The organism is Pseudomonas sp. FBCC-B545, assembly GCF_059134095.1.
This window is the reverse complement of sequence record NZ_CP101441.1, coordinates 5011732-5471200: the sequence shown is the minus strand read 5'-3', so window position 1 is coordinate 5471200 and position 459469 is coordinate 5011732. Positions and strand designations below refer to the sequence as shown.

At 60.2% G+C, this 459469-nt stretch carries 406 protein-coding genes, 7 tRNA genes, 1 other RNA gene, 4 pseudogenes and 1 riboswitch (2 of these 419 running past the window's edge); of the genes and pseudogenes, 228 read left to right on the top strand and 190 right to left on the bottom strand.

Annotation, left to right across the window (positions count from 1 at the left end; genetic code table 11):
• A protein-coding gene (locus NMB39_RS25315; RefSeq protein WP_494339918.1) for an acid phosphatase crosses the window boundary here: on the bottom strand, window positions 1-418 show its 5' portion. 1283 nt of this gene lie to the left of the window's left edge; only the first 418 of its 1701 coding nucleotides appear in the window; the start codon lies at window positions 416-418; its stop codon lies off the left edge, out of view.
• 156 nt (window positions 419-574) lie between these two features.
• Here NMB39_RS25315 and NMB39_RS25310 point away from each other — a divergent pair, with 156 nt between their 5' ends.
• A complete protein-coding gene (locus NMB39_RS25310; RefSeq protein WP_057024822.1) occupies window positions 575-865 on the top strand; it encodes a nucleotidyltransferase family protein in 291 nt (96 codons plus the stop codon).
• The gene (locus NMB39_RS25305; protein WP_057024823.1) at window positions 862-1191 is read left to right on the top strand and encodes a HepT-like ribonuclease domain-containing protein; all 330 of its coding nucleotides are present in this window, start codon (window positions 862-864) and stop codon (window positions 1189-1191) included. Before NMB39_RS25310 ends, NMB39_RS25305 begins: the two co-directional genes overlap by 4 nt.
• A gap of 38 nt (window positions 1192-1229) precedes the next feature.
• Here the strand turns inward: NMB39_RS25305 and NMB39_RS25300 are convergent, their stop codons facing one another.
• Window positions 1230-2648, bottom strand: a complete 1419-nt coding sequence (locus NMB39_RS25300; RefSeq protein WP_057024824.1) for a short-chain fatty acid transporter — start codon at window positions 2646-2648, stop codon at window positions 1230-1232.
• Between the two features lie 186 nt (window positions 2649-2834).
• Here NMB39_RS25300 and NMB39_RS25295 point away from each other — a divergent pair, with 186 nt between their 5' ends.
• Window positions 2835-4124 (top strand): MFS transporter, encoded by a 1290-nt coding sequence (locus NMB39_RS25295; RefSeq protein ID WP_057024825.1) that lies wholly within the window; start codon window positions 2835-2837, stop codon window positions 4122-4124.
• A 3-nt stretch (window positions 4125-4127) separates the two neighbouring features.
• On the opposite strand, the gene NMB39_RS25290 is transcribed toward NMB39_RS25295, so the two are convergent.
• Window positions 4128-5498, bottom strand: a complete 1371-nt coding sequence (locus NMB39_RS25290) for a GntT/GntP/DsdX family permease (protein WP_494339919.1) — start codon at window positions 5496-5498, stop codon at window positions 4128-4130.
• A gap of 170 nt (window positions 5499-5668) precedes the next feature.
• Between NMB39_RS25290 and NMB39_RS25285 the strand changes: the two are divergent.
• From NMB39_RS25285 to NMB39_RS25270, 4 genes and pseudogenes are all read left to right on the top strand, one after another.
• Window positions 5669-5764: pseudogene (locus NMB39_RS25285) on the top strand (cation transporter); the annotation flags it as partial.
• A gap of 109 nt (window positions 5765-5873) precedes the next feature.
• Complete coding sequence (locus tag NMB39_RS25280) at window positions 5874-7094, top strand: TolC family protein (protein WP_494339920.1); 1221 nt, start codon at window positions 5874-5876, stop codon at window positions 7092-7094.
• Between the two features lie 20 nt (window positions 7095-7114).
• Window positions 7115-8218: an efflux RND transporter periplasmic adaptor subunit gene (locus NMB39_RS25275; RefSeq protein WP_494339921.1), complete on the top strand. Its 1104-nt coding sequence runs from the start codon at window positions 7115-7117 to the stop codon at window positions 8216-8218.
• A 17-nt stretch (window positions 8219-8235) separates the two neighbouring features.
• Window positions 8236-11379: a CusA/CzcA family heavy metal efflux RND transporter gene (locus tag NMB39_RS25270; RefSeq protein ID WP_494339922.1), complete on the top strand. Its 3144-nt coding sequence runs from the start codon at window positions 8236-8238 to the stop codon at window positions 11377-11379.
• A 59-nt stretch (window positions 11380-11438) separates the two neighbouring features.
• On the opposite strand, the gene NMB39_RS25265 is transcribed toward NMB39_RS25270, so the two are convergent.
• Both NMB39_RS25265 and NMB39_RS25260 read right to left on the bottom strand, forming a co-directional pair.
• Window positions 11439-12899 carry a heavy metal sensor histidine kinase gene (locus tag NMB39_RS25265; protein WP_494339923.1) on the bottom strand — a complete coding sequence of 487 codons (1461 nt, stop codon included), beginning with the start codon at window positions 12897-12899 and terminating at the stop codon, window positions 11439-11441.
• Complete coding sequence (locus tag NMB39_RS25260) at window positions 12896-13570, bottom strand: heavy metal response regulator transcription factor (RefSeq protein WP_494339924.1); 675 nt, start codon at window positions 13568-13570, stop codon at window positions 12896-12898. Before NMB39_RS25260 ends, NMB39_RS25265 begins: the two co-directional genes overlap by 4 nt.
• Before the next feature lie 522 nt (window positions 13571-14092).
• Here NMB39_RS25260 and NMB39_RS25255 point away from each other — a divergent pair.
• From NMB39_RS25255 to NMB39_RS25245, 3 genes and pseudogenes are all read left to right on the top strand, one after another.
• Entirely contained in the window at window positions 14093-14425 is a 333-nt protein-coding gene (locus NMB39_RS25255; protein WP_057024832.1) for a DUF2790 domain-containing protein, read from the top strand.
• 105 nt (window positions 14426-14530) lie between these two features.
• Window positions 14531-15259 (top strand): annotated as a pseudogene (locus NMB39_RS25250) (PAS domain-containing protein); the annotation flags it as partial.
• A 156-nt stretch (window positions 15260-15415) separates the two neighbouring features.
• Complete coding sequence (locus NMB39_RS25245) at window positions 15416-15847, top strand: methyl-accepting chemotaxis protein (protein WP_370881249.1); 432 nt, start codon at window positions 15416-15418, stop codon at window positions 15845-15847.
• 165 nt (window positions 15848-16012) lie between these two features.
• Here the strand turns inward: NMB39_RS25245 and NMB39_RS25240 are convergent, their stop codons facing one another.
• The 3 genes from NMB39_RS25240 to NMB39_RS25230 form a co-directional block, all read right to left on the bottom strand.
• Window positions 16013-16249 (bottom strand): hypothetical protein, encoded by a 237-nt coding sequence (locus NMB39_RS25240; protein WP_065888068.1) that lies wholly within the window; start codon window positions 16247-16249, stop codon window positions 16013-16015.
• Window positions 16250-16574: 325 nt separating this feature from the next.
• Window positions 16575-16811 (bottom strand): hypothetical protein, encoded by a 237-nt coding sequence (locus tag NMB39_RS25235; protein WP_057024835.1) that lies wholly within the window; start codon window positions 16809-16811, stop codon window positions 16575-16577.
• Window positions 16812-17161: 350 nt separating this feature from the next.
• The gene (locus tag NMB39_RS25230) at window positions 17162-17971 is read right to left on the bottom strand and encodes an AraC family transcriptional regulator (RefSeq protein ID WP_057024836.1); all 810 of its coding nucleotides are present in this window, start codon (window positions 17969-17971) and stop codon (window positions 17162-17164) included.
• Window positions 17972-18108: 137 nt separating this feature from the next.
• On the opposite strand from NMB39_RS25230, the gene NMB39_RS25225 reads away from it, so the two are divergent.
• Together NMB39_RS25225 and ddlA are read left to right on the top strand one after the other, a co-directional pair.
• The gene (locus NMB39_RS25225; protein ID WP_057024837.1) at window positions 18109-18741 is read left to right on the top strand and encodes a LysE family translocator; all 633 of its coding nucleotides are present in this window, start codon (window positions 18109-18111) and stop codon (window positions 18739-18741) included.
• Between the two features lie 44 nt (window positions 18742-18785).
• Window positions 18786-19880, top strand: a complete 1095-nt coding sequence (ddlA, locus tag NMB39_RS25220; RefSeq protein WP_494339925.1) for a D-alanine--D-alanine ligase — start codon at window positions 18786-18788, stop codon at window positions 19878-19880.
• Between the two features lie 38 nt (window positions 19881-19918).
• Here the strand turns inward: ddlA and NMB39_RS25215 are convergent, their stop codons facing one another.
• From NMB39_RS25215 to NMB39_RS25205, 3 genes are read right to left on the bottom strand one after another with little or no spacing between them, the layout of a single operon-like run.
• Window positions 19919-20635 carry a purine nucleoside phosphorylase YfiH/LACC1 family protein gene (locus tag NMB39_RS25215; protein WP_494339926.1) on the bottom strand — a complete coding sequence of 239 codons (717 nt, stop codon included), beginning with the start codon at window positions 20633-20635 and terminating at the stop codon, window positions 19919-19921.
• A gap of 27 nt (window positions 20636-20662) precedes the next feature.
• Window positions 20663-22492, bottom strand: coding sequence for a gamma-glutamyltransferase (gene ggt / locus NMB39_RS25210; RefSeq protein WP_494339927.1), 1830 nt, complete (start codon window positions 22490-22492; stop codon window positions 20663-20665).
• 36 nt (window positions 22493-22528) lie between these two features.
• Window positions 22529-23308, bottom strand: coding sequence for a PhzF family phenazine biosynthesis protein (locus NMB39_RS25205; RefSeq protein WP_057024841.1), 780 nt, complete (start codon window positions 23306-23308; stop codon window positions 22529-22531).
• A 205-nt stretch (window positions 23309-23513) separates the two neighbouring features.
• Between NMB39_RS25205 and NMB39_RS25200 the strand changes: the two genes are divergently transcribed.
• The 5 genes from NMB39_RS25200 (at window position 23514) to NMB39_RS25180 (ending at window position 30159) form a co-directional block, all read left to right on the top strand.
• Window positions 23514-23948, top strand: a complete 435-nt coding sequence (locus tag NMB39_RS25200; protein WP_231989007.1) for a hypothetical protein — start codon at window positions 23514-23516, stop codon at window positions 23946-23948.
• Window positions 23945-25423 (top strand): ATPase domain-containing protein, encoded by a 1479-nt coding sequence (locus NMB39_RS25195; RefSeq protein WP_494339928.1) that lies wholly within the window; start codon window positions 23945-23947, stop codon window positions 25421-25423. Before NMB39_RS25200 ends, NMB39_RS25195 begins: the two co-directional genes overlap by 4 nt.
• Before the next feature lie 9 nt (window positions 25424-25432).
• The gene (locus tag NMB39_RS25190; RefSeq protein ID WP_057024843.1) at window positions 25433-26467 is read left to right on the top strand and encodes a sensor histidine kinase; all 1035 of its coding nucleotides are present in this window, start codon (window positions 25433-25435) and stop codon (window positions 26465-26467) included.
• A gap of 564 nt (window positions 26468-27031) precedes the next feature.
• Window positions 27032-28537: an ATPase domain-containing protein gene (locus tag NMB39_RS25185; RefSeq protein ID WP_494339929.1), complete on the top strand. Its 1506-nt coding sequence runs from the start codon at window positions 27032-27034 to the stop codon at window positions 28535-28537.
• Window positions 28534-30159 carry a diguanylate cyclase domain-containing protein gene (locus NMB39_RS25180; protein ID WP_198719273.1) on the top strand — a complete coding sequence of 542 codons (1626 nt, stop codon included), beginning with the start codon at window positions 28534-28536 and terminating at the stop codon, window positions 30157-30159. Before NMB39_RS25185 ends, NMB39_RS25180 begins: the two co-directional genes overlap by 4 nt.
• 124 nt (window positions 30160-30283) lie before the next feature.
• Here the strand turns inward: NMB39_RS25180 and NMB39_RS25175 are convergent.
• Window positions 30284-30360, bottom strand: a tRNA-Met gene (locus NMB39_RS25175).
• A 305-nt stretch (window positions 30361-30665) separates the two neighbouring features.
• Complete coding sequence (locus tag NMB39_RS25170; RefSeq protein WP_057013785.1) at window positions 30666-31217, bottom strand: RNA polymerase sigma factor; 552 nt, start codon at window positions 31215-31217, stop codon at window positions 30666-30668.
• A 265-nt stretch (window positions 31218-31482) separates the two neighbouring features.
• On the opposite strand from NMB39_RS25170, the gene sctW reads away from it, so the two are divergent.
• Genes sctW through sctU form a run of 11 tightly spaced genes read left to right on the top strand, consistent with a single transcriptional unit; the run spans window position 31483 to window position 41614 of the window.
• Window positions 31483-32538, top strand: coding sequence for a type III secretion system gatekeeper subunit SctW (gene sctW / locus NMB39_RS25165; RefSeq protein WP_494339930.1), 1056 nt, complete (start codon window positions 31483-31485; stop codon window positions 32536-32538).
• A complete protein-coding gene (gene sctV / locus NMB39_RS25160) occupies window positions 32535-34628 on the top strand; it encodes a type III secretion system export apparatus subunit SctV (protein WP_057024847.1) in 2094 nt (697 codons plus the stop codon). Before sctW ends, sctV begins: the two co-directional genes overlap by 4 nt.
• Before the next feature lie 34 nt (window positions 34629-34662).
• Window positions 34663-35568 (top strand): FHA domain-containing protein, encoded by a 906-nt coding sequence (locus NMB39_RS25155; protein WP_057024848.1) that lies wholly within the window; start codon window positions 34663-34665, stop codon window positions 35566-35568.
• Window positions 35565-36923 (top strand): FliI/YscN family ATPase, encoded by a 1359-nt coding sequence (locus tag NMB39_RS25150; protein WP_057024849.1) that lies wholly within the window; start codon window positions 35565-35567, stop codon window positions 36921-36923. Before NMB39_RS25155 ends, NMB39_RS25150 begins: the two co-directional genes overlap by 4 nt.
• Window positions 36910-37338 carry a type III secretion system stalk subunit SctO gene (sctO, locus tag NMB39_RS25145; RefSeq protein ID WP_046070786.1) on the top strand — a complete coding sequence of 143 codons (429 nt, stop codon included), beginning with the start codon at window positions 36910-36912 and terminating at the stop codon, window positions 37336-37338. The genes NMB39_RS25150 and sctO overlap by 14 nt, the downstream gene beginning before the upstream one ends.
• On the top strand, window positions 37335-37787 hold the full coding sequence (locus tag NMB39_RS25140) for a type III secretion system HrpP C-terminal domain-containing protein (RefSeq protein ID WP_057024850.1): 453 nt from the start codon (window positions 37335-37337) through the stop codon (window positions 37785-37787). Before sctO ends, NMB39_RS25140 begins: the two co-directional genes overlap by 4 nt.
• Complete coding sequence (locus NMB39_RS25135; RefSeq protein ID WP_306957024.1) at window positions 37784-38797, top strand: FliM/FliN family flagellar motor switch protein; 1014 nt, start codon at window positions 37784-37786, stop codon at window positions 38795-38797. Before NMB39_RS25140 ends, NMB39_RS25135 begins: the two co-directional genes overlap by 4 nt.
• Complete coding sequence (sctR, locus tag NMB39_RS25130; RefSeq protein WP_057024852.1) at window positions 38794-39450, top strand: type III secretion system export apparatus subunit SctR; 657 nt, start codon at window positions 38794-38796, stop codon at window positions 39448-39450. Before NMB39_RS25135 ends, sctR begins: the two co-directional genes overlap by 4 nt.
• A 7-nt stretch (window positions 39451-39457) precedes the next feature.
• Window positions 39458-39721, top strand: a complete 264-nt coding sequence (sctS, locus tag NMB39_RS25125) for a type III secretion system export apparatus subunit SctS (RefSeq protein WP_057013794.1) — start codon at window positions 39458-39460, stop codon at window positions 39719-39721.
• Window positions 39722-39731: 10 nt separating this feature from the next.
• A complete protein-coding gene (sctT, locus tag NMB39_RS25120; protein ID WP_057024853.1) occupies window positions 39732-40520 on the top strand; it encodes a type III secretion system export apparatus subunit SctT in 789 nt (262 codons plus the stop codon).
• Window positions 40517-41614, top strand: coding sequence for a type III secretion system export apparatus subunit SctU (gene sctU, locus NMB39_RS25115; RefSeq protein ID WP_057013796.1), 1098 nt, complete (start codon window positions 40517-40519; stop codon window positions 41612-41614). Before sctT ends, sctU begins: the two co-directional genes overlap by 4 nt.
• On the opposite strand, the gene NMB39_RS25110 is transcribed toward sctU, so the two are convergent.
• From NMB39_RS25110 to NMB39_RS25020, 19 genes are all read right to left on the bottom strand, one after another.
• Entirely contained in the window at window positions 41615-41980 is a 366-nt protein-coding gene (locus tag NMB39_RS25110) for a transcriptional regulator (RefSeq protein WP_082636719.1), read from the bottom strand.
• Window positions 41977-42180 (bottom strand): HrpT family type III secretion system protein, encoded by a 204-nt coding sequence (hrpT, locus tag NMB39_RS25105; protein WP_057024855.1) that lies wholly within the window; start codon window positions 42178-42180, stop codon window positions 41977-41979. Before hrpT ends, NMB39_RS25110 begins: the two co-directional genes overlap by 4 nt.
• Complete coding sequence (gene sctC, locus NMB39_RS25100; RefSeq protein ID WP_494339931.1) at window positions 42177-44315, bottom strand: type III secretion system outer membrane ring subunit SctC; 2139 nt, start codon at window positions 44313-44315, stop codon at window positions 42177-42179. The genes hrpT and sctC overlap by 4 nt, the downstream gene beginning before the upstream one ends.
• Window positions 44234-44719, bottom strand: coding sequence for a type III secretion system chaperone (locus NMB39_RS25095; RefSeq protein WP_494339932.1), 486 nt, complete (start codon window positions 44717-44719; stop codon window positions 44234-44236). The genes sctC and NMB39_RS25095 overlap by 82 nt, the downstream gene beginning before the upstream one ends.
• Window position 44720: 1 nt before the next feature.
• Window positions 44721-44939, bottom strand: a complete 219-nt coding sequence (locus tag NMB39_RS25090; protein WP_057024857.1) for a hypothetical protein — start codon at window positions 44937-44939, stop codon at window positions 44721-44723.
• A 114-nt stretch (window positions 44940-45053) separates the two neighbouring features.
• On the bottom strand, window positions 45054-45626 hold the full coding sequence (sctL, locus tag NMB39_RS25085) for a type III secretion system stator protein SctL (RefSeq protein ID WP_057024858.1): 573 nt from the start codon (window positions 45624-45626) through the stop codon (window positions 45054-45056).
• Window positions 45627-45650: 24 nt separating this feature from the next.
• Window positions 45651-46016, bottom strand: coding sequence for a type III secretion protein (locus NMB39_RS25080; protein ID WP_306958611.1), 366 nt, complete (start codon window positions 46014-46016; stop codon window positions 45651-45653).
• A gap of 169 nt (window positions 46017-46185) precedes the next feature.
• Complete coding sequence (sctJ, locus tag NMB39_RS25075) at window positions 46186-46971, bottom strand: type III secretion system inner membrane ring lipoprotein SctJ (protein ID WP_198719261.1); 786 nt, start codon at window positions 46969-46971, stop codon at window positions 46186-46188.
• A gap of 6 nt (window positions 46972-46977) precedes the next feature.
• A complete protein-coding gene (locus tag NMB39_RS25070) occupies window positions 46978-47337 on the bottom strand; it encodes a hypothetical protein (RefSeq protein WP_232923450.1) in 360 nt (119 codons plus the stop codon).
• A gap of 51 nt (window positions 47338-47388) precedes the next feature.
• Window positions 47389-47568 (bottom strand): hypothetical protein, encoded by a 180-nt coding sequence (locus NMB39_RS25065; protein WP_057024862.1) that lies wholly within the window; start codon window positions 47566-47568, stop codon window positions 47389-47391.
• 185 nt (window positions 47569-47753) lie between these two features.
• On the bottom strand, window positions 47754-48671 hold the full coding sequence (locus tag NMB39_RS25060) for a sigma 54-interacting transcriptional regulator (RefSeq protein ID WP_057024863.1): 918 nt from the start codon (window positions 48669-48671) through the stop codon (window positions 47754-47756).
• 371 nt (window positions 48672-49042) lie between these two features.
• Entirely contained in the window at window positions 49043-50143 is a 1101-nt protein-coding gene (gene ychF / locus NMB39_RS25055; RefSeq protein WP_057024864.1) for a redox-regulated ATPase YchF, read from the bottom strand.
• Between the two features lie 22 nt (window positions 50144-50165).
• Window positions 50166-50750, bottom strand: a complete 585-nt coding sequence (pth, locus tag NMB39_RS25050; protein ID WP_003208389.1) for an aminoacyl-tRNA hydrolase — start codon at window positions 50748-50750, stop codon at window positions 50166-50168.
• A 168-nt stretch (window positions 50751-50918) separates the two neighbouring features.
• The gene (locus NMB39_RS25045) at window positions 50919-51524 is read right to left on the bottom strand and encodes a 50S ribosomal protein L25/general stress protein Ctc (protein ID WP_494339933.1); all 606 of its coding nucleotides are present in this window, start codon (window positions 51522-51524) and stop codon (window positions 50919-50921) included.
• Window positions 51525-51662: 138 nt separating this feature from the next.
• Window positions 51663-52604, bottom strand: coding sequence for a ribose-phosphate pyrophosphokinase (locus tag NMB39_RS25040; RefSeq protein ID WP_003208392.1), 942 nt, complete (start codon window positions 52602-52604; stop codon window positions 51663-51665).
• 46 nt (window positions 52605-52650) lie between these two features.
• Window positions 52651-52725 (bottom strand) — tRNA-Gln (locus tag NMB39_RS25035).
• 37 nt (window positions 52726-52762) lie between these two features.
• Window positions 52763-53611: a 4-(cytidine 5'-diphospho)-2-C-methyl-D-erythritol kinase gene (ispE, locus tag NMB39_RS25030; protein WP_082363291.1), complete on the bottom strand. Its 849-nt coding sequence runs from the start codon at window positions 53609-53611 to the stop codon at window positions 52763-52765.
• Window position 53612: 1 nt separating this feature from the next.
• Window positions 53613-54230 (bottom strand): lipoprotein insertase outer membrane protein LolB, encoded by a 618-nt coding sequence (gene lolB / locus NMB39_RS25025; RefSeq protein WP_464006450.1) that lies wholly within the window; start codon window positions 54228-54230, stop codon window positions 53613-53615.
• A gap of 4 nt (window positions 54231-54234) precedes the next feature.
• Window positions 54235-55959 carry a tetratricopeptide repeat protein gene (locus NMB39_RS25020; protein WP_494339934.1) on the bottom strand — a complete coding sequence of 575 codons (1725 nt, stop codon included), beginning with the start codon at window positions 55957-55959 and terminating at the stop codon, window positions 54235-54237.
• 182 nt (window positions 55960-56141) lie between these two features.
• Between NMB39_RS25020 and hemA the strand changes: the two genes are divergently transcribed.
• From hemA to NMB39_RS24990, 6 genes are all read left to right on the top strand, one after another.
• Entirely contained in the window at window positions 56142-57431 is a 1290-nt protein-coding gene (gene hemA, locus NMB39_RS25015; protein WP_057013808.1) for a glutamyl-tRNA reductase, read from the top strand.
• Window positions 57428-58510, top strand: coding sequence for a peptide chain release factor 1 (gene prfA / locus NMB39_RS25010; protein WP_057013809.1), 1083 nt, complete (start codon window positions 57428-57430; stop codon window positions 58508-58510). Before hemA ends, prfA begins: the two co-directional genes overlap by 4 nt.
• On the top strand, window positions 58511-59341 hold the full coding sequence (gene prmC / locus NMB39_RS25005) for a peptide chain release factor N(5)-glutamine methyltransferase (RefSeq protein ID WP_057024868.1): 831 nt from the start codon (window positions 58511-58513) through the stop codon (window positions 59339-59341).
• Window positions 59335-60090 carry a molybdopterin-synthase adenylyltransferase MoeB gene (locus NMB39_RS25000; protein ID WP_057024869.1) on the top strand — a complete coding sequence of 252 codons (756 nt, stop codon included), beginning with the start codon at window positions 59335-59337 and terminating at the stop codon, window positions 60088-60090. Before prmC ends, NMB39_RS25000 begins: the two co-directional genes overlap by 7 nt.
• Window positions 60083-60877 carry a glutamate racemase gene (gene murI / locus NMB39_RS24995; protein WP_494339935.1) on the top strand — a complete coding sequence of 265 codons (795 nt, stop codon included), beginning with the start codon at window positions 60083-60085 and terminating at the stop codon, window positions 60875-60877. The genes NMB39_RS25000 and murI overlap by 8 nt, the downstream gene beginning before the upstream one ends.
• 110 nt (window positions 60878-60987) lie before the next feature.
• A complete protein-coding gene (locus NMB39_RS24990; RefSeq protein WP_043049248.1) occupies window positions 60988-61506 on the top strand; it encodes an acyloxyacyl hydrolase in 519 nt (172 codons plus the stop codon).
• Window positions 61507-61622: 116 nt separating this feature from the next.
• Here the strand turns inward: NMB39_RS24990 and NMB39_RS24985 are convergent, their stop codons facing one another.
• The 11 genes from NMB39_RS24985 to NMB39_RS24935 all read right to left on the bottom strand — a co-directional run bounded on the left by NMB39_RS24985 (window position 61623) and on the right by NMB39_RS24935 (window position 71280).
• Complete coding sequence (locus tag NMB39_RS24985; protein WP_046070825.1) at window positions 61623-61928, bottom strand: YkgJ family cysteine cluster protein; 306 nt, start codon at window positions 61926-61928, stop codon at window positions 61623-61625.
• A 54-nt stretch (window positions 61929-61982) separates the two neighbouring features.
• A complete protein-coding gene (locus tag NMB39_RS24980; RefSeq protein WP_046070826.1) occupies window positions 61983-62474 on the bottom strand; it encodes a DUF2878 domain-containing protein in 492 nt (163 codons plus the stop codon).
• A complete protein-coding gene (locus tag NMB39_RS24975; RefSeq protein ID WP_494339936.1) occupies window positions 62467-63738 on the bottom strand; it encodes a class I SAM-dependent methyltransferase in 1272 nt (423 codons plus the stop codon). Before NMB39_RS24975 ends, NMB39_RS24980 begins: the two co-directional genes overlap by 8 nt.
• Window positions 63725-64534 carry a DUF1365 domain-containing protein gene (locus NMB39_RS24970; protein WP_306957042.1) on the bottom strand — a complete coding sequence of 270 codons (810 nt, stop codon included), beginning with the start codon at window positions 64532-64534 and terminating at the stop codon, window positions 63725-63727. The genes NMB39_RS24975 and NMB39_RS24970 overlap by 14 nt, the downstream gene beginning before the upstream one ends.
• Entirely contained in the window at window positions 64531-65778 is a 1248-nt protein-coding gene (locus tag NMB39_RS24965) for an NAD(P)/FAD-dependent oxidoreductase (RefSeq protein WP_306957044.1), read from the bottom strand. The genes NMB39_RS24970 and NMB39_RS24965 overlap by 4 nt, the downstream gene beginning before the upstream one ends.
• Window positions 65775-66554, bottom strand: coding sequence for an SDR family NAD(P)-dependent oxidoreductase (locus NMB39_RS24960; protein WP_306957046.1), 780 nt, complete (start codon window positions 66552-66554; stop codon window positions 65775-65777). Before NMB39_RS24960 ends, NMB39_RS24965 begins: the two co-directional genes overlap by 4 nt.
• 81 nt (window positions 66555-66635) lie before the next feature.
• Entirely contained in the window at window positions 66636-68078 is a 1443-nt protein-coding gene (gene phrB, locus NMB39_RS24955; protein WP_057024876.1) for a deoxyribodipyrimidine photo-lyase, read from the bottom strand.
• The gene (locus NMB39_RS24950; protein ID WP_494339937.1) at window positions 68079-69008 is read right to left on the bottom strand and encodes a MerR family transcriptional regulator; all 930 of its coding nucleotides are present in this window, start codon (window positions 69006-69008) and stop codon (window positions 68079-68081) included.
• A 3-nt stretch (window positions 69009-69011) separates the two neighbouring features.
• Window positions 69012-69971 (bottom strand): YbgA family protein, encoded by a 960-nt coding sequence (locus NMB39_RS24945; protein WP_057024878.1) that lies wholly within the window; start codon window positions 69969-69971, stop codon window positions 69012-69014.
• A 110-nt stretch (window positions 69972-70081) separates the two neighbouring features.
• The gene (locus tag NMB39_RS24940; RefSeq protein ID WP_057024879.1) at window positions 70082-70297 is read right to left on the bottom strand and encodes a TIGR02450 family Trp-rich protein; all 216 of its coding nucleotides are present in this window, start codon (window positions 70295-70297) and stop codon (window positions 70082-70084) included.
• Window positions 70294-71280 (bottom strand): NAD(P)/FAD-dependent oxidoreductase, encoded by a 987-nt coding sequence (locus NMB39_RS24935; RefSeq protein WP_057024880.1) that lies wholly within the window; start codon window positions 71278-71280, stop codon window positions 70294-70296. Before NMB39_RS24935 ends, NMB39_RS24940 begins: the two co-directional genes overlap by 4 nt.
• Window positions 71281-71492: 212 nt before the next feature.
• Between NMB39_RS24935 and NMB39_RS24930 the strand changes: the two genes are divergently transcribed.
• Window positions 71493-72392, top strand: a complete 900-nt coding sequence (locus tag NMB39_RS24930; RefSeq protein ID WP_494339938.1) for a TIGR01777 family oxidoreductase — start codon at window positions 71493-71495, stop codon at window positions 72390-72392.
• A gap of 14 nt (window positions 72393-72406) precedes the next feature.
• Window positions 72407-73432, top strand: coding sequence for a ferrochelatase (gene hemH, locus NMB39_RS24925; protein ID WP_306957052.1), 1026 nt, complete (start codon window positions 72407-72409; stop codon window positions 73430-73432).
• A 127-nt stretch (window positions 73433-73559) separates the two neighbouring features.
• Here the strand turns inward: hemH and NMB39_RS24920 are convergent, their stop codons facing one another.
• Window positions 73560-75653 carry a TonB-dependent siderophore receptor gene (locus NMB39_RS24920; RefSeq protein ID WP_494339939.1) on the bottom strand — a complete coding sequence of 698 codons (2094 nt, stop codon included), beginning with the start codon at window positions 75651-75653 and terminating at the stop codon, window positions 73560-73562.
• A gap of 110 nt (window positions 75654-75763) precedes the next feature.
• Entirely contained in the window at window positions 75764-76924 is a 1161-nt protein-coding gene (gene algW / locus NMB39_RS24915; RefSeq protein WP_043049273.1) for a Do family serine endopeptidase AlgW, read from the bottom strand.
• Between the two features lie 101 nt (window positions 76925-77025).
• On the opposite strand from algW, the gene NMB39_RS24910 reads away from it, so the two are divergent.
• The 3 genes from NMB39_RS24910 to cysN all read left to right on the top strand — a co-directional run bounded on the left by NMB39_RS24910 (window position 77026) and on the right by cysN (window position 80791).
• Complete coding sequence (locus NMB39_RS24910; protein ID WP_124399299.1) at window positions 77026-77784, top strand: Nif3-like dinuclear metal center hexameric protein; 759 nt, start codon at window positions 77026-77028, stop codon at window positions 77782-77784.
• 181 nt (window positions 77785-77965) lie between these two features.
• Window positions 77966-78883, top strand: a complete 918-nt coding sequence (cysD, locus tag NMB39_RS24905) for a sulfate adenylyltransferase subunit CysD (protein WP_043049276.1) — start codon at window positions 77966-77968, stop codon at window positions 78881-78883.
• A gap of 9 nt (window positions 78884-78892) precedes the next feature.
• A complete protein-coding gene (gene cysN / locus NMB39_RS24900; protein WP_057024886.1) occupies window positions 78893-80791 on the top strand; it encodes a sulfate adenylyltransferase subunit CysN in 1899 nt (632 codons plus the stop codon).
• A gap of 175 nt (window positions 80792-80966) precedes the next feature.
• Here the strand turns inward: cysN and yihG are convergent, their stop codons facing one another.
• The 3 genes from yihG to NMB39_RS24885 form a co-directional block, all read right to left on the bottom strand.
• Complete coding sequence (yihG, locus tag NMB39_RS24895; RefSeq protein ID WP_057024887.1) at window positions 80967-81866, bottom strand: 1-acylglycerol-3-phosphate O-acyltransferase, YihG family; 900 nt, start codon at window positions 81864-81866, stop codon at window positions 80967-80969.
• Complete coding sequence (pta, locus tag NMB39_RS24890) at window positions 81867-83966, bottom strand: phosphate acetyltransferase (protein ID WP_057024888.1); 2100 nt, start codon at window positions 83964-83966, stop codon at window positions 81867-81869.
• 79 nt (window positions 83967-84045) lie between these two features.
• The gene (locus tag NMB39_RS24885; protein ID WP_057024889.1) at window positions 84046-84336 is read right to left on the bottom strand and encodes a DUF3565 domain-containing protein; all 291 of its coding nucleotides are present in this window, start codon (window positions 84334-84336) and stop codon (window positions 84046-84048) included.
• On the opposite strand from NMB39_RS24885, the gene NMB39_RS24880 reads away from it, so the two are divergent.
• Entirely contained in the window at window positions 84335-84820 is a 486-nt protein-coding gene (locus NMB39_RS24880; protein WP_027606858.1) for an FKBP-type peptidyl-prolyl cis-trans isomerase, read from the top strand. The genes NMB39_RS24885 and NMB39_RS24880 overlap by 2 nt on opposite strands.
• 211 nt (window positions 84821-85031) lie before the next feature.
• On the opposite strand, the gene rpsT is transcribed toward NMB39_RS24880, so the two are convergent.
• Window positions 85032-85310, bottom strand: coding sequence for a 30S ribosomal protein S20 (gene rpsT / locus NMB39_RS24875; RefSeq protein WP_003188401.1), 279 nt, complete (start codon window positions 85308-85310; stop codon window positions 85032-85034).
• A gap of 253 nt (window positions 85311-85563) precedes the next feature.
• Here rpsT and murJ point away from each other — a divergent pair, with 253 nt between their 5' ends.
• The 6 genes from murJ (at window position 85564) to ispH (ending at window position 93082) form a co-directional block, all read left to right on the top strand.
• Window positions 85564-87102 carry a murein biosynthesis integral membrane protein MurJ gene (murJ, locus tag NMB39_RS24870; protein ID WP_198719239.1) on the top strand — a complete coding sequence of 513 codons (1539 nt, stop codon included), beginning with the start codon at window positions 85564-85566 and terminating at the stop codon, window positions 87100-87102.
• A 119-nt stretch (window positions 87103-87221) separates the two neighbouring features.
• Window positions 87222-88160: a bifunctional riboflavin kinase/FAD synthetase gene (gene ribF, locus NMB39_RS24865; protein WP_043049285.1), complete on the top strand. Its 939-nt coding sequence runs from the start codon at window positions 87222-87224 to the stop codon at window positions 88158-88160.
• Window positions 88161-88174: 14 nt separating this feature from the next.
• Window positions 88175-91006 carry an isoleucine--tRNA ligase gene (ileS, locus tag NMB39_RS24860; RefSeq protein WP_198719238.1) on the top strand — a complete coding sequence of 944 codons (2832 nt, stop codon included), beginning with the start codon at window positions 88175-88177 and terminating at the stop codon, window positions 91004-91006.
• Window positions 90999-91511, top strand: a complete 513-nt coding sequence (gene lspA / locus NMB39_RS24855; RefSeq protein ID WP_046070847.1) for a signal peptidase II — start codon at window positions 90999-91001, stop codon at window positions 91509-91511. Before ileS ends, lspA begins: the two co-directional genes overlap by 8 nt.
• Before the next feature lie 7 nt (window positions 91512-91518).
• Window positions 91519-91956, top strand: a complete 438-nt coding sequence (locus tag NMB39_RS24850) for an FKBP-type peptidyl-prolyl cis-trans isomerase (RefSeq protein WP_172833437.1) — start codon at window positions 91519-91521, stop codon at window positions 91954-91956.
• Window positions 91957-92134: 178 nt separating this feature from the next.
• Window positions 92135-93082, top strand: coding sequence for a 4-hydroxy-3-methylbut-2-enyl diphosphate reductase (gene ispH, locus NMB39_RS24845; protein WP_034118029.1), 948 nt, complete (start codon window positions 92135-92137; stop codon window positions 93080-93082).
• Here ispH and NMB39_RS24840 read toward each other — a convergent pair.
• Window positions 93036-93617 carry a GspH/FimT family pseudopilin gene (locus NMB39_RS24840; RefSeq protein ID WP_057024893.1) on the bottom strand — a complete coding sequence of 194 codons (582 nt, stop codon included), beginning with the start codon at window positions 93615-93617 and terminating at the stop codon, window positions 93036-93038. The two genes, ispH and NMB39_RS24840, sit on opposite strands and share 47 nt — an antisense overlap.
• A gap of 206 nt (window positions 93618-93823) precedes the next feature.
• Here NMB39_RS24840 and pilV point away from each other — a divergent pair, with 206 nt between their 5' ends.
• From pilV to thiO, 5 genes are all read left to right on the top strand, one after another.
• A complete protein-coding gene (gene pilV, locus NMB39_RS24835; RefSeq protein WP_057013836.1) occupies window positions 93824-94309 on the top strand; it encodes a type IV pilus modification protein PilV in 486 nt (161 codons plus the stop codon).
• Window positions 94306-95013, top strand: coding sequence for a prepilin-type N-terminal cleavage/methylation domain-containing protein (locus NMB39_RS24830; RefSeq protein ID WP_057024894.1), 708 nt, complete (start codon window positions 94306-94308; stop codon window positions 95011-95013). The genes pilV and NMB39_RS24830 overlap by 4 nt, the downstream gene beginning before the upstream one ends.
• A 5-nt stretch (window positions 95014-95018) precedes the next feature.
• Complete coding sequence (locus tag NMB39_RS24825; protein WP_057024895.1) at window positions 95019-95549, top strand: PilX N-terminal domain-containing pilus assembly protein; 531 nt, start codon at window positions 95019-95021, stop codon at window positions 95547-95549.
• A gap of 11 nt (window positions 95550-95560) precedes the next feature.
• Window positions 95561-95962, top strand: a complete 402-nt coding sequence (locus tag NMB39_RS24820) for a type IV pilin protein (protein WP_057024896.1) — start codon at window positions 95561-95563, stop codon at window positions 95960-95962.
• A 62-nt stretch (window positions 95963-96024) separates the two neighbouring features.
• Window positions 96025-97134, top strand: a complete 1110-nt coding sequence (gene thiO, locus NMB39_RS24815) for a glycine oxidase ThiO (protein WP_057024897.1) — start codon at window positions 96025-96027, stop codon at window positions 97132-97134.
• On the opposite strand, the gene NMB39_RS24810 is transcribed toward thiO, so the two are convergent.
• On the bottom strand, window positions 97121-97354 hold the full coding sequence (locus NMB39_RS24810) for a PP0621 family protein (RefSeq protein WP_043049303.1): 234 nt from the start codon (window positions 97352-97354) through the stop codon (window positions 97121-97123). The two genes, thiO and NMB39_RS24810, sit on opposite strands and share 14 nt — an antisense overlap.
• A gap of 126 nt (window positions 97355-97480) precedes the next feature.
• Window positions 97481-98506, bottom strand: coding sequence for an outer membrane protein assembly factor BamD (locus NMB39_RS24805; RefSeq protein ID WP_046070855.1), 1026 nt, complete (start codon window positions 98504-98506; stop codon window positions 97481-97483).
• A gap of 149 nt (window positions 98507-98655) precedes the next feature.
• On the opposite strand from NMB39_RS24805, the gene rluD reads away from it, so the two are divergent.
• From rluD to NMB39_RS24770, 7 genes are all read left to right on the top strand, one after another.
• Window positions 98656-99618, top strand: a complete 963-nt coding sequence (gene rluD, locus NMB39_RS24800) for a 23S rRNA pseudouridine(1911/1915/1917) synthase RluD (protein WP_005784662.1) — start codon at window positions 98656-98658, stop codon at window positions 99616-99618.
• Window positions 99615-100340: a peptidoglycan editing factor PgeF gene (pgeF, locus tag NMB39_RS24795; protein WP_057024898.1), complete on the top strand. Its 726-nt coding sequence runs from the start codon at window positions 99615-99617 to the stop codon at window positions 100338-100340. Before rluD ends, pgeF begins: the two co-directional genes overlap by 4 nt.
• A 135-nt stretch (window positions 100341-100475) precedes the next feature.
• On the top strand, window positions 100476-103040 hold the full coding sequence (gene clpB / locus NMB39_RS24790; protein ID WP_043049306.1) for an ATP-dependent chaperone ClpB: 2565 nt from the start codon (window positions 100476-100478) through the stop codon (window positions 103038-103040).
• A 295-nt stretch (window positions 103041-103335) separates the two neighbouring features.
• Window positions 103336-103411, top strand: a tRNA-Asn gene (locus tag NMB39_RS24785).
• A 9-nt stretch (window positions 103412-103420) separates the two neighbouring features.
• Window positions 103421-103497: transfer RNA gene (locus NMB39_RS24780), tRNA-Pro, on the top strand.
• 5 nt (window positions 103498-103502) lie between these two features.
• Window positions 103503-103578: transfer RNA gene (locus NMB39_RS24775), tRNA-Lys, on the top strand.
• A gap of 94 nt (window positions 103579-103672) precedes the next feature.
• Window positions 103673-103749, top strand: a tRNA-Pro gene (locus NMB39_RS24770).
• Window positions 103750-103930: 181 nt separating this feature from the next.
• Here the strand turns inward: NMB39_RS24770 and NMB39_RS24765 are convergent.
• The 3 genes from NMB39_RS24765 to NMB39_RS24755 form a co-directional block, all read right to left on the bottom strand.
• A complete protein-coding gene (locus NMB39_RS24765) occupies window positions 103931-105229 on the bottom strand; it encodes an NAD(P)/FAD-dependent oxidoreductase (protein ID WP_057021612.1) in 1299 nt (432 codons plus the stop codon).
• Between the two features lie 60 nt (window positions 105230-105289).
• Window positions 105290-105463, bottom strand: a complete 174-nt coding sequence (locus NMB39_RS24760) for a DUF3094 family protein (protein WP_046070858.1) — start codon at window positions 105461-105463, stop codon at window positions 105290-105292.
• Between the two features lie 88 nt (window positions 105464-105551).
• Complete coding sequence (locus NMB39_RS24755; protein WP_057021611.1) at window positions 105552-106181, bottom strand: DUF1780 domain-containing protein; 630 nt, start codon at window positions 106179-106181, stop codon at window positions 105552-105554.
• A 171-nt stretch (window positions 106182-106352) separates the two neighbouring features.
• On the opposite strand from NMB39_RS24755, the gene NMB39_RS24750 reads away from it, so the two are divergent.
• Both NMB39_RS24750 and NMB39_RS24745 read left to right on the top strand, forming a co-directional pair.
• Window positions 106353-107042, top strand: coding sequence for an energy-coupling factor ABC transporter permease (locus NMB39_RS24750; protein ID WP_057021610.1), 690 nt, complete (start codon window positions 106353-106355; stop codon window positions 107040-107042).
• 64 nt (window positions 107043-107106) lie between these two features.
• A complete protein-coding gene (locus NMB39_RS24745) occupies window positions 107107-107322 on the top strand; it encodes a hypothetical protein (RefSeq protein WP_003171680.1) in 216 nt (71 codons plus the stop codon).
• Here NMB39_RS24745 and yacG read toward each other — a convergent pair.
• The 4 genes from yacG to NMB39_RS24725 are packed head-to-tail and all read right to left on the bottom strand — an operon-like array spanning window position 107319 to window position 110207.
• Window positions 107319-107519, bottom strand: coding sequence for a DNA gyrase inhibitor YacG (yacG, locus tag NMB39_RS24740; protein ID WP_057021609.1), 201 nt, complete (start codon window positions 107517-107519; stop codon window positions 107319-107321). The genes NMB39_RS24745 and yacG overlap by 4 nt on opposite strands.
• The gene (gene coaE / locus NMB39_RS24735) at window positions 107516-108139 is read right to left on the bottom strand and encodes a dephospho-CoA kinase (RefSeq protein ID WP_494339940.1); all 624 of its coding nucleotides are present in this window, start codon (window positions 108137-108139) and stop codon (window positions 107516-107518) included. Before coaE ends, yacG begins: the two co-directional genes overlap by 4 nt.
• Window positions 108136-109002, bottom strand: coding sequence for a prepilin peptidase (locus NMB39_RS24730; protein WP_494339941.1), 867 nt, complete (start codon window positions 109000-109002; stop codon window positions 108136-108138). Before NMB39_RS24730 ends, coaE begins: the two co-directional genes overlap by 4 nt.
• Complete coding sequence (locus NMB39_RS24725) at window positions 108999-110207, bottom strand: type II secretion system F family protein (RefSeq protein ID WP_494339942.1); 1209 nt, start codon at window positions 110205-110207, stop codon at window positions 108999-109001. Before NMB39_RS24725 ends, NMB39_RS24730 begins: the two co-directional genes overlap by 4 nt.
• 201 nt (window positions 110208-110408) lie before the next feature.
• Here NMB39_RS24725 and NMB39_RS24720 point away from each other — a divergent pair, with 201 nt between their 5' ends.
• The 3 genes from NMB39_RS24720 to NMB39_RS24710 all read left to right on the top strand — a co-directional run bounded on the left by NMB39_RS24720 (window position 110409) and on the right by NMB39_RS24710 (window position 111415).
• Window positions 110409-110822, top strand: coding sequence for a pilin (locus NMB39_RS24720; RefSeq protein ID WP_057013848.1), 414 nt, complete (start codon window positions 110409-110411; stop codon window positions 110820-110822).
• A 64-nt stretch (window positions 110823-110886) separates the two neighbouring features.
• Window positions 110887-110962 (top strand) — tRNA-Thr (locus NMB39_RS24715).
• Window positions 110963-111109: 147 nt separating this feature from the next.
• Entirely contained in the window at window positions 111110-111415 is a 306-nt protein-coding gene (locus NMB39_RS24710; protein ID WP_057021605.1) for a DUF6388 family protein, read from the top strand.
• A gap of 46 nt (window positions 111416-111461) precedes the next feature.
• Here the strand turns inward: NMB39_RS24710 and nadC are convergent, their stop codons facing one another.
• Complete coding sequence (nadC, locus tag NMB39_RS24705; protein ID WP_057021604.1) at window positions 111462-112310, bottom strand: carboxylating nicotinate-nucleotide diphosphorylase; 849 nt, start codon at window positions 112308-112310, stop codon at window positions 111462-111464.
• A gap of 245 nt (window positions 112311-112555) precedes the next feature.
• Between nadC and NMB39_RS24700 the strand changes: the two genes are divergently transcribed.
• From NMB39_RS24700 to NMB39_RS24675, 6 genes and pseudogenes are all read left to right on the top strand, one after another.
• Window positions 112556-114709: a DUF1631 domain-containing protein gene (locus NMB39_RS24700; RefSeq protein ID WP_057021603.1), complete on the top strand. Its 2154-nt coding sequence runs from the start codon at window positions 112556-112558 to the stop codon at window positions 114707-114709.
• Window positions 114710-114770: 61 nt separating this feature from the next.
• Window positions 114771-115331: a 1,6-anhydro-N-acetylmuramyl-L-alanine amidase AmpD gene (gene ampD / locus NMB39_RS24695; protein WP_057021602.1), complete on the top strand. Its 561-nt coding sequence runs from the start codon at window positions 114771-114773 to the stop codon at window positions 115329-115331.
• Complete coding sequence (ampE, locus tag NMB39_RS24690) at window positions 115331-116167, top strand: regulatory signaling modulator protein AmpE (protein WP_057021601.1); 837 nt, start codon at window positions 115331-115333, stop codon at window positions 116165-116167. Before ampD ends, ampE begins: the two co-directional genes overlap by 1 nt.
• Window positions 116168-116818: 651 nt before the next feature.
• A pseudogene (locus NMB39_RS24685) lies at window positions 116819-117910 on the top strand (methyl-accepting chemotaxis protein); the annotation flags it as partial.
• Entirely contained in the window at window positions 117887-118816 is a 930-nt protein-coding gene (locus NMB39_RS24680) for a methyl-accepting chemotaxis protein (RefSeq protein ID WP_494343372.1), read from the top strand. The pseudogene NMB39_RS24685 and the gene NMB39_RS24680, both read left to right, overlap by 24 nt.
• Window positions 118817-118941: 125 nt before the next feature.
• Window positions 118942-119370, top strand: a complete 429-nt coding sequence (locus tag NMB39_RS24675; protein WP_057021599.1) for a hypothetical protein — start codon at window positions 118942-118944, stop codon at window positions 119368-119370.
• Here NMB39_RS24675 and NMB39_RS24670 read toward each other — a convergent pair.
• Both NMB39_RS24670 and cra read right to left on the bottom strand, forming a co-directional pair.
• Complete coding sequence (locus NMB39_RS24670) at window positions 119317-120093, bottom strand: TatD family hydrolase (protein WP_057021598.1); 777 nt, start codon at window positions 120091-120093, stop codon at window positions 119317-119319. The two genes, NMB39_RS24675 and NMB39_RS24670, sit on opposite strands and share 54 nt — an antisense overlap.
• Before the next feature lie 2 nt (window positions 120094-120095).
• The gene (gene cra / locus NMB39_RS24665) at window positions 120096-121091 is read right to left on the bottom strand and encodes a catabolite repressor/activator (protein WP_057021597.1); all 996 of its coding nucleotides are present in this window, start codon (window positions 121089-121091) and stop codon (window positions 120096-120098) included.
• Window positions 121092-121384: 293 nt separating this feature from the next.
• Here cra and ptsP point away from each other — a divergent pair, with 293 nt between their 5' ends.
• The 4 genes from ptsP to NMB39_RS24645 all read left to right on the top strand — a co-directional run bounded on the left by ptsP (window position 121385) and on the right by NMB39_RS24645 (window position 128566).
• Entirely contained in the window at window positions 121385-124243 is a 2859-nt protein-coding gene (ptsP, locus tag NMB39_RS24660; protein ID WP_464005690.1) for a phosphoenolpyruvate--protein phosphotransferase, read from the top strand.
• The gene (gene pfkB, locus NMB39_RS24655; protein WP_057021595.1) at window positions 124244-125164 is read left to right on the top strand and encodes a 1-phosphofructokinase; all 921 of its coding nucleotides are present in this window, start codon (window positions 124244-124246) and stop codon (window positions 125162-125164) included. It begins immediately after the preceding gene.
• Window positions 125165-125175: 11 nt separating this feature from the next.
• Complete coding sequence (locus NMB39_RS24650; RefSeq protein WP_494339943.1) at window positions 125176-126894, top strand: PTS fructose-like transporter subunit IIB; 1719 nt, start codon at window positions 125176-125178, stop codon at window positions 126892-126894.
• A gap of 130 nt (window positions 126895-127024) precedes the next feature.
• Entirely contained in the window at window positions 127025-128566 is a 1542-nt protein-coding gene (locus NMB39_RS24645) for an alkaline phosphatase D family protein (RefSeq protein WP_198719227.1), read from the top strand.
• Between the two features lie 134 nt (window positions 128567-128700).
• On the opposite strand, the gene NMB39_RS24640 is transcribed toward NMB39_RS24645, so the two are convergent.
• A complete protein-coding gene (locus NMB39_RS24640) occupies window positions 128701-131226 on the bottom strand; it encodes a PepSY domain-containing protein (RefSeq protein ID WP_494339944.1) in 2526 nt (841 codons plus the stop codon).
• Window positions 131227-131363: 137 nt separating this feature from the next.
• The gene (locus tag NMB39_RS24635; RefSeq protein WP_494339945.1) at window positions 131364-133649 is read right to left on the bottom strand and encodes a TonB-dependent receptor; all 2286 of its coding nucleotides are present in this window, start codon (window positions 133647-133649) and stop codon (window positions 131364-131366) included.
• A 205-nt stretch (window positions 133650-133854) separates the two neighbouring features.
• Here NMB39_RS24635 and NMB39_RS24630 point away from each other — a divergent pair, with 205 nt between their 5' ends.
• The 4 genes from NMB39_RS24630 to NMB39_RS24615 all read left to right on the top strand — a co-directional run bounded on the left by NMB39_RS24630 (window position 133855) and on the right by NMB39_RS24615 (window position 135980).
• The gene (locus NMB39_RS24630; RefSeq protein WP_494339946.1) at window positions 133855-134535 is read left to right on the top strand and encodes a Fe2+-dependent dioxygenase; all 681 of its coding nucleotides are present in this window, start codon (window positions 133855-133857) and stop codon (window positions 134533-134535) included.
• Between the two features lies 1 nt (window position 134536).
• Entirely contained in the window at window positions 134537-135295 is a 759-nt protein-coding gene (locus tag NMB39_RS24625; RefSeq protein ID WP_494339947.1) for a tetratricopeptide repeat protein, read from the top strand.
• 143 nt (window positions 135296-135438) lie between these two features.
• Entirely contained in the window at window positions 135439-135705 is a 267-nt protein-coding gene (locus NMB39_RS24620) for a CopG family ribbon-helix-helix protein (RefSeq protein ID WP_032893597.1), read from the top strand.
• Window positions 135705-135980, top strand: coding sequence for a type II toxin-antitoxin system RelE/ParE family toxin (locus tag NMB39_RS24615; RefSeq protein ID WP_082636603.1), 276 nt, complete (start codon window positions 135705-135707; stop codon window positions 135978-135980). Before NMB39_RS24620 ends, NMB39_RS24615 begins: the two co-directional genes overlap by 1 nt.
• 63 nt (window positions 135981-136043) lie before the next feature.
• Here the strand turns inward: NMB39_RS24615 and NMB39_RS24610 are convergent, their stop codons facing one another.
• The 5 genes from NMB39_RS24610 to NMB39_RS24590 all read right to left on the bottom strand — a co-directional run bounded on the left by NMB39_RS24610 (window position 136044) and on the right by NMB39_RS24590 (window position 141132).
• Window positions 136044-137207: a type III PLP-dependent enzyme gene (locus NMB39_RS24610; RefSeq protein WP_003188470.1), complete on the bottom strand. Its 1164-nt coding sequence runs from the start codon at window positions 137205-137207 to the stop codon at window positions 136044-136046.
• Between the two features lie 474 nt (window positions 137208-137681).
• Window positions 137682-138839: an osmoprotectant ABC transporter ATP-binding protein OsmV gene (locus NMB39_RS24605; RefSeq protein ID WP_043048518.1), complete on the bottom strand. Its 1158-nt coding sequence runs from the start codon at window positions 138837-138839 to the stop codon at window positions 137682-137684.
• Complete coding sequence (locus tag NMB39_RS24600) at window positions 138836-139489, bottom strand: ABC transporter permease (RefSeq protein WP_034118069.1); 654 nt, start codon at window positions 139487-139489, stop codon at window positions 138836-138838. Before NMB39_RS24600 ends, NMB39_RS24605 begins: the two co-directional genes overlap by 4 nt.
• A gap of 12 nt (window positions 139490-139501) precedes the next feature.
• Window positions 139502-140395 carry a glycine betaine ABC transporter substrate-binding protein gene (locus NMB39_RS24595; protein WP_057021588.1) on the bottom strand — a complete coding sequence of 298 codons (894 nt, stop codon included), beginning with the start codon at window positions 140393-140395 and terminating at the stop codon, window positions 139502-139504.
• Between the two features lie 20 nt (window positions 140396-140415).
• Window positions 140416-141132 carry an ABC transporter permease gene (locus NMB39_RS24590; RefSeq protein WP_004372306.1) on the bottom strand — a complete coding sequence of 239 codons (717 nt, stop codon included), beginning with the start codon at window positions 141130-141132 and terminating at the stop codon, window positions 140416-140418.
• A gap of 332 nt (window positions 141133-141464) precedes the next feature.
• On the opposite strand from NMB39_RS24590, the gene NMB39_RS24585 reads away from it, so the two are divergent.
• Window positions 141465-143048, top strand: a complete 1584-nt coding sequence (locus NMB39_RS24585) for a peptide chain release factor 3 (RefSeq protein ID WP_056845524.1) — start codon at window positions 141465-141467, stop codon at window positions 143046-143048.
• 226 nt (window positions 143049-143274) lie between these two features.
• Window positions 143275-143529, top strand: coding sequence for a hypothetical protein (locus tag NMB39_RS24580; protein ID WP_494339948.1), 255 nt, complete (start codon window positions 143275-143277; stop codon window positions 143527-143529).
• A 73-nt stretch (window positions 143530-143602) separates the two neighbouring features.
• On the opposite strand, the gene NMB39_RS24575 is transcribed toward NMB39_RS24580, so the two are convergent.
• The 14 genes and pseudogenes from NMB39_RS24575 to NMB39_RS24510 form a co-directional block, all read right to left on the bottom strand.
• A complete protein-coding gene (locus NMB39_RS24575) occupies window positions 143603-145861 on the bottom strand; it encodes a TonB-dependent siderophore receptor (protein ID WP_494339949.1) in 2259 nt (752 codons plus the stop codon).
• A gap of 401 nt (window positions 145862-146262) precedes the next feature.
• Window positions 146263-147234 carry a peptide ABC transporter ATP-binding protein gene (locus NMB39_RS24570; protein ID WP_005784734.1) on the bottom strand — a complete coding sequence of 324 codons (972 nt, stop codon included), beginning with the start codon at window positions 147232-147234 and terminating at the stop codon, window positions 146263-146265.
• Window positions 147234-148202 (bottom strand): ABC transporter ATP-binding protein, encoded by a 969-nt coding sequence (locus NMB39_RS24565; RefSeq protein ID WP_057021585.1) that lies wholly within the window; start codon window positions 148200-148202, stop codon window positions 147234-147236. The genes NMB39_RS24570 and NMB39_RS24565 overlap by 1 nt, the downstream gene beginning before the upstream one ends.
• A 10-nt stretch (window positions 148203-148212) precedes the next feature.
• Entirely contained in the window at window positions 148213-149124 is a 912-nt protein-coding gene (locus NMB39_RS24560) for an ABC transporter permease subunit (RefSeq protein ID WP_005784738.1), read from the bottom strand.
• A 10-nt stretch (window positions 149125-149134) separates the two neighbouring features.
• Window positions 149135-150145: an ABC transporter permease subunit gene (locus tag NMB39_RS24555; protein WP_003171721.1), complete on the bottom strand. Its 1011-nt coding sequence runs from the start codon at window positions 150143-150145 to the stop codon at window positions 149135-149137.
• A gap of 76 nt (window positions 150146-150221) precedes the next feature.
• Complete coding sequence (locus NMB39_RS24550) at window positions 150222-151817, bottom strand: ABC transporter substrate-binding protein (RefSeq protein ID WP_057021584.1); 1596 nt, start codon at window positions 151815-151817, stop codon at window positions 150222-150224.
• 80 nt (window positions 151818-151897) lie between these two features.
• The gene (locus NMB39_RS24545) at window positions 151898-153292 is read right to left on the bottom strand and encodes an OprD family outer membrane porin (protein WP_046070888.1); all 1395 of its coding nucleotides are present in this window, start codon (window positions 153290-153292) and stop codon (window positions 151898-151900) included.
• 170 nt (window positions 153293-153462) lie between these two features.
• Entirely contained in the window at window positions 153463-155067 is a 1605-nt protein-coding gene (locus tag NMB39_RS24540; protein ID WP_124356008.1) for an ABC transporter substrate-binding protein, read from the bottom strand.
• A 305-nt stretch (window positions 155068-155372) separates the two neighbouring features.
• Window positions 155373-157001, bottom strand: coding sequence for an ABC transporter substrate-binding protein (locus NMB39_RS24535; protein WP_056845521.1), 1629 nt, complete (start codon window positions 156999-157001; stop codon window positions 155373-155375).
• 258 nt (window positions 157002-157259) lie between these two features.
• The gene (locus NMB39_RS24530; RefSeq protein WP_494339950.1) at window positions 157260-158849 is read right to left on the bottom strand and encodes an ABC transporter substrate-binding protein; all 1590 of its coding nucleotides are present in this window, start codon (window positions 158847-158849) and stop codon (window positions 157260-157262) included.
• Between the two features lie 80 nt (window positions 158850-158929).
• Window positions 158930-162277 carry a dermonecrotic toxin domain-containing protein gene (locus tag NMB39_RS24525; RefSeq protein ID WP_494339951.1) on the bottom strand — a complete coding sequence of 1116 codons (3348 nt, stop codon included), beginning with the start codon at window positions 162275-162277 and terminating at the stop codon, window positions 158930-158932.
• Window positions 162278-162500: 223 nt separating this feature from the next.
• Window positions 162501-162719, bottom strand: a pseudogene (locus NMB39_RS24520) (SIMPL domain-containing protein); the annotation flags it as partial.
• Between the two features lie 39 nt (window positions 162720-162758).
• Window positions 162759-165224, bottom strand: a complete 2466-nt coding sequence (locus NMB39_RS24515) for a hypothetical protein (protein ID WP_494339952.1) — start codon at window positions 165222-165224, stop codon at window positions 162759-162761.
• A gap of 236 nt (window positions 165225-165460) precedes the next feature.
• Window positions 165461-166171: an SIMPL domain-containing protein gene (locus NMB39_RS24510; RefSeq protein ID WP_198719217.1), complete on the bottom strand. Its 711-nt coding sequence runs from the start codon at window positions 166169-166171 to the stop codon at window positions 165461-165463.
• Window positions 166172-166376: 205 nt separating this feature from the next.
• Here NMB39_RS24510 and NMB39_RS24505 point away from each other — a divergent pair, with 205 nt between their 5' ends.
• From NMB39_RS24505 to NMB39_RS24495, 3 genes are all read left to right on the top strand, one after another.
• Window positions 166377-167639, top strand: a complete 1263-nt coding sequence (locus NMB39_RS24505; RefSeq protein ID WP_057021580.1) for an ATP-binding protein — start codon at window positions 166377-166379, stop codon at window positions 167637-167639.
• Window positions 167632-168192, top strand: a complete 561-nt coding sequence (locus tag NMB39_RS24500) for a response regulator transcription factor (RefSeq protein ID WP_043048539.1) — start codon at window positions 167632-167634, stop codon at window positions 168190-168192. Before NMB39_RS24505 ends, NMB39_RS24500 begins: the two co-directional genes overlap by 8 nt.
• Before the next feature lie 100 nt (window positions 168193-168292).
• Window positions 168293-170017, top strand: coding sequence for an ABC transporter ATP-binding protein/permease (locus tag NMB39_RS24495; protein ID WP_494339953.1), 1725 nt, complete (start codon window positions 168293-168295; stop codon window positions 170015-170017).
• 195 nt (window positions 170018-170212) lie between these two features.
• Here NMB39_RS24495 and NMB39_RS24490 read toward each other — a convergent pair whose 3' ends face one another.
• Entirely contained in the window at window positions 170213-170650 is a 438-nt protein-coding gene (locus NMB39_RS24490; protein ID WP_003171734.1) for a Z-ring associated ZapG family protein, read from the bottom strand.
• Window positions 170651-170796: 146 nt separating this feature from the next.
• Between NMB39_RS24490 and NMB39_RS24485 the strand changes: the two genes are divergently transcribed.
• The 3 genes from NMB39_RS24485 to zapE all read left to right on the top strand — a co-directional run bounded on the left by NMB39_RS24485 (window position 170797) and on the right by zapE (window position 173972).
• Window positions 170797-171426, top strand: coding sequence for an alpha/beta hydrolase (locus NMB39_RS24485; protein ID WP_057013882.1), 630 nt, complete (start codon window positions 170797-170799; stop codon window positions 171424-171426).
• 16 nt (window positions 171427-171442) lie between these two features.
• Window positions 171443-172798 (top strand): tryptophan--tRNA ligase, encoded by a 1356-nt coding sequence (locus tag NMB39_RS24480; RefSeq protein WP_494339954.1) that lies wholly within the window; start codon window positions 171443-171445, stop codon window positions 172796-172798.
• 79 nt (window positions 172799-172877) lie between these two features.
• Window positions 172878-173972, top strand: coding sequence for a cell division protein ZapE (gene zapE / locus NMB39_RS24475; protein ID WP_057021576.1), 1095 nt, complete (start codon window positions 172878-172880; stop codon window positions 173970-173972).
• A gap of 138 nt (window positions 173973-174110) precedes the next feature.
• Here zapE and NMB39_RS24470 read toward each other — a convergent pair whose 3' ends face one another.
• Window positions 174111-175031 carry a GlxA family transcriptional regulator gene (locus NMB39_RS24470; protein WP_172833447.1) on the bottom strand — a complete coding sequence of 307 codons (921 nt, stop codon included), beginning with the start codon at window positions 175029-175031 and terminating at the stop codon, window positions 174111-174113.
• A gap of 220 nt (window positions 175032-175251) precedes the next feature.
• On the opposite strand from NMB39_RS24470, the gene NMB39_RS24465 reads away from it, so the two are divergent.
• Window positions 175252-176388, top strand: a complete 1137-nt coding sequence (locus NMB39_RS24465; protein ID WP_494339955.1) for an acyl-CoA dehydrogenase family protein — start codon at window positions 175252-175254, stop codon at window positions 176386-176388.
• Window positions 176389-176531: 143 nt separating this feature from the next.
• Here the strand turns inward: NMB39_RS24465 and NMB39_RS24460 are convergent, their stop codons facing one another.
• The gene (locus NMB39_RS24460; protein WP_494339956.1) at window positions 176532-177572 is read right to left on the bottom strand and encodes an NADP(H)-dependent aldo-keto reductase; all 1041 of its coding nucleotides are present in this window, start codon (window positions 177570-177572) and stop codon (window positions 176532-176534) included.
• A 248-nt stretch (window positions 177573-177820) separates the two neighbouring features.
• Here NMB39_RS24460 and rplM point away from each other — a divergent pair, with 248 nt between their 5' ends.
• From rplM to NMB39_RS24420, 8 genes are all read left to right on the top strand, one after another.
• On the top strand, window positions 177821-178249 hold the full coding sequence (rplM, locus tag NMB39_RS24455; protein ID WP_003171742.1) for a 50S ribosomal protein L13: 429 nt from the start codon (window positions 177821-177823) through the stop codon (window positions 178247-178249).
• A gap of 14 nt (window positions 178250-178263) precedes the next feature.
• Window positions 178264-178656, top strand: coding sequence for a 30S ribosomal protein S9 (gene rpsI, locus NMB39_RS24450; RefSeq protein ID WP_002555064.1), 393 nt, complete (start codon window positions 178264-178266; stop codon window positions 178654-178656).
• 267 nt (window positions 178657-178923) lie between these two features.
• On the top strand, window positions 178924-179517 hold the full coding sequence (gene petA / locus NMB39_RS24445; RefSeq protein WP_043048551.1) for a ubiquinol-cytochrome c reductase iron-sulfur subunit: 594 nt from the start codon (window positions 178924-178926) through the stop codon (window positions 179515-179517).
• A complete protein-coding gene (locus tag NMB39_RS24440) occupies window positions 179517-180728 on the top strand; it encodes a cytochrome b (RefSeq protein WP_003188526.1) in 1212 nt (403 codons plus the stop codon). The genes petA and NMB39_RS24440 overlap by 1 nt, the downstream gene beginning before the upstream one ends.
• Window positions 180728-181507, top strand: coding sequence for a cytochrome c1 (locus NMB39_RS24435; protein ID WP_057021573.1), 780 nt, complete (start codon window positions 180728-180730; stop codon window positions 181505-181507). Before NMB39_RS24440 ends, NMB39_RS24435 begins: the two co-directional genes overlap by 1 nt.
• Window positions 181508-181655: 148 nt before the next feature.
• On the top strand, window positions 181656-182273 hold the full coding sequence (locus tag NMB39_RS24430) for a glutathione S-transferase N-terminal domain-containing protein (protein WP_005784778.1): 618 nt from the start codon (window positions 181656-181658) through the stop codon (window positions 182271-182273).
• Between the two features lie 17 nt (window positions 182274-182290).
• Window positions 182291-182710, top strand: a complete 420-nt coding sequence (locus NMB39_RS24425; RefSeq protein ID WP_057013888.1) for a ClpXP protease specificity-enhancing factor — start codon at window positions 182291-182293, stop codon at window positions 182708-182710.
• A 159-nt stretch (window positions 182711-182869) separates the two neighbouring features.
• A complete protein-coding gene (locus NMB39_RS24420) occupies window positions 182870-183619 on the top strand; it encodes a FadR/GntR family transcriptional regulator (RefSeq protein ID WP_032877801.1) in 750 nt (249 codons plus the stop codon).
• Window positions 183620-183780: 161 nt separating this feature from the next.
• Here the strand turns inward: NMB39_RS24420 and NMB39_RS24415 are convergent, their stop codons facing one another.
• Window positions 183781-184938: a phospholipase gene (locus NMB39_RS24415; RefSeq protein WP_198721417.1), complete on the bottom strand. Its 1158-nt coding sequence runs from the start codon at window positions 184936-184938 to the stop codon at window positions 183781-183783.
• Between the two features lie 237 nt (window positions 184939-185175).
• On the opposite strand from NMB39_RS24415, the gene kdgD reads away from it, so the two are divergent.
• From kdgD to NMB39_RS24390, 5 genes are all read left to right on the top strand, one after another.
• The gene (kdgD, locus tag NMB39_RS24410; protein WP_043048557.1) at window positions 185176-186087 is read left to right on the top strand and encodes a 5-dehydro-4-deoxyglucarate dehydratase; all 912 of its coding nucleotides are present in this window, start codon (window positions 185176-185178) and stop codon (window positions 186085-186087) included.
• Between the two features lie 54 nt (window positions 186088-186141).
• Window positions 186142-187587 carry an aldehyde dehydrogenase family protein gene (locus NMB39_RS24405; RefSeq protein WP_494339957.1) on the top strand — a complete coding sequence of 482 codons (1446 nt, stop codon included), beginning with the start codon at window positions 186142-186144 and terminating at the stop codon, window positions 187585-187587.
• 172 nt (window positions 187588-187759) lie between these two features.
• Window positions 187760-189124, top strand: a complete 1365-nt coding sequence (locus tag NMB39_RS24400; protein ID WP_057021570.1) for an MFS transporter — start codon at window positions 187760-187762, stop codon at window positions 189122-189124.
• Between the two features lie 10 nt (window positions 189125-189134).
• Window positions 189135-190688 carry a galactarate dehydratase gene (garD, locus tag NMB39_RS24395; protein WP_046070907.1) on the top strand — a complete coding sequence of 518 codons (1554 nt, stop codon included), beginning with the start codon at window positions 189135-189137 and terminating at the stop codon, window positions 190686-190688.
• A gap of 163 nt (window positions 190689-190851) precedes the next feature.
• Window positions 190852-191793 carry an AEC family transporter gene (locus NMB39_RS24390; RefSeq protein WP_057021569.1) on the top strand — a complete coding sequence of 314 codons (942 nt, stop codon included), beginning with the start codon at window positions 190852-190854 and terminating at the stop codon, window positions 191791-191793.
• Here NMB39_RS24390 and NMB39_RS24385 read toward each other — a convergent pair.
• From NMB39_RS24385 to gatC, 6 genes are all read right to left on the bottom strand, one after another.
• Window positions 191790-192170: a carboxymuconolactone decarboxylase family protein gene (locus NMB39_RS24385; protein WP_046070908.1), complete on the bottom strand. Its 381-nt coding sequence runs from the start codon at window positions 192168-192170 to the stop codon at window positions 191790-191792. The two genes, NMB39_RS24390 and NMB39_RS24385, sit on opposite strands and share 4 nt — an antisense overlap.
• The gene (locus NMB39_RS24380) at window positions 192167-193246 is read right to left on the bottom strand and encodes a calcium/sodium antiporter (RefSeq protein ID WP_057021789.1); all 1080 of its coding nucleotides are present in this window, start codon (window positions 193244-193246) and stop codon (window positions 192167-192169) included. The genes NMB39_RS24385 and NMB39_RS24380 overlap by 4 nt, the downstream gene beginning before the upstream one ends.
• A 25-nt stretch (window positions 193247-193271) precedes the next feature.
• A complete protein-coding gene (locus NMB39_RS24375; RefSeq protein WP_046070909.1) occupies window positions 193272-193643 on the bottom strand; it encodes a septal ring lytic transglycosylase RlpA family protein in 372 nt (123 codons plus the stop codon).
• Window positions 193644-193821: 178 nt separating this feature from the next.
• A complete protein-coding gene (gene gatB / locus NMB39_RS24370) occupies window positions 193822-195267 on the bottom strand; it encodes an Asp-tRNA(Asn)/Glu-tRNA(Gln) amidotransferase subunit GatB (protein WP_046070910.1) in 1446 nt (481 codons plus the stop codon).
• 10 nt (window positions 195268-195277) lie between these two features.
• Window positions 195278-196729, bottom strand: a complete 1452-nt coding sequence (gatA, locus tag NMB39_RS24365; protein ID WP_494339958.1) for an Asp-tRNA(Asn)/Glu-tRNA(Gln) amidotransferase subunit GatA — start codon at window positions 196727-196729, stop codon at window positions 195278-195280.
• 16 nt (window positions 196730-196745) lie between these two features.
• Entirely contained in the window at window positions 196746-197033 is a 288-nt protein-coding gene (gene gatC, locus NMB39_RS24360) for an Asp-tRNA(Asn)/Glu-tRNA(Gln) amidotransferase subunit GatC (protein WP_046070912.1), read from the bottom strand.
• A 210-nt stretch (window positions 197034-197243) separates the two neighbouring features.
• Between gatC and mreB the strand changes: the two genes are divergently transcribed.
• From mreB to tldD, 8 genes are all read left to right on the top strand, one after another.
• Complete coding sequence (gene mreB / locus NMB39_RS24355; RefSeq protein ID WP_002555108.1) at window positions 197244-198281, top strand: rod shape-determining protein MreB; 1038 nt, start codon at window positions 197244-197246, stop codon at window positions 198279-198281.
• Window positions 198282-198449: 168 nt separating this feature from the next.
• Entirely contained in the window at window positions 198450-199511 is a 1062-nt protein-coding gene (mreC, locus tag NMB39_RS24350; protein ID WP_046070913.1) for a rod shape-determining protein MreC, read from the top strand.
• Window positions 199511-199999: a rod shape-determining protein MreD gene (gene mreD, locus NMB39_RS24345; protein ID WP_043048570.1), complete on the top strand. Its 489-nt coding sequence runs from the start codon at window positions 199511-199513 to the stop codon at window positions 199997-199999. The genes mreC and mreD overlap by 1 nt, the downstream gene beginning before the upstream one ends.
• A gap of 50 nt (window positions 200000-200049) precedes the next feature.
• The gene (locus NMB39_RS24340) at window positions 200050-200646 is read left to right on the top strand and encodes a Maf family protein (RefSeq protein WP_046070914.1); all 597 of its coding nucleotides are present in this window, start codon (window positions 200050-200052) and stop codon (window positions 200644-200646) included.
• A gap of 70 nt (window positions 200647-200716) precedes the next feature.
• The gene (gene rng, locus NMB39_RS24335; protein ID WP_046070915.1) at window positions 200717-202174 is read left to right on the top strand and encodes a ribonuclease G; all 1458 of its coding nucleotides are present in this window, start codon (window positions 200717-200719) and stop codon (window positions 202172-202174) included.
• A gap of 78 nt (window positions 202175-202252) precedes the next feature.
• Window positions 202253-206068: a YhdP family protein gene (locus tag NMB39_RS24330; RefSeq protein ID WP_494339959.1), complete on the top strand. Its 3816-nt coding sequence runs from the start codon at window positions 202253-202255 to the stop codon at window positions 206066-206068.
• Window positions 206069-206116: 48 nt separating this feature from the next.
• The gene (locus NMB39_RS24325; RefSeq protein WP_494339960.1) at window positions 206117-206965 is read left to right on the top strand and encodes a carbon-nitrogen hydrolase family protein; all 849 of its coding nucleotides are present in this window, start codon (window positions 206117-206119) and stop codon (window positions 206963-206965) included.
• A gap of 16 nt (window positions 206966-206981) precedes the next feature.
• Entirely contained in the window at window positions 206982-208424 is a 1443-nt protein-coding gene (tldD, locus tag NMB39_RS24320; protein ID WP_046070918.1) for a metalloprotease TldD, read from the top strand.
• 45 nt (window positions 208425-208469) lie between these two features.
• Here the strand turns inward: tldD and yjgA are convergent, their stop codons facing one another.
• Window positions 208470-208991 (bottom strand): ribosome biogenesis factor YjgA, encoded by a 522-nt coding sequence (gene yjgA / locus NMB39_RS24315; RefSeq protein ID WP_046070919.1) that lies wholly within the window; start codon window positions 208989-208991, stop codon window positions 208470-208472.
• Window positions 208992-209099: 108 nt separating this feature from the next.
• Here yjgA and pmbA point away from each other — a divergent pair, with 108 nt between their 5' ends.
• From pmbA to NMB39_RS24285, 6 genes are all read left to right on the top strand, one after another.
• Window positions 209100-210446 carry a metalloprotease PmbA gene (gene pmbA, locus NMB39_RS24310; protein WP_046070920.1) on the top strand — a complete coding sequence of 449 codons (1347 nt, stop codon included), beginning with the start codon at window positions 209100-209102 and terminating at the stop codon, window positions 210444-210446.
• Between the two features lie 148 nt (window positions 210447-210594).
• Window positions 210595-210990: a FagA protein gene (locus NMB39_RS24305; RefSeq protein WP_494339961.1), complete on the top strand. Its 396-nt coding sequence runs from the start codon at window positions 210595-210597 to the stop codon at window positions 210988-210990.
• The gene (locus NMB39_RS24300) at window positions 210983-212359 is read left to right on the top strand and encodes a class II fumarate hydratase (RefSeq protein ID WP_494339962.1); all 1377 of its coding nucleotides are present in this window, start codon (window positions 210983-210985) and stop codon (window positions 212357-212359) included. Before NMB39_RS24305 ends, NMB39_RS24300 begins: the two co-directional genes overlap by 8 nt.
• Window positions 212360-212386: 27 nt before the next feature.
• Complete coding sequence (locus NMB39_RS24295) at window positions 212387-212815, top strand: DUF2753 family protein (protein ID WP_057012928.1); 429 nt, start codon at window positions 212387-212389, stop codon at window positions 212813-212815.
• Between the two features lies 1 nt (window position 212816).
• Window positions 212817-213428, top strand: a complete 612-nt coding sequence (locus NMB39_RS24290; protein WP_057021564.1) for a superoxide dismutase — start codon at window positions 212817-212819, stop codon at window positions 213426-213428.
• 31 nt (window positions 213429-213459) lie between these two features.
• Window positions 213460-214353, top strand: coding sequence for a ZIP family metal transporter (locus NMB39_RS24285; RefSeq protein ID WP_057021563.1), 894 nt, complete (start codon window positions 213460-213462; stop codon window positions 214351-214353).
• 21 nt (window positions 214354-214374) lie between these two features.
• Here the strand turns inward: NMB39_RS24285 and NMB39_RS24280 are convergent, their stop codons facing one another.
• From NMB39_RS24280 to NMB39_RS24235, 10 genes are all read right to left on the bottom strand, one after another.
• Window positions 214375-214647, bottom strand: coding sequence for an HPr family phosphocarrier protein (locus NMB39_RS24280; RefSeq protein WP_057021562.1), 273 nt, complete (start codon window positions 214645-214647; stop codon window positions 214375-214377).
• 16 nt (window positions 214648-214663) lie between these two features.
• On the bottom strand, window positions 214664-215521 hold the full coding sequence (rapZ, locus tag NMB39_RS24275) for an RNase adapter RapZ (protein WP_057021561.1): 858 nt from the start codon (window positions 215519-215521) through the stop codon (window positions 214664-214666).
• A gap of 2 nt (window positions 215522-215523) precedes the next feature.
• On the bottom strand, window positions 215524-215988 hold the full coding sequence (gene ptsN / locus NMB39_RS24270; RefSeq protein WP_046070928.1) for a PTS IIA-like nitrogen regulatory protein PtsN: 465 nt from the start codon (window positions 215986-215988) through the stop codon (window positions 215524-215526).
• 10 nt (window positions 215989-215998) lie between these two features.
• A complete protein-coding gene (gene hpf, locus NMB39_RS24265) occupies window positions 215999-216304 on the bottom strand; it encodes a ribosome hibernation-promoting factor, HPF/YfiA family (protein ID WP_027604812.1) in 306 nt (101 codons plus the stop codon).
• Between the two features lie 74 nt (window positions 216305-216378).
• Window positions 216379-217872, bottom strand: a complete 1494-nt coding sequence (locus NMB39_RS24260) for an RNA polymerase factor sigma-54 (RefSeq protein ID WP_043050758.1) — start codon at window positions 217870-217872, stop codon at window positions 216379-216381.
• A gap of 184 nt (window positions 217873-218056) precedes the next feature.
• Window positions 218057-218782 (bottom strand): LPS export ABC transporter ATP-binding protein, encoded by a 726-nt coding sequence (gene lptB, locus NMB39_RS24255; RefSeq protein WP_005784841.1) that lies wholly within the window; start codon window positions 218780-218782, stop codon window positions 218057-218059.
• Window positions 218782-219315, bottom strand: a complete 534-nt coding sequence (gene lptA, locus NMB39_RS24250; protein ID WP_043050759.1) for a lipopolysaccharide transport periplasmic protein LptA — start codon at window positions 219313-219315, stop codon at window positions 218782-218784. Before lptA ends, lptB begins: the two co-directional genes overlap by 1 nt.
• Window positions 219302-219874, bottom strand: a complete 573-nt coding sequence (gene lptC, locus NMB39_RS24245; protein WP_057021558.1) for an LPS export ABC transporter periplasmic protein LptC — start codon at window positions 219872-219874, stop codon at window positions 219302-219304. Before lptC ends, lptA begins: the two co-directional genes overlap by 14 nt.
• A gap of 8 nt (window positions 219875-219882) precedes the next feature.
• Window positions 219883-220407, bottom strand: a complete 525-nt coding sequence (locus NMB39_RS24240; RefSeq protein ID WP_057021557.1) for a KdsC family phosphatase — start codon at window positions 220405-220407, stop codon at window positions 219883-219885.
• Window positions 220408-221382 carry a KpsF/GutQ family sugar-phosphate isomerase gene (locus NMB39_RS24235; protein ID WP_198719679.1) on the bottom strand — a complete coding sequence of 325 codons (975 nt, stop codon included), beginning with the start codon at window positions 221380-221382 and terminating at the stop codon, window positions 220408-220410. It abuts the gene before it with no gap.
• 309 nt (window positions 221383-221691) lie between these two features.
• Between NMB39_RS24235 and NMB39_RS24230 the strand changes: the two genes are divergently transcribed.
• The 10 genes from NMB39_RS24230 (at window position 221692) to hisC (ending at window position 229716) form a co-directional block, all read left to right on the top strand.
• Window positions 221692-222501: an ATP-binding cassette domain-containing protein gene (locus NMB39_RS24230; RefSeq protein WP_003216128.1), complete on the top strand. Its 810-nt coding sequence runs from the start codon at window positions 221692-221694 to the stop codon at window positions 222499-222501.
• Window positions 222501-223298 carry a lipid asymmetry maintenance ABC transporter permease subunit MlaE gene (mlaE, locus tag NMB39_RS24225; protein ID WP_057021555.1) on the top strand — a complete coding sequence of 266 codons (798 nt, stop codon included), beginning with the start codon at window positions 222501-222503 and terminating at the stop codon, window positions 223296-223298. The genes NMB39_RS24230 and mlaE overlap by 1 nt, the downstream gene beginning before the upstream one ends.
• Window positions 223298-223765, top strand: coding sequence for an outer membrane lipid asymmetry maintenance protein MlaD (mlaD, locus tag NMB39_RS24220; RefSeq protein WP_003171814.1), 468 nt, complete (start codon window positions 223298-223300; stop codon window positions 223763-223765). Before mlaE ends, mlaD begins: the two co-directional genes overlap by 1 nt.
• 11 nt (window positions 223766-223776) lie before the next feature.
• Window positions 223777-224424, top strand: coding sequence for an MlaC/ttg2D family ABC transporter substrate-binding protein (locus NMB39_RS24215; RefSeq protein WP_057021554.1), 648 nt, complete (start codon window positions 223777-223779; stop codon window positions 224422-224424).
• A complete protein-coding gene (locus NMB39_RS24210; protein WP_494339963.1) occupies window positions 224421-224726 on the top strand; it encodes an STAS domain-containing protein in 306 nt (101 codons plus the stop codon). The genes NMB39_RS24215 and NMB39_RS24210 overlap by 4 nt, the downstream gene beginning before the upstream one ends.
• A gap of 113 nt (window positions 224727-224839) precedes the next feature.
• On the top strand, window positions 224840-225079 hold the full coding sequence (locus NMB39_RS24205) for a BolA family protein (protein ID WP_057021552.1): 240 nt from the start codon (window positions 224840-224842) through the stop codon (window positions 225077-225079).
• A gap of 23 nt (window positions 225080-225102) precedes the next feature.
• Entirely contained in the window at window positions 225103-226368 is a 1266-nt protein-coding gene (gene murA, locus NMB39_RS24200; RefSeq protein WP_057021551.1) for a UDP-N-acetylglucosamine 1-carboxyvinyltransferase, read from the top strand.
• 212 nt (window positions 226369-226580) lie between these two features.
• A complete protein-coding gene (gene hisG, locus NMB39_RS24195; RefSeq protein WP_003188599.1) occupies window positions 226581-227216 on the top strand; it encodes an ATP phosphoribosyltransferase in 636 nt (211 codons plus the stop codon).
• Between the two features lie 127 nt (window positions 227217-227343).
• Window positions 227344-228660, top strand: coding sequence for a histidinol dehydrogenase (gene hisD / locus NMB39_RS24190; protein WP_057021550.1), 1317 nt, complete (start codon window positions 227344-227346; stop codon window positions 228658-228660).
• Window positions 228661-228663: 3 nt separating this feature from the next.
• The gene (gene hisC / locus NMB39_RS24185; RefSeq protein WP_494339964.1) at window positions 228664-229716 is read left to right on the top strand and encodes a histidinol-phosphate transaminase; all 1053 of its coding nucleotides are present in this window, start codon (window positions 228664-228666) and stop codon (window positions 229714-229716) included.
• 125 nt (window positions 229717-229841) lie between these two features.
• Here the strand turns inward: hisC and NMB39_RS24180 are convergent, their stop codons facing one another.
• Together NMB39_RS24180 and upp are read right to left on the bottom strand one after the other, a co-directional pair.
• Window positions 229842-231116 (bottom strand): uracil-xanthine permease family protein, encoded by a 1275-nt coding sequence (locus tag NMB39_RS24180; protein WP_005784866.1) that lies wholly within the window; start codon window positions 231114-231116, stop codon window positions 229842-229844.
• A 2-nt stretch (window positions 231117-231118) separates the two neighbouring features.
• Window positions 231119-231757 carry a uracil phosphoribosyltransferase gene (gene upp / locus NMB39_RS24175; protein WP_017138223.1) on the bottom strand — a complete coding sequence of 213 codons (639 nt, stop codon included), beginning with the start codon at window positions 231755-231757 and terminating at the stop codon, window positions 231119-231121.
• Window positions 231758-231921: 164 nt separating this feature from the next.
• Between upp and NMB39_RS24170 the strand changes: the two genes are divergently transcribed.
• From NMB39_RS24170 to NMB39_RS24160, 3 genes are all read left to right on the top strand, one after another.
• The gene (locus tag NMB39_RS24170) at window positions 231922-232479 is read left to right on the top strand and encodes a hypoxanthine-guanine phosphoribosyltransferase (RefSeq protein WP_046070938.1); all 558 of its coding nucleotides are present in this window, start codon (window positions 231922-231924) and stop codon (window positions 232477-232479) included.
• Between the two features lie 3 nt (window positions 232480-232482).
• Window positions 232483-232950, top strand: a complete 468-nt coding sequence (locus tag NMB39_RS24165; protein WP_046072646.1) for a WbuC family cupin fold metalloprotein — start codon at window positions 232483-232485, stop codon at window positions 232948-232950.
• A gap of 111 nt (window positions 232951-233061) precedes the next feature.
• On the top strand, window positions 233062-233349 hold the full coding sequence (locus tag NMB39_RS24160) for a PA4642 family protein (RefSeq protein ID WP_057021548.1): 288 nt from the start codon (window positions 233062-233064) through the stop codon (window positions 233347-233349).
• A 100-nt stretch (window positions 233350-233449) separates the two neighbouring features.
• Here the strand turns inward: NMB39_RS24160 and mqo are convergent, their stop codons facing one another.
• The gene (mqo, locus tag NMB39_RS24155; protein WP_057021547.1) at window positions 233450-234958 is read right to left on the bottom strand and encodes a malate dehydrogenase (quinone); all 1509 of its coding nucleotides are present in this window, start codon (window positions 234956-234958) and stop codon (window positions 233450-233452) included.
• Window positions 234959-235683: 725 nt separating this feature from the next.
• Window positions 235684-235917 (bottom strand): hypothetical protein, encoded by a 234-nt coding sequence (locus tag NMB39_RS24150; protein ID WP_057021546.1) that lies wholly within the window; start codon window positions 235915-235917, stop codon window positions 235684-235686.
• Window positions 235918-236100: 183 nt separating this feature from the next.
• Here NMB39_RS24150 and NMB39_RS24145 point away from each other — a divergent pair, with 183 nt between their 5' ends.
• On the top strand, window positions 236101-236685 hold the full coding sequence (locus NMB39_RS24145; protein ID WP_043050774.1) for a YajG family lipoprotein: 585 nt from the start codon (window positions 236101-236103) through the stop codon (window positions 236683-236685).
• 59 nt (window positions 236686-236744) lie between these two features.
• Here the strand turns inward: NMB39_RS24145 and NMB39_RS24140 are convergent, their stop codons facing one another.
• On the bottom strand, window positions 236745-236954 hold the full coding sequence (locus NMB39_RS24140) for a hypothetical protein (protein WP_043050775.1): 210 nt from the start codon (window positions 236952-236954) through the stop codon (window positions 236745-236747).
• A 182-nt stretch (window positions 236955-237136) separates the two neighbouring features.
• Between NMB39_RS24140 and NMB39_RS24135 the strand changes: the two genes are divergently transcribed.
• Window positions 237137-237394, top strand: coding sequence for a hypothetical protein (locus NMB39_RS24135; RefSeq protein ID WP_046070944.1), 258 nt, complete (start codon window positions 237137-237139; stop codon window positions 237392-237394).
• Between the two features lie 133 nt (window positions 237395-237527).
• On the opposite strand, the gene NMB39_RS24130 is transcribed toward NMB39_RS24135, so the two are convergent.
• The gene (locus NMB39_RS24130; protein ID WP_172833428.1) at window positions 237528-238691 is read right to left on the bottom strand and encodes a 1-acyl-sn-glycerol-3-phosphate acyltransferase; all 1164 of its coding nucleotides are present in this window, start codon (window positions 238689-238691) and stop codon (window positions 237528-237530) included.
• A 132-nt stretch (window positions 238692-238823) separates the two neighbouring features.
• On the opposite strand from NMB39_RS24130, the gene NMB39_RS24125 reads away from it, so the two are divergent.
• The 4 genes from NMB39_RS24125 to NMB39_RS24110 all read left to right on the top strand — a co-directional run bounded on the left by NMB39_RS24125 (window position 238824) and on the right by NMB39_RS24110 (window position 240884).
• On the top strand, window positions 238824-239006 hold the full coding sequence (locus NMB39_RS24125) for a CPXCG motif-containing cysteine-rich protein (RefSeq protein WP_057021544.1): 183 nt from the start codon (window positions 238824-238826) through the stop codon (window positions 239004-239006).
• Between the two features lie 13 nt (window positions 239007-239019).
• Window positions 239020-239280 (top strand): putative signal transducing protein, encoded by a 261-nt coding sequence (locus tag NMB39_RS24120; RefSeq protein ID WP_003188624.1) that lies wholly within the window; start codon window positions 239020-239022, stop codon window positions 239278-239280.
• Window positions 239281-239317: 37 nt separating this feature from the next.
• Complete coding sequence (locus NMB39_RS24115) at window positions 239318-239938, top strand: SOS response-associated peptidase (RefSeq protein ID WP_057021543.1); 621 nt, start codon at window positions 239318-239320, stop codon at window positions 239936-239938.
• A 127-nt stretch (window positions 239939-240065) separates the two neighbouring features.
• Window positions 240066-240884, top strand: a complete 819-nt coding sequence (locus NMB39_RS24110) for a M48 family metallopeptidase (RefSeq protein WP_043050781.1) — start codon at window positions 240066-240068, stop codon at window positions 240882-240884.
• Window positions 240885-241011: 127 nt separating this feature from the next.
• On the opposite strand, the gene NMB39_RS24105 is transcribed toward NMB39_RS24110, so the two are convergent.
• The 3 genes from NMB39_RS24105 to NMB39_RS24095 form a co-directional block, all read right to left on the bottom strand.
• A complete protein-coding gene (locus NMB39_RS24105; RefSeq protein ID WP_005784895.1) occupies window positions 241012-241596 on the bottom strand; it encodes a TMEM165/GDT1 family protein in 585 nt (194 codons plus the stop codon).
• Between the two features lie 87 nt (window positions 241597-241683).
• A riboswitch (yybP-ykoY riboswitch) is annotated at window positions 241684-241805 on the bottom strand.
• 50 nt (window positions 241806-241855) lie between these two features.
• Window positions 241856-242854, bottom strand: a complete 999-nt coding sequence (locus tag NMB39_RS24100; RefSeq protein ID WP_494339965.1) for a methyltransferase — start codon at window positions 242852-242854, stop codon at window positions 241856-241858.
• Window positions 242855-242885: 31 nt separating this feature from the next.
• Complete coding sequence (locus tag NMB39_RS24095; protein ID WP_306957106.1) at window positions 242886-243848, bottom strand: 2-hydroxyacid dehydrogenase; 963 nt, start codon at window positions 243846-243848, stop codon at window positions 242886-242888.
• A gap of 87 nt (window positions 243849-243935) precedes the next feature.
• Here NMB39_RS24095 and NMB39_RS24090 point away from each other — a divergent pair, with 87 nt between their 5' ends.
• The 5 genes from NMB39_RS24090 (at window position 243936) to NMB39_RS24070 (ending at window position 253100) form a co-directional block, all read left to right on the top strand.
• A complete protein-coding gene (locus NMB39_RS24090) occupies window positions 243936-244568 on the top strand; it encodes a LysE family translocator (protein WP_043050783.1) in 633 nt (210 codons plus the stop codon).
• Window positions 244569-244833: 265 nt separating this feature from the next.
• Entirely contained in the window at window positions 244834-246516 is a 1683-nt protein-coding gene (locus NMB39_RS24085; RefSeq protein WP_198719671.1) for a fatty acid--CoA ligase, read from the top strand.
• Between the two features lie 334 nt (window positions 246517-246850).
• Window positions 246851-248710: a DUF1302 domain-containing protein gene (locus NMB39_RS24080; protein WP_043050530.1), complete on the top strand. Its 1860-nt coding sequence runs from the start codon at window positions 246851-246853 to the stop codon at window positions 248708-248710.
• A 44-nt stretch (window positions 248711-248754) separates the two neighbouring features.
• Window positions 248755-250119 (top strand): DUF1329 domain-containing protein, encoded by a 1365-nt coding sequence (locus NMB39_RS24075; RefSeq protein WP_043050531.1) that lies wholly within the window; start codon window positions 248755-248757, stop codon window positions 250117-250119.
• Between the two features lie 251 nt (window positions 250120-250370).
• The gene (locus NMB39_RS24070) at window positions 250371-253100 is read left to right on the top strand and encodes a winged helix-turn-helix domain-containing protein (protein WP_494339966.1); all 2730 of its coding nucleotides are present in this window, start codon (window positions 250371-250373) and stop codon (window positions 253098-253100) included.
• Window positions 253101-253112: 12 nt separating this feature from the next.
• On the opposite strand, the gene NMB39_RS24065 is transcribed toward NMB39_RS24070, so the two are convergent.
• Genes NMB39_RS24065 through NMB39_RS24050 form a run of 4 tightly spaced genes read right to left on the bottom strand, consistent with a single transcriptional unit; the run spans window position 253113 to window position 256549 of the window.
• Window positions 253113-253688, bottom strand: a complete 576-nt coding sequence (locus NMB39_RS24065) for a PqiC family protein (protein WP_494339967.1) — start codon at window positions 253686-253688, stop codon at window positions 253113-253115.
• A complete protein-coding gene (locus NMB39_RS24060; RefSeq protein ID WP_464005706.1) occupies window positions 253685-255334 on the bottom strand; it encodes a PqiB family protein in 1650 nt (549 codons plus the stop codon). Before NMB39_RS24060 ends, NMB39_RS24065 begins: the two co-directional genes overlap by 4 nt.
• On the bottom strand, window positions 255315-255959 hold the full coding sequence (locus NMB39_RS24055; RefSeq protein ID WP_057021537.1) for a paraquat-inducible protein A: 645 nt from the start codon (window positions 255957-255959) through the stop codon (window positions 255315-255317). Before NMB39_RS24055 ends, NMB39_RS24060 begins: the two co-directional genes overlap by 20 nt.
• Window positions 255956-256549, bottom strand: coding sequence for a paraquat-inducible protein A (locus NMB39_RS24050; RefSeq protein ID WP_494339968.1), 594 nt, complete (start codon window positions 256547-256549; stop codon window positions 255956-255958). Before NMB39_RS24050 ends, NMB39_RS24055 begins: the two co-directional genes overlap by 4 nt.
• Before the next feature lie 164 nt (window positions 256550-256713).
• Here NMB39_RS24050 and NMB39_RS24045 point away from each other — a divergent pair, with 164 nt between their 5' ends.
• The gene (locus tag NMB39_RS24045) at window positions 256714-257358 is read left to right on the top strand and encodes an MBL fold metallo-hydrolase (protein WP_306957108.1); all 645 of its coding nucleotides are present in this window, start codon (window positions 256714-256716) and stop codon (window positions 257356-257358) included.
• A 213-nt stretch (window positions 257359-257571) separates the two neighbouring features.
• The gene (locus NMB39_RS24040; protein ID WP_043050537.1) at window positions 257572-258345 is read left to right on the top strand and encodes a YiaD family glycine zipper/OmpA-like lipoprotein; all 774 of its coding nucleotides are present in this window, start codon (window positions 257572-257574) and stop codon (window positions 258343-258345) included.
• Between the two features lie 65 nt (window positions 258346-258410).
• Here the strand turns inward: NMB39_RS24040 and NMB39_RS24035 are convergent, their stop codons facing one another.
• The 4 genes from NMB39_RS24035 to NMB39_RS24020 form a co-directional block, all read right to left on the bottom strand.
• Window positions 258411-258992: a BON domain-containing protein gene (locus NMB39_RS24035; RefSeq protein ID WP_043050538.1), complete on the bottom strand. Its 582-nt coding sequence runs from the start codon at window positions 258990-258992 to the stop codon at window positions 258411-258413.
• On the bottom strand, window positions 258989-259582 hold the full coding sequence (locus tag NMB39_RS24030; protein ID WP_007904374.1) for a phosphoheptose isomerase: 594 nt from the start codon (window positions 259580-259582) through the stop codon (window positions 258989-258991). Before NMB39_RS24030 ends, NMB39_RS24035 begins: the two co-directional genes overlap by 4 nt.
• Window positions 259583-259676: 94 nt before the next feature.
• Window positions 259677-260048, bottom strand: a complete 372-nt coding sequence (locus NMB39_RS24025) for a YraN family protein (protein WP_046070957.1) — start codon at window positions 260046-260048, stop codon at window positions 259677-259679.
• Window positions 260048-261859: a penicillin-binding protein activator gene (locus tag NMB39_RS24020; protein WP_124356011.1), complete on the bottom strand. Its 1812-nt coding sequence runs from the start codon at window positions 261857-261859 to the stop codon at window positions 260048-260050. The genes NMB39_RS24025 and NMB39_RS24020 overlap by 1 nt, the downstream gene beginning before the upstream one ends.
• A 176-nt stretch (window positions 261860-262035) precedes the next feature.
• On the opposite strand from NMB39_RS24020, the gene rsmI reads away from it, so the two are divergent.
• The 18 genes from rsmI to lpxC all read left to right on the top strand — a co-directional run bounded on the left by rsmI (window position 262036) and on the right by lpxC (window position 281570).
• Entirely contained in the window at window positions 262036-262941 is a 906-nt protein-coding gene (gene rsmI, locus NMB39_RS24015) for a 16S rRNA (cytidine(1402)-2'-O)-methyltransferase (RefSeq protein WP_494339969.1), read from the top strand.
• A gap of 96 nt (window positions 262942-263037) precedes the next feature.
• An RNA gene (gene rnpB / locus NMB39_RS24010) (RNase P RNA component class A) lies at window positions 263038-263391 on the top strand.
• Between the two features lie 355 nt (window positions 263392-263746).
• Complete coding sequence (mraZ, locus tag NMB39_RS24005; RefSeq protein WP_003171868.1) at window positions 263747-264202, top strand: division/cell wall cluster transcriptional repressor MraZ; 456 nt, start codon at window positions 263747-263749, stop codon at window positions 264200-264202.
• Entirely contained in the window at window positions 264199-265146 is a 948-nt protein-coding gene (gene rsmH, locus NMB39_RS24000; protein WP_164487155.1) for a 16S rRNA (cytosine(1402)-N(4))-methyltransferase RsmH, read from the top strand. The genes mraZ and rsmH overlap by 4 nt, the downstream gene beginning before the upstream one ends.
• The gene (ftsL, locus tag NMB39_RS23995) at window positions 265143-265436 is read left to right on the top strand and encodes a cell division protein FtsL (RefSeq protein WP_003171871.1); all 294 of its coding nucleotides are present in this window, start codon (window positions 265143-265145) and stop codon (window positions 265434-265436) included. The genes rsmH and ftsL overlap by 4 nt, the downstream gene beginning before the upstream one ends.
• Window positions 265436-267178, top strand: a complete 1743-nt coding sequence (locus NMB39_RS23990) for a peptidoglycan D,D-transpeptidase FtsI family protein (protein ID WP_164484468.1) — start codon at window positions 265436-265438, stop codon at window positions 267176-267178. The genes ftsL and NMB39_RS23990 overlap by 1 nt, the downstream gene beginning before the upstream one ends.
• Window positions 267178-268641: a UDP-N-acetylmuramoyl-L-alanyl-D-glutamate--2,6-diaminopimelate ligase gene (locus tag NMB39_RS23985; RefSeq protein WP_494339970.1), complete on the top strand. Its 1464-nt coding sequence runs from the start codon at window positions 267178-267180 to the stop codon at window positions 268639-268641. The genes NMB39_RS23990 and NMB39_RS23985 overlap by 1 nt, the downstream gene beginning before the upstream one ends.
• Window positions 268634-270004 (top strand): UDP-N-acetylmuramoyl-tripeptide--D-alanyl-D-alanine ligase, encoded by a 1371-nt coding sequence (locus tag NMB39_RS23980; RefSeq protein ID WP_494339971.1) that lies wholly within the window; start codon window positions 268634-268636, stop codon window positions 270002-270004. Before NMB39_RS23985 ends, NMB39_RS23980 begins: the two co-directional genes overlap by 8 nt.
• Complete coding sequence (mraY, locus tag NMB39_RS23975) at window positions 270004-271086, top strand: phospho-N-acetylmuramoyl-pentapeptide-transferase (protein WP_004371987.1); 1083 nt, start codon at window positions 270004-270006, stop codon at window positions 271084-271086. Before NMB39_RS23980 ends, mraY begins: the two co-directional genes overlap by 1 nt.
• A gap of 6 nt (window positions 271087-271092) precedes the next feature.
• Entirely contained in the window at window positions 271093-272439 is a 1347-nt protein-coding gene (gene murD, locus NMB39_RS23970; RefSeq protein ID WP_057021532.1) for a UDP-N-acetylmuramoyl-L-alanine--D-glutamate ligase, read from the top strand.
• On the top strand, window positions 272436-273659 hold the full coding sequence (gene ftsW / locus NMB39_RS23965; RefSeq protein WP_046070964.1) for a putative lipid II flippase FtsW: 1224 nt from the start codon (window positions 272436-272438) through the stop codon (window positions 273657-273659). The genes murD and ftsW overlap by 4 nt, the downstream gene beginning before the upstream one ends.
• The gene (gene murG, locus NMB39_RS23960; RefSeq protein ID WP_046070965.1) at window positions 273649-274719 is read left to right on the top strand and encodes an undecaprenyldiphospho-muramoylpentapeptide beta-N-acetylglucosaminyltransferase; all 1071 of its coding nucleotides are present in this window, start codon (window positions 273649-273651) and stop codon (window positions 274717-274719) included. Before ftsW ends, murG begins: the two co-directional genes overlap by 11 nt.
• Complete coding sequence (gene murC, locus NMB39_RS23955; RefSeq protein ID WP_046070966.1) at window positions 274712-276160, top strand: UDP-N-acetylmuramate--L-alanine ligase; 1449 nt, start codon at window positions 274712-274714, stop codon at window positions 276158-276160. The genes murG and murC overlap by 8 nt, the downstream gene beginning before the upstream one ends.
• Entirely contained in the window at window positions 276157-277113 is a 957-nt protein-coding gene (locus NMB39_RS23950) for a D-alanine--D-alanine ligase (RefSeq protein WP_306957111.1), read from the top strand. The genes murC and NMB39_RS23950 overlap by 4 nt, the downstream gene beginning before the upstream one ends.
• A gap of 4 nt (window positions 277114-277117) precedes the next feature.
• The gene (locus tag NMB39_RS23945) at window positions 277118-277987 is read left to right on the top strand and encodes a cell division protein FtsQ/DivIB (protein WP_057021530.1); all 870 of its coding nucleotides are present in this window, start codon (window positions 277118-277120) and stop codon (window positions 277985-277987) included.
• Window positions 277988-278002: 15 nt separating this feature from the next.
• Window positions 278003-279265, top strand: coding sequence for a cell division protein FtsA (gene ftsA, locus NMB39_RS23940; RefSeq protein ID WP_043050551.1), 1263 nt, complete (start codon window positions 278003-278005; stop codon window positions 279263-279265).
• 75 nt (window positions 279266-279340) lie between these two features.
• Complete coding sequence (gene ftsZ, locus NMB39_RS23935) at window positions 279341-280546, top strand: cell division protein FtsZ (protein WP_046070969.1); 1206 nt, start codon at window positions 279341-279343, stop codon at window positions 280544-280546.
• 112 nt (window positions 280547-280658) lie between these two features.
• Window positions 280659-281570 carry a UDP-3-O-acyl-N-acetylglucosamine deacetylase gene (gene lpxC / locus NMB39_RS23930; RefSeq protein WP_003171886.1) on the top strand — a complete coding sequence of 304 codons (912 nt, stop codon included), beginning with the start codon at window positions 280659-280661 and terminating at the stop codon, window positions 281568-281570.
• A 62-nt stretch (window positions 281571-281632) separates the two neighbouring features.
• On the opposite strand, the gene NMB39_RS23925 is transcribed toward lpxC, so the two are convergent.
• The 6 genes from NMB39_RS23925 to NMB39_RS23900 all read right to left on the bottom strand — a co-directional run bounded on the left by NMB39_RS23925 (window position 281633) and on the right by NMB39_RS23900 (window position 291183).
• The gene (locus tag NMB39_RS23925) at window positions 281633-283123 is read right to left on the bottom strand and encodes a diguanylate cyclase (protein ID WP_198719662.1); all 1491 of its coding nucleotides are present in this window, start codon (window positions 283121-283123) and stop codon (window positions 281633-281635) included.
• Between the two features lie 101 nt (window positions 283124-283224).
• Entirely contained in the window at window positions 283225-284547 is a 1323-nt protein-coding gene (locus NMB39_RS23920) for an OprD family porin (RefSeq protein ID WP_057021529.1), read from the bottom strand.
• A gap of 338 nt (window positions 284548-284885) precedes the next feature.
• Window positions 284886-286250 carry a heavy metal sensor histidine kinase gene (locus NMB39_RS23915; protein WP_494339972.1) on the bottom strand — a complete coding sequence of 455 codons (1365 nt, stop codon included), beginning with the start codon at window positions 286248-286250 and terminating at the stop codon, window positions 284886-284888.
• Window positions 286240-286917, bottom strand: a complete 678-nt coding sequence (locus tag NMB39_RS23910) for a heavy metal response regulator transcription factor (protein ID WP_046070973.1) — start codon at window positions 286915-286917, stop codon at window positions 286240-286242. Before NMB39_RS23910 ends, NMB39_RS23915 begins: the two co-directional genes overlap by 11 nt.
• 7 nt (window positions 286918-286924) lie before the next feature.
• Complete coding sequence (locus tag NMB39_RS23905; protein WP_494339973.1) at window positions 286925-290020, bottom strand: multidrug efflux RND transporter permease subunit; 3096 nt, start codon at window positions 290018-290020, stop codon at window positions 286925-286927.
• Entirely contained in the window at window positions 290017-291183 is a 1167-nt protein-coding gene (locus NMB39_RS23900; protein ID WP_057021526.1) for an efflux RND transporter periplasmic adaptor subunit, read from the bottom strand. Before NMB39_RS23900 ends, NMB39_RS23905 begins: the two co-directional genes overlap by 4 nt.
• A 216-nt stretch (window positions 291184-291399) precedes the next feature.
• Here NMB39_RS23900 and NMB39_RS23895 point away from each other — a divergent pair, with 216 nt between their 5' ends.
• Both NMB39_RS23895 and NMB39_RS23890 read left to right on the top strand, forming a co-directional pair.
• Window positions 291400-291633 carry a hypothetical protein gene (locus tag NMB39_RS23895; RefSeq protein ID WP_057012972.1) on the top strand — a complete coding sequence of 78 codons (234 nt, stop codon included), beginning with the start codon at window positions 291400-291402 and terminating at the stop codon, window positions 291631-291633.
• A 164-nt stretch (window positions 291634-291797) separates the two neighbouring features.
• Window positions 291798-292580: a transporter substrate-binding domain-containing protein gene (locus NMB39_RS23890; protein WP_057021525.1), complete on the top strand. Its 783-nt coding sequence runs from the start codon at window positions 291798-291800 to the stop codon at window positions 292578-292580.
• A 57-nt stretch (window positions 292581-292637) separates the two neighbouring features.
• Here the strand turns inward: NMB39_RS23890 and NMB39_RS23885 are convergent, their stop codons facing one another.
• The 5 genes from NMB39_RS23885 to NMB39_RS23865 form a co-directional block, all read right to left on the bottom strand.
• Window positions 292638-293381 carry a YkgJ family cysteine cluster protein gene (locus NMB39_RS23885; RefSeq protein WP_306957117.1) on the bottom strand — a complete coding sequence of 248 codons (744 nt, stop codon included), beginning with the start codon at window positions 293379-293381 and terminating at the stop codon, window positions 292638-292640.
• A 108-nt stretch (window positions 293382-293489) separates the two neighbouring features.
• Window positions 293490-293972 carry a GNAT family N-acetyltransferase gene (locus tag NMB39_RS23880; RefSeq protein WP_057021523.1) on the bottom strand — a complete coding sequence of 161 codons (483 nt, stop codon included), beginning with the start codon at window positions 293970-293972 and terminating at the stop codon, window positions 293490-293492.
• Between the two features lie 3 nt (window positions 293973-293975).
• Window positions 293976-294878, bottom strand: coding sequence for a chemotaxis protein CheV (locus NMB39_RS23875; RefSeq protein ID WP_057021522.1), 903 nt, complete (start codon window positions 294876-294878; stop codon window positions 293976-293978).
• 195 nt (window positions 294879-295073) lie between these two features.
• Complete coding sequence (locus NMB39_RS23870; RefSeq protein WP_494339974.1) at window positions 295074-296048, bottom strand: 2-hydroxyacid dehydrogenase; 975 nt, start codon at window positions 296046-296048, stop codon at window positions 295074-295076.
• Window positions 296049-296265: 217 nt separating this feature from the next.
• Complete coding sequence (locus tag NMB39_RS23865) at window positions 296266-297234, bottom strand: LysR family transcriptional regulator (RefSeq protein ID WP_057021520.1); 969 nt, start codon at window positions 297232-297234, stop codon at window positions 296266-296268.
• Window positions 297235-297416: 182 nt separating this feature from the next.
• Between NMB39_RS23865 and NMB39_RS23860 the strand changes: the two genes are divergently transcribed.
• The 4 genes from NMB39_RS23860 to NMB39_RS23845 are packed head-to-tail and all read left to right on the top strand — an operon-like array spanning window position 297417 to window position 302177.
• Window positions 297417-298928: an efflux transporter outer membrane subunit gene (locus NMB39_RS23860; protein WP_494339975.1), complete on the top strand. Its 1512-nt coding sequence runs from the start codon at window positions 297417-297419 to the stop codon at window positions 298926-298928.
• A 10-nt stretch (window positions 298929-298938) separates the two neighbouring features.
• On the top strand, window positions 298939-301116 hold the full coding sequence (locus tag NMB39_RS23855; protein WP_198719653.1) for an FUSC family protein: 2178 nt from the start codon (window positions 298939-298941) through the stop codon (window positions 301114-301116).
• On the top strand, window positions 301106-301306 hold the full coding sequence (locus tag NMB39_RS23850) for a DUF1656 domain-containing protein (protein WP_046070983.1): 201 nt from the start codon (window positions 301106-301108) through the stop codon (window positions 301304-301306). Before NMB39_RS23855 ends, NMB39_RS23850 begins: the two co-directional genes overlap by 11 nt.
• A gap of 10 nt (window positions 301307-301316) precedes the next feature.
• Complete coding sequence (locus NMB39_RS23845) at window positions 301317-302177, top strand: efflux RND transporter periplasmic adaptor subunit (protein ID WP_057701531.1); 861 nt, start codon at window positions 301317-301319, stop codon at window positions 302175-302177.
• A gap of 120 nt (window positions 302178-302297) precedes the next feature.
• Here NMB39_RS23845 and NMB39_RS23840 read toward each other — a convergent pair whose 3' ends face one another.
• Both NMB39_RS23840 and NMB39_RS23835 read right to left on the bottom strand, forming a co-directional pair.
• A complete protein-coding gene (locus NMB39_RS23840; protein ID WP_057021516.1) occupies window positions 302298-302699 on the bottom strand; it encodes a hypothetical protein in 402 nt (133 codons plus the stop codon).
• Entirely contained in the window at window positions 302692-303879 is a 1188-nt protein-coding gene (locus NMB39_RS23835) for an MFS transporter (RefSeq protein WP_057021515.1), read from the bottom strand. The genes NMB39_RS23840 and NMB39_RS23835 overlap by 8 nt, the downstream gene beginning before the upstream one ends.
• A gap of 111 nt (window positions 303880-303990) precedes the next feature.
• Between NMB39_RS23835 and NMB39_RS23830 the strand changes: the two genes are divergently transcribed.
• Entirely contained in the window at window positions 303991-304848 is an 858-nt protein-coding gene (locus NMB39_RS23830) for a LysR family transcriptional regulator (protein WP_057021514.1), read from the top strand.
• On the opposite strand, the gene NMB39_RS23825 is transcribed toward NMB39_RS23830, so the two are convergent.
• Together NMB39_RS23825 and NMB39_RS23820 are read right to left on the bottom strand one after the other, a co-directional pair.
• A complete protein-coding gene (locus tag NMB39_RS23825; protein ID WP_494339976.1) occupies window positions 304845-305657 on the bottom strand; it encodes an SDR family oxidoreductase in 813 nt (270 codons plus the stop codon). The two genes, NMB39_RS23830 and NMB39_RS23825, sit on opposite strands and share 4 nt — an antisense overlap.
• A gap of 14 nt (window positions 305658-305671) precedes the next feature.
• Window positions 305672-306136: a multidrug transporter gene (locus tag NMB39_RS23820; protein ID WP_494339977.1), complete on the bottom strand. Its 465-nt coding sequence runs from the start codon at window positions 306134-306136 to the stop codon at window positions 305672-305674.
• Window positions 306137-306317: 181 nt separating this feature from the next.
• On the opposite strand from NMB39_RS23820, the gene NMB39_RS23815 reads away from it, so the two are divergent.
• Entirely contained in the window at window positions 306318-309806 is a 3489-nt protein-coding gene (locus NMB39_RS23815) for a hypothetical protein (protein WP_494339978.1), read from the top strand.
• A 103-nt stretch (window positions 309807-309909) separates the two neighbouring features.
• Here NMB39_RS23815 and NMB39_RS23810 read toward each other — a convergent pair whose 3' ends face one another.
• From NMB39_RS23810 to yaaA, 13 genes are all read right to left on the bottom strand, one after another.
• Complete coding sequence (locus NMB39_RS23810; RefSeq protein ID WP_057021511.1) at window positions 309910-311361, bottom strand: mannose-1-phosphate guanylyltransferase/mannose-6-phosphate isomerase; 1452 nt, start codon at window positions 311359-311361, stop codon at window positions 309910-309912.
• Between the two features lie 187 nt (window positions 311362-311548).
• Complete coding sequence (locus NMB39_RS23805) at window positions 311549-312205, bottom strand: alginate O-acetyltransferase AlgF (RefSeq protein WP_043049782.1); 657 nt, start codon at window positions 312203-312205, stop codon at window positions 311549-311551.
• A gap of 16 nt (window positions 312206-312221) precedes the next feature.
• The gene (locus NMB39_RS23800; protein ID WP_057021510.1) at window positions 312222-313409 is read right to left on the bottom strand and encodes an alginate O-acetyltransferase; all 1188 of its coding nucleotides are present in this window, start codon (window positions 313407-313409) and stop codon (window positions 312222-312224) included.
• A gap of 11 nt (window positions 313410-313420) precedes the next feature.
• A complete protein-coding gene (locus NMB39_RS23795; RefSeq protein ID WP_057021509.1) occupies window positions 313421-314953 on the bottom strand; it encodes an MBOAT family O-acyltransferase in 1533 nt (510 codons plus the stop codon).
• A gap of 216 nt (window positions 314954-315169) precedes the next feature.
• Entirely contained in the window at window positions 315170-316279 is a 1110-nt protein-coding gene (locus NMB39_RS23790; RefSeq protein ID WP_464005712.1) for a mannuronate-specific alginate lyase, read from the bottom strand.
• 8 nt (window positions 316280-316287) lie between these two features.
• Window positions 316288-317736 carry an alginate O-acetyltransferase gene (locus NMB39_RS23785; protein WP_057021784.1) on the bottom strand — a complete coding sequence of 483 codons (1449 nt, stop codon included), beginning with the start codon at window positions 317734-317736 and terminating at the stop codon, window positions 316288-316290.
• An 11-nt stretch (window positions 317737-317747) separates the two neighbouring features.
• Window positions 317748-319316, bottom strand: a complete 1569-nt coding sequence (gene algG, locus NMB39_RS23780; protein WP_494339979.1) for a mannuronan 5-epimerase AlgG — start codon at window positions 319314-319316, stop codon at window positions 317748-317750.
• On the bottom strand, window positions 319316-320803 hold the full coding sequence (locus NMB39_RS23775; protein WP_046070997.1) for an alginate export family protein: 1488 nt from the start codon (window positions 320801-320803) through the stop codon (window positions 319316-319318). Before NMB39_RS23775 ends, algG begins: the two co-directional genes overlap by 1 nt.
• Window positions 320800-322248 (bottom strand): alginate biosynthesis TPR repeat lipoprotein AlgK, encoded by a 1449-nt coding sequence (gene algK, locus NMB39_RS23770; RefSeq protein ID WP_494343371.1) that lies wholly within the window; start codon window positions 322246-322248, stop codon window positions 320800-320802. Before algK ends, NMB39_RS23775 begins: the two co-directional genes overlap by 4 nt.
• Window positions 322249-322331: 83 nt before the next feature.
• Window positions 322332-323498: an alginate biosynthesis protein Alg44 gene (locus NMB39_RS23765; protein ID WP_005785015.1), complete on the bottom strand. Its 1167-nt coding sequence runs from the start codon at window positions 323496-323498 to the stop codon at window positions 322332-322334.
• Between the two features lie 37 nt (window positions 323499-323535).
• On the bottom strand, window positions 323536-325017 hold the full coding sequence (gene alg8 / locus NMB39_RS23760) for a mannuronan synthase (protein WP_162252742.1): 1482 nt from the start codon (window positions 325015-325017) through the stop codon (window positions 323536-323538).
• Window positions 325018-325100: 83 nt separating this feature from the next.
• A complete protein-coding gene (locus tag NMB39_RS23755) occupies window positions 325101-326417 on the bottom strand; it encodes a nucleotide sugar dehydrogenase (protein WP_043049799.1) in 1317 nt (438 codons plus the stop codon).
• A 901-nt stretch (window positions 326418-327318) separates the two neighbouring features.
• Window positions 327319-328098, bottom strand: a complete 780-nt coding sequence (gene yaaA / locus NMB39_RS23750) for a peroxide stress protein YaaA (RefSeq protein ID WP_494339980.1) — start codon at window positions 328096-328098, stop codon at window positions 327319-327321.
• Window positions 328099-328218: 120 nt separating this feature from the next.
• On the opposite strand from yaaA, the gene NMB39_RS23745 reads away from it, so the two are divergent.
• The 8 genes from NMB39_RS23745 to NMB39_RS23710 all read left to right on the top strand — a co-directional run bounded on the left by NMB39_RS23745 (window position 328219) and on the right by NMB39_RS23710 (window position 343373).
• Entirely contained in the window at window positions 328219-329343 is a 1125-nt protein-coding gene (locus NMB39_RS23745) for a polysaccharide deacetylase family protein (RefSeq protein ID WP_494339981.1), read from the top strand.
• 339 nt (window positions 329344-329682) lie between these two features.
• A complete protein-coding gene (locus NMB39_RS23740; RefSeq protein WP_057021503.1) occupies window positions 329683-331077 on the top strand; it encodes a PhoH family protein in 1395 nt (464 codons plus the stop codon).
• A gap of 299 nt (window positions 331078-331376) precedes the next feature.
• On the top strand, window positions 331377-335105 hold the full coding sequence (locus tag NMB39_RS23735) for an autotransporter domain-containing protein (RefSeq protein WP_494339982.1): 3729 nt from the start codon (window positions 331377-331379) through the stop codon (window positions 335103-335105).
• A 115-nt stretch (window positions 335106-335220) separates the two neighbouring features.
• A complete protein-coding gene (gene moaC, locus NMB39_RS23730; RefSeq protein ID WP_494339983.1) occupies window positions 335221-335694 on the top strand; it encodes a cyclic pyranopterin monophosphate synthase MoaC in 474 nt (157 codons plus the stop codon).
• Entirely contained in the window at window positions 335691-335933 is a 243-nt protein-coding gene (moaD, locus tag NMB39_RS23725) for a molybdopterin converting factor subunit 1 (RefSeq protein ID WP_068966244.1), read from the top strand. The genes moaC and moaD overlap by 4 nt, the downstream gene beginning before the upstream one ends.
• A 2-nt stretch (window positions 335934-335935) precedes the next feature.
• Window positions 335936-336388: a molybdopterin synthase catalytic subunit MoaE gene (gene moaE, locus NMB39_RS23720; protein WP_057021499.1), complete on the top strand. Its 453-nt coding sequence runs from the start codon at window positions 335936-335938 to the stop codon at window positions 336386-336388.
• A 245-nt stretch (window positions 336389-336633) separates the two neighbouring features.
• Window positions 336634-338580, top strand: a complete 1947-nt coding sequence (locus tag NMB39_RS23715; RefSeq protein WP_494339984.1) for a hypothetical protein — start codon at window positions 336634-336636, stop codon at window positions 338578-338580.
• 44 nt (window positions 338581-338624) lie between these two features.
• A complete protein-coding gene (locus NMB39_RS23710; protein WP_494339985.1) occupies window positions 338625-343373 on the top strand; it encodes an RHS repeat-associated core domain-containing protein in 4749 nt (1582 codons plus the stop codon).
• A gap of 132 nt (window positions 343374-343505) precedes the next feature.
• On the opposite strand, the gene rhlB is transcribed toward NMB39_RS23710, so the two are convergent.
• Entirely contained in the window at window positions 343506-344972 is a 1467-nt protein-coding gene (gene rhlB / locus NMB39_RS23705) for an ATP-dependent RNA helicase RhlB (protein WP_464005715.1), read from the bottom strand.
• Window positions 344973-345067: 95 nt separating this feature from the next.
• Window positions 345068-345724, bottom strand: coding sequence for an alpha/beta hydrolase (locus tag NMB39_RS23700; protein WP_198720088.1), 657 nt, complete (start codon window positions 345722-345724; stop codon window positions 345068-345070).
• Between the two features lie 345 nt (window positions 345725-346069).
• On the opposite strand from NMB39_RS23700, the gene NMB39_RS23695 reads away from it, so the two are divergent.
• The 4 genes from NMB39_RS23695 to NMB39_RS23680 all read left to right on the top strand — a co-directional run bounded on the left by NMB39_RS23695 (window position 346070) and on the right by NMB39_RS23680 (window position 350239).
• On the top strand, window positions 346070-347101 hold the full coding sequence (locus NMB39_RS23695) for an amino acid ABC transporter substrate-binding protein (protein ID WP_494339986.1): 1032 nt from the start codon (window positions 346070-346072) through the stop codon (window positions 347099-347101).
• Between the two features lie 72 nt (window positions 347102-347173).
• The gene (locus NMB39_RS23690) at window positions 347174-348355 is read left to right on the top strand and encodes an amino acid ABC transporter permease (RefSeq protein WP_046071008.1); all 1182 of its coding nucleotides are present in this window, start codon (window positions 347174-347176) and stop codon (window positions 348353-348355) included.
• Window positions 348356-348365: 10 nt separating this feature from the next.
• Entirely contained in the window at window positions 348366-349463 is a 1098-nt protein-coding gene (locus NMB39_RS23685) for an amino acid ABC transporter permease (protein ID WP_494339987.1), read from the top strand.
• Between the two features lie 11 nt (window positions 349464-349474).
• Complete coding sequence (locus NMB39_RS23680) at window positions 349475-350239, top strand: amino acid ABC transporter ATP-binding protein (RefSeq protein WP_137219962.1); 765 nt, start codon at window positions 349475-349477, stop codon at window positions 350237-350239.
• 48 nt (window positions 350240-350287) lie between these two features.
• Here the strand turns inward: NMB39_RS23680 and NMB39_RS23675 are convergent, their stop codons facing one another.
• Together NMB39_RS23675 and NMB39_RS23670 are read right to left on the bottom strand one after the other, a co-directional pair.
• Window positions 350288-350782: a type II toxin-antitoxin system MqsA family antitoxin gene (locus NMB39_RS23675; protein WP_494339988.1), complete on the bottom strand. Its 495-nt coding sequence runs from the start codon at window positions 350780-350782 to the stop codon at window positions 350288-350290.
• Window positions 350779-351090, bottom strand: a complete 312-nt coding sequence (locus tag NMB39_RS23670) for a type II toxin-antitoxin system MqsR family toxin (protein WP_494339989.1) — start codon at window positions 351088-351090, stop codon at window positions 350779-350781. Before NMB39_RS23670 ends, NMB39_RS23675 begins: the two co-directional genes overlap by 4 nt.
• 159 nt (window positions 351091-351249) lie before the next feature.
• On the opposite strand from NMB39_RS23670, the gene NMB39_RS23665 reads away from it, so the two are divergent.
• Complete coding sequence (locus NMB39_RS23665) at window positions 351250-351909, top strand: FadR/GntR family transcriptional regulator (protein WP_198720084.1); 660 nt, start codon at window positions 351250-351252, stop codon at window positions 351907-351909.
• Entirely contained in the window at window positions 351899-353164 is a 1266-nt protein-coding gene (locus NMB39_RS23660; protein WP_494339990.1) for a CynX/NimT family MFS transporter, read from the top strand. Before NMB39_RS23665 ends, NMB39_RS23660 begins: the two co-directional genes overlap by 11 nt.
• Here the strand turns inward: NMB39_RS23660 and NMB39_RS23655 are convergent.
• The 7 genes from NMB39_RS23655 to NMB39_RS23625 all read right to left on the bottom strand — a co-directional run bounded on the left by NMB39_RS23655 (window position 353161) and on the right by NMB39_RS23625 (window position 360247).
• Window positions 353161-353811: a DUF1120 domain-containing protein gene (locus tag NMB39_RS23655; RefSeq protein ID WP_057021490.1), complete on the bottom strand. Its 651-nt coding sequence runs from the start codon at window positions 353809-353811 to the stop codon at window positions 353161-353163. The genes NMB39_RS23660 and NMB39_RS23655 overlap by 4 nt on opposite strands.
• 11 nt (window positions 353812-353822) lie before the next feature.
• Window positions 353823-354962 (bottom strand): DUF1120 domain-containing protein, encoded by a 1140-nt coding sequence (locus NMB39_RS23650; RefSeq protein WP_306957137.1) that lies wholly within the window; start codon window positions 354960-354962, stop codon window positions 353823-353825.
• Between the two features lie 11 nt (window positions 354963-354973).
• Window positions 354974-357412: a fimbria/pilus outer membrane usher protein gene (locus NMB39_RS23645; protein ID WP_172833427.1), complete on the bottom strand. Its 2439-nt coding sequence runs from the start codon at window positions 357410-357412 to the stop codon at window positions 354974-354976.
• 117 nt (window positions 357413-357529) lie between these two features.
• Window positions 357530-358222, bottom strand: a complete 693-nt coding sequence (locus NMB39_RS23640; protein WP_057021488.1) for a fimbria/pilus chaperone family protein — start codon at window positions 358220-358222, stop codon at window positions 357530-357532.
• 30 nt (window positions 358223-358252) lie between these two features.
• Window positions 358253-358879, bottom strand: coding sequence for a DUF1120 domain-containing protein (locus NMB39_RS23635; protein WP_057021487.1), 627 nt, complete (start codon window positions 358877-358879; stop codon window positions 358253-358255).
• Window positions 358880-358969: 90 nt separating this feature from the next.
• Window positions 358970-359590 (bottom strand): DUF1120 domain-containing protein, encoded by a 621-nt coding sequence (locus tag NMB39_RS23630; RefSeq protein WP_494339991.1) that lies wholly within the window; start codon window positions 359588-359590, stop codon window positions 358970-358972.
• Between the two features lie 36 nt (window positions 359591-359626).
• Window positions 359627-360247 carry a DUF1120 domain-containing protein gene (locus NMB39_RS23625; RefSeq protein WP_057021485.1) on the bottom strand — a complete coding sequence of 207 codons (621 nt, stop codon included), beginning with the start codon at window positions 360245-360247 and terminating at the stop codon, window positions 359627-359629.
• Window positions 360248-360710: 463 nt separating this feature from the next.
• Between NMB39_RS23625 and NMB39_RS23620 the strand changes: the two genes are divergently transcribed.
• The 7 genes from NMB39_RS23620 (at window position 360711) to dacB (ending at window position 368295) form a co-directional block, all read left to right on the top strand.
• Window positions 360711-361484, top strand: a complete 774-nt coding sequence (locus NMB39_RS23620; protein WP_082636601.1) for a response regulator — start codon at window positions 360711-360713, stop codon at window positions 361482-361484.
• Window positions 361485-361674: 190 nt separating this feature from the next.
• Window positions 361675-362310 (top strand): response regulator, encoded by a 636-nt coding sequence (locus tag NMB39_RS23615; protein WP_057021483.1) that lies wholly within the window; start codon window positions 361675-361677, stop codon window positions 362308-362310.
• Window positions 362311-362536: 226 nt separating this feature from the next.
• Entirely contained in the window at window positions 362537-363178 is a 642-nt protein-coding gene (locus NMB39_RS23610; protein WP_057021482.1) for a DUF1120 domain-containing protein, read from the top strand.
• Between the two features lie 101 nt (window positions 363179-363279).
• Entirely contained in the window at window positions 363280-363750 is a 471-nt protein-coding gene (locus NMB39_RS23605) for a nuclear transport factor 2 family protein (RefSeq protein ID WP_057021481.1), read from the top strand.
• A 36-nt stretch (window positions 363751-363786) separates the two neighbouring features.
• A complete protein-coding gene (locus tag NMB39_RS23600) occupies window positions 363787-364074 on the top strand; it encodes a GIY-YIG nuclease family protein (protein ID WP_057021480.1) in 288 nt (95 codons plus the stop codon).
• A 118-nt stretch (window positions 364075-364192) separates the two neighbouring features.
• Complete coding sequence (locus NMB39_RS23595; RefSeq protein WP_494339992.1) at window positions 364193-366607, top strand: TonB-dependent siderophore receptor; 2415 nt, start codon at window positions 364193-364195, stop codon at window positions 366605-366607.
• Window positions 366608-366837: 230 nt separating this feature from the next.
• The gene (gene dacB, locus NMB39_RS23590; RefSeq protein ID WP_494339993.1) at window positions 366838-368295 is read left to right on the top strand and encodes a D-alanyl-D-alanine carboxypeptidase/D-alanyl-D-alanine endopeptidase; all 1458 of its coding nucleotides are present in this window, start codon (window positions 366838-366840) and stop codon (window positions 368293-368295) included.
• A gap of 1 nt (window position 368296) precedes the next feature.
• Here dacB and NMB39_RS23585 read toward each other — a convergent pair whose 3' ends face one another.
• A complete protein-coding gene (locus tag NMB39_RS23585) occupies window positions 368297-369076 on the bottom strand; it encodes an IclR family transcriptional regulator (RefSeq protein ID WP_057021477.1) in 780 nt (259 codons plus the stop codon).
• A gap of 120 nt (window positions 369077-369196) precedes the next feature.
• Here NMB39_RS23585 and hmgA point away from each other — a divergent pair, with 120 nt between their 5' ends.
• The 4 genes from hmgA to NMB39_RS23565 all read left to right on the top strand — a co-directional run bounded on the left by hmgA (window position 369197) and on the right by NMB39_RS23565 (window position 373933).
• Window positions 369197-370480 carry a homogentisate 1,2-dioxygenase gene (hmgA, locus tag NMB39_RS23580; RefSeq protein ID WP_306957143.1) on the top strand — a complete coding sequence of 428 codons (1284 nt, stop codon included), beginning with the start codon at window positions 369197-369199 and terminating at the stop codon, window positions 370478-370480.
• Window positions 370481-370483: 3 nt separating this feature from the next.
• Window positions 370484-371770, top strand: a complete 1287-nt coding sequence (gene fahA / locus NMB39_RS23575) for a fumarylacetoacetase (RefSeq protein ID WP_494339994.1) — start codon at window positions 370484-370486, stop codon at window positions 371768-371770.
• A gap of 12 nt (window positions 371771-371782) precedes the next feature.
• Entirely contained in the window at window positions 371783-372418 is a 636-nt protein-coding gene (gene maiA / locus NMB39_RS23570) for a maleylacetoacetate isomerase (RefSeq protein WP_057013023.1), read from the top strand.
• A gap of 153 nt (window positions 372419-372571) precedes the next feature.
• Window positions 372572-373933 (top strand): MFS transporter, encoded by a 1362-nt coding sequence (locus NMB39_RS23565; protein WP_057021474.1) that lies wholly within the window; start codon window positions 372572-372574, stop codon window positions 373931-373933.
• On the opposite strand, the gene NMB39_RS23560 is transcribed toward NMB39_RS23565, so the two are convergent.
• Window positions 373930-374733, bottom strand: a complete 804-nt coding sequence (locus NMB39_RS23560) for a SirB1 family protein (protein ID WP_057021473.1) — start codon at window positions 374731-374733, stop codon at window positions 373930-373932. The genes NMB39_RS23565 and NMB39_RS23560 overlap by 4 nt on opposite strands.
• A gap of 187 nt (window positions 374734-374920) precedes the next feature.
• On the opposite strand from NMB39_RS23560, the gene NMB39_RS23555 reads away from it, so the two are divergent.
• Entirely contained in the window at window positions 374921-375940 is a 1020-nt protein-coding gene (locus NMB39_RS23555) for a Glu/Leu/Phe/Val dehydrogenase family protein (RefSeq protein ID WP_494339995.1), read from the top strand.
• 55 nt (window positions 375941-375995) lie between these two features.
• Here the strand turns inward: NMB39_RS23555 and NMB39_RS23550 are convergent, their stop codons facing one another.
• The gene (locus NMB39_RS23550) at window positions 375996-376256 is read right to left on the bottom strand and encodes a YebG family protein (RefSeq protein WP_003188807.1); all 261 of its coding nucleotides are present in this window, start codon (window positions 376254-376256) and stop codon (window positions 375996-375998) included.
• Window positions 376257-376678: 422 nt separating this feature from the next.
• Between NMB39_RS23550 and NMB39_RS23545 the strand changes: the two genes are divergently transcribed.
• Together NMB39_RS23545 and NMB39_RS23540 are read left to right on the top strand one after the other, a co-directional pair.
• Window positions 376679-376924: a DUF6124 family protein gene (locus tag NMB39_RS23545; protein WP_046071067.1), complete on the top strand. Its 246-nt coding sequence runs from the start codon at window positions 376679-376681 to the stop codon at window positions 376922-376924.
• A 172-nt stretch (window positions 376925-377096) separates the two neighbouring features.
• A complete protein-coding gene (locus tag NMB39_RS23540; protein ID WP_016978246.1) occupies window positions 377097-377585 on the top strand; it encodes a phosphate-starvation-inducible protein PsiE in 489 nt (162 codons plus the stop codon).
• On the opposite strand, the gene NMB39_RS23535 is transcribed toward NMB39_RS23540, so the two are convergent.
• Window positions 377582-377899 (bottom strand): DUF3509 domain-containing protein, encoded by a 318-nt coding sequence (locus NMB39_RS23535; protein ID WP_494339996.1) that lies wholly within the window; start codon window positions 377897-377899, stop codon window positions 377582-377584. The two genes, NMB39_RS23540 and NMB39_RS23535, sit on opposite strands and share 4 nt — an antisense overlap.
• Before the next feature lie 333 nt (window positions 377900-378232).
• On the bottom strand, window positions 378233-379609 hold the full coding sequence (locus NMB39_RS23530; RefSeq protein WP_057021472.1) for an L-serine ammonia-lyase: 1377 nt from the start codon (window positions 379607-379609) through the stop codon (window positions 378233-378235).
• A gap of 137 nt (window positions 379610-379746) precedes the next feature.
• Here NMB39_RS23530 and NMB39_RS23525 point away from each other — a divergent pair, with 137 nt between their 5' ends.
• Together NMB39_RS23525 and NMB39_RS23520 are read left to right on the top strand one after the other, a co-directional pair.
• Window positions 379747-380694, top strand: a complete 948-nt coding sequence (locus NMB39_RS23525) for a LysR substrate-binding domain-containing protein (protein WP_057021471.1) — start codon at window positions 379747-379749, stop codon at window positions 380692-380694.
• 213 nt (window positions 380695-380907) lie between these two features.
• Window positions 380908-381318 (top strand): HPF/RaiA family ribosome-associated protein, encoded by a 411-nt coding sequence (locus tag NMB39_RS23520; protein WP_032877636.1) that lies wholly within the window; start codon window positions 380908-380910, stop codon window positions 381316-381318.
• A gap of 54 nt (window positions 381319-381372) precedes the next feature.
• Here NMB39_RS23520 and NMB39_RS23515 read toward each other — a convergent pair whose 3' ends face one another.
• Window positions 381373-382884: an MFS transporter gene (locus NMB39_RS23515; protein ID WP_494339997.1), complete on the bottom strand. Its 1512-nt coding sequence runs from the start codon at window positions 382882-382884 to the stop codon at window positions 381373-381375.
• A gap of 105 nt (window positions 382885-382989) precedes the next feature.
• On the opposite strand from NMB39_RS23515, the gene NMB39_RS23510 reads away from it, so the two are divergent.
• Window positions 382990-383862: a LysR family transcriptional regulator gene (locus NMB39_RS23510; protein ID WP_057021469.1), complete on the top strand. Its 873-nt coding sequence runs from the start codon at window positions 382990-382992 to the stop codon at window positions 383860-383862.
• Window positions 383863-383967: 105 nt separating this feature from the next.
• Here the strand turns inward: NMB39_RS23510 and fecA are convergent, their stop codons facing one another.
• The 3 genes from fecA to NMB39_RS23495 form a co-directional block, all read right to left on the bottom strand.
• Window positions 383968-386304: a TonB-dependent Fe(3+) dicitrate receptor FecA gene (fecA, locus tag NMB39_RS23505; protein WP_057021468.1), complete on the bottom strand. Its 2337-nt coding sequence runs from the start codon at window positions 386302-386304 to the stop codon at window positions 383968-383970.
• Between the two features lie 90 nt (window positions 386305-386394).
• Window positions 386395-387336, bottom strand: a complete 942-nt coding sequence (locus NMB39_RS23500) for a FecR domain-containing protein (protein WP_494339998.1) — start codon at window positions 387334-387336, stop codon at window positions 386395-386397.
• Window positions 387333-387821 carry a sigma-70 family RNA polymerase sigma factor gene (locus NMB39_RS23495; RefSeq protein ID WP_306957154.1) on the bottom strand — a complete coding sequence of 163 codons (489 nt, stop codon included), beginning with the start codon at window positions 387819-387821 and terminating at the stop codon, window positions 387333-387335. Before NMB39_RS23495 ends, NMB39_RS23500 begins: the two co-directional genes overlap by 4 nt.
• A gap of 169 nt (window positions 387822-387990) precedes the next feature.
• Between NMB39_RS23495 and NMB39_RS23490 the strand changes: the two genes are divergently transcribed.
• From NMB39_RS23490 to NMB39_RS23465, 6 genes are all read left to right on the top strand, one after another.
• Window positions 387991-388293: a DUF3649 domain-containing protein gene (locus tag NMB39_RS23490; RefSeq protein ID WP_043048646.1), complete on the top strand. Its 303-nt coding sequence runs from the start codon at window positions 387991-387993 to the stop codon at window positions 388291-388293.
• Entirely contained in the window at window positions 388290-389864 is a 1575-nt protein-coding gene (locus NMB39_RS23485; protein WP_494339999.1) for a PepSY domain-containing protein, read from the top strand. Before NMB39_RS23490 ends, NMB39_RS23485 begins: the two co-directional genes overlap by 4 nt.
• Window positions 389864-390190 carry a DUF3325 domain-containing protein gene (locus NMB39_RS23480; RefSeq protein WP_057021465.1) on the top strand — a complete coding sequence of 109 codons (327 nt, stop codon included), beginning with the start codon at window positions 389864-389866 and terminating at the stop codon, window positions 390188-390190. Before NMB39_RS23485 ends, NMB39_RS23480 begins: the two co-directional genes overlap by 1 nt.
• 7 nt (window positions 390191-390197) lie before the next feature.
• Entirely contained in the window at window positions 390198-390776 is a 579-nt protein-coding gene (locus tag NMB39_RS23475; RefSeq protein WP_464005729.1) for an RNA polymerase sigma factor, read from the top strand.
• Complete coding sequence (locus NMB39_RS23470) at window positions 390773-391750, top strand: FecR family protein (RefSeq protein WP_494340000.1); 978 nt, start codon at window positions 390773-390775, stop codon at window positions 391748-391750. The genes NMB39_RS23475 and NMB39_RS23470 overlap by 4 nt, the downstream gene beginning before the upstream one ends.
• A gap of 153 nt (window positions 391751-391903) precedes the next feature.
• Complete coding sequence (locus NMB39_RS23465) at window positions 391904-394144, top strand: TonB-dependent receptor domain-containing protein (RefSeq protein WP_494340001.1); 2241 nt, start codon at window positions 391904-391906, stop codon at window positions 394142-394144.
• A 151-nt stretch (window positions 394145-394295) separates the two neighbouring features.
• On the opposite strand, the gene NMB39_RS23460 is transcribed toward NMB39_RS23465, so the two are convergent.
• The gene (locus tag NMB39_RS23460) at window positions 394296-394646 is read right to left on the bottom strand and encodes a glutaredoxin family protein (protein ID WP_494340002.1); all 351 of its coding nucleotides are present in this window, start codon (window positions 394644-394646) and stop codon (window positions 394296-394298) included.
• Window positions 394646-395650 carry a nucleoid-associated protein YejK gene (gene yejK, locus NMB39_RS23455; RefSeq protein WP_003171997.1) on the bottom strand — a complete coding sequence of 335 codons (1005 nt, stop codon included), beginning with the start codon at window positions 395648-395650 and terminating at the stop codon, window positions 394646-394648. Before yejK ends, NMB39_RS23460 begins: the two co-directional genes overlap by 1 nt.
• Window positions 395651-396046: 396 nt before the next feature.
• Here yejK and NMB39_RS23450 point away from each other — a divergent pair, with 396 nt between their 5' ends.
• Window positions 396047-396328 (top strand): HU family DNA-binding protein, encoded by a 282-nt coding sequence (locus NMB39_RS23450; RefSeq protein ID WP_005785131.1) that lies wholly within the window; start codon window positions 396047-396049, stop codon window positions 396326-396328.
• Between the two features lie 180 nt (window positions 396329-396508).
• Here the strand turns inward: NMB39_RS23450 and rlmF are convergent, their stop codons facing one another.
• The 5 genes from rlmF to NMB39_RS23425 form a co-directional block, all read right to left on the bottom strand.
• Entirely contained in the window at window positions 396509-397525 is a 1017-nt protein-coding gene (rlmF, locus tag NMB39_RS23445) for a 23S rRNA (adenine(1618)-N(6))-methyltransferase RlmF (protein WP_057021461.1), read from the bottom strand.
• Window positions 397526-397728: 203 nt separating this feature from the next.
• Window positions 397729-400575 carry a valine--tRNA ligase gene (locus NMB39_RS23440; RefSeq protein WP_124399473.1) on the bottom strand — a complete coding sequence of 949 codons (2847 nt, stop codon included), beginning with the start codon at window positions 400573-400575 and terminating at the stop codon, window positions 397729-397731.
• Window positions 400576-400788: 213 nt separating this feature from the next.
• The gene (locus tag NMB39_RS23435; RefSeq protein WP_124399474.1) at window positions 400789-401160 is read right to left on the bottom strand and encodes a DNA polymerase III subunit chi; all 372 of its coding nucleotides are present in this window, start codon (window positions 401158-401160) and stop codon (window positions 400789-400791) included.
• A 7-nt stretch (window positions 401161-401167) separates the two neighbouring features.
• Window positions 401168-401596, bottom strand: coding sequence for a DNA polymerase III subunit chi (locus NMB39_RS23430; RefSeq protein ID WP_057021458.1), 429 nt, complete (start codon window positions 401594-401596; stop codon window positions 401168-401170).
• Window positions 401597-401669: 73 nt separating this feature from the next.
• Window positions 401670-403160, bottom strand: a complete 1491-nt coding sequence (locus NMB39_RS23425; protein ID WP_057013047.1) for a leucyl aminopeptidase — start codon at window positions 403158-403160, stop codon at window positions 401670-401672.
• A 283-nt stretch (window positions 403161-403443) separates the two neighbouring features.
• Between NMB39_RS23425 and lptF the strand changes: the two genes are divergently transcribed.
• The 10 genes from lptF to tadA all read left to right on the top strand — a co-directional run bounded on the left by lptF (window position 403444) and on the right by tadA (window position 413904).
• Window positions 403444-404562: an LPS export ABC transporter permease LptF gene (gene lptF, locus NMB39_RS23420; protein WP_057021456.1), complete on the top strand. Its 1119-nt coding sequence runs from the start codon at window positions 403444-403446 to the stop codon at window positions 404560-404562.
• The gene (gene lptG / locus NMB39_RS23415) at window positions 404555-405634 is read left to right on the top strand and encodes an LPS export ABC transporter permease LptG (protein ID WP_057021455.1); all 1080 of its coding nucleotides are present in this window, start codon (window positions 404555-404557) and stop codon (window positions 405632-405634) included. Before lptF ends, lptG begins: the two co-directional genes overlap by 8 nt.
• 151 nt (window positions 405635-405785) lie before the next feature.
• A complete protein-coding gene (gene lepA, locus NMB39_RS23410) occupies window positions 405786-407585 on the top strand; it encodes a translation elongation factor 4 (protein ID WP_043048666.1) in 1800 nt (599 codons plus the stop codon).
• Between the two features lie 5 nt (window positions 407586-407590).
• The gene (gene lepB, locus NMB39_RS23405; protein ID WP_494340003.1) at window positions 407591-408445 is read left to right on the top strand and encodes a signal peptidase I; all 855 of its coding nucleotides are present in this window, start codon (window positions 407591-407593) and stop codon (window positions 408443-408445) included.
• Window positions 408446-408597: 152 nt separating this feature from the next.
• On the top strand, window positions 408598-409287 hold the full coding sequence (gene rnc / locus NMB39_RS23400) for a ribonuclease III (RefSeq protein WP_003188856.1): 690 nt from the start codon (window positions 408598-408600) through the stop codon (window positions 409285-409287).
• Entirely contained in the window at window positions 409280-410182 is a 903-nt protein-coding gene (gene era, locus NMB39_RS23395) for a GTPase Era (RefSeq protein WP_029297473.1), read from the top strand. Before rnc ends, era begins: the two co-directional genes overlap by 8 nt.
• Before the next feature lie 164 nt (window positions 410183-410346).
• On the top strand, window positions 410347-411036 hold the full coding sequence (gene recO / locus NMB39_RS23390) for a DNA repair protein RecO (protein WP_057021453.1): 690 nt from the start codon (window positions 410347-410349) through the stop codon (window positions 411034-411036).
• Window positions 411037-411087: 51 nt separating this feature from the next.
• Complete coding sequence (gene pdxJ / locus NMB39_RS23385) at window positions 411088-411831, top strand: pyridoxine 5'-phosphate synthase (protein ID WP_057021452.1); 744 nt, start codon at window positions 411088-411090, stop codon at window positions 411829-411831.
• Between the two features lie 193 nt (window positions 411832-412024).
• On the top strand, window positions 412025-413407 hold the full coding sequence (locus tag NMB39_RS23380; RefSeq protein ID WP_043048671.1) for a multicopper oxidase family protein: 1383 nt from the start codon (window positions 412025-412027) through the stop codon (window positions 413405-413407).
• Window positions 413407-413904, top strand: a complete 498-nt coding sequence (tadA, locus tag NMB39_RS23375; protein WP_198720066.1) for a tRNA adenosine(34) deaminase TadA — start codon at window positions 413407-413409, stop codon at window positions 413902-413904. Before NMB39_RS23380 ends, tadA begins: the two co-directional genes overlap by 1 nt.
• Before the next feature lie 133 nt (window positions 413905-414037).
• Here tadA and cmoB read toward each other — a convergent pair whose 3' ends face one another.
• The 6 genes from cmoB to NMB39_RS23345 all read right to left on the bottom strand — a co-directional run bounded on the left by cmoB (window position 414038) and on the right by NMB39_RS23345 (window position 420577).
• Window positions 414038-414994: a tRNA 5-methoxyuridine(34)/uridine 5-oxyacetic acid(34) synthase CmoB gene (gene cmoB, locus NMB39_RS23370; protein WP_057021449.1), complete on the bottom strand. Its 957-nt coding sequence runs from the start codon at window positions 414992-414994 to the stop codon at window positions 414038-414040.
• Window positions 414991-415734, bottom strand: coding sequence for a carboxy-S-adenosyl-L-methionine synthase CmoA (gene cmoA / locus NMB39_RS23365; RefSeq protein ID WP_494340004.1), 744 nt, complete (start codon window positions 415732-415734; stop codon window positions 414991-414993). Before cmoA ends, cmoB begins: the two co-directional genes overlap by 4 nt.
• 35 nt (window positions 415735-415769) lie before the next feature.
• Window positions 415770-416426, bottom strand: a complete 657-nt coding sequence (locus NMB39_RS23360; protein WP_494340005.1) for a lysoplasmalogenase — start codon at window positions 416424-416426, stop codon at window positions 415770-415772.
• Window position 416427: 1 nt separating this feature from the next.
• Entirely contained in the window at window positions 416428-416817 is a 390-nt protein-coding gene (locus NMB39_RS23355) for a protease inhibitor I42 family protein (RefSeq protein ID WP_306957177.1), read from the bottom strand.
• Between the two features lie 191 nt (window positions 416818-417008).
• On the bottom strand, window positions 417009-419429 hold the full coding sequence (gene lon / locus NMB39_RS23350) for an endopeptidase La (RefSeq protein WP_046071096.1): 2421 nt from the start codon (window positions 419427-419429) through the stop codon (window positions 417009-417011).
• Window positions 419430-419587: 158 nt separating this feature from the next.
• Window positions 419588-420577 carry a GntR family transcriptional regulator gene (locus tag NMB39_RS23345; RefSeq protein WP_494340006.1) on the bottom strand — a complete coding sequence of 330 codons (990 nt, stop codon included), beginning with the start codon at window positions 420575-420577 and terminating at the stop codon, window positions 419588-419590.
• 331 nt (window positions 420578-420908) lie between these two features.
• Here NMB39_RS23345 and NMB39_RS23340 point away from each other — a divergent pair, with 331 nt between their 5' ends.
• The 9 genes from NMB39_RS23340 to NMB39_RS23300 all read left to right on the top strand — a co-directional run bounded on the left by NMB39_RS23340 (window position 420909) and on the right by NMB39_RS23300 (window position 431097).
• Window positions 420909-422249: an amidase gene (locus NMB39_RS23340; RefSeq protein ID WP_494340007.1), complete on the top strand. Its 1341-nt coding sequence runs from the start codon at window positions 420909-420911 to the stop codon at window positions 422247-422249.
• Between the two features lie 11 nt (window positions 422250-422260).
• The gene (locus NMB39_RS23335) at window positions 422261-423139 is read left to right on the top strand and encodes a polysaccharide deacetylase family protein (RefSeq protein WP_010212857.1); all 879 of its coding nucleotides are present in this window, start codon (window positions 422261-422263) and stop codon (window positions 423137-423139) included.
• 29 nt (window positions 423140-423168) lie between these two features.
• Entirely contained in the window at window positions 423169-424509 is a 1341-nt protein-coding gene (locus NMB39_RS23330; protein ID WP_057021445.1) for an MFS transporter, read from the top strand.
• A gap of 10 nt (window positions 424510-424519) precedes the next feature.
• Complete coding sequence (locus NMB39_RS23325) at window positions 424520-425281, top strand: SDR family NAD(P)-dependent oxidoreductase (RefSeq protein ID WP_124411607.1); 762 nt, start codon at window positions 424520-424522, stop codon at window positions 425279-425281.
• Window positions 425282-425357: 76 nt separating this feature from the next.
• On the top strand, window positions 425358-426107 hold the full coding sequence (locus NMB39_RS23320) for an SDR family NAD(P)-dependent oxidoreductase (RefSeq protein WP_046071102.1): 750 nt from the start codon (window positions 425358-425360) through the stop codon (window positions 426105-426107).
• 13 nt (window positions 426108-426120) lie between these two features.
• Window positions 426121-426420, top strand: a complete 300-nt coding sequence (locus NMB39_RS23315) for a hypothetical protein (protein ID WP_057021442.1) — start codon at window positions 426121-426123, stop codon at window positions 426418-426420.
• Window positions 426417-427391, top strand: a complete 975-nt coding sequence (locus NMB39_RS23310; RefSeq protein ID WP_198720529.1) for a CobW family GTP-binding protein — start codon at window positions 426417-426419, stop codon at window positions 427389-427391. The genes NMB39_RS23315 and NMB39_RS23310 overlap by 4 nt, the downstream gene beginning before the upstream one ends.
• Complete coding sequence (locus NMB39_RS23305) at window positions 427388-428563, top strand: ABC transporter substrate-binding protein (protein ID WP_057021440.1); 1176 nt, start codon at window positions 427388-427390, stop codon at window positions 428561-428563. The genes NMB39_RS23310 and NMB39_RS23305 overlap by 4 nt, the downstream gene beginning before the upstream one ends.
• A gap of 197 nt (window positions 428564-428760) precedes the next feature.
• Window positions 428761-431097 carry a putative bifunctional diguanylate cyclase/phosphodiesterase gene (locus NMB39_RS23300; RefSeq protein ID WP_057021439.1) on the top strand — a complete coding sequence of 779 codons (2337 nt, stop codon included), beginning with the start codon at window positions 428761-428763 and terminating at the stop codon, window positions 431095-431097.
• On the opposite strand, the gene NMB39_RS23295 is transcribed toward NMB39_RS23300, so the two are convergent.
• From NMB39_RS23295 to NMB39_RS23280, 4 genes are all read right to left on the bottom strand, one after another.
• Window positions 431090-432514: a pyridoxal phosphate-dependent decarboxylase family protein gene (locus NMB39_RS23295; RefSeq protein ID WP_057021438.1), complete on the bottom strand. Its 1425-nt coding sequence runs from the start codon at window positions 432512-432514 to the stop codon at window positions 431090-431092. The two genes, NMB39_RS23300 and NMB39_RS23295, sit on opposite strands and share 8 nt — an antisense overlap.
• Window positions 432515-432548: 34 nt before the next feature.
• Window positions 432549-433394 carry a 2OG-Fe(II) oxygenase gene (locus tag NMB39_RS23290; RefSeq protein WP_057021437.1) on the bottom strand — a complete coding sequence of 282 codons (846 nt, stop codon included), beginning with the start codon at window positions 433392-433394 and terminating at the stop codon, window positions 432549-432551.
• 222 nt (window positions 433395-433616) lie between these two features.
• Window positions 433617-436034, bottom strand: a complete 2418-nt coding sequence (locus NMB39_RS23285) for a glucose/quinate/shikimate family membrane-bound PQQ-dependent dehydrogenase (RefSeq protein ID WP_043048685.1) — start codon at window positions 436032-436034, stop codon at window positions 433617-433619.
• Window positions 436035-436442: 408 nt separating this feature from the next.
• A complete protein-coding gene (locus NMB39_RS23280; RefSeq protein WP_494340008.1) occupies window positions 436443-438461 on the bottom strand; it encodes a TonB-dependent receptor in 2019 nt (672 codons plus the stop codon).
• Window positions 438462-438631: 170 nt separating this feature from the next.
• Between NMB39_RS23280 and NMB39_RS23275 the strand changes: the two genes are divergently transcribed.
• Window positions 438632-438865, top strand: coding sequence for a VF530 family protein (locus NMB39_RS23275; RefSeq protein ID WP_043048686.1), 234 nt, complete (start codon window positions 438632-438634; stop codon window positions 438863-438865).
• A gap of 4 nt (window positions 438866-438869) precedes the next feature.
• A complete protein-coding gene (locus NMB39_RS23270; RefSeq protein WP_198720526.1) occupies window positions 438870-439499 on the top strand; it encodes a Pr6Pr family membrane protein in 630 nt (209 codons plus the stop codon).
• A 121-nt stretch (window positions 439500-439620) separates the two neighbouring features.
• Here the strand turns inward: NMB39_RS23270 and NMB39_RS23265 are convergent, their stop codons facing one another.
• From NMB39_RS23265 to NMB39_RS23250, 4 genes are all read right to left on the bottom strand, one after another.
• On the bottom strand, window positions 439621-440388 hold the full coding sequence (locus NMB39_RS23265) for a siderophore-interacting protein (protein WP_494340009.1): 768 nt from the start codon (window positions 440386-440388) through the stop codon (window positions 439621-439623).
• Window positions 440385-440906, bottom strand: a complete 522-nt coding sequence (locus NMB39_RS23260) for a PadR family transcriptional regulator (RefSeq protein WP_046071113.1) — start codon at window positions 440904-440906, stop codon at window positions 440385-440387. Before NMB39_RS23260 ends, NMB39_RS23265 begins: the two co-directional genes overlap by 4 nt.
• A 174-nt stretch (window positions 440907-441080) precedes the next feature.
• Complete coding sequence (locus NMB39_RS23255) at window positions 441081-444176, bottom strand: biosynthetic peptidoglycan transglycosylase (protein WP_494340010.1); 3096 nt, start codon at window positions 444174-444176, stop codon at window positions 441081-441083.
• Between the two features lie 64 nt (window positions 444177-444240).
• Window positions 444241-449067 carry a dermonecrotic toxin domain-containing protein gene (locus NMB39_RS23250; RefSeq protein WP_494340011.1) on the bottom strand — a complete coding sequence of 1609 codons (4827 nt, stop codon included), beginning with the start codon at window positions 449065-449067 and terminating at the stop codon, window positions 444241-444243.
• 221 nt (window positions 449068-449288) lie between these two features.
• On the opposite strand from NMB39_RS23250, the gene NMB39_RS23245 reads away from it, so the two are divergent.
• The 4 genes from NMB39_RS23245 to NMB39_RS23230 form a co-directional block, all read left to right on the top strand.
• Window positions 449289-453914: a hypothetical protein gene (locus NMB39_RS23245; RefSeq protein WP_494340012.1), complete on the top strand. Its 4626-nt coding sequence runs from the start codon at window positions 449289-449291 to the stop codon at window positions 453912-453914.
• Between the two features lie 353 nt (window positions 453915-454267).
• Window positions 454268-455689 carry an amino acid permease gene (locus tag NMB39_RS23240; protein WP_057021430.1) on the top strand — a complete coding sequence of 474 codons (1422 nt, stop codon included), beginning with the start codon at window positions 454268-454270 and terminating at the stop codon, window positions 455687-455689.
• A 145-nt stretch (window positions 455690-455834) separates the two neighbouring features.
• The gene (locus NMB39_RS23235; RefSeq protein ID WP_494340013.1) at window positions 455835-457853 is read left to right on the top strand and encodes a M3 family metallopeptidase; all 2019 of its coding nucleotides are present in this window, start codon (window positions 455835-455837) and stop codon (window positions 457851-457853) included.
• 110 nt (window positions 457854-457963) lie between these two features.
• Window positions 457964-459469, top strand: partial view of a dermonecrotic toxin domain-containing protein gene (locus NMB39_RS23230; RefSeq protein WP_494340014.1) — the beginning only. 3654 nt of this gene lie beyond the right edge of the window; only the first 1506 of its 5160 coding nucleotides appear in the window; it begins with the start codon at window positions 457964-457966; its stop codon lies beyond the right edge, outside the window.

Here is a 459469-nt window from a genome sequence, read left to right as displayed (position 1 = left end):
TGGGATAGGTCACCCCATCCACGGTTTGCGGGCCGACTTGCAACACACCGCCCCACGTGGGGGGCAGGGTGGTCAGTACACTGCCATCGCGGTCGCGCTGCTGGAAGTCCGTGGCGGATAACGCTGAAAGCGGTTTCTCCAATCCTGGGAAATCGGCAAACAGGTTGTTGAAGCTACGATTCTCGGCATAGATCACCACCACGGTCTTCACCTGGTCGTGCAACGCCTTGTCCAGCTCTTGAGGCGTAAGCGGTCGCGGTACCGGCGTACTGGGTGCGTCGCTGGTATTGCCGCAGGCACTCAAGGTCGCACCGACCCCCAACACCGCCGCACCGCCGAGGAAGCGTCGGCGGCTGGTGTCTACCGGTGCTTGGGTGGTGGAGTCGGGGGAGGGGCGGTCTTCGTGCTCGTCACTCATTGCGGGGGAGTCCTTGGCGAGATGTTGCAAGATATTTCGCAGGACGGTAGCAATGGAATGTGACGGAACGACGACACACAAGTGATGGCTGGGGCATGTCTACACAGAGTAAGCGCTGCTAGACTGAGCTTCTAATGCACATCACCGAGGTGAGTCGTGAAACCTTCAACTGCACTTGATCTAAAACGAGCAGCTGTCAGAGAGGTGATTGGACGGTTCCAAATATCAAACCCAAGAATATTTGGATCTGTATTAGCGGGTACCGACCAAGAAGGCAGTGATCTTGATTTGCTCGTTGATGCGCCGCCGGGAACAACTCTTTTTGATCTTGGCGGGTTTCAGGTCGAGCTTGAGGACTTGTTAGGCGTCAATGTCGACCTGTTGACGCCTGGCGACTTGCCTTTGAAGTTTCGCGCTAAGGTGTTGGCTGAGGCCCGTCCTGTATGACAGAAAATCGCTTAGGGGATTATCTCGAGCACATAAGGCAAGCGGCCACTGACGCTATGACGTTTGTCGAGGGGTTGAGTAAGGACGATTTTTTGGAGGACAGGCGAACACAACAAGCCGTGATCATAATTGGTGAGGCGTCGACTAAAATCATGGACCAGTATCCGGACTTCGCTGCGGGCCATTCACACATTCCTTGGCGCAATATGCGGGCGATGCGCAACCGTATAGCTCACGGTTACTTCGATATCAACCTTGATGTTGTCTGGGACACGATACAGAGCGCATTGCCTGATCTATTAGCGCGTCTTCCTACAAAACCATGACCACACCTACTGTAACAGCGGGCGCGGTCCCCCGTGATTTATGGCATAACCGGCGGCAAATATTTCAACGTCGTCCCTAGCGCCCACAGTAAAAACAGCACCAACGGTGTGTGCACCAGCAACTGCACAAACGAAAACCCGATCAAATCCCGTGCCTTCAACCCCAACACCCCCAAGAGCGGCAGCATATAGAACGGGTTGATCAAGTTCGGCAGCGCCTCGGCCGCGTTGTAGATCTGCACCGCCCAGCCCAGGTGGTATTGCAGGTCATTGGCCACTTGCATCACGTAGGGCGCTTCGATGATCCACTTACCGCCGCCCGATGGAATAAAGAAGCCCAGCACCGCCGAATACACGCCCATCAGCAGCGCGTAGGTGTCATGGGAGGCGATGGAGGTGAAGAACGTCGAGATATGGTGTGCCAAGGTCTGGCCGTCGCCGCCCTTGACCACGGTCATCAACGCGGCAATCGAGCCGTACAGCGGGAACTGGATCAACACGCCGGTGGTGGTCGGCACCGCACGGGCCACGGCATCCAGGAAGCTGCGCGGGCGCCAGTGCAGCAGGGCGCCGACCATGATGAACAGGAAGTTATAAGTGTTGAGCCCCGAAATGGCGCTGATCGCCGGCTTGGTGGAAAACTCATGGAATAGCCAGCCGGCCGCCAGCAAAGCCAGCAGAATCGTCAACAGCGGGCTGTGTTCCAACCATTCGCCTGGGCGCGTCGGTGCCTGTGGCTTGGGTAGGTTAAAGGCCGGGTCGACACCGCAGGCCTTGGCATCGCGGGCGCTGTTGGGGCCAGGAGCGGTGGCGTAGGCGATGATCAGCGACACTACGATCAGCGCCAGCAACAGCACGCCGGACTGCCACAGGAAGATGGTTTCAGTGAATGGGATCATCCCGGTGATCGACAGGATCGACGGCGGCAAGCTCGCCGGGTTGGCCTGCAACTGCGCGGCCGACGACGACAGCCCCAGTGCCCACACCGCACCCAGGCCCAGGTACGCCGCAGCGCCGGCGGCGCGGTAGTCCATGCGCAAATCCGTACGCCGGGCCAACGCCCGCACCAGCAAACCGCCGAACACCAGGGATAGCCCCCAGTTGAGCAGGGAGGCCACCATGGAAATCAACGCCACCCAGGCCACCGCCGAGCGGCCATTCCTGGGGATGCGCGCCAGGCGATCGATCAACTTCACCGCCGGGGGTGAACTGGCGACCACATAACCGCCGATCACCACAAAGGCCATCTGCATGGTGAACGGGATCAGGCTCCAGAACCCGTCGCCGAAGGCCTTGGCCGCTTCGGCCGGTGCGGCGCCCATGCCCAGGGTCGCCACGGCGACGATGATCACGGCGAGGGCGGCAAACACCCAGGAGTCAGGAAACCAACGCTCTGCAAAGTTGGAGCAGCGCAGGGCAAATCGGGCATAGCGGCTGTCTTCGATAGCATCGGCCACGAGTCTTTCCTCTTGTAGTTATTATGGGGTTTGGCAGTTTTACGGCATGTTCCTCTACACCCATTGATTTGGGAATGTAGTTATCTTCAACGATCGATGAGTAAAACAAATATATCCATCGTGATTGCCATCAATGGGCTCAGCTCATAACCTGCACGCCATTTTGTTTGCCTGCCGAGCCTGCACATGACTGCCACCTTTTCACCACGGGCGCAGCGTTTTTCCCGCTCCGACTATAAAACCCTGGGCCTGGCTGCCCTCGGTGGAGCCCTGGAAATCTATGACTTCATTATCTTCGTGTTCTTCGCGCTGACCCTCAGTCAACTGTTCTTCCCCCCGGAAATGCCCGAGTGGCTGCGGCTGTTGCAGAGCTTCGGCATCTTCGTCACCGGCTACCTCGCCCGCCCGCTGGGCGGCATCCTGATGGCGCACTTTGCCGACCACTTGGGGCGCAAGCGCGTATTCAGCCTGAGCATCCTGATGATGGCCTTGCCCTGCCTGCTGATTGGCATCATGCCGACCTACGCGCAAATCGGCTATTTCGCCCCGCTGATCCTGCTGGCGTTGCGCGTGCTGCAAGGCGCAGCGGTGGGTGGTGAAGTGCCCAGCGCCTGGACTTTCGTTGCCGAGCACGCCCCGCGTCACCATCGCGGCTACGCCTTGGGCTTTTTGCAAGCCGGCCTGACCTTCGGCTACCTGCTGGGCGCATTGACCGCCACCTTGCTGGCACAAGTCTTCACCCCCGCCGAAATCCTCGACTACGCTTGGCGTTTGCCTTTCCTGCTCGGCGGCGTATTCGGCGTGATCGGCGTATGGCTGCGCCGCTGGCTCAGCGAAACCCCGGTATTCCTGGAAATGCAGGCACGCCGCCAAGCGGCCGCCGAAATGCCACTGCGTAGCGTGCTGCGCGATCACCGTGCCGTATTGCTGCCGGCGATGATCCTCACCTGCGTGCTCACCTCGGCCGTGGTGGTGCTCGTCGTTATCACCCCGACCATGATGCAGAAAACCTTCGGCATGAGCCCCAGCCATACCTTCGCCTTGAGCGCGCTGGGCATCGTCTTCCTGAACATCGGCTGCGTCCTTGCCGGCCTGCTGGTCGACCGCATCGGCGCCTGGCGTGCGGTGCTGGTCTACAGCCTGTTGCTGCCGGTGGGGATCTTTATCCTGTATGCCAGCCTGATCAGCGGTGGCGTATGGCTGGGCGCGGCGTACGCCGTGGCAGGCTTGAGCTGTGGCGTCGTGGGCGCGGTGCCGTCGGTGATGGTCGGGCTGTTCCCGGCGCAGGTGCGGGTGTCGGGAATTTCCTTTACTTACAACATCGCCTATGCGCTGTGGGCGAGTACCACACCGTTGCTGTTGATCGCACTGATGCCGACCAGCCCCTGGATCTGCGTGGGGTACTGCGTGGTGATGGGGGCGGTGGGGGTGGCGAGTGTGGCGTTGTTTGGCAAGCGCCACACTTTGGCTGCGTGACGATCAAGTCAGGAAGTGCCAGAGCAGCAACGTACCCACTAACCCAACCACCGAAACAATCGTCTGCAACACCGACCACACCCAGATCGTCTGTTTCAACTGCAAGCCAAAGTACTCACGCACCATCCAGAACCCGGCATCGTTGACGTGGCAGAAGAACACCGAGCCGGCGCCAATCGCCAGGGCGACCAGTGAGCTTTGCGTTGCCGCCAACCCGGCCATCATTGGCGCGAGGATGCCCGCTGTCGTGGTGGTGGCGACAGTGGCCGAGCCGGTGGCTTGGCGCAGGGCCACGGCGATCAACCAGGCAAGCAACAGGTAGGGCATGTGTGCGCCTTCGGCGACCTTGCTGATGGTCTGGCTGACACCTGCGTCCAGCAGGGTTTGCTTGAGGCCGCCACCGGCGCCGATGGTCAGCAGCAACACGGCGATGGGGGCGAGGGCTTTGCGCAGGGTATTGCCGACGTCGGCGCGTGGCATGCCTGCGGCCCAGCCCAGGCATATCACGGCGGCGATGACCGCCAAGCCGAGGGCGATCAGCGGTTCACCGAGGAACTTCAAGGTCAGGCCAAGGGTGCTTTCTGGCGCCAGCGCGACTTTAGCCAAGGTGCTGCCGAGCATCAGGATCACCGGCAAAAGAATGATCAGTAGCGACGCGCCAAAGCTGGGCTGGCGTGGGGCCTTGGGCGGTGCGCTGAACAGCGCGCCAATCTCGGCGGGTTCATCCACATGCAGGCGCTTGGACAGCCAGTTGCCGTAGAGCGGCCCAGCCAGGATCACTGCCGGCACCGCCAGGCAAAAGCCCAGCAACATGGTCAGGCCCAGGTCGGCGTGCAACGCGCCCACGGCAATCAGCGGCCCCGGATGTGGCGGCATCAGTGCGTGCAGGGTGGTCATGCCCGCCAGCGCCGGGATGGCGATTTTCAGCAGCGGCTGGTTCGACCGCTTGGCCATCACAAAGATGATCGGCACCATCATCACCAGGCCCACTTCAAAAAACAGCGGCAGACCAATCACCATGGCGACCAGTGCCATCACCCACGGCAATGACTTGCCCTTGCCCAGCCCGAGCAAAGTGGTGGCGATTCGGTCGGCCGCGCCAGATTCGGCCATCAGCGCGCCGAGCATCGCGCCCAGGGCAATGATGATCCCGGCTTCACCGAGAATTGCTCCAGCACCTTTACTGAATGCCTTCGCCACTTCTTCCGGTGGCAGGCCGGCGCCCACGCCGGCGATAAAGGTGCCAATCAGAATCGACAGGAAGGGCGGCAATTTGCTCGCGCTGATCAGCACGATGATGCTAGCGATGGCCAGCAGGACGCAAAGCATGAGACGGGTGTCGTGAACCATCCACGCGGCAGTCGATAAACCCAAGACAGGACTCCTTATCGAGCAGGTTGGCTAATATGTTTCTTTTTGTTTCAGCGCGAAAAGCATACCTGATAGAGCCGGCCCAGGGCGCCCATGGGCGATTTTGGTGCGCCCAAAGCTAACGACGCGCTGGCGGATAGATGACAATTTTGCAAACCATGCCAGTGGATCTGCAATTGCTGCACGAGCAGTTCGATATTGCCCACGCCACCATCCAGGTCGAAGGCGAGGGTTTCCAGCATGACGAACACGACGAAGTGCATGCCTGAGCCTGGCTAACGGATTTGTAATCTTCCACCCACGGCCCTGATAAGTACCGAAAGCTACATTGCCCCTCGCTGGGAACCTCAGCGACTTCATGGGCGTGGAACTCTCGTTATGGCAATTTCCGTTAGAACACTGTTAGGGGCGGCGGCGTTGTGGCTAGCCGCAAATGCCGTCCAGGCACAGCCCCTCACCCTTGATGCAGCCTTGCAAACCGCCTTCGCCAACAACCCGGACCTGGCGGCTGCACAATGGGAAATCGATATCGCCCAAGGCGGCCGCCAGCAGGCCGGCTTGATTCCCAACCCGGTCGCCTCCTGGGACGCCGAAGACACCCGCCGCAACAGCCGCACCACCAGCATCAAGCTCAGCCAGACCCTGGAACTGGGCGGCAAGCGCGGTGCGCGCATCGAGCTGGCCACCCGCGCCCAGGACGCCGCCGCATTGACCTTGGAGCAGCGCCGCAACGTGCTGCGCGCCGAGGTGATCGACAGTTATTACGGCGCCCTGCGCGCCCAGGAACGCCTCGACCTGGCGCAACGCTCGATGGCCCTGGCCGAACGTGGCCTGGTGGTCGCCAACGGGCGTGTCAGCGCTGGCAAGTCATCACCGGTGGAAGCCATCCGCGCCCAAGTGCAGGTGTCGGAAATCCGCCTGGAGTTGAATCGCGCCCAGATTGGCCTGAGTGACGCCTACCGGCAGCTGGCCGCCCGCACCGGCAGTGCCGCCACCGACTTCGAGGCGCTCGCCACACAAAACACCTTCGCACCGGCGTTACCTGCCGCCGCACAATTGCTGGCGCGCCTTGAGCAGACCGCCGAGCTGCGCCTGGCCGAACTGAATATTGTGCAGAACGAAGCCAGTGTGGGCCTGGAAAAATCCCAGCGCATTCCGGACCTGGATGTGTCCATCGGCAGCCAATACGACGCCAGCGTGCGCGAGCGGGTCAACCTGGTGGGCGTGTCGATGCCGATCCCGTTGTTCAACCGCAACCAGGGCAACATCCTCGCTGCCAGCCGCCGCACCGACCAGGCCCGCGACCTGCGCAACGCCACCGAGCTGCGCCTGCGCACCGAGACCCGCCAGGCCCTGGACCTTTGGCAAACGGCGAATACCGAGGTGCGCGCATTCAACCAGCAGGTCCTGCCCGCCGCACAAAGCGCGGTCGACAGCGCCACCCGTGGTTTCGAGATGGGCAAGTTCAACTTCCTCGACGTGCTCGACGCCCAGCGCACCTTGATCGCGGCCCGCACCCAATACCTCACCGCGACTGCCCAGGCCACCGACGCCTGGGTACGCATCGAACGCATTTACGGCGACCTCGCCCGGTTTTGATTTTTTCCTGGAGTCTCCTGATGAACAAAAAACATGGCATGGCGCTCGCCGTCGCCCTGGGCCTGCTGCTATCGGGCTTCGCACAGGCCGAGGAAGAAGGAGTGCTCGAACTCACCGAGCAGCAGATCCAGGCCGCCGGCATTCAACTGGCCCAGGCTCAACCGCGCTCTATCAGTACCGTGCTGACGCTACCGGGCGAGGTGCGCTTCGACGAAGACCGCACCTCCCATATCGTGCCCCGTGCGGCGGGTGTGGTGGAGGCGGTGAAGGTCAATCTTGGCCAGTCAGTGAAAAAGGGCGAGCTGCTGGCGGTGATCGCCAGCCAGCAGATTTCCGATCAACGCAGCGAGTTGGCGGCCAGCCAGCGCCGAGTCGAACTGGCGCGCACCACTTTCCAGCGTGAGCGCCAATTGTGGCAGGACAAAATCTCCGCCGAGCAGGATTACCTGTTGGCGCGGCAAACCCTGCAAGAAGCTCAAATTGCCCTGAACAACGCTCGGCAGAAGATGACCGCCCTCAGCGGCAGCGCGGTCTTGGCCGGTGGCAATCGCTATGAGCTGCGTGCGCCGTTTGCCGGGGTGGTGGTGGAAAAACACCTGGGCGTGGGCGAGGTGGTCAGTGAGACCAGCAACGCGTTCACGCTCTCGGATTTGTCCCAGGTGTGGGTCACCTTCGGGGCATTTCCCAAAAACTTGAACAAAGTGCGCGTGGGCAAGCCGGTGAAAGTCAGCTCCACGGAAATGGGCACCGAAGTGCTCGGCACCGTGGCCTATGTCGGCAATTTGCTCGGTGAGCAGACACGTACCGCGACCGTCCGCGTGACCGTGCCCAACCCCGACGACGCCTGGCGCCCAGGCTTGTTTGTGGCCGTGGAGCTCGCCACCGATACCTACCAGGCCAAGGTCACGGTGCCGCAAGCCGCGATCCAGACAGTCGAGGACAAACCCTCGGTATTCGTACGCACCGCAGAGGGTTTTATCACCCGCCATCTTGAATTGGGCGTCAGTCAAAACGGCTACGTCGAAGTGCGCCAGGGCCTGGAGGCCGGCGCGCAGGTGGCGACGGTTGGGAGCTTCATCCTCAAGTCCGAACTGGGCAAAGGCTCGGCCGAACACGCCCATTGATCTGCGAGTGATTCCCCATGTTTGAGCGCCTTATTCAATTTGCCATCGAGCAGCGCATCATCGTGCTGCTGGCGGTGCTGCTGATGGCCGGTGTCGGCATCGCCAGCTATCAGAAACTGCCCATCGACGCGGTGCCTGATATCACCAACGTGCAAGTGCAGATCAACTCGGCAGCGGCGGGGTTTTCACCGCTGGAAACCGAACAGCGCATCACCTTCCCTATCGAAACCGCCATGGCCGGCCTGCCCGGTCTGCAGCAGACGCGTTCGCTGTCGCGTTCCGGATTGTCCCAGGTAACGGTGATTTTCAAGGACGGCACCGACCTGTTCTTTGCCCGCCAACTGGTCAACGAGCGCCTGCAAGTGGCACGTGGGCAATTGCCCGATGGCATTGATACCGCGATGGGGCCGATTTCCACCGGGCTCGGGGAAATTTTCCTGTGGACCGTGGAGGCCGAGGACGGTGCGCGCAAGGACGACGGTACGCCGTATACCCCGACTGATCTACGGGTGATCCAGGACTGGATCATCAAGCCGCAACTGCGCAACGTACCGGGCGTGGCCGAGATCAATACGATCGGCGGTTTCGCCAAGGAGTACCAGATTGCGCCAGACCCCAAGCGCCTGGCCGCCTATAACCTGACGCTCAATGACCTGGTCACGGCGCTGGAGCGCAACAACGCCAACGTCGGTGCCGGTTATATCGAGCGCAGTGGCGAGCAGTTGCTGATTCGCGCACCGGGGCAAGTGGCGTCCATCGACGACATCGCCAACATCGTCATCACCACCTCGGACGGTACGCCGATCCGCGTGCGTCATGTGGCTCAGGTGGATATTGGCCGCGAACTGCGCACCGGCGCCGCCACTGAAAACGGCCGCGAGGTGGTGCTGGGCACGGTGTTCATGTTGATCGGCGAGAACAGCCGCAGCGTGTCCCAGGCGGTGGCGAAAAAACTCGAGGAGATCAACCGCTCGCTGCCCGAAGGGGTGGTGGCGGTCACCGTGTATGACCGCACCAACCTGGTAGAGAAAGCCATCGCCACGGTGAAGAAAAACCTTTTCGAAGGTGCGTTGCTGGTGGTCGCGGTGTTGTTCCTGTTCCTCGGCAATATCCGTGCGGCGCTGATCACCGCCATGGTGATTCCGCTGGCGATGCTGTTCACCTTTACCGGCATGTTTACCAACAAAGTCAGCGCCAATCTGATGAGCCTCGGCGCATTGGACTTCGGCATTATCGTCGACGGCGCGGTGGTGATCGTCGAGAACGCCATTCGCCGTCTGGCTCACGCGCAGCAGCGCCATGGCCGTTTGCTGACCCGCAGTGAGCGTCTGCACGAAGTGTTTGCCGCCGCCAAGCAAGCGCGACGGGCGCTGATCTTCGGGCAACTGATTATCATGGTGGTGTACCTGCCGATCTTTGCCCTCACCGGCGTGGCCGGCAAGATGTTCCACCCCATGGCCTTCACCGTGGTGATTGCCTTGCTCGGCGCGATGATTCTGTCGGTGACCTTCGTACCGGCGGCGATTGCGTTGTTCGTCACCGGCAAGGTCAAAGAGGAAGAAAACTGGGTCATGCGCAGTGCACGTCGGGTGTACGACCCGGTGCTTAATTGGGTGATGACGCGTCGCCCCTTGGTATTTGGCCTGGCGCTGCTGACCATCGTGGTGTCGGGCCTGGTTGCCAGCCGTATGGGCAGCGAATTTATCCCCAGCCTGAGTGAAGGCGATTTTGCCCAGCAGGCACTGCGCGTACCCGGCACCAGCCTGACGCAATCGGTGCAGATGCAGCAGCAACTGGAAAAAACGTTACTGGGCGAGGTGCCGGAAATCGAGCGGGTGTTTGCGCGTACCGGTACGGCGGAAATCGCTTCCGACCCGATGCCGCCGAATATTTCCGACAGCTACGTGATGCTCAAACCCAAGGCCCAATGGCCCGATCCGAACAAGTCCCGCGAGGCGATCATTGCTGACATCCAAAGGGCCAGTGCGATTGTGCCGGGCAGCGTGTACGAGTTGTCGCAACCGATCCAGCTGCGCTTCAATGAATTGATCTCCGGTGTGCGCAGCGATGTGGCGGTAAAGGTGTTCGGCGATGACATGGCGGTGCTCAACACCACCGCCGGGGAAATCGCCGAGACCTTGCAGGCACTCAACGGCGCCTCGGAAGTAAAGGTGGAACAAACCTCCGGCCTGCCGGTGCTGACCATCAATATCGACCGCGACAAGGCCGCGCGCTTTGGCCTGAATGTGGGTGATGTGCAGGACACCATCGCCGTCGCCGTCGGTGGGCGCCAGGCCGGTACGTTGTACGAAGGGGATCGGCGCTTCGACATGGTGGTGCGTTTGTCCGACGCGTTGCGCACGGATATCGAAGGCTTGTCACGACTGTTGATTCCAGTGCCGGCGTTGGCCGGTAATACGTCGGGGCAACTGGGTTTTATCGCCTTGTCCCAAGTCGCCAGCCTCGACCTGGTGCTCGGCCCCAACCAGATCAGCCGCGAGAACGGCAAGCGCCTGGTGATCGTCAGCGCCAACGTGCGCGGGCGTGATATCGGTTCGTTTGTCGAGGAAGCCGAAGCCGCCCTCATGGCCCAGGTGAAAGTGCCCGTCGGTTACTGGACCACCTGGGGCGGGCAATTCGAGCAGTTAAAAGAAGCCTCCGAGCGCCTGCGCATCGTGGTGCCGGTGGCGTTGCTGCTGGTGTTCGGCTTGCTGTTCATGATGTTCAACAACCTCAAGGATGGCTTGCTGGTGTTCACCGGGATTCCGTTCGCGCTGACCGGTGGGATCATGGCGCTGTGGCTGCGGGATATTCCGCTGTCGATTTCGGCGGGGGTGGGCTTTATTGCGTTGTCGGGTGTGGCGGTGCTGAACGGCCTGGTGATGATCGCCTTTATCCGCAACCTGCGCGAAGAAGGGCGCTCGTTGGCGTTGGCGATCCACGAAGGCGCGCTGACCCGCCTGCGCCCGGTATTGATGACTGCATTGGTGGCGTCCCTCGGGTTCGTCCCCATGGCACTCGCCACCGGCACCGGCGCCGAAGTGCAACGCCCGTTGGCGACGGTGGTGATTGGCGGGATTATTTCTTCGACCTTGCTGACGCTGCTGGTGTTGCCGGCGCTTTACCAGTGGGCCCATCGCCGCGAAGAAGAGGCTGCCTAAAACCTTGGGCGCACCACAAAGACCAATGTGGGAGGGGGCTTGCTCCCGATAGCGGAGTGTCAGCCAGCACATGCATTAGCTGATCCGCCGCCATCGGGAGCAAGCCCCCTCCCACACTGGACCTGTGCTGTTTTCAGATTCAGGGGAAACACCAGGCTGAACCGCGTAAAGCGCCCCGGCTGGCTGGTGACATGGGCACGCCCCCCATGAAGATGCATGATCGACTTGACGATCGCCAACCCCAGCCCGTTGCCGCCTTCGGCGCGGGTACGGCTGCTGTCGGCGCGGTAGAAACGTTCGAACAGGTGCTGCAGGTGGTGCGCGTCGATGCCTCGACCCGGGTTGCCCACCGACAGCGACACGCTCTGTTCATAGGCTTCCACCAACAACAAGATGCTCGAACCTTCAGGTGTATGGCGAATGGCATTGGAGAGCAAATTGGATATGGCCCGCTGGATCATCAGCCGATCACCAGTCACCCAGGCATCGCCGCGCAGGCTCAGGGTGAGCTCTTTGTCTTCGGCACTCAGGGCAAACAGCTCCATCACCCGCTGGGCTTCTTGGGCCAGGGACACTTCGGTGAATGACGCCCGCGCCGCAGGATGGCTGACCTGGGCCAGGAACAGCATATCGCTGACGATACGCGCCAGGCGTTCAAGCTCTTCGGTGTTGGATTCCAGCACCGCCTTGTATTCCTCGGGCGGCCGCTGGCGGGACAGGGTCAGTTGGGCCTTGCCCATCAGGTTGGTCAAGGGCGCCCGCAGTTCGTGGGCCAGGTCATCGGAGAATTGCGAGAGTTGCTGTACGCCCGCATCCAGGCGGTCGAGCATCACATTGATGCCTTGGGCCAGTTCTCCCAGTTCGTAGGGCAAGTTGTCCACGGACAAACGATGGGTCAGGTCTTGGGTGGTGACTTTCGCCGCTACTTGGCTGAACTGCTTCAACGGTGCCAGGCCGCGTTGCACCAGCCACCAGGCGCCCATGCCGATCAGGATCAACAGCAGCGGCAGCGCAATCAGTGTGGCGCGCAGGTAGGCGCTGAGCAACGCCTGGTCGTCCATGCGGTCCAGGGACAGCAGCACCCGCACGCGTTCGCCGCTGGCCAGGCGCATCAGGCTGGAGGCGCTGAGCACCTGGCTGCCATAGTTGTCGGTCCAGTTCAGGTAGCCGAGGGTTTCCCGGGGTTTGAAGTCCGTGAGCAAGGGCTCCTGGGGCTTGGCACCGATGTTGAGTAACACGCTGTTATTGGGGGCGGTGCCGACGATAGTCAGGTAGAAATTGTCATGGCCGATGACCAGGTCCAACAGCGAGTGGGGGCGGGCGCGGATGGCCTGGGCGTCGAGCCCCAGGGCCAGGCTGTGCTGGATCTGTTCCATCTTGCTTTCCAGGTTCTTGCGCGCCAGTTTTTCCAACTCATGGGTGAGGGCCAGGTAGGCCAGGGTGGCCAGCAGCAACACCAGGCCGGCGCCCATCAGGCTGACGGTCAGGCCCAGGCGCATCGACAGGCTGCCGGTCTTCATGGACGCGCTTCCAGCATATAGCCCACGCCACGGATGGTGTGGATCAGCTTGACCTCGCTCTGGTCATCCACCTTGGCCCGCAAGCGGCTGATGGAAACTTCCACCACGTTGGTGTCGCAATCGAAATTCATGTCCCACACCAGGGAAATAATCTGCGTGCGGGTCAGCACTTCACCGCTCTGGCGCATCAGTACGTGGAGCAGGGTGAACTCCTTGGTGGTCAGGTCGATACGCCGAGTGCCGCGATAAGCACGATGGCGGCGCGGGTCCAGTTCCAGGTCCGACACGCGGAACACTTCCGGCTGCGGAATGTGTTCGCTGCGTCGCAACAAGGTGCGTACACGGGCCAGCAGCTCGGGAAACTCGAAGGGCTTGACCAGGTAGTCGTCGGCGCCCATGTCCAGGCCCTTGATCTTGTCAGCCAGCCGGCCCCGGGCGGTCAGCATCATTACCCGCTGGGCGCTATTGCGCCGCAGTTCTTGCAGAACTTGCCAGCCGTCCTTGCCGGGCAGGTTGACGTCGAGAATCACCAGCTCATACGCGTGCTGCCCGGCCAGGTGCAGGCCATCGATGCCATTGGCGGCGCAGTCGACCACGTAGCCGCTTTCGTTCAAGCCTTGCTGCAGGTAGTCAGCAGTCTTTTGCTCGTCCTCAACCACAAGGATACGCATGGGGGTTACCTCTAATGTCTGGAAAGAGAAAGCGCCCATTTCCGTTTGGCGGCTGTTTTCAAGGGGGTAGGAAAAGTCTGAACGGTGAAGTAACTTCAGGGTCAACTGCGACCATCAGTCGCATAACCCTGCGGGCAAAAAAAACGCCCCAAGCGGGGCGTTAAAAACTCATCTCTTTCCAAAGGAGCTACACAAAAGCTTCAGAGATGAATGTGCTCGGTGATAAGTTGAAGCCAGTATAGAAATTTCAACTTAACGAGAAGCTGGAGCCAATATTACAATTTTGATAGACGGCTATTTGTGAACAGATGTTAGTTAATCGCGAGCGAATGTAAGCTTACAGCGCGAGCACTGGGCATATCGGGGAGTCATTTGCTGCAGCTGCTGTGCGGCGGCACGCTGATGAAGGTTACGATTCTGCAAACTGGCGGCCTTCTAACAAATAAGTAATGTTCTGGTGAACATGCCGTCAGGGTTCACTGGTTAATCTCGACACTGAACTTTTCAGTCGAGGAACCCGTGATGAACTTTTATAAAGTGGCCTCAGGTGTTTTAACCGCCGTCTTATCCTTCGGTGCACTGGCCGAAGGCGGAGGGGATCGAACCTTCGCCCTGATGATGGAGCGCAACGAGAAAGCCATGGCCGCCTACGCGATCAAAAACGGCAAGCCAGTGCCTGAGGTGCAGGCCTATCGTTATGGCATGGAGTTGGACATTGCCAAGGTGGTCAACATGACGCCGCCGGTCCGCTCGTGCAACGCCGTGCCGTCGCGCATGACCTATGAGGATTCCAGCGGCAAGCTCAAAACCCTGGAGTATCAGGTGTTGGGTGTGTGCCGAAACACGGGCGGTTGAAGGATCAAAAAATATAGTGGGGCGGTGGGCTAAAGCGCTATTCAGAAAATGCCGGCAGCGCCGATGCAGCATTAATCGTCCCGCCCATTTGCCCATCGGTGCCCTATGTTCAATACCCGCCTGAAACAGGAGCTGGCCGCTCTTCGCGAAGACTTGTCGAGCTTGCTGCAGGTCAAGGAGAGCCTGGAGAACGAAATGCTGTGCCTGACGCTCAATGCCGAGGGGCGGGTAGAGTGGGCGAATGCCAACTTCCTGCAGGAGCTGGTTTATCCGCTGAGTGAGATTGTAGGGCGGGCGATTGAAGACTTGGTGCCGGCTCATGTGCGCCAGGACGAGTTCCAATTGCGCTTCAAGCACGCGTTGGCTCGCGGCGAACATTTTGCCGGCACCGTACGCCTGATGCGGGGCAATGGCAAGGAGGCGTGGCTGCGCTCGATTGTGCAGCCGGTGCGCAATTCGCAGGGGCGTCTCAAGCATTTTTCAATGTTCTCCAGCGACCTCACCCGCACCATCGAGAATTCGCGTGAACATGACAACCTGATCACCGCGCTGATGCGCTCCACGGCATTGATCGAGTTCGACCTGGACGGGCACGTGCTCACCGCCAATGACCGCTTCCTCAGCAGCATGGGTTACAGCCTGGCGCAGATCCAGGGTAAACATCACCGTATGTTCTGTGAGCCGCAGGAATACAACAGCCCCGAGTACCAGCAGTTCTGGAAACGCCTGAATGCCGGCGAGTTCGTCGCGGCACGCTTCAAGCGCGTGGACAGCCATGGCCGCCTGGCGTGGTTGGAAGCCACCTACAACCCGGTGCGGGACGCCAACGAGCGACTGTACAAAGTGGTCAAGTTCGCCACGGTGATCACCGATCAGGTCAACCGCGAGCAGGCGGTGGCCGACGCCGCCAGCATTGCCTACAGCACCTCCCTGCAAACCGACGACAGCGCCCAGCGCGGCACCACGGTGGTGACCCAGGCCGTGGAAGTGATGCGTGACCTGGCCCAGCACATGCAACAGGCCGGCGAAGGCATCGAGGCGCTGAACGCCCAGTCCCAAGTGATCGGCACTATCGTCAAGACCATCAGCGGCATCGCCGAACAGACCAACTTGCTGGCGCTGAACGCAGCCATCGAAGCGGCGCGTGCCGGTGAACAAGGGCGTGGCTTTGCGGTGGTGGCTGATGAGGTGCGGCAACTGGCTTCGCGCACCAGCAAAGCCACTGAAGAAATTGTCGGCGTGGTGCGACAGAACCAGGACATGGCCCGCGATGCGGTGGCGCTGATGGCCGACGGTCGCCTGCAAGCCGAACAAGGCCTGGCCCTGGCGGCCGAGGCTGGCACGGTGATTGTGGAAATCCAGGACGGTGCGCAAAAAGTGGTGAGTGCGGTTGGGCAGTTTGCCAATCAGCTGTCGAGTTAACTGGTTAGCTCAAGAGCATGTTCCAACGCTGAACTCGGTTTTGAATACAACAAAACTCAATGTGGGAGGGGGCTTGCTCCCGATGGCGGTGGGTCAGTCATAGATGTATTACTGACACACCCTCATCGGGAGCAAGCCCCCTCCCACATTGGTTTTGTAGTGTTTTCAGGTACGCGGCATGCACTCGATAGTGCGGTTTACCACGGTCTTGGCCATTTCCAGCAAGTGCCACGCGGCATGGATTCTGGCGCGGTCGTGGGGTTGCAGGTGATCGCAACAATCCCACACTGTGGCCGATGCGCTATGGATCAGATGGGAAATATAGAGTTGGGCGTCTTCGAAGCTGAGTTCTTCGTTGACGACGAGGCAGTCCATGGGTGGATCGGGCAGTGCTTTGGTCATGGTGTAACTCCTATTAACTCAAAGGAGCCGACCCCGTCGCGACTAAACGTTGGGTGGCGGCTGTACGCAGGTTAGTCGACCGGCAAATAGGCAAAGTCCGGCGCACCCGAGGGCGCCCTGCGCACAGCCCTGTCTCGAAAACGTCCTGCAATTTAAAGAGACACAGCTTGCTGGCCCTTTACAAACCATGACCAAATGCCAGCAACACCATCCGTCCAAATGTGGGAGGGGGCTTGCTCCCGATGAGGGTATGTCAGTCATACATCTGTGACTGACCCACCGCCATCGGGGGCAAGCCCCCTCCCACATTGGTTTTGTAGTGTTTTCAGGTACGTGGCATGCAGTCGATAGTGCGGTTTACCACGGTCTTGGCCATTTCCAGCAAGTGCCACGCGGCATGGATTCGGGCACGGTCGTGGGGTTGCAGGTGATCGCAACAGTCCCACACGGTGGCTGAGGCGCTGTGGATCAAGTGGGAGATATAGAGTTGGGCGTCTTCGAAGCTGAGATTTTCGTTAACGACGAGGCAGTCCATGGGTGGATCGGGAAGGGCTTTGGTCATGGTGTAACTCCTGATTAAGGCAGAAGCCGGCCCAGTCGCGACTAAACGAAGGGTGGCGGCTGTACGCAGGTTAGTCGACCGGCTAATCAGGAAAATCCGGCGCACCCGAGGGTGCCCTGCGCACAGCCACCATAAAACCTCATGGAGGACCATGCGCCTGATTAGAGTCCGGGCGACTAAACCCGATCACTGAAAAGGCAGTGACGGACCGAAGACTAGCCATCGATTCCAACAGGCACAAGGCGGCGGGGATTGTCTCGGAAACGTCCTGCAATTTAAAGAGACACAGCTTGCTGGCCCTTTACAAACCATGACCAAATGCCAGCAACACCACCCCTCCCACATTTGGATCAGCGGCCGAGCATCTTTACCCAGCGCGATGGCGGCATGCCGTAGGTGCTGCGAAATTGACGGGTCATGTGGCTTTGGTCGGTGAAGCCGGCGGTCATCGCCGCATCCACCAACGATTGGCCCTGGGCCAACAGCTGACGCACCAGGTCCAGCCGGCGCATGGTCAGGTAGCGGTAGGGGCTGGTGCCGAACAATAAACGAAAATCCCGCGATAACGCCCAGCGGTCGCGGCCGGCGTGGTCGGCCATTTCATCCAGGGTAATGCTGCGGCCCAGGGCGCTATGGATAAATTCACGGGCGCGCTCGGCGGCGATGTAGTCGAAGGATTTGCGGCTGACGATGGCGCCGGACGCCATGCTCAGCGCCTGTGCCAGGTCGTACATGGCGTCCTGTTCCTGCATCGGGTCAATCGAGCACTCCAGGTTCTGCAGCAACACTTCGCTGGCGCGGTGCAGCCGTGGGTCGGTGGACAAGCCGCCGGGAATAAACGGCAAGGGCTTGCCGCCAAGGATCTGCTGGATCAGCGCCGGCTCCACATAAATCATCCGGTACTTGAAGCCTTCATCGCTGCCTGCGCGGCCGTCATGGAGTTCATCCGGGTGAATCACCATGGTGGTACCAGGCAGGCTGTGGGTCATGCCGCCGCGGTAATGAAAACTCTGCACGCCGAACAAGGTGCGCCCGATGGCGTAGGTGTCATGGCGATGGGGGTCGAACGCGAAGCCGGCAAAGTACGCCTCGATACGGTCCAGGCCACTGGCGTGCGGGGCGCGGTGCAGCCAATCGAGGGTGTGGGTGGGGTTGCCCATGGTGACTTGTCACAAAAGGAGGTGGAAACACGTTAACCGAGTCTGCCGCGCTTGTCTGCCTGGGGTCTTGTACGATTGTGCAGGCGTCGGCTGGGGCCTATGATCGCGGTTCGTCTACTGCACTGGTGGAGCCTTCCATGGATTTTTTCAACCCTGCCTATGTGGCGCCCTTGGTGGCGCTCGCGCTGCTGTGGACGGTGGCCGTGGTGACGCCCGGCCCCAACTTCTTCAATACGGCGCAGTTGGCCGCCAGCTGTTCGCGACGTCACGGCGTGGTGGCATCGGCGGGCGTGGCGACCGGCACGATTATCTGGGGTCTGGCGGGTGGCCTGGGCATCAAGTCGCTGTTTACTGCCGCGCCCATGCTGTACCTGGCGTTCAAGATCATCGGCGGCTGCTACCTGATCTACCTTGGGCTGAAACTGTTCAAGCGCTCGGCGCCGGCATCGGTGCAGTTGCCCGACGAGCCGCGACGCTCATTGTTTTCCGCCTGGCGCTTCGGCTTGCTGGGGAATTTGTCCAACCCCAAGGCCGCGCTATTCGTCGCCACGGCCTTCGCCTCGACCATGCCGCCGTCCCCATCGCCTGCGCTGCTGACCCTGGCGGTCATCACCATGGCGACCTTGTCGTTCAGTTGGTACACCAGCGTCGCCCTGGTGTTTTCCAGCGAGCGAATGGCCAACCTCTACAGCCGTTCGCGCAAGTGGCTCGACCGCTTTGCCGGCAGTTGCTACCTGTTGTTCGGTGCACATCTGGTAGCGAATCGCTGACCGGCCGTGGTAAGAAGCCTTACTTTCAACAGTGAGGCCGGGTCATGAGCAAGGTGCGGGTAGGGATTATTTTTGGTGGTCGTTCGGCCGAGCATGAGGTGTCGCTGCAATCGGCGCGCAACATCGTCGATGCCCTCGACCGTTCGCGCTTCGAGCCCATCCTGATCGGGATCGACAAGGCCGGTCACTGGCACCTCAACGACACGTCGAACTTCCTGATCAACCAGGAAAACCCGGCGCTGATCGCCCTCAACCAATCCAACCGTGAATTGGCGGTGGTGCCGGGCAAGGCCAGCCAGCAAGTGGTGGAAACCTCCGGCCAGGGGCTGCTGGAACACATCGATGTAATCTTCCCCATCGTCCATGGCACCCTTGGCGAAGACGGTTGCCTGCAAGGCTTGCTGCGCATGGCTGACTTGCCCTTCGTCGGCTCCGACGTGCTTGGCTCGGCCGTGTGCATGGACAAAGACATCAGCAAACGCCTGCTGCGTGACGCCGGTATCGCGGTTACGCCGTTCATTACCCTTACGCGTCGAAACGCGGCACGCACCTCTTTTGAGGCAGCTGCGAACACGCTCGGCCTACCGATGTTCGTCAAACCCGCCAACCAGGGCTCCTCAGTGGGCGTGAGCAAAGTCGGCAATGAAGCCGAGTACCTCGCCGCGATTGAGCTGGCGCTGGGTTTTGATGAAAAAGTGCTGGTGGAGTCCGCCGTCCGGGGCCGTGAAATCGAATGCGCCGTGCTGGGCAATGACCAGCCCATTGCCAGCGGCTGCGGCGAGATCGTGGTGAGCAACGGCTTCTATTCCTACGACAGCAAATACATCGACGACCAGGCCGCCCAGGTGGTGGTGCCTGCGGCTATCAGCCATGAAGCCAGCGAGCGCATTCGCAGCCTGGCCATTGAAGCGTTTGAAGTGCTGGGTTGCGCAGGGCTGGCGCGGGTGGATGTGTTCCTGACCGATAATGGCGAAGTCCTGATCAACGAGATCAACTCACTGCCCGGTTTTACCCGCATCAGCATGTACCCCAAGCTGTGGCAGGCGGCGGGCATGAGTTACAGCGAGCTGGTAAGCCGCTTGCTTGAACTGGCGCTGGAGCGGCATGCGGGGCGCAAGGGGTTGAAGATCAGTCGCTGATTGCTGGTGGCCCTCGCCGCAAAAGTACGGCCTGTTCGTCAGGTCGTACGAGCAATCCACGAATAGATCAACGTCCTGTTCTCCGCCGGGTGATGAGTCCTCCTGCGATAGCTGGCAAACGCCGGCGAGGTGCAGTAGGTGCATACGTCACTCACCTCGATATGTTCGCGCTTGACCCCGGCCGCGTGCAGCAACAGCAGCCCATACCCGCTCAAATCAAACCAGGCACTTCCTGTTTGCCTGGCATGGGGCGGTGTAATGTGCGGGGCTTGTAGCGGTGTCGGTTGCTCATCGCTCCAGGGCGCCTGGCCGTGCTGCCATACGTGGCCTTGATCGGCCTGGAACTCGGCAATAAACGCCGCGCTCACCTCATAGCAGCACGGTTTGATCGACGGCCCAATCGCTACTCGCAGTTGGTCTGCGGTAATGCCTTTATCTATGAAGCGCTGCACGGCATTGTCGATGATTCCGCGCTGCAAGCCCTTCCAGCCGCCATGGATGGCCGCTACCCACTCACCGCCTGCGATCAGAATGGGCAAGCAATCGGCCGTGATGACCGCAATCGGCTGGCGGCTGTGTGTGAGCACCCCGTCGGCCTCAATCGTGTTGGCCAGCTGACCCGGTTGCCACTCGATCACCGACGCGCTGTGCACTTGTTTGCAAATGAACACGTCATCGGGTCGCAGGGGATCATCAATCGAGCAAAAACCGTGATCGACGCCGGGGAGAGCATTGAGGTTGGGGACTTTGTGCACCGTGCATTCTCCGTTGATCAAAACACCTTAGTCGCCCAGCGCCTCGCCTTCGCGCCGAGGGTCGGCGCCGCCGCTCAGCGACACCTTGCCCTGGGCATCCCGTGTGCGCACGATGGCCTGGATGCCGCTGGTCATCTCGATTTCGCTGAGGGCATGACCTTTGTCCTTGAGCGCCTGTTTCAGCGCGGGGTTGAACAGACCTGTTTCCAATTCAGTGGCCCCGTTGCGGCTGCCGAAATTCGGCAGGCTGATGGCTGCTTGGGGATCAAGTTTCCAGTCGAGCATGGCTACCAGGGATTTACTCACGTACTCGATGATCTGCGAACCGCCGGGGGAGCCGACGGTGGCGAGCAGCTCACCCGTCTGGCGGTCGAACACCAAGGTCGGCGCCATGGCCGAGCGCGGGCGCTTGCCGGGTTGCACGCGGTTCGCCACAGGCTGGCCGTTTTCTTCGGGAATGAACGAGAAGTCGGTCATCTGATTGTTGAGTAAAAAGCCCTGCACCATCACATGGGAGCCGAACGCCGCTTCCACCGTGGTGGTCATCGACACCGCTCCGCCCTGGTCGTCTACCGCCACCACTTGCGAGGTGGAGATGCGCAGCGGCGAGCGGTCCGGTGCATAGGCCACCTGCACGCCAGCGGGTTGGCCGGGCTTGGCGATGCCCATGCTGCGTTCGCCGATCAGCGCGGCACGCTGGGCCAGGTAATTGGGCGCGACGAGGCCGGCAACCGGTACGGGGGTGAAGTCTGCATCAGCCACATACAGTGCACGGTCGGCAAAGGCCAGGCGCCCGGCTTCGGCGATCAGGTGCACCGCCTCGGGTGTCGGCTCAAGCCCGGCCGGCGAGGCACTCTTGACCGGTGTCATCCGCGCGATAGCCAAGCGAGGGTCGCGGGTTTCCAGTGCCTGCAAAGTCCCAAGGATCTGCGCCACAGCAATCCCGCCCGAGGAAGGCGGCGGCATGCCGCAGACCTTCCACTGTTTGTAGTCGGTACACAAAGGTGCGCGTTCCTTGGCGCTGTAGCTCTTGAGGTCGGCCACGGACAGGCTGCCGGCATTGTGATTACCCTGCACCTTGCGTGCGATCTCATCGGCAATCGGCCCGTGGTACAGCGCGTCCGGCCCTTCCTTGGCGATGCGCTTGAACACCGCGGCCAGCGCTGGATTTTTCAGCAGCGTGCCGGTGGCTTTTGGCGAGCCATCGGCATTCAGGAAGTACGCCGCCATCTCCGGCAATTGTGCGATAAAGCGGTCAGCCGCAATCAAGCTGTGCAAGCGCGGGGAAATAGCGAAGCCTTGTTCCGACAAGCGGATCGCGGGCTCAAACAGCTTGGCCCATTGCAGATGGCCGCTCTTCTTGTGCGCCATCTCCAAGGCGCGCAATACCCCTGGCGTACCCACCGAACGTCCACCAATCTGGGCATCCGTAAACGCCATTTGCGTACCATCGGCCTTCAGGAACAAACGCTCGGTCGCACCCGCCGGCGCGGTTTCGCGGCCGTCGTAGGCATGCACCTTTTGCCCATCCCACAGCATGATGAATGCACCGCCGCCGATACCGGAAGACTGCGGCTCCACCAAGGTCAGCACCGCCTGCATGGCAATCGCCGCATCGATGGCCGAACCGCCCTGGCGCAACATCTCACGCCCGGCTTCGGCGGCCAGCGGGTTGGCGGCGGCGGCCATGTGGCGTTCGGCGTGGCGGGTGCTGAGGTCCGTGCGATAGCCAGAACCCAGCTCCGGAGCCGGTGGTTGTTCGGTCACGGCAGTGTGGCAGGCCGCGAGGGCCAGGGCTGTTGCGATGACCGTCAGGTGGCGGCGGGAAATCAAAAACACGCGCTGAACTCCGTTCATTTTGAGAAGGATCTGTTGTCCTTGGGGAACTGCTTTTTACAGATAAATGGTGCCTTGCATATACAGCACGGCCTTACCGGAAATAATCACCCGGTCGCCCTTAAGTTCACAACGCAACTGGCCCTTGCGCTGGCCGCCTTGCTCGGCAGTCAATTGCGATTTGCCCAGGCGCTCGGCCCAGAACGGTGCCAGCGAGGTGTGCGCCGAGCCGGTGACCGGGTCTTCATTGACCCCCACATTCGGCCCGAACCAGCGTGAGACAAAGTCAAATCGAGTGCTTTTGGCGGTGACCGCAATCCCGCGTTTAGGCAGGCCCCTGAGTCGTGCGAAATCCGGCGTGAGCGCCGCTACCTGAGCTTCATCTTCTACCAGCACGATGTAGTCATCGGTGCCGAACACTTCGGCGTTTTCGATCCCCAATGCACTCAGCAGACCGCTCGGCGGTTCGCAGCGTTGAGGTTGCTTGGCCGGGAAATCCATCGCCAACTCATCGCCATTGCGCGTCACCCGCAGTTCGCCGCTGCGTGTGGCAAAACGCAGCACTTCGGGGGCATCCGCCAACATATGCATCAGCACCCACGCTGCCGCCAACGTGGCATGGCCGCACAGGTCCACTTCGACTTCCGGCGTCAGCCAGCGCAACTCATATATATCGCCGCGAGGCACGAAGAACGCGGTTTCCGAAAGGTTGTTTTCAGCGGCGATGCTTTGCAGTTGTTCGTCGTGCAGCCACTCGGTAAGTGGGCACACCGCCGCCGGGTTGCCGCCGAAGGGGTGTTGGCTGAAGGCATCGACTTGGTAGATATCCAGTTTCATCGTGGCGCTCCGTGTTTCAGGGAGGCTGGACACTAACAGTGGGGTCTGGAAGCGTCAAAATACAGTTGGGCAGTTTTTTTGCGCGCATAAAAAACCGCCTACCTTTCGGTAAGCCGTTTTTAGTACTTGGGATGTGGACATTAGGGCTTCTGTAATTTGCCCTAGGGTGTACCATCGAATACTGCTCATCAGATATTAGTCCGTTATGTCCACACCAAGCGAAGAGAGCCGCCAGATCGTAGCTTCTCTGGCGCTCTGTGTTGGTCCACGCGCTGACACTGCAAGCATCGCCCAGGCGATTGTTTCGATTTTGCAGAATATAGGCGCAGTACTTACGCCCATTATTGGCCAGCAGGGCGTTGCCGCGCTGTACCGGCGCACCTTCCATCTGTGCGTCTCTACTCATCCAAGGCTGGCCGGCATCTATGACAGTGTGCCGGCCGCGATGGACCTGATTGCCCTCAAATCCGTACTCGTCGAGCAGAACGAAACCGATGCGCTGTTTTTCGGTGAGGTGTTGTTGACTACCCTCTACGAGCTACTGACCACGCTGATCGGGCCCTCACTCACTACACGTTTGCTGGTTGACGTGTGGCAGCCTTCTTCGAGCGACACCTCTTCGCAGGAAATTTCGCCATGAGCACCAAAGTGACTATCAATCGTCTGGCCACGGGTGTGCCAGGACTGGACGAGGCCCTGGGCGGAGGCCTGCCAGAGTTTTCGTTCAACTTGATCGCCGGCCCTCCCGGGTGTGGCAAAACTACCCTTGCGCACCAGATGATGTTTGCCCTGGCCACGCCTGAACGTCCGGCGTTGTTTTTTACCGTCCTTGGCGAGCCGCCGTTGAAAATGCTGCGCTATCAGCAGCAATTCGATTTTTTCGACAACGAAGCGATCAACCAGTCGATTCGCTATATCAACCTGGCCGACGACACACTGGCCGGTGACTTGGACGAGGTACTGCGACGGATCGTCAGCGAAGTCGAGGCGCATTCACCGTCGCTGGTATTTGTCGATTCGTTTCGCTCCGTGGTGCTGGCCAGCCAGACCCAAGACAACCCGAATAACAACTTGCCGCAGTTCATCCAGCAACTGGGTATGTTGATGACCACGTGGCAGGCGACGACCTTTCTGATTGGCGAATACTTCACCGAAACCGACACCAATCCGATTTTCACCGTGGCAGACGGCCTGATATGGCTGCGCCAGAGCATCGAGCGCAACTCGATGGTGCGCAAGATGGAAATCATGAAGATGCGCGGCCAGCCGACCTTGCCGGGCCTGCACACCTTTCGTATTGCGACCTCGGGGATCAAGGTGTTCCCACCGGCGGCTATCAATCGCTCGGTTGAAGCGCCGTCGACGTTCCCGATCACACGCCTGAAAATGGGGGTGCCGGTACTCGATGAGATGCTCGGCGGCGGCCTGCCTCGTGGGTATTCGCTGTTGGTGGCCGGACCATCGGGCTCGGGCAAAAGCATTTTGGCGGCGACCTTCCTGGCCGAAGGCGCACGCAACGGTGAAACCGGTGTGATTGCCGTGTTCGAGCAGCGGCCCAACCATTCGCAAAACCCGAAGTTGGCTGAGTTGATCAAGAGCGGGCAGGTTAGCCTGGTAGACAGCCGCGCGCCGGACCTGTCCATCGACGAAATCGTCCACTTGCTGCTCGGCGAGATCGGCCGTTTGAAAGCCACCCGCGTGGTAATTGATTCGCTGTCGGGCTTTGAGCTGGCATTGGCGCCAACCTTTCGCGCCGACTTTCGCGAGTCGCTCTCACGCATGGTCACCGCGCTGACGGCTGCCGGGGTCAGCGTCTTGATGACCTCTGAGTTGGAAGACCGCTACACCGACTTGCGCTTTAGTCCTTACGGCACAGCTTTTCTCACCGACGCGATCATTGTCCAGCGCTACATTGAAGTGCAGAGCCGCCTGCTGCGGATCATGGCAGTGGTAAAGGTGCGCGCCAGCGCCCATTCCGATGAGTTACGCCAGTATTACATCGACGACAACGGCCTGCAGATTGGCGAAATGCTCGCTGATCAGGAGGGACTGCTGGGGGGGCGTCCGACAAAGCAAGGCGCAGAGGCGAAACACATGGGAGATAAAAATGATTGAGCCCGACTCGTGAGCAAGATCAGCGGCGAGAACGAACGTGAGAAGGCCAATGCCGCTCACGAACTGTTCTTGCTCGGTCAAAAAACGGTTGAAGCACGCGCCGTATTGGCCGCCCTACAGCAACAGTTGAACGACGCCAGCAGCCTCTTGGTGGATACCCAGCAGGTCGAGAAGGTGATGCAGGCCAATCAACAATTGGTGTTGGCAATACTTCTAGCCCAGTCAGACGCCGTGACTCCGCCTCGCTTGGGTGAGTTGCATTTGTACCAGGAGTTGCGCGAGGCTAATGCGCAACTGGTCATCGCTGCGCTGAGTGCCCAGGACCTTCAGGCAACAGCCGAACGCGCGCTGAGTCAGCACAAAGGCATCCTTGCCATGGTCGCCCATGAACTGCGAAATCCGCTGACGCCTATCAGCATGATTGCAGAGCGTATGGTGCGTCTGCCTAGCGATCAACTCCCTCGAATGCGGGAATTAATCGAGAGCCAGGTACAGCATATTTCACAATTGGTCGATGATCTGCTGGATGTCTCTCGCGTCAGCACTGGCAAACTGCGAATCAATCTCCGCGATGTCGATATGATGCAGGTAATTCTCGCGGCCGTTGACGCCTGCCGCCCAGTCATGAGTGCGCGACAGCAATATTTCGATATCCATCTTCCCCATGGGATTTTGATGGTGAATGGCGACCCGGTACGTCTCTCGCAGATTCTTCACAACCTTCTGGCCAATGCGGCCAAGTACACACCTGCCGCCGGCAAAATCAAGCTGATTGTGACGGTAGAGCACGAAGTTCTGAAGATACGAATTTCCGACAATGGAATTGGAGTTACGGCGAAAGCACTGCCCTTTATTTTTGATCCTTATGTTCAAGATTCACACGCTATAGGCTTCAACGGAGCTGGCTTGGGTATTGGATTAACTGTCGTTCGCGAGCTTGTCGAAGCACACGGCGGTACTGTGACTGGTATGAGTGAGGGTAGCGGCAAGGGGAGCGAGTTTGTGGTTTCTCTGCCGCTGGTGGCAACGTTCGCAGCCTGTTAGGAAGATGCAGACGTTAACTTTTACTTATACGGGATCTCTACAACGCCCGGTCGTCGCACGAAGGATCCCCTGCTGAAAATAGACCCGATGACCGAGAGAGCAGGGTGTACTATCGAGAAATAGCATCATGAAGTGATACTTACCCATGGAAAGGGATGATAGCCGCAGGATATCGGCATCGACGGCTAGACGCGCCGGGGACACTCCGACCGCCGAACAAATCGCTAATGCGGTCGTGGCAACATTCAGGGATATTTATACTACTCTCGCGCCGATTATTGGGCAGGAAGGCGTGTTTGCGCTGTATAGGCGAAGCGTCTTTATCTGTGCCTCTCGTCACACTTGTCTCTCCAGCCTCAACGACAGCCTCGAGAAAGACTTTTCTGGATTGAGACGCCTGCTCGCGCAACAAACCAGCGACACAGCCACAGCATACGGTGACGACTTGCTGAAGACTTTGAATGAGCTACTGATCTCGTTCATAGGATCTTCTCTATCCGTACGTCTGTTGCAGCCCGTTTGGGACAACTCTTTTAGCGACACCCCTGCGCAGGATACCTCGTCATGAATACCAAAGTGACAATCAATCGCTTGCGCACAGGTGTGCCAGGATTGGATGAGGTGCTAGGCGGAGGTTTGCCGGAGTTCTCGTTCAATTTGATTGCTGGTACACCGGGCTGCGGAAAGACAACGCTGGCGCATCAAATGATGTTCGCCCTCGCTGCACCGGAGCGACCAGCTCTGTATTTCACCGTACTGGGTGAGCCGCCATTAAAGATGTTGCGGTATCAGCAGCAGTTTGAGTTCTTCGACAACGAAGCAGTGACGCGTTCGATCCGGTACATCAACCTCGCTGGCGATACGCTTACTGGCGATCTGGATGAAGTTTTGCGACGGATTGTGGCCGAGGTTGAAGCTCATGGCCCGTCGCTAGTATTCGTCGATTCTTTCCGTTCAGTGGTGCTGGCGAGCAGTACGCAGAGCAACCCGAACAATAACCTTGCGCAGTTCGTCCAGCAGTTGGGCATGATGATGACGACGTGGCAGGCCACCACATTTTTGATTGGCGAATATTTTAACGAAACGCAAAGCAACCCTGTTTTCACCGTAGCCGATGGGCTCATTTGGTTGCACCAAAGCGTTAAGCGCAACTCTATAGTACGCAAAATGGAAATCATGAAGATGCGGGGGCAGCCGACGTTACCGGGCCTGCACTCTTTTCGCATCAGCAATGCCGGCATCAAGGTATTCGCACCAGCTGTTACCCCTGTTAAGTCAAGCAGGCCTGCCGAAAACTCAGAAGCACTTGATTTTCGTCTGCTGATGGGGAATGCGCACCTGGACGAAATGCTAGGCGGCGGTTTACCTCGAGGGTATTCACTGCTGGTTGCGGGCCCTTCGGGCTCTGGCAAAAGTATTCTTGCAACGACCTTCCTCGCAGAGGGGGCGAGAGGCGGAGAAACCGGCGTGATTGCCGTGTTCGAGCAGCGTCCGAACTATGCTCAAAATGCAACACTTGCAAACCTGATCAGCACCGGCCAAGTCGGTTTGGTGGATAGTCGTTCTCCTGATTTATCAATCGAGGAGGTCATCCATATGCTGCTTGCTGAGATCAAGCGTCTTGGAGCCAGTCGCGTGGTCATAGACTCTTTGTCAGGTTTCGAATTGGCCTTGGCACCGACCTTCCGGGAAGATTTTCGCGAGTCGTTGTCGTGCCTGGTCAGCTCATTGGCGAGCGTTGGTGTAACAGTGCTGATGACCTCGGAGCTCGAGGATCGCTACACGGACCTGCGCTTCAGCCCTTACGGCACGGCGTTTTTGACCGACGCAATTATTGTTCAGCGCTATATCGAAATTGAAAGTCGGTTGTTGCGAGTCATGGCAGTGGTGAAGGTTCGCGCAAGCCAGCACTCCCATGAGTTACGTCTGTACAAAATCGACGATCAAGGCATTCATATTGGCAAAATGCTTGTTGAGCGAGAAGGTCTCTTAGGGGGCCGCCCGACTCAGAAGAACAATCAGACGTCGATGCCGCGGTTTGAGGCGGATGAACTTGGGACGCTTTCGTGAACCGCAAAACGTACGACGATAAAAAAGCGCTCGCTGCTGCGAGTATCGAGCTGACTCAGGTTGTGCAGAAAACCCAGGAGGCTCGCCTAAAGCTTGATGCTCTTGAGCAGAAAGTCGTGAACACTCAGTCCCAAGTGCTGGAAAAGCAGCAGTCCGGGCAGTTAATCGAGGCCAATGAACAACTGGTACTAGCGCTTCTCCAAGCCCAAATTGGCGTTGAACAGGCAGCCACTGCGCTACGTGAGGTTTCTCACGCCGCGCAGCTCGATGTATTGACGGGGCTTCCCAATCGCAGATTGCTACTCGGACGGTTAGCCCAGGCGATCGAAGATACGACGCCGGAGGGAGAGGGGCTGGCTGTACTCTTTTTGGATCTGAATCACTTCAAATTGATCAACGACACGTTGGGGCACAGTGTCGGCGATGAAGTGCTCAAGGAAACTGCACTGCGACTGAGTGGCGCGGTACGCAAGAATGATACGGTTGGACGATACGGCGGGGACGAGTTCATTATCTTGCTGGTAGGCACTATCAGCCATGCCGATGTATTGGGTATCTGCGAGAAGATCATCAAGGCGCTTGGAGTGCCACATCCTATCGGGAATCAGATTCTGCAACTGGCAGCGAGTATCGGGGTGAGTTATTACCCGAAAGATGGCGATGACCCACACACATTGATCGATTGCGCTGACGCGGCGATGTATCGGGCAAAACGGCATGGTATAGGGGTAGCTTTTCACAGCACCGACTTGCCTCCAGTACTGTTGCCTACCCACCTCCCAATTATCCCGGCACAAAAAAAACCGGGCGCTCACCACCCCATAGCCTCAGGAGAACACGAAAGACGCCGTGCTCAATTGCGAGAGGCGAACGAGCAGTTAGTATTAACCGCACTCAACGCGCAACAGCTCCAGGCCGTTGCGGAGGGCGCCCTGGATAAGCAGAAAAAAATTCTGGCGATGGTTGCCCACGAGTTGCGCGATCCTCTGACACCGCTAACCCTGGTGGCGGGGATGCTGATGCAGTCCTCCCATGAACGGTTGGCGACCATACAGGCGATTATTGAGCGTCAGACAAGCCATATTGCGCGTCTGGTAGACGACCTGATGGACGTATCCATGGCCCAGACAGGCAAGCTCAGACTGAACTTCCAGCCTGTAGACATAGCAACGATCATCGATGAGGCCGTCGTCGTTTGTCGTCCTGCGATCGACTTACGCTTTCAGCAACTTGTAGTGCGCAAGCCAAGGCGCCCGCTGATGATCAATGGTGATCAGCTCAGATTGACGCAAATTTTATGCAACCTGCTTGGCAATGCCTCCAAGTACACACCCAATCATGGTTCGATCAAGCTGGTTATTGATGCTGGTGCCGAGGACATTACCTTGACCTTTTCCGATACCGGTATAGGTATTAGTGCTGAGGTTCTGGCTTTTATTTTTGATCCCTTCGTTCAGGATGCCCACGCCATTGGGTTCAACGGCACAGGCCTGGGGGTTGGTCTGTCAGTCGTTCGCGAATTGGTCGAGGGGCATCGAGGCTCGGTGAACGTGTTCAGCGGCGGCCTAGGGCTCGGCAGCACGTTTGTCGTCACGCTACCGTTGCCCCCGCAGTCCAAATAACTGTTTTGTGAGGGGGGCAGCTATAGGGATACAAGGAGAGGTATCTAGAAAACAAGAAAGCCCGCACTAGGCGGGCTTCTTGAGGTGATTCATAGACTGCTGTAGACATCTATGGATCGGTACTTGGTGGCTACACAGGGACTTGAACCCCGGACCCCAGCATTATGAATGCTATGCTCTAACCAACTGAGCTATGTAGCCAAGTGGCGCGCATTATTCGCCTGGAACGGCAATGCGTCAAGCCTTTTTATCGAAAATTTTTCTACGCTTTCAACTGTTTAACGGAAAGTGCTGCTTTGGGCGACGGGCGGCAGGGGGGGCGAGCCTCTCATTCGTCAATCCAATTCTCTACAGGCACGGCTCTGATTCTCCGTGGAGTCGGCATGGATCGTGTTGGCCGCAGCCGAGGCCGTGCCGGATACGCTTTGGCTCGTTCGGTAATGCACCAGGCCTGACGGTGTTGGGCAGATATCCCTGTCGCCCAACGCTTGACCGGTTAAGCCAGGTTACTGCTGCATTGTGTTGTGAGTGACCCGCTTGAGTTGCTCACGTGCCCGGGACAGGCGCGAGCGAACGGTGCCGATAGGTATGTCCAATACGTCGGCGGTATCCTGGTAGCTGCCATCGGTCTCCAGTGAGGCATATAACGTTTTGCGCATCTCGGTCGGCAAGTGATCAATAGCGCTCAGGGTATTTTCCAGGCGCCGGTTGATCTCAAACTCCCAGTCCAGGCTGTTGTTTTCTTCCTGGCCGTGCCACAGCGACTCATCGAACTCGCAATGCGCGGGCTTGGCATACAAGCGTCGAAAGTGATTGCGGATCAAGTTCTGCGCGATGCCGCACATCCAGGTGCTGAGCGTTGCAGTGCCACTGAAACGCTCGCGATTACGCCAGGCTTCCAAGTAGGTCAATTGTAGAAGGTCATCCGCATCTTCCGGGTTGAGCACGCGTTTGTGAATGAAGCGACGGAGTTTTTTCTGTTGGTCGTCTGTCAGGTGAAGCATGAATTGAGGCGAGCTGCCAACAAGGTGAGCTATAGCTCCAATAGGGATATTCATGATGTTTTCCTTAAGGTAGACGCTGTCGAAATGATTTCGACGGCTACCTCTTTTGCACCGCCTGTGCCAACGGAGAATCTGCTTCTAACCATCTGTTTTATATGAATAAATACTTTATGGTGGTGATGCTTTTGTGCAGCAGTTTGCAAAAGGCATCAGAGGCTCGTGCAGGTTTTTTCACGCTGTCCGGTGGGCCGGATTTCGATGGAACCATCTGCGCGGGCTCTGCCACACAGGGATAATCTCTTCCTGTACTGGCCTGCCCATGAAAGTCGAATCCACCAACGAAGTGCCAACGCCCCCTCGATTGGAACTGAACACCGTCAGCCCGGTCGCCAAGCCTGAGCCGGGCAAAGGTATCGATGATCTTTTTCTGCAATTCAGCCAGGAGGTAGAGCCCAACAGCCGCACGTTGGACAAACGCAAAATCGGGGTGCGTGTACCCCCGGTCCAGGCGTTCTCGCAGCTGTATGAGCAGCTGGGTCATCCGGCCCAGGAAAGTTTTTCGGCGATTGCACGACGGGTCAGGCTGCAATTGCTGATGCAGCCCAGCGTAGATAAATTGCTGGAATCCACTGGCGGTGACCCGGCCCGTACCTTTGTGGTACTCAAGTCGGTGTTGGAGCAGGCCGATGCTGAAGCGCGCAAATCCGAAGCCGCCCTGGCGCGGGATGCCATTGCCAAGTTGGAGATCCGCTTCAAAGGCCAGATCCAGGCAGGCTTGAATATTGCCGTGGCCTTGCAGAAGGCCGGTGGCGATCCCGAGGAGCGCCAGGCGCTACGCGCGCTCTATTACGCCAGTGTGGTGACGCGGCAATCCCTGGCGAGCATGATGCAGGCGCTGTTGGGCGTTTACGGCGACGACCGCTTTGCCCACGGGCTGAATGTGATGTCCAGTGCCTTGACCGCCGACATCGCTGCCCATGTCTCGTCTCTGCCTACGGCAATGTTGCGCACCCTGCTGGTGGGGCTGCGTAGTTGCGGTGCATTGAGCGGGGTGTTGTGCAGCTGCCGTGACTTGACCCATAACCTGGCGATTGAGCTGCATGCGGTAAACCTGCTGCAGCGCCTGCTGGGCTACGCCAGCACCGGCATTGCCTCAAATGAAGTGATGCGCCTGGCCGACGACATGGGGGGCAACACGTCCACGCTTGTGTCTCTGAATATGCTTTACCCACTGTTTCAAAGCTTGCCGCTGGCGCTATGGCCGGATAGCCGGTCTCGCCAAGAGGCGCTGCATAATTTCCTGTTGGTGATGGATGAGCTTGCCCGTCAAGAAGGCAAGAACCCTCGCTTTCCCGACTCGAGCATTCTGGCGTGAGCGTGCTGTCCACCATCAACGGCGTATTGCTCAAGCTGGCGCAGCGTGCCGAGGTCTTGGGCGCCGTGGTGATCATGGCGATTGTGTTCATTTTCATCGTGCCGCTGCCCACCTGGCTGGTAGATATCCTGATTGCACTGAATATCTGCATTTCCTGTCTGCTAATCATGCTGGCGCTGTACTTGCCCGGGCCTTTGGCATTTTCTTCCTTCCCGTCGATTCTGCTGCTGACCACCATGTTTCGCCTGGCGCTGTCGATCGCCACGACACGATTGATCCTGCTTGAACAGGACGCCGGCGATATCGTCGAGGCCTTCGGCAACTTCGTGGTCGGCGGCAACCTGGCGGTGGGTATGGTCATCTTCCTGATCCTGACCCTGGTCAACTTCCTGGTCATCACCAAGGGCTCCGAGCGGGTTGCCGAAGTGGCGGCACGCTTCAGCCTGGACGCAATGCCTGGCAAGCAGATGTCCATCGACAGTGACTTGCGTGCCGGCTTGATCGACGGCGAGCAAGCGCGCGACAAGCGTGAACAGTTGTCTCGCGAGAGCCAGTTGTTCGGTGCGATGGATGGCGCCATGAAATTCGTCAAGGGCGACGCCATCGCTGGGTTGATCATTGTGGTGGTCAACCTGCTGGGCGGGTTTTCCACGGGGATGTTCCAGCACGGATTGAGCGCTGCCGATTCAATGGCGCTGTATTCGGTACTGACCATCGGTGACGGCTTGATTGCGCAGATTCCCGCGCTGCTGATCTCCCTGACCGCCGGCATGATCATTACCCGTGTGGCACCGGACAGGCACAAGGGCGTCACGAACATGGGGGCTGAAATCGCCCGGCAGATGACCAGCGAGCCCAGGAGCTGGATGATCGCATCGGTGGCGATGCTGGTGTTTGCGATCGTGCCTGGCATGCCGACCCTGGTGTTTATCCTGATCTCGATAATGACAGGCGCCCTGGGTTATTACCTTGACCGTCGGCGTCGTAGGCAAGCGCAGCCAGAAGCCGAAGCCGTCGAGGCCCCGCGGCCGGAAGAAAACGGCAAGGAGGACTTGCGCGGGTTCGATCCGTCCCGGCCCTACCTGTTGCAGTTTCCCTCGGCCTTGCGAGGAACGCCTGAGGTGACGGATCTCATTCATGGAATCCGTCAGGTGCGAAACTCCCTGGTTGCCAATATCGGCCTGACATTGCCGCCGTTTGAGGTCGAGATCGATGACTCACTGGCCGCCGATGAAATGCGCTTCTGCGTGCATGAAGTGCCTATGGTCAAGGCGTCGGTGGTCCAACGAGTGGCCGTGGCTCGCGCTGCGCTTACGGTTGAGCCTGAGCATGGCATACCGGGATTGGCCGAGCGCAATGAACAGGATTGGCTCTGGCTGCCACCTGATGACCCATTGCTTGATGACTCGCAGCTGGAGCGCTTCAGTGCGACAAGCTTGATCGTCGAGCGCATGAAGCAGGCGATGATGCTCAGCGGGCCGCAGTTCCTGGGGATCCAGGAGAGCAAGGCAATCCTCAGTTGGCTTGAACACAATCAACCTGAGTTGGTGCAGGAACTGCAACGCATCATGCCGATATCGCGCTTTTCGGCGGTGTTGCAACGCCTGGCCAGCGAAGGGGTTCCACTGCGCGCCGTGAGGCTGATTGTCGAGTCGCTGATCGAGTATGGCCAGCATGAACGCGAGCCGGAAGCGCTGGCCGACTATGCACGAATTGCCCTCAAGTCGCAGATCTTCCATCAGTATAGCGAGGCCGATGGCCTGCATGCCTGGTTGTTATCGCCGCAAACCGAAAACATCCTGCGCGAGGCTCTGCGCCAGACCCAGACGGGCGTGTTCTTTGCACTCGACAGCGACAATAGCGCGGCGCTGGTCAACCTGCTTAACCAGGCCTTCAGTGCCCGGGCCAAAATTAAAAGCGTGATGTTGGTGGCGCAAGACTTGCGTAGCCCTTTACGGACCTTGTTGCTCGAGGAGTTCAACCATGTGCCGGTGCTGTCCTTCGCCGAGCTGGGGAGCAATTCCAAGGTGAAGGTGCTGGGGCGTTTTGATCTTAGCCAGGATGAGTTGATGCACGGGACGTTGGCATGAACACATCGCTACTTGAGTATGGGGGGACGCACTGATGTTCGAACTCCGGGTGTTGGACGGTTTGCATCAAGGGGCCGCGCTGCCTTTGTTTGGCGAGCAATGGAGCCTTGGCGCCCACGGGGATGCCGATCTTTTGCTGGATGATCCAGGTATCGCCGAGCATCACGCGCGCCTGCTGTTGGCCGATGGTCGGTGGTCGGTGCAGGCTGAGGCTGGGCTGTTGAAAAACAGCGATGGGCAAATGTTGGCGCAAATCAGCGATCTGGCGCTCAACACTGCGTTTGTCATTGGCAGTGTCAGCTTGTGTGTCAGCCCGGCTGATCAGCCTTGGCTACAAGCGTCGGCGCCCAAGCAAGACAGGCAGGTCGTGCAACCTGAGCCCCAGACGTCGTTGCCATTGACCCTGTCGTCCATTTCGTCGACGCAGCAAAAAGGCTTGGTAAGCCTGCTTCTGTTATGCGCTGTAATCATCATGGCGGTTGGTATTATCTTCAGTGGCGAGCGCGAGGCCCAGGCATCGTTGATGCCGGCAGTGATTCAGAAGCCCGGGCTGGATTCGCCCTCCGAGGTGCGCCAGCAACTGATTAAGATGCTCACCGAGCGCGAGCTGCTCCAGCGTGTCAGCTTGCAGATCGTCAACGACCAGATAGCCCTCAATGGTGTCGTTTCCCAGGAAGAAGTGGAACTGATCGCGCGTATGCTCGACCGTTTTGCCGAGCAGTTCGATACCGGCGTGCCGGTGATCAGCCGCGTACGGGTTCGCGACGGCAGGTTGCCGTTCAGGATCTTGCAGATTGTCGGTGGCCCGAACGGCCATGTGGTACTCGAGGAGGGAACCCGGCTGTTCGTGGGCGATGAAGTGGATGGCCTGCGCCTGGTATTGATCGACAACAGCAAAGTGGTGTTCGACGGCGAGCAACGTTATGAGGTGGGCTGGTGAGGGGGTCATTGCAGGAGCGCCTGGAGGCTTGGCAACTGAACCAGTCCCAGGCGCTGGGCAGCTTCGCCCCGGTCACGATGCGCGGACGCATTCAGCGCGTGAACGGCATGCTGCTGCAATGCCGATTGCCCCAGGCCCGTATCGGTGACCTGTGCCAGGTCGAGAAAACACCAGGTGACTACATGCTGGCGGAGATCATCGGGTTTGACCAGCGCGATGCAGTGCTGAGCGCCCTGGGCAATCTGGAAGGCGTGCGCGTGGGTGCCAGCGTTGAGCGGCTGGGGGTGCCACACCAGGTACGGGTCGGTGATGAGTTGCTGGGGCAGGTGCTGGATGGTTTTGGTCGCCCGATTGCGGGTGACGGTGCCGGCGCATTCGTCGAAGCGGACGCACCTGATGCGACCCCGGTGTTGTGCGAGGCGCCCCTGCCTACGGAACGGCCGCGGATCAACCGCGCACTGGCGACGGGCGTGCGCTCGATTGATGGGCTGATGACGCTGGGGGAGGGCCAGCGTGTCGGGCTGTTTGCCGGCGCCGGTTGCGGCAAGACCACCTTGTTGGCCGAGATCGCCCGTAACGTGGAATGCGATGTGATCGTGTTCGGTCTGATTGGTGAGCGGGGCCGGGAATTGCGCGAGTTTCTCGATCACGAACTGGATGAACAGTTGCGGGCCAAGGCGGTGTTGGTGTGCGCCACCTCTGACCGTTCAAGCATGGAGCGCGCGCGCGCCGCGTTCACGGCAACCGCGCTGGCCGAGGGTTTCCGGCACAAGGGCCAGCGGGTTTTGTTGTTGATCGACTCCCTGACCCGCTTCGCCAGGGCGCAACGCGAAATCGGCCTGGCTGCCGGTGAACCCTTGGGGCGTGGTGGTTTGCCGCCGTCGGTCTATAGCTTGTTGCCGCGGTTGGTGGAGCGCGCCGGGTTGACCCGCGAAGGTGTGATCACGGCTATTTACACGGTGCTGATCGAGCAGGACTCCATGAACGATCCCGTGGCGGATGAAGTGCGCTCTCTGCTCGATGGTCATATCGTCCTGTCACGCAAGCTGGCCGAGCGCGGTCACTACCCGGCGGTCGACGTCCTGGCCAGTCTTTCGCGGATTTTAAGCAATGTCGCTGAGCCCGCGCATATCCGTGCCGGTACGGCGTTGCGGCGCCTGCTGTCGGCTTACCAGCAGATCGAGCTGATGCTCAAGTTGGGAGAGTATCAACCCGGCAACGATGCCCTCACCGACCTGGCAGTCGACAGTCGGCAGGCGGTAGACGGGTTTCTGCGCCAGGACTTGCGGGAACCTTCGCCGCTAGCCGTCACCATGAACCAACTGACTGAGCTGACTGCCCATGTCCCATTCTGAAATGTTATCGGGTGAAATCGATACCTTGCGACGCCTGCGCCGACATCGTGCCGATCGTGCGGAGCGTGCGTTGCGTGAGGCAAAACGGGCTCAGCAAGCGCTGGTCGCGCACATCCGCGAAATGCAGGAGGTGCTCGAGCGGACTCGCCAGGAAGAGGCCCGGCAATGTGCGCAACTATTGAGCGAGCACCAGGGGCAGGTGGTGACGTTCAAGGCGCTGAAGAACTGGAGTGCCAAGGAGCAGGAATTGTCGGCGGGTACGCAGCGCGAAGAACACCAATTGCTGCGGCTGCAAGGGCGGCAGCAAGAGCAGGTGGTGCAGGTCAACCAGGCGCAAAAGCAGGTCACTTTATGCTTGCGCCAAGTAGAAAAAATTCAAGAGTTGTCTGATTTACTGCGGCAGGAGCCGATATGAAACAGGTTGCAGTTACGACACCTGAACGTCAGCGCCCGCGCGATGAGCGTGCACCCGAGTTCAGTGCCTTGGTGCCTTGGGAGCAACGGCGACTGTTTAGCCAGTTGTTTGACGATGATGGTCAGGGCGAGGGCGGATACGGAGCTTCTCTGAACGGAATCAAAGCGTCGGGCGATGTCGCCATGATCGAGGCGCTGACCGAGCAGTTGGCGCCGCGAATGCTCGTCGGTCCGCAGTGGCCGTTGATGGCGGTCTTTCACCTCGGACGCCTTGGGCGGATCAATGCCGATATTCGTCGAGAGCAGGGCAGTTGGAGCGTTGAGCTGGACGCGGAGCAAGACGCTTCGGCGCGCTGGCTCAGTGGGGTGCGCCAACAATGTGAGCAACGTCTGGCTGCGAGCATGGGTCAGCCCGTGAATTTGTACTTGGCCAGATCGGCGCAGGCATGATGCTGCCACCTCTTATATTTCCTACGTTCAAGGCTGATATCGCGGTTGCCCGACAGCGGTTGGGGCACGGGATGCGTATGCCGTTTGAAGTCGCCGGCTCAAGTGGCGAGTTGAAAATGGAGCCTGGTGCTGCCCCTGTGGGTATCCAGCCGCTCTGTTTCGAAACCGCCTGCGGGGTATTGGCCTTCAGCGAGCCGGGACCGCAATTGAGCTTGATGGGTGAATGCCCGGTGACACTGGCGCAGGCCGGCAACGATCCGGATGCCTGGTTCTGGGCCTTGTTCCAGCATCATCTGAGCCCCCAGGTGCAGGCGCTGTTTGGTCATCTGCGTTTACTGCCAGGCACCCGGCCCTTGAACTTTGGCTGCCGATTCTGCGTGACGCTCGGCGCGTCCCGTGTTGCAGGCCACCTGTGGCTATCCGTCGATAGCTTTCTGGCGTTATGCCAGGCAGGGCCCTGGCGCCCCATGGCCAAGCCAATGCCGACGCAGTTTCAACTGGCGATTGACGTGACGCTGGGGCGCCTGCAGTTGCCAGTGCACCAATTGCACAGCTTGCGGGCCGGTGACGTGCTGATGCTTGAACAGGCCTTTTTCAGCGCGTCGGGAACCGGTCATGTACAGGTTGGCAAACGGCGCCTGGTGGGCTGGATTGACGCCGAGTCCGGGCCGATGCGCCTGACCCTTACTTCTATCGAGGACATGCTTGTGGACGAGGATTTTGCAGCACAGCCCTACTCAGGGCATGAGGATGAGACGGCAGTGACGGATGTGTTCGGGCATGAGCCGTTCGATGAATTGAGCATGGCGCTCAATGTGCGTTGCGGTACGCTGAATCTGACGCTCGGCGAATTACGCAACCTTGCACCTGGCGCGGTGTTGGGAGTCTCCGGGTACGCCCCCGGCACAGCCGGCCTCTATTACGGTGACCGCCCTCTCGGCCTGGGCCAGTTGGTTGAAGTGGATGGGCGACTGGGGCTGCAGATGTCTCGCGTGATTTTTTCTCGATGAGTAGTTTCCAGGGAATAGATCCGGTCGTCCTGGCAATATTTCTCGGGGCGCTGTCGTTGATGCCCATGCTGTTGGTCGTCTGCACCGCGTTTCTGAAGATCGTGATTGTGTTAATGATCACCCGCAATGCCATCGGTGTGCAGCAGGTGCCTCCAGGGATGGCGATCAACGGCATTGCGCTGGCGGCGACCCTGTTCATCATGGCGCCTGTCGGTTACGAGATGGCCGAGATCGTCAAGGTGTCCCCCCTGGACCTGACCAGCGTGGGCGCACTCCAGCAGACGGGAATGGAAGCGATCAAACCATTGCGCACCTTCATGCTGCGCAACAGTGCCCCGGATATTCTGACCCACCTGCTGGAGAACTCCGAGCGCATGTGGCCGGCGCAGATGGCGCAGGAAGTGCAGCGTGAGGACCTGATCCTGCTGGTTCCAGCCTTTGTACTATCGCAGTTGCAGGCGGGGTTCGAAATTGGCTTCCTGATCTATATCCCTTTTATCGTGATTGACCTGATCGTCTCCAATCTCCTGCTTGCGCTGGGTATGCAAATGGTTTCGCCCATGACTATTTCCCTGCCGCTCAAATTGCTCTTGTTCGTGATGGTATCCGGGTGGTCGCGATTGCTCGACAGCCTGTTCCTTTCCTATCTCTGAGTGGCTTATGGAACCGATCGTACTGTTCAAGCAGGGCATGCTGCTGGTGGTTATGTTGACGGCGCCGCCGCTGATTGTGGCGGTGGTGGTGGGGGTCCTTACGTCCCTTGTGCAAGCGCTGATGCAAGTGCAGGACCAGACACTGCCTTTCGGTATCAAGCTGGTGGCGGTGGGTATCACCTTGATCATGACCGGTCGCTGGATCGGTGTGGAGCTGGTCCAGCTCATGAACGTGACCTTCGACATGATCGGTCGTTCGGCCCTGCACTGAGGTCTCGCCTGTGCTGCTATATCTTGAGTATTTGCCCAGCTTGCTGGTCGCCATGGCGCGTATCTACCCCTGTGCCTTTCTCGTGGCGGCATTCTGTTTCCAACACATACGTGGCATGCCCCGGCACACTATCGTGATGGTCCTCGCACTGCTGCCGGCGCCGGCTGTTCATGCGGCGTTGGAGGGCCAGGAGCTCTCTGCGTTAATGATCGGTGGGTTGGTTCTGAAAGAGCTGGCCCTGGGAATTTTGATGGGCGTATTGCTGTCGATGCCGTTCTGGATGTTCGAGTCGGTTGGTGCGCTATTGGATAACCAGCGTGGCGCCTTGGCGGGCGGCCAGCTCAACCCCTCGCTGGGGCCGGATGCAACGCCGGTCGGGCACTTGTTCAAGCAACTGGCGATTTTTCTGTTGATGGCCAGCCTGGGGCTGGGAGCGTTGACCCAAGTGATCTGGGACAGCTACCTGGTGTGGCCACCGACGGTGTGGTTTCCGCTGCCCGCTGCCGATGGGTTCAGTACATTTGTCGACCTGCTCGGGGACACGTTCACGCACATGGTGCTTTATGCCGCCCCCTTCATTGCGGTACTGCTGTTGTTGGAGTTCGGCATTGCGCTGCTGGGGGTCTACAGTCAGCAATTACAAGTGAGTACCTTGGCGCCGCCCCTCAAGTGCCTGGCGGGTATTGGTGTCCTGCTGCTGTACTTTGCGTTGTTGCAGGACCTGATTGTTGGGCGCATGGGCTTGCTCACAGACCTCAGGCACTCCCTGGGGGGATTGTTCAAGGTTTCGGTGCCATGAGTGATTCAGGAGAAAAAAAGCACCCCGCGTCAGCCAAGAAACTGCGTGATCAGCGTAAGAAAGGGCAGGTCGCCCAAAGCCAGGATGTAGGTAAGTTGCTGGTGCTGACGGCCATCACTGAAATCGCCTTGTTTACCGCCGAGACCAGCCTGCAACGTTTCCAGCAACTGATGTTATTGCCGATTTCACGCTCGACCCTGCCTTTCCCGCAGGCGTTGGAAGAAGTAATGGTCGAAAGCGTGATGATGTTCTTCTCATTCGCCCTGCTGATGGCTGCGGTGGCGATTATTACTAAGCTGGTCAGCAGTTGGATGCAGTTTGGGATCCTGTTCGCCCCGGACACCCTCAAGCTCGATTTCAACCGTCTCAATCCGCTCAATCAACTCAAGCAAATGTTCTCGGTACAGTCGTTGATGAACCTGTTGATGAGTGTGGTCAAGGCGGCGCTCCTGGGCCTGATCCTGTACGTGGTGATCTGGCCTTCCCTGGGCGTATTGATCAACCTGGCCACCAGCGACCTGCAGAGCTACATCCTGGCATTGATCGCTTTGTTCCGCCATTTGCTGCATGCCTGCCTGGGGTTATTGTTGGTGCTGGCGCTTATTGACCTCACCATGCAGAAGTACTTCTTCGCCAAGCGCATGCGCATGACTCAAGTGGAAGTCGTCAAAGAGTACAAGGATATGGAAGGCGACCCGCATGTGAAGGGGCAGCGCCGCGCCTTGGCACAGCAATTGGCCCAGGAGGAGCCGAAGGTCAAGCTGCCCAAGCTGGAGGAGTCCGACATGCTGGTGGTCAACCCGACGCACTTTGCCGTGGCCTTGTATTACCGCGCCGGCGAAACGCCGCTACCGCTGTTAGTGGAGAAAGGTACCGATGATGATGCCCGTGCGTTGATCGCCCGGGCCAAGAGGGCGGATGTGCCCGTGATCCAGTGTGTCTGGTTGGCACGTACGCTGTATACGAAGAAGCTGGGGGCGAATATTCCTCGTGAAACCTTGCAAGCCGTGGCGTTGATCTACCGTACCTTGCGCGAGCTTGATGATGAAGCCAAGCGTGAGACCCTGGAGTTGCCAGAGCTTGATCTACGTTGACTAACGTTGGGGAGGCGCATCCAGGGTTGCAAGATTGGCCAGCGACAACATTCGGCTGAGGGTCCTGTCGAACAGGGTGCGCTGCGGGGGCAGCGCATGCCAGATCACCAGGGCGTCCTGCGCGTCGATGTAGATGAAGCAACCATCGAATGCCACGGCTTGCTCGAAACGGCGCTCCAGCACCTGCTGTAATTGTAACGGTCGCAATGTTTCGCGTGTCACGTGCAGGGCCAGTCCTTGGCAGGCTCCGGCCTGCATGCCACTGACTGTCACGCCTGGGGCAAGTGCCAGGTGAGCGGCAGAGCCGCCCACCAGGCTGTCGAGGAAGACCTGGCGCTGATCGTCCGGCATTCCTTGAGCGCTCATCGCTCCAGCGACACCGTCTGATAGTCCGCCCGTTCCCCCGCGGGGCCGGGTTCGACGCGCATTTGCGGCGGCCACCAGATCACCAGCTTATCCTTGGTCGATTGGGGGCGTGAGCAGGAGTCGCCCTTGCAGGTGGGCGTACAGCCGACGACGAGCAGTGCCGCGCCGATCAGTGAGGCGTATAGCAAGCGGTGTTTCATGGCTTGGCCTTCTGGGTTGGAGTGATCAGAGAGGGGCGCGGCACGCTGAGGTGTTCATCCTTCACCACCGGACGCATGGCGATGAACACTTCTGCTTCTTCACCTGGCTTGAGCCAGGCCCGTGGCCAGACACTGACGGCCAGGGTTTGTGCATTACTGCATTCCTTTTCGTCGATACGCACATTGCGGTTGAACTGGTTGCGCAGCACCACCACTGCCACGTTGTACTGCGGGCCGGCATACCACTGGCTGCGTTCGGTGTTCAGCGCCAGCAAGTTGCGAGTGCTGCACAATGTGTTCAGCCCCAGTGGCATCGGCGCTGCCTTGAAGGCCTTGGGCACTTCCCCGCTGACCAGGTGCGCCAGGGTGCTGATAATGTCACTGCGCTTGATCACCGGCTGGTGAGGGTCATAGCGCCTGACCAGTGGCGCGAGAGCGGCCTGCAATTCGACCTGGTCGGCCTGCGGCAAGTAGCGTGACGGGTCGGCCTGGTCGCCAATGACGCGGGGCGTGAGGATGAACAAGCGTTCACGCCGATTGTTCTGTCGTTCAGTCGAGGAAAACAGTGCCTTGCCTAATAGCGGGATATCACCCAGCAGCGGTACCTTGCTGAGTCTGTCCGTGCTTTCGGTGACATGGAAACCGCCGACTACCAGTGAACGTTTTTCCGCCATGATGGCCTGGGTGCTGACCTTGCCTCGGCGCACATCGAAGCTGTCGGGGGTGGGGTTGGCTTCTTCGAAGTTACCGTCCTCGATATCTACCAGCAGCTGGATTTGGTGGCCTCCACGGCTAGTAATCACGCGTGGCACTACCTGGAAGCTGGTCCCTACGGTAATCGGTAGAATCGTTGCGTTTTCCCTACCGCGAGACAGGTATTGGGTTCGGTTGAAATCGATCACTGCTGGCTGGTTTTCCAGCGTCAGCACTGACGGATTGGACACCATGGTTGCCAGGCCCTTGGCCTCCAGCGCGCGTATGTCAGCCTCGAAGCGGTCACGGTTTCTAATGGTCAACTGAGTGTTGCCGGGAGCCACATCGGCCCCACCACTGAAGCGACTGTTCTGAAAGCCCCACTTCACACCGAATTCGCGTAGTTGCGTGCGCTCGATATCGAGGATGATCGCATCGATTTCCACCAGTTTACGCGCCACATCGAGTTGGGTAATCAGCTCTCGGTACATCGCCTGCCGTTCCGGCACGTCATAAATCAGGATGGCGTTATTGCGCAAGTCGGCTTCGACGCGGATACGGGCTGGGCTGACGGGGGCCCGCGGGGTGATTGAGATGCCTGCATCGGGCGAGCCGTTCACCCCGTTTGTCGCGGGCGACCCGAGCATTTGCCCCAACAACGGGTTGCTCAGGCGTGGAGCCAGCGGGGTAACGAAAGGGGGCTGGGTGGTGGAACGTTGTGCCTGCGCCGAAGATGTCGAGGGTGAGCGCGGCTCCAGCAGCCCTCGGAGCATGGTGGCCACACCAGGGATGATGATTTTTTCGTTACGGTATTCCATCTGGCGATCCGCCGCGCTGGCGAATTTGAGCGGATAGCTCAACACGCTCTGTTTTTCATCCGCGGAACGGCGCTGGCTGCTGAATCGCTTGATCTGTTCGATATAAACCTTGGGGCCGGAGACCAGCACGACTCCGTCCTCCGGCAACTCGCCCCAGCCGAACCGACTGTCGAGCAGGCCTATGTCGGTGAGCGCCTGCTTGAGATCGGAAATGGTCTCGGAAGAGACCTCCAGGCGCGCGGAGTCTTGCTGGTCGAGGGTGCTGACATAGAGTGAGTTGTTGTACATGTACCATTGGAAACGGTGCTCGACCCCGAGCCGGTCGAGCAATGATTGCGGCGTGTTGGCGCGTATCTTGCCATTGACGTTACCTTCGAGCAGGCCCTCGACTTGAAGTTGCGTACCAAACGTCTGGGCAAAATCCTCCAGCACTTCGCGTACGGGTTTGTGCTGTGCTTCATAAGCGTAGGCAGTGTTTTTCCATTCGGGCGGAATGGCGGCCAGCGTGCTGTCCAGTGGCAACAGCCATCCGGGTAGCAGGATCAGCCAGCCCCAGGCGGCGCGACGGGTGGCAGTAGATAGGTGAGGGCGCAAGCGTTTGTGCTTGTCGATTTTATCAGGCATGGGAAGGTCTCTGGTTGATGCGGTATCGAGCGCAGTGACGTGGGGACGAATGCACGTGCAGGCCGGGCCTGGCGTGCCACGATGGCGCGCCAGGTGTCGCGTTGGTTAAGAAGGGATTCGAGGCACTTGGCGGGCTGTTCGCGGTGGTCCATCTCCACACATTGAACAAGCCAAAGCGTGCCGGTAGTGGGTGACTGCGCCAGTGCGCCCTGGAAATAGCTCAGGCTGGGGCCTCCCAGGCGCATCCAGGTGCGCAGCGAGGCGTTGTCCTCGCCCGCTTTGGTCAACTGGACCTGTATCAGCAGTTTGTTCGAGACGCGCAGAAAGTTGATTTCGTCGTCATTCTCGAACAATGTGAGCTGCTCTTCGTGGCCGTTTAACCAGCCGCCAATGAGTGCGTGCAACTTACTGCACACCATCCAGGGCTGTCTTAAGCAGCGTATGCCTGGAGCGGACTTGTTCGTTGAAAGCGATGATGGAGAGTTTCTGTTGTTTCACTAGATCGCTGAAATACTCGATGTCGCCATCGAATGATTCCGTGTCTTTATAGGCGGTATTCACACGCTTGGTGTCAGATTGAACCTGCTTCAACAGGTGAGTGTTCAGGTTTCCGTAGAAGTCCATGAGTTTTACTCCAGATGTGTCTGAACTGTGTGGCGGGTTGTTTGTCACCAGTTCCATCGGCGGACATGTTTTTTAAAAATATCGCTGCCTTCATCGCTTTTTCGTTGATGTTTCCTACGCGCTCGCAAACAAAATTTCGCGCATTGATGCCCAGTCGATGCGGAAGTCGCCTTCGTCTGTTTCCAACAGCAACGTTTGAGGTTTGACCTGGTCATCAGGACGAAGCCTCCAAAGCGTAGAGTCCAGTTTGGCCAAGGCTTGGGCGATGTGATCGTGCTCAAGGGGGTGGCAAACCAGCGTTGCCTTGATCGGGGGGATTTGCGTCGCTACCAGCTGTTTAATCAATGCCGAAAGGCGTTGGGGCTGAGGCACTTCCTCCAACAGGCAGTGGAAGGCTTGGTTGGCGATGGAAGTGGCGTAGTGCTCAAGGTTGTCGCACATCGCCTGGCGTTGGCGCTCCCAGGCGCTGAGCTGCGCGTTGGCCCGTGACCAGAAGTCGAGACTGGCCTGTTCAAGCAATTCTTCGCGGTGTTCAGCCGCCTGGTGCAAGAGTTCGTCGGCTTGGGCCTGGGCGCTACCCAGTAGCTGCCCGGCCCGCGAGCAGTCGGCAAGCATTTCCCGGGTAATCAAAACCTTTGGCTGCCCGGGGGCACCGTTGTGCAACTCAATTCTGCGTAGGGTCAGCATGGACAAGGCTCCGATTTTTTGCAGTTAACGATGGGTGAGTTCGCTATGCGTTGCGGCGATACGCCAGACAATGGCTTGCCAGAGCGTATTGAGCCGGCCATGGGCGTCGTCAAGTGACAGGTATGTGCTTTCAATTGCCTGCACCCGATGGGGGACCAGGCGCAACCGCAGACGCTGCCAGACAGCAGGTTCGACCCAGGCCCGCAGCAATTGCAGTGGATCGTCGTCCGGTTGCAGCAAGGCCCCGGGATGCAGAGCCTTGGCAAGGCGTTCGCACCACTTGCGGTGTTCGTCGCACAAAGGGCTGTCGAGGTTGGGATGGCACGTGAGATCCAGTAGCGCTATTGCCAGATCAATCTGCTCCGGTGATGCCAGTGCCAAGCCAAGCACCGTTGCACACGGGGCAGGAGGCAGGCACGGCTCTATGCCCAAGGCGGCACATGCCAGCCCGGGCCGGCTGCGACACAAGGGCAGCACTGCGTCATAGGCGTGGGTGCTGGTTGCCTCCGGGTGCGAAGATAGCCAGGGGCTGGCCCACCATTGTGCCCAAGCCAGGTGATCACTCATTCGTCAATTGAGCCGGGGCGACAGCTGGCTTTGACCGTTGTCCCCTTATGCGCCAGAACAGCGCAGCGACCAGCATCAGTATCGCGCCGGTAATCAACAGGCCAATACTGGTGCGCCAAAAACTAACGTCGTCCTCAGGGACCAGGAAAGGGCCGAAATACATCAACCGTTGTTGTTCCTGATAGACCGCCGCCGGCACAAAAACAACCGTGAGCTTTTGGGCGTTATCCAGTGCGGTGCTCATGCCGGGAATACTGCTGGCTACCATCCTGCGTACACGGGCCCTGATACTGTCGGGCTCCAATCGCGGATCATGCTTGATGAACACCGAGGCGGAAGCGGGTTGGACGGGCTCACCGGGAGCCACGCGTTCGGGCAGCACTACGTGCACACGAGCGACGATGACGCCATCGATGTTCGACAGGGTCGCCTCCAGCTCCTGGGACAGGGCATAGATGTATCTGGCACGCTCTTCCAGCGGTGTGGAGATGACGCCTTCCTTGCGGAAGGTATCCCCCATTGTGGCGCGTGCGACCTTGGGCAGCCCTACGGCCTCCAGCGTGCGAACGGCGCGACTGATGTCGGCTACGTTGACCCGAATCACCACGCCGTCCTTGGCAGGCACTTTTTGTGCGCGTATGTGTTTGTCAGCCAGTTCCGCGATGACCTCGTTGGCGTCCTGTTCGGACAGTTGGCGATGCAGTTCGACACTTTCGCCGCAGCCGCCCAGTATCAACGTCAGCGAGAAAATTAATCCGATAGACAGAAAACGAATCATTTTTTCCTACTGTAGGTTGCTGACTTTTTCGAGGCATTGCGCACCCTTGCCGACGCACTTCACCAGGGTTTGGGTCAGCAGTACTGAGTCTGAAAGATGGGAGGCATAGTTGAGTCGATTTTTTTCCTTGAACTCATTGTTGAAGTCCTTGAGGCCTTTGCTCATGCCGCTTTTCGCCTTGTCCAGATGCTGCAAAGCATCGGTCAGGGCATTCGATGATGGTGCGGCGGTAACCCGTTGCATCGAAGGTTCCAATTGCGAGCTGAAAAAGCTCACATCTTCGCTGTGGTGCGTAGATGGGGTAGGGGGCTTGCGGGCTGTCAGGCCGTTTTGATATTCGCGTAATACGTCGACTTCTATTTTCATTAGACCTCCTGGGGAGAACCGCCCTTTAGTGATAAAGGGCGGTCAAGCTACTTAACGTATTGCGTCGATGTTCTTTTTCTTCTCAGTGATCTTGAAGGACTCAATACTTTCCTTCAAAGATTCACGAGCTGCTGCTTTCCTTTCCTGCTTGAGGTCTTCGTTTTCGCCGCCGCTGGAGCTCTGGATAGGGGGTTGGTAGGTGTTTGCGCTGGCGCCAGTAACATTGCCCATAGTTAAACTCCGCTATTTAAGAAATGATATTTGAGCCCGATGTTCTAGTTTCAGTATTGATGCTTCCAATAGGTACTAAATATATCAGGCTCGTACTTGTGTGGCTCAGGCTAGAATATGGTTCCAATTTTTACTTGGAGGATGTATCTGGAGGTTTCTTCGATGCATATCGGCTGGGCAATGCGCTACTGTATTTCTAACTGTTTCATCCGATAGTAGAGCGTTCGCTTCGCCATGCCCAACTCTGCCGCCACCTCGTCCACGCAGTAGGAATGGCGTCGCAAAGCCTCTTCAATCAGGGCTTTCTCGATTTGTTGCAGGCGCTCTTTCAGGTTCGTTGGCGCGTGTGTAGCGTTCGAGGGGGAGTCTGAAAGCGGCGCCAGTCCCAGCACGAATCGCTTGGCAGTGGAGCGCAGTTCACGCACATTCCCCAGCCAAGGATGGCACAGCAACTGTTGGACCAGCTCGCTGCAAGGGGCTGGGGCCAGGCACTTATAGTGCTCGGCTTCCTCTTGAATCATATTCAGGAACAACGGGACGATTCGGTCACGGCGGTTACGCAGCGGAGGAAGATTGATGTTCACTACGCTCAGGCGAAAATACAAGTCGCGCCTGAACTTCCCTTGCTCGACCATCTCATGCAGCGATTGCTGTGCAGAGGCGATGACTCGCATATCTACCGGGATGAACCGGGTGGAGCCCAGGCGTTCGACGCCCCGTGACTCCAGCACACGTAGCAGTTTGGCTTGCATGGAAAGTGGCATGCTGTCGATTTCATCCAGATACAAGGTGCCCAAATGTGCGGTTTCGATAAATCCCGCGCGTGACTGCACTGCTCCGGTGTAGGCGCCGCTGTTGACGCCGAATAGTTGGCTCTCTGCAAGGCTTTCCGGGATGGCGGCGCAGTTGACTGCGACAAAATGACCGCGTCGACCCGACAAACGATGGACTCGTTGGGCCAGGGTATCCTTGCCAGTGCCGGTTTCTCCCAGTAACAAAATATCGATATCGAGCGCTGCAGTACTCTTAAGCGTACGCTCGATGTCCAAGGCTTCAACGGAGGGGAGGTATGTCTCATTTGTTATTGTGTAAGAAGCTGACATAGTCCAGGTGCTCCACTATCGCTATCACTTCACTGTTGATAGAACGCTGTTGGCGTGCAGCCAGTAGAGCCTAAATAATCCAAAAAGTCATCGTGTCTGTTAACGTGAAAAGGCTGAAAAATAACGTGAGAAATATTAACTAATTCAGTGCGCTGTTTTGTTCAAGTGGTTTTTCGGTGGTTATAGTGTGTTTAGCGTAGGAGAAAACTTAAAGGCGGGGGATTGCGTGGATAAGTTGGTTTAGTGCCCTGGGTAAGTAGTTTTTTCATACGTTGAATTTGCACTTGTTTCGAATATTGAAACAAACAGCCACAAAAAAACCGATGCAATGCATCGGCTTTTTTTGTTCGGTACAGGGGTTACAGGTCTACTTATACGTTGAAGCGGAAGTGCATGACATCCCCATCCTTGACAATATAGTCCTTGCCTTCAAGGCGCCATTTACCGGCTTCCTTGGTTCCAGCCTCACCCTTGTACTGGATGAAGTCGTTATAGGCGATGACTTCGGCGCGGATGAAGCCTTTTTCGAAGTCGGTGTGGATCACGCCGGCAGCCTGTGGCGCAGTCGCACCGACCTTGACGGTCCAGGCGCGGACTTCTTCGACACCGGCGGTGAAGTAGGTCTGCAGGTTGAGCATCTCATAGCCAGCACGGATCACACGGTTCAGGCCAGGCTCTTCCAGGCCCAGAGCCTCGAGGAACATGTCTTTTTCTTCGCCGTCATCGAGCTCGGCGATTTCCGCTTCGATCTTATTGCACACCGGAACGACGATGGCGCCTTCTTCCTCGGCGATGGTCTTGACCACGTCGAGAAGCGGGTTGTTCTCGAAGCCGTCTTCGGCAACGTTGGCGATGTACATCACCGGCTTGGTGGTCAGCAGGTGGAAGCCCTTGATCACAGCCTTCTCGTCAGTGCCCATGGTCTTCATCAGGCTGCGTGCCGGCTTGCCTTCGGTGAAGTGAGCGATCAACTGCTCCAGCAAGCCCTTCTGGACCACCGCATCCTTGTCACCACCCTTGGCGTTGCGTGCGACTTTCTGCAGCTGCTTCTCGCAGCTGTCAAGGTCGGCGAAGATCAATTCCAGGTCGATGATCTCGATGTCGCGTTTCGGGTCGACGCTGTTGGAGACGTGGATCACGTTCTCGTCTTCAAAGCAGCGGACCACGTGGGCGATGGCGTCGGTTTCACGGATGTTGGCCAGGAACTTGTTGCCCAGACCTTCGCCTTTCGAGGCGCCGGCGACAAGGCCAGCGATGTCGACGAATTCCATGGTGGTCGGCAGGATGCGCTTGGGGTTGACGATCGCCGCCAGTGCCTCCAGGCGTGGGTCCGGCATCGGCACGATACCGCTGTTGGGCTCGATGGTGCAGAAGGGGAAGTTCTCTGCCGCAATACCGGACTTGGTCAGGGCGTTGAACAGGGTGGATTTGCCGACGTTGGGCAGGCCGACGATGCCGCAATTGAATCCCATGGTGTTTCCCCTCGGGTAAAAGTCAGGCCTTCTGGCTGTGCAGGTTTTTCATCGCGCGGTTCCATTCACCAGCGAAGATATCCGGCAGCACGCCGAGGGCAAAATCGATGCTGGCATCGAGTTTTTCCTGTTCGGCGCGTGGCGCACGACCCAGGACGAAATTTGAAACCATACTGGCAACGCCTGGGTGGCCAATGCCGAGCCGCAGACGGTAAAAAGTGTTCTGATTGCCCAACTGCGCGATGATGTCACGCAGGCCGTTGTGCCCGCCATGCCCGCCGCCTTGCTTGAGCTTGGCAACCCCGGGTGGCAGGTCCAGTTCGTCATGGGCCACCAGGATTTCTTCGGGTTTGATCCGGAAGAAGCCCGCAAGCGCCGCGACAGCCTGGCCGCTGCGGTTCATGTAGGTGGTGGGAATCAGCAGACGAACATCCTGACCCTGGTGCGAGAAGCGCCCGGTCAGGCCGAAATATTTGCGATCGGCCACAAGATTGACGCCTTGGGCGTGGGCGATGCGCTCAACAAAAAGGGCCCCTGCGTTATGCCGGGTCTGTTCGTATTCGGCGCCTGGATTTCCCAGACCAACGATCAGTTTAATGGCAGTCACGACAGGGGCCCTTCCTTTGGAGTTGTGGATAACATCGCCTGACCTGAGTGCGGCGAAAGTGGACGACAGGAGCTCACTTATCCAGAGATAAACTTCGCGTTATCGCCCGCTTTCTCGCTACGTTTCGGTCCGCGATGTTTCCTCAAGCTCCTTTCGTTGCAGAGAGCATTACTCTGCAGCGGTTTCGCCTGCTTCATCTTCTGCTACAACACGTGGCGCGTGGACGCTGGCAACAGCCTTGTCGTCGTTGTGAGCCAGTGCAACGAACTCAACGCCTTTAGGGGCTTTGAGGTCGGACAGGTGGATGATGGTGCCGATTTCAGCAGCCGACAGGTCGACTTCGATGAATTCAGGCAGGTCTTTCGGCAGGCAGCTTACTTCCACCTCGGTAGCAGTGTGGGAAACAACGCCACCTTTCTTGACCGGAGCTTCTTCACCAACAAAGTGCACAGGCACGATAGCGGTCAGTTTCTGACCGGCTACAACGCGTACGAAGTCAGCGTGCAGTACGTGGCCCTTGGAAGGGTGGCGCTGCAGGGCCTTGATGATAACGTTCTGCTTCTTGCCGCCAACGTTCAGTTCGATAACGTGGCTGTAGGCAGCATCGTTTTCGAGCAGCTTGGCTACTTCTTTAGCCAGCATGCTGATGGACTCAGGGGCTTTTTCGCCACCGTAGACTACAGCTGGAACCAGGCTTGCGAGACGACGCAGGCGGCGGCTCGCACCTTTCCCCAGGTCGGAACGCACTTCAGCATTCAGGGTAAAATCGTTCATGTTGTATCTCCAAAATAACCACATTCGCCCCAGCGTTTGCGACCAGCGCTAAAGGCGATATGGGCAAAAAAGCCCCGCCCCAACAGAATGCTGGGGCGGGGCGCTTTTCGTCAGTGAGGTGCTCCGAAGGTTTGACCCTTAACGGAACATCGCGCTGATCGATTCTTCGTTGCTGATGCGGCGAACCGCCTCGGCAACTACCGGTGCGATATCCAGTTGACGGATACGCGAACAGGCTTGAGCAGCAGCGGACAACGGGATGGTGTTAGTCACCACCAGTTCGTCCAGCATAGAGTTCTCGATGTTCTCGATCGCTCGGCCCGACAGCACAGGGTGTGTGCAGTAGGCGAAGACTTTTGCCGCACCGTGCTCTTTCAAGGCTTTGGCCGCGTGGCACAGGGTGCCGGCGGTGTCGACCATGTCATCAACCAGAATACAGGTACGCCCTTCGACATCACCGATGATATGCATCACTTCAGAGTGATTGGCTTTTTCACGGCGTTTGTCGATGATCCCGAGATCCACGCCCAGGGATTTGGCGACAGCCCGTGCACGCACGACGCCGCCAATGTCCGGGGACACGATCATCAGGTTTTCAAAGCGCTGGTCTTCGATGTCATCCACCAGGACGGGGGAGCCGTAGATGTTATCTACCGGAATATCGAAGAACCCCTGGATTTGGTCAGCGTGCAGGTCAACCGTGAGAACACGGTCGATACCCACCACGGTCAGCATGTCAGCAACGACTTTCGCGCTGATAGCCACACGTGCGGAACGCGGACGGCGATCCTGACGGGCATAACCAAAGTAAGGGATTACAGCTGTGATTCGAGTCGCTGAGGAGCGGCGGAAGGCATCAGCCATCACGACGAGTTCCATCAGGTTATCGTTGGTCGGAGCGCAGGTCGGCTGAATAATGAAGACGTCTTTACCGCGGACATTTTCATTGATCTCGGCTGTAATTTCGCCGTCGGAGAATTTACCGACAGAGATGTCACCGAGAGGGATATGCAGCTGACGTACGACACGCCGAGCCAGATCGGGGTTGGCATTCCCCGTAAAGACCATCATCTTGGACACGCGCAGTACCTAGAGGCTGAGGGTAACCTGGATGAGTATTAGAAAATGGCAGGGGCGGCTGGATTCGAACCAACGCATGGCAGGATCAAAACCTGCTGCCTTACCGCTTGGCGACGCCCCTGTATCTGTTGCAACGAGTGCCCAGCACTCGATTCCTTTTAGAGCAGACTTTGCAGCTTGCGATGCAACATCGAAACGTTGCTTCCCTTTGCTACAAACCCTGTAAGGGTCTCTGTAAGAAGGGCCGAGACTTTATCAGCTTCAGCTTTGCTTGGGAAGCCCCCAAACACACAACTTCCAGTTCCGGTTAATTTTGCTTCGGTAAATTTACCTAACAAATTCAAAGCGTTACGTACTTCTGGATAACGCCTTGCTACAACCGGTAAGCAGTCATTTCGACTGTTTCCCTTGGGAACGGGGCGCACTTTAATGGGAGAAGAGTTACGTGTCAACAACGGATCTGAAAAAATTTCTGCTGTACTTACAGATACTTGCGGCACAAGCACGACATACCAAGGTTCTTCGGGCTCTACAGGGGTGAGTTTCTCTCCCACGCCTTCGGCAAACGCGGCGTGCCCACGCACGAAAACCGGGACGTCGGCGCCCAGTGTGAGGCCCAGTGCAGCCAGGCGGTCGTGGTCCCAGCCCAGTTGCCACAGGTGATTGAGGCCCAGCAATGTGGTTGCGGCATTTGAGCTGCCGCCACCGATACCTCCGCCCATGGGCAGAATCTTGTCGATCCAGATATCGATGCCGAGCGAGGTGCCAGATTGTTGCTGAAGTTTTTTCGCAGCCTTCACGATCAGATTGCTGTCGTGGGGCACGCCTTCGAATTCGGTATGCAGCTGGATCACGCCATCGTCGCGTACGGCGAAGGTCAGCTCATCGCCGTAGTCGAGGAATTGAAAAAGCGTCTGCAACTCGTGGTAACCGTCTTCACGGCGCCCGAGGATGTGCAGCATCAGATTGAGTTTGGCTGGCGAGGGCAGGGTCAGGCGTTCAGTCACGTTATTGCCCCAGCTTGCGAGGTTGCCAGTCCTTGATCACCAGCGTGACGTCAAGGTCGGTGCCGTGCAGCTTGATGCGTTCGGGCAGCCAATAACCGCTTTGTTCAACGTAGCTCAAGTACTCCACCTGCCAACCATCCTGCTCCAGCGTGGCCAGGCGGCTGTCGCCGTTGAGGCTCAGGCGGCTCTTGCTGTCGGGCGCCGGCAAGCCGCGTACCCACCAGACCAGATGCGAGACAGGCAGCTTCCAGCCGATCTGCTGCTCCAGCAGTTCTTCCGGAGAGCTTGCTTCGTAGCGGCCCTGGTTGGCCACTTCCAGGCTCACTTGCCCCGGTCGGCCGGTCAGGCGCGCCGCGCCCCGGCCCAGCGGGCCGGAGAGACGAATATCGTAGTAGTCCTGGCGTTGCAGCCAGAACAGGGTACCGCTGCCGGAGTCTTTCGGCGCACGAACGCCGACTTTTCCCTCGATCTGCCAGCCATCGATACTGCTCAGCTGGTCCTTGTGTTGTTTCCATTGGGCCGGGTTGCCCTGGCCTTCAACGGATTCGCGGCTGTCTATGCCCGCGCAACCGGCGAGCAAGGCGATGAAGCTGAAAACAATAATGTGGCGCAAGAACATAAGCTTAAAGGGTCTCGGATCCGGTCAGGCGCTTGATGGTGCCGCGCAGGATGGGGCTTTCGGGTTGTTCCTTGAGGAATCTTTCCCAGATTTGTCGCGCTTCGCGTTGCTTGCCTTTAGCCCAGAGCACTTCGCCCAGGTGTGCGGCGACTTCTTGATCGGGAAAACGCTCCAGTGCCTGGCGCAGCAAACGCTCGGCTTCGTCGAGGTTGCCCAGGCGATAGTTCACCCAGCCCAGGCTATCGAGCACGGCCGGGTCTTCCGGGTTGAGCTGGTGGGCTTGTTCGATCAACACTTTGGCTTCGGCATAGCGCGTGGTGCGGTCGGACAAGGTGTAACCCAGGGCATTGAGTGCCATGGCGTTGTCCGGGTCGCGCTTGATGATCAGCCGCAGGTCTTTTTCCAGCTGGGCCAGGTCATTGCGTTTTTCCGCCTGCATGGCGCGGGTGTACAGCAGGTTCAAATCGTCAGGGTATTGCAGCAATGCTTGTTGCAGCAGCTTCCAGGCGCGTTCGCCCTGCTTGTTGGCCGACAAGGTCTCGGCCTGGATCAGGTACAGCTGGATAGCGTAGTCCGGCTCGGCATCGCGGGCCGCGGCCAGGCGTTTTTCTGCCTCGTCGGTACGGCCGTTGCTCATCAGGATGTCAGCCTGGCGCAGTTGGGCCGGCAGGTAGTCGTTGCCGGGGCCGACCTGGGCGTATTCCAGCAGGGCGGCCTGCGGGTCGTTGCGCTCTTCGGCAATGCGGCCGAGGTTCAGGTGCGCCGAGTCCACGTGGCTATCGCGTTCGATCAGTTCTTCCAGATAGCCCTTGGCCTCGTCCCAGGCCTTGGCTTCCAGGCAGACCAGTGCCAGGGAATAACGCAGTTCGTCGTCGTCCGGGTATTGCTGGACCAGGTTGGCGAACTGCACTTTGGCGTCTTCCATGCGGTCCTGCTCCACCAGCATGCGTGCGTAAGTCAGGCGCAGGCGCTTATCGTCCGGGTATTTCTTGATACTTTTTTCCAGCAGCGGAATCGCTTCCTTGCCGCGGTTGAGGTTTTGCAGCAGGCGCGCGCGCAGCAGGATCGGCGCGATCTCGCCGTCTTCCGGTGGGTTTTGCTCCAGCAACTTGAGTGCGGCGTCGGCCTCGTCATCCTGTTGCAACAACAGAGCCTTGCCGAACACCAGTTGGCTGTTCTTCGGGTGTTTTTGCAGCAGGCGGTCGAAACTTTTCATCAGGCCATTGCGCGTGTCCTGGTCGGTGTCGGCGGCCGACAGCGCAAGGAAGTCGAAATGTGTGTCGCCCTTGCCCTGCAGGACTTTCTCCATATAGACCATGGAGTCGTCATAGCGTCCTGCACGGGCCAGTTGCACGGCAGCCGCACGTTGGGCTTCCAGGTCATCCGGGGCGTTTTTCGCCCAGATCAGCGAAGTGTCCAGCGCAGCCTGGTCGGCGCCCAGGTATTCGGCGATGCGAAACGCTCGCTCGGAGATGCCCGGGTCCTGGGTGTTGATGGCCTGGGTCACATAATTATCCAGCGCAATATCAAAACGATTGCGCTGGCCGGCCAATTCAGCGGTCAGCAGGCTGTAGATCGTTTCTTCACTGAACGAGGAATAAACCTTAGGCTTTTCAGGGGCGGGGGTGCTGTCTTCCACCGGCGGCGCAGCGTCCGGCGACACGGGTGCCATGGCCTGGCAGCCGCTGAGGAAGACAAAAGCAAGGAGCAACGCGGAAGATCTATTCATATAGGAAGAGGACGACTAACCTGCGGTCGGATCATCATGACACAAGCCTTCGGCCAAACATAACCGAGTCTCAATGCAAGCCTTTATAGGCATAACGAATTAGGACAATAGACGACGGTGGTTGTTCTGGATCTTTCGAAGTAGGACAATTGTCGGCTTCCCGACATCATCAGCGATATTGAATGGCCTTCCTCGCACTCGGTATTAACCACAAGACTGCCTCCGTAGACGTGCGCGAGCGCGTGGCGTTTACGCCAGAGCAGTTGGTTGAGGCCCTGCAGCAGCTCTGCCGGCTCACCGACAGCCGCGAAGCTGCGATCCTTTCGACCTGCAATCGCAGTGAGCTCTATATAGAGCAGGAACATCTTTGCGCGGATGTCGTACTGCGCTGGCTGGCTGATTATCACCATTTGAGCCTCGATGACCTGCGAGCCAGTGCCTATGTGCATGAAGAGGATGCGGCAGTTCGTCACATGATGCGCGTGGCGGCCGGCCTCGATTCGCTGGTGCTGGGCGAGCCGCAGATTCTTGGCCAGATGAAATCCGCCTATGCCGTGGCGCGTGAGGCCGGCACTGTCGGTCCATTGCTGGGCCGGCTGTTCCAGGCCACGTTCAATTCCGCCAAACAGGTGCGCACCGACACGGCTATCGGCGAAAACCCGGTGTCGGTGGCCTTTGCCGCCGTGAGCCTTGCCAAACAGATTTTCAGCGATTTGCAGCGCAGCCAGGCATTGCTGATTGGCGCCGGGGAAACCATCACCCTGGTGGCCCGTCACCTGCATGACCTGGGCGTGAAACGCATTGTGGTTGCCAACCGTACCCTTGAACGAGCGAGTATCCTTGCCGAGCAGTTCGGTGCCCACGCCGTGCTGCTGTCGGATATCCCGGCTGAATTGGTACGCAGTGATATCGTCATCAGCTCCACCGCCAGCCAGTTGCCGATCCTTGGCAAGGGCGCGGTCGAAAGCGCGTTGAAGCTGCGCAAGCACAAGCCGATCTTCATGGTGGACATCGCCGTTCCCCGGGATATCGAACCCGAAGTCGGCGAGTTGGACGACGTTTACCTCTACAGCGTCGACGATTTGCATGAGGTGGTTGCCGAGAACCTCAAGAGCCGCCAGGGTGCCGCCCAGGCCGCCGAGGAAATGGTCAGCACCGGCGCCGAAGATTTCATGGTGCGCCTGCGTGAACTGGCGGCGGTGGATGTGCTCAAGGCGTATCGTCAGCAGGGCGAACGCCTACGTGATGAAGAGTTGCTCAAGGCCCAGCGGATGCTGGCCAACGGCAGCGGCGCCGAAGAGGTACTGATGCAATTGGCCCGTGGCCTGACCAACAAACTGCTCCACGCTCCCAGCGTCCAGTTGAAAAAGCTTACTGCCGAAGGCCGCCTCGATGCGCTGGCCATGGCCCAGGAACTCTTTGCCCTCGGTGAGGGCGCGTCAGACAGCTCTTCGGATAAAAAATCGCAATGAAAGCGTCACTGCTCAATAAACTGGACGTGCTCCAGGACCGTTTCGAAGAACTGACCGCCTTGCTCGGCGATGGCGAGGTCATTTCCGATCAGGCCAAGTTCCGTGCTTATTCAAAGGAATACGCAGAAGTTGAGCCCATTGTAGCTACCTATAAAAGCCTCACGAAAGTGCAGGCCGACCTCGAAGGCGCCCAGGCGCTGCTCAAGGACAGCGACCCGGACATGCGTGAAATGGCCGTGGAAGAAGTCCGAGAAGCCAAGGAAAAGCTCGCCGAGCTGGAAAGCGACCTGCAACGCATGCTGCTGCCCAAGGATCCCAATGACGGGCGCAACGTGTACCTCGAAATCCGCGCCGGCACCGGTGGCGACGAGGCAGCGATTTTCTCCGGCGATCTGTTTCGCATGTACTCGCGCTATGCCGAACGACGCGGCTGGCGGGTCGAGATCCTGTCCGAGAACGAAGGTGAACACGGCGGCTATAAAGAAGTCATTGCCCGGGTCGAAGGTGACAACGTCTATGGCAAGCTGAAATTCGAGTCCGGCGCCCACCGCGTACAACGTGTCCCGGCGACAGAGTCCCAGGGCCGTATCCACACCTCGGCGTGCACCGTGGCGGTGCTGCCCGAGCCGGATGAACAGGAAGCCATCGAGATCAACCCGGCGGACTTGCGCGTGGATACCTACCGCTCATCCGGTGCGGGTGGCCAGCACGTCAACAAGACCGATTCGGCAATCCGTATCACCCACTTGCCGTCGGGCATCGTGGTGGAGTGCCAGGAAGAACGCTCCCAACACAAGAACCGTGCGCGGGCCATGTCCTGGCTGTCGGCCAAGCTGAACGACCAGCAGACCAGCGCCGCCGCCAATGCGATTGCCAGCGAGCGCAAGCTGCTGGTGGGCTCGGGCGACCGCTCCGAGCGTATCCGTACCTACAATTTTGCCCAGGGCCGGGTCACCGACCATCGTGTCAACCTGACCCTTTACTCCCTGGACGAGATTCTCGCCGGTGGCGTGGATGCGGTGATCGAGCCGTTGCTTGCCGAATACCAGGCTGATCAATTGGCGGCGATAGGTGAATAAATGACCATTATTGCCAGCCTGCTGCGCGCTGCCGACCTGCCCGATTCGCCGACTGCACGCCTGGATGTGGAGCTGCTGCTGGCTGCTGCCCTGGGCAAATCGCGCAGCTACTTGCACACCTGGCCGGAAAAGATCGTCAGCAGCGAAGATGCCCTGACCTTTGCCGGCTACCTGCAGCGCCGCCGCAGCGGCGAGCCAGTGGCGTATATCCTCGGCCAGCAGGGCTTCTGGAAGCTCGACCTGGAGGTCGCGCCGCACACGCTGATCCCGCGTCCGGAAACCGAACTGCTGGTGGAGGCCGCCCTGGAGTTGCTGCCCGCCACGCGCGCCAACGTCCTCGACCTGGGCACCGGCAGTGGCGCCATCGCCTTGGCCTTGGCCAGCGAACGCCCGGCCTGGCACGTCACGGCCGTCGACCGCGTGCTGGAAGCCGTGGCCCTGGCCGAGCGCAATCGCCAGCGCCTGCACCTCAACAACGCCACGGTGCTGAACAGCCATTGGTTCAGCGCTTTGCAAGGCCACAGTTTTGACCTGATCATCAGTAACCCACCCTACATCGCCGACAATGACCCCCACCTGGTGGCTGGCGACGTCCGTTTCGAGCCGGCCAGCGCGCTGGTGGCGGGCCACGATGGCCTGGACGATTTGCGCCTGATCATCAAGCAAGCCCCGGCCCATCTGAATGCCGGTGGCTGGTTGCTGCTCGAGCATGGCTACGACCAGGCTGCGGCCGTGCGGGACTTGATGCTGGACCAGGGGTTCGAAAACCTACACAGCCGCATCGACCTCGGCGGTCACGAACGCATCAGCCTGGGACGCCGCCCGTGCTGACCGATCAGGAGCTGTTGCGCTATAGCCGGCAGATTTTGTTGCAGCATGTCGACGTTGAAGGCCAGTTGCGCCTGAAACAGAGTCGCGCGCTGATCGTCGGCCTGGGTGGCCTGGGCGCACCGGTTGCGCTGTATCTCGCCGCTGCCGGTGTGGGTGAGTTGCACCTGGCCGACTTTGACACGGTTGACCTGACCAACCTGCAACGCCAGATCATCCATGATACCGACAGCGTAGGGCAGACCAAGGTCGATTCGGCCCAGCGTCGGCTGAGCGCGATCAACCCTGAAATCACCTTGGTCGCCCATCGCACGGCGCTGGATGCCGACTCGCTGGCCGCCGCCGTAGTCGCAGTGGACGTGGTGCTTGATTGCAGCGACAACTTCTCCACCCGCGAAGCGGTCAACGCTGCCTGTGTCGCCGCCGACAAGCCGTTGATCAGTGGCGCGGCGATTCGCCTGGAGGGGCAATTGTCGGTGTTCGATCCACGGCGCGCCGACAGCCCGTGCTACCACTGTTTATATGGGCACGGCAGCGACACCGAGCTGACCTGCAGTGAAGCCGGGGTAGTCGGGCCGTTAGTAGGCCTGGTCGGCAGCTTGCAAGCGCTGGAAGCCTTGAAACTGCTGGCGGGTTTTGGCGAGCCATTGGTGGGCCGGCTGTTGCTGATCGATGCCCTGACCACGCGCTTTCGCGAGCTGCGCGTCAAGCGCGACCCTGGCTGCAGCGTCTGCGGACCCCAGCATGGTTAAGGGCGCGCCCATCGGTGTGTTCGACTCCGGCATTGGTGGCCTGACGGTGCTGGAGGAGATTCAGCGATTATTGCCCCATGAGTCACTGTTGTACGTGGCCGACTGTGGGCATATTCCCTATGGCGAAAAAACTCCGGCATTCATTCTTGAGCGTTCCCGCTCCGTCGCCCGGTTTTTCCGCGAGCAGGGCGCCAAGGCATTTGTGATTGCCTGTAATACGGCCACCGTCGCCGCCGTCGCCGATTTGCGCCAGGACTACCCCGATTGGCCGTTGGTCGGCATGGAGCCTGCGGTCAAACCCGCCGCTGCTGCCACGCGCAGTGGCGTTGTCGGTGTGCTCGCCACCACCGGCACCCTGCAAAGCGCCAAGTTCGCCGCCTTGCTCGACCGCTTCGCCACCGATGTGCGGGTGATTACCCAGCCGTGTCCGGGCCTGGTGGAGTTGATCGAAACCGGCGACCTGGACAGTGCTGTCTTGCACAAGCTGTTGCAGGGCTATGTCGAACCGCTGATCAGCGCCGGTTGCGACACCATCATCCTGGGTTGCACCCACTATCCCTTCCTCAAGCCACTGCTGGCGCAGATGCTGCCCCCCAACATCATCCTCATTGATACCGGCGCCGCCGTGGCGCGCCAGCTCAAACGCTTATTGGGTGAGCGCGACCTGCTGGCCGTTGGCGATCCTGAGCCTGCACAGTTCTGGACCAGTGGTGACCTGTATCACCTAAGAAATATCCTACCGACACTTTGGAAACGTCCCGGAGTTGTGCGAAGCTTTGCTTCGTGAAAATTTCGTGAAATGCGCTGATAAAAGCTGAACTTCCGTCTATGCCTCAGCTTCTATAGCCAGTTAGCCTGTTTAAAACCATATAACTTCGTTCGGAAAGGATGTTTCTTATGAAGCGCTTGTTCTGTTTGGCTGCGATTGCGGCCGCTGTGTTGGGACACTCTGTTTCAGCCCAGGCCGCTGGCCTGGAGTTCGGGTTGGGGAGCACCAGTGATTCGACGTTGACCTATCGACTGGGCCTGACCTCGGATTGGGATAAGAGCTGGATGCAAAGCAACGTTGGCCGTCTGACCGGCTACTGGAGCGGCGCTTATACCTATTGGGAAGGTGATGACCGTGCAGGGGCAAGCAGCCTGTCGTTCTCGCCGGTGTTTGTGTATGAATTTGCCGGCGAGTCGGTCAAACCCTACATCGAAGCCGGTATCGGGGTGGCACTGTTCTCCCGCACCCGTCTGGAAGACAACAACATCGGCCAATCTTTTCAGTTCGAAGACCGCCTGGGTTTCGGCCTGCGCTTCAACGGCGGGCATGAAGTCGGCATTCGGGCCACGCACTATTCCAATGCCGGTATCAGCAGCAATAACGATGGGGTAGAGAGCTACTCACTGCACTACACCATGCCGCTGTAGGCAATGTAATGCACTGTAGGAGCGAGCTTGCTTGCGAAGGACGTCAACGATAACGCAGTGAATCTGGGTTGACGTGGCGCGTTCAGATTTTTCGCGAGCAAGCTCGTTCCTACAGGTCAGCGATAGACCGTGGCGATGCCTTCGCGCTCTTCCAGGCATTCCGGCGCACCCATCTCAAATTCCCGGCAGATCAATGGCCGAAGCGCGTAAATCGTGCACATCATCGTGTCCCGGTCCAGCGCGGCGCACCAGCCGTCGTCCAGGCGCAGCATCACTTCACCGCCCCAATCGTCGGTATCGATAAAGCGCTGCGGTACACCGGTGTCGGTGATCAGCATGACCTCCAACTGGCAGCAGCAGGCCGCACACGTCGAGCAGGTGACGGCAGGTTCGGTGATTTGGATATGGGGGATGTTGGTCATAGGCGCGCAGTGTAAGGCAAGTCGGTCAGGCGCGTATTAAAGCTCGGACGGGCGTCAATTCTCCAATCCCCGTGCGACCCTATGCAGCAAGGGAAACAGCATGGCCCATAACAACGCCAGGCCGATCAATGTGGCTGGGGTTGCGTAGCCAAAACTCACCCCCGCCAACTGGCTGCCTGCGTAATAAGACAGAGGCCCGCCCACCGCGCCCAGCAGGCTGGCAAGCCACCAGGGCCGTGCGCTCCAGGCCAGGCAATGGCGCAAGGTCGTGGCCAGCAATGCCCATAACAACATCAACCAGAATGGAATCATCGGCCCGGGCTCGCTGAAGTGGAAAACTCCCAGGGTGCGTAATAGCGTGTCCAGCAGCGTGCCTGCGAGTGTCACTGTCACGATAAGCACGCCGTCATCCGCCGGCGAACTTATCCACAGCCAATGGATTCCCAGTACCGCCACGCCCACCAGCAGCCACAGACTATCGCCGCCAAGCACGCAGGCAAACCAGCCGCACTGGAACAGCACAGCGTTGGCCAAGGGTTTAAGCACTGAAGCGCCCGAGCAACGGTGGGTTGATCGCCGCCGGTTTGGCCAGCAGCAATTGCGCCGTACCAATGGTGCGTTCCATGAAGCCGCCCTCGCAGTAGCACAGGTAAAACTCCCACAAACGCAGGAAGTACTCGTCGTAGCCCAATTCGGTGAGGCGGCCATGGGCGCGACGAAAGTTCTCATGCCACAGGCGCAGGGTGCGTGCGTAGTGCAGGCCGAAGTCTTCCATGTGCAACAGGTTCATGTCGGTGTCGCGGCTGACGATCTGCAGCATGTTCTGTACACAGGGCAGGGCGCCGCCGGGGAAGATGTAGCGCTGGATAAAATCGACGCTGCGCTTGGCCTGCTCGAAGCGTTGTTCGCGGATGGTGATGGCTTGCAGCAGCATCAGGCCGTCGGGCTTGAGCAAATGGGCACATTGCTTGAAATAGGTGGGCAGGAAGCGATGGCCCACTGCTTCGATCATTTCGATCGATACCAGCTTGTCGTACGTGCCGGTGAGGTCACGGTAGTCGCTTAGCAGCAAGGTCACCTGATCTTGCAGGCCCAGTGCCTGGATGCGTTGCGCGGTGTAGGCGAACTGCTCCTTGGACAAGGTCGTGGTGGTGACCTTGCAACCGTAGTGCTGCGCCGCATACAGCGCCATGCTGCCCCAGCCGGTGCCGATTTCCAGCAGATGGTCACTGGGCTTGAGCGCCAGCTTCTGGCAGATACGCGCCAACTTGTTCAGTTGCGCCTGTTCCAGGGTGTCATCGGGCGTCAGGAACTGCGCCGCCGAGTACATCATGGTGGGGTCTAGGAACTCTTCGAACAGGTCGTTGCCCAGGTCGTAATGGGCGGCAATGTTTTTCTGCGCGCCCTTGCGCGTGTTGCGGTTGAGCCAGTGCAGGCCCTGGGTGATTGGCCGGGCCAAGCGTGCCAGGCCACCCTCCATGGCGTCGAGTACATCCAGGTTGCTGACCATCACCCGGACCACGGCGGTAAGGTCCGGGCTGGTCCAGTAACCGTGGATAAACGCTTCGCCGGCACCGATTGAACCATTGGCCGCCACCAGGCCCCAGGCCGCCGAGTCGAGAATCTGGATCTCCCCCAGCAGGCGTGCTTCCCGGGCGCCGAAGACTTGTCGCTCGCCATCTTCGATGATCACCAACTGACCATGGCGCAATTGGCTGAACTGGCGCAGCACGCCCTTGCGCAACAAGGCGGCGGTCACACCGTTGACGTTCAGGCGGTTGGCCTTGACCGATAAGCTAGGGGATTTCATGGTGGCGATCCTTGGTGTACCCAACTGCGGTGCGAGAGACGCCATCGGCGGCCCGGTGGGGGAAAATCGGTGTGCGCTTGAGCAGTAGGCGTAAGGCTTGCCAGTAGATCGCCAGGCAAGTCTTGGCAGTCATCCAGTGAAAACGCCATAAATAACCATGCAGGCTCGCGCGGCTCAGAGGTTGGCGTTCCAGGCTCAGGGTGGCGTCGAAGAGTTTTTGCGTGCCCTGCCAGTCGGCCATGTGCACGCCGAGCCTGGCGGCGGGCGGGCTGAAACTCATGCGGTATTCAAGGTCGCGAGGCAAAAAGGGCGACACATGAAAAGCCTTGGCCACGGCGAAATGCTGGTGCTCATCGGCGGCGAGCGCCTGGGCCGGCAGCACGTAGTGATAGCGCTCGCGCCAGGGGGTGTTGGTCACTTCACACAGGATCGCGGCCAATCGTCCGTCGGCCTCGAAGCAGTAGAAGAAACTCACAGGATTAAAAGCCAGGCCCCAACTGCGGGCCTGGGTCAGTAGGCAGATAACGCCCTGGGGTGTACGCCCCAGTGCCTTGCCGACTTCGTGGCGCACGGCATCGCTCAAGCTCATGCCGTGGCGGGTGAATTCACGCAGGTAGTCCTGCTGGCGGAAACCGAAGGGCGCCAAGCGACTTCGGCCGGCCAGGGGCGACAGCCCAAGCACTTCATTCTCTTCACTGAGGTCCAGGTACAGCAGGCCGATGCGGTAGCGAAAGGCGTGGGCCTTGGGCGCAAACCGGCGATGGGCGATCCAGCCGCTGTACAGGGCGCTGTTCACAGGGTTTCCCCAAAGGCTTGGGCTACGCGCAGGGCACTGACCACACCGTCTTCGTGGAAACCGTTGGCCCAGTAGGCACCGCAGTAGAAGGTGTTGCGCGCACCGTGCAGTTCTTCCCAGCGGGCTTGAGCGGCCACGGCGGCCAGGCTGTACTGCGGATGGGCATAGGTGTAGCGCGCAAGGATCTTCAACGGGTTGATCATCTGCGTCTGGTTGAGGCTGACGCAAAAGGTGGTGGCGCTGTCGATACCTTGCAGAATGTTCATGTCGTAGGTCACAGCCGCCTGGGGCTGCTGGTTGCCGGTCAGCCGGTAATTCCAGCTGGCCCAGGCCAATTTGCGCTCGGGCAGCAGGCGCGTATCGGTGTGCAGCACCACGTCGTTGTTGGCGTAGGGCAGGGCGCCGAGGATCTCCCGTTCAGCCTGGCTGGGATCGGCGAGCAAGGCCAGGGCCTGATCGCTGTGGCAGGCGAACACCACACGGTCGAAGGTTTCGCTGCCGGCGGGACTGTGGATAACCACGCCATCGTCCGTGCGTTGCACCTTATGCACAGGGCAATTGAGTCGTATCTGTTCGATAAAGCTGCGGGTCAGCGGTTCGATATAGCAGCTGGAGCCGCCTTCGATCACGCACCATTGCGGGCGGTTGCTCACCGAGAGCAAGCCGTGGTTCTTGAAGAAGCGCACAAAGAACTGCAGCGGAAAGTTGAGCATGTCGGCCAGGGACATCGACCAGATCGCCGCGCCCATCGGCACGATGTAGTGCCGGATAAACCTGGGGCCATAACCGCCGGCTGCAAGGTAGTCGCCGAGGGTCATCTCGGCGCTGATGCGCTGCGCTTGCAGGTCCAGGGGGGCCTGGCGGTTGAAGCGCAGGATATCGCGCAACATGCCCCAGAAGCCCGGCGACAGAAGATTGCGGCGCTGGGCAAACAGGCTGTTAAGGTTGTTGCCGTTGTACTCGAAACCGGTGCTTTGGTCGCACACCGAAAAACTCATCTCGGTGGGTTTGAATTGGACGCCAATCTGGACCAGCAGGCGGATGAAATTAGGGTAGGTCCAGTCATTGAACACGATGAAGCCTGTATCCACCGCATAGCTTTTTCCCTCGACCGTCACGTTGGCCGTATGGGTATGCCCGCCGATGCAATCACCCGCTTCGAACAACGTAATGTCGTGGCGGCGGCTGAGCAGATAGGCGCTGGTCAGCCCGGCGATACCGCTGCCGATGATGGCGATCTTCACAGATCGTCCTTGTGCGGCGGTGGGCTGCGCAGCATGCGCTTGCCGATAATCAGTTGCGCCCGGTTGGGCAGCTTGGACAACGGCCACAGGGTGGCGATGAACATCGCCGGGAAAGCGATCTCCAGCGGGCGCTTTTCCAGTTTTGCAAAGATATGCCGCGCTGCCTTGTTGGCGGACCAACTCAGGGGCATCGGGAAATCATTGCGCTCGGTCAGCGGCGTGTCCACAAAGCCAGGGCTGATCACCGTGACGTCGATGTTTTCCGGCGACAGGCTGATGCGCAGGGATTCGAACAGGTAGCGCAGCCCTGCCTTGGACGCGCCATAGGCTTCGGCGCGGGGCATTGGCAGATAAGTCACGGCGCTGGCCACGCCCACCAGGTGCGGGGTAAGCCCGGCGCGCAACAGCGGCAGCGCGGCCTCGATGCAATAACTGCTGGCCAGCAGGTTGGTGCGCACTACGTGCTCGATGATCGAGGAGTCAAATTGCCGGGCGTCGACATATTCACAGGTGCCGGCATTAAGGATCACCGTGTCCAGGGCACCCCAGACCTCGCCGATACGTTCACCAATCTCGCGCACGGTCTGGCTGTTGGTCAGGTCGCCGGCCACCACCAGCACTTGCCCCGGATAGCGATGGGCGAGCGCTTCCAGCGGACCTTTGGTGCGGGAGCTGAGTGCCACGTGGGCGCCGCTGTTGAGCAACTCCACGGCCAGCGCGGCACCGATGCCACTGCTGGCGCCGGTCAACCAATAACGTCGGGGAGCAAGGTTCATCCCATTCTCCTTTTCAGCCAACTGACGGTACGTCCAAGTGCCGGTACGTGTTCATATAGCAGGACCAAACCAGCGAAATTGTCACTCATGTTCGGCCATCTCCTGACGTGAAGGCAGGCTGCGAAAGGCGGCCAAGGCACGCTCCCGGGACTGCTTCAGGTCAACGATGGCCCGCGGGTAATCCGCCACGCCGAACAGGCCGCCGGCCGCTGCCGGGTTATGCACCTCTTTTTTGTTCAGCGCGGCGAGTTCCGGCAGCCAGCGCTTGATGAAGATGCCATCGCCGTCGAATTTTTCCGATTGGCTCAGCGGGCTGAAAATTCGGAAGTAGGGGGCCGAGTCGGTGCCGGTCGATGAACTCCACTGCCAGCCGCCGTTGTTGGCCGCCAGGTCGCCGTCGATCAGGTGCCGCATAAAAAAGCGCTCGCCTTCGCGCCAGTCGATCAGCAGGTTCTTGGTCAGGAACATCGCCACCACCATGCGCAGGCGATTGTGCATCCACCCGGTTTCCAGCAGTTGGCGCATGGCCGCGTCGATGATTGGCAGTCCGGTACGTGCCTGTTGCCAGGCGGCCAGGTCCGCAGGCGCGTCGCGCCAGGCCAGTGCTTCGGTTTCCGGGCGAAAGGCGCGGTGCCTGGACACCCGTGGGTATCCGACCAGGATATGTTTGTAGAACTCGCGCCACAGTAACTCATTGATCCAGGTGATGGCGCCGATGTCGCCGCTTTCGAACTCGCCCTGGTTGGTTTGCAGCGCGGCGTGCAAGCACTGGCGCGGCGACACTACCCCGGCGGCGAGGTAGGCGGACAGTTGGCTGGTGCCGGGTTTGGCCGGGAAGTCGCGCTCGTCCTTGTAATAGCTGATCTGCTGGTTGGCGAAGGCGTCGAGACGGCGGCGAGCTTCGTCTTCACCGGCGGGCCAGAGGGCGCGCAAGCTGTCGCTGGAGGGCTCGAAACCTTCTACCGTTGTCGGCACAGGATCGCTTTTCAACTCAAGCCTGGCCTGCGCCTTGGGCGTTGCGACCAGGCGGGGCAGGGAAGTGTGCAGGCGGTTGTAGCAGACCTTGCGGAACTGGCTGAACACCTGGAAGTAGGTGCCGGTCTTGGTCAGCACGCTGCCCGGCTGGAACAACAACTGGTCCAGGTAGCTGTGAAAGGTCACCCCGCGCGCTTCCAGGGCCTTGGCCACCGCAGCATCGCGCTGGCTTTCGTGGATGCCGTATTCCTCGTTGACGTGCACCGATTCCACCGAAAGTTCCTGGCACACTTCGCTCAACACAGTCGGCGCCTGGTTCCAGGTCGCCGCGTGGCGGATCAACAGCGGGATGTTCAATTCGCCCAGCGCCACGCTCAACTGGCGCAGGTTGCGCAGCCAGAAGTCAACTTTACACGGCGCGTCATCATGGGCCAGCCACTGCTCGGGCGTGACCAGGTAAATGGCCACGACCGGGCCGCGCTGGCTCGCGGCAGCCAGGGCGGTGTTGTCGTGCAGGCGCAGGTCGGTGCGCAGCCAGATCAAATGCATTTAGACAATTCCACGCTGGATCAATAACTGGTGGGCCGCCAATGGGTCTTCGGCCACAAACAATTCAGGCATGTCACGGGTTAAGTCGGCCAGCTCGACGTGATGGATACACACCGTCGGGCCGGCAATCAATATTGGGCAACTGACGCCGGCCAATAGTTTTGTGAGTGCCGACAAATGGAGGGCCTTGCTTGAGTACAGCAGCACGGCACGCGGTTGCAGATGCTCGACCGCCAGTGCCAATTCGCCGGCCGGCAGCGGCCAGTCAAACACTTCCACCGGGCAATCGGCGCTGCTGGCCAGCCAGGCGCTGAGCCACAAGTGCGGTTCCAGTAACAAGTCGGAATGGTTGATCAGCAGCAGCGGCGCGCCGTGCAGTTGGCGATTGTTGTGATAAATCCGCGCGCCGAACTTGCTGCGCAGCCAGGACAGGAAAAACACCCGCTCCATCTGCGCGCCGAACTGGCCCTGCCAACGCTGCTCCAGCTCCCGGAGCAGCGGCAGCATCAATTGTTCGCACAAGGTACGCGGCGGGTAGAGCGCCATGGCTTGGTTGAAAGCATCGTCGACCCGGCGTTCCGCCAGTTCGCTGATGGCACTGAGCAAATGCTGGCGCAGGCTGTGCCACTCGTTTTCCATCGGCTCGGCACTGGGTTGGGCCGAATCGATCAAATCCTTGACCTGGCTGACTGGCACGCCGCGATTGAGCCATGTGAGGATGGCATGGATGCGTTGCACGTGTTCGGTACTGAACAGCCGATGCCCCTTGGGCGTGCGCTGGGGCACGATCAGGCCGTAGCGGCGTTCCCAGGCGCGCAGGGTCACAGCGTTGACGCCGGTCTGGCGTGCCACTTCACGGATCGGCAACCAGCCGTTTTCCAAAGCCAGGGCAATGTCTTCGCCGGGTTCGTCGAGCAGGGCAGGTTTCATGGATTAAATCGCATTACGCAGGCTGAGGTTTTCCGGGTGCGGTTGCAGGTAGGCCTGCTGCGCGATGTAGCGGTCCGGATGCTGGCGAAAGTGATGCTTGAGCAGGGTCAGCGGCACCACTAGCGGCACAATGCCGTGGCGGTATTGGCCGATGACGGTTTGCATTTCCTGTTTGTCATCGTCGCTGATGACCTGCTTGAGGTAGCCGCTGATGTGTTGCAATACATTGGTGTGAGTGCCGCGTGTGGCGCACTTTTTCAGGCCTGCCATCAGCTCGCTGAAGTAGCCGTGGGCCAGTGCCTGGAGATCGACGCCCTTGCCCATGCTGCCGAGCAAATGGCCCAGGCTTTTGTAATGCGCCGGACTGTGGGCCATCAGCAGGTATTTGTAGCGCGAGTGGAACGTCAGCAGGCCGTGACGGGTGAGTCCCTCGGCCAGCAATCGCTGCCAACTGGCGTAAACGAATACGCGAGTCAGGAAGTTCTCGCGCAGCACCGGGTCATTCAGGCGGCCGTCTTCTTCCACCGGCAGGTTGGGGTGGCGTGCGCAGAATGCCCGGGCGTAGATACCGCGCCCGCCACCGTCGACGGGCGTGCCGTTGTCGCGGTATACCTTGACCCGTTCAAGGCCGCAGGACGGCGACTTCTGCATGAAGATGTAGCCGCACAGGTCGGTGTGTTCCCGGGCCATTCGCTGCCCGTAGTCATCCAGAGGCTGCGTAACGTTGAGCTCACGGTTTACCGTGCCAACGGCTTGCGGCGCGGCAGGGTCGCCCACCAGGCGGATCGGCTCCCGAGGGATGCCCAGGCCGATGGCGACTTCCGGGCACAGCGGCACAAAATCGAAATAGTCGCTGAGGGTCTGGGTGCACAGCAGGGATTGTTTATGCCCACCGTTGAAGCGCACGTTTTCACCCAGGAGGCAGGCACTGATGGCGATCTTCGGTTTTGCATTGCTGGACATAAGCAAACCTCTGCAAGAATCCTGTACAAGATTGAAAACTTGTACAACTAACTCTCATCATAGGTCCGATGTTGTACAAGTCAAATAATTTGTACAGGTCTTTGCAGGGTTTACTTCCAACCCATTTGCCAGGCTTCGACGTTCTGGAGGGTCTGCCAGGAAAAGCGTTCAGTACGCCGAGTGAGGATGGCTTGCAGTTCAATCTCCAGCACAGTGCCTTCTTCGTCACAAAACACTTCAGTGACCAGGAAATGCTTTTCCTTGTGGCGGGGCTGTGCTGCCGTCCATTTCGACAGCAGCAGTTTGGCGGGATTGATGCGATTCATTGAAGATGCTCGATCAAGCGCCGCGCCGCTTCCTGGCCGCTGAGCCAGGCGCCCTCCACACGGCCGGATAAGCACCAGTCACCGCAGACGAACAATCCCAGGTCGGCATCGGCCAGCACTCCGAACTCATGGCTGCTGGACGGCCGGGCATAGAGCCAGCGGTGCGCCAGGCTGAACGAAGGCGCCGGCATGGCGCTGTGCAGCAGCTCGGCGAAGGCGCCGTGCAGGTGTTCGATTACTGCTTCCTTGGGCAGGTCCAGGTGCGCCTTGCTCCAGGCGCTGGTGGCGTGCAGCACCCAGGTGTCGAGGGTGGTGTCACGCCCGGGTTTGCTGCGATTGCGTGCCAGCCAATCCAAGGGGCTGTCTTGTACGAAGCAGCCCTCCATTGGCGTATCCAGGGGCTTGTCGAATGCCAGGGCGATGGCCCAGGTCGGGTCCATCTTTACGCCGGCCGCGGCACTCGCCAGTTTGGGCGCGGCGGCCAGCAACGTGGTGGCCTGGGGCGCCGGCGTGGCAACGATCACATGACTGAAGGGGCCATGGTTGCCGCCGTCCGCGTCGAGCAGGTTCCAGTGCTGCGTACCTTGGAATACCTCGGTGATGCGGCAACCGAACTGCACCGGCAAGTCATCGAGCAGCGCGCGCGTAATGGCGCTCATGCGCGGCGTGCCGACCCAGCGGATCTGTTCATCGGGCGAGGGCGTCAGCTGGCCGGACTTGAAGTTGTACAGCTGGGGCTTCCATTGCTCTGCCCAGCCGTTACTTTGCCAGCGCTGCACTTCGTTGACGAAGCGCCGGTCACGGGCGGTGAAATATTGTGCGCCCATGTCCAGGGCTCCGGCATCGCTGCGTTTGCTGGACATGCGTCCGCCGCTGCCGCGGCTTTTATCGAAGAGTTGTACAACATGCCCCGCGTCTCGTAACGCTCGGGCGGCGGAGAGACCGGCGATGCCGGTACCAATGATCGCGATAGGAACAGTCATGGGAGGCCTCGTTTTACCGTTGGGTACAGACTACGCCGACACCAATAGCTGTACAATATTGTTTTTTGGTATAAGTTTTGGCGTGCCTGATTGTGTGGCGTGACCTATGGTTAAGCTAAGGCTTAAACGCTCGTCACGTTCAATTATCAAAATGATCCCTGCTTATAAAATAGACCAGTGAGCGGCGGCGAACGTTACATGAGGAGAGTCCCATGCATATTTTGCTGACCGGCGGTACCGGCCTGATTGGCCGTCAACTCTGCAAGCACTGGCTCGCCCAGGGCCATCGCCTGACGGTGTGGAGCCGGCAACCGGAAGCGGTTGCCCGGGTGTGCGGTGCGCAGGTGCTTGGAGTTGCTCATCTGCAGGAGGTGATTGGCACGGTGGACGCAGTGGTCAACCTGGCGGGCGCGCCCATCGCCGATCGACCCTGGACCCACAAGCGCAAGGCGTTGCTGTGGAGCAGTCGCATCAGTCTCACCGAAACCCTGCTGGCGTGGATGGAAAGCCTGGAGCAAAAACCGGCGGTACTGATCTCCGGTTCCGCCGTGGGTTGGTATGGCGACGGCGGCGAGCGCGAATTGACTGAGGCCAGCGGCCCGGTACTGGATGATTTCCCCAGCCAGCTGTGCATTGCCTGGGAAGAAACCGCCCAGCGTGCCGAAGCCCTGGGCATACGTGTGGTGCTGGTGCGTACCGGCCTGGTGCTGGCGGCCGAGGGCGGCTTTTTGTCGCGCCTGTTGCTACCGTTCAAACTGGCGCTGGGCGGGCCGATCGGCAAAGGTCGGCAGTGGATGCCCTGGGTACATATCAAGGATCAAATCGCCCTGATTGATTTTCTTCTGCACAAGGAAGACGCCAGCGGTCCTTATAATGCCTGCGCGCCCCACCCAGTGCGTAACCGCGAGTTTGCCAAGACCCTGGGCCAGGTGTTGCATCGCCCGGCGTTCATGCCGATGCCGGCCTTCGTGTTGAAGGTTGGTCTGGGAGAGTTGTCCGGCCTGTTGCTGGGCGGGCAAAAGGCACTGCCCGAGCGGCTGTTGGCGGCGGGTTTCACTTTCCAGTTCACTCAATTGCGTGCGGCTCTGGACGACTTGTCCAGCCGCCTCTAGAGATAGGATGTTGCATGACGGATCACGCGTTGTTACTGGTCAACCTGGGCTCGCCAAAGTCCACTTCGGTGGCCGATGTGCGCAGCTACCTCAATCAGTTCCTGATGGATCCCTACGTGATCGACTTGCCTTGGCCGGTAAGGCGCTTGCTGGTGTCGCTGATCCTGATCAAGCGTCCCGAGCAGTCGGCCCATGCCTACGCATCGATCTGGTGGGACGAGGGTTCGCCGCTGGTGGTGCTGAGCCGTCGCCTGCAACAGCAGATGACCGCGCAGTGGACCCATGGCCCGGTGGAGCTGGCGATGCGGTATGGCGAGCCGTCCCTGGAAACCACCCTGACGCGCTTGGCCGCCCAAGGCATCCAGAACGTCACGCTGGCGCCGTTGTATCCGCAGTTTGCCGACAGCACCGTGACCACGGTGGTGGAGGAGGCCAAGCGTGTGGTGCGCGACAAGAAGCTGAATATCCAGTTTTCGATCCTGCAACCTTTCTATGATCAGCCCGAATATCTGGATGCCCTGGTGACCAGCACCCAGGCTCACCTGACGCAGGATTACGATCATTTGTTGCTGAGTTTCCATGGCTTGCCCGAACGGCATCTGAAAAAGCTCGACCCTACCGGCGGGCATTGCTTCAAGGATGCCGACTGCTGCAGGAATGCATCACCTGAAGTGCTCGCCACGTGCTATCGCGCGCAATGCTTCAGCGTTGCCCGAGATTTTGCCGAGCGTGCCGGCTTGCCCGATGGCAAATGGTCGGTCGCGTTTCAATCGCGTCTGGGTCGGGCGAAGTGGATCGAGCCCTACACCGAGGCACGCCTGGAAGCGCTGGCCCAGCAAGGCGTGAAAAAGTTGCTGGTGATGTGCCCGGCGTTTGTCGCCGACTGCATCGAGACGCTGGAAGAAATTGGCGATCGCGGTCGCGAGCAGTTTCGCGCGGCGGGGGGCGAGGAGTTGGTGCTGGTGCCGTGCCTGAATGATGACCCGCAGTGGGCGGCGGCGCTTAATACCCTGTGCGAACGAGCTCCCGTTGCCTTGTAGCCAAGCCTTGCGGTGACTTAAATGTGGGAGGGGGCTTGCTCCCGATAGCAGTGTGTCAGTCAGTACTTCTGTCACTGATCCACCGCTATCGGGGGCAAGCCCCCTCCCACATTTAGTCCCATGCTCGTCAGAGATTGAGGGTCAGGCTGACGGTGAGGTTGCGCGGTTCACCGGGGTTCGCCCAATAGCGGCTGTAGGACCGCTCGTAGTACTTCTCATCGAACAGATTGTTAAGGTTCAACCCCACGGTGACATTCTTCGTAGCCTTGTAGTGGGCCAGCAAATCCACGGTGTGATAGGCCGGCAGCTCGAAACCTGTACCCGCTTCACCGGAGCGATCACCGACATAAGTGAACGCTGCACCCAGATCCGAGCCACGCAACGCGCCATCCTGGAATTCATACACCCCCAACAGACTGCCACTGCGCTTGGCTACGCCGAGAATGCGGCTGCCGGTGGGGATTTCTTTGTCGCCCTTGGTCACTTCGGCGTCGATATACGCGAAGGCGCCGATCACACGTATGGCGTCGGTCACTTGCCCGGTCACTTGCAGGTCAAGGCCCTGGCTGCGAGCCTTGCCCATGGCGCGGTTGGTGTCGGTCGCCGGGTCCAGGGCCAAAACGTTTTCCTTTTCGATATGGAAGGCGGCCAGGGTGGCGCTGAGTCGCTCGTCAAACAGTTCGCTCTTGATCCCCACCTCATAGCCCACGCCTTCTTCTGGCTTGAAGGATTTGCCACCGGCATCCAGGCCGCTGTTTGGCTTGAACGAGGTGGACGCGTTGGCAAATACCCCCACTTGTGGCGTGAGTTGGTAGAGCAGGCCGGCGCGCTGGGTAAAGGCGTCGTGGGTCTGGCGACTTTTGACGTGGTTGCGGGCAAAGTCGTCGGTGCTTTGTTCGAAATGTTCGAAGCGCGCGCCGATCATGCCGCGCAGGCGGTCGGTGAAGATGATCTGGTCTTGTAGATTCAGCGCGTGGCTTTTGGTCTGTTCGAAGAAGTCGGTACCAGAGCGTTTGCCATTGGGTTTGGGCTGGCCATAGACCGGTTTATAGATATCGATAGGGTAGTCGCCATCGATCGCTGTCACGCGCTCTTTCTTGCGGTAGTCCTCGTATTCGGTGCCGATCAGCAGTTCATGCTGCCAACTGCCAATATCGAACAGGCCGCGTAGTTCCAACTGGGTGATGCTGTCGTGCCAGCCCGTGGAGCGTTCACGGTAGCGGCGGTTGACGGTGCGGCCATCCGCGTAAAGCGCACGGCTTTCCGACGCGTCGCCCCACAGACTGCCTTGCTTGTAGTGGCTGGCCAGGCGCAGCTTCCAGGCATCGTTGAGGTGGTGTTCCAACGCGGCCTGGATGCGATTGTTGTGGTTATCAATGTTGCCGTCGTTGGGCTCGCCGAGGAAGGTTGAGTGGGACATGCCGGTATTGGCGACGATGCCGCGGTCGAAGGTGGAGCTGTGGCGCACGAATTCGCTTTCTACGAGCAGATGGGTGTCGGGGTCGAGTTGCCAACTGAATGAAGGCGCGACGAACACCCGTTTGCTGTCGACGTGATCGCGAAAGCTGTGGTTGTCTTCCACCGCCAGGTTGACCCGGGACAATACGCGCCCTTCGCCGTCCAGCGGTGTATTCACGTCCAAAGCGGTGCGGTAGCGGTCCCAACTGGCAGCGCTGGTCTGCAGGGTGGTGAAGGCGTCGGGCTGGGGTTTCTTGGTGACGATATTCACCGTGCCGCCAGGGTCGCCACGCCCATACAGGCTGGCGGCGGGGCCCTTAAGCACTTCAATGCGTTCGATATTGGCAGTATCGGGTGTGCTCGGGTAACCGCGGTTGGCGCTGAAACCATCCTGGTAGAACTCGGACGTGGTGAAGCCGCGCACACTGTATTCGTAGAGGGTCAGGCCGCCGAAGTTGTTCTGCTTGGACACGCCGCCGGCAAATTCCAGGGCGCGTTCCACACTGGTGCTGCCCAGGTCCTTGAGCACTGTGGCCGGAATCACGCTGATCGACTGTGGGATATCGCGCACGGCGGTGTCGGTCTTGGTGGCACTGGCCGAGCGTGTGGCACGGTAGCCCGTGACTGGTCCGGTGGCGGATTCATAGGCCTCGGAGGTCACGCTGATGGTGTCCAGTTCCAGGGTGTTTTCTTCGGCGTAGGCAGGGTCGAGCAGCAAACCCAGGGCCAGGCCGGCCGAGGGCACAAACTTGCGAGGCGGCATGATAGAGCGTTCCAATGGCGATATTGAAACAATATAACATGCCTAATGAGAATGAATACTGTGAAACGTACCCTGCAAGCGCCCGCGAATGGGCGCCTGGTATGCGTGGGCTATTGTTCTTCTTTCACCGGCGCCGTTGCCGGCGGTGGGCGCAGGCCGATTTCCGCCGACAGCTTGATTTCCTTGCCGTTGCGCATGACCTGGATCGCCACCTTGTCGGTCGGCTTGATCCGCGCCACCTGGTTCATCGACTTGCGGCCATCACCGGCCGGGGCTCCGTCGATACTGAGGATCACGTCGCCCAGTTGCAGGCCGGCTTTCTGCGCCGGGCCGTCGCGGAAGATCCCGGCAACCACGATGCCCGGGCGCCCGGTCAAGCCGAACGACTCGGCCAGTTCCTTGGTCAGTGGCTGCACTTCAATGCCCAGCCAGCCACGAATCACCTGGCCGTGTTCGATGATCGACTTCATCACTTCCATCGCCAGCTTCACCGGGATCGCGAAACCGATGCCCTGTGAGCCGCCGGACTTGGAAAAAATCGCGGTATTGATGCCCGTCAGGTTGCCATTGGCATCCACCAGCGCGCCGCCGGAATTGCCTGGGTTGATGGCCGCGTCGGTCTGGATGAAGTCTTCGTAGCTGTTAAGGCCCAACTGGTTACGCCCAGTGGCGCTGATGATGCCCATGGTGACCGTCTGGCCTACGCCGAACGGGTTGCCAATGGCCAGCGCCACATCACCCACGCGCAAACCGTCGGAACGGCCGAGGGTGATGGACGGCAAGTTCTTCAAATCGATCTTCAGTACCGCAAGGTCGGTTTCCGGGTCGCTGCCTACCACGCGGGCCAAGGTCTCGCGACCGTCACGCAGGGCCACCACGATCTGGTCGGCGCCGCTGGTCACATGGTTATTGGTGAGGATGTAGCCTTCGGGGCTCATGATCACCCCGGAACCCAGGCTGGACTCCATGCGGCGTTGCTTGGGACCGTTGTCACCGAAGTAGCGGCGGAACTGCGGGTCTTCGAACAATGGATGAGCGGGTTTGTTGATGACCTTGGTGGTGTACAGGTTGACCACCGCAGGTGCTGCAATGGTGACCGCATCGGCATAGGTCACCGGGCCTTGGACCACCGTGCTGGTCTGCGGCGCCTGTTGCAGGTTCACATCCAGGGTAGGCAGGCCCACCCACTGGGGATAACGCTGAATAATCAGCATCGCGATCAGCACGCCAGCCAACAATGGCCATCCAAAAAAACGCAGTGCCTTGAGCATCAAGTAAGTCCTGACAGGTTGCAGGGGGCGGGAGAGCGCCCATAATGTCGCGCATTATACGAGGCTGCGAGGCCTGCGAACCGGATATTTAGGAGTCTTTTATGGCCGTCCCCCTTACTACCCTCGTCGAGGAAGCGGACCGCTACCTCGGCAGTGCAAAAATTGCTGATTATTGCCCCAATGGCCTGCAGGTCGAGGGGCGCCCGCAGGTGATGCGCATCGTCAGCGGTGTGACCGCCAGCCAGGCGCTGCTGGACGCCGCTGTCGAAGCCAAGGCCGATCTGGTGCTGGTGCACCATGGCTATTTCTGGAAGGGCGAGAACCCGTGCATCACCGGCATGAAGCAGCGCCGCCTGAAGACCCTGCTCAAGCATGACATCAGCCTGTTGGCCTACCACTTGCCTTTGGACCTGCACGCCGATGTCGGCAACAACGTGCAACTGGCGCGTCACTTGGACATCACTGTCGAAGGCCCGCTGGACCCGAGTAACCCCAAGATCGTCGGCCTGGTTGGCTCCCTGGCTGAGCCTCTATCGGCCCGGGACTTCGCTCGCCGCGTGCAGGACGTGATGGGCCGCGAGCCACTGCTGATCGAAGGCAGCCAGATGATCCGTCGCGTCGGTTGGTGCACCGGGGGTGGTCAGGGCTATATCGACCAGGCAATTGCCGCGGGTGTCGACCTGTACCTGAGCGGTGAGGCGTCCGAACAGACCTTCCACAGCGCACGGGAAAACGACATCAGCTTCATCGCCGCCGGCCATCACGCCACCGAGCGCTACGGCGTCCAGGCGTTGGGCGACTACCTGGCGCGACGCTTTGCCCTGGAGCACTTGTTCATCGATTGCCCGAACCCGATCTGAATGTGGGAGGGGGCTTGTTCCCTCCCATACTAGCCCCCCATTTCAGGCCAAACTCGGCGGCATATTCATATACCGTTTCGATCTAGTTGGCGCCCTGAATAGAAGCAGGTGCTGTGCTAGCATGCCTCGCTCGAACACGGCCCGCTGGCCGTCCATAAGATCGTTTTTTCCGTGAGTAACCATGGTCGACAAACTGACGCATCTGAAACAGCTGGAGGCGGAAAGCATCCACATCATCCGCGAGGTCGCCGCCGAGTTCGACAACCCGGTGATGCTCTACTCGATCGGTAAAGACTCCGCCGTGATGCTGCACCTGGCACGCAAGGCCTTCTTTCCAGGCAAGCTGCCGTTCCCGGTGATGCACGTCGACACCCGCTGGAAATTCCAGGAGATGTACAAGTTCCGCGACCGCATGGTTGAAGAGCTGGGCCTGGACCTGATCACCCACGTCAACCCCGATGGCGTGGCGCAGGGCATCAACCCATTCACCCACGGCAGCGCCAAGCACACCGATATCATGAAGACCGAGGGCCTCAAGCAGGCCCTGGACAAGCATGGTTTCGACGCAGCGTTCGGCGGTGCCCGTCGCGATGAAGAGAAATCCCGTGCCAAGGAGCGCGTGTACTCGTTCCGCGACAGCAAGCACCGCTGGGACCCGAAGAACCAGCGCCCGGAGCTGTGGAACGTCTACAACGGCAACGTCAACAAAGGCGAGTCGATCCGCGTGTTCCCGCTGTCCAACTGGACCGAGCTGGACATCTGGCAGTACATCTACCTGGAAGGCATCCCGATTGTGCCGCTGTACTTCGCCGCCGAGCGCGACGTGATCGAAAAGAACGGCACGTTGATCATGATCGACGACGACCGCATCCTCGAGCACCTGTCCGACGAAGACAAAGCCCGCATCGTCAAAAAGAAAGTACGTTTCCGCACCCTTGGCTGCTACCCGTTGACGGGTGCGGTGGAGTCCGAAGCCGAGACGCTGACGGACATCATTCAGGAAATGCTCCTGACGCGAACTTCCGAGCGCCAGGGCCGGGTCATCGATCACGATGGTGCCGGCTCCATGGAAGACAAAAAACGTCAGGGTTATTTCTAAGGGGTTGTCATGTCGCACGTATCTGATTTGATCAGCGAGGACATCCTCGCCTACCTGGCCCAGCACGAGCGCAAGGAAATGTTGCGCTTCCTGACCTGCGGTAACGTCGATGACGGCAAGAGCACCCTGATCGGGCGCCTGCTGCACGACTCCAAGATGATCTACGAAGATCACCTGGAAGCCATCACCCGCGATTCGAAGAAATCCGGCACCACGGGCGACGATATCGACCTGGCCTTGCTGGTCGACGGCCTGCAGGCCGAGCGTGAGCAGGGCATCACCATCGATGTCGCCTACCGCTATTTCTCCACCGCCAAGCGCAAATTCATCATCGCCGACACCCCCGGCCATGAGCAGTACACTCGCAACATGGCCACTGGCGCGTCTACCTGCGACCTGGCGATCATCCTGATCGACGCCCGTTACGGCGTGCAGACCCAGACCCGTCGCCACAGCTTCATCGCCTCGTTGCTGGGGATCAAACACATCGTGGTGGCCGTCAACAAGATGGACATCAATGGCTTTGATCAAAGCGTCTTCGAGTCGATCAAGGCCGATTACCTGAAGTTCGCCGAAGGTATTGCGTTCAAGCCGAGCACCTTGGCCTTTGTACCGATGTCGGCGCTCAAGGGCGACAACGTGGTGAACAAGAGCGAGCGTTCGCCCTGGTACACCGGCCAGTCGCTGATGGAGATCCTCGAGACCGTCGAGATCGCCAATGACCGCAACTACACCGACCTGCGTTTCCCGGTGCAGTACGTCAACCGCCCGAACCTGAATTTCCGTGGTTTCGCCGGCACCCTGGCCAGCGGCATCGTGCACAAGGGCGACGAAGTGGTGGTGCTGCCGTCGGGCAAGAGCAGCCGGGTCAAATCCATCGTTACCTTCGAAGGTGAGCTGGAAAACGCCGGCCCAGGCCAGGCCGTGACCTTGACCATGGAAGACGAGATCGACATCTCCCGTGGCGATCTGCTGGTGCATGCCGATAACGTGCCGCAAGTGACCGACGCTTTCGACGCCATGCTGGTGTGGATGGCCGAAGAGCCGATGCTGCCGGGCAAGAAATACGATATCAAGCGCGCCACCAGCTACGTGCCGGGCTCCATCACCAGCATCGTGCACCGCGTGGATGTGAACACCCTGGCCGAAGGCCCGGCGAGTTCGCTGCAGCTCAACGAAATCGGCCGGGTCAAGGTCAGCCTCGACGCCGCCATCGCGTTGGATGGCTATGACAGCAATCGCACCACCGGCGCCTTTATCGTCATCGACCGTTTGACCAACGGCACCGTGGCTGCGGGTATGATCATCGCGCCGCCGGTCAATCATGGCGGTTCTGCGCAGCACGGCAGTCTCGCGCATGTCGCCACCGAAGAGCGCGCCCTGCGTTTCGGCCAGCAGCCGGCCACGGTGTTGTTCAGCGGGCTGTCCGGCGCTGGCAAAAGCACCTTGGCCTACGCGGTTGAGCGCAAGCTGTTCGATATGGGGCGTGCGGTGTTTGTACTGGACGGCCAGAACCTGCGTCACGACCTGAACAAGGGCTTGCCTCAGGACCGTGCCGGGCGTACCGAGAACTGGCGCCGTGCAGCTCACGTAGCACGCCAGTTCAACGAGGCTGGCTTGCTGACCCTGGCCGCATTCGTCGCGCCGGATGCCGAAGGCCGTGAGCAGGCGAAGGCGCTGATCGGCGCTGACCGTCTGCTGACGGTCTATGTGCAGGCCTCGCCGCTGGTGTGCGCCGAGCGTGATCCGCAAGGTTTGTACGCGGCGGGTGGGGATAACATCCCGGGTGAGTCTTTCCCGTACGACGTGCCGTTGAACGCCGACCTGGTGCTCGATACCCAGGCCTTGTCGCTGGAAGACAGTGTCAAGCAAGTGCTGGAGTTGTTGCGCCAGCGCGGCGCGATCTAAGGTTTGACGCTACAAAAAAGCCCGCCACCGATGACTCGGTGGCGGGCTTTTTTACATCTTCAAGATCGAGCGCGGTCAAATGTGGGAGGGGGCTTGCCCCCGATAGCGGTGGGTCAGCTACGGCTGCATCAACTGATACTCCCTCATCGGGGGCAAGCCCCCTCCCACAGGTTGATCATCGCTTGCTTGGGAATTCGGTGTGAAGCTGATCCAGCAACGCATCCTTGGCTTCCCACAGTTGGTTAATCCACCCCTGGAACGCCAACCGATACTCCCCGTCCTGCTCATAATTCTTGCCGATAAACTCGGCCGGAATCTGCACCTCTTCAAACCGCACCACCACGTCCTTCACATTCCCGCACAGCAAATCCCAATATCCCGGGCGCCCGGCTGGATAGTGAATGGTCACATTCACCAGTGACTTCAACTGCTCCCCCATGGCATCCAGCACAAACGCAATGCCGCCGGCCTTGGGCTTGAGCAAATAGCGAAATGGGGAGTTTTGTTGCGCATGCTTGCCCGGCGTAAACCGCGTGCCCTCGGCGAAGTTGAAAATGCCCACCGGGTTGTCGCGAAATTTAGCGCAGGTCTTGCGGGTGGTCGCCAGGTCCTTGCCTTTCTTTTCCGGGTGCTTCTCCAGGTAAGCCTTGCTGTAGCGCTTCATAAAGGGAAAGCCCAGTGCCCACCACGCCAGGCCAATCACCGGCACCCAGATCAATTCCTGCTTGAGGAAGAACTTCAACGGGCGAATACGCCGATTGAGCACGTATTGCAGCACCATGATGTCGACCCAGCTCTGGTGGTTGCTGGTCACCAGGTAGGAGTGCTGGTAGTCCAAGCCCTCGAGGCCAGCCAGGTGCCAGCGCGTGCGCCGTACCAGGTTCATCCAGCCCTTGTTGTTGGTCACCCAGGCTTCATGGGTATGGTTCATCAGCCACTCGCTGAAGCGCTTGGCGAAGGGCAGCGCCTTGAACAGTGCGACGATAAACAGGAACGAGCACAGCAGGATCGTGTTCAGCGCCAGCAGCAGCGAAGCGATTACCCCGCGTACGGCGGCAGGTAGAAAATCCAGCATTTAGATATCCATAGGTCGGTTGGCGGCTTGGATCGCCGTCAGGGCGATGGTGTACACGATGTCGTCTACCTGGGCGCCACGCGGCAGGTCGTTGACCGGTTTGCGCAGGCCCTGGAGCATCGGCCCCAGGCTTACGCAATCGGCGCTGCGTTGTACGGCTTTGTAGGTGGTGTTGCCGGTGTTCAGGTCTGGGAACACGAACACCGTGGCCTTGCCCGCAACCTGGCTGTTGGGGGCCAGTTGCCGGGCGACGTTTTCGTTGGCGGCGGCGTCGTATTGCAACGGGCCATCGATCAGCAGCGAACTTTGCTGCTCGTGGGCGAGCAGGGTGGCTTCACGAACTTTTTCCACTTCTTCGCCACTGGCCGAATCACCACTGGAATAGCTGATCATTGCCACCCGTGGCGTGATGCCGAACGCGGCGGCGGAATCGGCGCTTTGCAGGGCGATTTCCGCCAGTTCCGCGGCGCTTGGGTGTGGGTTCATCACACAGTCGCCGTACACCAGCACCTGCTCGGGGAACAGCATGAAGAACACCGACGATACCAGGGTGCATCCTGGCGCGGTCTTGATCAGCTGCAGGGCAGGGCGAATGGTATTGGCGGTGGAGTGAACAACCCCGGAGACCAGGCCGTCCACTTCGTCCAGGGCGAGCATCATGGTGGCGATCACCACGGTATCTTCCAGCTGTTGCTCGGCCATGGGCGCGTTGAGGCTCTTGGTCTTGCGCAACGCGACCATTGGCTCGACGTAGCGTTGGCGTATCAGGTCCGGGTCGAGAATCTCCAGGCCCTCGGGCAGTTCGATGCCCTGGGCGCGGGCGACCGCCTCCACATCCTCCGGCTTGGCCAGCAGCACGCAACGGGCAATGCCTCGGGCCTGACAGATGGCGGCGGCTTGCACGGTCAGCGGCTCGCTGCCTTCGGGCAACACGATGCGCTTGTTGGCGGCCTGGGCGCGTTGGATCAACTGGTAGCGGAACACGGCCGGCGACAGGCGCATCTCCCGTGGCGTACCGCAACGCTGGTGCAGCCAGCGCGCATCGAGATGGCTGGCGACGAAGTCAGTGATGATCTCCGCACGCTCGCGGTCATCAATGGGAATTTCCTTGTTGAGGCTATTGAGCTGGTTGGCGGTGTCATATGAGCCCGTGCTCACCGACAGCACCGGCAATCCGGCCTGGAAGGCGCCGCGGCACAGGTCCATGATGCGCGGGTCGGGCAGGGTGTCGCTGGTCAGCAGCAGGCCGGCCAGCGGCACGCCGTTGATCGCGGCCAGGCTGACGGCGAGGATGATGTCGTCGCGATCTCCTGGGGTTACCACCAGCACGCCGGGCTTGAGCAACTCCACGGTGTTGCGCATGGTGCGCGCGCAGATGATGATCTTGGTCATGCGCCGGCTTTCGTAGTCGCCGGCGTTGAGGATCTGCGCGCCCATCAGGTCGGCCACGTCACGGGTGCGCGGAGCGTTGAGCTCGGGCTGGTAGGGGATACAGCCGAGCAGGCGAAAGTCACCGCTGCGCAACAGTGGCGAATGCTCTTTCAGGCGCGCCGAGAAAGCCTCCATGCTTTCGTCGGTGCGCACCTTGTTGAGGATCACGCCCAGCACTTTCGGGTCTTTCGGACCGCCGAACAATTGCGCCTGCAATTCCACCCGGCCAGAAAGTTCGGTGAGCACCTCGTTTTCTGGTGCCGAGACCAGGATTACTTCGGCATCCAGGCTCTTGGCCAGGTGCAGGTTGACCCGTGCGGCGTAGCTGGCGCTGCGGGTCGGCACCATGCCTTCGACGATCAGCACGTCCTTGCCCACGGCGGCCTGCTGGTAGAGGGTGATGATTTCTTCGAGCAGCTCATCGAGTTGGCCGTCGCCGAGCATGCGCTCTACGTGGGCAAGGCCCAAAGGTTGGGGCGGTTTGAGCCCGTGGGTGCGTGCCACCAGTTCAGTGGAGCGTTCCGGGCCGGTATCGCCCGGGTGAGGCTGGGCAATCGGCTTGAAAAAGCCGACCTTAAGGCCGGCCCGTTCCAGGGTGCGCACCAGCCCAAGGCTGATGGACGTCAGGCCCACACCAAAATCGGTGGGCGCGATAAAAAAAGTCTGCATGCGGATTCTCTGGAGGTGCATGGCTTGGGTGGCGCTCTATGTTTGAATGCCTACCGCGGATCAGGCGCCAAGGTTAGCGTTATTCTTGCGCTTGCGCACACCAGCCGCACACAAAGGGTTGGCCTATTTTTTCAAGGCGTTGCGCAGGGTCCAATACCCAGGCGCGCGACTGCCAGGGCGGCTGGTGGCGCAGGTGCTGGGTGTGCCCGCAGGACAGTTCGACGACCCAATGCCGGTCGTCGTCCTGATGGAAGCCGGTGATGAAGGATGCCGTTGATCGGCCCCGTCCGTCCGGGTTCTGTTCGCTTTCGGGCAAATCCTTGTTTAGACTTGTCCGTTCTTCATTCTTATGCAAAAGGTCTCGCCCCATGACGATCGCCGCTAACAAGGCTGTCTCCATCGACTATACCCTGACCAACGACGCTGGTGAGGTCATCGACAGCTCAGCCGGCGGCGCGCCGCTGGTCTACCTGCAAGGCGCAGGTAACATCATCCCGGGCCTGGAAAAGGCCCTGGAAGGCAAGAGCGTCGGTGACGAGCTGACTGTCGCCGTAGAACCTGAAGATGCCTACGGCGAATACTCCGCCGAGCTGGTCAGCACCCTGAGCCGCAGCATGTTCGAAGGCGTTGACGAGCTGGAAGTGGGCATGCAGTTCCACGCTTCCGCGCCGGACGGCCAAATGCAGATCGTCACCATCCGTGACCTGGACGGCGACGACGTGACCGTCGACGGTAACCACCCACTGGCAGGCCAGCGCCTGAACTTCCAAGTGAAGATCGTTGCCATTCGCGACGCTTCCCAGGAAGAAGTAGCCCACGGCCACGTCCACGGTGAAGGCGGTCATCACCATTGATTGTGGTTTGATCAGTAGGTAGCAAAAACGCCCCGACTGGTTCGGGGCGTTTTTTTATCTGAAATTCACCGTAATCTCCTTGTGGGAGCAAGCCCCCTCCCACAAAGGGATTTGTGATGAATCTGTGGGCAAACAAAAATGCCCCGGACCTTTCGGTACGGGGCATTTCTTAACTGTTTCGCAACCAGGGCTGCGTGGCAGTTGTTACCACTTAGGCAGCAGCAGGAACGCTCAGAGCCTTGATGTGGCCATTCAGGCGGCTCTTATGACGAGCGGCCTTGTTCTTGTGGATGATGCCTTTATCGGCCATACGGTCGATAACTGGCACGGCCAGAACGTAAGCAGCTTGGGCTTTTTCAGCGTCTTTGGTGTCGATGGCTTTAACTACATTCTTGATGTAGGTACGAACCATGGAACGCAGGCTGGCGTTGTGGCTGCGACGCTTCTCAGCCTGTTTTGCACGTTTTTTGGCGGAAGGTGTGTTGGCCACCGTCGAGCTCCTCGAAAGACTTTTTAGGAAATAGCAAACAAAATAGGCCGCGAATCATGCCGATGACTTGATGGGTTGTCAAGGGCGGCTGATGCGAACTGCTGAGTGGTCGATCTGAAGAGGCGGGTGATTTATTTCCGGCGCTTGACCTGTAAACTCGCGAGCTTTGGCTCTGTGCTGTTGCAGGCGCGCAGTATCGCATAAGTGGGCGCTTTGTTCGCCTGCTCTTTATCTATAGGCGCAAACTCTTTCAATGAATCTGCTCAAATCGTTGGCTGCCGTCAGCTCTATCACGATGATCTCCCGGGTTTTGGGGTTTGTGCGTGACACCCTGCTGGCGCGCATCTTTGGCGCCAGCATGGCCACGGATGCCTTCTTTATTGCCTTTAAACTCCCCAACCTGTTGCGGCGGATCTTCGCCGAGGGCGCGTTTTCCCAGGCCTTCGTGCCGATCCTGGCCGAATACAAGACCCAGCAGGGCGAGGAGGCGACCCGTACCTTTATCGCCTACGTCTCGGGCCTGCTGACCCTGGTGCTGATGCTGGTGACCCTGATCGGCATGCTCGCCGCACCCTGGGTGATCTGGGCCACAGCCCCGGGATTTGCCAATACTCCGGAAAAATTCGCACTGACCACTGATCTGCTGCGAGTGACCTTTCCTTATATATTGCTGATTTCCCTGTCGTCCCTGGCCGGGGCGATCCTCAATACGTGGAACCGTTTCTCGGTGCCCGCCTTCGTGCCGACCCTGCTTAACGTCAGCATGATTATTTTTGCGCTGTTCCTCACGCCGTATTTCGATCCGCCGGTCATGGCCCTGGGCTGGGCGGTCCTGGCCGGAGGCCTGGCGCAGCTGCTGTACCAGCTGCCGCACTTGAAGAAAATCGGCATGCTCGTGCTGCCGCGCCTGAATCTCAAGGACACCGGTGTCTGGCGCGTGATGCGCAATATGCTGCCGGCGATCCTCGGGGTGTCGGTGAGCCAGATTTCGCTGATCATCAACACCGCGTTTGCCTCGCTGCTGGTCTCGGGCTCGGTGTCGTGGATGTACTACGCCGATCGCCTGATGGAGTTGCCGTCCGGCGTGCTTGGCGTGGCGTTGGGCACGATCCTGCTGCCGACCCTGGCGCGCACCTACGCCAGCAAGGACCGCCAGGAGTATTCGCGAATCCTCGATTGGGGCCTGCGCCTGTGCTTCCTGCTGGTATTGCCATGCGCCCTGGCCCTGGGGATCCTCGCCGAACCGCTCACGGTCTCGCTGTTTCAATACGGAGAATTCGATGCGCATGACGCCTTGATGACCCAGCACGCGCTGGTTGCCTACTCCGTCGGCCTGCTCGGCATAATTGTGATCAAGGTGTTGGCGCCTGGTTTTTACGCGCAGCAAAACATCCGCACCCCGGTGAAAATCGCAATTTTCACGCTGATCGTCACGCAACTGCTCAACCTGGTATTTATCGGGCCTTTGGCCCATGCCGGGCTGGCGTTGGCGATCAGTGCCGGCGCCTGTATCAATGCCGGCCTGCTGTTTTACCAACTGCGCAAACAGCAGATGTACCAGCCACAGCCGGGTTGGGGAATGTTCGCCCTCAAGTTACTCGTGGCAGTCGCCGCGATGTCCGCCGTGCTCGTTGGCCTGATGCACGTAATGCCGGCCTGGGGCCATGGCGATATGCTGGAGCGCTTCATGCGCCTGGGTGTATTGGTGGTCGCGGGCGCGGCGGTGTACTTCGGCATGTTGCTGTTGCAGGGTTTCCGCCTGCGGCATTTCAATCGCAAGTCGCTGGGATAGAGAGTTTGCCGCGATAAAACGGGTGTTTTATCGAATCGACCCATTTGGCCTGCGCTGTTGCCTGTCGTCCGGGGCTGGGTGTGGTTATAATCGACCACTTTATGAGCAAGAAGCGCGTTATGCAGCTGGTTCGAGGTCTTCACAACCTGCGCCCCGAGCATCGGGGCTGCGTCGCCACTATTGGCAACTTTGACGGTGTTCACCGTGGTCACCAGGCTATCCTGGCCCGGCTACGCGAGCGTGCGGTCGAGTTGGGCGTGCCCAGCTGCGTGGTGATTTTCGAGCCACAACCGCGGGAGTTCTTTACCCCGGAAACGGCGCCGGCCCGCCTGGCACGCCTGCGCGACAAGCTGCAACTGCTGGCCGAAGAGGGTGTGGACCGCGTCCTTTGCCTGGCTTTCAACCAGCGCTTGCGTAGCCTCAGCGCCACCGAGTTCGTTGACCGTATCCTGGTGGAGGGCCTGGGGGTGCAACACCTGGAAGTCGGCGACGACTTCCGTTTCGGATGTGACCGGGTCGGGGATTTCGATTTCCTGCAACATGCCGGCGCCAGCCAGGGGTTTACCGTCGAAGCCGCGCAAACCGTCGAACTGGACGGTCTGCGCGTGAGCAGCACCCAGGTGCGTAACGCCCTGGCTGCTGCCGACTTCGGCTTGGCCGAGCGGTTGCTCGGTCGCCCGTTCCGCATTGCCGGACGGGTATTGCACGGTCAGAAGCTGGCGCGCCAATTGGGCACGCCAACTGCCAACGTGCAACTCAAGCGCCGTCGTGTACCGTTGACCGGGGTTTACCTGGTGAGCGTCGATATCGACGGCCAATCGTGGCCGGGAGTCGCCAATATAGGCGTCAGGCCCACGGTTGCAGGTGATGGCAAGGCCCACCTGGAAGTTCACCTTTTGGATTTTGCCGGTGATTTATACGACCGGCGTTTGACGGTGGTTTTCCACCAGAAGCTGCGTGAAGAGCAGCGTTTCGCCTCCCTGGAGGCGTTGAAAACGGCGATCAATGCGGATGTCGCCGCCGCCCGTGCACTAGCCGCACCTAGCGCCCATCGCTAACCGAAGAGCCTTAAATGACCGACTATAAAGCCACGCTAAACCTTCCGGACACCGCCTTCCCAATGAAGGCCGGCCTGCCACAGCGCGAACCGCAGATCCTGCAGCGCTGGGACAGTATTGGCCTGTACGGAAAGTTGCGCGAAATTGGCAAGGATCGTCCGAAATTCGTCCTGCACGACGGCCCTCCTTACGCCAACGGCACGATTCACATCGGTCATGCGCTGAACAAGATTCTCAAGGACATGATCATCCGCTCGAAGACCCTTTCGGGCTTCGACGCGCCGTATGTCCCTGGTTGGGACTGCCACGGCCTGCCGATCGAACACAAAGTCGAAGTGACCTACGGCAAGAACCTGGGCGCGGATAAGACCCGCGAGCTGTGCCGTGCCTACGCCACCGAGCAGATCGAAGGGCAGAAGTCCGAATTCATCCGCCTGGGCGTGCTGGGCGAGTGGGACAACCCGTACAAGACCATGAATTTCAAGAACGAGGCCGGTGAAATCCGTGCCTTGGCCGAAATCGTCAAGGGTGGTTTCGTGTTCAAGGGCCTCAAGCCCGTGAACTGGTGCTTCGATTGCGGTTCGGCCCTGGCCGAAGCGGAAGTCGAGTACGAAGACAAGAAGTCCTCGACCATCGACGTGGCGTTCCCGATCGCCGACGACGCCAAGCTGGCCGAGGCCTTTGGCCTGGCGAGCCTGAGCAAACCGGCTGCCATCGTGATCTGGACCACCACCCCGTGGACCATCCCGGCCAACCAGGCGCTGAACGTGCACCCGGAATTCATCTACGCCCTGGTGGACGTCGGTGATCGTCTGCTGGTGCTGGCCGAGGAAATGGTCGAGGCCTGCCTGGCTCGCTACGAGCTGCAAGGCTCGGTGATCGCCACCACCACCGGTACCGCACTGGAGCTGATCAACTTCCGTCACCCGTTCTACGACCGTTTGTCGCCGGTGTACCTGGCTGACTATGTCGAGTTGGGTTCGGGTACCGGCGTGGTTCACTGCTCGCCCGCCTATGGCGTGGACGACTTCGTGATCTGCAAGAAGTACGGCATGGTCAACGATGACATCATCAACCCGGTGCAAAGCAACGGCGTTTATGTGCCTTCGCTGGAGTTCTTCGGCGGCCAGTTCATCTTCAAGGCCGACCAGCCGATCATCGACAAACTGCGTGAAGTCGGTGCGCTGATGCAAACCGACACCATCAAGCACAGCTACATGCATTGCTGGCGCCACAAGTCCCCGCTGATCTACCGCGCCACCGCGCAGTGGTTCATCGGCATGGACAAAGAGCCGGTCAGCGGCGACACCCTGCGTGTGCGCTCGCTCAAAGCCATCGAAGACACCCAGTTCGTCCCGGCCTGGGGCCAGGCGCGCCTGCACTCGATGATTGCCAACCGTCCGGACTGGTGCATCTCCCGCCAGCGCAACTGGGGCGTGCCAATCCCGTTCTTCCTCAACAAGGAAAGCGGCGAGCTGCACCCGCGCACTGTCGAGCTTATGGAAGAAGTGGCGCTGCGGGTTGAACAGGAAGGTATCGAAGCCTGGTTCAAGCTGGACGCTGCAGAGCTGCTGGGCGATGAAGCGCCGCAGTACGACAAGATCAGCGACACCCTCGATGTCTGGTTCGATTCTGGTACTACTCACTGGCACGTGCTGCGCGGCTCGCACCCGATGGGCCACGAAACCGGTCCGCGTGCCGACCTGTACCTGGAAGGCTCCGACCAACACCGTGGCTGGTTCCACTCGTCGTTGCTCACCGGGTGCGCCATCGACAACCATGCGCCGTACCGCGAACTGCTGACCCACGGTTTCACCGTCGACGAGACGGGCCGCAAGATGTCCAAGTCGCTGAAAAACGTGATCGAACCGAAAAAAATCAACGACACCTTGGGCGCCGACATCATGCGCCTGTGGGTGGCGTCGACCGATTACTCGGGTGAGATCGCCGTATCGGACCAGATCCTGGCCCGCAGTGCCGATGCCTACCGCCGCATCCGCAATACCGCACGCTTCCTGCTGTCGAACCTGACCGGTTTCAACCCGGCCACCGACATCCTGCCGGCTGAGGACATGCTCGCCCTGGACCGTTGGGCCGTGGACCGTACCCTGCTGCTGCAGCGCGAGTTGCAAGAACACTACGGCGAGTACCGCTTCTGGAACGTGTACTCGAAGATCCACAACTTCTGCGTGCAGGAACTGGGTGGTTTCTACCTCGACATCATCAAGGACCGCCAGTACACCACCGGCGCCAACAGCAAGGCGCGCCGTTCGGCGCAGACCGCGCTGTATCACATCTCTGAAGCCCTGGTGCGCTGGATCGCGCCGATCCTGGCCTTCACCGCCGACGAACTGTGGGAATACCTGCCGGGCGAGCGTAACGAATCGGTGATGCTCAATACCTGGTACGAAGGCCTGACCGAGTTGCCGGCCGACTTCGAAATGGGCCGCGCGTACTGGGAAGGCGTGATGGCGGTAAAAGTTGCCGTGAACAAGGAGCTGGAAGTTCAGCGTGCGGCCAAGGCCGTCGGTGGCAACTTGCAGGCCGAAGTCACCCTGTTTGCCGAGGAAGGCCTGACTGCCGACCTGGCCAAACTGAGCAACGAACTGCGCTTCGTGTTAATCACGTCGACTGCCAGCCTGGCACCGTTTGCTCAAGCCCCGGCTGACGCCTTGGCTACCGAAGTACCGGGCCTCAAGCTCAAAGTCGTCAAGTCGGCCTTCCCCAAGTGCGCTCGTTGCTGGCACTGCCGTGAAGACGTCGGCGTGAACCCTGAGCACCCGGAAATCTGCGGCCGTTGTGTAGACAACATCAGCGGTGCTGGCGAGGTTCGCCACTATGCCTAACTCAGCCAGTCGTTTTGGACGTCTGGGCTGGCTCGTATTGAGTTTGCTGGTCCTGGTCATTGACCAGGTCAGCAAGGCTCACTTCGAGGGCTCCCTGGAGATGTTCCAGCAGATCGTGGTGATTCCGGATTACTTCAGCTGGACCCTGGCCTACAACACCGGCGCCGCCTTCAGCTTCCTGGCTGACGGCGGTGGCTGGCAGCGCTGGTTGTTTGCCCTGATCGCCGTGGTGGTGAGTTCAGTGCTGGTGGTCTGGCTCAAGCGCCTGGGTCGCGACGACACCTGGCTGGCTATCGCCCTGGCCCTGGTGCTGGGCGGCGCGCTGGGCAACCTGTATGACCGCATCGCCCTGGGCCATGTGATCGACTTCATCCTGGTGCATTGGCAGAACCGTCATTACTTCCCGGCGTTCAACTTTGCCGATAGCGCTATTACTGTCGGTGCAATCATGCTGGCGCTGGATATGTTCAAGAGCAAGAAAACCGGAGAGACCGTCAATGACTGATCAGGTATTGGCTGAGCAACGCATCGGCCAGAACACGGAAGTCACTTTGCATTTCGCATTGCGCCTGGAGAATGGCGACACGGTCGATAGCACCTTCGACAAAGCTCCGGCGACTTTCAAGGTGGGCGACGGTAACCTGTTGCCGGGTTTTGAAGCAGCCCTGTTCGGCTTCAAGGCTGGCGACAAGCGTAACCTGCAGATCCTGCCGGAAAACGCCTTTGGCCAACCCAACCCGCAAAACATACAGATCATCCCGCGTTCGCAGTTCGAAGGTATGGACCTGTCGGAAGGCTTGCTGGTGATTTTCAATGATGCGGCGAATACCGAACTGCCTGGCGTGGTGAAAGCTTTCGATGACGCGCAAGTGACCATCGACTTCAACCACCCGTTGGCCGGCAAAACACTGACCTTTGACGTCGAGATCATCAACGTCAAAGCGCTGTAACTGACCGTACACGGTCTAAAATGTGGGAGGGGTTTGCTCCCGATAGCGGTGTATCAGCTAAGTATTTGCAGATTGATATACCGTTATCGGGAGCAAGCCCCTCCCACCTTTGATCCCCATTGTCGGTTGAGTCAGCGTTAAATTCGACTCAACGTGGCTGCAAGACACGAGGCACAGCATGCAAATCAAACTCGCCAACCCCCGTGGCTTCTGCGCCGGCGTGGACCGGGCGATCGAAATCGTCAACCGCGCCCTGGAAGTTTTCGGGCCGCCGATTTATGTGCGCCATGAAGTCGTCCATAACAAATTCGTGGTCGAAGACCTGCGCGCACGCGGCGCTATCTTTGTCGAAGAACTCGACCAGGTGCCCGACGACGTTATCGTCATCTTCAGTGCCCACGGCGTGTCCCAGGCCGTACGTACCGAAGCGGCAGGCCGTGGCCTTAAAGTATTCGATGCCACTTGCCCGCTGGTGACCAAGGTGCACATCGAAGTGGCGCGCTACAGCCGTGACGGCCGCGAATGCATCCTGATCGGCCATGCCGGTCACCCCGAAGTCGAAGGCACCATGGGTCAGTACGACGCCAGCAACGGCGGCGCCATCTACCTGGTTGAAGACGAAAAAGACGTCGCCAACTTGCAGGTACACAACCCGGATCGCCTGGCATTCGTGACCCAGACTACCTTGTCCATGGACGATACCAGCCGTGTAATCGATGCCCTGCGCACGCGATTCCCCTCCATTGGCGGCCCCCGCAAGGACGACATCTGCTACGCCACGCAAAACCGCCAGGATGCGGTCAAGCAACTGGCGGATGAGTGCGATGTGGTGCTGGTGGTCGGCAGCCCGAACAGCTCCAACTCCAATCGCCTGCGTGAGCTGGCTGAACGCATGGCCACACCGGCATACCTGATCGATGGCGCCGAAGACATGCAGCGCAGTTGGTTCGATGGTGTCGAGCGGATTGGCATCACCGCGGGCGCCTCGGCCCCGGAAGTCCTGGTGCGCGGCGTGATCCAGCAGTTGCAGGCCTGGGGAGCCACCGGTGCTGATGAGCTGGCTGGTCGTGAAGAGAACATCACGTTCTCCATGCCCAAGGAACTGCGGGTCCGCTCGCTGCTCTGACGCCCGACGGGCTGGTATAGCCTCGGCATAATGCCTGCTCGGTTTTCACACTGCGCAGGCTGATGCGCCCGCTGGGCGCCAGCACTACCTGGTACAGGCTCTGTGCCTGGCTTGTGTCGCACACATGCACGGTGCCGGCACGGAAGCCCCCGCCGGCAAAGACCGGCTCTCCCAAACCGCTGAAACGCACCTGGTTCGTGACCGGGCCATTGCCCGCGATAAGCACATGCCCGCTGTCCTGTCGTTCAAGCAATACCGGGTTATCTTCGTCCAGGTGACCACGCCCATTGATGTCCAGTATCACCCGCCACCCCAGGCTCCAGTCCTCGTCCCGCGCGTGAATGACCACCGCCTGATTGCGTGCGATGGCCTCGGCGCGTGCGTAGCGCAGGCCTGCAGCGAGTGATTGGGCCACGCTTTGTCGCTGCTGTGATTCAAGCAACCCTTTGAAGCCGGGCACGGCCAGTTGTGCAAGAAAGCTGGTCACGATCAGCCCAAGCAGCATTTCAATCAGGGTGAACCCTCGTTGTGTCATGTGCGTTCCCTCCGTGGACGCGAGTGGGTCTACAAGTTGCAGACCTAGGTATAGCCCTGGGCCTCTGGTGATGAATGATGGCCTTTATGTCCAAAGTATTTCCCTTTGTTCCTGGAGCGGCGCCGCTTGAAAGCCGACGCTAGTCTTGGGTCGTACAGCAGGTTTTGCCTGCTTTTTTCCGGCCTTCGACATGGATGACGACGGTAATGCCCGCCTGCCCGAATCGATTTTTCCTGCGCGCTTTCCAGCGACGCCAATCCGGCATGACCTTGATCGAGGTGCTGGTAGCGCTACTGATCCTGGCCATTGGTCTGATGGGCGCTGCAGTGCTCCAGCTCAATGCGCTCAAGTACACCGACAGCGCCAGGATGACCAGCCAAGCCAGTTTTATCGCCTACGACATGCTTGACCGCATTCGCGCCAACGCCGGTGCAGATTACTCGTGGGGCAGCGCCGAGCCCGCGCCGCGCAGCACTTCGACTGCCAGTGTGCGTGACTTGGACCTGCACGATTTCGAGGCCAATATCATTGGTTTTGCAGGCGAAGACGCTAAAGGGTCGGTGGCTTTGAGTGGGCATGAGGTCACCATCAGCATCAGCTGGCAGGACGCTCGAGCGGCAAACAGGCCTGGAGCCCGGGAAACCTTCACCCTGACCAGTCGTATCGCCAATGATCAGGGAGCGTTGCAATGAATCGTCTTGTTCGAGGTTTCAGCCTGGTGGAATTGTTGCTGGCACTCGCCGTAGGGCTAGTGCTGGTGCTGGGTGCGAGCCAGGTGGTGATCAGCTCGCGACTGACCCATGCCAGCCAGCAGGCCGCGATGGTGCTGCAGGATGATGCGCGGTTTGTCCTGAGCAAGATTACCCAGGACATACGCCAGGCAGGCATGCTGGGGTGCCTGGCCACGGCCGTCATCGACAACGCGCCTGCCGCCTTTGATCGGCCGATAAGCTGGGAGGCGTCGGCGAGTGCAAAGTCACTGACATTGGTTACGGCGAGCGTCGGTGAGGGCGTTGGCAAGCCGGATTGGACGGTACTGTCCGACTGCAAGGAGGTGGCCCAGGCTTATGCCGGGGCACCGCCTGCCGCCGCACCTGGCCAGATCCGCTTTGGCATACGCCAGCTTACCTACACCTACGAAACAGGCCAGTTGAAGATCAGTACGCCGGCAACGCCTGCGAAAGCCGTACTGATGGATAACGTGCGGGCATTCGACATCAGCTTTGGCATGGCGGCCCAGCCGGCATCAACGGTTGTGGTGCGTTACGACAGGCACCCGGTTGACCCGTCGCTGATACGCAGCGTGCGCATCCATATGACGCTGCAAGACCCGTCTGGACGGGTGAAGGATCAGAGCTACAGCGTCGTGGCCGCGCTGCGAAATCGGCTGGGTTAGGCGTGATGGTCATGCTTGGTAGGCTTCATGTGCGGCAGGCCGGGATGGTGTTGCTGATCAGCCTGGTATTGCTGCTGCTGTTATCGCAGGTGGGGTTGTCATCCATGCAGGGGGCGGTATCCCAGCAAAAAGTCGCGAGCAGCCTGTGGCATCGCAATCAATCATTTCAACATGCCGAAAGTGGCCTGAGGTTGGGCGAGTGGGCGGTACAGAGGGTAGGCGGGGCATTGCCCATATGCCACTCGGTCACCACTTGTGCGCCGCCCGTTGAAGCTTTTTCGCTGGTGGGCGGCGGGACCAATCCTGCCTCGGCGGTCTCTTGGGTAGCGCTGATGGGGGGATTCTATGGCGTTCAAGCACTGGGTATGGGGGCTGGTATGGTCCATCTACCGATCCATGCCTCGGCGGCACTGTATCGGGTGACTGCAGTCGGGCTCGCAGGCCAATCACGCACGGTGCTCGAGACGGTCTACGCACGCGTGGAGGAGGGCGGCAGCGTCAGGTTTCGACGGGTCTTATGGCGGCAACTTCAATAGGGAGCAATAAAATGGGCATGGATAGCCGGGGCTTTAGCCTGATCGAGTTACTGATCGTGGTGGCGATCATCGCGTTGCTGGCTGGGGTCACCTATCCCGGATATATCGGTCAGATTAAAAAGGTTTATCGAGCGCAAATCGTCACGTTGTTGAGCGAGCAAGCCCAGCACTTGGAGCGTTTTTATACGAGGAACGGCACTTTTATTGATGTAAGCGGCGTCAGTGCGGGCAATGATCATTATAGAATCAGTGTCGTTTTAAACCCCCAGGATTTTGACCTGCTCGCTACGCCTGTTGTGGATTCATTGATGGCGGGTGATGCGTGTGCAGCCTTCAGCTTGACCAGCACCGGTATGCGAAGTAACCCGGGAGCGGCGCCTGATATGTCGCGCAAGCTCTGCTGGGGGCAATGATGAGCGTGCTTGAAGAGTGGGCGCCGGGCGCGTCTTTCCCTGTTTATCGGCTGGATCAAATAATGGCAAAGCAACAGCAAGTGGTGATTGTCGGCGGCGGAGTAATCGGCCTGTTGACGGCTTACAACCTCGCCAGGGAGGGGCAGACGATCATACTGCTGGAGCGGGCGGGGCTTGGGCAGGAGTCTTCCTGGGCGGGTGGCGGGATTGTTTCGCCGTTGTATCCATGGCGCTATAGCCCGGCGGTCACCGCCTTGGCCCATTGGTCCCAGGATTTTTACCCACAACTGGCGCAGCGCTTGTTTGCCGCTACCGGCGTGGATCCCGAGGTGCATACCACGGGCCTGTACTGGCTTGACCTGGATGATGAAGGTCAAGCATTGGCCTGGGCTGCGCGTGAAGGACGGCCATTAAGCAAGGTGGATGTGTCGACGGCCCATGATGCAGTGCCGGTATTGGGAGGCGGCTATTGCCGGGCGATCTACATGGCCGACGTGGCCAATGTACGCAACCCACGCCTGGTCAAATCCCTGAGGGCTGCGCTGCTGGCATTGCCGGGTGTGACCATACAAGAGCATTGCGAAGTACAAGGATTTGTCCGCGAGGGTGACAGCGTGGTGGGCGTTAACACCGCTGCAGGGCAGGTTCCGGGTGATCAGGTGGTGCTCGCTGCCGGGGCCTGGAGTGGGCAATTGCTGGGCACGCTGGGCTTGGCGTTACCCGTAGAGCCGGTCAAAGGCCAGATGATTCTGTACAAGGGTGCGCCTGACTTTTTATCCAGCATGGTCCTGGCCAAGGGGCGGTATGCGATCCCGCGACGTGATGGGCACATCCTGATCGGAAGTACATTGGAGCATGAGGGGTTCAACAAGACGCCGACCGAAACCGCGTTGGAAAGCCTCAAGGCCTCTGCGGTAGAGTTGATTCCGGCCTTGGCGGCCGCCGAGGTGGTCGGGCATTGGGCAGGGTTGCGGCCTGGCTCGCCGGAGGGTATCCCGTATATCGGTGAGGTTCCTGGGTTCAAGGGGTTGTGGCTCAATTGTGGCCATTACCGCAATGGCCTGGTGCTAGCGCCGGCCTCCTGCCAGTTATTCGCCGACTTGCTGTTGGCGCGGGCCCCAATCATCGATCCCACGCCTTATTCGCCCGCCGGTCGCCTCAACGCTGGATAGATTTCGGCCCTTGTTCCAGATGTGCCTGGGTGCAATACCACGCCTGGCTTGAACTCAGTGCGCGATCCTGCGGCAGATGCACGCCGCAGTGGGCGCAACGCACCATCAGCGCTGCATTCGGCTCAGCAGGCCGTTGCTGGCGCGCTGTAGGGTTTTTGAATTTGCGCCAGAACCATACCGCGGCAGCAATGACGGCAATCCAGAACAGTAGACGAAGCATAATGGGCAGTTTCTCGGCAAGGAATGCGTCAGTTTAGCCAAGGCGGCCACGGGCGCACAGCGCAATAAATACTCGCTCATAAAAAAGGGAGCTCCTCAGAGCTCCCTTTTGCGTTGCGTCGAACAATCAGTCGAACACACCGAAGGTCATGTAGCTGAACCATGAACGGTCTTCGTTGTTGCCAAGGGCCTGCGGCTCCTCTTCTTCGATGACGTCGCCGTTCTCGTCGTGAGGCTTGAGGTCCGAAGGAATGGCATCCTTGGCATCCTGGTACTGCTTGATCACGTCCTGATTGGCGCGGGTTTCGCCCGGCGGCAACGGTGGACGGGATTCGATCAGGCCCAGGGTGTATTTGCTCAGCCAGGAACGGTTGTCCGCTTCGGCAACCTGAGGCACGAACTGGCCGTCTTTCAGGCTCGGGTGGTCAGGGTAGTTGAGTTTCAAGGTTTCCAGGCTGGTGGTCGCCAGTGTATCCAGGTGCAGACGCTGGTAAGCCTCGGTCATGACTGCCAGGCCGTCACCCACGGAGGGGGTTTCCTGGAAGTTCTCCACTACATAGCGGCCACGGTTGGCGGCTGCGACGTACGCCTGGCGGGTCAGGTAGTAGTGGGCTACGTGGATCTCGTAGGATGCCAGCAGGTTGCGCAGGTAGATCATGCGCTGCTTGGCGTCCGGCGCGTAGCGGCTGTTCGGGTAGCGGCTGGTCAGTTGGGCGAACTCGTTGTAGGAGTCGCGGGCAGCACCCGGGTCACGCTTGGTCATGTCCAGCGGCAGGAAGCGCGCCAGCAGGCCAACGTCCTGGTCGAACGAGGTCAGGCCCTTCATGTAGTAGGCGTAGTCCACGTTCGGGTGCTGCGGGTGCAGGCGGATAAAACGCTCGGCAGCGGACTTGGCAGCTTCCGGCTCGGCGTTCTTGTAGTTGGCGTAGATCAGCTCAAGCTGGGCCTGGTCGGCATAGCGCCCGAACGGGTAACGCGACTCCAAGGCCTTCAGCTTTGCTGTGGCGCTGGTGAAGCTATTATTGTCCAGGTCTGTCTGAGCTTGCTGGTACAGCTCGACTTCGCTCAGGTTTTCGTCGACGACGTCCTTTGTTGACGAGCAAGCAGCAGTCATGGCGAGGATGGCGATCAGCAGCAGGTGTTTCACTTGCATGGCGGCTTGCGTCCCTATGACGGCCGCTGTCTTGGGCGGGGCCGTCCTGTTATGATGAGCGCCCCGTTGAAAGCCTCGGGGCAAAAGACGCCGTATTTAACCACAAGCGCGCAGCCGAAACCAAAGGCTGTGCCACGCCTAGTCTGAGCATGTCCGATAAAATTGAACTTCGCGCAGAGGTGCCGTCCGAATTGGGCGGCCAACGCCTCGATCAAGTCGCCGCACAATTATTCGCTGAGCACTCGCGCTCGCGCCTTTCCGCCTGGATCAAAGACGGCCGCCTGACTGTGGATGGAGCGGTTATCCGCCCGCGAGACATAGTCCATGGCGGTGCGATTCTTGAGCTGACTGCCGAGCAGGAAGCCCAGGGAGAATGGGTCGCCCAGGACATCGAGCTGGATATCGTCTATGAAGACGACGATATCCTGGTCATCAACAAACCCGCAGGCCTGGTGGTTCACCCGGCCGCCGGGCACGCTGATGGCACCTTGCTCAATGCCCTGTTGCACCACGTGCCGGACATTATCAATGTCCCGCGCTGCGGCATCGTGCACCGCCTGGACAAGGACACCACCGGCTTGATGGTGGTGGCCAAGACCATCCAGGCGCAGACGCAGCTTGTTACTCAATTGCAGAGCCGCAGCGTCAGTCGTATTTACGAGTGCATCGTGATCGGCGTGGTGGTGGCCGGTGGCAAGATCAATGCACCGATTGGTCGCCACGGCCAGCAGCGCCAGCGTATGGCGGTGATGGAAGGCGGCAAGCAGGCCGTCAGCCACTATCGTGTGCTGGAGCGTTTCCGTTCCCATACCCATGTGCGGGTCAAGCTGGAAACCGGGCGTACCCACCAGATTCGTGTGCACATGGCGCACATCAACTTCCCGTTGGTCGGAGATCCTGCCTACGGCGGTCGCTTCCGAATTCCGCCGGCGGCGAGCCAAACCATGGTTGAATCGCTGAAATCCTTCCCGCGCCAGGCACTGCATGCCCGTTTCCTGGAGCTGGATCATCCGACGAGCGGTAAGCGAATGAGCTGGGAATCGCCGCTGCCAGACGATCTGGTCTGGTTGCTGTCGCTGCTCAAGCAGGATCGCGAGGCATTTATCGGATGAATGACTGGCTGATTCCTGACTGGCCTGCGCCGGCCGGGGTGAAAGCCTGCGTCACCACCCGAGCGGGCGGCGTCAGTCTGGCGCCGTTCGACAGCCTCAACCTGGGCGATCACGTCGAGGACAGCCTGGAGGCCGTCCTTGAAAATCGCCGCCGTCTGACCGACGCGTTCAATATTCAGCCTGCCTGGTTGCGCCAGGTCCACGGTACTAACGTGGTTGAGGCTGATCCGGGTCGTACTGTCGAGGCAGATGGCAGTTGGACCAGCACTCCTGGCATCGCCTGCACATCCATGACAGCCGATTGCCTGCCTGCGCTGTTCTGTAATCGGGCGGGCACCCGGGTTGCCGCTGCCCATGCCGGTTGGCGTGGCTTGGCGGCCGGCGTGCTGGAGGCCGCGTTCGAAAGCCTGGATACCGCTCCCGAAGACGTCTTGGTCTGGCTCGGACCTGCCATTGGCCCGCAAACCTTTGAGGTCGGCCTGGAAGTGCGTGAGGCGTTCATGCAGCAACTACCGGCCACCGCTGAAGCCTTTGTTCCCAGCCACAATCACGGCAAGTTCATGGCCGACATCTACCAGCTGGCGCGCCTGCGTCTGGCAATACGCGGTGTCACCGCTGTATATGGTGGCGGTTTATGCACCGTGACCGACCCGCGCTTCTTTTCTTATCGCCGCAGCCTGCGTACGGGCCGATTCGCCTCCCTTATCTGGCTTCAACGCTAGACTCTCCTGACCTGTATCAACTATCCGCCGCTTGAAACCCCCAGAATCCACCCCATCTATAAGGGTATCTGGCAGGTTTCTTCATTCAGGATGTGTTTGTTCATAGCTCCGGCCTGCTCAAAAGGAAGGTGACTAATGCGTATTGATCGTTTAACCAGCAAATTGCAGTTGGCCTTATCGGACTCCCAATCCCTGGCGGTCGGCCTCGACCATCCGGCGATTGAGCCTGCGCACCTGATGCAGGCGCTCCTGGAACAGCAAGGTGGTTCCATCAAGCCGTTGCTGATGCAGGTGGGCTTTGACGTCAACAGCCTGCGCAAAGAGTTGAGCAAAGAGCTCGACCAACTGCCGAAAATCCAGAACCCTACCGGTGACGTGAATATGTCCCAGGATCTGGCGCGCCTGCTCAACCAGGCCGACCGCCTGGCCCAGCAGAAAGGTGACCAGTTCATCTCCAGCGAACTGGTGCTGCTCGCCGCCATGGACGACAACAGTAAGCTCGGCAAATTGTTGCTGGGCCAGGGCGTGAGCAAGAAAGCCCTGGAAAACGCCATCAACAACCTGCGTGGGGGCGAGGCGGTGAACGACCCCAACCATGAGGAGTCGCGCCAGGCCCTGGACAAATACACCGTCGACCTGACCAAGCGCGCCGAAGAAGGCAAGCTCGACCCGGTGATCGGTCGTGACGACGAAATCCGTCGCACCATCCAGGTCCTGCAACGCCGCACCAAGAACAACCCGGTGCTGATCGGTGAGCCTGGCGTGGGTAAAACCGCGATTGCCGAGGGCCTGGCCCAGCGCATCATTAATGGTGAAGTGCCGGACGGCCTGAAAGGCAAGCGCCTGTTGTCCCTGGACATGGGCTCGCTGATCGCCGGCGCCAAATTCCGTGGTGAGTTCGAAGAGCGCCTGAAATCGTTGCTCAATGAATTGTCGAAGCAGGAAGGGCAGATCATTCTGTTTATCGACGAATTGCACACCATGGTCGGCGCCGGTAAAGGCGAAGGTTCCATGGACGCCGGCAACATGCTCAAGCCAGCCTTGGCGCGGGGCGAACTGCACTGCGTCGGTGCGACCACGCTCAACGAATACCGCCAGTACATCGAAAAGGACGCAGCGCTGGAGCGTCGCTTCCAGAAAGTGCTGGTGGAAGAGCCAAGCGAAGAAGACACCATTGCCATCCTGCGTGGCCTGAAAGAACGCTATGAGGTCCACCATAAGGTGGCGATCACCGACGGCGCGATCATTGCGGCGGCCAAGTTGAGCCATCGCTATATCACTGATCGTCAGTTGCCGGACAAGGCCATCGACCTGATCGACGAGGCGGCCAGCCGTATCCGCATGGAGATTGACTCCAAACCGGAAGTGCTCGACCGCCTGGATCGGCGCCTGATTCAACTGAAGGTCGAATCCCAGGCGTTGAAGAAAGAAGAGGACGAGGCGGCGAAGAAGCGCCTGGAAAAACTCCAGGAAGAAATCGTCCGCCTGGAACGTGAGTATTCGGACCTCGAAGAAATCTGGACCTCGGAAAAAGCCGAAGTACAGGGCTCGGCGCAGATCCAGCAAAAGATCGAGCAGTCCCGCCAGGAGCTGGAAGCGGCGCGCCGCAAAGGCGACCTGAACCGCATGGCCGAGTTGCAGTACGGGGTGATCCCGGACCTGGAGCGCAGCCTGCAAATGGTCGACCAGCATGGCAAGCCTGAGAACCAGTTGCTGCGCAGCAAAGTAACCGAAGAAGAAATTGCCGAAGTGGTCTCCAAGTGGACCGGTATTCCGGTGTCGAAAATGCTCGAAGGCGAGCGCGACAAGCTGCTGAAGATGGAAAGTCTGTTGCATCAGCGCGTCATCGGCCAGGAAGAGGCCGTTGTCGCGGTGTCCAACGCGGTACGACGTTCCCGGGCTGGTTTGTCCGACCCGAACCGCCCAAGCGGCTCGTTCATGTTCCTGGGCCCGACCGGCGTGGGTAAGACCGAGTTGTGCAAGGCCCTGGCCGAGTTCCTCTTTGATACTGAAGAGGCCATGGTACGGATCGATATGTCCGAATTCATGGAGAAGCACTCGGTGGCTCGCCTGATCGGCGCACCGCCAGGCTACGTGGGCTATGAGGAGGGCGGTTACCTGACCGAAGCCGTGCGGCGTAAGCCCTACTCGGTGATCCTGCTGGACGAGGTCGAGAAGGCCCACCCGGATGTGTTCAACATCTTGCTGCAGGTACTGGAAGATGGTCGCCTGACCGACAGTCACGGGCGCACCGTGGACTTCCGCAATACGGTGATCGTGATGACCTCCAACCTGGGCTCGACGCAGATCCAGGAACTGGTGGGCGACCGTGAAGCCCAGCGTGCTGCGGTCATGGATGCGCTGACCTCGCACTTCCGTCCGGAATTTATCAACCGGGTGGATGAGGTGGTGATCTTCGAGCCTTTGGCGCGGGATCAGATCGCGGGTATCACCGAGATCCAACTGGGTCGCCTGCGCAGCCGCCTGGCTGAACGCGAGCTGGACCTGGAGCTGAGCAGCGAGGCGTTGGACAAGCTGATCGCGGTCGGGTACGACCCGGTGTATGGCGCACGGCCTCTGAAACGTGCGATCCAGCGCTGGATCGAGAACCCGCTGGCGCAGTTGATCCTGTCGGGCAGCTTTATGCCGGGAACCCGCGTCACGGCCACGGTGAAAGACGACGAGATCGTCTTCCATTAAGGCCGGCATCTGGCGTAATAAGAAGAGGCCCCGCATTGCGGGGCCTTTTTTTTCGCTAGGGCGTTGAACTGTAAGGCAAAGGCTTGTAAAGTGCGCCCCGCAGCAACGTCAGCCCACGGGTTTCTTCTCCCCAAGAAGAAATCAGAAAGAAGCGCAAATCATTGTCTTAAAAGCAATTTAAAGGGTTGACAGGGGTTTTTAAGATTGTAGAATAGCGCGCCTCAGAGACGCTAACGTAGCGATACGGACAGGGTCGAAGAGAAGGTTACACAGCAGTAAATTTGAAATATGTAGTTCCGTGATAGCTCAGTCGGTAGAGCAAATGACTGTTAATCATTGGGTCCCAGGTTCGAGTCCTGGTCACGGAGCCAATTTCAAACCGGGGTATAGCGCAGTCCGGTAGCGCGCCTGCTTTGGGAGCAGGATGTCGGGAGTTCGAATCCCCCTACCCCGACCATATTTGGGTCGTTAGCTCAGTTGGTAGAGCAGTTGGCTTTTAACCAATTGGTCGTAGGTTCGAATCCCACACGACCCACCATTTTTGAGACCAGTCCAGGCTGGAATCGAATCTTAAGATCAGAGGCCAAAAGCGCTGATCGAAGAAGGCGACTGAAAGGTCGCCTTTTTTTTACCGGGGTATAGCGCAGTCCGGTAGCGCGCCTGCTTTGGGAGCAGGATGTCAGGAGTTCGAATCCCCTTACCCCGACCATATTAAAAATCCTCGTATCGAAAGATACGGGGATTTTTTTTTTTTCGCGCGCGAATCCTGAGCTCACCGCAAAGCAAATGTGGGAGGGGGCTTGCTCCCGATAGCGGTGGGTCAGCTAAGTATTCATTAACTGACACACTGCTATCGGGAGCAAGCCCCCTCCCACGGGAGTTATGCGTTGTTAGTGGAGTTTGAGGCGCGGTTCGGTGCCTCGGCCAATCTTGCTCCCCAACATCAGCATCGCCGTACGGAAGAACCCATACAGCGCCATCTGGTGCATGCGGTACAGCGACACATAGAACATCCGCGCCAGCCAACCTTCCAGCATCACACTGCCGGTCAGGTTGCCCATCAGGTTGCCCACCGCTGAGAAGCGCGACAGCGAAATCAACGAACCGTAGTCGGTGTACTTATAGGTTGGCAGTTCCTTGCCTTCAATGCGCAATTTCAGCGATTTAGCCAACAGCGAAGCTTGCTGATGTGCAGCCTGGGCCCGTGGCGGTACATTGCGGTCGGTGCCCGGTTGCGGGCAGGCAGCGCAATCACCAAAGGCGAAGATGTTTTCGTCGCGGGTGGTTTGCAGGGTTTGCAGCACCTGCAGCTGATTGATGCGGTTGGTTTCCAGGCCATCGATGTCCTTGAGGAAACCCGGTGCACGAATCCCGGCCGCCCATACCTTGAGGCTGGCGGGAATCACTTGCCCGCTGCTGGTGATCAGGGCGTCGGCAGTCACTTCACTGACCGCCGAGTTGGTCAGCACGGTCACCCCAAGTTTCTCCAGGGTTTTATGCACCGGCCCGCCGATGCGTTCCGGCAGCGCAGGCAATACCCGCGGGCCGGCTTCGATCAGGGTGATGTGCATGTTTTCTGGCTTGATACGGTCCAGGCCATAGGCGGCCAGCTCATGGGCGGCGTTATGCAGCTCGGCGGCCAGCTCGACGCCGGTGGCGCCAGCGCCAACGATGGCAACGCTGATTTGTTCAATGGCATCGGTCTGCCCGGCATGGGCGCGCAGGTAGTGGTTGAGCAGTTGCTGGTGAAAACGCTCGGCCTGCTTGCGGGTGTCGAGGAACAGGCAATGTTGCGCCGCACCCTCGGTGCCGAAGTCGTTGGTGGTGCTGCCCACAGCAATCACCAGGCTGTCATAGCCCAGTACGCGTGCAGGCACCAGTTCGCGACCTTCTTCGTCGAGAGTGGCAGCCAGCTGGATTTTCTTCTGTTCGCGGTCAAGCCCGCTCATGCGCCCCAGCTGGAACTCGAAGTGGTTCCATTTCGCTTGGGCAACATAGTTGAGTTCATCTTCAGAAGAGTTCAGCGAGCCGGCAGCTACTTCGTGCAGCAGGGGCTTCCAGATGTGGGTCAGGTTGGTGTCCACCAGCGTGATGCTGGCCTTGCCGCGCTTGCCCAGGGTCTTACCCAGGCGGGTAGCCAACTCCAGGCCGCCGGCGCCGCCGCCGACGATAATAATACGATGGGTCATGGGGATATCTCGCAAGGCTAAAAGAAATCGGAGCAGTTACCCTCGCGAGCGCCAGGCAGCTCATAGCGTCAGGTAACTCAATAGGCGGCTCAGCACACCGAGCCCGATCACCACTACCAGCACCACGCAGAGGAGCAGCCACGGCCGGAAAGGCTTGCGCTCGACTCTGTTTTGGGAGAGTTGCAGGTACTCTTCGACATGCTGTTGGTCATCGGGGTTCAGGCGGCTGGTCATAAAGGCCTCGTCAGGTAGACGTTGCAAAAGGGCGCCACGTTACAGCCAGGGGTCGGCGCTATCGCCATAAGCGTAGCCGGTGCCTGTGTCACAGGCTGATGCCAACGTCGAATACTATGCTGCGCCCCAGGTTGTTGCGCAAGAAATCCGGTGCATCCGGGTGGGCGAACAGCACCCGGGCGAAGGTTGGGCCCACCAACGACAGCGAGCGCCAGCCTTGGCGCAAATACTCGGTGGGGGGCGGGAAGTGGCTGTTGAGGTCCAGCACTTCGCGTTTGAGGCTGGCAAAGGCGACGAGATCCAACTCTCCCAGGTCCATGCCGCGCTCTTTGTAGTTGTGGGCTTTTTTACGCAGTGTCGGCGCCAGGCGCAGCAGGAACTCATGGGCCGGGATGCGCCGTGGCTTGGCTTCGCGCCGCACCAGCTGGCTCAAGGAGAACGCGCTGCGCCTGCGCAGCAATTCGTCGCGCCACTCGTCGTTCAGGCGGCGGCCTTCGTCCAGCACGAAAAACACCTCGAAGCTGGCGTCGCGAAACAACACATCCGGCGGCTCCTGGCCTGCGGCGTGAAACTCTTCGACGCGGTAGGGCACGTTCAAGCCTTGCAACAGTCGCTGGCAAACCCAACGCTCACGCTCCCATTTGCGGGCATTGGACAGGAACGCGTTGGCTTGTTCGGCTGCTACGGTGAGCAGGCGCAAATAATCTGAGTCATCCATATTCGCAGCTTAGCGTTCAAATGATGACCACAGGAAGTCTTGCTTGTGCCGCCCCTCCCAGATTTGAATCTCGCTTTGACCCAGACCAAAGTTAAAGCGCAGGTGTAGACTGCGCACTCGGCAGTAAGCCCTGAGGTTCGTGGTGAGGCTTTTTGTAGAGGTAGTGCATCCGTGATCAGTGCAGCTGTTCTGGCGCCATCGACCCTCGGCATCGGCTGGCTGTTGTATGCGCCCGTGGTGATATGGGCGGTGCTGCGCTCGCCGTGGGTCGAGTTGTTCGCCGACCGACGGCGCCAGCATTTGCTGTTCGGAACAGTGTTCGCGCTGTTCATGCTGTGGCTGGTGCGGCGGGATTTCGATACCGGAGTGTCCTATCACTTTATCGGCATGACCGCCGTCACCTTGCTGCTGGATTGGCCGCTGGCAATCGTCGGTGGGTTTGCCGCTCAGCTCGGCCTCATGCTGCTGGGGCGCCAGGACCTGGCAGCGCTCGGTATCAATGGCCTGCTCCTGATCGGGTTGCCGGTGCTGGTCACCGAAAGCTGTGCGCTGCTGGTCGAGCGGGCGCAACCGCGAAACCCCTTCGTGTATATCTTCTGTTCCGGTTTTTTTGCCGCAGCGCTGTCGGCCTTGCTGTGCCTGTTGGCCGGGCTGGGTTTATTGTGGTTTGACGGCCGCTTTGCGATGCCGCAATGGCTGGAGGACTTTGTGGGCTACCTGTGGTTGATCATCTTTCCCGAAGCCTTTATCAACGGCATGGTCATCAGCGCATTGGTGGTGTTCTGCCCGGAATGGCTGGAGACCTTCAACCGTACCCGCTACCTCTCGGCGCCTTGGAAGGACGACGATTCACGGCGTTGATCCAGGTCAAATGCCGGGCAACGGCGCAGGTCCATGCTCTGCAAAATTTTCAGGAGCAGGGATCATGAGTGTGTATGAGTGGGCACGGCAGGAGTTGCGCAGAAGCCAGGATGCGGCGCAGGAAATCGGTTTTGACCCAGGCTTGACCTTGCGCGCCATGCTCAGTGCGGTAGTGCAGCAAAGCAAGGGCGTACGCAGTTTCGAAGACCTGGCCGACGAGCTGCAATACCTCGCAGAAAACCTCGACGACCAGCAGGAATATGCCTTTATGCGGCCTTAGTGGCGTTGTGGCAGGTCTTCGGAAAACAGCTCGTCTTCGGCATCCGGGGCCACGGGGATCTTGTGTTCCTCGGCGGCCCAGGCGCCCAGGTCGATGAGTTTGCAACGGTCCGAGCAGAACGGCCGGTTGAGGTTTTCCGTTTTCCATTCCACGGGGGCACCGCAGGTTGGGCAGTCGACGGTCAAGGGTTGGCTCATGATCGGCCTCCACGCAAAGTAAGGTAAAAGTGGTGCAGTCGCTCGACCTCGCCATGCAGCCAGGCAAGGTCCTGGTCATTGACCAGTACATCATCGGCATGGTTCAGGCGGTCTTCGCGGCTGGACTGGGCCTTCAGAATCGCCTGCACCTGTTGTTCGCTGATGCCATCGCGCTGCAGGGTACGCTGAATCTGCAGCGATTGCGGCACGTCGATCACCAGGATGCGCTGGGTCATGCTGTATTGGCCTGACTCGATCAGCAGCGGTGACACCAGGATCGCGTAAGGCGAACGGGCGCGCGCCAAGTGACTGCGAATTTCCTCGGCGATCAACGGGTGCAGCAGGGCTTCCAGCCACAGGCGTTCTTCAGGGACTTCAAAGATCAGTTTACGCAGCGCGGCGCGGTTCAGCTGACCGTCGGGGTGCAGCACGCCGCTGCCGAAATGCTGGGCAATACACGCCAGTGCCGGCCGCCCAGGCTCGACGACCCAGCGGGCAGCATGATCGGCATCCACCAGGTCGACGCCCAGCTTGATAAAGTGCTCGGCAGCAGCGCTTTTGCCGCTGCCAATGCCGCCCGTGAGGCCAAGAATCCAGGGTGTTGCGACAGAAGTGGTCATCTGAAACCGACAGACTGCAAATAGAAGTCGGTTATTTGACCACCCCAGAGCAATGCAATCCAGCCGGCAATTGCCAGGCAGGGACCAAATGGCATCGGTGCTGACACCGGGGCCTTGCGCAAACGCAATAGAATCAGCCCGGCAATCAAGCCCAACAGTGAGGCCATCAGCAATGTCATCGGCAGTATCTGCCAGCCGCCCCAGGCTCCCAGCAATGCCAATAACTTGAAGTCGCCATGGCCCATGCCATCTTTACCGGTGACCAGCTTGAACAGCCAGAACACGCTCCACAGGCTCATGTAGCCAATGACCGCGCCCCACAGCGCATCGGGCAAGGTCGCCAGCAGGTCGGCGCTGTTGAGGATGAGTCCCAGCCATAGAAGCGGCAGCACCAGCGCATCCGGTAACAATTGATGGTCGAGATCAATCAGGCTCATGCCCAGCAAGCCCCAGCTCAGCAACAACACCGCGCCGGCTTGCCAGCCAAAACCGAAGTGCCAGGCAACAGTGGCCGTGATCAACGCGCAGGCCAGCTCGGTTAATGGATAACGAAGGCTGATGGGCTCACGGCAATGTGCACAACGCCCCCTGAGCAACAGGTAGCTGAGCAGTGGAATATTTTCCCAGGGCCGAATTGGCTGTTCGCAACGGGTGCAGCAGGAATTCGGGCGCATCAGGTTATAGGCCGGCCCGGCGGATGCTGCAGGCAAGCCGAGGATCTCATGGGCCTGGGCACGCCATTCGCGCTCGAGCATTTTTGGCAGTCGCCACGCCAGCACATTGAGGAAACTGCCGACGATCAGGCCCAGCACCAGTGCCATGGCAACAAAAAACCAGGGCCGTTCGGTCAGCAGCAGGATCAAAATGCCGTGCCCAATTGAAAGACCGGCAGGTACAGGGCGATCACCAACGCCCCGACAATGCCCCCCAGTACCACCATGATCAGCGGTTCCATCAGGCTGGTGAGGTTATCGACCAAGGTGTCCACGTCCGCCTCGTAGTGGTTCGCGACTTTTTCCAACATTCGGTCCAGCGTGCCGGATTCTTCACCGATGGCCGTCATCTGGATCGCCATGCCTGGAAATAGGCCATTGCTGGCCATGGCCTGGTTCAATTGCATGCCTGTGGATACATCGTGGCGCATACGTTCAATTGCCTGTTTGAATGGTCCATTGCCGACGGCGCCGGCCACCGAGCCCAATGCCTGCACGAGGGGCACGCCCGCTGCAAACGTGGTCGAAAGCGTGCGGGCGTAACGAGCGACGGCAGAGTTGTGCAGCAGTTTGCCTGCCAGGGGCATTTTCAACAAACCCGCTTGCACCCGATGGCGAAAACCTGGGTAAGCATGGTAAGCCTGGCGAAGCCCTGCCAGCGACGCACCCAAGCCCAGCGCCAGCATCCACCACGCCTGTTGCAGGAATTCGGACAGGGCAATGACCGCCAAGGTAAACCCGGGCAACTGGCCGCCGACGCCGGTGAACAATTTCTGGAATTGCGGCACGACGTGCGTCAGTAGCACCACGCTGACCAGTGTGGCGACCACCAATACCGTGACAGGGTAGGTCATGGCCTTTTTGATCCTGGCTTTGAGCCGTTGGCTTTTTTCCAGATGAATCGCCACGCGCTCCAGTAGGGTTTCCAGGGCACCTGCCTGTTCCCCGGCGGCGACCAGGTTGCAGTACAGATCGTCGAAATAACGCGGGTGTTGGCGCAGCGCATCGGCCAAGCTGTTGCCGCTGGCGATCTGCTGTTTCAAGGCTTTGACCAGGTCACACACCTGCCGGTTCTCGACGCCCTCGCTGATGATATCGAAAGCTTGTAGCAGCGGGATGCCGGCCTTGAGCAATGTGGCCAACTGGCGGGTGAGCAGGGCGATATTCGCAGGCAATATTCGTGGGGCAAAGATCGGCCGTGATGTAGGCTTCTTGCGCACACGCTCGGGGCAGATCCCTTTCCGGCGCAGTTGTGCCTTGATCAGCGCAAGGTCATGGCCAGCAATTTGCCCGGACACCCTGCGTCCCTTGCGGTTGATGCCTTCCCAGGCGTAGATCGTTGAAGTGTCATTCATGTCGGGTCCGCGTAGGCAGCTCGTGAAGAATTTATAGCTTAGCCAGGGGGCGTATCCGGGCAGGCTGGCGTTCAGGAATAAAATGTCAGAATGTGCGTCCTGTACGCGATTGGCGGCGTGGGCATGAGTACACTGGCGCCGTTGCACACTACGGGGCGCAGGACGCGCCTTGTCATGGTTCTATTCTGGAGAGTGAAAGAGATGCGTCAAAAAGGCTTTACCTTGATCGAGTTGTTGATCGTCGTGGCAATCATCGGCATTTTGGCCACCATCGGTTTGCCCATGTACACCAAGCACCAGGCCAAAGCCAAGTTCACGGCGGGGCTGGCTGAAATCAGTGCGTTGAAGGCTGGCTACGAAGACACGATCAACCAGGGCACTGTGCCCACTCTGGAGTTGATTGGTGGCACCAGCCCGACGGCCAACTGCACGATCACCGTGGCGGGTGATGTGGCTTCGGGCGCCGGCTCCATCAGTTGTGAAATTCTCGATGCGCCGGCCCCTGTGCTGGGCAAGACCATCACCTTGATCCGCAGCGCCACCAGTGGCTGGACTTGTGCCACTACGGCTGACGCGCAGTACGTTGCCAAGGGTTGCTCCGCCAACGGAGCGTGACGGCCGCCGGGCGGTAAGCGAGCCAGTTGCTGCATGCCCGATGCAGTGCTAGCTTTAGCCCACCGCCCGTGTAGCTCAGCCGGTAGAGCAGCGCACTCGTAACGCGAAGGTCGCAGGTTCGATTCCTGTCTCGGGCACCAAGGCACCACCGCTTCAAAGGCAATGTTTTCAGATGATCCCAGAATGGTTCTGAAGGCCAGACGAGCCGGCATTCGTGCCCGCTCTTTTGTATCTGCGCAACCTTGATGACCCAGATGCATCCCCATTCCTCGATCTAAGAGAACGACATGACCACGACTGAGATGACCCAGGAAGTTCGGCACCAAGCAGCTCTCGAAAAATATCTCGAGGAGTCGCCGCAGCTTAAAGAAGAGATCAAGGAACTGAGCGCTGACGATCAGCGTGACCAGATCCAGTGGGCATTTGAGGACGAGGCCGAGAGCCAGGGCTACCAGCCTTGGGAACTGACCCTCAAGTACACCTCGACGCCTGAGGCGTTTGAAGCCGCACGGCTGGCCTTGCACAAAGAGGCGGCCGAAGTGCTGGGTGTCGAGTGGGACGAGTATTGCGAGATGAATAATCTTGTAGTTTAAAGCAGCCTGTAGGAGCGAGCTTGCTCGCTCCTACAGTCAAGGCACTTTAGATACTCAGACGCATCGACAGATCCACAGCCTTCAGATCCTTGGTCATCGCGCCAATGGAGATGTAGTCCACACCGGTTTCAGCGATAGGCAGCAGCGTGGTTTCGTTGATCCCGCCGCTGGCTTCCAGCTTGGCCTTGCCGGCGGTCAGGCGCACGGCTTCGCGCATGTCGTCCAGGCTCAGTTCATCCAGCATGATGATATCGGCACCCGCCGCGAGGGCTTCGCGCAATTCTTCCAGGCTTTCCACTTCGATTTCCACCGGCTTGCCCGGGGCGATCTTGTGGGCGGCCGTGATGGCCTGGGTAATACCTCCACAGGCGGCAATGTGGTTTTCCTTGATCAGGAACGCGTCATACAGCCCGATGCGGTGATTATGGCAACTACCGCAGGTGACTGCGTACTTCTGCGCCAGGCGCAGGCCCGGCAATGTCTTGCGGGTGTCCAGCAGCTTGACCTGGGTACTGGCAACAAAGTCCGCCAGGAACTGCGCACGGGTGGCGACGCCTGACAGCATCTGCAGGAAATTCAGCGCACAGCGTTCACCGCTGAGCAGCGAGCGTGCCGGGCCTTCAAGGTGGAACAGCGCCTGGTTGGGGTTGACCCGTTCACCGTCGGCCACCTGCCAATGCACGGCTACCCGCGGGTCCAGTTGGCGAAACACCGCATCTACCCACGCCGTACCGGCGATAACGGCCGCCTCGCGGGTAATGATCGTCGCCTTGGCCAGCCGTTCGACCGGGATCAACTGCGCGGTGATGTCGCCACTGCCGATGTCTTCCAGGAGTGCGCGGCGCACGTTGGCTTCAATTTCGGCGGTGAGGTCGGCGAGACGGAGGTTCGGCATAACAGGCTCCACAAACAAAGTGCCTCGATTATAGGGGCTGCGCGCGTTTGAACCCAGGCTCGCCACTCAATTACCGCGCAAAGGCATAGTTTGCTGGCGCAACTACCCTCATTTGCAAGATAATCTCGCGCCTTGCGATTGGCGTCATAGCTTTGACGTCCTGGTGGTAGCCGGGTGTTTGCAGTGCCTCCCGGGCCTGCCCCCGTTCTTTCCCCCTCTCAACACCGCCGTTTCAGGAGGCCAGGATGCACAATGACGGAAAGGTGGTGCCTTTCAACAGGGCACAGGCCACGCCATCGCCGCTCGCGCGCCTGCCGGTGGTGGTGCTGCAGGTGCGTGACAAGGCTGCGCAACAGTTGCAACAGGGTTTGCAGGAGTTGTTCGATAACGCCGACGACACCCTGTTCGAAATGGCTGACAAAGCCCGTAGCACCGTCGACCATCATATTTTCTTCGAGGCCATGCGCGACCTGCGCCTCAAGCGCAAGAACTTCGAGCGCGTATTCATGGAGCAGCTGTTTGCCGCCTTTGCCGATCTGTGCCTGGCCGGGCGCGGCGACATGCACTTGGTGCCGGTGATGTCTTACGAAGGCGCGTCCGGTACAAGCGCGGATGAGGCGGAAAAAGCCGTGGCCCTGGAAGCGATGCTCAGTCGGGTACGACATCGCGATGGGTTGGCACTGGGGCAGTTGAGTGCGCGATTCAGTGAATTGCTTGGCCGGCGCCTGGATGACCATGAGAACCCACTGGGGCCGGCCCTGCTTTGCGAGTTCTTCCTGCAGGCCGGGCGCAGCCTGGGGGTGGAGATCCGGGTCAAGCTGATCATGCTCAAGCTGTTTGAAAAATATGTGCTCAGCGACGCTGACCTGCTGTACGCCGAGGCCAATCAGCTGCTGATCGCCACTGGGGTACTGCCCGAACTCAAGGCCGTTCCGTCCCGTCGTCCCGGCGCGCCTGCGGCCCGTGATCAGCATCACGCCAACCAGTCGATCGCCGAGCCGCCGTTCGAGCCAAGCGGACAAGAGGCCTTCAGTGCCTTGCAGAAATGGCTGGTGGCCGTGCGTGGCAGCGTAGCGCCGACCCTCGAGGCCAGTACCGAGCCGCAACCCATCGCCCCCCGTGACCTGCTGCGCCTGCTGTCGCATTTGCAGCAGTACGTCCCGGAGCCCGACGCCGAGGACGATTTTGACCTGCGCAATCAGCTTGAGCAGCTACTGACTCGGGTCAGCGTCAAGAGTGGCAGGTCGCGGGTGCTGGAAGAGGCTGACGAAGATGTAATCAATCTGGTCGCCTTGCTGTTTGAGTTCATTCTCGATGACCGCAGCGTGCCGGATGCTTTCAAGGGTTTGATTGCCCGCTTGCAGATTCCGATGCTGAAAGTCGCGGTGCTGGACAAAAGCCTGTTCAGCTGTGCGAACCATCCGGTGCGCCGCTTGCTCAATGAAATCGCGAGCGCCGTCATGGGATGGAACCCGCCTGGGGATAACCCGCGCGACTACCTCTACCTGCGTATCGAGCAGGTCGTACAGCGGCTACTGAATGAGTTTGTCGAAGACACGGCAATTTTTTCCCAGCTACTGGCGCAGTTCAGCGCGTTTACCGCCGATGAGCGCAGGCGTAGTGAGTTGCTGGAGCGGCACACCCATGAAGCCGAGCAAGAGCGCCTGCATACCGAGGCTGCTCGCCAGCGGGTGGCGCAGGTGATCAATCGACGGATTATGGGTAAAACCTTGCCGCAGTTTTTGCTGCGGTTCCTGCAGCAGGCCTGGAGCCAGGTACTGTTGTTGACCACGCTCAAGCACGGCGAACAATCCCTGCCATGGCAAACGGCGCTGCGCACCATGGATGAGCTGATCTGGAGCGTTGGCCTGCAGGAAGACACCGAAGCAGGTCGGCGTTTGCTCGAGCAATTACCTGGGTTGCTCAAGGCGCTGCGTGACGGTCTGGCCAGCGCGGCGTTCGATTCGTTCAGCACCCGTGAGTTTTTCCAGCAGTTGCAGGCCATGCATGTACAGTCGTCAGGGGGCGAGGGCGTCGATGTGCTGGTCGAAGTCCGCGAACCTTTCGTCTTCAGCTCGAGTTTGCCGCCACCCCAAGAGTCTCTGCCCGATGATGATTCCGATTTGCTCAAGGTCCAGCAGTTGCGTATAGGCACCTGGATCGAACTGCAGCAAAACGACGTCCCCATCCTGCGCTGCAAATTGACGGCAATCATGCCCCCTGCCAATACCTATGTTTTTGTCAGTCGTACGGGGCTCAGGGTCCTGGAGCAAACCGCCGGGCAATTAGCCCTGGCCTTCAAGCGTGGCGCGCTGCGCACGTTGGATAATGGCTTGCTGTTCGAACGTGCGCTGGCTGCGGTGATGGGTAACCTGCGTCAACTCAATCGCGGCAAGTGATCGCAACCGCGGGGCGGAACGCGGCATACTGGTAACACTTAGTCTCATTCAAGGAGCCTGTATGCAGTTGGACCCCGCCAGCGGCTGGTGCCAGGGCATCCGTCACTGCCCTTCGCCCAACTTCAACGAGCGCCCTGAAGGCGAAATCTCGCTGTTGGTGGTGCACAACATCAGCTTGCCCCCAGCGCAGTTCGCGACTGGCAAGGTGCAGGAGTTTTTCCAGAATCATCTGGACGTCTCGGAACATCCCTACTTTGAGGGTATCGCGCACCTACGTGTGTCTGCGCATTTTCTGATTGAGCGTGACGGCATTGTGACGCAATTTGTTTCCTGTCGGGACCGAGCCTGGCATGCAGGTATTTCCAGTTTCGAGGGCCGCGAAGTGTGCAACGATTTTGCCCTTGGGATCGAGCTGGAGGGTACGGACGAACTGCCGTATACCGATGACCAGTACAGGTCTCTGATCGACCTGACACGCCAGCTGCTGACGGCCTACCCGAAGATTACCCAACAACGTATTTGTGGTCACAGCGACATTGCCCCGGGGCGCAAGACCGACCCGGGCCCCGCTTTTGATTGGACGCGCTTTCGTAGCGCCCTGCAGGATGGAGGACACGAATAATGAGTTTCCTGGTGTTGGTGTTGGCGGTCTGGATTGAGAAGTTCTCGGCCTTGCGCCTGCGGCTGCAGCGCGACGGAGGATGGCTGCGTGAGCTGGCCAGGCTGGAGTCGAGTCCGCGCATGGGCAAGCGCCCCTGGCTGATCCTGCTGATCATGGTGCTGCTGCCCGTGGCGTTGCTGGCGCTGTTGCTGCTGGTGCTGGAGCCGGTGGCCTATGGCCTGCTGGCATTGCCGGTGCACTTGCTGGTGGTGATCTATAGCCTGGGCCGTGGTGATCTGTTGGCAGGGCTGGGACCGTTTCGTGACGCCTGGCGGCGCGGTGACCTGCAAGCTGCCGAACACGTGGCCGAGCGCGATCTGAATCTTGGCGCGGACAGTGGCGAGCAATTGCTGGAGCGCGTCCAGGGCTACTTGCTGTGGCAGGCGTATCAAAGCTTTTTCGCGGTGATCTTCTGGTATTTCCTGCTAGGTCCGGTAGCCGCCTTGGCCTATCGCCTGTTAGCCCTGGCCAGCGAACATAGCCAGAACCCCTTGGTGGCCGAGCGCGCCACGCAGCTGCGCCACGCGTTTGACTGGTTGCCGGTACGCCTGCTGGCGGCGAGTTTTGCCTTGGTGGGCAATTTCGTCGGGGTCAGCCGTGTGATGCTCCACGAAGTGCTGAGCTGGGACATCAGCGCTGCACAACTGATGGAAAAAGTCGGACTGGCCGCTGCCGAAATTCCGCCGCCGGTGGTGGGTGCCGATGGCATCAACAGCCTGGATCGGCTGTGGGAGCTGCTGCTGCGTGCAGCGGTGCTGTGGTATGCCGGCTTTGCCATCTGGACCGTGTTGCCCTAAACATTGCGGGAGGGGGGCTTGCTCCCGATCTAACTGATGCAGCGCGATCAAAATGTGGGAGGGGGCTTGCCCCCGATGGCGGCCTGACAGCCGACCAGGATGTTGGATCAGACCGTGTACATATCCATTGCTGCGGTAACGGCGGCTATTGGTTCCGCTTTTACAGCGGGTCACTTTTGAAAAGCGCAAAAGTAACCAAACGCTCTTGCCCCACCACTCGGCACCTCGCCCAGGCTCGGTGTGCCCGTAATCCGCCATGGATTTGGGGGGGCGCCGCCACGCGCCATCCATGGCGCGGGGCGGCTAAACCGGCATCCCTGCCGGTTTACCCCCCAAATCCCTGTCGAATTCCGGCCAGCGTGGTTTAACGGGGCGCCTAAGATCAAGATCAAGAGCGGCTCGCTTCGCATCGTGGTTACTGGCGGTCGCTACTTTAGAGTTGTGTCGATACCCATGGCTATCGGGGCAAGCCCCCTCCCACATTGGGTCTCCGCACACGCCGTTAACCTTACGTTACAAAACTCCCCTTCAAATTGAGCTATACAGACAGAGCGCCAAATAGTGGCTTTCTGCCGCCGCCCTGCGCCTCAATAAAAATAAAAGAAGGGGAGGTCACCTGTGAAGAGCTTGCTCTATCCCGCCGTAGCGCTGATGAACCGCCTGAGCTTCGGCATGAAGTTCAGCCTGATCAGTGTGCTATTCCTGCTGCCGATGCTGGCGACCAACTACTATCTGGTGCGTGATTCCTGGCGCGAATTCCAGGGCACTCGCATTGAACTTAAGAGCCTTGACCTGCTTGGCAGCAGCCTGGTGTTGCGTCGCGACCTGGAAACCCTCAACAACCAGGTGCAGATCAACGCCACGCTTGGCCAGTCCGGCAAGGCCGCTGACCTTGAGGCCAGGATCAGCGCCTTGGAGCAGAGTGTGCTGGACCGTTTGCAAGGCTTCAGCGCCGTAGCGACCGAGCCCGAGCACGTCACCGTTTTTGAAGGCAAGCGCGACGAGTTGATCGCCGCGTTCAAGGCGCAGCAACAGGAAAGTTCGTTGCTCAACAAAACGGCGCTGATCGGCAAATTACTTAACCAGGCCCAGATGCTCAGCCAGATTATTGCCAGTCAAGCCGGCTTGAGCCGTGACGCGCAAAGTGATCTACGCCAGCTCTCCGACCTGGTCACCACCGTCACCCCGCAAGTCACCCAGGCCCTGGGGGAGGGGCGTGCGATGGGCGCGTATTCCCTGGGCCAGGGCTTTATCAATTCTGCTTCCAGCACACGCTTTGACGAACTGCTGCAGCAGTTGGAAAAACTCCAGGGCGAATATGGCTTGAAACTGCAGGACGCGCTGGGCGCCAGCCGTGCCGCACACGCTACCCTCGACACCCTGGCGCAAGCCAGCCAGGCCAGCCTCAAGCAAGGCAGCGAATTGTTCGAAGAACAGGTGGTGATGGCCGAGACCCTCGACACATCGTGGCAGGGGTTTTACGACAGCGTCAGCCAACTGATGACCAAGACATATCAACTGGATGACGCCACCTTGGCGTTCATCGGGCAGCAACTGGAGCAACGCCTGGCACAAAACCGACTGCACATGGTGCTGCTGGTCGCGGCCCTGGCGGCGGTATTTGCGCTGATTTTCTACTTATATGCAGGCTTCTTCGTTTCCACTCGTACCACCTTGCGTCGCCTGGGGGCAATGATGGACAAAGTGGCGGCAGGTGACATGACGGTCACCTTCGTAGCCCAAAGCCGCGATGAGCTCGGGGACTTGGGCCAGGTGTTCAATGGCACGGTGGCCAAGATCCACGACTTGATCGAGCGCGTCGGGCATACGGTCAGCCAGGTCGAGCTGCAGGCCGGACAGGTTCAGGCGGTTTCGGCACAGAGTAACCAGGCGGTGTCTGGCCAGCGCAGCCAGATCGAACAAGTTGCGACGGCGATGAACCAAATGTCGGCCACTGCCCAGGAGGTGGCGCGTAGCGCGGCGGTGGCAGTCAACAGCGCACAGAGCGTCAATGATGAAACCGTCAGTGGGCGAGCGCTGGTGCAATCACAGCAAGGCGGTATCGCACGCCTGGCTACGGAGCTTGATGAGTCGGTGCGGGTAATCAACCAGTTGGCCGCCGACAGCCAGGACATCAGCAGGGTTCTGGAAGTGATCAAGAGCATTGCCGAGCAGACCAACTTGTTGGCGCTCAACGCGGCCATCGAAGCCGCCCGCGCCGGTGAACAGGGCCGAGGTTTTGCCGTGGTGGCCGACGAGGTGCGCACCCTGGCCCGACGCACCCAGCATTCCACCGAAGAAATCGAGCAAATGATCAGCCGCTTGCACAGTGGCGTCGGCGCGGCGGTGAAGGCCATGGGCAGCAGCCATGAAATGGCGAGTGGCACGGTGGGGCAGTCGGAAAAAGTCCAGCAAGCCCTGGAGAATATCCTCGGCGCCGTGGGGATGATCGTTGACCAGAACCAGCAGATTGCCGCTGCCGTAGAGCAGCAAACGGCGGTCGCCCAAGACATCGACCAGAATATTGTCGAAATCAATCGCGCTGGCGAGCATGCGGCGCAAGGCGCCCAACAGACCGAAGCGGCCAGCCGGCAATTGTCGGCACAGGTCATTGAGTTGAAGCAATTGATCGGTGCGTTTCGAGTGTAGGAATTTGCTGTGGGATTGAGCTTTGGATTGCGTGGCGCATATCCTGATTTGTCGGACTGTGTTTTATCGCAGCGTGGTTAGGTGAAAATTTATTTCATCCGTCACGGTCACGAGGAGACACGACGATGGCCGCTGCAATCGGTATCAAGGGGCATTGCGCCCAGTGCGACATGACGTTTGAACTCAAGCCTTGGCAATTGAACGCCATTGCCATTGATATACCTTTTGACTGTACGTATTGCCACTGCGGCTTGCAGCTGTGTTGCCTCAAGCAGTTGCGTCAGTTTCGCGCCCTCGACCAGTGGGCGTTGGTGCGCCCGAGCATGATCATGCTGACGTGCGCGACCTTGGTGGTGGCCCTGGTTGCAGAGTGGTTGGGCCTGCTCAGCATGATTGCGCAGTTCAACCTTTCACTGGCTACGGTGTTGATTCATTTCCTGGTCGTGCGCTACGCCCGTCATCGACAGAGGATGACCTTGGAGTTGCAGGTCATCAGCCCGCTACCAGTTGAACAACTCACACGCATTGCGTGTGCTCGTCTCAGCCAGCAATGAAGGGCTGATTGCCATGCGCTGCGCCAGGGCTACGCAGATGTCCGGCAGGTGCTGCGGGCTGTTGCGCTGGTTGGGATACATGGCCGGGGCCATATCCGGCGAATCGGTTTCCAGCACAACAGCGTCAAGGGGCAACTGGGCAAGTACCTTGTGCATGCGCAGGGCTTGGGGCCAGGTGGCGGCGCCGCCCAGGCCAAGTTTGAAACCGAGCTTGATGTACTCGCGGGCCTCCTCGAGGCTGCCGGCGAACGCATGGATGATCCCGCCCCGTGGCAGGCGGATGCGCTTGAGAGTGGCAATCACGGCGGCGTGGCTGCGGCGTACATGCAGCAAGGCCGGCAGTTGGAAATCCAGTGCCAGTTTCAGTTGCGTTTCGAACAGGCTCTGCTGGCGCTCGCGGTCCAGTTGCTCAAGCCAGTAATCCAGGCCGATTTCTCCCACGGCGCATAATTGCCGGTGGCCGCGCAGGCGCGTCAACCAGTCACCCAACTCCAGCAGGTCGGCAGGGCGATGATCATCGAGATACACAGGGTGCAAGCCGAAGGCCGCGAACAAGCCGTCGTCCTGCTGCACCAAATCCCAAAGCCGCTGCCAATTTTTCTGGTATACGCCCAACACCACCATGCGCTGTACGCCGAGTTGACGGCTATGGGCGAGGACTTGCGGGCGATCGTGGTCGAAGTCCGCGAAGTCCAGGTGGGTGTGGGTGTCGATCAGCTCCACGCTCAGGCCTCGTGAATACGCTGCTTGAAGGTCCGGCCAATGGCGTGCACGCCCGGTTGGTACTGTTCTTCCTCAATGGCGGCCAGGGCCAGGCGCAGGGCGGTCTCGGCGATCAACTGGTGTTGCTGGGCCATGGCGTTGACCGGCAGTGGCAGGAAATCCAGCAATTGGGTATCGCCGAAGGTGCCCAGGCGCAGGGGGCGCGACCTGAGGGGGAAGTCATGCAGCGCGTCGAACACGCCTTGCAGCAGTACGTAGGATGTCGTCACCAGCGCGTCGGGCAAATGCCCCAGGCGTTGCAGCAGTTGTTCCATCAACTGTCGGCCGCAGTCACGGCTGAAGGCTTCGCCCTGTTCGATGATCACTTCGCCGGTGAAGCCTTGCAGCGCTTCACGGAAACCTGCAGTACGCTCCTGGCTGATGCTCAACTCGGGGCGTGCGCCGATCAGTGCGATTTGCTTGGGCAGCGGTTGCAGCAGGCTGCTGGTGAGTTGCTGGCAGGCCTGGCGGTCATCACTGACCACCGAGCAGAATTGACTCGGCTCCATGACCCGGTCAATGGCGATCACCGGCAACCCCTTGGCTTGCAGCTCGCGATAGCTGTCATCCGAGGCTGGCAGGCAACTGGCGACGAACAACGCATCGCAACGCCGCGCACGGAACAGTTGCAGCAGTTGGCGTTCGCTGGCGGCTTCGTCATCGGAACTGGCAATCAGCAACTGGTAGCCCCGCGCCCGTGCACCTTGTTCCAGCAGCTTGGCGATGCGTGCGTAACTGGGGTTTTCCAGGTCGGGCAGGATGAACCCCAGAGTGCGCGTGTGCCGACTGCGCAGCCCGGCGGCTTGGGGATTGGGCGTAAAGCCATGGGCCTGGACTACGGCGCGAACACGCTCAACGGTTGCATTGCTGATGCGTTGCTGTTCGGCCTTGCCATTGATGACATAGCTGGCGGTGGTCACGGACACACCGGCCAGACGTGCGATATCACTGAGTTTCAAACCGGGATTTCCTTGTTTTTTAGAGCGTGCCCCGACATTTTGTCCAATCGTAACCGATTCCAGCCCACGACCAATGTCCCAGAGCAAGCGCCGAGTGGCCCTTCTAGCTTGCGCAATTAACGCGTAATCTGCCATAAATTCTAGATTAAACGTTTCAGCAGGCGTATTTTTACGATGTTCGCCACTGAGTGACCACTGCCAATTGACCACTCAGTCAGTTATTTTTGAACGTCTCGCGCTGATTTATTCAAAACAATACCTAGTGCGCACATCGCACTAACTAGGAGAACGGCATGCTTGAGCTCACCGTAGAGCAGATATCCATGGGCCAGGTGGCTGTGGATAAGTCTGCTGCCTTGCACCTGCTCGCTGACAAATTGGTGGCCGATGGCCTGGTTGCCGAGGGTTATCTCAGTGGCTTGCAAGCCCGTGAGGCCCAGGGTTCGACTTTTCTCGGCCAGGGCATCGCCATTCCCCACGGCACGCCAGAAACCCGCGACCAGGTATTTTCCACCGGTGTGCGCCTGTTGCAGTTCCCCGAAGGGGTGGACTGGGGCGACGGCCAGGTGGTCTACCTGGCGATTGGCATCGCGGCTAAATCCGATGAGCACCTGCGGCTGTTGCAACTGCTGACCCGCGCCCTCGGTGAAACCGACTTGGGCCAGGCACTGCGTCGGGCCGGCAGCGCCGAAGCCTTGTTGAAGCTGTTGCAAGGCGCTCCCCAGGAGCTGGCGCTGGATGCGCAGATGATCAGCCTGGGCGTATCTGCCGACGATTTTGAAGAGCTGGTATGGCGCGGCGCACGCCTGCTGCGTCAGGCCGACTGCGTGAGCAATGGTTTTGCTGCAGTGCTGCAACAAGTTGACGCGCTGCCCCTGGGCGATGGCTTGTGGTGGTTGCACAGCGAGCAGACGGTCAAGCGCCCGGGCCTGGCGTTTGTCACGCCGGACAAGCCCATGCGCTACCTCGGCCAGCCCCTGCACGGCCTGTTCTGCCTGGCGAGCCTCGGTGAAGCCCACCAAGCCCTGCTTGAACGCCTGTGTGCCTTGTTGATTGAAGGGCGCGGCCAGGAACTGGGGCGTGCCACCAGCAGTCGTGCGGTGCTGGAAGTGCTGGGCGGCGAATTGCCTGCGGACTGGCCCAGCGCCCGCATTACCCTGGCCAACGCTCATGGCCTGCATGCGCGCCCGGCCAAGATCCTCGCGCAATTGGCGAAGAGTTTCGACGGCGATATCCGTGTGCGTATCATCGATGGCCCGGTGGGCGCCGTGTCGGTCAAAAGCCTGAGCAAGTTGCTCAGCCTTGGTGCGCGTCGCGGCCAGGTACTGGAATTCGTTGCCGAGCCGACGATTGCCGGCGACGCATTGCCCGCGCTGTTGGCCGCGATCGAAGAGGGGCTTGGCGAAGACGTCGAGCCATTGCCGAGCGTGAGCGCCCAACCTGCCCAGGTCGATGTCGAGCCGGTACTCAGTGCGCCACTGAGTGGTAGCCAGCTCCAGGCCATCGCCGCCGCGCCGGGCATCGCCATCGGCCCGGCCCATATCCAGATTCCACAGCTGTTTGATTACCCCCTGCGCGGTGAGTCTGCTGCGATTGAGCGCCAGCGCCTGCACGCGGCCTTGAGCGAGGTGCGCCAGGATATCCAGGGCCTGATCGAACGCAGCCTGGCCAAGGCCATCCGCGAGATTTTCATCACCCACCAGGAAATGCTCGACGACCCGGAACTGACCGACGAAGTCGACACCCGCCTCAAGCAGGGCGAAAGCGCCGAAGCCGCCTGGATGAGTGTGATCGAAGCCGCCGCCAAGCAGCAGGAAGCGTTGCAGGACGCCTTGCTGGCCGAGCGCGCCGCCGACCTGCGCGATATAGGTCGTCGAGTACTGGCGCAACTGTGCGGTGTCGAAACCGTTCAGGAGCCCAGCGAGCCCTACATCCTGGTGATGGATGAAGTCGGCCCTTCGGACGTGGCGCGCCTGGACCCGGCCCGCGTCGCCGGTATCCTTACCGCTCGCGGCGGTGCCACCGCCCACAGCGCCATCGTCGCTCGCGCCCTGGGCATTCCTGCCTTGGTCGGCGCAGGCGCTGCAGTGTTGCTGCTGAACGCCGGCACACCGCTGTTGCTCGACGGTCAGCGCGGTCGCCTGCATGTCGACCCGGACGCCGCTACTTTGCAACGGGCTGTGGTCGAGCGCGATACCCGCGAACAACGCTTGCAGGCGGCGTCGGCCCAACGCCACGAACCGGCGCTGACCCGTGACGGTCACGCCGTGGAAGTGTTCGCCAATATCGGCGAAAGCGCCGGGGTGGCCAGTGCAGTGGAGCAGGGCGCCGAAGGCATTGGCCTGCTGCGCACCGAGCTGATTTTCATGGCCCATCCCCAAGCGCCGGACGAAGCCACCCAGGAGGCCGAATACCGTCGCGTGCTCGACGGCCTCGACGGGCGCCCGCTGGTAGTGCGCACCCTTGATGTGGGCGGCGATAAGCCTTTGCCGTATTGGCCTATCGCCGAAGAGGAAAATCCGTTTCTTGGCGTACGCGGTATTCGCCTGACCTTGCAGCGCCCCAAGATCATGGAAGCGCAACTGCGTGCGCTGCTGCGTTCGGCGGATAACCGACCGTTGCGCATCATGTTTCCCATGGTCGGCAGCGTGGATGAATGGCGTGCAGCCCGGGACATGACCGAGCGCCTGCGCCTGGAAATCCCGGTGGCTGATTTGCAGTTGGGCATCATGATCGAAGTACCGTCAGCCGCCTTGCTGGCGCCGGTACTGGCCAAGGAAGTGGACTTCTTCAGCGTCGGCACCAATGACCTGACCCAGTACACCCTGGCCATCGACCGTGGTCACCCGACCCTGTCGGCCCAGGCCGACGGCCTGCACCCGGCGGTGTTGCAACTGATCGACATCACCGTGCGCGCCGCCCATGCCCACGGCAAATGGGTCGGCGTCTGCGGCGAGTTGGCGGCAGATCCATTGGCCGTGCCGGTGCTGGTCGGCCTGGGTGTGGATGAGTTGAGTGTGTCGGCCCGCAGCATTCCTGAAGTGAAGGCGCGGGTACGTGAATTCAGTCTGAGCGAGGCCCGGGGCCTGGCGCAACAAGCACTGGCGGTGGGTTCGCCTGCCGAGGTGCGTGCCCTTGTGGAGGCCGTGTAGATGGCGAAGATTCTGACCCTGACGCTGAACCCGGCGTTGGACCTCACGGTGCGCCTGGCGCGCCTGGAACCGGGTGCAGTCAATCGCAGTGAAGCGATGCTCACCCATGCGGCGGGCAAGGGCGTGAACGTGGCGCAAGTGCTGGCGGACCTGGGCCATGACGTCAGCGTCGGCGGGTTTCTCGGTGAGGCGAACCCCCAGGCTTTCGATGCGCTGATCAGCCGACGTGGGTTTGGCGATGCGTTCGTTCGCGTGCCCGGCGAAACCCGCAGCAATATCAAAATTGCCGAACAGGACGGGCGTGTCACCGACATCAATGCGCCGGGGCCGCTGGTGAGTGAAGAGGCGCAGAACGCACTGCTCGATAGGGTCGCAATGATCGGCCCGCAATTCGACGCGGTGGTGGTGGCCGGCAGCTTGCCGCGTGGCGTCAGCCCGCAGTGGTTTCGGGGGCTGTTGCAGCAGTTGAAAGGCCTCGGTTTGAAAGTCGCCCTGGACACCAGTGGAGAAGCGTTGCGCACCGGCTTGCAGGCAGGCCCGTGGCTGGTCAAGCCCAATACCGAAGAGCTGGCCGACGCCTTGGATAATGCCACCGATGCCATCAGCCAACTGCATCGGCAGGGCGTCGAACATGTGGTGGTCTCCGACGGCGCTGCGGGTGTGACCTGGTACCGCCCAGGTGCAGCGCTGCACGCCACGCCGCCCAAGGTGACGGTGGCCAGCACCGTGGGCGCCGGCGACTCGCTGTTGGCCGGCATGCTTCACGGCTTGCTCAGCGACGAAGCAGCCGAACAGACCCTGCGCCGCGCCACGGCGATTGCCGCGATGGCCGTAACGCAGATCGGCTTTGGCATCAGCGATGACGCGCAGTTGGCGCACCTAGAAAGCGGCGTCGATGTACGCACGCTGACAGAACAATAAGAGGGTTTGTGATGAAGTTAGCCATTGTTACCGCCTGCCCCAACGGCATGGTCACCAGTGTGCTGTGCGCCCGCTTGTTGGACGCCGCCGCCCAGCGCATGGGCTTGCACACCAGTGTCGAAGTCGTCGACGTGCAGCGCCCGGAGCGCCAGTTGTCCCAGGCCACCCTCGATGACGCTGAATGGGTGTTGTTGGTCAGCAGCACACCGGTGGACATGCAGCGGTTTGTCGGCAAGCGCGTGTTCCAGACCACCCCGGCCCAGGCCCTGGCGGATGTCGAGGCCGTATTGCGTCGCGGCGCCGAAGAAGCCCAGGTATATGTCACCAGCGGCGCCCCGGTGGCGGCGAAAGATGCGCCGCGTATCGTCGCGATTACCGCCTGCCCGACGGGCGTGGCCCACACCTTCATGACCGCCGAAGCCTTGCAGCAGGCCGCCAAACGCCTGGGTTATGATTTGCAGGTCGAGACCCAGGGCTCGGTGGGCGCCCGCACGCCGTTGAGCCCGGAGGCCATCGCCAATGCCGACGTGGTGTTGCTGGCGGCCGATATCGAAGTCGCTACCGAGCGTTTTGCCGGCAAGAAGATCTACCGCTGTGGCACCGGTATTGCTCTCAAGCAATCCGAAGCCATCCTCAACAAGGCCCTGGCCGAAGGCGCAGTGGAAAGCGCAGCCAGCGGCGCGCCGGCCAAATCGGAGAAAACCGGCGTCTACAAACACTTGCTCACCGGCGTGTCGTACATGTTGCCGATGGTGGTGGCGGGGGGCTTGCTGATCGCCTTGTCATTCGTGTTCGGCATCCATGCCTTCGAACAGCCGGGCACTTTGGCGGCAGCGCTGAAAAGCGTCGGTGACCAGGCATTCCTGCTGATGGTGCCGTTGTTGGCGGGCTACATCGCCTATTCGATCGCCGACCGCCCTGGCCTGGCACCGGGCATGATCGGCGGCTTGCTGGCGGGTACGCTGGGGGCGGGCTTTATCGGCGGCATCCTGGCGGGTTTCGTCGCGGGATACTGCGTCAAGTTGATAAGCCGTGCGGTGCGACTGCCCCAGAGCCTGGAGGCGCTCAAGCCGATCCTGATCATCCCGTTGCTGGCGAGCTTGTTCACCGGTCTGGTGATGATCTACCTGGTCGGCCCGCCTGTCGCCCGGTTGCTGTCCGGCCTGACCGATTTTCTCAGCACCATGGGCACCACCAACGCGGTGCTGCTGGGTATTTTGCTCGGCGGCATGATGTGCGTGGACTTGGGTGGGCCGATCAACAAGGCGGCGTATGCGTTTTCCGTGGGCCTGTTGGCGGCGTCGAGTGGTGCGCCGATGGCCGCGACCATGGCTGCCGGCATGGTGCCGCCGATTGGCATGGGCATCGCGACCTTGCTCGCCCGACGCAAATTCGCCCAGACCGAGCGCGAAGCCGGCAAGGCGGCGATGGTCCTGGGCCTGTGCTTTATCTCCGAGGGCGCGATCCCGTTCGCGGCCAAAGACCCGCTGCGGGTGATCCCGGCCAGCATTGCCGGTGGCGCCTTGACCGGTGCGCTGTCGATGTACTTTGGCTGCAAACTCGCCGCGCCCCACGGCGGTTTGTTTGTGCTGGTGATCCCGAATGCGATGAACCATGCGTTGATGTATTTGCTGGCGATTGTGGCGGGCAGTGTGTTGACGGGGTTGGTGTATGCGCTGCTTAAGCGACCGGAAGCTGTGGAACTGACGGTCGCTGCTGCCAAGGGCTGATGGGATTCAAAATGTGGGAGGGGCTTGCCCCCTCCCACATTTGGATTTTCCTTGGCTGTAAGGGTGGTGTCATATCTGCTTCATCCCCGCATGCTTTAGTGACCCTTTTGATACTCAAGAGGGCACCTGCATGAGCGACTTCGATCTCGGCCGCCGCCGTGTGATGCAAGCCGTCGGCGCTGGTCTGTTGTTGCCGGGCCTGGCCCCGGCGGTGATCGCTTCGGTGAAGGACCGGCCGCAACTCACTGACGGGGTGCAGTCCGGCGACCTGCTCGGCGACCGTGCGATGATCTGGAGCCGCAGCGACCGCCCGGCGAAGATGGTGGTGGAGTGGGACACCCGCAGTGTGTTCAGCAACCCGCGCAAGTTCATCTCGCCCCTTGCCGACAGCCGTACCGACTTTACCGCCCGTGTGGAACTCACCGGTTTGCCGGTGGACCAGGCGATTTTCTATCGTGTGCATTTCGAAGATGCCCAGACCGGTGTCGCCAGCGAACCCTGGTTCGGCCACTTGCGCAGCGTGCCGCAACAGCGCCGCGACATCCGCTTTGTGTGGAGCGGCGACACCGTCGGCCAAGGCTTCGGTATCAACCCGGACATCGGTGGTATGCGCATCTACGAAGCCATGCGCCTGCGCCTGCCAGACTTCTTTATCCACAGCGGCGACACCATCTACGCCGACGGCCCGGTGCCTGCGCAACTGGTCACCGAAGGCGGGCGCATCTGGCGCAACATCACCACCCAAGCCAAGAGTAAAGTCGCCGAGACCCTGGATGAGTATCGCGGCAATTACCGCTACAACCTGCTGGATGAGAACGTGCGTCGTTTCAATGCCCAAGTGCCGCAGATCTGGCAATGGGACGATCACGAGGTGATCAATAACTGGTCGTCCAGCAAGCAGTTGGACGAGCGTTACCAGACCCGCGATATCAACACCCTCGTCGGTCGCGCACGCCAGGCCTGGCTGGAATATTCACCCATGCGGCGCCAGAGTGCCGACGGCGGCGGGCGTATTTATCGCAAGCTCAGCTATGGGCCGCTGCTGGATGTATTTGTGCTGGATATGCGCAGCTACCGTGGGCCGAATGACGACAACCTGGGCGGCGAGAAACCGTTCCTGGGTCGCGAACAGTTGGATTGGCTCAAGCGAGAACTCAAGGGGTCGCAAGCGCAGTGGAAGGTGATTGCCGCCGATATGCCCATCGGCCTGGGCGTGCCTGACGGTGAGGTAAGCCCCGGTGTGCCGCGTTGGGAAGCCATCGCTAACGGCGACTCCGGCCCGGCGCAGGGGCGTGAACTGGAAATCGCTGAGTTACTGGGCTTTTTAAGAGCGCAACAGGTGCGCAACCATGTGTGGCTGACGGCCGATGTGCACTATTGCGCGGCGCACCACTATCACCCGGACCGTGCGGCGTTCCAGGATTTTGAGCCGTTCTGGGAGTTTGTCGCGGGCCCGTTGAATGCCGGGAGTTTCGGACCTAATCCGCTGGATAAGACCTTTGGCCCGCAAGTGGTGTTCCAGAAGGCACCGCCGGCGCAAAACACTTCGCCGTTCGCCGGTTTCCAGTTTTTTGGCGAAGTGCAGATTGATGGGCAGACGGCAGAATTGACCGTGATTTTGCGCGACCTGGATGGGATCTCAGTGTTCGAACAAAAGCTGCAACCTGCCTGACCTGGAATGCAGTCAAAAAATGTGGGAGGGGGCTTGCTCCCGATAGCGGTGGATCAGCCAACTAAAGAAGTGACTGTTATACCGCTATCGGGAGCAAGCCCCCTCCCACATGGGTTCTGCAGTGTCTGAAAATCTCAGTAGACATCCCGGCGATAGCGGCCCTGTTCAATCAAGCGTTCCACCGCCGCAGTGCCCAGGATATCCACCAACGCCTGATCCACCCCCGTCGCCATCCCTTGCAGACTGCCGCACACATAAATCGCCGCGCCGTCCGCCAGCCATTTACGCAGCACATCGGCCGATTCGCGCAGGCGGTCCTGTACGTAGATCTTTTCTTCCTGATCCCGGGAAAACGCCAGGTCGAGCAAGGCCAGGTCGCCACTGGCGAGCCAGCCTTGCAGTTCGTCCTGGCACAGGTAGTCATGGGCGATCTGGCGCTCGCCAAACAGCAGCCAGTTGCGCTGCTGGCCATCGGCGATGCGTGCCTTGAGCAAGCTGCGCAGGCCCGCCAGGCCGGTGCCGTTGCCCAGCAGGATCAGCGGCACCGGCGTATCCGGCAGGTGGAAGCCGCTGTTGCGGCGCAGGCGCAGACTGATGCCCGAACCGATGGCCGCGTGTTCCGTCAGCCAGCCTGAGCCGAGGCCCAGGCTTCCATCGGCGTGGCGTTCCTGGCGCACGATCAGCTCCAGCACACCATCGCTGGCGATCGAGGCGATGGAGTATTCGCGCATGCCCAGGGGCACCAGTGCGTTCACCAGGGCTTGGGCATGCAGGCCGACCAAGTGCGTGCGGTTATCCGGCAATTGGCGGGTGGCCAAGGCTTGGTTGAGAGTGTGCGCCAGGCCTTCGATCAGTACGCCATCGCTGCCGGCCAGGCCCAGGCCATGGAGGAAGTGATCAATGGCCCAGGGGCAGTTGCGCGGCAGGATTTCCACCAGGTCACCGGCCTGCCAGCTTTGCGCCGAGGGCGGTGTGAGGCCCAGCAGATAGACGTCGGCGCCGACGCTGCCAGAGTTGAGCAGGGTGCGTTGGCTCAGTGTCCAGGTTTCATACTGGGCGGGTTGCCAAGCCGCCGCTGGCGCGTGACCGGTGAGTTGACCAAGTTGTTGTTGCCAGGTCAGCAAGGCCTCAGTGTCGCCGTTGTCAACTTCCACCGGGGCGAACAGTGCGTTGCCGCCCTGGTTGGTCAGCCAGAAATGCAGGCGCCGGGCAAAGCCGCAGAAGTGCTCATATTGGCGATCACCCAGGGCCAGTACCGAGTAGTTCAAGCCTTTGAGCGGTAAATCCTGACCGAGCACGCTGCGCTCAAAACCCCGCGCGTTGTCGGGGGCTTCGCCGTCGCCGAAAGTGCTGACCACGAATAACGCATGTTCCGATTGGCTCAGGTCGTCTTGGCTGAGGCTGCCCAAGGGCTGCACCTTCACCGGCAGGCCCGCGGCTTGCAACTGGCCAGCCGTTTGCCATGCAAGCTGTTCGGCAAAGCCGCTCTGGCTGGCAAAACCGATCAGCCAGGCCGGCGCATTGCTGTGATTGGTCGTCAGGCCATTGCGGGCTTTACGTACCTGGCGCTTCTTGCGGCGGCGGTCGAGGTACAGCAGCCAGCCGGTGATGAAAAACAGGGGCATGAGCAATGAGCTGGCGGTGAGCACGATTCGCCCGACCAGGCCGAAGTAGCTGCCGGTGTGCAGCGCATAGACGCTGGTGAGTAATTGCGATTTGAGGCTCTTGCTGGCGTAGCGCTCGTGGAATGTGACCTCGCCGGTGGCCGGGTCCAGGTTGATCTGGTTCAGCGCACGGTCATGGGGCGAGTCTTTGAGCAGGTAATACACGGTGGCCGATTGCCCGGCGATGGCTGGCATGCGGATGTTGTAGGCACTCAGGTCGGGGCCGGCACTGCTGTAGATGCTGCTCCAGATCGCGTCATAGTTGGCTACCGGAGCAGGGCCGGCAGGTGGCGGGCCGCGCTTGCGCATGCGCTCGTTTTGCGGCGCGTCGGAGAGCAGTTTGGTCATGCCCTGGTTGTACCAGTCGTAGGACCAATACAGTCCGGTCAGTGCCGCCAACAGATAAAACAACAGGCACCAGGTGCCGAATACCGAATGCAGGTCCCAATTGAAACTACGGCCCTTCTTGCGCCAGTCGAGGGTCAACCATGCGCGCCAGCTTTTTACCTGGCGCGGCCAGCGCAGATACAGGCCGGAAAGGCAGAAAAACACCAGGATCAGGGTGCAGGCGCCAGTGATATTGCGCCCGGTGTCGCCGATGGCGAGGAAGCGATGCAGTTGCAGGATAAAACCGAACACATCCTGGCCGACGGCGTCGCCCATGTAGTCGCCGGTATAGGGGTCGAAGTAACGCATCTGGCCACGACGCTCCCCCGGCGGCGGGGTGAAGGACACTCGGGCAGCGTTGCCGCTGTCGCTTTCCACCCACAGCATCGCGACGCTCTTGCCTTCGGTGGCCTCCAGCTTGCGTACCAGTTCGGCAGGCGGCAGCACACCGGCCTCGCGCTTCTGTACGCTCAATACGGTGGGGTTGAGTGCCCGCAGGATTTCATCCTGGAACGAGTACGCCGCCCCGGTGACCCCCATCAAGGCCAGCACCAGCCCGGCAGTGATGCCGAAAAACCAGTGCAACTGGAACAGGGTTTTCTTCAACACGTCGGGCCGCCTCGCTCATCTGGATATCTGTTTCACGGCGCGCATTATGCCGTGGGTTAACGAGAAAAATTCTGTTTTACACACAAAAGCCCCACGCATCCGATGCGTGGGGCCTTGGGTCGGAGCATTGACTGCTTTTAGAAGTGGAAGCTGGTGGTCAACAGCGCGGTGCGCCCCGCCGCCTGGTTGGCGAAGTGCGCCGAGTAGGCCTTGTCGTAGTAGGTCTTGTCGGTCAGGTTCTGCACGTTCAGTTGCAGGTCGACGTTCTTGGTCAGCTTGTAACTGGCCATGGCGTCATAGCGGGTGTAGGACGGCACGTACACGGTGTTGCCGGCGTCGCCGTAAACCTCATCGACGTAGAACGCGCCGCCGCCGACGGTCAGCTTGGGCGTGATGTCGTAGGTGGTCCACAGGCTGAAGGAGTTCTTCGGCGTGTTGGGCATCTGGTTGCCTTTGTTGGAGCCGGCACTCACTAGCCCGTTACGCCCGTTGAGGCCGGATTTGACCAGCTCGCTGTCCAGGTAGGTGTAGCCGGCGAACACTTGCCAATGATCGGTAAGATTGCCGCTGGCCGACAATTCCACACCGTCGACCTGGGACTCGCCGCCGTTCTCGTAGGTGAGGGTATCGACCAGGATGCGGGTGTTTTTCTTCTCGGTGCGGAACACGGCTGCGGTCAGGGATAGACGATCATGGAACAGGTCCCACTTGGTGCCCAGTTCATAGTTGACGGTTTCTTCAGGCTGCAAGTCGCTGGTGGCGGCACCGGCAGACAGTGGGTTGCCGTCGGCGCCTTCACCTACTAGGCCACCAGCTGGTGAGGCCGAGGTGGCATAGGAGGCGTAGATGCTGCCGTTCTCCAAAGGCTTCCACACCAGGCCGGCCTGCCAGTTGAAGAACTGGCTGTCATCCTTGATCTTGGTGCGTCCGGTAGTGGCGTTGGTGTTGGCTTCGGTATCGAACGTGTCGTAACGCAGGCCGACATTCAGCAGCCATTTCGGATCCAGCTCGATGGTGTCGAACACATAGGCGGCGCGGCTGGTGGCCTTGGTGTTGGTGCCGTTGTAGTTGCGCGCGACACTGCCGTTCCAGGCGTCGTCCGGGTTCGGGTTGCCGAGCGAGGTGCACTGGCCGCCCACGCCGCCCTTGGCCGGGTTGCACACCGGGTTGGCATTAGGGCTGACGGTATAGCCGCTGACGCGGGTTTCTTCGCCGGTGAATTCCAGGCCGGTGGAGTAACTGTGCTTGAAGCCCAGGGCCTGGAAGCTGCCGAACAGGTCGGTCTGGTTGGTGGTCGTGGTGGTCGTGGACACGCGGCTGTTAGCGCGACGCCATACGGTGCCGAACTTGTTGACGTTGAGTTTGCTGTCATCCGGTTGGGTCAGCACATAGTCCTGACCGGTGCTGCCGTGACGCAGGGTGTTTTTCAAGGTCATGTTGTCGTTCAGGTCGTGCTCGATGGAGAACGTACTGATATCAGCGCGAGTTTTACGAAAGTCGCGGCTTTTCAAACCGTAGAAATTGTTGCTGTCGCCGCCATCGGTGGGTTTGTCGTGCACGTGGGCAGTGGCAGTCGACGAACCATAGCCGTAGGGAATGCCCGAATCCGGCAAGTCATCGCTTTCCATGTGGTAGTAGCTGAGGTTGACGCGGGTCGGCGTACCCAGGCCAAACGTCAGCGACGGGGCTACACCCCAACGGTCGTAGTTCACCGCATCGCGGCCGGCAACGTTTTGTTCGTGGCTCATCAGATTCAGGCGGAAGGCGGCGCTGTCATCGAGGAACTGGCGGTTGACGTCGAGTACGTAGCGGCGGGTCTGGTCGGAACCGTAGGTGAAGCCGCCGTTGGTGAAGTCCCGCGCTTGTGGGGTCTTGCTTACCAGGTTGAGGCTGCCACCGGCCGAGCCACGGCCGCCGAACGAGGAGTTCGGGCCTTTGCTGACTTCGATCGACTCGATGTCGAAGATCTCGCGGCTCTGGCCGCCGGTGTCGCGCACGCCATCCAGGTAAGTGTCGCCCTGGGCATCAAAACCACGGATAAACGGACGGTCGCCCTGGGGGTTGCCACCTTCACCGGCACCAAAGGTAATGCCCGGTACGGTGCGCAAGGCATCCTGCAACGAGGTAGCGGCGGTGTCCTTGAGAACTTGTTGCGGCACCACGGTGACCGAACGCGGCGTGTCCACCAGCGGCGCGGTGTATTTTTGCGACGAGGCTTTTTCTACCTGGTAGGAGGTGTTGTCCTGATCCTGGCCGGTAATGTTGGTGGCGCCGAGGGAGATAGGGTTGCGCTCGCCTTTCTGCTCGGTGTTTTCCGCCGCCTGCGCCAGGTGGGCGGCAGAGCTGGCACTCAAGGCTACACCGATGGCCGAGGCCAGCATGCGTGGTGAACTGGCTGGTGTTTTTATAAGAATGCGCGACATGACGTGTCCCTTCCCCAAGGATGTGAGGCCGCGGAATATAGGGCCAACAAGACTTTGTATCAATTGCGAGATATTGCTATTCGCATCGAATTTACATTCTTTACACTTTTTTCTTACGGTTTTTGCAATCTCGTTCGTCCCCGGGTTTTACAGCGAAGATAAGAATCAATACCATTGGCGCCTCTCTGATCGCAGGTATTGCCTCATGTTGCTGCACATTCCCGGCCTGTTCTCTCGTGAGGAGGTGTTGCGCATTCGCCAGGCCCTGGAGGAGACCGAATGGGCCGACGGCAAAATCACTGCCGGGCATCAGTCCGCCAAGGCCAAGCACAACCTGCAATTGCCCGAAGGCCACCCCCTGGCCAAGGAAATCGGCACGGCCATGTTGGAACGGTTGTGGAGCAACCCATTGTTCATGTCGGCGGCGCTGCCGCACAAAGTCTTCCCGCCGCTGCTCAACTGCTACACCGCTGGCGGCAGTTTCGACTTTCATATCGACAACGCCGTACGCCAACCCAAAGGCAGCCCTGAACGTGTGCGTACCGATCTGTCGTCCACGCTGTTCTTCAGCGACCCGGACGAATATGACGGCGGCGAACTGGAAATCCAGGACACCTTCGGCCTGCAGCGGGTCAAGCTGCCCGCCGGCGACATGGTGCTGTACCCCGGCTCCAGCCTGCACAAGGTCAACGCCGTGACCCGTGGCGCCCGCTATGCCTCGTTCTTCTGGACCCAAAGCCTGGTGCGCGAGGACAGCCAGCGCACCCTGCTGTTCGAAATGGACGGCGCGATCCAGCAACTGACCCGCGACGTTCCTGACCACCCGGCACTGATCCAGCTCACCGGCACCTACCACAACCTGCTGCGCCGCTGGGTCGAGGTCTGAGATGGGCTTTTTATTGCGTCGCCAGGAAGTGCTCAACGTCGAGCAATTGCAGTCCATGCTCGATGATTCCCCGGTGCGCGCCGCCCAGGCGATCCTGATCGCGGCCAAGGCAGGCGTGGTCGATGCCCAGGCGTTGCTGGGGCAGATCCTGCTGGAAGGGCGCGGTATCGCACGCGATGAAGCGCTGGCGCTGCGCTGGTTCCAGATTGCGGCGCAGGGCGGGCACTTGATGGCGCGCAATATGGCCGGGCGCTGCCTGGAGCATGGTTGGGGCTGCGCCGTCGATGAAGCGGCGGCAGCGCGGGAATATCGGCTGGCAGCCGAAGGCGGGTTGGATTGGGGCCAGTACAACTACGCCAACCTGTTGGCTACCGGCCGCGGCGTTATGCAAGACCAGGCCCAAGCGCTGACGTTTTATCGCCAGGCCGCAGGGCAGGGCCACGCCAAGTCGATGAACCTGGTGGGGCGTTATCTGGAAGACGGCCAGTATTGCCCCAGGGATCTTGAGGCAGCCTTTGAATGGTACCGGCGCTCCGCCGAAGCCGGGGATTTTCGGGGGCAGTTCAGCTATGCGGCGGTGCTGGCGGACAGAGGCCAGATCGACGCTGCGCTGGAGTGGCTGCACAAGGCACTGGAAGGCGGGAATCTCAAATTCCTGCGAACGGCACACAAGGCGCTGGCGCTGGCCAATGACCCGCAGATTCGCGCCATGGCCGAGGCTTATCAAGGGCACGCGGACCAATTGGAGAAAACGCTGTAGGACCCCGTTTCTACACATTCACGTGTTCCGGTTTGTCGATGAACGGCAAGGACCAAAGGTTGAAGCTCTGGCTTAAGTCACTATGATTAAGCTTGAATCATTTTTAATCGCTTGCTTGTCATTTATCCGCAAAGAGAGTTTTCATGGGTGCCGAAACCAAAGTAATGACAGCTCATATTCCCACTGCCCTTGCTCAGAAAGTTGACCAGATGGCCGCGCGAATGGATCGCTCACGGGGATGGGTGGTGAAACAGGCCCTCGCTGATTGGGTCGATCAAGAAGAAGAGCGCAGCCGGCTGACGCTTGAGGCTATGGCAGATGTAGATGCGGGGCGCGTGATCGATCACCAGGCAGTGCAGGCCTGGGCAGATAGCCTGAGCACCGATTCGCCGCTACCGGTACCGCGCTGATGGAGCTGAGGTGGACAAGTAAAGCGTTATCCGACCTGGCTCGATTATATGACTTCCTCTCTGTTGTAAACCGCGAAGCTGCCGCCCGCATCGTGCAGTCACTGTCTCAAGCGCCTGACGCGCTGCTCGGTAATCCGCGCATCGGTGAGAGAATTGAAGAGTTTTCACCGCGCGACGTAAGAAGACTTTTAGTCGGCCATTACGAAATGCGCTACGAAATTCAACAGTCGACACTTTATATTCTACGGTTATGGCACGTTCGCGAAGATCGTTGAGGGCGCGTACCACAGACAGAAAAAAGCCCATGAAACGTCATGGGCTTTTTAGTTATAACCGTCTTACACGTAAAACGATTTCAACGGCGGAAACCCGTTGAACTCAACTGCGCTGTAGCTGGTGGTGTAGGCACCGGTCGACAACCAGTACAAACGATCACCAATCGCCAGGTTCAACGGCAAACCGTACTTGTAGTTCTCGTACATGATATCGGCGCTGTCGCAGGTGGGGCCGGCGATCACCACTTCTTCCATCTCGCCTTTCTTCTCGGTCCAGATCGGGAACTTGATGGCTTCGTCCATTGTTTCGATCAGGCCGGAGAACTTGCCCACATCGGTATACACCCAACGCTCGACGGCGGTGCGCGATTTACGTGCAACCAGCACCACTTCACTGACCAGGATGCCGGCGTTGGCGATCAACGAGCGGCCTGGCTCCAGGATGATTTCCGGCAGGTCGTCGCCGAAATCTTCCTTGAGGAAACGGATGATTTCTTCGGCGTAGGTTTCCAGGCTGTTGGTGCGGGTGATGTAGTTGGCCGGGAAGCCGCCGCCCATGTTGATCAGCTTCAGTTCAATGCCGTCTTCTTCCTTCAGACGCTCGAAGATCACTTTGACCTTGGCGATCGCTGCGTCCCACACGCTGATGTCGCGCTGTTGCGAGCCGACGTGGAACGAGATGCCGTATGGCACCAGGCCCAGGTCACGGGCGAGGATCAGCAGGTCCATGGCCATGTCGGTCTGGCAGCCGAATTTGCGCGACAAAGGCCAGTCGGCCGTGGTCGAGCCTTCGGTGAGGATGCGCACATACACTTTCGAACCCGGCGCGGCCTTGGCGATGTTGCGCAGGTCGGCTTCGGAGTCGGTGGAGAACAGGCGCACGCCCTTCTCATAGAAGTAGCGGATGTCCTTGGATTTCTTGATGGTGTTGCCGTAGCTGATACGGTCGGCGCTGACGCCGCGGTCCATGACCTTGTCCAGCTCGTAGATCGAGGCGATGTCGAAGCTCGAACCCTTGTCTTTCAACAGGTCGATGATCTCGACGGCCGGGTTGGCCTTGACGGCGTAATACACCTTGGCGAATTCGAAACCGGCGCGCAGGTCATCGTAGGCCTGGCTGATCATCGCGGTGTCGATCACCACGAACGGGGTTTCTTGCTTGTCGGCGAACGCCTTCATTTTGTCAAAGGTGGCGCGCGCGAAATAGTCTTCGACGTTGATCGACATGCTGGGGACTCCTAGGGGCAAACTGTATTAATCAATGGGTACAACTGAACGTCCTCCGTATCCCCACTTTGGTTCGCCTACTTCCCAAGGCATGTCGCCGAAAGCAAAAAGGCCATGGGATAAGCTTCCCTTGGCCTTGCTGTCTCGTCGTCAGTACTTGAGCCGGATGGATCGTTTCCAGCATGGACGTTCGGCGCGAACTTTAGGGCTTGATGGGCGTGGGATCAACTAAAAATGTCGCGTTTTTGCACGCGTTCGTCGTACGGCCGCGTGCAGCTACTTATGTAACCGACCGGTGTGACGGATTGATGTTCCCCGCTGAGTGGGAATTGAGGACATTTCCCTGACTCACCGAGGGGCAAATGTGGGAGGGGGCTTGCTCCCGATAGCGGTGTGTCAGTCACTTCTCAGTCACTGATTCACCGCTATCGGGAGCAAGCCCCCTCCCACATTTTTTATCCCTGTTGTGTCAGGTCAAGCCAATGCAGTCTCGGCAGGCGAGACAATACTGGTCTTGCCGCCACGGGACTTGCCAGAGCTCAGGTACTCGGCAATCGACTCCTGGGTCACTTCACCCAGGAACACCCGCTCCGCATCCATCACCGGCAACCACGAGCGGTTGAACTCATACATGCGCGACAGCAGGATGCGCAAATGCTCGTCGTACACGGCGGTGGCGTTGAACTCGCGCAGGTACTGGCCACATGTACCGGTCTGACGGTGCAAGTCGCGACGGCGTACATAACCCAGCGCCTTGTTCTCGGCACAGGTGACCACCACGTAGCGACGGTCATGCTCGTCCATCAGTTCCAGGGCATCGGCCACCGGGGTTTCCGGGCTGACCGACGGGGCGTTGTCCGCCGCGTCTTCGGCCTTCACCAACAGCAGGCGCTTGAGGGTGCTGTCCTGGCCCACGAAGTTGCTGACAAACTCGTCGGCCGGGTGCGCCAGCAGCGTGTCCGGATGGTCGATCTGCAACAGCTTGCCGGCGCGGAAGATGGCGATCTTGTCACCCAGCTTGATCGCTTCGTCGATGTCGTGGCTGACCATGATCACGGTCTTGTTCAGCGCGCGCTGCATCTCGAAGAACTCGTTCTGGATCATTTCGCGGTTGATCGGGTCGACCGCGCCGAACGGCTCATCCATCAGCAACAGCGGCGCATCGGCCGCCAGGGCACGGATCACACCGATGCGCTGCTGCTGGCCGCCGGACAGTTCACGCGGGTAGCGATGCAGGTACTGCTTGGGTTCCAGCTTGATCATGCTCATCAATTCGCGGGCGCGGTCGTGGCACTTCTGCTTGTCCCAGCCGAGCAGCTTGGGCACCACCACAATGTTCTCTTCGATGGTCATGTTGGGGAACAGGCCGATCTGCTGGATCACATAGCCGATGTTGCGGCGCAGGGTCACTTCGTCCAGGTCGGTGGTGTCTTCGCCATTGATCAGGATCTTGCCCGAGCTGGGCTTGATCAGGCGGTTGATCATCTTCAACGTGGTGCTCTTGCCGCAGCCCGAGGGCCCTAGGAATACGCAAATCTCGCCTTCGTTGACGGTCAGGCTTACATCGTTGACGGCGGTAATGGTCTTGCCGTTGCTTTGAAAAGTCTTGGACAGGTTTTGAAGTTCGATCATTTGAGCAATCCTTTTGGAGTCAGCGAGCGTTGCAGCCATTGCAGAAGCAGGTCGGCGAAGATGGCCAGGAGACTGACCAGCACGGCGCCGACAATCAGCATCGACATATCGCTGCGGCTGATGGAAGCCAGAATAAGTACACCCAGGCCACCGGCACCGATGGTGGCGGCGATGGTCATCACACCGATGTTCATCACGACGGCGGTACGCACACCAGCGAGGATCACCGGCACGGCAATCGGCAGTTCGACCATGCGCAGGCGCTGGCCGAAGGTCATGCCGATGCCGCGTGCGGCTTCGCGAATACCCGGTTCCACCCCGGTGAGGGCCAGGTAGGTATTACGCATGATCGGCAGCAGGGAGTAGAGGAATACGGCGGTGATCGCTGGCATCGGCCCGAGGCCCTGGCCGAACTTGGAGTAGAAGGGCAACAGCAGGCCGAACAGGGCGATGGACGGCACGGTCAGCAGCACCGTAGCGCTAGCCTGCAACGGACCGGCCAGGGTCGGGAAGCGGGTCATCAGCACGCCCAGGGGCACGCCGACGACGATAGCCAGGATCACTGCGATGCCGACCAGGGTGATGTGCTGCCAGGTCAGGTGCAGGACTTGGGCCCAATCAAGATGGGAAAAGGCGTTCAGGAATTCCATGTCTTCTCCTTCTTAGTTGATCGGATGTTGGCGCAGGAAATCGGCGGCGACAGCGGACGGGCTTTCGTGGTCGACGTCGACCCGCGCATTCAGCGCGCGCATGGTTGCGTCGTCGAACAGCTCGGCCAAGGGCTTGAGCTCTGCGGCCAACTGAGGATGCTGGTCGAGATATTGCTGACGGATCACCGGGGCTGCGGTGTAGTCCGGGAAGTAATGTTTGTCGTCGGCCAGCAGCTTCAATTTGAACGCGTTCAGGCGGCCGTCGGTGGTGTAGACCAGACCGGCAAACACCTGGCCATTACGCAGGGCGGTGTAGACCAGGCCAGCGTCCATCTGCCGAGTGTTTTTGCGCGTGAGGTTCATGTCATACAACTTGACCATGCCGCCCATGCCGTCGGAGCGGTTGGCGAACTCGGTGTCGAGGGCCACCAGGCGGTTCTCCTTGGTGTCCTCGGCCAGGGCCCTGGTCAGGTCGCTGATGCTGTTGATCTGCGGAAATTCCTTGGCCACGTTTTCCGGCAGTGCCAGCGCGTAGGTGTTGCTGAATTTCGACGGCGAGAGCCAGACCAAGCCTTTTTTCGCGTCGAGTTCTTTCACCCGGGCGTAGGACTGTTCGCTGTCGAGTTTCTCGTCCACGTGGTTGTAGGCCACCAGGGAGACGCCGGTGTATTCCCAGATCAGGTCCAGTTGCCCACTTTCCTGGGCACTGCGCGCCAGGTTGCTGCCCAGGCCGCCAGTGACGCGGGCGTCATAGCCCTTGGTGCGCAGGTACTGGGAGGTGATTTCGGCCAGCAGGGTCTGCTCGGTGAAGACCCGTGCGCCTATGCGGATTAGCGGTTTTTCTGCGGCTTGCGCAATACCTGCGAACAGCAGGACGCAGCCTAATATCAAGCTTAGTTTTTTCATGTGAATTCCTTTGCCAGGCCTTAAGACGGACGTAACCCGCGTTCCAGCCAGAGGCGGCTGGCCATGGTCACCAGGCCATCAAGCAGCAAGGCGAGCAGCGCGGTGCATGCAGCGCCGAGCAGCAGTTGCGGCTGGTTGTTCAGGGCAATGCCGGGGAAGATCAGGCTGCCCAGGCTGTTGGCGCCAATCAGGAACGCCAGTGGTGCGGTGCCGACGTTGATCGCCAGGGCCACACGTACACCGCCAATGATGATCGGCACGGCGTTGGGCAGTTCCACGCGAAACAGCACCTGGCGCGGGGTCATGCCGATGCCGGTGGCGGCTTCCTTCAGGGAACCCTGAACATTCTTCAGGCCTTCGTAGGTGTTGCGCACGATGGGCAGCAAGGAGGCGAGGAACAACGCGAAGATGGCCGGGCCGCTGCCGATGCCGAGGACGCCGAGGGCGATGGCCAGTACGGCCAGGGGAGGGACGGTGTTGCCGATGTTGAAGATTTGCATGAAACGTTCTGCACGCCCGACCATGTTCGGTCGGCTGAGCAGGATACCAGCGGGGATGCCCACAATCAGGGCTGCCAGCATGGAGACTAGGACGAGAATCAGATGAGCTTGCAGGTAAAACAACAAATCGTCGCGGTACAGTTCGATCGTGTTGATGCCGATCCAGTGGACCAGCAGGGCCAGGAGCGCGACGACAACCGCGCCTCCTATCAGCCCTTTGCCATAGCGAATAGCCACAGGCGGACTCCTTTTTTTCTTTTGTCGGCGAACACATTCTCCGGCGGCAATGCCATTCCTGGCTGTCGGCGAATAGGTTCGCGAAAAGCAGCTCGCCGATACTGGCAATGCAGTATGCGATCAAGCCATGAGCGCAGCCTCGTCAGGCTAACTTGCTGATTTTTCAGCCCCTGTTCCGAGTGCGGTAGCAGGGGAGTGGACGTCTCTACCTTTTAAAAGGTTCCACACTTGGGCGCATTTAGCCACCCCCAATAGGCTCAACGGTGGTCTGTACCCTCGGGTTTGCGCTATACTCGCCGCCCTTTTTTGACTCACCTGCCAGGCGATTTCCCATGACCCACCAGGCCGCCGAAGTCGCGAAACGCCGCACTTTCGCCATTATTTCCCACCCCGATGCCGGTAAAACCACCATCACCGAAAAGCTCCTGCTGATGGGCAAGGCAATCGCGGTGGCCGGCACGGTGAAATCCCGCAAATCCGACCGCCATGCGACCTCCGACTGGATGGAAATGGAAAAGCAACGGGGTATTTCCATTACCACGTCGGTCATGCAGTTCCCGTATCGCGACCACATGGTCAACCTGCTCGACACCCCGGGTCACGAAGACTTCTCCGAAGATACCTACCGCACCCTCACTGCAGTTGACTCGGCGCTGATGGTTCTCGACGGCGGTAAAGGTGTTGAGCCGCGCACCATCGCGCTGATGGACGTCTGCCGCCTGCGTGACACCCCGATCGTGAGCTTTATCAACAAACTCGACCGCGATATCCGCGACCCGATCGAGTTGCTCGATGAGATCGAAGCCGTCCTGAAGATCAAGGCCGCGCCGATCACTTGGCCGATCGGTTGCTACCGCGACTTCAAGGGCGTGTACCACCTGGCCGATGACTACATCATTGTCTACACCGCCGGCCACGGTCATGAGCGCACCGAAACCAAGATCATCGAAAAGCTCGATTCGGACGAAGCCCGCGCTCACCTGGGCGACGAGTACGACCGTTTCGTCGACCAGTTGGAGCTGGTGCAGGGCGCCTGCCATGAGTTCAACCAGCAGGAGTTCCTCGACGGCCAGCTGACCCCGGTGTTCTTCGGAACTGCCTTGGGCAACTTCGGCGTCGACCATGTGCTTGACGCTGTTGTGAACTGGGCGCCGAAACCTCTGGCCCGGGTCGCAAACGAGCGCACCGTGGAACCGGTCGAAGAGAAATTTACCGGCTTCGTGTTCAAGATCCAGGCGAACATGGACCCCAAGCACCGCGACCGTATCGCCTTCATGCGTATCTGCTCCGGCCGCTACGAAAAAGGCATGAAGATGCGCCACGTGCGCACCGGCAAGGACGTGCGCATCGGCGACGCCCTGACGTTCTTCTCCTCCGAGCGTGAACAGCTCGAAGAAGCCTACGCCGGCGACATCATCGGCCTGCACAACCACGGCACCATCCAGATCGGCGACACCTTCACCGAAGGCGAAGCCCTGGGCTTTACCGGCATCCCGCACTTCGCCCCGGAATTGTTCCGCCGCGTGCGCCTGCGCGACCCGCTCAAGTCCAAGCAACTGCGCCAAGGCTTGCAGCAGTTGGCCGAAGAAGGCGCCACCCAGGTGTTCTTCCCTGAGCGCAGCAACGACATCATCCTCGGCGCCGTCGGTGTCCTGCAGTTCGATGTGGTCGCCAGCCGCTTGAAAGAGGAATACAAGGTCGAATGCTCCTACGAGCCGATCACCGTGTATTCGGCGCGCTGGATTGATTGCAGCGATAAGAAGAAGTTGGAAGAGTTCTCCAACAAGGCCGTGGAAAACCTGGCGATCGACGGCGGTGGTCACCTGACCTACCTGGCACCGACGCGGGTGAACCTGGCGCTGATGGAAGAGCGTTGGCCGGATGTGAAATTCCGTGCGACCCGCGAGCACCACTAAGGTCTGGGCGGTTGAGAGAATGTGGGAGGGGGCTTGCCCCCGATAGCGGTGTGTCAGCCAGTGTATTGGGTTCTGACACTCCGCAATCGGGGGCAAGCCCCCTCCCACATTTTGATCTCCAAAAGGTTGGAGATTGGCGGTAATTCGGCATCGCGACTAGCGTAAACGCTGGTGGCAGTTAATGACTGCCGTGCGGGTCCCATTCACTGACTGGACGGAATCAACCATGAGTATTTTTCAACGCGTAGTGCTGTTGATGAAGGTGCTGGTGCTGTTGTCGTTGGGGATGTCGACGGCCTGGGCGCATAACCCGGTGCAGAGCGTAGGGGTCGTGAAGAGTGGCCAGGCATCGGACTTGCAGTTGGCCAAGTCCGAAGCCGAACCAGGCGATCAAGGCCAGGGCGGCAGCGAGGGTGATGATGACTCGACTACCGACGAGCCTGACAGCGACGACGCAGACGAAGGCGACAGCCAGACGTAGTCTTGCTGAAAAGAACGCGCCTTCCGTCAGGCTATAGCTGGCGGAAGGCGCTTTTCAGACATCCGGCGGTGACTTAGAACGAGGTGGTCACCGACGCGAAGTAACCCCGGCCCGGCTCGTTATAGGTCTGGGCACCGGCATCCTCGGCATTGCCTTTGCGCGACAGGCGCTTGTCCAGCAGGTTGTTGATACCGACACGCACGCTCAAGTTTTTGCTGAACTCATAACCACTGCTCAGGCCCATCAGCCCATACGGGTCGACATCCTGCTGGGCGCTGCGGTCATAGCTGTTGGCGCTGCGTGAGTTGAGTGTCGGCGCTTCCTGCTTGCCGTAGTAGGTGCCGCTGACCTGGAAGGACAGCTTGTCGGTGGCTTGCCAGTCCAGTGTGGTGTTGACGGTGTACTTGGGGATGATGCTCAACGGCTCGCCGGTGTCCTTGTCCTTGGAGTCGATCATGTAGGTCAGGTTGGTGTTCCAGTCCAGATCGCTGCGCAGGCTTACGAAAAGGTTGCCTTCAACCCCCTGGACCAGGGCGGGCCCGCTGTTTTCCCACTCCAGTACGCGGCGACCATTGCCCAGGCGGAAAGCCGCCTCGTTACTGGCATTGATCTTGTTCTTGTAGTCATTACGGAAGTACGTCGCGCTCGTGCGCCAGTTGCCCTTGTCGTAGGCCAGGCCGATTTCCTTGTTGACGCTGATTTCCGGCTTCAGGTCGCGATTACCCACCAGGTAGCAACCGCCCATGTTGGCTTCGCTGGCGTTGCAACCATTGCCTCGGCTGTACAGCAAGTAGTTCGGGTTGGACTGGTACAGGTTGGGAGTCTTGTACGCGCGGGCGATACCGCCCTTGAGGCTCAGTTTATCGGTCAACTGGTGCGAGGCGTTGAAGCTGGGGCTCCAGTTGCCGCCGAATTCTTCATGGTCGTCGTAGCGCAGACCAGGGGTGATGATGGTCTTGCTGCCCAGTTCGATGTTGTCCTCGGCAAACAAGGCATAGCTCGATGCGGTGGTCTTGGTGCTGTTGCGGCTGACGCCGGGGATGGCGGGGACGCCGCCGGTACCCGGGTCATAAGTTTGCGGGCGCAACGAGCCTGGATCGTTCATCGACTCGTAGAGGTATTCGCTGCCCAGGGTCAGGACCTGTTCGGCACCGAAGCTCAGGGGCAGATTGACCTCGGCGGTGGCCCGGGTATTACGCAGGCGTGATTCGAAACGCCCGGCGCTGGCCGAAGGCGCGCCCTCGCCGGATCCGGCCAGGCCTTCGTTGAGACGCTCATTGCGGGTCAGGTCGTGGGTCAGCGAGGCCAGGGTCGAGCCCCAGTCAAATTCACCACGGTGGGTTGCAGAGAAGCTGCTGCGTTGAATCACACTGGTTTCCTTGCCCACCAGGCTTTCAACGAATGCGCCACCGCCGTTGAGCATGGTGTCGCCGGCAAAAATATTACCCTGGCGGCTATAGCTGGCTTCCAGGTCGAGGGTTTGCTCTGGGGTGAATTGCCAGCTCAGCAAGCCATTGACGTCTTTATTGCGTACGCCTTCGCGGCCAGCGACCAAAGAATCAGGCGTCGCTTGGGCTGCGCGGTTGATGTCGGCGTCATCGGCGTCGGTCTTGTTCAGCCCGCCATAGACGCGGAACGCGAGACTGTCGGTCAGCGGGCCGCTGAGATTGAAGTTGGTACGTTTGCTCGCGCCTTCGGCATCGTTTTCGGGGAAGGCGGTGTAGGCGGTCAGCGAACCGTGCAATTGGTCGGTCGGGCGTTTGGTGATGATGTTGATCACCCCGCCCATGGCCCCGGAGCCATAACGAGCGGCGGCCGGGCCGCGCAGGATTTCAATGCGCTCGACTTCTTCGGCCGGCACCCAGTTGGTTTCGCCACGGGTATCACGGTCACCGCTCCAGCCATAACGCACGGCGTTGCGTGAGGTGGAGGGTTTGCCATCGATCAGGATCAGGGTGTTTTCCGGGCCCATGCCGCGCAGGTCGATCTGACGGTTATTACCGCGGCTGCCGCTGGAACTGTTGCCAGTCAGGTTGACGCCTGGCTCGCGGCGGATGATCTCCGACAGGTCGTTGGTGGGTGGGCGCTTCTTGATGTCCTCGGCGGTGATGATCGATACGCCAGGGGCTTGCTTGAGTTCTTCGGCAGCGGTGCCTAGTACTCGCGTTTCTTCCAGCACCAAGGCTTGAGGTTGGCCGTCTACAGGCAGGTCTGTCGCTTCGATCGGCACTTTATCGCGCTGTTTTTCCACACTCTCCGCCAACAGCGCGGGGGACGAAAGGGTAGCGATAAACGCCAGCGATAGATGGCTGAGCCTGAATTGAGACGACATGTCCACAAAGTCCTTTAAGGGGGGCGATTGAACGAGAGGCGTCTGAATTTTTTCGCGCATCCAGCGCTCTCCATGCGCCGCAATGATATTGATTCTCAAACAGAAGTAAATTGCATTTACAATCTATACACTTTTCGTCAGGCCCTGGCTCAATGTTTTCAAGGTGCTTGGCATTGGTTCAAACGGTATTTTTTGTTACAGGCGCGCAAAAAAAAGCCCCTCCGGCCAGACTGATGCGCAATCTGGCGGGAAGGGCGATGGAACTCATTGAAACCGCAGCCTCTGTAGGAGCGAGCTTGCTCGCGAAGAAACCATGGACACCGCGTTAAACCAGACTACCCGCGTTATCGTTGACGTCTTTCGCGAGCAAGCTCGCTCCTACAGAGAAGAATTGTGTTGCCTCAGGCCACAAACTGCTCCGCGTAATGGCACGCCACCTGCCGATTATCCAACGGCCGCAACAACGGCTCCTCGCTGCTGCAGCGTTCGGTCGCATACGGGCAGCGCTTGTGGAACGCGCAGCCAGGCGGCGGGTTCAGCGGGTTGGGCAGCTCGCCGACGATCTTGATCTTCGGCTTGTTCGGGTCCGGGTGGATGGTCGGGGTGGCCGACAGCAGCGCCTGGGTGTAGGGGTGCAGGGGGCGTGCGTAAATGTCTTCCTTGGGGCCCACTTCCACGGGGCGGCCGAGGTACATCACCATCACATCGTCAGCAACGTGCTGCACCACTGCCAGGTTATGGGAGATGAACACGTAGGCAGTGTTGAACTCCTGCTGCAGGTCCATGAACAGGTTGAGCACCTGGGCCTGGATCGACACGTCCAGCGCCGAGGTCGGCTCATCCGCCACCAGCACTTTGGGTTGCAGCATCATTGCCCGGGCCAGGGCGATACGCTGGCGCTGGCCGCCGGAGAACATGTGCGGGTAGCGCTGGTAATGCTCGGGGCGCAGGCCCACTTGCTTCATCATCGCCTGCACTTTTTCGCGGCGCTCGGCAGCGGACAGGTTGGTGTTGATCAGCAACGGTTCCGCCAGTTGATCGCCGACCTTCTGGCGTGGGTTCAAAGAGGCATAGGGGCTCTGGAACACCATTTGCACGTCTTTGCGCAACTGCTTGCGCTGGGCCTTGTCGGCGCCAGCCACTTCTTGCCCGGCGATTTTCAAGGAGCCCGACGAGGGCTCTTCAATCAGCGTCAGGGCCCGGGCCAGGGTGGATTTGCCGCAACCCGACTCGCCTACCACGGCCAGGGTCTTGCCGGCTTCCAGTTCGAAGGACACACCATTGAGAGCACGTACGGTGGCGTGGCCCTTGAACAGGCCACGGGACACTTCGTAGTGACGGGTCAGGTCGCGGGCGGTAAGAACGACGGCCATTACGCCACCTCCTGGTTCAAGGGGTAGAAGCAACGCGCGAGGCTGTTGGTTTTCGGATCGAGAGCCGGACGTTCGGTGCGGCAGTTATCGCGTACGTACGGGCAACGCGGCGACAGCAGGCAACCTTGCGGACGGTCATACCGACCGGGCACGATGCCTGGCAGCGTGGCCAGGCGCGTGGCGCCCAGGCTGTGTTCCGGAATCGCCTTGAGCAGCGCTTCGCTGTAGGGGTGCGCTGGAATGTCGAACAGTTGTGGCACCTGGCCGACTTCCACGGCCTGGCCGGCATACATCACACACACGCGCTGGGCGGTTTCGGCCACCACGGCGAGGTCGTGGGTGATCAGCACCAGGCCCATGTTCTGCTCTTTCTGCAGGGCCAGCAGCAGCTCCATGATCTGCGCCTGAATGGTCACGTCCAACGCAGTGGTCGGTTCATCGGCGATCAGTAGCTTGGGCTCGCCGGCAATCGCCATGGCGATTGCCACGCGCTGGCTCATACCACCGGACAGTTGGTGCGGGTAGGCATCCATCCGGCTGGCAGCGCCTGGGATTTCAACCTTTTCCAGCAGCTCGATCGCACGCTTGCGCGCTTGCTTGCCGGACATTTTCAAATGCAGGCGCAGCACTTCTTCGATCTGGAAACCCACGGTGTAGCTGGGGTTGAGCGCGGTCATCGGGTCTTGGAACACCATCGCCAGGTCTTTGCCGACGATCTGGCGGCGCTGGCGGTTGCTCAGCTTGAGCATGTCCTTGCCGTCGAAGTTCAGGGCGTCGGCGGTGACGATGCCTGGGTGCTCGATCAGGCCCATCAGCGCCATCATGGTCACGGATTTACCCGAACCCGACTCGCCAACGATCGCCAGTACTTCGCCTTTGTCGACGGTAATGTCGAGGCCATCGACCACCGGCACGGCGGTCTTGTCGCCGAAGCGTACGTTGAGATTCTTTATTTCTAACAGTGACATGGGAATCTCCTCAGGCGGCGTTCTTGAGTTTCGGGTCCAGCGCATCGCGCAGGCCGTCACCCATCAAGTTGATTGCCAGCACGCTGAGCAAAATGGTCAAACCAGGCAGGCTCACCACCCACCAGGCGCGTTCGATGTAGTCCCGAGCCGAGGCCAGCATGGTGCCCCACTCCGGGGTTGGCGGTTGTACGCCAAGGCCGAGGAAGCCCAGGGCGGCGGCATCGAGGATCGCCGACGAGAAGCTCAGGGTGGCCTGGACGATCAGCGGTGCCATGCAGTTAGGCAGCACGGTGATGAACATCAGGCGTGGCAGGCCGGCGCCGGCAAGACGGGCGGCCGTCACGTAGTCACGGTTCAGTTCGCCCATCACCGCGGCGCGGGTCAGACGCACGTAGGACGGCAGCGACACGATGGCGATGGCGATCACGGTGTTGATCAGGCCAGGGCCGAGGATGGCGACAATGGCAACGGCCAGCAGCAGCGATGGCAGGGCCAGCATGATGTCCATCAGGCGCATGATGGTCGGGCCAAGCAAGCGCGGGAAGAACCCGGCGAACAGGCCCAGCAGGATGCCCGGGATCAGCGACATCACCACTGACGACAAGCCGATCAGCAACGACAAGCGCGAACCCTGGATCAGGCGCGAGAGCAGGTCACGGCCCAATTCGTCGGTGCCGAGCAGGAACTGCATCTGCCCACCTTCCAGCCAGGCTGGCGGGGTCAGCAGGAAGTCGCGGTATTGCTCGCTGGGGTTATGCGGTGCCACCCACGGGGCGAAGATCGCGCAGAACACGATCAGCAACATGAACAGCAGGCCGGCAACCGCGCCTTTGTTCTTGGAGAAGGCTTGCCAGAATTCTTTGTATGGAGACGGGTACAGCAGGCTCTGATCGACTGCTGACACTGGAGTAGAGGTAGTCATGGTCATGATCTCAGCGCTGGTGACGGATGCGTGGGTTGGCGAAGCCGTAGAGGATGTCCACTACGAAGTTCACCAGGATCACCAGGCAGGCGATCAGCAGAATGCCGTTTTGCACCACCGGGTAGTCCCGTGCGCCAATGGCTTCGATCAGCCATTTGCCGATGCCGGGCCACGAGAAGATGGTCTCGGTCAGTACCGCACCGGCCAGCAGCGTGCCGACTTGCAGGCCGACCACGGTAAGTACCGGAATCAGCGCGTTGCGCAGGCCGTGCACGAATACCACGCGTGCCGGCGACAGGCCCTTGGCCTTGGCGGTACGAATGTAGTCTTCACGCAGTACTTCGAGCATCGACGAACGGGTCATCCGCGCGATCACCGCCAGCGGGATGGTGCCCAGCACGATGGCCGGCAGGATCAGGTGGTGCAGGGCGTCCCAGAACGCGTCCGGCTCGTCGGCCAGCAGGGTGTCGATCAGCATGAAACCGGTGCGCGGCTCGATGTCGTAGAGCAGGTCGATACGCCCGGAAACCGGGGTCCAGCCCAGGCTTACCGAGAAGAACATGATCAGGATCAGGCCCCACCAGAAGATCGGCATCGAATAGCCCGCCAGGGAGATGCCCATCACCCCATGGTCGAACAGGGATCCTCGTTTCAAAGCCGCGATCACCCCGGCTAACAGGCCCAGGATACCGGCGAACAACAGGGCGGCCATGGACAGTTCCAGGGTCGCGGGGAAGAGGGCGGTGAACTCGGTCCACACGCTGGTGCGGGTGCGCAGCGATTCGCCAAGGTCGCCCTGGGCGAGCTTGCCGACGTAATCCAGGTATTGCGCATACAGCGGCTTGTTAAGGCCAAGGCGCTCCATTGCCTGGGCGTGCATTTCGGGGTCAACCCGTCGCTCGCCCATCATGACTTCTACGGGGTCGCCTGGAATCATGCGAATCAACGCAAAGGTCAGCAACGTGATGCCGAAGAACGTGGGGATCAATAACCCCAGTCGGCGGGCAATAAAACTAAACATCTTGGTGTGTACCTCAATCAGCCGGTTAGGCAGGTTCGGCACCGTCAGTGTCGACGGTGCCGAGCGTTTTTCTTATTTACTTCACCTGGGTGGTGGCGAAGTTATTGTTCGTCAGCGGGCTTTGGGTATAACCCTCGACGTTCTTGCGCATGGCGGTAAACATTTTTGGATAAGCCATGGGTATCCACGGCTGGTCCTTCTCGAAAACATCCAGGGCTTGTTCATAGAGTGCGGCCCGTTGCTGGGGTTCAGCGATGGCGCGCGCCTTGTCGATCAAGTCCTGAAACTCCTTGTTACACCAACGGGCGTAGTTTTCGCCGTTTTTCGCTGCATCGCAACTCAGGTTAGGCGTGAGGAAGTTATCCGGGTCGCCGTTATCCCCCGCCCAGCCGGCGGAAACCATGTCGTGCTCGCCTGCCTTGGCGCGCTTGAGCATCTCGCCCCATTCCATGACCTTGATGTTGACCTTCAGGCCGATCTGGGCCAGGTCTGCCTGCATGCGCTGGGCGCCGAGCATTGGGTTGGGGTTGGTCGGGCCGCCGCCGTTACGGGTGAACAGGGTGAACTCGGTGCCCTCCGGTACGCCGGCTTCCTTGAGCAGGGCACGGGCCTTGTCCAAGTCGCGAGGTGGGTTCTTGAGCTTGTCATTGAAGCCCAGCAAGGTCGGTGGATACGGGCCGGTGCCCACCACCGCGTTGCCTTTGCCGTACAGGGCGTCGGTGTAGCCGGCCTTGTCGAACGCAATGTTGATCGCGTGACGCACCCGTGGGTCGCTCATGTACTTGTGAGTAGTGTTCAGGGCGGTGTAGCTGGTGGTCATGGCCGCCAGCTCATCGACTTTCAGGTTCGGATCTTTCTTGATGCTCGGCAGATCATCCGGCTTGGGATAAAGCGCGATTTGACATTCATTGGCCTTGAGCTTTTGCAAGCGCACGTTGTTATCGACCGCAATGGCCAGGATCAACGGGTCGGCGGGCGGCTTGCCACGGAAGTATTCCGGGTTGGCCTTGAAGCGCACCTGAGCATCTTTCTGATAGCGGATGAAGATGAATGGGCCGGTGCCGATCGGCTTGCTGTTGAGTTCGTCGGTCTTGCCGGCGGCGAGCAGCTTGTCGGCGTATTCGGCGGAATGGATAGCGGTGAACGGCATTGCAACATCGGCCAGGAACGGTGCTTCAGGGCGCGTCAGGGTGAAGACCACGGTGTGATCGTCAACCTTCTCGACACTCTTGAGCAGTTCCTTGAAACCCATGCTTTCAAAATAAGGGAAACCGGTGGTGGACTTGTTATGCCACGGGTGTTTCGGGTCCAACTGGCGCTGGAAGCTCCACAGCACATCGTCGGCATTCAAGTTGCGCGAAGGCTTGAAGTAATCGGTAGTGTGGAACTTGACGTCATCGCGCAGGTGGAACGTGTAGGTCAGGCCGTCATCACTGATTTCCCATGACTTGGCCAGCGCGGGAACCACCTCGGTCGTACCTGGCTTGAAATCCACTAGACGGTTGAACATGGTTTCAGCGGCTGCATCAGCGGTCACGGCGGTGGTGTACAGCACCGGGTCGAAACCTTCCGGGCTGGCTTCGGTGCACACCACCAGCGGTTTGGCCGAAACGCCGATCGCCACGCTCAACAGCGCGGCAGCCATGGCGGCTTGTAGCGGGAGCATTTTCATTCAGAGCCCTCTGCAATCGATGGAGCCAGAAAAGCGTAGACGGCGGGCTCGTCCTGAGGCCGCCGTCTGCCTGGCGCTAATTAAAGGATGTTGAATGGGATGGTGGTGACCAGACGGAATTCCTTGATGCTGCCATCGGACTGGAATTCGCTGCCACGGTGTTCAACGTAGGTGGCGCGAATCGCGGTAGCCTTGAGCGGGCCACTCTGCACCGCGTAGGAAGCGCCTACACCGTATTCCTGGTGCTTCTCGCCGTCCTGGGACTGGATGCCGTCGTAGGCGAACTTGGCGCGGCCATTGTTGCCGGTGTAGTGGGTACCGTCGATGCCCCAGCCGCGGGCCGAGTAGGCATTGAACTTCAAGCCTGGTACGCCGTATTCAGCCATGTTGATGGCATAGGCGATCTGGAAGGATTTCTCGTTCGGGCCGTTGAAGTCCGAAGTCAGGGAGTTGGCCAGGTAGATGCCGTTGGTTTCGTGCAGGTAGTCGAAGTACTCGTTACCGTTCACTTGCTGGTAACCGAAGGTCAGGCTGTGTGCCTGGTGAGTCAGTCCCAGGGACAGGGAGAAGGTATCGTTGTCGATTTCCCCCATCTCTTTTTTGCCTTCGTCGACAGTCTTGTAGTAGTTGAAGCCGGTGGTCAGGCCCAGTTGCTGAGCGTCGCCCAATTCATGGGTAGCGCCGAAGTAGTACTGGTTCCAGAAGTCCTTCACGTTGGCGGCGAAGAAGCTGGTCTTCAGGCTTTTCAGCGGCTGGTAGTTCACGCCCAGGGTGGACACTTTGTCGGTTTCTGCGCCATTGCCGTATTCGGTACGGAATTTCGACAGGCTCTGCTCGCTACGTGGCGAGACGCGGTCAAACACGCCGCCCTGGAACGACAGGTTGCTGAACTCTTCACTGTTGAAGCTCACACCCTGGAAGCTTGAAGGCAGGGCACGGTTGCCGATGGTGTCGACGATGCCGCTGCTGAAGTTCTGGCGACCGGCGGTCAAGGTGGTGTTGGACACGCGGAACTGCACGTTGGCCAGGCCCAGCTTGCTCCACTGGTCGACGGCGTCGCCGTTGGAGTCCGCCAGGGTACGGTTGGAGCCACCCTTGATGTCACGCTTGCTGCGGTCCAGTACCAGGGCGTTGTAGACCGCTACTTCGGTCTTGACCCCAACGGTGCCCTGGGTGAAACCCGAGCTGGCGTTGAGGATGGTGCCCTGCACCCAGTTGGTACGGTTGCGATCAGTAAGGGTCTGGCCGTGCTTCTGGTAGGCGAAGGTGCCCCCACGGTATTTGCTTTCATGGGAGTACCAGTTACGCGTGGTGCCGCCGAGGCTGAAATCTTCAATGAAGCCCTTGGCCTCGCCTTGGGCGCTGGTGCCGGCCAATGTGGTAGGAACGAAGTCCTGGCTGGCGGGTTCAGCATAGGCGGTCGCCGTGATGCTGCTGATGGCCAGGGCCAGAAGCGCTTTGCTGCTCAGTTTCATGGGTGAAGCTCCTTTGGTTCTCTTTTTTATGCCGGTCTTTTTAGGTGAACCGGCTATTGGGTGTGGAACTCGTTCAAGCCTTTGCAAACGTTTGGCGTAGGGATTTTCCCGACAAAAGCCTGCACGTTTGCCGGGGAGCCGACTTCGCTCCCCGCAATCCGGTTATTTTCTTATGGGGTAATGCTGACGCCCGAGAACACGTTGCGGCCGAAGGGGCTCACTTTGAAACCTTCGACTTTGGCGCTTAACGGTTGGTTGACCGTCGAGTGGGCGATGGGCGTGATCGGCACCTGCTGCTTGAGCAGTTGCTGCGCCTGTTTGTACAGAACAGTCCTTTGTTCGCGGTCGGTCACGACCTTGGCTTGCTTGATCAGCTTGTCGTACGCCGGGTCACACCACATGGAGTAGTTGTTCCCGCCGATGGCGTCGCAGCTGTAGAGGGTGCCGAGCCAGTTGTCCGGGTCACCGTTGTCGCCGGTCCAGCCGATCAGGCTGACATCGTGCTCACCATTCTTGGTGCGCTTGATGTATTCGCCCCACTCATAGCTGACGATCTTGACCTTGAGGCCGATCTTGGCCCAGTCGTTCTGCAGCATCTCGGCCATCAGCTTGGCGTTGGGGTTGTAGGGGCGCTGCACGGGCATGGCCCACAGGGTGATCTCGGTGCCGTCCTTGACGCCGGCGGCCTTGAGCAGTTCCTTGGCTTTTTCCGGGTTGTAGGCGGCGTCCTTGATGCTGTCGTCGTAGGACCATTGCGTCGGCGGCATGGCGTTGACCGCCAGTTGCCCGGCGCCCTGGTACACGGCATTCAGGATGCTCTGCTTGTTCACTGCCATGTCCAATGCCTGACGGACCTCGAGCTGGTCGAAGGGTTTATGGCGCACGTTGTAAGAGATATAGCCGAGGTTGAAGCCAGGTTTGGTCAGCAGTTGCAGGTTCGGGTCAGTCTTGAGGGCTTCGACATCGGCGGGGCGTGGATGCAGGGTGACCTGGCATTCGCCGGCCTTGAGCTTCTGCACCCGCACGGAGGCATCGGTGTTGATGGCGAAGATCAGTTGGTCCAGTTTGACCCGGCTCGGGTCCCAGTACTGTTTGTTGCCCACATAACGGATCTGCGAGTCTTTCTGGTAGCGCTGGAACACGAAGGGGCCAGTGCCGATCGGCTTCTGGTTGATGTCGCTGGGCCGGGCTTGCTTGAGCAACTGCTCGGCGTATTCGGCCGAGAGGATTGCGGCAAAGCTCATGGCGATGTTCTGCACGAACGCGGCGTCGACCGTGTTCAAGGTCATCACCACGGTGTAGGGGCCGGTTTTTTCGACCTTGGCGATATTCTTGTTCAGGCTCATCCCGTTGAAGTACGGAAACTCGGTAGGGTAGGCCTTGCGGAACGGGTGGTCGGGGTCAAGCATGCGGTTGAAGGTGAACAGCACGTCGTCGGCGTTGAAGTCCCGCGTCGGCTTGAATTCCTTGTTGCTGTGGAACTTCACCCCTTCACGCAGGTGAAACGTATAGGTCAGCCCGTCTTCGGAGATATCCCACTTGGTTGCCAGCCCAGGCACCACGTCGGTGGCGCCTTTTTCGAATTCGACCAGGCGGTTGTACAACGGCTCTGCGGCATCGTTGTCGGTGGCGGTGGTGTATTGCGCAGTATCAAAACCTGCCGGGCTGCCTTCGGAGCAGAACACCAGGCTCTTCTTCTCGGCGGCTTGGCCCATCGTGGCCACGGCCAGCAGGCTGGTGGCAAACATCGCGGATAGAACGGTGGTATGGCGCATGACAATCCCGATCCTTGTTTGTAGTTATCAACAGCGAACCACCTCTCTGGCGCACGGCCAGGGAGACATCACTGATCCCACACACAGCAAGTGCCTTTTCCCAGAATGATGCCTCTGCTGTCCTACGACGTTATGGGGCGCGGACATTGCAGTAAATGCGTCAATTCTGACTGGCCTTGTAGGTAACGGAGACACGGGTCGCAGTTCGTTGCTGTAGGACGCAACGCTTTCAATCGTGGTCTGTTTCCTATGGCCTGGGCAGATGGAATAACGGCGACGTTATGAAACGTCGCCGTTATTGATCCTTACTTGCCGCTGACGCTAACGCCGTAGAAGGAGTTCAAGCCAAACGGGCTGATCTTGAAGTCCTGTACGGTATTACGCATGGGTTGATACACCGTCGAGTGCGCGATAGGTGTCATCGGGACTGCATCTTTGAGGATATGTTGCGCCTGCTTGTACAGCTCGGTGCGTTTGGCGACATCCGATGTGGCCTTGGCTTCTTTTACGATGCCGTCGAATTTTTTGTCGCACCACTTGGAGAAGTTGTTACCCGACAGCGAGTCGCAGCCGAACAGTACGTTCAGCCAGTTGTCCGGGTCACCATTGTCGCCGCTCCAGCCAATGATCATGGCCTGGTTCTCGCCGCCTTTGGAGCGCTTGATGTACTCGCCCCACTCGTAGCTGGTGATCTTGACCTTCAGGCCGATCTTGGACCAGTCGTTCTGCAGCATCTCGGCCATCAGCTTGGCGTTCGGGTTGTACGGACGCTGAACCGGCATGGCCCACAGGACGATTTCGGTACCTTCCTTGACGCCGGCTTCCTTGAGCAGCGCCTTGGCTTTTTCAGGGTCGTACTTGGCGTCTTTGATGCTGGTGTCGTAGGACCATTGGGTCGGCGGCATGGCGTTGACGGCCAGTTGACCGGCGCCCTGGTACACGGAGTCAATGATCTGCTGCTTGTTCACCGCCATGTCCAGCGCCTGGCGTACGCGCAGGTCAGCCAGCGGGTTTGGCTGATCGCTGCCCTTGACCTTGTCCATGACGTTGTAGGCAACGTAGCCCAGGTTGAAGCCGGCCTGGTGCGGCAGTTTCAGGTCCTTGTCTTCGCCCAGGGCCTTGAGGTCGGCCGGACGTGGGAACAGGGTGATCTGGCATTCGTTTTTCTTGAGCTTCTGGATACGCACCGACGGGTCAGTTGTGATTGCGAAGATCAGGTTGTCGATCTTCACATCTTCAGGTTTCCAGTAGTCCTTGTTGCCGGTGTAGCGAATGTTCGAATCTTTCTGGTAGCTCTTGAACACGAACGGGCCAGTGCCAACCGGCTTCTGGTTGATGTCGGCGGGCTTGCCTTCCTTGAGCAACTGCGCGGCATATTCAGCGGACTGGATCGACGCGAAGCTCATGGCCAGGTTCTGGATGAAAGCCGCATCCACGGTGCCAAGGGTGAACTTGACGGTGTGGTCATCGACTTTCTCGATGTTCTTGATGTTGGTGTCCATCCCCATGTCCGTGAAGTACGGGAACTCGGTGGGGTAGGCCTTACGGAATGGATCGTCTTTATTGATCATCCGGTTGAAGGTGAACAGCACGTCGTCTGCCGAAAATTCACGAGTCGGCTTGAAGTACGGGGTGGTATGGAACTTGACGCCTTCGCGAAGGTGGAAGGTATACGTCAGGCCATCCGGGGACACGTCCCAGCTGGTGGCCAGGCCAGGAACCACGGCGGTGCCGCCACGTTCGAACTGGCTCAGACGGTTGAACATGGTTTCGGCCGAGGCATCGAAGTCTGTTCCGGTGGTGTACTGGCCTGGATCGAAACCGGCCGGGCTCCCTTCGGAGCAGAACACCAGGTTAGTTGCCGCAAGGGCTGCAGGGGCGGCGGCCATAAGGCCCGCGCTCACTAATAACGGAAGGACTGCGTGTTTAAGCATGTTGGCCTCATGATTTGTTGTCATTTTTGGTGGTGAGGGCGACCTCGTGAGTCGGCCTGCGGATACTTATGCAGGCGCCATACCCAATGCAAGATGCAGAGCGGCCAGGAGCGGCAAACAGTGGTACGAACGTACAGGAATGTCGCAATTATGAAAGTTTCGACACAAATATGCCTGTTTGGAGGGTTTTTTCGGTGCAATAGGTGCACCAAAAAAGCCCAGCCGAGGCGTCTAGCGCACTCGGTTGGGGCGCTGTTGTTACTTATCTAGACCCACGCCATAGAACGGCGTGAGCCCAAAGGGGCTGATCTTGAAGTCACGCACTTCCTTGCGCAAAGGCTGGAAAACCGTCGAGTTCGCAATAGGCGTTATAGGTACTTGTTCCTTAAGGATTTTTTGTGCCTGTTGATACCACTTGATGCGCTGCTCGCGGTCGTTGCTGACCTTAGCTTGCTGCACCAGTGTGTCGTAGGCCGGGTTACACCATTTGGCGTAGTTGCTGCCCTTGACTGCGGCACAACTGTAGAGCACGCCGAGCCAGTTATCCGGGTCGCCGTTATCACCGGTCCAGCCGTAAATCATTGCATCGTGCTCGCCATTCTTGGCGCGCTTGATGTACTCGCCCCACTCATAGCTGACGATGTTGGCCGTAATGCCGACCTTGGCCCAATCCTGTTGGATCATTTGCGCGGACATTCGCGCATTGGGGTTGGAGGCGCGCTGCACGGTCATTGCCCATAGATTGATGGTGGTACCTGGTGCAACCCCTGCTTCTTTTAGTAGCAACCGCGCCTTGGACGGGTCGTAGGGCGCGTCTTGGATTTTCGGGTCATAAGACCACTGCGCCGGAGGCAATGCGTTCTGCGCCAATTGTCCGGCGCCCTGGTATACGGCCTTGATGATCGCAGGCTTGTCGATGGCCATATCCAGGGCCTGACGCACCTTGAGCTGGTCCAGCGGCGGGTGGGTTACGTTGTAGGCCAGGAAGCCCAGGTTGAATCCGGCTTGCTGTAGCACGCGCAGGTTGGGGTCTTGCTTCATCACCTCGATATCGGCGGGGCGCGGGTAACCGCTGACCTGGCATTCGCCGGCTTTGAGCTTCTGCAGGCGCGCGGCGGCGTCCGGGGTGATGGCGAACACCAGGTTGTCGAGCTTCACGTCCTCGGGTTTCCAATACTGTTTATTGGCCGCATAGCGAATCTGCGCGTCTTTCTGGTAACGCTTGAACACAAATGGCCCGGTGCCGACCGGTTTTTGATTGATCTGCTCGGGCTTGCCTTCTTTCAGGAGCTGCGCGGCATATTCAGCCGATTGCACCGAGGCAAAACTCATGGCCAGGTTCTGTACAAACGCAGCATCGACATTATTCAGGTTGAAACGCACGGTGTGTTCGTCGAGCTTGTCGATGCTTTTGATCGTGGTGTTCAAGCCCATGTCGGTGAAGTAGGGCGATTCGGATGGGTAGGCCTTGCGAAACGGGCTATCGGCGTCCAGCAGCCGATTGAAGGTGAACAGCACATCATCGGCGTTGAAGTCGCGGGTCGGGGTGAAGAAATCGGTGGTGTGGAACTTGACGCCCTCGCGCAGGTGGAACGTGTAGGTGAGGCCGTCGCTGGAGACCTCCCAGCGGGTTGCCAGGCCGGGCTCGACTTCGGTGCCGCCGCGCTTGAACTGGGTCAGGCGGTTGAACACGGTTTCGGCGGATGCATCGAAATCGGTGCCGCTGGTGTACTGGCTGGGATCGAAGCCGGCGGGGCTGGCCTCGGAGCAGTAGACCAGGGTCGTGGCGGCCTGGGCCATTGGTATAAAGGCCAGGAGGCTGGCGGCGAGGAGCAGTGGCTTTTTCATGGAGACCCCTGAAATGGCAGGCATACAAAAGCTGCCCAAACGAAAACGGCGGTCACCGAGGTTACCGCCGTTCAAGCGGGTTAGGTAGGGGAGACTTCTATGCGGGTAGGCGCAGATTTGTCGATTGTAACGGGCAATCCATCCACCGCATTACTCTCACGAAGGGTGAACGTCCGGCTGGCTGTGATGCTCAAGTCTGAAGCGGGAATGGGCTCATCTCCGCCTGCATAAACGAGTTTCCATTGCGAGGTCACCGTGACTTTGGTCTCATTTTCCAAAGGCGAATAGTCGATGAAAAAGTGTCGGTCGCCAGCGCTGCTCAGGTAGTCGTCTTTTACCCGGGGGGGCTGCAATTCAAGCCACGCCGGAGCGGCAGAGCCTTGATGCGCTACCTCTGAAATCGCCGCCCGCATGTCGGGGTCGGGGATCGCACTTTCAAAGGTTTCGATTCCGTCATGGATAAGACCATCGACGACTGACTGCTCTGCATTATTGCCCGGAACATTAAGTCCTTTTATCTGCTGGGGTATGTCGATTTCAACGTCCTGCAAGCCCGGTCGCCTTATTGTGTAAGGGTTTCTGTTGATGTCTTTGATGAATTGGCCAGAGTAGACGCTGGTGCCGAACTTTGAAGGGGATGCCGCTTCCGAAGCGGAGACCGTGAAGTTTCTATCGTCTACTTCCCATGAAAGGACAGGGCGACTTTTAACCGTACCGTTTTCCTCATCAACGCTGACGCCAAATCTATACTGCGTCTGCTCCTCAAAGTTGAGGTATTTGTCGAGTGTGTCGGCGCCTTCCATTTTTGATCCGTCTAACTCAATAAAGTTGTCCGAAAAGCGGGAGGATGACTTTAAGTCGTTACTCGGGGTCGGCGAAATCGGACGTTGCCACGGCCACTTAATCCCGCCATCGCCCGGTGCGCGGGCCCACTCTTTCTCGCGCCCGGGTGTGATAACCATCAGTCCGTCACCGTCGGAATTGATGATTCTGGCAAAGGTGTCGCCTGTCCTGTAGCGACCTGATATTTCAAATATCCTGCTTGTTTCAGTTTCGTCGGTAAGGCGTACGAATTGACGCAGCGCTCCCTTGCTGTCGGTTATTCGATAGACACCCAGTGCGTCACGAGGCGCGTTCTTTATCAATTGCTCACCGTCAGGGACGGCATGGGGTGCCATTGGCAGCAGGGGTTGGGATCTTGGCAGGGGCGCTCCGGGCTCGTTGACAACACGTGTACCGCTGGATGGCCCGGGTGTGGGTTCGATGACACTGATTTCGGGCGGATCGAGTGACTCTAGATTCGGCAATTCTTTTTCGGTCGGTAATGCAAAAGGATCCTCGGGGACTGCGCTTGCCCCGGCTGAAAATAGCGTGTTCAGCAAACCATCGAATGCCTTGGACACTCCATCGCTGCGCTCGGCCTCGGTGTCGCCGGATGCTGCTTTTTCCGCGCCCAACCCCAGCTCGGTCAACCCTGCAAGCGCCGCCGCACCCGCAACCGGTGCTGCGATGGGCGCAAGCTTGGCCAGCAGACCCGCAGCCACGGTTATGTCGTTCAGCCAGGTGTCGCGGGTCACTTCGCTGTTGGATTTGATGACTACGTCTGTATCGCTGGTCATGCGTTGTTTGGCGGCGGTGGCCAATGTGGAAAATACGTCTGCCTCGATTTTTGCGTGGCTGTCATTGAGCACCGGGGTTTTCAGATCACCGGCAGCCATTTTTTTGAACAGGGCGTCCAGGCCATCTCGCGTGTCGCCTATTCCCGTGAAGCTCAAGCCAGGTATAAAGTCGATTCCCAGTTGCGGCAGGATGCCGGGCTTATGGTCCTGGCGATCAATCAATGAAAAATGTGCCAGCAGCGCCTGGCTTTTTTTCGGATACTGACTTTGCTCAATCACCCACTGATTGAGTTTTTTCAGGGAGTCGAAGCGCAGGAATGCCGGCTTTGCTCCCGGTATATAAAGTACCTGGCGACCTCCATCGTCAGCGCCGAACCGCACAATGTCGCTGGACTTAAAACCGTGGATGCTAAGGGCATGCACTTGAGTGTCGCCGTTTACCGGCGCTTGTGCCTTGAGCTGCTCCATGCTCAACGCAGCATTCTCGTCGAGCGGGAGATTGCCGGCGGCCGCCATCACCAAGCGGTAGTCACCTCGATTGAATCGATGCTCGGGTGCTTGTAAGGCTCGCTCGGCGGGTGATCGGGCTTCGGCCGTCTTCAATTGTTCGCGGGCCTGGAAGACGAACTCACCTTTGATCGCGGTCTGGTAGCCATCGGCATGCGTGTGCCAGAAGCTGTCGATTTTCTGGGTCATCTGGGCCTGGAAGTCGGTCTTCCAGCTTTCGTGCATCACTTGCGATGGCTTAAGGTCGATCTGATTGTGCTTGCCGTAGCCGTCTTTTTCGCTCTGTCCCGTAGATTGGGTATACAGACCCGCCTCGAGATCCAGGTTTCCGGGTACCCAATCGTGCTCGGAGAAATTCTTCAGCAAGGCGTCGGGCAAGCGCAGCGAAGACCAGGGCTCCTGGAACTTGTGCTCCCAGCCGGTCACTGTATCCGCGCTTTCGCCGCCCTTGAAGCGATTCAAGTAGACGGTATCTGAGTCGATTGGCTGGCCTGTGAGTTTGAGCAGCAGCGCGTCCGCCCATTTTTTGGCCTCTGCCCGCGTATTGGGGAGGTTTTTGGCAACGTCGACTGCCAAGCGCTTGTAGGCCAACGCCTGTGGTGCGCTGCTGTAATAGCGGGTCGCATTCTGTCTGTGTACCTGCAGCGCCTCTGCCGAGCGGCTGCTGGCAGGACGCAGGTGATCATCGGCGGGAATCGGATCGAAAGTGGTTTTATGCTCCAAATGCCTGATTTGTTCCCGAGCCTGAGACAGTGTTTGTGGAAGTTCCACGCCTTCAAAGTTTGCCACGACCTTTGCGCTGACTTGAATGGAGTCTTCGCGCAGCCTCACACGCAAATCACCATGATTGCCTGGAGCGATGATCCTGGCGGCTGCCAGCAGAGGCCCCGAAATCTGTCCCCAACCTGATGTGTCCGTGAGGTGGAAGGTTTTCGTTTCGCCTCTTACCTCGGCGGACAAGGTGCCTGTAGACGGGTTGATTGAGAGGAGGGTGTTCGGCTCGATCTGCTGTTCGCGCAGCCAACCCTGCACAACAGGGTGTTCCAAATGCTCGCGATATACTCCAAGCCATTGGCCCAGGTTGCTCTGGGGCGGGACTGCTATAAGCCCGGCATTGTTATGCAGGACCTTGCGTTGGGCGGCTTCAAGGTAAGCCTTAAGCAATGCTGTCTCGGCAGGCCGGGCGATGTTTGCGGTGAGCGGTTGAGGCGCTTGTGGGGATTGCGTATCAGTTGTTGGCCGCAGATCGCCGGGTACCTGCGGCAGCGATGAGGATGGTGTTGCATTGACTGATAGGGACATAAGTTTGGCTCTCACTGTGTGAATAAATGCCAGCACAGCCCTCCCTGGTAGCTATGGCAGTCATTGAGTCGTGAAGACCTTGAACGTAATTCCAGCGAGATATGCTGCCGGATATGACGTGGCGGCAGCGAACGCAAAAAAAGCGCAAGCCCTTGGGTTTGCGCCTTTGTCTTGTCTAAAAAAGTTACTGTAAAACTTCGATCACGCCATCGGCACTCATATTGACCTGGCGGGCCTGGCTCAGGGCCTGGTTCATGGTGGTGGGGGGGCGGCAGCGAGCTTGGCCGGGTCGGCATTTTGCGACTCGGTGTAGAGGGTCATGATCGTCTTGTCGCGAGCCACTTCCTGGCTGCCGTCAGCGCGCAGGGATACCTGATTGTAATATCAGTGCATCGGCGACCATGGCCGGGAGGCTGGCAATTGCACTGGCGCTGAGGGCGATTTGACGACTACTCTTTCGATGGCGAGCATATTCTCGGTGTTACGGTTTTGGGAAGGTCTCGGGTTTATAAGTAAAAGCCCACCATTTCAACGGATTCCAATAAGGATTTTTCTTTGCCGGTCTGAAGTTTGTTTTTTTCGCCAGTTCTTTGGCAGCGTATTTTTCAGCTTCGGATCTAGCCAATGCCCTATCGGCGGCAGTCAGGGGGGTGGCTTGATTTTTTTCCAGGGCTTCCAGATAGGACTTTTCTACTTTTACAACCGCTGCATTTACATCTTCTGGTGTGAGGTTAGCGCTGAGGGTGCCACTATAGCCTTTGACCGGGCGCCCTATGAGCTTCTGAAATTCAGCTGCGAAGGAGGCATCTCCACCACTTGCAGAGTCACATGACAGCAGTCTTATATTGTCAAACGTCTCGGGGTGAATACCTTCGTTGTGAAGTGTCTGAAGTAACTCGTGTGGCGTATTGAGTTTTCCATTATATGAAACTTTCGAGATGCCAGTATCAGGGTCGACACTGCCGTGTACCAGTATGTTGAGTCGTTCTTGAGTACCTTTTTTGTTGAAATCAGTAAATGTGTAGAGTTTTTCGTTAAGGGTGTTTAGCTCATTGAGCTCTCCACTCAGAATTACGTTTTTTTCAGCACTGGAAAAAAGATCTTCGCCGGTGGGTAAGTTCTCGATGGAGTTTAGAAAAGCACGTTTACTATTTGGTGGTTCGATTGTCGGATGGGCACCTTCCGTTTCACTGGCGTGTGGCGTGCTCGGTTCGTTTGACGCTTTGTTGGCGACGGGGGTTATATCGCCCTCGTTGGAGGCGCTTACTTTTTTCACGAAATCAAAACGGTTGGCCTGCTCATTGTATTTCCAGCCGTACTGTTGGCTTTCGGCGGCGTTGAAATTCAAGGCCGGTTCACCCAGTCCTGCCTCTACCCCAGCCGGTATAACTTCATGCGCCAGCAGCAGGCCTGATATCACTACTCCGGCCCTGCCTCCAACGCGATCGCTGGCCGTCATGCCGTGGGCGGCGTCATGCTTGCCAAAAACAATATTGCCCGCGTTACCAAGGACGGGTACGTAGCCAAAGGTATCGCCCCATACTTCTTTTGCGGCCTTCCAGCCTTGCTCCATGGCGCCAAAAACCTTGGTTTGATCGTCCCATAGCGCGTTCTTGGCGTTCATCTCGTGATAATGCGAGGCAATACCTTTGTTCAGATTGCCAAATTTCAGTTCATAGTCACCGCCTCGCGATTGGGTATAATTAAACAATTCCCGAACGGGTACGGACTTGTCGGTTACCAAAGTGTCCCGCCCTGGGTAGTGGGATCTATTATCTCGGATCAGACTGTCGAGTACCGTCGCGGCCGGTGGCCAATGCGCGTCTTTTCCTCCTTGCAGGTCACTGGCATTGAAACGACTTATCAGTTGGTTACGATTGTCTTTGGCCCACGCCGCAAACTCCTGATCGCCCTTTATCTCGCTGACAGCGCCACTCCTCAAATCAAGCATGACACCTTGATTGGGCCGGTTGTTGTAATCGCCATTATAGGGCGTATAGGGAATGAATGCGTACCCACTCAGGGGGTAACCGTAGATATTGGGAATAATCACTTGCCCATTCTTATTCAGCGTGCGGCTAATCGCTTCTTGACCGGAAGAGCTTAACTTTTCAAAGGCCTCCTTATCGCTATGAAGACTCTGCAAAGCGCCCCGCGCTACATAGGCGTCTGCTTTGCCCGAGCGTTCAGGTATTACTGTTGATATTTTGGGTCGAGGTAGGAATGGGAGGTGGGGTATGAGAGGAAAGTCATCCGTAATCTCAATAAGGGTGTCGACCCTGGCGCTGCCACGCATTGGCGTGGCTATATCCTGCTCCCAGTGGTTTTGAAGTTGTTTGCCTAACGATTGCAGATCGTTAATCTTGCTCCGGTCTTTTGGGTCAATGACCATTCCATGGAAATTGACAATCCCGCCCCGTGCTGGTGTGTCGTGTTCAAGCACACCCGCTGCGATTTCCCATGCAGAGTAGGTACGGGTTTCGGTATCGGACAGATTTTCTTCGGTCCCCATACCGACGTAAGTGTCGAACCTTACGCTGATTTTTTCATGCGGATCGAACCCTGCAGCTAATAGACCCCCACTGAAGTAACCGGAGGGTTCCATAAATAGGCGCACGTTCTGGAACTTATTGTTTCTGTCGCCTTCACTGCCACTTTCGATATTTTTTATCTGCGTATTTACACGCGTGGCGTAAGCGTCAATGCGATCTTCGCGCTGCTTTAACGTATATCTGTCTCCGGGCGCTTGGACAGGGTCTGATCCATAAATGATTGCCTTGTAGTCATCGGAGTGGCGCTGGACCGTAGAGACAGTGTGGTCGGTTGTATAGGCTTCGTTATTGTTAAGCGATTTATCCGGTTTCTGTGCCTGCGCTTGTGTGTGTTCAGTAGGCCCAGGCGTGGGTGCCGGATAACGGATAATAGTAAACTGATTTAAGTTTTCCACTTTTGAGTACCTGGTTGGGATGATGGAGTGATTGAGTGTGAAGTGTGTGGCTGCTTGCACAGGAAAGTTCCACATCCTAATCAGAAAGTGTGGGTCTGGTACTTTGGTTATATTAGTTTCAGGTGTACGACGCCTGTTAAGGCTTTGCCAGACGACTTAAGTTGCGATGACGCTGAAACAGTGTGCAAAAAAATGGCGCAGGCTGTTAAGGCTGCGCCATTGTCTTTTTTCTATGTTTATTGCTGTACTTCAATCACCCCATCGGCACTCATGTTGACCTGGCTGGTACCGGCTTCCACTTCAGGTGTTGGCGCCGAATCGGCCATGGCCGCTTTCATCATCATCCCGCCACGGGCATAAGGCATTGGATAGCCGTTGGTGTTGAAGTTCAGATTGACGATCTTGTAACCCTTGCCACCCAATGCGTCAGTCGCCAGCTGGGCACGGGCCTTGAACGCTGCAACTGCATCCTTGAGCAGCGCATCTTCGCTGGCCTTGCGCGTAGCGTCGGCGATGGCGAAGTCCATGTTTTCCATTTTCAGCGTGTTCAGCAGTTCGCCGGTGAGCTTGGACAACGCCGGGAAGTCCGCGCTTTCCAGGCGCAGTTCGGCGCGTTCACGCCAGCCGGTGATCTTCTGGTTCTTGTTGTCGTAGATCGGGTAGCTGTTGCGGCTGCCCTGGCGCAGGGTCACACCTTTGACCTCGCGGGCCTGGCCCAGGGCCTGGTTCATGGTGGTGGTGATTTCGGCAGCGAGCTTGGCCGGGTCGGCATTTTGCGACTCTGTGTAGAGAGTGACGATCATCTTGTCGCGAGCCACTTCCTGGCTGACTTCGGCACGCAGGGAAATCTGGTTGTAATGCAGTTCATCGGCAGCCATGGCTTGGAGGCTGGCCAGGGCGCTGGCGCTGAGGGCAAGGACAGCGGCACTGCGAGTGAAACGAGACATGGAAGCTCCTTGAGATAGTCGTGTTCGGTATGACTGTAGACGCTGGCGCCGGGTTCTTCGGGTTTACACAATAGCTACAAGTTATGGTGGGTCCGACGAACGGTCGTTTTCCCGCCCTGCGTCAAAGAGCCACATACGCCGTGCCAGCCGGCCTGCTTCGTTTATACTCGTGCCGATCCGCCTGCAGCGCTCACCGGGAGAGCTCATGCTCGCCGCCGTAAAACTGACTTCCGCCACCCGCCAGAACCTCTGGCGCCTGACGTTCATTCGCACTCTGGTATTGGCCGCACAGGCCGGTTCCGTCGGGCTTGCCTATTGGTTCGACCTGCTGCCGCTGCCGTGGCTGCAATTGGCTGTGACTCTCGGCTTTTCCTCCGTGCTCTGTGCGTTCACCGCTATCCGGTTGCGCACCACGTGGCCGGTGACCGAGCTGGAGTACGCGCTTCAGTTGGCGTGCGACCTGTTTATCCACAGTGTGTTGCTGTATTTCTCCGGTGGCTCCACCAATCCGTTTGTTTCTTATTACCTGGTGCCGTTGACCATTGCCGCCGTGACCTTGCCATGGCGCTACTCGGTGGTGCTGTCGGGCATTGCCCTGACGCTCTATACCCTGCTGCTGGCGCAGTTCTATCCGCTGCAAACCTTTCCGATTGCTCGGGAGAACCTGCAGATCTACGGAATGTGGCTGAGTTTTGCCCTCTCGGCTGCGGTCATTACCTTCTTCGCCGCACGCATGGCCGAAGAGCTGCGCCGCCAGGAAGAACTGCGCGCCATTCGCCGTGAAGAGGGCCTGCGTGATCAGCAACTGCTGGCCGTCGCCACCCAGGCAGCCGGCGCCGCCCATGAACTGGGCACGCCGCTGGCGACCATGAGCGTATTGCTCAAGGAAATGACCCAGGACCACCACGACCCGGCCTTGCAGGAGGACCTCAGCGTGCTGCAGGAACAGGTCAAGCAGTGCAAGCTGACGCTGCAGCAACTGGTGCGCGCTGCCGAAGCCAATCGCCGCCTGGCGGTCGAAATGCAGGATGTCACCCACTGGCTCGACGAAGCGTTGAACCGTTGGCACCTGATGCGTCCCGAGGCCAGTTACCGTTTCAATCTGCTGGGCCAAGGCAGCGTGCCGCGCATGGCGCCACCGCCGGACCTGACCCAGGCGCTGCTCAATCTTTTGAACAACGCCGCCGACGCTTGCCCCGAAGGATTGGGCGTGCAGTTGGACTGGGACGCAGAAAACATCACCATCAGCATTCGTGACCACGGCGCGGGCGTGCCGCTGGCCATTGCCGAGCAGATCGGCAAACCATTCTTTACCACCAAGGGCAAAGGCTTCGGCCTGGGCCTGTTTTTGAGCAAGGCCAGCGTGACCCGCGCGGGCGGCTCAGTGAAGCTCTATAGTCATGAGGAAGGCGGCACGCTCACCGAGCTGCGCCTGCCCCGTGTCGCACGAGGAGATATCGATGAGTGACGAGATCCAAGTCGAAGGCGAAGAACTGCCACACCTGTTGCTGGTAGATGACGACGCGACCTTTACCCGCGTGATGGCACGCGCCATGAGCCGGCGCGGTTTTCGCGTCAGCACCGCAGGCTCCGCCGAAGAGGGCTTGACCATCGCCCAGGCCGACCTGCCGGACTATGCTGCCCTCGACCTGAAAATGGACGGCGACTCCGGCCTGGTGCTGCTGCCGAGGCTGCTGGAACTCGACCCGGAAATGCGCGTGGTGATCCTCACCGGTTACTCCAGCATCGCCACCGCCGTCGAGGCGATCAAGCGCGGCGCCTGCAACTACCTGTGCAAGCCGGCGGACGCCGACGACGTGCTGGCCGCCTTGCTGTCCGAGCATGCCGACCTCGACACCCTGGTGCCGGAAAACCCGATGTCGGTGGACCGCCTGCAGTGGGAACACATCCAGCGCGTGCTCACCGAACACGAAGGCAATATCTCCGCTACGGCCCGTGCCCTGGGCATGCACCGCCGCACGCTGCAACGCAAGCTGCAGAAGCGCCCGGTACGACGCTGAACGAAAACTGAACAACCTGCTTCAGGCTGCACGGATGCGCGAACCGATCACCTATGATCGGTTCAAACGCCTGTGATGTTTTTCCTACCGAGCCTGAACAATGAACCAGAACGCTGAGTACTCCGCGGTCAACGACGCGGTGCGGGGGCAATTCTTTCGCCGAACCTGGGCCATGATCACCCCGTATTGGCGTAGTGAAGAGAAGGGCAGGGCCTGGCTGTTGCTGGCTGCCGTGATTGGCCTGTCGCTGTTCAGCGTGGCGATCTCCGTATGGATCAACCACTGGTACAAGGACTTCTACAACGCTCTGGAGAAGAAGGACACCGCGGCCTTCTGGCAACTGATCGGTTATTTCGGCGGTATTGCGGCGGTGGCGATTCTCGGCGCGGTCTACCGTCTCTACCTGACCCAGATGCTGACGATCCGTTGGCGTGCCTGGCTCACCGAAAAACACTTCACCCGTTGGCTCGCGCACAAGAACTACTACCAACTGGAACAGGGCGGCTATACCGATAACCCGGACCAGCGGATTTCCGAAGACCTCAATAACTTCACCTCCGCCACCTTGAGCCTTGGCCTGGGATTGCTGCGTAATGTGGTCAGCCTGGTGTCGTTCTCGATCATCCTGTGGGGCGTGTCGGGCAGCATCGAATTGTTCGGCATTACCATCCCGGGGTACATGTTCTGGTGTGCGCTGCTGTACGCCGCCGTGGGCAGTTGGTTGACCCACCTGATCGGCCGTCGCTTGATCGGCCTGAGCAACCAGCAGCAACGCTTTGAAGCGGACTTGCGTTTCTCCATGGTGCGGGTGCGTGAGAACGCCGAGAGTATTGCCCTGTACAACGGCGAACCGAATGAAAGGCAACGCCTGAGCACACGTTTCGGCAAGGTCTGGCACAACTTCTGGGACATCATGAAAGTGTCCAAGCGCCTGACTTTTTTCACCGCCGGCTACAGCCAGATCGCGATCATCTTTCCGTTTATCGTGGCTGCGCCACGCTACTTCGCTGGCAAGATCGAGTTGGGCGAGTTGATGCAAATCAACTCGGCGTTCGGCAATGTGCAGGACAACTTCAGCTGGTTTATCAACGCTTATTCGGAACTGGCGACATGGCGTGCCACCAGTGACCGTCTGCTGAGCTTCCAGCAGGCCATGAGCGACAATGAGCAACGCGCCCCGGCCATCGATGTGCGCTCTGAAGGCGAGCGCCTGGTGATAAAGGATCTTGGAATGGACTTGGCCGACGGTCGTCATTTGCTCAGCGACGCCAACATGACTGTGGAGCCTGGCCAGCGCGTAATGCTCAGCGGGCGTTCCGGCAGTGGCAAGAGCACCTTGTTGCGAGCGATGGGCCATCTGTGGCCGGCCGGTCATGGCAGCATTCGCCTGCCGGCGACGCGCTACCTGTTCCTGCCGCAGAAGCCTTACCTGCCGATTGGCACGCTTAAGGCCGTGTTGAGTTATCCACAGGACGACGGAGTCTATCCGCCAGAACGTTATGCACAGGTCCTGGAAACCTGTCGTCTGCCCCATCTGGTCGCACGGCTGGATGAAGCCAACCACTGGCAGCGCATGCTCTCACCGGGTGAGCAGCAGCGCCTGGCCTTTGCCCGTGCATTGTTGTTCGCGCCGCAATGGCTGTACATGGATGAAGCAACCTCGGCGATGGATGAAGAGGATGAGGCGACCTTGTACCAGGCGCTGATCGATGAGCTGCCGGGGTTGAGCGTTGTCAGCGTCGGCCACCGCAGCAGCCTCAAGCGCTTTCACGGGCGGCATGTGCGGATCGAGGGTGGGCGGTTGCAGGAGCAACAACCGGCCTAAGGCCGTGCAGGGTCAATTGTGGGAGGGGGCTTGCCCCCGATAGCTGAGTGTCAGTCAATGATGTTGTGATTGACCCACCGCCATCGGGGGCAAGCCCCCTCCCACATTGGATCTCCATTGTCGGGAAAATTCAGACCCAACAAAAAGCCCGGCTGATCATCGATCAGCCGGGCTTTTTTATTGCTTGAGGACGACTTACTTCTTCAAGCCGTAATGCTCATCCAGCATGCCTGGGGCGTTCGGCGTCTTTGGCGCGTAGTCCCGTGGTGGCTCCTGGTTTTCCCGCGGCGGGGTCAGGCGTTCCCGTGGGGTTTGCGGCGCATCGGAATGCAGCGCAGCCAGCAGGCGCTGGCGGGTGATGTCGTCGAGGGCCAGGCGATTAGCGCCATCGGCGAGATGATCCTGTACTTCCTGGTAGCTCTGGGTGAGCTTCTTGACCAGGGTCGCGGTGCTGTTGAAGTGGGTAACAACCTCGTTCTGATAACTGTCAAAACGTTCCTGGATGTCATCGAGCTGACGCTGCGTGCGGTTAGGCGCGGCATTCGGCAGCAAGCGAGCAACCAGGAATCCAATGGCGACACCGGCAACCAGGGCAAGAGTCGGCAACAACCAAACTAAGAGCGAGTGTTCCACGAGTCCTTCCTCTATAAACGGCTTTGCTTTACGTTAACGGCTCGGACCTGCGCTGTATACCGCGATTAAGCTCGCAATGATGCCATGCACAGACTTTTAGCTAGACGAGTCGACCCCTTGAGAGGTCACGGAGTTCATCCTTGCTCATGCGTGAAACCCCCGTTTTGATCGACGGCCCGGTGGGCCAATTGGAAGCCTTGTATCTGGATCACCCCGAACCACGTGGCCTGGCGCTGGTTTGCCACCCTAACCCGGTGCAGGGTGGGACCATGCTCAATAAAGTCGTTTCGACCCTGCAACGCACCGCCCGCGATGCCGGCTTGATTACGTTGCGTTTCAATTATCGTGGCGTCGGCGCCAGCGCCGGTACTCACGATATGGCCGCCGGTGAAGTGGACGATGCCGAAGCGGCCGCCACCTGGCTGCGGGAAAAGCACCCGGACCTGCCGATCACCTTGCTGGGGTTTTCCTTCGGCGGCTACGTCGCGGCCAGTCTTGGTGGCCGCCTGGAAGCCAAGGGCGAGAAGCTTGCGCACCTGTTCATGGTTGCCGCCGCCGTGATGCGCCTGGGCGATGCGGATGTGCTGCCTCAAGGCTGCCCATTGACCCTGATCCAGCCGGAAACCGACGAAGTGGTTGATCCGCAGTTGGTCTACGACTGGTCCGCCGCCCTGAAACGCCCCCATGAGCTGCTGAAAGTGGCAGAATGCGGACACTTTTTTCATGGCAAGCTGACCGATCTCAAGGATCTGGTGCTGCCACGTCTTTCGAATTGATGACAAGCGATCCCCCATGACGACCCGTACCCGTATCCTCACCGGCATCACCACCACCGGCACGCCGCACTTGGGCAACTATGCAGGTGCGATTCGCCCGGCGATCCTTGCCAGCGAAGATGCCAATGCCGATTCCTTTTACTTCCTGGCCGACTACCATGCCCTGATCAAGTGCGATGACCCGCAGCGCATCCAGCGCTCGCGCATGGAAATCGCCGCGACCTGGCTGGCCGGTGGCCTGGATGTGAACCGGGTGACCTTCTATCGCCAGTCCGACATCCCGGAAATTCCCGAGCTGACCTGGCTGCTGACCTGCGTCGCCGCCAAGGGCCTGCTCAACCGCGCCCACGCCTACAAGGCGTCGGTGGACAAGAACGTGGAAAACGGCGAAGACCCGGATGCGGGCATCAGTATGGGCCTGTACAGCTACCCGGTGCTGATGGCGGCAGACATCTTGATGTTCAACGCGCACAAGGTGCCGGTCGGTCGCGACCAGATCCAACACGTGGAGATGGCCCGCGACATCGGCCAGCGCTTCAACCACCTGTTTGGCAATGGTAAGGAATTCTTCACCATGCCCGAGGCCCTGATCGAAGAAAGCGTCGCCACCTTGCCGGGTCTGGATGGCCGCAAGATGTCCAAGAGCTACGACAACACCATTCCGTTGTTCACCAGCGCCAAGGACATGAAGGACGCGATCTCGCGGATCGTCACCGACTCCCGCGCGCCGGGCGAAGCCAAGGACCCGGACAATTCGCATCTGTTTACCTTGTATCAGGCGTTTGCGACCAAGGCCCAGGAGCAGGAATTCCGTGGCGAGCTGCTGCAAGGCCTGGGTTGGGGCGAGGCGAAGAACCGCCTGTTCCAGTTGCTGGACGGCCAACTCGGTGAAGCCCGCGAGCGCTATCACCAACTGATGTCGCGTCCGTCGGACATGGAAGACCTGCTGCTGATCGGCGCCAAGAAAGCCCGCGCCGTGGCGGCACCGTTCCTGGCCGAGCTGCGCGAAGCGGTGGGCCTGCGTTCGTTCGTCAACCAGGCGGCAGCGCCGATCAGCACTAAAAAGAAAGCCGCGAAAGTCGCACGCTTTGTAAGCTTTCGCGAAGAGGACGGCAGTTTCCGCTTCCGCCTGTTGGCGGCTGACGGCGAGCAGCTGCTGCTGTCGCGCAACTTTGCCGACGGCAAGGCGGCGGGGGCGGTGACCAAGCAATTGCAAAGCGGCGACGCGCTGGATGTACGCACTGAGGCCCAGGGCTTCAGCGTTTGGCTGGACGGTGCAGCAGTGGCCGATAGCGCACCGTTCGCCGATGCAGCCTCCCGCGATGCCGCCATCGTCGCCTTGCGCGTGGCCTTGACCCCAACCGAGGATTAACCCGACCAAGGGTTGATTGCCATTATCCAGGGCCGTCGTTACAGTGACGGCCCGTTTTTGTTGCCTTGCTAACGAAATTATGACGCCCCTAGAACGATATCAAGCTGATCTGAAACGCCCTGAATTCTTCCATGACGCGGCCCAGGAAAATGCCGTGCGTCATTTGCAGCGCCTTTACGACGACCTCGTCGCGGCCTCGCAGAGCAAGCCAGGGATGTTCAGCAAGCTGTTTGGCAAGAAAGACCACACGCCGGTCAAGGGCCTGTACTTCTGGGGCGGCGTCGGCCGGGGCAAGACTTACCTGGTGGACACCTTCTTCGAAGCGCTGCCGTTCAAGGAAAAGGTCCGGACACACTTCCACCGCTTCATGAAGCGCGTGCACGAAGAGATGAAGACCCTGCCGGGCGAGAAAAACCCGCTGACCATCATCGCCAAGCGTTTCTCCCAGGAAGCGCGGGTGATCTGCTTCGATGAGTTCTTCGTCTCCGACATCACCGACGCCATGATCCTTGGCACCCTGATGGAAGAGCTGTTCAAGAACGGCGTGACCCTGGTCGCCACCTCGAACATCGTGCCCGACGGTTTGTACAAGGATGGCCTGCAGCGTGCACGCTTCCTGCCGGCCATCGCGCTGATCAAGCAGAACACCGATATCGTCAATGTCGACAGCGGCGTCGACTATCGTCTGCGTCATCTGGAGCAAGCCGAGCTATTCCACTTCCCGCTGAACGAAGCGGCCCACGAAAGCCTGAAAAAGAGCTTTCGCGCCCTGACCCCTGAATGCACCCAGGCGGTGGAAAACGACAAGCTGATGATCGAGAACCGCGAAATCATCGCGCTGCGTACCTGCGATGACGTGGCCTGGTTTGAGTTCCGCCAATTGTGCGACGGCCCGCGTAGCCAGAACGATTACATCGAGCTGGGCAAGATTTTCCACGCGGTGATCTTGAGCGGCGTCGAGCAGATGGGCGTTGCCACGGACGATATCGCCCGCCGTTTTATCAACATGGTCGACGAGTTCTACGACCGTAACGTCAAGTTGATCATCTCGGCGGAAGTCGAGCTCAAGGACCTGTATACCGGTGGTCGCTTGAACTTCGAGTTCCAGCGCACCTTGAGCCGCTTGCTTGAAATGCAGTCCCACGAATTCCTCTCGCGCGGACACAAACCGTAAGCAGTTTCCAGAGCTGTGGAGTTTTAATGGGGGAGGGGGCTTGCCCCCGATAGCAGTCTGTCAGCAAAAGCTGCACTGACTGACACTCCGCTATCGGGAGCAAGCCCCCTCCCACATTTGCCCTGTGTCTGGCTGGAGTTATGCGGCTTGCTGGAACTGCTGCCGATACTGATTCGGCGACAGCTCCGTGTGCTGCCTGAACAAGCGCGCAAAGAAACTCGCATCGTCGTAACCCACCTCATAACTGATGGTCTTGATGCTCTTGCGGCTGCCCGAAAGCAGGCCTTTTGCCGTCTCGATACGCAGCCTTTGCAGGTAATGCAGCGGCTTGTCGCCGGTAGCGGTCTGGAAGCGCCGCATGAAGTTGCGGATGCTCATGCCGTGTTCCCGGGCGACGTCTTCGAAGCGGAACTTGTCGGCAAAGTGTTCCTCGAGCCAGTGCTGGATCTGCAGGATGATCACGTCCTGGTGCAGCTTCTGCCCCCCAAAGCCGATACGTCCCGGTGAATAGCTGCGCTGCACCTCATAGAGGATGTCCCGGGCCACGGCCTGGGCAATGCTGGCGCCGCAAAAGCGTTCGATCAGATAGATGTAGAGGTCGCAGGCCGAAGTGGTGCCGCCGGCGCAATACAGGTTGTCGGCATCGGTGAGGTGCTTGTCCTGGTTGAGCTGGACCTTGGGGAAGCGCTCGCTGAAGGCAGTGAAGAATCGCCAGTAGGTGGTCGCCTCCTTGCCATCGAGCAGCCCGGCTTCTGCCAGCCAGAACACCCCGGTGGCTTCGCCGCAGAGCACAGCGCCGCGGGCGTGTTGTTCGCGCAGCCACGGCAACACTTGCGGGTAGCGGGCGCACAGGCCGTCGAAGTCGTCCCAGAAGGCCGGCAACACGATGATGTCGGCGTCTTCCAGGCCGCCGTCCACCGGCATGATCACATCGCTGAAGCTGCGCACCGACTGCCCGTCGGGGCTGACAAGGCGTGTATCGAACCCTGGGGTCAGGCCCAGGCCCTGCTGTTTGCCGTAACGCAGGCTGGCGAGGTGGAAGAAATCCTTGGCTTGCATCAGGGTTGAAGCGAATACCCGATCAATGGCCAAAATGCTGACGCGCCGCAAGGGCGTGGAGATTTGGTTAGACATAATTTCATTTATTCTTATAGGGGAAAGTGGTCACCAGACGGCTGGATCGTCTTATTTTTTGTCGCATGTGTCCAGTGTCCCGTGACGCCATCGCGGCATAGGCTCTGTGGGCTCATCCTTGTCCGACAATCCATGCAGGTGACCCATGATCCCCAGAACCTTGTTCAGCTCGGAGCACGAACTCTTCCGCGAGAGCGTGCGCACCTTTCTCGACAAACACGCCGCGCCCTTCCATGGCCAATGGGAAAAGCAGGGCCATATCGACCGTAGCCTGTGGAGCAAGGCGGGGGAGGCGGGCATGCTGTGCTCCCACCTGCCGGAGGAATATGGTGGCCTGGGCGCGGACTTTCTCTACAGCGCGGTGGTGATCGAAGAAATCAGCCGCCTGGGTTTGACCGGCATCGGCTTTTCCCTGCATTCGGACATCGTCGCGCCCTACATCCTGCATTACGGCAGCGAAGCGCTGAAACAGAAGTACCTGCCCAAGCTGATTTCTGGGGAGATGGTCACGGCCATTGCCATGACCGAGCCGGGCGCCGGTTCCGACCTGCAAGGGGTCAAGACCACGGCGGTGCTGGACGGTGATGAGTATGTGATCAATGGCTCCAAGACCTTTATCACCAACGGCTATCTGGCCGACCTGGTGGTCGTGGTGGCCAAGACCGACCCGAAGGCCGGCGCCAAGGGCACCAGCCTGTTCCTGGTGGAAGCCGGCACGCCCGGCTTCGACAAGGGCAAGCGCCTGGAGAAAGTCGGCATGAAGGCCCAGGACACCTCGGAGCTGTTCTTCCAGGACGTGCGGGTATCCAAGAAAAACTTGCTGGGCCAGGCCGGTATGGGCTTTGCGTACCTGATGCAGGAGTTGCCCCAGGAGCGTTTGACGGTGGCGATTGGCGCCTTGTCATCCGCGGAAGCGGCGTTGCAGTGGACCCTGGACTACACCCGCGAGCGCAAAGCGTTCGGCAAGGCGATTGCCGATTTCCAGAACACCCGCTTCAAGCTGGCGGAGATGGCCACCGAGATTCAGATCGGCCGCGTGTTTGTCGACAAATGCATGGCGTTGCACCTGGACGGCAAGCTGGATGTGCCTACTGCGGCGATGGCCAAGTATTGGGCCACGGACCTGCAATGCAAGGTACTCGATGAGTGCGTGCAGCTGCACGGCGGCTACGGCTTCATGTGGGAATACCCGATTGCCCGGGCCTGGGCGGACGCGCGGGTGCAGCGCATTTATGCGGGAACCAATGAGATCATGAAGGAGATTATTGCGCGGGCGCTTTGATCTTGCGGTGTTGCTGATGACCTCATCGGGGGCAAGTCGAGTCGTCGCACCGCCCCTCCCACATTTTGATCTGTGAACACGGCCAAGTGTGGGAGGGGCGGTGCGACGACTCGACTTGCCCCCGATGGCGGTCTAAAGGTCAATCAAGGCGCCGGATTCGGATGATCCTTCTGAATCGCCTCAATCCCCTCCAACACGTCTTTCGACAGTCTCAGATCTGCACTGGCAATGTTGCTATCCAACTGCTCCAGCGTCGTGGCCCCAATAATATTGCTGGTCACAAACGGCTGCTGCGTCACAAACGCCAGCGCCATCTGCGCCGGGTCCAGGCCATGTTCCCGAGCTAATGCCACATAGCGGCTGCACGCCGCCTCCGACTGCGGGTTGAAGTAACGGCTGAACCGGCTGTACTCAGTCAGGCGTGCCTTGGCCGGTCGTGCGCCATTTTCGTATTTGCCGCTGAGCATGCCGAACGCCAGTGGGGAATACGCCAGCAAGCCGCACTGTTCGCGAATGGCGATTTCCGCCAGGCCCACCTCGAAGCTGCGGTTGAGCAGGTTATAGGGGTTCTGGATCGACACCGCACGGGGCCAGCCGCGGGCTTCGGCCAGGGCGAGGAACTTCATGGTGCCCCACGGGGTTTCGTTGGACAGGCCGATGTGGCGGATCTTGCCGGCCTTGACCTGCTCATCCAGGGCTTCGAGGGTTTCCTCCAGAGGAGTGAGGTCGTCTTCGTCCTTGTGCTTGTAGCTCAACTGGCCGAAGAAGTTGGTGCTGCGCTCCGGCCAATGCAGTTGGTAGAGGTCGATCCAGTCGGTCTGCAGGCGCTTGAGGCTGGCGTCCAGGGCCTGGGCAATATGCTTGCGGTTGTGGCGCAGGTAGCCATCGCGAATGTAGTCGATGGTGTTGCCGGGGCCTGCGATCTTGCTGGCGAGAACCCAGTCGGCGCGGTCGCCCCGGCTTTTGAAATAGTTGCCGATGTAGCGCTCGGTGGTGGCATAGGTGTCGGCCTTGGGCGGTACCGGGTACATTTCCGCAGTATCGAGGAAGTTGATCCCCGCCGCCTTGGCCCGTTCGATCTGCGCGAAGGCCTCTGCCTCGCTGTTCTGCTCGCCCCAGGTCATGGTGCCCAAGGCGATCGTGCTGACGTTCAGATCGGTGCGGCCCAGCTGTCGGTAATCCATCGGGTACTCCTTCGGGGAAAACAATCATAAAAGCAGGTTGAATTTTTTTTCGCAATCTGCATAATTGCCCACCTCTTTCTGCAGTGGAAGTGATGCGCCGCCTGCCGAAGAATCTTGCCGTTGAACGGACGCGCCGACCCGAGCCCCCGATAGCGTCTGTATCCGGCTGCCTTTGACTTGTCAAAGTAAGCACTATTCAGTAAGATCCGCCGTCTAATTTACAGGGCGGCCCCTGAGGCTATTAAAGAATGACAACTTTTACTGCAAAACCGGAAACAGTTCAGCGCGACTGGTTTGTCGTCGACGCCGCTGGTCAGACCCTGGGTCGTCTGGCCACTGAAGTCGCCAGCCGTCTGCGTGGCAAGCACAAGCCTGAGTACACCCCTCACGTTGACACCGGTGACTACATCGTGATCATCAACGCTGAGCAGGTACGTGTTACCGGCAACAAAGCGCAAGACAAAATGTACTACCGTCACTCCGGTTTCCCAGGCGGTATCAAGTCTTCCAACTTTGAAGGCCTGATCTCCAAGAAGCCTGAAGCCCCGATCGAAATCGCGGTCAAAGGCATGCTGCCGAAGGGCCCACTGGGTCGCGATATGTTTCGCAAGCTGAAAGTCTATGCGGGCGCTGTACACCCTCATGCTGCTCAGCAGCCCCAAGAACTGAAGTTTTAACGGAATAGTTCATTATGTCGGCGACTCAAAATTACGGCACTGGCCGTCGCAAAACCGCAACCGCACGCGTTTTCCTGCGTCCGGGCACTGGTAACATCTCGATCAACAACCGCTCCCTGGACAACTTCTTCGGTCGCGAAACTGCCCGCATGGTAGTTCGTCAGCCGCTGGAATTGACCGAGACCGTTGAAAAGTTCGACATCTACGTCACCGTTATCGGTGGCGGTGTAAGTGGTCAAGCTGGCGCAATCCGCCACGGTATCACTCGCGCTCTGATGCAGTACGACGAAACCCTGCGTGGCGCTCTGCGCAAAGCTGGCTTCGTGACTCGCGATGCTCGTGAAGTTGAACGTAAGAAAGTCGGTCTGCGTAAAGCGCGTAAGCGTCCGCAGTACTCGAAGCGTTAATTCGCTTTACGTTCCACAAAAACGCCCAGCCTCCTCACGGAGCTGGGCGTTTTTTATTGCCTGCGATTTATACATAAATTTGTGCGTGACAACTTGCCACATCCGTAGACCCCCTATACTACAAGGCCTGGGGGCGGAGGCCCGGGCAATTCCCTTGTCATACGTGGGGCTTTTCATTACCATCCGTCAAAATTTTTATAAGTAAAGTTTCAACACTTAGTAGACGCCTGATTTAACAGGCCAAAAAAGCTGATGGGAGAGGACTGAATGAGCAATGACGGCGTGAATGCAGGCCGGCGTCGCTTCTTGGTAGCAGCCACATCCGTGGTGGGTGCTGCAGGAGCGGTGGGGGCTGCGGTCCCGTTCGTGGGGTCATGGTTTCCCAGTGCCAAGGCGAAAGCCGCAGGTGCACCGGTGAAGGTGAATGTCAGCAAGATCGAGCCAGGGCAGCAGATGATTGCTGAGTGGCGCGGCCAACCGGTATTCATCGTTCGTCGTACCGAGGAAATCCTGGGGAATCTGAAGAAGATCGAGGGCCAGTTGTCCGACCCGCAATCCGAAAATTCCGACCAGCCCGCCTACGCCAAGAATGAAGTGCGTTCGATCAAGCCAGAGATTCTGCTGCTGGTCGGTCTGTGTACCCACCTGGGTTGCTCGCCTACCTTCCGCCCGGAAGTGGCCCCTGTCGATCTGGGCAAGGACTGGGTAGGCGGTTATTTCTGCCCGTGTCACGGTTCCCACTACGACCTCGCCGGCCGAGTCTACAAGTCCCAGCCCGCGCCCTTGAACCTGCCCGTGCCTCCGCATACCTACGAAACTGACGACCTCATAGTCATTGGCCTCGACAAGGAGAACGCGTGATGAGCAAGTTCATGGATTGGGTGGATGCGCGCTTCCCCGCCACTAAAATGTGGGAAGACCATCTCAGCAAGTATTACGCGCCAAAGAACTTCAATTTCTTCTACTTCTTCGGCTCCCTGGCCCTGTTGGTGCTGGTCAACCAGATCGTCACCGGCGTGTGGCTGACGATGAGCTACACCCCGTCGGCGGAGGAGGCGTTCGCTTCCGTTGAATACATCATGCGTGACGTCGAGTACGGCTCGATCCTGCGCCTGCTGCACTCCACCGGCGCGTCAGCGTTCTTTATCGTCGTCTACCTGCACATGTTCCGTGGCCTGCTCTACGGGTCGTACCAGAAGCCTCGCGAGCTGGTGTGGGTGTTCGGCATGCTGATCTACCTGGCGCTGATGGCCGAAGCCTTCATGGGTTACCTGCTGCCGTGGGGCCAGATGTCGTACTGGGGCGCCCAGGTGATCATTTCGCTGTTCGGTGCGATCCCGGTGATCGGCAACGACCTGACCCAGTGGATCCGCGGTGACTACCTGATCTCGGGTATTACCCTGAACCGCTTCTTCGCCCTGCACGTGGTGGCCTTGCCGATCGTGATCCTCGGCCTGGTTGTGCTGCACATCCTGGCGCTGCACGAAGTAGGCTCCAACAACCCCGATGGCGTGGACATCAAGAAGCACAAGGACGAGAACGGTATCCCGCTGGATGGCATTCCGTTTCACCCTTACTACACCGTCAAAGACATTGTCGGCGTGGTGGTGTTCCTGTTCGTGTTCTGCTCGATCGTGTTCTTTTTCCCGGAGATGGGCGGTTATTTCCTCGAAAAGCCTAACTTCGAGCAGGCCAACGCCTTCAAGACTCCCGAGCACATTGCACCGGTGTGGTACTTCACGCCGTTCTACGCGATCCTGCGCGCCATCCCTGACAAGCTGATGGGCGTGATCGCCATGGGCGCAGCCATCGCGGTGCTGTTCGTGCTGCCATGGCTCGACCGCAGCCCGGTCAAGTCGATGCGCTACAAAGGCTGGCTGAGCAAGATCTGGTTATGGGTGTTCTGCATTTCGTTCGTGATCCTGGGCGTACTCGGCGTATTGGCGCCAACCCCTGAGCGTACGTTGTTGTCGCAGGTCTGCACCTTCCTGTACTTCGCCTACTTCATTCTGATGCCGTTCTATACCCGGCTCGAGAAGACCAAACCGGTTCCGGAAAGGGTGACTGGCTGATGAAAAAGTTATTCGTTGCATTCGTGCTTGCGGCCCTGCCGCTACTGTCCTTCGCCGCCGAACATGGCGCGCAGCTGGAAAAGGTCGATATCGATGTGTCTGACAAAGCCGCCATGCAGGATGGGCTGCGTACATTCACTAACTACTGCATGGGTTGCCACAGCGCCAAGTTCCAACGTTACGAGCGGGTCGCCGATGACCTGGGCATCCCCCATGAAGTGATGCTCAGCCACGCGGTGTTCACCGGTGCGAAGATCGGCGACCACATGAGCATCGGCATGCAACCGGCCGACGCCAAGACCTGGTTCGGCGCCGCACCGCCAGACCTGACCCTGGTGGCCCGCGTGCGCGGCACCGACTGGCTCTACGGCTACCTGAAATCCTTCTACGAAGACCCTGCACGCCCTTACGGCGTGAACAACAAAGTCTTCCCGAATGTCGGCATGCCGAACGTTCTGGTCGGCCTGCAGGGTCGCCAGGTGGTAGGATGCAAGCAGGTTCAGGTCGTTGAAGACGGCAAGAAGCAATATGATCCGTTGACCGGTACGCCTCTGACCCATGAAGCATGCGATCAACTGACCATCGTGCCCAAGACCGGTACGCTGAATGAAGAGCAGTTCGACGAGAAGGTCAAGAACCTGGTGACCTTCCTGGCCTACTCGGCCAACCCGGTCAAACTGCAGCACCAGCGCATCGGTACTTACGTCTTGCTGTACCTGGCTTTCTTCTTCGTATTCGCTTATCTGCTCAAGCGCGAATACTGGAAGGATGTGCATTGATCCAACCGTAAGCAATTGCTGTTAATCTTGCGCGCCCAGCGGCGTCCCTGAATACGTAGCGACCGGTTGAACCGGACGTTACAGGGATGCTCTCTGGGCGCGCTCGTTTTTGAGCTTTCGATAATTTCAACAAGCGAGGAGGACCGCCATGGGCGTGACCAATCGGTTGGCCTGTTACTCCGACCCCGCCGACCACTATTCCCACCGAGTACGCATCGTGCTCGCAGAGAAGGGTGTCAGCGCCGAGATCATCAGTGTGGAGGCGGGCCGTCATCCGCCGAAACTGATCGAAGTGAACCCTTACGGCAGCTTGCCCACCCTGGTCGATCGTGACCTGGCGTTGTGGGAGTCAACCGTGGTGATGGAATACTTGGATGAGCGTTACCCTCATCCGCCTTTGCTGCCGGTATACCCGGTGGCGCGTGCCAATAGCCGCCTGCTGATCCATCGGATCCAGCGCGACTGGTGCGGGCTGGTGGATGTGATTCTGGATTCGCGTTCAAAAGAAGCCGCTCGGGTGCAGGCGCGCAAGGAATTGCGCGAGAGCCTGACCGGCGTTTCGCCGTTGTTCGCCGACAAACCTTTTTTCCTCAGTGAGGAACAAAGCTTGGTGGATTGTTGCCTATTACCCATACTTTGGCGCTTGCCGATCCTGGGCATTGAACTGCCACGGCCGGCCAAGCCGTTGCTTGATTACATGGAGCGCCAGTTTGCGCGTGAGGCTTTCCAGGCAAGTCTGTCTGGTGTCGAACGCGATATGCGCTAAGGCTTAAGGAGCCGTTGATGAACTCCAGTCGACCTTACCTGGTCCGCGCGCTCTATGAGTGGATTGTGGACAACGATTGCACCCCGCACATGCTGGTCAATTCCGAATTTCCTGCGGTTCAGGTACCGCAGGGTTTTGCCAGTGACGGACAAATCGTGCTGAACGTATCCCCCAGTGCCGTGCGCCACCTGCACATGGACAACGAAGCGGTGAGCTTCGAAGGGCGTTTCGGCGGTGTGCCCCATACGCTGTTCGTGCCAATCGGTGCCATCCTCGGGATTTATGCCCGGGAAAATGGCCAAGGCATGGTGTTCGATCTGGAGTCGCCTTTCGAGGACGGCGAAACGATCGAAGGTGAAGGCGGTGATGATGTGCCGCCACCGGATACCGAGCCGCCGCGCCCTAGCGGTCGGCCGAGCTTGAAAGTGGTGAAGTAGGCGGATTACGCCTCCAGGCCCATGTGAAAAATGCCTCGACTGCTGTCGGGGCATTTTTTTTGCGCGAAGGATATGGATGAAAGTCGCGCCGGAACGGTGATCGTACAACCACCATGGGCTATGATGCGGTCTTTAGTTCGCCGAGAAAGATGGTTCATCATGGAAAACGCCAGCGCCGCTCCACGTCTTCCCCGCAAGCGCCGCAGCCTTGCCCAGGAATTGGTCACGGTGTTGTCCGAGCAGATCCGCGACGGCCAGCTCAAGCGCGGCGACAAGCTGCCCACCGAGTCGGCGATCATGGACGCCCATGGCGTCAGCCGCACTGTGGTGCGTGAAGCCATCTCGCGTCTGCAAGCGGCGGGGCAGGTCGAGACCCGCCACGGTATCGGCACCTTTGTGCTGGACACGCCAAGCCCCAGCGGTTTCCGCATTGACCCGGCCACCGTGGTGACGTTGCGTGATGTATTGGCGATCCTCGAGCTGCGTATCAGCCTTGAAGTGGAGTCCGCGGGCCTTGCAGCCTTGCGTCGCAGCGATGCACAGCTGGCCGCCATGCGTGCGGCCCTCGATGCCCTGAATGAAAGCGCGGCCCATGCCGGCGATGCGGTAGCTTCGGACTTTGCCTTCCATCTGGAAATTGCGTTGTCTACCGGCAACCGTTACTTCACCGACATCATGACCCACCTGGGTACCAGCATTATTCCACGCACGCGTCTGAATTCGGCGCGCCTGGCCCATGATGACCAACAGCACTACATGAGTCGCCTGAGTCGCGAACACGAAGAGATTTATGAGGCGATTGCACGCCAGGATTCGGATGCGGCACGCGCGGCCATGCGTCTGCATTTGACCAATAGCCGCGAACGGCTGCGCCATGCCCATGAAGAGGCCGAGGCGCAGCGCGGTTGAAGGCTGATTCGCCGCGATCCAAATGTGGGAGGGCCGGTGCGACGATTCGACTTGCCCGCGAAGACGTCGGCCCAGCAAACATTGATGTCGGTTGACCCACCGCTATCGGGGGCAAGCCCCCTCCCACAGTTGATCTCCATTGCCTGGATGATTGCGGCTACTTAGCTGGTGGGTTGATTGGGCTTGTAGTCCTTAAGCAACAAGTACGTACTCCAACCCCACCAATCATTGGTCCAGTGCTTGTCGTTCAGGTCATTGACGTCCTTGCGCCGCAGCACCTTGTCTCCCTCCATTTTGAACAGTGGCGAGAAGTTGTTCGCCGGGTTTTGCGCCGCGTTCAAGTCGGGCACATACAGTGGTGCCTTGAAGCTGGCTGGGGAGGGCGCGATACCGCTGATGAAAGTCTCGAAGATCTCATCAGCCGAAGCCTGTACTGCGCGTTTGACCTGCATGCGGTTGTCCGCGTCGATGTCATCGAAGTAGCGTTTATCCCCATAGGCATGCCATTGATCGCCCATGGCATTGCGCACCTTGAGCCCGAACTTGCTGTCTTCATCGTGCATGAAACGGCTTATCAGCGAACCCAGTTCGCCCGGCGTCACTACCGCTGCCAGTTGCTTGCGCGGTACGCGCAGGTGGCCGGCGGAAAACAGGTCAGTCAAGAAATGATCAGCAAAGCTGTTCATCGCATAAGCCAGCTCGAGGGCCTGATCGGTGCCGGTTTGATGGGCCGCGACGGCCTGTTGCAGCGCTGCCGTGTGGCCGGCCAGGTACGCCGACAGGGCCCACTCGCCGAAGTGGTCGGCGTTGTCCGCCGCCAGCTTCAGGTAGCGCCCCAGGGGGATGAGGGCTGAAACAGCGCTGCCACCGCCGGTGATGCGGTTCCACTCCTCGGACAACGTATCACCCAAGGCGTCATAGGCTTCGTGGGGCTGCTTGCCGTCCTTGATCGCCTGCTTGACTGCGGCGGTCTCCTTTTGCATCACCGCCAGGATCTTGTGGGCTTCTTCCCGGGAGGCAGGTAGCACTGCCAGAGAGTTGAAGGCCGCATTGAAACGTTGCACGCGCTCGGCAGGGGAAGCGCCATCGCTGATAGCTTGGCCAGGAATGCCATAGAAATCGCCGCCCAGGGCGATCACTTGGCCGTAGGTCAGTGCGAGCCCGTTGGGCAGGTGCAGTTCGACTTGGTGGGCGGGGATCGCCGGCGCGTCCGTGGCGAAATGTAAAAGGGTTTCATCACCGATGGCGGTGTGCTCACCCCCTTCGAAACGTAGGGTCGGCGCTTGCTTTTGCGGTGCAGCGAGTTCTAGACCTGACATGTTAGCTCCTTGCTATGTCGTAGGAATCTTCCTTGATGGCTGTATGTATATACAGCTATTTTGAGAATAAAGGAGAAATTTCCTACGTCAAGTGGCATCGTTAAACGTGCCGGCTTTGCGATGAGCAGCGATGAATTGCAGTTGACGAATCTTTTTATAGTTGTACGATGACGTACGACATCACCAAAACCAACAACAACCTTTCGTTAGAAAGTCTTCGCCCAGGGTGTTCGAATAATGAATCCACAAGAACTGAAGTCCATCCTCTCCCACGGTCTGCTGTCTTTCCCGGTGACCGATTTCACTGCCCAGGGTGATTTCCACCAGGCGGGCTATATCAAACGCCTGGAATGGTTGGCCCCGTATGGCGCCACCGCCTTGTTCGCAGCGGGTGGCACCGGTGAGTTTTTCTCCCTCGCCGCGAGCGAATACTCCCAAGTGGTCAAAACCGCCGTTGATACCTGCGCCACCAGCGTGCCGATCCTGGCCGGTGTGGGCGGTGCGACCCGTCAGGCCATCGAGTACGCCCAAGAGGCCGAACGCCTCGGCGCCAAAGGCTTGCTGCTGCTGCCGCACTACCTCACCGAAGCCAGCCAGGACGGGGTGGCTGCACACGTTGAAGCGGTGTGCAAGTCGGTCAAGATCGGCGTAGTGGTCTACAACCGCAATGTCTGCCGCCTGACTGCGCCACTGCTGGAGCGCCTGGCCGAGCGCTGCCCGAACCTGATCGGCTACAAGGATGGCCTGGGTGATATCGAGTTGATGGTGTCGATCCGCCGCCGCCTCGGCGACCGTTTCAGCTACCTCGGCGGCCTGCCGACTGCAGAGGTTTATGCCGCGGCCTACAAGGCCCTGGGGGTTCCGGTGTACTCCTCGGCAGTGTTCAACTTCATCCCGAAAACCGCGATGGATTTCTACCACGCCATTGCCCGCGAAGATCACGCCACCGTCGGCAAGATCATCGATGACTTCTTCCTGCCGTACCTGGACATCCGCAACCGTAAAGCCGGTTACGCAGTGAGCATCGTCAAGGCCGGTGCGAAAATCGTCGGTTATGACGCCGGGCCGGTGCGCACGCCGCTCACCGACCTGCTGCCGGAAGAGTACGAAGCCCTGGCCGCGCTGATCGACAAGCAAGGCCCGCAGTAAATTATCCACAAGGCCGCTGAGCAATCAGCGGCCTTTTGCGTCAGGAGAAGTTTCGTGTCCCAAGCAAAGCGTTTTGAGAACTACATCAATGGCGAATGGGTAACCGGCGCCGAATACTGCGCCAATATCAACCCGTCGGATGTGTCCGATGTCATTGGCGACTATGCCAAGGCGGATGTGGCCCAAGTCAACGCGGCCATCGACGCCGCCCGCGCCGCGTTCCCGGGCTGGTCGACTTCCGGTATCCAAGCGCGTCACGATGCCCTGGACAAAGTCGGCAGCGAAATCCTCGCCCGTCGTGAAGAGCTCGGCACCCTGCTGGCCCGTGAAGAGGGCAAGACCCTGCCCGAGGCCATTGGCGAAGTGACCCGGGCCGGCAATATCTTCAAGTTCTTTGCCGGTGAATGCCTGCGCCTGTCGGGTGATTACGTGCCGTCGGTACGCCCGGGCGTCAACGTTGAAGTCACTCGTGAAGCCCTTGGTGTGGTCGGCTTGATCACCCCGTGGAACTTCCCGATTGCCATTCCCGCCTGGAAGATCGCCCCGGCCCTGGCCTACGGCAACTGCGTGGTGATCAAGCCCGCCGAACTGGTGCCGGGTTGTGCCTGGGCCCTGGCGGAAATCATCTCCCGTGCCGGTTTCCCGGCCGGTGTGTTCAACCTGGTGATGGGCAGCGGCCGTGTGGTCGGTGATGTGTTGGTCAACAGCCCGAAAGTCGATGGCATCAGTTTCACCGGCTCCGTCGGCGTGGGCCGTCAGATCGCCGTCAGCTGTGTATCGCGCCAGGCCAAGGTGCAGTTGGAAATGGGCGGCAAGAACCCGCAGATTATTCTCGATGACGCCGACCTCAAGCAGGCCGTCGAGTTGTCGGTACAGAGCGCGTTTTACTCCACCGGCCAGCGTTGCACCGCGTCGAGCCGTTTGATTGTCACTGCGGGTATTCACGACCAGTTTGTGGCGGCCATGGCCGAGCGCATGCAGTCGATCAAGGTCGGCCACGCGCTGCAAAGCGGCACCGACATCGGCCCGGTGGTTTCCCAGGCCCAGTTGGACCAGGACCTGAAATACATCGACATCGGCCAAAGCGAAGGTGCGCGGCTGGTGAGTGGCGGTGGCCTGGTGACCTGCGACACCGAAGGCTATTACCTGGCGCCGACACTGTTTGCCGACAGCGAAGCTGCCATGCGTATCAGCCGCGAAGAAATCTTCGGCCCGGTGGCCAACGTGGTACGCGTGGCGGACTACGAAGCGGCACTGGCCATGGCCAACGACACCGAGTTCGGCCTGTCGGCGGGGATTGCCACCACCTCGCTGAAATACGCCAACCACTTCAAGCGCCACTCCCAGGCCGGGATGGTGATGGTCAACCTGCCGACCGCGGGTGTGGACTACCACGTTCCGTTCGGCGGCCGTAAGGGCTCATCCTACGGTTCGCGTGAGCAAGGTCGCTATGCGCAAGAGTTCTACACCGTGGTGAAAACCAGCTACATCGGTTCGTAATACCCGTTTCACTGTCGGAGCGAGTTTGCTCGCGAAGAACGTCAACGATTACGCGAGCATTCAGGATGCACGCGGCGCCTGCGTGTTTTTCGCGAGCAAGCTCGCTCCTACAGGGGGCGGCACCGACATAACTATTACCCGCAAAAAAAATAATTAGTGGGAGTACTTCTACATGCAAGCGACCAAGCCGACCCATGTCCGCTATTTGATCCTGCTCATGCTGTTCCTGGTGACCACGATCAACTACGCCGACCGGGCCACCATCGCCATCGCCGGTTCCAGCCTGCAAAAAGACCTCGGCATCGACGCGGTCACCCTCGGTTATATCTTTTCCGCTTTCGGTTGGGCCTACGTTGCCGGGCAAATCCCCGGCGGCTGGTTGCTCGATCGCTTCGGTTCGAAAAAAATCTATGCCCTGAGCATCTTCACCTGGTCACTGTTCACCGTGCTGCAAGGCTATGTCGGTGAGTTCGGTGTCTCCACCGCCGTGGTCGCGCTGTTTATGCTGCGTTTTATGGTGGGCCTGGCCGAGGCACCCTCGTTTCCGGGAAATGCCCGCATTGTTGCGGCGTGGTTTCCGACGGCTGAACGCGGCACCGCGTCGGCGATCTTCAATTCGGCGCAGTACTTCGCCACGGTGTTGTTCGCGCCATTGATGGGCTGGATCGTCTACCGCTTTGGCTGGCAGCATGTGTTTATCGTGATGGGCGTGATCGGCATCGTGTTCTCGTTGATCTGGCTGAAAGTTATCCACAGCCCGCGCCAGCACCCGATGATCAACGAGGCCGAGTTCAATCACATCGCCGCCAATGGCGCGATGGTCGACATGGACCAGGACAAAGGCAAGGGCAAGAAAACCGACGGGCCGAAGTGGGATTACATCCGTCAACTGCTGACCAACCGCATGATGCTCGGTGTGTACCTGGGCCAGTACTGCATCAACGGCATCACCTATTTCTTCCTCACCTGGTTCCCGGTGTACCTGGTGCAGGACCGTGGCATGACCATTCTCAAGGCCGGTTTCATTGCCTCGTTGCCGGCGATCTGCGGCTTTATCGGCGGGGTGCTTGGCGGGGTGATTTCCGATTACCTGCTGCGCAAGGGCCACTCGCTGACCTTTGCCCGCAAGGCACCGATTATCGGCGGCCTGCTGATTTCCAGCAGCATCGTGGCGTGCAACTACGTGGACATCGAATGGATGGTGGTGGGCTTCATGGCGCTGGCCTTCTTCGGTAAAGGCGTTGGCGCATTGGGTTGGGCGGTGGTGTCCGACACCTCGCCGAAACAGATCGCCGGCCTCAGTGGCGGCTTGTTCAACACCTTCGGTAACCTGGCCTCCATTACCACGCCGATCGTGATCGGCTACATCATCAGCACCACCGGCTCGTTCAAGTGGGCCCTGGTGTTCGTTGGCGCCAATGCCCTGGTGGCGGTGTTCAGCTATCTGGTGATTGTCGGCCCGATCAAGCGCGTGGTGCTCAAGGAGCCGCCCACCAAAGGCCCGGAGTTGACCAACCTTTCCCAAGCGCATTCCTGAGGTTCGTGTGATGCAGTTGATTGAACATGCCGACTCGCCGCGCTCCATCCGTTTGCACGAGCGCGACAACGTAGTGATCGTGGTGAACGACCAGGGCGTGCCGGCGGGCACTGAATTTCCCGACGGCCTGGTCACCGTGGATTTTATTCCCCAGAGCCACAAGGTGACCCTGGAAGATATCCCCGAGGGCGGCCGGATCATTCGCTACGGCCAGACCATCGGTTATGCCTTGGCGCCAATACCCCGTGGCAGTTGGGTGCAGGAGGATCAGCTGCGCATGCCGACCGCGCCACCCCTGGACAGTTTGCCGCTGTCCACCGAGGTGCCTGAAACCCAGGCACCGTTGGAGGGGTTTACCTTCGAGGGCTATCGCAATGCCGATGGCACGGTGGGCACGCGCAATATCCTCGGCATCACCACCACCGTGCAGTGCGTTACCGGTGTGCTGGACCATGCGGTCAAGCGCATCAAGGATGAGTTGCTGCCCAAATACCCGCATGTTGATGATGTAGTAGCTCTGACCCATAGCTACGGCTGCGGCGTGGCGATTACGGCGACGGACGCCTATATCCCGATCCGTACGGTGCGCAACCTGGCACGTAACCCGAACCTGGGCGGCGAAGCCTTGGTGATCAGCCTGGGCTGCGAGAAATTGCAGGCCGGGCAGGTGATGCACGACAACGACAGCTCCGTGGACCTGAGCGAGCCATGGCTGTACCGCTTGCAGGACTCCAGCCACGGTTTTACCGAAATGATCGAACAGATCATGGAACTGGCCGAAGTGCGCTTGAAAAAACTCGACCAGCGTCGCCGGGAAACCGTACCGGCCTCCGAGTTGATCCTGGGCATGCAGTGCGGCGGCAGTGATGCGTTTTCCGGCATCACCGCCAATCCGGCGCTGGGGTATGCCTCTGACCTGCTGCTGCGGGCTGGGGCGACGGTAATGTTTTCCGAAGTGACGGAGGTGCGTGATGCGATCTACCTGCTCACGTCACGCGCGCAAAACGAGGACGTCGCCCGCGAGCTGGTCAGGGAAATGGACTGGTACGATCGTTACCTGGCCAAGGGCGAAGCCGATCGCAGCGCCAATACCACACCGGGTAACAAGAAGGGTGGGCTGTCGAATATCGTCGAGAAGTCCTTGGGCTCCATCGTCAAATCCGGCAGCAGCGCGATCAATGGCGTGCTCGGCCCGGGTGAGCGCTTCAAGGGCAAAGGGCTGATCTTCTGCGCTACACCTGCCAGTGATTTCGTGTGCGGCACCTTGCAACTGGCGGCCGGGATGAACCTGCATGTGTTCACAACCGGGCGCGGCACGCCCTATGGGTTGGCGATGGCGCCGGTGGTAAAGGTCTCGACCCGTACCGAGCTGGCCCAGCGTTGGCCGGACCTGATCGATATCGATGCCGGGCGCATTGCTACCGGGCGTGCGAGTATCGAAGAACTGGGCTGGGAGTTGTTCCACTTCTACCTGGATGTGGCCAGTGGCAGGAAGCAGACGTGGGCGGAGCATCACAAACTGCATAACGACATTACCCTGTTCAACCCGGCTCCTATTACCTGAGACCGAGGCGCCTGCATCGGGGGCAAGCCCCCTCCCACATTCGATCGGGTGAACGCGGTCGAGGTGGGAAGGGGGCTTGCCCCCGATTGCGGTAGACCAGACGACACGGGCTGCATGGCTTATCATTAGCCACCTACCGACGCCCACCAAGGTTCTCCCCGGCATGCTGGCAATTTTCCTCACCACCCTCACCATCACCGCGCCGGTGTTCGCCATGCTGTTCCTCGGTGTGCTGCTCAAGCGCATCCAATGGATTAACGACAACTTTATCCATACCGCTTCGTCGCTGGTGTTCAACGTCACCATGCCGGCGCTGTTGTTCCTGGGCATCCTGCATGCCGACCTGCACGCGGCGCTCAAGCCGGGTTTGCTCATCTACTTTTCAATCGCCACACTGCTGAGCTTCGCCCTGGCCTGGGGCTGGGCGATCTTTCGCTGCAAGCGCGAAGACCGTGGGATCTATACCCAAGGCGCATTTCGTGGCAACAACGGCGTGATCGGCCTGGCGCTGGCGGCCAGCATGTACGGCGACTACGGTATCTCCCTCGGCGCGATCCTCGCGGCGCTGGTGATCCTGTTCTACAACACGCTGTCGACCATTGTGTTGGCGGTGTACAGCCCGGTGATCAAGTCCGACCCATGGAGCATCTTCAAGAGCGTGGTGGCCAACCCGCTGATCATCAGCGTGATCGTCGCCGCGCCGTTCGCTTACTTGCAGATCGGCCTGCCCGGCTGGCTGGAAAAGTCCATGCAGTATCTGGCCGACACCACGTTGCCGTTGGCGTTGATCTGCATCGGCGGCACCTTGTCCCTGGCGGCATTGCGCAAAAGCGGCAACATGGCGCTGAGCGCAAGCTTGATGAAGATGGTCTGGCTGCCGGTAATCGCGACCCTGGGCGCCTGGCTATTGGGGTTCCGCGGGCCGGAGCTGGGGATCCTGTTCCTGTACTTCGGCGCGCCGACTGCCGCCGCGAGCTTCGTAATGGCCAGGGCGGCGCAAGGCAATCATGAGCTGGCGGCGGCGATCATTGTGATCACCACACTGATGGCGGCGGTGACCACCAATATCGGGATCTTCGTGTTGCAGGCAGGTGGCTGGATCTAGGCGTCTTTCTGGTAGCTGTCGATCACTTCCTGCGCGGCCCGAAACGCGTCAATCGCCGCCGGCACCCCCGCATACACCGCGCAATGCAGCAGCGCTTCGCGTATCTCTTCGACCGTGCAGCCATTGTTCAAGGCACCGCGCACGTGGCCCTTGAGTTCCTGTGGGCACTTGAGGGCGGTCAGGGCGGCGAGGGTTATAAGGCTGCGGGTCTTGAGCGGTAAGCCTTCGCGGTTCCATACGCTGCCCCACGCGTGCTCGTTGACGAAATCCTGCAGCGGCTGGGTGAACGCTGTGGCATTGCCCAGGGCGCGGTCGACGAACACATCGCCCATGACTTGGCGACGCACTTCAACTCCTGGCCTTTTCTGATCGTTCATTGCGATTCCCTCTTGTGTTGGCGATGCCAGGCGCGCAGTGAGGTAAGCAACAGCAAAATCACCAACGCCGGCAGGACGTAATACAACATCAGCTGTTCAAGCTTGTTGGCCAGGGGCATGCCGGTGGTGAAGGCCATCACATGCAGGCCGTACGCCAGATATAGCCCCAGCAGCACCAGCCCTTCGATACGCGTCACCCGGTAGCCGGTATAGAACACCGGCAGGCACAGGATGATGGCGCCAAGCATGACCGGCAAATCAAAATCCAAGGCATTGGGGGATACCGACAGCGGCGACGGCGCCACCAGCGCGGTAAAGCCCAGCACCCCCAGCAGGTTGAACAGGTTACTGCCGATCACGTTGCCCACCGCAATTTCCCGTTCGCCCCGCAACGCGGCGATCAGTGACGTGGCGAGGCAGGGCAGCGAGGTGCCCACGCCAATCAGCGTCAGGCCGATGACCCGCTCCGACAAGCCCAGGTCGCCCGCCACGTCCACCGCTGCGCCGAGTAGCAGATGCCCGGCCAATACCAATATCAGCAGCCCGCCGAACATCAGCAACACACTGCTCAGCCAGGGTGCCTTGGTGACGGTGTCCAGGCTTCGCGGACGGCGCGAATGGCGCGTCTGGTAATGCAGCACGCCCAGGTAGGCCAACAGCGCCACCAGCAATACGCCGCCATCCAATGGCGTGAGCATTTCGTTGGCCGCCAGGATAAACACCAGCAGGCCGGCGAAGATCATCACCGGGATATCCACGCGCACCAGTTGCCGCGATACGCGCAAGGGAATGATCAGCGCCGACAGGCCCAGGGTGACGAGGATATTGAAGATGCTGCTGCCAATCACACTGCCTACGGCAATGTCGGTATTGCCGGCCAATGTGGCCTGCAGGCTGACGGTCATCTGCGGTGCGCTGCTGCCGAAGGCGACGATGCTCAAGCCGATGATCAGCGGCCGCACCTTGAGGCTGGCCGCCAGGCGCACGGCGGCGCGTACCAGGATTTCAGCGCCGGCGATCAGCAGCAACAGGCCGCCAACCAGTTCGAGCAGGCTCCAGGGCGAAAGGGCGTTCAACGCGAAAATGCTCAAGGCTGCCTCGTCAGTTGTTCAGGGCTTGCACGCGAACCCGTGCGGTACCGCTGCCCAGCATACGCAGTTGCTCGGCAGCCTTGCGGGAAAGGTCGATCAGGCGCCCGCGGGTATGCGGGCCGCGGTCATTGATACGCACTACCACCGATCGGTCGTTGTCGAGATTGGTCACCTTGACCTGGGTGCCGAAGGGCAGGCGCCTGTGGGCGGCGGTCAGGGCGTTCTGGTTGAAAGGTTCACCACTGGCGGTTCGCTTGCCATGGTGCCTGGCGCCGTAATAGGAGGCGGTGCCGGTTTCGTCGTAGCCTTTGGGGTCGATGAGGCCGCTGGCGCAACCGGCCAGCAGGGAGGACAGGGCCAGGAGGCCGAGTAGACGCTTCATTGTCAGGAAATCCCCAATAAAAAATGTGGAGAGGGGGCTTATGTGGGAGGGGGCTTGCTCCCGATAGCGGTGAAGCAGTCAACACATGCGTTGACTGAAACGCCCTCATCGGGAGCAAGCCCCCTCCCACACAGGTTGGAGCCAGACCTTGAAGTCTGCTCCAACCATTTCACGGCTATCAGCCTTCGAGCTTGCTTTTGAGCAGTTCGTTGACCTGTTGCGGGTTGGCCTTGCCTTTGGAGGCTTTCATCGCCTGGCCGACAAAGAAACCGAACATCTTGCCGCGCTTGGCTTCGTCTGCAGCGCGGTATTGCTCGACCTGTTCGGCATTCGCCGCGAGCATCTCATCAAGCACGGCCGAGATGGCGCCGCTGTCGGTGACTTGCTTGAGGCCGCGCTTGTCGATGATCTCGTCGGCGCTGCCTTCACCTGCGGCCATGGCTTCGAACACGGTCTTGGCGATCTTGCCGGAGATGGTGTTGTCCTTGATGCGCAGCAGCATGCCGCCCAGTTGTTCGGCAGTGACCGGCGCTTCGTCGATTTCCAGGCCCTGTTTGTTCAACAGGCTGCCCAGCTCAACCATCACCCAGTTGGCCGCCAGCTTGGCGTCGCCGGCAATGCCTACGACTTTCTCGAAGTAGTTGGCTTGCTCACGGCTGGAAGCCAGCACGCTGGCATCGTAGATCGACAATCCGAACTGCGCCTGGAAGCGCTCGCGTTTTTGCTGTGGCAGTTCCGGCAGGGTGGCGCGGATGTCATTGAGGAATGAATCCTCGAGCACCACCGGCAACAGGTCTGGATCGGGGAAGTAACGGTAGTCGTTGGCTTCCTCTTTGCTGCGCATGGCGCGGGTTTCGTCTTTGTTCGGATCGTACAGGCGGGTTTGCTGGATCACCTTGCCGCCGTCCTCGATCAGTTCGATCTGGCGACGCACTTCGCTGTTGATCGCCTTCTCGATGAAACGGAACGAGTTGACGTTCTTGATCTCGCAGCGGGTGCCAAACTCGACCTGGCCCTTTGGCCGGATCGACACGTTGCAATCGCAGCGCAGCGAGCCTTCGGCCATGTTGCCGTCGCAGATGCCCAGGTAGCGCACCAGCGCATGGATGGTCTTGACGTAAGCCACGGCTTCCTTGGCGCTGCGCATGTCCGGCTCGGAGACGATCTCCAGCAACGGCGTGCCGGCGCGGTTCAGGTCGATACCGGTGGCGCCCGGGAATTCTTCGTGCAGGCTTTTGCCGGCGTCTTCTTCCAGGTGTGCACGGGTTACGCCGACGCGCTTGATGGTGCCGTCTTCCAGTGCGATGTCCAGGTGGCCCTTGCCGACAATCGGCAACTCCATCTGGCTGATCTGGTAGCCCTTGGGCAGGTCCGGGTAGAAGTAGTTCTTGCGCGCGAACACGTTGTGCTGGCCGATCTCGGCGTCAATCGCCAAGCCGAACATCACGGCCATGCGCACCGCTTCCTGGTTCAGCACCGGCAGCACGCCGGGCATGCCCAGGTCGACCAGGCTGGCCTGCGTGTTGGGCTCGGACCCGAACGTGGTGGCGCTACCGGAGAAAATCTTCGATTGGGTGGCGAGCTGGGTATGAATCTCCAGCCCGATCACAACTTCCCATTGCATAGTGTTCTCCTCAGAAGCCGGTAGGGGTGCGGGTGTGCCAGTCGGTGTGCAACTGGTACTGGTGCGCCACATTGAGCAGGCGGCCTTCCTGGAAATACGGGGCGAGCAATTGCACGCCGACCGGCAGGCCATCGACGAAACCGGCGGGCATGGACAAGCCCGGCAAGCCCGCGAGGTTGGCGGTGATGGTGTAGAGGTCTTCCAGGTACTCGGCGATCGGGTCGCCGGTCTTGGCGCCGATCTTCCAGGCCGGGTTTGGCGTGGTTGGGCCGAGGATCACGTCGACTTCTTCAAAGGCAGCCATGAAGTCGTTCTTGATCAGGCGACGGATCTTTTGCGCCTTGAGGTAGTACGCGTCGTAGTAGCCAGCCGACAGGGCGTAGGCACCGACCATGATCCGGCGCTGGACTTCACTGCCGAAGCCTTCGCCACGGGAGCGTTTGTACAGGTCGGTGAGGTCTTTCGGGTTTTCGCAGCGGTAGCCGAAGCGCACGCCGTCGAAGCGCGACAGGTTGGAGGAAGCTTCTGCCGGCGCGATCACGTAGTAAGCGGGAATCGCGTGCTGGTTGTTCGGCAGGCTGATTTCCTTGATCACCGCGCCGAGCGTTTCCAGTTCCTTGATGCTGTTTTGCACCAGGTCGGCGATGCGTGGGTCGAGGCCGGCGCTGAAATACTCTTTCGGCACGCCAATGCGCAGGCCCTTGATCGAGGTGTTCAGGCTGGCGCTGTAGTCCGGCACCGGCTCGTCGATGCTGGTGGAGTCCTGTTTATCGAAGCCTGCCATGCCTTGTAACAATATCGCGCAGTCTTCGGCAGTGCGTGCCAACGGGCCGCCCTGATCCAGGCTGGAAGCGTAGGCGATCATGCCCCAGCGGGAAACGCGACCGTAGGTCGGCTTCAGGCCGGTGAGGTTGGTGAAGGCCGCCGGCTGGCGGATCGAGCCACCGGTGTCGGTAGCGGTGGCAGCCGGGAGGAAACGTGCGGCCACGGCCGCCGCCGAGCCACCGGACGAACCGCCGGGCACGTGCGCAAGATTCCACGGGTTTTTCACCGCGCCGTAGTAGCTCGACTCGTTGGCCGAGCCCATGGCGAACTCGTCCATGTTGGTCTTGCCCAGGGTCACGGCCCCGGCGGCGGCCAGCTTGGACACTACGGTGGCATCGTAGGGTGCCTTGAAGTTGTCGAGCATCTTCGAGCCACAGCTGGTGCGAATGCCCTGGGTGCAGAACAGGTCTTTGTGGGCGATTGGCGCGCCCAGCAGTGCGCCGTTTTCACCGTTGGCGCGTCGTACGTCGGCGGCCTTCGCCTGGCTCAGGGCCAGCTCTTCGGTGCGGCTGATGAAGCTGTTGACCTTGGGGTCCAGCTCGGCGATACGCGCCAGCAGGGTCTGGGTCAGCTCTTCGGAAGAAAACTTTTTGTCGGCGAGACCGCGGGCGATCTCGGCCAGAGTCATGTGATGCATGAAAGGCTCTTTCCCTTTAGTCGATGACTTTCGGAACCAGGTACAGGCCGTTTTCGACCGCTGGCGCGATGGACTGGTAGGCCTCGCGATTATTTTGCTCGGTCACGACGTCTGCGCGCAGGCGCTGGCTGGCTTCCAGTGGGTGAGCCAGGGGCTCGATGCCGTCGGTATTCACGGCCTGCATTTGGTCGACCAGCCCGAGGATGCTGTTCAGGGCTGCGGTGGTCTGTGGAAGATCGGCATCATTCAGGCCAAGCGAGGCCAGATGTGCGATTTTTTCCACGTCGGAGCGTTCAAGCGCCATGGGATTCTCCAGTGGAAAACAGAACGGAGGGCGTCCGTGTGTTAGATTGTCGGAACACTACCGCATTTCTACGGTCATAAGGCCGCGATTGTGGGGGTTGGTGCACAGAAAGTCGGCCAATTTAGCACATTGGCGCCTTGCCCAAAATCCCTGTCGTTGTTAGAGTTTGCCGCACTTTTTTACCCACGCGTTGCCTAGGGTCCCTTTCCCATGTTCAAGAAACTGCGTGGCATGTTTTCCAGCGATCTTTCCATTGACCTGGGCACTGCCAACACCCTTATTTACGTGCGCGAGCGCGGTATCGTCCTGAATGAGCCATCGGTTGTGGCCATTCGGACCCATGGTAATCAGAAAAGTGTCGTTGCCGTTGGCACCGAGGCCAAGCGCATGCTCGGCCGTACACCAGGCAATATTGCTGCCATTCGTCCGATGAAGGATGGCGTGATCGCCGATTTCAGCGTCTGCGAGAAGATGCTGCAGTACTTCATCAACAAGGTTCACGAAAACAGTTTCCTGCAGCCCAGCCCTCGTGTGCTGATCTGCGTCCCGTGCAAGTCCACCCAGGTGGAGCGTCGTGCCATCCGTGAGTCGGCCCTTGGTGCCGGTGCCCGCGAAGTGTTCCTGATCGAAGAGCCGATGGCGGCCGCGATCGGTGCCGGCCTGCCGGTTGAAGAAGCCCGCGGCTCGATGGTGGTGGATATCGGTGGTGGTACGACCGAAATCGCCCTGATTTCCCTGAATGGTGTGGTGTATGCCGAATCCGTACGCGTCGGCGGCGACCGCTTCGACGAAGCGATCATCACCTATGTGCGTCGTAACTACGGCAGCCTGATCGGCGAATCCACCGCCGAGCGCATCAAGCAGGAAATCGGCACCGCTTACCCGGGCGGCGAAGTTCGCGAAGTCGATGTTCGCGGTCGCAACCTGGCCGAAGGCGTTCCACGTGCCTTCACCCTGAACTCCAACGAAGTGCTGGAGGCTCTGCAGGAGTCCCTGGCCACCATCGTTCAGGCCGTGAAGAGCGCCCTGGAGCAATCGCCGCCGGAGCTGGCGTCGGATATCGCCGAGCGTGGCCTGGTGCTGACCGGTGGTGGCGCCTTGCTGCGCGACCTCGACAAGTTGCTGGCCCAGGAAACCGGCCTGCCGGTGATCGTCGCTGAAGACCCGCTGACCTGCGTTGCCCGCGGCGGTGGTCGTGCACTGGAAATGATGGATAAACACACCATGGACCTGCTTTCCAGCGAATAAGACACCTGGAAGGTTCATGCATGGTCGGCAGGCAGCACTTTGCAGTGCTGCCTGTTGGCGTTTATCTTCTTCAATCTGCATCCAGGCCGGTTTGATGCCGTATGAATAAAGAGAACATTTGCCTGGGAGGAGCGGCCTATTAAACCGCTTTTCGCCAAAGGCCCCTCATTGGGCGTGCGCTTACTGGTGCTGGTCGTGCTTTCGGTCGCGCTGATGGTGGTCGATGCCCGCTTTGCACTGCTCAAGCCTGTGCGTAGCCAGATGTCGCTGGTGTTGATGCAGACCTACTGGATCACCGACCTGCCGCAACGTCTCTACCAGGGCGTGGCCAGCCAATTCGGCAGCCGCACCGAGCTGGTTGCCGAGAACGAAAAACTCAAGACTGAAAACCTGCTGCTGCAGGGGCGCATGCAAAAGCTGGCGGCCCTCACCGAGCAGAACGTTCGGCTGCGCGAGTTGCTCAACTCTTCGGCACTGGTCAACGAAAAGGTCGAAGTGGCCGAGTTGATCGGCATGGACCCCAACCCCTTTACCCATCGCATCATCATCAACAAGGGTGAACGCGACGGCGTGGTCCTCGGCCAGCCGGTGCTCGACGCCCGTGGCCTGATGGGCCAGGTGGTGGAGTTGATGCCCTACACCTCGCGGGTATTGCTGCTGACCGACACGACCCACAGCATTCCAGTGCAGGTCAACCGCAACGGTTTGCGTGCGATTGCCAGCGGCACCGGTAACCCGGAACGCCTGGAATTGCGCCATGTAGCCGACACCGCGGATATCAAGGAAGGCGATCTGCTGGTCAGCTCCGGCCTGGGCCAGCGTTTCCCGGCCGGCTACCCGGTGGCGACGGTCAAGGAAGTGATCCACGATTCCGGCCAGCCGTTCGCTATTGTGCGGGCCGTGCCGACTGCCGCGCTCAATCGCAGCCGCTACCTGCTGCTGGTGTTCAGCGACAACCGTACCCCGGAAGAGCGCGCCAACGACGCCGCCCAAGCCCAGGAGGCGGAAGACAAGCAGAACGGCACTGTGCCGGTCGTGCCGGCCACGGTGCCGAAACCGGCGTTCGTCGGCCCGCCAGCCCCTGCTACCGTACCCGCAGCGGCGGCGCCTGTGGCAACGCCGGCCAAACCGGCTACGCATAACGCTCGCCCAGCCAAGCCGGCTGCGTCTAAACCGCCGGCCACGACGCCAACCGCCACTGCGGCCCCCACACGGCAGAGGGAGGAATAATGGCTAGTACTCATTCGCGTAATGGCTGGATCGTCTGGCTGACCTTCGCCATTGGCCTGTTACTCAGCGTTTCGCCACTGCCGCAATTCATGGAAATCCTGCGCCCGCTCTGGCTGGCCTTGCTGTTGGCGTTCTGGTCGCTGAACCTGCCGCACAAGGTGGGCATGGTCACGGCGATGTGCCTGGGCTTGGCGGAGGATGTGCTCTATGGCACCTTGCTGGGCCAGAACGCGTTGATCCTGACCCTGATTACCTTCCTGGTGCTGTCGTTGCAGCAGCGCTTGCGCATGTTCCCGATGTGGCAGCAGTGCCTGGTGATCCTGGTGATCTTCGGCCTGGCGCAGTTGGTCCAGTTGTGGCTCAGTGCCTTGACCGGCAATCGCCAGCCGACCCTGGCGTTGGTCTTACCGGCCCTGGTCAGCGCATTGCTGTGGCCCTGGATCAGTTTTGGCCTGCGTGGGCTGCGCCGTCGCTATAAAATCAATTGAATGGTTGCGAGGCTCTGCCTGGTTATCAAACCCCACAGGGAGAGGCTGCAATGAATTCGCTTTATCTGGCCTCGGGTTCCCCGCGGCGACGTGAGCTGTTGAACCAGATCGGTGTGCCTTTCACCGTGGTCAGCGCCGCTATTGATGAAACACCTCTTACCCACGAACCCGCCGTTACCTATGTCGAGCGTCTTGCGCGCGGCAAGGCAACGGCGGGTTTTGTTGCGCTTGGGCAACCCTCGGGCGCCTGCGTATTGGGCGCCGATACGGCGGTGATTATTGACGGCCAGATCCTGGGCAAACCCGTGGACCAGGCCGATGCGCTGGCAATGCTGATGGCCCTTTCCGGCCGCGAGCATGAAGTGCTCACTGCGATTGCCCTCACCGACGGCCAGCGCTGCGAAACCCGATATGTAAGCAGTCTTGTACGTTTTCGCCAGGTTTCTGTCGAAGAGGCTACAACCTACTGGCACAGTGGTGAACCCCAGGACAAGGCCGGCGGCTATGCTATCCAGGGCCTGGGTTCGGTGTTCGTTGCCGGCCTCAATGGCAGTTATTCTGCGGTGGTTGGCCTGCCGGTGTGCGAAACCGCGCAACTGCTCGCCCAATTCGGCATACCCTGTTGGCAAAACCTTACCGTGCGCTGAACGCCGTATTCCAGCGCCAAGCCTTGAGCGACCGGTCACTATTGTGAAAACGCCTGAACGAGACCCAGCCATGAGTGAAGAGATTCTGATCAATATCACGCCGATGGAATCGCGCGTGGCGGTGGTAGAGAACGGTGTTCTGCAAGAAGTGCATGTCGAGCGCACCCAGAAGCGCGGGATCGTCGGCAATATCTATAAAGGCAAGGTGGTGCGCGTATTGCCGGGCATGCAGGCGGCATTCGTCGATATCGGCCTGGACCGTGCAGCATTCATCCATGCTTCGGAAATTTCCCTGCGTGAAGGCCCGGCAGTGGAGAGCATCAGTGCCCTGGTGCATGAAGGGCAGAGCCTGGTGGTGCAAGTCACCAAGGACCCCATCGGTTCCAAGGGCGCACGCTTGACCACTCAGCTGTCGATTCCATCGCGCTACCTGGTGTACATGCCGCGCACCGCCCATGTGGGCATTTCCCTGAAGATCGAAGACGAAGCCGAGCGCGACCGACTCAAAAAGGTGGTCAGCGATTGCGTCGCCGCTGAGGGCATCAAAGAAGCGGGTGGTTTTATCCTGCGCACCGCCGCCGAGGGCGCCGGAGCTGATGAAATCCTTATGGATATCCGCTACCTGCGGCGCCTGTGGGACCAGATCGACGCACAGATCAAGACCATCGGCGCTCCCAGCGTGATTTATGAAGATCTCGGCCTGGCGCTGCGCACGCTGCGTGACCTGGTCAGCCCGAAGATTGAGAAAATCCGCATCGACTCGCGGGAAACCTTCCAGCGCACTACACAATTTGTTGCCGAGCTGATGCCGGAAATTGCCGACCGCCTGGAGCATTACCCCGGCGAGCGGCCGATCTTCGACCTGTATGGCGTCGAAGACGAAATCCAGAAAGCCCTGGAGCGCAAAGTGCCGCTCAAGTCCGGCGGCTATCTGGTGGTGGACCCGGCCGAGGCCATGACCACCATCGACGTCAACACTGGTGCATTCGTAGGCCATCGCAACCTTGAAGAGACCATCTTCAAGACCAATCTTGAAGCCGCCACCGCTATCGCTCGCCAGCTGCGCCTGCGCAACCTCGGGGGCATCATCATCATCGACTTCATCGACATGGAAGATGAAGAGCACCAGCGCCAGGTGCTGCGTACCCTCGAGAAGCAGCTGGAGCGCGATCACGCCAAGACCAACATCATCGGCATCACTGAGTTGGGCCTGGTGCAAATGACCCGCAAGCGCACCCGCGAAAGCCTGGAGCAGGTGCTGTGCGAGCCGTGCAGCAGCTGCCAGGGCCGCGGTAAGTTGAAGACGCCGGAAACCGTTTGCTACGAGATTTTCCGCGAAATCCTGCGCGAGGCGCGCGCCTACCAGGCTGAAGGTTATAGAGTGCTTGCCAACCAGAAAGTGGTCGATCGCCTGCTGGACGAAGAGTCCGGCAACGTTGCCGAGCTGGAAAGTTTTATCGGTCGCACGATTCGCTTCCAGGTTGAAACCATGTATTCCCAGGAACAATACGACGTGGTGCTGCTCTGATCCCCAATTGCGTGTTTTATCCGAGACCGGCAGACCTTGATCTGCCGTCCGCCAACTGTTTTTTGAGGGTCGCCTGACATGGAGCGTCTGATACGCTTTTTTGCCGCTTTGACCCGCTGGAGCCTGGGCCTGTGCGCGTTGCTGCTGGTATTGGCGGCGGTATACGTGAGCCTGGGGCGTGAATTGACCCCTCTGGTGGCTGAATACCGCGCCGAAATCGAAGCCAAGGCCCAGGCTGCCGTGCAGACGCCTTTGCATATCGGCAGCCTTGAAGGCCGCTGGAGCGGGTTTGCCCCGGTATTGCTGGCCCACGACGTCATGGTTGGCGAGGGCAGCAATGCCTTGCGCCTTGACCAGGTGGAAGTGGTGCCGGATATGTGGGCCAGCCTGATGGCTCGCCAAGTGCGTCTCGCCCACCTGGAAGTCAGTGGCCTGCAACTGAGCGTCAAGGAAGACAAGGATGGGCGCTGGACGCTGCAAGGCTTGCCGGTGCAGGACGATCAGCCGCTGGACCCGCAGCAGTTGCTGACGCGCATGCAAATGGTCAAGCGCGTGTCGGTGCTGGACAGCCAGGTCACCTTGCAACCCTTCGACCAGGCACCAGTGACCGTAACGTACGTGGGCCTGAGCTTGCACACCGGCATGAGCCAGCAGCGCCTGGATGCACGCCTGACCCTGCCCGACGGCCAACCGCTTGCTGTCAGCCTGCGTAGCCGCATCCGCGCCAGCCAATGGAAAGACGCCGAGGTCGATGCCTACCTGAGCCTGCCGCAAAGCGACTGGGCCAAGTGGATTCCCGCCAAACTGACCCGGCAATGGAAGCTCACCCAGTTCAGGGCCGGTGGCGAGTTTTGGCTCAGTTGGGCCAAAGGCACCGTGCAAAGCGCTGCGGTGCGCCTCAATTCCCCGCAAGTGAAGGGCAGCTACGCCGACCGCAAGCCTGTGCATCTGGAAAACCTGGCCCTGACCGCCTACCTGCAACGCAGCGACAGCGGCCTCAAGGTGCTGTTTGACTCGCTGGCGATGACTATCGGTGAGACCCGCTGGGAGTCGCGCCTTCAATTACAGCAGAGCCTGGCGACCGATAAGGCTCAGGAAGTGTGGAACCTGCAGGCCGATCGTCTCGACCTGACACCCATCACGCCACTGCTCAATGCCTTGGCGCCGTTGCCGGAAGGCTTTGCCAAGACCGTCGAGCACTTGAAGGCCACGGGCCTGCTGCGCAATGTGCTGGTGGACTTCAGACCCCAGGACACCACCGACCAGAAAGTCAGTTTTGCCGCAAACCTTGAGCGTGTAGGCTTCGACGCGTATTTCGGCGCGCCGGCCGCGCGCAATGTGTCTGGCAGCATCAGTGGCGACCTGGGCCATGGCGAGCTGCGCATGGACAGCAAGGACTTTTCCCTGCACCTGGACCCGATCTTCGCCAAGCCCTGGCAGTACATCCAGGCCAATGCACGCCTGACCTGGAAACTGGATAAACAGGGTTTCACCCTGATTGCCCCGTATATCAAGGTGCTGGGGGAGGAGGGCAAGGTTGCTGCAGACTTCCTGATCCGCCTGCACTTCGATCATAGCCAGGAAGACTACATGGACCTGCGGGTCGGGATGGTCGATGGCGATGGCCGTTTCACCCCCAAGTACCTGCCCGCCGTGTTGAGCCCGGCGCTGGATGAGTGGCTGCGTACGGCAATCCTCAAGGGCGCCGTGGATGAAGGGTTCTTCCAGTATCAAGGCTCCCTGAACCACGACGCGCTGCCGGCGTCGCGCAACATCAGTCTGTTCTTCAAGGTGCATGATGCCGAGCTGGCCTTCCAGCCGGGTTGGCCCCATGTTAACAAGGTCAACGGTGAAGTCTTCGTCGAGGAAAGCGGTGTGCGCATCCTGGCAAGCAAGGGCCAGTTGCTCGATACCCAGGTTAAGGACGTCTACGTCAACATTCCCCACGCGCCGGCCGGCCAGGACAGCCACCTGCTGCTCACCGGCGGGTTCTCCGGCGGCTTGGGCGATGGCTTGAAAATTCTCCAGGAAGCGCCCATTGGCACCGCGTCCACGTTCGCTGGCTGGAAAGGCGAGGGCGGCCTGCAGGGCAGCCTGGACCTGGACGTGCCCCTGGCCAAGGGCACCGAGCCCAAGATCGTGGTTGACTTCAAGACTGACAAGGCGCGCTTGCAATTGGCCGAGCCGACCCTGGACCTGACCCAGCTCAAAGGCAATTTCCGTTTTGACAGTGCCAAGGGCCTGAGCGGGCAGCACATCTCGGCCCAGGCCTTCGACCGGCCGATCACTGCGCAGATTTTTGCCGAAGGCAAGCCGGGCGATATCAGCACCCGCGTGACCGCCAACGGCCAGGTAACGGTCAAGCGCCTCACGGATTGGTTGAACGTCAGCCAGCCACTGCCGGTGTCCGGGGATATCCCCTACCAGTTACAAGTCATCCTGGACGGCGCAGACAGCCAGTTGATGGTCAACTCCAATCTCAAGGGCGTCGCCGTGGACTTGCCGGCGCCATTCGGCATGCCGGCCAGCCAGGGGCGCGACAGCACCTTCCGCATGACCTTGCAGGGGGCTGAGCGCCGTTACTGGTTTGATTACGGCGAGCTGGCAAACTTTACCTTTGCTGCGCCGCCGGACAAATTTAATGACGGGCGCGGCGAATTGTTCCTCGGCAATGGCGATGCCGTGCTGCCCGGTGCGAAGGGGCTGCGCATTCGTGGTGTGTTGTCGGAACTGGATATCGACCCATGGAAAAAACTCGTGGATCGCTACGCGGGGAATGACCCGGGCGGCAATGCCAAGCAGTTGCTCAGTGGCGCCGATTTCAAAGTGGGCAAGTTGACCGGGTTCGGCACCCAGTTTGACCAGGTCAGCTTGCAGCTGGATCGCAAGCCCGCTGCCTGGGGTCTGCAATTTGATAGCCAGCAGGCCAAGGGCACGGTGAATCTGCCCGACGCCAAGGGTGCGCCGATTGCGGTCAATCTCAACTATGTAAAATTGCCCGCAGTGGACCCGACGGTACAGGCGGACGAAAACGCGCCCGATCCGCTGGCCGATATCGACCCCAAGAGCATTCCTGCACTGGATATCGCCATCGACCAGCTCTTTCAGGGGCCGGACCTGGTGGGAGCGTGGTCATTGAGGATCCGTCCGACCGCCAAGGGCATGGCCTTCAATAACCTCGACCTGGGCCTCAAGGGCATGCAGCTCAAGGGTGCCGGCGGCTGGGAAGGGGCGCCGGGCGCCAGCAGCAGTTGGTACAAGGGCCGCCTGGACGGCAAGAACATTGCCGATGTGCTCAAGGGCTGGGGTTTTGCCCCGACGGTGACCAGCGAAGATTTCCATCTGGACGTGGATGGCCGTTGGCCGGGTTCGCCGGCCTGGGTTGGGCCCAAGCGCTTCTCCGGCAGCCTGGATGCGGCATTCCGTAAAGGCCAGTTCGTCGAAGTGGAGGGGGGCGCGCAGGCGTTGCGGGTGTTTGGCCTGCTCAACTTCAATTCCATTGGCCGGCGTTTGCGTCTGGACTTTTCCGACCTGCTTGGCAAGGGCTTGAGTTACGACCGGGTCAAGGGCTTGCTGGCCGCCAGTAATGGCGTGTTCGTGACCCGTGAGCCCATCACCATGACCGGGCCCTCTACCAATCTGGAGCTCAACGGTACCCTGGACCTGGTGGCTGATCGCGTCGACGCCAAGTTGCTGGTGACCTTGCCGGTGACCAACAACCTGCCCATCGCGGCGCTGATTGTCGGTGCACCAGCTATTGGCGGCGCGTTGTTCCTGATCGACAAACTGATCGGTGATCGGGTTTCGCGCTTTGCCAGTGTGCAATACAAGGTACAGGGCCCCTGGAAGGATCCGAAAATCACCTTCGACAAGCCATTTGAAAAGCCAAACTGAGAGCCTGTGGAGTAGCATGGCCCCATGCCCTGTATGGAGTGTCGGCCCATGTCTTTTGCAGTAATCCAAATGGTCAGCCAGAGTGACGTGCTGGCTAATCTCACCCAGGCGCGCCGCCTGCTGGAGCAAGCGGCGGCGGGTGGCGCGAAACTCGCGGTACTGCCGGAAAACTTCGCTGCGATGGGTCGCCGTGACGTGGCCGATATCGGCCGCGCCGAGGCCCTGGGTGAAGGCCCGATCCTGCCATGGTTGAAACAGGCCGCCCGTGACCTCACCTTATGGATAGTGGCCGGTACATTGCCGTTGTCGCCCAAGGACCAACCCCACGCCAAGTCCAACGCTTGCTCGCTGCTGATCAATGATCAGGGTGAAATTGTCGCTCGTTACGACAAGCTGCACCTGTTTGATGTGGACGTCGCGGATGCTCGTGGTCGTTATCGCGAATCCGACGACTATGCTTTCGGAAGCAATGTGGTGGTGGCGGATACGCCAGTGGGGCGTTTGGGGCTGACGGTGTGCTACGACTTGCGCTTCCCCGAGCTGTATAGCGAATTACGCGCTGCGGGGGCTGAATTGATTACCGCGCCCTCGGCCTTTACGGCGGTGACCGGGGCCGCCCATTGGGATGTGCTGATTCGGGCGCGGGCCATCGAAACCCAGTGCTACCTGCTGGCGGCCGCTCAAGGTGGCGTGCACCCAGGCCCACGGGAAACCCATGGCCACGCGGCGATTGTCGACCCTTGGGGGCGGGTGCTGGCACAACAGGATCAAGGCGAAGCGGTGTTGCTGGCCGAACGCGATAGCAGTGAACAGGCGTCGATAAGGGCGCGCATGCCGGTGGTCAGCCATCGGCGCTTTTTCTCGCAGGGCGCGCAGCGGCCTGCTTCAGAACGATGAATTTAAGGCCAAACCTATGAGCGAGTTGTTGTCCTCAGTCAGTGAACACCTCCTGGCACCCGGTGGCGTGACCATCGAAAGTCTGCAAACCGTGCTGGGCGATCTGGCCGGGCCGGGCATCGATGCCGCCGACCTGTATTTCCAGGGGCAGATCTCCGAATCCTGGTCGCTGGAAGACGGCATCGTCAAAGAAGGCAGTTTCAACCTTGACCAGGGCGTCGGCGTGCGTGCGCAATCCGGTGAAAAAACCGGCTTTGCCTACAGTAATGCGATTACCCTGGAAGCCCTGGGCCTGGCGGCGCGTGCGGCACGTTCGATTTCCCGTGCCGGCCAGAACGGTACGGTGCAGGCGTTCAGCACCCAGGACGTGACGCAATTGTACGCGCCGGATAACCCCTTGGAAGTGATCAGCCGTGCCGAAAAGGTCGAGCTGCTCAAGCGTGTCGACGCGGCCACCCGCGCCCTGGACTCGCGTATCCAGCAAGTGACCGTGAGCATGGCTGGCGTGTGGGAGCGCATCCTCGTCGCCTCCACCGACGGCGGGTTGGCGGCGGATGTGCGGCCGCTGGTGCGTTTCAATGTGAGTGTGATCGTCGAGCAGAACGGTCGCCGCGAGCGTGGTGGCCATGGCGGTGGCGGGCGCACCGACTACCGTTACTTCCTCGCTGACGACCGTGCCATGGGCTATGCCCGTGAGGCGCTGCGCCAGGCCCTGGTGAACCTGGAAGCGATTCCGGCGCCCGCCGGTACCTTGCCGGTGGTGCTGGGCTCGGGTTGGTCCGGTGTGTTGCTCCACGAAGCCGTGGGCCACGGCCTGGAGGGCGACTTTAATCGCAAGGGCAGTTCCGCCTACAGTGGGCGCATGGGCGAAATGGTTGCATCCAAGCTGTGCACCATTGTCGATGACGGCACCCTGGCCGGTCGCCGGGGTTCGTTGAGCGTCGATGACGAAGGGACGCCGACCGAGTGCACCACCCTGATCGAAAATGGCGTGCTCAAGGGCTATATGCAAGACAAGCTCAACGCTCGACTGATGGGTGTGGCGCGCACCGGTAACGGCCGCCGCGAATCCTATGCGCACCTGCCGATGCCGCGCATGACCAACACCTACATGCTTGGCGGCCAAAGCGATCCGGCGGAAATCATCGCCTCGGTGAAACGTGGCATCTACTGCGCCAACCTCGGCGGTGGCCAGGTGGATATCACCAGCGGCAAGTTTGTGTTCTCCACCAGCGAGGCGTATTTGATCGAAGACGGCAAGATTACTGCGCCGGTCAAAGGGGCGACACTGATCGGTAACGGGCCGGAAGCCATGAGCAAGGTGTCGATGGTCGGTAATGACCTGTCGCTGGACAGCGGCGTGGGCACGTGCGGCAAGGATGGGCAGTCGGTGCCGGTAGGCGTAGGCCAACCAACCCTGAAAATTGACGCGATCACCGTGGGTGGCACGGGGTCGTAAAGGATGGAGCTTCGGGTGGCGCAGGCCGCCACCCGGGGAAGAGGATCAGCGCAGACCGCGTTGAGTCTCGTCCAGCTCACGGATGTACTTGAAGATTTTACGGCTGGTGGCCGGCGCCTTGTTATGCGCCAGTTCGTGTTGGGCCTGACGGATCAGGGAGCGCAGTTGCTGGCGGTCCGCGTCCGGGTAGTCCAGCACGAATTTCTCCAGCACGGCGTCATCGCCCGCGATCAGGCGGTCACGCCAACGTTCCAGGTTATGGAAACGTTCGTTGTACTGGCGAGTGGAGGCATCAGTTTGATCGAGCAAGGCCAGAATCGCGTCAATGTCCTGATCGCGCATCAGTTTGCCAATAAACATGATGTGCCGTTTACGCGCGATATTCGCGCTGTGCTTGGGCGCATCCGCCAAGGCCCGGCGCATTTCGTCGGTCAGTGGCAGTTTGGCAATCAACTCTTTTTTGAGCGTTGTGAGGCGCTCGCCCAGGTCAACCAGCGCATGCAGCTCGCGCTTGACCTGGGTTTTGCTTTTCTCCCCATCGAGGGAGTCGTCGTAAGAATCAACCATGGTGGCAGTCCGCAAAGAAACGCCGCCATGATAACCAGTCGGGGGCCGCTTGTCCGGCCCGGTCGCTCGATGGCCTTAACCGAAAGCAGAATTTGAGTGGAGAAAACCATGAGTGCAGCCCAAAGCGTCGGTCCGCAAGCGTTACCGGCACTGCAGGAACAAGTCGAGCAGATCCTTGCCGAGGCCAAGCGCCAGGGGGCCAGTGCCTGTGAAGTAGCGGTGTCGCTGGAGCAGGGGTTGTCGACGTCGGTGCGCCAGCGGGAAGTGGAAACCGTCGAGTTCAATCGCGACCAGGGGTTCGGTATCACCTTGTACGCAGGCCAGCGCAAAGGCTCGGCAAGCACCTCGGCCAGTGGCCCGGAGGCCATTCGCGAGACCGTTGCCGCAGCACTGGCGATTGCCAGGCACACGTCCGAAGATGAAAGCTCGGGGCTGGCCGATAAAGCGCTGATGGCCAGGGACGTACAGGATTTTGACCTGTTCCACGCCTGGGACATCACCCCCGAGCAAGCCATCGAGCAGGCGCTGGTCTGCGAGGCGGCGGCCTTCGATACCGACGCCCGGATCAAGAATGCCGACGGCACTACGCTGAGCACCCACCAGGGCTGCCGCGTTTACGGCAACAGCCATGGCTTTATCGGTGGATATGCTTCGACGCGTCACAGCCTCAGTTGCGTGATGATCGCCGAAGCCAACGGCCAGATGCAGCGCGATTACTGGTACGACGTGAATCGCCAGGGCGATTTGTTGGCGGACCCCGTCAGCATTGGCCAGCGTGCTGCGCAACGTGCCGCCAGCCGTCTCGGTGCGCGCCCGGTGCCGACGTGCGAAGTGCCGGTGCTGTTTTCCGCAGAGCTGGCCGGTGGTTTGTTCGGTAGCTTCCTCGGCGCTATTTCCGGGGGCAACCTGTATCGCAAGTCTTCGTTCCTTGAAGGCGCAATCGGCCAGAAGCTGTTTCCAGAGTGGCTGACCATCGACGAGCGCCCACACCTGATGCGAGCCATGGGCAGTTCGTCGTTCGACGGCGATGGCCTGGCGACCTATGCCAAGCCATTTGTCGAAAAGGGCGAGTTGGTCTCCTATGTATTGGGCACTTATGCCGGTCGCAAGCTTGGCCTGCCAAGCACCGCCAACTCCGGCGGCGTGCATAACCTGTTCGTTACCCATGGTGATGAAGACCAGGCTGCGTTGCTGCGGCGCATGGGGCGTGGGTTGCTGGTCACCGAATTGATGGGCCACGGCCTGAATATGGTCACCGGTGATTACTCTCGCGGCGCGGCGGGGTTCTGGGTGGAAAATGGCGAGATTCAGTTCGCCGTCCAGGAAGTGACGATTGCCGGCAATATGCGCGATATGTTCAAGCAGATCGTTGCCGTGGGTAATGACCTGGAACTGCGCAGCAATATTCGCACAGGTTCAGTGCTCATCGAGCGGATGACTGTCGCTGGCAGCTAATCCCCCTCCAACACTCAATAAAAGGCGCGCCATCCTTTGGATGGCGCGCCTTTTTTATGGCTTGGTCATGGCAGGATCAATCTGCCACACTTGTTTTGATTCTCAATATCATTTAATAATAAATATCATTACCGAGTGAGTGTGGATCATGAGTTCTGTCCTGCATGAGGATCCTTACCTGGAAAGCTGGCGTTGGATGAGCCGCCAGATTCGCTGCGGCCTCGATCCTGATGAACCGCGGCTGATCGAGCATTACCTCAATGAAGGTCGATACCTGGTGTGTTGCACCGCGACCCATCCGTGGACGATCGCCGAAACCTCATTCCGCCTGCTGATCGACACCGCCAGCGATATCGCTCTGCCCTGGCATTGGCGCTCCATGTGCCTGGACCAGGCCTGGCGCCCGCTGCGCGACCTGGAACGACTCTCCCATTGCCCCTGCCGCCTCAAGCGCTGGCAGTCCTTTGCCTGGCAACTGGCGACCTGCCAATTGCTGCCCTCCATTTCTGTGTCTGACCTTGTGCAAGGATCTTCCGATGAGTAATACCCGTATCGAACGCGACAGCATGGGCGAGTTGAAAGTCCCGGCAGAAGCCTTGTATGGCGCCCAGACCCAGCGTGCGGTGAACAATTTTCCCATCAGTCATCAACGCATGCCGGCGCAATTCATTCGCGCCCTGATCCTGGCCAAGACCGCCGCGGCCAAGGTCAACGTTGACCTCAAGCAAATCAGCGAAGGGCAGGGCAAGGCCATTGTCGATGCCGCCCAAGGCTTGCTGGAAGGCGACTACATGCAGCACTTCCCGGTGGATATCTTCCAGACCGGTTCCGGCACCAGCTCCAATATGAACGCCAATGAAGTGATTGCCACCCTTGCCGGCCGTTTGCTCGGCGAGGCGGTCAACCCCAACGACCACGTCAATTGCGGCCAAAGCAGCAACGACATCATCCCCACCACCATTCACGTCAGTGCTGCGTTGGTCCTGCATGAACAAACGCTGCCGGCCCTGCTGCACCTGGTGCAGGTAATCGAGCAAAAGGCCGAAGAGGCTCACCCGTTCATCAAGACCGGCCGTACTCATCTCATGGACGCCATGCCAGTACGCATGAGCCAGGTGCTCAATGGCTGGGCGCAGCAGCTCAGGGCCAATATCGGTCACTTGCAGGACCTGCTTGCGGCCTTGCAAGCGCTGGCCCAGGGCGGCACCGCCGTGGGCACCGGGATCAACGCGCACCCCGAGTTTGCCGGGCGCTTCAGCCAGCAACTGAGCCGCTTGACCGGGGTGAAGTTCACTCCAGGCACGAACCTGTTTGCGCTGATTGGCTCCCAGGACACCGCCGTTGCCGTTTCCGGCCAGTTGAAAGCCACGGCCGTCTCGCTGATGAAGATCGCCAACGACCTGCGCTGGATGAACTCCGGCCCACTCGCCGGCCTCGGTGAAATCGAGCTGGAAGGCTTACAGCCGGGCTCGTCGATCATGCCGGGCAAGGTCAACCCGGTGATCCCGGAAGCCACAGCCATGGTAGCCGCCCAAGTCATCGGCAATGACACGGTGATCACCGTGGCCGGTCAATCGGGCAACTTCGAGCTGAACGTGATGCTGCCGATCATCGCCCAGAACCTGCTCAGCAGCCTTGAATTGATCGCCAATTCCAGCCGTTTGCTGGCGGACAAGGCCATTGCCAGTTTCAAGGTCAACGAGGCCAAGCTCAAGGAGGCGCTGTCGCGCAACCCGATCCTGGTCACCGCACTCAACCCGATCATTGGTTACCAAAAAGCCGCTGAAATCGCCAAGAAGGCTTATCAGCAAGGCCGCCCGGTGATCGATGTCGCCCTCGAGCACACCGACCTGCCACGCAGCCAACTGGAAGTCCTGCTGGACCCGGAGAAGCTCACGGCCGGCGGCGTGTAACCAACGACCCTGCTTTGGAGGCTCACTATGGAGCACTGGAAACGCACGATCGAACGAGCCAATCGCTGTTTTATGGCGGGCGAGCTGGTTGACGCCCGCGAGGCCTATCTGCAAGCCCTGGCCCTGGCTCAAGTGTTGTTCGAACGCTGGGCGGATGCCGACGAAGCAGTGGCGGCTTGCGTCATTTCCCATCACAACCTGGCGGACTTGCACTTGCGCCTGAACCAACCAGAGGAAAGCGCGGAATACCTCTGTGCCATCCACCAGCGCCTGTTGCAGACCATGCAGGACCCACGCCTGAACCCGCAATTACGCGAGGCAGCATTGCGCCAGAGCAGCAAGACCTATGTCGAACTGTTGAACTTCATCAGCGATCACGGCGAGTACCCGCGTACCCATCGCTTGTTGGGCGCTGCTGCGCCGCAATCGACCACGTCTCAATACGGAGCACATTGATATGACCTATACCTTGCCGGCCTTGCCCTACGCCTACGACGCCCTCGAGCCGCATATTGATGCGCAAACCATGGAGATTCATTACACCAAGCACCACCAGACCTATATCAACAACCTCAACGCTGCAGTCGAGGGTACTGAGTTTGCCGGTTGGCCGGTGGAAAAGCTGGTGTCCAGCGTCCAGCAACTGCCGGAAACGCTGCGGGCCGCGGTGATCAATCAAGGTGGCGGGCATGCTAACCATTCATTGTTCTGGGCCGTCATGTCGCCCAGCGGCGGCGGTAAGCCAGAAGGTGCGCTGGGTAATGCCATCGACGAACAACTGGGCGGCTATGATCGTTTCAAGGAAGCCTTCACCAAGGCAGCCTTGACCCGCTTCGGCAGCGGTTGGGCCTGGCTCAGCGTCACCCCGCAAAAAAAACTGGTGGTGGAAAGCAGCGGCAACCAGGACAGCCCACTGATGACTGGCAATACGCCGATCCTGGGCCTCGACGTGTGGGAGCATGCTTACTACCTGCTGTACCAGAACCGTCGCCCGGAATATATCAATGCCTTCTACAGTGTCATCAACTGGCCGGAAGTTGCCGCACGCTACCAGGCCGCCCTGGCCTGAAATTCCTCCATAACAAGATCTAAGGCCGACTATGGGTACTGAAACACTGGCGATCAGTAGCGTGCGAATGTTTCGTTACGCGTTTGGTTCGCTGTTGCTATTGGCCGGTACTGCGTTGCTGGTGGCCCATGGGCTGGCCTGGTTGAACCTGGAGCCCCGCATCCTGCGGGCCTTGCAGGGTGGTGCGATTTGCGCGCTCGGCACGGCGCTGGGCGCGGTACCTGTGCTGGTGATTCGGCGCATGCCGGTAGCGCTGAGCGATACCCTGCTGGGCTTCGGTGCCGGTGTGATGCTGGCGGCGACCGCTTTCTCCCTTGTGGTGCCGGGTATCGCCGCGGCTGAAAGCCTGGGGCTCTCGCCCTGGGGGGCGGGTGGGTTGATCAGCTTCGGCATTATGCTGGGGGCGTTCGGTCTGTACCTGGTCGATCGAAAGGTCTCCGGTGCCAGCCCGGAAATGTTGGTGGGCACACCGGATAAACCGGTGATCCCGCCGCGCATCTGGCTATTTGTGTTTGCCATCATCGCTCACAATATTCCAGAGGGTATGGCTGTGGGTGTCTCGGCGGGTGGTGGCATGCCAGATGCAGACAGCCTGGCCATGGGCATTGCTTTGCAGGATGTACCGGAGGGCCTGGTGATTGCGCTGGTGCTGGCTGGGGCGGGGATGTCGCGGGTCAAAGCGTTTCTGATCGGCGCGGCGTCAGGCTTGGTCGAGCCGGTATTCGCGGTGCTTTGTGCCTGGTTGGTGAGCCTGGCCGAGGTGCTATTGCCCTTGGGCCTGGCGCTGGCCGCCGGTGCGATGCTGTTGGTGGTGACCCACGAAGTGATCCCCGAATCGCGGCGAAATGGTCACGAAAAGCTCGCCAGCCTCGGGCTGTGTATCGGGTTTTGCCTGATGATGGTGATGGATACGGCGTTGGGATGAGGCTCGCTGCTACTTCAGAGGTTATTCGCCTTCGTCGAAGTAGTTATTGATCAACTCAACCAATGCCGCCATCGCTTCGTCTTCTTGCTCGCCTTCGGTCTTCAGGTGAATCTTGGTGCCCTTGCCGGCCGCCAGCATCATCATCGCCATGATGCTCTTGCCATCGACCATGGATTCCGGTGTACGACCAGCGCGGATCTGACAAGGGTACTTCCCGGCCACGCCGACGAATTTGGCCGAGGCCCGGGCGTGCAGGCCCAACTTGTTGATGATCTCAATTTCCCGAGCCGGCATCGCAATGGTGTTCCTTTCAGCTAAGGTCGCGGTGGCGGACCTGGACGTTCTTGAGGGTTTGTTGCAGCACCTGGCCCAGCCGTTCCGTCAGATAGACGGAACGATGGTGGCCGCCAGTGCAGCCAATGGCAATGGTGACATAGGCGCGGTTGCTCGCGGCAAAGCGCGGTAACCATTTGAGCAGGTAGCTGGAGATGTCCTGGAACATCTCTTCTACATCCGGTTGCGCGGCCAGGTAATCGATCACCGGTTGGTCCAATCCGGACTGATCACGCAGTTCTGGCTTCCAATAGGGATTGGGCAGGCAGCGCACATCAAACACCAGGTCGGCATCCACCGGCATGCCACGTTTGAAACCGAATGATTCGACCAGGAACGCAGTTCCGGGCTCTGGCTGGTTCAGCAGGCGCAGCTTGATCGCATCGCGCAGCTGATACAGGTTCAGATTGGTGGTGTTGATCTTAAGATCAGCCAGATCAATGATCGGCCCCAGCAACTTGGTCTCGTCCTGGATGGCTTCGGCCAGGGAGCGGTTGGCGCTGCTGAGCGGGTGGCGGCGACGAGTTTCTGAGAAACGTTTGAGCAGCGTTTCTTCGTCGGCATCCAAGTACAGCACATCGCAATGAATATGCTTGGCGCGCACTTCTTCCAGCAGTTCCGGAAACCGCGAGAGGTGGCTGGGCAGGTTGCGGGCATCGATAGACACAGCGACCAGGGGTTGCGCCAATTCAGTATGGATCAGTGCGCGTTCCGCCAGCTCCGGCAGCAGGCCGGCGGGCAAATTGTCGATGCAATAGAAACCGTTGTCCTCAAGGACGTTGAGGGCGGTGCTTTTACCTGAGCCGGAACGGCCGCTGACGATGATCAAACGCATGATTACTGCCCGTTTTGTTCATCCAGGACGACCTGATACAGGGCCTCATTGGTCTTGGCACTGCGCAGTTTTTCGCGTACTTCCTTGCGATCAAGCATGCTGGCGATCTGCCTTAGCAGTTCCAGATGCGCATCGGTGGCGGCTTGCGGGACCAGTAATACGAACAGCAGGTCGACCGGGGCACCGTCGATGGCGTCGAAATCGATTGCAGCTTCCAAGTGCAGCAGGGCGCTCACGGGCGTATCACAGCCTTTGAGGCGGCAGTGAGGGATGGCGATGCCGTTGCCAAAACCGGTGGAGCCGAGTTTTTCACGGGCAATCAACGCCTCGAAGACATCTTGCATCTCCAGACCCGGCACTTCGCGGTGGATCAGGTTGGCAATTTGTTCGAGGGCTTTTTTCTTGCTGCCGCCCGGCGCGTTCACGAGGGAACGGCCGGGGGTCAGGATGGTTTCAAGTCGGATCATGGGGGGAGAGTTAACGACCTGTGCCTTGGAGCAGGCTCAGATTCTTTTCCTTATGCTTTTTGAGTTGGCGGTCGAGCTTGTCGGTGAGCAAGTCAATCGATGCATACATGTCTTCATGCTCGGCATTGGCAACCACTTCACCACCAGGTATCTGGAGGGTCGCTTCGATCTTCTGCTGAAGCTTGTCAACCTTCATGATGACCTGCACGTTGGTGATCTTGTCGAAATGTCCTTCAAGCTTCCTCAGCTTCTGCTCGACATAGTCGCGCAGTGGAGGGGTGACTTCTACATGGTGTCCACTGATGTTGACTTGCATACAGCTTCTCCTTCGTTGCCAGTGCATAAAGCGGCAGGCAAGACGCCTGCCACTGGAACGCTATGGCCCGCCCGTCACATCAAACGCTTACGCTCGCTGGAAGGCGCGATCCCGAGGGACTCGCGGTACTTGGCGACGGTTCGACGGGCGACCTGAATGCCTTGTGCCTCCAGTAAACCAGCGATCTTGCTGTCACTCAACGGCTTTTTCTGATTTTCCGCGGCAACCAGTTTCTTGATGATCGCGCGGATCGCTGTGGACGAGCATTCACCGCCTTCGGAGGTACTGACGTGGCTGGAGAAAAAGTATTTCAGCTCATAAATACCCCGTGGGGTATGCATGAATTTCTGCGTGGTCACCCGGGAAATCGTCGATTCATGCATGCCGACCGCTTCGGCGATATCGTGCAGGACCAAAGGCTTCATGGCTTCGTCGCCGTATTCCAGGAAACCGCGCTGGTGCTCGACGATCTGGGTCGCCACCTTCATCAGGGTTTCGTTACGGCTTTGCAGACTCTTGATGAACCAGCGCGCTTCCTGCAACTGGTTGCGCATGAAGGTGTTGTCGGCGCTGGTATCGGCGCGGCGCACAAAACCGGCATATTGCGGGTTGACCCGCAGGCGGGGCACCGACTCCTGGTTCAGCTCCACCAGCCAACGCTCGTTGTCCTTGCGCACGATCACGTCGGGGACGACGTATTCGGCTTCGCTGGACTCGATTTGCGAGCCCGGGCGCGGGTTGAGGCTCTGCACCAGCTCGATGACCTGGCGCAATTCATCTTCCTTGAGCTTCATGCGGCGCATCAGCTGGCTGTAGTCGCGGCTGCCCAGCAGGTCGATATAGTCCGACACCAGGCGCTTGGCTTCGGCCAGCCAAGGCGTCTTGGCCGGCAACTGGCGCAATTGCAGCAGCAGGCACTCGCTGAGGGTGCGGGCGCCAATGCCGGCGGGCTCGAATTGCTGGATGCGATGCAGGACGGCTTCGATTTCGTCCAGTTCGATGTCCAGCTCCGGGTCAAAGGCTTCAAGAATCTCGTCGAGGGTCTCGTCCAGGTAGCCCTGGTTGTTGATGCAGTCGATCAGGGTGACCGCGATCAGGCGATCGGTGTCGGACATCGGTGCCAGGTTCAGTTGCCACAACAAATGACTCTGCAGGCTCTCGCCGACAGAGGTACGGGTGGTGAAGTCCCACTCGTCATCGTCATTGCTCGGCAGGCTGCTGGCGCTGGTCTGGTACACGTCTTCCCACGCGGTATCCACGGGAAGCTCGTTGGGAATGCGTTCGTTCCATTCGCCGTCCTCGAGGTTATCCACCGTCGGGGCGGTTTCCTGGTAGGAGGGTTCCTGCACGTCGGGGTTGGGTTTTTGCTCGATGTTATCGGCCAGCGGGTCGGCATTGTCGAAGTCGTCGCCTTCTTCCTGGCGTTCGAGCATCGGATTGGACTCCAGGGCCTCCTGGATTTCCTGTTGCAGGTCCAGGGTCGACAATTGGAGCAGGCGGATGGCCTGTTGCAGCTGCGGTGTCATCGTCAGCTGCTGGCCCATTCTCAGGACTAGCGATGGTTTCATGGCAGGGGCTTAACACCTTATTCGCCGGCGCAATGCGCCATCCACGACAGGGCGCGTGAGCGCCAAACATAAGCAAATTATATGCCTGATCTCGGGGGCTTTGCCTAGAGCGCGGTAACAATAAAAAAGCTAAGGTTTCTATTGACTCCTGCGCGCTCCAGGAAAAGCCGCGATACCACCGTGCCTACAGGCGGAACTCGTGACCCAGGTACACTTCCTTGACCAGCTCGTTGGCCAGGATAGTCTCGGCATCGCCTTCGGCAATCAGTTGGCCGTCGTTGACGATATAAGCCGTTTCGCAGATATCGAGTGTCTCGCGCACGTTATGGTCGGTGATCAGCACGCCAATGCCCTTGGCCTTGAGGTGGTGAATGATTTGCTTGATATCGCCCACCGAGATCGGGTCGACACCGGCAAACGGTTCATCCAGCAGGATGAACTTGGGCGCGGTTGCCAGGGCGCGGGCGATTTCCACACGACGACGCTCGCCACCGGACAGGCTCATGCCGAGGTTGTCGCGAATGTGGTTGATGTGGAATTCCTGCAGCAGGCTTTCCAGCTCTTTGCGGCGACCATCGCGATCGAGCTCCTTGCGGGTCTCCAGGATCGCCATGATGTTGTCGGCCACCGACAGTTTGCGGAAGATCGACGCTTCTTGCGGAAGATAGCCGATACCGGCGCGGGCACGTCCGTGCATTGGCTGGTGGCTGACGTCCAGGTCGTCGATCAATACGCGGCCCTGGTCCGCCTGGACCAGCCCGACGATCATATAGAAGCAGGTGGTCTTGCCGGCACCGTTGGGGCCGAGCAGGCCGACGATCTGGCCGCTGTCGATCGACAGGCTGACGTCGCGTACCACCTGGCGGCTTTTATAGGCCTTGGCCAGGTGCTGGGCTTTCAGGGTCGCCATTACTCGGCCTTCTTCTTCGGCTGGATAACCATGTCGATACGCGGACGAGGTGCGGTGACCTTGTTGCCATTGGCGCGGCCGGCCTGGGCGACCTGGGTCTGGGTGTTGTAGACGATCTTCTCGCCTTCGGTCGAGTTACCGTCGGCGCTCAGCACCTTGGCCTGGTCGATCAGTACAATGCGATTTTGCTGGGCATGGTATTGAATGGTCTTGCCGTAGCCCTTCATCGGGCCTGGATCTTCTGCCTTCTGCTTCTGTTCGAAGTAAGCGAGGTTGCCCACTGAGGTCACGACATCGATATCGCCGGCCTGGGTACGCGTCAGTGTCACCGTATTACCGGTGATCTTCATCGAGCCCTGGGTGATGATCACGCCGCCGGTATAGGTGGCGACACCTTGCTTGTCATCCAGCTGCGCATCGTCAGCCGAGATGTGGATCGGTTGCTGGCTATCGTTCGGCAGAGCCCAGGCGCTCACGCTTCCCAGTGCTGCGCCCAGACCGAGCAAAATAGGGAGGGTTTTAACGAGCCTCATACTGTCCTCTTACGTTCGATAGCAGGTGTATCCTGCTTTCTTTCAAATACGCTTTCATTCCCTTGCCAGTCGATACACCGCCAGCGCCGTCGATTCTAACGTCTTGCTCGGTCTGCGCATATTGCTTCTGTGGGAATACCGTCATGCGACTGCTGGTAATGATGGTGTCGCGGTTCTGTGCGTCTGTACGTGCGACGCGTACCGAGTCGATCAGTTCAACTTCGGTGCCGCCGGAATTGACCTCGCCACGCTTGCTGGTGACGTGCCACGGGAAGTCGGTTCCGCGATAAAGGTTCAAGTCCGGATTGGTCAGCAGGCTGATGTCGGAGGCCTTGAGGTGTTCCACTTTATCGGCCGTCAACTCGTATTGAACCTTGCCGTCCGGCATGAATTGTATGCTGTAGGCATTTATCGAGAAATTGTCGATGAGCCCCTCGTCAACCTGCGCAACAGGCTTGTCGAGAAAGCGCCCCGGGCTGATATTCCAGTAGCCCACCGCCAGGAGCAGCGCGGCGATGACCCCGAATAACAGGAAGTTGCGGATCTTTTTACTCAGCATATAACGCTCTATAGGTAGGCGGCGTGGGCCGCTTCAAGACTGCCCTGGGCACGCAGGATCAACTCGCAGAACTCCCGGGCAGCACCTTCGCCGCCACGGGCGGTGGTGGTGCCGTGGGCATGTTCGCGCACAAACGCCGCGGCATTCGCAACGGCCATGCCCAGGCCCACCCGGCGAATCACCGGCAGGTCAGGCAAGTCGTCACCCAAATAGGCGACCTGTTCATAGCTTAGGTTGAGTTGGCCAAGAAGCTCGTCCAGCACTACCAGTTTATCCTCACGGCCCTGATACAGGTGAGCAATCCCCAGGTTTTGTGCGCGGCGTTCCACAACCGGTGTCTTTCGACCGCTGATAATCGCCGTTTGCACACCGGTCGCCATCAGCATCTTGATGCCCTGGCCATCGAGGGTGTTGAACGTCTTGAATTCGCTGCCATCTTCGAGGAAGTACAGGCGGCCATCGGTCAGCACGCCGTCAACGTCGAAAATCGCCAGCTTGATGTTTTTACCGCGTTGCAACAGGTCGCCGTTCATCTACATCACTCCTGCGCGCAGCAAGTCGCCAAGGTTAAGGGCCCCGATAGGGCGATCATCATTGTCGACGACGATGAGCGCGCCGATCCGGTGGTCTTCCATGATTTTCAAAGCTTCAGCCGCGAGCATTTCAGCGCGGGCGGTCTTGCCGTGAGGCGTCATTACCGCATCGATGGTCGCGGTGTGGATATCAATGGTGCGGTCCAGGGTACGACGCAGGTCGCCGTCGGTGAATACCCCGGCCAGGCGACCATCGGGTTCGACGATCGCCGTCATGCCCAGGCCTTTGCGGGTCATTTCCATCAGCGCATCCCTGAGCAGGGTGCCGCGTGGGACGCTTGGCAGTTCGGCGCCGGAATGCATGACATTTTCCACTTTAAGCAACAGGCGACGGCCGAGCGCGCCGCCTGGGTGGGAAAATGCGAAGTCTTCGGCGGTAAAACCGCGGGCCTCCAGGAGCGCCACGGCCAATGCATCGCCCATGACCAGCGCAGCAGTGGTGGAGGAGGTGGGCGCCAGGTTCAGCGGGCAGGCCTCGTGGGTCACGTGCACGTTCAGGTTGACATCGGCAGCCTTGGCCAGCGTCGATTCCGGGTTGCCGGTGAGGCTGATCATCTGGATGCCCAGGCGCTTGATCAGGGGCAACAGGGTCACGATTTCGTTGGTGGTGCCGGAATTGGACAGCGCCAGGATCACGTCATCCTTGGTGATCATGCCCATATCGCCGTGGCTGGCCTCGGCCGGGTGCACGAAAAACGCGGTGGTCCCGGTACTCGCCAGCGTCGCGGCGATCTTGTTGCCAATGTGGCCGGATTTGCCCATGCCGACCACGACAACACGGCCCTTGCTGGCCAGGATCAGCTCGCAGGCGCGCACGAAATCCGCGTCGATATGGGCCAGCAAGCCTTCTACGGCTTCAAGCTCGAGGCGGATGGTGCGTTGTGCGGATTGGATAAGCTCGCTGGATTGGCTCATGTCTGAATCGTATAGCCTGACGAAAAGTCGGCGATTATAGCCGTAATGATCAATACGCTCACGTAAGTTCGTCAGGGTTTGTGCGCGAGGTACATGAAAATCACCGTCCATAACATAGCAGGCAACGTTTTTCCCCTGTCTCAAATCTGAACGAGCGCTGTTCCGGCCTTGGGGGCTCTGCACCAGCAGTGATATAGTTCGCCGCCAGTTCGGTCCACCCAACCCATGTGCCTAACTATTGCGCATCCTTTGCAAACCAAAGTCGCACACATGGTGTCTGAGTGAAAGGCTGCATCCCAAGGAGATTAGATGAGTGCCGATAACGCCTACGCGGTCGAGCTGAAGGGTCTTTCCTTCAAGCGCGGGACGCGCAGCATCTTCAATAACGTCGATATTCGCATTCCTCGCGGCAAGGTCACGGGCATCATGGGGCCTTCCGGTTGCGGCAAGACCACCCTGTTGCGCCTGATGGGCATGCAATTGCGGCCTAGTGCGGGCGAAGTGTGGGTCAACGGTCAGAATCTGCCGACCCTGTCGCGCAGCGATCTGTTCGATGCTCGCAAGCATATGGGCGTGCTGTTCCAAAGCGGCGCGCTGTTCACCGACCTCGATGTTTTCGAAAACGTAGCCTTCCCGCTGCGGGTGCACACCCAGCTGTCCGATGAAATGATTCGTGACATCGTGTTGCTGAAACTGCAGGCCGTGGGCCTTCGCGGTGCCATCGACCTGATGCCGGACGAACTGTCCGGCGGCATGAAGCGCCGTGTCGCGCTGGCGCGAGCCATCGCCCTCGACCCGCAGATCCTCATGTACGACGAGCCGTTCGTTGGCCAGGACCCGATCGCCATGGGCGTGCTGGTGCGCCTGATCCGTCTGCTCAACGACGCACTGGGGATCACCAGTATCGTGGTGTCCCACGATTTGGCCGAAACCGCGAGCATCGCCGACTACCTGTATGTAGTGGGCGATGGCCAGGTGCTGGGGCAGGGTACGCCTGAAGAGTTGATGAACGCCGATAACCCGCGCATTCGCCAATTCATGACAGGCGATCCCGATGGCCCGGTGCCTTTTCACTTTCCGGCAGCGGACTACCGCTCAGATCTTCTGGGGAAGCGCTGATGCGCAAGACATCTCTTATCGAGAAGGTTCGCCTTTTCGGTCGCTCGGGCATCGACATCGTCGAAGTCCTTGGGCGTTCGACCATTTTCCTGTTCCACGCCCTGCTGGGCCGCGGTGGCATCGGCGGCGGCTTTGGCCTGCTGCTCAAGCAGTTGCATGCAGTCGGGGTGATGTCCCTGGTGATCATCGTAGTCTCCGGGATGTTCATCGGCATGGTGCTGGCGCTGCAAGGCTTCAACATCCTGTCCAGCTACGGTTCGGAGCAGGCGGTAGGCCAGATGGTGGCCCTGACCCTGCTGCGTGAGCTGGGTCCGGTGGTGACCGCTTTGTTGTTCGCGGGGCGTGCAGGTTCGGCGTTGACTGCCGAAATCGGCAATATGAAGTCCACCGAGCAGCTGTCCAGCCTGGAAATGATCGGCGTGGACCCGCTCAAGTACATTGTTGCCCCGCGCCTGTGGGCCGGTTTCATTTCCCTGCCATTGCTGGCGATGATTTTCAGCGTGGTGGGTATCTGGGGCGGTTCGTGGGTGGCGGTTGACTGGTTGGGCGTCTATGACGGTTCCTACTGGGCCAACATGCAAAACAGCGTGACCTTCACCGGTGACGTGCTCAACGGCATCATAAAGAGCATTGTCTTTGCCTTTGTGGTCACCTGGATTGCCGTATTCCAAGGCTATGACTGCGAGCCCACCTCAGAAGGGATCAGTCGCGCCACCACCAAGACCGTTGTGTACGCCTCGCTGGCGGTACTGGGCCTTGACTTCATTTTGACCGCCTTGATGTTTGGAGATTTCTGATGCAAAACCGCACTGTGGAAATCGGTGTCGGCCTTTTCTTGCTGGCTGGCATCCTGGCTTTACTGTTGTTGGCCCTGCGAGTCAGCGGCCTGTCGGCCAGCCCCACCGCCGATACTTATAAACTTTACGCGTACTTCGACAATATCGCCGGTTTGACGGTCAGAGCTAAAGTGACCATGGCCGGCGTTACCATCGGCAAGGTCACGGCAATCGATCTGGACCGCGACAGCTTCACCGGGCGAGTGACCATGCAGTTGGACAAGAAGGTAGATAACCTGCCGACTGACTCCACGGCATCTATCCTCACCGCGGGTCTGCTGGGCGAGAAGTACATCGGTGTCAGCGTGGGCGGGGAAACAGCCCTGCTCAAGGATGGTTCGACCATCCACGACACGCAGTCGTCGCTGGTGCTTGAAGACCTGATCGGTAAATTCCTGCTCAATACGGTCAATAAAGACGCCAAATGAGGAATCTATTCATGATCTCTACCTTGCGACGTGGCCTGCTGGTACTGCTTGCAGCGTTGCCGCTGATGGCCAACGCGGCAGGTTCTGCGCACGATTTGGTGCAGGACACGACCAGCAGGATGCTGGCCGACCTGAAGGCCAACAAAGAGCAGTACAAGCAAGACCCTTCCCGGTTTTACGAAGCACTCAACACGATTGTTGGCCCGGTGGTCGATGCCGAAGGCATTTCCAAAAGCATCATGACGGTCAAGTATTCGCGCAAGGCAACCCCGGCGCAAATGCAGACGTTCCAGGAAAATTTCAAGCGTGGCCTGTTCCAGTTCTACGGCAACGCTCTGCTGGAATATAACAACCAGGGCATCGTCGTTGACCCTGCCAAGGAAGAGTCGGGCGACCGTGCCGAGGTCGGCATGAAAGTCTCGGGCAGCAATGGCGCGATCTATCCGGTGTCCTACACCCTCACGAAAATCAACGGTGAGTGGAAGCTGCGTAACGTAGTCATCAACGGCATCAACATCGGCAAGCTGTTCCGTGATCAGTTCGCCGATGCGATGCAGCGCAATGGCAATGACCTGGACAAGACCATCAACGGTTGGGCCGGTGAAGTTGCCAAGGCCAAGGAAGAAACCGACAAAGCTGCCGGGAAGCCTGCGCAATGACCGAGTCGGCTGTTCGTATCGGCGACGCCGGCGAGCTGTTCCTCAGCGGCGTGCTGGATTACCGTACCGGGCCTGACCTGCGCAAGCAGGGCCAGGCGCTGATCAAGGCCAGCAAGGCGCCCGAAGTGGTGCTCGATTGCTCGGCGGTGACCAAATCCAGCAGTGTCGGCCTGTCGTTGTTGCTGTGCTTCATGCGCGATGCCGAGGCGGCCAGAAAGCCGGTCAGCATCCGCGAATTGCCCGAAGACATGCGTGAGATTGCTCAGGTTTCTGGTCTGACCGAGCTGCTGGCGCATCCTTAAGACACACTTTCAGAAAGCCCCCCGTCAGAGTCCTGCTATGCGGGGTTCGCAGGCGCGGGGCTTTTTTGTATGATGTGCGACCCGTGCGCACTGGGCGCCGATAGAGGTTGAGCATGCAGGCCAACGAAGTTAAAAGCTTCCTTGAAGGAAAGCTGCCCGAAACGAGCGTTGAAGTTGAAGGCGAAGGCTGCAACTTCCAGCTGAATGTGATTAGCGATGAACTGGCGGCGTTGAGCCCGGTCAAGCGTCAACAGCAGATCTATGCCCATTTGAACCCGTGGATCACCGATGGCAGCATCCACGCGGTCACTATGAAATTTTTCAGCCGCGCGGCCTGGGCCGAGCGCACCTGAGCCCCCAAGGCGTCGAGATTCTTATGGATAAATTGATTATTACCGGCGGTGCCCGCCTCGATGGCGAGATCCGCATTTCCGGTGCGAAAAACTCCGCCTTGCCGATCCTGGCAGCAACCCTGCTGTGCGACGGCCCGGTGACGGTGGCCAACCTGCCGCACCTGCACGACATCACCACCATGATCGAGCTGTTCGGGCGCATGGGCATTGAGCCTGTGATCGACGAGAAACTGTCAGTCGAAATCGACCCGCGCACCATCAAGACCCTGATCGCTCCGTACGAGTTGGTGAAAACCATGCGTGCGTCGATCCTGGTACTCGGCCCGATGGTTGCCCGTTTCGGTGAAGCCGAAGTGGCCCTGCCTGGCGGTTGTGCCATTGGTTCGCGTCCGGTCGACCTGCACATCCGTGGCCTGGAAGCCATGGGCGCGACCATCGACGTCGAAGGCGGCTATATCAAGGCCAAGGCGCCGGAAGGCGGCCTGCGTGGTGCGAACTTCTTCTTTGATACCGTCAGCGTAACCGGTACCGAGAACATCATGATGGCCGCTGCCCTGGCCAAAGGCCGCAGCGTGCTGCAAAACGCCGCACGTGAGCCGGAAGTGGTCGACCTGGCCAACTTCCTCAACGCCATGGGTGCGAAGGTTTCCGGTGCTGGCACCGACACCATCACCATTGATGGTGTAGAACGTCTGCACACCGCCACCTATAAGGTCATGCCGGACCGTATCGAGACCGGCACCTACCTGGTTGCCGCTGCCGTGACCGGTGGTCGTGTAAAGGTCAAGGATACCGACCCGACCATCCTTGAAGCCGTCCTGGAAAAACTCAAGGAAGCCGGCGCAGAAATCACTACCGGCGAAGACTGGATCGAGCTGAACATGCACGGCAAGCGGCCAAAGGCCGTCAACGTGCGTACCGCTCCATACCCGGCCTTCCCGACCGACATGCAGGCGCAGTTCATCTCCCTGAACGCGATTGCCGAAGGCACCGGTGCCGTGATCGAGACCATCTTCGAAAACCGCTTCATGCATGTGTATGAATTGCACCGCATGGGCGCCAAGATCCAGGTCGAAGGCAATACCGCCATCGTCACCGGCATCGACAAGCTCAAGGGCGCGCCAGTGATGGCAACCGACTTGCGTGCCTCGGCCAGCCTGGTGATCTCGGCACTGTGCGCCGAAGGCGACACCCTGATCGACCGTATCTACCACATAGACCGTGGTTACGAGTGCATCGAGGAAAAACTGCAGATGCTCGGCGCAAAAATCCGCCGCGTACCGGGCTAACCCCCGCTGCACTGTAGGAGCGAGCTTGCTCGCGAAAAACTCATGTACAGCGCGTTGACTCTGAGTAAACGCGTTATCGTTGACGTTCTTCGCGAGCAAGCTCGCTCCTGCATACACTGGTTTGTTTCAAATCGAGGCTGTAATGGCCTCGATCTGTGTCCGGCGCCATTTGCGACCGGGCCGCAATAGCCTGATAAAGGACTGACGTTCCCATGTTGACCATCGCACTGTCCAAGGGCCGCATCCTTGACGACACGTTGCCGCTTCTGGCTGAAGCTGGCATCGTGCCGACCGAGAATCCGGACAAGAGCCGCAAGCTGATCATCCCCACGACCCAGGACGACGTGCGCCTGCTGATCGTGCGGGCTACCGACGTGCCGACCTACGTTGAACATGGCGCCGCCGACCTGGGGGTGGCCGGCAAGGACGTACTGATGGAATACGGCGGCCAGGGCCTCTACGAGCCATTGGACCTGCGTATCGCCCTGTGCAAGCTGATGACCGCCGGCCGTGTCGGCGATGTCGAGCCCAAGGGCCGCCTGCGAGTGGCAACCAAGTTCGTCAACGTCGCCAAGCGCTACTACGCCGAACAAGGCCGCCAGGTCGATATCATCAAGCTCTACGGCTCGATGGAGCTGGCGCCGCTGATCGGCCTGGCCGACAAGATCATCGACGTGGTCGACACCGGTAACACCCTGCGTGCCAACGGTTTGGAACCGCAGGATTTCATTGCCGACATCAGCTCCCGCCTGATCGTCAACAAAGCGTCGATGAAGATGCAACACGCCCGCATCCAGGCGTTGATCGACACCCTGCGCAAGGCAGTGGAGTCTCGACACCGCGGTTGACTCACCTGCGTAGCCCAAAGGCTGCGCCCGTCTATCCGCCTCATAGCCAGAATTCTCAGGTGCCCAAGCGGAGCGAACGGTAGTTTAGGGCGCCTGAGTTTTTTGCCAATCCTATGAGGCCCTCGCTATGACCACGTCCACTGCAATTGCCCGACTCAACGCTGCCGACCCGGATTTCGCCCATCATCTGGATCATCTGCTGAGCTGGGAAAGCGTGTCCGACGATTCGGTCAACCAGCGAGTGCTCGATATTATCAAGGCCGTGCGCGAGCGCGGTGACGCGGCGCTGGTGGACTTCACCCGTCAGTTTGATGGCCTGGACGTCAAGTCCATGGCTGACCTCATTCTGCCCCGCGAACGCCTGGAGCTGGCGCTGACACGCATCACCATCGCGCAGCGCGAAGCCTTGGAAGTGGCAGCGACTCGGGTGCGTAGCTACCACGAAAAACAGAAGCAGGACTCCTGGAGCTACACCGAAGCCGACGGCACGGTATTGGGCCAGAAGGTCACGCCGCTGGATCGCGCCGGTTTGTATGTGCCCGGCGGTAAAGCCTCGTACCCGTCGTCGGTGCTGATGAATGCGATCCCGGCCAAAGTGGCGGGCGTGACCGAAGTGGTCATGGTGGTGCCGACTCCGCGTGGTGAAATCAACGAGTTGGTACTGGCTGCCGCCTGCATCGCCGGTGTCGACCGCGTGTTCACCATCGGTGGCGCACAAGCCGTCGCGGCACTGGCCTATGGCACCGAAAGCGTGCCGAAGGTCGACAAGGTGGTCGGCCCCGGCAATATCTATGTCGCCACCGCCAAGCGCCATGTATTTGGCCAGGTCGGCATCGACATGATCGCCGGCCCCTCGGAAATCCTCGTGGTGTGTGATGGCCAGACCGACCCGGACTGGATCGCCATGGACCTGTTCTCCCAGGCCGAGCACGACGAAGACGCCCAGGCGATCCTGGTCAGCCCCGACGCCGAGTTCCTCGACAAGGTTGCCGCCAGCATTAATAAGCTGCTGCCGACCATGGAGCGTGCCGAGATCATCGAGAAGTCGATCAATGGCCGCGGTGCGCTGATTCTGGTGCGTGACATGGAGCAGGCCATCGAGGTGGCCAACCGCATCGCGCCGGAGCACCTTGAGCTGTCCGTAGCGGACCCACAGGCCTGGTTGCCGTCGATCCGTCACGCCGGGGCGATCTTCATGGGGCGCCACACCAGCGAAGCCCTGGGCGACTACTGTGCCGGGCCGAACCACGTGCTGCCGACTTCGGGCACCGCGCGCTTCTCGTCGCCACTGGGGGTGTATGATTTCCAGAAACGCTCGTCGATCATCTTCTGCTCGCCCCAAGGCGCTTCCGAACTGGGCAAGACCGCTTCGGTGCTGGCCCGTGGTGAATCCCTCAGTGCGCACGCACGCAGCGCTGAATACCGCATCGTCAAGGGAGAGTAAGGCATGAGCAAATTCTGGAGCCCTTTCGTCAAGGACCTCGTGCCTTACGTACCCGGTGAGCAACCGAAGCTGACCAAACTGGTCAAGCTCAACACCAACGAAAACCCATACGGGCCATCGCCCAAGGCGCTGGCGGCGATGCAGGCCGAGTTGAACGACAACCTGCGTCTGTACCCGGACCCCAACAGCGACCTGCTCAAACAAGCCGTGGCCAGGTATTACGGAATCGACGCCAGCAAGGTGTTCCTCGGCAACGGTTCCGATGAAGTCCTGGCGCACATCTTCCATGGTCTGTTCCAGCACGATCTGCCGCTGCTGTTCCCGGATATCAGCTACAGCTTCTACCCGGTGTACTGCGGCTTGTACGGCATCAAGTTCAACGCCGTGCCGTTGGATGAGCAGTTCCAGATCCGCGTGGCGGACTACGCGAGGCCCAACGGCGGGATCATCATCCCCAACCCGAACGCGCCGACCGGCTGCGTACTGGCGCTGGATGCGGTGGAGCAGCTCCTCAAGGCCAGCCCGGACTCGGTCGTCGTGGTCGATGAAGCCTATATCGACTTCGGCGGCGAGACCGCCATCAGCCTGGTAGACCGTTACCCGAACCTGCTGGTGACCCAGACCCTGTCCAAATCGCGCTCACTGGCCGGTTTGCGTGTGGGCATGGCCGTGGGCCACCCAGACCTGATCGAGGCGCTGGAGCGGGTCAAGAACAGCTTTAACTCCTATCCGTTGGATCGCTTGGCGATTGTCGGTGCGGCGGCGGCGTTCGATGACCGTGAGTATTTCGCGAAGACCTGCCAGTTGGTGATCGACAGTCGCGAGAAGCTCGTTGCGCAGTTGCAGGCTAAAGGCTTTGAAGTGTTGCCATCAGCGGCCAACTTTATCTTCGCTCGCCACCCGCAACACGACGCGGCCGGCCTGGCGGCCAAGTTGCGTGAGCAAGGGGTGATCGTGCGGCACTTCAAGCAGGAGCGGATTGCCCAGTTCCTGCGGATCAGTATCGGTACGCCTGAGCAGAACCAGGCGCTGATCGATGGGCTCGGCGAGCTCTAAGCCACGCAGAAACCAAATGTGGGAGGGGGCTTGCTCCCGATAGCGGAGTGTCAGTCAACAGTTGTATTGACTGAGACACTGCTATCGGGAGCAAGCCCCCTCCCACATTGGTTTTGTGTCGATGGTTAGATCAACGGTTCATCCGGCTTCTTGTTCTTCCAGCCATCATTGCCCGGCAGCAGCAAATTCAGGCCAATCGCCACCACCGCACACAGGGCGATGCCCTTGAGGCCGAAATCATCCGGGCCGGTGCCGGTGCCGACCAGCACACCGCCAATCCCGAATACCAGGGTCACCGACACAATCACCAGGTTGCGCGCTTCACCCAGGTCGATCCTGTGGCGAATCAGCGTGTTCATCCCCACTGCGGCAATCGAGCCGAACAGCAGGCACAGAATCCCGCCCATCACCGGTACCGGGATGCTCTGCAGCAGTGCGCCGAACTTGCCGATAAACGCCAGGCTGATGGCAAATACCGCCGCCCAGGTCATGATTTTCGGGTTGTAGTTCTTGGTCAGCATCACTGCGCCGGTCACTTCGGCGTAGGTGGTGTTCGGCGGGCCGCCAAACATCCCCGCTGCCGTGGTGGCAATGCCGTCACCCAGCAGCGTGCGGTGCAGGCCGGGCTTTTTCAGGTAATCGCGGCCGGTCACGCTGCCTACTGCAATCACACCGCCGATATGCTCGATCGCCGGGGCCAGGGCCACTGGGACGATAAACAGGATCGCCTGCCAGTTGAACTCCGGCGCGGTGAAATGGGGCAGGGCGAACCAGGGCGCAGCGGCGATCTTTGCGGTGTCGACCACGCCAAAGTAGAACGACATGGCAAACCCCACCAGCACACCGGAAATGATCGGCACCAGGCGGAAAATGCCCTTGCCGAACACCGCAACGATCAAGGTGGTGAGCAGCGCCGGCATCGAGATCAGCATCGCCGTCTGGTAATGGATCAACTCGGCACCGTCGCCTGACTTGCCCATGGCCATATTGGCGGCAATCGGTGCCATGGCCAGGCCGATGGAGATAATCACCGGGCCGATCACCACTGGCGGCAACAGCCGGTCGATAAACCCGGTGCCCTTGACCTTCACGGCCAGGCCCAGGAACGTGTAGACGAAACCGGCCGCCATCACCCCACCCATGGTTGCCGCCAGGCCGAACTGGCCCTTGGCGAGAATGATCGGGGTGATAAAGGCGAAACTCGATGCCAGGAAGACCGGCACCTGCCGCCCTGTCACCACCTGGAACAGCAACGTGCCCAGGCCTGCGGTGAACAGTGCGACGTTTGGATCAAGACCTGTGATCAGCGGCATCAACACCAACGCGCCAAATGCTACGAAGAGCATCTGTGCGCCAGACAGGATCTGGCGCCAAAGCGGGTCGTTGAATTCATCCTGCATGCTCACGCGTCCTTCTGCTTGGTGCCGAAGATCTTGTCACCGGCATCGCCCAGGCCCGGGATGATGTAGCCGTGCTCGTTCAAGCGCTCATCGATGGACGCGGTATAGATCTGCACATCCGGGTGGGCTTTCTCGACGGCGGCGATACCTTCCGGCGCGGCTACCAGCACCATGGCGCGGATGTCCTTGCAGCCGGCCTTTTTCAGCAGGTCGATGGTCGCGACCATGGAGCTACCGGTGGCGAGCATCGGGTCGATGATCATGGCCAGGCGTTCGTTGATTTCCGGGACGAGTTTTTCCAGGTAAGTGTGGGCCTGCAAGGTTTCTTCATTGCGGGCTACGCCCACGGCGCTGACCTTGGCGCCCGGGATCAGGCTGAGGACGCCTTCGAGCATGCCTATACCGGCGCGCAGAATCGGCACGACGGTAATTTTCTTACCGGCGATTTTCTCCACTTGTACGGGACCGGCCCAACCGGGGATCTCGTAGGTCTCCAGGGGCAAATCCTTGGTGGCTTCGTAAGTGAGCAGCGCTCCGACTTCCTGAGCAAGCTCACGGAAATTCTTCGTGCTAATGTCGGCACGGCGCATAAGGCCGAGTTTGTGTCGGATCAGCGGGTGGCGGATCTCGCGAGTGGGCATGGGAAAGGCTCCGGCGGCGGGCAAAAAAACCGGCCTAGATTAATCTATCCGAGGGTGTTGTCCTATAGACATCAAGTACGTTAGTCCATAAAGGCTTGATTGGAGCGCACGAGAAGCGTACCTTCGCCCGCTTTTCTTGCCACAGCACCCCCTTGGAGAGCGCCATGTCTGCTGATCTCGAGCATATCCGTCAAATCATGCACGAGGCTGACTGCCTGTACACCGAAGCGCAAGTCGAAGCAGCGATCGCCAAGGTAGGCGAACACATCACCCGCGAAATGGCCGACACCAACCCGGTGGTCTTCTGCGTGATGAACGGTGGCCTGATCTTCGCCGGCAAATTGCTCACACACCTGCAATTCCCGTTGGAAGCTTCCTACCTGCACGCTACCCGCTATCGCAATGAAACCAGCGGCGGCGACCTGTTCTGGAAGGCCAAGCCGGAAGTCTCGTTTATCGACCGCGATGTGCTGATCATCGATGACATTCTCGATGAGGGCCACACCCTGGGTGCGATCATCGACTTCTGCAAACACGCCGGCGCACGTAAAGTGCATACCGCCGTACTGATCGACAAAGACCACGACCGCAAGGCCCGCCCTGAGCTGAAAGCCGACTTCGTCGGGTTGCCGTGCATCGACCGCTATATCTTTGGTTATGGCATGGACTACAAGGGTTACTGGCGTAACGCCAATGGCATTTTTGCCGTTAAAGGAATGTAAATGATGGCCCGCTTTCTTGATCAGACCCTGTTTGCTGAGTTGGCCGAGAAAGCGGCCGCTAATCCCCGTGGCCGTCAGAACGTCAACTTTCATGAGATGCAAGAACCTTGTCATCGCATGGCAGTTGGCTTGCAGCCCAACACTTATGTGCAGCCTCATCGCCACCTGACCGCTGATAAAGCTGAAACCCTGCTGGTGCTCAAAGGCCGCCTGGGCATCCTGATTTTCAGTGACGCGGGCGAGGTGTTGAGCAAGCGTGTACTTCAGGCTGGAGGAGAGTGTCAGGGTGTTGACCTGTCGCCAGGTGTGTTTCATGGCCTGGTGGTGCTGGAGCCGGACAGCGTGATGTTTGAATGCAAGGCTGGCCCTTACCGTCCGGTTGGTGAAGGTGAACTGGCGAGCTGGGCGCCCCGTGAAGGCGAGGCGGGTATGGCTGAGTATCACCGCTGGATGCTTGCCCAGTTCGATTAATCCACTGAGATCCAAATGTGGGGGAAGCGGTGCTTTCTCGCCGCTTCCGAAGCCTGCGTCCCGCAGGTAGACTTCAAGCCCCGTGTAAATGTCTGCAGGCTGGAGTCGGTAATGCGTAAAGATAAGAAACAGGTGATTGGTGACGAGATCGGCGACGAGCAGATCAAGTTGTTCCTGGACTTCGAACCGGTTGATGCCACCTCGCCGTCCCTGCACAAACTGATCAAGGCCTATCGCGGCCTGCGTATCGACGACTTCGAACGGTTCCTGGGCTTTTTCAAGGAAGCAGGCTGGGACCTGGATGGCAAGGACGAGCACGGCCAGACCTTCGTTGACATGATCAAGGACCAGCGCAACGCCGCCGAATACATCGAACTGATCGACAACGCCCGCGGTTGATTATCCGAAGCAAAAAAAAACGCCCCGAGGGGCGTTTTTTTTAGCGCTCGTTCCCACGCTCTGCGTGGGAATGCATCCTGTGACGCTCTGCGTCACGACCTCACGCGTAGCTTTCAGCCTCGTTGCTTTGCTCCACCAGCTCAAGACTGATGTTGTTCTGCGTGTTGATCTTGCGATACAGCTCGGCATCGGTCTCCAGGATCTTTTCCCGTGCCGGGAAGATCTCGTGCAGCTTGGTCGCCCATTCACCGGCCGCTTTTTGCGGGAAGCAGCGCTCAATCAGTTCGAGCATGATCGACACCGTGACCGAAGCGCCCGGGGACGCGCCCAACAGCGCCGCCAGTGAACCGTCCTTGGCCGCCACCAGCTCGGTGCCGAATTGCAGCACGCCGCCTTTCTTCGGGTCTTTCTTGATGATCTGCACCCGCTGGCCGGCCACTTCCAGGCGCCAGTCTTCGGCTTTCGCCTCAGGGTAGAAGCGGCGCAGGGATTCCAGGCGCTGTTCCATGGACTGGCGCACTTCGCTGACCAGGTACTTGGTCAAGTCCATGTTGTCCCGCGCCACGGCCAGCATCGGGCCGATGTTGCCGGCGCGAATTGACATCGGCAGGTCAAGGAACGAGCCATGCTTGAGGAACTTGGTGGTGAAACCGGCGTAAGGCCCGAACAGCAGGGATTTCTTGCCGTCCACTACGCGGGTGTCCAGGTGTGGCACCGACATGGGCGGCGAGCCTACCGCGGCCTGGCTATACACCTTGGCCTGGTGCTGCTTGACCACTTCCGGGTTGTCGCAACGCAGCCATTGGCCGCTGACCGGGAAGCCGCCGAAGCCCTTGCTTTCTTCGATGCCCGAGGCTTGCAGCAACGGCAGCGCCGCACCGCCGGCGCCGAGGAATACGAACTTGGCGTCGACATCACGGCTGTTGCCGCTGTTGACGTCCTTGATACTCACGGTCCAGCCGGCGCCGTTGCGCTTGAGGCCAGTGACGCGTTTGCAATACTTGACCTGGGCATCGGCCGAGCTGGTCAGGTGGCCAAGCAACTGATTGGTCAGTGCGCCAAAGTTGACATCAGTGCCGTTCATCACGCGAGTGGCGGCGATTTTTTCGTCGAGCGGGCGGCCCGGCATCATCAGCGGCATCCACTCGGCCATTTCGCTGCGGTCTTCGGTGTAGTGCATGTCCGAAAACGCGTGATGCTGGCTGAGGGTCTCAAAGCGCTTTTTGAGGAAGGACACGCCTTTGTCGCCCTGCACGAAACTCAGGTGCGGAACCGGACTGATGAACGACTTTGAGGAGCCGAAAGTGCCCTTCTTGGTCAGGTACGCCCAGAATTGCTTCGACACCTCGAACTGGGTGTTGATGTGCACGGCTTTCTTGATGTCGATGGAGCCATCGGCGGCCTGCGGCGTGTAGTTCAGCTCACACAGCCCGGCGTGGCCGGTACCCGCGTTGTTCCACGGGTTGGAACTCTCCGCGGCACCCGAATCCATCAGCTCAACGACTTCCAGCTTGAGGCCGGGGTCGAGCTCCTTGAGCAGTACGGCCAGGGTGGCACTCATGATGCCGGCCCCTACCAGTACTACGTCGACTGCTTCGTTATGCGCCATTTAACGCGTCTCCAAAATCTGCAGCACCAAATTGACGGCATGGCTGCCAGGAGTGACGGGGCGGTTCACGTGTTGCCCCAGGTTACCCATGGCCAGGATCGCCATGTCCGTTTCGCAATTCTTTGCAACTTCAGCACACGCTTCCTGCCGGGCTAATCTGCCTATGAACGCATTCATGGGCGCCTGTGGCAATTCGACTTATGGTCAAAGCGTGCGATTCGTGCAACCAATCCGTAGCGGACAGGCTCAAGCTCCGGTTTTTGAAGAAGGCTCGATCCTGTGTAATTGGGCTGCCCCAGACGCTGATGGTGCTTGTACAAACGCCAAACTATTCATTTGCTCGCCACACTCTTGTGAAGTTGTGAAAACCCGTTTTTTCACGCTCTTTTGAAGACGTGAACCTCAAAAAAGGGCTGCCCAGCCTGGCACCTGGCCCGCAAACCTCTGCCGACATGCGGCAAAACGGGCAAACAACTCAAGTGGCCGAGCGCAATGGCAGCTCTGGCAGATTCGACAAAGACGGGTGGTTTGCAAAGGAAACAGCAAGCACGCCAGCCTCACTCGATCTGTGTGGGCGGCTCTCTGTGGGCGATTTTGGGGGCTAATGCCTGGGCATTAACGATGCTGCGAGGCCCGATCAGGAGACGTCCTTATAATCGGGGGAAGATTGTAGCGAAGAACGCCAAGGAAATGGGCGTGTTTTATGACTTTTATTAGCGCCTCGGTCAGGAGGCCAACACTTGCCGATGCCGTGCGCGAAAAACCTGTGGGCTGACCCGGGCGCAGGCCGGCAGTGGGCGGTGCATCCAGCCCAGGTGAATCTCTGTCACTTCGACCCAGCCTTCACCGACCGGCGGCAGGCTGCACTGCTTGAATGCCTGGCAATGGCCTTGGGCATCGAGCAGGGCGAAGTGGCGGTGACGGGTGTGTGACATGAACAGGGTCTTGAGAAGGCGCATGGCTGTGTACCTATTGCGTTACATGCTTGAAGATTGCCAGTGTGGCATGACACTGGGGTGACGAATTTATGCGAATTTGTAATTTGCACCCTGCCTTCAGCCGCCGTTCAGGATCGCTGGTGAGTGGCGCGCGTGCACCGTTATACTGGCGGCCTGTCTGCACCCAGTCCTGGAGAAATGAGTATGTTGCAACGCCTGTTGTTCGGTTTGATCACTGTGACCAGTTTGACCCTGGTTGGCTGCGCCAACAGCCCGCAACAACTCAGCCCGCAGCCTAAAGTCACTGCGCCATTGGCCGCGGTCGGCCATGGCCAGCCGGTGTCGGTGCGGGTGGTAGACGGTCGCCCGTCGCCGACCCTGGGTTCGCGTGGCGGCCTGTACCCTGAGACGGCGCTGATTTCGGTGACCGGCCAGGACGTGCTGCCCAAGTTGCAGGCCCAGGCTGAAGCCGCCGTGCGCTTGCTGGGCTTTACCCCGACCAACTCCCCAGGCGTGCCGCAACTGACCGTGACCCTGGCCGAGCTGAAATATCAGTCGCCCAAGGAAGGCCTGTATGTGACTGAAGCGTCCATCGGTGCGACCTTCAAGTCCGACGTCAGCGCCGGTACCCGTCGCTATAGCGGCCGCTACGCCGCCTCGCTCAACCAGCGCTTCGGAATGTCGCCCAACCAGGAAACCAACACCAAGTTGGTCAGCGACGTGCTCAGTGATGCATTGACCCGCCTGTTCAAGGACCCAAGCATCGGCCAATTGCTCAGCGCACAATAAGCTGTCTGCAAAAAACCGGGCTCATCGCTGAGCCCGGTTTTTTTATGCCTGCGGTTTGGTCATGCCGCAGTATCGACATAAAAGTCCAGCACACTCACACCGGTAAGCAAATCCAGTTCCGGCAGGTCGGCATGCTGGTGCCCGCCGAGGGCGCAATACACCAGCCAGTGGCGGTCCTGGACGTTGAACGCGAGGCTACCGATCAGTGCCTCTTGCTCATCGCTTTGGGCGATCAGATACAGTCGGTCCTGGTTTTGCGCATGCAACATGACAAGCTCCTCAAGCGTCGAAGGGCAACAGGGTGGCTTGTTAAGGTGACGTTCAGGTGACGCTGTAAATTACTGGATACATTAGCCGTCAATGGGGAGGGAGTATCAAAGGCGCAGGAGGCGACTATCGTTCAGCTTTGTATCTGGACTGATACCCGAACACTGATCCGCCGAGGTTTGCGATGGCGCTGCCTGCACTGTTCATCAATGCTGTTGCCCTACTGGTTGCCTGCTCGGGCGCCCTGGTGCTGTTCATCACCCGCCTGCACGCGCAACGCGCAATGGCCGACCTCGCCATGCGTAGCGAAGAGCGTGCGATTGACCAGCCGATGCTCTTTTTGGACACCCGCACCGAGCGGGCGCATCGCCAGGCTTACCGGGTTGGGTTCGCAGGCCTGGGGCTGGCGCTGGCCCTGTCCTGGTTTAGCACCCACGTGTAAGCACACCGCAATACAAATGTGGGAGGGGCGGTGCGACGATTCGACTTGCCCCCGATAGCGGTGGGTCAGATACAGATAAGCTGACTGGCGCACCGCTATCGGGAGCAAGCCCCCCCCACATTTGGATCAGTGTTTACAGGGGAATCCCTGCCTTGACCCGATACTGATTGCGCACCGGCGTCGCATATTGCACCACCAGATACGGGCGGTGTTCGGCCGGGCATTCGTTCAGACGCCGTTCCCATTCCGCCTTGGCTTTGGCCAGCTCATCGGCCGGGAACACATCGGCAGCCTTGGGCACCTGCAACTGCGGGTCGGCCTCACTCCACTGCGCGTACGCCAGGTAATGCACCGGGAACAGCCGGTAACCGCCGAGGATCTGTCGATCCATTTCCACTGCCAGCAGCTTGGTATCTTCGAAGCGCTCGGTGATCGGCGGCGCAAAATTCACATGCACCCGGCCCTTGTAGCCGGTGATGCCCAGGGCAATGCTCACATCGTCCTCACCCGGTGCCTTACTGTAGGTGCCGGTGGTCGCGCGGATATACAGCTCGCGGGCCTTGGCGGCATCGCAAGGGTCGTACTCGTAGCTGATGGACACCGGCGTCAGGTTCAACGACTGGATGACTTCGGCAAACGGCTCGTCCTTGCGGCTGACATGGAACATCTTGAGGATTGCCGATTCAGTGCGGTCATCGCCATCCTTGGCCCGGCCTTCGGCCTGGGCAATCCAGATCGACTGGCAGTCGTTGCGGATCGAATGGTTGATATAGGCCGACAGCAGGTTATAGGCCGCCATCTTCTCCTTTCGCCCGGTAATCGAACGGTGCACGATAAAGCTCTTGTTCAAGCGCATCAGGTCGCTGACAAACGGCTTTTGCAGCAGGTTGTCACCGATGGCGATGCGTGGCGTCGGCAGGCCGGCGTGGTACACGGCATAGTTGACGAAGGCCGGGTCCATCACGATGTCGCGGTGGTTGGCCAAAAACAGATAGGCGGTGCCGGATTTGAGCTGTTCGACGCCGGTATAGGTCACGCCGTCGGTCGCCCGGTCAATGGTATGGTCGACGTAATACTCGACTTTGTCCTGCAGCGTGGCCACGGTGGTGACGCCGGCAAACTCGCGGCGCAATTTGCGCGCGATCATCGGCTTGAGCAACCAGCCGAGGGCGCCTGCAAAGCGCGGGAAGCGGAAGTGGGTCAGGATGTCCAGAAAGGCCTTGTCACTGAACAGACGCGCCAGCACTGCCGGGACTTCGCTGTCGTTGTAAGGTCGGATGGTATCGAATTCGCCCATCATGCTCTCTTGTTAGAAACGGCTAGGGTAAGTAAAGGAAATAACAGGAGCGGCGTGAGTAAACTGGCTCAGCCGGAAATAGCCCTGTAAATAGACCGGCGATTATACGCACAAGTCACCTTGGAGACCGCGATGCTGGAAACTGCGCTGTACGATTGTCCTTATTGTGGCGAAGCGGTCGAGACAACGGTGGATTTGTCTGGTGGTGACCAGTCCTATATAGAAGACTGCCAAGTGTGTTGCCGGCCGATCACGTTCGACCTGCAAGTCCATGGTGACGAGTGGATGCTTGAAACCCGCAACGAAAATGAATGACAGGTACGCGCCCATGCAGCGAATCTACGAACCGGAAAACCTGATGGAAGGCGAGCTGCTGCAACAGATGCTTGCCAGCGAAGGTATCGAGGCGCACCTGGTGGGCCGCCATTTGCTCGGTGGCACCGGCGAACTGCCGATCTTCGGCTTGCTTGGGCTCGAAGTCGACAATGACCAGGCTGCCAGCGCCCGCGAGCTGATCACCGCCTATATCGGTGCGCAACCGCTGCCCGGCGATGAACCCGACAGTTTCCCCGACGTATTGGTCTGTTAGGCTGTCGGTCGGTTTACCCCTAGAGTCGTGTTGCCCCATGTGTGGACGTTATGCCCTGTTTCGCTGGAACCCCGCCTTTGCTGCCTTGCCCGGCTTCCCTGCCGATCAGCAGGCCCAGTGGAACATCTCTCCCAATGATTCGGTGCTGATCCAGCGTCTGAACGAAGGCCAACTCACCCTGGCCCGTGCCCGTTGGGGCCTTACGCCGCCCTGGCTCACCGACCTTTCCCGCACCCCGGCCCACGCCCGCGCCGAAACCTTGGCCGAGCAACCGATGTTCCGCGAAGCCTTTCGCCAGCGCCGCTGCCTGCTGCCGGCCAACGGTTTCTACGAGTGGCGCGGCACCCAGCGCAAGCGCCCGTATTGGCTGACGCCGGGGGAGGGCTCCACACTGTTTTTTGCCGCGATCTGGGAAGCCTATCCGGTGCAGGAACAGGTGTGGCTGAGTACGGCGGTGATCACCCAGGCGGCGCAAAGCCAGCGACGCCCGTTGATCCTGGACGCGACGGGGCAGGCGGCGTGGCTTGACCCCGAGACGCCGCTGCATGTGTTGCAGGGCTTGCTGGCCGGTGAGCCCGCTGCGTTACGCGAGCGCGTGCTGGCCAATATGGTCAATGATCCGAAGCTCAATGGGCCGGAATGCCTGACTCCGGCTTGAACCGGCGCCAACCAGGTCATCTGCACTGTGGGATGTGTCCGAAATTCAGTAGTTAAATGTCTGATGTATCTGGCGCGGATACAAACGACCGCCTACGATACGCGCCATGTGTTCAGGGAGCGTGTTCATGAAGAAGTCATTGGTGGTAAGTGGTTTGGTTGCAGCGATGCTGCTGGCGGGTTGTCAGTCGGTTAATACCACCAGCGGCGGCGCCGTTGGGGTAGAGCGCAAGCAGTACATGTTCAGCATGCTGTCGAGCCAGGAAGTCGACCAGATGTATGCCCAGTCCTACCAGCAGACCCTGGGTGAAGCCAGCGGCAAAGGGGTTCTGGACAAGACCAGCGCCAACGCCAAGCGCGTGCAGGCCATTGCCAAGCGCCTGATTGCCCAGGCACCCACCTTCCGTCCGGATGCGGCGCAATGGAACTGGGAAGTGAACCTGATCAAGAGCGACGAGATGAACGCCAACTGCGGACCGGGCGGCAAGATCCTGGTGTACAGCGCGTTGATCGACAACCTCAAGCTCACCGATGACGAGTTGGCGGCGGTGATGGGCCATGAAATCGCCCACGCCTTGCGCGAACACGGGCGTGAAGCCATGTCCAAGGCGTACGGCATCGAGATGGCCAAGCAGGGCGCCGGGGCGATATTCGGTCTTGGCCAGGACAGCCTGGCGTTGGCTGATACCGTGGCCAACTATGGCATGACCTTGCCCAACAGCCGCAGCAATGAGAACGAAGCGGACCTGATTGGCCTGGAGCTCTCGGCCCGCGCCGGCTACAACCCGAACGCGGCGATCACCTTGTGGAACAAGATGGCCAAGGCCTCCGAAGGTGCCCCGCCGGAGTTCATGAGTACTCACCCGGCTTCCGACAGCCGCATCGCTTCGTTGCAGGCGGCGATTCCGAAGGTGATGCCGCTGTACCAACAGGCCAAAAAATCCTGAGGCTTGATGACGATCCAAATGTGGGAGGGGGCTTGCTCCCGATAGCGATAGATCAGTCAGTAAATCTGTGGCTGATTAAATGCTATCGGGAGCAACCCCCTCTCCCACAATAGATCGGGTTGCAGTCTTAGATCCAGCCACTGCTTTGCATGGCTTTGTAGACTGCCACAATCGCCAATACAAAGAACGCCGTAGCCGCCAATCGGCGAATCAAGGTCAACGGCAGTTTCTCCGCTGCAAAATTCCCCGCCAGAACCACCGGTACGTTGGCAATCAACATGCCCAGGGTGGTGCCGATAATTACTAGCCATAACTCCGGATATTGCGCTGCCAGCATCACCGTGGCGATCTGGGTCTTGTCACCGATTTCGGCGAGGAAGAACGCTATCAATGTGGTCAGGAACGGCCCGAACTTGCGGGTGGTACTGGCTTCGTCATCATCGAGTTTGTCCGGCACCAGGGTCCACAGCGCCGTGGCACAGAAGCTTGCGGCGAGGATCCAGTGCAGCACCGCATCCGAGAAGAAACTGCCAAACCAGGCACCCACGGCACCCGCCGCCGCATGGTTGGCAAGGGTCGCAGCGACTATGCCGGCGATGATCGGCCAGGGTTTGCGAAAGCGTGCGGCAAGGATGAGCGCGAGCAGTTGCGTCTTGTCGCCGATTTCGGCCAAGGCAACGATTGCGGTGGGAACGAGCAGTGAATCCAGCATCAGGTAGTTTCCGGGGGCGGGTCGACACGGCTATGACACGTACAGCCTTCCCGCCCCGGGTAAGGTGTGCGTGTCATAGGTCTTGTCAAACCCCGGTCCGTCTGTGCGGACTCCTGGGTCGCATACGCCATGGTCTGCTGACCAAGTATGTTGACGTATGCCGGACGAGCATGGCGCTCGTGGGAGACTACTCCCCTAGGACGCAGCGGATTCTGCCTAGGCAAAACCCATTCGGCAAGCCTTCTTTTTCAAACCCCCGTCAGGGACGCTTGGCACGGTAGATGCGAAAACCATTGCCCTCGGCCTTGATCGCGCAGATGCCCAGATGCTCTTCGATCAAGGGCTGATACTTGAGGAAACTGTTGGCAACCAAACGAAGTTCGCCGCCTTTTGCCAGATGTTTGGCCGCTTTTCGCAGCAGGTTTTCCGTGGCGAAGTAATCCGTGTGCACGCCGACATGGAACGGCGGGTTGCTCAAGATCGCGTTCAAACCCATGGGCGCCGCGTCGATGCCGTCACCGGTCAACACCTCGGCTTCCAGCCCGTTTGCGGCCAGGGTCAGGCGGCTGCTGGCGGCGGCGAAGGCGTCCACATCCAGCATCGTCACCGTGTTATGCGGGTAGCGACGCTTGACCGCAGCCCCCAGCACACCGGCGCCGCATCCGAAATCGAGCAAATGCCCGCTGGGCAGTTTATCCAGATGCTCCAGCAACAGCTCGGTGCCACGGTCCAGGCGCCCATGACTGAACACGCCCGGCAAGCTCACCACCTTCAACGGACCTTCGGCCAGCGGCACATCGAAGACCTGCGCCAGGCTCTTCAGCTCCACGGCTTGCGGAGCATTGGCCACGGTGACTTGCCACAACTGGCAATGCCGCGCGTTATCCAGCTTGCGCGGCTTGCCGAAGGGCAGCAGCTGTTTGGCAGCGCTTTCGATACCGCCTTTTTTCTCCCCCACCAGAAACAGTTCGGCACCCGGCAGGCGTGCGGCCACGGCGTTGAGCAGGTAGTCGGTGAGGTCCTTGGACTTGGGCAGGAAGATCACCGCCGCATCAAACGCACGCTGGGGCACATTCACGCCGAACTGGCTGCGTTCGGGGAAGCGCGCGTCCAGTGCCGCCTGGTCGCCGGCATGCCAGCACCAGCCGTGGGCGTTGGGCAGGCGCCCGAGCAAATCGTCGGCAGGCAAACCTACCAGCAGCAGGTTGCCTTGAAAAAGTTCGGCCTGGCGAAGCAGTACTTCACTGCGCGGATCCATGGTCTGCTCCTTGAAAAAGGGGCGCAGTTTATCAAGTGACGACGCGCAGCGGGGCGCCACTGAAAAAGCCCCGGGCGTTTTCCGTCAGTTGCCCGACGATACGTTGCCGCGCTTCACGACTGCCCCAGGCGTTGTGAGGCGTGACGATCAAGCGTGGAATGTCTCCAGCCAGCAGCGGATTGCCATTGACCGGCGGTTCGACACTCAGCACGTCGGTTGCCGCGCCGCCCAGATGCCCGCTGCGCAGCGCATCGGCCAGGGCTTGTTCATTGATCAAGCCACCGCGTGCGGTGTTGACGACGAACGCACCGGGCTTGAGCAGCGCCAATTCACGGGCGCCGATAAAGTCGCGGGTGTGTTCGTTGAGTGGGCAGTGCAGGGTCAGTGCATCGATCTGGGCGAGCAGCTCATCCAGCGGCACGCGATCGGCGCGGGCAGGGCGCCCGGGTATTGCGCCGAGCAGCACGCGCATACCGAAGGCTTCGGCCAGGCGTGCCACGGCACCGCCTAACTCGCCATGGCCGAGCAGGCCGAGGGTTTTGCCTTCCAGTTCGACAATCGGATGGTCCAGTAGGCAAAACTGCTGGGCCTGCTGCCATTTACCTGCGGCCACATCCTGTTGATAGTCCTTCAAGCGCGTCGCCAGGTTGAGCAACAGCATGATCGTGTGCTGTGCCACCGACGGCGTGCCATAACCCTGGCAGTTGCTCACGGTGATGCCGTGGGCGCGTGCGGCTTCGAGATCGACGTTGTTAGTGCCGGTGGCCGATACCAGGATCAGTTTGAGCTCCGGGCACGCCGCCAGGGTTTGCGCCGTGAGCGGTATTTTGTTGCTGATCGCGACTTGGGCGCCCTGCAAGCGTTCCACCACATTCTGCGGCGTGGTCTGCTCAAACAGCTGCAACTCGCTGAAGCAGTCACGCAAACTGCCCAGGTCGAGGTCGCCCAGATCCAGGGAAGGGTGATCGAGGAAGACGGCGCGGCGTTTGTTCATGGTCAACTGTACCTTTTGCGACGAGGTTCGAAGGCGTAATCTGCCGAGCCTATCAGATGAAATAATCAGTTACTTAATGGAGTGAGCATGTACGTCGCCGAGTTTTTGACCGTAGCCTTGATTCACTTGCTGGCGGTGGCCAGCCCCGGCCCGGATTTCGCCGTGGTGGTCCGTGAAAGCGTGACCCACGGGCGCCGCGCCGGAACCTGGACGGCCCTGGGCGTCGGCACGGCGATTTTCGTGCATGTAGGTTATTCGTTGCTGGGTATCGGCTTGATCGTGTCCCAGTCCATCGTGTTGTTCAACGCATTGAAATGGGCGGCGGCGGCGTACCTGCTGTATATCGGCTTCAAGGCTTTGCGCGCCCAGCCGGCCAAGCCCGCCGCCGAGGGTGAGTTGCACCGAGAAGTGGGCGAGCGCACCCCGCGGGGTGCGTTTACCGCAGGCTTTGTGACCAACGGCCTGAACCCTAAGGCGACGCTGTTCTTCCTCTCGCTGTTCACCGTGGTGATCAACCCCCACACGCCCCTGGCGGTACAGGCTGGTTATGGCGTGTACCTGGCGGTGGCGACGGCGTTGTGGTTTTGCCTGGTGGCCATGCTGTTCAGCCAGCAGCGTGTACGCGCCGGGTTTGCGCGGATGGGGCATTGGTTTGATCGGACCATGGGCGCGGTGCTGATTGCGATTGGGGTGAAGCTGGCGTTTACCAGCATGAAATAACCTCGGTTTCTCGTGAACTTCGTCCAAATGTGGGAGGGGGCTTGCTCCCGGTAGCGGTGGATCAGCCAGCAAATACAGTGGCTGATGCCCAGCACTCGGGAGCAAGCCCCCTCCCACATTGGTCTTCCATAAGCTGCAGATACTGGCGCAAAGCTAGCATTTACTGAGTTCCGCAAATCATTCCTTTGGCTGATTTGGCTGAAACATAAGCCCTCTACAGTGCAAGTCTTCAAGCCAAGACCGTGCAGTCATTAAAGGGATTCGTATGTTGCAGACCCGAGTTATCCCGCCCGCCGAAGGTGCGTACCAATACCCGCTGTTGATCAAACGCCTGCTGATGTCCGGGACGCGCTACGAGAAGACCCGCGAAATCATCTACCGCGACAAGCTGCGCTATACCTACCCAACGCTGATCGAACGCGTTGCGCGCCTGGCCAATGTGTTGACCGAAGCGGGGGTCAAGGCCGGTGACACCGTGGCCGTGATGGACTGGGACAGCCACCGTTACCTGGAATGCATGTTCGCCATCCCGATGATCGGCGCGGTGATCCACACCATCAACGTGCGCCTGTCGCCGGAACAGATTCTCTACACCATGAACCACGCCGAAGACCGCTTTGTGCTGGTCAACAGTGAGTTCCTGGGGCTTTACCAGGCGATCGCCGGGCAGCTGACCACGGTCGACAAGACGTTATTGATTACCGATGGTGACACCAAGACCGCCGAGCTGCCCAACCTGGTCGGTGAGTACGAAACCTTGCTGGCCGCTGCCAGCCCCAAGTACGACTTCGAGGATTTCGACGAAAATTCCGTCGCCACTACCTTCTACACCACCGGCACCACCGGTAACCCAAAGGGTGTGTACTTCACCCATCGCCAACTGGTACTGCACACCATCGGCGTGGCGACGATCATGGGCAGTGTCGACAGCGTGCGCCTGTTGGGCACCAACGACGTGTACATGCCGATCACGCCGATGTTCCACGTACACGCGTGGGGCTTACCCTATGTGGCGACCATGCTCGGCTTGAAGCAGGTCTACCCCGGGCGCTACGACCCTGAATACCTGGTGGAGCTATGGCGCAAGGAAAAGGTCACCTTCTCCCATTGCGTGCCGACCATCCTGCAAATGGTGCTCAACGCCAAGGCCGCCCAGGGTGTGGATTTTGGCGGTTGGAAAATCGTTATCGGCGGTAGTGCGCTTAACCGCTCGTTGTACGAAGCGGCCAAGGCTCGAGGCATTCAACTGACCGCCGCGTACGGCATGTCCGAGACCGGGCCGCTGGTGTCCTGCGCCCACCTCAATGCCGAACTGATGGCCGGCAGCGAAGACGAGCGCACCACGTATCGCATCAAGGCCGGCGTGCCTGGGCCGTTGGTGGAGGCGGCGATCATGGATACGAACGGCAACTTCCTGCCCGCCGATGGTGAAACCCAGGGCGAACTGGTACTGCGTGCGCCCTGGCTCACCGAGGGCTATTACAACGAGCCGCAAAAAGGTGCCGAGCTATGGGCCGGCGGCTGGATGCACACCGGCGACGTTGCCACGCTGGATGCGTTCGGCGTGATCGATATCCGCGACCGCATCAAGGATGTGATCAAGACCGGTGGCGAATGGATCTCGTCCCTGGCTCTCGAAGACCTGGTCAGCCGCCACCCGGCTGTTCGCGAAGTCGCAGTGGTGGGCATTGCCGACCCGCAATGGGGCGAACGCCCATTCGCGTTGCTGGTGGTGCATGAGGGCCATGTGATTGGTGCACGAGAGCTCAAGGAGCACCTCAAGCCTTTCGTCGAGCTGGGGCATTTGAGCAAGTGGGCGATCCCGAGCCAGATCGCCGTTGTTACTGAAATTCCCAAGACCAGCGTAGGAAAGCTCGACAAAAAACGTATCCGCATCGACATCATCGAATGGCAGGCCAACAACAGTACTTTCCTGTCTACACTCTAATGCCCCTCGTCGCGCCCGTTCGGGCGCGGCAACGCTCTATCTTGCGGCTCTACTTGTGATTTACCGAATTTCAGCCATCCTTCTCGCGCCGGCCTTCGTCGGCGTGGCGAAAGGGTTGTGGCAGACGGCTTGGTGATGCAAATCACACTTTAGAGGGATCAAGCGATACCTACCGCTGGCTATAGTCCCTTTCAGAGTTTTTCAAGGATGTTGTGCTTCGGGCCATGGGGGCCCGGTTGTCGTGCGGCATTGGAATCGTTGTATTCCGGCCGTTACATGCATCCAGCCGCAGAACTCACTGCCATAACAATAAAATGCACATGGAGTAGCGTCGATGACCTCAGTAAACCAGTTCTGGCGCCGGGCAAGACTGCCCTTGGCCGTCAGTCTCGCTTCTACGCTCGCCGGGCCCGCATTCGGCGTCAGTTTCAACATTGGTGAAATCGAAGGGAGTTTTGATTCGTCGCTTTCCGTCGGGGCAAGCTGGTCCACGGCCAAGCCCAACCGCGACCTGATCGGTGCCAACAACGGTGGCAAGGGCTTGTCCCAGACTTCCGATGACGGCCACTTGAACTTCAAGCGCGGCGAGACGTTCTCGAAGATCTTCAAGGGCATCCACGACCTGGAACTGAAGTACGGCGACACCGGTGTGTTTGTGCGTGGCAAGTACTGGTACGACTTCGAACTCAAGGACGAAAGCCGTCAGTTCAAGGACATCAGTGACAACAACCGCAAGGAAGGCGCCAAGTCTTCGGGCGGGCAGATCCTCGATGCGTTCGTCTACCACAACTACTCGATTGCCGATGCGCCGGGCTCGGTGCGTTTTGGCAAGCAAGTGGTGAGCTGGGGTGAAAGTACCTTCATCGGCGGTGGCATCAACTCCATCAACCCGATCGACGTGTCGGCTTTCCGTCGTCCGGGCGCCGAGATCAAGGAAGGCTTGATCCCGGTCAACATGTTCTATGTGTCCCAGACGCTTACCGACAACCTGTCGGCCGAAGCGTTTTATCAACTGGAGTGGGACCAGACCGTCACCGATAACTGCGGCACCTTCTTCTCGCAGCCGGACGTAATCTCCGATGGTTGCAGCAACAACCTGCGGGTACTGAACAAGCGTTCGACCATCCCGGCCGCAGCATTGCCGACCCTGGGTGCCCTGGGTGTGGACGTCAACAGCGAGGGCGTGCTGGTGCGCCGTGGGCCGGACCGTGACGCACGGGACAGCGGCCAGTTCGGCGTGGCCATGCACTACAACTTCGAGCCGCTGGACACCGAGTTCGGCGCCTACTTCATGAACTACCACAGCCGTGCGCCGATCTTCAGTGCACAGGGTGCGCCATCGGCGGCCTATACCCGTCCTTTGGGCCCGCTGGGGGCATTGCGTCCGCTGATCGTCGCCGGCAGTTCGAACTACTTCGTCGAGTATCCTGAAGATATCCGCCTCTATGGCTTGAGCTTCTCCACCACGCTGCCTACCGGCACCGCCTGGAGTGGTGAATTGAGCTATCGGCCAAACGCTCCGGTGCAACTGAGCACCACCGACATTCTGTTTGCCGGTGTCACGCCGATCCCAGGCTTTGGCAATGCTTCCGTGCTCAAGGGTTCGCCCGGCCAGGATCTGCATGGCTACAACCGCAAGGAAGTCACTCAGTTCCAGACCACCTTCACGCACTTCTTCGACCAAGTCATGGGCGCCAGCCGCCTCACCACGGTCGGTGAAATCGGTGTGACCCATGTTGGGGGCCTGGAAAGCAAATCCCAGGCGCGTTATGGCCGTGATCCAGTGTTCGGCCCAGGTACCTTGCCGGGTGGCTTCTGCGCCGCGCTTAACAACTCCACCGCCAACGGCGCCGGCCTGCCCAACGCTGCCGGCCTGAACACCAACTGCAACAACGACGGCTACACCACCGCAACCTCCTGGGGCTACCGCGCCCGTGCCATCTGGGAATACCCGGACGTGTTCGCTGGCGTCAACCTCAAGCCCAACGTGGCCTGGTCCCATGACGTCAAGGGCTACTCGCCTGGTCCCGGCGGCAACTTTGAAGAAGGGCGCAAGGCGGTCAGCCTGGGCCTGGATGCCGAATACCAGAACACCTACACCGCGAGCCTGGCCTACACCAACTTCTTTGGTGGCAAGTTCAGCACTGTGGATGACCGCGACTTTGTCGCCTTGAGTTTCGGCGCCAACTTCTAAGCACACTCTTTTCAAGTGGCATGTATTTTCAGGAAGACCAGAGTATGAAAATAACTAAAAGTCTGTTGCACGTGGGTGTGCTTGGGCTGTCGATCCTGGCGAGCAACGTCATGGCGGCAGTCTCGGCGGATGAAGCCGCCAAGCTCGGCACGACCCTGACCCCAATGGGCGCCGAGATGGCGGGCAACGCGGCTGGCACCATTCCTAAATGGTCACCACTGCCCACCAATGCCGGCGCCGTGGATGCCAAGGGGTTCCTGGCCAACCCATACGCCAGTGAACAACCGCAGTTCACCATCACCGCGCAGAATGTCGAGCAGTACAAGGACAAACTGGCCCCCGGGCAGTACGCGATGTTCAAGCGTTACCCGGACAGCTTCAAGATGCCGGTTTACCCGACCCACCGCGGTGCCACCGTGCCGGCTGATGTGTTTGCCTCGATCAAGAAGAACGCTACCACCACCAACCTGGTGTCCGGCGGCAACGGCCTGGAAAACTTCGAGACCGCCGTACCCTTCCCGATTCCAAAAAGTGGCGTCGAGGTCATCTGGAACCACATCACCCGTTATCGCGGCGGCAGCGTGACCCGCCTGGTCACCCAGGCCACCCCGCAAACCAACGGGTCCTACAGCCTGGTGTACTTCCGCGACCAGTTCGTGTTCCGCGACAAAATGAAGGACTTCGACCCGAAAAACCCGGGCAACGTGCTGTTCTACTTCAAGCAGCAAGTCACCGCGCCGGCCCGCCTGGCCGGTGGTGTACTGCTGGTGCACGAAACTCTGGACCAAGTGAAGGAGCCGCGTTCGGCGTGGGTCTACAACGCCGGCCAGCGCCGCGTGCGCCGGGCGCCACAAGTGTCCTACGACGGGCCGGGTACTGCCGCTGACGGCCTGCGTACGTCCGACAACCTCGACATGTATAACGGTGCGCCGGATCGCTACGACTGGAAGCTGGAAGGCAAGAAAGAAATCTACATCGCCTCCAACAGCTACAAGATCGACGATCCCAAGCTCAAGTACGCCGACATCATCAAGGCCGGCCACATCAATCAGGACCTGACGCGCTATGAGCTACGTCGTGTCTGGCACGTGGTCGCCACCTTGAAGGAAGGCCAGCGCCACATCTACGCCAAGCGTGACTTCTTCATCGACGAAGACACCTGGCAAGCGGCGGTGATCGACCACTACGACGGTCGCGGCCAACTGTGGCGAGTCGCCGAAGCCCATGCCGAGAACTACTACGACAAGCAAGTGCCGTGGTACGCCCTGGAAACCCTCTACGACCTGCAGTCCGGCCGTTACCTGGCCTTGGGCATGAAGAACGAAGAGAAACAGGCCTATGACTTCGGCTTCACCGCCACCACCAGCGACTTCACCCCAGCGGCCCTGCGCCAGGACGGTGTTCGCTAACCCACACCAGTGCACCCCTGTGGGAGGGGGCTTGCCCCCGATAGCGGCGCGACAGTCGATAGATGCATTGGCTGATCCACCGCCATCGGGAGCAAGCCCCCTCCCACTTTTTGTTTGTGCTGCCATCTGGGATATTTCTTGTCGCAGTTCTTTTTCAGCCATTTGTTGCAAAGATCTACAATCGCGCCGCTTTTACCGCTAGTCTGCGGACATCTGCAATGCCGACAACAGCCTTCTACAAGAGCCCGGCGATGACTGATCTGTCCCGAATCCAAGGGCCTGCCAGCGTGGTGATTCCGACCCTGGAAGGCCGTTTCTACAGGCCCCCGCTACCTGACGGCTACGTGCTGCGCCCGCGCCTGTGCGAACGGCTGAATGCCGGCCTGGACGGGCGACTGCTGCTGGTCTGCGCCCCTGCGGGGTTCGGCAAGAGTTCGTTGGCGGTGGAGTTCTGCCAGGGCTTGCCAGCCCATTGGCAAAGCCTGTGGCTGGGCCTGAGCCCAAGGGACAGTGACCCCGGGCGCTTCCTGGAACGGCTGCTGGACGGCTTGCAGCAGTACTTTCCACAGCTCGGCGGCCAATCCCTCGGTTTGCTGAAAATGCGCCAGCGCCATCAACCCTTTGCCTTTGAAGAATGGCTCGATGGCCTGCTCGATGAGCTGGCGGTGCACCTGTCTACGCGCTCGCCTTTGTTGCTGGTGCTGGACGACTACCACCTGGCCCAGGGGCCGGTGCTGGATCGCTGCCTGCAGTTTTTCCTCAACCATTTGCCCGATGGGCTGTTGGTTATGGTTACCAGTCGGCAGCGCCCCGATTGGCACCTGGCGCGCCTGCGCCTGTCGCGGCACCTGCTGGAACTGCATGAGCAAGACCTGCGCCTGACCCATGACGAATCCCTGGCTGTGCTGGATGGGCACAGCAGTGCGTTGCGCGGCGAGGCGTTGGAAAACTTGATCCGCCGTAGCGAGGGTTGGGTCGCCGGCCTACGCTTCTGGCTGCTGGCGGCCTCCGAAGCTGGCAGTGACGGCGCCTTGCCCCAGAGCCTGCACGGTGGTGAAGGGCTGATTCGCGATTATTTGCTCGAAGAAGTCATCGATTGCCTGCCCGTGGAGGTGCAAGGGTTCCTGTACGACACGGCCTCCCAGGAGCGCTTTTGCAGCGAGTTGTGCGACGCGGTGCGCGAAGCCCATGACAGCGCAGAAATCCTGCGTTATCTGCAGGCTCACCAGGTATTTCTGGTACCTCTGGATGAACAAGGCCATTGGTACCGTTATCACCATTTGTTTTCGGACCTGCTGCGTACCCGCCGCGAGAAGAACGCTACCTTGCCGCCGGCCAGCTTGCACTTGCGCGCCTGCCGTTGGTTCAACGCCCAGGGGTTGATCGACGAAGCGGTGGAGCAGGCGCTGCGGGCCGGTCACCTGGATGTGGCGGCGAACCTGGTGCAGAACCTGTCCGAAGAGCAGCTGTTGGCGGAGCAGAATGTCGGCATGCTGCTGCGCTGGAAGATGGACTTGCCCGACAGTCTGCTGATCAGCACACCGCGCTTGATCGTGCTGTATAGCTGGGCACTGGGGCTGGCGTGCCAATTGGATGCGGCGCAGGAGCTGTCCAGCTACCTCAGCCGCTTCCTGCCGGCGCCATCGGCCACCGCGCAGAAATCCATGCTGGCCCAATGGCTGGCACTGAGCGGGATCATTGCCCGGGGGCGCGGGGATCGCGAGTTGACCCAGCGCTATTGCCATGAGGCGTTGGAAAGCCTGCCGCAAAAGCGCTACGGCCAGCGCCTGATGTGCCTGTCGACCCTGTCCAACCTGGCCATAGTCGATGCCGACCTGTGGCGCGCCCGGGGCCTGAACCGCGAATCCCTGGAACTGGCGCAGCGCGTCGGTAACCCACTGTTTGAAGCTTTGGCTCATTACGACCGGGCCCGCGTGCTGCAGGCGCGGGGCGAGATCCTGCGCTCCCTGGACGAAGTACGCCAGGGCCTGGAGCGCCTGCACGGCCTGGCACCCCAACGGCTGTACGCCGTGCGCGCGCGGTTGTCGCTCTATGAAGGCTACCTGCTGCTGGCGCGTTACCAACCCGAAGCCGGCCTTGTGCGCTTGCGCGCCGGCTTGGCCGAAGCCCGCGCTTGCCGGGACATCAGCGTGCTGATCGGGCATTGCGTGATCGCCAACTTCGAAGGCCGGCGCGGCGATTTTTCCAATGCCTTTGCCGAGCTGGCCGAAGCCGAGCGCTTGATGCATATCTGGGACGTGCCGCCAATCTACTATCTGGCGATGATCACCCTGATCAAATGCGAATTGTGGCTGGCCCAGGGGCGCACTGACTTGGCCGATGCCTGGCTGACCCGGCTCGGGCAGACCTACAACGGTGAGCACGCCGCGGCCGCTCCGGAGTTTCATCCGCACCTGCCACAGCATATCGAGCTGCAACAAGCTGCCCTGGATGCCACGCGCCATCAGCCCGACATTGCACTGCAACGCCTCGAACGACTGGCGCAACAGGCCCATGACAGTGGGCGCCAGATGATTGCCCTGATGGCCCTGACCCAGCAGGCACAGCTCCTGCTGGAGTGTGGCCAGGAGGCCAAGGCCAGGACGGTATTGGCTCGCGCACTTGAAGCTGGTGCAGGCGGCGCGCTACAGCCATTTCAGCGGTTGCTGGAGGGTTACCCGGACTGGATGCGCGAGCAGTTGGGCAAGGAGGCCCAGGGCCTGCTGAACCAGAGCTTGCTGGCGCTGCTGCCTCAAGCCCGTGTGGTCGAGGCCTCGCCTCATCAAGAAACCCTGAGCACGCGGGAACTGGCGGTGTTGCAATTGATTGCGCAAGGCTGTTCAAACCAGGAAATCAGCAACCAGCTGTTTATCTCCCTGCATACGGTGAAGACCCACGCCAGCCATATCAACAGCAAACTCGGCGTGGAGCGTCGAACCCAGGCGGTGGCGCGAGCCAAGTCCATGGGCCTGCTGGCCTGAGTGCATCGCGGTTTATTGGGCGGCAGGGCAGCCTTTGAGTGACGTGTCGACCGTCTGATTGATCAACGCCGCGAAACGCTTGAGGTTGTTCTGGTGTGCCACCACCAGCTCGTCGATGCTCGGCCCTGCGGGTGACTGCAAGGTGCTGCGACAAGTCAGGGCCGGGCGATCACCGTTGACCTGTCGCAGGCGCCAGCGCACGTCGAGCAACGCGTACCGCCCGGGGACCGAGTCAAAACGCTGTACTTCAACGCGCAAGGCCACAGCCTGCTGCGGATTGCTATTGGCCAACTGATCCACCAACGCGCTCCTCAGCTCGTCGGCGAGGCTGGCAGCCCACCACTGGGTTTCAAGAATCGCCAACCCACTGTCGCCCTGGCGCACCACTATCTGCGCGCGGTCAACCTGGGGCGGCACACTGATGCTGTCAATGCGCACGCCGGCGGCATCCGCTCGCGAGCTGTTGCTCCAGTGCGCCGGGGTCAGGGTGTGGAAGACAATGGGTTCACTGCGACACGCTGCGAGCAGCAGCAGGGAGGTCAGCAGCGTGATCTTCAACGGCAGCGTCATGGCGGCTCCAATGGTCATTTGCGCGGTGGTCCTTGCAGGTCGGTCGGCGCGGCGTTATCGGGACGACCGCGAATCAGCGACTCCGGATGCCGGCCAAGGTAATCCGAGAGTTCGCGCAAGGAGCGCGACATGCGCGCCAGTTCATCCAGGGTCTGCGTCAGTTGTTCACGCTGCGGCGAGTCTTCGGCCAGGGTAGAACTGGCTGTTTGGAGGGTCTTGCTCACGTCGGCCAGTGTCGTCTGAACACCCGGCAGAGTCTTGGCGTTGAATTGCGCCAGCCCCTTGCGCAGTTCGACCAGGCTGGCGTCGAGGTTGCCGGCGATGCGCTCGACAGGCAGTTGGCTGAGCTTGTTGACGATGCCTTCGAGCTTCTCCTGCAACTGTTCGAGGTTGCCGGGGATCGTGGGAATGCCAACCGGACGTTGGTTGGGGTCAAAGGCGACTTTCTCGGCTTTGGGGTAGAAGTCCAGGGCGATGTACAACTGGCCGGTCAGCAAGTTACCGCTGCGAGCCTGGGCGCGCAGGCCGTTTTCGATGAAGCTGCCGATCAGGCGCACGCCAGCCGCCTCATCGTCAGGGTTATTGTTCATGGCCTTGAGCAGCTTGGTGTGGGCTTCGCCGAGCAGTTGCGGATAGATCACGATGCCGACATTGACCGGGAAGCTGCGTTTCTTCGCATCGAAATCCAGGTTGATCGACACCACTTTACCGAACTCGACGCCGAGGAACTCCACCGGCGCGCCGACTTTCAGCCCGCGCAGGGCCTGGTCAAAGCGCAGGACCATGTATTGCCCCTTGCCATTGGGCGGGGCGAGGGCGCTTTGCTGGTCTTCGAACAGTTCAAAACCGCGGTTTTCCTCGGCTGGCTTGTCGTTGGGGTTGTAGGGTGGGGCCTGGAAGGAGATCCCGCCCATCAACATGGACGACACGGATTCGGTCTTCAACGCAAAGCCATTGGCGCCGACGCTCAAATCGATACCGCTGGCATTCCAGAAGCGGGTGTTCTCGGTGACATACAGGTCATTGGGCGCATGCACGAAAATTTCGATATTCACGCCCTTGCCTTCGCTGTCCAGCTCATAGGCCACCACCTGGCCCACGGGGATTTTGCGGTAATAGACCGGGGAGCCGATATCCAGCGACCCCAGGCCCTGGGTATGCAGGGTAAAGCGCTTGCCTGGCTCGCCGTAGGTGATGGGCGGCGGATTTTCCAGGCCTGTGAACTGTTTGGCGCGGGTCTCGGACTGGCCGATATCGGCGCCGATATAGTCACCGGAGAGCAGGGTGTCGATGCCGGATACGCCGCCTGCGCCGATACGTGGGCGCACCACCCAGTACTTGGAATCTTCGCGGGTGAAACTTTCCGCCTGCTTGGACAACTCGACGGTGGCGTTGACGCTTTTCTGGTCATCGCTCAAGGCGACGCCTGTGACTTGGCCAATCACCACGTTGCGGTATTTGACTTCGGTCTTGTTGGCGACCAGACCACTGCCGGTCTTGAAATTGAGGGTAATGGTCGGGCCTTGTTGCATGACGCTGTGAATCACCAGCGAGATGCCCACCAACACAGCGACAATCGGTACGATCCACACCAGTGAAACGCTGAAGCGACGCGTCTTGATTGCAGGCTTGCCTGCTGGGGTGTCAACGTCGTGTGGCGTCATCCGAACGCTCCTCATAGTGTGGGTTTTCCCAGATAAGCCGTGGGTCGAAACTCATGGCCGCGAGCATGGTAAACACCACCACCAAGCCAAAAAACAGAATGCCCAGGCGCGGCTCGATCGTGCCCAGGGCCTGGAACCTGACCAGCGCGGCCACCAGTGCGACCACGATCACATCGAGCATTGACCAATAGCCGATCAGCTCGATAAACCGGAACAGCTTGGAGCGCTCCTTGCGCGCCCACAGGCTATTGCGCTGCACGGTGACCAGCAACAGTGCCAATGACACGAACTTGATGCCCGGCACGGCGATGCTGGCGATGAAAATGATCAGGGCAATGTCCCAGGCGCCATGCTGCCAGAACTCCAGCACGCCGCTCATGATGGTGCTGTCCGCCCCCGAGCCGAGCATGGTGGTGTTCATCACCGGCAGTAAATTGGCCGGTACATAAAAGGCGAGGGCGGTGAGCATGTAGGCCCAGGTTCGGGTCAGGGACTGAACCTTGCGCCGGTGCAAGGGCGCGCCGCAGCGGTCGCACTCGGTGGGCTCTTGAAGCATGTCGCAGGCCTGGCCGCAGGTGTGGCACAGGCACAGGTTGAGCTCGCGGGCAGTGGGCGGTGAATTCATACGGTGTCCCACAGGTCGCGCACATCGCGCCCGGCAATGCGGATCAGCAACAGGCTGAGGGCGGCCAGGGCAAACAGGCCGGTGCCGGGGATTACATCCAGCATACCGGCCAGCTTGAACACCGCGACCATCGCACCCAGCAGGCAGACTTCCAGCATGCTCCAGGGCCTGAGGGCTTCCAGCCAGCGCATGCACAGCTTGAATGCCGGCGAGCGTCGGCCGGCCAAGGCGAAGCTCAATACCCAGATCAGCAACAGCAGTTGAAACACCGGCGCGATAATGATGGAAATTGCCGCCACCAACGCAATAAACGTGATCGGCCCCTGGCTCAACGCCACCACCGAATCCCAGAGCGTCGCGCTGTTTTTCAAGCCCTGCAGGCTGATGCTCATCACCGGGTAAAAGTTGGCGAAGGTCCACAACACCGCTGCGGTTACCGTCAGGGCCAGGCGTTGTTGCACCGTCAGGCCGTTATGGCGCTGTAATACTCCCGCGCAGCGTACGCACAGGGCGGTTTGATGTTTGGCGAGCGTGACTTTTTCGTACACGCAGTCGCAGTGTTCGCAGATGACCTGCTGTTGATTCGCCATACGTCTTGCTCCAAACGCGACACGCTGCGGTCCTGGCTGTTGCTGGGTTCGATGGCGCTTGAGTAGCTTAGCATTTGATGCAACGCAAATTCGATGCCTTCCAGATCTGGGGCAAGGTCAACCATACTGTGTCTGGAATGCCATAGAGCTTGCAGGAACGTCCCATGCTTAACCAGAAAAGCCCGTTGATCCGCGAAACTTTCCCCGTCGGCCCGTTGCAATGCAACTGCACCATCATCGGTGACCCGATCAGCAAAAAAGCCATTGTGGTCGACCCAGGCGGCAACCCTGAATTGATCCTGGCGCGGCTCGCTGCCCTGGGCCTCCAGGTGGTGAGCATTATCCACACCCATGCCCATCTGGATCACTTCCTGGCCTCCGGGCAGTTGAAGGAGAAGACCGGCGCGACGCTGCACCTGCATAAAGAAGATCAATTCCTCTGGGACAACCTGGAAATGCAGTGCCAGATGTTTCGCGTGCCCTATGTCCCGGTGCCGTCGCCGGACCGCTGGCTGGAAGATGACGAGGAACTGGCCTGCGGTTGTGGCGTGGCCTTGCACACACCAGGGCACACGCCGGGTTCGATGAGTTTCTGGTTTGCCGATGCCAAGTTGCTGATTGCCGGTGACACCTTGTTCCGGCGCGGCGTGGGGCGCACCGATTTATGGGGCGGCGACCAGGCGACAATCGTGCGCTCGATCAAGCAGCGCCTGTATACGCTGGACGAAGGCGCGACGGTGGTCACCGGTCATGGGCCGGACACCTGCCTGGGCGACGAGATGCGGGAAAATCCCTTCGTGCGCGCTTGATCGTGAATGAGTCTGACAAGCGCTGCAGCAAAAACCCAGGTCGTTTTCTGCCTGCGTCTGCTACGGTTCCTGTAGCGGTGACATTGGCTAACCTTTTGTTACAGCATGGGCGGCGGCCACGGAATTTTTACCGCTGGTCGTGTTCCAAACTCGGCACAGGTCCATTGCCAATGTCCTCTGCATCACAGAATGCAAAAGTAGGAGCTTCCCTTCATGTTTACTCCGCGTCGTCTGCTTGTTGTCGCTACCGCCGTAGCCCTGTTGTCTGGCTGCGCTTCACCTAATCCATATGACGGCAGCCAGGGACAGGCCAGCAATGGTTCCGAAAGCGGTATGAGCAAGACCGCCAAGTACGGAGGCCTGGGTGCGCTGGCCGGCGCGTTGGCTGGTGCGGCCATTGACCATAACAACCGTGGCAAGGGCGCGCTGATTGGTGCAGTCGTCGCGGGTGCCGGCGCCGCTGGTTATGGCTACTACGCCGACCAGCAAGAGAAAAAACTGCGCGAAAGCATGGCCAACACCGGAGTGGAAGTGCAGCGCCAGGGCGACCAGATCAAGCTGATCATGCCGGGCAACATTACCTTCGCCACCAACTCGGACGCTATCTCCAGCAGCTTCTACCAGCCGCTGAACAACCTGGCGAACTCCCTCAAGCAGTTCAACCAGAACACCATCCAGATCGTCGGCTACACCGACAGTACCGGCAGCCGTCAGTTGAACATGGACCTGTCCCAGCGTCGTGCCCAGAGCGTGGCCAACTACCTGACTTCCCAGGGCGTCAGCGCTGCCAACCTGAGCGCCCGCGGTGCCGGCCCGGATAACCCGATTGCCAGCAACGCCGACGTGAATGGCCGTGCCCAGAACCGTCGCGTAGAGGTCAACCTCGGCCCGATTCCAGGCCAGCAATATGGGCAGCCGGGCCAGCAACAGCAGGTGCCACAGCAGAACAACCAGTTCCAGGGCAATCCGTACCAGCAGTACCAATAAACCCTGCTCACAAAAAAGGGCGCCGTGCAGTCAATGCACGGCGCCCTTTTTTGTGGCCCCCTACATCAATCGATGTACTCGAACACCTTGACGATCTTCTGCACACCGGACACACCCTGCACCAGGTTGGCGGCACGGGTGGCTTCGGCCTGGGTCAGCAGGCCCATCATGTAGACGATGCCGTTATCGGTGACGATCTTGATCCGCGAGCCCGGCACTGCGCTGTCGGTGAGCATCTGCGCCTTGATCTTGGTGGTCAGCAAGGCATCGTTGCTGATGGCCAGCAGGGTGATCGGGTCCATGACCTGCAACTCGTTATGGACCTTCTTGACCCGCTGCACCCCCGCGGCGGCTTGCTCGGCCTGGGCCTTGAGGTCGGCGCGGGGTGTTTGCCCTGCCAGCAGGACGACACCGTTGAAGCTGGTCACCACGATGCGCGATGCGCCGTTGCCCAGGTCGGTGGCGGCCTTGGCGACGTTGACCTTGACCTTGGTTTCGATCAGCGAATCATCAATGGTGCTGCCGAATGTGCGCGTGCCCCTGTCGTCCTGGATGGGGGTGTCCCGTGTGGCGGTGATTGCCGAGCTGCAGCCGCTGATGGCTAGGCACAGCGTAATGGCCATAAGGCTGAGGCGGTTAACGGTCATTCTTCACTCCCGAACAGTTGGCTGTCGATCAGATCGCACAGGCAGTGGATCGCCAGCAGGTGGACTTCCTGGATGCGTGCAGTGACATTGGCCGGGACGCGAATCTCTACGTCCTCGGGCAGCAGCAGCGAAGCCATGCCGCCGCCGTCGCGTCCGGTCAAGGCTACGACAATCATTTCACGATCATGTGCGGCCTGGATCGCCTGAATAATATTCGCCGAGTTGCCACTGGTGGAAATCGCCAGCAACACATCGCCCGGCTGGCCGAGGGCGCGGATCTGCTTGGAAAAGATTTCGTTGTAGCTGTAGTCATTGGCGATCGAGGTGATCGTCGACGAATCGGTGGTCAAGGCAATGGCCGGCAGGCTCGGACGCTCACGCTCAAAGCGATTGAGCAGCTCGGACGAAAAATGCTGGGCATCGCCAGCCGAACCACCATTGCCGCACGAAAGCATTTTGCCTTCGTTGAGCAAGGCGTTGACCATGACCTGACTGGCTTGCTCGATGTGCGGTGCAAGTACGTCCATCGCCTGTTGCTTGGTGTCGATGCTGGCCTGGAAAAGCTGGCGAATTCGGGATTGCATGTCCATCTGTGTGACCTTAAGTAGCGCGGCTGTTTGGCACAGGTAATGTGCAGCCCGCAAAGCAAAGAGCAAAAAGTGTGGGGTGAAGGTGCCGGGTGGGTCAGCTGTCGAAGGCATCCTTGAGCCAGTTCAAATCAGCGGGACCCGATGGTGTGCTTTCCATGGCTACCACATCGAAACGGCAGGGGCTGTCAGCCCAGCGATGCTCTTTTTGCAGGAAGAACTGCGCAGCGAGTATCAGCTTCTGACGCTTGCGCCCGTCGATACTGGCGAGCGCGCCACCCCATTGTGCGTGTTTTCTATAGCGGACTTCGACAAATACTACTGTATCGCCGTCAAGCATGACCAGATCAAGCTCTCCGCGTTTACACAACCAGTTCTGCGCCAAAAGGCGCAGACCCTGTTGTTGCAGGTATTTCAGTGCCTGGAGTTCGGCATCCTTGCCGCTTTGTGCGCTGGACCGCTCGGGCATCAGCGCGGGGTATCTGGAAGGCGCTGGATGTCGCCGCCGACGAATTTCGCCCATGGCATCTGGCGATCAACGCGCTGGTTGGCGCTGATGCCCAGGTTGCCCGAGAGGCCGTCGACACGGGTGTCCGGCAGCGCCTTGAGCTGGCCCAGGCGTGGCGCCAGGCGGTAGGCATCGACACCCATGGCGTACAGGCGGCCCAGGCTGCCATTGGCTTGTGGCCATTGCGCGGCCACCTGATTACGCAGCGGGTCGGTGGTATTAAGCAGCCAAGGGGTTTCGCAGAACATCACGTTGGTCATGTCCAGGTACTGGTTGCGGTCGCCGCTGGCACTGAATACGTGGGATGTCGCGTAGACCGGCACATCACCGGCGTACTGGAAGTTCAGGGTCGGCTTGATCTGCTGGGCCAGTTGCGGGGTGACGGCCAGGAAGATGAACTCGATGTCCTGGCGACGCGAAGGCTGGGCGGCAACGTCGGTGCCGACCGTGCTCTGCAGGCTCTTGGCACGGCCTTCACTTTTGCGCAGCTGAAACAGATCGGCGATCTGCTGGGCCAGTGCCACGGGCTGATCGACATATTCGACACCCATGACGGTGCCGCCATTGGCTTCCCAATCCTGGCGGAAGGCCTTGTACACACGCTCGCCCCATTCGCCACGGGGCACCATGGCGGCGGCGCGATGCAGGCCATCGGCGCGCGCACGGCGCGACACTTCACGGGCTTCGTCTTCAGCGGCCAGGCCGAACTGGAACAGTTGTGCCGGGCCTTGATCGGTCTCGCTGTAGTTCAGCGCCAGGGTAGTGATCGGCAATTGCGGGCGTGCACTGAGCTGCTTGACCAGTGGTTTTTCCAGCGGGCCAACCACCAATTGCACGCCGGCGGCCTGGGCCTTGGCGTAGAAGTCGTCGAGGGAGGTCATGCGCGAGCTGTCGTAGAACTCAATGATCGGCGCCTTCTGCCCGGCTTGTTCGGCCTGGTAGTGAGCCGCCATGAAGCCTTCACGCAGCGCCTTGCCAACCGAAGCCAGCGGGCCTTCCTGCGGCAGCAGCACGGCAATCTTGTTCAATGGCTGGCTGGCCAGTTCCTTGAGCTTGGTCAGCGGCGTAGGCAGTTGAACCGCGGCCGGGTGGCCCGGGTTCTGTGCGCGCCAGGTATCGATGGCGGCTTGTTGTTGCTCCAGAGTGCCGGCACCCTTGACCGCCTGGGCCAGGGTAATCCAGCCGTCCAGTGTCGGGTTGCCGGTGGCTTGCAGCTGTTCGGCAGGCAACGCAGCAATCAATACCCAGATGGCTTCGTGGTTGCTTGCAGCGGCATCCCCGGTGAGCAGCGGTGCCATGGCTACCCGCTCGCGAGCGGCGGCGAGGGTCTGGCCATCTGCTTCATAGGCGCGGGCATGCACGGTGCCGGTGCGGATCTGCTGGTCTGTCGGCAGCTCCTTCAGGCTTTGCAGGCTGGGATGGTTCAGCGCCGCCAATGCCGCCTTAGGCTGATTACGCGTCATTGCCAGTTCGGCGGCCAGGGTGCTGGCAAATACTTGAGCGGCCGGCTTCAGGACATCCAGGGGCACCTGCGCAAGAATCTGCGACGAGCGGGCAGGGTTGTTCTGCTGGTAGGCCAGGTCAGCCGCACTCAGGCGCAACATGGCGGCCTTTTCTGGCGTCTTGGCGTTCGTTGCCTGTTCGAGCAATTGCTCGATACTGGCATCCGGGGTCCGTGGAAGGTCGCCAAGGCTGGACGAGGGCGAGCTGGCGCAAGCGGCCAGCAAGGCAGCGAGGCAGAGGGCGGAGAGCAGCCGCAGGCAAGCGATCATGTAAGTGTTCCTGATACCGATCAAATTAGCGTGGAAGTGTACCCAAGCACTGGCCCAGGCGCGACGTTAGTGGCGTGAAACAGTCGATTTAGGTCGTGCAAATGTTGCGATTAACTAACGGTGGCTGAATCGGCATCCACCGTGATGGCATATTTTCAAGGCGTCTACGCGCTACAATGTTGCTTTTGCCAACCATCGAGGTGTGCGTTTTGACTGCTCCAGGTCCATTGAATTCCACTGCAGGCTCGCTTTTTGTCGTGGCGACGCCCATTGGCAACCTGGACGACATCAGTGCGCGGGCGCTGAAAGTGTTGCGCGAGGTTAAATTGGTCGCGGCCGAAGACACGCGGCACTCCCAGCGGTTGATGCAGCATTTTGGAATCAGCACGCCATTAGCGGCATGCCACGAGCACAACGAGCGTGAAGAAGGCAGCCGTTTCATCACGCGCCTGCTGGTCGGCGATGACGTGGCGTTAATCTCCGATGCGGGTACGCCCTTGATTTCCGATCCGGGTTATCACTTGGTTCGCCAGGCACGCGCCGCTGGTATCAATGTAGTGCCTGTTCCGGGAGCCTGCGCGCTGATCGCTGCATTATCTGCCGCTGGCCTGCCATCGGACCGCTTTATCTTTGAAGGCTTCTTGCCGGCCAAGGCGGTGGGGCGTCGCGCACGCCTGCAAGCGTTGAAGGAAGAGCCGCGCACCCTGATCTTCTACGAAGCCCCGCACCGTATCCTGGAGTGCCTGCAGGACATGGAGCAGGTGTTTGGCGGTGAGCGCCTGGGGCTGTTGGCCCGGGAGCTGACCAAGACCTTTGAAACCCTCAAGGGCTTGCCGCTGGAAGAGCTTCGCGCATTTGTCGAAGGCGACAGCAATCAGCAGCGGGGTGAGTGCGTGGTGCTGGTGGCGGGTTGGACTGCGCCGGAAAATGAAGATGCGGTGGGGAGCGAGGCGATGCGCATCCTCGATTTGCTGCTCAAGGAAATGCCGCTCAAGCGTGCCGCGGCCTTGGCGGCGGAAATTACCGGGGTGCGCAAAAATGTGTTGTACCAGGTGGCGCTGGATAAGCAGAAAGCCGAATAGTTCCGGGGGCGAACCTGTATTGCGTCTGAACGTGATGGCACCGCGGGACTTTTAATACTTGTCCTGACGCCGCCGTGCCGTTAACCTGCGCGGCGGAGAGTCGATTGGACAGTCGCTGCCCTCTATGAAAATTAGGGGGGGGAGGAAAGTCCGGGCTCCATAGGGCGAAGTGCCAGGTAATGCCTGGGAGGCGTGAGCCTACGGAAAGTGCCACAGAAAATAACCGCCTAAGCACTTCGGTGCCGGTAAGGGTGAAAAGGTGCGGTAAGAGCGCACCGCACGACTGGCAACAGTTCGTGGCTAGGTAAACCCCACTTGGAGCAAGACCAAATAGGGTCCCAAGGCGTGGCCCGCGCTGGGACCGGGTAGGTTGCTAAAGATGTCCAGTGATGGCCATCGTAGACGAATGACTGTTCAAGACAGAACCCGGCTTACAGATCGACTCTCCACCTTTTTTCCTTGCGTTCGAATCTCGTGCGCAAACCCGGTAGTAACGCAAGAATCCCTCCCTGCCAAATCATTGGCAGATGCATCTTCGTAATACCAAAAAAATCTTACTCTTAATAAATTACTTTAACTTTAGGTCGTAGCTCTCTGAGCTATTTGCCGTTGTTGAGTCAAAAACATCGTCAAACTCTGGTTTCTCCTCCTTTTACCTTCCTAAATCTCCGTTCTGTAAGGCTTTTCCTTGAATACGCGCCTTGACGGTGTGGTAGGCGCATTCCTATAGTGTGCGCAAGTGGCGGAAAGTGGCACAAAGTGGGTTTTTTGAACGTAAAACGCTAAAATTTGGAGAAACGCATCTGTGTTTCGCGGAGCTAACGCTATCAGTCTCGATGCAAAAGGCCGTCTCGCCATGCCGAGCCGGTATCGTGACGAGCTCATTTCGCGAAGTTCAGGCCAGTTGATCATCACGATTGACGCCGTTGACCCTTGTTTGTGTGTTTACCCCCTCGATGAGTGGGAGTTGATTGAAACCAAGTTGCGCGCGCTGCCTTCATTGCGTGAAGAAAACCGCCGCCTCCAGCGTTTGCTGATCGGTAATGCCGTCGACCTTGAACTCGATGGCAGCGGTCGTTTCCTGGTGCCACCGCGTCTGCGCGAGTACGCCAAGCTCGACAAGCGCGCAATGCTGGTGGGCCAACTGAACAAGTTCCAATTGTGGGACGAAGATGCCTGGGATGCTGTGTCTGCAGCAGACCTGGCTGCTATTCAACAACCGGGCGCCATGCCTGATGAACTGCGTGATTTGATCCTGTGACTATTGATAGCGGCTTTAACCACATCACCGTACTGCTTGACGAAGCCGTCGAGGCTCTCGCCGTACGCGCGGATGGCTGCTATTTGGACGGCACCTTTGGCAGGGGTGGGCACAGCCGGTTGATACTCAGCCAGCTCGGACCCGACGGTAGGCTCCTCGGGTTCGACAAAGACCCTCAAGCGATTGCCACCGGGCAAGCGCTAGCGGCCGAAGACGGCCGCTTTGTCGTTGTGCAACGCAGCTTTGCCGAGTTGGGTGCCGAAGTCGCCGAGCGCGGCATGGCGGGCAAGGTGGCCGGGGTTTTGCTCGACCTGGGCGTGTCTTCGCCCCAGCTCGACGACCCGGAGCGCGGCTTCAGCTTCATGAACGACGGCCCCCTCGACATGCGCATGGACCCTACGCGTGGTGTCAGCGCTGCGCAGTTCATCGCCACGGCTCCGGTGGAAGAAATCGCCCGCGTATTCAAGGAATACGGTGAAGAGCGCTTTGCCGGGCGCATGGCACGCGCCGTGGTCGAGCGCCGTGAAATCCAGCCGTTCGAGCGTACCGCCGACCTGGCCGAAGTGCTGAAGGTCGCCAACCCTGCGTGGGAAAAAGGCAAGAACCCGGCGACTCGTGCGTTCCAGGGCCTGCGCATTCACGTCAACAATGAATTGGGCGACCTGGAAGCCGGCCTTGAAGCCGCGCTTGACGCCTTGGAAGTGGGCGGTCGTCTGGTGGTGATCAGCTTCCACTCCCTGGAAGACCGCATCGTCAAACTGTTCATGCGTCGCCTGGTCAAGGGCGAGTCCGACAACCTGCCGCGCAACCTGCCGGTGCGTTTCGAAGCCTTTGTGCCGAAAATCAAAATCCATGGTAAAGCGCAGTTCGCTTCCGAAGCAGAGCTCAAGGCCAACCCACGTTCCCGTAGCGCCGTCATGCGCGTCGCGGAGAAGCTGCGGTGAGCAAGCTTTTCGCCAAGCCCCTCCCGGGCGGCAGCTTCTTTATGTTGCTGCTGTTTATCGGCGTGCTGGTGTCCGCGATTGCGGTGTCCTACAGCGCCCATTGGAACCGCCAGTTGCTCAATACCCTGTACGGGGAATTGAGCGTGCGTGATAAAGCCCAGGCGGAGTGGGGTCGGTTGATCCTCGAGCAAAGCACCTGGACGGCCCACAGCCGTATCGAAGTGCTGGCCACCGAACAGTTGAAGATGCACATCCCTGGCGCGGCCGAAGTCCGCATGGTGGCGCCATGATGAAACTCGAAGGCGCACTCTACCCATGGCGCTTCCGTCTGATGCTTGGCTTGCTGGCATTGATGGTGGGCGCGATCGTCTGGCGCATCTTCGACCTGCAGGTGGTCGATCGTGACTTCCTGATCGGCCAGGGTGATGCCCGAAGCCTGCGACATATTCCGATTCCTGCGCACCGTGGCCTGATCACCGACCGTAACGGCGAGCCCCTGGCCGTCAGTACCCCGGTGACCACCCTGTGGGCCAATGCCAAGGAGTTGCAGGTCGCGAAGGACAAGTGGCCTGAGCTTGCCGCCGCGCTCGGCCAAGACCGCAAAGCCCTGACCGAGCGCCTGGAAGCCCAGGCCAATAAGGAATTCATCTACCTGGTTCGTGGCCTCACCCCCGAACAAGGCCAGCAAGTGCTCGACCTTAAAGTCCCCGGCGTCTATGGCATCGAGGAGTTTCGTCGTTTCTACCCCGCGGGTGAAACCACGGCGCATATGGTCGGTTTCACCGATATTGATGACCATGGCCGCGAAGGCGTAGAGCTGGCCTATGACGAATGGCTGGCCGGTGTGCCCGGCAAGCGCCAGGTCATCAAGGATCGGCGCGGCAGATTGATCAAGGATGTCCAGGTCACCAAGAACGCCAAGGCCGGCAAGCCCTTGGCGTTGTCGATTGACCTGCGCCTGCAATACCTGGCCAACCGTGAACTGCGTAACGCGATCATGGAGAACGGCGCCAAGGCCGGCAGCCTGGTGATCATGGATGTGAAGACCGGCGAGATCCTTGCCATGGTCAACCAGCCGACCTACAACCCGAACAACCGTCGCAACCTGCAACCGGCGATGATGCGTAACCGCGCAATGATCGACGTGTTCGAACCAGGTTCGACCATGAAAGCCATCTCCATGAGTGCCGCCCTGGAAACCGGGCGCTGGAAACCCAGTGACAAGGTAGAGGTGTATCCAGGCACGCTGCAATTGGGCAAGTACACCATTCGTGACGTGTCCCGCAGCGAAGGCCCGATCCTGGATTTGACCGGTATCCTGATCAACTCCAGTAACGTCGGCATGAGCAAGGTCGCCTTCGATATCGGCGGCGAGGCCATCTATCGCCTGGCGCAAAAAATCGGCCTGGGGCAACCCACCGGTCTCAACTTCCCGGGTGAGCGCGTCGGCAACCTGCCGAACTATCGCGAGTGGAGAAAGGCCGAGACGGCCACGCTTTCCTACGGCTACGGCTTGTCGGTGACCGCGATCCAATTGGCCCATGCATTCTCGGTATTGGCCAATAACGGCCGCATGGTCCCGCTGAGCCTGATCCATGTCGACGAACCGCCGCAAGCCACCCAAGTCATGCCGGAGAACGTCGCCAAGACCATCCAGGGCATGCTGCAACAAGTGATCGAAGCACCGCGTGGCGTATTCCGTGCCCAGGTCCCGGCGTATCACGTGGCAGGCAAGTCCGGTACTGCACGTAAGACCTCGGTGGGTACCAAGGGCTATGCCGAAAACTCCTATCGTTCGCTGTTCGCCGGCTTCGGTCCGATGAGCGATCCGCGCTACGCCATCGTCGTCGTGATCGACGAGCCAAGTAAAGCCGGCTACTTCGGTGGCCTGGTCTCGGCGCCGGTGTTCAGCAAAGTGATGTCCGGCACCCTGCGCCTGATGAACATCACGCCGGATAACTTGCCGCCGACCCAACAAGCCAACGCCGGCCCACCGGCCGCCGCTGTAAAAGCCAATGGAGGGCGCGGCTGATGTCTCTGAGCCTGAACAAGATTTTTGCCCATGCCGGCCGCGATCTGCTGATTCGCGAGTTGAGCCTGGACAGCCGTAATGTACGCGCCGGTGACCTGTTCCTGGCGGTGCCCGGCGGCAAGTTCGACGGCCGTGCGCATATCGCCGACGCCCTGCAACGCGGTGCGGCCGCCGTGGCCTATGAAGTGGAAGGCGCCACCGTGCTGCCGATCACCGATGTGCCGTTGATTCCGGTCAAGGGCCTGGCTGCGCAGCTTTCCGATATTGCCGGGCGTTTCTACGGTGACCCGAGCCGCCACCTCAACCTGGTGGGTGTGACCGGCACCAATGGCAAGACCAGCGTGACCCAATTGGTCGCCCAGGCCCTTGACCTGTTGGGCCAGCACTGCGGCATTGTCGGCACCCTGGGCACGGGCTTTTATGGCACGCTGCAAAGCGGCCTGCACACCACCCCGAATCCGATTGCCGTGCAAGCGACCCTGGCCGACCTGAAAAAGGCCGGTGCCAAGGCGGTTGCCATGGAAGTTTCTTCACACGGCCTGGACCAGGGTCGAGTTACCGCCCTGGCCTTTGACGTTGCGGTGATGACCAACCTTTCCCGCGACCACCTCGATTACCACGGCACCATGGAGGCGTACGCCGCTGCCAAGGCCAAGCTGTTTGCCTGGAATGACTTGAAATGCCGGGTGGTCAACCTCGACGACGCATTCGGCCGTCAACTGGCTGGCGAAGACAGCGAAGCGCGCCTGATCAGCTATAGCCTGCAGGACTCCGGCGCATATCTGTTTTGCCGTGAAGCCCAATTCAATGACGAAGGCGTGCGCGCCACCTTGGTCACGCCCCAGGGCGAGCATCATTTGCGCAGCACCCTGCTCGGGCGTTTCAACCTGAGCAACCTGCTCGCCGCCATCGGCGCGTTGCTGGGCCTGGATTACGCTCTGGATGAAATCCTGCGCGTGCTGCCGAAGCTGGAAGGCCCGGCTGGCCGCATGCAGCGCCTGGGCGGCGGCACGCAGCCATTGGTGGTGGTCGATTACGCTCACACCCCGGATGCCTTGGAAAAAGTCCTCGAAGCCTTGCGCCCGCACGCCAAGGGCAAATTGCTCTGCCTGTTCGGGTGCGGCGGTGATCGTGACCGCGGCAAGCGTCCGTTGATGGCCGAGATCGTCGAGCGTCTGGCCGATGGCGTAGTCGTCACCGACGATAACCCGCGCAGCGAAGACCCGAGCCAGATTTTCGACGACATCCGTGTCGGCTTCAAAGATGCCGCCAAGGCCATTTTTATTGCCGGCCGCGGTGCCGCCATTGCCCGGTTGATTGCCAGCGCTGGTGTTGACGACGTGGTGGTCCTGGCGGGCAAAGGCCACGAGGACTACCAGGAAATCAACGGCGAACGCCATGCCTTCTCCGATCTGGTCGAGGCCGACCGCGCCCTGACCACCTGGGAGGCCGCCCATGCTTAAGGCGATGAAGTTCAGCGAACTGGCCCAGGCCCTGTCGGCCCGTGTACTGTCGAGCGACTGCACGTTCTCCGGCGTCAGTATCGACAGCCGCAATATCCAGCCGGGGCAATTGTTTGTCGCGCTGGCAGGTCCGCGTTTTGATGGTCACGACTACCTCAACGAAGTCGCCGCCAAGGGTGCCGTCGGCGCCTTGGTGCAGCGCGAAGTGGCAGACTCCACTTTGCCGCAACTGCTGGTTGCCGATACCCGCTTGGCCTTGGGCCAATTGGGTGCGCTCAACCGTGCCGCCTTCGATAAGCCGGTAGCGGCCGTCACCGGCTCCAGCGGCAAGACCACGGTCAAGGAATTGCTCGCCGGTGTCCTGCGCACTCGCGGGCCGGTACTCGCCACCCGTGGCAACCTGAACAATGACTTCGGCGCACCGCTGACCCTGCTTGAACTGGCCCCGGAACACACCGCGGCAGTGATCGAGCTGGGCGCTTCGCGTATCGGCGAAATCGCCTACACCGTGGCGCTGACCAAGCCCCACGTTGCAATCATCAACAACGCCGGTACCGCCCATGTCGGCGAATTCGGCGGCCCGGAAAAAATTGTCGAAGCCAAGGGCGAAATCCTTGAAGGCCTCGACGCCGCGGGCACTGCCGTACTTAACCTGGACGACAAGGCTTTCGAGACCTGGCGTGTACGCGCCGCCGGTCGCAAGGTGCTGACGTTTGCGGTGTTGAATGCGGCCGCCGATTTCCATGCTTCCGATATCCGTGTTGACGCTCGTGGTTGCCCGTCCTTTACCTTGCACACCCCGCAAGGTGACGAGCACGTGCAGTTGAACCTGCTGGGCAACCATAACGTCGCCAACGCCCTGGCCGCCGCCGCCGCCGCCCATGTGCTGGGTGTGTCGCTCTTCGGTATCGCAACGGGCCTGGGCGCAGTGCAGCCGGTCAAGGGCCGCACCGTAGCGCAATTGGCCAGCAACGGCATGCGCGTGATTGATGACACCTACAACGCCAACCAGTCTTCCGTTTGCGCCGCCATAGACCTGCTCAAGGGTTTCGATGGTCGCAAGGTGCTGGTGCTGGGGGATATCGCCGAGCTGGGCGACTGGGCCGAGCAGTCCCATCGCGAAGTCGGCGCTTACGCCAGCGCCAAGGTCGACGCGCTCTACGCGGTCGGCCCGAACATGGCGCACGCCGTTAGTGCCTTCGGCCCTGGTGCGCGGCATTTCGCGACGCAGGCTGAATTGATCCAGGCGCTGGCCGCTGGTGAACGCGATAAAAACACAACCATTTTGATCAAGGGATCGCGCAGCGCGGTGATGGAAAACGTCGTCGCAGCCTTGTGTGGCTCAAGTACGGAGAAACATTAATGCTGCTGCTGCTGGCTGAGTATCTGCAACAGTTCCACAAAGGCTTCGCGGTCTTTCAGTACCTGACCCTGCGCGGGATCCTGGGTGTGCTGACCGCGTTGTGTTTGTCGCTGTTCCTGGGGCCGTGGATGATCCGCACCCTGCAGAACCTGCAAATTGGTCAATCGGTTCGCAATGACGGCCCTCAGTCGCACCTGTCCAAGTCCGGCACCCCGACTATGGGCGGTGCGTTGATCCTGTCGTCCATCGGCATCAGCACCTTGCTCTGGGCAGACTTGCACAACCGCTACGTGTGGGTGGTGCTGCTGGTGACCCTGTTGTTCGGCGCCATCGGCTGGGTCGATGACTACCGCAAGGTGATCGAGAAAAACTCCAAGGGGCTGCCAAGCCGCTGGAAGTATTTCTGGCAGTCGGTGTTCGGTCTGGCCGCGGCGATCTTCCTGTACACAACGGCCCCAAGCGCAGTCGAGACCACCCTGATCATCCCGATGCTCAAGGACGCCAGCATTCCCCTGGGCATCGGTTTCGTGGTGCTGACCTACTTCGTGATCGTCGGCTCCAGCAATGCGGTCAACCTGACTGACGGCCTCGACGGCCTGGCGATCATGCCGACGGTGATGGTGGGCGGCGCGCTCGGCATCTTCTGCTACCTGTCGGGTAACGTGAAATTCGCTGAATACCTGCTGATTCCTTATGTACCGGGCGCGGGTGAGTTGATCGTGTTCTGCGGCGCGCTGATTGGTGCCGGCCTGGGGTTCCTGTGGTTCAACACCTACCCCGCACAAGTCTTCATGGGCGACGTCGGCGCACTGGCGCTGGGCGCAGCCCTGGGCACCATCGCGGTGATCGTCCGCCAGGAAATCGTGCTGTTCATCATGGGCGGCGTGTTCGTGATGGAAACCCTGTCGGTGGTCATCCAGGTGGCTTCCTTCAAATTGACCGGGCGTCGCGTGTTCCGCATGGCACCGATCCACCACCACTTTGAACTCAAGGGCTGGCCCGAGCCACGCGTGATTGTCCGCTTCTGGATCATCACCGTGATTCTGGTACTGGTCGGCCTTGCCACCCTGAAACTGAGGTAGAAACGAGTGTCCCTGATCGCTTCAGACCACTTCCGCATCGTTGTCGGCCTCGGCAAGAGCGGCATGTCCCTGGTTCGCTTCCTGGCGAACCGGGGCACGTCGTTTGCCGTGGCCGACACGCGGGAAAATCCACCGGAGCTGGTCACGCTGCGCCGTGACTACCCGCACGTGGAAGTGCGTTGTGGCGAGCTGGATGTCGAGTTTCTATGTCGTGCCGATGAGCTCTACGTGAGCCCGGGCCTGGCCCTGGCGACACCGGCCCTGCAAGCGGCTGCGGCGCGTGGCGTGAAACTGTCCGGCGATATCGACCTGTTCGCGCGTAACGCGAAGGCGCCGATCGTGGCCATCAGTGGCTCCAACGCGAAAAGCACCGTGACCACCCTGGTTGGCGAGATGGCGGCTGCGGCCGGCAAGCGCGTGGCCGTGGGCGGCAATCTCGGCGTGCCGGCGCTGGACCTGCTCAGCGATGACGTCGAGCTTTACGTGATGGAACTGTCGAGCTTCCAGCTGGAAACCACCCACGACCTCGGCGCCGAAGTGGCTACCGTGCTGAACGTCAGCGAAGATCACATGGACCGCTACAGTGGCCTGCCGGCTTATCACCTGGCCAAGCACCGGATCTTCCGGGGCGCGCGGCAAGTGGTGGTCAACCGTCAGGATGCCTTGAGCCGTCCGCTGATGGGCGAGGGCCTGCCATGCTGGACCTTCGGCCTGGGCAAGCCTGATTTCAAAGGCTTCGGCATTCGTGAAGAGAACGGCGAGAAATACCTGGCCTTCGAATTCCAGAACCTGATGCCGGTGCGCGAGCTGAAAATCCGCGGCGCCCATAACCAGTCCAATGCCCTGGCGGCCTTGGCGCTCGGGCACGCCGTCGGCTTGCCGTTCGACGCCATGCTCGCCAGCCTGCGCACTTTTGCCGGGCTCGAGCATCGCTGCCAGTGGGTACGCGACCTCAATGGCGTCAGCTATTACAACGATTCCAAAGCCACCAACGTCGGTGCCGCCCTGGCGGCCATCGAGGGCCTGGGGGCGGATATTGACGGCAAGCTGGTGTTGATCGCAGGTGGCGATGGCAAGGGCGCCGACTTCAAGGACCTTAAGGGTCCGGTGGCTGCACATTGCCGTGCCGTGGTGCTGATGGGCCGTGATTCGGATTTGATCGCCGCTGCCCTCGGCGATGGCGTGCCGCAAGTACGCGCCACCTCCCTGGACGACGCCATTGCCCAGTGCCAGGCGTTGGCCCAGCCGGGTGACGCGGTGTTGCTGTCGCCCGCATGTGCCAGTTTCGACATGTTCAAGAACTACGAAGAGCGCGGCCAGCTGTTCGCTCGCGCCGTGGAGGCCTTGGCATGAACATCAACTTGCGCAACATCATCAAGCCGTACCCGTCGCCGATCATCACCGGGCGCGGTGTCGACCTTGATTTCCCGATGCTCGCCGGTTGCCTGGCGCTGCTGGGCCTGGGCCTGGTGATGATCACTTCGGCATCCTCCGAAGTGGCTGCCGTGCAATCGGGCAACACCCTGTACATGATGATCCGTCACCTGGTGTACCTGGTGATCGGCCTCGGCGCGTGCATCGTCACCATGATGATCCCCATCGCCACCTGGCAGCGCCTGGGTTGGCTGATGCTGATCGGTGCGTTCGGCTTGCTGGTCATGGTGATCCTGCCCGGCATCGGTCGCGAGGTGAATGGTTCGATGCGCTGGATCGGCTTCGGCGCGTTCAACGTGCAGCCTTCGGAAATCGCCAAGGTGTTCGTGGTGATCTACCTCGCCGGCTACCTGGTGCGACGCCAGAAAGAAGTGCGCGAAAGCTGGATGGGCTTTTTCAAGCCGTTCATCGTGCTGCTGCCCATGGCCGGCCTGTTGCTGATGGAGCCGGACTTCGGCGCCACCGTGGTGATGATGGGGGCGGCGGCGGCGATGCTGTTCCTCGGCGGCGTAGGCCTATTCCGCTTCACTTTGATGGTGGTGCTGGCGGTGGCAGCAGTGACGATTCTGGTACAGGCGCAACCCTACCGGATGGCGCGCTTGATCACCTTTACCGATCCCTGGTCCGACCAGTTCGGTTCCGGCTATCAGCTGACCCAGGCACTGATCGCCTTTGGTCGCGGCGAGTGGCTGGGCGTGGGCCTGGGCAACAGTGTGCAGAAGCAGTTCTACCTGCCGGAAGCGCACACCGACTTTGTGTTCTCGGTATTGGCCGAAGAGCTTGGCGTGGTCGGTTCGCTGTGCACCGTGGCGCTGTTCGTGTTTGTGTGTGTGCGCGGCATGTACATCGGCTTGTGGGCCGAGCGGGCCAAACAGTATTTCGCCGCCTATGTGGCATACGGCTTGTCGTTCCTGTGGATCGGCCAGTTCCTGATCAACATCGGCGTGAACGTCGGCCTGCTGCCGACCAAGGGCCTGACCTTGCCGTTCCTCAGTTACGGCGGCAGTTCGTTGGTGATCTGCTGCGCCTGTCTTGGCTTGTTGCTGCGTATCGAGTGGGAGAGTCGGACCCACCTGGGCAGTGAAGAGATGGAGTTCAGCGAAAGCGACTTCGCCGAGGAGCCGACCCATGGGCGCTAACGTGCTGATCATGGCGGGCGGCACCGGGGGCCACGTGTTCCCGGCCTTGGCCTGTGCGCGTGAATTCCAGAGCCGCGGCTACACCGTGCACTGGCTGGGTACACCCCGTGGCATCGAGAACGAGTTGGTGCCGAGTGCCGGCTTACCCCTGCATTTGATCAACGTCACCGGTCTGCGCGGCAAGGGCAAGCTGTCCCTGCTCAAGGCACCGTTCGTATTGCTCAAGGCTGTGTGGCAGGCACGCAAGGTCATTCGTGAATTGAAGCCTGTGTGTGTGCTTGGCTTTGGTGGCTACGTGACCGGCCCGGGCGGCGTCGCGGCGAAGCTCGCCGGCGTACCGGTGATCGTGCACGAACAGAACGCCGTCGCCGGTACCGCAAACCGCCTGCTGGTGCCATTGGCCTCGCGGGTGTGTGAAGCTTTCCCGAAAACGTTCGCCGCCTCGGACAAGCTGCGTACCACCGGCAACCCGGTGCGTACCGAGCTGTTCATGGCCATTGCGCGTGATGCGCTGGCCGGGCGCAAGGCACACCTGTTGATCCTGGGCGGAAGCCTGGGCGCCGAACCGCTGAACAAACTGCTGCCCGAAGCGGTGGCGCAGCTGCCTGTGCAATTGCGCCCGGAGATCTTCCACCAGGCTGGCAAGCATCACGATGAAGTCACCGCGACGCGTTATCGCGAGGCGGGTGTGGAGGCGAATGTGCAGCCCTTCATCAAAGACATGGCCCAAGCCTATGGCTGGGCCGACCTGGTGGTCTGCCGCGCTGGCGCGCTGACCGTCAGTGAACTGGCCGCCGCCGGTCTGCCGTCCTTGCTGGTGCCTTTGCCCCACGCCATCGACGATCACCAGACCCGCAACGCCGAATATTTGGCCGGGGAGGGCGCTGCCTTCCTGCTGCCGCAAAGAACGACCGGCGCCGCCGATTTGGCCGCACGCCTGACCGAGGTTTTGATGCAACCGGAACGACTCAACAGCATGGCGAGCACCGCAAGCCGCCTGGCCAAACCTGACGCAACCCGCACCGTGGTGGATATCTGCCTGGAGGTGGCCCATGGTTGAGAATCAGAAAGCCATGCCGCAACCCGAGATGCGCCGCATCCGCCGTATCCACTTCGTCGGTATCGGCGGCGTGGGCATGTGCGGAATTGCCGAAGTGTTGCTGAACCTGGGCTACCAGGTGTCCGGCTCGGACTTGAAGGAGTCGCCGGTCACTGATCGCCTGAAGTCCTTTGGCGCGCAGATTTTTATCGGTCACCGTGCCGAGAACGCCGCCGAGGCCGACGTACTGGTGGTGTCCAGCGCCGTGAACACCTCCAATCCGGAAGTGGCCACTGCCCTTGAGCGCCGTATTCCAGTGGTGCCGCGTGCCGAGATGCTCGCCGAGCTGATGCGCTACCGCCATGGCATCGCCGTTGCCGGTACCCATGGCAAAACCACGACCACCAGCCTGATCGCCTCGGTGTTCGCCGCCGGTGGCCTGGACCCGACCTTCGTCATCGGTGGCCGCCTGAATGCAGCCGGCACCAATGCCCAGCTCGGCACCAGCCGCTATCTGATCGCCGAAGCCGATGAGAGCGATGCGAGCTTCCTGCACCTGCAACCGCTGGTCGCCGTCGTCACCAACATCGACGAAGACCACATGGCGACCTACGACGGTGACTTCAACAAACTGAAGAAAACCTTCGTCGATTTCCTGCACAACCTGCCGTTCTACGGTCTGGCGGTGGTGTGCCTGGACGACCCGGTGGTGCGTGAAATCCTGCCGCAGGTCAAGCGTCCGACCGTGACCTACGGCTTCAGCGAAGACGCCGATGTGCGCGCAATCAATGTACGCCAGGAAGGCATGCAAACCTTCTTCACCGTGCTGCGTCCCGACCGCGAACCGCTGGATGTCTCGGTGAACATGCCGGGCAACCACAACGTGCTGAACTCCCTGGCGACCATCTGCATCGCCACTGATGAGGGCGTCAGCGATGAAGCCATCGTCGAGGGGCTGTCGCGCTTTGCTGGTGTCGGTCGTCGCTTCCAGGTCTACGGTCAGTTGCCGGTTGAAGGCGGTGACGTGATGCTGGTGGACGACTACGGTCACCACCCGACCGAAGTTGCCGCTGTGATCAAGGCCGTGCGCGGCGGCTGGCCGGAGCGCCGTCTGGTGATGGTTTACCAGCCGCATCGCTACAGCCGCACCCGCGACCTGTACGACGATTTCGTCAATGTACTGGCCGATGCCAACGTGCTGCTGCTGATGGAGGTTTACCCGGCCGGTGAAGAACCGATCCCGGGCGCTGACAGCCGCAAGCTGTGCAACAGCATCCGCCAGCGCGGCCAACTGGACCCGATCTACATCGAGCGTGGCGTCGACCTGGCCCCTATCGTCAAGCCGCTGTTGCGCGCCGGTGACATCCTGCTGTGCCAGGGTGCCGGTGATATCGGTGGCCTTGCGCCCAAGTTGCTGGCGAGCCCGCTGTTTGCAGCCGTGGCAAAGGGGGCGTCGAAATGATCACTGACTACGGCTCCCTGTTTTCCACTGTCGCGCCTGCCGATTTCGGTCGCGTCGCCGTGCTGTTCGGCGGCAAGAGCGCTGAGCGCGAAGTGTCGCTCAAGTCTGGCAATGCCGTGCTCGAAGCCCTGCAAAGTGCGGGTGTGAACGCCTTCGGTATCGACGTGGGCGATGACTTCCTCGCCCGCCTGCAGGCCGAAAAGATCGACCGCGCCTTCATCATTCTTCATGGCCGTGGCGGTGAAGACGGCAGCATGCAAGGCCTGCTCGAATGCGCCGGCATCCCCTACACCGGTAGCGGTATCCTTGCTTCCGCGCTGGCGATGGACAAATTGCGCACCAAGCAGGTGTGGCACAGCCTGGGTATTCCAACACCACGTCACGCCGTGCTGTGCAGCGAAGACGATTGTATTTCTGCGGCCAAGGAACTGGGCCTGCCTTTGATCGTCAAACCAGCCCATGAAGGCTCCAGTATCGGCATGGCTAAAGTGAACTCGGCCGCCGAATTGATCGACGCATGGAAAGCGGCAAGTACCTACGATTCGCAAGTGTTGGTGGAACAGTGGATTTCCGGTCCCGAGTACACCATCGCCACCCTGCGTGGCCAGGTATTGCCGCCTATCGCATTGGGCACGCCCCACACCTTTTATGACTACGACGCCAAGTACCTGGCTTCCGATACCCAGTACCGGATCCCGTGTGGCCTCCAAGCAAGCAAGGAACAGCAATTGATGGACCTCACGGCGAAAGCCTGTGAGGCGCTGGGTATCGCCGGTTGGGCGCGGGCAGACGTGATGCAGGATGACCAGGGGAATTTCTGGTTCCTTGAAGTCAATACCGCACCGGGCATGACCGACCACAGCCTGGTTCCCATGGCAGCCCGTGCCGCCGGCCTGGACTTCCAGCAGTTGGTGCTGGCGATCCTGGCCGACAGCATTGAGCCAAGAGGCTGAACACATGAAAGGCGCATCGCTTCGTCATCAGCCCCCACAAGCACCGAGCCGCAAGCCGGTGCCGCGGGGCGCCAGCCGAATGGTGGCTAAAGAGCCGATGTCGGCGCGCCTGCCAAAAGCCAACTTTGGTTTTATCAAGGCGCTGTTCTGGCCGGTATTGCTGGTGGTATTGGGCTTTGGTACCTACGAAGGCGCGCAGCGTCTGTTGCCGTATGCCGACCGGCCGATCACCAAGATCAGCGTGCAGGGCGACTTGAGCTACATCAGCCAGCAGGCGGTACAGCAGCGCATCGGCCCATACCTGGCGGCGAGCTTCTTTACCATCGACCTGGCCGGCATGCGCTCGGAGCTGGAACAGATGCCGTGGATCGCCCACGCCGAAGTCCGCCGTGTCTGGCCGGACCAGGTGACGATCCGCCTGGAAGAACAACTGCCCGTGGCCCGTTGGGGTGATGAAGCGCTGTTGAACAATCAGGGCCAGGCGTTCACCCCGCGTGAGCTGGCCAACTACGAGCACCTGCCGCAGCTGTTCGGGCCGCAGCGGGCGCAGCAGCAAGTGATGCAGCAGTACCAGGCCCTGAGCCAGATGCTGCGGCCACTGGGCTTCTCCATTGCACGCCTGGAATTGCGTGAGCGGGGCAGCTGGTTTTTGACGACCGGGGCAGGCAGTTCCGGCCCGGGCATCGAGTTGTTGCTGGGACGCGACCGCTTGGTGGAAAAGATGCGCCGCTTTATTGCCATCTATGAAAAAACCTTGAAAGAACAGATTACGAACATTGCGAGCGTCGACCTGCGTTACGCCAACGGCCTGGCCGTCGGCTGGCGTACACCGGCTGCGCCCACGGCAGCACAACCCGCTGTCGCGAAGAATTAAGAAGAGGCAGGACCCATGGCAAACGTGCAAAGCGGCAAAATGATCGTCGGTCTCGATATCGGCACCTCCAAGGTGGTGGCGCTGGTGGGCGAGGTCGGGGAAGACGGCGCGATCGAAATCGTCGGTATTGGCACGCATCCGTCCCGGGGCCTGAAGAAGGGCGTGGTGGTGAACATCGAGTCCACCGTGCAATCGATCCAGCGCGCCATTGAAGAAGCGCAGCTGATGGCCGGTTGCCGGATCCACTCGGCGTTCGTCGGCGTGGCGGGCAACCATATCCGCAGCCTGAACTCCCACGGCATCGTGGCGATCCGCGACCGCGAAGTCAGCTCCGCCGACCTTGAGCGCGTCCTCGACGCCGCCCAGGCCGTGGCGATCCCGGCTGACCAGCGCGTGCTGCACACCCTGCCGCAGGATTACGTGATCGATAACCAGGAAGGCGTGCGCGAGCCCCTGGGCATGTCGGGCGTGCGCCTGGAAGCCAAGGTCCACGTGGTGACCTGTGCCGTCAACGCCGCGCAGAACATTGAAAAATGCGTGCGCCGCTGCGGCCTGGAAATCGACGACATCATTCTCGAGCAGTTGGCTTCGGCGTACTCGGTGCTGACCGACGACGAAAAAGAACTGGGCGTGTGCCTGGTGGACATCGGCGGCGGCACCACCGACATCGCGATCTTCACCGAGGGTGCGATCCGTCACACCGCGGTGATCCCGATTGCCGGCGATCAGGTCACCAACGACATCGCCATGGCGCTGCGTACACCGACCCAGTACGCCGAAGAAATCAAGATTCGTTATGCCTGCGCCCTGGCCAAACTGGCCGGCGCCGGCGAGACCATCAAGGTGCCAAGTGTCGGCGACCGTCCACCCCGTGAGCTGTCGCGCCAGGCCCTGGCCGAAGTGGTCGAGCCACGCTACGACGAACTGTTCACCCTGATCCAGGCTGAACTGCGGCGCAGCGGCTACGAAGATTTGATCCCGGCCGGCATCGTGCTGACCGGTGGCACCTCGAAGATGGAAGGCGCGGTTGAACTGGCCGAGGAAATCTTCCACATGCCAGTGCGCCTGGGCGTGCCCCATGGCGTGAAAGGCCTGGGCGACGTTGTGCGCAACCCGATTTATTCCACCGGTGTGGGCTTGCTGTTGTACGGGCTGCAAAAGCAGACCGACGGCATTTCCCTGTCGGGCCCGAGTATCCGCGACAGCTACCGCAGCGACGACGAAGTGAAAGCACCGTTGTTCGAGCGGCTGCAGGCTTGGGTCAAAGGCAATTTCTAAAGATTTACCGCGACACCGCAGCACCCGTAGTAAGCAGTAGGCGAAAAAACTAGAGAAAATGAAAGGAGAGGGAACATGTTCGAACTCGTAGACAACATCCCCGCAAGCCCGGTTATCAAAGTAATCGGTGTTGGCGGTGGCGGCGGCAACGCTGTCAATCACATGGTCAAGAGCAACATTGAAGGCGTTGAATTCATCTGCGCCAACACTGATGCCCAGGCGCTGAAAAGCATCGGCGCGCGGACCATCCTGCAATTGGGCACAGCCGTGACTAAAGGCCTCGGCGCTGGCGCCAATCCGGAAGTCGGCCGTCAAGCTGCCCTGGAAGACCGCGAGCGTATTGCCGAAGTGCTGCAGGGCACCAATATGGTGTTCATCACCACCGGCATGGGCGGCGGTACCGGTACCGGTGCTGCACCGATCATTGCCGAAGTGGCCAAGGAAATGGGGATCCTGACGGTTGCCGTCGTGACCCGTCCGTTCCCGTTCGAAGGCCGCAAGCGCATGCAGATCGCCGACGAAGGTATCCGTCTGCTGTCTGAAAGCGTCGACTCGTTGATCACCATTCCCAACGAGAAACTGCTGACCATCCTGGGCAAGGACGCCAGCCTGCTGTCCGCGTTCGCCAAGGCTGACGATGTACTGGCCGGTGCCGTTCGCGGTATCTCCGACATCATCAAGCGCCCGGGCATGATCAACGTCGACTTTGCCGACGTACGTACCGTGATGAGCGAAATGGGCATGGCGATGATGGGCACTGGCTGCGCCAGCGGTCCGAACCGTGCACGCGAAGCCACCGAAGCGGCCATCCGCAACCCGTTGCTCGAAGACGTGAACCTGCAAGGTGCACGCGGCATCCTGGTGAATATCACTGCCGGCCCTGACCTGTCCCTGGGTGAGTACTCCGACGTGGGTAGCATCATCGAAGCCTTTGCTTCCGAGCACGCCATGGTCAAGGTCGGTACTGTTATCGATCCGGACATGCGCGACGAACTGCACGTGACCGTGGTTGCTACCGGCCTGGGTGCGAAAATCGAGAAGCCTGTGAAGGTCATCGACAACACTCTGCATAACAGCCAAGCCAGCCACGCCAGCCAGGCGGCTGCCGCTCCAGCACCTGCTCGCCAGGAGCTGCCATCGGTGAACTACCGTGACCTGGACCGTCCGACCGTGATGCGCAACCAGGCCCAGGCCGGTGCTGCTGCGTCCCGTAGCCCGAATCCGCAAGATGACCTGGACTACCTGGACATCCCGGCATTCTTGCGTCGTCAGGCCGATTAATGGAATGTATCAGGGCTATGAAGGTGATTGGTGTTCAGCAAAGGTCTGGTCTGCTATTATCGCCAGCCTTTGTTGATACCAGTTCGCAATTTGCGCTGAAGCGGTCCAAGCCATGATTAAACAACGCACCCTGAAGAATATTATTCGTGCCACAGGTGTAGGTCTGCACTCCGGGGAAAAGGTCTACCTGACCCTCAAGCCTGCACCTGTCGACACCGGCATCGTGTTTGTGCGTGCCGACCTGGACCCTGTGGTGCAGATACCTGCTCGCGCGGAAAACGTTGGCGAAACCACTATGTCGACCACATTGGTCAACGGTGACGTCAAAGTGGACACGGTGGAGCACTTGCTCTCGGCCATGGCCGGTTTGGGCATCGATAACGCCTACGTCGAGCTCTCCGCGTCCGAAGTCCCGATCATGGATGGCAGCGCTGGACCCTTCGTATTCCTGATTCAATCTGCCGGCCTGGAAGAACAGGACGCAGCCAAGAAGTTCATACGCATTCTGCGGGAAGTGACAGTAGAAGACGGCGACAAGCGCGCCACCTTCGTCCCGTTCGAAGGCTTTAAAGTGAGCTTTGAGATCGATTTCGATCACCCGGTATTCCGTGACCGCACCCAAAGTGCAAGCGTGGATTTTTCCAGCACTTCGTTCGTAAAAGAAGTCAGCCGCGCCCGTACCTTTGGTTTCATGAGTGACATCGAGTACCTGCGCAAGCACAACCTCGCACTCGGCGGCAGCGTTGAAAACGCCATTGTGGTCGACGCGGATGGTGTACTGAACGAAGACGGACTTCGCTACGAAGACGAATTCGTGAAGCACAAGATCCTCGATGCAATCGGTGACCTCTACCTGCTGGGCAATAGCCTGATAGGCGAGTTCAAAGGCTTCAAGTCGGGCCACGCCCTTAACAACCAGCTGCTGCGCAAGTTGATTGAGCAGACAGACGCTTGGGAAGTTGTGACCTTCGAAGATGCCAGCACCGCACCGATCTCTTACATGCGTCCCGTTGCGGCGGTGTAAGTAACAACTCTCTTTCTTTAGTTTTAAAGGCTGCCTTCGGGTGGCCTTTTTTTATGCCTTGTTTATAGGGGCGCGGCATCCACAATCCGATTGCGCCCCGTGTGCTTGGCCTCATACAACGCCTGGTCGGCCTTGAGCAGCACACTCTCAAGGGACATACCGCTACGTTTCTGCCAGGTACTCATGCCGATGCTCACGGTAACCGGCTGTTTATCCCCAGCCACCCGTGGCAAACGCTCGACGCTGATGCGGATGCGCTCGGCGATCACCCAGGCGCCCTTGGCGTCGGTATGGGGCAGCACCACGGCAAACTCTTCACCGCCATAGCGTGCTGCCAGGTCGGCCGGACGGCGGATATTGCTGTCGATCACCTGCGCGACTGCGCGCAACGCGTCATCGCCACCCTGGTGACCATGGCGGTCGTTGAAAGCCTTGAAGTGGTCTACATCGATCATCAACACGGTCAAGGGCTCGGTCGAGCGCTGTGCCCGGTCCCATTCCAGGCGCAGGCGCTCGTCAAGGGTACGGCGATTGGCCAGGCCGGTGAGGGCATCAGTGGCTGCCAATTCTGACAGCACCTGTTCAGCGCGATGACGACGGCGCAGCTCCATGCACAGCGCCCAGGTCAGCCACAACAGACCTACGCACAGCACGCCTGTGGCGATGCTCACCAGCCACGCCGCACGCCGCCATGGCGCAAATATCTCGTTGCTGGACAGGGCCACCGCGACAATCAGCGGCAGGTTGCCCACACTGGAGAAACTGTACAGCCGCGCCTGGTGATCGACACTGGAGATACTCTGGAAGCTGCCATCGCGCTCGCGCAGCATGCGTGCCACATTGGGGCGCTGGCTCAGGTCCTTGTCGAGCATGCCTGCTTCCAGCAAAGGTTCTTGGGCCAACAGGATGCCTTGGTGGTTGAGCAGGTTGATGGTGCTGTTGCTGCCGATGTTCAGGCTGCTGAACAACTGGTGGAAGTACGACAGGCGCATGGAGGCGGCGGCGACGCCCAGGAAGCGCCCGTCCGGCGACGAAACGCGGCGGCTGAACGCGATGCGCCATGGGTCATCGCACACACAGCGGGCCATGAATGGACGGCTGATATATAACCCCGCGTCCGGATTTTCGCGGTGCACCTGAAAATAATCCCGATCAGAGAAGTTACCCAGCTTGGGTGTGAGCAGGGACGAATCGGCAATCACCTCGCCGTTCGGGCCCAGCAGCAGGATATCGCCCTTGTACGGCGCCGCCGCCGAGCGATCGAACAGCACCAGATGGCGGATGCTCGCTGAAACGTCTTGCAGGTCAGTGCGCTCGGTGGCGGCGATCAGGCCTTTGAGGGCCATGTCGTAGAGCTCCACGTTGCGCAGCACGTCGGCATCGATCAATTGAGTGATGGTATTGGCGGTGCGCTTGGCCGTCTGCAAGGTATTGGCCTGTTCCCGAATCAGCAGCGCGGTGACGATCCCCACGATCAGCAACACTGTCAGCGTACTGCCCAGGATCAGCAAGCGCTCCGGGCGGCGGTCAGGACGGGTAAGGCTTGGGCTCATCGGACGCACTTCTGCTTTGGGGATGCCCATAGCTTAGTAGTAACTCTGGAATAGGTCGCAGAACCAAAATGTGGGAGCAAGCCCCCACATCAGGAACGCTGTCAGAAGACGTTGATGGGGTAGTCCACAATCACGCGGTACTCATCCACGTCCCGATCCACTGCCGAATAGCCATTGCTGCCTCGATTGGTCGCCCATTGCAGGCGCACCGACAGGTCCTTGGCCTTGCCGCCTTGCACTACATATTTCACATCGATATCCCGTTCCCAGTGCTTGGCATCTTTGCCATCGGCGCTGTACCAGCTGCTGTAGCCGCGGCTGTTGGGGTCGACCTTGGTCAGGTCGGTCTTGCCGCTGATGTAGGACACAGCGGACGTCAGGCCAGGCACACCGAGGCCGGCGAAGTCGTAGGCGTATTTGAGCTTCCATGAGCGCTCGTTGGGGCCGTTGAAGTCCGAGTACTGCTGGGAGTTATCCAGGTAAATGCTGTCGCCCTGGGCGATGTAGTCGAACGGGGTGTTGCCGTTGACCCGCTGGTAGGTGGCCGTGACGCTGTGGTTGCCCACGCCGACGGTGAAATGCAGGCTGTAGGTATTGCTGTCGATATCCCCCAGCAACGATTGGCCGGTGTCCTGGGTGTGGTAGTAGTGCAAGCCGGGGGTCAGGCTGACCAGGTCGTTGAGAGCATAGGTGTATTCGAGGTCGTAGTAGTACTGGTGCCATACGTCCTTGAGTTCGGAGGCGTACAGGTTGCTGGTCAGCCCCGTGATACCGCTGAACGATACGCCGGCCCAGTCCAGGTGCTGGCTGTCGGCGTTGGTGGGCAAGGCGCCATAACTGGTGCCGATGCGCCGGTGGCCGCTCTGGTTGTAGAGCTTGGTGAAGCTGGCCTGGCCGCCCTCGATCATCCAACCGTCGAAGCTGTGGTTGGTCAGGCTCACACCACGGAAGGTCTGGGGCAGCATGCGCGTCATGCCGCCAGCGATCACCGGGTTGTTGAGGAACAGGTCGCCGGCTTTCAGTTCGGTATCGAAGGCACGTATTTTCAAGGTGCCGCCGGCGGTAGAGAACGATCCGGGTGCCTTGCCGTTGCCACTGCCGTAGGGAAGGATGCTGGAGCCATCGGTGCCGCCACCACCGTCGAGCTTGAGGCCGAGCATCGCATTGAGGTCCAGGCCGAAGCCGACGGTGCCTTGGGTGTAGCCGGACTCGAAGGTGCCGATAAAACCCTGGCCCCATTCCTTGCTGTCATCGGTATGAATGTCGCGACGGTCGCGGTTCATGTAGTAGTTGCGCGTATTGATCGTGAGGTGGGAGCCTTCAACGAAACCGTCGGTGGGGGTGGTGTCTGCCGCCTGGGCGAGGGGAGTGATCGTTGCTGCAACTGCGAGGAATAACGGGGTGAACGTCAGCGAGTTCTTCACCGGTGGAGCTCCTTTGGTCAATCAAGAACGGCCAGTGTCGTGGGGGTGTGCCTGGCCTTTTTGTACGGCAAAAAAAAGCCGCTGAAGTCAGCGGCTTTAAGACAGATTCCCAGTGTAGAGCCCTGGAAAAAAGTCGAGGGAAATTCGGGTAAGCGGGTCAGCTGCCTTTGCCGTCGCGCTCATCGATGCGTCAAAGTAACGCAGGCGAGCGGTGCGATACAGAGTGTAACAAGATAATAACTATTGCCCAAACCGTAACAGTTTCCGAAGGAACATAGACATCTAACTGTGGGAGGGAGCAAGCCCCCTCCCCCATTTGACCGAAGTGTTCTCAACATTTAGACGGGCAGGGTAATGCCAAAGGTGTTTCCGCCGTCCTCACTACGCACAAACACATCCCCCCCATGCATCAACGCAATCGCCTTGACGATAGCCAGCCCCAGCCCGTGATTCGCTCCGCTGTTGCTACGCGACGCATCCACCCGATAGAAACGTTCGAACAGGCGCGGCAAGTGCTCGCGGGCAATCGCCTCGCCGGGGTTGGTCACGCCGATTACCACTTGTTGCTCCCGCACCTCGATGTGTACGTCGATCACGTGCCCCGGCGCGGTGTGTTGCACGGCATTGCTCAGCAGGTTGATCAGTGCGCGACGCAGATGGGCCTTTTCGATCTGCACCACGGCATCGCCGTGCACGCGCACTTCAACCTGGGCGTCTTCGAGGATGAAATCCAGGTAATCGAGGGTCGTCGCTACCTCATCAGCCAGGGAGCTTTCGATCAGCTTGGTGGCCTTGCTGCCTTGGTCGGCGCTGGCGAGGAACAGCATGTCATTGATGATCGAGCGCAGCCGTTCCAACTCTTCCAGGTTCGATTGCAGCACCTCGAAGTACTGCTCTGCGGAACGCCCGCGGGTGAGGGCGACCTGGGTCTGGCCGATCAGGTTGGTCAGCGGTGAGCGCAGTTCGTGGGCCACGTCGGCGTTGAAGGATTCCAGGCGCGAGTAGGCTTGTTCGACGCGGTCGAGGGTGGCGTTGAACGAATTGACGAACTGGCTCAGTTCCGGCGGCAGCGGTGACAGATGCAAGCGCCCGGAGAGTTTGGGTGGCGCAAGTTTCTGTGCCTCATCCGAGAGTTTGCCCAGGGGCTTGAGGCCGATACGCGCGACCCAGAACCCCAACAGCGCCGCCAGCACCACACCGACCAGCGCCAGGCTGACCAGCGCTACCAGCAAGTGGTGCTGAGTGGCGCGGAAGTTTTCGGTGTCGATGGCGATCATGAAGCGCAGCGCCGGACGTTGCTCCTTGGCCGCAAACTGGCTGACCAGCACCTTGAACGGATGAGCGTGACCGGGCAGGCGCAGGTCGTGCTTGCCGGTCGGGCCTTGGGCAAAGGCGCGAATCTGGGCGTCCGGCTCGCCGTATTCATAGCTCGGGTCGCTGCTGACCACCCAGAAACGGATACGCTTGTCTTCTTCGCCCAGCAACTTGAGCTTGGCCTTGATCTTGACCCAATGTTCCGGTGTGCCGAAGCGATTGACCGACGATTCCAGCACGCTGTAGCGCGCATCCAGCTCGGCCTCGGGCAACAAGCCCAGGCCGCGATCCACCTGCTGATACAGCACGCCGCCGATGAGCACGAAGATCAGCAACGCCACCAGGGTGAACATGCTGCTCAGGCGCAGGGCAATGGAATTAGCCGACACTACGGTTCTCCAGCACATAACCCATGCCACGAATGGTATGCAGCAGCTTGTGTTCGAACGGCCCGTCGAGCTTGGCGCGCAGGCGCTTGATCGCCACTTCCACGACGTTGGCGTCGCTGTCGAAATTGATGTCCCAGACCATCTCGGCAATGGCGGTCTTGGACAGGATTTCACCCTGGCGCCGCGCCAATACGCTGAGCAGCGAGAACTCCTTGGCGGTCAGGTCCAGGCGTTGGCCGTTGCGGCTGGCCTTGCGGCTGATCAGGTCGATCCACAAGTCGGCGACCGTAACCTGCACTGGCTCGTGGCCGCCGCTGCGGCGGGTCAGGGCTTGCAGGCGCGCTACCAGTTCCAAAAACGAAAACGGTTTGCCCAGGTAATCGTCGGCACCTTCGCGCAGGCCGCGGATGCGGTCTTCCACGCGCTCGCGGGCGGTGAGCATGATCACCGGCGTCTGCTTGCGGGCGCGCAACGCACGCAACACACCAAAGCCGTCCAGGCCGGGCAGCATCACGTCGAGCACGATCACCGCGTAATCGTTTTCCAGCGCCAGGTGCAGACCCTCGACGCCTTCACGCGCCACGTCGACGGTGTAGCCTTGCTCCGTAAGGCCGCGGTGCAGGTAGTCCGCGGTTTTCTCTTCATCTTCAATAATCAGGACGCGCATGACCGCCTCAGTGTGTGGTCGCCAGCGCCAGCGCTGGTTTGGGCCTGTGGAAAAACCGTTCAAGGTACAAGTATATGACCGGCGTAGTGAACAGCGTCAGTGCCTGGCTCACCAGCAAGCCACCGACTACCGCGATGCCCAACGGCTGACGCAGTTCCGCACCCGGCCCCGAGCCCAGCATCAACGGCACTGCGCCAAGCAAGGCGGCGAGGGTGGTCATGATGATTGGGCGGAACCGCGTGACGCAGGCTTCATAAATCGCATCCTGCGGCGACAACCCGCGTACGCGTTGGGCTTCCAGGGCAAAGTCGATCATCAGGATGCCGTTCTTCTTCACAATGCCGATCAGCAATACCAGGCCGATCAAGGCCATGATTGAAAAATCCTGGCCCAGCAGCCACAGCATGACCAGCGCACCGAGGCCTGCCGAGGGGAGGGTGGAAATGATCGTCAGCGGATGCACGAAACTCTCGTACAGCACACCCAGGATAATGTAGACCGCCACCAGCGCCGCAAGGATCAGCCACGGCTGGCTGGCCAGCGAACTCTGGAATGCCTGGGCCGCGCCCTGGAAGTTGCCGATCAGGGTACTCGGCATGCCGATGTCGTTCTTGGCCTGGTTGAGCATGATCACGGCATCGCCCAGGGCCACGCCGGGCGCCAGGTTGAACGACAGGTTGGCGGCGGGGAACATGCCGTCATGGCTGATGGACAGCGGCCCCACGCTGGGCGGGTCGACCCTGGCCAGCGCCGACAACGGCACCATCTCGTTGGTCAGCGGCGAGCGCAGGTAAAAGTAATTGAGGCTTTCGGCCTTGCCGCGCTGTTGGCTGTCCAGTTCGAGTATCACTTGGTATTGGTTGATCTCGGTCTGGAACTCGTTGATCTGGCGCTGGCCGAAGGCGTCGTACAGCGCCTGGTCGACATCGGTGGCGGTCAGGCCGAAGCGGGCAGCGGCCTGGCGGTCGATACTGATGTGGGTGATGCTGCCGCCCAGTTGCAGATCATTGGACAGGTCGCGAAACGCCGGGTTGGCGCGCAGTTTTTCGGTGAGGCGTTGGGTCCAGGTGTTCAGCGTCGGGCCGTCATTGCTCTTGAGCACATACTGGTACTGGGCGCGGCTGGGTCCGGAGCTCAGGTTGATGTCCTGGCCTGCGCGCAGGTACAGCACGATACCCGGCACCTTGGCCAGTTGTGGGCGCAGGCGATCGATGAACTGGCTGGCGGATACGTCACGGTCACCGCGGTCTTTCAAGGCAATCCAGAAGCGCCCGTTGGCGATGGTCTGGTTGCTGCCGGTGACGCCCACTGAGTGGGAGAAGGCTTGCACTGCCGGGTCGGCCTTGACGATCTCGGCCAGTGCCTTGTGCTTGGCGACCATGTCCGGGTACGACACATCGGCCGCCGCCTCGCTGGTGCCGAGCACAAAGCCCGTGTCCTGGACCGGGAAGAAGCCCTTGGGGATAAACACGTAGCCGACCACGGCCAGGGCCAGGGTCACCACGAAGATCGCGGCCATGCTGCGTTGATGCGCCAGCGCACGGCGCAGGTTGCGTGCATAGCCGGCCAGCAGGCGTTCGCTGAAGGTGGGCTTGGCGTGGGCGTGATGGGTGGGTGCACGCATGAACAGGGCCGCCAATGTCGGTGCCAAAGTCAGCGAAACCACCACCGAAATCAGGATGGTCGAGGTGGCTGTGAGCGCGAACTCCTTGAACAGCCGTCCGACCACGCCGCCCATGAACAGCAGCGGAATAAACGCCGCCACCAGCGAGAAGCTGATGGACACCACGGTAAAGCCAATCTCGCCGGAACCCTTGATCGCGGCTTCGCGCTTGCCCAGGCCCGCCTCCAGGTGCCGGTGAATGTTCTCCACCACCACAATCGCATCGTCGACCACAAAGCCCACGGCAATCACGATGGCCACCAGGGTCAGGTTATTCAGGCTGAACCCCATCAGGTACATCAGGGCGAAACTGGCCACCAGCGATACGCCAAGCACAGCCGACACAATCAGCGTCGCCGACAGCTGGCGCAGGAACAGCGCCATGACCGCCACCACCAGCAGGATAGCGATCAGCAGGGTCATTTCCACTTCATGCAATGAGGCGCGGATGGTTTTGGTGCGGTCGGTCAATACACTCACCTGCACCGAGGCCGGCAACATGCCTTGCAGGCGCGGCAGTTCGGCTTGAATGCGGTCGACGGTCTCGACGATGTTGGCGCCGGGCTGGCGTGAAATCACCAGGTTCACACCCGGGGTATCGCCGGACCAGGCTTGCACGTAAGCGTTTTCTGAACCATTGACGACTTTGGCGATATCACGCAGTTGCACCGGCGCGCCGTCCTTGTAGGAAACGATCAGCTGACCGTATTCCTCCGGGTGAAACAGTTGGTCGTTGGTCGACAGGGTCGACACGCTGTTCTCACCATAGATCGCGCCCTTGGCCAGGTTCAGGCTCGATTGCTGGATGGCCAGGCGGATATCGGCGAGGGTCAGGCCGATGGCCGCGAGCTTGTCAGGGGATGCCTGCACGCGAATCGCCGGACGCTGCTGACCGGTGATGTTGATCTGGCCGACGCCGTCGATCTGGCTGATCTGGCGCGCCAGCAGGGTTTCCACGTAGTCGCTCAGCTCGGTGCTGGGCATGCTATCTGAGCTGACACTGAGGATCAGCACCGGGCTGTCCGCCGGGTTGACCTTTCTCCAGGTCGGCAAACTCGGCATATCGCTGGGCAACTTGCCCGATGCGGTGTTGATTGCGGCCTGGACCTCCTGGGCGGCGGTGTCGATGCTTTTTTCCAGGGTGAATTGCAGGGTCAGCTGGCTGGACCCCAGGGCGCTGCTGGAGGTCATCTGGGTCATGCCGGGGATGGCACTGAATTGCACCTCCAGGGGCGTGGCCACCGATGAAGCCATGGTATCCGGGCTGGCGCCGGGCAGTTGCGCGGTAACCTGGATCGTCGGGAATTCCGCTTCCGGCAGTGGCGCGACAGCCAGGCGCGGGAAGGCAATGATCCCCAACAGGACCAAGGCGAAGGTCAGCAGCAAGGTAGCGACCGGGTGATCAACACACCAGGCCGAGGGTGAACGGCTGCCGTTCATGGTTGCACCTTGGCTTCAGCGGTCTGGATTATTTGCGGCGGCTCCTTGAGCACCTCCACCCGGGCACCGGCCTTGAGCCGCGACTGACCGTCGCTGACCAGCACATCCCCGGCCTGCACGCCCTTGATAATGTTGATCTCGCTGTCCTGGTAGGCGACCTGCACCGGCACCACCTCCACGGTGTCATCGCTTACCCGGTACACGAAGTGCGAGTCCAGGCCACGTTGCACCACGGTCGGCGGCACCACCAGGGCGTTCTTGTCGAGGGCGGTCTGGATCTTGATGGTCACCAGTTGCCCCGGCCACAGCTTTTGCGACGGGTTATTGAACTCGGCCTTGGCCCGCAGCGTGCCGGTGGTGGAGCTGATCTGGTTGTCGATCAGGCTCAGGTGGCCTTCGCCGAGCAGGTCGCCGGTCTGGCCGTCGGTGTCGGCGCCCAGGTAGGCATCGACACTCGCCCGGGTCGGCGCGGCGATCAGCCCCTGCAGGGTCGGCAGCATCTGCTGCGGCAGGGAGAAAGCCACAGCGATCGGATCAATCTGGGTGACTGAAAACAGTCCCTGGGTGTCGCTCATGCGCAGGAAGTTACCTTCATCCACGCTGCGAATACCCACGCGACCACTGACCGGGGAGCGAATCTGGGTGTAGGAAAGTTGTACCTGAGCCGCATCTATCGCGGCCTGGTTGCCCTGGGCCGTGGCCTTGAGCTGGTTGACCAGCGCCTGTTGCTGGTCGTAGGTCTGTTTCGACACACCGTCGTCAACGCTCAGCTCCCTGTAACGCTTGAGGTTGACCAGTGCCACTTGCAGTTGCGCCTGGCTTTGGCCCAATTGCGCCTTGGCCTGGTCGAGGCTGGCCCGGATGGAGCGGTCGTCGATGCTTGCCAGCAAGTCACCGGCTTTTACCAGTTGGCCTTCCTTGACCAGTAGTTTGGTGAGGATGCCGTCTATCTGCGGACGTATCACCACACTGTGCAACGACAACACCGAGCCGATGCCGCTGACGTACCGCGCGACATCCCGTTGCACCACGCTCACCACCCGAACAGGAACTGCACTGGGCGCTGCCAGCCGGGTCTTGGGCGGGCGGGTCAACGTCCAGGCTGCAACGGCCAGTATCAGGAGTACGCCCACCATCAGGGCCGTGTTTCGTTTTATGTGCATGGAAGGACGCCAGCGGCGCAGTTGCAAGTTTCAAGCTGCAAGCTGCAAGTTGAAGTTTGAATGAGTGCTTTATAGCGCTGTCATGCGGTCAGCACAGTGACGGCAAACTGACAGCGGTGACAGCTGGGGGCTTTGAACTTGTGGTGGAAGCTTACCGCTGGCAGCTCCAGCCCCGTATACTCGCGCTTTTACGCCTATAGCTGCGCCGGAGCCCTTATGTCTTCCCCCACCCAACCCCCTGTCGAAGCGGCCGAACTCGTCGACCTGGCCACTGCCGACGGTGTTGAAAAAGCCGAGATTCCCGCGTTCAAGTTCCCTTTCAAGCCGGGTGAACTGGCCGGAGCCAAGCATGCCGGCCAGCCCTGGTACAAAGGCGGCGCCAAGAATGGCCATGCCAAGACGCCGGGTATGGCGCCACCGGGCACTCGTCGTTCCATGGGTAAACGTTAGGATCAAAGTTTGTTGCGCTGTATCGGCTGTTGCCTACGGCGCATGTAGATATTTCTGATTGTAGGTCCGCGACCATTTCTTGAAAGCTGGCACAGCATTTTACTCCGCCCCAATGACGCTCATCGGGGGCGGTGAGCCAGTTTTTCCCGGAAAAGGACGTTCCTGTGGCCCTGATACACATTTGTGCTGTGTTTGCTCTCTTGCTGTCGACGACTGTTGCTGCCGCCAGCGATCAACCACGGCACGAAATCCGCTTCGCCGTCGCCGCGCACTTCCCGCCGTTCCAACACCGCAACTCCCAAGGGCAACTGGTGGGGTTGAATATCGAACTGGGTAACGCCCTGTGCGAGCAACTCAACGTGCGCTGTACCTGGGTCGACCAAGTGGTCATGGAAAATTTCCCGGCCCTGGAAGGCCGAAAGTTCGACGCGATCATGGGCATGGCGCCGACGTCGAATCGGCGACAACAGGTGAGCTTTACCAATGCACTCTACCCCATCACCACCCGCTTGGTGGCCCGTAAAACCGCAGGCCTGACCCCTGATCGGCGGTCGCTCAAGGGCAAGCGTGTCGGGGTCTTGATCAGAAGCAATCGTGAAGCCTTTGCCCTGTCGCAGTGGGCGCCGGCAGGCGTGATCATCAAGAGTTTCTGGCTCAATGATCAACTGATCAACAGCCTCCTCGCGGGCGATATCGATGCGACCCTGCAAGGTGCGGTAGAGATACGTGAGGCCCTGCTGGACACGGCTCAGGGCCTGGATTTCGATTTTCTCGGCCCGGTTGTTTCGTCTGACCTGTTGGGCGACAGCGTGGCGATCGCAGTGCGCAAGCTCGATACCTCGTTGCGCAATGAACTCAACCATGCGCTTGAAGAGCTGATGCAAAACGGTGAATACCAGCGCATCGTCGAGCCCTATCGTCTCGATGTGCTGCCATCCAGTCCGTGATGGCTGGGGGCGAGGCCCCATTGACATGAGGCGCACTCGCCAAATCCCCATCAGCGGTCAGGCCGCCCTCAGTGAGATAAACGCATAGTTGGCCGGCACCTCGGTGGCAATCTGCGCACCAGCGTCCAGCAGTTGTTCGGCGATATCCATCCCGGACACATGGAACACCCATTCAGTGGCCATGGCTGATTGGTCAGTTGTCTGCTCAATGGCCAGGGCAAATGCCTGCATATCCGGCAGATACGCGGTAAAGCCGTCGCCCTTGAGCGCGGTTGTATGAATGCCGAGCAACGCGCACACCGCCGCCTTGGCCTGCACATCATCACGGTCGGCCTGGCGGGAACGACGGATCAGCTCAGCCAGTTCCAGGTCCATCAGTTCGCCACCGACGATCAGCGCCGGTCCCTGTTCCCAGGACTGCGGCGGGCAATCCTTGGCACCCGGGTTCAGCGGGATATGCGGATTGATCTCCATCGGATAAATCCGGCACACCAGGGGGCGTCGCTCGTAGATGCGGCAGCGGTTGTCTTCGTCAAGATTCCGGCAGGGCCCAGCGTTGTAGGCGGCAAAGGTGATTGCCACGAAAGCCTCGGTATTGCCGCTGGGCACGATCACGGAACGGCGCTCGGCGTGTTCGCGTTGTTGCAGGGGCAAGCCCAGGCCGTTACGCAGGAAGCCTTCGACCAGAACGATGACATTACCGCCGTCCGCCGCCCATTGCCGGGCCTCTTCAAGGGTCAGGGGCACGTGATGGTCGTTGCAGCATTTGCCACAACCTACGCAGGAAAAATGAGTGTTCATGGCGGATCTGTCACCAGGCAAGTTCAGAGGGGACGCTTGAGGAGTGACGGGTTTTTACCTCTATTCACCGCTCGGGCTCTCTGGAAGCAAGTTATGCGCCAGTGGTCATCAGTCCTTGGTCACTATGTCCCGTAGGACAAATTTCATACCCGCACTTTCATACAGCTGCCGGGCACGCAGGTTGCTCTCCAGCACCTTAAGGTCGACATAAGGTTCGCCGCGCTGCTTGAACATTTGGAAGGCTTGCAGCAACAAGGCACGGCCCAGGCCCTGGCCTTGGGCGCAAGGGTGCACGCAGAGGTTCTTGATAAAGGCGCTGGTCCAGCATTGGGCCACCCCGAGGATGCCGTCGGCGTTGCTGGCTACCAGGCACAGCGTTGGGTCGAACTCGGCATTGATGACGAATTGCCGGCGCCATTCATCCAGCCTGGCGACACGGCCGCCGCCCTGGTCCTGGGTCATGCGCAGCACGGCATGGATCGCCGGGGCCAGCTCATCCCGGTAATGATCTAGCCGCGTATCTGCTGGCCACTGCGGGGCGGGCAGGCTGCCTGTGAGGTCGCGACGCAACAGCTGGAAATAATCGGTCAACGCCTACAGGCCCTTTTGCGCCACAGCTTTGGCGGCCACGACCAGGCATTTGGTCAGTTCCGGCGATGAGAACTTGGTCAGCACCGCATCGGCACCGGCCAGGCGGGCTTTTTCGCTGTTCATCGCGCTGTCCAGGGAGGTGTGCAACAGCACGTAGAGCTCCTGGAAGTCCGGGGTTTCGCGCAGGGTACGGGTCAGGGCGTAGCCGTCCATCTCGGACATTTCGATGTCCGACACCACCACGTTGATCTGCTCGCCGGTGCCTTGCAGCTCCAGCAACACATCGATGGCCTCCTTGGCGCTGCGGGCTGTGTGGCAGGTCAGGCCGAGGTTGCGCAAGGTGTGTACCGATTGCTGCAGGGCTACCTGGCTGTCGTCCACCACCAGGATGCGCGCATTGCCCAGTACTTCGGCTTCTTCCATGGTCAGGTCGGTCGGCGCCGCTTCAATCGGTGCCGGGGCGATGCCGTGGATGACTTTCTCGATATCCAGCACCTGCACCAGGCCACCTTCCACCTGGGTCACCCCGGTGATAAACGCGCGATTGCCGCCAGAACCGTAGGGGGGCGGGCGGATATCGGTGGTCAGGCAATGCACGATCTTGCTCACTGCCTGCACATGCAGGCCCTGCTTGGAACGGCTGACATCGGTGACGATCAGGCAGCCGCCGTCCGGGTCTTGCAGGGGCATTTCACCCAAGGCGCGGCTCAAGTCGATCACCGACAGCGAAGCGCCGCGCAAGGTGGCGATACCTTTGACGTGGGGATGCGACTCCGGCAGCTTGGTCAGCGGCGGGCAGGGGATGATTTCACTGACTTTCAACAGGTTGATGGCCATCAGCTTGCCGCTGCGCAAGGTAAAGAGCAGAAGCGAGAGTGAGTCTGCGCGGGCTTTGGTGGTGGACATAAAAACCTTCTGTGGATCAGGGATGACGATCATCTATGGAAGGTTATCGACTCGGCTGGCCTGGGCTTTAACCGGATTTTGTGTCGGGCACTGCTAATGTGGGGGCTTGCTCCCGATAGCGGCGTGTCAGTCAGCAGATGTACAACTGATCCACCGCCCTCGGGAGCAAGCCCCCCTCCCACATTGGGTTATGTATCAGCCTTTCCAGGCCTGGGGATTCACCAGATCCTGCGGGCGCTGGCCCAGCAGCGCGCTGCGCAGGTTGGTCACGGCGCGGTTGGCCATGGCTTCGCGGGTTTCATCGGTGGCCGAGCCGATGTGCGGCAGGGTCACGGCATTGCTCAGTTGGAACAGTGGCGATTCGGCCAGCGGTTCCTTTTCATACACATCCAGCCCGGCCCCGCGAATACGTTGGGTTTGCAGGGCGTCGACCAGGGCCGGTTCATCCACTACCGGCCCACGGGAAATATTGACCAGGATCGCGCTGGGCTTCATCAGGCTCAATTCGCGGGTGCTGATCAAGTGGCGGGTCTTGTCGCTCAATGGCACCACCAGGCAGACAAAATCTGCCTCGGCCAGCAACTGGTCCAGGCTCCGGAACTGCGCGCCCAGCTCGTGTTCCAGCGCGGTCTTGCGGCTGTTGCCGCTGTACAGGATCGGCATGTTGAAACCCAGGCGCCCACGTCGGGCCACGGCCGCGCCGATATTGCCCATGCCGACGATGCCCAGGGTCTTGCCGTGCACATCACAGCCAAACAGCGGCGCGCCCACGCTGGCTTTCCAATGGCCGGCCTTGGTCCAGGCGTCCAGCTCGGCCACCCGGCGTGCGCTGCTCATCAGCAGGGCGAAGGCCAGGTCCGCGGTGCTTTCGGTGAGTACATCGGGGGTGTTGGTGAGCATGATCCCGCGCTCGTTGAAGTACGGCACGTCGTAGTTGTCGTAGCCCACCGACACACTGGACACCACTTGCAGCTTGCCTGCGCCTTCTAGTTGCTCGCGGCCGAGCTTGCGGCCCACACCGATCAGACCGTGGGCATTGGGCAGGGCTTCGTTGAACTGCGCGTTGATATCCCCCTGCTTGGGGTTGGGCACGATCACCTCGAAATCCTGTTGCAGGCGTTCGATCATGGGCGCGGTGATGCGGCTGAAGGCCAGGACAGTCTTTTTCATTGCAGGCGGGCTCATCGACTACGGAAGAATGCCAAGCACGCTAACATTCCCGCCGTTGATTGTCAGGACACCGTAGCTCTAAAGGGGGGGGCAGGCTCTGAATGTGGGAGGGGGCTTGCTCCCGATAGCTATGGTTCAGTCAAAACATTTAGTGACTGACACCCTGCTATCGGGAGCAAGCCCCCTCCCACAGTTGTTCTGCGTTGTCAGGCAGAAATCAGGTTGCCATCCGCACACTACCCAAACCACCGCTCAACTCATACGCCACCAACTCCGCCTGATGCGCTGCCAGAATCTCCGGCAACGAACCGCGCAGGTATTCCACCCAGGTCTTGATCTTTGCATCCAGGTATTGGCGCGAGGGGTAGATGGCGTACAGGTTCAATTCCTGGGAGCGGTAGGTCGGCATCACCCGCACCAGTGTGCCGTTGCGCAACCCTTCGATGGCGGCGTACACCGGCAGCAGGCCGACGCCCATGCCGCTGGTGATCGCGGTTTTCATCGCGTCGGCCGAATTGACCAGGAACGGCGAGCTGTTGATCGCCACGCTTTCCTGGCCTTCGGGGCCGTTGAAGGTCCATTTGTCCAGCTGGATCACCGGGCTGACCAGGCGCAGGCACGCATGGTTGAGCAAGTCCTGGGGCCGTTGGGCGCAGCCCTTGGCCTTGACGTATTCCGGTGAGGCGCAGGCGATGCTGTAGGTGATACCCAGGCGCTGGGACACGAACCCCGAATCCGGCAGTTCGCTGGCCAGCACGATGGATACGTCGTAGCCCTCGTCGAGCAGGTCCGGCACGCGGTTGGCCAGGGTCAGGTCGAAGGTGACGTCGGGATGGGTGCGGCGGTAGCGGGCAATCGCGTCGATGACGAAGTGCTGGCCGATGCCGGTCATGGTGTGCACTTTGAGCTGCCCGGCGGGGCGGGCGTGGGCATCGCTGGCTTCGGCCTCGGCTTCCTCCACATAGGCGAGGATCTGCTCGCAGCGCAGCAAATAGCGCTTGCCGGCTTCAGTCAGCGCGATGCGCCGGGTGGTGCGGTTGAGCAAGCGGGTTTGCAGGTGGGCCTCAAGGTTGGAGACCGCGCGCGAGACATTGGCCGTAGTGGTGTCCAGTTGCACGGCGGCAGCAGTGAAGCTGCCGGCTTCGGCCACGCAACTGAAAGCGCGCATGTTTTGCAAAGTGTCCATGGGGTGTTCTCAAGGGAGATAGCAAATTGTGACAGAAAGTAACGCCGTCCAGTGATCCCTACCAACGGATTATCGCCTGAACGGTAACAAAGATTCACAGGAATGCCAGCTTATCGTCCTCCTTGCCGCCGCCTAGAATTGCGCCACCTCTTGCGCAACACCCTCTCAGGAATTCGCTTGCCGTGCCGCGTCACATCAGCAGAGAGCTGAAGACTCTCAGTGTTTGGGCCTTATCGTTAGCCATCAGCGGCTGCATCGGAACCGGAGGAATCGCCCCCCAAGGCCACGCCCTCAACGCCAATACTTTGGCCACCGACGAAGCCATTCAAGCTGCCGCCCAAGACGCCCATTGGCCCACCGCTCAATGGTGGCAAGCCTACGGCGATCCGCAGCTCAACCGCTGGGTCGAACTCGCCACCCAGAACAGTCCCAGCCTGGCCATGGCCGCCGCACGCGTGCGACAAGCGCGGGCGCTGGCCGGAGTAGCGGAGTCGGCCGAGTCGTTGCAAGTCAACAGCGACACTACCCTCAAGCGCCACAACTGGCCGAAAGATCAGTTCTACGGTCCCGGCGAACTGAGCGGTGCCAACACCTGGGACAACAATTCGTCCCTGGGTCTGAGCTACGCACTCGACCTGTGGGGGCGGGAAAGCAACAACACCGAGCGCGCCGTCGACCTCGCCCATATGAGCGCCGCCGAAGCGCGCCAGGCCCAGCTCGAACTGCAGAACAACGTGGTGCGCGCCTATATCCAGCTGTCGTTGCACTACGCCAACCGCGATATCGTCGCTGCCACCCTGACCCAGCAACAGCAGATCCTCGACCTGGCCCACAAACGCCTGGACGCCGGGATCGGCACGCACTTCGACGTCAGCCAGGCCGAAGGCCCGCTGCCGGAGACCCATCGCCAACTGGATGCCCTTGACGAAGAAATCGCCTTGAGCCGTAACCAACTGGCGGCGCTGGCGGGCAAAGGCCCGGGCGAGGGTGCGCAGTTGCAACGCCCGTGCCTGGCCCTCGCCGCACCGTTGAAACTGCCTTCGAGCCTGCCGGCGCAGTTGCTCGGTCAACGCCCGGACGTGGTCGCCAGCCGCTGGCAGGTGGCGGCCCAGGCCCGTGGCATTGACGTGGCCCACGCCGGTTTCTACCCCAACGTCGACTTGGTCGGCAGCCTCGGCTACATGGCCACCGGCGGCGGCATGCTGGAATTCCTGGCGGGGAAGAAATTCAACTACAACGTCGGCCCGGCGATCACCTTGCCAATTTTTGATGGCGGCCGCCTGCGCGCCCAACTGGGCGAAGCCAGTGCCGGTTATGACATCGCCGTCGCCCAGTACAACCAGACCCTGGTCAACGCGCTCAAGGGCGTCAGCGACCAGTTGATCCGCCGCGAGTCCATGGACAAGCAGTCGGCCTTCGCCGCGCAGTCGGTGGCCTCGGCGCAGAAAACCTACGACATCGCCATGATCGCCTACCAACGCGGCCTGACCGATTACCTCAATGTGCTCAACGCCCAGACCCTGCTCTTCCGTCAGCAACAGGTCGAGCAACAGGTGCAGGCGGCGCGCCTGAGTGCCCATGCGGAATTGGTGACCGCCCTGGGCGGCGGCCTCGGTGCCGGCAACGATGTGCCCCAGGATGCCAAGACCCTTCCGAGCAAGACCCCGGCGGCGCTCGCCGTGTTTGATCACTGAGTAGGATTTGATGACTCCCTTGCCTGCACCGCTGCGCTGGTTGCATTCCCTTGAGTGGCGCCGTGGCTTTTTCGACTGGGCACGCAGCGACGGCGTGACCTGGGTGTATATCTTCAAGGTGCTGGTCGCTGCGTTTCTCACGCTGTGGCTGGCCATGCGCCTGGAACTGCCGCAACCGCGCACGGCGATGATCACCGTATTTATCGTAATGCAGCCCCAGAGCGGCCAGGTGTTCGCCAAAAGTTTCTACCGCTTCCTGGGCACCTTGGCGGGGTCGGCGGTGATGGTGCTGCTGATCGCCTTGTTTGCGCAGAACACCGAACTGTTCCTCGGCGCGCTGGCGATCTGGGTGGGCATTTGTACCGCGGGCGCCACGCGTAACCGCAACTTCCGCGCCTATGGCTTTGTGCTCGCCGGCTACACCGCAGCGATGGTCGGGCTGCCGGCCCTGGCCCACCCGGACGGCGCCTTTATGGCGGCCGTATGGCGGGTGCTGGAAATCTCCCTGGGGATTCTTTGCTCCACGCTGGTCAGCGCGGCGATCCTGCCGCAGACCTCCAGCGCGGCCATGCGCAACGCGTTGTACCAGCGCTTCGGCGTGTTCGCGCTGTTCGTCACCGACGGCCTGCGCGGGCGCAGCCAGCGGGAGGGCTTCGAGGCCAGCAACGTGCGCTTTATCGCCGAAGCGGTGGGCCTGGAAGGCTTGCGCAGCGTCACCGTGTTCGAAGACCCGCACATGCGTCGGCGCAATGGGCGACTCAGTCGCCTCAACAGCGAATTCATGAGCATCACCACGCGCTTCAACGCCCTGCACCAGTTGCTTGAACGCTTGCGTGCCGATGAGGCCGATCATGTGGTCGCAGCGATCAAACCCGGCCTGCAAGATCTCGCCGAAGTGCTCGACAGCTTCTCCGGTCGCGCCCTCACCAGCCCGGATGCCGCACGCCTGGTCAATCAACTGAGCGCCTACAAGGACGGCCTTCCTGCCAAGGTGCGCAGCCTGCGGGCGAGCTTCCAGGACGATAACCCTACCGAAGCCGAGCAACTGGATTTCCATACTGCCTACGAGTTGTTGTACCGCTTCGTCGACGACCTGCACAACTACGCGCAAACCCACGCGTCCCTGGCCGACCACCACCATGCGCGGGAAGACTGGCACGAATCCTACACACCGAAAACCAACTGGCTGGCCTGCACCGCCGCCGGGGTACGGGCCTCATTTATCCTTGTCGTGCTGGGCAGTTACTGGGTCGCCACCGCCTGGCCCAGCGGCGCGACCATGACCTTGATCGCAGCGGCCACGGTGGGCCTCTCCGCCGCCACACCCAACCCCAAGCGCATGGCGTTCCAGATGGCCTGCGGCACCTTGATCGGCGCCTTGGTCGGCTTTGTCGAAATGTTCTTCGTGTTCCCCAGGATCGACGGTTTCCCGTTGCTGTGCGTGATGCTCGCACCGGTGATCATCTTCGGGGCCTTTCTCTCTTCCCGCCCCCGGTACGCCGGTGTCGGTGTGGGGCTGTTGATTTTCTTCAGCACCGGCTCGGTGCCGGACAACCTCACGGTCTACAACCCCTACACCTTTATCAACGACTACATTGCCATGGTCATCGGCATGCTGGTGTGCGCGGCAGCGGGGGCGATCATCCTGCCGCCCAACAGCCGCTGGTTGTGGCGCCGCCTGGAGCAGGACCTGCGTGAGCAGGTGGTGTATGCGATCAGCGCCAAGCTCAAGGGCCTGGCCTCGAGCTTTGAAAGCCGCACCCGTGACCTGCTGCACCAGGCCTACGGCCTCGCGGTCGGCCAGCCGCAGGTGCAGCGCGACTTGCTGCGCTGGATGTTCGTGGTATTGGAAGTCGGCCACGCGATCATCGAGTTGCGCAAGGAGCAAGCGATTCTGCCGGTGCACCCGGCGTATGCCGAGTCCCAGCCATGGCGCCAGGCAATTCGTGTAATGGGCCGCTCGTTGGTGCGCTTGTTCCTGCAACCCAGCGCCAGCAACCTGGAGCGCGGCTTGATCGCCGTCGACCATGCGATCAGCCGCGTACAGGCCACCGACGAACCCTTCGCCCCGCACTTCGACACCTCGGCCCTGCGCCGGGTAAAGAGCTACCTGCACTTTATCCGCACTTCGCTGCTCGACCCGCAATCGCCACTGGCGGCCCTAAAAGGAGCCTCGAATGCCCCGTGAAATCGCATTTCATGGCATCTATATGCCGACCATGACCCTGATGTTCCTGATCGCCGCGGTGTTGGCCTGGGCGATTGATCGCTTCCTGGCCGGGTTCGACCTGTATCGGTTTTTCTGGCACCCGGCGTTGCTGCGCCTGAGCCTGTTCGCTTGCTTGTTCGGCGCCCTGGCGCTGAGCGTCTACCGTTGAGAATGCCCCGATGAAAAAGTTTTTCAGCCTGCTCGCCACCTTGCTGGTGCTGGCTTTGGCAATCTGGATTGGCCGCACATTATGGGTGCACTACATGCAAACGCCCTGGACCCGTGATGGCCGGGTACGCGCCGACATCATCAACGTGGCGGCTGACGTGACCGGCGAGGTGGTGGATGTGCCGGTACGCGATAACCAGCTGGTGAAAAAAGGCGACCTGCTGATGCAGATCGACCCCGAGCACTACCGCATTGCCGTCAAGCAAGCCCAATCGCTGGTGGCCTCACGCAAGGCCACCTGGGAGATGCGCAAGCTCAACGCCCACCGTCGCGCCGACCTCGACGCCCTGGTGATCTCCAGGGAAAACCGCGACGACGCCAGCAACATCGCCGACTCGGCCCTGGCCGATTACCAGCACGCCCTGGCGCAACTGGAAGCCGCTGAACTCAACCTGAAACGCACCCGCGTGCTGGCGGCGGTGGACGGCTACGTCACCAACCTCAACGTGCATCGCGGCGACTATGCGCGTATCGGCGAGGCGAAGATGGCCGTGGTGGATATGAATTCCTTCTGGGTCTACGGCTTCTTTGAAGAAACCAAGTTGCCCCACGTCAAAGTCGGTGACAAAGCCGACATGCAGCTGATGAGCGGCGAGACCCTAAAGGGCCATGTGGAAAGCATCTCCCGCGGTATCTACGACCGTGACAACCCTGAGAGCCGCGAGCTGATTGCCGATGTGAACCCCACGTTCAACTGGGTGAGGCTGGCCCAGCGCGTGCCGGTGCGCATTCACATTGATGAAGTGCCCGAGGGCGTGCTGCTGGCGGCTGGCATCACCTGCACCGTGATCGTCAACCCAACACAAAACTAAAAACTGTGGGAGATTCAAATGTGGGAGGGGGCTTGCTCCCGATAGCAGTGTGTCAGTCGGTACATCTGACACTGACACACCGCTATCGGGAGCAAGCCCCCCCCCACATTCAGACCCGCGTTAAGCCTTGATAAACGTTTCATGCAAATGCCGCCACAACAGCGCACCACTGGCCTGCTTCTCAAACACCACAGTGGCCCGGCGATCCGTCTGTGTACCACTGTCATCCACCTGATGCTCGCGGTAAGTCACCGTGGCCCCCCGCGCATGACGATCAATGCCGGTCATTTCACTCAAGGTGATTTTCAATCCCGGGCGCATTCCGCCCAGGCGCGTGAATAGCGCATTGACCCCGGCTCTATTGACGCGCGTACCGGTGGCGGGCGCGACCATGCTGAACTCGGGTGAGAAGCGCGCCAGCAGGTTTTGCAGGGTGCCCTCAGGCGCAACACCGGCAAACCATTGCTCGATCTCGACGTGGGTCTGGATCACTTCTTCAAAAAAATCACTGTAGTCAATCATGCTTGGGCTCGCTGGAAGGGTGAAGCAGGCTGCGTACCCTGGATGCATCCAGGCGCAACACTGCGAAAAGCGGCAACAGGGTCAAGGCTGCCGCCATCGTGAAGGTTATGGCGAAGGAATCCAAGGCCGACAGCACGGCACTGAGTACGGCGGCACCCAAGCAGAAACTCACTTGGCGGTTGATATTCCACAAGGCGCTGGCGTGGCCCATGCGCTCGGTGGGGATATCCAGAAAGGCCAGGGTCTGTGCGGTGCTGCTGCACAGGCTGCCGCCCAGGCCCATCAAGGCATAGGCGGCAATGATCAGGGCCGGCTCGTTGAGCAACAGGATGCCGCCGCATTGCAGCGCCATGCCCGCCACCAGCAAGGGTTTCGGGCCACAACGATTGAAGAGTTGCTTGCTCAGGTAGATCGCCATGGCCGAGGCCAGGGCCCAGGGCAACATGAGTGCGCCGGCCTGGGTGGCGTCATACCCCAGGCCGCGTACATAGAGGATGGCGATCAGGCTGGTGCCGATAAATACCCCGGGAATGCACAGGTAGACCAGCATCGCCACGCGCAGCATCGGGCTGGCGGCCTGTTTGAAAATGCTGCCCAGGTTCAGGGGCGGGCGCACGCTTGCAGGCATATCGGGTTTTATCCACAGCAGCGCCAGCAGCAGGGTGATCAAGGCCAGTGGCAGGTTGGCGTAGAAAATCCAGCGCCAGGACAGGCTATCGACAATCAGCCCGCCCAACGCCGGGGACAGCGCTGGCACCAGCAATGCCACCGACATCACACGCGCTGTCAATTGGCTGCGCTCGACCGCTGGGAAGTGCCGGTAAGCCATGGCTTGCCCCACGGGAATCAACAAGCCGCCACCGAGTCCCTGCAAAGCGCGCCAGCCAATCAAGACGTCGATGGAACCGGCCTGGCCGACCATCACCGAGGCTCCTGCGAACAGCAGCAGACTGGTGGCGATCAGCGTGCGCTCGCCCATAATCGCCGCCAGCCACACACTCAAGGGAATAATCACCGTCAATCCGAGCATGTAGGCATTGCTGATCCACGCCAGTTGCGTGACCGAGGCTTGCAGTTCGCGGGCGATATCCGGGTAGGCGACGGTGGCGACAAACATGTTCACCAGGTCCAGGGCAAAGCCCAGTAAAAAGATCCAGGCGACTTTCGAGCGGTAGGTCATGAACGCGATCCTGCGAATGAAGCGTGCAGGGTAGGGCGGGCGCAACGTTTGAGATACGTCGGTTTGGCTGTTAGTTTGTCAAAAATATTTTGACAACGGAGGGCGTGGCCCATGGTCAGCCTGGACCGATTCGACACCTTCAAGGCCGTGGTCGAGGCCGGCTCACTCACCGCCGCCGCTGATCTACTCGGCCAGACCCGCGCCGTGGTCAGCTTCAACCTCAAGCGCCTGGAAGCGGAGTTGGGCGTTACCCTGCTGACCCGCAATACCCGTCAGCTCGCGCTCACCGATGCTGGCGAACGCTTCTACCTTCGCTGTACGCGCATGCTCGAAGAGGCCCGTTTGGCGGTGGAAGAAGCCCGCTCCGAGCACGCCCAGCTCAAGGGCACCCTGCGTATCACCACCACCCTGGAGTATGCCCTGGCCGTGGTCGCCCCGGCGGTGGAAGCCTTTCGCCGCCTGCACCCGGACCTGAATATTCACTTATCCACATCCTCCACCCACGCCGATTTGATCTCCGAACGTTTCGACGTGGCGATTCGCCTGGGGCGCTTGCTTGACTCCAATCATCGGGCGGTGCAGTTGTCGACGTTCGATGTGTTTGCTGTTGCGGCGCCGCAGTTTGCCGGGGTTCAAAACCTGGATGAATTAGAGCAAGTACCACGGCTGGGCCATGGTCGCTTGACTGAGTTGAGCGTGACCGACCCGGCGGGTGGCCAATATCAATACCGCGCCGGGCCTGCCGCGTTGGTGGCCGATAGCGCGGCGGTGCTTCAAGCGTTTGCCGTGCGCGGTCACGGTGTGGCGATTTTGCCGCAATGGCTGGTGCAGGAGGACCTGGAGGCTGGAAGGCTGGTGCGTGTGTTGGCGAATCATCGCTTCGCGCCCCAAGGGGTCTACGCGATGTATCCGGATACCCGACACCTGCCGCTGAAGGTGCGGGCGTTTATTGATTTTATGAAGGGCTAGAGGCTGCCGCTCAAGCCAAAGCGCTTCTTCAACACCTTCTCCAGCAACCCCTTGGGCAATAGCGCCGCCATCAATGGCAACGCGCGGCTGCCGTTGCCCGAGCGCAGCAGGCGCGGTGGCTGGTTTTGTTGCACGGCCTTGAGCACATCCGCCGCAAACTCACCGGCTGGGGTGGGTTTGTCCTGAGAGGCCTGGCTGCGGGCACGAATGCCTTCGCGCAACGGCCACCATGGCGATGTTTCGTTGAGCAACAGTTCGGCCTGGGCCCCGGCATTCTTTGCAAAGCTGGTGTTGATCGCGCCGGGTTGAACTTCCATGACGCGTACGCCAAACGGGGCCAACTCCATGCGCAGAGCGTCGCTCAAGGCGTGGACAGCGGCTTTGGATGCGCAGTACGCGCCGGCGAACGGCGTCACCAACACCCCGGAAACGCTGCCGATATTCACCACCAGGCCCCTGCTGCGACGCAGGGCGGGGAACAGCGCCTGGGTCACGCCCACGATAGAAAATACATTGGTTTGGAACTGGCGCTGCATCGCCTCGGTGCCGCCGTCGAGCAACGGGCCCATGGCGCCGTAGCCAGCGTTGTTGACCAGTACATCCAGCTCGCCCAATTGCTCGGCCAGGTGCTGCAAGGCGGCGCTGTCATTGACGTCCAACTGCACGGCATTGAAGCCTGCGGCAGCGAGGGCGGCGACGTCATCGGGCTGGCGGGCGCTGGCCCATACGTTGAAGCCTGCGGCTTTGAACGCGTCGGCGAGGGCGCGGCCGATACCGCTGGAGCAACCGGTGATCAGTACGTTGGGCATGCATCATTCCTTTGTCAGTCCGAGAAGCTGCCTTGCAGGTGCTCGGCGCGAAATTCCAGGGTTTGTGGGCGATAGCCGGGGCGCAATGGCGGTGTGGGCAGGCAATCGTCCCAGGTGGCACCGGCCTGCAATTCGCCGGGGCCACGATAGCGTGGGGCGGCGTAGACGTTGTCCGCCAGGTTGACCGTGTCGCCCGGCGCATAGGCGGCGACGCGCCAGCGCAATTCGGTCAGTGGTACGTCATTGCCGTTGTTGAGGGTCAACTTCAGTGGACGATCGGTCGGGCATTCCTGCGGGGCATACGTGATGCGCAACTCAAGGCGCGCCAGCTGCGCGGCTTCGCGGTTGTCCAGCCACACCACCCAGACGGCGACGAGACCCAGGCCGATGGCAGCCGTCAGCGACACCGGCAAGGCCTTGGCCGGGTAACGCAGCAGCAGGATCAGCCAGGTAATGATCAGTAAAACACCAAAGAGCATGCTGACAACCTCGTTTAGGGACAGGCCATCGTACCTGTGGCCGGGCCGGATTGACTATCGGAGGAGCTGAGGCAGGAGCGGCGCTGCCTAGGGGACATATCCCTAAATAACTTTTTGTCGCGTTATTGATACGAATCGACACTCAGGAGGCGACCGAGCTTGTCAGAACGGATACCCCGACATGTCCCGGTTCCAATCCCTTTTCTGTGAGATAGAGTCGATGATCAGTCACTTGCCCAGCCCATCTTATTTGCCACCGCCAGTGGCCCTTGCCACGCCGTCGCCCTTGCCGGCCGAATCGTCTGCCGTAGCGGTGGACAATAAAGCATCCGAAATGCCTTCTGTACCTCGTCAACCTGCGTTGTCCCGATTGCGCCGCAGTGTTGAGCTGGAAAACCCTCCTGTTGGCGAAGGCGCGCTGATGGCCGGGCAGACGCTTGAGCATTGGCAGCAACTGACGGGGAACATCCAAAACAACTATCGCCTCGTCACGGCGTTACAACAGATCCAAGAGGCCATTGCCAAGGATCCGAGCCTGGACGTAGCGCCGTTGCTGGAAACGAAGACGTTTTCCATTCATGAATACTCAGCATTTGCGCGCGCCCATGGCATCGGACCGGGTGAGGAGGACTCGGTGGCGTGGTTCCTGAGGGAAAACCAAGTGTTGGTCCCGAAAGATCCCGTGCAACTGGCAAACCTGATAGCGGTATTTAAACAGCCGTTACCCGAACCGGCCGATTACGGCAATCACTGGGGGCTGTTGAACCAGCCAGACACCCTGGACAGCGAGCGACGCATGAAGCTGAGCGAAATGGCGACGGCAGAAATGGTCAAGCTATCGCCCGGCAACGGCATCTTCCAGGCCTTTTATGAACGGCATGGGGCGTCGATCCAAGGCATGAGCGCGGCGCAAGTCCTCGAATACATGATGAGTACTGCCGAGATCAAAGGCTTGGGGCAAACGCTGCAAACTGCTTTCAAGCGCGCGGACACGGCGGTGATCGCAGATGCGGTTGATTGGGCATTGACGGCCATGATCCTGGAGCTTGATACCCAGGCGGGCAGCAAGCGCGGCGTAGTCGCAGGCTACGACCTTTATCAGCCGGCCAACCGGGACGTTCATCCTGCGGTGGTGGTGGCGCGTCTTGAGCAGTATCTGGTGGACCAAGGCAAGGTGCCTGCCGAGATGGCGCCAGCCGCCGCACGTATGCTGCTTGCAGGGTCTGAACCGGCATTTATAGTCGCGGATATGCCCAGTAACATGGTGGTCAAGTCTGCAGCGTTTACCCGACTGTCGGCGGTTGTGCAGGCGCAAGAGTTTTGGTCGCCGGGTATAGCGACGCACACCGATTTCAAAACCTTCATGGGCCTGGCCGAACTGAATCCTGTTACATCCGCGCAGGTCATTATTGAGACAAAGGCTCAGGCCAGCGCATTGATTCAATGGGGCATCGCCCAGGGCAAAATTGATCGAAGGGACGATGACGATTATACGGTGCAAGAGGTGACTGAGGTCCGCGAGGCCTTCGATCTGGAGCTCACCGCGCTGAAAAAAGCCCACGACCAGTTAAGCGCGCCCATGCCGACACGTGAAGGCATTGCGACTGGCAACCTGGAAAGTGTCTACAAAAACGGTCCGTTTGATGTGCGCAACACGCGCATCGTTAACATCGATGCCAGTGAGAGCGACGAGCACTCATTACTGGACATCTACATGTCAGGGAAAATGGACCGTATTCCCAAAAAGGAGCGCTACGACTTTCAGATTGGTAACCGTTTTCTGCGGGTCAGGCCGCTTCCTGATGTCAATGCGCAGTTCAATACTCAGTTCGATGATTACTTCAACGGTTTGAAAGAGGGGGTCACGACCACAGTCAAACACCAGTTGTCGCAGCTACCGTTGGAAGACAGGCAAACCATCGCGTCGGGTAAGGTCGAGTTTTTCTCCCTGCGCAAAGCCAGTGTCGCGGAGGCTGAAGGGGAAGAGACTGATGCCCAGGCACGCGCTGCCAAGGGGCGTTATGGGTTGTTGATGCGCGTTCTGACCAAGATCGACCCAAGTGGCAGCGACCAGGACGAAAAAAACCTGCGGCATGTCTACTACGAAGTATTTCCTCTGCAAGGCACCATCCGCCGTCGCGATGACCTGCCACGCTATCTGCCCAATCCCCCGCCTCGGGTCGCCAACGCTGAAACTTACGCCACTACCCAGGCCAAAGGGGTCAGCGTCGCGGTCGATTATGAAGCCTATGAAAGCAGCACCCCACCCCAGCCAGGCAAAGTCTCCCAAGGGCTCCTGACGCAGCGGCTCGATGGGCCTTACTTGCCCGAGCCGCGCCCAGGACAGGTCGCCAATGCAGCGGATGCCATGAATGCGCGGTTCGACACGATTGCCGATGTGGTGGCCGGCCACCTGCTGCATGATCGCGAAGCGATGCAGGCTGGCGCCAGGGGTGTGACCAAGGTGGAAGAGGAAGAGGCCGGTATCAAGGCTGGCCATGACTTTGTAAAAGGGCTGATCCCATTCGCCAATGCAATTGAAAACGCCGTCAAGGGTAATACCGGCGCGGCGATCCGGGATTTTGCGCTGGATATTTTCGGTTTCATCGTTCCAGTCGCCAAGGGCGTGGGCCAAGCGGGTAAAGCCTTGGGCAACCTGAGCGGAAAACTTGGCGCGCGAGCGTTCAAGGCATCCGATAAGGTCCTGCGTTCGACTGTCAGTGGCTTGAACCCTGCTGATGGCCTTGGAGACCTGGCGGAAGGTTTGGCAAGGGGGGGCAAGTCGGTATTGAAGAGTAGCTACAGGGAGTTGAAGGACATATTGCAGAAGCAATCTTCTTCTCTTGACGACACCGTCAAATTGTCCGATGCGGCGTCCGACGTTGCCGGTATCCGCCGCGACTACAGTGCTCACGCCATGCCTGAGGACTTTCTGGAGGGCCGTCCCTTAAGGGAGGACGGTACTTACCAGGTAGGTGATGACTTCTATGTCAACTTTACCGATGGCACGGGCGAGAGCCGGGCATTTCTGGTTGAACGTCGCTACCAGGGCAAGGGCAGACCCATTCGGGTCATTGATCCTGAAACTAAAAACCAGGTGATGGTGCTGGTGCCCAAAGGTAATGGCGAATGGCGATTGGCAGTCAATGTCGGTGCGGGCAGAAAAGCTACGGATGTGGACAGCATCAGGCTGCAACCGCAAAAAAACGCGCGCAAAGGCAATCCGCCTTCACCCTCTATAGTGAGTCGCCCTTTGACTAATCACCCTGATTGGTCATCGGTATTGGATTCGGGCTTTCACAATGGGCAACCGGTTTATATTCACTACACCAGCAAGGAAGGCGCCGAAGCGATCGCTCGAGCCCAAGGTATCAATGACCTGGCCCGAGGTGAAACACGCGCGGGTTCAAAGGGCGGCGTGTACGTAAATCCTCCCGGCCAACAACTCAACAGTGAGAACGTTGAAACCCTGTTGTTCCTGGGCAATGAACGCTATGCGGGCAGAGGCGAATACAAGGTGATATTCAGCACCGACCAGGTGCCCAAGGAGCTGGGTCCCGTCACTGCCGGTAGCCAGATCGTTGAGCTCAAGATGGACAAGGAAATCAAGCTGACGTCGTCCAACTTCCTGTATCTGGGGCCGAACACGTTCCCCGATTATTTCGGTTGAGGATGTGCTGAAACAGGTGTGAACGAGCAAAAAAAAGCCCCCACCCAACCCACTGCGGATAGGGGACGCAATGGGCTGGGCGAGGACTTCTTGTACGACTGTTTTACTGCGCGATAGTTTTCACCGACACGCCACGTTCAACCGGCGTCGAGCGACCGTAGATATCTTCGAAGCGCTCGATATCGTCTTCGCCCAGGTAGCTGCCCGATTGCACTTCGATGATCTCCAACGGGATCTTGCCCGGGTTGCGCAGGCGGTGCACCGAAGCGATCGGGATGTAGGTGGACTGGTTCTCGCAGAGCAGGAACACGTTCTCGTCACAGGTGACTTCGGCGGTGCCGCTGACCACGATCCAGTGTTCGGCGCGGTGGTGGTGCATCTGCAGCGACAGGCACGCGCCCGGCTTGACCGAGATGTGCTTGACCTGGAAGCGCCCGCCCATGTCCACCGAGTCGTAGGAGCCCCACGGACGATAGACTTCGCAGTGGTTCTGGGTTTCGCTGCGGCCTTGCTCGTTGAGGGTGTTGACCATCTGCTTGACGCCCTGGACCTTGTCCTTGTGGGCAATCATCATCGCGTCCTTGGTTTCCACCACCACGATGTTGTCCAGGCCGATCACCGACACCAGTTTGCCGTTGCCATGCACCATGCAGTTGCGGCTGTCCTGGATCACCACGTCGCCTTTGCTGACGTTGCCGTTGGCGTCTTTGTCATTGACCGCCCACAGCGAGGCCCAGCAACCCACGTCGCTCCAGCCGGCACTCAGCGGCACTACGCAGGCACGCTGGGTTTTTTCCATCACCGCGTAGTCGATGGAATTGTCCGGGCAGCAGGCGAAGGTGGCGTCGTCGAAGGTCACGGTGTCGTTGGTCTGCTCGCTACGTTCCAGGGTCAGTACGCAGGTGTCGTAGATGTCCGGATCGTGCTTTTTCAGCTCTTCGAGGAAACGGCTGGCGCGGAACAGGAACATGCCGCTGTTCCAGAAATAACCACCGCTCTTGACGAACTCGATGGCGCGTTTTTCATCGGGCTTTTCCACGAACTGTTGCACGCGGCTCACGCCTTCGGGCAGCAGCGAGTCGTTGGTGGACTTGATGTAGCCGTAACCGGTTTCCGGACGGGTCGCCGGTACGCCGAACAGCACCATCTCGCCACGCTCTGCCGCCACGGTGGCCAGGGCCAGGGCACGTTGCAGGGCTTTCTGGTCGTCGATCACATGGTCGGCGGGCAGCACCAGCATCAGCTCGTCGCGGCCTTCGTTAACCAGCATCATCGCGGTCAGGGCCACGGCCGGTGCGGTGTTGCGGCCAAAGGGCTCCATCAGGATGCGCTGGCATTCGAGCTTACGCGCGCTCAGTTGCTCGTTGACGATGAAGCGGTGGTCCTTGTTGCACACCACGATAGGGGCGTCCATGCCTTCGAACACCAGGCGCTCCAGGGTTTGCTGGAACAGCGTGTGCTCGCCGGTCAGGGCCAGGAACTGCTTGGGAAACTGTTTACGCGAAAGCGGCCAAAGACGTGAGCCGCTACCACCGGAAAGGATTACTGGGATCATGGGTGTTTCTCCTTGAATCAGTTTGGGTCAGAGCTACGAAGGTTTGTCGTTTCACTCTTGTTTTTGTCTCGGTCCTGAGTTGAAACCCGGTCATTGTGGGAGCTGGCTTGCCTGCGATGGCGCCTTCAAGACCGCCATCGCAGGCAAGCCAGCTCCCACAAGGGGGCGTGTCAACTCAGGGAAATAGTTAGCGGGTCGACACCGGGCGTTTGACCCAGACTGGCGACAGGCTCGAACCGGAACCTGTGACGTACAGCACCGCTGCCTCACCGCGCTCCAGGGCCACCGGCTTCACATCGCCGACCTTCTTGTCGCCGTCATACAGCGCCAGGCTCACCTTCACCGGGTTGATCTCGCGTTCACCACGGCCCTTGGCGGCCACCGACTTGACCACATCGGTCTTGCCGTCGGCAGTTTTCAGGGTCAGGGCCTTGTCGCTGAGGTTCTGCACGCGTACCAGGGATTTCTGCTTGTTCTTGAACGGCGGCTCTTCGATCAGCTGAGGCTGGCCGCTGCTGTTGTTGACCAGGGTGTAGTAGTGATCGGCAGCGAGTTTGACCGGCACGGTCTGGCTGCCGACCTTGGCGCTGTAGTCACCGCCCGGCATGAAGCTGAAGTCGCTGCTGGCCAATGGCGCCACGTCGCTGAGGTTGGTGCTGCCGACGGTGGCGCTGACTTCCTGGTTGCTGGCGTTGTAGATGCGCACGAAGCTCGAACCCTTTGGCGCGGTTGGGCCGTACAGGGCGGCGTCACCACCGGCGAAGGCGGACATCGATACGAAGCTCAGGCCGGCAGCGATGGCCAGGGTCTTGGCGAGACGACGAGGAGTTGTAGTGAAAGTCATGTGAGTTACCTCTCTTTCAGTTTTGCGCCCGGTCGGGCGTCTCGGGTTTCTGATTTTTAAAAGCAGGTGTGTTGCTTGCCATGTTCTGTTGGCGCGAACCGGCTTGTTTAAGCTGCGCAACCCACGATGGGTCGGCATCACCGATTTCGTTATTTACGGGCAGATAGCGTTCGGGGAATTCCCAGATCAGCACCTGGGGTGGGTTGTTCTTGAAGTCGTCGCTTTTCAGATAGCTGAGCATCGGCAGGATCGGGCCGTGGCCGTCTTCGGCGTAGCTGACCACGTCACTGCCCAGGGCTTGCTTGAGGGCGCCGACGAAGTTCCAGTTGGGGTTGGCGCTGTAGCTGGTGCCCACCAGTGCCACTGGGGTTTCGCTGTCGCTGAACAGCGCGTCGTCGCCTTTGGTTTCGGCCAGGTGCGTGACGCGTTTTTCCAGCGGCTCTTTGGGCGGCATCAGGTTTTCGAACAGCGGGTCCAGGGGCAGGAACAGACGCAGGTCGCCTTTGTGTGGCTCGGTCTTCTCGGCCTCGGTGACAAAGTGCTGCGGCTCGCCGCTCAGCGGGGTCTTGTCGGCAATGGTCTTTGCCAGTTGCTTGGCGGCGATTTCCGCGCCATCCGGGGTCCAGTGGGTGTCGGTGCGCAGGAACACCTGCTTGCCGCCCAGCTTGGCCTGTTGCAGCGGGCCGAGCAGGTCCGGGGCGATGATCTGGTCGGCGGCAACCCGGGCGTGGAAGTCCTGGTACAGGTTGGCGTGAATGCTCGCCGGTTTCACTTCACCCAGGTGTTCCGGGTACAGGCGCACCTTGGCCGGCACGATCGCCATCACCAGTTGGATGCCCTGGGCCTTGAGCTTCTGGCGCACGCCTTCGACAAGGGCGTAGTTGCCCTCCAGGTTCTGGTCTTCATTGACGGCGGGGTTGAATTCCTCGTCGCTGTACAGCCAGTGATCGCGGCCCAGCACCACGCCGGGGCGGCCTTCATTGAACAGCTTGTAGTCCAGCGCTGCCCATAGGTTGGTGCCGATGCGCTTGATCGGGAACTCGTCGTCGTAATGAGTCTCGACGGCTTTGGTCCAGCGACCGTTGAGCACGGTCGCATCGGCGTTGGTGCTGAAGCCCAGGAAACTGCGCAGCGACCAGGCGCCCAGGGCCAGCAACAGCACCATGAACAGGCTGATGTAGAGGACGCGTAATGAACGGGTCATGGTCGGCTCCCTCAGAATTGGAAGTAAAGGAACGGCGAGAAACTCTGCGCCGACAGTTTCAGGATCGACGCTACGAACAGCAGCAGCACCGCGGCGCGCATGGCGTAGCGTGGCCATTCAGCGGTCCAGTAGGCCGGTTGCACGGCAGCGTCACGGCCCACGCTGAAACCAGGCTCGTGGATGCTGCCGGGGTTGTCGCCAGGCACCGCCTTGATCAGGCTCGGATCGGCCGGCTTGGTTTTCTGGGCAGGGCGATTGGTGTAGAAGTCGCGCAGGCCGAAGAACGCCAGGGTTGCGTAGGCCACCACCAGGGTCGCCACTTGCAGCCCGGTGAGATTGGCGCGGTTGAGTTCCGACAGCGACCACTCGCCAAAGCTGAACATCGCACCGTACATACGCCCGGCAACGTGCAGGTTTTCAGCGCGGAAGATCACCCAGCCCATCACCACCAGCAGGAAGGTGAAGGCCCAGCGCAGCACATTGAAGCTGCGCGGCGCGGTGTTCAGGCCAATGGCTTTTTCAATCGCCAGCCACATGCCGTGCCAGGCACCCCACACGATGTAGGTGATGTTGGCACCGTGCCACAGGCCACCGAGCAGCATGGTCAGGAACAGGTTGCGGTAGGTGGTCAGCGTGCCTTTGCGGTTGCCGCCCAGGGTGATGTACAGGTAATCACGCAGCCAGGTAGAGAGGCTGATGTGCCAGCGCCGCCAGAACTCGGTGATCGACTGGCTGATGTACGGCTGCTTGAAGTTTTCCATGAAGCGGAAACCCATCATCAAGCCCAGGCCGATGGCCATGTCGCTGTAGCCCGAGAAGTCGAAGTACAGCTGCGCGGTGTAGGCCAGTGCACCCAGCCAGGCGTCGCCGGTGGTGGGGTTTTGCAGGGCGAAGCAATGGTCGGCCACCACCGCCAGGGTGTCGGCAATAAAGACTTTCTTGATGAAACCCTGCATGAACCGCGTGCAACCCTCGGAGAACTTGTCGAGGGTGTGGGTGCGGTTGTTGAACTGATCGGCCAGGTCACGGAAACGCAACACCGGGCCGGCAATCAAGTGCGGGAAGATTGCTACGAACGCCGCGAAGTCGATCAGGTTGCGGGTCGCCGGGGTATCGCCACGGTACACGTCGATGATGTAGCTGATGGACTCGAAGATGTAGAACGAGATCCCGATCGGCAACAGCACGTGGGTGAGGATAAACGGCTCCAGGCCGGCCGACTTCATCATCACATTGATGCTGTCGACGCCGAAGTTGGCGTACTTGAAGTAGCCGAGGATGCACAGGTCGACTGCCACGCCGAGCAGCAGCCAGCGCTGCGCCGGCTTGGTACGCACGCCGGCGGCACCGACCTTGAGGCCGATCCAGTAGTTCCACAGCGTGACGGCGGCGAACAGCGCCAGGAAGTCCACTCGCCACCAGGCGTAGAACACGTAGCTGGCAATCAGCAGCAGCAGATTGCGATAGCGTTGCCCGCTCAAGTAGTACAAGCCGAGAAAGATCGGCAAGAACAGAAACAGGAACACATTGGACGAGAAAACCATCCCGATCTCTCCATGTTTAACCAACAGTCAAGGGCCAGAGCCCCCCCAAACCCCCCACGAAATTCGGGGGAGGTTGTATTGCATTTCTACTGACGAAACCGGCTTCAAATGTGGGAGGGGGCTTGCTCCCGATAGCGGTGTGTCATTGAGCACAGATGGCGACTGTTACACCGCCATCGGGAGCAAGCCCCCTCCCACATTTTTTACCGCGTTTGCTTAGGAACCTTTTTTGCCTTTTTCGTGCGCCGGGTCGTAGACCTTGGTCAGGTCGCCACCCAGGCGGAACGTCTTGAACGGCTGCATCTCATGCTTGCGCTCGATCACATCCGGCGCGCAGGTGTAGAGCGTGCAGAAGGGCTCAAGCCAGGCAAATTTCATGTCTTCCTTGAGGTCCTTCATGTCCTGCTCCTTGCCGTTCTTCTGCTCGAAGATCTCCGGGTCTTTCACCCCGGCCAGCACCTTGTCGCCCAGGCGTTTGAGCGCGCCGTTGTTTTCCTGGCGCAGGTCCACGCCGTTGACCAGGGCAAAACTGGCGATCATCGACAGCGGCGGCAGGGCGTAGTTGTGATACGACAGGGCGCGCTGTTGGCGCTTCAATTCGTTCGGCAAAAAGCCTTGGGCATCGACCTGGTTGGCGCCGACCTTGTATTCCTTCACCGCCCAATCAAACAGGTCGCGGCGGTTGGTGGCGATGGAAGTCGCCATCACCGACCAGGCGGCCCAATAGGAGTGGTTGTTGGTTTTTTCCAGCGGCAGGTTGTCCCAGTCGCTCACCACCTGGTCGGCCAGCTTGTTGAACCAGGCTTCGATCTGTTGGGATTCCTGCGGGTGTTTGGCCAGCGGCTGCGACTCGGAGAATTTCAGGCGCACATAGGCTGAAGCCATGCTGCCCAGTGCCCATTTGCGCATGGATTTGCCGGTGTGGTTGAAGTCCTTGGACATCAACGCATCCGCCCGAGCCCAAGTAGCCAGCCAGTTCAAGGTGCATTCCAACTGCTCGGGCCTGCCATCGCGCATGAATTGCATCACGCGCTTGCTGGTGTCTTTTTCCAGCTTGGTAATGTCGGCGGTGCTGTCGCGAAAGGCCTTTTCGGATTGCACATTCAGCGTGGAACGCGCCTTGTCCGAACCTTCGTACTTGCTGCGAAATTGCAGCGAGCCGGTGTACGGCGCCGGCATGGCATCGCAGTCATTCTTGAAGTCGCCGGTCTTGAACGCTTCGATCGGTGCGAAATAACCCTGGGGCGGACGCAGCGGCGCGGCGGCGTTGGCTGCCCCGGCGAAGATCGCCAGGCTCAGCAACGATGGAATCAATAACTTTTGCATAAGTAACCTCATTGCCCGGTTGAAGCGGTTTGTTGACCGCCGGCTGGGAATACGTTGCGTGTGCAAATTTTCGCTTCGACCTTCTGCGCGGCAGCACCCTGTTCCGGGCCCTGCACTTCCACGGCCAGCAAGTTCTGCGAGGCCCAGTCTTCATCGGTGCGCAGTTCAAAGGCGAAACGCCCGTCTGTATCGGATGTCTCGGGTTTCTCGATCTTGATGTCCTCGTGGCGACCGTTCATGTACCAGAGGGTGGCTTGCAAGGTTTTCACCGACGGATCGGCGAAGCGGATATCGACCTGGTGGTTGGCGTTGCGCAGGTCCTTGTTGGCACTGTTGACCATCAGCTCGTTCTTGCCGGGCTTGAGGGTGGTGCTGGCGGACATCTGCGCGGTCTTGCCTTCGCAACCGTTGTCCAGCAGCGCCATCATCTGGCGATAGATGGTTTCCTGGTCGAGGCGGTACAGCGGCGAGAATTCCCAGATCAGGATCTTCGGCGGAGTCTTCTGGAATTCGTCGCTGCCCAGGTACTGGATCATCGACCCTTCCAGGCCACCGCCGGGGAAGGCGACGTTAAGGATGTCGGCGCCGATTTCCTCCTGGAGGAAGCCGGCGAAGTTGTAGTTCTTGCCGCTGTGGCTGGTGCCCACCAGGGTGATCTGCGGGTTGCCCGAATCGCTGAACAGGTCGCCGTCACCGGCTTCGCCCTTGGGCTCGGTGGTGAACTGGTCCATGTACTGAATCGCATAGCTGGTGCCGCACAGTTGCCCGGCCATGTTGTGCAGGGTGCCGGTCTTGCCCATGCGGCCCGAGCGCTTGGTCTCGAATTCGCGCTTGGGAATCTCGGCGTACTCAGGCATCTGCTTGACCTTGGCCGCGACGATTTTCGCCGTGCGCTGGGCGCCGTACGGGGTCCAGTGCTGGTCGCCGCGGAAGTAGAAATCGTGGGCCGGCAATTCGTCCGGCAATTGCTCGTTGGTCAGTGGCGAAAGGTCCGGCACCACGTAGCCCATCTTGGCGAAACGGCCAAGCATGGTCTTGTAGTTGGTCAGGGCCTTGTCGAAGTCGAACTTGGCTTTTTCTTCAGGGTTGAGCTTGTTGCGGTTCACCAAGCCACGGGTCGGCTGATAGACCACCACCAGTTCCACGCCCTTGGCCTTGAACGCATCGTGCAACTGCTGCATGCGTTTGTAGCCAGCGGGCGTGGTGTCGAATTCGGTGCGCAGGTCTTCCTGGGTACGGAACAGCCAGTCGCCCTGGGCTTGGACCAGGGTGGTGAAGTTCTGCTGGTAGCGCGTGGTGTAGTTCTTCGCGTCATGGGCGGCCGGGCACAGGCTGCAGCATGGTTCGGCGGTGAAGGTCGGCGCCTTGGCTTCGTCGGCGCGCACGCCCTGGCTGGCCGCGAGCAGGCCGAGGGTCAGACCCGAGAGGCTCAGCAGTTTGATCATGTGTGGGTGCATAAGGGTCATCCTCAGTCCTGCATTTCGGTCTGGCGTTCGACAGGGTCGATCAGCACGGCTTTCTGCTGGCGCACCAGCAAGTCGAGAATTTCTTCCTGGCGCTCGCCAAGAATGCCGTTGAAGCTGATGCCGCTGGATTTGGTCGGCGCCAGCATCGACACGCGGTACAGCTCGACACTCAGCGGTGAATCTATGGACAGCGGCCCGCTGCCGTTGCCCGCCAGTTCACCACCAACCACGATCAGCGAGACCTTGGCGTCGAACGGGTCGAGGGCAATGTCGCGGTCGGTGTCGGTCAAGTCCTTGATGTGGCCGTAGAGTCCCGTCAGGCCGTTGGCCATCGAGGTGTTTTCGTAGAGCTTGATGTTCACGCTGTTACGCACACGAATGCCGTGGCGACGATTGGCGATGACCTTGTTGCCCCACAACAGGTTGTCGCCGCTCTCATAGAGGGTGATGCCGTCGGTGTGGTTGCGGTAGATCTCGTTGTCGGCGATCAGGTTATTCACGCTGTTACGGTCGATCACCAGGCCCGAGAGCTTGTTGTCGTAGCTGCGGTTGTTGAAGATGAAGCTGTCGTTCACTTCCCGGGAAATGATGATGCCGTGCTTCTTCTTGGTGCCGTACACCGTGTTGTCGGCGATGATCAGGCCGTGGGATCGGTCATGGGGGTCAATGCCGTAGACGATGTTGTCTTTGTAGGTATTGCCCTTGATCACGAAGCCTGTGGTCTCGTAGCAGTAGAAGCCGTACCACATGTCCGAGAACTCGGAGTCGATGATCCAGCCGGTCGGCTCAGGACGCTTGAGCACTTTGGCCATGTTTGGCGTGTACTGGGAAATACTCACCCCGTAGGACTTACTGTTGGCGTAGCCGAAGCTGGCCATCTTGGTCTTGGAGATATAGGTCTCGGTGCCGCCCCAGGCCAGCAGGAACGGGCGGAATTCCTTGGCCGACTTGAACAGCGCCGGGCCGTTGGCTTTTTCATCCCAACCGGTGACCTTGGTATCGCGCACAAACAGCTGGCCGTCGTTGATCAAAAACGAGCCGGCTTGCTGGGACAGACGCAATTCCTGGGTATTTTTGTCGATATCGAGGATGCCCTTGCGCCCGACCACGATCGGCAGCTTGGCCAAAAAGACACCCGGCGACGTTTCGCTGAAGTACTGCTTGGGCAGCTTGCCCACCAGGTCCTTGAGGTTCATGTAGCCATCGTCGACAAAGATCGCCTGGGGAATGCCGTGCTGGCGCACTACCCATTCGGCCATCTTGTTATCGCCACCGATAAAGTCCTTGAGCGCGTCTTCCTGCATCATGCGGCGCACGCTGATTTTGCCCGGCTTGGTCTTGACGATCTTCTTTTCCATGGCTGCGGCGGTGTAGCCCGACAGGTCCGGTAGGGCAGGCTTGGCCATTTCCAGCGGCGCGGTGGGCGGGCTGGAAATGGTGTAGGTCTTGGCCTGTTGCAGTTCCTTGGCGATGATCGGCGCCTTGGCCGTCGTATCGGCGAACGCTGTGGCGCTGGCCAACAGCATTGCCGCGACGAATAGGCTTTGAGCATTCATGGCGCAGGCTCCCATCAGAATTTCCAGACCACGTCGACAAACGCGCGGTGCATGTAGGAGTCGACCTGGCTGCCATAGGCGTCGCCCGGCTTGAACACACCGGCACGCAAGCGCACCAGAGCCGACGGCTCGTCGATCGACTGGCTCAGCGCGGCGGGCAGCAAGCCTTTCTTGAAGTACTTGGTGACCACCAGGTCCATCTCCTGGCCGAGGTCTTTCTTACCGTCTTCCAGAGGCAGGGACGTGCTGGAGAGGATCGCGCCGGTGACGTCATCGGTGTTGTTCTGCACCGCATCGATACCGTTGCTGCCCACCGGCTTGTTGCCGTCCACGCGCCAGAACTTGTGGTACACCAGGCTGGCGTCGTAGTCCTCGCGCAGCTGCCAGGAACCGAACAAGCTCATGGACTGCATGTTGTTCATCTCGCCGCGATACGCTTCGCCGAAGCGGTGCACGCGGGATTGGGTGCCGGTCCAGTTCGAACGGTTGCTTTGCAGGCCGTTCTGCTCGTACTCGGCACTGGCGCGGGAGTAGGCCGCGCCCACTTGCCATTGCGGGTCCAGACGCAGGCGCACGCCGAGGTCGGTGGCCCAGCCACTCACGTTATCGCTGCGCTTGGCATTGGTCGGACGAGTGCCGTCGGCATTCAAGGCATTTACGGTGTCGCGGTCGCCGCGCATGCCGGTGATGCTGGCCCAGTAGTTGACGGTGTTGGTATTGCGCCAGTTGTAGGCGTCGCTGTTGGCTTCGATGCCGAGCCAGGTCAGGTCGCCGTTCTCGCGTTTGTCCAACGGGTCCGTGGCCACGCCTGGTTCGGCGTAGTCGAGCTTGCCGTCGTCATGGGTGTGGTGACCGCGCAGGCCGATCCACTGGCCCGGCGTCCACTGGTAGGCGGCGTCGGCGTAGAAGTGCTGGCGGTCCTTGTCCTTGGGCGAAAGTTCCTTGAGGTCGGTGCGGTACTCGCTGAAACGTTCGGCGGCGCCGACATTGGCCTTGAGCAGGGTGGTGTCGAAGGTCCAGTTCAGCGCTTCGATGTTGGTGTCGCGCCATTGGCCGTCGTCATTGCGCAGGCGCTGGCGACCGAACTTGAGGATCTCGCCGGGGTAGGGCGTGAAGCCGCTGTAGCCAACCCAGAACTCGCGCAGGGCCAGGTAGTTTTTCTTGGCCTTGCGGTCGTCGTTGCTCGATTGTTCGGTGGTGTCATCGGCCGACTGTTGCAAGGTGTCGGTCTCGATGATGTCGCTGGACACGACGGCCTGGCCCATGGCGTAGGCACTCCACGCGCCGCTTTCGCCGTAGATCCACGGGCGCAGGTCGAGGCCGATGCCGTTGACGTCGCCGCCTTTCTGGGTGCCGAGGTCGCGGTCATCTTCGGACTGTGCAGTGGCTTTGACCTCCAGGCCGAAGTTCTTGGCTTCGGTCAGCGCGGCCAGGGTCGGGCACGACCACAGCAGGGCGAAGGTCAGGCCGATGCCGGCCTTGACGAATGGGTTGAGCTTCATAGGGATTCCTCGCCGTCTTCTTCTTGCAGGGCGTGCAGTTGCAGCGTGCTTTGGGCCAGGGTGCCGCGGGCGGCCAGTTCCTGTTGCACCAGGCGTTGGCCTTCGGCGCGTTGCTCAGGGGTCAATGGCGCCTCGAGCTGGGTAGCCAGGTCATTGGCCTCTGGCGTGTCCTGGGCCTTGGCCAGTTGGCTGAAGACATAGGCGTTCAATGGGTCGGGCTTGGTACCCTTGCCTTGGGAAAACAGTTGGGCGATGGCGAAGTCGGCGCTGTTCTGGCCGTTGCGCGCAGCGGTCAGCAGGTGGTCCAGGGCTTTTTGCGGGTAGACCTTGCCCAGGTAGCCACGGCGGTAGATCTGGCCGAGGTAGTAATCGGCGGCCACTTCACGGCCCACGGCTTTTTCGAAGTGGGCTTCGGCGGCCTTGGCGTCGGCCGGCACCCACTTGCCTTCGTAGTAGAGCTTGCCCAGCAGCAATTCGGCGCGCGGCTGGTCGGCGGCGCGGCCGTTGTCGAGGTACTTCATCATCTGGTCGACGTCGCCCATTTCGGGGAAGTCGTAGAGCAGTTGCGCCAGGCTGACCCAGGAGGCCGGGTAGGCAGGGGCGATTTTTTCAAGCAAAGCCTGGGCGGTTTTTTCGTCCGGCGTGCCGAGGCTGGCATCACCGAGTACGCGGGCGACGCTGTCGACGCGCTGGGCGGTGACGCTGCCACGGCTGTAGCCTGCTTCCATCTGCTTGAGCAACTCGGCCTGTTGTTCCGGCTCGGCTTTTTTCTGGTAGACCGTGGCCAGCTCGACGTAGCAGATATCGGTGGTGTTCAACGCGGCCTTGCAGATGCGCTCGACGTCATCCAGATGCTGGTCGTAAGTGTCCTGGGTGCGATACAGCAACACCTGGGCCAGGCCGGCTTCCGGGTAACCGGCCGCTTGCCATTTGCTGATCTGCTGCTGGGCATTCACGTTGGGGAAGCTGTGCGGGTATTGCAGGTACAGCATCGCCAGCGGGATCAGGGTATTGCCTTCGCCATTGGCAAAGGCTTTTTTCAGCAGGCTCTCGGCTTCATGGTGTTCAGCTTCGGTGGCGCCGGGCTTGGCCACCAGCAGGCGGCCGAGGCGTGCCTGGGCACGGGGCGAAGTGTCCGCCGCCGCACGGTAAGTGGCTTCGGCCTGTTTGATTTGCGCCGGATCACGGGTACCTACCTGGATATCAGCCAGGCCCACTTGGGCCTCGCTGTAGCCCAGGTCTGCCAGTTGCTGGTAATTCTGCTGGGCGGTGACGGTATCGCCGCGCTTGAGCGCTTCATTGGCCAGGCGTTGGTCGGGCAGGCCGGCGCAACCGCCGAGGCTCACTGCCAGTGCCAGCGCGCAGTACGCAGAGGCCCAGTGAAATCTGCTCTGTGTGGGAGCTGGCTTGCCTGCGATGGCATCGCTGCGGTGCAACTGATGCACCGAGTCGCCTGCATCGCGGGCAAGCCCGGCTCCCACAGAGGTCAGCGGTGTTGTTGGAATAGAGTTCACAGGCATGTCCTCGCTTACAGACCGTGAGCCATGGCTTTATCGATCAGCCAGTTCAGGGACGGGCCACGGTCGCTGGTGACTTCCACCGGGCGGCCGGCGTAGGTGCTGTCCAGCGGTGCATCCGGCTTGATCTGCACGCGGATGTCGGAGGACAGGTCGGCGCTGTTCAGGCTGGTGCTGCTGACGATGGTGCCGGTGCGAACCTGTTCTTCGTCGGCTACCTGGAAGCTCACCGGCGTACCTGGGCGCACATCACCGAACTGGCGATAGGTGAAGCGTGCTTCCACATTGGCCTGGCTGCCGCGTGGCACCAGTTGGAAGATCACATCACCCTTGCTGGCGTACTGGCCGTCGGCGACCAGTTGCTGGGCTACCACGCAATCGCATGGCGAGGTCAGGGTGCCGGTCATTTGCTTGCCGAACAGCTCTTCGACCTTGGCCGGTTGTAGTTGGTCTTCGTCCAGGTGGCCCTTGAGGACGTCGAGCATGCTGGTGCTGAAAGTCGCCAGTGGCGCGCCTTTGGCCGCAACCGAATCGCCTTTGAGCAAGCTCTGCACGGTGCCGTCACGCGGCATGGTCACGTTCATGCCCGGCACGCTGACGAGGCCGGCCTGGGCGTGGCTGACGAAGTACATGCCGTAGAGGGACTTGAAGACAAAACCGAACGCGGCCAGGCCCACCAGGAAAATCGCCAGGCTGAACGTCACGGCGCGCAGGCGACCGAATGCGGTCATGCCGCTGCCGCCGTCCTTGACCTTGCGTGCCTTGGTGAAGTTGTCGCGTTGCAGGGTCGCCAGCACGTCGCCCATGGTCACGATGTCGCCGGACAGGTGCGAGGTGATCAGGTGGCGCAGGGTGGAAATGTCCTGGGCATCGAGGTTCTGGAACTGGCAGCCGGTGCGGCCGGTCTGGCGGTCGTAGGAGCGAATCTGCAGCTCCACATCCATGGCCAGGCCGAGGTTATCGATGACGAATTGCAGGCGGCCCTTGTGCACCTGGCCGACGGTGAGCGGTTGGGTCGCGGTGAAGGCCAGGCCGCCGGCGGACAGGTCGATGACCCGCGCTTCGGTCGGCGTGCGGTCGCTGTTGAAGAAGCGCAGCTTGGCCGGGATTTTGACCCGTGCATGTTGGCGCTGGGCTTCGGATTCGTGGACAACGTTGGCGTTTACTTGGCTGTTCATAATGTTCTAGTTCCTAGTTAATTCAGGCTTGGCAGGGTCAGACCATCATCAGCAACACGGCAACGAAGATGCTGCCGGCGGAGAAGGTCATGGTCCGAGACGACCAGGTGTTGAACCAACGTTGAAAGCTGGCCAAATCGCGGGTCAGTTTGGTGTCCTGGCGGGTCCAGGACTGTTGATCAAGGCGGAAGAACACGTAGATCTTCACCAACGCGCCCATGATCTGGTTGTAATAGAGAATCATCGGGTAGGCCGGGCCGATCTTGTGGCCCGAGCACGACAGCAGCAGGGTCAGGATCAGGCGGGTAAGGCCGATCCACAGCAGGTAGACCAGGATGAACGCGCCGCCGTACTTGAAGGTGGCAATCATCGCCACGGTCAGGCCCAGCAGGGAGGTCCACATCGACACGCGCTGGTCGAACAGCACTACGCTGGTGAACAGGCCGAGGCGACGTACACCCAGGCCGAGGGCGCGGGAGTTCTGGCGCAGGTTGTTGCCATACCAGCGGAACATCAGCTTGCGGCTGGCCTTGATAAAGCTCTTTTCCGGCGGGTGCTCCACGGTGTTGATCGCGGCGTCCGGCACGTAGAAGGTGTCGTAGCCCAGGCGCATCAGGCTGAACCAGCTGGACTTGTCATCGCCGGTCAGGAACTTGAAACGCCCCAGGCGCCAGTGTTGCAGCGAGTCGCTTTCCACATCGGCGATAAAGCCCGGGTCGGTGACCACGCTGGCACGAAACACCGACATGCGCCCGGTCATGGTCAGCACGCGCTTGGACAGGGCCATGGAGCACATGTTGATGTGGCGCTGGGCAAAACGCAGCTTGTGCCACTCGCTCATGATGTAGCCGCCGCGCACTTCGCAGAATTCGTTGGTGGTCAGGCCGCCGACATTGCCGAACAGCTGGAACCAAGGCACGGTCTTGCGCACCACGCCTTCAGCGAGCACGGTGTCGCCATCGATTACGGCTACTACGGCGCGGTCATCCGGCAGGTGGCGAGAGATAGCACGGAAACCAAAGGCCAGGCCGTCACGCTTGCCGGTACCGGCGATGCGCACGAAGTCGAGCTTGACGTGGGCCGGCGGGTTCATCTTTTCCCAGAGGCTCTTGACCAGCAGCTCATCGGACATTTCCACCAGCGAGCAGACCACGGTAGTAGGGAAGCCGCATTCGATGGCTTCACGGATCACCGAGCTGTAGACCTGGGCGGTGGTCAGCGCGTCGATGCGGAAACTGGTGACCATCAGGAACACATGGGACGGGTCGGCGGCCTTGCCCAGCTTGCGCACTTTGCGGCGCAGGTGCGGATAGACCACGTACAGGAACAGCATGCCGCGAAAGAAATGCGTCGCGCCCATGGAGTAGCGCCAGATACCCACGGCACCAATCAGGAAAATAAAATTCTTCGATTGCGAATCGAAGGTGCTCGCCGGCAACAGCAGGGCGAGACCCATCAGCAGGCTGAGGAAGAACAACCAGCCGGCCGCTTGCAGAAATATATGTTTTAACTTGGACATAAGCGTCATCCGCAGGGGGAGGAGGCTTCAGGCTGCAAGCGCTGGGGATAAAGACACTTGCAGCCTGAAACTTGCCGTTGCTGTTACCAGCAAATACCTTCGGTACGGCCGCTCACGCTGGTGGCCTTGGACATGAAGCCCACCAGGTCGACCACTTGCTTGCCATGCGGGGCGTTCTGCGCCAGGGCACGGAACTTCTCATCGCGGTTGCCCAGGATGATCACGTCGGAGTTGTTGATCACGTCGTCGAAGTTCGAGTTGAGCAAAGACGACACGTGGGGGATCTTGCCTTCGATGTAGTCCTTGTTTGCGCCGTGCACACGGGCGTACTCGACGTTGCTGTCGTAGATGCTCAGGTCGTAGCCCTTGCCGATCAGCATTTCCGCCAGTTCCACCAGTGGGCTTTCACGCAGGTCGTCGGTACCGGCCTTGAAGCTCAGGCCCAGCAGCGCGACTTTGCGTTTGTCGTGGCTGGAAACGATGTCGAAGGCGTTCTGTACCTGGGACTCGTTGCTGCGCATCAGCGAGTTAAGCAACGGCGCTTCCACGTCCAGGGAGCCGGCGCGGTAGGTCAGGGCACGCACGTCTTTTGGCAGGCACGAACCGCCGAAGGCGAAGCCTGGACGCATGTAGTACTGGGACAGGTTGAGGGTTTTGTCCTGGCACACCACTTCCATTACTTCGCGACCATCGACGCCGACGGCCTTGGCGATGTTGCCGATTTCGTTGGCGAAGGTGACCTTGGTGGCATGCCACACGTTGCAGGTGTACTTGATCATCTCGGCAACGGCGATGTCCTTGCGGATGATCGGCGCGTCGAGTTCTTCGTACAGCGACTGCAGGACATCGCCGGAGGCTTTGTCGAACTCGCCGATGACGGTCATCGGTGGCAGGTCGTAGTCAGCGATAGCGGTGGATTCACGCAGGAATTCCGGGTTGACCGCAACGCCGAAGTCGACGCCGGCTTTCTTGCCGGAGCAGTCTTCAAGAATCGGGATCACCACGTTGGCCACGGTGCCCGGCAATACGGTGCTGCGCACCACGATGGTGTGGCGGGTAGTCTTGTCACGCAGCACAAAACCGATCTCGCGGCATACCGATTCGATGTAGTTGAGCTCCAGGTCGCCGTTTTTCTTGCTTGGCGTACCGACGCAGATCATCGACAGATCGGTGTCACGAATGGCTTCGGCGAAGTTGGTGGTACCGCGCAGCCGGCCAGTCTCGATACCCTGGCTCAACAGTTCGCCCAGACCCGGTTCAACGATTGGCGATTTACCCGCGTTGATCAGGTCGATCTTTTCCTTGGAGATGTCTACGCCGACCACTTCGTGGCCACGGGCAGACAGGCAACCGGCACAGACTGCGCCAACGTAACCCAAACCAAATATGCTGATACGCATCGCATTTACCTCTTTGTCACTGAAGACGTTCTTAATCATGCCAATAGATGGCCGGAGTTCATGTTTGCAAGCGTCACTGATGCCGCGAAAGTTAGGCGAATAGACGCCGACTTGCCGCGTGCAGGCATGTTGAATAGTGAGTGACTAACTATTGCACTCAAGTTGTGCGCAACTTGGCCTTTTTATTGGGGCTTGCCCTGAAATGCAGCCGGGCTTCCTTGGCGGAGGGCTCCGGCGCCAGTGCCGCAGGGCTTTGATATAGGCTGAAAGCCTTTTGATATCAATGCCTTGGGTTTTCACCACTGGCTCATTTAGGTCAGCGCTGCCTTGGCCTTCAGGGGTTGGCAATAAGTGCTTATCGCTACCCTCAACTCATACAGTTGATATTATGACCATAGAGTCAAAGTGTTTTATGACAACTTGACTACTTCCGTTGGTCGCTGTGTAAGTCATCTCTTACGTAAACAGAGAATTTCGTTACCGGTGGTATGAGCGGCGCTTCAGGGTGAAGTTCCTGGCCGCTCATCCTGTTTCCGGAAATTTCTTGAAATATTAGAAAAGATGGCACTGGCACTATAGTGATAGCACTTGCTATTTAAGCCAGTAGTTCTGGGGAGTTGGAGAGAGAAGATAGTTTTGTGCCACTACTGATTAAAAAAAGTGGTGCCACTACGAAAAAAACCGACGAGTGTCGAGTGAAGAAATCGTTAGGGTTGTATCTGGATGTTTTTCTGGCGCCAAATAAATGACGATTTTTGGTTTGAAATACGAGCAAATGTGGGAGGGGGCTTGCTACCGATAGAGGTGCGTCAGTCACTGAAGTGTTGACTGAAATACCGCAATCGGGGGCAAGCCCCCTCCCACATTTGGATCTCATTGTCTGAAAGAGGGGCGTAACGCCTTATTCCGGTGCGTGATCGCGCAAGAACACCAGGTTATCCGGCTTGGACTGCTCCGCATTGAAGCGATAACCCTGCACATCGAACTGCTTGAGCTGAGCCGGGTCGTTAATGCGCTCTTCGATCACAAAGCGGCTCATCATGCCCCGGGCCTTTTTCGCGTAGAAGCTGATGATCTTGTACTGGCCGTTCTTCATGTCCTTGAACTCGGTGTTGATGACCCGCGCATTCAGGGCTGGGCGCTTGACCGCCGAGAAGTACTCGTTGGAAGCCAGGTTGAGCAGCACGTCATCGCCCTGTGCGGCCAATGCTTCGTTCAGCCACTCGCTGATGCGCGTGCCCCAGAAGGCGTAGAGGTCCTTGCCACGGGCGTTGGCCAGTTTGGTGCCCATTTCCAGGCGGTAGGGCATCATCAGGTCCAGGGGGCGCAGCAGACCGTAGAGGCCCGAGAGCATGCGCAGGTGATCCTGGGCGTAGCTGAAATCGGCATCGCTGAAGGTCTCGGCATTGAGACCGGTGTAGACATCGCCCTTGAATGCCAGCAGCGCCTGCTTGGCATTGGCCGGGGTGAAGGCGGGCGTCCAGCTGCCGAAGCGGGCAGCGTTGAGGCCACCGATCTTGTCGGAGACGTGCATCAACTCGCTGATTTGTGCCGGGCTCAGTTCGCGTAGCTGTTCTATCAGCTCCTGGGAATGGTCCAGGTATTGCGGCTGGGTGAAGCGCGCAGTGGCCGGCTTTGACTCGAAGTCGAGGGTTTTGGCGGGGGAAATCACCATCAGCATGAAGTTGGCTCCTTTAATCGTGGGCGAGATTCTAGGGGGTGGGGCGTTTTGACTCCACCTATGATGGTGATAGGTGCGATCCGCTATGATGGCCGGTAACTCTGGAGAGGAAGACCCCGTGTGCGATTAGCGCTTTTATTGTCGGCTTGTCTACTATGCGTCACCGCCCAAGCTGCGCCGGTTGACGTAGCCAGCCTTGACCGCAGCTCCTGGCCGGAAAAACTCAGCAGCCCTGCGCTGTTCGATGTGGCTTCGCGTGCGGAAATCCTCATGTTTGCCCACAGCCTGTTGGCCAGCGAAGCCCTGGACGAAAGCGCGCTCAAGCAGCGCCTGGGCTTGAAGATCATCAACCTGGCGGCTATCGACGACTTGCGTCGCCAGTTGTGGCAACGGCTGTTGGAGAACTACAGTTTCGCCCAGCAAAGCTGCGAAGAAGACGCCTCGTTCTGCTTCCTGGTGGACAACATGGACGACCTGCGTGAGCAGGCCGGCAAGTTCGAGGTCAGTGACAACTCTTTCTATATAGGCTGGGCCGCCCCCAGCCGGCACTTCCACGAGCGCTACCTCGACGAACTGCTGCGCAAGGCTGCGCTGTTCCCGCAGATCAGCAGCGAAGTGGCGCGCTTTGGCGAGCATGAGCGCAATGGCGACGAGCTCAATGACCGCATGTTCTTGCTGACGTTCGATGGCGGCCCGGCACCGGTTGGTGGTAATACCGACTGGCTCACCGACTACCTGCGCAAACAGAAGATGAACGCGACCTTCTTTGCCCTCGGCAGCAGCTTGCAAACCCGTGTAGAGCGCAGCTCTGCTGCCGATGTGCAGGCGCTGTACCAGGGGCAGTGCGTAGGTATCCAGGGTTGGGAGTACCGTTCCCACAGCCATTGGGTTGACTGGCAAAGCTCCATCACCCGCAGTGCCGCGCTGGTGCAGAACCTGATGCCGGAAAACTATCTGCCGCTGTTCCGCCCACCCTATGGGCAGCGCCGCGCGGACAGCCAGGGTTTCTTCCAGCAGCAGGGTTTGCAGGTGGCGTTGTGGGACATCGATTCCCAAGACGAGCCGGGCAAGCTCAAGGCCGATGAGTCGGCGCAGCGGGTGCTGACGCTGATGCTGCTGTGGCGCAAAGGCGTGATTGCCTTTCACGACACCCAGGACAAGGCGCGGGTGGCATTACCGATGGTGTTGCAGGCTACGGCGCAGAGTGGCTTGGGTTGGCAGGAGTGCCGCGAGGCATTTCGCTGAGAAGGCCGGCCCTGTTGGGGATGAGGATTTTTTTGGGTGATTTGCTGCGACATTTCGATGCAGGCGGACTTCCGACTTTAACGGGGCAGCTGGCACTCGGCTAGTGCTATTCGTCATCCTGAAAAATAAACTTCAAAAAAGCGTCAAAGTGCTTTTTCCTGTCATGGGTTTTGCGGTATTACGAAGTCAGACCGCCGAACCCTGCAACACAGGTGGCGTCTTCCAAGACTCCTCATGTGGGCACTGCACTTGACGTCACTCAGGTGTGGTCGGTGGTCGAATCGAGGCGCAGCACCGCCCAGGTATTGCGTCGACTGGCTCCCACAAAGGTGACCGAGTATGGATGATCATGGACGCACCCCTTCTTCCGACCAGCCAATCCTTTATGTGCTTGATACCAACGTATTGATCCACGATCCAAACGCACTGCTTAACTTCGAAGAACATCACGTTGCCATCCCGATGATCGTGCTTGAGGAGCTCGACAAACTCAAAAGCGGGCACCACAGCGTTGCCGCCGAATGCCGCCAGGCCATCCGCCTGATCGACAAGACGTTGGGCGAAGCCTCGCCCGATGACGTTGAGCTCGGCGTGCCGATCCAGCGTGGCAAGAGCGGGCCCAAGGGCTTGCTATCGATCCTGATGAGCAAGCGCAGCGAGCCCAATAGCCTGCTGCCGGAAAACCTCAACGACAACAAGATCATCAATCAGTTGATCGACCTGCACGCGCGCGACAAGGACCTGCGCGTAGTGCTGGTGACCAAAGACATCAATATGCGCCTCAAGGCACGAGCGTGTGGGATCGCTGCCGAGGACTACAGCACCGACCAGCTGGTCGACGACGTGTCGATGCTCTCCCGTGGTTATCACATGATGACCGGCTCGTTCTGGGACCGTGTCAGCAAGGTCGAGACCCGCCAGGACCACGGCCGTACCTGGCACCAGGTGCAGTTGATCGACAACCTGCCGGCCGTGCACATCAATGAATTCATCGTCGACGAACAGGGCTTCGTGGGTTGGATCAAAGAGATCCAGGTCGACAAGCTGTTGATCCTCGACCTGCATCAGGAACCCCTGTTGCACCAGGAAGCCTGGGGCCTGAAACCGCGGGATATCTACCAGAGCCTGGCGCTGTACGCGCTGCTCGACCCGGACATCCATCTGGTCAATCTGACCGGCGCTGCCGGCTCGGGCAAAACCATCCTCGCCCTGGCTGCCGCCATCGAGCAGACCATGGTGACCAAGCGCTATCGCCGCATCATCGCCACTCGCAGCGTGCAGGGCCTGGACCAGGAAATCGGCTTCCTGCCTGGCACCGAAGCGGAAAAAATGGAGCCGTGGCTGGGGGCGATCACCGACAACCTCGAAGCCTTGCACATGGATGACGAAAACACCCATGGCAGCGTCGACTACATCCTCAGCAAAGTGCCGTTGCAGTTCAAATCCCTCAACTACATCCGCGGGCGCAGCTTCCAGCAGAGCCTGATCCTGATCGATGAGTGCCAGAACCTTACCCCGCACCAGATGAAAACCATCATCACCCGTGCCGGCGCCGGTTCCAAAGTGGTGTGCCTTGGCAATCTGGCACAGATCGACACCCCTTACCTGTCCGCGACCAGCTCCGGGCTGACCTACCTGACGGAACGCTTCAAAGACTTCCCCAACGGCGTGCATATCGCGCTGCAAGGGGTACCTCGTTCGATCCTGGCTGAATACGCCGAATCCCACCTGTAACAATGAGTGGCTAAATGCCACGAACCACCCCGGATTTTTCACGAAATCCGGGGTTTTTGTTGTGGGCGACATTTGTCTGCGATAACGCGCCCTGGGTGCTTGTGGTTTTTGTAATTATTTTGTTACATTTTTTCTCGCGGTAAAAACAATAAGAACACTCCACGACCCCGTCGGAACGCCACCTCCTTGATTCGACGAACGTTTTGAAGACCTATCTAGGGTTTTCACCGTGACCCTGCCTATTACAAAAGCCCGATACATCGCTCATTGACGACGCACATATCCAAAGGGAAAGGAAAATGGACGTAGCAGGTAATGGCTTCACTTTGTCGCAACACAAGCACGCCACTCGCTTCAAGCAGATACCCCTGACGCCCGTCGCGCTCGGCCTGGCCCTCTGGCTGGGCCAGGGTTCCATGGCCTGGGCCGAAGACAATCCCTACACCTCCCAGGTACTGGAGTCGGCATTCCGCAAAGCCGTCGCCTCCTTCGGCCCCGGCACCGACGTGTACAAGAACCTGCGGTTTGCCTACGCAGATATCGTCGATCTGGCGGCCAAGGACTTCGCTGCCCAGTCCGGCAAGTTCGACTCGGCCCTCAAGCAGAACTACGAACTGCAGCCCGAAAACCTCACCATCGGCGCAATGCTCGGCGATACCCGGAGGCCGCTGGACTACACCTCGCGCCTGGATTACTACCGCAGCCGGCTGTTCAGCAACAATGGTCGCTACACCACCAATATTCTCGATTTCTCCAAGGCGATCATCGCCAACCTGCCGACCGCCAAGCCCTATACCTACGTAGAGCCGGGCGTGAGCAGCAATCTCAATGGGCAACTGAGCGCCGGGCAATCCTGGGCTGGCGCAACCCGTGACTGGAGCGCCAATGCACAAACCTGGAAGACCCCGGAAGCCCAGGTCAACTCTGGCCTGGACCGCACCAACGCGTACTACGCCTATGCCCTGGGCATCACCGGCAAGGGGGTGAATGTCGGCGTGCTCGACTCGGGCGTCCTTACCAAACACTTCGAATTCCAGGGCAAGAATGCCCAGGGCCAGGACCGCGTGCAGGCGGTGACCTCCACCGGCGAGTACTACGCCACCCATCCGCGCTACCGCCTTGAGGTGCCCAGCGGCGAGTTCAAGCAGGGTGAGCATTTCAGTATTCCCGGGGAATACGACCCGGCGTTCAACGATGGTCACGGTACGGAAATGTCTGGTGTGCTCGGGGCCAGCCGCAACGGCACCGGTATGCACGGCATTGCCTTCGATGCGAACATCTTTGTCGCCAACACCGGCGGCAGCGACAACGATCGGTACCAGGGTTCCAACGACCTCGACTACAACGCGTTCATGGCCAGCTATAACGCCCTGGCGGCGAAGAACGTGTCGATCGTCAACCAGAGCTGGGGGCAAAGCTCGCGCGATGACGTGGAGAACCACTTCGGTACTGTCGGCGACAGCGCCGCGCAAAACCTGCGAGACATGACTGCGGCCTATCGCCCGTTCTGGGACAAGGCCCACGCCGGTCACAAGACCTGGATGGACGCCATGGCTGACACCGCACGGCAAAACAGCTTCATCCAGATCATCTCGGCGGGCAACGACAGCCACGGTGCCAACCCGGACACCAACGCCAACCTGCCGTTTTTCAAGCCGGACATCGAAGGCAAATTCCTCGCGATCACCGGCTATGACGAGACCAGCGCCCAGGTCTACAACCGTTGCGGCACCTCGAAGTGGTGGTGCGTGATGGGCGTGTCGGGCATCCCGTCCGCGGGGCCGGAGGGTGAAATCATCCCCAACGCCAACGGCACCTCCGCCGCCGCGCCGAGCGTTTCCGGCGCCTTGGCCCTGGTGATCCAGCGCTTTCCCTACATGACCGCCAGCCAGGCGCGGGACGTATTGCTCACCACTTCCAGCCTGCAGGCGCCGGATGGCCCGGACACGCCTGTCGGTGCGCTGACAGGTGGCCGCACCTACGACAACCTGCAGCCGGTGCACGATGCCGCCCCGGGTACGCCGCAAGTGCCGGGTGTGGTCAGCGGCTGGGGCTTGTCCAACCTGCAAAAAGCCATGCAAGGGCCGGGGCAGTTCCTTGGTTCAATGGCAGTGGCCTTGCCTACCGGTACCCGCGATATCTGGGCCAACCCGATTTCCGATGAGGCCGTTCGCGCCCGGCGCGTGGAAGACGCAGCCGAGCAGGCGACCTGGACGGCTACCAAGCAGCAGAAGGGCTGGCTCAATGGCCTGCCCAACAATGCGTCGGCTGATGATCAGTTCGAATACGAGATCGGCCATGCCCGCGAGCAGGCGACGCTCACCCGTGGCCAGGACCGGCTCACCAGCGCTACCTACGTTGGCAGCCTGGTCAAGTTGGGGGACGGTGAACTGGTGCTGGAGGGCCAGAACACCTATTCAGGCAGCACCTGGCTGCGCGGTGGCAAACTGTCGGTGGACGGCACGTTGACCTCTGCCGTGACGGTGGATGGCAGCGCCGTGGGTACGCGCAATGCGGATAACGGCGTGCTGACCACCTTGGGCGGCACCCTGGCCGGCAACGGCACGGTAGGGCCCTTGAGCGTCAACAACGGCGGACGTGTGGCGCCGGGCCATTCGATTGGCACCTTGCATACCGGCGACGTGACCTTCAATCCGGGCTCGGTGTATGCCGTCGAAGTCGGTGCCAATGGCCGCAGCGACCAGATCCAGAGCAGCGGTGTGGCGACTCTCAATGGCGGCGTGGTGAGCGTGTCCCTGGAGAACAGCCCCAACCTGCTGTCCGCCAGTGAGGCGCGCAGCTTGCTGGGCCAGCAGTTCAGCATCCTCAGCGCCAGCCAGGGCATCAATGGCCAGTTTGCCGCATTCGCGCCCAACTACCTGTTCATTGGCACGCAGCTCAACTACCAACCCAACCAGCTGACCCTGGCGATAGCGCGCAACCAGACCAGCTTCGCCAGCGTCGCGCAAACCCGCAACGAGCGGGCGGTGGCGACGGCGGCCGAGACGCTGGGCGCCGGCAGCCCGGTTTACGAAAGCCTGTTGGCTTCGGATTCAACCGACCAGGCACGGGACGCGTTCAAGCAACTGTCGGGACAACTGCACTCGGATGTGGCGGCGGCGCAAATGGCCGACAGCCGCTACCTGCGCGAAGCGGTCAACGGGCGTCTGCAGCAGGCCCAGGCGCTGGATTCCAGCGCGCAGATCCAGACCAGCGACAACGGCGGCTGGGTGCAACTGCTAGGGGGGCGTAATAACGTCAGCGGTGACAACAACGCCAGTGGCTACTCGTCGTCCACCAGCGGCGTGCTGCTGGGTTTGGACACCGAGGTGAGTGATGGCTGGCGGGTGGGGGCGGCGACCGGTTATACCCAGAGCCACCTCAATGGCCAGTCGGCTTCGGCAGACAGCGACAACTATCACCTGTCGGTATATGGCGGTAAGCGCTTCGAAGCCATTGCCCTGCGCCTGGGTGGCGCCACCACCTGGCACCGCCTGGACACTTCGCGGCGGGTGGCCTACGCCAATCAGTCGGACTACGCCAAGGCCGACTACAGCGCACGCACCGACCAAGTGTTCGCCGAGATCGGCTATACCCAATGGAACCTGCTCGAACCCTTCGCCAACCTCACGTACCTGAACTATCAAAGCGACTCGTTCAAGGAGAAAGGTGGCGCCGCTGCCTTGCACGCCAGTAAGCAAAGCCAGGACGCGACGCTGTCGACCCTGGGCCTGCGTGCGCATACGCAGTTGCCGATCAGCGCCACCTCGGCGGTGACCTTGCGCGGTGAGTTGGGTTGGGAGCATCAGTTCGGTGACACCGACCGCGAAGCCTCGCTGAAGTTTGCCGGCAGCGACACCGCCTTTGCCGTCAACAGCGTGCCCGTGGCCCGGGATGGCGCGGTGATCAAGGCCAGTGCGGAAATGGCCTTGACCAGGGACACCCTGGTTTCGTTGAACTACAGCGGCTTGCTGTCCAACCGCGGTAACAACAACGGGATCAATGCCGGGTTTACCTTCCGTTTCTAACCTTGGATGTTGTGATTAAAGGGGGGCGCTGCACCCCTTTATTTATGCAATAAACAGCCCTGCGCAAATTTGACCCACGGGTTTACAATTGCCGCTTCTGATCAGGAGTATCCCTGTGCTGACTCATCTCGATTCCCAAGGTCGCGCCCATATGGTCGACGTCACCGACAAAGTCGTGACATTCCGTGAAGCGGTGGCCGAAGCGCGGGTGCGAATGTTGCCCGAAACCCTGACAATGATTGTCGACGGCGCCCACCCCAAGGGCGACGTATTCGCCGTGGCCCGCATCGCCGGGATCCAGGCAGCGAAAAAAACCAGTGATTTGATCCCTTTGTGCCACCCGCTGATGCTTACCGGCGTCAAGGTCGAACTGCGCGCCGATGGCGTGGATGCCGTGCATATCCTGGCGCGCTGCAAGCTTTCCGGGCAGACCGGTGTAGAGATGGAAGCGCTGACGGCAGCCAGTGTCGCGGCGTTGACCATCTACGACATGTGCAAGGCCGTGGACCGTGGCATGACCATCGAAAGTATTCGCCTGCTGGAAAAGCTGGGCGGTAAGAGCGGGCACTTCAAGGCGGATGAGGTATGAGTATCAACGTGCTGTTTTTTGCCCGCTACAGCGAAGCGATTGGCCTGGATTCGCTGGAGATGGAAGGTGACTTCGCCACCGTCGACGCCGTACGCCAAGCATTGGCGGTCGATCCGGGCTTCGAAGTTCTCAACGAGACCAGCCTGATGTGCGCCCGCAACCAGGAGCTATGTGGCCTCGACGAGCCACTGCAAGCCGGCGATGAAGTCGCGTTTTTCCCACCCGTGACCGGAGGCTGACCATGGCTATTCGTGTGCAGGTCGAAGCCTTTGATCCCGGCGCTGAAGTCAACGCCATGCACGACGCCAATGTCGGCGTGGGCGCGGTGGTGAGTTTTGTCGGTTATGTGCGCGACTTCAATGACGGGCGCGAGGTGTCGGGGATGTTTCTTGAGCACTACTCCGGCATGACCGAAAAGGCTTTGACCAAGATCGCCGTCGAAGCTGAACAGCGTTGGCCGTTGCTCAAGCTGGAGGTGCTGCATCGCATCGGCGCGCTGGAGCCGGGCGAGCCGATTGTGTTTGTCGCGGCAGCCAGTGCTCATCGCCAGGCGGCGTTTGAGGCGTGTGCGTTTGTGATGGATTACTTGAAGACGCGGGCGCCGTTTTGGAAGAAGGAAAATACTCCGGACGGCGCACGGTGGGTGGAAGGGCGGGGTAGTGATCACGCTGCGGCAGAGCGTTGGAAGTCTTAAGGGGTCCATCCAGCATCTTTAAGTTACGAGTGATATTTCAAATACTTCTATAAAACTGTCAATTCTTACAGTTGTTTCGCGTCTCCCCAGCGGTTCTGATGAGGTCAAGGCACCGAGGGCGTGTTTCAGCGCCGTTCCGTTGCACCAGCGCTACTTATTGGAGACGTCGGGAAATGGCTACTCACGCAAGTACAAGCAACTGTCGTTTGTCGGGTTTAAGTATCAGGCGCCCCGCTGGGACGGAGGTGGCCAACGGACTCTATGCCAATGGCCGCCATCAATGTGAAGTCATTATTGATGTGGTTAAAGAAACATGCGGCCCTGATGGCGTTTGGGGTCGTTCGCTCTTGACGGATGAGGAGCGTGCCAGTGTCACAGTGGTCAGTTGCTCAGAACACGACAATCAAACGCTAACAGCAGGGTGGAGTTGCGATAAGGAAAGAAATGAATTTGTTCTCGGACTTTGGATGGATAGTCCATCGGAGGAATTCGAGTATTGGCAGGTCGCTGGAGACGTTGGCGAGGCAAGCGGGGAAAGTATCAGCCGCTACTTGCGTTGTGATCCGAATGCGCCTGTTGGTGCGGAAGTTTTTATGGCGCGAGTGGTGATTGGCGGGGGTATTTATACTAGTGATGGCTTAAGCAAGGGAGTTGGCTCTACTGTCACTATCAGCGCCGTTGCACCATTTGAACTAAAAGCGTCCGACCTCGATCTTTACATGGATAACCAAGGCTACATAGCCGGCGCTACTTATCGAACGGAAGTACATATTTACTACTGGACGCCTCCTGGGAAAATGCAGTTCGTTAGAAACTTGGGATTTGAAAGGCCGCTGAATTTGCCCGGTGAGGGCGAGGATTTCAAGAGTACGCTGTTTTATCAAAATCCTCTTGAAAATCGTTGGTCAAACGTAGTGGGTACAGTTGTACACAAAGATAATCCTTCCGCAAGGCTTTATCTGGATGAGATACGCCCAGGTTTGCCAGCGCCTTCGGCGAACCCTCAATGCAGGTTTAATGAACGGCCGACTATTATGCGAGCCGTCAGATTGAAGTCGACCTTGACTGCTGAAAATAACGATACGAAAAGTTTTTGGAGGTTGTTGGATAACTATGGTACTGAACAAAAGTTTACATTGACCGTACCTAGTATCGAAGTGCCAGGTCATCCTTACCTAATATTAGGCGGCGCCATTGCTCCTCCTCCTCGAAAGTTAGTGCATTTTGAAATTAAGCTACCCAATGGTCTGGAGTATACGAGAGAGTTATATCCGAATGATCGTCATCAATGCGTAGTTTTTGTTGAGATCATTGCTGAGCAATGGGATCCCGATAAGGGTTGGGAAGCCGTGAGATTGACGCAGGCTGAGCTCGACAGCTTTGCGATTACGCAATTTTCAGCAGATCCAGATGCGCCGCTTCCCGAAGGTTGGAGCTGTGACAAACAGAAAAATATATTCGATGCCGGGTTGAGATCTCAAAGTCGTGAAAAAGGCCGGCAAACTGGAGATTCAGAGTCTTCGAGAAGTAGTACCTCAATGGCAGTAGAAATTGTTTATCGATATATGCGTCGCAAGCCAAATTTAACTGTCATACCTGCTGTATTTATGGCGACTATCGAGGTGGGCGGAGTTAAGTATTCGACTAACTACCAGGTGGGTGATGTGAATTTTAATTCGCGAGTAATAATTCATCCTCAAGAATCCTATAGGTTGTTGGTCACTGATCTCGTCGAGTATGTCGATAATGATGCTTTTGCTGATGAACAGCATAATGTCAAGGCTTATTACTGGATGCCACCGCCAGGTTTGCGGTTTCTAGTCAATCGGGGGTTTGATAATCCAGTACCCGCATGGCGGGAAGGTGCCAGTTTTCGAACATCTTATCTTTATAGAAGGGATTTTCGATTCTATGCAAAAGGTGGGGTGGTGATTAATAAGGATGTTTTAAATCCCGTGGTTACACTGGAAGATATTGTCCTCGAGCAGGCCGATGGTCGTGAAAAGTATATCAGGTTAAATAAGTATCCTACGATAATGCGTGCTGTAGTTGCACTTGTGAGTGATGCTTCGAATCCGCACCTCGATACTAAAAGTAACTGGCGGTTATGGGATAATTTCGGGGTCGAACATGTATTTCGTCTTGAGCAATATCATTGGGGCGAACGTTTAAGGTTGGTTAAGGGCGATTGAGGTAAGGGGCGGCTATCAATTTCTTTGCAGGGCGCAAGTCTGATATGGATATTTACTCTCAAGCTTTCAATTTCAGTTCTTATTTTGGCGGTGCGGTAGATGCACGTACCGGTCAATACAGATACCAAGTTCACTTGGCAAATTTTTACCCGCAGGGCTCGCTTGAAGTGAGCAGAAGTATCGCGCTTTCGTTTTCCATGATGGATATGACATCTGGTGTTTACGGTCACGGTTGCAGGATCAGCAATACTGAATTTGATATTGCACGTTCTAGGCTCACATTGCTTACCGGTGAGCAATTTAAAACCCAGAGCCTGCCCCCGGTAGGCGCAACGCTGGTGATCAAGGATCGCAAACTTAAGAATTGGATGGTCAAAAGGCCGGATGCCAATACGCTTCATGTAATTTACAAGGACGGCACCGTTGAAGTGTTGCGACGCACGGGTAGCACTACGCCCTATCGTATTGTTGCTATTGAGTTTGAAAGTGGCGAGCGCTTGACGTGGGAATATGCCCCGGGCGGATCGCTTGAGCGGATTCTGGATCATCGCCAGCAAGTATTGCTGTTGCTCACGTACACAGGCGGGCGCTTGGCGATGGCAGATACGCGGGTTGATGGCGACCGCTATGCACGTATCCGCTTTAGCTATTCCAATGGGCGGCTGACAGGTATTACCGTCCCGTATGATCGCAGTGGACCGGCAGCGACTGCAGGTTATGTGCTTGAGTACACAGCTCCCTTTCGAAACGGCATGATCGCTATCAATCGTGTGCGGCCGCCGATGGGAGGTGATGAGTTGATCCGCTATGCAGAAAACGGCCATCAGTATGCCAATGGGCAGCACATTCCGCGTGTCACCAGTTGGGTTCAGACACCCGCAGCCGGTCAACCAGGCATTTCCAGAACCTATGGCTACAGCCCCGGCTTGAACTTCACTGGCTATCCCTTCTCCGGTGGCTTTCGCGAGGGTGAGGACAATCTGTATCTGGTGGGTTCGCCCTATAACTACTGGACGGAGGAGAAGTGCATTGATACTGCTAATAACAACGTTGAGCTGAGCGCCACTAAAACAACCTACAACAAGTTTCATCTGTTGACCGAGGAGCAGGTCCGTCGCGAAGGCACCGTGACCACGACGACGATGGCCTACAATATCGAACCCGGCCTGTTTCCCGCGCAACCAGCCAACCTGCATCTACCTAAGACTATTACCAAGCGCTTTGAATTGCTGGCCGGTGGGGCGCCAAGGGAAGAGGTTCAACAAATTGAAACTGATGAATATGGTAATGAACTCAGCCGTACCGCAGCCTCCGGAGTGCGCACCGAATACAGTTATTACCCGATACAGGGAGAGACAGGCAAGTGTCCGGCCGACCCCCACGGCCTGTTCAAGCGCTATGTGAAGCAGGAGCGGCTTATTCCAGCAGGAGGCACGCCTGCGCTGCCAATCACCGAGTACACCTACACAGGTATACAACGGGGCAGTGGTGATTATTCTGTCGTCCAGGAGTCGAGTACCCAGGCGGGTGTATCCAGCACTCGGCATACCCACTACCAAACCCCTGTCGAGCTGGCGGGCCGGTTGAAGAGTATTTCCACCACCATTGACGGACTCACTTCAGTCAGCGAAATCAGCTACGCCATTAGCGGTGATAACCTGGTTGAAACCCGGCGTTTGAAAGGACGCGAGGGGCAGTGGCTTGAGTCAGTGCGCAGCCTCTCCCTGGTCAACCGTCGCCTGTTGTCCATGACCCGCGATGGTGGCAGCACGCTGACCATGGCGTTCGACGTCAATGGCCGAATGACAGCGGAAACGGTGTCAGCCGGTAAACCAGAACAGGCCTGGCGCCGTTATGCCTACCATTTTGCCACGCCCACCCGAGGGGCACATTTGATCACCATCGATGCCCAAGGCACCCAGGTCATCACCTACTATGATGGTCTCGGGCGCCAGGTCTCCGAAGTTCACTCGCTGGGCGTGCCGGAGCTTATCACTGGGACCTGGCGGTATGACGCCCTTGGGCAATGCGTCGAAGAGGTGCATACCGATTATCTGAGCGACGGGACTCGGACACTCGAGACTACCTACACCTATAATCGCTGGGGCAACCTCAGCCGTGTGAAGCGTCCTGATGGCAGTGTGTTGATCGATGAGTACGATCCCCTGCTGAACCTCAAGATCGAGGGGGTGGAAGGCGGTGAACGCCTGAAGACTTGGTTCAATGAGCATAACCAGCCGGCGAAGGTCGAGCGCCTCGACGTTAACGAAAACAGCGTCGAAATTGAGTCGCGCACCTACGATGGGCTGGGCCGATGCCTTTCGGTGCTGGATGTGGGTAAAAATCTCACCGAATTCACCTACGATGCTTTCAATCGACAGGTAACCGTTTTGCAAAAACCTGCCGATGGCACTGCACAGCGCCTGCGTAAAATCGAATACGCACGCGGTACCAGTAGCGAATCAGCCACTGCACTCATGATCGACGGCAAACTTGTGGGGGCCCGTACGTATGACAGCCTGGGCCGCATGATCAGCCAGGTCCGCGGGAAAGGGCAGGCCATGATTTTGGAGTATGAGGCCGGATGGATGGAGCCTGCCTCCATTGTTTCCCCACTCGGTGTTCGTGAGAAACGTTTTTATAACAGAGAGCTGAACAGGCCCAGTCGTATTGAAATAGCAGGGCGCTCAGTCAACACCTACCGACATGACCTGATGTCCGGCGCTTTGACGCATTCGCAGACCGATGGCTCGATTCATGAGGTTGTTTACGACGTCAACGGCAATCCCGAAAAGGATGTTCAAACGGTCAGTGGTACGTCCGTTACCACACTGTATGACTATTCCCCCGGCGGGCGCTTGAAGTATCAAATCACAGCCGATGGCCAGCGAAGCCAGTTCGATTATGATGCACACGGGCGTTTCCTGCGGATGACCACCGGCTCAATGGTGATCGAGCAGGATTACGATATATTTGGTCGGCCTCAGACGCTGACCGCCGTTTACGAGAATACGCGAGTCGTCACCAGGATTACCTACGACTCACTGGGGCGAGAAGCCGAGCGCCGCTTTGAGCAAAACGGCGAGCTGTTGCAGGTGATGACCAGTGAGTATCACCCCAACAGTATGTTGGCGAAGCGGGTTTTTCGAGACGCGAAAGCACAGCTGGTCATCGGTGAGACCTTTAGCTACGACGCCTACTTGCGCTTGAAGACTTATCGCTGCGAAGGCCGCGAACACCCACAGGATCGCTTGGGGCGTAGCATCGTCGGTCAAGACTTCAGTTTTGACAGCCTCAATAACATTACCCATGTGGTCACCTCCTTTGTCGGTAATACGCAAGATGTTTGTGAACGGTTTTTCACCGGCACCGACCCCACCCAGCTGACGCGTTTGACTCACACGCTCCCGGTGCAGGATGTCACCCTGACCTATGATGCGGCGGGCAATTTATTGGTTGGGCCGTCAGGCCAGCTCTACACATACAACGAGTTTGATCAATTGACCGACATAAGGGCCGATGGCTTTCAATACAGCTACCGGTACGACGCAGAATCCCGTCAGGTACTCGCTTGGCGTGGAAATGAACAGCCCGTGATGCTGGCGTATGCAGGCGAGCACCTTGAATCCTTAGTTGAAGGCAGTAAAAAGATCCGCTATTTCAACGGCGATGACCAAGTAATGGCGCGTGGTGGTGGCGTGGACGGGCCGCAACTGCATACCAACGATGCCGCCGGCAGCGTGCGTGGCATATCGGCGCCGGGGCAGGCTCATGTGCGGCGACAATACACGCCTTACGGCTATACCAAAATTCCTCTGGATGATGGCAAGACCCGCACCATGGCAGACCTGCAACTACCAGCGTTCAATGGCCAGCGATTAGATGCGGCATCCAGGCTCTACTTCCTGGGCAACGGTCGTCGTGCCTACGATCCGGAGCTGATGGTGTTTTTGCAGGTCGACGAGCTGACCCCTTTTGGTAAGGGCGGGCTCAACGGCTATGCCTACTGTGCGTGTAACCCGAGCAACATGGTAGACCCTAGCGGTTTATGGCCTAGCTGGTTGAAGTGGGTATTGACCGGCGCGGCGTTGGCGCTCTCCATCGTTACGGTAGGGTTTGCAGCTCCAGCGCTCGCGGCGGCTGTGTCGGCAGGTGCGGCGGGGATGCTTATCGCTTCCAAGGCGGCAGTGTTGGTTGGTGCGGGGTTGGGGGTCGTCAGCGGAACACTGAGCACCGCAGCACTGGGCGTTGCCGAGGTCGATAAAGCAATGGGTTGGGACCGCTCGAACCACATCAATAACTTGGGATGGGCCGCGTTCGGGTTCTCCATAGCCTCATTGGCTGTGGGCGTGGGAGGGGCCTATACCTCGGCGCATATGGCCTACAAGGGAGCCGCAGCAAAATGGACCGGTGTGGGTAACCTGTCTGATACACCGATCGGCAGTGCTGTGTTGGCATCGCGAGACCGCATGTTGGGGTTGACCTATAAATTTACCGATAAAGCTGGAGTTACCCCGTACAGCCAGATGTTCGGTGGTACGCGGGCTATTTTGAGATTTACCAATCTTGGCCGATCAATCGAAAGTAGAAGTCAGACGAGGGAGAACGCCGTGCCTGAAGGCAATAAGGGTAGTTTTTCTGCTTCGACACAGCCTCAAACGCAACCCGCCCTCAGCAGCTTGAAAGATATGGTGAGCAGCAGCGTCGAATATTTCGATGCATTCAGGGACGAGGCCTGGCGTATTCGCCAGCCTATCCTGAGTGGGCTGATACAGGGGGGAGGTGACGCTTGATGCAAACGAATGTAGGAGGGGGGGCGCGACGATTCGAGGTGCTCCCGATTGGGGTGGATTAGTCGATATCTTTGTTGACTGACACACCGCAATCGGGAGCAAGCCCCTCCCACATTTTGAGCGTATTTCAGCTTAGGGGCGCTTGCGCTCCACTGCCCGCAATAGGTGCGTCGGCGGTGTCTCGCAACTGATCTTGCGCCCCAGCAGGGCTTCGATCGACGGCAATTGGTACGAGTCATCTTCCCCGGCAAAGCTGATCGACACACCCGCGGCCCCGGCCCGCCCGGTACGGCCGATGCGGTGCACGTAGTCGTCCGGCACTTCCGGCAGGGTGAAGTTGATCACGTGGCTGATGCCGTCGATGTGAATGCCGCGCCCGGCCACGTCGGTGGCCACCAGCACGCGGATCTTACCTTCGCGGAAACCCTCCAATGTCTTGATGCGCTTGTGCTGCGGCACATCGCCCGACAGTTGCGCAGCGTTGACGCCATCGCGTACCAGGCGCTCTTCAATGCGGCGCACTTCGTCCTTGCGGTTGGCGAACACCATCACGCGCTCCCAGCCGTTGTCATTGACCAGGTTGTAGAGCAGCTTGTACTTGTCGGCACCGGCCACGGCATAGATATGCTGCTCGACGTTTTCGCTGGCGACGTTCAGCGCCTCGATCTCGACGATGGATGGGTCGGTGGTCCACTGCTTGGCGAGGTTCATCACGTCTTCGGTGAAGGTCGCGGAAAACAGCAGGGTCTGGCGCTCGGCTTTCGGCGGGGTCTGGCGGATGATCTGGCGTACTTGCGGGATAAAGCCCATGTCGAGCATGCGGTCGGCTTCGTCCAGTACCATCACTTCGACCATGTCCAAGTGCACGTCGCCGCGCTGGTTGAAGTCCAGCAGGCGGCCCGGGGTGGCAACGAGGATGTCGCAGTGGCGGGCTTCGAGGTGCTTGAGCTGTTTGTCGAAGTCCATGCCGCCGACGAAGGTCATCACGTTGAGGCCGGTGTACTTGGTCAGGTCGGCGGCGTCCTTGGCGATCTGCACCACCAGCTCCCGGGTCGGGGCGATGATCAGGGCGCGCGGTTCACCCATGTAGCGCTCTTTCGGCGGCGGCGTCTGCAGCAGCTGGGTGATGATCGAGATCAGGAACGCGGCGGTCTTGCCGGTACCGGTCTGGGCGCGGCCGATGGCGTCTTTGCCCGCCAGGGTGAAGCCCAGCACCTGCGCCTGGATCGGTGTGCAGTACGGGAAGCCCAGGTCCTGGATGGCGTGCATCAGTTCCGGGGCCAGCTTGAAGTCGTGGAAGCGGGTTTTGCCTTCCTGGGGCTCGACGACGAAGTCTTCGAGTTTCCACGGGGTCACCGGCGGCTTGGGCGCGCGTTCGCGACGTGGTTTGGCCGCAGGCGCCGTAGCGACCTCGGCAGGCTGGGCCTGTTCAGGCGGCGTCACCGAGGGTTGTTTCGGTGCGGCGGCGGGCGTAGTCCGGCCAGGCTGTGGACCGTCATTGCGGTTGCCGGGCTTGGGGGCAGGAGCACTGGGAACAGGCGCGAGCGGCTCAGCCGCGCTTTTGCCGAACATCTTCTTGAGTGCTTTGAGCACGGTCATCTCATTAATTGGTTAAGGAATGTACGCCGGCCAGTGTAATGCAAGAATCGGGCGCGGCGTAGTGCGTCTGTCATACGGCTACATAAACGCGGGTTTCAGCGCAGGCGTTCAGCCAGCCAGGTGCCGATGTCGCGTATCTCTTCGGGTAACACTTCGTGGCCCATTGGGTATTCCTGCCATGTCACGGTGACACCACGGCCCTTCAAATGCTCATAGGCGCTGCGGCCCATGGCGTTCTGCACCACCTCGTCGTACTGGCCATGCAGGCACAGTGTCGGAATGCGCTGCTGGCTGGCGGATAATTCCAGCTCATTGTCAAAGGTTGGCGCGTAGGTGGAGAGGGCAATGACGCCACCGAGTGGCCCCTCCCAATTTAAGAATGCGGTGTGGAAAACCACGGCGCCGCCTTGGGAAAAACCCGCGAGGAAAATTCGCGAAGCGTCTATCCCGGTTCTCTTCTGAGCCTCGATCAAATCCGTGAGCATTTTCGCCGAGACTTCCAGTTCTTCCAGGCTGATCGAACGCGCCGGGCTCATGGCCTTGATGTCGTACCAGCTCGGCATCTCGTAGCCGCCGTTGATGGTCACCGGTCGCGTCGGCGCCTGAGGCAAAACGAAGCGCGTGGTCAGCAAGCTTTCCTGCAGCGCCTCGGCTACCGGCAGGAAGTCGTAGCGATCGGCACCCAGGCCATGCAACCAGATAACGCAGGCGTCTGCGGGCTTGGCGGGCTGAAGAATCAAGGGTTCGGTCATGTCTGCTCCATATATGTGCGTGCGCTCCGATTGGGGGCGTTGGAACGGTGCGCGACAGGTTGATCTATTAAGAGAATGTCGCAAGGGTGAATCTTTTGCCATTAACCCAGGGTTGCAACCCCTTGGCCGGCACTCTGGTACGCGCCTTGCTATGTGTAGGTCGATGTCAGAACTCTCCCGGGACGGTAACACTATCAGTGACCGCCGTTCAGGGGATAGCCGCTGGAATGATCGCGAAAACCTCATGCCGCTTGACCCCAAAAAAAGCCAACACGGGTCGATATCGCCTCATAAGGGTGCGCTGGGGTTGGAGCTTGGACACAACAAGAGCAACTGGAGGTTTGAATGAAGGTATTGAAATCCACCCTGGCCATCGTCACTGCGGCGGCTGTACTGGGTGTCAACGGGTTTGCCCAGGCGGGCGCCACCCTGGATGCCGTGCAGAAGAAAGGCTTTGTGCAATGTGGCGTGAGTGATGGCTTGCCGGGTTTCTCGGTGCCGGATGCCAGTGGCAAGATCCTCGGCATCGACGCTGACTACTGCCGCGCCGTGGCCGCTGCGGTCTTCGGCGACGCCACCAAGGTCAAGTTCAGCCAGTTGAATGCCAAGGAGCGTTTCACCGCGCTGCAATCGGGCGAAGTCGACATCCTGTCGCGCAACACCACCATGACCAGCTCTCGCGATGCGGGCATGGGCTTGAAATTCCCAGGCTTCATTACCTACTACGACGGCATCGGTTTTTTGGTCAACAACAAGCTCGGCGTGAAAAGCGCCAAGGAACTGGACGGTGCAACCATCTGCATCCAGGCCGGTACCACCACAGAGCTGAACGTTTCCGACTACTTCCGCGCCAATAACCTCAAATACACCCCGATCACCTTCGACACCTCCGACGAAAGCGCCAAGTCGCTGGAATCCGGGCGTTGCGACGTGCTGACATCCGATAAGTCGCAACTGTTTGCCCAGCGCAGCAAGCTGGCCGCGCCGAAAGACTACGTGGTGCTGCCGGAAACCATTTCCAAGGAGCCTCTGGGCCCGGTCGTGCGTAACGGTGACGACGAGTGGCTGGCCATCGTGCGCTGGGTGGGCTACGCCATGCTCAACGCTGAAGAAGCCGGTGTGACCTCGAAAAACGTTGAAGCTGAAGCCAAGTCCACCAAGAACCCCGACGTCGCGCGTTTGCTCGGTGCCGACGGTGAATATGGCAAAGACTTGAAAGTGAAGAAGGACTGGGTCGTACAGATCGTCAAGCAGGTGGGCAACTACGGCGAAATGTTCGAGCGCAACCTGGGCAAGAGCACACCACTGGAAATTGACCGTGGCCTGAACGCGCTGTGGAACAACGGCGGCATCCAATACGCACCCCCTGTGCGCTGATCGCTGATGGTTCTATCACTCGGTGGGCCAACCGCCGGGTGATGTTCTGTTCCATTATTTGCGGGGCACTTCATGCAAAATCAAATCGGCGCACCCAAGCAGAAGCTCAGCTTCAGCGATCCCAAAGTGCGCGCGTGGCTATTCCAGATCATCACCATCGTGGCGGTTGTCTCGCTGGGCTGGTACCTGTTCCATAACACCCAGACCAATTTGCAACACCGGGGCATCACCTCGGGTTTCGACTTTCTTGAGCGCAGTGCCGGCTTTGGCATCGCGCAGCATTTGATCGACTACACCGAATCGGACAGCTATGCCCGGGTGTTTGTGATCGGCTTGCTCAATACCTTGCTGGTGACCGTGATCGGCGTGGTGCTGGCAACCCTGCTGGGCTTTATCATCGGCGTGGCGCGGCTGTCGCCCAACTGGATGATCAGCAAGCTGGCGACGGTCTACGTAGAAGTCTTTCGCAATATCCCGCCTTTGCTGCAAATCCTGTTCTGGTATTTCGCGGTGTTCCTGACCATGCCGGGGCCGCGCAACAGCCATAACTTCGGTGATACCTTCTTCGTCAGCAGTCGTGGTCTGAACATGCCGGCAGCCCTGGCGGCCGACGGGTTCTGGCCATTTGTCGCCAGCCTGGTGATCGCCATTGTCGCCATCGTGCTGATGACCCGCTGGGCCAACAGGCGCTTTGAAGCCACTGGCGTACCCTTCCATAAATTCTGGGCCGGCCTGGCGCTGTTCATCGTGATCCCGGCGTTGTGTGCGTTGATCTTCGGCGCGCCGTTGCACTGGGAGATGCCCCGGCTTGCAGGCTTCAACTTCGTCGGTGGCTGGGTATTGATCCCTGAACTGCTGGCGCTGACTCTGGCATTGACGGTGTATACGGCGGCGTTTATCGCCGAGATCGTGCGCTCGGGGATCAAGTCCGTGAGCCACGGCCAGACCGAAGCCGCGCGTTCTCTGGGCCTGCGCCCGGGGCCAACGTTGCGCAAGGTCATCATCCCGCAGGCGCTGCGCGTGATCATTCCGCCGCTGACCAGCCAATACCTGAACCTGGCGAAAAACTCCTCGCTGGCCGCCGGTATCGGCTACCCGGAAATGGTTTCGCTGTTTGCCGGCACGGTGCTCAACCAGACCGGCCAAGCTATCGAGGTCATTGCCATCACCATGAGCGTGTACCTGGCGATCAGCATCAGCATTTCCCTGCTGATGAACTGGTACAACAAGCGCATTGCGCTGATCGAGCGGTGAGGAAACGCCCATGACGACGCATACGTTCAAACCTGATATGCCGCCACCGAGCAAAGTCTTCGGGCCGGTGGCGTGGATGCGCGCCAACTTGTTCTCAAGCTGGCTCAACACCCTGCTGACCCTGCTGGCGATTTACCTGGTGTACCTGGTGGTACCGCCGATCCTGCAGTGGGCCATTCTCGACGCAAACTGGGTCGGCACTACCCGCGCCGATTGCACGAAAGAGGGGGCTTGCTGGGTGTTCATCCAGCAACGCTTCGGGCAATTCATGTACGGCTACTATCCTGGCGAGCTGCGCTGGCGCGTGGACCTTACGGTGTGGCTGGCCATTGTCGGCGTGGCACCGTTGTTCATCTCGCGCTGGCAACGCAAGGCGATCTACGGCCTGGGCTTCCTGGTGCTGTACCCGATCATCGCCTACTTCCTGCTGCACGGCGGCGTCTTCGGCTTGAGCACCGTGGCGACCAGCCAATGGGGCGGCCTGATGCTGACCCTGGTGATCGCCACGGTCGGCATCGCCGGCGCCTTGCCGCTGGGGATTGTGCTGGCGCTGGGCCGGCGCTCGAACATGCCGGCGATCCGGGTGGTTTGCGTGACCTTCATCGAGTTCTGGCGCGGCGTGCCGTTGATCACCGTACTGTTCATGTCCTCGGTGATGTTGCCGTTGTTCCTGCCCGAAGGCATGAACTTCGACAAACTGCTGCGGGCGCTGATCGGTGTGATCCTGTTCCAGTCGGCCTATGTGGCCGAAGTGGTGCGCGGTGGTTTGCAGGCGATTCCGAAGGGGCAGTACGAAGCCGCCGCAGCTATGGGCCTGGGTTATTGGCGCAGCACGGGCCTGGTGATTCTGCCGCAAGCCCTGAAGATGGTGATCCCGGGGATCGTCAATACCTTCATCGCACTGTTCAAGGACACCAGCCTTGTGATCATCATCGGCCTGTTCGACCTGCTCAACAGCGTCAAGCAAGCCGCTGCCGACCCCAAATGGCTGGGCATGGCCACCGAAGGCTACGTGTTCGCCGCCCTGGTGTTCTGGATTTACTGTTTTGGCATGTCGCGCTATTCCATGCACCTGGAACGCAAGCTCGACACCGGCCACAAGCGTTAGGAGTGGTTTTTATGAGCGAAGCAATCAAGCAGCCTGTGAGCCCTGAAGGCATTATCCAGATGCAGGGCGTCAACAAGTGGTACGGCCAGTTCCACGTGTTGAAAGACATCAACCTGAACGTCAAGCAAGGCGAGCGCATCGTGTTGTGTGGCCCGTCGGGTTCGGGCAAGTCCACCACCATCCGCTGCCTCAATCGCCTTGAAGAGCACCAGCAGGGCCGTATCGTGGTTGATGGCGTGGAGCTGACCAACGACCTCAAGCAGATCGAAGCGATCCGCCGTGAAGTCGGCATGGTGTTCCAGCACTTCAACCTGTTCCCGCACCTGACCATCCTGCAGAACTGCACGCTGGCGCCGATGTGGGTGCGCAAGATGCCCAAGCGCAAGGCCGAGGAAATCGCCATGCATTACCTGGAGCGCGTGCGCATCCCGGAACAGGCGCACAAGTTCCCTGGGCAACTGTCCGGCGGGCAGCAACAGCGTGTGGCGATTGCCCGTGCCTTGTGCATGAAACCGAAAATCATGCTGTTCGATGAACCGACTTCGGCGCTGGATCCGGAAATGGTCAAGGAAGTATTGGACACCATGATCGGCCTGGCCGAAGACGGCATGACCATGTTGTGCGTGACCCACGAAATGGGCTTCGCGCGCACCGTGGCCAACCGTGTGATCTTCATGGACAAGGGCGAGATCGTGGAACAGGCGGCGCCGAATGACTTCTTTGACAGCCCGCAGAATGATCGGACCAAGTTGTTCTTGAGCCAGATTCTGCATTGATCGATGTTTGAAAAAACAAACCCGGCCTGGCCGGGTTTATTTTTTGGGTTAGGACGCTTTGAGTGCTTCAGTGTCGTTGTTCACGGTGTAGGTGAAGGCGCCGCGCATATCAGCGCCTTCCGACAGGGCTTTCGCGTCCGCAAGCAGGTGCGGGTGGCGATCCAAGAATCGCATCAGCAGCACCAAGGGTTTGGGGGCTGGAACTTCGCCGCGTTCGTACCGGGAGAATGCGTTGTGGCCGCCACCGGACAGCAAATCCACGGCTTCCTTTTGCGTAAGGTGCAGTTTTCGGCGGATGCGCTTCATCTCGGCGCCGATTATTTTTCGAGCGGCGAGGACTAGCTCGTCACCCGCTTCGCCATAGCGATCTGCACTATCGGTATCGGGGTCCCAAAAGCCGTCGCCGCATACCTTGCATTTCCAGCCTGCAAGATTGTCGACTCGACGCTCCATGCCTTTGACGCTTATGGTTTCGCTGCGGCCCTCGAAATAGCTCAATGCATCAGGGGCGCCACAGATGTAGCACAGCTCGGTTTTTTTCATGGGTGTTTCTCCTTGAAGGAGATTACCGGAGGCCTACCGTCTGTGCAGTAAGTGACCTTGATGTAAATCTCCCTGCCTTTCGAATGAGTGTGGTACACGTCCTGCCAGACTCGATGGTCTCCATAAGTGGTCATCGACTTGTACAACATCCAGTTTTGCAACTCATAGACGACCTCCTGCATTTCCTCAAGGCTAAAGCACAGGTCCCAGCCGCATCGTTGTGCTGACTGGGTAAATGCTTTCCTCCCAAGCCGCCTGACATCCGCCTTGATCACCGCCAAATCGTAGTGAGGTGTGTACTTTTCCATAAGACACCCGAGTCCAATAATTACCCTCTGAGGGTAATTTTACCAATCGAAAATACTGCTCCTTTTCCTGCCTAAGAACCCTAGTGCGTTGCCTTTGTAGGCAACTCCGAATAGCCTGTAGGAAAATTCATCCTATGATTGGACGAAAGTGCAAAATCCATGACAGACATCGCTCCACTGATCAAACGTTCCCTGGTCGACCAGGCCTTGGAGCAACTGCGCTTGCGCATTGCCCAAGGCGTGTGGGCCATCGGCGAACGCCTGCCTACCGAGCCGGAGCTGTCTGCCGAGCTGGGCATCAGCCGCAATACCGTGCGCGAGGCCATGCGTGTATTGGCATTCTCTGGCTTGATCGAAATCCGCCAGGGTGACGGCAGCTATTTGCGCTCGATGACCGACCCGCTGGGCACAATGCGTGCGCTGTCCCATTGCTCCCTGGAGCAGGCGCAGGAGACGCGGCAGATCCTGGAGGTGGAGGCTATCGGCCTCGCCGCAGTGCGTCGCACCGATGAAGACCTAGACGCGTTGCGCCAGGCGCTCCAGGCCAGTGCCGAGCTGTATCACGGTGACCTGGAGGCTTACATCAACGCCGATCTGGTGTTCCACCGTCGGCTGGTAGACGCCGCACATAACCCGGCGTTGAGCGAGCTGTACCACTACTTTTCCGCCATCGTCGGCGCGCAGTTGCGCCAGACCTTGAACATCTCACCACGTCGTCAGGCCGTGTTCGACCTGCACAGCGCCTTGCTCGACGCGGTGGAACACCAAGACCCCGAACGCGCCAAATCCCTCTGCCGGCAGTTGATCAATGAACCCTGAAACCCAACGCAAGACTGAACTTGAAGAACTGTTGATCGACGCCGAAGCCGATGACGAGGTGGTGCAACACACGTCGCCGCTCGTCGCCCGCCCATGGCTGCTGCTGCTGGGGCTGATCCTGGTGGCGCTGAACCTGCGCCCGGCGCTGTCGAGCATGGCGCCGCTGCTCAGCGAGGTGTCCGCGAGCCTGGGGTTGTCGGCGGCCAAGGCCGGGTTGCTGACCACGTTGCCGGTGCTGTGCCTGGGCCTGTTCGCACCGCTGGCGCCGGTGCTGGCGCGGCGCTTTGGTGCTGAGCGGGTGGTGCTGGGAATTTTGCTGACGCTGGCCGCCGGCATCATTCTGCGCAGCTCCTTGGGTGAGGTTGGCCTGTTTGCCGGCAGCCTGATCGCCGGTGCGAGTATCGGCATCATCGGCGTGTTGTTGCCGGGCATCGTCAAGCGTGACTTTGCCAGGCACGCCGGCACCATGACTGGCGTGTACACCATGGCCCTGTGCCTGGGCGCCGCACTGGCAGCGGGGGCTACGGTGCCGTTGAGTCATTACTACGGCGGCAGCTGGAACATCGGCCTGGGGTTCTGGATTCTGCCGGCGCTGCTGGCGGCGTTGTTCTGGTTGCCCCAGGTTGGGCCGAAACACGGTGCCCATCAGGTTGCCTATCGCGTAAGAGGTTTGCTGCGCGACCCGCTGGCCTGGCAGGTCACCTTGTACATGGGCCTGCAATCTTCCCTGGCCTACATCGTGTTTGGCTGGCTGCCGTCGATCCTGATCGGGCGCGGCTTGAGTGCTACTGAGGCCGGGTTGGCGCTGTCCGGCTCGATCATTGTGCAATTGTTCAGTTCGCTCGCCGCGCCCTGGTTGGCCACCCGTGGCCAAGACCAGCGCCTGGCCATTGTGGTGGTGATGCTGCTGACCCTCGGCGGTCTGTTTGGTTGTCTCTATGCGCCCTTGGATGGCCTGTGGGGCTGGGCGATTCTGCTTGGCCTGGGGCAGGGCGGCACCTTCAGCCTGGCGCTGACCTTGATCGTGCTGCGCTCGCGCGATTCCCACGTCGCCGCCAACCTGTCGAGCATGGCCCAGGGCTTCGGCTACACCCTGGCCTCCATGGGCCCGTTCGTTGTCGGCCTGGTGCATGACTGGACCGGTGGCTGGGACGCTACCGGCTGGATCTTCGCAGTGATCGGCCTGGGCGCGATCGTGGCGGGCCTGGGTGCCGGGCGGGCGCGCTATGTGCAAGTCACCAGCGAGAAGGTCTAGAGGTAAACCACTTCCAGCGTGGCGGAGCCATCCAGGGGCGTGTCGACGCTCAGGTCGAGGTTGCGCCGGGCGCTGATCACGGTGTGGATACTCACGGTGCCGGTCAGCGTGCCAATCGCCGAGGGGCCAGCGACGCTGCCTTCGATGTCGGTAAAGCCCAGGTAGCTGTTGGCGCCTATGTCGATAGGGTTGAGGTTGGCGGTGCGCCAGGCCACGCCGCCGGTGGTCGACTCGGTGCCGTAGATCGACGCGCTGTTGTCCGCCTGGGTTTGCCGTGGGTCAAAGCTCATGGAGTAAAGGCCGATTCGGTTGCCGCTGCGGTCGAAACCCAGCCCGTAGTAAATCTCACTGTTGACCGTGGCCGAGCCGTCGCGGTTGTCGCGCATGCGCAGGGCATAGCGACTGGGCGCATTGCAATCGATGCTGATCTGCAGGGTCTTGACGGGCAGGCGCGTGCCTTGCTCGAGGTTCAGGTCCTGGTGGGAAATCTTGCCGTAATCGATTACTCCGCCTGCGGACAACAGTGGCGTGCAAGCCGTGGGGATGATACGGCCCAGGACACTCAGGTCGATGCTGGAGGCGGCTTGGGTCGGCGCGGCGCTCAGCGCAAGCAACAAGGCGGGCAGTGCAGTGCGGTGGATGTTCATCAGGCGACTCCTTACAAATAGATGATTTCGATAGTGCCGGAGCCGTTGATACGCACCACTTCGCGCAGGTCCAGCGATTGCGTGGGGGCCAGGTAGGTCTTGATGCGCACGGTGCCGCTCAGGTTCTGGATAGCCACCGGCCCTGTGGTGGTGCCGAGCCTGTCGGTGAAACCCATGATGCTGTTGGCGGCCATGGGGATCTGGCGCTGGCTGGAGCTGCTCCAGGCCACGCCGTTGCTGGTGGAGTCGGTTCGATACAGCGACGTGAAGGCATCGGCGGTGAATTCCGCCGGGTCGACCGTAACGAAATACACGCCGATTTTGTTGCGGCTGGCATCCAGGTCCAGGCCGTAGGCGGTCTCATCGATACCACCGGTGGCCGAGCCTTCGCGGTTATCGTGCATGCGCAGGGCGAACGGGGTCGGCGCATCGCAACTGACGGCAAAGCCCAGGGTCCTCAGGGGCATCGGGGTTTCGGTGGTGGCGTTCAGGCTTTTGGCCGGCAGGACGCCGTAGTCCACCACGCCATGGTCGGACAACGAAGGCTGGCAGGCGGCCGGGGCAAAATGCGCACGTAAGGTCAGTTCGCGGTAGCGCCCCTGTAGCGGCGAATAAAACGTTCCGGACACTTCCCAGGTGGTGGCGTCTCGCACCCGGGTGGCGGCACTGTCGGCCCAGGCGCGCAACGTCAGTTGCAGGGACAGGTTGCTGCCGTTGACCACGCTGCCCTGCAAGGTCGGTGCGATGCCGTGGCCGGCACGCCAGTCTTGCACGCTGGCGTTGCTCAGCGCTGGTTGCCCAGGGGCGGCGAGCAAGCCCAGTTCCACCGCCTTGCCATCGACCACGGCGTTGCTGGCTTCAATCTGGTAGTGCCCGTGCTCGGTAAAGCGCAGTTGCTGCGCATCGGCGGCCAGGGCGCGATAGAACAGGCTCAGGTCTTGGGGTTGGGGGCAGTTGAAGGTCAGGCTCAGGCGTCGTTCCCCGAGCAGGCGTTGTGGCGCACTGTCGTTCTGAGCGATGCGGCTCATCAAGCCGAAATCCAGCAGCGATTCGCTGAGCGTGAGCTGGCATTCATCCACCGCCAGGGCGTTGCCAGTCAAACCGAGCAGTAGCCACAGGGTGACGGGGCGCAGGAAAGTCATTCGGAGCATGGCGGTTATCCTCAAGGCGTTTGGCAACGGGCGGGCGCGGTTTCGAAATACACCGTGGGGTCGGCTTTGTTCGGCAATTCGAAGCGCAGCACGCAGCGGCTGCCGCCCGGCAAGGTGACCCACAGCGTCGGCTGCTCCAGCACGTTGGGCAGGAACACTTGGCTGGAATCCTGCACCAGGGTGACGAACTCGCCTGCTGCGGTGCTGACCGAGGCGCCCCTTGGCAAGGGCGCACCCTCGTCGGTGCTGACGGTGAGCAAGGCGCGGCGCGTCAGGCCCACGCCGAACTCAACCCGGTCCACCGCGCCGCGACCTGCGGCAATCACCGCCAGGCCGTTGGTGATATCGGCGTTGCGCGGCAGCGAACGGGTCTGGACTTCCACTGGGCTACGTCCATAGGCGCTCACCTGGGGCACAACCGCCTGGCCTTGCCAGTCGGTCCATACTGGCCCGCTGGGAGTGTTGACCTTGATCCCGCTCATCTCGCCCACTGAGAGCAAGGCGAAGGTGTCGCGCACCGGGTAGGGTGAAAACGTCACGCCATCGCCATGCAGCACCACGCCGCCGCGTGCGCCGCCCTGGTAGCTGGAACGCTCTGCATCGGAGCGGCTGTAGCTCAAGTCGAGCTGGGTGTAGCGCGGCAGGGCAGAGACGCCCAGGGTGGTTTCCACCTGGTTGTCGCGAGTGTCATGCTCGGCGCTGACGCGATAGCTCAACTGATCGTCGAGCTGGTCGTTCATGCCTACGCCGGTGCGATGTTCGCCGCCGGAATTGCGCACCCAGGCGCGCATCCGGCGATTCTCGCCCAGAGGCAGGCTGATATTCAGGTACACGGCATTGTCCTGTTGATCCTGCCCGCCCATCTGCCATTCGGCGCTGGCAGACAGCGATACGCCTCTGACGCTGGTGCCCCAGGACGCCAGGGCGCGGCTGCTACTGCGGCCGTCGAAGCTGGCTGAGCGGGACACCCCGGCACTGAAGGCGCCGAGCCAGGGATGGGACCAGCCCAGGGTGGCGCTTTGCTGGTCGCGGTAACGCGAACGGCTGTGCTCGTTGGTGACCTGGCGGTAAGTGCTTTCTTCCAGCTCGCGATAGCCGGGGCTGCGCCAGGAATTGGCGGCACTGAATGACCATCGCTCATTCAGGCGTTGTGACCAGGACAGGTCGGTTTGCACACCAGAGGCCTGTTCCCAGCCGCTGCTATTCGACACCTGGCTGGTCAGTTGCACTTGGCTGTCCAGCCACGGTAGCCAGCTCAGGCTGACGCCGCCGGCACGGTAGTCGTCGGCCACCGTCATGCCGCCGCCGACGCTCAGTTGCGGGTGCACGGGGCCGGTCCAGCCGGCGCTGACCACCCAGGGATCGGTGCCCTGAGCGTCGCCGATATTGCGTACGCGGCCTGCCGCCAGGGAATAGCCCGGCGCTGGCAAACCGAGGCCCAGCATTGCCGCCGGCACGGTGAAACGGCGTTCACCGCCGATGCTTTCCTTGACCGTGACTTCCACATCCGAGCGGGTGTTGAGGCGGCGCACATCGCTCAGGGCAAACGGCCCGGCGGGCACCACCGTGGAGTGGATCAGCGCGCCGTTCTGACGTACCTCGACTTGCGCCGGGCTGTTGGCGATCCCTTCGATCACCGCGCCTTGGCCTTGCTCCTGCAGGGCTTGTTCGGTGAGCACCTGCACCCCGTTGATCTGCGCGCCAGCCAGCACCGGGTTATAGAGGTTGATCTGCCCGGCCTGCAGCACCGCCTGGTGGTTGGCGAAGGTGCGCTGGGCATAGGCTTCCAGATGGGTGCTGCGCGACAGGCCGTCCTGCCAGGTCTGTACCTGGCGACTGCGCACGATCCAGTCGCCGGCATTGAATCCGACTTCGGTGTTGGCCGAGCCGAACCGGCTGGCGTCATCGCCATAACGATTGTAGAAACCACTGAGGTCATAGTTGAGCAGGCCAGCGAAACCACCGGTTTCATACCCCGAAACATCCTGAGGCACCGGGCGCAAGGCATCGGTGGGCACTACCAGCGCCACTGAAAGCGTGGCCGGATCCGGCTCCACCAGGCTTTGCGGGTACTGCCCGAGAAAGTCGTGGCACGGGCCGCTGTCGTTGGGCGTCAACAGGTGGGCAGCCTCCAGCAGGGCGCGATCGAAACACAGCCGGCCCTGTTGATCGAAAGCCACCTCCAGGCGGCCACGACGCTGGCCATTGACCCGCAGGGTGATCGTATGCCGGCCGGCGGTGAAGCGCGGCGCGTCCAACAGCAGGCTCGCCAGCTGTGGGTCGATGCCGCGCTGGTGCAGGGTCTGGGCGTCGAAGCCCGGCCGTGGCGCAGCCTCGGACCACGCCTTGGCCGGCACCAGCGCGCACAGCAATACCAGGGTCGCCAACGGTGGACGGGCAGATGCAGCGGGCACGGCTTCGCCGTCACGGTAACTCAGGACTGTTTTCACGAAAGGCACTCAATCTGGTGGACGCCCGATGCCGGCCCTGGCTACGTTGGCAGCGTCCTGGTAACGGTCGATGAGCCGTCACTCGTTATGCAGGCGCCAGCCTGGCGCCTGTTGATTTCAAAGGGAGATGGGCGCGTCGTAGGCGGCCACGGCAAAGCCATACACCGTGGCCGGCTGCAACCGCACCTGGGTAGCGGGCCCGCCGGTGGCCGGCACGCTCAGGGTTTGGCCGGGCAGCACATAGGTGCGCGGCAGGGTCGCCTGACCATCACCGGGCAGCAGGCGTAGCTCCTGGGCCAGGCGCACCACATACGGCGTATCGTTACGCACCTGCAATGTGCCGTTGCGCAGGGTCCAGGTCAGGCCGGTCCAGGGTGTACGGTTGATCGCCAGGCCCTTGGGATGCACGATCACCGGCAGGTTCTGGCGCACGGTCACGCCGACCCGGGCGTGTCCGGCTTCGGTGGCTGCACGACCCTGGGGCATGCCTTCGAAAATTGCGCGTTTTAGGCGCTGGGTGCTCAGCGGCGCCTGGTTTTGCAAGATGAAGCGCACCAGTTGCGATTTGCCGCTTTCCACTCGGGACAGCGGTGGCGTTACCACCAAAAGGGGCTCGGTGTCTTCAGGGATGTCTTGCAAGGTCACGTGCAGCAAGGCCAGGCTGCTGTCGGTGTTGGTGACCGAGACCGCCGCTTCGCCGTCGGCTTCGTGAATGATCACCACGGACGTGTCGGGCACCATGCCGTCAGCCTGGGCGTGGAGGCTCAACAGTAAGGCCAGGGTCGCGAGTGTGCAGCGTGTCGACGTCATGACGGAGTTTCCATTGGGAAAAAGGTGGAGTCAGAGGTAGCGCAAGTCCAGGACGATGGAACCATCGAGGGGCACTTCCTGGTCCAGGGTCAGGTATTGCGAAAAGTTGATTGAGGTGTCGACCCGCAGTTGGGCGCTCAGCTGGCGGATGAAGTCCGGTTGACGGTCGCCGGGTAAGGCAAACCCCATGTAGGACCTGGGATAGGCGTTGGGCTCTGCCGCCCAGGTTCCGCCGCTGTCGTAGGAGGCCAATACCTGCAGGCTCTGCGCGTCGCCCACCGGGTTACGAAAGGACAGCGCCACGGAGCCGAGGCGTTCCTGCGGGGCGTGGACATTTCTGCCCAGGCCGTAGAAGTAGTCCGGCGCCAATGATGAATCCGCACGATTGTCGATGCCCACCAGGGCAAACAGCATCGGCCGGTTGCAGAGCACCGTCAGTTCCAGCAACTGGGCCGGCAGCACGGTGAATTCGTCGCTGCTGAGGGTGTGGGCGGGAATGCGGCCGTGATCGACGGAGCCGTTGTCGGACAGTTCCACATTACAGGCGTCAGGGGTCAGCCGGCCGGTCACCGTGAGGTCGACAAAAGAGGCCGCGAGCGCCTGGGCGGTCAGTGTCAGTGCGAGTACGACAGCAAAAAGGCAAGGGCGCATGTTCATCGGTGCAGGTCACTGGTTCGAATGAGGGTGGCCGATACGAAAAATGGCCCATGACCGCCGATTTCCAGGCAGGCATGGGCGTCCAGCGGGTTAGAGATACATCACGGTGAGGGTGGCGGAACCGTCGATCTGTACTTCATTGCTCAGGTCCAGGCCATCGGTGCGGTTGATGAGAGTTTGCACCTCCAGGTCCAGCAGCAATTCCTGTACCGGCACTGGCTGGGTGGTATCACTCATGTCAGCCATGGACATATACAGGGTAGGGTCCCAGAATTTTTCAAGGTACCAATTGTCCTGGCCGTTGAGAGATGCGATGGACTGTACTTCAACGGAGTCGGCGATCGGGTTGGCGATCTTGAGGACGTAGTGGCCGAGTTTCTGCGTGCCATTGATCAGGCCAAGACCGTAGTCGCTGGTGCTGATCGAGGACCCCCTGCGGTTGTCTTCCGATTGCAGCGCGATAAGGGTCTTGCCCTCGCATGCCACCGACATTGTCAGGGTGTGGTTGCCGATGATGGTGGGTTTGTCGGGGTCAAGGTCCTTGGCGGAAATCTTGCCATGGTCGATCACCCCACCACTGGACAGGCTCGGCGTGCAGGCGCTGGGAACGATCAGGCCCTTGACCGTCAGGTCCACGGTCGAGGCAGCGAAAGTGGTCGTGGTGGCGAACAGCAGCGTTGCGCCGGTCAATGCGCCAAGTAGTGTTTTCATGGGACGTGTTCCTTGGATAGGGGCTGTGTACGGCAGTTACAGGTACATGAGTTGTACGGTGGCGTGGCCGTCCACCGGCACTTCGTCGAGCAGCGTCAGGTTGTCGCTGGGCGCGATGTGGGTGTTGAGCCTGAGGTTGGCGTGGAACTGGCGCACCGCTACCGGCACTGGCACGTTGTTGATCGCCACTGCCGTCAATACGGTGGGGTTGAGCTGGGTGCCCAGTTGCCAGGTTGTGCCACCATCGCTTGAGTTGATGGTTTGGGCGGGCAGGTTGTCGGCCAGCGGGTTATGCAGGTTGAAGCCGGCGCCGCCGATCTTCTCGCCTTCCGGGGTCATGCCCAGGCCATGCCAGTGCGGGTGATTGGCGCTGGAGCCGGGCCGGTTGTCGATGGTGTTCAAGGTGAACAGCGTTGGCCCTTCGCAGCTCACGCTCAATTGCACGGTTTGCCTGGGCAGTGGTGTGTATTGCTCGGCATTGAGCTCCTTGGCCGACATTTTTCCGAAATCGACCACGCCACCGCCGGTAATCTGGGTGTCGCAGGCGCTGGGAGTAATCACGCCCCTGACGGTGAGGTCCTGGGAACTGGCCGCAAAGACGAATGGCGTACAGGTGATCAACAGGATGCTGCCAAAGGCAACCAAATGCTTGTTCATAGATGTGTTGTTCCGGTGTGTGGCCAGTAGGTGAAAACAGACCCATGGCGACCCACGACAGCAAGGCAAGTGCTGTCAGGTCTGGGTTATAACCGCCCTGATAAATGTGGCGGATCGTTACCCTCTGGCGGGGTGCACACAATCTAGTGATCGCCGCTATACGCGGATATACAACTTTTACGACATTGGCCCGCAGGCGAGCAGAGCGACGCGGTGGTGAGGCTATTTAAGCGAGAAAGTTGTTTTTCGTAGTTGTTGTATCGTCAGTTATGCATCTGAAAGGATATTTTGATTGTGCGATTACAGTTATTTGAATGGCTTTAAGGGCTGCGCCATGCAGTGCCTTGAATGGTTGTTCCTGACTGTTACGTCAGTGCTGCCCGAACCCCAGTAGTACTGCAAAGAAGCACCTGATGAGGTAGGCGGGCGTGCTTTCGAGCGATGTCGCTTCGCAGAACAACTGATGCGCCAGGCCACGACGCCGGCACATTGGCGGCATCATTGTGTGTTAGTGGTGGAGGATCATTGCGCCTACCGGGCGATGATGGGCTGGCAGCTGGACAAGCTCGGGCTGAGCCACCAATTGGTCGAAAATGGCAGCAGTGCCATGGCGGCCATGGCGTGCCGGCGTTTTGACCTGGTGATCAGCGACTGCCAGATGCCGGTCATGGATGGGTATAGCCTGGCGCGTGCCATACGCCAGCGCGAGCAGGACCTGGGGGGTGAGCGAGTGCCGATCATCGCGCTGACCGGTAACCTGGTGCACGACGACCCGCAACGCTGCCGCGACGCCGGCATGGATGCCTGGTTGCTCAAACCGCTGGCCCTTGAACCGTTGCGTGACATGCTTATGCGCTGGCTGCCCGGCGAACCGGCAGCGCTTTCGAGCCGGTCGCCGGGCGCTTCTGCGCCGGGTTGGCCGACTCGCGCCAGCCTGGTCGAGCTGTTTGGCAGCCCGCAGATCGTGGATCAGATGCTACGCAGCCTGCTCATGGAAGCGCAGCAGGACACCCAGGCACTGACGCACGCGCTTACTAGCCTGGATGCCGGATTGACCGCCGAGCGCTTGCATCGCCTCGTGGGCAGCCTGGCCTTTTTGGGAAGCGCGGGGCTGGAGTCCAGGGGCAGCGTCTTGATCAGCGAGGTACGTGCCCATGGCGTGGCATTCAACCTGCAGAAGTTGGAAGTTTTCCAGCGCGATCTGGCGGCTTATCTCGACTACTTGCGTGCATTGTGACGATTTGTCGAAGTTGAACGGTTTTGTCGTGACTTTGGAGTGTAAGAATTTTCCTTTTGTTCTGTAAGTTCAAAACTACCCCCTTCAAAACATGGGGTGCGGCTGAACCTCACTTGCTGTTACCGGTTGTTACCAATCGTCAGCAAGGTTATTTTGCGTGCATTCAATTTGCCATCATTCGTGGGTATCTATGCTTCGTGTAATTATTGCTGACGATCATCCCATCGTACGTATTGGGCAGAGAGTGGTGATTGAGGCGGGCGGCAAGTGCAAGGTGGTTGGTGAGGCCAACGGTCCCGATGAGTTGCTCAACTTATTGGCCAAGGTGCCTTGCGATGTGCTCGTCACTGACTTCGCCATGCCTGGGGGCCAGCAGGCCGATGGTTACGGCCTGCTGAGCCTGTTGAATCGCCAGTACCCGGCGCTGCCGGTGATTCTGGTAACCATGTTCGCCAACGTGGCCACCTTGCGTGCCTCATTTGCCCATGGCGCACGCGCCATCGTTGCCAAGAGCGCCTCGGCCAAGGAACTGCCCCAGGCGATCAAGGCGGTGAGCGCCGGCCAGAACTTCGCCAGCGAGTCCCTGCGCGAGCAGTTGGTGGAGGCGGGGCCGGGTGATCAATCGCAACAGCCGCAGCTGTCCGGCAAGGAGCGCGAGGTGGTGCGCATGCTCGCCAGCGGCATGACCGTCAGCCAGATTGCGGCGCGGGTCAATCGCAGTATTTCCACCATCAGCAAACAAAAAAGCACCGCCATGCACCGGTTGTGTATATCCACGGATGTGGACTTGTTCGCTTATGCGCGTGCCGCAGGCATGGTGCCTTAGAAAGTTGCAGTTTTGTGACAGTGGTTAATTAACTAGTGTGTGAGTTTGGATTCGTATTAGTTGTATTCAACTTGAAGGCGGCCTGCTCTAAGTTGTCATGGTCTTTTCGTCGTTATAGCGATGGGCTGACATTCCTAGTCTAATTAGTTGAGCCGAACTGCAGGTTGGCAAAACGCCGGAGTGCGTTGTTCGATCCGTTGATAATCGGCCGAAAGTGAGCATTGATATGCAACCGTCTCGTGCACTTATGACCGCCGCCTTGTTGTGGGCGGGTGTTTCCAATGTAATGGCTGCGTCCAGTGTGGATCTCAGTGTGGTCGGCAAGATCACACCGGCAGCCTGTACGCCCCTCTTGTCCAATGGCGGCATGGTCGACCACGGCAAGATCTCGGCCCAGGACCTGCATCCCTACCTTGAGACCAAACTTCCCGATTCCTCTTTGCAGGTGTCGGTGACCTGCGATGCGCCGACGCTGATCGCAATCAAGAGTACCGATAATCGCCCCGGTACCTCGAGTGGGAACAATGGATCGACGGCAGTGTTCGGCCTTGGCCTGGCCAGTGACAATACAAAAATCGGCTGGTACGTCCTCAACATGGCTGAGGTGAGCGCCGATGACGTACCGGGTACCCCGATTGAGTCGGCCAATGGCAACATGTGGCTCGAGGCCTCCGGCAGTACGGCTTGGCAGCCGGGCTTTCTACGCAGCATCAAGGACCCTGGCAACCCCACTCCGACACCGCTGGCGATGACCACCTTCAAGGGGGTGCTGGAAGTGGCCACGACGCTGACCAACAAGCGGAATCTGCCGATTACCGAAGAGATCCAGATAGACGGCAGCGCCACACTGGATGTGGTCTACCTCTGATACGGTCGGGCATCACTCATCGACACGGTGAATAGCCATGGCTTTCCCATGCGGTGCGGACTATCGTTCAGTCCTTCCTGAACCACGTGCGAAACCTGCCCATGAGTGATGCCCATAACGCCCTGATCACCCAGTTCTACCAGGCCTTCCAACGCCTGGACGCCGAAGCCATGGCCGCCTGCTACACCGATGACGTGATATTCAGCGACCCGGCCTTCGGTGAATTGCGCGGGCGCGATGCCGGCGACATGTGGCGCATGCTCACCACCCGCGCCAAGGACTTTTCCCTGACGTTCGACCAGGTGCGCAGTGATGCAACCACCGGCAGCGCGCACTGGGTGGCGACGTACCTGTTCAGCGCCACCGGCAATACCGTGGTCAACGATATCGGCGCCAGGTTTGTGTTTCGCGACGGCAAGATCTGCGAACACCATGACCACTTCGACCTGTGGCGTTGGTCGCGCCAGGCGTTGGGCCTCAAGGGCCTGTTGCTCGGCTGGTCGCCAGCGCTGAAAAACGCCGTGCGTGCCCAGGCACGCAAAGGCTTGAAGGCATTCCAGGCCGGTCGTTGATAAGATTGGCCTCCCTGCGGTTTGCCGAAACGACTTGTGACTGATCCTTCTGAATCCAAACCCTGGTTTGTCTACCTGGTGCGCGCCGCCAATGGCTCGCTGTATTGCGGCATCAGCAATGATCCGGTGCGCCGCTTTGCCTCCCATCAAAGCGGCAAGGGCGCGCGGTTTTTCTTGTCCAGCCCCGCTGTTGCGCTGGTTTATACCGAGCAGTGTGCAAGCAAAGGGGAGGCGTTGCGCCAGGAGCGGCTGATCAAGAAGCTGAAGAAGAGCGCCAAGGAGTGCCTGGCGGCGAGCGGCTCATTGATTGACAGAGGCGACTAGGGAGCATCCGAGAAAATATTTTCTGATTCAGGTGAGGTAAACCCGCGGCCCATCCGTGTAGTGCATGAAACTGCGATCTATTCGCATTAACAGCGTTTTCTACACGGGTTCTCACAGCATGAAGGCAACGGCAAGCGGTTGGGTAGAACAGTGGCTGGGAGCCTCGGTATTAGCGGTGTCGGGGTTGGCATTGCTGCCGCTTGGCATCGCCCAGGCGCAGGAGCAGCAAAGCGCTCAGTTCAAGTTTGCCCTGGCCGCCAAACCGTTGCCCCAGGCCCTGAGCGATTTCAGCCGGGTCACGGGCCTGAGCGTGATCTACACCGATGACGCGCCCTATGGCCTCAATGCCCCGGAGGTCAGCGGGCAGATGAGTGCGACCCAGGCCCTGCAACGCCTGCTGAGCCATTCAGGTTTTACCTTCCGCCAGATCGACGCCCGCACCCTGGCCCTGGAGCCGGTGCCTACCGACGCAGCGGTGAGCCTCGGCGCCACCACCATCAGCGCAGCCAACCCGACCCAGGACAGCACCAGCTACCAGCCGCCGATCACCAGCTCGGTGATGCGCTCCCGTGGCCTTTTGCTGGAAACCCCGCAAACCGTCAACGTGGTGCCGGCCCAGGTGCTCCGCGACCAACAGCCGCGCAACCTGGATGACGCCCTGGGCAATATCAGCGGCATCACCCAGTCCAACACCCTCGGCAGCACCCAGGACGCGGTGATGTTGCGCGGTTTTGGCGACAACCGTAATGGCTCGATCATGAAGGACGGCATGCCGGTGGTGCAGGGCCGGGCCATGAACGCGACCGCCGAGCGTGTCGAAGTGCTCAAGGGCCCGTCGTCTTTGTTGTATGGCATCCAGGACCCGGGTGGCGTGGTCAATATCGTCAGCAAGAAGCCCGAGCTGGTGCAGTCCACTTCCCTGACCGCCCGTGGCTCGAGCTTCGGCAGCGGCAAGAACGGCAGCGGTGGCAACCTGGACACCACCGGCCCGCTCGGTGACAGCGGCCTGGCCTATCGGCTGATCGTCGATCATGAAGATGAAGACTATTGGCGTAACTACGGCACCCACCGTGAGACGCTGGTGGCGCCGTCCCTGGCTTGGTATGGCGACACCACCCAAGTGGCAGTGGCCTATGAGCACCGCGAATTTCTCGCGCCGTTCGACCGTGGCACCGCCATCGACCCCAAGACCAACCACCCGTTGAACATCCCCGCCACCCGTCGCCTGGATGAGCCATTCAACAATATGGAAGGCCGCTCGGATTTATACCGCCTCACCGTCGATCACGATCTGAACGACGACTGGAAGGCCCACTTTGGCTACAGCTGGAACCGCGAGACCTACGATGCCAGCCAGGTGCGCGTGGTCAAGGTCAACACCAACGGCACCCTGACCCGCAGCATGGATGGCACCCAGGGCGCGTTGACCACTGACCGCTTTGCCACCGCCAGCCTCGAAGGCAAGGTCAACGTGGCCGGCATGCAACATGACTTGGTGTTCGGCCTGGACGACGAGTACCGCAAGATCTACCGTGCCGACCTGATCCGCCAGGCGCCGCGTGGCACGTTCGACTACAACAACCCCGTGTATGGCAACGAAGTGGCGGGTTCCAGGGTCAGCGCCCCCGACAGCAACCAGACCGACCTGCTGCGCAGCGACTCGCTGTTCTTTCAGGATGCCATCCACCTCAATGACCAGTGGATCCTGGTCGGCGGTGCGCGCTACCAGATGTACGACCAATACGCCGGCAAGGGCGTGCCGTTCACTGCCAACACTGATGGCAACGGGCAGAAGTGGGTGCCGCGTGCCGGCCTGGTGTATCGCTACACCGATGAGCTGTCGTTCTACGGCAGCTATACCGAGTCGTTCAAGCCCAACTCCACCATCGCGCCACTGGCGAATAAAACCATGCTGGACGGCAGCCTGCAGCCGGAAGAGTCCAAGGCCTGGGAGCTGGGCACCAAGTTCGATATGCCGGGACGTATCACTGCGAGCGCGGCGCTGTTCACGATCGACAAGCGCAATGTGCTGGTGCAGGTGGGTGAAGGCTTGACGTCGGTCTACAGCGTGGCGGGCAAGGTACGCTCCCGTGGCCTGGAGCTGGATGCCAGCGGCCAGTTGACCGACAACTGGAGCCTGATCGGCAGCTATGCCTACACCGATGCCGAGGTCACCGAAGACCCGACGCTCAAAGGCAACCGCCTGCAGAACGTGGCGAAAAACACCGGCTCGCTGTCGGCGGTGTATGACTTCGGCAGCATCCTGGGTGGCGATCAATTGCGGGTCGGCGCTGGTGCACGTTATGTGGGCAAGCGCGCCGGGGACGCGGCCAATAGCTTCGAACTGCCGAGCTACACCGTGGCCGATGTGTTCGCCAGCTATGACACCAGGCTTGAGGGGCAGAAGGTCAAGTTCCAGCTCAACGTGAAGAACCTGTTCGACCGTACCTACTACACCTCGTCGGTGAATACGCAGTTTGTGTCCATAGGCGATGCGCGGCAGGTGTCAGTGTCCAGCACCCTTACCTTCTGACTGCAGTTCGCTTTGTGTGGGAGGAGGCTTGCCCTGATGCCAGTCAGTTAAGCGAACGAAATGCTTAAAGCAGCGAAGATCAAATGTGGGAGGGGGCTTGCCCCCGATGACGGTGTGTCAGCAAACACTAATGTTGCTTGACACACCGCTATCGGGGGCAAGCCCCCTCCCACATTGACACCTGAGCTGTTAGCGTTGCGGGCATTCGATGCTTATGGAAAACGCGACTGATGCATTTTGCAAAATGGTTTCACACCAGCGCCCTGCTGGTCGGCTTGAGCTTGTTGTTGGGCGGCTGCGCCAGCGTTTCGCAGACGTCCACGCCTGCCACCCTGGACAAACTGTTAACCGACCCGGCGCTGCACGGCGCCACGGTGTCGCTGATGGTGCGCGATGCCCGCACTGGCACCACGCTCTACCAGCACAACCCGCGCACCCGGTTGGTGCCCGCTTCCAACCTCAAGCTGCTGACCACCGCGGCGGCGATGGATGTGTTGGGGCCGCAGTACCGTTTCTCTACTCAGTTAGTCAGTGATGGCATACGCCAGGGCGACCGTCTGACTGGCAACCTGTACCTGCGTGGCCTCGGCGACCCGAGCATCCAGTTCGCCGACTACCAGGCCCTCGCCGCGCAGTTGGCCAGCCAGGGTGTGCGCCAGGTTCAGGGTGACCTGGTGTTCGATGACACCTGGTTCGATGCCGAGCGGCTGGGCGTCGACTGGTCCCATGATGATGAAACCACCTACTACGGCGCGCAGATTTCGGCGCTGACCGTGGCACCCAATGCAGATTTCGATGCCGGCAGCGTACTGGTCACCGCCAAGGCGCCGTTGCGGGCTGGCTCGCCGGTGAGTGTCGATATCTTCCCGCCCACCGATTACCTGCAACTGAGCAATCGCGCCGTGAGTGGGCCGGGCAACACCTATGGAATCAACCGTCGCCATGGTACCAACCTGCTGCAGCTCAGTGGCGCAGTGGCTCCGGGGCGACAGAGCCAGCAACTGATCAGTGTCTGGGAGCCGACGCAACTGGTGGCTAATCTGTTTGAGCAGGCGCTGGCGCAGCAGGGGATTACGGTATTGGGGCGCCGGGTGATGGGCGGGGCGAGTCCGGCAGCAGTGACAATGCTGGCCGAGCACCAATCGGCGCCATTGCAGGAGCTGATCGTGCCGCTGCTCAAGCTCTCGAACAACAACATGTCCGAAGCCTTGCTCAAGGCCATGGGCCGCCAGACCGCCAACAGCGGCACGGCGGCGGCGGGCGTGGTGGCGGTGGCCGGGTTCTTGAAGCGCCAGGGGGTGGACACAAGCAGCCTCAATCAAGTTGACGGTTCCGGCCTGTCGCGGCGCAACCTGGTGTCGGCGCAAACCCTCACCGACCTGCTGCTGGCCGCGAGTAAACAGCCGTGGTTCAACGCCTGGTACAACGCGCTGCCGATTGCTGGCAACACTGACCGCATGACCGGCGGCAGCCTGGGTTATCGCCTGCGCGCCACCCCAGCGCAAAACAACCTGCATGCCAAGACCGGCTCCATGGGCGGCGTGTCGTCATTGAGCGGCTACGTCACCGACGCCCACGGGCGCAAGCTGGTGTTCTCGATGCTGACCAACAACTATGTGGTGGCCGGCGCGCAGGTCAAGGCGCTGGAGGATCGCGTGGCCGTGGCCCTGTCACGCAGCGAGGATTGATTCAGGGCTGATAGCCCATGCGCCAACTCACGGCCCGGGTCGCCGCCAGCAGATGCTGCGCCGCCGGGCCATCTTCATCGGCGTGGAACAGTGATGTCGGGCCGACTACGGTCATCACCGCCGCCACATGCCCCACCGCATTGAACACCGGCGCCGACAACGCATCCACGCCGGGCATCAGCAAGCCATGCACAAAATGCAGGCCACGGCTGCGGATCTGCTCGCACACCGTGGCGTAGGCCTGATCGTCCGCCAGCGAGTGGGCGGCGCCGGCTTGGATCTCGCGTTCGCGCAATTCCACGGTTTCCCGCGATGGCAGGTAGGCGCTGAACACCAGCCCGGTGGACGAGCTGAGCAATGGCAATACCGATCCCAACTGCGTCACCACCGTGACGGCACGCACTGCCGGCTCAATCTGCACCACCGTCGCGCCCTGGTTGCCCCACACCGCCAGGAAGCAGGTTTCATTCAATTCATCGCGCAGCTCCGCCAGGGGCATGGCGCCGACTTTCAACACATCCATGCTGCCCAGCGCCGCCAGGCCCACGCGCAACGCTTCGCGGCCCAGGCCGTAATGGTTGGTGGCGGGGTTCTGTTCGGCAAAACCCGAGGCGATCAACGCCTGTAGATAGCGGTGGACCTTGCTCGCCGGCATCTGCACATGTTCGGCCAGGCGTGACAACGAGGTGGAGGGAGACAGTTCGGCCAGGGCCTTGAGGATATCGGTGCCGACTTCCGCCGAGCGGACTTTCTGTTTACCGGTGTCGCGGGGCTTTTCCATGGAAGGGCGAGAATCCGAGAGATGAATGGGCGTCTTTATAGCTTGACGCTCGATAGCGATCAAATTACGTTATGCGTAACCGAATTACGATAAAAATAACTTGTGTACAGAGGAAGATCCATGGACCTCGAATACCTTTCGGGCTTTGGCAACGAATTCGCCAGCGAGGCCTTGCCTGGCGCGCTGCCGGTCGGCCAGAACTCGCCGCAAAAAGCCCCTTACGGGCTCTACACCGAACTGTTTTCCGGTACCGCCTTCACCATGGCCCGCAGCGAAGCGCGGCGTACCTGGCTGTACCGCATCCAGCCGTCGGCCAACCACCCGGCGTTCATCAAGCTGGAACGCCAATTGGCCGGTGGCCCGCTGGGCGCAGTAACGCCTAATCGCCTGCGTTGGAACCCGTTGGATATTCCGAGTGAACCGACGGACTTTATCGACGGCCTGGTCGGCATGGTGGCCAACTCGGGGTCGGAAAAACCTTCGGGCATCAGCATCTACCACTACCGCGCCAATCGCTCGATGGAGCGCGTGTTCTTTAATGCCGACGGCGAACTGTTGATCGTTCCCGAGCAAGGCCGCTTGCGTATCGCCACCGAACTCGGCGTGGTGGAAGTCGAGCCGCTGGAAATCGTCGTGCTGCCCCGTGGCTTGAAATTCCGTATCGAGCTGCTGGACGCGCAAGCACGCGGCTACGTCGCGGAAAACCACGGCGCCCCGCTGCGCCTGCCGGATCTAGGACCTATCGGCAGCAACGGCCTGGCCAACCCTCGCGACTTCCTTACACCCGTTGCCCACTATGAAGACCTCAAGCAACCTACAACGCTGGTACAGAAATTCCTCGGTGAGCTGTGGGCCTGCGAGCTCGATCATTCGCCACTCAACGTGGTCGCCTGGCACGGCAATAACGTGCCGTACAAATACGACTTGCGGCGTTTCAACACTATCGGCACGGTGAGTTTCGATCACCCGGACCCGTCGATCTTCACCGTATTGACTTCGCCCACCAGCACCCATGGCTTGGCCAACCTCGACTTCGTGATCTTCCCACCGCGCTGGATGGTGGCCGAGAACACCTTCCGTCCGCCGTGGTTCCACCGCAACCTGATGAACGAATACATGGGCCTGATCCAGGGCGCCTACGATGCCAAGGCCGAAGGCTTCCTGCCCGGCGGCGCGTCGCTGCACAGTTGCATGAGCGCCCACGGCCCGGACGGCGAGACCTGCACCAAGGCCATCACTGCAGACCTGGCACCGCACAAAATTGATAACACCATGGCCTTCATGTTCGAGACCAGCCAAGTGTTGCGCCCGACCCAGTTCGCCCTGGAGTGCCCGCAACTGCAACCTGCCTACGATGCGTGCTGGGCCGCGCTGCCCGCCACCTTCAACCCGAATCGGAGATAACCCATGACCCAACCATCGCTTGCCCGTAGCTGGGTGGCCTCCGCCAACGGCCACGCGGATTTCCCCCTGCAAAACCTGCCACTGGGCGTGTTCAGCATCAATGGCTCGGCACCTCGCAGTGGTGTGGCAATTGGCGACGCAATCCTCGACCTGCATGCCGCGCTGGACGAGTTTGACGGTGAAGCCCGACGCGCCGTCGAGGCCACGGCGGGTGGCCAACTGAACGCGTTTTTTGAACTCGGCCGTGGCCCTCGGGTGGCCCTGCGCGAGCGCCTGCTGGAACTGCTGGCCGAAGGCAGCAAGCTGCAGACCCGCGAGGCGCAGGTGCTGCACCGTGCCGCCGATTGCCAGATGCATTTGCCGGCCAGGATCAATGACTACACCGACTTCTACGTTGGCATCGAGCACGCGCAGAACGTCGGCAAATTGTTCCGCCCGGATAACCCATTGTTGCCGAACTATAAGTACGTGCCGATTGGCTACCACGGCCGTGCCTCGACCATTCGCCCGTCGGGCACGGATGTGCGGCGTCCCAAGGGCCAGACCCTGCCGGCCGGCCAGACCGAGCCGACCTTCGGACCCTGTGCACGCCTGGATTACGAATTGGAACTGGGCATCTGGATCGGCCAGGGCAACGCCATGGGCGACGCGATTGCCATTGGCGATGCCGCCGAGCATATCGCTGGTTTCTGCTTGCTTAACGACTGGTCGGCGCGGGATATCCAGGCCTGGGAATACCAGCCGCTGGGGCCGTTCCTGTCGAAAAGCTTTATCACCAGCATCTCGCCATGGGTAGTGACGGCCGAAGCGCTGGAGCCATTCCGTAAAGCACAACCGGCGCGGCCCGAGGGTGACCCACAACCGTTGTCGTATCTCTTGGATAAGCGCGATCAGAACGCGGGTGCCTTTGATATCGAACTGGAGGCGCTGCTGACCACGGCCTCGATGCGTGAGCAGAACCTGCCCCCCCATCGCCTGACCTTGAGCAACACCCAACACATGTACTGGACCGTGGCGCAAATGGTTGCGCACCACAGCGTCAACGGCTGCCAGTTGCAGGCCGGTGACCTGTTCGGCTCGGGCACCTTGTCCGGTCCGCAACCGGGGCAGTTTGGCAGCCTGTTGGAGATCACCGAAGGTGGTAAAAAACCGATTGAACTGCCCTGCGGCGAGGTGCGTAAATTCCTCGAGGACGGCGACGAAATCATCTTGCGTGGCCGTTGCATCCGCGAAGGTTTTGCCAGCATCGGCTTTGGTGAATGCCGCGGCACCGTAGTCGCGGCGCGCTGAGAGGGCAGGGCAATGGAACTCTATACCTATTACCGTTCTACCGCGTCGTATCGGGTACGAATTGCCCTGGCGCTCAAGGGCCTGGACTTCACTGCATTGCCGGTCAACCTGCTGGTGCCGGCAGGCGGCGCCAATCACCAGCCTGAGTACCTGGCGATCAACCCGCAAGGGCGCGTGCCGGCGTTGCGCACTGAAGAAGGCGCGCTGCTGATTCAATCACAGGCGATCGTTGAGTACCTGGAGGAATGTTATCCACAGGTGCCGCTGCTTCCAAAAGATCCCGCGTCCCGTGCTCACCAGCGCGCAGTAGCGTCGATCATCGCCTGCGATATCCATCCGTTGCATAACTCCAGCACTCAAAACCTGTTGCGTAAGTGGGGGCATGATGAGGCGCAACTGCTCGAGTGGATCGGCCATTGGGTCAGCCAGGGTTTGGGCGCGGTGGAACAGTTGATTGGCGATGACGGGTTTTGCTTCGGCGCGCAGCCGGGCATGGCGGACGCGTTTCTGATACCCCAGCTGTACGCGGCCGAGCGCTTCAAGGTGCCGTTGGGCGCGTACCCGCGTATCGGCCGAGTAGCGGCGTTGGCGGCGCAGCATCCAGCGTTTGTGCAGGCTCATCCTGCCAACCAACCTGACACACCTTAGCTTTCAGAAATTGCCTAAATCCAAATGTGGGAGGGGGCTTGCTCCCGATTGCTGTGTATCAGCAATAAGTTTGTCAACTTACACACCGCTATCGGGAGCAAGCCCCCTCCCACATTTGATCGTGCCAACATAAAAAAATAAAGGTACCTTGCGATGCACAATCAGATTGCCAGCTTTCGCGCGGCACTCGACGCCCGCCCGGTGTCGCGCTACCAATGGTTGATTCTCCTGTTGTTGGCATTGCTGCTGGTCACCGATGGCTATGACGCCCAGGTGCTGGGTTATGTAGTGCCGGCGCTGGCCAAGGATTGGGGTCTGGAAAAAGCCGCGTTTGGTCCGGTCTTCAGTGCCAACCTGCTGGGCCTGACCCTGGGCTCGCTGCTGGTGACGCCGCTGGCAGATCGGTTTGGCGTGCGACGTATCTTGCTGGCCTGTGTGCTGATCTACGCCAGCCTCACAGTGCTGATGGTGTTTGCCAATTCCCTGACCACACTGATGGCGGCACGGTTTATCTGCGGTATCGGCATGGGCGGCGCGATGCCCAGTGCCATGGCGTTGATGTCGGAATATTCGCCGCCACGCCTGCGCACCTTGATGGTGACCCTGGCCGCGTGTGGCTTCTCATTCGGCGGTGCGGCGGGCGGGTTTGTAGCCGCGGGGTTTATCGACGGCTTTGGTTGGCAGGCCGTGTTCCTGGCTGGCGGGGTGACGCCGTTGCTGCTGTTCCCATTCCTGGCGTGGCTGTTGCCCGAATCCCTGCCGCGTCTGTTGCGCGATGCACCGCCGTATCTGCGTTTGCGCAAGGTCACGGCGCGCATGCTGCCCGATTGGCAGCCGCCGTCTGCGAGCGAAGCCGAAAACCGCCAGGAGCAGGGCAGTAACCTTACGGTGGTGGAGCTGTTCCGCAACGGCTACGCCCGCCCGACGTTGTTGATCTGGGCGACCTTTTTCGTCAGCCTGATCCTGCTGTACTTCATGATCAGTTGGTTGCCTTCGCTGCTGCTCGAAAGCGGCCTGGCGCTGAATGAAGCCAACCTGGTCACCTCCATGTTCCTGTTCGCCGGTACCTTGGGCGCCATCCTCATGGCCTGGTTTGCCGACCGCCTGAAAAGCAAAGTGCGACTGCTGTCCGGCGTACTGGCGGCAGCGGCGTTGTGCACCGTCCTGCTGGGCTTGAACCACGACAACCCACGCTACCTGGTGGCCTGCGTGTTTGCCGCCGGGTTCTGCATCATCGGCGGGCAACTGACCCTCAATGCGTTTGCGAGCAATTTCTACCCGGCGCAGGTGCGCGCCACCGGCACGGGCTGGGCATTGGGGGTGGGGCGGTTCGGGTCGATCCTGGGGCCGTTGTTCGGCAGCCTGTTACTGGCGATGCATATACCGGTGCAGCAGATCTTCTTGTTCTGCGCGATTCCGGCGGTGGTGGCGGCGCTGTTGATTATCCAGGTGCGCTCGCCAGGCGTGAGCGAACCCATTGACACGGTACGTAGCGACATTCTCAAGGCGCCTTAATGCACCACTGAATTGGGCGGCAGATGCCCCAGCCGCTCGGTCAGGCGCAGGCGTTGGATCGGGTCATCGCTGAGCATTAGCGCATGTTCCAGGTCAAAGCGTTCGGCACTCGGACAGTCAAGGCGCTGGTACAGGCTGGCCCGCGCCAGGTAGTCGGCGGCGTTGGCATTGCCCAGTTCCAGCACGCGTTCGGCATCTATCAGGGCGGCCAGCGGCTCGTCATTGGAAAGGTGCAGTTGGCGCAGGTTGCGCGACAGCCGTTGCAGGATCGCCCGAGGTTCGGCCGAATGCAGGTGATCGGCCTGTAACTTGAGTTTCGGCCCGTATTGGCGGTGCAGCAGGTCGCGACAGTCGTTGGGGTACAGGCGGCGGCCGCCGCACGGGTCCAACAGGTGATCGGCACCGGGTACCCGCAGCAGGAAGTGGCCGGGGAAGTTCACACCGACCATGGGGATCTCCAGGCGCCGCGCCATTTCCAATGCGATCAGGCCCATGGCCAAGGGCTGCCCGCGTTTGCGTTGCAGCACCTTGTCGAGCAATGCGGCAGCGGGACGCAACGGGGTGTGGTCATCCTGGGCGAACCCGAGGTCATTCATGCGCCGCAGCAGCGGTTGGCCGAGTTCATCTGCGGGCAACAGGGGCATGCCCAGGCTGACCTGCTGTTGCAGCGCGGTGAGATCCTGCAGGATCAGCAAGGGCTGCACGCGGGCGTCATGCTCGGCAGCAATCCATAGCGCGGCTTCAAACAGCGCAGGGGGTGAACGGTCCAGGCAGGCGAAAAAGGCTGTGCGGGGATTCATTGCGTTCTCCGGCGTATGCCCCCGTTTTAGCCTTGCTGTGAATATTCGTCCAGCATCTTGAGAAATATCCCACTTTCTTATGTCTTGGAGCCCACGAAACTGACTCGCTTATTCCAGTGCGATCCAGCAGTTTTCTGACGCAAGCCTATACTTGGGCCAACACCAAAAGTGATTCGGGAGCTCGAAGATGTTTGCGCTCATGCACAGCACCCGCCTTGAATCGCTGCACCTGAGCGTCGACCCGGTGACCGGGTTGAAGGCGATCATTGCCATCCACGACAGCCGTCGCGGGCCTGCCTTGGGCGGTTGTCGCTACCTTGCTTACCCTGACGATGAAAGTGCCGTGGCCGATGCTGCACGACTGGCCCAAGGCATGAGCTATAAGGCCGCGTTGGCTGGGCTGCCGGTGGGCGGCGCTACCGCAGTAATCATGCGTCCTGCGCACGTGGAAAGTCGTGCGGCCCTGTTCGAAGCATTTGGCCGCTGTATCGAAAAACTCGATGGCCGCTACATCACCGCCATCGACAGCGGCACCTCAGTCGCCGATATGGACTGCATTGCCCAGCACACCCGCTTCGTCACCAGTACCACCGCCGCTGGCGACCCTGCGCCCCATGCCGCCATGGGCGTCTTCGCGGGCATCCGCACCACCGCCATGGCGCGCCTGGGCAGCGACAACCTCGAAGGCCTTCGCGTCGCGGTGCAGGGCCTGGGCAACGTCGGTTATGCCCTGGCCGAGCAACTGCACGCCGCCGGTGCCGAACTGCTGGTCAGCGACATCGAGCACGGCAAGGTGCAGCTGGCCATGGAGCAACTGGGCGCCCACCCCATCGCCAACGACGCCTTGCTCAGCACTCCCTGCGACATCCTCGCGCCCTGCGGAGTGGGTGCCGTTTTCAACCGCAGCAGCGTTGGCCAGCTGCGTTGCGCTGCGGTGGCCGGTTCGGCCAGCGCCCAACTGACCAACCTGGACATCGCCGACCAGTTGGAAGGCCGTGGCATCCTCTACGCTCCGGACTACGTGATCAACTCCGGTGGCCTGATCTACGTCGCCCTCAAACACGCCGGCACGGACCTGCCCGGCATCACCGCGCACCTGTCGAACATCGGCACGCGCCTGACCGAAATCTTCGCCCACGCCCAAGCCGAAAAACGCTCCCCGGCACGGGTGGCCGACGAGTTGGCCGAGCGCCTGCTGTACAAATAGCCCAGGCATTAAAAAGGCCCTGAATCCTTGATTCAGGGCCTGTTCAATTCGGGCTTTACTCTGCCGCCGGGTTCAGCAACTCGGACAACGCGTCCGGTTGGCTCTTGAACGCCTTGGCAAATACATCGCGGTTCTTCGCCATGTAGATCCCGGCTTCTTCCACCTGCTGCTCGCTCAGCGACGGCACGGCTTTTTGCAACACTTCTGCCAGCAACTCAGCGAGTTCAAGCATCTTGTCATGACGGTCAGCTTCGGCTTTATCCATGAACAAACGCTCCAGATCTCGGCTGCTGCGGTATACCACTTCGACGGCCATTCACCACCTCACATGCCTTCACGATAGTTGTCTTTTGCGACTACTGTATTTATATACAGCGAAAAGGATAAGCCAAACGTTGGGGTTTGGATAGTAGGTTTTTAATGTAGTTGGGAAATGGGGGTTTGCTACACCGGAAATTTCTGACAACTTGCCGGGGTTGCGCTGGAATTGTCCGGTGGCTTACCTTCCTCGGGCGCTGCATTTGCAGCGAGCGGGCTTGGCGGCCCAACAAGGAAGCGCAACGACCCCCCCTGTAAGAATGTTGGATTTTTGCATTAGCATTCTTCTGCCATGGCGGGTTGCGCATGGACCCTTCGGGGTGCCGGGGTGTTCCTTGCCGGTCCGCCAACCTTGTGCAATCCGTCACCCAATCTGCTTGGCGGCAGCCGGTGATGGTTTCTTAACTAAGGAACTAGGCCATGAAAAAACACACACCCAACCCCCCGCCTACTGAGTCGGTGCTATTCAGTGTCACACCTGAGGCAGACACAGAGACCTTACTCGCAAACGCCAGCGAAACCCTGAGCAGTGCCTGTGAGATGGCCAATAAGCTGGCATTCGACCTTGAAGGTCCGCAGCGAAGCCTGGTCCTGGCAATTCATCAGTTGATTGAAATGGGCGGTCTGCTGGTCGAGCGCGCGCTGGAGCAAGTCGCACCAACTTGATGCTAAGGCCCGATCGTTCTCACACTCGTGGGAACGATCCGAGCACAATTAAGTGCCCCATGTCACTCGGCCATCATCTCACTATCCTACCTATGGCCTTGTTTCTGCATACAGAACAACCGTCACGTCCAACCCGCATTATCCGGTCGAGCCGACCTAAGGAAACACCATCGTGAAAATCAACTGGGCCGAAAGGCTGCGCCAGCAAGTCCATGGGCTGGCCGAGTCGCTGGGGAACCTGTTTGTCGAGTCGTTCCACTACCTGGCGCTCTTTGCCATCGGAGCGGTGACCGCTTGGGCAGCGGTGATGGAATTTCTGGGGATGCTGGAGAACGGGCACATCAAGATCGATGACATCTTGCTGCTGTTCATCTACCTGGAATTGGGCGCGATGGTGGGGATTTACTTCAAGACCAATCACATGCCCGTGCGCTTCCTGATCTACGTGGCGATCACCGCGCTGACGCGCCTGCTGATCTCCAATGTGTCGCATCACAACCCGCCGGACGTGGGCATCATCTACCTGTGCGGTGGGATTCTGCTGCTGGCGTTTGCCATCCTGGTGGTGCGCTACGCGTCGTCGGCATTCCCTTCGGTGAAAGTCGAAGGCCCGCGTCGCAAGGGCGAGGCGAGCCTGGAAACCGAGAAGGGTGAGCTTTAAAGCCCGACGCTGAACGGCAGGGTACGGGCGGGCGGTTGCTGCAGGAGTTTGTGGTTGTCGCCGTCCGTCATCAGTTCGAGGATTTCCACGGCGCTATGGCCCTGCTCGATGGCGATGCCGAACTGGATGCTCTGTACCAGGCGTCGCAGCCGTTGCGGGTCGTTGCGCTGTTCGGCGCTGATCATGCGCTTGGCCACCACGCCGGTTTCATCCGAGAGGGTGAGCATGATGCTGCCGTCCAGCCGCTGGATGCTCAGGTTGATGCGGTATTGAGGGCTGAAGGTATCGGTGATGATCTGAAAAGGATTGTCCATGGTGCGTTACCGCCTGATAAGAACATGCAGTCATTGACGGCCGGTGTCAGGATTAGTTCGCATCGCCTGACCATCGGCCAAAGTCCGTTTTCCTCATAAGCTCTACAGCAAGCCTCGTGCCGTACAGGCGCTGAAGTTTCAATGTGGGAGAGGGCTTGCCCCCGATAGCGGTCTTTCAGCCGAGTATTTATTGGCTGACACACAGCTATCGGGGGCAAGCCCCCTCCCACCTTTGTCCTGTGTGGCTACTGGGGCCGGTGACCTGTTTCAGGGCAACACTGAGAAAACGATCGCAGACAGCGCAGGCGGGATGCTCGGGTAGCAGTGCTCCAATCAGCACTCCACCCAGCTGACCGCCAGGCCGCCCCGTGACGTTTCTTTGTATTTGTCATGCATGTCGGCGCCGGTATCGCGCATGGTGCGGATCACCCGGTCGAGGGAAATGAAGTGCTTGCCGTCGCCGCGCAGGGCCATTTGCGTGGCATTGATCGCCTTGACCGCGGCAATGGCGTTGCGCTCGATGCACGGCACTTGCACCAGACCACCAACCGGATCGCAGGTCAGGCCGAGGTTATGTTCCAGGCCGATTTCGGCGGCGTTTTCCAGTTGCTCCGGGGTGGCCCCGAGGATATCGGCCAGGCCGGCGGCGGCCATGGCGCAGGCCGAGCCGACTTCGCCCTGGCAGCCGACTTCGGCCCCGGAGATCGAGGCGTTTTTCTTGCAGAGAATGCCGACGGCGGCAGCGGCCAGGAAGAAATTCACTACGTCGTCATCGGACGCGTCAGGATTGAACTTCATGTAGTAATGCAGCACCGCCGGGATGATACCCGCCGCACCATTGGTCGGCGCGGTGACCATGCGCCCGCCGGCGGCGTTTTCTTCGTTGACGGCGAGGGCGAACAGGTTGACCCATTCCATCGCAGATAATGTCGAAGTAATGACGTTGGGCTTGCCGATTTCCAACAGGCTGCGGTGCAATTTCGCCGCCCGCCGTGGCACATCCAGGCCACCAGGCAGGATGCCTTCATCGCGCAGGCCCTGTTCCACGCATTCGCGCATCACCGACCAGATATGCAAGAGGCCGCTGCGGATCTCTTCGTCGCTGCGCCATGCACGTTCGTTGGCCATCATCAATTCGGAAACCCGCAGGCCGTGCTTGTTGCACAAGGCCAGCAGTTCTACCGCGCTGGAAAAGTCGTAGGGCAATTGCACATCGCTGGTCGGTGCGATGCCTGATGCAGCTTCGGCAGCTTCGATGATGAAGCCACCGCCCACCGAGTAATAGGTTTGCTCGCTCAATAAGCCATTGTCGCCATAGGCGTGCAAGGACATGGCGTTGGGGTGGTAAGGCAGGCTTTCGTCCAATAGCAGGAGGTCGGTTTGCCAGTTGAAGGCAATTTCCTGGGAACCCGCAAGCAGCAATTGGCTGGACTCGCGCAGTTGCTGGATACGTGCATTGATCGAGGTGGGGTCGACCTTGTCCGGCCATTCGCCCATCAGGCCCATGACACAGGCGCGGTCGGTGGCGTGGCCGATGCCCGTGGCGGAGAGCGAGCCGTACAGGCGTATCTCGACGCGGCGGGTCTGGCTGAGCAAATGCTGGTCGACCAGCGTCTGGGCGAAGGTTGCCGCAGCGCGCATCGGGCCGACGGTATGGGAGCTGGAGGGGCCAATGCCCACTTTGAATAGATCGAAAACACTGATAGCCATGCTAAACCCTTACAAGCAATGGAGTAGAAATCGCTGCCATGTTTTGTAGGACGAGCGCAATTAAGGCGATACTGAGCCCTTACATTGATACTGACCAACGAATTGTTCTAAGACACCCTTTAGCAGGACTAAACCCTATGACTCGCCCCCTCAATGGCCAGACCTATGTCTGGTTGCATGTTTTCTCCTGCGCTGCACGGCACCTGTCGTTCACCCGCTGCGCCGAAGAACTGCACATCACACCAGGTGCGGTGAGCCAGCAGATTCGCCAGCTGGAGGAACGCCTGGGGTTTCGGTTGTTTCATCGGCGTGCGCGCGGGGTGGAGCTCAGCGCCGAGGGGCAGCGCCTTGCGGCCGTGGTGGGGGAGGCCTATGGCAGCATTGATGCGGAATTGCGGCGCCTGGACGCGGGAATGATCAGCGGCACCTTACGCTTGCGTTCGATCCCGTCGTTTCTCGGCAAGTGGCTGACCCCGCGCCTGCCGCGTTTGCAGCAGCGTTTTCCGGATATTCAATTGCGCCTGGTCGCCGAGGACAGCAGCATCGCCTTGCATGAAGGTGATTTCGACCTTGCTATTGACCTGAACGACGGCAGCTACCCCGGCTTGTTATCCACAGCCCTGCTGGACGAGCAGATATTCCCGGTATGCGCGCCCAGCTTGTTGCGTGGCCGGCCACCGTTGCACGGCCCGGCTGACCTCGCGCACTTCCCACTGCTACACGACATCACCGCCTGGCGTGGGAGTTATGAATATGCCGAGTGGGAGTTTTACCTGAATGCCATCGGCTATCACGGTGCGGATGTGCGGCGCGGGCATACCTTCAATCGCAATCACTTGACCATCGAAGCCGCCATTGCCGGCATGGGCGTGGCAATTGCGCGACGCACCTTGCTCAATGATGAACTGGAGCGAGGCACCCTGATCGTGCCATTCGGCCTGGCCGTGCCCAACCATAAACGCTACGTGCTGCTGTATGCGCCGGGTGCGTTGAACCATCCGGGCGTGCGTGCGGTGCATGATTGGCTGGTGGAGGAAGCAGGGATTTTTCGCGTTTTGCACCCCTTGGCAGAGGCGCAATTATGAGGTTGGCAGGTCGTAAGAAGATGTAACTAACTCCCCACCCTACCAGCGTTTTTGCCCGTCGTCAGGGTTAATTTGTAATGTAGGATTTATCTTTGCAAAGGGGTTGAATTGTTTCAGCAGGTGCTCAATTGTGTAATCAGGAGGTCATGGTTTCACCACCCTGGTGTTGCAGTTTGTGACCTCTGGCGAGCTAGCTGAAATAAGGGAAGAACTATGCAAATCCAAGTCAATAGCGATAACCATATTGAAAGCAGCATCCGACTGGAGGAGTGGGTACGTACTACCATTGAGAGCACGCTCGAACGTTACGAAGAAGACCTGACCCGCGTTGAGGTCTACCTGCGGGATGAGAACGGCGACAAGCCCGGTCCCCACGATTTAAGTTGCCGCCTGGAAGCACGGCCAAAGGGCCATCAACCGGTTTCCGTGTGCCATAAAGCCGATACGCTGGAACAAGCGATCGATGGCGCCGCCACCAAGCTGGACCATGCGTTGGAACACCTGTTTGGCAAACTGCAAGGCAAGCCCCGCGCTGCCGCGAAAACCCAGCCAATCAACAAAGTGAATGAAGACGCGCTTGAAGAGGAATTCCTGGAAAACGAAAACGCTGCAATCAACGGCTGACCGTTTTTTAAACCCCCACTGAAAACGGGCCTGCATATGCAGGCCCGTTTTCGTTCAGCCACGGAGCCTGAAGAAATACCGGCTCAGCGCGGCTAATCCGCAAGCCCCCAAGCCCGCAAAAAGCATGGCCCAACCGGCGCCGGTGCGCAGTGCCGTCTGCGCATCAACGGCGGTCAGCCCCGGCGCGTTCAGCGTGCCCGCCGCAATATGCTGGCTGAGCGCTGCCCACTCCAATGCCGTATTGTCAGGCAGCACGTTGGCCAGGTGGTGGCTGATCCCCAGTAACAGCACCAGTCCCATCAACGCAATGTTGAGTGCCAGGGTGATCAGTCGTGCGCTGAAGTCGATGCCCGACGCCATGCCCGCACGGTCAGCCGAGACGGCCCCGGTGGTGGTGTTGGTGGTGGGCGAGTTGGTCAACGCCAGGCCAATGCCGGCGATCACGCAACTGAGCAATACCAGTGCGGTGCTTGGCTGTACGGCGACATTGACGGCGGCCATGGCCAGGAACCCCGCGCCCATCGTACCCAGGCCCAGGGGAATGATGCGTTCGGCGCCGAAACGCAGGGCCAGGCGTTCGGCCAGGGGTGGCACCAGCAGGGTAGGCAAGGTGTAGGCAAGCAGAGCGGCGCCAGTGGTCAGGGTGTCGTAGCCCAGCCCCGCCTGGAAATACAACGGCAGGTAGATCATGAACGGCCAGAAGCTGAAGTTCATGCCGATCGAGCCCATCAACGCACCGTTGAAGCGCTGGATACGGAACACCGAGAAATCGAACATCGGGTGTGGGCTGCGCCGTTCGATCAAAATGAACAGCAGCATGCCTATCAAGGACAGGCCGGCCCAGCCGAGCATCGCCGGAGTGCCAAAGCCATACTCGCTGCCCTGGGTGATGAAATAGACCAGCGCGAACACCGTCAGCGTCAAGGTCAGCATACCGGCGATGTCCAGGCGATGACTGGCCGGGTCACGGGATTCCTGCACGCTGGCATGCAGCAGCACCAGGGTGAACAGGGTCAGCGGTACGTGCACCAGGAACACCCAGCGCCAGTCCGCCACGGCCAGGATCAATGCCCCGACCATCGGCCCGAACCCCAGGCCCACGCCGGCAATCACTCCCCATATCGCGAAGGCTCGCGCTCGCGCCGCCGGGTCGCGGAACTGATGGGACAGGATGGCGAACTGGCAAATCATCATCGCGCCAGCACCAATGCCTTGGACGAACCGCGCCACGATCAGTGTCGACGCACTCTCCGCCAAGCCACAGGCCAGCGAAGCCAGGCCAAACAGCCACAGGCACAACACCAACATGCGCCGACGACCGAAGCGGTCCGCCAAGGTACCCGCCGCCATCAGCACACTGGTACAGGCCAGGGTGTAGGCGTTCATGATCCACTGGGCGTCCTGGAAACCGGTGCCCAGTTGCTGTTCAAGGGTTGGCAGGATGACCGGCACGCTGGAGATTTCCAGGCCGAACATCAGGGCCACCAGGCAGACGGCGGTGAGGGCCAAGCCATTTCTGGCGGTGCTCGGCGATTGGAGGGCCGATACAGCAGCGGCGGGCGGCATGACAGGTTCCTTTCAAATAAGAGAGGGTTTATTCTCGCGGGAATCTGATTCGTTATTCGTGATAAGTTTTCCAGTGATCAGGGAATCAAGGGCGACAATTAACCCATGGCTACCCCACGTTTTGATGGCGTCGAGCTGTTTCTGCAAATCGTCGAGAGCGGCAACCTCACTGAAGCCGCCGAGCGCCTTAACCTCACGCGCTCGGCCGTCGGTAAAGGCTTGGCACGCCTGGAGGCGCGGCTTGGCACATGTCTGCTGCAGCGCTCTACGCGCCGCCAACGATTGACCGAGGACGGGCAGGCGTACTACGAGCATTGCCTGCGCGCCTTGGCCGAACTGGAAGCCGCCGAATCGGTGCTCGAAAGTGGTCGGCAACAACCACGCGGGCGGCTGCGGGCGAGCGTACCGTTGGCTTTCGGGCACCACTATGCGGCTCCGGCGTTGTGGGGCTTGATGGAGCGTTACCCTGAACTGGAAATCGAGATTTGCTTCTCCGACCGCATGATTGATCTGGCCCAGGAGGGCTTCGATATGGCCGTGCGGATCGGCACGTTGCCGGATACCGACCGCCTGAGTGCACGCCGCCTGGGGCAGCAGGTCATGGGGCTGGCGGCGTCACCGGCGTATCTGCAGCGCAGGGGGAGCATTGAAAGTATCGAAGACCTGACCGGTCATCGTGGCATTGCCTATCGCAGCAACACCACGCATCGCTCGCACCTGGCCTCGCCCTTGGTGCTGGATGATCTCCAAGCGGTAGCCGATGCGGTCATCGCGGGCGTAGGGCTGGCCTGGTTACCGAGTTGGTTGATCGCCCACTATGCGTTGCGCGGGCAATTGCAGGCAGTGTTGCCAAGCTATCGCGAGCAGCCGGCGCCGATCCATGTAGTCTGGCCGACGGCGGTGCATATGCCGGCCAAGACGCGTTGTGCCATCGATGCGTTGGTGGCCGGTACGCCCAGTTGCCTGGCGGGTAGCTAGACCCTCGGATGTACTTCAATCCTGGACACACTGAATATCAAATGTGGGAGGGGGCAAGCCCCTTCCCACATTTGGATTTGTTACGGTCTGCAGGTTGGAGGCAGATCAGAACGCAATGGACGTCTGCACATACACCGTACGCGGCTCACCCACGTACTTGCCCTTGTTGTTATCGTCAAACGAGCGGGTGTAGTACTGCTTGTTGAAGATATTCTTTACCCCCACCGCCACATTCAAATCCGCCAGTTGCGGGCCGAAGTCATAGGCCGCACGGCTGCTGAACAGCATGTAGCCGGGAATGCGCCCATTGGCACCGTCGGCGCTTTCGGCCTGGGTGTTGGCATTGTCGGCAAACTGGCTGCTCTGGTAGCTGCTGTCCACATTCAGCTTCCACGGGCCGTCGGTGTAACCCACGCCGAGGGTGCCTTTATGCTTGGACGAGAAGGGCACGCGGTTGCCTTTGTTCGGGCCGTCTTCGCGGATGGTCGCGTCAACATAGGCATAAGTGGCATACACATCGAAACCCGCCAGTGCCGGGCTCAGGCCGTCAAGGGCGTAGTTGATGCTCGACTCGATGCCCTGGTGGCGCGTCTCACCACGGGCGATCACTGTGTCGTTGGTCTGGTTGCTGTCGTACTGGTTGTCGAAGTTGATCAGGAAGGCGCCGATTTCCGCACGCAGCGTGCCGTTGTCATAGCGCGTGCCGAGCTCCCAGGTGCGGGCCTTTTCCGGTTTGACTTCGCCGCTGTTCACGCGGTTGGGCATCTGGCTGTACTGCACGCTGCCGAACGAGCCTTCGGTGTTGGCGTAGAGGTTCCAGTCGTCGGTGAGGTGGTAGAGCACGTTCAGCGCCGGCAGCGCGGTGTTGTAGTCACCCTTGTATTTGACGTTGCTCAGGTTGTTGGTCTGCTGGGACTCGATCATCTCGTAGCGAATGCCCGGGGTGATGGTCCATTTGCCGATATCGATGCGGTCGTCGATGAAGAACGCATTGGCTTCGGTGCCACCGCGCGTGTCGCGGTCGTTGCGGCTGTTGGTGGTCGGGATTTGCTGGTTGGCGGCAATCGGTGTGCGGTAGCGCAGTTCGTGGCCGGCTTCATTGATGTAGCGGTAGCCGACGCCCACTTCATGGCTTGTGGGGCCGAGGTCGAAGCCCTGGGCGAAGCGGGTCTCGAGGCCGCGTACCCAATATTCGCGTGGTGACAGCGACAGGAAGCTGCCCTGGTCCAGATAACCGCTGCGCAGGGTCTTGGTGAAGAAGCTGTTGACCGTGAATTCGCGACGATCCTGCTCGTAGCGATAGCCGACGTTGAACATCGTACGGCGGCCCCAGAACTTGTCGTAGGGGCGGGTGGACTGATACGGATCGGCCTTGTAGTCCTTGACGTTCAAACCGCCGGGCATATCGGCCTGGCCTTCGTAGTACTGCGCCATGGCGTTGAAGCTGTTGGCGTCGTCCAGTTGGTATTTGCCCTTGAGGATCAGGTCGTCGATGCGCGTATTACTGTTTTCGCGCCAGTCGCCGCCCCGAGTACCCGAGTACAGCAGCGCGCCGCCCAGGCCATTGTCGGCAGTGCCGCCGGCCAGCAGGTTGCCGGTGGTCTTGAAGCCATCGTGGCTGGAAGACGGGCTGGTCTCGGTCTGCAACCCGCCCTTGACCGTGGGCGCATCCGGGATAGCGCGGGTCACGAAGTTGACGATGCCACCGACGTTCTGCGGGCCGTAGCGCACCGCACCGCCGCCGCGTACCACATCCACCGCGTCCATGTTACCCATGCTGATCGGCGCAAAGGACAACTGTGGCTGGCCGTAGGGCGCAAAAGGCACCGGGATGCCATCCATCAACACCGTGGAGCGCGACGCCAGGCGCGGGTTGAGCCCGCGAATGCCGAAGTTCAACGCCATGTCGTGGCTGCCGGTGCCGTTGTTTTCCGGGGCATTGACGCCGGGGATGCGGTTGAGCACATCGCGGGCCTGGGTTGCGCCTTGGCGTTCAAACTCTTCACGGCGGATAACGTCACGGGCGCCGGGGTGTTCGAACACGTTGGTTTGCGCTGCGTCACCGAGCCAGTCGCCGACCACGTTGGAGGTTTGCAATTCAAGGGGGGCGGTGACGCCGGTCGGTTGCAGGCTGTAGGCATTGTCACCTTCGGCCCGGGCTTGCAGGCCGGTGCCTTCCAGTAATTTCTGCAGGCCGTCGGCGGCGCTGTAATTGCCCGACAGGCCGCGGCTTTGCATGCCGGCCGTCACTTCGGAACCGAAAGACACCAGCACCCCGGCTTCGCGACCAAATTGATTCAGGGCCGCTTCCAGGGTGGTCGGCGCGATGTGGTAGGTCTTGGTGTCGGCCGCCATCGCGGGGGGAAGGACGGTCAGGCTGAGGCTGGCGCCCAATAGGAGTTGGCGCAAGGTGCGGGCGAGAAGCGTCGGTTGCTGGGGCATGAAGGCGGTCCTGAGAAGGAAGGATCAAGGTGGCTTTCCTTCTCTGTCACGCCAGGTGCGGAAAACGGCTCACTTAAACGCAAAATAAATTCAGGCACGTGCCTGCACGGTCACCCAGTAGCGGGTAAAGCGCCGCACTTTCACCGGCAGGCTGACTTCCAGCAGGTCGAGGATGCGTTCGCTGTCATCCAGCGGGTAGCTGCCGGACAGCAGCAGGTTCGCCACTTGCGGGTCGCAATGCAGCTGGCCGCGGCGATAACGCCCCAGTTCGCTGAGGAAATCTTCCAGGCGCATATGCGCGGCCACCAGCATACCGTCGGCCCAGGCGCCGCTGTTGGCGTCGGTCGGGCGCGGGGTGTCCCAGCCTTTGCGGGTGAAATTCATCTGGTGCGCGGCCGCTACGTTCAGTGGCAAGCCATTGTAGTTATTGGGCGTGACCTCGACCTGACCGGCCAGCACTGCGAGTTGGGTATGGTCGTTGAACTGGCGCACATTCAGGCGCGCCGCCTGGCTGCTGAGCAGGCCCTGGCCGGTCAGCACGCGCAACGGCGTATTGCCTGCATGGGCGGTCAGCAGAATTTCGCCTTCGAGCAGGCGGATCAGCCGTTGCTGCCCATCGATATGCACATCCACTGCGCTGCCCGTGTTGAGTTTCAACTGGCTGCCATCGGCCAGTTGCACGGTGCGACGCTGGCCCACCGGGCTGCGATAGTCGGCGCTCAGCGGTGGCAGGATATGTTGCTGGCGCAGGCTCCAAACTGCTGCCGAACCGGCGCCCAGGATCAGCAGCAACTTCAGCGCCTGGCGCCGGCTGCGCAGGGTGGGGGCATTCAACGCCGCGTGGGCCAGGGGCGAGGGCATGCCGCGCAGGCGTTGGTTGACCTGCTGGATCTGTTCCCAGGCGCGCTGGTGCTCGCTGTGGGCATTCAGCCATTGTTGCCAGGCTGCTTGCTGGCGTGGAGTGAGCGCGCCTTGCTGCATTTCCAGCAGCCAGTGCACGGCTTGTTCGGCGACTTGGCTGGAGACGTTCATAACGCGAAGTAACAGCGCATGGCCGCTTTGGTCAGGTGGCGCTTGACGGTGGCGATGGAGATGCCCAGTTCAGCGCTGATCTGCGCGTAGGTCAGGCCATCGAGCTGGGCGAGCAGGAAGGCCCGCTTGACCAGCCTGGGCAAGCCATCGAGCAGTTGGTCCAGCTCCAGCAGGGTTTGCAGGATGATTGCGCGGTCTTCTTCCGACGGTGCGACGTACTCGGGCATTTGCGCCAAGGCATCGAGGTAGGCGCGCTCCAGATCCTGGCGGCGATAGAAGTTGAACAATACGCGCTTGGCCACGGTGGTGAGGAAGGCACGGGGTTCGATCAGGGTCGGGGTGTCCCGTGCGCTGAGCACGCGGATGAAGGTGTCCTGCGCCAGATCGGCGGCGTTTTCCGGGCAGCCGAGCTTGCGTCGCAACCAGCCGGTGAGCCAGTGGTGATGGTCGTTGTACAGAACTTCGACGGTATTGGACGGCTGCAACGCAATCACTCCGTAAGCATCGCCATGCTTTAGAGAACAAGAATTGTTCGCATTGTAGGGGCGGCGACGAGGTTCGGCAATCCGCCACGGCAGGTGATTCATCCGTTCTCTTTTGCTTATGAGAATATTTATCATTAATATTGCGCGCTGATCACCTTGGCGCTGCCGCATGAAAAGCAAAACCTCATTGCCCGTTTCCTACCGCCTCGCCGTCACCTCGCGTGTGCTGGCGGCTGTTATCGGCGGCTACCTGATGGCGTCCCTGGCCGCCATCTGCCTGGCGTTGTGGATGCCCACATCGCGTGCCGACGCGGTGGTCACCGGCATGATGAGCTCGTTTGTGTTCTACCTGCTGGCGGTGCTGTGGTGCTTTGCCTGCCGCACTGCGTGGCGCGCCTGGGCGGGGGTGATGCTGCCAAGCGCGCTGTTTGCCACTCTGGCCGGCGTAGGTTTGTGGATGGTGCGCACATGAAAGAGGGTTTTCGCCAAGCCATGGCCTGGCTGCATACCTGGGCCGGGTTGATCTTCGGCTGGCTGCTGTTCGCGATTTTCCTGACCGGCACCCTGGCCTATTTCAAAGACGAAATAACCCACTGGATGCAACCCGAAGTGCAGGCCCATCCCCTGGATGACGGGCGCAGCCTTGCCGTGGCCCAAAGCTACTTGCAACAACAGGCGCCCACAGCCGCAAGCTGGTTCATTACTCTGCCGAACAGTCGCGACCCTGGCCTGTCGGTGATGTGGCAAGACAAGGTCGAGCCGGGCAAGCGCGGCACCTTCATCCAGAAAATCCTCGACCCGGTCAGCGGCCAACCGGTGCAGGCCCGCGACAGCAAGGGCGGCGAGTTCTTCTATCGTTTCCACTTCCAACTGCAAATGCCTTACCCGTGGGGCCGCTGGCTGTCGACCATCGCCGCCATGGTGATGTTTGTCGCGCTGATCACCGGCATCATCACCCACAAGAAAATCTTCAAGGACTTCTTTACCTTCCGCCCGCGCAAAGGCCAGCGTTCCTGGCTGGACGGGCACAACGCGGTGGGTGTGCTGGTGCTGCCGTTTCATCTGATGATCACCTACAGCAGCCTGGTGATTTTCATGAGCATGGTGATGCCGGCGCCCATCATGGCGTCCTATGGCGACGACAGCCGGGGGTTCTTCAAGGAGCTGTTTCCCAACACCGACAATGCGCCGGCCCTCGGCCAACCGGGCCAGTTGCTGCCGTTATTGCCGATGTACCAGCAGGCGCGGGAGCAGTGGGCGGGCGGCCATGTGGGACGGGTGGCGGTCAACAACCCTGGGGATGTGAACGCGTCAGTCAATGTGTTCCGCGCCGGCTCCGATAGCGTGGTGCATAATTTCGGCAATACCGTGTCGTTCAATGGCACCACCGGCGAGTTGTTGAGGGTCAGTGGCGAGCCGTCCCTGCCGGCGGTCGTCGGTGGCAGTTTCTACGGCCTGCACATGGGCCATTTTGCCGGTCCGGTGCTGCGCTGGCTGTACTTTATCTGCGGGTTGGCGGGCACGGCGATGATCGGCACAGGGCTGGTGATCTGGCTCGGCAAGCGTCAGCTCAAGCACGCCAAGAGCGCAGCGATGCCGTTTGAATTACGCCTGGTCGAGGTGCTGAACATCGCCAGCATGGGTGGCTTGATGATCGCCATCGCCGCGTTTTTCTGGGCCAACCGCCTGTTACCGGTAAGTTTCGCCGCGCGCTCCGACTGGGAGGTGCAAGCCTTCTTTGTCGCCTGGGGCCTGAGCTTGTTGCACGCGATGCTGCGTCGCGGTCGCCGAGGCTGGGTCGAACAACTGAGCATCGGCGCGCTGCTGTTTGTGGCGATCCCGCTGCTTAACGCAATGACCACCCAGCAGCATTTGGGCGTCTCGCTGATGAACGGCGACTGGGCCATGGCCGGCTTCGACCTGACCTGCCTGGCCAGCGGTATGTTCCTTGCCTGGGCGGCGTGGAAGATGCAACGCCATACCGCGGCGCAACCCAAAGCCGAGCGTGCGCGTAGGTTGACGCTCAAGCAGGAGGCCGGCTGATGCTCCTCGCGCTGCTGATGTGCTACGCCGGGTTTACCGCGCTGTGCCTTTCCACCGACCGTCATCACGGCGAGCTGCTGCACAGCAAACCCACGTCGAAGCGGCGCTTGGGGCTGCGCCTGGGCGGCTGGTTATTATTGAGTGTCTCGATCTGGCCGGCGGTGCGTGCCTCAGGTTGGAGTCAGGGCCTGGTCGAGTGGTGTGCAGTGTTGATGCTCAGCGCCTTATTGCTGGTACTGCTGTTGCCATATCGGCCAAGGCTGGCGTTGATTCTGGCAGGCCTCAGCCTGCTGGCCAGCCCTGTCGCGGCGTTAGCCCTGTCCTGAGCCTGCCATGATGATCAGCCCACCGCCGGAACCCCAGGACCGCCCGCACACCGATGCGGCCGGTGGACGTGCGCATTTCCTGCAGGTGTTTTTGTCCCAGCGTTCGCAGATGGAAGCGCTGGTCAGTCGCCGCGTCGGTTGCCGTGCCACAGCGGCCGACCTGGTGCAGGATTTGTTCCTGCGCTTTTGGCGTCGCCCCTTGATTCAGGTTGAAGAACTCAGCACCTACCTGCTGCGCTGCGCCAGCAATATCGCCATCGATCACCTGCGCAGCGAAGGTGCACGAGTACGCAGCAGCGAAGGCTGGTTGCCCGAGCAATCAGATCACCAAGTCTGCGAACCCCAGGCCGCACTGGAGGCAGGCCACGATCTGCGCCACGTGGAAACCGCCCTGCGCAATTTGCCCGAGCGTACCCGCCAGATTTTCCTGCTTAACCGTATCCACGGGCGCAAGTATGCGGAAATTGCCAAGGCCATGGGGCTGTCCCAAAGTGCCGTGGAAAAACATATGATGCGCGCCCTCGAAGCCTGCAAGGCCAGCCTTCGTGAACCAACGCAGCCACGCACGCCAGGGAAAGCACCGTGAACATCACGCCGACACCCGCCCAGGAACAGGCCGCCCTTGACTGGCTCAGCCTGCTGCATGACCAGCCCAGCAGCGGCGACCAGGCAACGTTCAGCCGCTGGCTGCGCGCCGATCCCGCGCATGCCGAGGCGTACGCCCAGGCTCAGGTACTGTGGGAGCTGAGCGAAGAGCCGGCGCGCAAGCTGGCCGATGAGGACGCGCTGGCCTTGCAGGCCTACCTCAATAAGATGAATTCCTCCAGGCGCTCCCGTGCACTGCGCTGGTCCGGCGCGCTGGCCATGGCCGCCTGCCTGCTGGTGATGGTGTCGATGGGCGCCGGTTGGCAGCCGTCGCGCTGGGTCGATGAGTTGGGTGCTGACTACGTGACGGCGCCGGGGGAGGTGAAGACCTTCATCCTGACCGATCAATCCGTGGTCACCCTTGACGCCGACAGCGCCATTGCCGTGGATTTCAGCCATGGTCAACGGCATATCCAGCTGCGGCGTGGCGCGGGATTTTTCAGCGTGGCACACACCGGCCAGTCCTTTGTGGTGGAGGCGGGCGGTGGTCAAGCGCAGGTGCTGGGCACCCAGTTTGAGGTGCGCCTGCAACCGGCCGGAGCCGAGGTTACCGTACTGTCCGGCCGGGTGGGCGTCACACCATCGGAACAGGGCCAGCAGCAGGTTTTGACAGCAGGCCAGCAAGTGGCCTACGCCGATGGCGTTGCCGATGCCATGCACGCTGTCGACAGCGAATCCCGCCTGGCCTGGCGCGATGGTTGGCTCAACTACTACAAGGCGCCGCTGGCCGATGTGGTCCAGGACTTGAGTCGTTATTACCCTGGCCGATTGCTTCTGCTCAATGAAGAGATGGGCGCCAAACGCGTCAGCGGCAGTTTCCCGAGCAAGGACCCGTTGGCGGTATTGAACGCCTTGCAAGCGGTGCTGGGCTTCGAACAACACAGGCTGTTGGGCCGAGTCATCGTGTTGCGCTAGGCCAACGCCGTTCACCGAACCTTCATCGCAATCGCTAAAACCTGTCACCAAACGGTTACACGTGCCGTGGATCATCCCTGGGTTCCTGAGCAAGTGGTCAGGAAGAGCACCTCTGCCCCATACAACACAACAATGTCAGTAAGGGATCTACACGTGAACTACAACTCTCTTTATGCCCTGCTTCTGGCATCGGGCCTGGGCGGCTTTGCACCGCTGGTTATGGCTGATGACACCCAGGACGTAGGTTCGGTGAACGTTGCCGGCAAGCAGACCCTGGGCAACGGCCACATGATTCGCGAAGAAAGTGCCAAGGCGCGCTCGACGGTGACCAAGGAGGCCATGGACGAAATGTCGGCCACCGCCAACGCCATCGACAAGCTCAAATACACGCCGGGCATCAACGTTTCCAGCGATGACGCCAGCGGCACCAGCGGCACCAACTTCACTATGCGCGGCATGAGTTCGGACCAGGTCGGGGTGTCGGTGGACGGCGTGCCGATCAACGATTCTGGCAACTACAGCGTGTATTCCAACCAGCTGGGCGACCCGGAAAACCTTGCCGAAGTGTTCGCCACCCAGGGCTCCTCCGAGACCGACGGCCCGCACATCGGTTCCAGCGGCGGCAACATCGGCATGATCACGATGCGGCCAACCAAGGAGGCGGGGGTTTTTGCCAAGCAGACCTTGGGTACCAATAACCTGCGCAAGACCTTCGTGCGGGCGAATACTGGCGATTTCGGTGGTCTCAAGACCTGGGTCTCGGCATCGCACCTGGAAGGTGACAAGTGGCGCGGCAAGGGCACCCTGCGCAGCGATAAAATCGAGTGGAGCAGCCTGTTAGAAGGTGACAACGGCAATTCCACGTTGGCCACGGTCAAGTACAACAAGCAGGAAAACTACAACTACAACAGCCTGAGCAAGTCGCAGTTCGACAATGAAGGACGGCGCAAGGACTACGCTGAAAGCCCGGTGTACAAGGCCGGTTTGTTGTCTGCGTCCTACAAGCTCAACCGCAACCCCTTTGAAAGCGTCAACGCCACGCTGACCCAGCGCTGGCAACTGCAAGACAACCTGTCGTTGACGGTCACGCCGTACTACTACTGGTCCAACGGTGGCAGCTTCAGCGGCCAGACTGCCTCCAACCTGGGGCCGAGATCCGACAAAGCCGGTAACTACGACCTCGGCAACCTGCAATCGGCCAACTACTATCGCCCTTCGTGGACCGAGACCTGGCGGCCCGGCGTCACGGCCAAAATGAAGTGGGATATCAACGACGAACACAGCCTGGATTACGGCTATTGGTATGAACGCGCACGCCAGCGCCAGACCCAGCCGTTTATCGGCATCAACGGCGAAGGCGCGCCGGATGATGTGTGGGGCGACTACAACAGCGGCGGCCAGGTGGTCGACAAGAACGGCGCGACGGTACAAGGTCGTCACTACTACACCGTCACCCCATCGCAGAAGCTCTGGGTACAGGACAGCTGGCAAGCCACGCCGGACCTGAGTTTTGTCGGCGGCGTGGCCTACCAATACGTCGAACGTGACGGCAACAACCTCGGCAGCCTGTACGACAAGCCGGAAAAACGTAACACCCGTTACCACCAATTCCTGCCCAGCTTCAGCGCCAAGTACCAGGTCGACGAGAGCAACCAGGCGTTCTACAACGTCACCCGCAACATGCGCACGCCGCCCAACTATGTGCTGTACAACAAAGGCGACTCCGTCAGCCTCAAGTCCGAGTTGAGCTGGAACCAGGAGCTGGGCTGGCGCTACACCGAAGACGACATGGCCTTGAGCGCGACCCTGTTCTACATCAGCTTCAAGGATCGCCAGGTGTCGACCACCGATGCCAGTGGCGACTACATGGTGCTCAACGTTGGCAGTGTCGCTAACAAAGGCCTGGAATTGGAATGGAGTGGTTTGTTGCCCCACAACTTCAACTACTACGCGTCCTACACCTACACCCAGTCCGAGCAGAAGGACGATCTGCTCAGCAAGAATGTGCTGTTGCCCACCTCTGGCAAGCAACTGGCCAACGTGCCGGAAAACATGTTCAACCTGGTGTTCGGCTATGACGACTCGCGGTTCTACGGCAACGTGGCGGGCAAGTATGTCGGCAGCTTCTATGGCGATTTGACCAACAAGGAGAAAATCGACGGCCGCACGGTGTTTGACCTCAATGCCGGTATCTATTTGCCGGTGGACAAGAAGGTCATCAAGTCGGCGACCCTGCGCTTGTCGATGCTCAACGTCTTCGACAAGGAATACCTCAGCTCGGCCCGCACCGTGGCGTTCAACTCGGCACCGGTCAACGGCCTGGCGCCGAGCACGGCGTATTACAACGTAGGGGAGGAGCGCACGGCGATGGTCTCGCTGGAGGCCAACTTCTAAGTTCACCACAAAACCAAATGTGGGAGGGGGCTTGCCCCCGATAGCGGTGAATCAGTCACCATTTTCATTGACTGACTCAATGCTATCGGGGGCAAGTCGAATCGTCGCACCGCCCCTCCCACATTTGATCCACGGTGTTTCAGGAATTAGGTTATTTCAGGGCTGCCATGATCGCATCCGGGTTGTAGTCGCGGATCAATGTGCCATTGACGTCCACAAATGGAATCCCGCCGCCGCCCAGCGCCTCATAGGCCATGCGCGCCTGAGCGTCTTTCTCGATATCCAGCGCCTGGTAAGGAATGCCTTTCTGGTCCAGAAAGCGCCGGATCTGTTTGCAGTATCCACACCAGTCAGTGGAATAAAGCGCCACACGCGCCGAGCTGCGTACCTGCTCCGAAACCACCTGGGACGGGTTGAACAGCCGCTCGACCTTGCCCCAGTTCTGGATCACCACCACCACCAGCAATACCAGCAGGACTTTTTTGAAGACCCCGCCCAGCATCAATTACGACGCTTGAGCTGGTCGGTCAGTTGGGTCGGCAGGCCCTTGATGATCAAGGTGCCGGCAGCTTCGTCGTACTCGATTTTGTCGCCCAGCAGGTGTGCTTCAAAGCTGATGGACAAGCCCTCGGCGCGCCCGGTGAAACGGCGGAACTGGTTGAGGGTGCGTTTGTCCGCCGGGATTTCCGGCGACAGGCCGTAGTCCTTGTTGCGGATATGGTCGTAGAACGCTTTTGGCCGATCTTCATCGATCAAGCCGGAGAGTTCTTCCAGGCCCATGGGCTCGCCGAGCTTGGCCTGGCTGCTGGCGTAGTCCACCAGGGTCTTGGTTTTTTCGCGGGCGGATTCGTCAGGCAGGTCTTCGCTTTCAACGAAGTCGCTGAACGCCTTGAGCAGGGTGCGGGTTTCGCCCGGGCCGTCGACGCCTTCCTGGCAGCCGATAAAGTCGCGGAAGTACTCCGAGACCTTCTTGCCGTTCTTGCCTTTGATAAAGGAGATGTATTGCTTGGACTGCTTGTTGTTCTGCCACTCGGAGACGTTGATGCGTGCTGCCAGGTGCAACTGGCCCAGGTCCAGGTGACGCGAGGGGGTCACGTCCAGCTCGTCGGTCACCGCCACGCCTTCGCTGTGGTGCAGCAGGGCGATCGCCAGGTAGTCGGTCATGCCTTGCTGGTAGTGGGCAAATAGCACGTGGCCGCCGGTGGAGAGGTTGGATTCCTCCATCAGCTTCTGCAGGTGCTCCACGGCGGTGCGGCTGAAAGTGGTGAAATCCTGGCCACCATCAAAGTATTCCTTCAACCAGCCGCTGAACGGGTGCGCGCCGGACTCAGCGTGGAAGAAACCCCAGGCCTTGCCTTGTTTGGCGTTGTAGCTCTCGTTGAGGTCGGCAAGCATGTTCTCGATGGCGGCCGACTCGGACAACTCGGAGTCGCGGGCGTGGAGAACTGCGGGTGTGCCGTCGGGTTTTTTGTCGATCAGGTGGACGATGCAATGACGGATCGGCATAGGCTTCTCGGCTGGTTGAAGGGGGAGCGGTTAGCCTCCCCGAAAAGTCGCCCAGTGTACCGCACCCATTGGTCAAGACGTGCCCCGAAGGGCATTTTGCCCTTCTCCGACCGGCCATATGCCTTTTTTTCACGGTTTAGAGCGATAAAGCTGACCAAATGGGTATGTTGAGGCGGATATTTCCCCGTCTCTGTGCTAGTTTTGCCCGGTCTTACGCCAAGTCTCGGCGTTAAGCGTGCATTCAGCATTTGTCAGGTCGAACCAATCCCCGTTTCAAGCATCTATAACCCCGATCTCCGTGGTTATGGCCGGGGATGCCAGGCCATGACGGTCGGGCTCGACGGCTGACACTGCACTCTGCAATCCATATGAATTTGATAGGGAAGGAACACCACAATGGCTTTGACTAAAGACCAACTGATCGCTGATATCGCTGAAGCTATCGACGCGCCAAAAACCACCGCGCGTGCTGCTCTGGACCAACTGGGCCAGATCGTTGCTGATCAGCTGGAAAACGGCGGCGAAATCACTCTGCCAGGCATTGGCAAGCTGAAAGTGACCGAGCGTCCTGCCCGTACTGGCCGTAACCCTTCGACTGGCGCTGCCATCGAAATCGCTGCCAAGAAAGTTATCAAGCTGGTTGTGGCTAAAGGCCTGACCGACGCTGTTAACAAGTAAGACGCAGTAAAAAAAACCGTGCTTCGGAGTGATCCGGGCACGGTTTTTTGTTGCCTGCGGTTTTTCTAACTAACTGTAGGAGCGAGCTTGCTCGCGAAAGACGTTAACGATAACGCGCCCGTCCTGGTTGAACGCGGCGCCTTGGTGTTTTTCGCGAGCAAGCTCGCTCCTACAGGTGGGCTAGCGGACCCAGCGCTGGCGCCAGATCTGCTGCTCATTCTTGGTCTGGAACGTCCACGCCACAAACCGGCTTTGCTTCTGCCCCTGGGACATCTCCACCACCTGGCTTTCCAGCACGCCGGCTTTTTTCAGCGCGGTCTGGATCGCGGGCAGGTTTGACGCTTTTGACACCAGGGTGCTGAACCACAACACCTTGTGGGCAAAATGCGCACTTTCGGCGATCAGCTGCGTCACAAAGCGCGCTTCGCCGCCTTCACACCACAGCTCGGCCGATTGGCCACCGAAGTTGAGAACCGGCAACTTGCGTTTCGGATCGGCCTTGCCCAGGGCACGCCACTTGCGCTCGCTGCCCTTGGTGGCTTCGTCCATGGACGCATGGAACGGCGGGTTGCACATGGTCAGGTCAAAGCGCTCGCCCGGCTCCAGCAGGCCCAGCAGGATCTGCTTGGGGTTGGGCTGTTGGCGCAGCTGGATGACCTTGCTCAGGTCGTTGGATTGCACAATGGCCCTGGCGGCGGCGACGGCTATAGGGTCGACTTCCGAGCCCAGGAAGTTCCAGCGGTACTCCATATAGCCAATCAGCGGGTAGACGCAGTTGGCTCCCATGCCGATATCCAGCACCTTGACGATGGAGCCGCGCGGGATCTTGCCGTCGTTGACGCTGGCCAGCAGGTCGGCGAGAAAATGCACATAGTCGGCACGCCCCGGCACCGGCGGGCACAGGTAATCGGCCGGGATGTCCCAATGCTCGATGCCATAGAACGACTTGAGCAAGGCCCGATTGAATACCCGCACCGCATCCGGGCTGGCAAAGTCGATGCTCTCCTTGCCATAGGGATTGATGATCACGAATTGCGCCAGTTCTGGCGTGGTCTTGATCAGCGCCGGGAAGTCGTAACGGCCTGTGTGGCGGTTGCGCGGGTGCAGGGTAGCCTCTTTGCGCGCAACCACGGGCTTGGCCGGGGTAGCGGATTTAGGCTTCTTGCGCGGAGGTTTAGGCGTAGTGGGGGCGGTCATGTTGATTCTGGTGTTGGCTCAAAGTGGCGGCCATTGTCACACATCCTGAGCTCAACCCGGTCAAATGTGGGAGGGGGCTTGCTCCCGATAGCGGTGTGACAGTCAAGAATATTGAGACTGATCCACCGCTATCGGGAGCAAGCCCCCTCCCACAGAGGCAAAAAAAGAGACCCGGAGGTCTCTTTTTTCACGCGAATCAAACCTTACAGGCTGGAGATCCGCGCATGTTGCTCGGCCAGCTTGCCCAAAGCCTGTTCAGCTTCGGCCAACTTGGCGCGTTCCTTGTCGATCACTTCTGCCGGTGCCTTGTCGACGAACGCCGCGTTGGACAGCTTTCCGCCCACGCGTTGCACTTCGCCTTGCAGGCGGGCGATTTCCTTGTCGAGACGGGCCAGTTCCGCGCCCTTGTCGATCAGGCCAGCCATCGGCACCAGCACTTCCATGTCGCCGACCAACGCGGTGGCGGACAGCGGCGCTTCGGCATCGGCAGCCAATACGGTGATCGACTCCAGCTTCGCCAACTTCTTGAGCAGCGCGTCGTTCTCGCTGAGGCGACGCTGATCTTCAGCGCTGGCGTTTTTGACGAACACCGCCAATGGCTTGCCCGGCCCGATGTTCATCTCGGCGCGGATGTTGCGCGTGCCGAGCATCAGGGTCTTGAGCCATTCGATATCGCTTTCGGCGGCCGCATCGATGCGTGCTTCATTGGCCACCGGCCAAGGTTGCAGCATGATGGTCTTGCCTTCGATACCGGCCAGCGGTGCCAGGCGCTGCCAGATTTCTTCGGTGATGAACGGCATGAACGGGTGCGCCAGGCGCAACGCCACTTCCAGCACGCGCACCAGGGTACGACGGGTGCCGCGCTGGCGTTCGACCGGTGCGTTTTCGTCCCACAGCACGGGTTTGGACAGTTCCAGGTACCAGTCGCAATACTGGTTCCAGATGAACTCGTACAGAGCCTGTGCGGCCAGGTCGAAACGGAACTGGTCGAGCTGGCGGGTCACTTCGGCTTCAGTGCGTTGCAGCTGCGAGATGATCCAGCGGTCGGCCAGGCTCAGCTCATAGGCTTCGCCGTTCTGGCCGCAGTCTTCGCCCTTGTCCAGCACGTAGCGTGCAGCGTTCCAGATCTTGTTGCAGAAGTTGCGATAGCCTTCGACGCGGCCCATGTCGAACTTGATGTCGCGACCGGTAGAGGCCAGCGAGCAGAAGGTAAAGCGCAGGGCGTCGGTGCCGTAGCTGGCGATGCCATCCGCGAACTCGTCGCGGGTCTGCTTCTCGATCTTTTTCGCCAGCTTCGGCTGCATCAGGCCCGAGGTGCGTTTCTGCACAAGGGTTTCCAGGTCGATCCCGTCAATAATGTCCAATGGGTCCAGGACGTTGCCCTTGGACTTGGACATCTTCTGGCCCTGGCCATCGCGTACCAGGCCGTGCACGTATACGGTCTTGAACGGCACCTGCGGGGTGCCGTCTTCGTTCTTCACCAAATGCATGGTGAGCATGATCATCCGGGCAACCCAGAAGAAAATAATATCGAAACCGGTGACCAGCACGTCGGTGGAGTGGAATTTCTTCAGGAACTCGGTCTGCTGCGGCCAGCCCAGGGTGGAGAAGGTCCACAGGCCCGAGCTGAACCAGGTGTCCAGGACGTCGTTGTCCTGTTGCAAGGCAACGTCCGGCCCCAGGTTGTTCTTCGCACGTACTTCGGCTTCGTCGCGGCCAACGTAAACCTTGCCCGACTCGTCGTACCAGGCCGGGATGCGGTGACCCCACCACAGCTGGCGGCTGATGCACCAATCCTGGATGTCGCGCATCCACGAGAAGTACATGTTTTCGTATTGCTTGGGCACGAACTGGATACGGCCATCTTCCACGGCGGCAATCGCAGGCTCAGCCAGCGGCTTGGTGGACACGTACCACTGGTCGGTCAGCCACGGCTCGATCACGGTGCCGGAGCGGTCGCCCTTCGGCACTTTCAGGCCGTGGTCGTCAACGCTGACCAGCAACCCGGCAGCGTCGAACGCGGCAACGATCTGCTTGCGCGCTTCGAAGCGGTCGAGACCGGCGTATTCGGCCGGGATCTTGCCGTCGATGCTGTCGTTCAGCGTACCGTCCAGGTTGAACACCTGGCAGGCCGGCAACACGGCGGCATTCTTGTCGAAGATGTTAAGCAGTGGCAGGTTGTGACGCTTGCCGACTTCGTAGTCGTTGAAATCGTGGGCCGGGGTGATCTTCACACAGCCGGTGCCGAACTCAGGGTCGCAGTAATCATCCGCGATGATCGGGATGCGACGGCCAACCAGCGGTAGTTCGACGAACTTGCCGATCAGCGCCTGGTAGCGCTCGTCATTTGGGTTAACCGCGACGGCGGCGTCGCCCAGCATGGTTTCCGGACGCGTGGTGGCGACGATCAGGTAGTCGTTTCCTTCGGCGGTCTTGGCGCCGTCAGCCAGCGGGTATTTCAGGTTCCACAGGAAACCTTTCTCGTCGTGGTTTTCCACTTCGAGGTCGGAAATGGCCGTGTGCAACTTGGTGTCCCAGTTGACCAGGCGCTTGCCGCGGTAGATCAGGCCGTCTTCATGCAGGCGTACAAAGGCTTCCTTCACGGCTTCCGACAGGCCGTCGTCCATGGTGAAGCGCTCGCGGCTCCAGTCTACGGACGAACCCAGGCGACGGATCTGACGGCTGATATTGCCGCCGGACTGGTCTTTCCATTCCCAGATCTTTTCCAGGAATTTCTCGCGCCCCAGGTCGTGACGGCTCTGGCCGGTGGCTTCGAGTTGACGCTCCACCAGCATCTGGGTGGCGATACCCGCGTGGTCGGTGCCCGGTTGCCACAAGGTATTGCGGCCCTGCATGCGGCGGAAACGGATCAACGCATCCATGATCGCATTGTTGAAGCCATGGCCCATGTGCAGGCTGCCAGTGACGTTCGGTGGCGGAATCATGATGGTGTAGGAATCGCCGGCACCTTGTGGGGCGAAATAGTTTTCGGACTCCCAGGTGTTGTACCAGGAAGTTTCGATAGCGTGGGGCTGGTAGGTCTTATCCATGCGCGGCGGGACCCTAGTTGGCATTTATTCAGGAAAGCCGGCAAGTATAACGGGGCAGGACGAGGAGGGCGAGTTGAAGACGGACTTAAGGCTGATGCAAAACTAATGTGGGAGGGGGGCTTGCTCCCGATTGCTGAGTGTCAACCACCGAATCATCGGCTGATACACCGCTATCGGGAGCAAGCCCCCTCCCACAGGAAATATCAGTGTGGTTCAGGACTGGTACTGGCTGAGCAATCGTTCCATGCGCGCATCCATCCGCCGCTTGATCTCGGTTTCGATATGCGGCGCAAAATCGTCGATCACGTCTTGCATGATCAATTGGGCGGCGGCGCGTAGTTCGTTGTCCAGGTGCAGCAGCAGGGCGTCGGGGGCTTTTTCAGCTGCGGGCGCGGGCTCGGCGACAGGCTCCGAGGCAACGGGCTTGCCACTGACCATATCGAACAGCAGCGGAATCTGTACCTCGCCATCGACCGTGTCGGTCAGCAGCGGCGGCTGCAGGTTGTCATCACCCAGCAACTGGCGGATAGACTCGAGGTCGTCCAGCAGGTGGTCGTCTTTTTTCAGCGGGTTGGGAGTGTCCATCGTTTGCTCAAAGTCGTTGTAGCCGGTGATCTTGCAGAGAATAGCCCTGTTCGCGATAGAAACGGAAACTCTCCCGCGCGGCCTGACGAATAGCCGGGTCTTCCACCACCACTTCCGCCACGCGGGCAAACGCCTTGGCAAAGGCCGGTACTTTCAGGTCGAGGTTGACCAGCAGGTCCTGGTGATTGCCGCAACTGTCGCCCAAACCCAGGACGACCAGGCTTTCAGGTTCGGATTCGGCGGGGCCGTGGGGCACGAAGCTTTCGCCCTTGAAGCGCCAGAGTCGGGCGTCCAGTTCGTCACGTTGGGCGGCATCGCTGCAATGCAGATAGATGCGGTGGCCCATGCGCCAGGCTTTTTCGGTGAGTTTGCAGGCAAAGTCCAGGCGTGCAAGGGGATCGGCGCTGGGCAATATATAGAAGTCGACTTGGGTCATTGCAGTTCCTGGTGCTGGCCCGCCAGTCCTGTAGGAGCGAGCTTGCTCGCTCCTACAGAAGGGCCGGTGGCGCTTAGGCTTTGGCGCGATCCAGCAGGTACTGGGTCAGCAGCGGTACTGGACGACCAGTGGCGCCCTTGTCCTTGCCGCCGCTGGTCCAGGCCGTGCCGGCGATGTCCAGGTGCGCCCAGTTGAAGTTCTTGGCAAAACGCGACAGGAAGCAGGCCGCCGTGATGGTGCCGGCTTTCGGGCCACCAATGTTGGCGATGTCGGCGAACGGGCTGTCCAGCTGTTCCTGGTACTCATCGAACAGCGGCAGTTGCCAGGCACGGTCATCGGCGGCCTTGCCTGCGCTGAGCAGTTGCTCGATCAGTTCGTCGTTGTTGCCCAGCAGGCCCGAGGTGTGGGAGCCCAAGGCAACGATACAGGCGCCGGTCAGGGTAGCGATGTCGATCACGGCTTGTGGCTTGAAGCGTTCGGCATAGGTCAGGGCATCGCACAGCACCAGGCGGCCTTCGGCGTCGGTGTTGAGGATTTCCACGGTCTGGCCGCTCATGGTCGTGACGATATCGCCTGGGCGGGCAGCGCCGCCGCTCGGCATGTTCTCGGCACACGCCAGGATGCACACCAGGTTGACCGGCAGCTTGAGTTCCAACACCGCGCGCAGGGTGCCGAACACGCTGGCGGCGCCGCCCATGTCGTACTTCATCTCGTCCATGCCGGCGCCCGGCTTGAGGCTGATGCCGCCGGTGTCGAAAGTAATGCCTTTACCCACCAGGGCGTAGGGCTTCTCGGACTTCTTGGCGCCGTTATATTGCATCACGATCAGGCGTGGCGGCTGGTCGCTGCCCTGGCCCACGGCATAGAACGAGCCCATGCCCAGTTCCTTGATCTTCTTCTCGTCGAGCACTTCGACTTTCAGGCCCTTGAACTCCTTGCCCAGCGCCTTGGCCTGTTCGCCGAGGAAAGTCGGGTGGCAAATGTTCGGCGGCAGGTTGCCCAGGTCACGGGTGAACGACATGCCTTTGGCAATCGCCTGGGCGTGGGTCACGGCGCGCTCGACTTCAGCCTGCGCGGCCTTGATGGTCAGCAGGGTGATCTTCTTCAGGGCGCGAGGTTCGGCCTTCTGGCTCTTGAACTGGTCGAAGGTATAGCCGCCGTCCACCAGGCTTTCGGCCAGCAGGCGGGTCTTGCCGTAGCTGTCACGGCCCTTGACGATGATTTCATCGAGTGCCAGTACCGCATCGGTGCCGCCCAGGCCCTTGAGGGTGCTGAGGATGCCGCTGACGATCTTGCGGAATGGACGGTCGCCCAATTCGGCGTCCTTGCCCACGCCCACCAGCAAAACGCGATCAGCCTTGAGGTTCGGCAGACTCTGCAACAGCAGGCTCTGGCCGACCTTGCCGGCCAGGTCGCCGCGCTTGAGCACCGCGCTGATCGCGCCGCCGCTCAGTTCGTCCAGTTGCTTGGCGGCGACGCCGAGTTTGCGGCCTTCGCCGACAGCGACCACGAGGGTGGCGGTTTTCAACGTTTCGGGGCTAACGCTTTTTACAACCAGTTCCATTTTCGGGTCCCTTATAAAGGTCGGTGAGCCTGGCGTTTGTACCCAGGCTTTAAAGCTTGGCGGCGTTGTAAGCCGCCCGCGACAAAGGCCGCAGTTTGAACCTCGCCGGCGGAGCCTGACAACCCTTGGCGCACGCTTTGTGCGTGCGCGTGAGGTTGCGCAGTGACAGGCGCGAACAATCACAGGATAATGCCCCATCTTTTTAGCCGGCCCGCGCAAACGGGCTGACTCGGTATGCTTGCTTGTTTGGCCGCCTTAGCCTGACAACCCTGGAGTGTCTGGTTTGATCGTCTTCCGTTATCTGTCCCGCGAAGTCCTGTTGACCCTGAGTGCCGTGAGTGCGGTGTTGCTGGTCATCATCATGAGTGGTCGTTTCGTCAAGTTCCTGGCCCAGGCCGCCGCTGGCGCCCTGGATCCAGGTTCACTGTTCCTGATCATGGGCTACCGGATGCCCGGCATGCTGCAGCTGATCCTGCCGCTCGGGCTGTTTCTCGGCATACTGCTGGCCTATGGCCGGCTGTACCTCGAGAGTGAAATGACCGTGCTGTCGGCCACCGGCATGAGCCAGCAGCGCCTGCTGGCCATGACCATGGTGCCGGCCGCCGGCGTTGCCCTGGTGGTAGCCTGGTTGAGCATGAGCCTGGCGCCCCAGGGCGCCATGCAGTTCCAGCTGCTGCTGAACAAACAGGATGCGATGACCGAATTCGACACCCTCGAGCCCGGCCGCTTCCAGGCGCTCAACGATGGCACGCGGGTGACCTATACCGAAACCATGACCGATGACCGTTCCAACCTCGGCGGTGTGTTCATCTCCCAGAAAAACCTCGGCCAGAACCAGAAGGACCGTGGCATTTCGATTCTGGTGGCCGACAGCGGGCGCCAGGAAGTGCGCCCCGACGGCAACCGCTACCTGATCCTGGAAAATGGCTATCGCTACGACGGCAGCCCCGGTCTGGCGGACTATCGGGCGATCAAGTACGACACCTACGGCGTCATGCTGCCCAAGCCCGAGATCAGCGACGAGGTCACCGACCGCGACGCGCTGCCGACCTCATCGCTGATCGGCAGCCAGGAGCTGCGCTCCATCGCCGAGCTGCAATGGCGCATCTCCCTGCCGCTGCTGGTGTTTATCGTGACCCTGATGGCCGTGCCGCTGTCGCGCGTCAACCCGCGCCAGGGGCGTTTCCTCAAGCTGCTGCCGGCGATCCTGCTGTACATGGCCTACCTGACTATCCTGATTTCCGCTCGTGGTTCCCTGGAGAAAGGCAAGGTGCCGCCGGTGCTGGGCCTGTGGTGGGTGCATGGGATTTTCCTGGTGATCGGCCTGGGGCTGCTCTACTGGGAACCTATCCGTTTGAAAATGAAGAGCCGTCGTGGCCTGAAGGAGTTGGCTCGTGGCTAAGCTTGATCGCTACATTGGTAGCAGCGTACTGATCGCCATCCTGGCGGTATTGGGCATCATCCTCGGCCTGGCTTTGCTGTTCGCCTTCATTGATGAAGTGGGCAACGTCACCGACACCTATACGGTCTCGGATGTACTGAGCTATGTGGCACTGACTGCGCCGCGTCGTCTCTACGACATGATGCCGATGGCAGCGCTGATCGGTTGCCTGATCGGCCTGGGTACCCTGGCCAGCAACAGCGAACTGACCATCATGCGCGCCGCCGGCGTTTCCATTGGCCGTATCGTCTGGGCGGTAATGAAGCCGATGCTGCTGCTGATGGCGTGCAGCGTGCTGATCGGCGAATACATCGCGCCCCCGGCGGAAGCCACCGCCCAGGCCAATCGCGCCCTGGCCCAAGGGTCTGGCGATGCGCAAAGCGCCAAGCACGGCCTGTGGCACCGCCAGGGTGATGAGTTCATCCATATCAACGCCGTGCAGCCAGGCGGCCTGTTGATCGGAGTGACCCGCTACACGTTCGATAAAGAACGGCACATGCTGTCCTCCAGCTTTGCCAAGCGTGCGCAGTACAGTGCCGAGCAGTGGCAACTGACTGATGTCACCACCACCTACTTCCGTAATGTGGGCCAGGGCACCAAATCCAGCACCGAAGTGATCAACGTGCCGACCGAGCAATGGGATATCGCCCTTAAGCCGGAATTGCTCAATACGGTAGTCATGGTTCCGGAAGCCCTGCCGATCTCCGGTTTGTGGAGCTATATCCATTACCTCAAGGACCAGGGCCTGAACAATGGCCGCTACTGGCTGGCGTTCTGGGTCAAGGTACTGCAGCCGGTGGTTACCGCCGCGCTGGTGTTGATGGCGATCTCCTTTATCTTCGGGCCGTTGCGCTCCGTAACCCTGGGCCAGCGCGTATTCACCGGCGTGCTGGTGGGCTTTACCTTCCGCATCGCCCAGGATTTGCTCGGGCCCTCGAGCCTGGTGTTCGGTTTCTCGCCGCTGTTTGCGGTGCTGGTGCCGACGGCCATCTGTACCGTGGCCGGGTTCTGGCTGCTGCGCCGGGCCGGTTGACGTCGCGCTTATGCACAAAAAATGCCCCGCTCCCATGAGTGGGGCATTTTTGTTCTGGTCACCAAAGATGACGCCTGGCCTGAGCATCAGGTACAATTCCCGGCTATTTTTCAGCGGGCAATCTGCCTGCAGCCTTTTTGAGTGTTGATCCGTGAGTGATTTGAGTCATATCCGCAATTTCTCCATCATCGCCCACATTGACCATGGCAAGTCGACGCTGGCCGATCGGTTTATCCAGATGTGCGGCGGCCTTGCCGAGCGTGAAATGGAAGCCCAGGTCCTGGACTCCATGGATCTTGAGCGCGAGCGCGGGATCACCATCAAGGCCCACAGCGTGACGCTGTACTACACCGCCAAAGACGGTATCAAGTACCAGCTGAATTTCATTGACACCCCAGGCCACGTCGACTTTACCTATGAAGTCAGCCGCTCCCTGGCAGCCTGCGAAGGCGCATTGCTGGTAGTGGACGCGGGCCAGGGCGTTGAAGCCCAGTCCGTGGCTAACTGCTACACCGCCATCGAGCAGGGCCTGGAGGTCATGCCGGTGCTGAACAAGATCGACCTGCCTCAAGCAGACCCTGATCGCGTCAAGGAAGAAATCGAGAAAATCATCGGCATTGACGCCACCGACGCCGTCGAGTGCAGCGCCAAGACCGGCCTGGGCGTCGACGAAGTGCTCGAGCGCCTGGTCAAGACCATTCCTGCGCCAACCGGCAACTACGAAGATCCGCTGCAAGCGTTGATTATCGATTCCTGGTTCGACAACTACCTGGGGGTTGTCTCCCTGGTACGCGTGCGCCATGGCCGTGTAAAGAAGGGCGACAAGATCCTGGTCAAGTCCACCGGCAAGATCCACCTGGTGGACAGCGTCGGTGTATTCAACCCCAAGCACACCGCCACCACTGATCTGAAAGCCGGTGAAGTAGGCTTCATCATCGCGGGTATCAAGGACATCCACGGTGCGCCGGTAGGTGACACCCTGACTTTGAGCTCTACCCCCGACGTCGCCATGCTGCCGGGCTTCAAGCGTATCCAGCCGCAGGTCTACGCCGGCCTGTTCCCGGTCAGCTCCGACGACTTCGAAGACTTCCGTGAAGCCTTGCAGAAGCTGACGCTCAACGACTCGTCGCTGCAGTACACCCCGGAAAGCTCCGATGCCCTGGGCTTCGGCTTCCGCTGCGGGTTCCTGGGCATGCTGCATATGGAGATCATCCAGGAGCGCCTGGAGCGCGAATACGACCTGGACCTGATCACCACGGCACCGACCGTTATTTTTGAGCTGGCGCTGAAAACCGGTGAAACGATTTACGTCGATAACCCGTCCAAGCTTCCAGACCTGTCTTCCATCGAAGACATGCGCGAACCGATCGTGCGCGCCAATATCCTTGTGCCACAGGAACACCTGGGCAACGTGATTACCTTGTGTATCGAAAAGCGTGGCGTACAGCACGACATGCTGTTCCTCGGTACCCAGGTGCAAGTGACCTACGACTTGCCGATGAACGAAGTGGTCCTGGACTTCTTCGACCGACTCAAATCCACCAGTCGCGGCTATGCTTCGCTGGATTACCATTTCGACCGTTACCAATCGGCTAATCTGGTGAAACTGGATGTGTTGATCAACGGCGACAAGGTCGATGCCCTGGCACTGATCGTGCACAAGGACAACGCGCACTACAAAGGTCGCCAGTTGACCGAGAAGATGAAAGAACTGATTCCGCGCCAGATGTTCGACGTCGCGATCCAGGCCGCCATCGGCGGGCAGATCATTGCGCGGACCTCCGTCAAGGCTCTCAGAAAGAACGTACTGGCCAAATGCTACGGCGGTGACGTAAGCCGTAAGCGCAAGCTGCTTGAGAAGCAAAAGGCCGGTAAAAAACGCATGAAGCAAGTGGGCAACGTGGAAATTCCACAAGAAGCCTTCCTTGCGGTGCTCAGGTTGGATAGTTAGGTCCTATGTCACTAAATTTCCCGCTGTTGCTGGTCATCGCCGTTGCCGTCTGTGGTTTCCTGGCGTTGCTCGATCTGCTGTTCTTCGCCCCGCGTCGGCGGGCAGCCATCGCTTCCTATCAGGGCAGCGTCAGCCAGCCCGATGCGGTGGTGGTCGAGAAGCTCAACAAAGAGCCCTTGCTGGTTGAATACGGCAAATCGTTCTTCCCGGTGTTGTTCATCGTGCTGGTGCTGCGCTCGTTTCTGGTAGAGCCGTTCCAGATCCCTTCGGGGTCGATGAAACCGACCCTGGACGTGGGCGACTTCATCCTGGTGAACAAGTTTTCCTACGGAATTCGCCTGCCGGTGATCGACAAGAAAGTCATCCCGGTCGGTGACCCGCAGCGCGGCGATGTGATGGTGTTCCGCTACCCAAGCGACCCGAACGTCAACTACATCAAGCGTGTCGTCGGCCTGCCGGGCGATGTGGTGCGCTACACCAGCGACAAGCGCCTGTTGATCAACGGTGAGCCGGTGGCCGAGAAGCTGCTGGGCGCCGAGCCCAACACCCTGGGCAGCGCCGAGCTGTACCAGGAAAAACTCGGTGCGGTGGAACACGAAATCCGCAAGGAAATGAGCCGCTACCGTGCGATGCCTGATGGTGAGTGGAAAGTGCCTGCCGGGCACTATTTCATGATGGGCGACAATCGCGACAACTCCAACGACAGCCGTTACTGGGATGACCCCAGTATTCCCAAGGACCTGCTGGGCATGGTGCCCGACGAGAATATCGTCGGCAAAGCCTTCGCGGTCTGGATGAGTTGGCCGGAACCCAAGCTCAGCCACCTGCCGAACTTCTCGCGGGTCGGGCTGATCAAGTAATACAGGCGGCGCTGTGAACACAGCGCCGAATGCTTTTCTGGGGCTTGGACAATTAACCGTCCGGCCTCATGCAGCACCAATCAGGATGTGAATTTGAACATTGCGTCAATCGTCGATGGCCGCCGGTGCCACCAACTAGATATGGATAAACCGTGACCGTTTCTCTAAGCCGTCTCGAGCGCCAGCTCGGCTATACCTTCAAGGACCAGGAATTGATGGTCCTTGCCCTCACACACCGCAGCTTTGCAGGGCGCAATAACGAGCGCCTGGAATTCCTCGGTGATGCCATCCTCAATTTCGCCGCTGGTGAGGCGCTGTTCGAGCGTTTTCCGCAAGCGCGCGAAGGCCAGCTTTCGCGCCTGCGGGCTCGCCTTGTGAAAGGCGAGACCCTGGCCGTGCTGGCCCGAGGTTTCGGCCTGGGCGAGTACCTGCGGCTAGGGTCCGGTGAGTTGAAAAGCGGCGGTTTCCGTCGCGAGTCGATTCTGGCCGATGCCCTGGAAGCATTGATCGGTGCGATCTACCTCGATGCAGGAATGGAGACGGCCAAGGAGCGCGTGGTTGCCTGGCTGGCTTCGGAAATCGAAAGCCTGACACTGGTCGACACCAACAAAGATCCCAAGACCCGCCTGCAGGAATACCTGCAGTCCCGCGGTTGCGAACTGCCACGCTACGAAGTGGTGGATATCCAGGGTGAGCCTCATTGCCGCGTGTTCTTCGTGGAATGTGAAATCACCTTATTGAACGAAAAAAGCCGAGGTCAGGGTGTGAGCCGTCGTATTGCCGAACAGGTAGCGGCCGCTGCAGCACTGATTGCCCTGGGCGTGGAGAATGGCCATGACTGATTCAACCGCAACACGCTGTGGCTATGTTGCCATCGTCGGCCGCCCGAACGTGGGCAAGTCCACGCTGCTCAACCACATCCTCGGCCAGAAGCTCGCGATCACCTCGCGAAAGCCCCAGACCACCCGCCACAACATGCTGGGCATCAAGACCGAAGGCAACGTGCAAGCGGTCTACGTCGATACCCCGGGCATGCACAAAGGCGGCGAGAAAGCCCTGAACCGCTACATGAACAAGACCGCTTCGGCGGCGTTGAAAGACGTCGACGTGGTGATCTTCGTGGTCGACCGCACCAAGTGGACCGACGAAGACCAGATGGTCCTCGAGCGCGTGCAGTACGTCACCGGCCCGTTGATCGTCGCGTTGAACAAGACCGATCGCATCGAAGACAAAGCCGAACTGATGCCGCACCTAAGCTGGCTGCAGGAACAACTGCCGAACGCCCAGATCATGCCGATCTCGGCCCAGCACGGCCACAACCTCGAAGCCCTGGAGCGTGTGATCGCCGGTTACCTGCCGGAGAACGAGCACTTCTTCCCGGAAGACCAGATCACCGACCGCAGCAGCCGCTTCCTCGCCGCCGAACTGGTGCGCGAGAAAATCATGCGCCAGATGGGCGCCGAGCTGCCGTACCAGATCACCGTGGAAATCGAAGAGTTCAAGCAGCAGGGCAAGACTCTGCATATCCATGCGCTGATCCTTGTTGAACGTGACGGACAGAAGAAAATCATCATTGGCGACAAGGGCGAGCGCATCAAGCGCATCGGCACCGAAGCGCGCAAGGATATGGAATTGCTGTTCGACTCCAAGATCATGCTTAACCTGTGGGTGAAGGTGAAGGGCGGCTGGTCCGATGACGAGCGTGCATTGCGCTCCCTGGGCTATGGCGACCTGTAAGGTCTCGAATGCACCACAGGGGTGAAAAATGTGGGAGGGGGCTTGCTCCCGATAGCGGTGGGTCAGTTAACCATTAAGTGACTGACACACTGCAATCGGGGGCAAGCCCCCTCCCACATTGGGTTTGTGTCGTTTTCAAAAATGCATGCCAGCAGTGAGCACCCATGTCCCAGTCCCCACCTCCCAGCCAACTCGCCTACGTCCTGCATAGCCGCGCCTATCGCGAGACCAGCGCGCTGGTGGATTTCCTCACGCCCCAAGGCCGCCTGCGTGCAGTGTTGCGCAGTGCGCGAGGCAAGGCGGGGACGTTGGCGCGGCCCTTCGTGGCCCTGGATGTGGAGTTTCGCGGCAAGGGCGAGCTGAAGAACGTCGGCCGCCTGGAAAGCGTCGGCACCAGCGCCTGGCTAAATGGGGATGCACTGTTCAGTGGCCTTTACCTCAATGAACTGCTGATCCGCCTGTTGCCCGCCGAAGACCCGCACCCGGCGGTCTTCGATCACTATGCCGCCACGTTGCTGGCCCTGGCCGAAGGCCGGCCCCTGGAGCCGTTGCTGCGCGCCTTCGAATGGCGCTTGCTCGACGACCTTGGCTACGGCTTCGAACTGAGTAACGACCTGCACGGCGATCCCATCGCCGCCGATGGGATGTACCGCCTGCAAGTGGACGCCGGCTTGGAGCGTGTGTACCTGCTGCAACCGGGCCTGTTCCAGGGCTCCGAGCTGCTGGCCATGAGTGACGCGGATTGGACTGCGCCGGGTGCCTTGTCCGCCGCCAAGCGTTTGATGCGCCAGGCCCTGGCTGTGCATCTGGGCGGGCGGCCGCTGGTCAGTCGCGAGTTGTTTCGAAAGCCCTGACATCCCCGTGTATGCTGTGCACCGATTCTTTCCCTTTTCAGGAGCGCTTCCGTGACCACCAGCAATCGCATTCTTCTTGGCGTCAACATCGATCACGTCGCCACCCTGCGCCAGGCCCGGGGCACCCGTTACCCTGACCCGGTCAAGGCCGCGCTGGACGCCGAAGAAGCGGGGGCCGACGGCATTACCGTGCACTTGCGCGAAGATCGCCGCCACATCCAGGAGCGTGATGTGCTGCTGCTCAAGGACGTGCTGCAAACGCGCATGAACTTCGAAATGGGTGTTACCGAAGAAATGATGGCGTTTGCCGAACGCATCCGCCCGGCGCATATCTGCCTGGTGCCGGAAACCCGCCAGGAACTGACCACCGAGGGCGGCCTCGATGTCGCTGGCCAGGAAGCGCGGATCAAGGCCGCCGTGGAGCGGCTGTCGAAGATCGGCAGCGAAGTGTCCTTGTTTATCGACGCCGACGAACGCCAGATCCAAGCCTCGCGCCGTGTCGGTGCCCCGGCCATCGAACTGCACACCGGCCGTTACGCCGATGCCACCACCCCGACCGAAGTGGCTGATGAGCTGCAACGCATCATCGACGGCGTGAACTGCGGGCTCAACGAAGGCCTGATCGTCAATGCCGGCCATGGTCTGCACTATCACAACGTAGAAGCGGTGGCCGCGATCAAGGGCATCAACGAGCTGAACATTGGTCATGCGCTGGTGGCGCATGCGTTGTTCGTTGGTTTCAAAGGTGCGGTTGCCGAGATGAAGGCCCTGATCCTGGCGGCTGCCAAGCACTAAAAAACAATGAAGATCCAAGGTGGGAGGGGGCTTGCCCCCGATAGCGAAGTGTCAGCCACTAAGTTTTTGTCTGATACACCGCTATCGGGAGCAAGCCCCCTCCCACATGCGAACCCTTACTGTTTAGCGCCCGCGGGTGTATCGTATCTGCCCTTTGCAGGCCCCGTGCCTGCGGCAGATACGTGAGGTTGTTGTGTCCCAATCGTTTTCCCGTCGACAGATCCTCGGTGGCCTTGCCGGCCTGGCAGTAGTCGGTGTGGGGGCTGGTGGCGCCTACCGCTACTGGCTGGGCAAGGTTGCCGATGCCAACGCAGGAAGCGATTACCAACTGATTGCCGCGCCGCTGGATGTGGAGCTGGTGCCAGGGCACAAGACCGAGGCCTGGGCATTCGGCCCTTCGGCGCCTGGCACCGAGCTGCGCGTGCGCCAAGGCGAATGGCTGCGGGTACGCTTCATCAACCACCTGCCGGTTGCCACCACCATCCATTGGCACGGCATCCGCCTGCCGCTGGAAATGGACGGCGTGCCCTACGTCTCGCAGTTGCCGGTATTGCCGGGCGAATACTTCGACTATCAATTCCGTGTGCCCGACGCCGGCAGCTACTGGTATCACCCCCATGTAAACAGCAGCGAAGAACTCGGCCGTGGCCTGGTCGGCCCGCTGATCATCGAAGAGCGCGAGCCCACCGGTTTCAACTACGAGCGCACCCTCAGCTTGAAAAGCTGGCATGTGGACGAAGAGGGCGCCTTCGTCGCCTTCAGCATTCCCCGTGAAGCAGCGCGTGGCGGTACGGCGGGGCGCTTGTCGACAATCAACGGAGTGTCCCAGGCAGTCGTCGATCTCCCAGCCGGGCAGATTACCCGGGTGCGCCTGCTCAACCTCGACAACACCCTGACTTATCGTCTTAACATCCCTGGCGTCGAAGCACAGATCTACGCGCTGGATGGCAACCCCATCGAGCCGCGCCCGTTGGGCAAGGAATACTGGCTGGGCCCGGGCATGCGTATCTGCCTGGCGATCAAGGCGCCGCCGGCGGGTGAAGAACTGTCGATCCGCAACGGCCCCGTGCGTCTTGGCACCTTTCGTTCGGTGGCCAATACCGACGCGCCCACCCAGTGGCCACCGGCATTACCGGCCAACCCGATTGCCGAGCCGGACCTGGCCAATGCCGAGAAACTCAACTTCAATTTCGAATGGGTCGGTTCGGTGTCGGTCAACGTCGACAACGGCAAGCCGCCGAGCCTGTGGCAGATCAACGGCCAGGCCTGGGACATCACCGACAAGACCTGCGCCGACCGCCCGATTGCCAAGCTTGAGAAGGGCAAGAGCTACATCTTCGAATTGAAGAACATGACTCAGTACCAGCACCCGATTCACTTGCACGGCATGAGCTTCAAGGTGATCGCTTCGAACCGCCACAAGGTGATTCCGTATTTCACCGACACCTACCTGCTGGGCAAGAACGAACGCGCCCGTGTGGCGTTGGTGGCGGATAACCCGGGGGTGTGGATGTTCCATTGCCATGTGATCGACCATATGGAAACCGGCCTGATGGCCGCCATCGAGGTGGTGTGATGCGCCAGGTTCGCCCCACGGCAATTATCGACCGCAGCCGCGATCAGGATTTCATGCGCGAAGCCTTGGCCCTTGCTGCCCAAGGCGCGGCGTTGGGCGAGGTGCCGGTAGGTGCGGTGCTGGTGCAGGACGGTGAAATCATCGGGCGCGGCTTCAATTGCCCGATCATCGGCAACGACCCCAGCGCCCATGCCGAAATGGTCGCGATCCGCGCTGCCGCCCAGGCGATCAGTAACTATCGCCTGGTGGGCAGCACGCTGTATGTGACCCTGGAGCCGTGCAGCATGTGCGCCGGGTTGATCGTGCATTCGCGCATCGCAAGGGTGGTGTATGGCGCACTGGAGCCCAAGGCCGGGATCGTGCAGAGTCAGGGGCAGTTTTTTACCCAGGGCTTTCTCAACCATAAGGTGCTGTTTGAAGGCGGCGTGCTGGCCCAGGAGTGCGGCACGGTGTTGAGCGAATTCTTCAAGGCCCGCCGAGCTAAACCACCACTCTAAAGAACACTGAGAACAAAAAATGTGGGAGGGGGCTTGCTCCCGATAGCGGTGTATCAGCCATAAATGTGGTGGCTGACACTCTGCTATCGGGAGCAAGCCCCCTCCCACATTTGGATCTTCATCTATTCAGTGATTACTTCTTGGCGATGATCACAGCCCGCATCGGCGCCGGCAGCCCTTCGATGGTCTTGCTGTGATCTTCGGGGTCGAGGAAGTCACTGAGCGACTGGTACTTCATCCACTCCGTCCCACGCTGCTCCTCAACCGTGGTCACGCTCACATCTACGCACCTCACCTCACTGAATCCGGCACGGCGCAGCCACAGCATCAACGCCGGCACCGAGGGCAGGAACCACACGTTACGCATCTGTGCGTAGCGATCTTCCGGCACCAGCACCTGCTGCTGATCGCCTTCCACCACCAGGGTTTCCAGGACCAGTTCGCCGCCTTTGACCAGTGTGTCTTTCAGCGCCAGCAAGTGCTCGATCGGAGAGCGGCGGTGGTAGAACACGCCCATGGAAAACACCGTATCAAAGCCTTCCAGGTTCGCCGGCAAATCTTCGAACGGGAACGGCAGGTGCCAGGCCCGTGGCTCGGACAGGTAACGCTGCACCGCCTGGAACTGGCAGAAGAACAACCAGTTCGGGTCTACGCCAATCACGCTGTCGGCCCCGGCGCCGAGCATGCGCCACATGTAATACCCGTTGCCGCAACCCACATCGAGGATGCGCTTGCCGTTCAGGTCCAGGTGCGGCGCGACCCGCGACCACTTCCAGTCCGAACGCCATTCGGTGTCCACATGTACACCGAACAGGTGGAACGGGCCTTTGCGCCAGGGGCTCAGGCCCATCAGGGCAGTGTGCATTTGCGCACGGGTGGCGTCGTCGCAGTCGGTATCCAGCACCAGGCCATTGAGCAGGTCGACTTCGCTGGGCTGGATCTGCGGTAGCGCATCCAGCGCGCTCTGCCAGCGTTCCAGGTCGCCGTGGCCCTTTTCCATCTTGCTATCGAGCTGCGCTTGCAGGCCCTGGGCCCACACGGCCAAGGGGGTGCCAACCAGGTGGCGGGCGAGGGGGGACAAATCAATCATGGCAAGGCAATCAACGAGGCAAAGTTAAGACACTGGAACCACGGCACGACTTTCGAGAACCCGGCCGCCAGCAGGCGTTCGCGGTGTTCTTCGAGGCTGTCGGGCTTCATGACGTTTTCGATGGCGCTGCGCTTCTGGGCGATTTCCAGTTCGCTGTAGCCGTTGGCGCGCTTGAAGGCGATATGCAGGTCGGTGAGCAGCGCGTGTTCTTCAACATCGTTGAAGCGCAGCTTTTCCGAAAGGATCAACGCCCCGCCTGGCAGCAGCGCCTGGCGGATACGCCCGAGCAACGCCAGGCGTTCGTCAGGGGCGATAAATTGCAGGGTGAAGTTCAGCGCCACCACCGAGGCGGGCTGGAACTGCAGGGCGAGAATATCGCCCTCAATCACCTCGACCGGCAGCAACTCCTGGAACATCGAGTCCTGGCCATTGAGGTATTCCCGGCAACGCTCGACCATCGCCGCCGAGTTATCCACAGCGATAACCCGGCACCCATCGGAGCGTACATGACGACGCAGGGCCTGAGTGACAGCACCCAGGGATGAACCCAGGTCATACAACACACTGTTGGGTTGGGCAAATTGCGCGGCCAGCACGCCGAGGTTCTCGACGATGGTCGGGTAACCCGGCACCGAGCGCTTGATCATGTCCGGGAACACCCGCACCACATCCTCGTTAAAGGCGAAGTCCGGCACCTGGGGCAGGGGCTGGGCGAATAGGCGATCGGGTTCTTTGCTCACGGCTGTTCCGGCGACGAGGGGGAAAGGCCGGCATTTTAGCCAAGTTGGTCTTCGGATGCGCGGGTTGTCTGATGGAAAGCAGAGGCAGTGATGCCCCATTGCCCGAGCCAATAGGTGGTGATCAACAGATAGGGGGCCGCATCGAACGCCAGTACAAACCGATTGATACCGATCAACGTGTCGGAAAACACAAACGATACTGCACCCGCCGCCGCCAGCAGCGCCGAGCGTTTCGGCGCAGCGCTGCCCAAGCGCGCCAATGCACGCCAGAGCATGGCGCTGATCACCAGCGCGTAAACCACTACCGGTACCAACAGGTCGCCCAGGCCATGGGCAATCAGAACACTCAACAGGATCGTCCCGACGCCGAGGGCCAGCATCAGGGCCAGCACCGCCAGGCGCCGGCAATCACTGAGATAGGCTTTGAGATAGGCCAGGTGCGCGCACAGGAATGCGCCCAGGCCGAAGATAAACAGGTCCCCCGGCCAGGCGAGCAAGACGTCGCCCACCAGGGAAAAAATCAGTCCCAGGCTGATCCAGCGCCGATAGTCGGTGGGCGGTGCGTCATGCAGCCAACCCAGTAGCGCCAGCACCGGCAACGGCTTGACCAGCAGGCACAACAGCGTCGCATGGGTCGCCAGGCCATAGATGAAAGTGCCGGCGCCCATCAAGGCAAGGATCAGCCATGGCATATCAGTTCACCGTAATGGCGCAGTCAAAGGTTTCGACCGGCTCGGCTTCCGGTTCCCAAGGTTGCTGGGAGGTCAGGCGCAAACGGCCCTGGCCAGTGGCAAATGCCTGGAAGCGCCAGGTGGACTGCCCGCCACCGCCAATCACACCGGATTCGCTGCTGCTGTAGACCTCGGGGCTCAAGGCGCGCAAGACACCGCCGGCGGAGTCCTGGATGGCCCAGCGATAACCGGTGGTGGGGTTGCTTGGCAGGGTGAGAATCAGGTTTTGTCCGGTTTTAAGCAGGATTGGGCAACTGCTCTGGTTTTCCACGCTGATGTTTTGCTTGGGAGCACTGGCGCAAGCGGCCAGCAGGGCAAGGCTCAAGGGGAGAAGCAGGCGGGCAGCGGTCATGGGGGCTCCGTTTATACACGACGAAGGGCGAGCATAACCGAAGATGAGACAGGGTGTGACAAGCAGGATATGTGTCGCGGCCACTGACGCCATCGGGGGCAAGCCCCCTCCCACACTTGAATGTGTTCACAAATCAAAATGTGGGAGGGGGGCTTGCCCCCGATGAGGCCGGTTCAGGCGCTAGAGCTCTATCAGAACAGCACCTTCGCCACATCCGCAAAGCGCTTGGCGAAGTGCACCGTCATACCTTCCTTCAGATACTCCGGCAATTCTTCAAAACTGCCACGGTTCGGCTCCGGCAAGATCAACTCGTGGATCTTCTGACGCCGCGCCGCAATGACTTTCTCGCGCACCCCACCAATCGGCAATACATGCCCGGTCAGCGTCAGTTCACCGGTCATCGCTACGCCTTTCTTCGGCGGTTGGTTGCGCGCCAGGGACAGCAATGCACTGGCCATGGTCACACCCGCGCTTGGGCCGTCTTTCGGCGTGGCGCCTTCCGGTACGTGCAAGTGCACGAAGGCTTCGTCGAAGAACTTCGGATCACCGCCAAATGACTTCAAGTTCGAGCTGATGTAGCTGTAGGCGATTTCGGCGGACTCCTTCATCACTTCACCCAACTGCCCGGTAAGCTTGAAGCCGCGATTGAGCGTGTGGATACGCGTCGCCTCGATCGGCAACGTAGCGCCGCCCATGCTGGTCCAGGCCAGGCCGGTGATAACGCCGGTGCCGGACAGTACTTGCTCGTTACGGAACACCGGCATGCCCAGGGAGCTTTCCAGGTCCTTGTTGCCGATCTTGATCACGCTGTTGGGCTCATCCAGCAGCTTGACCACCGCCTTGCGCACCAGTTTGCCCAATTGTTTTTCCAACTGGCGCACACCGGCTTCCCGTGCATAACCGTCGATCAACGCACGCAGGGCGCCGTCGCTGATGCTCAGGCTGTTTTTTGCCACGCCGGCTTTTTCCAACTGTTTGGGCCATAGGTGGCGCTTGGCGATGGCGACTTTTTCTTCGGTGATATAGCCCGACAAGCGAATCACTTCCATACGGTCGAGCAACGGGCCTGGGATCGAATCGAGGGTGTTGGCGGTGCACACGAACAGCACTTTGGACAGGTCCAGGCGCAGGTCCAGGTAATGGTCGAGGAATTCGACGTTCTGCTCAGGGTCCAGGGTTTCCAGCAGCGCCGACGCCGGGTCGCCCTGGAAGCTTTGGCCCATCTTGTCGATCTCGTCGAGCATGATCACCGGGTTCATGACTTCCACGTCTTTCAACGCCTGCACCAGCTTACCGGGCAGGGCGCCGATGTAGGTGCGGCGGTGGCCCTTGATCTCGGCTTCGTCGCGCATGCCGCCGACGCTGAAACGGTAGAACGGTCGGCCCAGGGATTCAGCGATGGATTTACCCACACTGGTCTTGCCCACGCCCGGCGGGCCCACCAGCAGCACAATGGAGCCGGCGACTTCGCCTTTATAGGCGCCGACGGCGAGGAATTCGAGGATGCGGCTCTTGATGTCGTCCAGGCCCGCGTGATGCTTGTCCAGCACCTTGCGTGCATGCTTGAGGTCGAGCTTGTCTGCGCCGTACACGCCCCACGGCACCGAGGTGGCCCAGTCCAGGTAGTTGCGCGTCACGGCGTATTCCGGCGAACCGGTCTCGAGAATCGACAGCTTGTTCAGTTCTTCATCTATGCGCTTTTTCGCCTGAGCCGGCAGCACCTTGCCTTCCAGGCGCTGCTCGAACTGCTCGACGTCGGCGCTGCGGTCGTCCTTGGTCAGGCCCAGCTCTTGCTGGATGACCTTGAGTTGTTCCTTGAGGAAGAACTCGCGCTGGTGCTCGCCGATCTTGCGGTTCACTTCGGCGGACAGCTCTTTTTGCAGGCGCGCGACTTCGACTTCCTTGCGCAGCATCGGCAAGACTTTCTCCATGCGCTTGAGCATGGGCACGCAGTCCAGCACTTCCTGCAACTCGTTACCGGTGGCCGAGGTCAGCGCGGCGGCGAAGTCGGTGAGCGGTGAGGGGTCGTTGGGGCTGAAACGGTTGAGGTAGTTCTTCAACTCTTCGCTGTACAGCGGGTTGAGGGGCAGCAGTTCCTTGATCGCGTTGATCAGCGCCATGCCGTAGGCCTTGACCTCGTCGGTGGGCTCGCTGGGCTGGTGCGGGTATTCGACTTCCACCAGGTAGGGTGGGCGGTGGTGCTTGAGCCAAGTCTTGATGCGCACGCGGGTCAGGCCCTGGGCCACGAATTGCAGCTTGCCGTTCTCGCGGCTGGCGTGGTGCACCTTGACCAGGGTGCCGTACAGCGGCAGGGCGGAGGTATCGAAATGCCGTGGGTCTTCGGGCGGCGTGTCCATGAAAAACAGCGCGAGCGAATGGTGGTCGGATTTGCTCACCAACTCCAGGGTCTCGGCCCAGGGCTCTTCATTGACAATCACCGGCAATACTTGCGCCGGGAAAAACGGCCGGTTGTGGATCGGGATGATATAGACCTTGTCCGGCAGGTTTTGCCCAGGCAGGGCCAGGCCAGTGTTGGACGAGGTGGTGTCAGCGTTTTCGGGGTCGGCGTAGTCGTTCAGGTCGTAATCAGGGACGTCTTGCTGGTCGCTCATGGGGCACCTGCATAAGGAAGTATGGAGGTTAGATGGGGCGGGTCAGCAGTGGTTTCAATGGTGGGGGTGAGATAGCAACATATTGCATGAAATTACTGCGGCTACCTGGAGAGTATGGGAGGGGGCAAGCTCCTTCCTGACAGTTGACCCGTATTGAATCAGCTGATTTTGTGCAGATACGCAGGCAGCGGCTGTTCCGGCAACACCGATAGCACCTTCAATCGCTGCAACATCCGCTGCCTGGCTCGCTGCAAATGCTCGCGCAGATTCAACGCTGCGGCATCGAACGCCCCATGCAGCAACAATTCAAGAATCAAGCGATGTTCGGCGAGCATGGCAGGATCGGCGCCGATCCCCAGTAAACGATGGAAAATTCGGCTGATAATCATCGGGCTTTGGCCCTGGCGGATCAGGGCGGCGATCTTGCGGTTCTGCAGGCCGGCGAGGCAGTGCTGGTGCAAGTCCTGCTCGATCTGTTCGATGGCTTCCAGGCTGCAATGGGGGCTGTCCTGGGCGTCGAGCACGCGCTGCAGCATGGCCTGGAGCATGACGCGGTCCAGGCCCGGTGCACTCTGGCGCAGGGCTTCGGGCTCCAAACAAGCGCGCAATTCGTAGTCTTCGGTGACTTCTCGGGCAGTCAGCGGCCCTGCGAGCCATTGGGAGTAAGGTTCTTTCTCCACCAGGCCACGGTCGCGCAGGCGCATCAGTGCTTCGCGCACCACGGCGCGGCTGACGCCGTAGTGGTCGGCGGCGGCTTGTTCGTCCAGGCGGTAATGGCCGAAGGCGATGCAGGTAGACAACGCCGCGCCGATCTCCTCGACAATTCGCTCGCCCAGCGGCCGGGTGTCTACCAACTCGTCGTCGTGGTTCAGGCCCAGGTGTCCGTGGCTCAAGGGCAGGCGCAGGGGCTCCATGGCCAGGCCGTCGGGGTTGATCAGGTAACCGCGGCCGTTGAAACGGCAAATCAGCCCTTCGGCATGCAGCAGGTCCAGCGCCTTGCGCACCGGTACGCGGCTGGTACCGAACATGTCGGCCAGCGGCGCCTCGAGCAGGACCAGCCCGTGGCGCGCGGTGCCGTTGACGATCGCGTCGCGCAAAACTCGGTGGATCATCGCGTAGCGGGACGCCGAGGCGGACACTGCTTTCATAGCTTTCCTGTGGCTGTGGACGGTGGCCAGGGATTCTCTCATAGATGCGTCTGTCACTCTGCGCCACGTCGACGGCACTTTTTTGGGGCTGTAAACATGGGACTGTTACTTTTTTGCACCAAAACGTACTTTTTAATGAAAGGTACATTATTTTACTCGCGATTTAGGTGGATGCCTTCGCGAGATTTTTATTTCATGAAAAACTATCTAGCTCGATGGTTCGAAGGGAGACCGTCGAGCTAGGGAGGAATCCTCTAACGAGACTGGCACGAAAGCTGCCTTTATAAAACGTACATTTTATTAATATGTACGTTTATATAAGGGTATGCCGATGTCAGACGCCACCTCAATGGCCGAAGCATTCGCCAGCGGTCACAGCGACCCGGTGCAGGTGCTTGAACAGGCGCTCGTTCACGCGAGCATGGCCCCCAGCGTTTTCATCTCCCTGACCGTCGAGCGCGCCCGGCGTGAAGCCGAGGCTTCGGCCGCCCGTTGGCGTGCCGGGCAGCCCTTGAGCGTATTCGATGGCGTGCCATTGGCCTGGAAAGATTTGTTCGACATGGCGGGCACCGTCACCACGGCCGGTGCTGCTTACCGCCGCAACGCGGCGCCTGCTGCGCATGACGCTCCCAGTGTTGGGCTGTTGTGCCGCGCTGGCATGGTCAGCCTGGGCAAGACCAACCTCAGCGAGCTGGCGTATTCCGGCCTGGGTCTCAACCCGCATTTCGGCACGCCCCACAACCCCAATAGCAGTGATCAACCACGCATTCCCGGAGGCTCGTCCTCGGGGTCGGCGGTTGCCGTGGCGGCCGGTATTGTGCCGATTGCCATGGGCACCGATACCGCCGGCTCGATCCGCATTCCTGCCGCGCTCAACGGCGTGGTGGGCTACCGCAGCAGTTGCCGGCGCTACAGCCGCGAAGGCGTTTTCCCCCTGGCACACACCCTCGACAGCCTCGGCCCGCTGACCCGCAGCGTGCGCGATGCGCTGGCCATCGATGATGTGCTCACTGGCCGTACTGGCCGTAGCCAACGCCACATCGCCAGCAGCCTCAAGGGCCAGCGCTGGGTGCTGGAGCAAGGCACCCTGGACACTATCGAGCCGGTCGTACGCATTAACCTGCTACATGCCGTCGACCAATTGAAGGCCGCCGGTGCGTTAGTCGAGGTGCGTCCGTCCGCCACTTTCCAGGCGACCCTTGCGCTGATCGAGGCGCACGGCTGGCTCGGTTCATTCGAAGCCTTCGCTTTGCACGAAGCCTTGCTCGATAGCGCCGATGCCGAGCAACTCGACCCCCGCGTGCGGCGTCGCCTCGAAGCCGCACGCTCACTGCCGGCCAGCCAGCTCATGCACCTGATCGAAGGGCGCCGGCGCCTGCAACAGCAGTTGATCGACGACCTCGACGGCGCCCTGCTGATCACCCCGACGGTGGCCCATGTCGCCCCAGCGTTGCCAGCGCTGGAGGCCGACGATGAGCTGTTCGTCACCACTAACCTCGCCACCTTGCGCCTGACCATGCCCGGCAGTTTGCTCGACATGCCGGGCGTCAGCTTGCCCAGCGGCCGCGATGCCCAGGGCTTGCCCACCGGGCTGCTGCTCAGCGCCCCGACGGGGGAAGACGCACGCCTGTTGCGCGCTGCGTTGGCCGTCGAATCCGTACTTAACGTTTAAGGAGACACACCATGGCTAAAGATATTCTCTGTGCATTTGGCGTCGACGTGGACGCCGTCGCCGGCTGGCTGGGTTCCTATGGGGGCGAAGACTCGCCCGACGATATCTCCCGCGGCCTGTTTGCCGGCGAAGTCGGCGCGCCACGCCTGCTCAAACTGTTTGAACGCTACGGCCTGCGCACCACCTGGTTTATCCCGGGGCACTCGATGGAAACCTTCCCCGAGCAGATGAAGGCGGTGGCTGATGCCGGCCACGAAATCGGTGTGCATGGCTACAGCCACGAAAACCCCATCGCCATGACCGCCGAGCAGGAAGAAATCGTGCTCGACAAGTCCATCGAGCTGATCACCCAGGTCACTGGCAAACGCCCCACCGGCTACGTCGCGCCCTGGTGGGAATTCAGCAAGGTCACCAACGAGCTGTTGTTGAAAAAAGGCATCAAGTACGACCACAGCCTGATGCATAACGATTTCCACCCTTACTACGTGCGCAAGGGCGACAGCTGGACCAAGATCGACTACAGCCAGCACCCCGACACCTGGATGAAACCCCTGGTGCGCGGCGAGGAAACCGATCTGGTGGAGATCCCGGCCAACTGGTACCTCGACGACCTGCCGCCGATGATGTTCATCAAGAAAGCTCCCAACAGCCACGGCTTCGTCAACCCGCGCCACCTGGAAGAAATGTGGCGCGACCAGTTCGACTGGGTATACCGCGAGCACGAACACGCGGTGTTCACCATGACCATCCACCCCGACGTGTCCGGTCGCCCGCAAGTGCTGCTGATGCTGGAGCGCCTGATCGAGCATATCCAGAGCCATGCCGGCGTGCGCTTCGTCACCTTCGACGAAATCGCCGATGACTTTATCCGCCGCCAACCGCGTACCTGACCCTTTGACCACCCCCCGAGGCGCGATCCATGTCTATCTACAACAAGCTTGACCTGACTGGCTGGAAACCCCGGCAATTGACGTCCCAGGAAGTGCGCTTTGCCACCTGGATCGCGTTTTTCGCCTGGGTATTTGCGGTGTACGACTTCATTCTGTTCGGCACCTTGCTGCCGGAAATCGGCCGGCACTTTGGCTGGGGTGAAGTGGAGCAAGCCGAGATCGCGACCTGGGTGGCGGTGGGCACGGCGGTGGTGGCATTCGCCATTGGCCCCGTCGTCGATAAATTGGGCCGGCGCACGGGCATCATCTTTACCGTGGCCGGCTCTGCATTGTGCTCGGCGCTCACCGCGATCGGCGGGGCATGGGGCAAGTCGCCGCTGATTCTGATCCGTTCGTTGGGCGGCCTGGGTTATGCCGAGGAAACGGTCAACGCCACCTATCTGAGCGAGTTGTATGGCGCCTCGCAAGACCCACGGCTGACCAAGCGTCGCGGCTTCATCTACAGCCTGGTGCAGGGCGGCTGGCCAGTGGGTGCGTTGATCGCCGCAGGGTTGACCGCGTTGTTGCTGCCAATCATCGGCTGGCAGGGCTGCTTCGTCTTCGCCGCGATCCCGGCCATTGTGATTGCGATCATGGCACGCAAGCTCAAGGAGAGCCCGCAGTTCCAGATCCATCAGCGCATCAGCCAACTGCGCAAAAGCGGCGCGGTGAGCGAAGCGCAGAACGTCGCGCTGACCTACGACGTGGATTACGACGAACATAGCAAGGCTGGCCTCAAGGCCGCGTTCCGTGGCCCGGCCCGCCGCGCCACCCTGGTGATCGGTGCCGCGCTGTTGCTCAACTGGGCGGCGATCCAGGTGTTCAGCGTGTTGGGGACTTCGGTGATCGTCAGCGTGCACCACATCTCCTTCGAGAACTCGCTGATCATCCTGGTGCTGTCGAACCTGGTGGGCTACTGCGGCTACCTCAGCCACGGCTGGATGGGCGACAAGATCGGTCGCCGTAATGTCATCGCCCTGGGCTGGATGCTCGGCGGCCTGGCGTTTGCCGGCATGCTATTTGGGCCGAGCAATTTGCCGATGGTGGTCGGGCTGTACAGCCTGGGCCTGTTCTTCCTGATCGGGCCTTACTCGGCAGCGCTGTTCTTTATCAGCGAGAGTTTCCCCACCAGCATCCGCGCCACCGGCGGCGCGATCATCCACGCCATGGGTCCGATCGGCGCGGTGGTCGCCGGCTTTGGCGCGACCCAAGTGCTGGCCGCCGGCAGTGACTGGCAGACTGCCGCGCTGTGGTTCGGCGCACTACCGTGCTTCTTGTCCGGCGCCTTGATGTTTGCCGCACGCCATGTGCGTCCGGAAACCGTTCAGTAAGGAGAGAGTGATGACGCCTAAAGTTGCCTTGATCACCGGTGCCGCCAGCGGCATCGGCCAAGCCCTCGCCGTGGCCTATGCGCGCAATGGCGTAGCGGTGATGGGCGGGTATTACCCGGCCGATCCCCATGACCCGCAGACCACCGTGTCATTAGTGCAAGAGGCTGGCGGTGAGTGCCTGATGCTGCCGTTGGACGTGGGCAACAGCGCCTCGGTGGACGCCTTGGCCGAGCAGGCCGTGGCGCATTTCGGGCGCCTGGACTACGCGGTGGCCAATGCCGGTTTGTTACGCCGTGCACCCTTGTTGGAAATGACCGACGCGCTGTGGGATGAAATGCTCAATGTCGACCTGACCGGGGTGATGCGCACCTTTCGCGCCGCGACCCGGCATATGAAGGAAGGCGGCGCACTGGTGGCGATTTCATCGATTGCCGGCGGCGTGTATGGCTGGCAGGAGCATAGCCATTATGCGGCGGCCAAGGCAGGGGTGCCGGGGCTATGTCGGTCGTTGGCGGTGGAGTTGGCGGCATTGGGTATTCGTTGCAATGCGGTGATCCCGGGGTTGATCGAGACGCCGCAGTCGCTGGACGCGAAGAATTCGCTGGGCCCCGAGGGCTTGGCCAAAGCAGCGCGGGCGATCCCGTTGGGCCGGGTAGGACGGGCCGATGAAGTCGCGTCGTTGGTGCAGTTCTTGACCAGTGATGCATCGAGCTATTTGACCGGCCAAAGCATCGTCATCGATGGCGGCCTGACCGTGCGCTGGCCTGACTGATGTACTCAATCCAAAAATGAGAAGGGGCGGTGCGACCGCCCTCCCGCATTGGAACTGTGTTTTCCAGGAGTTTTTTATGAATCAACTCACCCATCGCCGCGCCGTCATCACCGGCGCCGGCAGTGGCATCGGTGCCGCCATCGCCCGGGCCTACGCCGCCGAAGGTGCACGCCTGCTGCTGGCCGACCGCGACGCTGCGAGCCTGGCCGAAACCGCCATCACCTGCCGCAATCTCGGCGCCGAAGTGTTCGAGTGCTTGGCCGATGTCGGCAGCCTTGAAGGCGCACAGGCCAGTGTCGACCGTTGCGTCGAACATTTTGGCGGTATCGATATCCTGGTCAACAACGCCGGCATGCTCACCCAGGCGCGCTGTGTCGAGTTAAGCATCGAGATGTGGAACGACATGCTGCGTGTCGATCTCACCAGCGTCTTTATCGCCAGCCAGCGCGCCTTGCCGCATATGCTTGCACAGCGTTGGGGACGGATCATTAACGTTGCCTCGCAGCTGGGCATCAAAGGCGGCGCCGAGTTGACCCATTACGCCGCAGCCAAGGCTGGGGTGATCGGCTTTACCAAATCCCTGGCACTGGAAGTGGCCAAGGACAATGTGCTGGTCAATGCCATCGCGCCTGGGCCTATCGAGACGCCGTTGGTGGGCGGCATCAGCGACAGCTGGAAACGCGCAAAGGCCGCCGAGTTGCCCCTGGGCCGTTTCGGCCTGGCGGACGAAGTCGCGCCGGTGGCGGTACTGCTGGCCAGTGAGCCAGGCGGCAATCTGTTTGTCGGCCAGACCCTGGGCCCGAACTCCGGCGATGTCATGCCATGAACGAGGTGTAGCCATGTGCGGACTCTGCGGGCTGTTAGGTGAGGATTTGCACTGGAGCGATCCCTTGGGTGACGAGTTACCGCGACGTCGTGAGCGCCTGCGCCGGATCGCGGCGATCAACCAGGTGCTGGTGGTGTTCCGGCTCAAGGTTGAAGATTTCCAGGGCGCGTCGTATCTGCTGCTCGGTGCCACCGGTAAACAGGCGCTGGCGAGCGGTCTGGATCAACTCTGGCAAGCAGCTGAAAACATGCTTGGACGACCCTTGGATCCCCTTGATTCGCACCTCTTGGATCACCTGGAGTCGGCTGTATGAGCATCGCCCTGAATGTCATCACCGGCTTCCTCGGCAGCGGCAAGACCACGTTGCTCACCCGCCTGTTGCACGGTGAAAGCCTCGGTGACACGGCCTTGCTGATCAATGAATTCGGCGACGTCGGCATCGACCATCTGCTGGTAGAAGAGGTCGCCCCCGACACCGTCCTGCTACCCAGCGGCTGCGTGTGCTGCTCGATCCGCGGCGAGTTGAAAGATGCGCTGCTCGGCTTGCTGCAACGCCGCGAACGCGGGGAAATCCCGGCGTTCAAACGGGTGATCCTGGAAACCACCGGCCTGGCCGATCCGGCGCCGATCCTGGCGACCCTGAACAATGACGTGCAATTGCGCGGGCGCTTTCATATCGGCCTGATCATCACCCTGGTCGACGCCAGCCACGCCGTGCTGCAAGAGCGCCTGCACCCGGAATGGCTGGCCCAGGTGGCGGCGGCGGATCGCTTGCTGTTGAGCAAGACCGACTTGGCAGGCAACTGCGAGCCACTGCGCGCGCACCTGCGGGCAATCAATGCCGGCACGCCGATCCTCAACACCTTGGAGATTCACAGCGGCGAGCAACTGCTTCTGGGCGAAGGCTTGCGCAGCGCCGAGCCGGCCGTGGAAGTCAGCCGCTGGCAACTGCGACCCACCACCACAACCACCCACGGTGCCGCGCAGGTGTGCTGCCTGACCTTCGATCAACCGCTGGACTGGGTCGGTTTCGGGGTGTGGCTGTCGATGCTGCTAAGATGCCACGGCGAACGAATCCTTCGTGTCAAAGGACTGCTTAACGTGAACGCCAGTAACGCTCCCATCGTCATTCATGGCGTGCAGCACTGCCTGCATGCCCCGGTCCATTTGCCTGCGTGGCCGGGCAAAGACCGCCAATCGCGGCTGGTGTTTATCCTGCGCGGCCTTGATCCGGCGCTGCTGCGCCGCTCCTTTGAAGTCTTCTCCCGGCGGTTCGCGGCATGATCACCCTGCGTGTCCTTGGCACATCCGTGACTCTGCTTGAAACGCTGCGCGTGCGCGCCGAACAGGACCTGGGTATTCGCCTGGTATACCAGGTGCACGATGTCGAGCAGGCCCAGCGCATCGCGGTGATGCAACCCGATAGCTATGACCTGTATGACCAGTGGTTCCACAACGTTGACTTCGTCTGGCCGGCAAGAGCGATCCAGCCCATCGACACCCGGCGTATTGCCCTGTGGCATGAGATCAATGACCTGCCCAAGCGCGGGCGCTTGTCTGCAGGCGACCGCCTGGGCAGCGGCAGCGTGCCCAGCGAACGTCTGTTCGTGCAGCACGATGGCAGCCTCGGCAGCACCGTCACCGAGCGCATCAGCATGCTGCCCCTGACCCACAACGCCGACAGTTTCGCTTACCGCCCCGAGCGTTTGCCTGAAGGCTTTTGCAGCCGCAACGAAAGCTGGGGCTGGTTGCTGGACCCGGCCTGGGGGGCGCGCACCGCCTTGCAGAGCGACGCCGCCATCGGTGCCCTGGATGCGGCGTTGGCGGTGCAGGGCGCCGGGCTGGCGACTTTCAAGGACATCGGCAATATGAGCATCGAAGAAATCGATGTGCTGGCCGACATCCTGGTGCGCAAGCAGAAGCAAGGGCACTTCGCGGCGTTCTGGTCGGACGATGAAGAAGCCGCGCAGCTGATGCTCAGCCCGAACATCGATATCCAGAGCCTGTGGTCGCCGACCTTGATGCGCCTGCACCGCGCCGGGGTGAAATACCGCCTGGCGGTGCCCCGCGAAGGCTATCGCGCCTGGTTCGGCGGCTTGTCTTTGTCGCGCCATGCCCAGGGGCCGGTGCTGGATGCGGCCTATGCGTACTTGAATTGGTGGCTTTGCGGCTGGCCCGGGGCTGTCATGGCGCGCCAAGGCTACTACATCGGCAACCCGGCGCGTACCCGTGATCACCTGAGCAGCGCCGAATGGGATTACTGGTACGCGGGCAAGCCGGCGCGGGAGGAGCTGCCGGGCAGCGATGGCTTGCCGTTGATCGATATCGGCGATGTGCGCGATGGCGGCTCCTATGAGCAGCGCATGGGGCATATCGCCGTGTGGAACTCGGTGATGGATGAGCACAACTATCTGGTGCGCCGTTGGGGGGACTTTATGCGTGCGCGAGGGGCATAACCTCTCTGGTCAATAATATGACGCTAACCCCCCGGTATTTACTGGGTTTACTTATGCCCAGTCCCAGCTAATCTGCTGAAACCGAATATCCCATTTAAATGGATATTTTTTTGACGCCAGGTTAACAGTTGGCAGGGACGCGTATGACCACAGGAAGGGGGCGCAGAGAGCGTCGAGCACGGCCAGAGGGCATGGCAATGCAGTGGCGCCACACTTTTCAAACCCGCATTGCCGCGGTGTTGGCGCTGTTGTTGCTGGTGGTCGTGGTCGCGACTTACTTCGCGGTCAAGGCTGCCACTACCCGCGCCGTGGAAAACCAGGCCGAGGTGCAGTTGAACACCGGTCGACAGGTGTTCGAACGCTTGTTGGATCTGCGCGGTCGCCGCCTGCAATACGGCTTGGACTGGCTCACCGTCGACGGTCCTTTCAAGCGTGCGGTGGCCAGCGGCGAGGCCACGGAGATACAAGCGGCGCTGCGTCGGCATGGGACCGGGGTCAGCTCCAGTGCGGTGTTCGTACTTGATCTCGATGACAAGGTCATCGCCAGTACGTTACCAGTGCTGGCTCGGGGCCAGCTGTTTCCCTATCAGGAGGCGTTGCGCCAGGCGCGGCGCAGCAGTCAGCAAATGCTGATCGTGGCGATGGATGGGCAACCCTACTTACTGGTGCAAAAGGAAATGCTCGACCCGCAGCCCATCGCCCGCGTGGTCATGGGCTTCCCCATGGATGCGCAATTTGCCCATGAGCTACGGTCCATGAGCAACCTTGAGGTGTCGTTTCTCAGTGTGCAGGACGACCGTGTCGGCCAGCTCTTTACGACCCAACCCGATGGCTACCGCGCTACGGTCACCAGCCTGCTGCGTGCGGCGCGCCTCGAACCGCAGGCGCAGGTGTATCTGTTTCATGGCCAGCGCGTGCTCAGCCAAGTACTGCCTTTGGCCAACGCCGGTGAACGCGATGAGGTGCGCGTCTTGCTGCAAAGCCCGCTGGACCATGCCCTGCAATCCTTTGCACCGCTGGACCGGCAATTTCTCGCAATTGCCCTGGCGGTGTTGCTGGTCTCCCTGGCGGCGGCGTTGTTGCTTGCACGGCGAGTGTCGCGCCCCCTCGATGCGTTGGTGCAAGCCGCCGAACGCATAGGTGCCGGTGACTACCGCACGCCGGTGCGGGTGCGTAGCCATGATGAGTTCGGCCTGCTGGCTCGCGCCTTCAACGCCATGCAAAGCGGCATCGCCATGCGCGAACGGCAACTGGCCCATAACGCCTTGCATGACCCGCTCACTGGCCTGCCCAATCGCGCCCTGGCCATGGAGCGCCTGGGCAGTGCGATCAGTGCGCGGCGGCCGGTGGTGCTGCTGTACCTGGGGATTGAAAACTACCGGGTCATCAATGAAAGCTTCGGCCCCCAGGGTGTCGAGCAAATGTTGCGCGAAGCCAGTCGTTGCCTGTCCATGAGCCTGCTGGCCAGCGACACTGCGGCACGTATGGCCGGCAGTGAGTTCCTGCTGTTGCTGGAAAACACCGGGATCGACCGCGCTGTGGCCCGTGCTGACCGCCTCTACGGACTGCTGACCGAACCCAAGCACATCGGCAACGACGAAGTGCGCCACGAAGTGAGCATCGGTATCGCGGCGTACCCCGCTGACGGGCAGCAGGTAGACGAATTGATCAATCGCGCCGCCATCGCCCGGCATGACGCGGCCAACTTGCCGGGGCATCTGCAGATATACCAGCCGGACCGCGACCTCGCTCACCAACGCCAGATCGCCCTGATCCGCGACCTGCGCCGCGCGGTGATCGAACGCGAGTTGTTCCTGTGCTACCAGCCCAAGCTCGACCTCACCCATGGCCACGTGCGCCAGGCCGAAGCCCTGTTGCGTTGGCAACATCCAAGCTTCGGACAAGTCTCGCCCGCTGAGTTCATTCCCCTCGCCGAGCGTACCGGCAGCATGGGCGGCCTGACCCTATGGGTGATCGAGGAGGCCATTCGCCAAATGGCAGAGTGGGCGCAGCGTGGCTTGCCGATGCAGCTGTCAGTGAATATATCCGTGGATGACCTGGCCGATGATGAACTGGCCGTTCGCGTCACCGCAATGTTGATGCAATACGGGGTGGCGGCCGAACACTTGATTTTCGAAATCACCGAAAGCGCCATCATGCACAACCCGCAACAGGCCCTCAGCGTGCTGGAACAGTTGCGTGGTTGCGGCATCAGCTTATCTGTGGATGATTTCGGCACTGGTTATTCATCCCTGGCGCAATTGCAGCGCCTGCCGGTGCAAGAGTTGAAGATTGACCAGTCTTTTGTGCGCAATCTCGACAGTACCAGCGGTGATGGTGTGATCGTGCGCTCCACCATCGAGATGAGCCATAACCTGGGGCTCAAGGTGGTGGCCGAAGGCGTTGAGTTCGAGCACAGCCTCACCCTGCTCAAACGCTGGAAATGCGACACTGCCCAGGGCTACCTGATCAGCCGGCCCTTGAATGCCATGGCGTTCGAGAGGTGGATGAGGCGTGAGCGGGTGCCTATCTAGAAGGCATTTCAATCACCAGGGACTGCAATAGCGCCCACAACCCTTCGACATGCTGGCGCTCGGTGCCCAGTGCGCCGATGGACACGCGCACCATCCAGCGTTCATCGAGGATCGCCGGCGTGACGTAGGCTTTGCCTGACAGGTTGAGCCTTTCTGCCCAGTCGCGTGTGTGCTTATCCAGCGCTTCGCCGCTCAAGCCTGGCGGTTCGTAGCGGATGCACAGGGTTTGCAGGGCCGGCGCGGCCACCAGTTTCCAGTGCGCACTGCCTTCAATCTGCTCCGCCAGCCAGCGCGCATTAGCCAGGTCTCGTCGCAGCCGCGCTTGCAGGCCGCTGACGCCTTGCTCGCGGATCAGGAACCACAGCTTCAGGGCGCGGAAGCGGCTACCCAGGGAAATCCGCCAGTCGCGGTAGTTTCTGACCTGGCCGTCGGCGTTGGACTGCAGATAGCTCGGGTTGGTGGTCATGATGCGAATCAAATGCTCAGGGTCGCGAACGAAGTACACCGAGCAATCGAAGGCTGCGCCCAGCCACTTATGCGGGTTGAGGACCAGGGAGTCGGCGTTTTCGATACCACGCCACAGCGCTCGGCACTCCGGCAGGATCATTGCGGCGCCGGCCATGGCTGAGTCGACATGCAGCCACAAGCCATGGCGCTGGGTCAGTTCACCAATTGCATCCAGGGGGTCGATCGCCATGGCGGCCGTGGTCCCGGTGGTGGCAATCACTACGCAGGGGCGGTTGCCGGCGGCCAGGTCTTGCTCGATGGCTTGCGCTAACGCCTGGGGTGACATGGCGTTGCGTTCGTCGGTGGCGACCGTGCGGATATTGTTCTGGCCGAATCCAGCGAGAATGGCTGCCTTGTTCACTGAACTATGGGCGTGGGCTGAGGTGTAGACGATCAGGGGCGCGCCGCTGTCTTGCAGGCCGTCATGCATCAGCGCGTACTGGGAGCTGCGTTCTCTGGCGCTGATGAGTGCCACCAGAGTGGAGGTTGACGCGGAGTCCTGGATCACGCCGCTCCATTCGCGGCTCAGGCCGATCATGTCGCGCAGCCAGTCGGTGGTCACTTCCTCAATTTCGGTAAGCGCCGGGCTGGATTGCCAAGACAATCCCACCACACCCAAGCCGGTGCTCAGGCAATCGCCCAGTACCGAGGACAGTTCCACGTTGGAGGGGAAGAAACCGAAAAAACTCGGATGCTGCCAGTGCAGCAGCCCGGGCATGATCAGTTTTTCCACATCACCCATGATCTGTTCGAAGGGTTCGGCGCTTTCAGGCGGGCTCACCGGCAGGGCAGCTTTGATCTCGCCAGGTACCGTGGTGGGCTGCACGCCGCGTTGCTCGATGTTTTGTCGATAGTCTGCGATCAGGTCGATCATGGCGTAGCCATGGCGACGGAATTCTTCGGGGGTCATAAAAACATATCCATTTGCAAGCGAGTTAAAAGTATCAGCACCAGAAATAAAACGGTTCGCCAGGGGTATAGCCGATAAACGACTGCATGCTGATACGTTTTCCCGACTCGAATCCGCAAATGGCGTGGGGGCGGCGGGTATTGATGATCACCAGTTCGTTGTTGCGCGGCTGGATACGCAACGGCTTTTGCAAACGGTCCTCGGGCAGTTGTGCGCCTTCGAAACGCTTGACCTCGTCATAGGCAAAGGCCTCGGTATCCCAGATGATCAACTCTCCGCCTGATGGCGGCGTTTCCAGATAAATATTGGCGCTGAATTGGTGTTCCAGTTCCGCGATCGACAGAGGCAGGCAATCCACATGGGGAACCGTTTCCGAGAGGTGCGCCGTCTCGGGAAACATGGCGCGGATAATCCCGCAGAACATCGGTTGGCCTTGAAAAGCTGCGGTGACTGAGCCTTGCGGCCAGATCTCCTGGAGCTGCTCCATCAGGTGTTGGATGGGCGGCTTTTCAGGTGCGCAAATGCTGTCGATCACACCGCGCATATGGGCCGCGTCAGCATAATATTTGGCTTGGGCATCGCTGCCGGCAGCCTTGCCGTAGGTGGAGTTGAACGGGGTGCCCCAGCGATGCACGCCGTAGAAATGCTGTACGACGTGGCCATCCTCGTAGGTTTCATGGCTGTATTGTTCCAGCGTGTCGGCCTCACCGATGATTTGCTTTAACCGCTCGCTGGTTTTGGCGTTCGCAAACTCAGGTATCCGGATGGCAAGTACTTCTCCGCTGATCAGTTGTTTCAGACTGGAAGTGTCGAGGTATTCAAGTTCTATAATTTTTGCTGATTTGCACGTGGTTGGTTTTGTCGCAGCATGGTCCATCATGTTCAGAAGCTCCCTTTAGAGTTTTATCAGTGTGCGTATAGGGTACGCAGGGCGTGTGCACTAAATTAGTTTTAAGGGCGCAGGGGACCGATAGGACTTTTCTTGAAACGCTGGTTTTTTAGCCGGCTGATTAATCGCGTATTAACGATCGTCAATTTTTGGCAGACGAAAAAAAAGCGGCTACCCATCAGGTAGCCGCCTTTGTTTTACCGCCGGGTCCACTTAATCCGGCAGTTTGAACGCCATCACATAGTCACCCTGTTTGGTACCCAGGGAACCATGACCGCCAGCCATGACCAGCACGTACTGCTTGCCGTCCTTGCCGGTGTAGGTCATCGGTGTGGTTTGCGCGCCTGCAGGCAGGCGGCCTTCCCACAGTTGCTTGCCGTTTTTCACGTCATAGGCACGCAGGTACTGGTCGAGGGTGCCGCTGAGGAACGCGACGCCACCGGCGGTGGTGAACGTACCGCCCAGGCTAGGCACACCCATGGTCAGCGGGATAGGAACCGGCGAGCTGTCACGCACGGTGCCGTTCTTGTGCATCCAGATGGTCTGGTGGTTGGTCAGGTCGACCGCTGCCACGTAGCCCCACGCTGGTGCCTGGCACGGCAGGCCCATGGGCGACAGCAACGCTTCAAGGATCACGCCGTACGGCGCGCCTTTGTTTGGCTGTACGCCTTCGGTTTCGCTGACGCGTGGGCCTTGCTTGGCGATGTCTGCAGCCGGGATCAGTTTCGATTTGAACGCCATGTAGCTCGGGTTCACGAAGGCGATCTGGCGTACTGGATCGACCGAGATGCCGCCCCAGTCGAACACACCGAAGTTACCTGGGTAAACGATTGAGCCTTGCAGCGATGGTGGGGTGAACGGGCCGTCGTAGCGCATCGACTTGAAGTCGATCCGGCAGATCAGTTGGTCGAACGGCGTAACGCCCCACATGTCGCGCTCTTTCAACGGCGGCGGCATGAAGTTCAGGTCGGACTTGGGCTGGGTAGGGGAGGTACGGTCGCCCGCCACTGCGCCTTGGGGTACGGCAACTTCGTGGATTGGCACCACCGGCTGGCCGGTAGCGCGGTCCAGCACGTAGATGCTGCCTTGCTTGGTCGACGCCATCACGGCCTGCTTGACGCCGGCTTCGGTCTTGATGTCGATCAACGAAGGCTGGCCGCCGACGTCCATGTCCCACAGGTCGTGGTGAGTGAACTGGAAGGTCCACTTCACGTGGCCGGTGTCGATGTCCAGGGCGGTCAGGCCAGCGGCGTATTTTTCCGAATCGTCGGTACGGTCGCCGCCGTACTGGTCGGGCATCTGGTTGCCCATCGGCAGGTAAAGCATGCCGAGTTTTTCATCCACGGCGAACATGGACCACATGTTCGGCGAGTTGCGGGTGTAGGTCTTGCCCTCGGCCAACGGGGTGGTGTCGTCCGGGTTGCCGCTGTCCCAGTTCCACACCAGTTTGCCGGTGTGCACGTCGAACGCACGGATCACGCCGCTTGGCTCATCGATCGAAACGTTGTCGGTCACGTGACCGCCGATCACTACCAGGTTCTTGGTCACGGCCGGTGGCGAGGTGGAGTAGTAACCGCCTGGGGCGAAGCTGCCGATGTTGGCGCGCAGGTCGACCTGGCCTTTGTCACCGAAGTCTTCGCACATCTTGCCGGTGTCGGCGTTCAGGGCGATCAGGCGAGTGTCAGCAGTAGGGACGAAGATGCGTTTCGGGCAGGCATTCGGCGCGGCAGCCGGGCTGGCGCTGCCGGTGGGGCTCTGCTCGGAGGCGTAGGCAGCGTCATCGTGGTACGACACGCCACGGCAAGTCATGTGCGCCCAACCCTTGAAGCTTTCAGCACCCTGGGTGGTGATCTTCGGGTCGAAACGCCAGATTTCCTTGCCGGTGTCCGGGTCCAGGGCAATCACTTGGCTGTGCGGAGTGCACACGTAGAGCATGCCGTTGACTTTCAGCGGGGTGTTTTCCGCGGTGGTTTCACCGGGGTCGCCTGGGCCAGGGATATCGCCGGTACGGAAGGTCCACGCGGGCACCAGCTTATGCGCATTTTCCGGGGTGATCTGTGCCAGTGGCGAATAACGATCACCGTGGGCGGAACGGCCATAGGAATTCCAGTCGCCATCAGCCTGGGCCGGTGCAGCGCTGGCCATGCCCGGCACCGCGTCGCGGTCCAGTTGGCCAGTCTTGACCATTTCACCTGGGTTGGTGAACTGGCTGGCCAGGGCGGTAGCACCGGCCAGCACCACGGCCACGCTCAGCGCGCCAGTGCCCAATGGCGCGGCTTGGCCGCGCAGCAACGGACGGCGAAACCACGGCAGCAGCATGACGATGCCCAGGGCGAACAGCAGGGCCAGGCGCGGCACCAGTTGCCACCAGTCCAGCCCGACTTCCCACAGTGCCCACACGGTACTGGCGAACAATACCAGTGCATAAAGGCCCAGCGCGGCGCGGCGGGTGGCGAGCAGCAACACGCCGGTCAGGGCGATGCCGATACCGGCCAGCAGGTAGTACAGCGACCCGCCGAGCATGCTCAGCTTGACACCGCCGGCCAGCAAGGCCAGCCCCATGATCAGCAGCAAGATCCCCAGCAGCCTGGGCAGCAGGCGGCTTGGGCTTGAAGCCCCATCAGTGCTCATAGTGTGTTTCTCCGTTACGTTGGAATTATGTAACCCCGTGCTTCACTCACTGTAGATGACGATTCGGCTCGGGCTTGGTTCATCGTTATTTTTGATTTTTTCTGTGGATAACCGAGTTATCCACAGGCGGGCAATAACCCTTCCAGCGCTGGTCGAGGTAAGACAGCGCTGTCTTTGCGTATAGGAAAAATTGGCAAAGGGGATCGACCGGGAGGTGAAGCGTTTCAGATTGTTGCGAAGGATAATGCGGCGGGGCGTTTTGAGAAAGGGTGAATCGCAAGATGCATCATTTCAGTTTTGGTAACAGTGACTCATTGTCGCTGCAAAATTTAGGTGGGAGGGGGCTTGCTCCCGATGGCGGTCGCTATCGGGGGCAAGCCCCCTCCCACAGGGGATTTGCTGTGTGGGTCAAAAGGTGGTGCGGATGCCGAACTGCACACTACGCCCCGGTGCTGGCGCGATGTCGCGCAGGATCGAGCTGGCATAGCGCACGGTCTGGTTGGTCAGGTTCTCGCCATTGACGAAGGCAAGCCACTGGCTCGCACCGACATTGAAGCGATACCCCGCGCTCGCACCGAGGGTGGTGTAGCCATCGGTGCCGCTTTCGTTATCCGGCACGCGCCCTTGGCCTGCTGCGTGTTCCACATCGAGACGCGCCTGCCAACGGTCCAGTTCCCATAGCAAGCCGCTGTTCAAGCGCAGCGGCGCGATGCGTGGCAGGGCTTCGCCGGTGTCCAGGTTGGTGGCGCGGGTGTAGTCGCCCGACAGTTCCAACGCGAACTTGCCGTAGGCGCCTTCGCCGAGTTGCCAGTGATCCTGGGCTTCGAAGCCGGCGAAACGCGCACGCACCCCGGAATATTCGTATTCGGGAATACCGCCCGCGTCCTCTTCACCTTCATCGTTCAAAGTGCGCCCCGTACCGAGCAGGCCGATGTAGTTGGAGAAGCGGCTGTAGAACACGCCGAAGCTGCCCTTGTGGGTGCCATTGTCAAAGCGCAGCGCGAGGTCGCTGGACACGGCTTTTTCTTTCTTCAGGTTGGCATCGCCCAGCTCAAAGGTGCCAGTGGCGACATGGGCGCCGTTGGCATACAGCTCATAGAAGGTCGGAGCGCGCTCGGTGTAGCCCAACGTAGCAGCCAGGGACCAGATTGGCGTGAGGGTATACACAGCGCCGGACGACAGGCTGCCGGCGGTGAAGTCATTGCTCTTGCTGGCATTGGCAAATCGCTCGTTGCCCTTGGCATCGGGATCGACGCTGGTGTGTTCCACGCGGGCGCCGAGGCTGAGTTTCAGGCGCTCGGTGGCCTGCATTTCTTCGAGGATGAACAGTGCGCCGGCATTGGTGTCGGTCTGCGGCACGAAAGCTTCTTCGCCCAGGGCCGAGAACTCATTGCGGGTCACTTGGGCGCCGACCACGCCATCGAATGGGCCGATCGGCTGGTGGCGAGCTTCAACACGGGCTTCATAGCCTTTGTTCTTGAAGATCGTACCGGTCTCGCCGCCTTCGATTTCGCGATGTTCATAGTCGGTGTAGCCCGCGTCGAGTTTCACCGAGGTGAATGGCCCTTGCAGGTTACGGATTTCGGACGCAAAGGCGTAGTGATCCTGCTGCATGCGGATGCGCACGTCCTGCTCGGCCGGCGAGCCGTAGTTGCTGTCGTAGTTGCTGTAGGAGAGCCCGGCATAACCATCGTCCCAGGTGTAGGAACCACCGACGGCGCCACCGTCCTGGCGCCCGTCGCTGTTGCCCAGGCGGCCGTTCTTGCCTGGGCCGTCTTCGGTGTTCGGGGCGTGGCGGCTGCGGGCATAACCTGGGATTTTCAGGTCGTTGAATTCCCGTGCATTGGCATCCAGGTGCAGGGCGAAGGTGCCGTTGCCGGCTTCCAGCTTGCCCGCGCTGCTGCGGGTGGTATCGGCGCCGCCGTAGCGTAACTCGCCGGCGCCGTGGATGCCTTCGATAGCCTCGGTGGGGATGCGGTTGTCGAAGGTATTGACCACACCGCCGATGGCGCTGCCGCCATACAGCAGGGCAGCCGGGCCGCGCACGATTTCAATGCGGTCTACATTGATCGGGTCGAGCGGTACCGCGTGGTCGTAGGACAGTGACGACGCATCCAGCGCGCCTACACCATTGCGCAGGATGCGAATGCGGTCGCCATCCTGGCCGCGAATGATCGGGCGGCTGGCGCCCGGGCCGAAATACGAAGATGACACCCCTGGTTGCTTGTTCAGGGTTTCGCCGAGGCTGCCTTTTTGTTGCAGGGTCAGCTCATCACCTTCCAGCACTGTGGTAGGCGAGGCCAGTTGTTCGCTGCCCAGCGGGTTGCCAGTGACCACTTGGGGTGGCAGTTCCAGGGCGTGGGCTAGGGAGCTGATCAACAAGGCGGCGGCGAAGGGGGACAAGCGCCAGAGAGAAGGCAGGGACATCGGTTATTCCTAGGTAAAACGACTGATAGATATGGTTACAATATAACATCTCTTTTTGCGTCGGAAAGGGAACTTTTCCTGGCGGGCTATATTCAATGCGATGCTTCCACCTGCACGCCTCGTCGGCTAAGGTGCGCGGCTGTGTTTCCTCTATTTGCAAAAGGCCCGGCATGACCGCGACAAGCAACGACCCGCTCCACGGTGTGACCCTGCAACACGTGCTCACCACCCTGGTTGAACATTACGAGTGGAGCGGCCTGGCCGAGCGTATTGATATCCGCTGCTTCAAGAGCGACCCGAGCATCAAGTCGAGCCTGACCTTCCTGCGCAAGACCCCTTGGGCACGGGAGAAAGTCGAAAGCCTGTACGTCAAACTGATGCGCACCAAACGCCCGCTGGATTGAGGCCATGAAGCGCTTTGTGGCGGTAGCGGCGCTGGCCGGTTGGGTGGGGCTGGCGATCCAGCAATACCTGATCTTCTATTCACGCTGGGCCATCGACGCCAGCCTGTTGGGTGGGCTGATCAGCTTTTTCAGTTTCTTTACGGTGCTGACCAACACCCTGGCGGTGGTGGTGCTCAGTTATGCAGGGGGCCAGCGCGACTCAGCGATGAAACGGTTTTTCCTGGCGCCAGTGGTCAGCAGCGCAATCGCCGTGAGCATCATTGTGGTGAACCTGGCGTATAACCTGCTGCTGCGGCATTTGTGGAGCCCCGAAGGCTTTCAATTCATCGCGGATGAATTGCTGCATGACGTGATGCCGCTGCTGTTTGTGATCTATTGGTGGCGGTGCGTGCCCAAGGGGCAGCTGCGTTTCAGGCACATTGGTGCCTGGGTGATCTACCCATTGGTGTACTTCGGTTATGTGCTGTTGCGCGGGGATTTGCTCGGGCAGTATCAGTACCCGTTCATTGATGTGCTGACCCTGGGTTACCCACAGGTGTTCGTGAATGCCGGAGGGCTATTGGCGGGGTTTGTGCTGGTGGCGCTGGTAGTGGTGGGGCTGGATAAACGCCTGGGCCGGGCGCACTCCAACTGATTCAGCTTGATCCAATGTGTGAGGGGGCTTCAGTCACTTAAGCGTACATCGCCCTCCTACAAAAAGCCTTAACTGACTGACAGTAGGGCAAGCCCCCTCTCACATTTCGACCGTGTCAGCCTTATGCGTCTTCGCTGCCTTCGGCCCGCCAGTAGCCCACAGCCTTCAAGAACTCCTCGTTGACCTTGTGCGTATCCAGCAACACCCGTCGCACTTGGCGTGACAACTTGGTTTCGGTCGCGACAAAACTGTACAGCGTGCCGCCAGGCAGCGTCAGATTGCGTACTACATCGAGCAGATCTTCCTGGCCGCGCACCACCCAAATAGTCTCAACATCCGCAGCGCTCTCCAGCACTTGCTGTTCCGCTGTATCGGCGATTTCTATCACCGCCAGCACCTTTCGACTCGCCGGCAGTTCTTCCAGGCGCCGCGCGATGGCCGGGATTGCGGTTTCATCGCCAATCAACAGGTAGCTGTCGAAGATATCCGGCACGATCATCGAGCCCCGTGGCCCGCCGATATACAGGTACTGGCCGACCTGCACCTGCTCGGCCCAGGTGGAGGCGGGGCCGTCGCCGTGCAGCACGAAGTCGATATCCAGTTCACCGATGCTCAAGTCGTAGCGCCGTGGCGTGTAATCGCGCATGGCCGGTTGCGGGCCGTCGCCCTTGATGGTGAATGTGGGGCTTTCCAGTGCGGCTTGTTCGGCGGCGTTCTGCGGGAACAGCAGCTTGATGTGATCGTCACTGCCCAGGCTGATGAAGCCCGCCAGCTCAGGACCGCCCAAGGTGATGCGGCGCATGTGCGGCGTGAGGTCGACCACCCGCAGGACTTGCAGGCGGCGGCGTTTGATTTCGTGGGTAACGCGATGGATGGCTTGAGTATTCATTGGTCTTTCCCGTCGACGATGGCTTGGGCGGTGCCGTTGAGCAGCGCCGCGACACGAACGATTTCTTCCGGGCTCCAACGCCCATGGTGCGAATGCAAGGCATGACGCAGGTTGTGCACCGCCTCGTGGATTTCCGGCGGGCGGTCGTGGCCGCGCAGTGAGCGCTTGCTGACTTCCATGCGCATGCGAATGCCTTGGAGGGCAACCGCCTGTTCGCTTAAGAAGAGACGACCGGCGTCGGTGATTGTGTAGCGTTTTTTTCCGCCTTCGGCGTCACCGCTGATCAATTCGCTCTCTTCAAGAAAGGTCAGGGTGGGGTAGATCACGCCCGGGCTCGGGGTGTAGGCGCCGTCGAACAGGTTTTCGATCTGGCGGATCAAGTCGTAGCCATGGCAGGGCTGTTCGGCGATCAGCGCCGGCAACAGCAGTTTCAAGTCGCCCGGCGCGAACACCCGAGGGCCGCGGCCCGGGCGTTTATCGAAGCCGTCACGGCCATGGTGAGGGTGGTGCTCTCTCATTTTTAAGTTCTCCGTCTCGATTAAGATAGAACTTAAGATATATCTTTTTATTTGGCAAGCTCGGGCGACTGATGGTCGGGCAGCGGCAGGTGTAAGAGGGGGGTGAAAGGAACATCCGCTGGCGCGGTCCGGCAGACGAGCACGCACATTATCTTCGATGCGCTGCAGCCCGCTTCATGACCGGTGGCACAGCGCCTCTCCCGTCGCTTCCAGATACGGCACCAGCATCGGTGCCATGCCCTTGAGCACTTGCACCGGCAAGGCCGAGGTAAAGGTGAAGCCTTGGGCCGAGCTGCCGGGAACGAACGCGGTGAGGGTGCCGAAGTGGCGGTCACCGATAAAAAACACAAAGGTGGCGGTGCGGTTGATCGCCTTGGAGCTGAGTATCCGCCCACCGGCGCCGATGGCTTCGATGCGGTTGTCGCCGGTGCCGGTCTTGCCACCCATGGCCAGGGGCGTGCCGTCGGCCAGCTTGAAACTGCCGGCCACGCGCTTGGCTGTGCCGGCGTCCACCACCTGGGACAGTGCGCCGCGCAGGGCCCGGGCCACTTCCACCGGCATCACGCGCTTGCTGCGGTTGGGATCGTTGACCAGGCGGGTATCATAGGGCGTGCCGGCGCCGAAGTGCAGGCTGTCGATGCGCAGTACCGGCAGGCGCACGCCGTCGTTGAGGATGATCCCCATCAACTCGGCCAGGGCCGCCGGGCGGTCGCCGGAGCTGCCAATGGCGCTGGCCAGGGACGGCACCAGGTGGTCGAAGGGGTAACCGACGGCCTGCCAGCGCTGGTGGATCTCCAGGAAGGCTTCGACCTCGAGCATGGTGCGGATCCGGCTGTCACGGGCGCTCTGATGGCGGCTCTTGAACAACCAGCTGTAGACCTCCTGGCGTTCGAACTGGCTGGCCTTGACCACCTCGCTGAACGTCGCTTCGGGATGCTTGAGCAAGTGGCCTACCAGCCACAGGTCCAACGGGTGGACCTTGGCGATATAACCTTGGTCCGGCAGGTCATAGGCCCCGGGGCCGTAATCCCGATAGAGTTTTTGCAGGCGTTCGTCGCTGAGTTTTTCATTCGCCTTGGCGCCGGTCAGGTGCGCACGCACGAACCGGTTGAAACTGTCCTGGCTGGCGTCGGGCAACAGGTAGCGGTGTACGGCGGCCAGGCGCATGGGCGTGGGGCGCAGGCCGTCGAGAAAAGTATCGAGACGTGCCTGGGTGTCTTTCTTCTGGTACTTCTTCCAGAACTTGCGCAGGTAGGTCGTACCTTCACGGTCGGCGAAACCGGCGAGGTATTCCTGGCGACGCGGGTCGCTGTCGTCCTTGAGCAGTGCCGCGCTGTTGTTGGCGCCAGAGTAGGTGGTGAAGCGCACCAGGTCTCGCATCAGGCGGATGAAGGGCAGGTTGATCGACTCGCGCAGGGCGTCACGCAAGGTCGGGTTGCGGTGGTTGTCTTCATTGCGAAAATTATGGAAGTGATGCAGGCCGCCACCGGTGAAAAAACCTTCGTAGGGGCTGGCCGAGTAGGTGCGGTCGAGGGCGGCATCGAGCATGTTTGCCAGGGATTTATCCGCGGCCTGGATCAGGTAGTCGACGGCCCAGCGGCTGATACGGTCCTGCTCGGCGATGTCGAGTTTCTTCAGGGCGGCCGGGGTCAGTGCGGCGTACTTCTCGTGCAGCTCGGCGATGATCTGCAGGTAGGTGGTGAGCACCCGCAGCTTGGCGGTGGAGCCCAGTTCGAGCTTGCTGCCTTCGTTGATATCGAAAGGTTGGTCGGTGTTGTCGGTTTGCACCCGCACCCGCGCACCGTCGGCGGTGCGCTCGAACAGGGTAAAACTGTAGCGCACTTGTGCGGTGCTGGCGGGGCTGAGCAAGCGTTCACCGAGCAGGCCGAGCTTGGCGGCATACGCTGGGTCGGCGAGCTGCTTGAGATAGTCGGTGAGCTGGTTCTGCAAGGGGGCCTGCAAGGTACTGGTGGCGGCCAGGTCGAGGCGATCGAGGTCATACAGCGCACGCTTGAGTAGCCCGGCCAATTGGCTGCGGGCTACGCTGATGCCTTTGTTGCTGTCGACCCGTTGCAGGGTCGGTTGTTGCTGCCAGTCACGGAAACTGACCTGGGCCGCGAGCGCCGCCCTGGCCAAGGCCGCATCAATGATCTGGTGCTGGGCCAACAAGCGCAGGTGGCTATCGGTCAGCTCGGCCAGCTCGTCGCGGCCCTTGATCAGGTAATGCGAAGGACGGCGCTGGGCAATCATCAACGAAAGTACCTGGCGCAAGGCCAGGCCACGTGCGGCGAGGCTGGTCGGGGCCTGGCCGATGTCCGCCAGCGCCCGGTTGACCTGGACAAAATCGGCGCCGTACCACACCCGTAACCCTTCGGCCATGCCGTGCACCTCGCCATGACCGGGCACCGCCGACAGCGGCACGCTGTTGAGGTAATCGCGCACTACGTTTTGCCGGGCGACCAAGGTGTCGGGGCCATGCTGGTAGGCGCGCACGCTGGCGGACAGCATCTGGCGGATTTTTTCACTGCCTGACAGGGTCAGGCCGTCGGGTGAGTGGCGGTATTTTTCCAGCTGGGTCGCCAAGGTACTGCCGCCGGCCGTTTGCCCGGGCAAGTGCAACTGGCGGGCGACTTGCGACCACGCCGCCTTGGCAAATCGTGGCCAGTCCACGGCCGGGTTGGCCTGGGCCGGATCGGGGTCCAACAGTTCGCGGTTTTCGATGAATAACAAGCTGTGCACCAGCAGCGGTGGCACGTCAGTGAAGCGTGCATACAGCTGGGGCGGATAGCTGAACTGATATAGCGGCGTGGCGCGGCAATCGGTGATCGACAACCCGGCCTGGAGTTTCTCGGCGTAGGGAATAAATAACCCATGGCGACTGTAATTCATCAGCGCCTCGGAGAAGCGTGCCTGGGATACGATCACATAGTTGCGCTTGAGCAGGCGCGGCAGGAACTCGCCCAGGGCGCTGTAGCCCAGGCGCTGGTCAAAGGGCCCGGCGCCGGGATACACCATGGCGTCGCTGGCGCCAGGACCGACGCTGTAGGTCAGCTCGCTTGCCCATTGACTGAACAAGCGGGCTTGCCAGTGGGCGCTGCGCATTTCCCGCAACGCGGCATAAGCACCGGCAAGCACAGCCATCAACAGGATCAGCCAACCCAGCCGTCGCCAAAGGCGAGGCGGCGGTTTCTTTTTCGACAAAGGCGCGGGGGACGGGCTGTCGTTGTTGATTGCAGTCTTGCTCGGATCGGTTTGCCACAGAGCGCCCATAGTCGATTGATCCATGCGTGCAGATTGATCGGACTTGTCTAAAGCGTAGACGTAGATTGACGCTTCAGACGGGTGCTGTAGACGGACCGGGCACCGGCTCGGCTACCGCGGTCACCGCAATGTTCAGGCGCTTGAGGCGGCGCACCAGGAAGGCGTCCCCTTTGAAGCTGCCGTCCAGGCGAACGTAGCGGTACCAAGACGGCAAATGGATGCCGTTTTCGATGGCGAACTTCTCGAGGGCGATTCTGTTGCGGTTGGCCGGGTCGCGGGTTTTTTCGTACCAGGCTTTCAGGTGCTGGTCTGTGATACGCCGGTTGTATTTTCCGGTGATGCGCGTATTGAGTATTTTTGATTGCCGGGCCATGCCCCTGATGGTCAGCGCACCATCTCGCTGGACATAGATTTCCCACACCGAGAGCTTCACGCTGTTCTCCTGCCTGAACAACTGCGCGCTCTGGGGCGTTTTATGGGGCGCCTCGGCCCAGCGCATAAAGGTCGAATCACTGAAGGGCTTGGCTTCGAAAGTGAGGCGTTCGATACCCCGGGCCGTTATTTCTCCGCTCTGTTTAACGTGTTGGCTCCAGGTTCTGAACGGGATACCGCGTTCGGCGAAAAATACGGCCGGTGTGAGGGCGGGCGTCTGTCCGGGATTTTGCGCCAGTGTGGTGGCGACGTACACCTGCCACTGCCTGAGCGCTTCGTCCACTTCCTGGCTGGTCTTGGGGGCACCACCGGGCAGGCGTTCCAGGGTGTCCAGCGCCCAGCGCTGCGTGCCCGCGACCCGGCGCAAGCGAAAGGGCGTGCTGGCACCTGAGGGTGTCAGCACCCGTGCGACCACACCATTGGGATCGTAGAGGTTGAACGAATCCTGGATACGCAGAACGACCTCATCGCCCGAGGCGTGGGTGCCGCGCACCAGCAAGGTCGAGGGCGAGCCCGCGGTCCGATAAATGGCATTGCCTTCGGCCAGGGAAGCGCTTGCGGGAATCCCGCCGGGCACTGCCAGGTTGGCGCTCTGGCGTTGGAATTCACGCTGATAGCCCGGCAGGATAGCCTGGCTCATCGATGTTGTACCGCGCGCGCCCGAACCGAGCACCAAGGGCAGTGGGCGCAGGCTGATACCGGCACTGCGCGCCGCACCGGCAAGGGGCGCGCCGGCGTTCGCCATCTCGACCATGACCCGGCCCGCAAAGCCATGGCGCACAATCAGCCCGGGGATGTTGCGCCCCAGTTTGCGCAGGGTCTGCAGCGTCAGGCCGCCCACTCGGGCCAGCCATTTCACGGTCGACGCGGCGTAGTGCCCTATGCCTGGGAACGCGCCGAGTGCGGTCAAGGCGATCTCGACGCCGTACATCACCTTGTTGAAGGCGGACTGGCTCTCCAGTTCCTCATTGCTCAGCGTCTGGTCGTCGGCCTGGTTTGCCAGGTACTGGTGATTCTGGCGATACAGCCCGGCGAGGAAATTCTCGGTGTGGGGAGCGAATCGTGGGTTCAACAAGCGCGTACCGGCAGGCAACCTGGCTTTGAGGTAAGCCTGCCAGGCCGGGGTCTGCGCCAGCTTAGCCAACTCGGCCTCGCTTTTGATCTCCCTGAGCAACTGCCCATCCGGCGCGTCCGGGGCATACAGCACGACAGGCTCTTCGACCGCCGTACCGATCAGCAGCACACCGTTTACCGTTTGACCGCCACGCCCTTCGGGAGCGTCACTGGCGGGATTGAACATCAGCGCCGCAGCGATCACGCTCTGGCCGTCTACGGGCTGGCGGTTTTTTGGATCGGGGGCTGCCAGTACCGCGGTGACCCAGGCGGCGGCTTTCTTTTGCGCGTTGTCACTGGCCAGCGGCGTGCTATAGGCGTCCGGGTTCAGCTCGGCCAATAACGCGGCGTAACTCAAGGTGGCCTGCTGGGCGGCCATCCACGTGTCTTTCAGGGTTTGGGCCTGGCTCGTCATGGGCTGCGGATAGAGGTTTTGCTGGAGTACGTTTTCGATATAGCGCGGGCCGATATCCAGCTCTTTGAGCCACTGTTCCAGCACGTCTTTTGCCAAGGTGATGGGTTTGCTGCGGCCATCGCGCAGCCATTGGCCTGCGGCGTTGGTCAGTGTGGCGTCGAGCTTGTCGTCAGCGCTCCAGGTGAGGCTCTTTTCCCAGGGTTTGGTATTTCTCAGGAGCAGCTGCGTCAGGCTCATCCGCTCGACGTCACCCACGCTTTCATGACTCGAGCCAAAGCCACTGCCGGCGCTGATGCGTACCCGTTCGGTACGGGTGACCAGGGTCAGGTCCGGGTCTGCCTCAGGCCCAGGGCACCCGGCCTTGACGGTGGCGGCCAACGCTTTCAAGGCCGGTAGCGCATTGATCTTATCCATCACCTGTTGCCTGGCGTATTCGCTCAACGCGGGTACGACCTTCCACTGGTGCGCCAGTGCCTGCTGCTTCTCAAGGGCTGTTTGGGCGCGGTTGTGCAGGCGGGCTTTGTCTGTCGGGCTGAGGCGTTTCTCCCAGTTTGGCTGGTGCTCATCGAGCAGCAGTTGGTTGCGCGCCATGAATGCGGCAGATGTGTCCAGCAGTTCCGCCAGTCCGGCACGGCCGTTGTGCTCGACGTCGCCGGGGCCACAGGTGGGCTTGAAGTCGGTTTCGCTCCAGTGTCCGGCCTGGCCCAGCAGGGGCTGGATGTCATCGAGCTGTTTGTCCAGCAGGCTTTGCACGGTATCGGCAATGAAGTCGCCTTCAATCGGCCTGAACACCTTGCTCAGGTGCAGGCCCCAGAGCCCATCGAGCTGCTGGGCCTGGCCGATCGGCAGGGTACAGGCGAGCAGCCTGCCAGCTTCCTCGGCGGCGTCGAGACGGGCGCTCAATCCCTCGTGCAGCATCTGCAAGATCGGGAATTCTTCAAGCCCCTGGCCGGGGGAAAACAGCACCACTGGGCCATGCACCGTGCTGCCGCCGCTGCCTTGGGTACTCAGGTTCTTGTGCCCGTTGGGCCAGTGGGGCAGGGTTGATAGGCTGGCGTCGCTGGGGGTCAAGACGAAGCATCCAGCCAGTCGCTGGCCTTGAGCGCTGCCGGTGTCGATCGTCAGTTGATACACCCCGGGCCGCCGGCCATGGCTGAAGCGGGCTTCGCGCCGCGCCTGGCTGGGATGCCCCAGCACGCGCTCGATCAACAGCTTGGCGGCCGGGCTCAGGGTATTGTCGATAAAGCGCAGGCGCGCCTGCACGTCCAGGCACTGACGGTACAGGTCGTTGAGCTTGATTTGCGGGCAGCTTAAGCCAGCCACCGGGGGGGTGTGCCAATAGGCGGTGACCTGCGTCGGCAAGCGCGTGCGCAGGGTTCCGACCAGTCCTTGCAGGGTGCCGTTCCAGGCCACTTGCTCGGTTTCGGCTACCGCGCTGGGGCTGGCGAATACCGCCTGGGCAACTGCGACATCCGTGGGTTGGTCCTGCACAGTGTCCGTGGGCAAGCGCCGCAACAGTGCTTCGCGCAGAGGCTGGGAGGATTCCAGGTGGCGGGTGCCCGCACTGTCGCTGCGGTAGCGGTTGACATATAAGTCGTCTGTGCGGGCGCCCGTGGGTAACTGGGGGAAGGTTTCCTCGAGCAGCGTCGATAACACGCTGTCCAATGTCGGGTGTCTGTCCTTGTCCAGCAGGTAGCCGATTTGATCGTTGAGCGAATCCCACAGGCGGATCAGGTGCTTTTGCTGTTCGCTGTCGGGCGCGGTGTGGGCTGTGGCGGTGAATGCCATGGGGTCGAGGGCCGCGGGCAGGCGCTCCAGCAGCGCCTTGTTGCCCGCCAACGGCAGCGCCAAGTGGGTGTGCAGCGTGTCGGTCAATGCCTCGAACGTGGTGTTGGGGGTACCAAAGGCGTGGGTGATATCCGCCTGCTGCTGTTCGCGCTGGGCGTGAAGGCAGTGGCTGAACACTGGCCCGGTGATCGTGGTAAAGCGCAGGTTCTGCCCGCTCTTCAAGACTTCGCTGGCGCGCTCGCGTTCGCTACTCGGCACGTTGGCCAATAACAGGTGTTTGTCTGTGCCGCTGACCAAGCGCCTGCTCAAGGTGTTTTGCAGGGTGAAAAAGTCCTTGAAGGTTTCGCCACCATATTGCGGGGTGTACAGCACCGCCGGCAGCGTCGAGTGCAATTGTTCGCTGAGGATGAACGCCCCGTTGAGCGGCACCGACCACGTGGGCGCCTGTGGGTCATACAGGGTGAGGCTGACCGCCCGCGGCGGGGTCGCGGCCCCCGAGGTTTCATGCAGCAGCAGGTTCTCGATCAATTGCCGGCCTTCGGCCAGCAGTGTCAGGTCCGGGTGCTTGGCCTGGCGCGCGTTGAGCAGTTTCAGGTCCGCTTCGATACGCATCAGGTCACGCAGCTGTTGGCTTACGGCATCCTGGACACTGAGGGCGCCAGTGAGCGGGTGCGGCCCGGACCAGAAATCCCGGAGCCTGCGTTGATAAGCCAGCAGGCTGTTCTGGCGCAGGTCATCGACCAGCGCATCCAAGGCCGCCACTTCAAGGGCGGCAAACTCGCCGTTCGTGCCTGCGCTCAACGCGTCGTGGTAGAAGCCCATGGCCGGACCGTCGGGCGCGGTTTGCGTCGCCTTGGCGAGCAGGGTGGGTGCGGCGCCAGTGACAACGACCGCTTGCACGACCTGGGTCAGGTTGCGCGAACGCGTGATACGCGGCACCTGCGAGGGGCTGTCGTAGGTGTATTCATTCAAGTACAGCGCATCAGGGTTCAGAAGCTGGTCGGGCAACAGTTCACCCAGTTCCTGGCGCAAGGCGGCGCTCAGTTGCGTGGCGAACAGCGGCTGGCAATCAAGCAGGCTCTGCAAGCTACTGGTGCACAGGCTGAGTTGGCGCAGCAGCTCTTCATGGGTAGGGGACGGGAGTGCGGGCATATCCAGGGTTTTCCGTAGTGTGGGTGATCCGTGCGGGCCTTTGCACAGCTGTCGAAGAAAACGACCGGCCCACACTACGGAGCGCGACGCCGGCCCAGAGGGTAATTAACTACCTCAGCGGGACTCGCGTGGCGGGGCATCGACAGCGGTAATTGTCTATGGCAATGGGGCGAAGGGCAGGGCGTAGCGTTGCCGTTTTAACCGGATGGAGAGCGCTCATCATGACCACCCTCAACCCCGCCCCGGCGTCGCCACGCCAGGCGGCTATCGAACAAATCCACACCCTGCTGCATCCGCCGCCGTCGTTGCGCACGGTCGCGCAGCAAAGTGCCCAGGCTGACCTGGACCAACACTTCGGGGCAGCAACCTGGCATGCCGAGCGGCTTTATATCGGCACGCCGGACGAGAGCGACGACGCCCTGGTCTACCAGCCTCTGGTCGATTGTTTACTGCAGCGCCTGGCCACGGCCAAGCCGCTGCAGCTGGTGCAGGGTTACCAGGTGGTTGTGCAGCGCCAGCGCGAGGTGTTCGTGCCCGGCGGCCCGACCCTGGCGCAACTGGAAGCCCTGGTCAATCGCTGCGGAGCGCTGCTATTGGGGGCCTATGCCCGGCACCTGCAAGCCTGGTGGCGCGAAGACTTGCCGGTGAACATGACGCGTTGGGGCTATGTGTCGGATGACCTGCTGGCGTTGCTCTATGAAACCCCGCCGCCGCCAGGTTTTACCGCGCAACGTTTTGCCAGCGTATTCCCCAGGCACTTGCTGCGCCCCAGCCGGCCTGACCCGCAGTGGAGCCTGCACGGTGATGCGGTACGCGTGCAGGCCCTGTACCTGCGCGGCGAACCTGGAGCGAATGACGCGGCGCAGATGCTGCCGTTGCTGGTCCTCAGCCATGGGCCGCAGCGTGTACTGTTCAACCCCGCCACTGGCCTTCATCCGTTGCCCCGCCTCGAAGATGTCGCCACGCGGCTGGCGGCCTATGCCCCGACGCCCGGCGCGCTGACCCAGTGGTTTGCCGCCGATGTCGAGGGCGATCCGTTCGACGCCTTGGCGGCGAGCTACCTGGCGCAGCAACTGCGCGATATCGACCGCATCGACCGCAGCATCCCCCTGGCGCCCGGGCAACATCAGGCGCTGCTCAACTACATCACCGACGCGCGCCGCTGGTTTGTCTCCCGGCCCAGCGAGTTGCAGCGTAACCTGCGCAATGTCATGCCGCTGTGGCTGGCCCAGGCCAGCGACGCTGACAGCATTGCCTATGCGCGGCTGCTCCAGGCCTGGGTGCTGGCGCGCCAGGACAGTGCCGGGGCGCATTTTCTCGAGGGTATCGGCTCGATCCAGCAGTTTGCCGACAACGTCCTGCAAGCGTGCTTGAGGCGCGAATCCAGTGCCCAGGAAGTACGCCCCGGCAATATCCGCCTGACGTTCAAACGCGTGGTCGCCGCCGCAGTGCCGGTGCAGGGCGGTTTCATCGCGGGTGAAGTCGACCCCGTAACCGTCACCCTTACCGAGTTGGCTCTGGAGAACCTGGCCGGATTCCCCGCTACCCCCACGGCGATCACCCTCGACAATGCGAAGGCCCCGGCATGGCTGACGTACAACCTGCTCAAGGGTTGCGTGACCCGCGCCAATGTCGGCCAGGCGTACCCGGATCTGCTCAAGCAGAAACTGGTGGATGACCCGCAGCAGTCCACCCGCCGCCTACAGCTGTTCAGGCGCCAACTGCGCGTGCAGCTGCCGATGCTGGCGCTGGAATTGAAGATCAAGGGCGAGCACGGCCTGACCCGGCAAGGCTTCAAACGTGTACATGCCGTGTTGCAAGCCAAGACCGCCGACCGCCAGGTCGACGGCCAAGCGATGGCGTTGTGGCCGCTGGCTTTCAAGGCCTCGTCGGACGCGGCTGAGGATGTGGTTGCCAACCAATTCATCATCGGCCCACGACGGCTGCAGACCGGTATTCACCTGCTGTACCGGCCCTTGCTGGAACCGATGTTGCTGGAGTTTGTGTCGATAGGCGCCTTGTTCGCCGCAATCAAGGCCCCAGGCCCGTTGCAGGACGGCGCGCTGACCTGGCTCGCCCCTGGGCGCCGGGCGGTCTATGCCAACGGCGGTTTTGACGAACCGCATATACGTCGCTTTCTGGCGGGTGATGAGTTCACCCAGTATGAAAAACCCGCACCAGCGCAACTCGCTAAACAGGTCAGTGCCGAGGGGCCGACCAGCCAGGTGTTCAACGCGACCGCCAAGGCCCTGATGGCGCTGGCCGACCGGCAATCGGTGTCAAATACCGAACAGCGCTGGGCCAGTTTGAAACAGGCCGGGTGGTTGCTGTTCGGCGCTGTGCTGCCGTTCGCACAGGGACCCTGGATGCTGGGCGGGTGGCTACTGCAACTGATGGACAGCTTGAAACAGGATGTCCAGGGGCTGGCCAGCGGCGATGAGCAAGTGCAGAGCGCGGCGGTCGTGGATGTAGTGATGAACCTGACACTGATCCTCGCCCACCAGGGCGCTCCTTACGATCCACAACAACAGGTGCCAATGGAGCATCCGCTGTTTGCGCCCTTGGCACAGCCCGAAGTTATTCCAGGGCGGCCGGTGCCGACGCAGATCCCGCTGCCTGCGACCTTCCGCGCCGCCGCCGGCTGGGCCAATGCCCGCTCGACCTTGACCGCCGCCCAGCGGGCCCGACTGCGCACCCTGAGCCTCAAGGCGTTCGCCGAGCCCTGGCCCGAGGCCCTGCCCGACGCCGAACAAAGCGGCCGCTGGCGTGGCTTGTTGCGTGATACCACGCACACCCCGGCCCAGTGGCAGGCCCTGGTGCGTGGGCACTTGTACCGGGTCCAGGCTGAAGAAGGTCGCGTGCGAGTGATCAGCGCCGATGGCGCCACCCTCGGCCCCCGGCTCAAAGCGCTGGGCGAGGGCCGCTGGGATGTTGATTTGCGCCTCTACCTGGACGGCGGCAATGCCGACAGCGTGATTCAAAGTGCGCAACAGGCGGCGCTGGCTTCACTGCCCACGCTTGAGCGTGAGTACCTTGAGGCAAGCCAGGCACGCATACGCGCCCAGGCAGCCATGGAAGTCGCGGGGAGACTGATGCGCCAGGCCGCCCCCCTCAGCGATGAGCAACTTTCCCAGGTCCGCGAGCGCTATCGCACGGAAGTCCAGAACAAGGTGCGCCTCTCCCAGCACGAGCTGCAACTGCTCACGCGACTGCGGGAGATCAAGCCACGGCCCCATTACGAAGAGGATCTTTGCGAAGTGCTGGAATCGCTGATTCTGGCCTTGCTGCTGCTGGATGCCCAGGTCCGGGAGCACATGCTGCGGATCAATGCCCAGGTCAGGCCGCTGTTGGAGTTGTTGGAAAACGAGAGCGCCGAGGAGGCTGAGTCAGATATTAACCATCAAGCCCATATCCGCCTCCAGGCGCGGATGAGCGAACTGGTGGTGGTACAGGCGTCGGCGATTGAGTGGCGCACCCTGGAAATCAGTGCCATGCATCAATTGCGCAACGTACCGCGCCTGGGGCGTGATAGAGCCGCTGCGCTGGTGGCACAGATACCCGCGCGGCCGTCTAACGTGGACCTCAAGACCCTGCAAATGACCTCCCTGTGGGGCCTGAGTATCGATGCCGGCGGCCCGCCACTGGAAGACGAGTTCTACCAGGGTTTGAACCAGGTGATGAACCGGGCCCGGTGTGCCAGCCGTTCCCTGGCGGACCTGGAGCAATTGGCCGTGACCCGCGATGAACGCATCGAACTGCTTAAAAGCTTCAGCCAGGTGTATGCCTCGACCGACGATCATATCGAGTTCTGGCGCGCCATGACGCCGGAGAGCTTTGACTTGCCCTATCTGCAAAAGCTCCAGTCGTTGCTGGGTGGTTTGCGCGAGCAGGTGGAGGAGGAGCTGGCGGGGCTGCTGGCTGTGGATGCGCCAACCGCCAGTGCGCCTGTGGCAACCGCAGCGCGGCAGAAGAAGATCATTCGTACACGCAATCGTGATGTGTATGTGGCCCGCTTCAAGGACCGCGCCCAGGGCAGTGGTGCCGAGACGGCGGAACTGGTGGATGCCAAGGACAATGTGATCGCCACCTTCACCGAGGCGGCGGACGGCGTCTGGGATCCCGAGAAGCAACCAGCCCCGCGTTCCGCGGCCGATCCGCAATTGGGCGCGTTGATGAACAAGGGGCAGCGTCTGCTGCGCGATGTCGACAAAGCGATCCTCAAGGTGCAAGCGCTGGCCGCGACCTGCACGCCGGCGTCCCAGCAAGCGTTGCTTGAGGAGCAGGCCACCAGCCGACGGATGGTGGCCGACAGTATTGCCGGCAAACTGCGCAGCCTGGACCATTCGCGCTTGCCGGCCGTGCAGCTCGGCAATGCCAGGGCCCGGGAAGGCGAGCTGCGGGCAGCGGCGCTGCGACTGGAGGCGGCCGGCGTGCAAGCACGGGTTCGCGCCAGCAAACTCAAGCTGGACAGCACAGAGGACCTGGCTTTTCTGCACAGTCTCAACGAGGTGACCATCATTCGCCAGGACGCCCGCGTACCGCTTGAGGGCAAAACCCGAGATTTCCTGCAGGTATACGTGGTGGCGGATGCCCATACCGAACAACCTCTGTGCTATGCCCACTTTCACTATGAACGCAGCCAGGGCCCGGATGACCACTACACCGCCGCACATCTCAAGAGCCCCGAGCAGGAGCGCCTGGGGCGCCAGGCCCAGGCCGAGGTCGAGGCGCAAGCCTTTGCACGTATGCGTACCGGCCAGGCCGGGCGCGTGCGCCAGACCCTGGAGATTGATCGGGCGAGCATTTCGCGGGCGTTGGCCAGGCGCGTGTTTTTCAGTGTGGATTAGCCTTGGCGACTGATGACGGCTCGCTTGCCAACAGCCCGGGCACAAGCGCCCGGTTGCAGACAAGTTATGTAATAATTCCTGCCGTTTTGCGCCGTGAAGGCCGATCTAGACGCCTGGAGCTGCCGCCGCCGAAAGCGGTTTTTACGGGGCTTATCGCCAAATTTTGCTGTTTATTAAGTGAAAAGCCCTGTCGGTAGCTTTTTATACTGCACGCCCCGCTGACCTGCCCGGTTTCCTACGGCCAGGCGGGTTTGCCCACGAGGCAGACCCGGTCCCAGCCGGTGTATCAGGCCATCCGCTGATACACCTGAGGCTCGGTGGCTAATCCAATAACAAAATGAGGTTGTACCTTTATGCCCGTCGGCAACCCACTGCCCCATGGCGAGACCGCTCAAGGCGGCCCGCTCAAACGTGAACTCGGTGAACGGCATATTCGCCTGATGGCCCTCGGCGCCTGTATCGGTGTCGGCCTGTTCCTCGGCTCGGCCAAGGCCATCGAAATGGCCGGCCCGGCGATCATGCTCTCCTACATCATTGGCGGCCTGGCGATTCTGGTGATCATGCGCGCCCTCGGCGAAATGGCGGTGCACAATCCCGTCGCCGGTTCGTTCAGCCGTTATGCCCAGGACTACCTCGGCCCGTTGGCAGGCTTTCTCACCGGCTGGAACTACTGGTTCCTGTGGCTGGTGACCTGTGTCGCGGAAATCACCGCCGTCGCCGTGTACATGGGCGTCTGGTTCCCCGACACACCGCGCTGGATCTGGGCCCTGGCGGCACTGATCAGCATGGGCACCATCAACCTGATCGCGGTCAAGGCGTTCGGTGAGTTCGAGTTCTGGTTCGCGTTGATCAAGATTGTCACCATCATTGCCATGGTGATCGGCGGCGTCGGCATCATCGCCTTTGGCTTCGGCAATGACGGCGTGGCACTGGGCATCTCCAACCTGTGGGCCCACGGCGGTTTCCTGCCCAATGGCGTGCAGGGCGTGCTGATGTCCCTGCAAATGGTGATGTTCGCCTACCTGGGCGTGGAGATGATCGGCCTCACCGCCGGTGAAGCGAAGAACCCGCAGAAGACCATCCCGAATGCCATCGGCTCGGTGTTCTGGCGCATCCTGCTGTTCTATGTGGGCGCCTTGTTCGTGATCCTGTCGATCTACCCGTGGAACGAAATCGGCACCCAGGGCAGCCCCTTTGTGATGACTTTCGAGCGCCTGGGTATCAAGACCGCCGCCGGCATCATCAACTTCGTGGTGATCACCGCCGCGCTGTCGTCCTGTAATGGTGGCATCTTCAGCACCGGGCGCATGCTCTACAGCCTGGCGCAGAACGGCCAGGCGCCGGCGACCTTCGGCACCACCTCCAGCAACGGCGTACCGCGCAAGGCCTTGCTGCTGTCGATCTTTGCCTTGCTGCTGGGGGTACTGCTCAACTACCTGGTGCCGGAAAAAGTCTTTGTCTGGGTGACCTCGATCGCCACCTTCGGCGCGATCTGGACCTGGGTGATGATCCTGCTGGCCCAGCTCAAGTTCCGCAAGGGCCTGAGCCCGGCCGAACAGAAAGCCCTGAAATACCGCATGTGGCTGTACCCGGTCAGTTCCTACCTGGCCCTTGCATTCCTGGTTTTGGTGGTGGGCCTGATGGCGTACTTCCCGGACACCCGCATTGCGCTGTACGTCGGCCCGGTGTTCCTGGTGCTGCTGACGGTGCTGTTCTACGTGTTCAGGTTGCAGCCGACCAACGCAGGCAACGGTGCGGCGCTCAAGCAGCCATGAGCTACTGAGCGCGCCTGTGCACGCAAACGTGGCGCCTTAAGGGGCGCCACATTTGCGTGTCGGTGCCCCTACCTATCTATTCCTCCCTGCGGTTATTCACTCTTTAGGCTGGCTGCTTCGACTGCCATTTTTTAAGAGTGACCCCATGCCCGACACTAATCCCCTGCTGCTGCCCTATGATCGGCCGCCGTTTTCAGCGATCCAGGCGCACCACCTGCTGCCCGCCATTCAGCAGATCATCACCGAGTGCCGCAGTGCCACCGCTTCGATTATTGCCAGTCAGGCAGCCTTTCCCACCTGGGATGACCTGGTGCTGGCCGTGGATGAACTGGAAGCGCGCCTGGAGGGTTTTGTGCATGTCCTTACGCTGCTTGACTCCGTCCCCCAAGGGTGGGCCTGGCAGCAGGCATCAACGCGTAGTCAAGCGATGGCAACCCAGTGCAAAGCCGAGCTGGCAGGCAATAGCGACCTGTATCGGCTTCACCGACAACTGGCCGCCAGCCCGATCGCCGCGCTGTTCAGTGAGCAACGCCAAGGCGCGCTGCAAAAAAAGCTGCGCAAGTACCGCGTGGCCGGCCTTGAGCTGTCACCGGACAAGCAGCTACAGCTCAGTGCGTTGAACCAAGACATCGACGTCTTCAGCCAGGCATTCCTGGACCGCGTGAAAAACGCAAACGATGCATGGCGCAAGCACATCCTGGACGCGTCATTGTTGAGCGGATTGCCTGATTCAGCTCAGGCACGCATGGCGGCCGCGGCTACGGCGGCCGGTCTGCAAGGCTGGTTATTGACCCTGTCGGAGCAGTCCTTTCGCGAGGTGATGACATACGCCGATCATCGAGGCTTGCGTAAGGAAATCATGCTCGCTTACTACAGCCGTGCAGTGGACCGCGGCCCGGATGCGATTGCCAATGACAATGAACAGGTGCTGACAGCGCTGCTCTATAGTCGTCATCAGAAAGCGCAGCTGCTGGGTCATGCCAATTTCGCCCAACTGGCACTGGTGGAGCAGATGGCAGGCACGACGGAGCAGGTCAGCGCATTTATTCACCAACAGATCGACCTGGCACGCACAACGTTTACCCACGAGGCACAGCAACTGCAAAACTATGCCGCGCAACGCGGTATCGATGTGTTGGAGCCCTGGGACCACGATTATTTCGCGGAAAAAATCCGTCAGGATCTGGCGGGCATCTCCCAGCAAACCGTGGGCAACTACTTTCCATTTGAGTGGGTACTGCAAAGGCTATGCGCGTTCGCCAAGACTCTGTTCGGCGTCGATTTGATCGAACAGGCCACGGTCGATACCTGGCACCCGGATGTGCGGGTATTTGAGCTCAGAGAGTACGCAGAACCGATCGGGCATTTGTTCATTGACCCTTATCGCCGCAGTGAGGCGGCGGGGTTTGGCTTCACATCCAGTCTACGAAGCCATCGAATGACAGCTGAAGGACGACCAAAACTGCCCATGGCGGTGCTGCGTACCCAGATGCCGGCCCCGACCAAGACCCATCCTTGCTTGATGGGTCATTTACAGCTGCGGGTCTTGCTACACGAGTTCGGCCACTGCCTGCAGCACCTGTTGACCTCGGCGCCTTACCGGGCAATCTCCAGTATTGAACAACTGAGCCGTGACGCGTCGGAGTTCGTCAGTCAGGTCTTGGAGCAGTTCTGCTTTACACCCTCGTTCCTGATCTGGCTCTCGAGCCATTTCCAGACGGGAGAACCTCTGCCTGACGACATGGCCACCAAAATCAGCCGGTTGATTCACACCCAGACCAGTCAGGAAACCGCCAGGGTTTTGCTCACAAGCCTGGTCGACTTCGAGTTGCACCGCACTCACGGTGACGGACGCACACCCCATGAGGTTTTCAGCCAATGCAACGCGCAAGTCGGGCATTTGCAATGGCCGGCTGGCGCTCGTCCACTCAATAGCTTTGAACAGCTTATCGACTACGGTGCCAACGCCTACTCCTACAGGTGGTCGGGTGTCCTGGCCAGGCAGGCATTTGAACGGTTCGAGCGTGACGGGCTGTTCAACCCGGAGACCGGGAAAGCCTTTCGTGAAGCGTTCATCACTCAAGGGGACACCGGCACATTGTTAAAGTCACTGGCGCTTTTTCGGGGTGAAGGCGACTCCTGCGCCGAGCACTCCAAGGCATGACGCTTCGTTGTATATATAGCGCATCGGTGCAAGCCTGAACTGCCAGAGTGATCCTCCCGGATCACTCATGGCTGTTCATCCAGCAGCCAGGCCTGCATGGAGCGCACTTGATGGCTAGCGATAACCTTCCGTATTTTTTCCGCGAAACCCAGACCGACCGTACACAACTGACCGCGCGCCAAAGCACGCGCCACTTCACGCTCCAGGACCTCGACTGGCTCGACACTGTCTATCTGGCCACTGATGCCTTGCGCCAGGCACAAAAAGCGCCGATGCATGTGCAAACCCTGCACCTGAGCGTACCCGATAAACAGCCGATTGAACTGGCGGGCGCGTTTGTCATGAGCCCCGCCCCAGGCGCAGGGGTATTTCTCTACACACCTGCTCGAGGCCTGGAAAAGCTGGAAAGCCGTGGGGCGCTCAATACCCAATTGGCAACCTGGCTGAAGGATCCGGTGCAGCGCCAACCGTTGCTTGATTACCTGTCCATTGCCCAGCAAGCGCAGCTGGCGTCGGAGACGAGCCTGAGTATTTCCACCCAAACCGTGGCTGGGGCTGTCTTTGAAGCACAGCAAGCGACCCTTGCCAACAACCGGCTTGAAAATGCCCGCCTGTTGCGCGAGGAACTGCTCGAACTACCCAGTTTCACGTCTTTGCTGGATGAATACATCGCCGCACAAATGGCCCAGTCCTTCGCAGGTATCGACCAGCGCCAGACGCAAGTGCAGAGCACCCACGTCGATACTTCCGGCTTCTCGGGTGGCACCGAGACGCCAGCGTCCCGACACACCACCATGCGTTCCCTGCATGAAACCGTGCTGATGTATTTCGTCGCCAATGGCTGGCCAAGAGGAGAAACCCGCCATTACTCCAACCCCCAGCGGTTGACTCAGGGCGCCGATGATCAGTTGCGCTGGGAAACCTCAGTCCAAGGGCTGGCCCAGGGGCTCAGCGCATACATGCTGCAACAGCCCAAGTTGTTCTGGCAGCAACCGGCTTCGACCGGAATGACGCGACAGCAGTTGTTTATTCAAGCGATGTTCCATGGGTTTCTCATCGCCCTGCTGGATCAACAACAGCAAGGCATCATTTCGCCTGAGCAGCGTCTGCAACTGCAGGCGCTGCCGCTCAAGGCCGACCCTGGCGCGATCACCATCGCGCCCGCCCTGGCGATCGATAAAGCCCTGCTGGAGGGGCCGCGACAGCCCTCGACCGAGCTGGCCAGCACTTTGATTATTCGCCATGACAAAAGCGGCGAGGCATCACTCTGGCTGCTCTATAGCCCTCATCTTGGCTTACAACCGTTTACCGAGCTGGACTCACTCAAAGCCCACCTTCTCGGTCACCTGGACCCCTTGCAGCATCCCACTGCCTGGAGAAACTATCTGTCCAGGCCGGAACGCTGCAGCGAAGCCGACCTGCAAACCAGCGACATCGCCCCCGCGCCCATCACCGGGGGCATTTTCCAAAGCCTCCTGGAAGGCATCATTCAAAAGCAAGGACGCAACCTTGGATATGCGCTGGACCAGTATCGTCTGAGCCAGGGCACCCTGGACCTCGACGCGGTGGTCGACCATGTGCTGGATGTGCGCGGCATGGTTGATCCAGCACTATTG

Bases quoted from the DNA above. Each gene is read 5' to 3' on its own strand.
- NMB39_RS25305 (WP_057024823.1), top strand. From the start codon at position 862: ATGACAGAAAATCGCTTAGGGGATTATCTCGAGCACATAAGGCAAGCG.
- NMB39_RS25295 (WP_057024825.1), top strand. From the start codon at position 2,835: ATGACTGCCACCTTTTCACCACGGGCGCAGCGTTTTTCCCGCTCCGAC.
- NMB39_RS25280 (WP_494339920.1), top strand. From the start codon at position 5,874: ATGGCAATTTCCGTTAGAACACTGTTAGGGGCGGCGGCGTTGTGGCTA.
- NMB39_RS25275 (WP_494339921.1), top strand. From the start codon at position 7,115: ATGAACAAAAAACATGGCATGGCGCTCGCCGTCGCCCTGGGCCTGCTG.
- NMB39_RS25270 (WP_494339922.1), top strand. From the start codon at position 8,236: ATGTTTGAGCGCCTTATTCAATTTGCCATCGAGCAGCGCATCATCGTG.
- NMB39_RS25265 (WP_494339923.1), bottom strand. From the start codon at position 12,899: ATGAAGACCGGCAGCCTGTCGATGCGCCTGGGCCTGACCGTCAGCCTG.
- NMB39_RS25260 (WP_494339924.1), bottom strand. From the start codon at position 13,570: ATGCGTATCCTTGTGGTTGAGGACGAGCAAAAGACTGCTGACTACCTG.
- NMB39_RS25255 (WP_057024832.1), top strand. From the start codon at position 14,093: ATGAACTTTTATAAAGTGGCCTCAGGTGTTTTAACCGCCGTCTTATCC.
- NMB39_RS25245 (WP_370881249.1), top strand. From the start codon at position 15,416: ATGCGTGACCTGGCCCAGCACATGCAACAGGCCGGCGAAGGCATCGAG.
- NMB39_RS25240 (WP_065888068.1), bottom strand. From the start codon at position 16,249: ATGACCAAAGCACTGCCCGATCCACCCATGGACTGCCTCGTCGTCAAC.
- NMB39_RS25235 (WP_057024835.1), bottom strand. From the start codon at position 16,811: ATGACCAAAGCCCTTCCCGATCCACCCATGGACTGCCTCGTCGTTAAC.
- NMB39_RS25230 (WP_057024836.1), bottom strand. From the start codon at position 17,971: ATGGGCAACCCCACCCACACCCTCGATTGGCTGCACCGCGCCCCGCAC.
- NMB39_RS25225 (WP_057024837.1), top strand. From the start codon at position 18,109: ATGGATTTTTTCAACCCTGCCTATGTGGCGCCCTTGGTGGCGCTCGCG.
- ddlA (WP_494339925.1), top strand. From the start codon at position 18,786: ATGAGCAAGGTGCGGGTAGGGATTATTTTTGGTGGTCGTTCGGCCGAG.
- ggt (WP_494339927.1), bottom strand. From the start codon at position 22,492: ATGAACGGAGTTCAGCGCGTGTTTTTGATTTCCCGCCGCCACCTGACG.
- NMB39_RS25205 (WP_057024841.1), bottom strand. From the start codon at position 23,308: ATGAAACTGGATATCTACCAAGTCGATGCCTTCAGCCAACACCCCTTC.
- NMB39_RS25200 (WP_231989007.1), top strand. From the start codon at position 23,514: ATGTCCACACCAAGCGAAGAGAGCCGCCAGATCGTAGCTTCTCTGGCG.
- NMB39_RS25195 (WP_494339928.1), top strand. From the start codon at position 23,945: ATGAGCACCAAAGTGACTATCAATCGTCTGGCCACGGGTGTGCCAGGA.
- NMB39_RS25185 (WP_494339929.1), top strand. From the start codon at position 27,032: ATGAATACCAAAGTGACAATCAATCGCTTGCGCACAGGTGTGCCAGGA.
- NMB39_RS25170 (WP_057013785.1), bottom strand. From the start codon at position 31,217: ATGAATATCCCTATTGGAGCTATAGCTCACCTTGTTGGCAGCTCGCCT.
- sctW (WP_494339930.1), top strand. From the start codon at position 31,483: ATGAAAGTCGAATCCACCAACGAAGTGCCAACGCCCCCTCGATTGGAA.
- NMB39_RS25155 (WP_057024848.1), top strand. From the start codon at position 34,663: ATGTTCGAACTCCGGGTGTTGGACGGTTTGCATCAAGGGGCCGCGCTG.
- sctO (WP_046070786.1), top strand. From the start codon at position 36,910: ATGTCCCATTCTGAAATGTTATCGGGTGAAATCGATACCTTGCGACGC.
- NMB39_RS25140 (WP_057024850.1), top strand. From the start codon at position 37,335: ATGAAACAGGTTGCAGTTACGACACCTGAACGTCAGCGCCCGCGCGAT.
- NMB39_RS25135 (WP_306957024.1), top strand. From the start codon at position 37,784: ATGATGCTGCCACCTCTTATATTTCCTACGTTCAAGGCTGATATCGCG.
- sctR (WP_057024852.1), top strand. From the start codon at position 38,794: ATGAGTAGTTTCCAGGGAATAGATCCGGTCGTCCTGGCAATATTTCTC.
- sctS (WP_057013794.1), top strand. From the start codon at position 39,458: ATGGAACCGATCGTACTGTTCAAGCAGGGCATGCTGCTGGTGGTTATG.
- sctU (WP_057013796.1), top strand. From the start codon at position 40,517: ATGAGTGATTCAGGAGAAAAAAAGCACCCCGCGTCAGCCAAGAAACTG.
- NMB39_RS25110 (WP_082636719.1), bottom strand. From the start codon at position 41,980: ATGAGCGCTCAAGGAATGCCGGACGATCAGCGCCAGGTCTTCCTCGAC.
- hrpT (WP_057024855.1), bottom strand. From the start codon at position 42,180: ATGAAACACCGCTTGCTATACGCCTCACTGATCGGCGCGGCACTGCTC.
- sctC (WP_494339931.1), bottom strand. From the start codon at position 44,315: ATGCCTGATAAAATCGACAAGCACAAACGCTTGCGCCCTCACCTATCT.
- NMB39_RS25090 (WP_057024857.1), bottom strand. From the start codon at position 44,939: ATGGACTTCTACGGAAACCTGAACACTCACCTGTTGAAGCAGGTTCAA.
- sctL (WP_057024858.1), bottom strand. From the start codon at position 45,626: ATGCTGACCCTACGCAGAATTGAGTTGCACAACGGTGCCCCCGGGCAG.
- sctJ (WP_198719261.1), bottom strand. From the start codon at position 46,971: ATGATTCGTTTTCTGTCTATCGGATTAATTTTCTCGCTGACGTTGATA.
- NMB39_RS25070 (WP_232923450.1), bottom strand. From the start codon at position 47,337: ATGAAAATAGAAGTCGACGTATTACGCGAATATCAAAACGGCCTGACA.
- NMB39_RS25065 (WP_057024862.1), bottom strand. From the start codon at position 47,568: ATGGGCAATGTTACTGGCGCCAGCGCAAACACCTACCAACCCCCTATC.
- NMB39_RS25060 (WP_057024863.1), bottom strand. From the start codon at position 48,671: ATGTCAGCTTCTTACACAATAACAAATGAGACATACCTCCCCTCCGTT.
- ychF (WP_057024864.1), bottom strand. From the start codon at position 50,143: ATGGGATTCAATTGCGGCATCGTCGGCCTGCCCAACGTCGGCAAATCC.
- NMB39_RS25045 (WP_494339933.1), bottom strand. From the start codon at position 51,524: ATGAACGATTTTACCCTGAATGCTGAAGTGCGTTCCGACCTGGGGAAA.
- lolB (WP_464006450.1), bottom strand. From the start codon at position 54,230: ATGTTCTTGCGCCACATTATTGTTTTCAGCTTCATCGCCTTGCTCGCC.
- NMB39_RS25020 (WP_494339934.1), bottom strand. From the start codon at position 55,959: ATGAATAGATCTTCCGCGTTGCTCCTTGCTTTTGTCTTCCTCAGCGGC.
- hemA (WP_057013808.1), top strand. From the start codon at position 56,142: ATGGCCTTCCTCGCACTCGGTATTAACCACAAGACTGCCTCCGTAGAC.
- prfA (WP_057013809.1), top strand. From the start codon at position 57,428: ATGAAAGCGTCACTGCTCAATAAACTGGACGTGCTCCAGGACCGTTTC.
- prmC (WP_057024868.1), top strand. From the start codon at position 58,511: ATGACCATTATTGCCAGCCTGCTGCGCGCTGCCGACCTGCCCGATTCG.
- murI (WP_494339935.1), top strand. From the start codon at position 60,083: ATGGTTAAGGGCGCGCCCATCGGTGTGTTCGACTCCGGCATTGGTGGC.
- NMB39_RS24990 (WP_043049248.1), top strand. From the start codon at position 60,988: ATGAAGCGCTTGTTCTGTTTGGCTGCGATTGCGGCCGCTGTGTTGGGA.
- NMB39_RS24985 (WP_046070825.1), bottom strand. From the start codon at position 61,928: ATGACCAACATCCCCCATATCCAAATCACCGAACCTGCCGTCACCTGC.
- NMB39_RS24975 (WP_494339936.1), bottom strand. From the start codon at position 63,738: ATGAAATCCCCTAGCTTATCGGTCAAGGCCAACCGCCTGAACGTCAAC.
- NMB39_RS24960 (WP_306957046.1), bottom strand. From the start codon at position 66,554: ATGAACCTTGCTCCCCGACGTTATTGGTTGACCGGCGCCAGCAGTGGC.
- phrB (WP_057024876.1), bottom strand. From the start codon at position 68,078: ATGCATTTGATCTGGCTGCGCACCGACCTGCGCCTGCACGACAACACC.
- NMB39_RS24950 (WP_494339937.1), bottom strand. From the start codon at position 69,008: ATGAAACCTGCCCTGCTCGACGAACCCGGCGAAGACATTGCCCTGGCT.
- NMB39_RS24945 (WP_057024878.1), bottom strand. From the start codon at position 69,971: ATGTCCAGCAATGCAAAACCGAAGATCGCCATCAGTGCCTGCCTCCTG.
- NMB39_RS24940 (WP_057024879.1), bottom strand. From the start codon at position 70,297: ATGAATCGCATCAATCCCGCCAAACTGCTGCTGTCGAAATGGACGGCA.
- NMB39_RS24935 (WP_057024880.1), bottom strand. From the start codon at position 71,280: ATGACTGTTCCTATCGCGATCATTGGTACCGGCATCGCCGGTCTCTCC.
- NMB39_RS24930 (WP_494339938.1), top strand. From the start codon at position 71,493: ATGCATATTTTGCTGACCGGCGGTACCGGCCTGATTGGCCGTCAACTC.
- hemH (WP_306957052.1), top strand. From the start codon at position 72,407: ATGACGGATCACGCGTTGTTACTGGTCAACCTGGGCTCGCCAAAGTCC.
- NMB39_RS24920 (WP_494339939.1), bottom strand. From the start codon at position 75,653: ATGCCGCCTCGCAAGTTTGTGCCCTCGGCCGGCCTGGCCCTGGGTTTG.
- algW (WP_043049273.1), bottom strand. From the start codon at position 76,924: ATGCTCAAGGCACTGCGTTTTTTTGGATGGCCATTGTTGGCTGGCGTG.
- NMB39_RS24910 (WP_124399299.1), top strand. From the start codon at position 77,026: ATGGCCGTCCCCCTTACTACCCTCGTCGAGGAAGCGGACCGCTACCTC.
- cysD (WP_043049276.1), top strand. From the start codon at position 77,966: ATGGTCGACAAACTGACGCATCTGAAACAGCTGGAGGCGGAAAGCATC.
- cysN (WP_057024886.1), top strand. From the start codon at position 78,893: ATGTCGCACGTATCTGATTTGATCAGCGAGGACATCCTCGCCTACCTG.
- yihG (WP_057024887.1), bottom strand. From the start codon at position 81,866: ATGCTGGATTTTCTACCTGCCGCCGTACGCGGGGTAATCGCTTCGCTG.
- pta (WP_057024888.1), bottom strand. From the start codon at position 83,966: ATGCAGACTTTTTTTATCGCGCCCACCGATTTTGGTGTGGGCCTGACG.
- NMB39_RS24880 (WP_027606858.1), top strand. From the start codon at position 84,335: ATGACGATCGCCGCTAACAAGGCTGTCTCCATCGACTATACCCTGACC.
- NMB39_RS24885 (WP_057024889.1), bottom strand. From the start codon at position 84,336: ATGGGGCGAGACCTTTTGCATAAGAATGAAGAACGGACAAGTCTAAAC.
- murJ (WP_198719239.1), top strand. From the start codon at position 85,564: ATGAATCTGCTCAAATCGTTGGCTGCCGTCAGCTCTATCACGATGATC.
- ribF (WP_043049285.1), top strand. From the start codon at position 87,222: ATGCAGCTGGTTCGAGGTCTTCACAACCTGCGCCCCGAGCATCGGGGC.
- ileS (WP_198719238.1), top strand. From the start codon at position 88,175: ATGACCGACTATAAAGCCACGCTAAACCTTCCGGACACCGCCTTCCCA.
- lspA (WP_046070847.1), top strand. From the start codon at position 90,999: ATGCCTAACTCAGCCAGTCGTTTTGGACGTCTGGGCTGGCTCGTATTG.
- ispH (WP_034118029.1), top strand. From the start codon at position 92,135: ATGCAAATCAAACTCGCCAACCCCCGTGGCTTCTGCGCCGGCGTGGAC.
- NMB39_RS24840 (WP_057024893.1), bottom strand. From the start codon at position 93,617: ATGACACAACGAGGGTTCACCCTGATTGAAATGCTGCTTGGGCTGATC.
- pilV (WP_057013836.1), top strand. From the start codon at position 93,824: ATGCCCGCCTGCCCGAATCGATTTTTCCTGCGCGCTTTCCAGCGACGC.
- NMB39_RS24830 (WP_057024894.1), top strand. From the start codon at position 94,306: ATGAATCGTCTTGTTCGAGGTTTCAGCCTGGTGGAATTGTTGCTGGCA.
- NMB39_RS24825 (WP_057024895.1), top strand. From the start codon at position 95,019: ATGGTCATGCTTGGTAGGCTTCATGTGCGGCAGGCCGGGATGGTGTTG.
- NMB39_RS24820 (WP_057024896.1), top strand. From the start codon at position 95,561: ATGGGCATGGATAGCCGGGGCTTTAGCCTGATCGAGTTACTGATCGTG.
- thiO (WP_057024897.1), top strand. From the start codon at position 96,025: ATGGCAAAGCAACAGCAAGTGGTGATTGTCGGCGGCGGAGTAATCGGC.
- NMB39_RS24810 (WP_043049303.1), bottom strand. From the start codon at position 97,354: ATGCTTCGTCTACTGTTCTGGATTGCCGTCATTGCTGCCGCGGTATGG.
- NMB39_RS24805 (WP_046070855.1), bottom strand. From the start codon at position 98,506: ATGCAAGTGAAACACCTGCTGCTGATCGCCATCCTCGCCATGACTGCT.
- rluD (WP_005784662.1), top strand. From the start codon at position 98,656: ATGTCCGATAAAATTGAACTTCGCGCAGAGGTGCCGTCCGAATTGGGC.
- pgeF (WP_057024898.1), top strand. From the start codon at position 99,615: ATGAATGACTGGCTGATTCCTGACTGGCCTGCGCCGGCCGGGGTGAAA.
- clpB (WP_043049306.1), top strand. From the start codon at position 100,476: ATGCGTATTGATCGTTTAACCAGCAAATTGCAGTTGGCCTTATCGGAC.
- NMB39_RS24765 (WP_057021612.1), bottom strand. From the start codon at position 105,229: ATGACCCATCGTATTATTATCGTCGGCGGCGGCGCCGGCGGCCTGGAG.
- NMB39_RS24760 (WP_046070858.1), bottom strand. From the start codon at position 105,463: ATGACCAGCCGCCTGAACCCCGATGACCAACAGCATGTCGAAGAGTAC.
- NMB39_RS24755 (WP_057021611.1), bottom strand. From the start codon at position 106,181: ATGGATGACTCAGATTATTTGCGCCTGCTCACCGTAGCAGCCGAACAA.
- NMB39_RS24745 (WP_003171680.1), top strand. From the start codon at position 107,107: ATGAGTGTGTATGAGTGGGCACGGCAGGAGTTGCGCAGAAGCCAGGAT.
- yacG (WP_057021609.1), bottom strand. From the start codon at position 107,519: ATGAGCCAACCCTTGACCGTCGACTGCCCAACCTGCGGTGCCCCCGTG.
- coaE (WP_494339940.1), bottom strand. From the start codon at position 108,139: ATGACCACTTCTGTCGCAACACCCTGGATTCTTGGCCTCACGGGCGGC.
- NMB39_RS24725 (WP_494339942.1), bottom strand. From the start codon at position 110,207: ATGAATGACACTTCAACGATCTACGCCTGGGAAGGCATCAACCGCAAG.
- NMB39_RS24720 (WP_057013848.1), top strand. From the start codon at position 110,409: ATGCGTCAAAAAGGCTTTACCTTGATCGAGTTGTTGATCGTCGTGGCA.
- NMB39_RS24710 (WP_057021605.1), top strand. From the start codon at position 111,110: ATGACCACGACTGAGATGACCCAGGAAGTTCGGCACCAAGCAGCTCTC.
- nadC (WP_057021604.1), bottom strand. From the start codon at position 112,310: ATGCCGAACCTCCGTCTCGCCGACCTCACCGCCGAAATTGAAGCCAAC.
- NMB39_RS24700 (WP_057021603.1), top strand. From the start codon at position 112,556: ATGCACAATGACGGAAAGGTGGTGCCTTTCAACAGGGCACAGGCCACG.
- ampD (WP_057021602.1), top strand. From the start codon at position 114,771: ATGCAGTTGGACCCCGCCAGCGGCTGGTGCCAGGGCATCCGTCACTGC.
- ampE (WP_057021601.1), top strand. From the start codon at position 115,331: ATGAGTTTCCTGGTGTTGGTGTTGGCGGTCTGGATTGAGAAGTTCTCG.
- NMB39_RS24680 (WP_494343372.1), top strand. From the start codon at position 117,887: ATGACGGTCACCTTCGTAGCCCAAAGCCGCGATGAGCTCGGGGACTTG.
- NMB39_RS24675 (WP_057021599.1), top strand. From the start codon at position 118,942: ATGGCCGCTGCAATCGGTATCAAGGGGCATTGCGCCCAGTGCGACATG.
- ptsP (WP_464005690.1), top strand. From the start codon at position 121,385: ATGCTTGAGCTCACCGTAGAGCAGATATCCATGGGCCAGGTGGCTGTG.
- pfkB (WP_057021595.1), top strand. From the start codon at position 124,244: ATGGCGAAGATTCTGACCCTGACGCTGAACCCGGCGTTGGACCTCACG.
- NMB39_RS24650 (WP_494339943.1), top strand. From the start codon at position 125,176: ATGAAGTTAGCCATTGTTACCGCCTGCCCCAACGGCATGGTCACCAGT.
- NMB39_RS24645 (WP_198719227.1), top strand. From the start codon at position 127,025: ATGAGCGACTTCGATCTCGGCCGCCGCCGTGTGATGCAAGCCGTCGGC.
- NMB39_RS24635 (WP_494339945.1), bottom strand. From the start codon at position 133,649: ATGTCGCGCATTCTTATAAAAACACCAGCCAGTTCACCACGCATGCTG.
- NMB39_RS24630 (WP_494339946.1), top strand. From the start codon at position 133,855: ATGTTGCTGCACATTCCCGGCCTGTTCTCTCGTGAGGAGGTGTTGCGC.
- NMB39_RS24625 (WP_494339947.1), top strand. From the start codon at position 134,537: ATGGGCTTTTTATTGCGTCGCCAGGAAGTGCTCAACGTCGAGCAATTG.
- NMB39_RS24620 (WP_032893597.1), top strand. From the start codon at position 135,439: ATGGGTGCCGAAACCAAAGTAATGACAGCTCATATTCCCACTGCCCTT.
- NMB39_RS24615 (WP_082636603.1), top strand. From the start codon at position 135,705: ATGGAGCTGAGGTGGACAAGTAAAGCGTTATCCGACCTGGCTCGATTA.
- NMB39_RS24610 (WP_003188470.1), bottom strand. From the start codon at position 137,207: ATGTCGATCAACGTCGAAGACTATTTCGCGCGCGCCACCTTTGACAAA.
- NMB39_RS24605 (WP_043048518.1), bottom strand. From the start codon at position 138,839: ATGATCGAACTTCAAAACCTGTCCAAGACTTTTCAAAGCAACGGCAAG.
- NMB39_RS24600 (WP_034118069.1), bottom strand. From the start codon at position 139,489: ATGGAATTCCTGAACGCCTTTTCCCATCTTGATTGGGCCCAAGTCCTG.
- NMB39_RS24595 (WP_057021588.1), bottom strand. From the start codon at position 140,395: ATGAAAAAACTAAGCTTGATATTAGGCTGCGTCCTGCTGTTCGCAGGT.
- NMB39_RS24585 (WP_056845524.1), top strand. From the start codon at position 141,465: ATGACCCACCAGGCCGCCGAAGTCGCGAAACGCCGCACTTTCGCCATT.
- NMB39_RS24580 (WP_494339948.1), top strand. From the start codon at position 143,275: ATGAGTATTTTTCAACGCGTAGTGCTGTTGATGAAGGTGCTGGTGCTG.
- NMB39_RS24575 (WP_494339949.1), bottom strand. From the start codon at position 145,861: ATGTCGTCTCAATTCAGGCTCAGCCATCTATCGCTGGCGTTTATCGCT.
- NMB39_RS24570 (WP_005784734.1), bottom strand. From the start codon at position 147,234: ATGGCCGTCGTTCTTACCGCCCGCGACCTGACCCGTCACTACGAAGTG.
- NMB39_RS24565 (WP_057021585.1), bottom strand. From the start codon at position 148,202: ATGTCACTGTTAGAAATAAAGAATCTCAACGTACGCTTCGGCGACAAG.
- NMB39_RS24560 (WP_005784738.1), bottom strand. From the start codon at position 149,124: ATGACTACCTCTACTCCAGTGTCAGCAGTCGATCAGAGCCTGCTGTAC.
- NMB39_RS24555 (WP_003171721.1), bottom strand. From the start codon at position 150,145: ATGTTTAGTTTTATTGCCCGCCGACTGGGGTTATTGATCCCCACGTTC.
- NMB39_RS24550 (WP_057021584.1), bottom strand. From the start codon at position 151,817: ATGAAAATGCTCCCGCTACAAGCCGCCATGGCTGCCGCGCTGTTGAGC.
- NMB39_RS24545 (WP_046070888.1), bottom strand. From the start codon at position 153,292: ATGAAACTGAGCAGCAAAGCGCTTCTGGCCCTGGCCATCAGCAGCATC.
- NMB39_RS24540 (WP_124356008.1), bottom strand. From the start codon at position 155,067: ATGCGCCATACCACCGTTCTATCCGCGATGTTTGCCACCAGCCTGCTG.
- NMB39_RS24535 (WP_056845521.1), bottom strand. From the start codon at position 157,001: ATGCTTAAACACGCAGTCCTTCCGTTATTAGTGAGCGCGGGCCTTATG.
- NMB39_RS24530 (WP_494339950.1), bottom strand. From the start codon at position 158,849: ATGAAAAAGCCACTGCTCCTCGCCGCCAGCCTCCTGGCCTTTATACCA.
- NMB39_RS24525 (WP_494339951.1), bottom strand. From the start codon at position 162,277: ATGTCCCTATCAGTCAATGCAACACCATCCTCATCGCTGCCGCAGGTA.
- NMB39_RS24510 (WP_198719217.1), bottom strand. From the start codon at position 166,171: ATGTCTCGTTTCACTCGCAGTGCCGCTGTCCTTGCCCTCAGCGCCAGC.
- NMB39_RS24505 (WP_057021580.1), top strand. From the start codon at position 166,377: ATGCTCGCCGCCGTAAAACTGACTTCCGCCACCCGCCAGAACCTCTGG.
- NMB39_RS24500 (WP_043048539.1), top strand. From the start codon at position 167,632: ATGAGTGACGAGATCCAAGTCGAAGGCGAAGAACTGCCACACCTGTTG.
- NMB39_RS24495 (WP_494339953.1), top strand. From the start codon at position 168,293: ATGAACCAGAACGCTGAGTACTCCGCGGTCAACGACGCGGTGCGGGGG.
- NMB39_RS24485 (WP_057013882.1), top strand. From the start codon at position 170,797: ATGCGTGAAACCCCCGTTTTGATCGACGGCCCGGTGGGCCAATTGGAA.
- NMB39_RS24480 (WP_494339954.1), top strand. From the start codon at position 171,443: ATGACGACCCGTACCCGTATCCTCACCGGCATCACCACCACCGGCACG.
- zapE (WP_057021576.1), top strand. From the start codon at position 172,878: ATGACGCCCCTAGAACGATATCAAGCTGATCTGAAACGCCCTGAATTC.
- NMB39_RS24470 (WP_172833447.1), bottom strand. From the start codon at position 175,031: ATGCAAGCCAAGGATTTCTTCCACCTCGCCAGCCTGCGTTACGGCAAA.
- NMB39_RS24465 (WP_494339955.1), top strand. From the start codon at position 175,252: ATGATCCCCAGAACCTTGTTCAGCTCGGAGCACGAACTCTTCCGCGAG.
- NMB39_RS24460 (WP_494339956.1), bottom strand. From the start codon at position 177,572: ATGGATTACCGACAGCTGGGCCGCACCGATCTGAACGTCAGCACGATC.
- rplM (WP_003171742.1), top strand. From the start codon at position 177,821: ATGACAACTTTTACTGCAAAACCGGAAACAGTTCAGCGCGACTGGTTT.
- rpsI (WP_002555064.1), top strand. From the start codon at position 178,264: ATGTCGGCGACTCAAAATTACGGCACTGGCCGTCGCAAAACCGCAACC.
- petA (WP_043048551.1), top strand. From the start codon at position 178,924: ATGAGCAATGACGGCGTGAATGCAGGCCGGCGTCGCTTCTTGGTAGCA.
- NMB39_RS24440 (WP_003188526.1), top strand. From the start codon at position 179,517: ATGAGCAAGTTCATGGATTGGGTGGATGCGCGCTTCCCCGCCACTAAA.
- NMB39_RS24435 (WP_057021573.1), top strand. From the start codon at position 180,728: ATGAAAAAGTTATTCGTTGCATTCGTGCTTGCGGCCCTGCCGCTACTG.
- NMB39_RS24430 (WP_005784778.1), top strand. From the start codon at position 181,656: ATGGGCGTGACCAATCGGTTGGCCTGTTACTCCGACCCCGCCGACCAC.
- NMB39_RS24425 (WP_057013888.1), top strand. From the start codon at position 182,291: ATGAACTCCAGTCGACCTTACCTGGTCCGCGCGCTCTATGAGTGGATT.
- NMB39_RS24420 (WP_032877801.1), top strand. From the start codon at position 182,870: ATGGAAAACGCCAGCGCCGCTCCACGTCTTCCCCGCAAGCGCCGCAGC.
- NMB39_RS24415 (WP_198721417.1), bottom strand. From the start codon at position 184,938: ATGTCAGGTCTAGAACTCGCTGCACCGCAAAAGCAAGCGCCGACCCTA.
- kdgD (WP_043048557.1), top strand. From the start codon at position 185,176: ATGAATCCACAAGAACTGAAGTCCATCCTCTCCCACGGTCTGCTGTCT.
- NMB39_RS24400 (WP_057021570.1), top strand. From the start codon at position 187,760: ATGCAAGCGACCAAGCCGACCCATGTCCGCTATTTGATCCTGCTCATG.
- garD (WP_046070907.1), top strand. From the start codon at position 189,135: ATGCAGTTGATTGAACATGCCGACTCGCCGCGCTCCATCCGTTTGCAC.
- NMB39_RS24390 (WP_057021569.1), top strand. From the start codon at position 190,852: ATGCTGGCAATTTTCCTCACCACCCTCACCATCACCGCGCCGGTGTTC.
- NMB39_RS24385 (WP_046070908.1), bottom strand. From the start codon at position 192,170: ATGAACGATCAGAAAAGGCCAGGAGTTGAAGTGCGTCGCCAAGTCATG.
- NMB39_RS24375 (WP_046070909.1), bottom strand. From the start codon at position 193,643: ATGAAGCGTCTACTCGGCCTCCTGGCCCTGTCCTCCCTGCTGGCCGGT.
- gatB (WP_046070910.1), bottom strand. From the start codon at position 195,267: ATGCAATGGGAAGTTGTGATCGGGCTGGAGATTCATACCCAGCTCGCC.
- gatA (WP_494339958.1), bottom strand. From the start codon at position 196,729: ATGCATCACATGACTCTGGCCGAGATCGCCCGCGGTCTCGCCGACAAA.
- gatC (WP_046070912.1), bottom strand. From the start codon at position 197,033: ATGGCGCTTGAACGCTCCGACGTGGAAAAAATCGCACATCTGGCCTCG.
- mreB (WP_002555108.1), top strand. From the start codon at position 197,244: ATGTTCAAGAAACTGCGTGGCATGTTTTCCAGCGATCTTTCCATTGAC.
- mreD (WP_043048570.1), top strand. From the start codon at position 199,511: ATGGCTAGTACTCATTCGCGTAATGGCTGGATCGTCTGGCTGACCTTC.
- NMB39_RS24340 (WP_046070914.1), top strand. From the start codon at position 200,050: ATGAATTCGCTTTATCTGGCCTCGGGTTCCCCGCGGCGACGTGAGCTG.
- rng (WP_046070915.1), top strand. From the start codon at position 200,717: ATGAGTGAAGAGATTCTGATCAATATCACGCCGATGGAATCGCGCGTG.
- NMB39_RS24330 (WP_494339959.1), top strand. From the start codon at position 202,253: ATGGAGCGTCTGATACGCTTTTTTGCCGCTTTGACCCGCTGGAGCCTG.
- NMB39_RS24325 (WP_494339960.1), top strand. From the start codon at position 206,117: ATGTCTTTTGCAGTAATCCAAATGGTCAGCCAGAGTGACGTGCTGGCT.
- tldD (WP_046070918.1), top strand. From the start codon at position 206,982: ATGAGCGAGTTGTTGTCCTCAGTCAGTGAACACCTCCTGGCACCCGGT.
- yjgA (WP_046070919.1), bottom strand. From the start codon at position 208,991: ATGGTTGATTCTTACGACGACTCCCTCGATGGGGAGAAAAGCAAAACC.
- pmbA (WP_046070920.1), top strand. From the start codon at position 209,100: ATGAGTGCAGCCCAAAGCGTCGGTCCGCAAGCGTTACCGGCACTGCAG.
- NMB39_RS24305 (WP_494339961.1), top strand. From the start codon at position 210,595: ATGAGTTCTGTCCTGCATGAGGATCCTTACCTGGAAAGCTGGCGTTGG.
- NMB39_RS24300 (WP_494339962.1), top strand. From the start codon at position 210,983: ATGAGTAATACCCGTATCGAACGCGACAGCATGGGCGAGTTGAAAGTC.
- NMB39_RS24295 (WP_057012928.1), top strand. From the start codon at position 212,387: ATGGAGCACTGGAAACGCACGATCGAACGAGCCAATCGCTGTTTTATG.
- NMB39_RS24290 (WP_057021564.1), top strand. From the start codon at position 212,817: ATGACCTATACCTTGCCGGCCTTGCCCTACGCCTACGACGCCCTCGAG.
- NMB39_RS24285 (WP_057021563.1), top strand. From the start codon at position 213,460: ATGGGTACTGAAACACTGGCGATCAGTAGCGTGCGAATGTTTCGTTAC.
- NMB39_RS24280 (WP_057021562.1), bottom strand. From the start codon at position 214,647: ATGCCGGCTCGGGAAATTGAGATCATCAACAAGTTGGGCCTGCACGCC.
- rapZ (WP_057021561.1), bottom strand. From the start codon at position 215,521: ATGCGTTTGATCATCGTCAGCGGCCGTTCCGGCTCAGGTAAAAGCACC.
- ptsN (WP_046070928.1), bottom strand. From the start codon at position 215,988: ATGATCCGACTTGAAACCATCCTGACCCCCGGCCGTTCCCTCGTGAAC.
- hpf (WP_027604812.1), bottom strand. From the start codon at position 216,304: ATGCAAGTCAACATCAGTGGACACCATGTAGAAGTCACCCCTCCACTG.
- NMB39_RS24260 (WP_043050758.1), bottom strand. From the start codon at position 217,872: ATGAAACCATCGCTAGTCCTGAGAATGGGCCAGCAGCTGACGATGACA.
- lptB (WP_005784841.1), bottom strand. From the start codon at position 218,782: ATGGCGACCCTGAAAGCCCAGCACCTGGCCAAGGCCTATAAAAGCCGC.
- lptA (WP_043050759.1), bottom strand. From the start codon at position 219,315: ATGAGGCTCGTTAAAACCCTCCCTATTTTGCTCGGTCTGGGCGCAGCA.
- lptC (WP_057021558.1), bottom strand. From the start codon at position 219,874: ATGCTGAGTAAAAAGATCCGCAACTTCCTGTTATTCGGGGTCATCGCC.
- NMB39_RS24240 (WP_057021557.1), bottom strand. From the start codon at position 220,407: ATGAACGGCGACCTGTTGCAACGCGGTAAAAACATCAAGCTGGCGATT.
- NMB39_RS24235 (WP_198719679.1), bottom strand. From the start codon at position 221,382: ATGAGCCAATCCAGCGAGCTTATCCAATCCGCACAACGCACCATCCGC.
- NMB39_RS24230 (WP_003216128.1), top strand. From the start codon at position 221,692: ATGAGTGCCGATAACGCCTACGCGGTCGAGCTGAAGGGTCTTTCCTTC.
- mlaE (WP_057021555.1), top strand. From the start codon at position 222,501: ATGCGCAAGACATCTCTTATCGAGAAGGTTCGCCTTTTCGGTCGCTCG.
- mlaD (WP_003171814.1), top strand. From the start codon at position 223,298: ATGCAAAACCGCACTGTGGAAATCGGTGTCGGCCTTTTCTTGCTGGCT.
- NMB39_RS24215 (WP_057021554.1), top strand. From the start codon at position 223,777: ATGATCTCTACCTTGCGACGTGGCCTGCTGGTACTGCTTGCAGCGTTG.
- NMB39_RS24210 (WP_494339963.1), top strand. From the start codon at position 224,421: ATGACCGAGTCGGCTGTTCGTATCGGCGACGCCGGCGAGCTGTTCCTC.
- NMB39_RS24205 (WP_057021552.1), top strand. From the start codon at position 224,840: ATGCAGGCCAACGAAGTTAAAAGCTTCCTTGAAGGAAAGCTGCCCGAA.
- murA (WP_057021551.1), top strand. From the start codon at position 225,103: ATGGATAAATTGATTATTACCGGCGGTGCCCGCCTCGATGGCGAGATC.
- hisG (WP_003188599.1), top strand. From the start codon at position 226,581: ATGTTGACCATCGCACTGTCCAAGGGCCGCATCCTTGACGACACGTTG.
- hisD (WP_057021550.1), top strand. From the start codon at position 227,344: ATGACCACGTCCACTGCAATTGCCCGACTCAACGCTGCCGACCCGGAT.
- hisC (WP_494339964.1), top strand. From the start codon at position 228,664: ATGAGCAAATTCTGGAGCCCTTTCGTCAAGGACCTCGTGCCTTACGTA.
- NMB39_RS24180 (WP_005784866.1), bottom strand. From the start codon at position 231,116: ATGCAGGATGAATTCAACGACCCGCTTTGGCGCCAGATCCTGTCTGGC.
- upp (WP_017138223.1), bottom strand. From the start codon at position 231,757: ATGCCCACTCGCGAGATCCGCCACCCGCTGATCCGACACAAACTCGGC.
- NMB39_RS24170 (WP_046070938.1), top strand. From the start codon at position 231,922: ATGTCTGCTGATCTCGAGCATATCCGTCAAATCATGCACGAGGCTGAC.
- NMB39_RS24165 (WP_046072646.1), top strand. From the start codon at position 232,483: ATGGCCCGCTTTCTTGATCAGACCCTGTTTGCTGAGTTGGCCGAGAAA.
- NMB39_RS24160 (WP_057021548.1), top strand. From the start codon at position 233,062: ATGCGTAAAGATAAGAAACAGGTGATTGGTGACGAGATCGGCGACGAG.
- mqo (WP_057021547.1), bottom strand. From the start codon at position 234,958: ATGGCGCATAACGAAGCAGTCGACGTAGTACTGGTAGGGGCCGGCATC.
- NMB39_RS24150 (WP_057021546.1), bottom strand. From the start codon at position 235,917: ATGCGCCTTCTCAAGACCCTGTTCATGTCACACACCCGTCACCGCCAC.
- NMB39_RS24145 (WP_043050774.1), top strand. From the start codon at position 236,101: ATGTTGCAACGCCTGTTGTTCGGTTTGATCACTGTGACCAGTTTGACC.
- NMB39_RS24140 (WP_043050775.1), bottom strand. From the start codon at position 236,954: ATGTTGCATGCGCAAAACCAGGACCGACTGTATCTGATCGCCCAAAGC.
- NMB39_RS24135 (WP_046070944.1), top strand. From the start codon at position 237,137: ATGGCGCTGCCTGCACTGTTCATCAATGCTGTTGCCCTACTGGTTGCC.
- NMB39_RS24130 (WP_172833428.1), bottom strand. From the start codon at position 238,691: ATGGGCGAATTCGATACCATCCGACCTTACAACGACAGCGAAGTCCCG.
- NMB39_RS24125 (WP_057021544.1), top strand. From the start codon at position 238,824: ATGCTGGAAACTGCGCTGTACGATTGTCCTTATTGTGGCGAAGCGGTC.
- NMB39_RS24120 (WP_003188624.1), top strand. From the start codon at position 239,020: ATGCAGCGAATCTACGAACCGGAAAACCTGATGGAAGGCGAGCTGCTG.
- NMB39_RS24115 (WP_057021543.1), top strand. From the start codon at position 239,318: ATGTGTGGACGTTATGCCCTGTTTCGCTGGAACCCCGCCTTTGCTGCC.
- NMB39_RS24110 (WP_043050781.1), top strand. From the start codon at position 240,066: ATGAAGAAGTCATTGGTGGTAAGTGGTTTGGTTGCAGCGATGCTGCTG.
- NMB39_RS24105 (WP_005784895.1), bottom strand. From the start codon at position 241,596: ATGCTGGATTCACTGCTCGTTCCCACCGCAATCGTTGCCTTGGCCGAA.
- NMB39_RS24100 (WP_494339965.1), bottom strand. From the start codon at position 242,854: ATGGATCCGCGCAGTGAAGTACTGCTTCGCCAGGCCGAACTTTTTCAA.
- NMB39_RS24095 (WP_306957106.1), bottom strand. From the start codon at position 243,848: ATGAACAAACGCCGCGCCGTCTTCCTCGATCACCCTTCCCTGGATCTG.
- NMB39_RS24090 (WP_043050783.1), top strand. From the start codon at position 243,936: ATGTACGTCGCCGAGTTTTTGACCGTAGCCTTGATTCACTTGCTGGCG.
- NMB39_RS24085 (WP_198719671.1), top strand. From the start codon at position 244,834: ATGTTGCAGACCCGAGTTATCCCGCCCGCCGAAGGTGCGTACCAATAC.
- NMB39_RS24080 (WP_043050530.1), top strand. From the start codon at position 246,851: ATGACCTCAGTAAACCAGTTCTGGCGCCGGGCAAGACTGCCCTTGGCC.
- NMB39_RS24075 (WP_043050531.1), top strand. From the start codon at position 248,755: ATGAAAATAACTAAAAGTCTGTTGCACGTGGGTGTGCTTGGGCTGTCG.
- NMB39_RS24070 (WP_494339966.1), top strand. From the start codon at position 250,371: ATGACTGATCTGTCCCGAATCCAAGGGCCTGCCAGCGTGGTGATTCCG.
- NMB39_RS24065 (WP_494339967.1), bottom strand. From the start codon at position 253,688: ATGACCATTGGAGCCGCCATGACGCTGCCGTTGAAGATCACGCTGCTG.
- NMB39_RS24060 (WP_464005706.1), bottom strand. From the start codon at position 255,334: ATGACGCCACACGACGTTGACACCCCAGCAGGCAAGCCTGCAATCAAG.
- NMB39_RS24055 (WP_057021537.1), bottom strand. From the start codon at position 255,959: ATGAATTCACCGCCCACTGCCCGCGAGCTCAACCTGTGCCTGTGCCAC.
- NMB39_RS24050 (WP_494339968.1), bottom strand. From the start codon at position 256,549: ATGGCGAATCAACAGCAGGTCATCTGCGAACACTGCGACTGCGTGTAC.
- NMB39_RS24045 (WP_306957108.1), top strand. From the start codon at position 256,714: ATGCTTAACCAGAAAAGCCCGTTGATCCGCGAAACTTTCCCCGTCGGC.
- NMB39_RS24040 (WP_043050537.1), top strand. From the start codon at position 257,572: ATGTTTACTCCGCGTCGTCTGCTTGTTGTCGCTACCGCCGTAGCCCTG.
- NMB39_RS24035 (WP_043050538.1), bottom strand. From the start codon at position 258,992: ATGACCGTTAACCGCCTCAGCCTTATGGCCATTACGCTGTGCCTAGCC.
- NMB39_RS24030 (WP_007904374.1), bottom strand. From the start codon at position 259,582: ATGGACATGCAATCCCGAATTCGCCAGCTTTTCCAGGCCAGCATCGAC.
- NMB39_RS24025 (WP_046070957.1), bottom strand. From the start codon at position 260,048: ATGCCCGAGCGGTCCAGCGCACAAAGCGGCAAGGATGCCGAACTCCAG.
- NMB39_RS24020 (WP_124356011.1), bottom strand. From the start codon at position 261,859: ATGATCGCTTGCCTGCGGCTGCTCTCCGCCCTCTGCCTCGCTGCCTTG.
- rsmI (WP_494339969.1), top strand. From the start codon at position 262,036: ATGTTGCTTTTGCCAACCATCGAGGTGTGCGTTTTGACTGCTCCAGGT.
- NMB39_RS23990 (WP_164484468.1), top strand. From the start codon at position 265,436: ATGAAACTCGAAGGCGCACTCTACCCATGGCGCTTCCGTCTGATGCTT.
- NMB39_RS23985 (WP_494339970.1), top strand. From the start codon at position 267,178: ATGTCTCTGAGCCTGAACAAGATTTTTGCCCATGCCGGCCGCGATCTG.
- NMB39_RS23980 (WP_494339971.1), top strand. From the start codon at position 268,634: ATGCTTAAGGCGATGAAGTTCAGCGAACTGGCCCAGGCCCTGTCGGCC.
- mraY (WP_004371987.1), top strand. From the start codon at position 270,004: ATGCTGCTGCTGCTGGCTGAGTATCTGCAACAGTTCCACAAAGGCTTC.
- ftsW (WP_046070964.1), top strand. From the start codon at position 272,436: ATGAACATCAACTTGCGCAACATCATCAAGCCGTACCCGTCGCCGATC.
- murG (WP_046070965.1), top strand. From the start codon at position 273,649: ATGGGCGCTAACGTGCTGATCATGGCGGGCGGCACCGGGGGCCACGTG.
- murC (WP_046070966.1), top strand. From the start codon at position 274,712: ATGGTTGAGAATCAGAAAGCCATGCCGCAACCCGAGATGCGCCGCATC.
- NMB39_RS23950 (WP_306957111.1), top strand. From the start codon at position 276,157: ATGATCACTGACTACGGCTCCCTGTTTTCCACTGTCGCGCCTGCCGAT.
- NMB39_RS23945 (WP_057021530.1), top strand. From the start codon at position 277,118: ATGAAAGGCGCATCGCTTCGTCATCAGCCCCCACAAGCACCGAGCCGC.
- ftsA (WP_043050551.1), top strand. From the start codon at position 278,003: ATGGCAAACGTGCAAAGCGGCAAAATGATCGTCGGTCTCGATATCGGC.
- ftsZ (WP_046070969.1), top strand. From the start codon at position 279,341: ATGTTCGAACTCGTAGACAACATCCCCGCAAGCCCGGTTATCAAAGTA.
- lpxC (WP_003171886.1), top strand. From the start codon at position 280,659: ATGATTAAACAACGCACCCTGAAGAATATTATTCGTGCCACAGGTGTA.
- NMB39_RS23925 (WP_198719662.1), bottom strand. From the start codon at position 283,123: ATGAGCCCAAGCCTTACCCGTCCTGACCGCCGCCCGGAGCGCTTGCTG.
- NMB39_RS23910 (WP_046070973.1), bottom strand. From the start codon at position 286,917: ATGCGCGTCCTGATTATTGAAGATGAAGAGAAAACCGCGGACTACCTG.
- NMB39_RS23905 (WP_494339973.1), bottom strand. From the start codon at position 290,020: ATGAACGGCAGCCGTTCACCCTCGGCCTGGTGTGTTGATCACCCGGTC.
- NMB39_RS23900 (WP_057021526.1), bottom strand. From the start codon at position 291,183: ATGCACATAAAACGAAACACGGCCCTGATGGTGGGCGTACTCCTGATA.
- NMB39_RS23895 (WP_057012972.1), top strand. From the start codon at position 291,400: ATGTCTTCCCCCACCCAACCCCCTGTCGAAGCGGCCGAACTCGTCGAC.
- NMB39_RS23885 (WP_306957117.1), bottom strand. From the start codon at position 293,381: ATGAACACTCATTTTTCCTGCGTAGGTTGTGGCAAATGCTGCAACGAC.
- NMB39_RS23875 (WP_057021522.1), bottom strand. From the start codon at position 294,878: ATGTCCACCACCAAAGCCCGCGCAGACTCACTCTCGCTTCTGCTCTTT.
- NMB39_RS23870 (WP_494339974.1), bottom strand. From the start codon at position 296,048: ATGAAAAAGACTGTCCTGGCCTTCAGCCGCATCACCGCGCCCATGATC.
- NMB39_RS23865 (WP_057021520.1), bottom strand. From the start codon at position 297,234: ATGGACACTTTGCAAAACATGCGCGCTTTCAGTTGCGTGGCCGAAGCC.
- NMB39_RS23855 (WP_198719653.1), top strand. From the start codon at position 298,939: ATGACTCCCTTGCCTGCACCGCTGCGCTGGTTGCATTCCCTTGAGTGG.
- NMB39_RS23850 (WP_046070983.1), top strand. From the start codon at position 301,106: ATGCCCCGTGAAATCGCATTTCATGGCATCTATATGCCGACCATGACC.
- NMB39_RS23845 (WP_057701531.1), top strand. From the start codon at position 301,317: ATGAAAAAGTTTTTCAGCCTGCTCGCCACCTTGCTGGTGCTGGCTTTG.
- NMB39_RS23840 (WP_057021516.1), bottom strand. From the start codon at position 302,699: ATGATTGACTACAGTGATTTTTTTGAAGAAGTGATCCAGACCCACGTC.
- NMB39_RS23835 (WP_057021515.1), bottom strand. From the start codon at position 303,879: ATGACCTACCGCTCGAAAGTCGCCTGGATCTTTTTACTGGGCTTTGCC.
- NMB39_RS23830 (WP_057021514.1), top strand. From the start codon at position 303,991: ATGGTCAGCCTGGACCGATTCGACACCTTCAAGGCCGTGGTCGAGGCC.
- NMB39_RS23825 (WP_494339976.1), bottom strand. From the start codon at position 305,657: ATGCCCAACGTACTGATCACCGGTTGCTCCAGCGGTATCGGCCGCGCC.
- NMB39_RS23820 (WP_494339977.1), bottom strand. From the start codon at position 306,136: ATGCTCTTTGGTGTTTTACTGATCATTACCTGGCTGATCCTGCTGCTG.
- NMB39_RS23815 (WP_494339978.1), top strand. From the start codon at position 306,318: ATGTCCCGGTTCCAATCCCTTTTCTGTGAGATAGAGTCGATGATCAGT.
- NMB39_RS23810 (WP_057021511.1), bottom strand. From the start codon at position 311,361: ATGATCCCAGTAATCCTTTCCGGTGGTAGCGGCTCACGTCTTTGGCCG.
- NMB39_RS23805 (WP_043049782.1), bottom strand. From the start codon at position 312,205: ATGACTTTCACTACAACTCCTCGTCGTCTCGCCAAGACCCTGGCCATC.
- NMB39_RS23800 (WP_057021510.1), bottom strand. From the start codon at position 313,409: ATGACCCGTTCATTACGCGTCCTCTACATCAGCCTGTTCATGGTGCTG.
- NMB39_RS23795 (WP_057021509.1), bottom strand. From the start codon at position 314,953: ATGGTTTTCTCGTCCAATGTGTTCCTGTTTCTGTTCTTGCCGATCTTT.
- NMB39_RS23790 (WP_464005712.1), bottom strand. From the start codon at position 316,279: ATGCAAAAGTTATTGATTCCATCGTTGCTGAGCCTGGCGATCTTCGCC.
- NMB39_RS23785 (WP_057021784.1), bottom strand. From the start codon at position 317,736: ATGCACCCACACATGATCAAACTGCTGAGCCTCTCGGGTCTGACCCTC.
- algG (WP_494339979.1), bottom strand. From the start codon at position 319,316: ATGGGAGCCTGCGCCATGAATGCTCAAAGCCTATTCGTCGCGGCAATG.
- NMB39_RS23775 (WP_046070997.1), bottom strand. From the start codon at position 320,803: ATGAAGCTCAACCCATTCGTCAAGGCCGGCATCGGCCTGACCTTCGCC.
- NMB39_RS23765 (WP_005785015.1), bottom strand. From the start codon at position 323,498: ATGAACAGCCAAGTAAACGCCAACGTTGTCCACGAATCCGAAGCCCAG.
- alg8 (WP_162252742.1), bottom strand. From the start codon at position 325,017: ATGTCCAAGTTAAAACATATATTTCTGCAAGCGGCCGGCTGGTTGTTC.
- NMB39_RS23755 (WP_043049799.1), bottom strand. From the start codon at position 326,417: ATGCGTATCAGCATATTTGGTTTGGGTTACGTTGGCGCAGTCTGTGCC.
- yaaA (WP_494339980.1), bottom strand. From the start codon at position 328,098: ATGCTGATGGTGATTTCCCCCGCCAAAACCCTCGACTTCGAGTCAAAG.
- NMB39_RS23740 (WP_057021503.1), top strand. From the start codon at position 329,683: ATGGATGATCATGGACGCACCCCTTCTTCCGACCAGCCAATCCTTTAT.
- NMB39_RS23735 (WP_494339982.1), top strand. From the start codon at position 331,377: ATGGACGTAGCAGGTAATGGCTTCACTTTGTCGCAACACAAGCACGCC.
- moaD (WP_068966244.1), top strand. From the start codon at position 335,691: ATGAGTATCAACGTGCTGTTTTTTGCCCGCTACAGCGAAGCGATTGGC.
- moaE (WP_057021499.1), top strand. From the start codon at position 335,936: ATGGCTATTCGTGTGCAGGTCGAAGCCTTTGATCCCGGCGCTGAAGTC.
- NMB39_RS23710 (WP_494339985.1), top strand. From the start codon at position 338,625: ATGGATATTTACTCTCAAGCTTTCAATTTCAGTTCTTATTTTGGCGGT.
- rhlB (WP_464005715.1), bottom strand. From the start codon at position 344,972: ATGACCGTGCTCAAAGCACTCAAGAAGATGTTCGGCAAAAGCGCGGCT.
- NMB39_RS23700 (WP_198720088.1), bottom strand. From the start codon at position 345,724: ATGACCGAACCCTTGATTCTTCAGCCCGCCAAGCCCGCAGACGCCTGC.
- NMB39_RS23695 (WP_494339986.1), top strand. From the start codon at position 346,070: ATGAAGGTATTGAAATCCACCCTGGCCATCGTCACTGCGGCGGCTGTA.
- NMB39_RS23690 (WP_046071008.1), top strand. From the start codon at position 347,174: ATGCAAAATCAAATCGGCGCACCCAAGCAGAAGCTCAGCTTCAGCGAT.
- NMB39_RS23685 (WP_494339987.1), top strand. From the start codon at position 348,366: ATGACGACGCATACGTTCAAACCTGATATGCCGCCACCGAGCAAAGTC.
- NMB39_RS23680 (WP_137219962.1), top strand. From the start codon at position 349,475: ATGAGCGAAGCAATCAAGCAGCCTGTGAGCCCTGAAGGCATTATCCAG.
- NMB39_RS23675 (WP_494339988.1), bottom strand. From the start codon at position 350,782: ATGAAAAAAACCGAGCTGTGCTACATCTGTGGCGCCCCTGATGCATTG.
- NMB39_RS23670 (WP_494339989.1), bottom strand. From the start codon at position 351,090: ATGGAAAAGTACACACCTCACTACGATTTGGCGGTGATCAAGGCGGAT.
- NMB39_RS23665 (WP_198720084.1), top strand. From the start codon at position 351,250: ATGACAGACATCGCTCCACTGATCAAACGTTCCCTGGTCGACCAGGCC.
- NMB39_RS23660 (WP_494339990.1), top strand. From the start codon at position 351,899: ATGAACCCTGAAACCCAACGCAAGACTGAACTTGAAGAACTGTTGATC.
- NMB39_RS23655 (WP_057021490.1), bottom strand. From the start codon at position 353,811: ATGAACATCCACCGCACTGCACTGCCCGCCTTGTTGCTTGCGCTGAGC.
- NMB39_RS23650 (WP_306957137.1), bottom strand. From the start codon at position 354,962: ATGCTCCGAATGACTTTCCTGCGCCCCGTCACCCTGTGGCTACTGCTC.
- NMB39_RS23640 (WP_057021488.1), bottom strand. From the start codon at position 358,222: ATGACGTCGACACGCTGCACACTCGCGACCCTGGCCTTACTGTTGAGC.
- NMB39_RS23635 (WP_057021487.1), bottom strand. From the start codon at position 358,879: ATGAACATGCGCCCTTGCCTTTTTGCTGTCGTACTCGCACTGACACTG.
- NMB39_RS23630 (WP_494339991.1), bottom strand. From the start codon at position 359,590: ATGAAAACACTACTTGGCGCATTGACCGGCGCAACGCTGCTGTTCGCC.
- NMB39_RS23625 (WP_057021485.1), bottom strand. From the start codon at position 360,247: ATGAACAAGCATTTGGTTGCCTTTGGCAGCATCCTGTTGATCACCTGT.
- NMB39_RS23620 (WP_082636601.1), top strand. From the start codon at position 360,711: ATGCGCCAGGCCACGACGCCGGCACATTGGCGGCATCATTGTGTGTTA.
- NMB39_RS23615 (WP_057021483.1), top strand. From the start codon at position 361,675: ATGCTTCGTGTAATTATTGCTGACGATCATCCCATCGTACGTATTGGG.
- NMB39_RS23610 (WP_057021482.1), top strand. From the start codon at position 362,537: ATGCAACCGTCTCGTGCACTTATGACCGCCGCCTTGTTGTGGGCGGGT.
- NMB39_RS23605 (WP_057021481.1), top strand. From the start codon at position 363,280: ATGAGTGATGCCCATAACGCCCTGATCACCCAGTTCTACCAGGCCTTC.
- NMB39_RS23595 (WP_494339992.1), top strand. From the start codon at position 364,193: ATGAAGGCAACGGCAAGCGGTTGGGTAGAACAGTGGCTGGGAGCCTCG.
- dacB (WP_494339993.1), top strand. From the start codon at position 366,838: ATGCATTTTGCAAAATGGTTTCACACCAGCGCCCTGCTGGTCGGCTTG.
- NMB39_RS23585 (WP_057021477.1), bottom strand. From the start codon at position 369,076: ATGGAAAAGCCCCGCGACACCGGTAAACAGAAAGTCCGCTCGGCGGAA.
- hmgA (WP_306957143.1), top strand. From the start codon at position 369,197: ATGGACCTCGAATACCTTTCGGGCTTTGGCAACGAATTCGCCAGCGAG.
- fahA (WP_494339994.1), top strand. From the start codon at position 370,484: ATGACCCAACCATCGCTTGCCCGTAGCTGGGTGGCCTCCGCCAACGGC.
- maiA (WP_057013023.1), top strand. From the start codon at position 371,783: ATGGAACTCTATACCTATTACCGTTCTACCGCGTCGTATCGGGTACGA.
- NMB39_RS23565 (WP_057021474.1), top strand. From the start codon at position 372,572: ATGCACAATCAGATTGCCAGCTTTCGCGCGGCACTCGACGCCCGCCCG.
- NMB39_RS23560 (WP_057021473.1), bottom strand. From the start codon at position 374,733: ATGAATCCCCGCACAGCCTTTTTCGCCTGCCTGGACCGTTCACCCCCT.
- NMB39_RS23555 (WP_494339995.1), top strand. From the start codon at position 374,921: ATGTTTGCGCTCATGCACAGCACCCGCCTTGAATCGCTGCACCTGAGC.
- NMB39_RS23550 (WP_003188807.1), bottom strand. From the start codon at position 376,256: ATGGCCGTCGAAGTGGTATACCGCAGCAGCCGAGATCTGGAGCGTTTG.
- NMB39_RS23545 (WP_046071067.1), top strand. From the start codon at position 376,679: ATGAAAAAACACACACCCAACCCCCCGCCTACTGAGTCGGTGCTATTC.
- NMB39_RS23535 (WP_494339996.1), bottom strand. From the start codon at position 377,899: ATGGACAATCCTTTTCAGATCATCACCGATACCTTCAGCCCTCAATAC.
- NMB39_RS23530 (WP_057021472.1), bottom strand. From the start codon at position 379,609: ATGGCTATCAGTGTTTTCGATCTATTCAAAGTGGGCATTGGCCCCTCC.
- NMB39_RS23525 (WP_057021471.1), top strand. From the start codon at position 379,747: ATGACTCGCCCCCTCAATGGCCAGACCTATGTCTGGTTGCATGTTTTC.
- NMB39_RS23520 (WP_032877636.1), top strand. From the start codon at position 380,908: ATGCAAATCCAAGTCAATAGCGATAACCATATTGAAAGCAGCATCCGA.
- NMB39_RS23515 (WP_494339997.1), bottom strand. From the start codon at position 382,884: ATGCCGCCCGCCGCTGCTGTATCGGCCCTCCAATCGCCGAGCACCGCC.
- NMB39_RS23510 (WP_057021469.1), top strand. From the start codon at position 382,990: ATGGCTACCCCACGTTTTGATGGCGTCGAGCTGTTTCTGCAAATCGTC.
- fecA (WP_057021468.1), bottom strand. From the start codon at position 386,304: ATGCCCCAGCAACCGACGCTTCTCGCCCGCACCTTGCGCCAACTCCTA.
- NMB39_RS23500 (WP_494339998.1), bottom strand. From the start codon at position 387,336: ATGAACGTCTCCAGCCAAGTCGCCGAACAAGCCGTGCACTGGCTGCTG.
- NMB39_RS23490 (WP_043048646.1), top strand. From the start codon at position 387,991: ATGAAAAGCAAAACCTCATTGCCCGTTTCCTACCGCCTCGCCGTCACC.
- NMB39_RS23485 (WP_494339999.1), top strand. From the start codon at position 388,290: ATGAAAGAGGGTTTTCGCCAAGCCATGGCCTGGCTGCATACCTGGGCC.
- NMB39_RS23480 (WP_057021465.1), top strand. From the start codon at position 389,864: ATGCTCCTCGCGCTGCTGATGTGCTACGCCGGGTTTACCGCGCTGTGC.
- NMB39_RS23475 (WP_464005729.1), top strand. From the start codon at position 390,198: ATGATGATCAGCCCACCGCCGGAACCCCAGGACCGCCCGCACACCGAT.
- NMB39_RS23460 (WP_494340002.1), bottom strand. From the start codon at position 394,646: ATGCTGGGCGGGGTCTTCAAAAAAGTCCTGCTGGTATTGCTGGTGGTG.
- yejK (WP_003171997.1), bottom strand. From the start codon at position 395,650: ATGCCGATCCGTCATTGCATCGTCCACCTGATCGACAAAAAACCCGAC.
- NMB39_RS23450 (WP_005785131.1), top strand. From the start codon at position 396,047: ATGGCTTTGACTAAAGACCAACTGATCGCTGATATCGCTGAAGCTATC.
- rlmF (WP_057021461.1), bottom strand. From the start codon at position 397,525: ATGACCGCCCCCACTACGCCTAAACCTCCGCGCAAGAAGCCTAAATCC.
- NMB39_RS23440 (WP_124399473.1), bottom strand. From the start codon at position 400,575: ATGGATAAGACCTACCAGCCCCACGCTATCGAAACTTCCTGGTACAAC.
- NMB39_RS23435 (WP_124399474.1), bottom strand. From the start codon at position 401,160: ATGGACACTCCCAACCCGCTGAAAAAAGACGACCACCTGCTGGACGAC.
- NMB39_RS23430 (WP_057021458.1), bottom strand. From the start codon at position 401,596: ATGACCCAAGTCGACTTCTATATATTGCCCAGCGCCGATCCCCTTGCA.
- NMB39_RS23425 (WP_057013047.1), bottom strand. From the start codon at position 403,160: ATGGAACTGGTTGTAAAAAGCGTTAGCCCCGAAACGTTGAAAACCGCC.
- lepB (WP_494340003.1), top strand. From the start codon at position 407,591: ATGTCACTAAATTTCCCGCTGTTGCTGGTCATCGCCGTTGCCGTCTGT.
- era (WP_029297473.1), top strand. From the start codon at position 409,280: ATGACTGATTCAACCGCAACACGCTGTGGCTATGTTGCCATCGTCGGC.
- recO (WP_057021453.1), top strand. From the start codon at position 410,347: ATGTCCCAGTCCCCACCTCCCAGCCAACTCGCCTACGTCCTGCATAGC.
- tadA (WP_198720066.1), top strand. From the start codon at position 413,407: ATGCGCCAGGTTCGCCCCACGGCAATTATCGACCGCAGCCGCGATCAG.
- cmoB (WP_057021449.1), bottom strand. From the start codon at position 414,994: ATGATTGATTTGTCCCCCCTCGCCCGCCACCTGGTTGGCACCCCCTTG.
- NMB39_RS23360 (WP_494340005.1), bottom strand. From the start codon at position 416,426: ATGCCATGGCTGATCCTTGCCTTGATGGGCGCCGGCACTTTCATCTAT.
- NMB39_RS23355 (WP_306957177.1), bottom strand. From the start codon at position 416,817: ATGACCGCTGCCCGCCTGCTTCTCCCCTTGAGCCTTGCCCTGCTGGCC.
- lon (WP_046071096.1), bottom strand. From the start codon at position 419,429: ATGAGCGACCAGCAAGACGTCCCTGATTACGACCTGAACGACTACGCC.
- NMB39_RS23345 (WP_494340006.1), bottom strand. From the start codon at position 420,577: ATGAAAGCAGTGTCCGCCTCGGCGTCCCGCTACGCGATGATCCACCGA.
- NMB39_RS23340 (WP_494340007.1), top strand. From the start codon at position 420,909: ATGTCAGACGCCACCTCAATGGCCGAAGCATTCGCCAGCGGTCACAGC.
- NMB39_RS23335 (WP_010212857.1), top strand. From the start codon at position 422,261: ATGGCTAAAGATATTCTCTGTGCATTTGGCGTCGACGTGGACGCCGTC.
- NMB39_RS23330 (WP_057021445.1), top strand. From the start codon at position 423,169: ATGTCTATCTACAACAAGCTTGACCTGACTGGCTGGAAACCCCGGCAA.
- NMB39_RS23325 (WP_124411607.1), top strand. From the start codon at position 424,520: ATGACGCCTAAAGTTGCCTTGATCACCGGTGCCGCCAGCGGCATCGGC.
- NMB39_RS23320 (WP_046071102.1), top strand. From the start codon at position 425,358: ATGAATCAACTCACCCATCGCCGCGCCGTCATCACCGGCGCCGGCAGT.
- NMB39_RS23315 (WP_057021442.1), top strand. From the start codon at position 426,121: ATGTGCGGACTCTGCGGGCTGTTAGGTGAGGATTTGCACTGGAGCGAT.
- NMB39_RS23310 (WP_198720529.1), top strand. From the start codon at position 426,417: ATGAGCATCGCCCTGAATGTCATCACCGGCTTCCTCGGCAGCGGCAAG.
- NMB39_RS23305 (WP_057021440.1), top strand. From the start codon at position 427,388: ATGATCACCCTGCGTGTCCTTGGCACATCCGTGACTCTGCTTGAAACG.
- NMB39_RS23300 (WP_057021439.1), top strand. From the start codon at position 428,761: ATGCAGTGGCGCCACACTTTTCAAACCCGCATTGCCGCGGTGTTGGCG.
- NMB39_RS23295 (WP_057021438.1), bottom strand. From the start codon at position 432,514: ATGACCCCCGAAGAATTCCGTCGCCATGGCTACGCCATGATCGACCTG.
- NMB39_RS23290 (WP_057021437.1), bottom strand. From the start codon at position 433,394: ATGATGGACCATGCTGCGACAAAACCAACCACGTGCAAATCAGCAAAA.
- NMB39_RS23285 (WP_043048685.1), bottom strand. From the start codon at position 436,034: ATGAGCACTGATGGGGCTTCAAGCCCAAGCCGCCTGCTGCCCAGGCTG.
- NMB39_RS23280 (WP_494340008.1), bottom strand. From the start codon at position 438,461: ATGTCCCTGCCTTCTCTCTGGCGCTTGTCCCCCTTCGCCGCCGCCTTG.
- NMB39_RS23275 (WP_043048686.1), top strand. From the start codon at position 438,632: ATGACCGCGACAAGCAACGACCCGCTCCACGGTGTGACCCTGCAACAC.
- NMB39_RS23270 (WP_198720526.1), top strand. From the start codon at position 438,870: ATGAAGCGCTTTGTGGCGGTAGCGGCGCTGGCCGGTTGGGTGGGGCTG.
- NMB39_RS23265 (WP_494340009.1), bottom strand. From the start codon at position 440,388: ATGAATACTCAAGCCATCCATCGCGTTACCCACGAAATCAAACGCCGC.
- NMB39_RS23260 (WP_046071113.1), bottom strand. From the start codon at position 440,906: ATGAGAGAGCACCACCCTCACCATGGCCGTGACGGCTTCGATAAACGC.
- NMB39_RS23255 (WP_494340010.1), bottom strand. From the start codon at position 444,176: ATGGGCGCTCTGTGGCAAACCGATCCGAGCAAGACTGCAATCAACAAC.
- NMB39_RS23250 (WP_494340011.1), bottom strand. From the start codon at position 449,067: ATGCCCGCACTCCCGTCCCCTACCCATGAAGAGCTGCTGCGCCAACTC.
- NMB39_RS23245 (WP_494340012.1), top strand. From the start codon at position 449,289: ATGACCACCCTCAACCCCGCCCCGGCGTCGCCACGCCAGGCGGCTATC.
- NMB39_RS23240 (WP_057021430.1), top strand. From the start codon at position 454,268: ATGCCCGTCGGCAACCCACTGCCCCATGGCGAGACCGCTCAAGGCGGC.
- NMB39_RS23235 (WP_494340013.1), top strand. From the start codon at position 455,835: ATGCCCGACACTAATCCCCTGCTGCTGCCCTATGATCGGCCGCCGTTT.